The 453,743-nt window shown below is 71.9% G+C and carries 406 protein-coding genes, 8 tRNA genes, 3 pseudogenes and 1 riboswitch; of the genes and pseudogenes, 155 read left to right on the plus strand and 262 right to left on the minus strand.

Annotated features, from left to right (window positions below):
• A pseudogene (locus tag IF20_RS37530) lies at positions 1-213 on the minus strand (urocanate hydratase); the annotation flags it as partial.
• Between the two features lie 352 nt (positions 214-565).
• On the opposite strand from IF20_RS37530, the gene IF20_RS08880 reads away from it, so the two are divergent.
• The 4 genes from IF20_RS08880 (at position 566) to IF20_RS08895 (ending at position 2,623) form a co-directional block, all read left to right on the plus strand.
• Complete coding sequence (locus tag IF20_RS08880) at positions 566-958, plus strand: roadblock/LC7 domain-containing protein (protein ID WP_052864547.1); 393 nt, start codon at positions 566-568, stop codon at positions 956-958.
• The gene (locus IF20_RS08885; protein ID WP_052864549.1) at positions 958-1,722 is read left to right on the plus strand and encodes a hypothetical protein; all 765 of its coding nucleotides are present in this window, start codon (positions 958-960) and stop codon (positions 1,720-1,722) included. Before IF20_RS08880 ends, IF20_RS08885 begins: the two co-directional genes overlap by 1 nt.
• A gap of 79 nt (positions 1,723-1,801) precedes the next feature.
• The gene (locus tag IF20_RS08890; RefSeq protein ID WP_052864551.1) at positions 1,802-2,194 is read left to right on the plus strand and encodes a roadblock/LC7 domain-containing protein; all 393 of its coding nucleotides are present in this window, start codon (positions 1,802-1,804) and stop codon (positions 2,192-2,194) included.
• 54 nt (positions 2,195-2,248) lie between these two features.
• A complete protein-coding gene (locus IF20_RS08895) occupies positions 2,249-2,623 on the plus strand; it encodes a hypothetical protein (RefSeq protein WP_052864552.1) in 375 nt (124 codons plus the stop codon).
• A 33-nt stretch (positions 2,624-2,656) separates the two neighbouring features.
• Here IF20_RS08895 and IF20_RS08900 read toward each other — a convergent pair whose 3' ends face one another.
• Positions 2,657-3,529 (minus strand): MurR/RpiR family transcriptional regulator, encoded by an 873-nt coding sequence (locus IF20_RS08900; protein ID WP_052864554.1) that lies wholly within the window; start codon positions 3,527-3,529, stop codon positions 2,657-2,659.
• 167 nt (positions 3,530-3,696) lie between these two features.
• On the opposite strand from IF20_RS08900, the gene IF20_RS08905 reads away from it, so the two are divergent.
• Both IF20_RS08905 and IF20_RS08910 read left to right on the plus strand, forming a co-directional pair.
• On the plus strand, positions 3,697-5,109 hold the full coding sequence (locus IF20_RS08905; RefSeq protein WP_052864556.1) for a purine-cytosine permease family protein: 1,413 nt from the start codon (positions 3,697-3,699) through the stop codon (positions 5,107-5,109).
• 9 nt (positions 5,110-5,118) lie between these two features.
• Entirely contained in the window at positions 5,119-5,523 is a 405-nt protein-coding gene (locus IF20_RS08910) for a hypothetical protein (protein ID WP_052864557.1), read from the plus strand.
• 326 nt (positions 5,524-5,849) lie between these two features.
• Here IF20_RS08910 and IF20_RS08915 read toward each other — a convergent pair whose 3' ends face one another.
• Positions 5,850-7,232 carry a cystathionine beta-synthase gene (locus tag IF20_RS08915; RefSeq protein WP_052864559.1) on the minus strand — a complete coding sequence of 461 codons (1,383 nt, stop codon included), beginning with the start codon at positions 7,230-7,232 and terminating at the stop codon, positions 5,850-5,852.
• Between the two features lie 202 nt (positions 7,233-7,434).
• Between IF20_RS08915 and IF20_RS08920 the strand changes: the two genes are divergently transcribed.
• The 3 genes from IF20_RS08920 (at position 7,435) to IF20_RS08930 (ending at position 11,183) form a co-directional block, all read left to right on the plus strand.
• Positions 7,435-8,460, plus strand: coding sequence for an SGNH/GDSL hydrolase family protein (locus tag IF20_RS08920; protein WP_110944005.1), 1,026 nt, complete (start codon positions 7,435-7,437; stop codon positions 8,458-8,460).
• A 205-nt stretch (positions 8,461-8,665) separates the two neighbouring features.
• Positions 8,666-9,886, plus strand: a complete 1,221-nt coding sequence (locus IF20_RS08925; protein WP_052864563.1) for an acetyl-CoA C-acetyltransferase — start codon at positions 8,666-8,668, stop codon at positions 9,884-9,886.
• A 406-nt stretch (positions 9,887-10,292) separates the two neighbouring features.
• Positions 10,293-11,183 carry a hypothetical protein gene (locus tag IF20_RS08930; protein WP_052864564.1) on the plus strand — a complete coding sequence of 297 codons (891 nt, stop codon included), beginning with the start codon at positions 10,293-10,295 and terminating at the stop codon, positions 11,181-11,183.
• Positions 11,184-11,372: 189 nt separating this feature from the next.
• Here IF20_RS08930 and IF20_RS08935 read toward each other — a convergent pair whose 3' ends face one another.
• Positions 11,373-11,693: a hypothetical protein gene (locus tag IF20_RS08935; protein ID WP_052864565.1), complete on the minus strand. Its 321-nt coding sequence runs from the start codon at positions 11,691-11,693 to the stop codon at positions 11,373-11,375.
• Between the two features lie 98 nt (positions 11,694-11,791).
• On the opposite strand from IF20_RS08935, the gene IF20_RS08940 reads away from it, so the two are divergent.
• Positions 11,792-12,022, plus strand: a complete 231-nt coding sequence (locus IF20_RS08940) for a DUF4287 domain-containing protein (protein ID WP_030617501.1) — start codon at positions 11,792-11,794, stop codon at positions 12,020-12,022.
• A 130-nt stretch (positions 12,023-12,152) separates the two neighbouring features.
• On the opposite strand, the gene IF20_RS08945 is transcribed toward IF20_RS08940, so the two are convergent.
• The 4 genes from IF20_RS08945 to IF20_RS08960 form a co-directional block, all read right to left on the minus strand.
• The gene (locus tag IF20_RS08945; protein ID WP_052864566.1) at positions 12,153-13,037 is read right to left on the minus strand and encodes a Bax inhibitor-1/YccA family protein; all 885 of its coding nucleotides are present in this window, start codon (positions 13,035-13,037) and stop codon (positions 12,153-12,155) included.
• 227 nt (positions 13,038-13,264) lie between these two features.
• Positions 13,265-15,862: an MFS transporter gene (locus IF20_RS08950; RefSeq protein ID WP_052864567.1), complete on the minus strand. Its 2,598-nt coding sequence runs from the start codon at positions 15,860-15,862 to the stop codon at positions 13,265-13,267.
• Positions 15,859-16,416 (minus strand): MarR family winged helix-turn-helix transcriptional regulator, encoded by a 558-nt coding sequence (locus IF20_RS08955; protein ID WP_052864568.1) that lies wholly within the window; start codon positions 16,414-16,416, stop codon positions 15,859-15,861. The genes IF20_RS08950 and IF20_RS08955 overlap by 4 nt, the downstream gene beginning before the upstream one ends.
• A gap of 365 nt (positions 16,417-16,781) precedes the next feature.
• A tRNA-Leu gene (locus IF20_RS08960) sits at positions 16,782-16,863 on the minus strand.
• A 427-nt stretch (positions 16,864-17,290) separates the two neighbouring features.
• Between IF20_RS08960 and IF20_RS08965 the strand changes: the two genes are divergently transcribed.
• Complete coding sequence (locus tag IF20_RS08965; RefSeq protein ID WP_052864569.1) at positions 17,291-18,103, plus strand: ABC transporter ATP-binding protein; 813 nt, start codon at positions 17,291-17,293, stop codon at positions 18,101-18,103.
• Between the two features lie 66 nt (positions 18,104-18,169).
• Positions 18,170-20,707: an ABC transporter permease gene (locus IF20_RS08970; protein ID WP_052864570.1), complete on the plus strand. Its 2,538-nt coding sequence runs from the start codon at positions 18,170-18,172 to the stop codon at positions 20,705-20,707.
• A gap of 71 nt (positions 20,708-20,778) precedes the next feature.
• On the opposite strand, the gene IF20_RS08975 is transcribed toward IF20_RS08970, so the two are convergent.
• From IF20_RS08975 to IF20_RS09040, 14 genes are all read right to left on the minus strand, one after another.
• Positions 20,779-22,101: an SAM-dependent methyltransferase gene (locus tag IF20_RS08975; RefSeq protein WP_052864571.1), complete on the minus strand. Its 1,323-nt coding sequence runs from the start codon at positions 22,099-22,101 to the stop codon at positions 20,779-20,781.
• A 278-nt stretch (positions 22,102-22,379) separates the two neighbouring features.
• Entirely contained in the window at positions 22,380-23,777 is a 1,398-nt protein-coding gene (locus IF20_RS08980) for an NAD(P)/FAD-dependent oxidoreductase (protein WP_052864572.1), read from the minus strand.
• Positions 23,778-24,198: 421 nt separating this feature from the next.
• Positions 24,199-25,140, minus strand: a complete 942-nt coding sequence (locus tag IF20_RS08985; protein WP_052864573.1) for a Ppx/GppA phosphatase family protein — start codon at positions 25,138-25,140, stop codon at positions 24,199-24,201.
• Positions 25,137-25,703 carry a DUF501 domain-containing protein gene (locus tag IF20_RS08990; RefSeq protein ID WP_052864574.1) on the minus strand — a complete coding sequence of 189 codons (567 nt, stop codon included), beginning with the start codon at positions 25,701-25,703 and terminating at the stop codon, positions 25,137-25,139. The genes IF20_RS08985 and IF20_RS08990 overlap by 4 nt, the downstream gene beginning before the upstream one ends.
• Before the next feature lie 109 nt (positions 25,704-25,812).
• Entirely contained in the window at positions 25,813-26,283 is a 471-nt protein-coding gene (locus IF20_RS08995; RefSeq protein ID WP_052864575.1) for an FtsB family cell division protein, read from the minus strand.
• 153 nt (positions 26,284-26,436) lie between these two features.
• Positions 26,437-27,723, minus strand: coding sequence for a phosphopyruvate hydratase (gene eno / locus IF20_RS09000; RefSeq protein WP_052864576.1), 1,287 nt, complete (start codon positions 27,721-27,723; stop codon positions 26,437-26,439).
• 420 nt (positions 27,724-28,143) lie between these two features.
• On the minus strand, positions 28,144-28,818 hold the full coding sequence (locus IF20_RS09005; RefSeq protein ID WP_052864577.1) for a transglycosylase family protein: 675 nt from the start codon (positions 28,816-28,818) through the stop codon (positions 28,144-28,146).
• Between the two features lie 3 nt (positions 28,819-28,821).
• A riboswitch (cyclic di-AMP (ydaO/yuaA leader) is annotated at positions 28,822-28,992 on the minus strand.
• A gap of 276 nt (positions 28,993-29,268) precedes the next feature.
• Positions 29,269-30,321, minus strand: coding sequence for a transglycosylase family protein (locus IF20_RS09010; RefSeq protein ID WP_052864578.1), 1,053 nt, complete (start codon positions 30,319-30,321; stop codon positions 29,269-29,271).
• A 201-nt stretch (positions 30,322-30,522) separates the two neighbouring features.
• Positions 30,523-31,815: a cytochrome P450 family protein gene (locus IF20_RS09015; RefSeq protein ID WP_052864579.1), complete on the minus strand. Its 1,293-nt coding sequence runs from the start codon at positions 31,813-31,815 to the stop codon at positions 30,523-30,525.
• A gap of 40 nt (positions 31,816-31,855) precedes the next feature.
• Positions 31,856-32,815, minus strand: a complete 960-nt coding sequence (locus IF20_RS09020) for a nucleoside triphosphate pyrophosphohydrolase (protein WP_199896542.1) — start codon at positions 32,813-32,815, stop codon at positions 31,856-31,858.
• A 147-nt stretch (positions 32,816-32,962) separates the two neighbouring features.
• A complete protein-coding gene (locus IF20_RS09025; RefSeq protein WP_052864581.1) occupies positions 32,963-33,592 on the minus strand; it encodes a SurA N-terminal domain-containing protein in 630 nt (209 codons plus the stop codon).
• A 230-nt stretch (positions 33,593-33,822) separates the two neighbouring features.
• Positions 33,823-35,640 (minus strand): serine/threonine-protein kinase, encoded by a 1,818-nt coding sequence (locus tag IF20_RS09030; protein ID WP_052864582.1) that lies wholly within the window; start codon positions 35,638-35,640, stop codon positions 33,823-33,825.
• On the minus strand, positions 35,637-36,299 hold the full coding sequence (locus IF20_RS39045; protein WP_052864583.1) for a hypothetical protein: 663 nt from the start codon (positions 36,297-36,299) through the stop codon (positions 35,637-35,639). Before IF20_RS39045 ends, IF20_RS09030 begins: the two co-directional genes overlap by 4 nt.
• Before the next feature lie 177 nt (positions 36,300-36,476).
• Positions 36,477-38,639: an N-6 DNA methylase gene (locus tag IF20_RS09040; RefSeq protein ID WP_052864878.1), complete on the minus strand. Its 2,163-nt coding sequence runs from the start codon at positions 38,637-38,639 to the stop codon at positions 36,477-36,479.
• Positions 38,640-39,003: 364 nt separating this feature from the next.
• Between IF20_RS09040 and IF20_RS09045 the strand changes: the two genes are divergently transcribed.
• Positions 39,004-39,825 (plus strand): DUF4190 domain-containing protein, encoded by an 822-nt coding sequence (locus tag IF20_RS09045; protein WP_052864584.1) that lies wholly within the window; start codon positions 39,004-39,006, stop codon positions 39,823-39,825.
• Between the two features lie 97 nt (positions 39,826-39,922).
• On the opposite strand, the gene IF20_RS09050 is transcribed toward IF20_RS09045, so the two are convergent.
• Entirely contained in the window at positions 39,923-40,675 is a 753-nt protein-coding gene (locus tag IF20_RS09050) for an HNH endonuclease family protein (RefSeq protein ID WP_407702478.1), read from the minus strand.
• Positions 40,676-40,836: 161 nt separating this feature from the next.
• On the opposite strand from IF20_RS09050, the gene IF20_RS09055 reads away from it, so the two are divergent.
• A complete protein-coding gene (locus IF20_RS09055; RefSeq protein WP_052864585.1) occupies positions 40,837-42,303 on the plus strand; it encodes a DUF2079 domain-containing protein in 1,467 nt (488 codons plus the stop codon).
• Positions 42,304-42,379: 76 nt separating this feature from the next.
• On the opposite strand, the gene mfd is transcribed toward IF20_RS09055, so the two are convergent.
• Complete coding sequence (gene mfd / locus IF20_RS09060; RefSeq protein WP_052864586.1) at positions 42,380-45,925, minus strand: transcription-repair coupling factor; 3,546 nt, start codon at positions 45,923-45,925, stop codon at positions 42,380-42,382.
• 405 nt (positions 45,926-46,330) lie between these two features.
• Between mfd and IF20_RS09065 the strand changes: the two genes are divergently transcribed.
• The gene (locus tag IF20_RS09065; RefSeq protein ID WP_407702472.1) at positions 46,331-48,184 is read left to right on the plus strand and encodes an MFS transporter; all 1,854 of its coding nucleotides are present in this window, start codon (positions 46,331-46,333) and stop codon (positions 48,182-48,184) included.
• 28 nt (positions 48,185-48,212) lie between these two features.
• On the opposite strand, the gene IF20_RS39050 is transcribed toward IF20_RS09065, so the two are convergent.
• The 4 genes from IF20_RS39050 to IF20_RS09085 all read right to left on the minus strand — a co-directional run bounded on the left by IF20_RS39050 (position 48,213) and on the right by IF20_RS09085 (position 54,943).
• Positions 48,213-49,574 (minus strand): coiled-coil domain-containing protein, encoded by a 1,362-nt coding sequence (locus IF20_RS39050; RefSeq protein ID WP_199896544.1) that lies wholly within the window; start codon positions 49,572-49,574, stop codon positions 48,213-48,215.
• Between the two features lie 174 nt (positions 49,575-49,748).
• The gene (locus IF20_RS09075; protein ID WP_052864880.1) at positions 49,749-50,684 is read right to left on the minus strand and encodes an LCP family protein; all 936 of its coding nucleotides are present in this window, start codon (positions 50,682-50,684) and stop codon (positions 49,749-49,751) included.
• A gap of 209 nt (positions 50,685-50,893) precedes the next feature.
• Positions 50,894-53,926, minus strand: coding sequence for an SUKH-4 family immunity protein (locus IF20_RS09080; RefSeq protein WP_052864587.1), 3,033 nt, complete (start codon positions 53,924-53,926; stop codon positions 50,894-50,896).
• A 6-nt stretch (positions 53,927-53,932) separates the two neighbouring features.
• Positions 53,933-54,943, minus strand: coding sequence for an SMI1/KNR4 family protein (locus IF20_RS09085; RefSeq protein ID WP_110944008.1), 1,011 nt, complete (start codon positions 54,941-54,943; stop codon positions 53,933-53,935).
• Between the two features lie 294 nt (positions 54,944-55,237).
• Here IF20_RS09085 and IF20_RS09090 point away from each other — a divergent pair, with 294 nt between their 5' ends.
• A complete protein-coding gene (locus IF20_RS09090) occupies positions 55,238-55,813 on the plus strand; it encodes a YwqJ-related putative deaminase (protein ID WP_110944009.1) in 576 nt (191 codons plus the stop codon).
• An 8-nt stretch (positions 55,814-55,821) separates the two neighbouring features.
• Complete coding sequence (locus IF20_RS09095) at positions 55,822-56,355, plus strand: SUKH-3 domain-containing protein (RefSeq protein ID WP_052864589.1); 534 nt, start codon at positions 55,822-55,824, stop codon at positions 56,353-56,355.
• Between the two features lie 209 nt (positions 56,356-56,564).
• Here IF20_RS09095 and IF20_RS09100 read toward each other — a convergent pair whose 3' ends face one another.
• Positions 56,565-57,995 carry a sensor histidine kinase gene (locus tag IF20_RS09100; RefSeq protein WP_110944010.1) on the minus strand — a complete coding sequence of 477 codons (1,431 nt, stop codon included), beginning with the start codon at positions 57,993-57,995 and terminating at the stop codon, positions 56,565-56,567.
• 157 nt (positions 57,996-58,152) lie between these two features.
• Between IF20_RS09100 and IF20_RS09105 the strand changes: the two genes are divergently transcribed.
• The 7 genes from IF20_RS09105 (at position 58,153) to IF20_RS09135 (ending at position 63,958) form a co-directional block, all read left to right on the plus strand.
• On the plus strand, positions 58,153-59,013 hold the full coding sequence (locus IF20_RS09105; protein WP_052864882.1) for a hypothetical protein: 861 nt from the start codon (positions 58,153-58,155) through the stop codon (positions 59,011-59,013).
• Positions 59,014-59,025: 12 nt separating this feature from the next.
• A tRNA-Gln gene (locus IF20_RS09110) sits at positions 59,026-59,097 on the plus strand.
• 130 nt (positions 59,098-59,227) lie between these two features.
• Positions 59,228-60,748 (plus strand): bifunctional UDP-N-acetylglucosamine diphosphorylase/glucosamine-1-phosphate N-acetyltransferase GlmU, encoded by a 1,521-nt coding sequence (gene glmU, locus IF20_RS09115; protein ID WP_110944011.1) that lies wholly within the window; start codon positions 59,228-59,230, stop codon positions 60,746-60,748.
• A 106-nt stretch (positions 60,749-60,854) separates the two neighbouring features.
• Entirely contained in the window at positions 60,855-61,829 is a 975-nt protein-coding gene (locus IF20_RS09120) for a ribose-phosphate diphosphokinase (protein ID WP_052864592.1), read from the plus strand.
• Positions 61,830-62,048: 219 nt separating this feature from the next.
• On the plus strand, positions 62,049-62,642 hold the full coding sequence (locus IF20_RS09125; RefSeq protein WP_052864593.1) for a 50S ribosomal protein L25/general stress protein Ctc: 594 nt from the start codon (positions 62,049-62,051) through the stop codon (positions 62,640-62,642).
• A gap of 119 nt (positions 62,643-62,761) precedes the next feature.
• Complete coding sequence (gene pth, locus IF20_RS09130; protein WP_052864594.1) at positions 62,762-63,355, plus strand: aminoacyl-tRNA hydrolase; 594 nt, start codon at positions 62,762-62,764, stop codon at positions 63,353-63,355.
• An 81-nt stretch (positions 63,356-63,436) separates the two neighbouring features.
• Positions 63,437-63,958, plus strand: a complete 522-nt coding sequence (locus IF20_RS09135) for a hypothetical protein (RefSeq protein ID WP_052864595.1) — start codon at positions 63,437-63,439, stop codon at positions 63,956-63,958.
• 4 nt (positions 63,959-63,962) lie between these two features.
• On the opposite strand, the pseudogene ppc reads toward IF20_RS09135, so the two are convergent.
• Positions 63,963-66,509 (minus strand): annotated as a pseudogene (gene ppc, locus IF20_RS09140) (phosphoenolpyruvate carboxylase); the annotation flags it as partial.
• A 344-nt stretch (positions 66,510-66,853) separates the two neighbouring features.
• On the opposite strand from ppc, the gene IF20_RS09145 reads away from it, so the two are divergent.
• Positions 66,854-67,846, plus strand: a complete 993-nt coding sequence (locus tag IF20_RS09145) for an acyl-CoA desaturase (protein WP_052864596.1) — start codon at positions 66,854-66,856, stop codon at positions 67,844-67,846.
• A 22-nt stretch (positions 67,847-67,868) separates the two neighbouring features.
• A complete protein-coding gene (locus IF20_RS09150) occupies positions 67,869-68,555 on the plus strand; it encodes a TetR/AcrR family transcriptional regulator (RefSeq protein WP_052864597.1) in 687 nt (228 codons plus the stop codon).
• A gap of 85 nt (positions 68,556-68,640) precedes the next feature.
• Here the strand turns inward: IF20_RS09150 and IF20_RS09155 are convergent, their stop codons facing one another.
• Both IF20_RS09155 and IF20_RS09160 read right to left on the minus strand, forming a co-directional pair.
• Positions 68,641-69,303: a Uma2 family endonuclease gene (locus tag IF20_RS09155; RefSeq protein WP_052864598.1), complete on the minus strand. Its 663-nt coding sequence runs from the start codon at positions 69,301-69,303 to the stop codon at positions 68,641-68,643.
• A 147-nt stretch (positions 69,304-69,450) separates the two neighbouring features.
• Positions 69,451-70,275 carry a trans-aconitate 2-methyltransferase gene (locus tag IF20_RS09160; RefSeq protein WP_052864599.1) on the minus strand — a complete coding sequence of 275 codons (825 nt, stop codon included), beginning with the start codon at positions 70,273-70,275 and terminating at the stop codon, positions 69,451-69,453.
• A gap of 131 nt (positions 70,276-70,406) precedes the next feature.
• Between IF20_RS09160 and tamR the strand changes: the two genes are divergently transcribed.
• From tamR to IF20_RS09175, 3 genes are all read left to right on the plus strand, one after another.
• Positions 70,407-70,904, plus strand: coding sequence for a MarR family transcriptional regulator TamR (tamR, locus tag IF20_RS09165; protein ID WP_052864600.1), 498 nt, complete (start codon positions 70,407-70,409; stop codon positions 70,902-70,904).
• Positions 70,905-71,067: 163 nt separating this feature from the next.
• Positions 71,068-71,859, plus strand: a complete 792-nt coding sequence (locus IF20_RS09170; protein ID WP_052864601.1) for an SDR family NAD(P)-dependent oxidoreductase — start codon at positions 71,068-71,070, stop codon at positions 71,857-71,859.
• A gap of 86 nt (positions 71,860-71,945) precedes the next feature.
• Positions 71,946-73,955 (plus strand): beta-galactosidase, encoded by a 2,010-nt coding sequence (locus IF20_RS09175; RefSeq protein ID WP_052864602.1) that lies wholly within the window; start codon positions 71,946-71,948, stop codon positions 73,953-73,955.
• 128 nt (positions 73,956-74,083) lie between these two features.
• On the opposite strand, the gene IF20_RS09180 is transcribed toward IF20_RS09175, so the two are convergent.
• From IF20_RS09180 to galT, 4 genes are all read right to left on the minus strand, one after another.
• Positions 74,084-74,890 (minus strand): response regulator transcription factor, encoded by an 807-nt coding sequence (locus IF20_RS09180; RefSeq protein ID WP_052864603.1) that lies wholly within the window; start codon positions 74,888-74,890, stop codon positions 74,084-74,086.
• A gap of 423 nt (positions 74,891-75,313) precedes the next feature.
• Entirely contained in the window at positions 75,314-76,486 is a 1,173-nt protein-coding gene (gene galK / locus IF20_RS09185; protein WP_052864604.1) for a galactokinase, read from the minus strand.
• A 17-nt stretch (positions 76,487-76,503) separates the two neighbouring features.
• Positions 76,504-77,469, minus strand: a complete 966-nt coding sequence (galE, locus tag IF20_RS09190) for a UDP-glucose 4-epimerase GalE (RefSeq protein ID WP_052864605.1) — start codon at positions 77,467-77,469, stop codon at positions 76,504-76,506.
• Positions 77,466-78,512, minus strand: coding sequence for a galactose-1-phosphate uridylyltransferase (galT, locus tag IF20_RS09195; protein WP_052864606.1), 1,047 nt, complete (start codon positions 78,510-78,512; stop codon positions 77,466-77,468). Before galT ends, galE begins: the two co-directional genes overlap by 4 nt.
• Positions 78,513-78,777: 265 nt before the next feature.
• Between galT and IF20_RS09200 the strand changes: the two genes are divergently transcribed.
• Together IF20_RS09200 and IF20_RS09205 are read left to right on the plus strand one after the other, a co-directional pair.
• Positions 78,778-80,448, plus strand: coding sequence for a sodium:solute symporter family protein (locus IF20_RS09200; RefSeq protein ID WP_052864607.1), 1,671 nt, complete (start codon positions 78,778-78,780; stop codon positions 80,446-80,448).
• Positions 80,449-80,468: 20 nt separating this feature from the next.
• On the plus strand, positions 80,469-80,768 hold the full coding sequence (locus tag IF20_RS09205; protein ID WP_052864608.1) for a hypothetical protein: 300 nt from the start codon (positions 80,469-80,471) through the stop codon (positions 80,766-80,768).
• A gap of 12 nt (positions 80,769-80,780) precedes the next feature.
• On the opposite strand, the gene IF20_RS09210 is transcribed toward IF20_RS09205, so the two are convergent.
• The 3 genes from IF20_RS09210 to IF20_RS09220 all read right to left on the minus strand — a co-directional run bounded on the left by IF20_RS09210 (position 80,781) and on the right by IF20_RS09220 (position 85,772).
• Positions 80,781-81,488: a helix-turn-helix transcriptional regulator gene (locus tag IF20_RS09210; protein WP_052864609.1), complete on the minus strand. Its 708-nt coding sequence runs from the start codon at positions 81,486-81,488 to the stop codon at positions 80,781-80,783.
• A gap of 324 nt (positions 81,489-81,812) precedes the next feature.
• On the minus strand, positions 81,813-83,720 hold the full coding sequence (locus IF20_RS09215; RefSeq protein WP_052864610.1) for an outer membrane protein assembly factor BamB family protein: 1,908 nt from the start codon (positions 83,718-83,720) through the stop codon (positions 81,813-81,815).
• A gap of 255 nt (positions 83,721-83,975) precedes the next feature.
• Positions 83,976-85,772: an ABC-F family ATP-binding cassette domain-containing protein gene (locus IF20_RS09220; protein ID WP_052864611.1), complete on the minus strand. Its 1,797-nt coding sequence runs from the start codon at positions 85,770-85,772 to the stop codon at positions 83,976-83,978.
• A gap of 117 nt (positions 85,773-85,889) precedes the next feature.
• Between IF20_RS09220 and IF20_RS39055 the strand changes: the two genes are divergently transcribed.
• Both IF20_RS39055 and IF20_RS09225 read left to right on the plus strand, forming a co-directional pair.
• Positions 85,890-86,033: a hypothetical protein gene (locus tag IF20_RS39055; RefSeq protein WP_199896545.1), complete on the plus strand. Its 144-nt coding sequence runs from the start codon at positions 85,890-85,892 to the stop codon at positions 86,031-86,033.
• Positions 86,034-86,075: 42 nt separating this feature from the next.
• Complete coding sequence (locus IF20_RS09225; protein WP_052864612.1) at positions 86,076-86,807, plus strand: hypothetical protein; 732 nt, start codon at positions 86,076-86,078, stop codon at positions 86,805-86,807.
• A gap of 48 nt (positions 86,808-86,855) precedes the next feature.
• Here the strand turns inward: IF20_RS09225 and IF20_RS09230 are convergent, their stop codons facing one another.
• The 6 genes from IF20_RS09230 to rsmI all read right to left on the minus strand — a co-directional run bounded on the left by IF20_RS09230 (position 86,856) and on the right by rsmI (position 92,753).
• Positions 86,856-87,770, minus strand: a complete 915-nt coding sequence (locus tag IF20_RS09230; RefSeq protein ID WP_052864613.1) for a 4-(cytidine 5'-diphospho)-2-C-methyl-D-erythritol kinase — start codon at positions 87,768-87,770, stop codon at positions 86,856-86,858.
• On the minus strand, positions 87,767-88,648 hold the full coding sequence (gene rsmA, locus IF20_RS09235; RefSeq protein ID WP_052864614.1) for a 16S rRNA (adenine(1518)-N(6)/adenine(1519)-N(6))-dimethyltransferase RsmA: 882 nt from the start codon (positions 88,646-88,648) through the stop codon (positions 87,767-87,769). The genes IF20_RS09230 and rsmA overlap by 4 nt, the downstream gene beginning before the upstream one ends.
• Positions 88,645-90,240: a ubiquitin-like domain-containing protein gene (locus IF20_RS09240; protein ID WP_110944012.1), complete on the minus strand. Its 1,596-nt coding sequence runs from the start codon at positions 90,238-90,240 to the stop codon at positions 88,645-88,647. The genes rsmA and IF20_RS09240 overlap by 4 nt, the downstream gene beginning before the upstream one ends.
• Positions 90,241-90,343: 103 nt before the next feature.
• Positions 90,344-91,213, minus strand: coding sequence for a TatD family hydrolase (locus tag IF20_RS09245; protein WP_052864615.1), 870 nt, complete (start codon positions 91,211-91,213; stop codon positions 90,344-90,346).
• Between the two features lie 46 nt (positions 91,214-91,259).
• Positions 91,260-91,709, minus strand: coding sequence for a hypothetical protein (locus IF20_RS09250; RefSeq protein ID WP_052864616.1), 450 nt, complete (start codon positions 91,707-91,709; stop codon positions 91,260-91,262).
• Positions 91,710-91,883: 174 nt separating this feature from the next.
• A complete protein-coding gene (gene rsmI, locus IF20_RS09255) occupies positions 91,884-92,753 on the minus strand; it encodes a 16S rRNA (cytidine(1402)-2'-O)-methyltransferase (RefSeq protein ID WP_052864617.1) in 870 nt (289 codons plus the stop codon).
• An 85-nt stretch (positions 92,754-92,838) separates the two neighbouring features.
• Between rsmI and IF20_RS09260 the strand changes: the two genes are divergently transcribed.
• The 5 genes from IF20_RS09260 to IF20_RS09280 all read left to right on the plus strand — a co-directional run bounded on the left by IF20_RS09260 (position 92,839) and on the right by IF20_RS09280 (position 99,808).
• Positions 92,839-94,596 carry a dolichyl-phosphate-mannose--protein mannosyltransferase gene (locus IF20_RS09260; protein WP_052864618.1) on the plus strand — a complete coding sequence of 586 codons (1,758 nt, stop codon included), beginning with the start codon at positions 92,839-92,841 and terminating at the stop codon, positions 94,594-94,596.
• Between the two features lie 756 nt (positions 94,597-95,352).
• Positions 95,353-96,360 (plus strand): hypothetical protein, encoded by a 1,008-nt coding sequence (locus tag IF20_RS09265; protein ID WP_234426584.1) that lies wholly within the window; start codon positions 95,353-95,355, stop codon positions 96,358-96,360.
• Positions 96,361-96,664: 304 nt separating this feature from the next.
• Positions 96,665-98,323 carry a penicillin-binding transpeptidase domain-containing protein gene (locus IF20_RS09270; RefSeq protein WP_052864619.1) on the plus strand — a complete coding sequence of 553 codons (1,659 nt, stop codon included), beginning with the start codon at positions 96,665-96,667 and terminating at the stop codon, positions 98,321-98,323.
• 121 nt (positions 98,324-98,444) lie between these two features.
• A complete protein-coding gene (locus tag IF20_RS09275) occupies positions 98,445-98,960 on the plus strand; it encodes a YbaK/EbsC family protein (RefSeq protein WP_052864620.1) in 516 nt (171 codons plus the stop codon).
• A complete protein-coding gene (locus IF20_RS09280; RefSeq protein WP_052864621.1) occupies positions 98,957-99,808 on the plus strand; it encodes an EamA family transporter in 852 nt (283 codons plus the stop codon). The genes IF20_RS09275 and IF20_RS09280 overlap by 4 nt, the downstream gene beginning before the upstream one ends.
• Before the next feature lie 91 nt (positions 99,809-99,899).
• On the opposite strand, the gene IF20_RS09285 is transcribed toward IF20_RS09280, so the two are convergent.
• From IF20_RS09285 to IF20_RS09305, 5 genes are all read right to left on the minus strand, one after another.
• Complete coding sequence (locus IF20_RS09285) at positions 99,900-100,685, minus strand: SDR family NAD(P)-dependent oxidoreductase (protein WP_052864622.1); 786 nt, start codon at positions 100,683-100,685, stop codon at positions 99,900-99,902.
• A gap of 137 nt (positions 100,686-100,822) precedes the next feature.
• Entirely contained in the window at positions 100,823-102,019 is a 1,197-nt protein-coding gene (locus tag IF20_RS09290) for a serine hydrolase domain-containing protein (RefSeq protein WP_052864623.1), read from the minus strand.
• 121 nt (positions 102,020-102,140) lie between these two features.
• Positions 102,141-102,911, minus strand: a complete 771-nt coding sequence (locus tag IF20_RS09295) for an energy-coupling factor ABC transporter ATP-binding protein (RefSeq protein WP_052864885.1) — start codon at positions 102,909-102,911, stop codon at positions 102,141-102,143.
• Positions 102,912-102,925: 14 nt separating this feature from the next.
• A complete protein-coding gene (cbiQ, locus tag IF20_RS09300) occupies positions 102,926-103,687 on the minus strand; it encodes a cobalt ECF transporter T component CbiQ (protein ID WP_052864624.1) in 762 nt (253 codons plus the stop codon).
• 1 nt (position 103,688) lies between these two features.
• Positions 103,689-104,837, minus strand: coding sequence for an energy-coupling factor ABC transporter permease (locus tag IF20_RS09305; protein ID WP_052864625.1), 1,149 nt, complete (start codon positions 104,835-104,837; stop codon positions 103,689-103,691).
• 309 nt (positions 104,838-105,146) lie between these two features.
• On the opposite strand from IF20_RS09305, the pseudogene IF20_RS09310 reads away from it, so the two are divergent.
• From IF20_RS09310 to IF20_RS09320, 3 genes and pseudogenes are all read left to right on the plus strand, one after another.
• Positions 105,147-105,374 (plus strand): annotated as a pseudogene (locus IF20_RS09310) (MFS transporter); the annotation flags it as partial.
• A 17-nt stretch (positions 105,375-105,391) separates the two neighbouring features.
• Positions 105,392-105,733, plus strand: a complete 342-nt coding sequence (locus IF20_RS09315) for a hypothetical protein (protein ID WP_052864627.1) — start codon at positions 105,392-105,394, stop codon at positions 105,731-105,733.
• Between the two features lie 198 nt (positions 105,734-105,931).
• Positions 105,932-109,201: a S41 family peptidase gene (locus IF20_RS09320; RefSeq protein WP_052864886.1), complete on the plus strand. Its 3,270-nt coding sequence runs from the start codon at positions 105,932-105,934 to the stop codon at positions 109,199-109,201.
• A gap of 141 nt (positions 109,202-109,342) precedes the next feature.
• Here IF20_RS09320 and IF20_RS09325 read toward each other — a convergent pair whose 3' ends face one another.
• From IF20_RS09325 to IF20_RS09340, 4 genes are all read right to left on the minus strand, one after another.
• The gene (locus IF20_RS09325; protein ID WP_052864628.1) at positions 109,343-109,528 is read right to left on the minus strand and encodes a hypothetical protein; all 186 of its coding nucleotides are present in this window, start codon (positions 109,526-109,528) and stop codon (positions 109,343-109,345) included.
• 74 nt (positions 109,529-109,602) lie between these two features.
• Positions 109,603-110,484 (minus strand): SDR family oxidoreductase, encoded by an 882-nt coding sequence (locus tag IF20_RS09330; protein WP_052864629.1) that lies wholly within the window; start codon positions 110,482-110,484, stop codon positions 109,603-109,605.
• Positions 110,481-111,473, minus strand: coding sequence for an alpha/beta fold hydrolase (locus IF20_RS09335; protein ID WP_052864630.1), 993 nt, complete (start codon positions 111,471-111,473; stop codon positions 110,481-110,483). Before IF20_RS09335 ends, IF20_RS09330 begins: the two co-directional genes overlap by 4 nt.
• Positions 111,470-112,996, minus strand: a complete 1,527-nt coding sequence (locus tag IF20_RS09340) for a flavin-containing monooxygenase (RefSeq protein WP_052864631.1) — start codon at positions 112,994-112,996, stop codon at positions 111,470-111,472. Before IF20_RS09340 ends, IF20_RS09335 begins: the two co-directional genes overlap by 4 nt.
• A gap of 219 nt (positions 112,997-113,215) precedes the next feature.
• Here IF20_RS09340 and IF20_RS09345 point away from each other — a divergent pair, with 219 nt between their 5' ends.
• Positions 113,216-114,001: a MerR family transcriptional regulator gene (locus IF20_RS09345; protein ID WP_052864887.1), complete on the plus strand. Its 786-nt coding sequence runs from the start codon at positions 113,216-113,218 to the stop codon at positions 113,999-114,001.
• Between the two features lie 55 nt (positions 114,002-114,056).
• Here the strand turns inward: IF20_RS09345 and IF20_RS40455 are convergent, their stop codons facing one another.
• Together IF20_RS40455 and IF20_RS09355 are read right to left on the minus strand one after the other, a co-directional pair.
• Positions 114,057-115,028, minus strand: coding sequence for a hypothetical protein (locus IF20_RS40455; protein WP_052864632.1), 972 nt, complete (start codon positions 115,026-115,028; stop codon positions 114,057-114,059).
• A 211-nt stretch (positions 115,029-115,239) separates the two neighbouring features.
• A complete protein-coding gene (locus tag IF20_RS09355) occupies positions 115,240-116,037 on the minus strand; it encodes an exodeoxyribonuclease III (protein WP_052864633.1) in 798 nt (265 codons plus the stop codon).
• Positions 116,038-116,105: 68 nt separating this feature from the next.
• On the opposite strand from IF20_RS09355, the gene IF20_RS09360 reads away from it, so the two are divergent.
• The 4 genes from IF20_RS09360 to IF20_RS09375 all read left to right on the plus strand — a co-directional run bounded on the left by IF20_RS09360 (position 116,106) and on the right by IF20_RS09375 (position 119,047).
• Complete coding sequence (locus tag IF20_RS09360; RefSeq protein ID WP_052864634.1) at positions 116,106-116,582, plus strand: GNAT family N-acetyltransferase; 477 nt, start codon at positions 116,106-116,108, stop codon at positions 116,580-116,582.
• A gap of 107 nt (positions 116,583-116,689) precedes the next feature.
• Positions 116,690-117,649 (plus strand): ABC transporter ATP-binding protein, encoded by a 960-nt coding sequence (locus IF20_RS09365; RefSeq protein ID WP_052864635.1) that lies wholly within the window; start codon positions 116,690-116,692, stop codon positions 117,647-117,649.
• Positions 117,646-118,623, plus strand: a complete 978-nt coding sequence (locus IF20_RS09370; RefSeq protein ID WP_052864636.1) for an ABC transporter permease subunit — start codon at positions 117,646-117,648, stop codon at positions 118,621-118,623. Before IF20_RS09365 ends, IF20_RS09370 begins: the two co-directional genes overlap by 4 nt.
• Positions 118,624-118,660: 37 nt before the next feature.
• Positions 118,661-119,047, plus strand: a complete 387-nt coding sequence (locus IF20_RS09375; RefSeq protein WP_052864637.1) for a GntR family transcriptional regulator — start codon at positions 118,661-118,663, stop codon at positions 119,045-119,047.
• 100 nt (positions 119,048-119,147) lie between these two features.
• On the opposite strand, the gene IF20_RS09380 is transcribed toward IF20_RS09375, so the two are convergent.
• Complete coding sequence (locus tag IF20_RS09380) at positions 119,148-120,014, minus strand: helix-turn-helix domain-containing protein (protein ID WP_110944013.1); 867 nt, start codon at positions 120,012-120,014, stop codon at positions 119,148-119,150.
• A gap of 131 nt (positions 120,015-120,145) precedes the next feature.
• Between IF20_RS09380 and IF20_RS09385 the strand changes: the two genes are divergently transcribed.
• A complete protein-coding gene (locus IF20_RS09385) occupies positions 120,146-120,610 on the plus strand; it encodes a hypothetical protein (RefSeq protein ID WP_052864638.1) in 465 nt (154 codons plus the stop codon).
• Here the strand turns inward: IF20_RS09385 and IF20_RS09390 are convergent.
• The gene (locus IF20_RS09390; RefSeq protein WP_052864639.1) at positions 120,607-123,636 is read right to left on the minus strand and encodes an alpha-mannosidase; all 3,030 of its coding nucleotides are present in this window, start codon (positions 123,634-123,636) and stop codon (positions 120,607-120,609) included. The genes IF20_RS09385 and IF20_RS09390 overlap by 4 nt on opposite strands.
• 208 nt (positions 123,637-123,844) lie before the next feature.
• On the opposite strand from IF20_RS09390, the gene IF20_RS09395 reads away from it, so the two are divergent.
• The 3 genes from IF20_RS09395 (at position 123,845) to IF20_RS09405 (ending at position 126,208) form a co-directional block, all read left to right on the plus strand.
• The gene (locus IF20_RS09395) at positions 123,845-124,363 is read left to right on the plus strand and encodes a M23 family metallopeptidase (protein WP_052864640.1); all 519 of its coding nucleotides are present in this window, start codon (positions 123,845-123,847) and stop codon (positions 124,361-124,363) included.
• Between the two features lie 492 nt (positions 124,364-124,855).
• On the plus strand, positions 124,856-125,065 hold the full coding sequence (locus IF20_RS09400; protein WP_052864641.1) for a hypothetical protein: 210 nt from the start codon (positions 124,856-124,858) through the stop codon (positions 125,063-125,065).
• A gap of 84 nt (positions 125,066-125,149) precedes the next feature.
• Entirely contained in the window at positions 125,150-126,208 is a 1,059-nt protein-coding gene (locus IF20_RS09405) for a DUF2637 domain-containing protein (RefSeq protein WP_234426585.1), read from the plus strand.
• A 138-nt stretch (positions 126,209-126,346) separates the two neighbouring features.
• On the opposite strand, the gene IF20_RS09410 is transcribed toward IF20_RS09405, so the two are convergent.
• The 7 genes from IF20_RS09410 to galU all read right to left on the minus strand — a co-directional run bounded on the left by IF20_RS09410 (position 126,347) and on the right by galU (position 131,796).
• Positions 126,347-126,419, minus strand: a tRNA-Ala gene (locus tag IF20_RS09410).
• Positions 126,420-126,494: 75 nt separating this feature from the next.
• On the minus strand, positions 126,495-127,634 hold the full coding sequence (gene sepX, locus IF20_RS09415; protein ID WP_052864642.1) for a divisome protein SepX/GlpR: 1,140 nt from the start codon (positions 127,632-127,634) through the stop codon (positions 126,495-126,497).
• Between the two features lie 151 nt (positions 127,635-127,785).
• Positions 127,786-128,418, minus strand: coding sequence for a GNAT family N-acetyltransferase (locus tag IF20_RS09420; protein ID WP_110944054.1), 633 nt, complete (start codon positions 128,416-128,418; stop codon positions 127,786-127,788).
• Positions 128,415-128,945 carry a MogA/MoaB family molybdenum cofactor biosynthesis protein gene (locus tag IF20_RS09425; protein WP_052864644.1) on the minus strand — a complete coding sequence of 177 codons (531 nt, stop codon included), beginning with the start codon at positions 128,943-128,945 and terminating at the stop codon, positions 128,415-128,417. Before IF20_RS09425 ends, IF20_RS09420 begins: the two co-directional genes overlap by 4 nt.
• The gene (gene moaC / locus IF20_RS09430; RefSeq protein ID WP_052864645.1) at positions 128,942-129,457 is read right to left on the minus strand and encodes a cyclic pyranopterin monophosphate synthase MoaC; all 516 of its coding nucleotides are present in this window, start codon (positions 129,455-129,457) and stop codon (positions 128,942-128,944) included. Before moaC ends, IF20_RS09425 begins: the two co-directional genes overlap by 4 nt.
• Positions 129,458-129,572: 115 nt before the next feature.
• Positions 129,573-130,889, minus strand: a complete 1,317-nt coding sequence (gene glp / locus IF20_RS09435) for a molybdotransferase-like divisome protein Glp (protein ID WP_110944014.1) — start codon at positions 130,887-130,889, stop codon at positions 129,573-129,575.
• Between the two features lie 4 nt (positions 130,890-130,893).
• Positions 130,894-131,796: a UTP--glucose-1-phosphate uridylyltransferase GalU gene (galU, locus tag IF20_RS09440; RefSeq protein ID WP_052864646.1), complete on the minus strand. Its 903-nt coding sequence runs from the start codon at positions 131,794-131,796 to the stop codon at positions 130,894-130,896.
• An 80-nt stretch (positions 131,797-131,876) separates the two neighbouring features.
• Between galU and IF20_RS09445 the strand changes: the two genes are divergently transcribed.
• A complete protein-coding gene (locus tag IF20_RS09445; protein WP_110944015.1) occupies positions 131,877-132,485 on the plus strand; it encodes a 5-formyltetrahydrofolate cyclo-ligase in 609 nt (202 codons plus the stop codon).
• Between the two features lie 73 nt (positions 132,486-132,558).
• On the opposite strand, the gene IF20_RS09450 is transcribed toward IF20_RS09445, so the two are convergent.
• A complete protein-coding gene (locus IF20_RS09450; protein WP_052864648.1) occupies positions 132,559-135,273 on the minus strand; it encodes a penicillin acylase family protein in 2,715 nt (904 codons plus the stop codon).
• A gap of 193 nt (positions 135,274-135,466) precedes the next feature.
• Between IF20_RS09450 and IF20_RS09455 the strand changes: the two genes are divergently transcribed.
• The 5 genes from IF20_RS09455 (at position 135,467) to mscL (ending at position 141,125) form a co-directional block, all read left to right on the plus strand.
• Complete coding sequence (locus IF20_RS09455) at positions 135,467-136,972, plus strand: potassium/proton antiporter (protein WP_052864649.1); 1,506 nt, start codon at positions 135,467-135,469, stop codon at positions 136,970-136,972.
• Positions 136,973-137,407: 435 nt separating this feature from the next.
• The gene (locus tag IF20_RS09460; protein ID WP_234426599.1) at positions 137,408-138,631 is read left to right on the plus strand and encodes an MFS transporter; all 1,224 of its coding nucleotides are present in this window, start codon (positions 137,408-137,410) and stop codon (positions 138,629-138,631) included.
• A gap of 68 nt (positions 138,632-138,699) precedes the next feature.
• A complete protein-coding gene (locus tag IF20_RS37540; RefSeq protein ID WP_110944017.1) occupies positions 138,700-139,029 on the plus strand; it encodes an FmdB family zinc ribbon protein in 330 nt (109 codons plus the stop codon).
• 99 nt (positions 139,030-139,128) lie between these two features.
• On the plus strand, positions 139,129-139,962 hold the full coding sequence (locus IF20_RS09465; RefSeq protein WP_052864650.1) for an S-methyl-5'-thioadenosine phosphorylase: 834 nt from the start codon (positions 139,129-139,131) through the stop codon (positions 139,960-139,962).
• Between the two features lie 635 nt (positions 139,963-140,597).
• Positions 140,598-141,125 (plus strand): large conductance mechanosensitive channel protein MscL, encoded by a 528-nt coding sequence (mscL, locus tag IF20_RS09470; RefSeq protein WP_052864651.1) that lies wholly within the window; start codon positions 140,598-140,600, stop codon positions 141,123-141,125.
• 213 nt (positions 141,126-141,338) lie between these two features.
• Here mscL and IF20_RS39060 read toward each other — a convergent pair whose 3' ends face one another.
• Both IF20_RS39060 and IF20_RS09480 read right to left on the minus strand, forming a co-directional pair.
• Positions 141,339-141,554 (minus strand): hypothetical protein, encoded by a 216-nt coding sequence (locus tag IF20_RS39060; protein ID WP_052864652.1) that lies wholly within the window; start codon positions 141,552-141,554, stop codon positions 141,339-141,341.
• A gap of 20 nt (positions 141,555-141,574) precedes the next feature.
• Positions 141,575-142,087, minus strand: a complete 513-nt coding sequence (locus IF20_RS09480) for an AMP-binding protein (protein ID WP_234426587.1) — start codon at positions 142,085-142,087, stop codon at positions 141,575-141,577.
• A gap of 237 nt (positions 142,088-142,324) precedes the next feature.
• On the opposite strand from IF20_RS09480, the gene IF20_RS09485 reads away from it, so the two are divergent.
• Entirely contained in the window at positions 142,325-143,572 is a 1,248-nt protein-coding gene (locus tag IF20_RS09485; protein WP_052864654.1) for an NAD(P)/FAD-dependent oxidoreductase, read from the plus strand.
• A gap of 79 nt (positions 143,573-143,651) precedes the next feature.
• On the opposite strand, the gene IF20_RS09490 is transcribed toward IF20_RS09485, so the two are convergent.
• Positions 143,652-144,770 (minus strand): MerR family transcriptional regulator, encoded by a 1,119-nt coding sequence (locus IF20_RS09490; RefSeq protein WP_110944019.1) that lies wholly within the window; start codon positions 144,768-144,770, stop codon positions 143,652-143,654.
• 236 nt (positions 144,771-145,006) lie between these two features.
• A complete protein-coding gene (locus tag IF20_RS09495) occupies positions 145,007-146,257 on the minus strand; it encodes an amidohydrolase (protein WP_110944020.1) in 1,251 nt (416 codons plus the stop codon).
• A 342-nt stretch (positions 146,258-146,599) separates the two neighbouring features.
• On the opposite strand from IF20_RS09495, the gene IF20_RS09500 reads away from it, so the two are divergent.
• Entirely contained in the window at positions 146,600-147,757 is a 1,158-nt protein-coding gene (locus IF20_RS09500; protein WP_324605563.1) for a methyltransferase, read from the plus strand.
• A 199-nt stretch (positions 147,758-147,956) separates the two neighbouring features.
• On the opposite strand, the gene IF20_RS09505 is transcribed toward IF20_RS09500, so the two are convergent.
• Positions 147,957-148,529, minus strand: coding sequence for a group III truncated hemoglobin (locus IF20_RS09505; protein WP_234426588.1), 573 nt, complete (start codon positions 148,527-148,529; stop codon positions 147,957-147,959).
• Positions 148,530-148,876: 347 nt separating this feature from the next.
• Here IF20_RS09505 and IF20_RS09510 point away from each other — a divergent pair, with 347 nt between their 5' ends.
• From IF20_RS09510 to IF20_RS09520, 3 genes are all read left to right on the plus strand, one after another.
• On the plus strand, positions 148,877-149,698 hold the full coding sequence (locus IF20_RS09510; RefSeq protein ID WP_110944021.1) for a L,D-transpeptidase family protein: 822 nt from the start codon (positions 148,877-148,879) through the stop codon (positions 149,696-149,698).
• A gap of 248 nt (positions 149,699-149,946) precedes the next feature.
• Complete coding sequence (locus tag IF20_RS09515) at positions 149,947-151,140, plus strand: P1 family peptidase (RefSeq protein WP_110944022.1); 1,194 nt, start codon at positions 149,947-149,949, stop codon at positions 151,138-151,140.
• A gap of 150 nt (positions 151,141-151,290) precedes the next feature.
• Positions 151,291-151,893 carry a YIP1 family protein gene (locus IF20_RS09520; protein ID WP_110944023.1) on the plus strand — a complete coding sequence of 201 codons (603 nt, stop codon included), beginning with the start codon at positions 151,291-151,293 and terminating at the stop codon, positions 151,891-151,893.
• 192 nt (positions 151,894-152,085) lie between these two features.
• Here the strand turns inward: IF20_RS09520 and IF20_RS09525 are convergent, their stop codons facing one another.
• Positions 152,086-152,409, minus strand: coding sequence for a hypothetical protein (locus IF20_RS09525; RefSeq protein WP_324605564.1), 324 nt, complete (start codon positions 152,407-152,409; stop codon positions 152,086-152,088).
• Between the two features lie 459 nt (positions 152,410-152,868).
• Between IF20_RS09525 and IF20_RS09530 the strand changes: the two genes are divergently transcribed.
• Complete coding sequence (locus IF20_RS09530) at positions 152,869-154,056, plus strand: CaiB/BaiF CoA transferase family protein (protein ID WP_407702473.1); 1,188 nt, start codon at positions 152,869-152,871, stop codon at positions 154,054-154,056.
• Between the two features lie 92 nt (positions 154,057-154,148).
• Positions 154,149-155,432, plus strand: coding sequence for a L,D-transpeptidase (locus IF20_RS09535; protein ID WP_407702474.1), 1,284 nt, complete (start codon positions 154,149-154,151; stop codon positions 155,430-155,432).
• 195 nt (positions 155,433-155,627) lie between these two features.
• On the opposite strand, the gene IF20_RS09540 is transcribed toward IF20_RS09535, so the two are convergent.
• The 4 genes from IF20_RS09540 to IF20_RS09555 form a co-directional block, all read right to left on the minus strand.
• A complete protein-coding gene (locus IF20_RS09540) occupies positions 155,628-157,799 on the minus strand; it encodes a PTS fructose transporter subunit IIABC (RefSeq protein ID WP_052864657.1) in 2,172 nt (723 codons plus the stop codon).
• A gap of 97 nt (positions 157,800-157,896) precedes the next feature.
• A complete protein-coding gene (pfkB, locus tag IF20_RS09545; RefSeq protein WP_052864658.1) occupies positions 157,897-158,844 on the minus strand; it encodes a 1-phosphofructokinase in 948 nt (315 codons plus the stop codon).
• Positions 158,841-159,602: a DeoR/GlpR family DNA-binding transcription regulator gene (locus tag IF20_RS09550; RefSeq protein ID WP_052864659.1), complete on the minus strand. Its 762-nt coding sequence runs from the start codon at positions 159,600-159,602 to the stop codon at positions 158,841-158,843. The genes pfkB and IF20_RS09550 overlap by 4 nt, the downstream gene beginning before the upstream one ends.
• A 343-nt stretch (positions 159,603-159,945) precedes the next feature.
• Positions 159,946-160,947 carry a sigma-70 family RNA polymerase sigma factor gene (locus IF20_RS09555; protein WP_052864660.1) on the minus strand — a complete coding sequence of 334 codons (1,002 nt, stop codon included), beginning with the start codon at positions 160,945-160,947 and terminating at the stop codon, positions 159,946-159,948.
• A 189-nt stretch (positions 160,948-161,136) separates the two neighbouring features.
• Here IF20_RS09555 and IF20_RS09560 point away from each other — a divergent pair, with 189 nt between their 5' ends.
• A complete protein-coding gene (locus IF20_RS09560; protein ID WP_052864661.1) occupies positions 161,137-161,670 on the plus strand; it encodes a GNAT family N-acetyltransferase in 534 nt (177 codons plus the stop codon).
• 222 nt (positions 161,671-161,892) lie between these two features.
• The gene (locus tag IF20_RS09565; RefSeq protein ID WP_052864662.1) at positions 161,893-162,309 is read left to right on the plus strand and encodes a hypothetical protein; all 417 of its coding nucleotides are present in this window, start codon (positions 161,893-161,895) and stop codon (positions 162,307-162,309) included.
• A 79-nt stretch (positions 162,310-162,388) separates the two neighbouring features.
• Here the strand turns inward: IF20_RS09565 and IF20_RS09570 are convergent, their stop codons facing one another.
• Entirely contained in the window at positions 162,389-162,982 is a 594-nt protein-coding gene (locus IF20_RS09570) for a pyridoxamine 5'-phosphate oxidase family protein (protein ID WP_052864663.1), read from the minus strand.
• Between the two features lie 222 nt (positions 162,983-163,204).
• Here IF20_RS09570 and IF20_RS09575 point away from each other — a divergent pair, with 222 nt between their 5' ends.
• Together IF20_RS09575 and IF20_RS09580 are read left to right on the plus strand one after the other, a co-directional pair.
• Positions 163,205-164,314, plus strand: coding sequence for a questin oxidase family protein (locus IF20_RS09575; RefSeq protein WP_052864664.1), 1,110 nt, complete (start codon positions 163,205-163,207; stop codon positions 164,312-164,314).
• 61 nt (positions 164,315-164,375) lie between these two features.
• Positions 164,376-164,873, plus strand: a complete 498-nt coding sequence (locus IF20_RS09580; RefSeq protein WP_052864665.1) for a MarR family winged helix-turn-helix transcriptional regulator — start codon at positions 164,376-164,378, stop codon at positions 164,871-164,873.
• 244 nt (positions 164,874-165,117) lie between these two features.
• Here the strand turns inward: IF20_RS09580 and IF20_RS09585 are convergent, their stop codons facing one another.
• Both IF20_RS09585 and IF20_RS09590 read right to left on the minus strand, forming a co-directional pair.
• Positions 165,118-166,635, minus strand: coding sequence for an MFS transporter (locus IF20_RS09585; protein WP_052864666.1), 1,518 nt, complete (start codon positions 166,633-166,635; stop codon positions 165,118-165,120).
• A gap of 254 nt (positions 166,636-166,889) precedes the next feature.
• Positions 166,890-167,552: a TetR/AcrR family transcriptional regulator gene (locus IF20_RS09590; protein WP_052864667.1), complete on the minus strand. Its 663-nt coding sequence runs from the start codon at positions 167,550-167,552 to the stop codon at positions 166,890-166,892.
• Between the two features lie 223 nt (positions 167,553-167,775).
• Here IF20_RS09590 and IF20_RS09595 point away from each other — a divergent pair, with 223 nt between their 5' ends.
• Entirely contained in the window at positions 167,776-169,251 is a 1,476-nt protein-coding gene (locus tag IF20_RS09595) for a M6 family metalloprotease domain-containing protein (protein ID WP_052864668.1), read from the plus strand.
• Between the two features lie 250 nt (positions 169,252-169,501).
• On the opposite strand, the gene IF20_RS09600 is transcribed toward IF20_RS09595, so the two are convergent.
• Entirely contained in the window at positions 169,502-170,131 is a 630-nt protein-coding gene (locus IF20_RS09600) for a TetR family transcriptional regulator (protein ID WP_052864669.1), read from the minus strand.
• 139 nt (positions 170,132-170,270) lie between these two features.
• On the opposite strand from IF20_RS09600, the gene IF20_RS39065 reads away from it, so the two are divergent.
• From IF20_RS39065 to IF20_RS09615, 4 genes are all read left to right on the plus strand, one after another.
• Positions 170,271-170,429: a hypothetical protein gene (locus IF20_RS39065; RefSeq protein WP_199896546.1), complete on the plus strand. Its 159-nt coding sequence runs from the start codon at positions 170,271-170,273 to the stop codon at positions 170,427-170,429.
• A complete protein-coding gene (locus IF20_RS09605; protein WP_407702475.1) occupies positions 170,426-170,854 on the plus strand; it encodes a DUF4190 domain-containing protein in 429 nt (142 codons plus the stop codon). The genes IF20_RS39065 and IF20_RS09605 overlap by 4 nt, the downstream gene beginning before the upstream one ends.
• Positions 170,855-171,031: 177 nt before the next feature.
• Positions 171,032-171,107: transfer RNA gene (locus tag IF20_RS09610), tRNA-Arg, on the plus strand.
• Positions 171,108-171,489: 382 nt separating this feature from the next.
• Positions 171,490-172,491, plus strand: coding sequence for a polyprenyl synthetase family protein (locus tag IF20_RS09615; protein WP_052864670.1), 1,002 nt, complete (start codon positions 171,490-171,492; stop codon positions 172,489-172,491).
• Positions 172,492-172,612: 121 nt separating this feature from the next.
• Here IF20_RS09615 and IF20_RS09620 read toward each other — a convergent pair whose 3' ends face one another.
• Positions 172,613-173,269 carry a PadR family transcriptional regulator gene (locus IF20_RS09620; RefSeq protein ID WP_110944025.1) on the minus strand — a complete coding sequence of 219 codons (657 nt, stop codon included), beginning with the start codon at positions 173,267-173,269 and terminating at the stop codon, positions 172,613-172,615.
• A gap of 197 nt (positions 173,270-173,466) precedes the next feature.
• On the opposite strand from IF20_RS09620, the gene IF20_RS09625 reads away from it, so the two are divergent.
• The 3 genes from IF20_RS09625 to recQ all read left to right on the plus strand — a co-directional run bounded on the left by IF20_RS09625 (position 173,467) and on the right by recQ (position 178,408).
• On the plus strand, positions 173,467-174,972 hold the full coding sequence (locus IF20_RS09625) for a carotenoid oxygenase family protein (RefSeq protein ID WP_110944055.1): 1,506 nt from the start codon (positions 173,467-173,469) through the stop codon (positions 174,970-174,972).
• A complete protein-coding gene (locus IF20_RS09630; protein WP_052864671.1) occupies positions 174,969-175,793 on the plus strand; it encodes a VC0807 family protein in 825 nt (274 codons plus the stop codon). The genes IF20_RS09625 and IF20_RS09630 overlap by 4 nt, the downstream gene beginning before the upstream one ends.
• Before the next feature lie 344 nt (positions 175,794-176,137).
• Entirely contained in the window at positions 176,138-178,408 is a 2,271-nt protein-coding gene (recQ, locus tag IF20_RS09635; RefSeq protein WP_110944026.1) for a DNA helicase RecQ, read from the plus strand.
• Positions 178,409-178,548: 140 nt separating this feature from the next.
• Here recQ and IF20_RS39875 read toward each other — a convergent pair whose 3' ends face one another.
• Both IF20_RS39875 and IF20_RS09645 read right to left on the minus strand, forming a co-directional pair.
• Entirely contained in the window at positions 178,549-180,225 is a 1,677-nt protein-coding gene (locus tag IF20_RS39875; RefSeq protein ID WP_052864901.1) for a glycosyltransferase family 39 protein, read from the minus strand.
• A gap of 343 nt (positions 180,226-180,568) precedes the next feature.
• Positions 180,569-183,673 (minus strand): D-alanyl-D-alanine carboxypeptidase family protein, encoded by a 3,105-nt coding sequence (locus IF20_RS09645; RefSeq protein ID WP_052864672.1) that lies wholly within the window; start codon positions 183,671-183,673, stop codon positions 180,569-180,571.
• A gap of 239 nt (positions 183,674-183,912) precedes the next feature.
• On the opposite strand from IF20_RS09645, the gene IF20_RS09650 reads away from it, so the two are divergent.
• The 3 genes from IF20_RS09650 to IF20_RS09660 all read left to right on the plus strand — a co-directional run bounded on the left by IF20_RS09650 (position 183,913) and on the right by IF20_RS09660 (position 187,133).
• A complete protein-coding gene (locus IF20_RS09650) occupies positions 183,913-184,677 on the plus strand; it encodes a GOLPH3/VPS74 family protein (RefSeq protein WP_052864673.1) in 765 nt (254 codons plus the stop codon).
• Positions 184,678-185,724: 1,047 nt separating this feature from the next.
• Positions 185,725-186,591, plus strand: coding sequence for a helix-turn-helix domain-containing protein (locus tag IF20_RS09655; RefSeq protein WP_052864674.1), 867 nt, complete (start codon positions 185,725-185,727; stop codon positions 186,589-186,591).
• A gap of 332 nt (positions 186,592-186,923) precedes the next feature.
• A complete protein-coding gene (locus tag IF20_RS09660; RefSeq protein ID WP_052864902.1) occupies positions 186,924-187,133 on the plus strand; it encodes a DUF397 domain-containing protein in 210 nt (69 codons plus the stop codon).
• A gap of 236 nt (positions 187,134-187,369) precedes the next feature.
• Here the strand turns inward: IF20_RS09660 and IF20_RS09665 are convergent, their stop codons facing one another.
• Entirely contained in the window at positions 187,370-188,209 is an 840-nt protein-coding gene (locus IF20_RS09665; RefSeq protein WP_052864675.1) for a hypothetical protein, read from the minus strand.
• 243 nt (positions 188,210-188,452) lie between these two features.
• Between IF20_RS09665 and IF20_RS09670 the strand changes: the two genes are divergently transcribed.
• The 3 genes from IF20_RS09670 (at position 188,453) to IF20_RS09680 (ending at position 192,628) form a co-directional block, all read left to right on the plus strand.
• The gene (locus tag IF20_RS09670; protein WP_052864676.1) at positions 188,453-189,667 is read left to right on the plus strand and encodes an aminotransferase-like domain-containing protein; all 1,215 of its coding nucleotides are present in this window, start codon (positions 188,453-188,455) and stop codon (positions 189,665-189,667) included.
• Between the two features lie 251 nt (positions 189,668-189,918).
• A complete protein-coding gene (locus IF20_RS09675; RefSeq protein WP_052864677.1) occupies positions 189,919-190,704 on the plus strand; it encodes an SDR family oxidoreductase in 786 nt (261 codons plus the stop codon).
• Positions 190,705-191,065: 361 nt separating this feature from the next.
• The gene (locus IF20_RS09680) at positions 191,066-192,628 is read left to right on the plus strand and encodes a sodium:solute symporter family protein (RefSeq protein WP_052864678.1); all 1,563 of its coding nucleotides are present in this window, start codon (positions 191,066-191,068) and stop codon (positions 192,626-192,628) included.
• Between the two features lie 60 nt (positions 192,629-192,688).
• Here the strand turns inward: IF20_RS09680 and IF20_RS09685 are convergent, their stop codons facing one another.
• The 5 genes from IF20_RS09685 to IF20_RS09705 form a co-directional block, all read right to left on the minus strand.
• The gene (locus tag IF20_RS09685; protein WP_110944027.1) at positions 192,689-194,380 is read right to left on the minus strand and encodes an ABC transporter family substrate-binding protein; all 1,692 of its coding nucleotides are present in this window, start codon (positions 194,378-194,380) and stop codon (positions 192,689-192,691) included.
• 131 nt (positions 194,381-194,511) lie between these two features.
• Positions 194,512-196,626, minus strand: coding sequence for an ABC transporter ATP-binding protein (locus tag IF20_RS09690; RefSeq protein WP_052864679.1), 2,115 nt, complete (start codon positions 196,624-196,626; stop codon positions 194,512-194,514).
• Positions 196,623-197,630 (minus strand): ABC transporter permease, encoded by a 1,008-nt coding sequence (locus IF20_RS09695; protein WP_110944028.1) that lies wholly within the window; start codon positions 197,628-197,630, stop codon positions 196,623-196,625. Before IF20_RS09695 ends, IF20_RS09690 begins: the two co-directional genes overlap by 4 nt.
• Before the next feature lie 58 nt (positions 197,631-197,688).
• Positions 197,689-198,669 (minus strand): ABC transporter permease, encoded by a 981-nt coding sequence (locus IF20_RS09700; protein WP_052864680.1) that lies wholly within the window; start codon positions 198,667-198,669, stop codon positions 197,689-197,691.
• 331 nt (positions 198,670-199,000) lie between these two features.
• Positions 199,001-200,110, minus strand: a complete 1,110-nt coding sequence (locus IF20_RS09705; RefSeq protein WP_052864681.1) for an ADP-ribosylglycohydrolase family protein — start codon at positions 200,108-200,110, stop codon at positions 199,001-199,003.
• Positions 200,111-200,344: 234 nt separating this feature from the next.
• Between IF20_RS09705 and IF20_RS09710 the strand changes: the two genes are divergently transcribed.
• Positions 200,345-200,602, plus strand: a complete 258-nt coding sequence (locus IF20_RS09710; RefSeq protein ID WP_052864682.1) for a hypothetical protein — start codon at positions 200,345-200,347, stop codon at positions 200,600-200,602.
• Between the two features lie 71 nt (positions 200,603-200,673).
• Here IF20_RS09710 and IF20_RS09715 read toward each other — a convergent pair whose 3' ends face one another.
• A complete protein-coding gene (locus IF20_RS09715; RefSeq protein WP_110944029.1) occupies positions 200,674-203,328 on the minus strand; it encodes a bifunctional FO biosynthesis protein CofGH in 2,655 nt (884 codons plus the stop codon).
• A 137-nt stretch (positions 203,329-203,465) separates the two neighbouring features.
• Positions 203,466-204,290, minus strand: coding sequence for an LLM class F420-dependent oxidoreductase (locus tag IF20_RS09720; protein WP_052864684.1), 825 nt, complete (start codon positions 204,288-204,290; stop codon positions 203,466-203,468).
• 96 nt (positions 204,291-204,386) lie between these two features.
• On the opposite strand from IF20_RS09720, the gene IF20_RS39070 reads away from it, so the two are divergent.
• Together IF20_RS39070 and IF20_RS09730 are read left to right on the plus strand one after the other, a co-directional pair.
• A complete protein-coding gene (locus tag IF20_RS39070) occupies positions 204,387-204,746 on the plus strand; it encodes a hypothetical protein (protein ID WP_052864685.1) in 360 nt (119 codons plus the stop codon).
• A gap of 109 nt (positions 204,747-204,855) precedes the next feature.
• A complete protein-coding gene (locus IF20_RS09730; protein ID WP_199896547.1) occupies positions 204,856-206,388 on the plus strand; it encodes a CehA/McbA family metallohydrolase in 1,533 nt (510 codons plus the stop codon).
• 37 nt (positions 206,389-206,425) lie between these two features.
• Here the strand turns inward: IF20_RS09730 and IF20_RS09735 are convergent, their stop codons facing one another.
• The 6 genes from IF20_RS09735 to IF20_RS09760 all read right to left on the minus strand — a co-directional run bounded on the left by IF20_RS09735 (position 206,426) and on the right by IF20_RS09760 (position 214,954).
• A complete protein-coding gene (locus IF20_RS09735; protein WP_052864687.1) occupies positions 206,426-207,994 on the minus strand; it encodes an APC family permease in 1,569 nt (522 codons plus the stop codon).
• Between the two features lie 242 nt (positions 207,995-208,236).
• A complete protein-coding gene (locus IF20_RS09740) occupies positions 208,237-209,694 on the minus strand; it encodes an aldehyde dehydrogenase family protein (protein ID WP_052864688.1) in 1,458 nt (485 codons plus the stop codon).
• On the minus strand, positions 209,691-211,430 hold the full coding sequence (locus IF20_RS09745; RefSeq protein WP_052864689.1) for an N-acyl-D-amino-acid deacylase family protein: 1,740 nt from the start codon (positions 211,428-211,430) through the stop codon (positions 209,691-209,693). Before IF20_RS09745 ends, IF20_RS09740 begins: the two co-directional genes overlap by 4 nt.
• Before the next feature lie 32 nt (positions 211,431-211,462).
• Positions 211,463-212,587, minus strand: coding sequence for an LLM class flavin-dependent oxidoreductase (locus tag IF20_RS09750; protein ID WP_052864690.1), 1,125 nt, complete (start codon positions 212,585-212,587; stop codon positions 211,463-211,465).
• A gap of 130 nt (positions 212,588-212,717) precedes the next feature.
• Complete coding sequence (locus IF20_RS09755; RefSeq protein WP_052864905.1) at positions 212,718-213,629, minus strand: LLM class F420-dependent oxidoreductase; 912 nt, start codon at positions 213,627-213,629, stop codon at positions 212,718-212,720.
• A gap of 62 nt (positions 213,630-213,691) precedes the next feature.
• The gene (locus IF20_RS09760) at positions 213,692-214,954 is read right to left on the minus strand and encodes an amidohydrolase family protein (protein ID WP_234426600.1); all 1,263 of its coding nucleotides are present in this window, start codon (positions 214,952-214,954) and stop codon (positions 213,692-213,694) included.
• A 241-nt stretch (positions 214,955-215,195) separates the two neighbouring features.
• Between IF20_RS09760 and IF20_RS09765 the strand changes: the two genes are divergently transcribed.
• The 9 genes from IF20_RS09765 (at position 215,196) to IF20_RS09805 (ending at position 226,233) form a co-directional block, all read left to right on the plus strand.
• Positions 215,196-218,135: an AfsR/SARP family transcriptional regulator gene (locus IF20_RS09765; protein WP_052864691.1), complete on the plus strand. Its 2,940-nt coding sequence runs from the start codon at positions 215,196-215,198 to the stop codon at positions 218,133-218,135.
• A 222-nt stretch (positions 218,136-218,357) separates the two neighbouring features.
• Positions 218,358-218,585 carry a hypothetical protein gene (locus tag IF20_RS09770; protein ID WP_052864692.1) on the plus strand — a complete coding sequence of 76 codons (228 nt, stop codon included), beginning with the start codon at positions 218,358-218,360 and terminating at the stop codon, positions 218,583-218,585.
• A gap of 254 nt (positions 218,586-218,839) precedes the next feature.
• Positions 218,840-220,444 carry a class I adenylate-forming enzyme family protein gene (locus IF20_RS09775; protein WP_052864693.1) on the plus strand — a complete coding sequence of 535 codons (1,605 nt, stop codon included), beginning with the start codon at positions 218,840-218,842 and terminating at the stop codon, positions 220,442-220,444.
• A gap of 167 nt (positions 220,445-220,611) precedes the next feature.
• Positions 220,612-222,186: an ATP-binding protein gene (locus IF20_RS09780; protein ID WP_052864694.1), complete on the plus strand. Its 1,575-nt coding sequence runs from the start codon at positions 220,612-220,614 to the stop codon at positions 222,184-222,186.
• A complete protein-coding gene (locus tag IF20_RS09785) occupies positions 222,183-222,611 on the plus strand; it encodes a roadblock/LC7 domain-containing protein (protein WP_052864695.1) in 429 nt (142 codons plus the stop codon). The genes IF20_RS09780 and IF20_RS09785 overlap by 4 nt, the downstream gene beginning before the upstream one ends.
• A complete protein-coding gene (locus tag IF20_RS09790) occupies positions 222,608-222,967 on the plus strand; it encodes a DUF742 domain-containing protein (protein WP_052864696.1) in 360 nt (119 codons plus the stop codon). Before IF20_RS09785 ends, IF20_RS09790 begins: the two co-directional genes overlap by 4 nt.
• A gap of 37 nt (positions 222,968-223,004) precedes the next feature.
• A complete protein-coding gene (locus IF20_RS09795) occupies positions 223,005-223,577 on the plus strand; it encodes a GTP-binding protein (RefSeq protein ID WP_052864697.1) in 573 nt (190 codons plus the stop codon).
• A complete protein-coding gene (locus IF20_RS09800) occupies positions 223,574-225,085 on the plus strand; it encodes a cytochrome P450 (RefSeq protein WP_052864698.1) in 1,512 nt (503 codons plus the stop codon). Before IF20_RS09795 ends, IF20_RS09800 begins: the two co-directional genes overlap by 4 nt.
• Positions 225,010-226,233 (plus strand): cytochrome P450 family protein, encoded by a 1,224-nt coding sequence (locus IF20_RS09805; RefSeq protein WP_052864699.1) that lies wholly within the window; start codon positions 225,010-225,012, stop codon positions 226,231-226,233. The genes IF20_RS09800 and IF20_RS09805 overlap by 76 nt, the downstream gene beginning before the upstream one ends.
• Here the strand turns inward: IF20_RS09805 and IF20_RS09810 are convergent.
• Complete coding sequence (locus IF20_RS09810) at positions 226,220-227,983, minus strand: FadD3 family acyl-CoA ligase (RefSeq protein WP_110944031.1); 1,764 nt, start codon at positions 227,981-227,983, stop codon at positions 226,220-226,222. The two genes, IF20_RS09805 and IF20_RS09810, sit on opposite strands and share 14 nt — an antisense overlap.
• Positions 227,984-228,160: 177 nt before the next feature.
• Between IF20_RS09810 and IF20_RS09815 the strand changes: the two genes are divergently transcribed.
• The 3 genes from IF20_RS09815 (at position 228,161) to IF20_RS09825 (ending at position 230,628) form a co-directional block, all read left to right on the plus strand.
• Positions 228,161-229,312: a lipid-transfer protein gene (locus tag IF20_RS09815; protein ID WP_052864700.1), complete on the plus strand. Its 1,152-nt coding sequence runs from the start codon at positions 228,161-228,163 to the stop codon at positions 229,310-229,312.
• A gap of 69 nt (positions 229,313-229,381) precedes the next feature.
• Entirely contained in the window at positions 229,382-229,849 is a 468-nt protein-coding gene (locus tag IF20_RS09820) for a Zn-ribbon domain-containing OB-fold protein (RefSeq protein WP_052864907.1), read from the plus strand.
• Positions 229,846-230,628, plus strand: a complete 783-nt coding sequence (locus tag IF20_RS09825; protein ID WP_052864701.1) for an enoyl-CoA hydratase/isomerase family protein — start codon at positions 229,846-229,848, stop codon at positions 230,626-230,628. The genes IF20_RS09820 and IF20_RS09825 overlap by 4 nt, the downstream gene beginning before the upstream one ends.
• A 12-nt stretch (positions 230,629-230,640) precedes the next feature.
• Here the strand turns inward: IF20_RS09825 and IF20_RS09830 are convergent, their stop codons facing one another.
• Positions 230,641-231,156, minus strand: a complete 516-nt coding sequence (locus IF20_RS09830) for a hypothetical protein (RefSeq protein WP_052864702.1) — start codon at positions 231,154-231,156, stop codon at positions 230,641-230,643.
• 127 nt (positions 231,157-231,283) lie between these two features.
• On the opposite strand from IF20_RS09830, the gene IF20_RS09835 reads away from it, so the two are divergent.
• Positions 231,284-232,195 carry a hypothetical protein gene (locus IF20_RS09835; RefSeq protein ID WP_052864908.1) on the plus strand — a complete coding sequence of 304 codons (912 nt, stop codon included), beginning with the start codon at positions 231,284-231,286 and terminating at the stop codon, positions 232,193-232,195.
• A gap of 66 nt (positions 232,196-232,261) precedes the next feature.
• Here IF20_RS09835 and IF20_RS09840 read toward each other — a convergent pair whose 3' ends face one another.
• Entirely contained in the window at positions 232,262-234,856 is a 2,595-nt protein-coding gene (locus tag IF20_RS09840) for an outer membrane protein assembly factor BamB family protein (RefSeq protein ID WP_052864703.1), read from the minus strand.
• 691 nt (positions 234,857-235,547) lie between these two features.
• Positions 235,548-236,312 carry a VOC family protein gene (locus IF20_RS09845; RefSeq protein WP_052864704.1) on the minus strand — a complete coding sequence of 255 codons (765 nt, stop codon included), beginning with the start codon at positions 236,310-236,312 and terminating at the stop codon, positions 235,548-235,550.
• 250 nt (positions 236,313-236,562) lie between these two features.
• Here IF20_RS09845 and IF20_RS09850 point away from each other — a divergent pair, with 250 nt between their 5' ends.
• Positions 236,563-237,210: a TetR family transcriptional regulator gene (locus IF20_RS09850; RefSeq protein WP_052864705.1), complete on the plus strand. Its 648-nt coding sequence runs from the start codon at positions 236,563-236,565 to the stop codon at positions 237,208-237,210.
• Between the two features lie 252 nt (positions 237,211-237,462).
• On the opposite strand, the gene IF20_RS09855 is transcribed toward IF20_RS09850, so the two are convergent.
• Entirely contained in the window at positions 237,463-237,960 is a 498-nt protein-coding gene (locus IF20_RS09855) for a nitroreductase family deazaflavin-dependent oxidoreductase (protein ID WP_052864706.1), read from the minus strand.
• Positions 237,960-239,171 carry an acyl-CoA dehydrogenase family protein gene (locus tag IF20_RS09860; RefSeq protein WP_052864707.1) on the minus strand — a complete coding sequence of 404 codons (1,212 nt, stop codon included), beginning with the start codon at positions 239,169-239,171 and terminating at the stop codon, positions 237,960-237,962. The genes IF20_RS09855 and IF20_RS09860 overlap by 1 nt, the downstream gene beginning before the upstream one ends.
• A 134-nt stretch (positions 239,172-239,305) precedes the next feature.
• Between IF20_RS09860 and IF20_RS09865 the strand changes: the two genes are divergently transcribed.
• The gene (locus IF20_RS09865; RefSeq protein WP_110944032.1) at positions 239,306-240,496 is read left to right on the plus strand and encodes a thiolase C-terminal domain-containing protein; all 1,191 of its coding nucleotides are present in this window, start codon (positions 239,306-239,308) and stop codon (positions 240,494-240,496) included.
• A 148-nt stretch (positions 240,497-240,644) separates the two neighbouring features.
• Complete coding sequence (locus IF20_RS09870) at positions 240,645-241,727, plus strand: aldo/keto reductase (protein WP_052864709.1); 1,083 nt, start codon at positions 240,645-240,647, stop codon at positions 241,725-241,727.
• Positions 241,728-241,744: 17 nt separating this feature from the next.
• Here the strand turns inward: IF20_RS09870 and IF20_RS09875 are convergent, their stop codons facing one another.
• On the minus strand, positions 241,745-242,635 hold the full coding sequence (locus tag IF20_RS09875; RefSeq protein ID WP_052864710.1) for an alpha/beta fold hydrolase: 891 nt from the start codon (positions 242,633-242,635) through the stop codon (positions 241,745-241,747).
• 96 nt (positions 242,636-242,731) lie between these two features.
• Here IF20_RS09875 and IF20_RS09880 point away from each other — a divergent pair, with 96 nt between their 5' ends.
• Positions 242,732-243,412, plus strand: coding sequence for a pyridoxine/pyridoxamine 5'-phosphate oxidase (locus IF20_RS09880; protein ID WP_052864711.1), 681 nt, complete (start codon positions 242,732-242,734; stop codon positions 243,410-243,412).
• Positions 243,413-243,467: 55 nt separating this feature from the next.
• On the opposite strand, the gene IF20_RS09885 is transcribed toward IF20_RS09880, so the two are convergent.
• The 3 genes from IF20_RS09885 to IF20_RS09895 are packed head-to-tail and all read right to left on the minus strand — an operon-like array spanning position 243,468 to position 244,921.
• A complete protein-coding gene (locus IF20_RS09885; protein ID WP_052864712.1) occupies positions 243,468-243,956 on the minus strand; it encodes a GNAT family N-acetyltransferase in 489 nt (162 codons plus the stop codon).
• A gap of 39 nt (positions 243,957-243,995) precedes the next feature.
• Complete coding sequence (locus IF20_RS09890) at positions 243,996-244,451, minus strand: Zn-ribbon domain-containing OB-fold protein (RefSeq protein WP_052864713.1); 456 nt, start codon at positions 244,449-244,451, stop codon at positions 243,996-243,998.
• Positions 244,452-244,465: 14 nt separating this feature from the next.
• Entirely contained in the window at positions 244,466-244,921 is a 456-nt protein-coding gene (locus IF20_RS09895; RefSeq protein ID WP_052864714.1) for a hypothetical protein, read from the minus strand.
• A 224-nt stretch (positions 244,922-245,145) separates the two neighbouring features.
• Between IF20_RS09895 and IF20_RS09900 the strand changes: the two genes are divergently transcribed.
• Positions 245,146-247,422: an acetate--CoA ligase family protein gene (locus IF20_RS09900; protein WP_052864715.1), complete on the plus strand. Its 2,277-nt coding sequence runs from the start codon at positions 245,146-245,148 to the stop codon at positions 247,420-247,422.
• A gap of 94 nt (positions 247,423-247,516) precedes the next feature.
• Positions 247,517-248,386: an enoyl-CoA hydratase/isomerase family protein gene (locus IF20_RS09905; RefSeq protein WP_052864716.1), complete on the plus strand. Its 870-nt coding sequence runs from the start codon at positions 247,517-247,519 to the stop codon at positions 248,384-248,386.
• Between the two features lie 71 nt (positions 248,387-248,457).
• Here IF20_RS09905 and IF20_RS09910 read toward each other — a convergent pair whose 3' ends face one another.
• Both IF20_RS09910 and IF20_RS09915 read right to left on the minus strand, forming a co-directional pair.
• The gene (locus IF20_RS09910) at positions 248,458-249,180 is read right to left on the minus strand and encodes an anti-sigma factor (RefSeq protein WP_234426591.1); all 723 of its coding nucleotides are present in this window, start codon (positions 249,178-249,180) and stop codon (positions 248,458-248,460) included.
• A gap of 7 nt (positions 249,181-249,187) precedes the next feature.
• Entirely contained in the window at positions 249,188-249,757 is a 570-nt protein-coding gene (locus IF20_RS09915) for an RNA polymerase sigma factor (RefSeq protein WP_234426592.1), read from the minus strand.
• 218 nt (positions 249,758-249,975) lie between these two features.
• On the opposite strand from IF20_RS09915, the gene IF20_RS09920 reads away from it, so the two are divergent.
• Positions 249,976-250,638: a flavin reductase family protein gene (locus tag IF20_RS09920; protein WP_234426601.1), complete on the plus strand. Its 663-nt coding sequence runs from the start codon at positions 249,976-249,978 to the stop codon at positions 250,636-250,638.
• Here the strand turns inward: IF20_RS09920 and IF20_RS09925 are convergent.
• Genes IF20_RS09925 through IF20_RS09935 form a run of 3 tightly spaced genes read right to left on the minus strand, consistent with a single transcriptional unit; the run spans position 250,619 to position 254,030 of the window.
• Positions 250,619-251,971 carry an MFS transporter gene (locus IF20_RS09925; RefSeq protein ID WP_110944033.1) on the minus strand — a complete coding sequence of 451 codons (1,353 nt, stop codon included), beginning with the start codon at positions 251,969-251,971 and terminating at the stop codon, positions 250,619-250,621. The two genes, IF20_RS09920 and IF20_RS09925, sit on opposite strands and share 20 nt — an antisense overlap.
• Before the next feature lie 37 nt (positions 251,972-252,008).
• Positions 252,009-253,076, minus strand: a complete 1,068-nt coding sequence (locus IF20_RS09930; protein ID WP_052864719.1) for a Zn-dependent alcohol dehydrogenase — start codon at positions 253,074-253,076, stop codon at positions 252,009-252,011.
• Positions 253,077-253,118: 42 nt separating this feature from the next.
• The gene (locus tag IF20_RS09935; protein WP_052864720.1) at positions 253,119-254,030 is read right to left on the minus strand and encodes an SDR family oxidoreductase; all 912 of its coding nucleotides are present in this window, start codon (positions 254,028-254,030) and stop codon (positions 253,119-253,121) included.
• Positions 254,031-254,127: 97 nt separating this feature from the next.
• Here IF20_RS09935 and IF20_RS09940 point away from each other — a divergent pair, with 97 nt between their 5' ends.
• Complete coding sequence (locus IF20_RS09940) at positions 254,128-255,063, plus strand: cyclase family protein (protein WP_052864721.1); 936 nt, start codon at positions 254,128-254,130, stop codon at positions 255,061-255,063.
• A gap of 228 nt (positions 255,064-255,291) precedes the next feature.
• Here IF20_RS09940 and IF20_RS09945 read toward each other — a convergent pair whose 3' ends face one another.
• From IF20_RS09945 to IF20_RS09960, 4 genes are all read right to left on the minus strand, one after another.
• Complete coding sequence (locus IF20_RS09945; RefSeq protein ID WP_052864722.1) at positions 255,292-255,774, minus strand: ATP-binding protein; 483 nt, start codon at positions 255,772-255,774, stop codon at positions 255,292-255,294.
• 414 nt (positions 255,775-256,188) lie between these two features.
• Complete coding sequence (locus tag IF20_RS09950; RefSeq protein WP_052864723.1) at positions 256,189-257,163, minus strand: acyl-CoA dehydrogenase family protein; 975 nt, start codon at positions 257,161-257,163, stop codon at positions 256,189-256,191.
• 2 nt (positions 257,164-257,165) lie between these two features.
• The gene (locus IF20_RS09955) at positions 257,166-258,320 is read right to left on the minus strand and encodes an acyl-CoA dehydrogenase family protein (RefSeq protein WP_052864724.1); all 1,155 of its coding nucleotides are present in this window, start codon (positions 258,318-258,320) and stop codon (positions 257,166-257,168) included.
• On the minus strand, positions 258,320-259,516 hold the full coding sequence (locus IF20_RS09960; RefSeq protein WP_052864725.1) for an amidohydrolase family protein: 1,197 nt from the start codon (positions 259,514-259,516) through the stop codon (positions 258,320-258,322). The genes IF20_RS09955 and IF20_RS09960 overlap by 1 nt, the downstream gene beginning before the upstream one ends.
• Positions 259,517-259,698: 182 nt before the next feature.
• Here IF20_RS09960 and IF20_RS39075 point away from each other — a divergent pair, with 182 nt between their 5' ends.
• Complete coding sequence (locus IF20_RS39075; RefSeq protein WP_199896548.1) at positions 259,699-259,995, plus strand: hypothetical protein; 297 nt, start codon at positions 259,699-259,701, stop codon at positions 259,993-259,995.
• Here IF20_RS39075 and IF20_RS40460 read toward each other — a convergent pair.
• A complete protein-coding gene (locus tag IF20_RS40460) occupies positions 259,962-263,372 on the minus strand; it encodes a protein kinase (protein WP_052864727.1) in 3,411 nt (1,136 codons plus the stop codon). The genes IF20_RS39075 and IF20_RS40460 overlap by 34 nt on opposite strands.
• A gap of 265 nt (positions 263,373-263,637) precedes the next feature.
• Positions 263,638-265,485 carry a serine/threonine-protein kinase gene (locus tag IF20_RS09975; RefSeq protein WP_052864728.1) on the minus strand — a complete coding sequence of 616 codons (1,848 nt, stop codon included), beginning with the start codon at positions 265,483-265,485 and terminating at the stop codon, positions 263,638-263,640.
• A gap of 194 nt (positions 265,486-265,679) precedes the next feature.
• On the opposite strand from IF20_RS09975, the gene IF20_RS09980 reads away from it, so the two are divergent.
• Positions 265,680-266,996, plus strand: coding sequence for a serine hydrolase domain-containing protein (locus IF20_RS09980; RefSeq protein ID WP_234426593.1), 1,317 nt, complete (start codon positions 265,680-265,682; stop codon positions 266,994-266,996).
• Between the two features lie 111 nt (positions 266,997-267,107).
• On the opposite strand, the gene IF20_RS09985 is transcribed toward IF20_RS09980, so the two are convergent.
• Positions 267,108-268,814 (minus strand): glycerol-3-phosphate dehydrogenase/oxidase, encoded by a 1,707-nt coding sequence (locus tag IF20_RS09985; protein ID WP_110944060.1) that lies wholly within the window; start codon positions 268,812-268,814, stop codon positions 267,108-267,110.
• A 209-nt stretch (positions 268,815-269,023) separates the two neighbouring features.
• On the opposite strand from IF20_RS09985, the gene IF20_RS09990 reads away from it, so the two are divergent.
• Positions 269,024-270,274: a nucleotide sugar dehydrogenase gene (locus tag IF20_RS09990; RefSeq protein ID WP_052864731.1), complete on the plus strand. Its 1,251-nt coding sequence runs from the start codon at positions 269,024-269,026 to the stop codon at positions 270,272-270,274.
• A gap of 65 nt (positions 270,275-270,339) precedes the next feature.
• On the opposite strand, the gene IF20_RS09995 is transcribed toward IF20_RS09990, so the two are convergent.
• The 4 genes from IF20_RS09995 to IF20_RS10010 all read right to left on the minus strand — a co-directional run bounded on the left by IF20_RS09995 (position 270,340) and on the right by IF20_RS10010 (position 274,783).
• Positions 270,340-271,449 (minus strand): GuaB3 family IMP dehydrogenase-related protein, encoded by a 1,110-nt coding sequence (locus IF20_RS09995; protein WP_052864732.1) that lies wholly within the window; start codon positions 271,447-271,449, stop codon positions 270,340-270,342.
• Positions 271,450-271,562: 113 nt separating this feature from the next.
• Positions 271,563-273,062: an IMP dehydrogenase gene (guaB, locus tag IF20_RS10000; protein ID WP_052864733.1), complete on the minus strand. Its 1,500-nt coding sequence runs from the start codon at positions 273,060-273,062 to the stop codon at positions 271,563-271,565.
• Between the two features lie 160 nt (positions 273,063-273,222).
• Positions 273,223-273,798 carry a sigma-70 family RNA polymerase sigma factor gene (locus IF20_RS10005; RefSeq protein ID WP_030262963.1) on the minus strand — a complete coding sequence of 192 codons (576 nt, stop codon included), beginning with the start codon at positions 273,796-273,798 and terminating at the stop codon, positions 273,223-273,225.
• A gap of 373 nt (positions 273,799-274,171) precedes the next feature.
• The gene (locus tag IF20_RS10010; protein ID WP_003948568.1) at positions 274,172-274,783 is read right to left on the minus strand and encodes a response regulator transcription factor; all 612 of its coding nucleotides are present in this window, start codon (positions 274,781-274,783) and stop codon (positions 274,172-274,174) included.
• 389 nt (positions 274,784-275,172) lie between these two features.
• Here IF20_RS10010 and IF20_RS10015 point away from each other — a divergent pair, with 389 nt between their 5' ends.
• Positions 275,173-275,499, plus strand: a complete 327-nt coding sequence (locus tag IF20_RS10015; RefSeq protein ID WP_052864734.1) for a WhiB family transcriptional regulator — start codon at positions 275,173-275,175, stop codon at positions 275,497-275,499.
• 98 nt (positions 275,500-275,597) lie between these two features.
• On the opposite strand, the gene IF20_RS10020 is transcribed toward IF20_RS10015, so the two are convergent.
• Entirely contained in the window at positions 275,598-276,509 is a 912-nt protein-coding gene (locus IF20_RS10020) for a LysR family transcriptional regulator (RefSeq protein ID WP_052864735.1), read from the minus strand.
• A gap of 248 nt (positions 276,510-276,757) precedes the next feature.
• On the opposite strand from IF20_RS10020, the gene IF20_RS10025 reads away from it, so the two are divergent.
• Positions 276,758-277,531: an SDR family NAD(P)-dependent oxidoreductase gene (locus IF20_RS10025; RefSeq protein WP_052864736.1), complete on the plus strand. Its 774-nt coding sequence runs from the start codon at positions 276,758-276,760 to the stop codon at positions 277,529-277,531.
• A gap of 76 nt (positions 277,532-277,607) precedes the next feature.
• On the opposite strand, the gene groL is transcribed toward IF20_RS10025, so the two are convergent.
• Both groL and groES read right to left on the minus strand, forming a co-directional pair.
• Positions 277,608-279,233 (minus strand): chaperonin GroEL, encoded by a 1,626-nt coding sequence (gene groL / locus IF20_RS10030; protein ID WP_052864737.1) that lies wholly within the window; start codon positions 279,231-279,233, stop codon positions 277,608-277,610.
• A gap of 132 nt (positions 279,234-279,365) precedes the next feature.
• Complete coding sequence (gene groES / locus IF20_RS10035; RefSeq protein WP_019329594.1) at positions 279,366-279,674, minus strand: co-chaperone GroES; 309 nt, start codon at positions 279,672-279,674, stop codon at positions 279,366-279,368.
• Positions 279,675-279,925: 251 nt separating this feature from the next.
• Between groES and IF20_RS10040 the strand changes: the two genes are divergently transcribed.
• Positions 279,926-281,176 carry a class I SAM-dependent methyltransferase gene (locus IF20_RS10040; RefSeq protein WP_052864738.1) on the plus strand — a complete coding sequence of 417 codons (1,251 nt, stop codon included), beginning with the start codon at positions 279,926-279,928 and terminating at the stop codon, positions 281,174-281,176.
• Between the two features lie 34 nt (positions 281,177-281,210).
• Here the strand turns inward: IF20_RS10040 and tsaD are convergent, their stop codons facing one another.
• From tsaD to tsaB, 3 genes are all read right to left on the minus strand, one after another.
• Positions 281,211-282,353 carry a tRNA (adenosine(37)-N6)-threonylcarbamoyltransferase complex transferase subunit TsaD gene (gene tsaD / locus IF20_RS10045; RefSeq protein ID WP_030619847.1) on the minus strand — a complete coding sequence of 381 codons (1,143 nt, stop codon included), beginning with the start codon at positions 282,351-282,353 and terminating at the stop codon, positions 281,211-281,213.
• Positions 282,346-282,816: a ribosomal protein S18-alanine N-acetyltransferase gene (rimI, locus tag IF20_RS10050; RefSeq protein WP_052864911.1), complete on the minus strand. Its 471-nt coding sequence runs from the start codon at positions 282,814-282,816 to the stop codon at positions 282,346-282,348. Before rimI ends, tsaD begins: the two co-directional genes overlap by 8 nt.
• Before the next feature lie 74 nt (positions 282,817-282,890).
• Positions 282,891-283,580, minus strand: coding sequence for a tRNA (adenosine(37)-N6)-threonylcarbamoyltransferase complex dimerization subunit type 1 TsaB (gene tsaB, locus IF20_RS10055; protein WP_052864739.1), 690 nt, complete (start codon positions 283,578-283,580; stop codon positions 282,891-282,893).
• A 142-nt stretch (positions 283,581-283,722) separates the two neighbouring features.
• Between tsaB and IF20_RS10060 the strand changes: the two genes are divergently transcribed.
• Entirely contained in the window at positions 283,723-284,307 is a 585-nt protein-coding gene (locus IF20_RS10060; RefSeq protein ID WP_052864740.1) for a L,D-transpeptidase, read from the plus strand.
• Positions 284,308-284,464: 157 nt separating this feature from the next.
• Here the strand turns inward: IF20_RS10060 and IF20_RS10065 are convergent, their stop codons facing one another.
• The 5 genes from IF20_RS10065 to IF20_RS37555 form a co-directional block, all read right to left on the minus strand.
• The gene (locus tag IF20_RS10065) at positions 284,465-284,710 is read right to left on the minus strand and encodes a hypothetical protein (protein ID WP_052864741.1); all 246 of its coding nucleotides are present in this window, start codon (positions 284,708-284,710) and stop codon (positions 284,465-284,467) included.
• 173 nt (positions 284,711-284,883) lie between these two features.
• Positions 284,884-285,399, minus strand: a complete 516-nt coding sequence (gene tsaE, locus IF20_RS10070) for a tRNA (adenosine(37)-N6)-threonylcarbamoyltransferase complex ATPase subunit type 1 TsaE (RefSeq protein WP_052864912.1) — start codon at positions 285,397-285,399, stop codon at positions 284,884-284,886.
• 114 nt (positions 285,400-285,513) lie between these two features.
• Entirely contained in the window at positions 285,514-286,755 is a 1,242-nt protein-coding gene (locus tag IF20_RS10075; protein ID WP_052864742.1) for an alpha/beta fold hydrolase, read from the minus strand.
• Positions 286,752-287,930 (minus strand): alanine racemase, encoded by a 1,179-nt coding sequence (gene alr / locus IF20_RS10080; protein ID WP_052864913.1) that lies wholly within the window; start codon positions 287,928-287,930, stop codon positions 286,752-286,754. The genes IF20_RS10075 and alr overlap by 4 nt, the downstream gene beginning before the upstream one ends.
• Positions 287,931-288,009: 79 nt before the next feature.
• Positions 288,010-289,023: a L,D-transpeptidase family protein gene (locus IF20_RS37555; RefSeq protein WP_110944035.1), complete on the minus strand. Its 1,014-nt coding sequence runs from the start codon at positions 289,021-289,023 to the stop codon at positions 288,010-288,012.
• Positions 289,024-289,241: 218 nt separating this feature from the next.
• Here IF20_RS37555 and IF20_RS10090 point away from each other — a divergent pair, with 218 nt between their 5' ends.
• Positions 289,242-290,660: a bifunctional ADP-dependent NAD(P)H-hydrate dehydratase/NAD(P)H-hydrate epimerase gene (locus tag IF20_RS10090; protein ID WP_052864743.1), complete on the plus strand. Its 1,419-nt coding sequence runs from the start codon at positions 289,242-289,244 to the stop codon at positions 290,658-290,660.
• 135 nt (positions 290,661-290,795) lie between these two features.
• Here the strand turns inward: IF20_RS10090 and IF20_RS10095 are convergent, their stop codons facing one another.
• The 3 genes from IF20_RS10095 to IF20_RS10105 all read right to left on the minus strand — a co-directional run bounded on the left by IF20_RS10095 (position 290,796) and on the right by IF20_RS10105 (position 293,365).
• A complete protein-coding gene (locus tag IF20_RS10095; RefSeq protein WP_052864744.1) occupies positions 290,796-291,164 on the minus strand; it encodes a holo-ACP synthase in 369 nt (122 codons plus the stop codon).
• Positions 291,161-293,008, minus strand: a complete 1,848-nt coding sequence (gene glmS, locus IF20_RS10100) for a glutamine--fructose-6-phosphate transaminase (isomerizing) (protein ID WP_052864745.1) — start codon at positions 293,006-293,008, stop codon at positions 291,161-291,163. Before glmS ends, IF20_RS10095 begins: the two co-directional genes overlap by 4 nt.
• A gap of 93 nt (positions 293,009-293,101) precedes the next feature.
• Positions 293,102-293,365, minus strand: coding sequence for a hypothetical protein (locus IF20_RS10105; RefSeq protein ID WP_199896553.1), 264 nt, complete (start codon positions 293,363-293,365; stop codon positions 293,102-293,104).
• Between the two features lie 139 nt (positions 293,366-293,504).
• Between IF20_RS10105 and coaA the strand changes: the two genes are divergently transcribed.
• Both coaA and IF20_RS10115 read left to right on the plus strand, forming a co-directional pair.
• A complete protein-coding gene (gene coaA, locus IF20_RS10110) occupies positions 293,505-294,494 on the plus strand; it encodes a type I pantothenate kinase (protein ID WP_052864915.1) in 990 nt (329 codons plus the stop codon).
• A 23-nt stretch (positions 294,495-294,517) separates the two neighbouring features.
• On the plus strand, positions 294,518-295,462 hold the full coding sequence (locus IF20_RS10115) for a DUF389 domain-containing protein (protein WP_052864747.1): 945 nt from the start codon (positions 294,518-294,520) through the stop codon (positions 295,460-295,462).
• Positions 295,463-295,465: 3 nt separating this feature from the next.
• On the opposite strand, the gene glmM is transcribed toward IF20_RS10115, so the two are convergent.
• The 5 genes from glmM to IF20_RS10140 form a co-directional block, all read right to left on the minus strand.
• Positions 295,466-296,824, minus strand: a complete 1,359-nt coding sequence (glmM, locus tag IF20_RS10120; protein WP_052864748.1) for a phosphoglucosamine mutase — start codon at positions 296,822-296,824, stop codon at positions 295,466-295,468.
• 153 nt (positions 296,825-296,977) lie between these two features.
• A complete protein-coding gene (gene rpsI / locus IF20_RS10125; RefSeq protein ID WP_052864749.1) occupies positions 296,978-297,490 on the minus strand; it encodes a 30S ribosomal protein S9 in 513 nt (170 codons plus the stop codon).
• A gap of 43 nt (positions 297,491-297,533) precedes the next feature.
• Positions 297,534-297,977 (minus strand): 50S ribosomal protein L13, encoded by a 444-nt coding sequence (rplM, locus tag IF20_RS10130; protein WP_052864750.1) that lies wholly within the window; start codon positions 297,975-297,977, stop codon positions 297,534-297,536.
• Positions 297,978-298,180: 203 nt separating this feature from the next.
• Entirely contained in the window at positions 298,181-299,389 is a 1,209-nt protein-coding gene (locus IF20_RS10135) for a glycosyltransferase 87 family protein (RefSeq protein ID WP_407702476.1), read from the minus strand.
• Between the two features lie 56 nt (positions 299,390-299,445).
• Positions 299,446-301,074, minus strand: coding sequence for an ABC-F family ATP-binding cassette domain-containing protein (locus IF20_RS10140; RefSeq protein ID WP_052864752.1), 1,629 nt, complete (start codon positions 301,072-301,074; stop codon positions 299,446-299,448).
• A 111-nt stretch (positions 301,075-301,185) separates the two neighbouring features.
• Between IF20_RS10140 and IF20_RS10145 the strand changes: the two genes are divergently transcribed.
• A complete protein-coding gene (locus IF20_RS10145; RefSeq protein WP_052864753.1) occupies positions 301,186-302,025 on the plus strand; it encodes a hypothetical protein in 840 nt (279 codons plus the stop codon).
• A 43-nt stretch (positions 302,026-302,068) separates the two neighbouring features.
• Here IF20_RS10145 and truA read toward each other — a convergent pair whose 3' ends face one another.
• The 49 genes from truA to IF20_RS10395 all read right to left on the minus strand — a co-directional run bounded on the left by truA (position 302,069) and on the right by IF20_RS10395 (position 340,634).
• Positions 302,069-302,929: a tRNA pseudouridine(38-40) synthase TruA gene (truA, locus tag IF20_RS10150; protein WP_052864754.1), complete on the minus strand. Its 861-nt coding sequence runs from the start codon at positions 302,927-302,929 to the stop codon at positions 302,069-302,071.
• A gap of 74 nt (positions 302,930-303,003) precedes the next feature.
• The gene (gene rplQ / locus IF20_RS10155; RefSeq protein ID WP_052864755.1) at positions 303,004-303,498 is read right to left on the minus strand and encodes a 50S ribosomal protein L17; all 495 of its coding nucleotides are present in this window, start codon (positions 303,496-303,498) and stop codon (positions 303,004-303,006) included.
• 160 nt (positions 303,499-303,658) lie between these two features.
• The gene (locus IF20_RS10160) at positions 303,659-304,681 is read right to left on the minus strand and encodes a DNA-directed RNA polymerase subunit alpha (RefSeq protein ID WP_003956430.1); all 1,023 of its coding nucleotides are present in this window, start codon (positions 304,679-304,681) and stop codon (positions 303,659-303,661) included.
• Between the two features lie 108 nt (positions 304,682-304,789).
• Positions 304,790-305,416 carry a 30S ribosomal protein S4 gene (rpsD, locus tag IF20_RS10165; protein ID WP_030619901.1) on the minus strand — a complete coding sequence of 209 codons (627 nt, stop codon included), beginning with the start codon at positions 305,414-305,416 and terminating at the stop codon, positions 304,790-304,792.
• 27 nt (positions 305,417-305,443) lie between these two features.
• Positions 305,444-305,848, minus strand: a complete 405-nt coding sequence (gene rpsK / locus IF20_RS10170) for a 30S ribosomal protein S11 (protein WP_004571845.1) — start codon at positions 305,846-305,848, stop codon at positions 305,444-305,446.
• Between the two features lie 63 nt (positions 305,849-305,911).
• Positions 305,912-306,292 (minus strand): 30S ribosomal protein S13, encoded by a 381-nt coding sequence (gene rpsM, locus IF20_RS10175; RefSeq protein WP_030262856.1) that lies wholly within the window; start codon positions 306,290-306,292, stop codon positions 305,912-305,914.
• 196 nt (positions 306,293-306,488) lie between these two features.
• Positions 306,489-306,602 carry a 50S ribosomal protein L36 gene (rpmJ, locus tag IF20_RS10180; protein WP_003956441.1) on the minus strand — a complete coding sequence of 38 codons (114 nt, stop codon included), beginning with the start codon at positions 306,600-306,602 and terminating at the stop codon, positions 306,489-306,491.
• 60 nt (positions 306,603-306,662) lie between these two features.
• Positions 306,663-306,884, minus strand: coding sequence for a translation initiation factor IF-1 (infA, locus tag IF20_RS10185; protein ID WP_030262853.1), 222 nt, complete (start codon positions 306,882-306,884; stop codon positions 306,663-306,665).
• Between the two features lie 162 nt (positions 306,885-307,046).
• Positions 307,047-307,883, minus strand: a complete 837-nt coding sequence (gene map / locus IF20_RS10190; protein WP_052864756.1) for a type I methionyl aminopeptidase — start codon at positions 307,881-307,883, stop codon at positions 307,047-307,049.
• Between the two features lie 138 nt (positions 307,884-308,021).
• On the minus strand, positions 308,022-308,678 hold the full coding sequence (locus IF20_RS10195; protein WP_052864757.1) for an adenylate kinase: 657 nt from the start codon (positions 308,676-308,678) through the stop codon (positions 308,022-308,024).
• The gene (secY, locus tag IF20_RS10200; RefSeq protein WP_052864758.1) at positions 308,678-309,991 is read right to left on the minus strand and encodes a preprotein translocase subunit SecY; all 1,314 of its coding nucleotides are present in this window, start codon (positions 309,989-309,991) and stop codon (positions 308,678-308,680) included. The genes IF20_RS10195 and secY overlap by 1 nt, the downstream gene beginning before the upstream one ends.
• Positions 309,992-310,263: 272 nt before the next feature.
• On the minus strand, positions 310,264-310,719 hold the full coding sequence (gene rplO, locus IF20_RS10205; protein WP_052864759.1) for a 50S ribosomal protein L15: 456 nt from the start codon (positions 310,717-310,719) through the stop codon (positions 310,264-310,266).
• Position 310,720: 1 nt separating this feature from the next.
• A complete protein-coding gene (rpmD, locus tag IF20_RS10210; protein WP_031050958.1) occupies positions 310,721-310,903 on the minus strand; it encodes a 50S ribosomal protein L30 in 183 nt (60 codons plus the stop codon).
• On the minus strand, positions 310,900-311,505 hold the full coding sequence (gene rpsE / locus IF20_RS10215; RefSeq protein WP_052864760.1) for a 30S ribosomal protein S5: 606 nt from the start codon (positions 311,503-311,505) through the stop codon (positions 310,900-310,902). The genes rpmD and rpsE overlap by 4 nt, the downstream gene beginning before the upstream one ends.
• Before the next feature lie 46 nt (positions 311,506-311,551).
• Positions 311,552-311,935, minus strand: coding sequence for a 50S ribosomal protein L18 (gene rplR / locus IF20_RS10220; protein ID WP_052864761.1), 384 nt, complete (start codon positions 311,933-311,935; stop codon positions 311,552-311,554).
• Positions 311,936-311,938: 3 nt separating this feature from the next.
• On the minus strand, positions 311,939-312,478 hold the full coding sequence (rplF, locus tag IF20_RS10225; RefSeq protein WP_052864762.1) for a 50S ribosomal protein L6: 540 nt from the start codon (positions 312,476-312,478) through the stop codon (positions 311,939-311,941).
• Positions 312,479-312,500: 22 nt separating this feature from the next.
• On the minus strand, positions 312,501-312,899 hold the full coding sequence (gene rpsH / locus IF20_RS10230; RefSeq protein WP_052864763.1) for a 30S ribosomal protein S8: 399 nt from the start codon (positions 312,897-312,899) through the stop codon (positions 312,501-312,503).
• A 240-nt stretch (positions 312,900-313,139) separates the two neighbouring features.
• On the minus strand, positions 313,140-313,325 hold the full coding sequence (locus tag IF20_RS10235; RefSeq protein ID WP_003956452.1) for a type Z 30S ribosomal protein S14: 186 nt from the start codon (positions 313,323-313,325) through the stop codon (positions 313,140-313,142).
• 5 nt (positions 313,326-313,330) lie between these two features.
• Complete coding sequence (gene rplE / locus IF20_RS10240) at positions 313,331-313,891, minus strand: 50S ribosomal protein L5 (RefSeq protein ID WP_030262823.1); 561 nt, start codon at positions 313,889-313,891, stop codon at positions 313,331-313,333.
• The gene (rplX, locus tag IF20_RS10245) at positions 313,891-314,214 is read right to left on the minus strand and encodes a 50S ribosomal protein L24 (RefSeq protein WP_052864764.1); all 324 of its coding nucleotides are present in this window, start codon (positions 314,212-314,214) and stop codon (positions 313,891-313,893) included. Before rplX ends, rplE begins: the two co-directional genes overlap by 1 nt.
• 3 nt (positions 314,215-314,217) lie before the next feature.
• Entirely contained in the window at positions 314,218-314,586 is a 369-nt protein-coding gene (gene rplN, locus IF20_RS10250; RefSeq protein ID WP_003974257.1) for a 50S ribosomal protein L14, read from the minus strand.
• A 131-nt stretch (positions 314,587-314,717) separates the two neighbouring features.
• On the minus strand, positions 314,718-315,002 hold the full coding sequence (gene rpsQ, locus IF20_RS10255; RefSeq protein WP_030619920.1) for a 30S ribosomal protein S17: 285 nt from the start codon (positions 315,000-315,002) through the stop codon (positions 314,718-314,720).
• Complete coding sequence (gene rpmC / locus IF20_RS10260; RefSeq protein WP_004571830.1) at positions 315,002-315,226, minus strand: 50S ribosomal protein L29; 225 nt, start codon at positions 315,224-315,226, stop codon at positions 315,002-315,004. Before rpmC ends, rpsQ begins: the two co-directional genes overlap by 1 nt.
• Positions 315,226-315,645: a 50S ribosomal protein L16 gene (gene rplP / locus IF20_RS10265; protein ID WP_052864765.1), complete on the minus strand. Its 420-nt coding sequence runs from the start codon at positions 315,643-315,645 to the stop codon at positions 315,226-315,228. Before rplP ends, rpmC begins: the two co-directional genes overlap by 1 nt.
• A gap of 5 nt (positions 315,646-315,650) precedes the next feature.
• A complete protein-coding gene (gene rpsC, locus IF20_RS10270) occupies positions 315,651-316,487 on the minus strand; it encodes a 30S ribosomal protein S3 (protein ID WP_052864766.1) in 837 nt (278 codons plus the stop codon).
• Positions 316,487-316,834 (minus strand): 50S ribosomal protein L22, encoded by a 348-nt coding sequence (gene rplV, locus IF20_RS10275; protein ID WP_037772835.1) that lies wholly within the window; start codon positions 316,832-316,834, stop codon positions 316,487-316,489. The genes rpsC and rplV overlap by 1 nt, the downstream gene beginning before the upstream one ends.
• A gap of 44 nt (positions 316,835-316,878) precedes the next feature.
• A complete protein-coding gene (gene rpsS, locus IF20_RS10280) occupies positions 316,879-317,160 on the minus strand; it encodes a 30S ribosomal protein S19 (protein ID WP_030262810.1) in 282 nt (93 codons plus the stop codon).
• A 12-nt stretch (positions 317,161-317,172) separates the two neighbouring features.
• Positions 317,173-318,009 carry a 50S ribosomal protein L2 gene (gene rplB, locus IF20_RS10285; RefSeq protein ID WP_052864767.1) on the minus strand — a complete coding sequence of 279 codons (837 nt, stop codon included), beginning with the start codon at positions 318,007-318,009 and terminating at the stop codon, positions 317,173-317,175.
• Positions 318,010-318,049: 40 nt separating this feature from the next.
• Positions 318,050-318,373 (minus strand): 50S ribosomal protein L23, encoded by a 324-nt coding sequence (rplW, locus tag IF20_RS10290; RefSeq protein ID WP_052864768.1) that lies wholly within the window; start codon positions 318,371-318,373, stop codon positions 318,050-318,052.
• A complete protein-coding gene (gene rplD, locus IF20_RS10295; protein ID WP_052864769.1) occupies positions 318,373-319,023 on the minus strand; it encodes a 50S ribosomal protein L4 in 651 nt (216 codons plus the stop codon). The genes rplW and rplD overlap by 1 nt, the downstream gene beginning before the upstream one ends.
• Positions 319,024-319,031: 8 nt before the next feature.
• Complete coding sequence (gene rplC, locus IF20_RS10300) at positions 319,032-319,676, minus strand: 50S ribosomal protein L3 (RefSeq protein WP_052864770.1); 645 nt, start codon at positions 319,674-319,676, stop codon at positions 319,032-319,034.
• A gap of 16 nt (positions 319,677-319,692) precedes the next feature.
• A complete protein-coding gene (gene rpsJ / locus IF20_RS10305; RefSeq protein WP_003948644.1) occupies positions 319,693-320,001 on the minus strand; it encodes a 30S ribosomal protein S10 in 309 nt (102 codons plus the stop codon).
• A 440-nt stretch (positions 320,002-320,441) separates the two neighbouring features.
• Positions 320,442-320,867: an aspartate 1-decarboxylase gene (panD, locus tag IF20_RS10310; protein WP_052864771.1), complete on the minus strand. Its 426-nt coding sequence runs from the start codon at positions 320,865-320,867 to the stop codon at positions 320,442-320,444.
• Positions 320,868-320,973: 106 nt separating this feature from the next.
• Positions 320,974-321,570, minus strand: coding sequence for a Uma2 family endonuclease (locus IF20_RS10315; protein WP_052864916.1), 597 nt, complete (start codon positions 321,568-321,570; stop codon positions 320,974-320,976).
• A 181-nt stretch (positions 321,571-321,751) separates the two neighbouring features.
• Positions 321,752-322,279: a DUF4232 domain-containing protein gene (locus IF20_RS10320; RefSeq protein WP_234426595.1), complete on the minus strand. Its 528-nt coding sequence runs from the start codon at positions 322,277-322,279 to the stop codon at positions 321,752-321,754.
• Between the two features lie 503 nt (positions 322,280-322,782).
• The gene (tuf, locus tag IF20_RS10325) at positions 322,783-323,976 is read right to left on the minus strand and encodes an elongation factor Tu (protein WP_052864773.1); all 1,194 of its coding nucleotides are present in this window, start codon (positions 323,974-323,976) and stop codon (positions 322,783-322,785) included.
• A gap of 165 nt (positions 323,977-324,141) precedes the next feature.
• Complete coding sequence (gene fusA / locus IF20_RS10330; RefSeq protein ID WP_052864774.1) at positions 324,142-326,262, minus strand: elongation factor G; 2,121 nt, start codon at positions 326,260-326,262, stop codon at positions 324,142-324,144.
• A gap of 39 nt (positions 326,263-326,301) precedes the next feature.
• Positions 326,302-326,772, minus strand: coding sequence for a 30S ribosomal protein S7 (gene rpsG / locus IF20_RS10335; protein WP_030262788.1), 471 nt, complete (start codon positions 326,770-326,772; stop codon positions 326,302-326,304).
• A gap of 2 nt (positions 326,773-326,774) precedes the next feature.
• Positions 326,775-327,146, minus strand: a complete 372-nt coding sequence (gene rpsL / locus IF20_RS10340; protein ID WP_003948652.1) for a 30S ribosomal protein S12 — start codon at positions 327,144-327,146, stop codon at positions 326,775-326,777.
• A gap of 377 nt (positions 327,147-327,523) precedes the next feature.
• Positions 327,524-327,997, minus strand: coding sequence for a DUF1707 and DUF4190 domain-containing protein (locus IF20_RS10345; protein WP_052864775.1), 474 nt, complete (start codon positions 327,995-327,997; stop codon positions 327,524-327,526).
• A gap of 202 nt (positions 327,998-328,199) precedes the next feature.
• Positions 328,200-332,099 carry a DNA-directed RNA polymerase subunit beta' gene (locus IF20_RS10350; protein WP_052864776.1) on the minus strand — a complete coding sequence of 1,300 codons (3,900 nt, stop codon included), beginning with the start codon at positions 332,097-332,099 and terminating at the stop codon, positions 328,200-328,202.
• 96 nt (positions 332,100-332,195) lie between these two features.
• The gene (gene rpoB, locus IF20_RS10355) at positions 332,196-335,678 is read right to left on the minus strand and encodes a DNA-directed RNA polymerase subunit beta (protein WP_052864777.1); all 3,483 of its coding nucleotides are present in this window, start codon (positions 335,676-335,678) and stop codon (positions 332,196-332,198) included.
• A 615-nt stretch (positions 335,679-336,293) separates the two neighbouring features.
• On the minus strand, positions 336,294-336,680 hold the full coding sequence (rplL, locus tag IF20_RS10365) for a 50S ribosomal protein L7/L12 (RefSeq protein WP_030262775.1): 387 nt from the start codon (positions 336,678-336,680) through the stop codon (positions 336,294-336,296).
• A 125-nt stretch (positions 336,681-336,805) separates the two neighbouring features.
• Complete coding sequence (gene rplJ / locus IF20_RS10370; RefSeq protein WP_052864779.1) at positions 336,806-337,333, minus strand: 50S ribosomal protein L10; 528 nt, start codon at positions 337,331-337,333, stop codon at positions 336,806-336,808.
• Positions 337,334-337,746: 413 nt separating this feature from the next.
• The gene (gene rplA, locus IF20_RS10375; RefSeq protein WP_052864780.1) at positions 337,747-338,469 is read right to left on the minus strand and encodes a 50S ribosomal protein L1; all 723 of its coding nucleotides are present in this window, start codon (positions 338,467-338,469) and stop codon (positions 337,747-337,749) included.
• 131 nt (positions 338,470-338,600) lie between these two features.
• Positions 338,601-339,035 (minus strand): 50S ribosomal protein L11, encoded by a 435-nt coding sequence (rplK, locus tag IF20_RS10380; protein WP_030262765.1) that lies wholly within the window; start codon positions 339,033-339,035, stop codon positions 338,601-338,603.
• Positions 339,036-339,204: 169 nt separating this feature from the next.
• Positions 339,205-340,074, minus strand: a complete 870-nt coding sequence (gene nusG, locus IF20_RS10385; protein ID WP_052864781.1) for a transcription termination/antitermination protein NusG — start codon at positions 340,072-340,074, stop codon at positions 339,205-339,207.
• 73 nt (positions 340,075-340,147) lie between these two features.
• Positions 340,148-340,450, minus strand: a complete 303-nt coding sequence (gene secE, locus IF20_RS10390) for a preprotein translocase subunit SecE (protein WP_052864782.1) — start codon at positions 340,448-340,450, stop codon at positions 340,148-340,150.
• 111 nt (positions 340,451-340,561) lie between these two features.
• Positions 340,562-340,634 (minus strand) — tRNA-Trp (locus IF20_RS10395).
• A gap of 183 nt (positions 340,635-340,817) precedes the next feature.
• On the opposite strand from IF20_RS10395, the gene IF20_RS10400 reads away from it, so the two are divergent.
• Together IF20_RS10400 and IF20_RS10405 are read left to right on the plus strand one after the other, a co-directional pair.
• A complete protein-coding gene (locus tag IF20_RS10400) occupies positions 340,818-342,077 on the plus strand; it encodes a pyridoxal phosphate-dependent aminotransferase (RefSeq protein WP_052864783.1) in 1,260 nt (419 codons plus the stop codon).
• 142 nt (positions 342,078-342,219) lie between these two features.
• The gene (locus tag IF20_RS10405) at positions 342,220-343,239 is read left to right on the plus strand and encodes an adenosine deaminase (protein WP_052864784.1); all 1,020 of its coding nucleotides are present in this window, start codon (positions 342,220-342,222) and stop codon (positions 343,237-343,239) included.
• Positions 343,240-343,272: 33 nt separating this feature from the next.
• Here the strand turns inward: IF20_RS10405 and IF20_RS10410 are convergent, their stop codons facing one another.
• Positions 343,273-343,914 (minus strand): TetR/AcrR family transcriptional regulator, encoded by a 642-nt coding sequence (locus IF20_RS10410; protein ID WP_052864785.1) that lies wholly within the window; start codon positions 343,912-343,914, stop codon positions 343,273-343,275.
• Positions 343,915-343,980: 66 nt separating this feature from the next.
• On the opposite strand from IF20_RS10410, the gene IF20_RS10415 reads away from it, so the two are divergent.
• Positions 343,981-344,619: an NAD(P)-dependent oxidoreductase gene (locus tag IF20_RS10415; protein WP_052864786.1), complete on the plus strand. Its 639-nt coding sequence runs from the start codon at positions 343,981-343,983 to the stop codon at positions 344,617-344,619.
• Positions 344,620-344,741: 122 nt separating this feature from the next.
• On the opposite strand, the gene IF20_RS10420 is transcribed toward IF20_RS10415, so the two are convergent.
• The 6 genes from IF20_RS10420 to IF20_RS10445 all read right to left on the minus strand — a co-directional run bounded on the left by IF20_RS10420 (position 344,742) and on the right by IF20_RS10445 (position 347,325).
• On the minus strand, positions 344,742-345,797 hold the full coding sequence (locus tag IF20_RS10420) for a UDP-N-acetylmuramate dehydrogenase (RefSeq protein ID WP_052864787.1): 1,056 nt from the start codon (positions 345,795-345,797) through the stop codon (positions 344,742-344,744).
• An 87-nt stretch (positions 345,798-345,884) separates the two neighbouring features.
• Positions 345,885-346,319, minus strand: a complete 435-nt coding sequence (locus IF20_RS10425) for a MaoC family dehydratase (protein WP_052864788.1) — start codon at positions 346,317-346,319, stop codon at positions 345,885-345,887.
• Positions 346,320-346,324: 5 nt separating this feature from the next.
• Entirely contained in the window at positions 346,325-346,780 is a 456-nt protein-coding gene (locus IF20_RS10430; RefSeq protein ID WP_052864789.1) for a MaoC family dehydratase N-terminal domain-containing protein, read from the minus strand.
• Positions 346,781-346,880: 100 nt separating this feature from the next.
• A complete protein-coding gene (gene rpmG, locus IF20_RS10435) occupies positions 346,881-347,045 on the minus strand; it encodes a 50S ribosomal protein L33 (protein ID WP_003956487.1) in 165 nt (54 codons plus the stop codon).
• Positions 347,046-347,133: 88 nt separating this feature from the next.
• Positions 347,134-347,206, minus strand: a tRNA-Met gene (locus tag IF20_RS10440).
• 46 nt (positions 347,207-347,252) lie between these two features.
• Positions 347,253-347,325: transfer RNA gene (locus IF20_RS10445), tRNA-Thr, on the minus strand.
• Between the two features lie 172 nt (positions 347,326-347,497).
• Between IF20_RS10445 and IF20_RS10450 the strand changes: the two genes are divergently transcribed.
• Together IF20_RS10450 and IF20_RS10455 are read left to right on the plus strand one after the other, a co-directional pair.
• The gene (locus tag IF20_RS10450; RefSeq protein WP_052864790.1) at positions 347,498-348,757 is read left to right on the plus strand and encodes an amidohydrolase family protein; all 1,260 of its coding nucleotides are present in this window, start codon (positions 347,498-347,500) and stop codon (positions 348,755-348,757) included.
• A 244-nt stretch (positions 348,758-349,001) separates the two neighbouring features.
• Positions 349,002-349,664, plus strand: coding sequence for an NAD(P)H-binding protein (locus tag IF20_RS10455; RefSeq protein ID WP_052864917.1), 663 nt, complete (start codon positions 349,002-349,004; stop codon positions 349,662-349,664).
• Positions 349,665-349,774: 110 nt separating this feature from the next.
• On the opposite strand, the gene IF20_RS10460 is transcribed toward IF20_RS10455, so the two are convergent.
• Positions 349,775-349,856, minus strand: a tRNA-Tyr gene (locus IF20_RS10460).
• Positions 349,857-350,055: 199 nt separating this feature from the next.
• Between IF20_RS10460 and IF20_RS10465 the strand changes: the two genes are divergently transcribed.
• On the plus strand, positions 350,056-350,544 hold the full coding sequence (locus IF20_RS10465; RefSeq protein ID WP_052864791.1) for a YajQ family cyclic di-GMP-binding protein: 489 nt from the start codon (positions 350,056-350,058) through the stop codon (positions 350,542-350,544).
• Between the two features lie 128 nt (positions 350,545-350,672).
• Here IF20_RS10465 and IF20_RS10470 read toward each other — a convergent pair whose 3' ends face one another.
• From IF20_RS10470 to IF20_RS10525, 12 genes are all read right to left on the minus strand, one after another.
• Complete coding sequence (locus IF20_RS10470) at positions 350,673-351,065, minus strand: YccF domain-containing protein (protein ID WP_052864792.1); 393 nt, start codon at positions 351,063-351,065, stop codon at positions 350,673-350,675.
• Entirely contained in the window at positions 351,062-351,925 is an 864-nt protein-coding gene (htpX, locus tag IF20_RS10475; RefSeq protein ID WP_052864793.1) for a zinc metalloprotease HtpX, read from the minus strand. The genes IF20_RS10470 and htpX overlap by 4 nt, the downstream gene beginning before the upstream one ends.
• Before the next feature lie 161 nt (positions 351,926-352,086).
• Complete coding sequence (locus tag IF20_RS10480; RefSeq protein ID WP_110944063.1) at positions 352,087-353,670, minus strand: NADH-quinone oxidoreductase subunit N; 1,584 nt, start codon at positions 353,668-353,670, stop codon at positions 352,087-352,089.
• A 2-nt stretch (positions 353,671-353,672) separates the two neighbouring features.
• A complete protein-coding gene (locus tag IF20_RS10485; protein ID WP_052864794.1) occupies positions 353,673-355,400 on the minus strand; it encodes a complex I subunit 4 family protein in 1,728 nt (575 codons plus the stop codon).
• Between the two features lie 88 nt (positions 355,401-355,488).
• A complete protein-coding gene (locus IF20_RS10490; RefSeq protein ID WP_052864795.1) occupies positions 355,489-357,534 on the minus strand; it encodes an NADH-quinone oxidoreductase subunit 5 family protein in 2,046 nt (681 codons plus the stop codon).
• A complete protein-coding gene (gene nuoK, locus IF20_RS10495; protein WP_052864796.1) occupies positions 357,531-357,905 on the minus strand; it encodes an NADH-quinone oxidoreductase subunit NuoK in 375 nt (124 codons plus the stop codon). The genes IF20_RS10490 and nuoK (IF20_RS10495) overlap by 4 nt, the downstream gene beginning before the upstream one ends.
• Entirely contained in the window at positions 357,905-358,546 is a 642-nt protein-coding gene (locus IF20_RS10500) for an NADH-quinone oxidoreductase subunit J family protein (protein WP_052864797.1), read from the minus strand. Before IF20_RS10500 ends, nuoK (IF20_RS10495) begins: the two co-directional genes overlap by 1 nt.
• Entirely contained in the window at positions 358,543-359,151 is a 609-nt protein-coding gene (locus IF20_RS10505) for a NuoI/complex I 23 kDa subunit family protein (RefSeq protein ID WP_052864798.1), read from the minus strand. The genes IF20_RS10500 and IF20_RS10505 overlap by 4 nt, the downstream gene beginning before the upstream one ends.
• A complete protein-coding gene (locus IF20_RS10510; protein WP_052864799.1) occupies positions 359,152-360,117 on the minus strand; it encodes a complex I subunit 1/NuoH family protein in 966 nt (321 codons plus the stop codon).
• Positions 360,114-361,316 (minus strand): NADH-quinone oxidoreductase subunit C, encoded by a 1,203-nt coding sequence (locus tag IF20_RS10515; RefSeq protein ID WP_052864800.1) that lies wholly within the window; start codon positions 361,314-361,316, stop codon positions 360,114-360,116. The genes IF20_RS10510 and IF20_RS10515 overlap by 4 nt, the downstream gene beginning before the upstream one ends.
• A gap of 314 nt (positions 361,317-361,630) precedes the next feature.
• Positions 361,631-362,386, minus strand: coding sequence for an NADH-quinone oxidoreductase subunit B (locus IF20_RS10520; protein WP_052864801.1), 756 nt, complete (start codon positions 362,384-362,386; stop codon positions 361,631-361,633).
• A complete protein-coding gene (locus tag IF20_RS10525; RefSeq protein WP_052864802.1) occupies positions 362,377-362,778 on the minus strand; it encodes an NADH-quinone oxidoreductase subunit A in 402 nt (133 codons plus the stop codon). Before IF20_RS10525 ends, IF20_RS10520 begins: the two co-directional genes overlap by 10 nt.
• 241 nt (positions 362,779-363,019) lie before the next feature.
• On the opposite strand from IF20_RS10525, the gene IF20_RS10530 reads away from it, so the two are divergent.
• The 6 genes from IF20_RS10530 to rarD all read left to right on the plus strand — a co-directional run bounded on the left by IF20_RS10530 (position 363,020) and on the right by rarD (position 371,663).
• Positions 363,020-364,213, plus strand: a complete 1,194-nt coding sequence (locus tag IF20_RS10530; RefSeq protein WP_052864803.1) for a sensor histidine kinase — start codon at positions 363,020-363,022, stop codon at positions 364,211-364,213.
• Between the two features lie 221 nt (positions 364,214-364,434).
• Entirely contained in the window at positions 364,435-365,772 is a 1,338-nt protein-coding gene (locus tag IF20_RS10535) for a sensor histidine kinase (RefSeq protein WP_052864804.1), read from the plus strand.
• A gap of 259 nt (positions 365,773-366,031) precedes the next feature.
• A complete protein-coding gene (locus IF20_RS10540) occupies positions 366,032-366,691 on the plus strand; it encodes a response regulator transcription factor (RefSeq protein ID WP_052864919.1) in 660 nt (219 codons plus the stop codon).
• A gap of 333 nt (positions 366,692-367,024) precedes the next feature.
• The gene (locus IF20_RS10545; protein WP_052864805.1) at positions 367,025-368,995 is read left to right on the plus strand and encodes a 2-oxoacid:acceptor oxidoreductase subunit alpha; all 1,971 of its coding nucleotides are present in this window, start codon (positions 367,025-367,027) and stop codon (positions 368,993-368,995) included.
• A complete protein-coding gene (locus IF20_RS10550) occupies positions 368,988-370,082 on the plus strand; it encodes a 2-oxoacid:ferredoxin oxidoreductase subunit beta (RefSeq protein WP_052864806.1) in 1,095 nt (364 codons plus the stop codon). Before IF20_RS10545 ends, IF20_RS10550 begins: the two co-directional genes overlap by 8 nt.
• 387 nt (positions 370,083-370,469) lie before the next feature.
• Positions 370,470-371,663 carry an EamA family transporter RarD gene (gene rarD / locus IF20_RS10555; protein ID WP_199896549.1) on the plus strand — a complete coding sequence of 398 codons (1,194 nt, stop codon included), beginning with the start codon at positions 370,470-370,472 and terminating at the stop codon, positions 371,661-371,663.
• 72 nt (positions 371,664-371,735) lie between these two features.
• On the opposite strand, the gene IF20_RS10560 is transcribed toward rarD, so the two are convergent.
• The 4 genes from IF20_RS10560 to IF20_RS10575 form a co-directional block, all read right to left on the minus strand.
• Positions 371,736-372,632: an ABC transporter permease gene (locus tag IF20_RS10560; protein ID WP_052864807.1), complete on the minus strand. Its 897-nt coding sequence runs from the start codon at positions 372,630-372,632 to the stop codon at positions 371,736-371,738.
• Positions 372,619-373,626 (minus strand): ABC transporter ATP-binding protein, encoded by a 1,008-nt coding sequence (locus IF20_RS10565; protein ID WP_110944041.1) that lies wholly within the window; start codon positions 373,624-373,626, stop codon positions 372,619-372,621. Before IF20_RS10565 ends, IF20_RS10560 begins: the two co-directional genes overlap by 14 nt.
• 222 nt (positions 373,627-373,848) lie before the next feature.
• The gene (locus tag IF20_RS10570) at positions 373,849-375,108 is read right to left on the minus strand and encodes a LolA family protein (RefSeq protein ID WP_110944042.1); all 1,260 of its coding nucleotides are present in this window, start codon (positions 375,106-375,108) and stop codon (positions 373,849-373,851) included.
• 195 nt (positions 375,109-375,303) lie between these two features.
• Positions 375,304-376,317 (minus strand): polyprenyl synthetase family protein, encoded by a 1,014-nt coding sequence (locus IF20_RS10575; protein ID WP_052864809.1) that lies wholly within the window; start codon positions 376,315-376,317, stop codon positions 375,304-375,306.
• A gap of 247 nt (positions 376,318-376,564) precedes the next feature.
• On the opposite strand from IF20_RS10575, the gene IF20_RS10580 reads away from it, so the two are divergent.
• On the plus strand, positions 376,565-378,037 hold the full coding sequence (locus tag IF20_RS10580) for a peptide MFS transporter (protein WP_052864810.1): 1,473 nt from the start codon (positions 376,565-376,567) through the stop codon (positions 378,035-378,037).
• 20 nt (positions 378,038-378,057) lie between these two features.
• Complete coding sequence (locus IF20_RS10585) at positions 378,058-380,079, plus strand: CocE/NonD family hydrolase (RefSeq protein ID WP_052864811.1); 2,022 nt, start codon at positions 378,058-378,060, stop codon at positions 380,077-380,079.
• Positions 380,080-380,214: 135 nt separating this feature from the next.
• On the opposite strand, the gene IF20_RS10590 is transcribed toward IF20_RS10585, so the two are convergent.
• Positions 380,215-381,411, minus strand: a complete 1,197-nt coding sequence (locus IF20_RS10590) for an NAD(P)-binding domain-containing protein (RefSeq protein ID WP_052864812.1) — start codon at positions 381,409-381,411, stop codon at positions 380,215-380,217.
• Between the two features lie 138 nt (positions 381,412-381,549).
• Positions 381,550-382,752 (minus strand): carboxylate--amine ligase, encoded by a 1,203-nt coding sequence (locus IF20_RS10595; protein ID WP_052864813.1) that lies wholly within the window; start codon positions 382,750-382,752, stop codon positions 381,550-381,552.
• A gap of 294 nt (positions 382,753-383,046) precedes the next feature.
• On the opposite strand from IF20_RS10595, the gene IF20_RS10600 reads away from it, so the two are divergent.
• Positions 383,047-383,481, plus strand: a complete 435-nt coding sequence (locus tag IF20_RS10600; RefSeq protein ID WP_052864814.1) for a hypothetical protein — start codon at positions 383,047-383,049, stop codon at positions 383,479-383,481.
• A 23-nt stretch (positions 383,482-383,504) separates the two neighbouring features.
• Positions 383,505-383,996 carry a hypothetical protein gene (locus tag IF20_RS10605; protein WP_052864815.1) on the plus strand — a complete coding sequence of 164 codons (492 nt, stop codon included), beginning with the start codon at positions 383,505-383,507 and terminating at the stop codon, positions 383,994-383,996.
• An 89-nt stretch (positions 383,997-384,085) separates the two neighbouring features.
• On the opposite strand, the gene nuoN is transcribed toward IF20_RS10605, so the two are convergent.
• Genes nuoN through IF20_RS10675 form a run of 14 tightly spaced genes read right to left on the minus strand, consistent with a single transcriptional unit; the run spans position 384,086 to position 400,371 of the window.
• A complete protein-coding gene (gene nuoN, locus IF20_RS10610) occupies positions 384,086-385,765 on the minus strand; it encodes an NADH-quinone oxidoreductase subunit NuoN (protein ID WP_052864816.1) in 1,680 nt (559 codons plus the stop codon).
• On the minus strand, positions 385,762-387,411 hold the full coding sequence (locus IF20_RS10615; protein ID WP_052864817.1) for an NADH-quinone oxidoreductase subunit M: 1,650 nt from the start codon (positions 387,409-387,411) through the stop codon (positions 385,762-385,764). The genes nuoN and IF20_RS10615 overlap by 4 nt, the downstream gene beginning before the upstream one ends.
• Before the next feature lie 3 nt (positions 387,412-387,414).
• The gene (gene nuoL, locus IF20_RS10620) at positions 387,415-389,361 is read right to left on the minus strand and encodes an NADH-quinone oxidoreductase subunit L (RefSeq protein ID WP_052864818.1); all 1,947 of its coding nucleotides are present in this window, start codon (positions 389,359-389,361) and stop codon (positions 387,415-387,417) included.
• A gap of 12 nt (positions 389,362-389,373) precedes the next feature.
• Positions 389,374-389,673 (minus strand): NADH-quinone oxidoreductase subunit NuoK, encoded by a 300-nt coding sequence (gene nuoK, locus IF20_RS10625; protein WP_030262617.1) that lies wholly within the window; start codon positions 389,671-389,673, stop codon positions 389,374-389,376.
• Positions 389,670-390,542: an NADH-quinone oxidoreductase subunit J gene (locus IF20_RS10630; RefSeq protein ID WP_052864819.1), complete on the minus strand. Its 873-nt coding sequence runs from the start codon at positions 390,540-390,542 to the stop codon at positions 389,670-389,672. Before IF20_RS10630 ends, nuoK (IF20_RS10625) begins: the two co-directional genes overlap by 4 nt.
• Positions 390,539-391,159: an NADH-quinone oxidoreductase subunit NuoI gene (gene nuoI / locus IF20_RS10635; protein ID WP_052864820.1), complete on the minus strand. Its 621-nt coding sequence runs from the start codon at positions 391,157-391,159 to the stop codon at positions 390,539-390,541. Before nuoI ends, IF20_RS10630 begins: the two co-directional genes overlap by 4 nt.
• Entirely contained in the window at positions 391,152-392,567 is a 1,416-nt protein-coding gene (nuoH, locus tag IF20_RS10640; RefSeq protein WP_052864821.1) for an NADH-quinone oxidoreductase subunit NuoH, read from the minus strand. The genes nuoI and nuoH overlap by 8 nt, the downstream gene beginning before the upstream one ends.
• Positions 392,564-395,110: an NADH-quinone oxidoreductase subunit G gene (locus IF20_RS10645; protein ID WP_052864822.1), complete on the minus strand. Its 2,547-nt coding sequence runs from the start codon at positions 395,108-395,110 to the stop codon at positions 392,564-392,566. Before IF20_RS10645 ends, nuoH begins: the two co-directional genes overlap by 4 nt.
• A complete protein-coding gene (nuoF, locus tag IF20_RS10650; RefSeq protein WP_052864823.1) occupies positions 395,107-396,483 on the minus strand; it encodes an NADH-quinone oxidoreductase subunit NuoF in 1,377 nt (458 codons plus the stop codon). Before nuoF ends, IF20_RS10645 begins: the two co-directional genes overlap by 4 nt.
• Complete coding sequence (gene nuoE / locus IF20_RS10655) at positions 396,483-397,370, minus strand: NADH-quinone oxidoreductase subunit NuoE (protein WP_052864824.1); 888 nt, start codon at positions 397,368-397,370, stop codon at positions 396,483-396,485. Before nuoE ends, nuoF begins: the two co-directional genes overlap by 1 nt.
• Positions 397,367-398,689, minus strand: coding sequence for an NADH-quinone oxidoreductase subunit D (locus IF20_RS10660; RefSeq protein WP_052864825.1), 1,323 nt, complete (start codon positions 398,687-398,689; stop codon positions 397,367-397,369). Before IF20_RS10660 ends, nuoE begins: the two co-directional genes overlap by 4 nt.
• Positions 398,689-399,450 (minus strand): NADH-quinone oxidoreductase subunit C, encoded by a 762-nt coding sequence (locus tag IF20_RS10665; protein WP_052864826.1) that lies wholly within the window; start codon positions 399,448-399,450, stop codon positions 398,689-398,691. The genes IF20_RS10660 and IF20_RS10665 overlap by 1 nt, the downstream gene beginning before the upstream one ends.
• Positions 399,447-400,001, minus strand: a complete 555-nt coding sequence (locus tag IF20_RS10670; protein WP_052864827.1) for a NuoB/complex I 20 kDa subunit family protein — start codon at positions 399,999-400,001, stop codon at positions 399,447-399,449. Before IF20_RS10670 ends, IF20_RS10665 begins: the two co-directional genes overlap by 4 nt.
• Before the next feature lie 10 nt (positions 400,002-400,011).
• Complete coding sequence (locus IF20_RS10675) at positions 400,012-400,371, minus strand: NADH-quinone oxidoreductase subunit A (RefSeq protein ID WP_030262580.1); 360 nt, start codon at positions 400,369-400,371, stop codon at positions 400,012-400,014.
• A 725-nt stretch (positions 400,372-401,096) separates the two neighbouring features.
• Here IF20_RS10675 and IF20_RS10680 point away from each other — a divergent pair.
• Positions 401,097-401,912, plus strand: a complete 816-nt coding sequence (locus IF20_RS10680) for a C40 family peptidase (RefSeq protein ID WP_052864828.1) — start codon at positions 401,097-401,099, stop codon at positions 401,910-401,912.
• A 101-nt stretch (positions 401,913-402,013) separates the two neighbouring features.
• On the opposite strand, the gene IF20_RS10685 is transcribed toward IF20_RS10680, so the two are convergent.
• The 4 genes from IF20_RS10685 to IF20_RS10695 form a co-directional block, all read right to left on the minus strand.
• Positions 402,014-402,340 carry a putative quinol monooxygenase gene (locus tag IF20_RS10685; RefSeq protein WP_052864829.1) on the minus strand — a complete coding sequence of 109 codons (327 nt, stop codon included), beginning with the start codon at positions 402,338-402,340 and terminating at the stop codon, positions 402,014-402,016.
• A 129-nt stretch (positions 402,341-402,469) separates the two neighbouring features.
• On the minus strand, positions 402,470-403,258 hold the full coding sequence (locus tag IF20_RS10690; RefSeq protein WP_052864830.1) for an IclR family transcriptional regulator: 789 nt from the start codon (positions 403,256-403,258) through the stop codon (positions 402,470-402,472).
• Between the two features lie 52 nt (positions 403,259-403,310).
• Positions 403,311-403,469 carry a hypothetical protein gene (locus IF20_RS39080; RefSeq protein ID WP_199896550.1) on the minus strand — a complete coding sequence of 53 codons (159 nt, stop codon included), beginning with the start codon at positions 403,467-403,469 and terminating at the stop codon, positions 403,311-403,313.
• Positions 403,470-403,731: 262 nt separating this feature from the next.
• The gene (locus IF20_RS10695) at positions 403,732-405,087 is read right to left on the minus strand and encodes a geranylgeranyl reductase family protein (protein ID WP_110944044.1); all 1,356 of its coding nucleotides are present in this window, start codon (positions 405,085-405,087) and stop codon (positions 403,732-403,734) included.
• A 52-nt stretch (positions 405,088-405,139) separates the two neighbouring features.
• Here IF20_RS10695 and IF20_RS10700 point away from each other — a divergent pair, with 52 nt between their 5' ends.
• Positions 405,140-405,652, plus strand: a complete 513-nt coding sequence (locus tag IF20_RS10700; protein ID WP_052864832.1) for a GNAT family N-acetyltransferase — start codon at positions 405,140-405,142, stop codon at positions 405,650-405,652.
• Positions 405,653-405,682: 30 nt separating this feature from the next.
• Here the strand turns inward: IF20_RS10700 and IF20_RS10705 are convergent, their stop codons facing one another.
• From IF20_RS10705 to IF20_RS10730, 6 genes are all read right to left on the minus strand, one after another.
• Complete coding sequence (locus IF20_RS10705; protein WP_052864921.1) at positions 405,683-406,381, minus strand: demethylmenaquinone methyltransferase; 699 nt, start codon at positions 406,379-406,381, stop codon at positions 405,683-405,685.
• A gap of 31 nt (positions 406,382-406,412) precedes the next feature.
• Complete coding sequence (locus IF20_RS10710; RefSeq protein WP_234426596.1) at positions 406,413-407,027, minus strand: Uma2 family endonuclease; 615 nt, start codon at positions 407,025-407,027, stop codon at positions 406,413-406,415.
• A 78-nt stretch (positions 407,028-407,105) separates the two neighbouring features.
• Positions 407,106-407,663, minus strand: a complete 558-nt coding sequence (locus IF20_RS10715) for an imidazolonepropionase-like domain-containing protein (RefSeq protein ID WP_052864834.1) — start codon at positions 407,661-407,663, stop codon at positions 407,106-407,108.
• 10 nt (positions 407,664-407,673) lie between these two features.
• Positions 407,674-408,870 carry a cyclic dehypoxanthinyl futalosine synthase gene (mqnC, locus tag IF20_RS10720; protein WP_052864835.1) on the minus strand — a complete coding sequence of 399 codons (1,197 nt, stop codon included), beginning with the start codon at positions 408,868-408,870 and terminating at the stop codon, positions 407,674-407,676.
• A 118-nt stretch (positions 408,871-408,988) separates the two neighbouring features.
• On the minus strand, positions 408,989-410,776 hold the full coding sequence (locus tag IF20_RS10725) for a serine/threonine-protein kinase (RefSeq protein ID WP_052864836.1): 1,788 nt from the start codon (positions 410,774-410,776) through the stop codon (positions 408,989-408,991).
• A 510-nt stretch (positions 410,777-411,286) separates the two neighbouring features.
• Positions 411,287-412,174 (minus strand): menaquinone biosynthetic enzyme MqnA/MqnD family protein, encoded by an 888-nt coding sequence (locus IF20_RS10730; protein ID WP_052864837.1) that lies wholly within the window; start codon positions 412,172-412,174, stop codon positions 411,287-411,289.
• 314 nt (positions 412,175-412,488) lie between these two features.
• On the opposite strand from IF20_RS10730, the gene IF20_RS10735 reads away from it, so the two are divergent.
• Positions 412,489-412,692 (plus strand): cold-shock protein, encoded by a 204-nt coding sequence (locus IF20_RS10735; RefSeq protein WP_030620150.1) that lies wholly within the window; start codon positions 412,489-412,491, stop codon positions 412,690-412,692.
• A gap of 353 nt (positions 412,693-413,045) precedes the next feature.
• On the opposite strand, the gene IF20_RS10740 is transcribed toward IF20_RS10735, so the two are convergent.
• On the minus strand, positions 413,046-414,956 hold the full coding sequence (locus IF20_RS10740; protein WP_052864838.1) for an AMP-dependent synthetase/ligase: 1,911 nt from the start codon (positions 414,954-414,956) through the stop codon (positions 413,046-413,048).
• A 215-nt stretch (positions 414,957-415,171) separates the two neighbouring features.
• Complete coding sequence (locus IF20_RS10745) at positions 415,172-416,458, minus strand: acetyl-CoA C-acetyltransferase (RefSeq protein ID WP_052864839.1); 1,287 nt, start codon at positions 416,456-416,458, stop codon at positions 415,172-415,174.
• 71 nt (positions 416,459-416,529) lie between these two features.
• On the opposite strand from IF20_RS10745, the gene IF20_RS10750 reads away from it, so the two are divergent.
• Entirely contained in the window at positions 416,530-417,858 is a 1,329-nt protein-coding gene (locus IF20_RS10750) for a 3-oxoacyl-ACP reductase (protein WP_052864840.1), read from the plus strand.
• Entirely contained in the window at positions 417,858-418,751 is an 894-nt protein-coding gene (locus IF20_RS10755; RefSeq protein ID WP_052864841.1) for a MaoC family dehydratase, read from the plus strand. Before IF20_RS10750 ends, IF20_RS10755 begins: the two co-directional genes overlap by 1 nt.
• A 115-nt stretch (positions 418,752-418,866) precedes the next feature.
• Here IF20_RS10755 and IF20_RS10760 read toward each other — a convergent pair whose 3' ends face one another.
• On the minus strand, positions 418,867-419,517 hold the full coding sequence (locus IF20_RS10760; protein ID WP_052864842.1) for a TetR/AcrR family transcriptional regulator: 651 nt from the start codon (positions 419,515-419,517) through the stop codon (positions 418,867-418,869).
• Between the two features lie 169 nt (positions 419,518-419,686).
• Here IF20_RS10760 and IF20_RS10765 point away from each other — a divergent pair, with 169 nt between their 5' ends.
• Positions 419,687-420,580, plus strand: a complete 894-nt coding sequence (locus IF20_RS10765) for an alpha/beta fold hydrolase (RefSeq protein WP_052864843.1) — start codon at positions 419,687-419,689, stop codon at positions 420,578-420,580.
• A gap of 73 nt (positions 420,581-420,653) precedes the next feature.
• On the opposite strand, the gene IF20_RS10770 is transcribed toward IF20_RS10765, so the two are convergent.
• The 6 genes from IF20_RS10770 to IF20_RS10795 all read right to left on the minus strand — a co-directional run bounded on the left by IF20_RS10770 (position 420,654) and on the right by IF20_RS10795 (position 426,001).
• Positions 420,654-422,003 (minus strand): dicarboxylate/amino acid:cation symporter, encoded by a 1,350-nt coding sequence (locus IF20_RS10770; protein ID WP_052864844.1) that lies wholly within the window; start codon positions 422,001-422,003, stop codon positions 420,654-420,656.
• 378 nt (positions 422,004-422,381) lie between these two features.
• A complete protein-coding gene (locus IF20_RS10775; RefSeq protein ID WP_052864845.1) occupies positions 422,382-422,669 on the minus strand; it encodes a DUF4229 domain-containing protein in 288 nt (95 codons plus the stop codon).
• 94 nt (positions 422,670-422,763) lie between these two features.
• Complete coding sequence (locus tag IF20_RS10780; RefSeq protein WP_052864846.1) at positions 422,764-423,288, minus strand: GNAT family N-acetyltransferase; 525 nt, start codon at positions 423,286-423,288, stop codon at positions 422,764-422,766.
• 112 nt (positions 423,289-423,400) lie between these two features.
• Positions 423,401-424,564: an aminofutalosine synthase MqnE gene (gene mqnE, locus IF20_RS10785; RefSeq protein WP_052864847.1), complete on the minus strand. Its 1,164-nt coding sequence runs from the start codon at positions 424,562-424,564 to the stop codon at positions 423,401-423,403.
• Between the two features lie 102 nt (positions 424,565-424,666).
• Positions 424,667-425,122, minus strand: a complete 456-nt coding sequence (locus IF20_RS10790; RefSeq protein WP_052864848.1) for an Lrp/AsnC family transcriptional regulator — start codon at positions 425,120-425,122, stop codon at positions 424,667-424,669.
• Between the two features lie 105 nt (positions 425,123-425,227).
• Positions 425,228-426,001 (minus strand): UbiX family flavin prenyltransferase, encoded by a 774-nt coding sequence (locus IF20_RS10795; RefSeq protein ID WP_052864849.1) that lies wholly within the window; start codon positions 425,999-426,001, stop codon positions 425,228-425,230.
• Between the two features lie 123 nt (positions 426,002-426,124).
• Between IF20_RS10795 and IF20_RS10800 the strand changes: the two genes are divergently transcribed.
• Together IF20_RS10800 and IF20_RS37570 are read left to right on the plus strand one after the other, a co-directional pair.
• A complete protein-coding gene (locus IF20_RS10800; protein ID WP_052864850.1) occupies positions 426,125-426,709 on the plus strand; it encodes a rhomboid family intramembrane serine protease in 585 nt (194 codons plus the stop codon).
• A 94-nt stretch (positions 426,710-426,803) separates the two neighbouring features.
• Entirely contained in the window at positions 426,804-427,598 is a 795-nt protein-coding gene (locus IF20_RS37570; protein ID WP_110944046.1) for a DUF4870 domain-containing protein, read from the plus strand.
• Positions 427,599-427,769: 171 nt separating this feature from the next.
• On the opposite strand, the gene mqnP is transcribed toward IF20_RS37570, so the two are convergent.
• Positions 427,770-428,672, minus strand: coding sequence for a menaquinone biosynthesis prenyltransferase MqnP (mqnP, locus tag IF20_RS10815; protein ID WP_052864853.1), 903 nt, complete (start codon positions 428,670-428,672; stop codon positions 427,770-427,772).
• Positions 428,669-430,126: a menaquinone biosynthesis decarboxylase gene (locus tag IF20_RS10820; RefSeq protein ID WP_052864854.1), complete on the minus strand. Its 1,458-nt coding sequence runs from the start codon at positions 430,124-430,126 to the stop codon at positions 428,669-428,671. The genes mqnP and IF20_RS10820 overlap by 4 nt, the downstream gene beginning before the upstream one ends.
• Before the next feature lie 89 nt (positions 430,127-430,215).
• Between IF20_RS10820 and IF20_RS10825 the strand changes: the two genes are divergently transcribed.
• The 4 genes from IF20_RS10825 to IF20_RS10840 all read left to right on the plus strand — a co-directional run bounded on the left by IF20_RS10825 (position 430,216) and on the right by IF20_RS10840 (position 433,651).
• The gene (locus IF20_RS10825) at positions 430,216-430,677 is read left to right on the plus strand and encodes a PLD nuclease N-terminal domain-containing protein (protein WP_052864855.1); all 462 of its coding nucleotides are present in this window, start codon (positions 430,216-430,218) and stop codon (positions 430,675-430,677) included.
• Positions 430,674-431,186 carry a nucleoside deaminase gene (locus tag IF20_RS10830; RefSeq protein WP_052864856.1) on the plus strand — a complete coding sequence of 171 codons (513 nt, stop codon included), beginning with the start codon at positions 430,674-430,676 and terminating at the stop codon, positions 431,184-431,186. Before IF20_RS10825 ends, IF20_RS10830 begins: the two co-directional genes overlap by 4 nt.
• Before the next feature lie 335 nt (positions 431,187-431,521).
• Positions 431,522-432,949, plus strand: coding sequence for an alkaline phosphatase family protein (locus tag IF20_RS10835; protein ID WP_052864857.1), 1,428 nt, complete (start codon positions 431,522-431,524; stop codon positions 432,947-432,949).
• A 93-nt stretch (positions 432,950-433,042) separates the two neighbouring features.
• Positions 433,043-433,651 (plus strand): DUF4291 domain-containing protein, encoded by a 609-nt coding sequence (locus IF20_RS10840; protein WP_052864858.1) that lies wholly within the window; start codon positions 433,043-433,045, stop codon positions 433,649-433,651.
• Positions 433,652-433,809: 158 nt separating this feature from the next.
• Here IF20_RS10840 and ccsB read toward each other — a convergent pair whose 3' ends face one another.
• From ccsB to hemL, 7 genes are all read right to left on the minus strand, one after another.
• Positions 433,810-434,898 carry a c-type cytochrome biogenesis protein CcsB gene (gene ccsB / locus IF20_RS10845; protein ID WP_052864859.1) on the minus strand — a complete coding sequence of 363 codons (1,089 nt, stop codon included), beginning with the start codon at positions 434,896-434,898 and terminating at the stop codon, positions 433,810-433,812.
• Positions 434,895-436,640: a cytochrome c biogenesis protein ResB gene (gene resB / locus IF20_RS10850; protein WP_052864860.1), complete on the minus strand. Its 1,746-nt coding sequence runs from the start codon at positions 436,638-436,640 to the stop codon at positions 434,895-434,897. The genes ccsB and resB overlap by 4 nt, the downstream gene beginning before the upstream one ends.
• 3 nt (positions 436,641-436,643) lie before the next feature.
• Positions 436,644-437,408, minus strand: a complete 765-nt coding sequence (locus IF20_RS10855) for a cytochrome c biogenesis CcdA family protein (RefSeq protein ID WP_052864922.1) — start codon at positions 437,406-437,408, stop codon at positions 436,644-436,646.
• A 10-nt stretch (positions 437,409-437,418) separates the two neighbouring features.
• On the minus strand, positions 437,419-438,033 hold the full coding sequence (locus IF20_RS10860; RefSeq protein ID WP_052864861.1) for a TlpA family protein disulfide reductase: 615 nt from the start codon (positions 438,031-438,033) through the stop codon (positions 437,419-437,421).
• 58 nt (positions 438,034-438,091) lie between these two features.
• The gene (locus tag IF20_RS10865; protein WP_052864862.1) at positions 438,092-439,303 is read right to left on the minus strand and encodes a polysaccharide deacetylase family protein; all 1,212 of its coding nucleotides are present in this window, start codon (positions 439,301-439,303) and stop codon (positions 438,092-438,094) included.
• A gap of 158 nt (positions 439,304-439,461) precedes the next feature.
• Positions 439,462-440,193, minus strand: a complete 732-nt coding sequence (locus IF20_RS10870; RefSeq protein WP_052864863.1) for a histidine phosphatase family protein — start codon at positions 440,191-440,193, stop codon at positions 439,462-439,464.
• The gene (gene hemL / locus IF20_RS10875) at positions 440,190-441,497 is read right to left on the minus strand and encodes a glutamate-1-semialdehyde 2,1-aminomutase (RefSeq protein ID WP_110944047.1); all 1,308 of its coding nucleotides are present in this window, start codon (positions 441,495-441,497) and stop codon (positions 440,190-440,192) included. The genes IF20_RS10870 and hemL overlap by 4 nt, the downstream gene beginning before the upstream one ends.
• A 125-nt stretch (positions 441,498-441,622) precedes the next feature.
• On the opposite strand from hemL, the gene IF20_RS10880 reads away from it, so the two are divergent.
• From IF20_RS10880 to IF20_RS10905, 6 genes are all read left to right on the plus strand, one after another.
• Positions 441,623-442,228 carry a hypothetical protein gene (locus IF20_RS10880; protein WP_110944048.1) on the plus strand — a complete coding sequence of 202 codons (606 nt, stop codon included), beginning with the start codon at positions 441,623-441,625 and terminating at the stop codon, positions 442,226-442,228.
• A gap of 115 nt (positions 442,229-442,343) precedes the next feature.
• Positions 442,344-442,943 (plus strand): chemotaxis protein CheB, encoded by a 600-nt coding sequence (locus tag IF20_RS10885; RefSeq protein WP_052864865.1) that lies wholly within the window; start codon positions 442,344-442,346, stop codon positions 442,941-442,943.
• The gene (locus IF20_RS10890; protein WP_052864866.1) at positions 442,943-444,811 is read left to right on the plus strand and encodes a CheR family methyltransferase; all 1,869 of its coding nucleotides are present in this window, start codon (positions 442,943-442,945) and stop codon (positions 444,809-444,811) included. The genes IF20_RS10885 and IF20_RS10890 overlap by 1 nt, the downstream gene beginning before the upstream one ends.
• A gap of 26 nt (positions 444,812-444,837) precedes the next feature.
• A complete protein-coding gene (locus tag IF20_RS10895) occupies positions 444,838-445,683 on the plus strand; it encodes an ANTAR domain-containing protein (RefSeq protein ID WP_052864867.1) in 846 nt (281 codons plus the stop codon).
• 56 nt (positions 445,684-445,739) lie between these two features.
• On the plus strand, positions 445,740-446,483 hold the full coding sequence (locus IF20_RS10900; RefSeq protein WP_052864868.1) for an ANTAR domain-containing protein: 744 nt from the start codon (positions 445,740-445,742) through the stop codon (positions 446,481-446,483).
• 184 nt (positions 446,484-446,667) lie between these two features.
• Complete coding sequence (locus tag IF20_RS10905; protein ID WP_052864869.1) at positions 446,668-447,123, plus strand: tellurite resistance TerB family protein; 456 nt, start codon at positions 446,668-446,670, stop codon at positions 447,121-447,123.
• Between the two features lie 86 nt (positions 447,124-447,209).
• On the opposite strand, the gene IF20_RS10910 is transcribed toward IF20_RS10905, so the two are convergent.
• Entirely contained in the window at positions 447,210-447,473 is a 264-nt protein-coding gene (locus IF20_RS10910) for a twin-arginine translocase TatA/TatE family subunit (RefSeq protein ID WP_052864870.1), read from the minus strand.
• Positions 447,474-447,523: 50 nt separating this feature from the next.
• Complete coding sequence (locus tag IF20_RS10915) at positions 447,524-448,387, minus strand: hypothetical protein (RefSeq protein ID WP_052864871.1); 864 nt, start codon at positions 448,385-448,387, stop codon at positions 447,524-447,526.
• Positions 448,388-448,598: 211 nt separating this feature from the next.
• Between IF20_RS10915 and IF20_RS10920 the strand changes: the two genes are divergently transcribed.
• Positions 448,599-449,060 carry a BlaI/MecI/CopY family transcriptional regulator gene (locus IF20_RS10920; RefSeq protein ID WP_052864872.1) on the plus strand — a complete coding sequence of 154 codons (462 nt, stop codon included), beginning with the start codon at positions 448,599-448,601 and terminating at the stop codon, positions 449,058-449,060.
• A 3-nt stretch (positions 449,061-449,063) separates the two neighbouring features.
• Positions 449,064-450,002 carry a M56 family metallopeptidase gene (locus IF20_RS10925; RefSeq protein ID WP_052864873.1) on the plus strand — a complete coding sequence of 313 codons (939 nt, stop codon included), beginning with the start codon at positions 449,064-449,066 and terminating at the stop codon, positions 450,000-450,002.
• 60 nt (positions 450,003-450,062) lie between these two features.
• Here the strand turns inward: IF20_RS10925 and IF20_RS10930 are convergent, their stop codons facing one another.
• Positions 450,063-450,659, minus strand: a complete 597-nt coding sequence (locus IF20_RS10930) for a TetR/AcrR family transcriptional regulator (RefSeq protein ID WP_052864874.1) — start codon at positions 450,657-450,659, stop codon at positions 450,063-450,065.
• Positions 450,660-450,756: 97 nt separating this feature from the next.
• Between IF20_RS10930 and IF20_RS10935 the strand changes: the two genes are divergently transcribed.
• The 3 genes from IF20_RS10935 to IF20_RS10945 all read left to right on the plus strand — a co-directional run bounded on the left by IF20_RS10935 (position 450,757) and on the right by IF20_RS10945 (position 453,629).
• Positions 450,757-452,295 (plus strand): FAD-dependent oxidoreductase, encoded by a 1,539-nt coding sequence (locus IF20_RS10935; RefSeq protein ID WP_052864875.1) that lies wholly within the window; start codon positions 450,757-450,759, stop codon positions 452,293-452,295.
• A gap of 153 nt (positions 452,296-452,448) precedes the next feature.
• Complete coding sequence (locus IF20_RS10940; RefSeq protein WP_052864876.1) at positions 452,449-452,784, plus strand: YnfA family protein; 336 nt, start codon at positions 452,449-452,451, stop codon at positions 452,782-452,784.
• Positions 452,785-452,882: 98 nt separating this feature from the next.
• A complete protein-coding gene (locus IF20_RS10945) occupies positions 452,883-453,629 on the plus strand; it encodes an SDR family NAD(P)-dependent oxidoreductase (RefSeq protein WP_052864877.1) in 747 nt (248 codons plus the stop codon).
• The last annotated feature ends 114 nt before the right edge of the window (positions 453,630-453,743 follow it).

Consider the following 453,743-nt stretch of genomic DNA (forward strand, 5'->3'; position numbering starts at 1 on the left):
CTTCAACGACCGCAGGGTACGGACCATCGCATCGAAGGAGCGCCAGTCGCGGGCCGCCTTGCCCGTACCGCCGTAGACCACCAGCTTGTCCGGGTGCTCCGCCACCTCCGGGTCCAGGTTGTTCTGCAGCATCCGCAGGGCGGCCTCCTGCTGCCACCCCCGGGCGCTCAGTTCCGTTCCACGCGGTGCTCGCACGGGTCGCGGTCCTGACATGCCCTGCCTCCTGCCCTCGGCGGTGCCCAGCACCAGCCGGTACTGGATCGATGTATTCACATATTGGCTTGCATGAATAGAGCTAGTCAATGGCGCCCATGGCGGAGCGGCACGGCGGGGCGGAAGCCGGCGGAAGTGTCCGGAACTCTGTGCCCCGGCGGAGTGTGCGAATCAGTCACTCGATCCGGTCATCCGACAGCACGCATCGGTCGTTCCTCGGCGCACTCTGTCCCACCAGGGCAGTTGTCGACGGAAGTGCCCATACTCCCCGCTTCGTCCGGCCCAGTACGTAATCTCGCGGCCACAGCAGCACATTTGGGCGCCGCACACCGTAGCGGGGAGAGGAGTCCGCGTGCCCGGGATCGACAAGTGCCTGCTCCACGTCATGGAGCTGCCGGGCGCCCGCGGGGCCGCCGTGGTGGACTGGACCAGCGGGCTCGCGCTCGGCACGGTCGGGGAGCCGTCCGGGGGCGATTTCGAGACCACCGCCGCCGAGACGGCCGAGCTGGCCCGGATGGCCGCCGAGCACGCGGCGTTCGCGCCGGACCCCGCCGACCGCCCGGACAAGGAGCCGCCCGTCCAGGACCTGATCGTCAGCACCTGTACGGGCTTCCACATCATGCGGTTCGTCGAGACCACTTTCGACAGCAGCGTCTTCCTCCACCTCTGGCTGGACCGCGACACGGGCAATCTGGCGCTGGCCCGTATCCGGCTGCAGAGCATCGCCGAGCGGCTGGTGTTCTGATGAAGGCGGCCGTCTCCCCGATGCTCGTCCGGCTGGCGGACGAGCGGGCCACCGGCGTCCTGATCCGCGAGCGCGGCGCGCTCTACCTCGTCGACGGCCAGGTCGTGCACGCCGAGAGTCCGGCGGCGCCCGGGATCGACGACCTGCTGGTCGCCGGCGGCCGGCTGCCGCGGGCGGGCTGGGAGGAGGCGATCGCCCGGGCCGGCGCCCGCCACATGGTGGGCCGCTTCCTGGTCGACAGCGGCCGGCTCGCCGACGGCGAACTGGAGATCTGCCACCTGGGGGCGCTGTTCGACGCCGCCTTCTTCACCCTGGCGCCGAGCAGCGGGCCGACCCGCTTCCGCTACGGCGTCTCGCACTGGATCGGCCCGGTCCGGCCGGTGTCCGCCGCGATCGTGGCACGCGAGTCCGCGCGCCGCCGTGCGCTGCTGGCCGCCATCTGGCCGTACCCGGACATCGACAGCGCGCCCGTCGTGCCGCGCGCCCCGACCGCCGGCCGGCGGATACCCGGGCGGCAGCGCCGCGTGCTGAGCCTCGCCGACGGCGTCCGCACCCCTGAAGCCATCGCCCGGGCGCTGGGCCGCCCGGCCTTCCACACCCTGATCGACGTGCGGCGGCTGGCCGCGAACGGGCTCGTGGAGACCCCTACGGTCCCCACACCACCGCCCGCTCTCCCGGCTCCCCTCCCGCCCTTCGGGCAGTACGCCGATCCGGACATCTCTCTGCTCCGCCGGCTCCGTGACGCTCTGGAGGAAAGTCTGTGACGCACGACACGAACCCTTGGGCCGCCCGTTCGCCCTCATGAGGCGCGCTCAGCGGCAGCGCGCCGAGAGGAGACAGCTGATGACGACGGAAGCCGACGCGCTCGGCGAACTGATCAGACTGCGCGCCCGCGTGCCGCAGCTGACCGGCGCCCTCGCGGCCAGCACCGACGGTCTCGTACTGGCCCATGACACCGCCGGTGCCGAAGCGGAGAGCGTCGCGGCACTCACCGCGGCGGCGCTCGGCGTCGCCCTGCGACTGGCCGAAGCGACCGGCCAGGGGGACTTCCGGGAGCTGCTGGTACGCGGCGAGGAGGGCTACGTCGCGACCTATGCGGCGGGCTCGGCGGCCGTCCTGACGCTGCTCGCCGAGCCGCGCATCAACGTCGGCCGACTCCATCTGGAAGCCCGCCGGTCCAGTGCGCGCATCGGCGAAGTGGTCGACAGCGCTCTGGAACGTCTGGAGAACACCTGACCCATGACCGCCACACCACGAAAATCCACCCGACGGAAAGGAAGTGTGCCTCTCATGGCCAACACCGAAGCCGCACTCAAAGAAGCGATGACCTCGATCGAGGGCGTGCTCGGCGTCGCCCTCGTCGACTACTCCAGCGGCATGGCCCTGGGCACCATCGGCGGCAGCAAGGACCTCGACCTGTCGATCGCCTCGGCAGGCAACACCGACGTGGTCCGCGCCAAAGTACGCACCATGGAGCAGCTCGGCCTCAAGGACGAGATCGAGGACATCCTCATCACGCTCGGCACGCAGTACCACCTCATCCGGCTGCTCAAGGGCCGGTCCAACAACGGTCTGTTCCTCTATCTCGCGCTGGACAAGGACCGCTCGAATCTGGCGATGGCCCGCCATCAGCTGAAGAAGGTCGAAGGACAGCTGGACGTGTGACCGCACGGAACGGCGGCGGCCCGGGAACGGGGCTCACTCCACGAAGAGCCCCCGGGCCGCCGCTCGCGTGTCGAACGCCTCCAGGCTGGCCTGGGCATCGGGCAGCGCATCGCACATGGCCTCCAACAACACCCGGCCGAGGAGCATGGGGGCGCAGACCGTGTCGAAGGCGAGCCCGGTGCCGACCGCTGCGGGCAGCATGAGGTCGGTGTGGCGGGCGACCGGCGCGAAGGCGCTGTCCGCGACGGTGACCACGGTCAGCCCGGCCGACTTGGCGTACTCCAGCGCGTCGAGCACCTCGCGGGGGTGGCGGGGCAGCGCGAAGCAGAGCAGGACGGTGGCGCCTGCGCGCACCGCCCCGTCGATCCGGTCCGCGAGCATCGAGCCGCCCTCGTCCAGCAGCCGCACGTCGGGGTGGACCTTGCGCGCGAAGTAGGCGAACCCGGCGGCCTGCGCGACCGCGGCGCGCAGGCCCAGCACCGGCAGCACGGGGGACGCGGCGAACAGCCGGCCGGCCTCCTCGACGGGCCCGGGGTCGGCGAGCGCCGCCGCCAGCTCCTGGAGGTTGCTGATCTCCTCCTGGACGGCCTGCTGGTATTCGTTCAGGGAGTCGACGGCGGCCGCGCCGCGGTCGGGGGTGACGTCCCGCAGGTGGCGGCGGAGCGCCGGGTAGCCGTCGAAGCCGAGGGCGACCGCGAAACGGGTCACCGAGGGCTGGCTGACCCCGGCCAGCTCGGCCAGCTCGACACTGGAGAGGAAGGGCGCGTCGGCGGCCCGGCGCACCATACAGTGCGCGATCCGGCGCTGGGTCGGCGTGAGCCGGTGCCCCTCGAAGAGCTTCTGCAGCCGCGCCGCCGCGCCGGCGGCCCCCTCGGTGGCGCCCTCGCCCCCGTTGTCCGCGCTCATCGTGTCCTCTCGGTCCGCTCCCCGGCGTGTGGGGCCCGACTCTACGTAATTCCGGGCCCGGCCCGTCGGGCCGAGGCCGCTACCAGCGTCTTCGCTCCAGACTATTGCATTTTCATTCACTTGCGATTGATGCTGAATGAATTCATGCAGCGAGAGAGGGACGGGCCATGGCCGGAGTGGTGGAACAACGCTCGATCGATGTCGTACCGGATGCCGAACGGCACGGCACCGCCGTCAGTCAGTTCACCCTCTGGCTGGGCGCCAACCTGCAGATCACCGCGGTGGTCACCGGCGCGCTGGCCGTCGTCTTCGGCGCGAACGCCTTCTGGTCGCTGCTCGGCCTGCTGCTCGGCAACCTGCTGGGCGGCGCGGTGATGGCGCTGCACTCGGCGCAGGGGCCGCGGCTCGGCCTGCCGCAGATGATCTCCTCACGGGCCCAGTTCGGCGTGCGCGGCGCCGTCGTCCCGCTCGCCCTGGTCATCGTCATGTACATCGGCTTCTTCGCCAGCGGTACCGTGCTCGCCGGGCAGGCGGTGGGCCATCTGACGCACCTCGGCGACACCACCGGCATCATCGCGTTCGCCGCGATCACCGCCTTCGCGGCGGCCGTCGGCTACCGCCTCATCCACGCCCTCGGCCGGATCGCCGGGCTGGTGTGCGCGGTGGCCTTCGTCTACCTCGGCGTCCGCCTGCTGGAGCGGACCGACCTGGCGGCCCTGCTGCACGACCGCGCCTTCGACTTCCCGGTCTTCCTGCTGGCCGTCTCGCTCTCCGCGTCCTGGCAGCTGGCCTTCGGCCCGTACGTCGCGGACTACTCGCGCTACCTCCCGCGCCATACCTCGGCCCGCGCGACGTTCTGGTGGACGCTGTCCGGCTCGGTGCTCGGCTCGCAGTGGTCGATGACGTTCGGCGCGCTGGCGGCGGCCGCGGCCCCGGCCGCCTTCGTCGGCCACGAGGTGTCCTACATCGTCGGGCTGGGCGGCGTGGGCCTGATGGCCTCGGTGCTGTACTTCGTGATCGCCCTCGGCAAGCTGACGATCAACGTCCTGAACACCTACGGCAGCTTCATGTCGATGGTGACCAGCATCAGCGGCTTCCGCGGGCAGCCGAAGCTCTCGCCGCGCGCCCGCAGCCTCTACTTCGCCGGGATCATGGTCGTCGGCAGCGCGGTGGCCCTGCTCGGCAAGGACTCCTTCCTGACCTCCTTCAAGGACTTCCTGCTCTTCCTGCTGACGTTCTTCACGCCCTGGTCGGCGATCAACCTGGTCGACTACTACCTGATCTCCAAGGAGCGGTACGACATCCCGGCCCTCAGCGACCCGGCCGGCCGCTACGGCGCCTGGAACGGCAAGGCGCTGCTGGTCTACGGCATCGGCCTGGTCGCCCAGCTGCCGTTCCTGGCCACGCACTTCTACACCGGGCCGCTGGTCGCCCCGCTGGGCGGCGCGGACATCTCCTGGCTCATCGGCCTCGTGGTGCCGGCCGCGCTGTACTGGCTCGCCGCGCGCCGGGACACCGACCGGATTCCGGCCGCGGATACGGGGGTTGTCCCTACTGCCGAGGCGGCGCCGCGCTCGTAGCCTTCGAGCATGGCGACTGGCGACCCGGAGCTGAGGAAAGAACTCGACGCGACGCTGCACGCGCGCAAGGAGCTCGGCCCGGACTACGAGGCCGAGCTGCTGGACTCCTTCGTGGAGAAGCTCGACCGCACAGTGGAGCAGCAGGTGCGGCGCAGGCTGGCGGAGCGGCAGTTGCAGGTGGCCCGGGGGACGCACCCGCCGCAGCAGGGCCTGCCGAGCGGCTTCGGCGAGCGCTTCGGCTTCGCCGCGACCTCGCTGGTGCTGGCCGTGCCGCTGTCCGCGATCGGCGCGGTCAACGCCGGGCTGGCCGGCCTGCTGGTGACCTGGGTCGGCATCGTCGGCGTGAACGTGGCCCAGGCGAGCCACGCCTTCGGGCGCTCCCGCCGCGAGCGGGCGGCCCGCGACGACGACTGACCGAGGTCCGGCCGCGCGAGGGGAAGTCTTGCGGGGACCGCCGCACCCCGGCTGGTGCCGGGGGCGGGACGACGGCGGTCCCCGCGGGGGACGCGGACCGGGTCAGGGCCGGTCGGACGCGTCCTGGCGATCGGGAGGTCCGGGAGCCGCTCCGGAGTTCCTGTTCGCCGCACTGACCAATCTGCCCGAGCAGTGTTAAGTCCGTGCTGCGTCCGCGTGACACATACGTACACCTTGCGTCGACCGGGCTTTTCCTTACGGACACTTGATGCCCCGTCGCCCCCCGTACCCCGCTGACCTGCGGCTCCCCTCCCGTACGGGTACGGTCAGCGCGCCCCGCGGGCCAGGAAGGCCAGCAGGTCCTGCCGGCTGACGACCCCGGTCGGCTTGCCCTCCACCAACACGATCGCGGCGTCCGCGCCTTCGAGGACGGCCATCAGGTCGGCGACCGGCTCGCCCGCGCCGACCTGCGGCAGCGGCGCGGACATGTGCTTCTCCAGCGGGTCGCCGAGCGAGGCCCGCTGCGCGAACAGCGCGTCCAGCAGTTCGCGCTCCACCACCGAACCGATGACCTCGGCGGCCATCACGTCCGGGTGCCCGGCGCCCGGCTTCACGATCGGCATCTGCGAGACGCCGTACTCGCGCAGCACCTCGATGGCCTGGCCGACGGTCTCCTCGGGGTGCATGTGCACCAGTTCGGGGATGCCGCCGTGCTTGTTGTGCATGACGTCGGCGACCCGCTCGGTGTCCCCGGTCTCCAGGAATCCGTAGTCGTTCATCCAGTCGTCATTGAAGATCTTGGAGAGGTAGCCGCGGCCGCTGTCCGGCAGCAGGACCACCACCACGTCGTCCGGGCCGAGCCGCTCGGCGACCTTCAGCGCGCCCACCACGGCCATCCCGCAGGAGCCGCCGACCAGCAGGCCTTCCTCCTTGGCGAGGCGCCGGGTCATCTGGAAAGCGTCCTTGTCGGACACCGCGACGATCTCGTCGGCGACGGTGCGGTCATAGGCGGTGGGCCAGAAGTCCTCGCCGACGCCCTCGATCAGATACGGGCGGCCGGTGCCGCCGCTGTAGACGGAGCCCTCCGGGTCGGCCCCGATGACCTTGACCTTGCCGTCACTGGCTTCCTTCAAGTAGCGCCCGGTCCCACTGATGGTGCCGCCGGTGCCCACGCCCGCCACGAAATGCGTGATTCGGCCGTCGGTCTGCTCCCACAGTTCGGGCCCCGTCGACTCGTAGTGCGAGCGCGGGTTGTCCGGATTGCTGTACTGGTCCGGCTTCCAGGCGCCGGGCGTCTCGCGTACCAGCCTGTCGGAGACGTTGTAGTACGAATCGGGGTGCTCGGGGTCGACGGCCGTCGGGCAGACCACGACCTCGGCGCCGTACGCACGCAGCACATTGATCTTGTCGGTCGACACCTTGTCCGGGCAGACGAAGATGCACTTGTAGCCCTTCTGCTGGGCCACGATCGCCAGCCCGACGCCGGTGTTCCCCGAGGTCGGCTCCACGATCGTGCCGCCCGGTTGCAAGGCTCCGGACCGCTCGGCGGCCTCGATCATCCGCACGGCGATCCGGTCCTTCACGGATCCGCCCGGATTGAAGTACTCGACCTTGGCGAGGACGGTGGCCCGTACGCCATCGGTGACGTTCTTGAGCCTCACAAGCGGGGTGTTGCCCACGAGGTCAATCATCGATTCATAAACCTGCACGGTGGTCTCCGCGGTAAGGGGCGCGCTGTCCTGCGCCCGTCCGGCCAGCCTATTGCGCTCACCCCTGGAGGGCGGGTGCGTTGCGACGAGCGCCCCGCGGGGCAAGACGTTCTTGACACGAGTTTCGCGAGTCCGCGGGGCGCGCGCCGGGTTTCGCTCCCGTTGCGCCCCCGTGCACGCACTGCGGGGAGGTGCCCGGCCGATGCCGATGACGATGTCCAGGGCGAGAGTGGCACGCCGGATCGCCACGGCTGCCGCGGTCGGCAGCGGAGGCATCGGGCTGCTCGGCGTCGCCGCGGTGGGCCTGCTGCTCACCGAGGTGCGGCTCGCGCGGCGTACGGTCGGCGGCTCCAGCGAGCTGCCGCCGCCCGCCGACGGCCGCTACGGCGCCGCCCTCTGGTACCGCACCGACCGGCCCGCGCTGCGGCTCGGCTTCCTCGGCGACTCCACGGCGGCCGGACAGGGCGTCACCCGGCCCCGCCAGACCCCCGGGGCGCTGCTGGCCTCCGGTCTGGCCGCGGTCGCGGAGCGCCCGGTCGACCTGCGCAACGTCGCGCTGCCCGGCGCGCAGTCCGACGACCTGGAGCGGCAGGTGACGCTGCTGCTGGCGGAGGGTCCCGCGCCGGACGTCTGCGTGATCATGATCGGCGCGAACGACGTCACGCACCGCATGCCGTTCGCCACCTCCGTCCGCATGCTTTCGGAGGCGGTGGCCCGGCTGCGCACGGCGGGCAGCGAGGTGGTGGTGGGCACCTGCCCCGACCTCGGCTCGGTGGAGCCGGTGTACCAGCCGCTGCGCTGGGTGGCCCGGCGGCTGAGCAGGCAGCTGGCCGCCGCGCAGACCATCGGCGTGGTGGAGAACGGCGGGCGGACGGTGTCGCTGGGCGACCTGCTCGGCCCGGAGTTCGAGGCGAATCCGCGCGAGCTGTTCAGCGCGGACAACTACCACCCCTCGGCCGAGGGGTACGCCACCGCTGCCATGGCCGTGCTGCCCACGCTGTGCGCGGCGCTCGGCCTGTGGCCGGAGGAGGAGAGCCCGGAGCCGGAGCGGCGCGAGAGCTTCCTGCCGGTCGCCGAGGCGGCGGCGCAGGCGGCGTCCGAGGGCGGTACGGAGGTCACCGGCAGCCGGGCGCCGTGGGCGCTGCTCAAGCACCGCAGGCGGCACCGGATCGCGGTGCACGACGCGGAGGCCGCGGCGGCGGAGGCCGAGGAAGAGGCGACGTCGTAGCGGCGGCGCGGAGGCGGCGCCGGGCCGGGCGGGTGGCGCCGCCCCCTTGCGCGCAACATGCCGGATGGGTGAGCATCCGCTCAGTACGGAGGTAAGCAGCCGCTTAGAAAAGAGGCCCGCATCACAGCGCAGGAATCGTGACCTTCGCTGTACGCGCAGGTAGCTTCCCTTAAAGTCCTGATCTTCTCTCGTCTGGAGCCGCGTGATGCCCGAAGCCGTGATCGTCTCTGCCGCCCGCTCCCCGATCGGCCGCGCCTTCAAGGGCTCGCTGAAGGACGTGCGCCCGGACGACCTGACCGCCGAGATCATCAAGGCCGCACTGGCCAAGGTCCCCGAGCTGGACCCGAAGGACATCGACGACCTGATGCTCGGCTGCGGCCTGCCCGGCGGCGAGCAGGGCAACAACCTGGGCCGCATCGTGGCCGTGCAGATGGGCATGGACCACCTGCCCGGCTGCACCGTCACCCGGTACTGCTCCTCGTCCCTGCAGACCTCCCGCATGGCGCTGCACGCCATCAAGGCGGGCGAGGGCGACGTCTTCATCTCGGCCGGCGTGGAGACCGTCTCCCGCTTCGCCAAGGGCAACTCCGACAGCCTGCCGGACACCCACAACCCGCTCTTCGCCGACGCCGAGGCGCGCACCGCTGCGGTCGCCGAGCAGGAGGGCACCACCTGGCACGACCCGCGCGAGGACGGCCTGGTCCCCGACCCGTACATCGCGATGGGCCAGACCGCGGAGAACCTCGCCCGGCTCAAGGGCGTCACCCGCCAGGACATGGACGAGTTCGGCGTACGGTCCCAGAACCTCGCCGAGCAGGCCATCAAGAACGGCTTCTGGGAGCGGGAGATCACCCCGGTCACCACTCCGGACGGCACGGTCGTCAGCAAGGACGACGGCCCGCGCCCGGGCGTGACGCTGGAGGGCGTCCAGGGCCTCAAGCCGGTCTTCCGCCCCGACGGCCTGGTCACGGCCGGCAACTGCTGCCCGCTCAACGACGGCGCGGCCGCGCTCGTGATCATGTCCGACACCAAGGCGCGCGAGCTGGGCCTGACGCCGCTGGCCCGGATCGTCTCCACCGGCGTCTCCGGCCTCTCCCCCGAGATCATGGGCCTGGGCCCGGTCGAGGCGTCGAAGCAGGCGCTGCGCCGTGCGGGCCTGTCCATCGGCGACATCGACCTGGTCGAGATCAACGAGGCGTTCGCCGCGCAGGTCATCCCGTCCTACCGGGACCTGGGCATCGACCTCGACAAGCTGAACGTCAACGGCGGCGCGATCGCCGTCGGCCACCCCTTCGGCATGACCGGCGCCCGCATCACCGGCACCCTGATCAACTCCCTGCAGTGGCACGACAAGCAGTTCGGCCTGGAGACCATGTGCGTCGGCGGCGGCCAGGGCATGGCGATGGTCATCGAGCGGCTGAGCTGAGCCGTAGCGGAGGGTAGGGGTCGGGCGCGAGGAACGAGTGCCCGGCACCTGCCCGCAGCGCAGGCGAAGCTCAGCGCGACCATGAGCACGCGCGGCTGAGCTGAGCCGTAGCGGAGGGTAGGGGTCGGGCGCGAGGAACGAGTGCCCGGCACCTGCCCGCAGCGCAGGCGAAGCTCACCCTTGGTGACCCCCGTCACCTGGTGACAGGATCGTTGCGTTAACTCCCCCAGGATTGTGATGAATGCCCTGGGGGACTCGCGTTTCCCCAGGTCGAACGGGGGTCACTCGAACGTACGAGGCCCAAGGGCACCAGCATTTGGGGACATAGCGCACTGCAAACGGTCGCCGACCCCCGGCAGGCTGAGGTAGGAAGTCGGGGGGACATTCTGCTACCGGGAGTACGCCAGTGACCGCCATCACCATCGCCCTGCTGCCGGCCGCGGCCATCGCCGTGGCACTGGGAGCGGCCTCCCTGCACACCGCTCGCACCGTGCGCCGCGAGGTCGCCGGGCTGCGGGCCGAACTCCGTGCCGCCCGCGAGGAGGGCGCCGCGGCCCTCGCCGCCATTCCCGCCGCCCGCCCGGCACCCGCCGCCGAGACGCCGCTGGAGGACATACGTGCCGCGGTGGCCGACGCGCTGGCCGAGGAGCGGGAGCGGGAGCTCGCCGAGGCCCGCGCCTTCTGGGCCGCCCAGGAGGCCCGGGACGCCACCGACTCGCCCTCGCTCATGACCGGCCTCACCGCACCGGGCGAGGAGACCGCGCCCGGCGACGGGTTCGACCGCTTCTACCTGCCGCGGCAGGCCGACTTCGCGGGCCTGGACCCGGACGTGCTGGGCTCCGAGCCGCTGTTCGGCATGGACGAGGTCGACCTGGAGCCGGTGGAGGCGCCGACCGACGGGGCCGTCGACGAGACCGAGTCCGCCGAGCTGGCCGCCGCGCGCCGGCGCCACCCCTCGCACCCGGACTTCTCCCCCTCGCCCGCCATCGGCGACCACGAGCGCACCGTGGCGCGCCTGGAGGAGCTGGCCGAGGACCGTACGCCGCTGGCCGACGTCCGGCCGGGCCCGCTGGGCACCCTGGACGTCTACGTCTTCGCCGACGGCACGACCGTCTGCATGACGCCCGGCCACCGCGAGACGGCCGAGCGGGTCGCCGAGGCGCTCCGCGAAGGGCACACCACGGTCCTGCTCGGCGGCTCGGGCGTCTCCGGCGCGTACGCACTGACCTTCGCCTGGGGCGAGGGCCGCGACGACAGCGTCTACGTCCTCGCCGACCGGGTCATCGCCTCCCTCTGAGGCGCCCGCCGGCCGGGCCACCGCTTCTCCGCCGAGGCGCCCCCGCCGACCGGGCCACCGCCTTCCTCCGAGGCATCCTGCCGAGCGGATTCTGCGCCTCCCCCGAGGCGGTCCGCGACCGGCGCCGGCCGCCGCAGCGGCGGCCCTTCCGCACGGACCGGGCCCAGCACCCGCCCGGTCCGGGACCGCTCAGCAGCGCGCGGCGGTCCCCCGTACCTCTGCCACGGCCTGTGCCACGTCCTCGGCACGGGCCGTTTCCGCGTCCCGCAACGCGTACGCCAAGTCATGACCGGCCACCGCCACTTGGTCGCCGACGGCGAACAGCCCGGCGTCCGGCAGCTCGCGCGGCGCGGCGTCCGGCTCCTCCAGGCGCTGCGCACGCAGTGCGAACTCCCTGGCGAGGGCGAGCCCTTCGGCGGCGGCGCCCCGCGCGAGGGCGCTCTGCGGGAGGGCCCGGAGCCGGTCGGCGAGGGCGTCCACGGCGGACAGCAAAGGCATCACGTCAAGCACGGCGTGAGCCTATGCGCCACTCCCGGGTGGTTGCCAACACCGGAACGCTCAGGCACGGTGTGCTGAAGGACCAGCATCGAATGCGTCCGGAGGCGCCGATGTCCCAAGTCTTCTCCGAAGAGACCCACCGGAACCTGCTCTCCCGTATTCCCCATTGCACCGGCCGCGAAGTCTCCGAGTGGCTTCGCACCGTCGAGGAAGGCCCCGCTCTCTTCCGCTTCGAGGAGAAGGTCAGTTGGCTCCGGGGCGCGCACAACCTCGCCTACGGACACGCCAAGGCGATCGTGCACGAGTACGACCTGCGGCGCGCGGCCCGGAAGTTGTTCTAGCGGACGTTCCCGAGTACGGCCCGGTCCCGTGACCGGACCGCGCCGGAAACCCGAAGGGCCCGCGGGAGGCGTACCTCCCACGGGCCCTTCGCCGTGTCCGGGTGCCCTACGGCACCGGATCCGGCAGGCGTCAATCGTTGCCGTTGAGGATGGCGACCAGGCGCAGCATCTCCAGGTAGATCCACACCAGCGTCATGGTGAGGCCGAAGGCCGCGAGCCAGGACTCCTCGCGCGGCGCGCCGTAGGCGATGCCGTCCTCGACCTGCTTGAAGTCCAGGGCGAGGAAGAGCGCGCCGAGCAGCACGCCGGCGATGCCGAAGACGACACCCAGGCCACCGGCGCGGAAGCCCAGGCCCTCACCGCCGCCGAACGCCATGAACAGCAGGTTGACCACCTGCAGCAGCAGGAAGCCCATGGCGGCGATGAGCACGAAGCGGGTGAACCGCGCGGTCACCCGCACGATGCGGGTCTTGTAGGCGACGAGCATCACGACGAAGACCGCCATGGTGCCCAGCACCGCCTGCATGGGCGCGCCGGGGGCCACCCACTGGTTGATCGCGTTGCTGATCGCGCCGAGGAAGAGGCCCTCGAAGGCCGCGTACGCCAGGATCAGCGCCGGCGACGGCTTGCGCTTGAACGACTGGACCAGGCCGAGCACCATCGCCACGAGCGCGGCACCGATGGCCAGGCCCAGGGGGAGCTCCATGATCCATGCCACGGCGGCGCCGACGACGACCGTGCCGAGCGTGAGGCCCGTACGGACGACGACGTCGTCCATCGTCATCGGGCGGGTCTGCGGGACGTACGGCGGGGCCTGGGTCGCGTCCTGCTGACCCTGGGCGTACGGGTTACCGCCCGCGTACGGGTTCGCGTCCGCGTAGGGCGCCTGTCCGGCGTAGGGGTTATTCCCCGCGTAAGGGTTGGCGGCGCCCCCGGCCTGCGGCGGCGCATTGAAGCCGGCGTAGCCGTTTCGGCTGAACCCCCGTCGCGAGAAGACCGGGTTGCTGCTCCTCATCTCACTCCTCCGTGGCCGCCCTGCGCGGCCTTGGCCTCAAGGGTAATGGCTTGGCAAAGCCACGTCCCTACTCCTCAAGCAGGATCTTCTCGCGAATTCCCTCCTCGCTGTGGTGCAGGACCGGGCTCCGGAGCATCTGCCCGACGGGCCGCGGGCGACACGTGGCAGAAAACAGCGGCGGGCCGGACACGTCCCCATGAGGAGACGTGCCCGGCCCGGCTCGTTCGTCAGGCGACCGGGTCGTGCCCCAGGTCGATGTCGAACCCGGTGCGGCCGCCGTCCTCCAGCCGCAGCGACGCGACCGCCGGTGCGTAACCGCTGGCGATGACCGTGTACTGGCCGCCGTCCAGGTCGGCGAAGTGGTACGCGCCGTCGTCACCGGTGATGACGGAGCCCACCGTGTTACCCGCCGGGTCCAGCAGCGTCACCCGGGCGTCCGCGAGCGGCCCGCCCTTCGCCGTCCGTACGGTGCCGCTGACCCGGGCGGCCGGCGCGAGCCGCGCCTCGTACCAGTTGGCCTCGCCGGAGCCGACCTCGGCCTGCAGCGCCGCCGGGCGGTGGCCCGCCGCGCTGACGGCCAGCGTGTAGCTGCCCGGGACCAGGTCGGCGAAGACGAATCCGCCGTCCTCGGCGGCCACGGCCGTGGCGACCACGTCGCCGCGCAGGTCCGTGGCCACGACCAGCGCGCCCGGCACCGGGGCCGTGCCCCGGCTGTCGCGCACCTGGCCGGTCAGGCCGGCCGCGCCCTTCAGCGCCAGGTCGTACTGGATCGGCTCGTCCCCGACCACCACGGTCGCCGCCTGCGGCTGGCGCGTGCCGGAGGATGCGATCAGGACGTACGTCCCGGCCCCCGGAGCGGACAGGCCGTAGCTGCCGTCCTGCGCGGTACGGGCGTGGCCGAGCTGGCGGCCGCCGATGTCGATCAGCGTCACCGCGGCGCCGGCCAGCGGATCGCCCTGGCCGTCGCGCACCTGACCGGTGATGCCGGGGCCCGTGACGGGGCCGGCGCCGGCCGGGAGCGGGGCGGCGGCCGGCGCGGGCTCCGGCGCGGCTTCGGCCGTGGTTCCCGCGGCGGCGGGGGCCACGGCGTCCGCCGCGGCAGCCGCTTCGGTACCGGTGGCCGCTTCGGCGTCGGTCGCCTCGCCCGCTTCCTCCGAGGCGCGGGCCTGCAGGCCGGAGACCTGGCGCAGCGGCACCTCCTTGATGAAGAGCACCAGCACGAACGCCACCGCGATGATGACGGCGCCCAGCAGGAACACGCCGTGCATGGAGTCGGTGAAGCCGCGCTTGAACGGCTCGGCCAGCCGCGGGTCGAGCTGCTGGATGAACGAGGAGTCGTTCAGGACGGACGGCGAACCGCCGCCGCCCGACCCCTTGAACATGTCCAGCACCGGCTTGTTGGCCGGGTTCTGCAGGACCGAGGGGTCGTGCAGCGCCGCCTGGAAGCTGTCGGTGGAGACCGCCGACCTGAACGCCGAGGAGATCTTGTCGCCGACCGTGCTGAACAGCAGCGACAGGAAGACGGCGGTACCGGCCGTGGCACCCATCTGCCGGAAGAACGTGGACGAGGCGGTCGCCACGCCCATGTCGCCCGGCGGTACCGCGTTCTGCACCGCGAGCACCAGCGTCTGCATGCAGGAGCCGAGGCCCAGGCCGAAGACGACCATGTAGACCATGGTCTGCCACAGCGGGGTGTCCCACTGGACCCGGAAGTGGAAGAGCAGCAGCGCCGCCACCATCAGGGCCGTGCCGATGACCGGGAAGATCTTGTACTTGCCGGTCTTCGAGGTGATCTGGCCGGTGACGATCGAGGCGATCATCATGCCCGCCATCAGCGGCAGCATCTCCAGACCCGACTTCGTGGGGCTGGAGCCCTTCACGATCTGCAGGTACTGCGGGATCATCATCATCCCGCCGAACATGCCCATGCCGATGAACACGGACAGCAGGCTGGTCTTGCTGAAGGTGCCGTTGCGGAACAGCCGCATCGGGATGAGCGCGTCGTCGCCGATCCGCCGCTCCACGAAGATCCAGGCGATGATGCCCAGCGCGCCGATGACGTAGCAGGCGACGGACGTGGCCGAGCCCCAGCCCCACTCACGGCCCTGCTCGGCGACGAGCAGCAGCGGGACCACGCCGATGGCGATGGTGAGCGCGCCCCACCAGTCGATCCGCCGGTCGCGGCGGGTGTGCGGGATGTTGAGCACCTTGGCGACCACGAAGAGCGCGATGATGCCGACCGGCACGTTGACCAGGAAGACCCAGCGCCAGCCGGTGATGCCCAGCAGGGTGGCCTGGCCGGCCAGCGCGCCGCCGATGAGCGGCCCGGCCACGCTGGAGGTGGCGAACGTACCGAGCATGTAGCCCTGGTACCGGGCGCGTTCGCGCGGCGGGACGATGTCACCGATGATCGCCAGGGCCAGCGACATCAGACCGCCGGCGCCCAGGCCCTGGATGGCCCGGAAGACGGCCAGTTCGGTCATCGAGGTGGAGAAGGTGCACAGCACCGAGCCCACGACGAAGATGCTGATCGCCGCCAGGTAGTACGGCTTCCGCCCGTGCAGGTCGGACAGCTTGCCGTACAGCGGCGTCGCGATCGTCGAGGTGATCAGGTAGGCGGTGGTCGCCCAGGCCTGCTGGCTGAGGCCGTGCAGATCGTCGGCGATGGTCCGGATGGAGGTGCTGACGATGGTCTGGTCGAGAGCGGCCAGGAACATGCCCAGCATCAGGCCGCTCAGAATGGTCAGGATCTGCCGGTGGCTGAGCGCCCCTGTCCCGGCTTTCGGCGCCGCCCCGGCTATTCGGGGGGATGTCGTGGTGCTCACGCTGCTGCGTCTTTCTCCTTCACGGCGGTGTCCCGGCAGTCCGCCGGGTCGGGCGAGGGGCGGACGTGCCGCGCCTGCTCCAGATCGTCATTGAGGCGGCCCATGAGCCGGACCAGATGGTCCCGGTCCTCCTCGGGCCATGGCTCCAGTACCGCGGCCAGCTTGCTGTCGCGCTGTCGCCGGTACTCGTCGAAGGCCGCGTGCCCGGCGTCCGTGGCGCGCAGCAGAGTCCCCCTGCGGTCCTCCGGATCCGGGTAGCGCTCGACGAGGCCCCGGTCCACCAGCGAGCGCACCTGGCGGCTCACGGTCGAGAGGTCGAGCAGGGCGTCGGCGGCCAGGTCGGTGGCGCGTCGGTCCCCGTTGTTCACCAGCTTGGCGAGCAATACGCGGTCCGCCGCGCCGGCGTCCGTCTTGGCGTGCCGCCGCCAGGCGGTGACCAGCCGGCTGAACCGCACGATCTCCGAGCCCAACCCGGCCGCCGCCTGCTCCAGCCGCTCCCCGGCGTCCGCGGAGCCGGCCCCCTCTTCCTCCCGGGCGCGGACGGCGTCAGCCATCGGCCCTCCCCCTTGCGTTCATGGTTGCTTGTAGCTACCAATGGAGTCTCCCCGATGTTGCTTGTATTCAGCAAGTCGAGGTCGGGGCGCCGGCACGCGCCCCGCACCCCCTCCGTAAAGAGGCCGCCCGAAAAGGGCCAGCAAGCGGTCAGGAGGAGGCAAACGGAAAACAAAACAGCGCCCGAAAGGGGCATCGGACGCCGAGATCGTCGAGCACATCGGACCTTGTGCCGGCTTGGTGAGTTTTTACCTTCGGGCGGGCCCTCGCGGCCGGTGCACGGCGTCTGCGATCATCGTCACCGTGCTCGTCGCCGCCTCGCGTCGCCATGACGGCGACAGCGGCACTCACGCACTCGGGAGAGGCGTGCCCGGAGCCGGACTTGAACCGGCACGGCCCGAAGGCCAGCGAGGTTTAAGCTCGCCGTGTCTGCATTCCACCATCCGGGCCCGAAACCCCCCACGCCGCCACGAAGACGGCACCACGAGCCTAGCCCGCGACACCACTCGAACAGCGGCGGGCAGCCCCGAGGTTGTCTTATTTTATTGGCAACTGAGGGTGCATCAGCACGTGGTACTGGCCTTCGGCACATGCCCAGGGCCGAACCGCCCCGCTCACGCACCGTCGGCGACGCCGCCCCCGGATTGACGGAAACTCGCTGTCCTCCGCCCCTTACTCCGCAGTCTCCCCGCGCCCCCGCCGCCGCGTCAGCGCCTCAGGGTCACCCTCATCCCCAAGGAGGACCCAGGGGATCACGGGTCCGACCGCAGACCCCCTGAGAGACCGGCGCAGGGGCTGACGCCCGGCCCGATCCGCTCCCGGACGATGGAATCCGACCGTTTACACGGCCCCTACGTCCGACAGGAGCACCATCCCGTGACCACCACCCACTCCGGCGTCCCCACCGCCACCCGCGCCACCGCGGTGGCCGCACGCGCCACGGATCTCACCAAGGTCTACGGACAGGGCGAGACCCAGGTGGTCGCCCTGGACGGCGTGAACGTCGAGTTCCGGCAGGCCGAATTCACCGCGATCATGGGCCCCTCCGGCTCCGGCAAGTCCACGCTGATGCACTGCATGGCAGGCCTGGACACCATCTCCCGCGGCTCGGCCCGGATAGGCGAGACCGAGCTGACCGGCCTGAAGGACAAGAAGCTCACCCAGCTCCGCCGGGACAAGATCGGCTTCATCTTCCAGGCGTTCAACCTGCTGCCCACGCTCAGCGCGCTGGAGAACATCACGCTGCCGATGGACATCGCGGGCCGCAAGCCCGACAAGCAGTGGCTGGACCGGGTCGTGGAGACGGTCGGCCTCGCCGGACGGCTCAAGCACCGCCCGAGCGAGCTCTCCGGCGGCCAGCAGCAGCGCGTCGCGGTGGCCCGCGCGCTGGCCTCCCGGCCCGAGATCATCTTCGCGGACGAGCCCACCGGCAACCTCGACTCCCGCTCCGGCGCCGAGGTACTGGGCTTCCTGCGGAACTCCGTGCGCGAGCTGGGCCAGACCGTGGTCATGGTCACGCACGACCCGGTCGCCGCCTCCTACGCGGACCGCGTGGTCTTCCTGGCGGACGGCCGGATCGTCGACGACATGAGCGCCCCCACCGCCGACAAGGTGCTGGAGCGCATGCTGCGTTTTTCCGGGGGTTCCCCCCAGACCCCCGGCTTCGACGCCAAGGGCCGTACGAGCTGACCGGCCCGTACGTACCCCGCTCCGCCGTCCCGCCCTCCGGACCTCACCTTCAGGACTGACCCACTCATGTTCCGTACCGCCTTGCGCAACGTCCTCGCGCACAAGGCCCGGTTGCTGATGACCGTGCTCGCCGTGCTGCTCGGCGTCGCCTTCGTCTCCGGCACCCTGGTCTTCACCTCGACCGTCTCCGACGCCTTCCAGCGCTCCTCCCAGAAGGGCTTCGACGACGTCGACGTCGCCGTCACGCCCGTCTGGTCCGACAGTCCCTCCGCCGACCCCGGCCGGCCCGCCCGGCTGAGCCAGGGCCTGCTGGACAGGACGGCCGCCGTCCCGGGCGCCGCCCGCGTCACCGGTGACGTCTCCGGCTTCGCCGCCGTCGCCGGCAAGGACGGCAAGCTCCTCGGCGACGGCTTCAGCAGCCAGGGCCACAACTACTTCCCGGGCAAGGACGGCCAGGACCACCGCTACCCGATGCGGGACGGCCAGGCCCCGACGAACCCGGGCGAGATCGCGCTGGACGCGAAGACCGCCGACCGCGCCGGCTTCCATGTCGGCGACACCGTACGGCTCTCCGTCGACGGCCCGGTCCGCAAGGAGAAGCTCACCGGCATCTTCACCACCGACGACGGCAACGCCGCGGCCGGCGGCAGCCTCACCCTCTTCGACACCGCCACCGCGCAGAAGCTGTACTCCGCGCCCGGCGAGTTCGACCAGATCCAGGTGAAGGCCGCGGCCGGCACCTCGCAGGCGCAGCTGAAGGACCGTATCGACGCGATCCTGCCGAAGGACCGGGCCGAGACGACCACCGGCCGGAAGCTCGCCGACGACCAGGCGAAGTCGATCGCCGAGAGCATGAGCTCCATGCGCACCAGCCTGCTGGTCTTCGCCGGCATCGCGCTCTTCGTCGGCATCTTCATCATCGCCAACACCTTCACCATGCTGGTCGCCCAGCGCACCAAGGAACTGGCGCTGCTGCGCGCGGTCGGCGCCAGCCGCCGCCAGGTGACCCGCTCGGTCCTCATCGAGGCGTTCCTCGTGGGCACGGTCGCCGCGGTCGCCGGACTCGCGGCCGGTGTCGGCATCGGCGCCGGGATGCGCTCCCTGATGGGCTCCACCGGCCAGTCCCTGCCCGACGGGCCGCTGGTCGTCTCCCCCGGCACGATCCTGACCTCGCTCGTCGTCGGCATCGTGGTGACCATGCTCGCCGCGTGGCTGCCCGGCCGCCGGGCCGCGAAGATCCCGCCGGTGGCCGCGATGAACAGCGTGCACGCCACCGCCTCCACCAAGTCCCTGGTCCTGCGGAACACCCTCGGCGCGATCGTCTCCGCGGCCGGCGCGGCCCTGGTCCTGCTGGCCACCGGCATGGGCGACGGCGGCAAGGCCCCGATGGGCGGCGGCGCTGCACTGCTGCTGATCGGCATCTTCATCCTGACCCCGCTGCTGTCCCGGCCGCTGATCGCGGCGGCGGCCCCGGTCCTCCGCATCTTCGGGATCTCCGGCAAGCTGGCCCGGCAGAACGCGGTACGCAATCCGCGCCGCACCGCCGCCACGGCCTCCGCGCTGATGATCGGCCTCACCCTGATCACCGGCCTGACCGTCATCGCGGGCAGCGCGCAGAAGGCCGTCGACAAGATGGCCACCGACTCGCTGAAGGCGGACTACGTCGTCAGCATGGTCAACAAGGGCCCGCTCTCCCCGGACGTGGCCACCGAGCTGGCGGACAACCCGAAGGTCACCGCGTCCAGCCCGATGCGCAACGCCCCGGCCCGCGTCGACGGCGACATCGAGTACCTCACCGGCGTCAACGGCAAGGACCTCGGCAAGCTGACGCAGCTGGACTTCACGGCGGGCTCCCTCGACGGGCTCTCCTCGGACAAGGTCGTCGTGGACGGCGACACCGCGAAGCAGCACGGCTGGCACGTCGGCTCCACCCTCACCACCACGTACGAGGACGGCAAGCGCGGCCGGCTCACCGTCGGCGGGGTCTACGAGGGCAACGAGCTGATCAAGGGCATCCTGCTGGACACCGCGACCCTGGCCCCGCACCAGAAGGACGCGTCCGACATGCAGGTCATGGTCAAGACCGCGGGCGGCCCGTCGGAGGCCACCCAGGACGCGCTGGCCAAGGCGCTCGGGAACAACCCGGCCATCGCGGTGCAGGACAAGAAGGACGTCTCCGAGGGCATCGCGCAGATGGTCACCCTGATGCTGAACGTCCTCTACGGGCTGCTGGCCATGGCGGTGATTGTCGCGGTCCTCGGCGTGGTCAACACCCTCGCGATGTCGGTGTTCGAACGCTCGCAGGAGATCGGCATGTTGCGCGCGATCGGCCTGGACCGGCGCGGCATCAAGCGCATGGTCCGCCTGGAGTCCCTGGTGATCTCCCTCTTCGGCGGGGTGCTCGGCATCGGCCTCGGCGTCTTCTTCGGCTGGGCCGGCGGCCGGCTCATCGCGGACAGCCTGGCGACGTACGAGATGGTGCTGCCCTGGGGCCGCATCGGGATCTTCCTGGCGCTCGCCGCGGTGGTCGGCGTGCTGGCGGCGCTCTGGCCGGCCCGCCGCGCGGCCCGGCTGAACATGCTCGGCGCGATCAAGGCGGAGTAGCCCGCACGGCTGCGCACGCGGGAGCCCCGGTCCTGTAGGACCGGGGCTCCCGTCGTGTCACGGCGGGGCGCTCAGCCGCGCCACTCCCGTGCCCGCAGCGGCATGCCGGAGGCCCCGCCCTCGGGCGTGCGGACCGCGAGGACCTGGTTGACGCCGATGCGGTTGCGCTCGAAGGACAGCGCCGAGGCGGCCATGTAGAGCCGCCAGACCCGCGCCCGGCCCGGCGTGGTCAGGCGCACGGCGCGGTCCCAGTGGCGCTCCAGGTTGGCCACCCACTGGCGCAGCGTCAGCGCGTAGTGCTCACGGATGGCCTCCACGTCGCGCACCTCGAAGCCGGCGTCCTCCAGCTGGGCGACGGTCCGGCCGATCGGGGCGAGCTCGCCGTCGGGGAAGACGTACCGGTCGATGAACTCGTCGACGTGGTAGCTGTCCTCGTCGGCGAGCGGGCGGCGGGCGATCTGGTGGTTGAGCAGCCGGCCGCCCGGCTTGAGCAGGCCGTACAGGTCGGCGGCGTACTCGGCGTACCGGGCCCGGCCGACGTGCTCGGCCATGCCGATGGAGGAGATCGCGTCGTACGGGCCGTCCTTGACCAGGCGGTAGTCCTGCACCCGGATCTCGATGCGGTCGGTGAGGCCGGCCTCGGCGACGCGCTTGCGGGCGTACGCGGCCTGCTCCTCGGAGAGGGTGACGCCGACCGCGCTCACGCCGTAGTGCTGGGCGGCGTGCAGCACCATCGAGCCCCAGCCGCAGCCCACGTCCAGCAGCCGCTCGCCCTCCTTGAGGTTCAGCTTGCGGCAGATGAGGTCGAGCTTGTCGCGCTGCGCCTCCTCCAGCGTCGCCGCCCCGTCCTCATCGGTCCCCCAGTAGGCGCAGGAGTAGACCATGGACGGGCCGAGCACCAGCTCGTAGAAGTCGTTGCCGACGTCGTAGTGGTGGCTGATGGCCTGCTTGTCGCGGCGCAGGGTGTGCAGCGGGCCGTGGCTCTTGGGGGCCTCTTCGGCGGGCGGCCGGGGCGGGATCGGGGCGCCGGCGAGCGAGAGGAGTTCGCGGACCGCGCTGCGGATCTCGGGGCGGGCGAGGGCGCGCAGGACGGCGGCGCGCTGCGGCTTGCCGTCGTCCTCGGGGCCGCGTTCCCAGATCATCTCCGCGAGGCCGTCCAGGGCGGCGTAGAGATCGCCGTCGACGTCGAGGTCGCCGGCCACCCACGCGCGGGCCAGGCCCAACTCGCCGGGCTTGAAGAGCAGGTGGCGCAGGGCGCGTCGGCTGCGGAAGACGAGGGCCGGGGCCCCGGGGGGACCGGACTCGCTGCGGTCCCAGGCCCGGATGCGCACGGGGAGCGGGGCTCCCAGTACCTCCTCGGCGAGCTTGGTGAGCCGTCCAGCGGCGTCGGCCATGTCGCACACCTCCGTATTGACGAGTCGGGGCGAGATAGTTTCACCCACCACGTAAACGCCTGGCGGGGCCCGGGTAGTCCCGTTCGTTCGTAAGGGAACAGCAAAGCCCGGCGCCGGCGCCAATGTGAATACGCCGAAGGGGCGGCGCGCGCGACCGCCACGCGCACCGGCGTGCGGCCCCCTCATACGGACACGCCGAAGGGCGCCTGCCCCACGGATGGCAGGCGCCCTTCGGCGGATGTGCGGGGGCTTCCCGGCAGGCGCCGGGAAGCCGCTGCTCAAGAGGCCTTGGCGGCCGTCTTGTCGTCCTTCTTCTCCTCGGCGGCGGCAGCCGGCTTCGGAGCGGGCTTGGCGGCCTCGTAGAACTCCTCGCGGGGGTTCTCCATGGCGCCGAGCGAGGTGATGTCGCGCTTCTGGAACATGTTGAGCGTCCACTCGGCGATCACCCGGACCTTGCGGTTCCAGGTCGGCATCGCCAGACCGTGGTAGCCGCGGTGCATGTACCAGGCGAGACGGCCCTTGAGCTTGATCTTCATCTTGCCCATGACGATCATCGCGACGCCCTTGTGCAGGCCGAGACCGGCGACCGCACCCTTGTTGGCGTGCTTGTACTCCTTCTGCGGGAAGCCCCGCATACCGGAGACCACGTTGTCGCCGAGCACCTTGGCCTGGCGCATCGCGTGCTGGGCGTTCGGCGGGCACCAGGCGTTCTCGTTGCCGTTGGCGCGGCCGACCAGGTCCGGGACCTGGGCGTTGTCGCCCGCGGCCCAGATGTAGTCGGAGCCCTGCACCTGGAGGGTGGCGGCCGTGTCGACGTGACCCCGCGGGCCGAGCGGCAGACCGAAGCGCGCGAGCGCCGGGTTCGGCTTGACGCCGGCCGTCCACACGATGGTGCTGGCGTCGACCTCAAGGCCGTTGCTGAGCACCACGTGGCCGTCGACGCAGGACGGCATGGTGGTCTTCAGGTAGACCTCGATACCGCGGGACTCCAGGTGCTCCTTGCCGTACTGGCCGAGCTCGGGACCAACCTCCGGCAGCACCTTGTCGGCGGCGTCGACGAGCACGAAGCGCATGTCCTCGCGCTTCACGTTCTTGTAGAACTTGGCCGCGTCGCGCGCCAGGTCCTCGACCTCGCCGATGGTCTCGGCGCCCGCGAAGCCACCGCCGACGAAGACGAAGGTGAGCGCCTTGCGGCGGATCTCCTCATCGGTCGTCGACTCGGCCTTGTCGAGCTGCTCGAGCACGTGGTTGCGCAGGCCGATGCCTTCCTCGACACCCTTCATACCGATGCCCTGCTCGGCCAGGCCGGGGGTCGGGAAGGTGCGGGAGACCGCGCCCATGGCGATGACCAGGTAGTCGAAGGGCAGCTCGTACGCCTCGCCCACGAGCGGGGCGACCGTGGCGACCTTGCGGTCCTGGTCGATGGTGGTGACGCGGCCGGTGAGAATCTCGGCACCCGGCACAGCGCGTCGCAGCGGGACGACGACGTTGCGCGGCGAGATGCTGCCGGCGGCAGTCTCGGGGAGGAAGGGCTGGTACGTCATGTACGAGCGCGGGTCGACGACCGTGACGGTCGCCTCGCCGTACCGCATCTTCTTGAGGATGCGGCGTGCCGCGTACAGGCCTACGTACCCACCGCCTACTACGAGGATCCTGGGACGCTCCGTGGTGCTCATGTCATCGAGTATCCACCCCCACTTGGGGGGTAGCTCGTGAGGGTCTTCACAAGCACCGTACAGGGGTCTGCTACACTCCGCGCCTTCGTGATCGACGCCATAGCTCCGCGGGGGAACCACAAGGTCACGCCGAGCGTTGGTCACCCCTCCTCATCAGGGCTTGCGGCCCTTCGTGAGGCTGGACCACGCGTCACATAAGCGCTCCCTCAAGCCCGCCGAAACCGCACATTCCTCGGTGCTCGCTCACAGGTGAGCCCCGGAGGGGCGAGTGAGGGGCGACTTGTTGCCCCATCGGGCGCTTTTTTCATGTGAAGAGTTTCACGAACATTTTCCGCGGCGTGCCGCGAAGGGGCCCCGGAACGCGTCACTCACGCGCTCCGAGGCCCCTTTCAACACCCCTCAGAAGCCCTCAACGGCCCCCTCAGGCGATGCTCCAGGCGATGCCGTCCAGGATGTCGTGCTCGGAGACGACGACCTCCTGAGCGCCCGTACGTTCCATGATCGCCAGCAGTACGAGGGCGCCCGCGGCGATCACGTCCACCCGGCCCGCGTGCATCACCGGGATCGCCGCGCGCTCCTCGTGCGTGGAGGCCAGCAGCCGCTCGGTGATCTCGCGGACCTTCGCCAGCGGGATGCGGGAGTGGTGGATGGCGGCCGAGTCGTACTCCGGCAGCCCCAGCGCGATCCCGGCCATCGTGGTCACCGAGCCGGCCAGGCCCACCAGGGTGTGCGCCTCGTCCAGCGGCACGGCCGCCGCGGCCCGGTCCAGCGCCGCCGCGATGTCGGCCTTGACGGCGGCGATCTGCTCGGCCCCCGGCGGGTCGATGACCTCACCGTCGCGCACGAGATGCCGCTCGGTCATCCGGACGCAGCCCACGTCCACCGAGCGCGCCGCCTGCACGGAGTCCGAGCCGAGCACGAACTCCGTCGACCCGCCGCCGATGTCCACGACCAGGTACGGCTTCGCAAGGTCGGCGCGCCCTGTCAGCTCCTTCGTCGCGCCCGTGAAGGAGAACTCCGCCTCCTGGTCGCCGGTGATCACCTCGGGCTCCACGCCCAGGATGTCCACCACACCGCGCACGAAGTCATCCCGGTTCTCCGCGTCGCGCGAGGCCGAGGTCGCCACGAAGCGCAGCCGCTCCGCGCCCAGCTCCTCGATCACGGCGGCGTACTCCCGGCAGGCCGCGAAGGTCCGCTCCAGCGCCTCCGGCGCCAGCCGGCCCGTACGGTCCACGCCCTGCCCGAGCCGGACGATCTTCATCCGGCGGTCCAGGTCCTTCAGCTCGCCGGTCTCCGGATCCAGGTCCGCGACCAGCAGGCGGATGGAGTTGGTGCCGCAGTCGATGGCGGCGACGCGCTTCACTCGGAGGCTCCCTCTTCCTCGTTCTCCGGCTCGTTCTCTGCCTCGTTCCCGCACGGGCTCACGCAGGGGCCCTTCTTCCACCACTCCGGCAGCATGGCGATGGCCTCATCGCCCAGCGGGTTCACGCCGGGGCCGGCCGCCAGCGAGTGACCGACCAGGACGTGCAGGCACTTCACCCGGTCCGGCATGCCACCCGCGCTCGGAAAGCCCTTCAGCTCCTCGATGGCGTCGCGGCGCCGGATGTAGTCCTCGTGCGCCGCGCGGTAGGCGGCGGCCAGCTCCGGGTCGCTCGCCAGCCGCTCGGTCATCTCCTTCATCACGCCGTTCGCCTCCAACGTGCCGATCGCGGAGGCCGCCCGCGGGCACGTCAGGTAGTACAGCGTGGGGAACGGCGTGCCGTCCTCCAGGCGCGGGGCCGTCTCGACGACGTCCGGGTTGCCGCAGGGGCAGCGGTGCGCGATGGCGCGCAGGCCGCGGGGCGGGCGGCCCAGCTGCTCACGGAACGCCGCGACGTCCGCGTCGGTGGGCTCGGTGGGCTCGGTCTGGGGAGGCGGCGTGTCCATGCAGGTTTCTCTTGTCGTCAGGACGTACGTGTCGTCTGTCGTCGGGACGTACGTGTCGTGGCTCGTCCGGGACGTACGTGTCGTCGGAGGTGTGCTGTCGGCCGCCCCATCATCCCCCGGCGACGCGCCCGCGCGCGTCGGCGGAGTCCAGGCCGGACCAGACCGCTTCGTACCACGGGCGCTGCACGGTGCCCGCACCGGCGCGCGGCCGGCTCGCGCCGGTGCCGTCCACGACGGTGTAGCCGGTCTCACCGGGCAGCACGTAGTGCAGGTGGCGGCGGGCCTGCTGGCGTACGTACGCGGGGTCCTGCCAGCGGGCCTTCTCCTGGCGCAGCCGGTCCACCGCGTCCTGGGTCGCCCCGGCCTGGCGGCGCTGCTCCTCGATGTCCGAGCGCTGGGACACGTAGGCCCTTATCGGATACGCGAGGGCCACGACCAGCGAGCACAGGACGAGCGCGAGCAGCGCGGCACGGCCGGTGAGCCGGCTGCGGCGCGGGGAGCGCGCGCGGTAGACCCGGGCCGCGGCCTGCTCGCCGAGCGCCTTGAGCCGGGTCGCGGTCGAGAACCGTTCCGCCGACACCTGCCGCCTCCCCTGCCTCGCCTCGTACATACGTCCCCGGCAACGGTACGGGACCGCTGCCGGGGACGTACGGAAGCCGGGGCTTTCCGGCCGCTGGGCCGTCGAGCGCGCAGCTTTTGCTGCGCCTACTGGCCGGCGGAGCGACTGTGCTCGTTACTCCGCGGTGCGGAAGCGCGGGAAGGCGCTGCGGCCCGCGTAGACCGCCGCGTCGTCGAGGATCTCCTCGATGCGCAGCAGCTGGTTGTACTTGGCGACGCGCTCGGAACGGGCCGGGGCGCCGGTCTTGATCTGGCCGCAGTTGGTGGCGACGGCCAGGTCGGCGATGGTGACGTCCTCGGTCTCGCCGGAACGGTGCGACATCATGCACTTGAAGCCGTTGCGCTGGGCCAGCTCGACGGCGTCCAGGGTCTCGGTCAGCGAACCGATCTGGTTGACCTTGACCAGGAGGGCGTTGGCGGAGCCCTCCTCGATGCCGCGGGCCAGGCGCTCGGGGTTGGTCACGAACAGGTCGTCGCCGACCAGCTGGACCTTGGAGCCGAGCTTGTCGGTGATGACCTTCCAGCCGGCCCAGTCGTCCTCGAACAGCGGGTCCTCGATGGAGACCAGCGGGTAGGAGGCGACGAGCTCCTCGTAGTACTCGGTCATCTCGGCGGCCGAGCGGGACTTGCCCTCGAACTCGTACGCGCCGTCCTTGTAGAACTCGGAGGCGGCGACGTCGAGCGCCAGCGCGATGTCCTGGCCGGGGGCGTAACCGGCCTCCTTGACGGCCTCCAGGATGAGGTCGAGGGCCTCACGGTTGGAGCCCAGGTTCGGGGCGAAGCCGCCCTCGTCGCCCAGGCCGGTGGCCAGGCCCTTGGCCTTCAGGACCTTCTTGAGGGTGTGGTAGACCTCGGCACCCCAGCGCAGCGCCTCGGAGAAGGACTCCGCGCCGATCGGGGCGATCATGAACTCCTGGATGTCCACGTTGGAGTCGGCGTGCGACCCACCGTTGAGGATGTTCATCATCGGAACGGGCAGCACGTGCGCGTTCGGGCCGCCGAGGTAGCGGAACAGCGGCAGGTCGCTGGCCTCGGAGGCGGCGTGCGCCACGGCCAGGGAGACGCCCAGGATCGCGTTGGCGCCCAGGGAGCCCTTGTTGTCGGTGGCGTCCAGGTCGAACATCGCCTGGTCGATGAGGCGCTGCTCGGTGGCGTCGTAGCCGACCAGCTCGGGGCCGATCTGCTCGATCACGGCGAGGACGGCCTTCTCGACGCCCTTGCCGAGGTAACGGTTCGGGTCGCCGTCACGCAGCTCGATGGCCTCGAAGGCGCCGGTGGAGGCGCCGGACGGCACGGCAGCGCGGCCGGTGCTCCCGTCGTCGAGGCCGACCTCGACCTCGACCGTGGGGTTGCCTCGCGAGTCGAGGATCTCGCGAGCTACGACGACGTCGATCGACGGCACGTTGTCTCCTTCATGGGTGTCATCTGGAGTTCTGCAACACGAGCCTAACGGCCCGGGGGCCGTCCGCCTGCCCCTAGCCCCTTCCGTGAGACGAAAAAGGACCCAAAGGCCCGCAAACCGGGAGGTAAGAATCGGTTTTCACGGCGGACACTTCAGGCAAAACAGTCACTACGCATCTGAGCGGCGACCCGCCCGGATGCCTGCACGCCGGCCCCGCCGCGCAAACGTGAAGCCCCGCCGTGACGCGCTCGGGGGCTTCGCGTCGCGGCGGGGCGGTCACACGGGCCGGGCCGCGCGCCGATCGGGTACGGATCGGGCGGCGGTCCCGGCCGAGGGCCCGTCAGGGCCGGTCCGAACCAGTCGGGTCCGAGCGGATCCGGTGGGGTCCGGTCGGATCCGGTGGGGTCCGGTCGGGTCCGATCAAACCTCGAGCTTCTGGCCCGGGAAGATCAGGTCGGCGTTGTCGCCGACGGTCGACTTGTTGTTCTCGTAGACGGTCTTCCAGTTCGTGCCGTGCGCCTTGGCGATCTTGCCCAGGGTGTCGCCGGACTTCACGGTGTAGTTGCCGTGGCCCTGCTTCGGGGCAGCCTGGGGCTGGACCGGCTGCGGCTTCGGCGCGGCCTGCTGCTTCGGCGCCTGCTGCGGCGCCGCCTGCTGCTTGGGGGCCTCCTGCTTCGGGGCCTGCTGCTGGGCCTGGCCGGAGCCGGTGTCCACCTGCGCGGCCGGGCCACCGGAGGACAGGCCGCCGGCACCGGCGCAGCTCCAGGCGCCCGGGCCCTGCATGGCGAGCAGCTTCTCGGCGGTGGCGATCTGCTGGTCCTTGGTGGCCAGGTCGGCACGCGGCGCGTACTTGGTACCGCCGGCGGCGGCCCAGGACTGGTTGTTGAACTGCAGGCCACCGTAGTAGCCGTTGCCGGTGTTGATCGACCAGTTGCCGCCGGACTCGCACTGGGCGACCTTGTCCCAGGTGGCGACCGAGGCGGCGTTGGCGGAACCGGCGGTCATCAGCGGGACGGCCACGGCGGCGCCGGCGACACCGGCGAGCGTGACGACGCGGACGGCCTTCGAGGGGCGGCGGTGCTTGCCCTTGAGCATGTTGTTCTTCCTCACCGACGCCTGCGAGGTGAGCTGTCGGGTTCGGGCTGTGAGTGGCCCGGCCGGATGCGCTGTCCGCACATCCGGCTTCACCCCAAGCCGCCCGCTGCGTTTCCGCTGCGGTGACGGCACTTACCTTGGGTCCCCCGCTCCTGCCTACGGCGCTTGCGCGACGGTTGTCCGACCGATCACCGGCAGGATTCGGCGAATGATCGGCGGGCTCGCTTGATGCGAGCGGTGAAGAACGTAAACACACACCCCTCGGCGGTTCAAACCACCCTTTCGTAGGACAGTTGACCGTTTTCGATCATCGAAAGTACCCGTTTGCGCAGGTCGAACACGGTATGGAAACAACGGACACGGCGGACGGAATCGCTCCCGACGAGACCCATGTCTCACTTTCCCCAATTGGGTACAACCCGCGCGCACTTACGCCGTGGGCCCCTCCTGTCACTGCCCCAGTTCGAGCCGCTGACCAGGGTGGATGAGGTCCGGATCGGCCCCGATGACACCCTCGTTGGCGTCGTACAGGCCGGTCCAGCCCGCCGCCAGCCCACGCTCCTCGGCGATCGCGGACAGACTGTCGCCCGGCCGCACCGTGTACACGCCGCCACCGGACGGGGTACCGCGGTGCGCGTCACCGCGCGAGGCGTGCCGCCCCGCCGGACGGCCGTCCTTCCCTTCGCCGGCCTCGCCCTTGCCGTCGTCCGCCGTACCGCGATGGCGACCGGTGCCGGGGGCCGAGGCGTCGCCGGAGGGCCGGTCGGCGGAGTCGCCCGCGCGCGGCCCGGCGGTGTCCCCGTCGGAGCCCGCGTCGGCGTTACCGGCGCCCTTGTCCGCGCCCGCACCCGTGTCCGTACCGTCCGTACCGCCGTCGGAGGGTCGGGAGGTCGGGTCGTCGGACGGCTTGGCGGTGGGGTCACCGGAGGGCTCGGTGTCGGGCTCGTCCGCCTGCGGGGCGGAGGAGTCGCCGGACGGCTTCGACGTGGCGTCGCCGGACGGCTGTCCCGCGTCGGCGCCGTCGCCGCCCTCGCCCGTACCGGCGGACGGGCCGCCCGAGGCGTCGTCGCCCGACTCCGAGGGGGCGGGCGTCTCCGAGCCGCCCGGGTCCACATCGGGTATCAGGCCGTCCACGTCGAGGCCTGCGTTGACCGCGCAGCTGGGCCAGGCATCCGGGCCACGGTCGTTCAGGATCGACTCGGCGACCGCGATCTGCTGGGCGCGGCTGGCGAGGTCCGGGCGCTCGGCGTAGGACTCGCCGCCGTAGTCCCGCCACATCTGGAGGGTCAACTGCAGCCCGCCGTAGTAGCCGTTGCCGGCGTTGGCGCTCCACGCACCGCCGCTCTCGCACATGGCGACGCGGTCCCAGGTGGCGGTGTCGGCGGCCTGCGCGCCGCCCGCCGTCAGCAGCGGCAGGGCCATTCCTGCGCCCGTGACGGAGGCCGCCACCAGGAGGGCGGGGGCCTGGCGGGGGCGGCGGTGTCTACCGTTGCCGGAGCGCATGCGAGTGCCTTTCGAGCGGCGGCTTGAGTTGTCGCACGCAAGGTAGCGGGGGCCCGGCCCGGTCTCAAGCCGGTGTAGCGGAGATCACGCGCAGATCACGCCTCTGACGCCACGTCAGGTTGGCTCGCTTCCGGCGCCCTTGACGTACACCGGTACGTACGGGAATGCCCGGTCTGATGCCCCGGTCGCAGCGCCTCCGCGCTACGCGCCGTCCGCCGCGCCCTCCGGCGTGAATTCCACCGGCAGCGCCCGCAGCCCGCGCATGATGAGGCCGCCGCGCCACCGCAGATCGTCCGGATCCGCTGCCAGCCGGATGTCCGGCAGCCGGGTCAGCAGGGTCGCCAGCGCCGTACGGCCTTCGAGGCGGGCCAGCGGCGCGCCGAGGCAGTAGTGGATGCCGTGCCCGTACCCGAGGTGCTGGTTGTCGCGGCGTCCGAGGTCCAGCGTGTCCGGCGCCTCGAAGCGCTCCGGGTCCCGGTCGGCGGCCGCCAGCACCACCAGGACGGGATCGCCCACGGCGATCTCCTGGCCGCCGATGGTCAGTCCCTGCGTGGCGAACCGCCAGGTCGCGAGCTCCACCGGACCGTCGTAGCGCAGCAGTTCCTCGATGCCGGTCGCGAGCAGTTCCTCGTCGCCCGCGGCCAGCGCGGCCTGCAGCCGCGCCCGCTGTTCCGGGTTGCGCAGCAGCGCGTACGTACCGTTCCCGATCAGGTTGACCGTCGTCTCGAACCCGGCGAAGAGCAGGATGAACGCCATCGCCGCCGCCTCGTTCTCGGTGAGGTGCTCGCCGTGGTCCGAGGCCCGGATGAGGGCCGAGATCAGATCCTCGTCCTCGGTCTCCTCGGCCGCCAGCGACTCCCGCTTGCGGTGGATCAAGTCGGCCAGATATGCCCGCATCTTCTTCACGGACCGGGCGACCCCGCCGCGCGGCCCCCCGCCGTGCCGGATCATCATCCCGGCCCAGTCCCGGAAGTCGTCCTGGTCCTCGCGGGGCACGCCCAGCAGATCGCAGATCGCGTAGATGGGGAGCGGGAAGGCGAACTCATGGATGAGGTCGGCCTCGCCGCGCGCCGCGAAGCCGTCGATCAGCTGGTCGGTCAGCTCCTGCACGCGGGGCGCGAACCGGGCCACCGTGCGCGGGGTGAACGCCTTGGAGACGAGGCGGCGCAGCCGGGTGTGGTCCGGCGGGTCGATGTTGAGCAGGTGGGTCATCAGGTTGGCGCTGCGTTCGCCGGGGATGCCGACCTTGCCCTTGCCGTGCGCGGCCTCGCTGTGGTGCTGCGGGTTCTTGGAGAGCCGGGGGTCGGCCAGCGCCTCGCGCGCGTCCGCGTAGCGGGTGACCAGCCACGCCTCGACGCCGCTGGGCAGCGTGGTCCGGCGTACCGGCGCGTGCTCCCGGAGCCAGGCGTACGCGGGGTACGGATCGGCGGCGAACTCCCAGGTGAAGAGCTCGGGACAGGCGGAGCCGGGGCCGGCGGCGGTGGTGTCGTGCACCCGTCGACCGTAACCGGTCGTCCGCAGGGGCCGGTCGACCCTATCGCTGCTCCGCCCCCAAGATCGCGTCCCGGTAGGTCCGAGCCGCGGCCCGCAGCGCGGTCTCCGGGTCGGTGCCCTCCTCCTGGGCCCGGGCGGCGAGTGCCAGCAGCTCGTAGCCGATGCCCTCGCCCGCGATCGGCACGTCGAGGCCCGCGGTACGGGCCCGGGAGATCAGTTTCGCGGCCAGCGCCAGGGCCGGCTGCCCCAGCGGCACGCCCTCCGTCACCGACTCCCGCTGCTTCTCGGCGGCCTTGGTCCGCAGCCAGTGGGCCCGGACGTCCTCCGGCGTCTCGGCCTCCGCGTCGCCGAAGACGTGCGGGTGCCGGTGGATCAGCTTGTCGACGATGATGCCCGCGACGTCGTCGACGGAGAACGGCTCGTCGGGGTCGTCCTGCGCGATCCGGGAGTGGAAGACGACCTGGAGCAGGACGTCGCCGAGTTCCTCGGCCAGCGCCTCCCGGTCGCCCTCCTCGATCGCCTCGACCAGCTCGTACATCTCCTCCAGGCCGTACTTCGCCAGGTCCTCGTGGGTACGGACGCCGCTCCACGGGCACGCGACGCGGATCCGGTCCATGACCTGTACGAGGTCCAGCAGCCGGGCGCCGGGCAGGTCGTACGAACCGGGCAGCAGCTCCAGGTCGGGCATCGCCTCGCGGCCCGATCCGGCGAGGCGGGCCAGCCCGTCGGTCAGCGTGCTCTCCCCGGCGGCCGAGGTCAGCACGACGGCCGTCCGGCTCCCGGTCACGCAGTAGTCGACCAGCTCGCGGGCGGTGGGCTCCGCGGTCTCGGCCGTGATGCCCGCCTCGGCGAGGTAGGGCAGCTGCGGGTGGTCGGGGTCGGCGCACAGCACGCGGTCGGCGCTGCGCAGCGTCTGCCACGCGGGCCAGGACAGCAGGCCGGGTGCGACCCGGTGGCTGGTGGTGAGCAGGACCAGGCGGCCGGTGGCGGAAGCGTTCACCCGTCGAACGTAACGCACGGGGGCGGGTGGCCGGGCGGCAGGCCGGGCCTGCCGCCCGTGCCCCGGGCCGGCTCGGGGACCAGAACTCGGACCAGGTGGGGGACCAGATCTCGGACCAGGTCGAGGGGCCGGTTCTCGGGCCAGGTCTCAGGCCTGCTGCTTCTGCTCCGTACGCACCCACGGGGTCTTCGCCTCGCCGAGCGTGACCTGGCGGTCGTTCCACGTGCCGAAGCGCGGGTTCACGTCGATGCCGAGCTGGCGGGAGGTCTTGGCCAGCGACTGGGCCAGCTTCTGCTGCCCCTGCGGCGTCTGGCGGTTCGCGCCGAGCTTCTTCGCGAGGCCGTCCATCAGGATCTGGTTGCGGGCCATGCCGTCGATCTCACCCGGCGCGATGGCCTGCTGGAGCGACATCGCCTTCAGCTGCTCGGCGCCACCGGCCCGCTGCTCGGCGGTGGATCGCCACTTCTGCACGTCGGACCGGCTGGCCTCGACGCCGGCGTCCTTCGCGCCGCGCGCCAGCACCTTGTCGAAGATCATGCTGTTGAGCATGGTCACGCTGAGCCGACCGGTGTTCTGGATCATCTGCGCGCCCTGTGGTGCGCCCTCCTGGGCGGTACGGACGTTCTTCACCCGCGCCTGCAGCTGCGCCACGGTGATCCGCTCGCCGCCCACGACGGCCGCGGCACCGGGGTGCGCGTCGCTGCCGCAGGCGGACAGGAGCGGGGCCGCCACGAGCGCGGCGACGGAAACGGAGAGCGCAGTCCTACGGCGGAGCATTCGGCCTCCCGGCGAAGATCATGAACGCAGCGGGGGGCCTTCAGCACCTCGCGGGCGTCTCAGTCCTGGCGTTGATCGATGGTATGGAGTCCGCGCGGCGCGGACCAGCAATTCGACCAACGATTGCGGCACTTTTGTGTTTCGTACCCAATGCCGGCCGGCGCCCCGTCCACGGGCGGGCCGGCACGCGCCGCGTACGTGGGCAGCGTCAGGGACCGCCACCGGCCGGTTCAGCGGACGCGGGCCAGCCACTCCAGGGTGCGGCGCACCTCCGCCGGGAACGCGTGGTGCGCGCCGTGCACCCGCTCGGCGTCGTACAGCAGCCGGGCGAGCGTCTCCTGTGCCGCGCCGCGCTCGCCGAGCGCGAGCAGCAGGTGGCCGATGGAACGACGTATCTCCAGCGGGCGTACGGGGTCCTCGGGCGCCGCTTCGAAGTGCGGCAGCAGCGTGCGGTACTCCTCCAGGGCCGCGGCGGCCTCGCCCAGTTGCTCCAGGCACTGGGCCGCCTCGAAGCGGAACTGCAGCGCCTGCCGGGCCGCGTGCGGGCCGGAGTCGCGCGCGAACTCCGCTGCCAGCAACCGCAGTTCGGGCAGCGCTCGGCGGTACTGCCCGTCGTCCATGAGCGTGGCGGCGTACTGCTTGCGCAGCGTTCGGACGACCGGTGAGTGCTCGCCGTGCTGCGCGGCCGCCGCCGGCAGGACGCCGCCGAGGATGTCCACGGCCTGGGTGATCCGCCCGTGGTCCAGCAGCCGCTTGACCTCTTCGACGGCGGCGGCGACGTCCACGGGGGCGGCTGCCGGAGCGGATACGGGTGTCGGCGCGTGCGCCGGTCCGGAGGTACGCGGGTCGGTGCTCCTGGCCGCCGGGGCCGGGCCGGCGGCGACCGGGGCGGGAACGGGCACGGACAGCGGCACGCGGGGCGGGGAGGTGGGCTGTGCCGGCGGCCGCGGTACGGCGAAGGCGGGCGGGGCGAGGAAGTACGCCTCGGCCGCGGCGCCGTCCGCCGCGGTGACCGGTGCCGATACGGCCGGGACCGCCGGCCGGGACGCGCCCGCCGGCTGTCCGGCCCGGCCCGGCCACGGCGCGTGCGGCAGCAGGAAGGGCCGGGTCGGGTCCATGGGCGCGACGGGCAGCGGCAGTCCGCCGGCCCCTTCGGTGCCCGCGCCCGTGTCCCCTTCTTCACGTTCTTCACGTTCTTCACGCCCCGCTCCCGCGCGGGGCAGGAGGGGGGCCAACGCCTGGTACACCTCCTGCGCGTCGGCCGGGCGGTGCTCGGGATCCTTGGCCAGCAGCCGCAGCACCAGCGCCTCCAGCTCCGCCGGTACGTCGGCCCGCAGCTGCCGCACCGGCACCGGCTGCTCGTACAGATGGCGGTGCAGCACGCCCAGCGCGGTGGAGCCGGCGAACGGTACGGAGCCGCTGAGCAGTTCGTGCAGCAGCACCCCGAGTGCGTACAGGTCGGTGTAGGGGCCGACCGTGCCGCCCATGGCCTGCTCGGGCGCCATGTAGGCGGGGCTGCCGATGGGCGAGCCGGTGTGGGTGAGGCGGGTGGTGTCGGTGTCCAGGGCTGAGGCGATGCCGAGGTCCAGGACGGTGACCGTGCCGTCCGCCTTGACCATGACGTTCCGGGGCTTGAGGTCGCGGTGCACGATCGGTACCGCGTGCACGGACGCCAGCACCGCGCAGAGCTGGGCGGCCACGCACACCGCCCAGGTCCAGGGGTACGGGTCGTGCTCGGCGAGGTGATCCGCCAGGTCGGCCCCCTCGACGTACTGCATGACCAGGTAGAGGTCGTCGCCGTCGCTGCCCGCGTCGTGCACGGTGACCAGGCCGGGGTGGTCGACCTGTGCGGTCACCCGGCACTCGCGCGCGAAGCGGTGGCGCAGCTCGTCGGCGTCCGGAGCGCCGGCCAGCCGGTCGGGGCGGAGCAGTTTGACGCCGACGCGGCGGTCCAGGCGGCGGTCGTACGCGATCCACACCTGGCCCATGCCCCCCTGGCCGAGCAGCGCGGAGAGTTCGTACCGCCCGGCGATGACTCTGCCGTTCACGGCCTCCCCTCCTCGCGCGGTCCCTGGCTCCCGCGGCCGTCACCCGGCGAGCCGTGGCTCCGGCGGAGGTAGTCGCTGAGCTCGTCCAGCTCGGCCCGCACCTGCTCGATGCGGTGCGGCCGGACGGGCGCGGCGTACGCGGCCGGCGGGGCGGCGTACGGCGCCGGGGTGGCCGGGGTGGCCGGGGTGGCCGGGGTGGCCGGGGGTCCCGGCATGTGCGGTACTCCCGGTGCTCCGTACGCGGGGATGCCGTAGCCGGGGGCGCCGTACGCGGGTGCCCCGTACGGCTGCGTGGTCCGGGCGTGGTCGGGGTGGTACGCCGCGAGGGAGCGGGCCCGGGCGCGGATGTCGACGACGAGGTAGTACGCCACAGCGCCGGCCATCTGGAGGAGGATCACCGCCATCGCGGCGTCTCCACGCCAGTCGCTCTCGGGCACCGAGCCGACCACCGCCAGCAGGGGGACGGTCACCGCCGCGTCCACGCCGAAGAGCCACCAGGCGCCCGGCCGCCGCTGCACGAGCGCGGCCCGCAGCAGCGTGACCCACGCGAGCAGGCCGAGGCTGAGCACGGCGACGCCCACGAAGACCACCCGCAGCAGCACGACCGTCCCCGGCTTGAGCGGGCGCGGCAGTGGCGGAGCCTGGGCTGGGCCGTGCATTGCTGCTCCTGGTCGGTATGGCCGTCGTGGCGGTTTTTTTCGAGCGTATATACCGACACCGACAGGCCCGCCGGGGTTGTACGGAGCCGCATCGCGGTCCGGTCACAACCGCCGCCCGGCCGCCGGACGGAGACGCCGAGTGCCCGGGGCGCCCCGCCCCGAAACCCACTGCGGGCCTCACCCCGGCGGTATGGAGCCGTCCGTGAGGCCGTCGTACAGGCCCTGCGTCAGTCGCTCCCCCAGGCGGGCCGACTCCCGCAGCGCTTCCTCGAACGCGGCGAGGGCCCGGAAGCGTTCGCCGTACTCGCGCTGCTCGGCCGGGGGCAGCCGGGGCAGTTGGAGGCGGCGGACGTCGAGCCGGGTGGCGGTGGAGGCGTAGCTGCTGGCCTGGCGGTTGTTGGCGGTACCGCGCAGGAACCCGGCCAGGAACCACGGGTCCAGCGCGGCGGGGTCGGGCCGCAGCAGGTAGAGGTTCCGGCCGAGCGCGGCGCCTTCGGTGGCGGCGTCGACGACCCGGGCGATGGCCCCGCCGCCGAGGACGGGCACGACGACGTCGCCGGCCCGGAGGAGGACGGGCTCCTCGGGGGCGTCTCCGGTGGCCGGTTCGGGGAGGGTGCCGGAGGGCTGGGTGCCGCCGATGACGTCGTGCTCGGTGAGTTGGACGGGGCCTTCGCCGGGCGCTGCGGTACCGGGGCCGCCGGCCCGCAGCAGCAGCGCTCCGGCCCGGGCCAGCTCGCCGATGGTGGTCAGCGGCCAGCGGGCGGGCGCCGCCCGGCCGGCGGGTGCGGGCGCCGGGGCGAGGTCGGTCGTACGGGCCAGGGCGGCGGTCAGTTCCTTGTGCGCGCGGGCCAGTTCGGCGGGGCCGCCGGCCGCGGCGGGCGGCGGGAGGTGGCGGGCGGGGGCCAGATCGACGTCGTCGTCGAGCAGGTCGATGGCGGCCAGCGACCGGCGTACGCCCGGCCGTTCCTCGATCCCGCCCTCGTGGTCGAAGGCTCGCCAGGCGTCCAGGACCGTGCCGCGCACCGTCTGCCAGTCGAGCTTGTCGCGGCCGCCCGGGGCCAGCTCGGCGGTGTCGACGACGAGGAGGTGCGGGGCGGGCGGCGGGGCGCTGCCCGGCCGGTGCAGCACCCAGAGGTGCAGCGGGATGCCGTACGGCGGCGCCGCGCCGGCGGGCAGTGCGATGACGGCGCGCAGCGCGCCGCGGCGCAGCAGGTCGGCGCGGATGCGGCGGCCGGAGCGGCGGGAGGCGGCGGCGGGCGGCATGAGCAGCACGGCCGTGCCGCCGACCCGGAGGCGGGCCAGCGCGTGCTGGACCCAGGCCAGCTCCGATTCCGTACGGGCGGGGAAGCCGTACTCCCAGCGGGGGTCGTAGGCGAGGGAGTCGTGGCCCCAATTGCGTTCGTTGAAGGGCGGGTGGGCGAGGACGGCGTCGACCGTCAGATCGGGGAAGGCGTCGGCGCGCAGGGTGTCGGCGGCCCGCACCCGGACCTGTGCCTCCGGCGCGCGCAGCGCCAGGCGGAGGGCGGTGAGCGCGGCGAGGTCGGCGTCGGCCTCCTGTCCGTACAGCTCGGCAGGCTCGACAGGCGCCGCCGGCCCGCGCGGCGCCCCGACTCCCCCGCGGTCCGATCCCCCTGTCCCGGGCGGGGCGTGCCCCTCCCTCAGGTGCGCTCCGTCGTCCGGGCCATCCCCGGGGGTCTGCTCGCGCAAGGGGTGGAGCAGCGTGCCGGTGCCGGCTGCCGGGTCGAGGACGGCGGTGGCGGGGCCGGCCAGTTCGGCCATGAGGGCGGCGAGGCCGGGCGGGGTGAGCGTGTACTGCCGGGAGTTGGCGTCCAGGTGGCGGCCGAGCAGGAACTCGTAGGCGTACGGCGCGCCTTCGGCGTCCTCGGCCAGCTCCGCCGCCGCGCGCACCAGGGCGCTGGAGGGGGCGAGGGCCTCGCGGGTGAGGCCGGTGACGGGGTGGGCGGGGCCGAGCCGGGCGGTCAGGACGGCGTCCAGCGCGGGCAGCAGGAGATCGGTCAGCTCGGCGTCGTCATCGGCCCGGGCCAGGCCGCGCCAGACGGCGGGGCGGTCCCGGACGAGGAGGAGGACTGCGCCGACGTGCCGCAGGGCGACGGCGGCGCCGGCGGGATGGCCCGTGACCTGCTGCCATACCCGCTCGCGCAGCGGCACTTCGGCGAGCTTGCCCTGGTCGCGCAGCCACTGCTCAACGGCGGTCAGCGCGAAGGCGGGACTGGCCTCGGTCCCGCCGACCGGTTTGGGGAAGTCGGCGTGCCGGCGGCGCCAGTTGCTGACCGCGGCCCGTCCCACGCCGGCCAGGCGCGCGATGCCCGCAGCGGTCACCTCCGCCGCGACCGCGGCTTCCAGCGGGGTCTCCGCCGGGGTCTCCGGTGTTGCGTTGTCCGGCACCTGACTGGCTCCCGTCCCGTCGCTCGTCGCGCGCTGTGACGCCTGTGTCAGCGAGCATACCCACGACATCGCCGCCAACCCCTTCACGGCGTGAATACACACTTTCCCGTGAATCGTGTTGACTCGGTTCACAGGCTCTGGTGTTATTGAGCCATCGCGGTACCTGCTCCACCTTTCTCGGCTTTCTCGGCTTTCTCAGCTTTCTCAGCGCTTTCTCTCATCTCTGCGTTTTTCTCCTCTTTCTCCTTCAGGTCGCTTCGTCAGAACCGATCGAGACTCCCGGAAGGGACCCACAGCCATGTCCCAGCAGATGCAGTTCCCGCCCGGACCGCCGGTCCCGATGGGCGCCCCGGCGCCGCAGACCGCGCGTAACGGCCTGGGCATCGCGACCCTCGTGCTCGGCGTGATCGGTGTGCTGTCCGGCCTGATACCGCTGCTGTTCTGGCTCGCCGGCACGCTCGGCCTGCTGGCCCTGATCTTCGGTCTGATCGGCCGCGGCCGGGCCAAGCGCGGCCAGGCCACCAACAAGGGGGTCGCGCTCGCGGGCCTCCTGCTGGGCATCGCCGCGATGATCGTGGCCGTGATCGGCGCGGTGATCACCTTCACCGCGGTCAAGGGCGCGGTGGACGAGATCAACAAGTCGCTGGAGTCGTCCACGGCGCAGCCGAAGACCGGCACGGAGGGTGCGGACGCGGCCGACACCGAGGGCGGCGCGAACGGCTCGACGGGCGAGGCGCTGCACGCCGGTGACACCGCCGAGTACGACACCGGGCTGAGCGTCACCGTCTCCAAGGCCTCGTCGTACAGCCCCGACGAGTTCGCCGTCGGCCACAAGGGCGGCAACAAGGCCTACAAGGTCACCGTGCAGCTGCAGAACAAGGGCAAGGAGAAGTTCGACAGCACGCTGACCCTGGTCGAGGCGCGGGCCGGCGAGGACGGTAAGGAAGCCGAGCAGATATTCGACGGCTCGGTCGGCAAGGGCTTCAACGGCAAGATCCTGCCGGGCAAGACCGCGACCGTGGAGTTCGCCTTCGACACCCCGGCCGCCGCGAAGAACCTCGACGTCGAGGTCACGCCGGGCCTGGAGCTGGAAGCGTCCCAGTGGGAGCTGAAGCTGTAACCCACGGAGCCGTTCCGCGACGGGGCCCGGCCACCACGGCCGGGCCCCGTCGTATCGGCACCACCGCCTCCGTTCCCCGCGGCGGCCGGCGCTTCCGCTACTTCGCGTGGAAGCGGGGCGGGGCCGCGGTGGGGTTGCCGCCGGTGGGGAGCTTCTCCGCCGGGCAGGTACGCAGGACCTTCGCCATCGCCGCCTTCTCCGCCCGGGTGACCCACAGCCCGTACTTCTTCTTCACCGCGACCTGGTGGGCGATGTAGTCGCAGCGGTAGCTCTTCTCGGCCGGGAGCCAGGTGGCCGCGTCGCCGTCGCTCTTCTGCCGGTTGGCGGAAGCGCCGACGGCGATGAGGTTCAGCGGGTCGTTGGCCAGCGCGATCCGCTTGCCGGCCGGCCACTGCTGAGCGCCCTTCTGCCAGGCGTCCGACAGCGCCACCACATGATCGATGTCCACCAGACTGCTGCCGCGCCGGAACTCCACCCGCTGCCCGGTGTACGGATCCTTCGCCAACTCGCCCGAGGACACCTTGCAGTGCCCGTCCTGGAAGCGCACCCGCGTCAGGTCGCGCTTGAGGATGTCCTCACGGGTCGGGCAGCCGTTGCTGTCGGTGTCGGCCCAGGCGGTACCGAACCGCTCACGGTCGTAACCGGTCTTCGGGGCACGCCCCTTCACCGTCAGCGTGCCGACCGCCGCCAGCGCGCTGCCGGGTTCGCCCGTCGCCGAGGGAACGTCCGGGCTCCCCCGTCCGTCTCCTTGAGTACCGCCACCCGACGGGTTGCAGCCGGCCAGGGCGAGCGTCGCGGCCAGAGCTGCCGCGGGAAGCGCGGCACGGCGTACGGGAAACGGGGACCGTATCAAGGGGGCATCCAATCTTCGGTGAGGCAGGACGGGCGGCCGGGACGCTGCGGCGCGTACCGCCCCGGTGACCGTACGTCTCGACGGCCACCTCGTAGGACGGGCCGCCCCCTTCGATGGTTTCGAGTACCTTTTCGGAAGTCGACAGAGTAAGGATCCGCATGGAAACGGCCGCAGCCACCGCGGCGGGCGACGCCGGCGCCCGGACCCCGGCCGCGGCCGACGGCCGCGCCCCGCGCGAGCCCCGCCTCCTCCGCGGCCCGGCCGCCGCGCTCCGCGCCCCGCGCCTGGACCCGTACTGGACGGCCGTCGTCCTCTTCGCCCTCTTCGCCACGCTCTCCGCGCAGCGTTACCTCACCCTGGGCACGATCTCCTGGGACCTGGGGATATTCGAGCAGGTCGTACGGTCCTACGCGCATCTGCAGGCGCCCGTCGCCGACCTGAAGGGGCCGGGCGCGAACATCCTCGGGGACCACTTCAGTCCGATCCTCGTCCTGCTCGCCCCGCTCTACCGGCTGCTCCCCTCCCCCCTCACCCTGCTCACGGCGCAGGCCGCGCTCTTCGCGCTGTCCGCCGTGCCCGTCACCCGGTGCGCGGGCCGGCTGCTCGGCCGCCGCGCCGGGCTCGCGATCGGCGCAGCGTACGGACTGTCCTGGGGCCTCCAGCGCGCCGTCGACTTCGACTTCCACGAGATCGCGTTCGCGCTGCCGATGATCGCCTTCGCGCTGGAGGCGGTGGTGCACCGGCGGTGGACCGCGGCGGCGTGCTGGGCGGCGCCGCTGGTCCTGGTCAAGGAGGACCTGGGCATCACCGCGGCGGCCATCGGCGTGATCATCGTGATCCGGGCGCGGCGGGCGGTCCCCGCGGGCCTCGCGCTGGCCGCCTTCGGGCTGGTCGCGACCGTCCTCACCCTCGCCGTGATCATCCCGGCGTTCAACGGCGCCGGCTCGTACGACTACTGGACCAAGCTCAGCGGCGACGGCGGCCCGGCCCCCGTCATCCCCCTGGACACGGCCGTCCGTACGCTGCTGTGGACCCTGCTGCCGACGACCGGCCTGCTGGCGCTGCGCTCACCCCTGCTGCTCGCCGCCGTACCGACGATCGGCTGGCGCTTCGTCTCGCACGACGACCACTACTGGGGCACCGACTGGCACTACAGCGCCGTCCTGATGCCGGTGGTGTTCCTGGCGCTGGTGGACGCACTGCCCCGGTTCCGTACGAGCAGCCGCCCCTGGCTGCGGGGTTACGCCGCGCATCTGCCGGCCGCCGCGGCGGCCGCGGCGCTCGCGCTGACCACGACGCTGCCGCTGGCCCGGCTCACCGAAGCGGCGACGTACCGCACGCCGCCCGCCGTCGCCCAGACCGAGGCGCTGCTCGCGCGCATCCCCGACGGCGCGACCGTCGAGGCCGACGTCCGGCCCATCAGCCGCCTCACCGGCCGGACGACGGTGTACTGGATAGGCGACACCCGGGGCATAGCCCCGGACTACGTCGCGGTCCAGCTCCGCGACGGACGGACCACGTCCCAGGCCGTCACGGAGGCCGGCGACCGCCACCCGGGCACGGTCTACGTCCCGGACGGCGAGGCGGCCGGCGTGACCCTCCTGAAGCGGGCCACGAAGGACTGAGCGGTGGCGGGCCCCCGGCCCGCCACGCCCACCGGGCCCGACCGTCACGCCCACCGGGCCCGACCGTCGGGCCCGGTTACGACCCCAGGATCGACGTCAGGAACTCGCCCACCCACGAGAGCAGTTCGCGGCCGACCACGGGCTTGCCGCCGATCTTGCCGGTGGTCGGGCGGGGCACCAGGATCTGGTGGGTGGCCGGCTTGATGACCGTGCGCGGGTACAGCCGCTTCAGCCGCAGCTCCTGGGATTCGCGCAGCTCGACCGGGCCGAAGCGGACGTTGGAGCCCTGCAGGGTGATGTCGGTGACGCCGCAGGCGCGGGCGAGCATCCGCAGGCCCGCGACGAGCAGCAGGTTCTCCACCGGCTCCGGCAGCTTGCCGTAACGGTCGGTCAGCTCCTCGCGTACCGCGGCGATGTCCTCCTCGGAGTTGGCCGAGGCGATCGCGCGGTAGGCCTGGAGACGCAGCCGCTCGCCGGGCGCGTAGTCGTGCGGGACGTGCGCGTCGACCGGCAGCTCGATCTTGACCTCCAGCGGCGGCTCCTCCGCTGCCTTTCCGTCCGCTCCCTCCAGCGAGGCGCGGTAGTCCGCGACGGCCTCGCCGACCATGCGGACGTAGAGGTCGAAGCCGACGCCGGCGATGTGGCCCGACTGCTCGCCGCCGAGGAGGTTGCCCGCGCCGCGGATCTCCAGGTCCTTCATCGCGACGTACATGCCGGCGCCCATCTCGGTGTGCTGCGCGATGGTCGCCAGGCGCTCGTGCGCGGTCTCGGTGAGCGGCTTCTCCGGCGGGTAGAGGAAGTAGGCGTAGCCGCGCTCCCGGCCACGGCCGACGCGGCCGCGCAGCTGATGCAGCTGCGAGAGGCCGAAGTTGTCGCCTCGTTCGACGATCAGGGTGTTGGCGTTGGAGATGTCGATGCCGGACTCGACGATCGTCGTGGCGACCAGGACGTCGGACTTCTTCTCCCAGAAGTCGACGACGACCTGTTCGAGGGCGGACTCGGACATCTGGCCGTGCGCGGTGGCGATGCGGGCCTCGGGGACGATCTCGCGGAGCCGGGCGGCGGCGCGGTCGATGGACTCCACACGGTTGTGGATGTAGAAGACCTGGCCCTCGCGGAGCAGTTCGCGGCGGATGGCGGCGCCGATCTGCTTCTCCTCGTACGGCCCGACGAAGGTCAGGACCGGGTGCCGCTCCTCGGGCGGGGTGGTGATGGTGGACATCTCGCGGATGCCCGTCACCGCCATCTCCAGCGTTCGGGGGATGGGGGTCGCGGACATGGTCAGCACGTCGACGTTGGCGCGGAGCTTCTTCAGCTGCTCCTTGTGCTCGACGCCGAAGCGCTGCTCCTCGTCGACGATGACCAGGCCCAGGTCCTTGAACTTGGTCTCGGAGGAGAACAGGCGGTGGGTGCCGATGACGATGTCGACGGAGCCGTCCTTGAGCCCTTCGAGGGTGGCCTTGGACTCGGTCTCGGTCTGGAAGCGGGAGAGCGCGCGGACGTTCACGGGGAACTGGCCGTAGCGCTCGGTGAAGGTCCCGTAGTGCTGCTGCACGAGGAGCGTGGTCGGCACGAGCACGGCGACCTGCTTGCCGTCCTGGACGGCCTTGAAGGCGGCGCGCACCGCGATCTCGGTCTTGCCGTAGCCGACGTCGCCGCAGATCAGCCGGTCCATCGGGACCGTCTTCTCCATGTCCTCCTTGACCTCGGCGATGGTGGTGAGCTGGTCGGGCGTCTCCGCGTACGGGAAGGCGTCCTCCAGCTCGCGCTGCCAGGGGGTGTCCGGGCCGAAGGCGTGGCCGGGCGCCGCCATCCGCGCCGAGTACAGCTTGATCAGATCGGCGGCGATCTCCTTGACGGCCTTCTTCGCGCGCGCCTTGGTCTTGGTCCAGTCGGCGCCGCCGAGGCGGTGCAGCGTCGGGGCCTCGCCACCGACGTACTTGGTGACCTGCTCCAACTGGTCGGTGGGGATGTAGAGGCGGTCGCCGGGCTGGCCGCGCTTGGCGGGCGCGTACTCCACGAGGAGGTACTCGCGGGTGGCGCCCTGCACCGTGCGCTGGATCATCTCGATGTAGCGGCCCACGCCGTGCTGCTCGTGGACGATGTAGTCGCCCGCTTCGAGGGTGAGCGGGTCGATGGTCTTGCGGCGCCGGGCCGGCATCCGGGTGGCGTCCTTGCCGGCCGCCTTCTGGCCCGAGAGGTCGGTCTCGGTGAGCACCGCGAGCTTCAGCTGCGGATCGACGAAGCCGTTGTCGATCGAGCCGCAGGAGACGTGCACGACGGACGGGGAGATCTCCGTCAGCTCCGGGTCCAGGCGGGCCGCGATGCCCTCGCCGCCGAGCACCTCGACGGTGCGGGAGGCGGGGCCGTGCCCTTCGGTGAGGTAGACCGTGCGCCAGCCGTCGGCCAGCCACTGCTTGGTGTCGGCGAGCGCGCGCTGGGTGTCGCCTCTGTACGTCTCGGGGGCGTGCATGCCCAGCTTGAGGGTGTCCCCGTCGTCGTCCCCCGCCTCGTCGGCGGCGAACTGGGAGACCGACCACCACATCATGCCCAGCTCGCGGGCGTGGTCCCGGACGTCGGCGATGCCCCACAGGGACGCCGCGCCCACGTCGATGGGGGCCTCGCCACCGCCGGCGGTGGCGGCCCAGGACGCCTGCAGGAACTCCTGGCTGGTGGCGACCAGGTCGGCGGCGCGCGTGCGGACCCGCTCGGGGTCGCAGACCACGGTCATGGAGCCGGCCGGGAGCACGTCCAGCAGCAGCTCCATCTCGTCCACCAGGACAGGGGCGAGGGACTCCATGCCCTCGACCGCGATGCCCTCGGCGATCTTGCCGAGCAGTTCGCCCAGCTCGGGGTGGTCCTCGGCGAGCGCGGCTGCCCGCTCCCGTACGGAGTCGGTGAGCAGCAGCTCACGGCAGGGCGGGGCCCACAGGCCGTGCTCGGCGATCTCCAGGGAGCGCTGGTCGGCGACCTTGAAGTACCGGATCTCCTCGACGTCGTCGCCCCAGAACTCGACCCGGAGGGGGTGCTCCTCGGTGGGCGGGAAGACGTCCAGGATGCCGCCGCGTACCGCGAACTCGCCGCGCTTCTCGACCAGTTCGACGCGGGCGTACGCGGCGGCGGCCAGGCCGTCCACGATCTCGCCGAGGTCCGCGGTGTCACCCGTGCGCAGGGCGACCGGCTCCAGCTCGCCGAGCCCCTTGACCTGCGGCTGGAGCACGGAGCGCACGGGTGCGACGACGACGGAGACGGGCCCGGCGGCCGGGTCGTCCTTGCTGGGGTGGGTCAGCCGGCGCAGCACGGCGAGGCGGCGGCCGACGGTGTCCGAGCGGGGCGAGAGGCGCTCGTGCGGCAGAGTCTCCCAGGACGGGTACTCCACGACGCCGTCCGCGGGCAGCAGCGAGCGCAGCGCGGCCGCCAGGTCCTCGGCCTCCCGGCCGGTCGCGGTGACCGCCAGCACCGGCCGCTGGGCGTCACGGGCCAGCGCGGCGACGGCGAAGGGGCGGGCGGCCGGGGGGCCGACCAGGTCCACATGGGGACGGTGCCCGTCGGCCGCGGCCTCGACCGCTTCGGCCAGCGCCGGGTCCCGTACGACGGCGTCGAGCAGTCCTGTCAGGCTCATGAAAAGGCTTCCGTCCCAGGGAGTCGGACAACGCGAACGACCGGCCGCTTCGGTACCGCGGGCTGGGCGCGACGCACGGGGCGTACGTGACGCCGGCAGCCGGTGCGCGGTGAGCGGGCCGGGGTTTCCCAGGGTACGCCCGCCCGCCGACAGACACCGGCGGTACCGGCCCTCCGGCACCGCGCCGAACCGGGCACCGGCACCCGTACGCGCCGGCCCGCGTCCGGCCGCCGGGGCGCGCTCCGATCCGCCCCCGCCCTGCCTCTCCACCCCTGCCCGCTCCGGCGCGCCGCCGTCTCGCTCTGCGAGCGGCCCCGTTCCGCAAGCCGGCCCCGCGTGGAATGGTGTGCGGTACACGGATACGGCGGAGGGGGCGCGGTGAGCGGGACCGGTGGAGGCGGCACGGTGAGCGGAGCCGGCGGACGGACGGACCCGGAACGGGCCCCGGCGGCGACACCGGAGACGGTACCGAAGGCGCCCGGCACGGCCGCGGCAGCGGCAGCGGCAGCGGCAGCACCGAAGGCGGCCGGGAAGACCACCGTCCCGACCACCCGGCGCGGCCCCGTCGTCGCGGCCCTCATGCTCGGCATGGCGCTGGCCGCGCTGGACTCCACCATCATCGCCACCGCCGTCCCCCAGATCGTCGGCGACCTCGGCGGGTTCTCGGTCTTCTCCTGGCTCTTCTCCGGCTACCTGCTGGCCGTCACCGTCACCCTGCCCGTCTACGGCAAGCTCTCGGACACGTTCGGCCGCAAGCCCGTCCTGGTCACCGGCATCGTGATCTTCCTCGCCGGGTCGCTGCTGTGCGCGGGCGCCTGGAACATGGCCTCCCTCATCGCCTTCCGCGTCCTGCAGGGCCTCGGCGGCGGCGCGCTCCAAGGCACCGTGCAGACCATCGCCGCCGATCTGTACCCGATGAAGGAGCGGCCCCGGATCCAGGCCAAGCTTTCCACCGTCTGGGCCACCTCCTCGGTGGCCGGGCCCGCACTCGGCGGCCTGCTCGCGGCGTACGCGGACTGGCGCTGGATCTTCCTCGTCAACCTGCCGGTCGGCGTGCTCGCCCTCTGGCTCGTGCTGCGCCACTTCTTCGAAGACAAGAGGGGCTTCGAAGACAAGCGGAGCTTCGAAGGCAAGCGGGGCTTCGAAGGCAAGCGAGGCGCCGAGAGGGAGAGGGCCTCCGAGGGTGATAGGGGCACCGAGGGTGCGGCGCGCCGCTCCCTGGCCGTCCGGTCGCGCATCGACTGGCCCGGCGCGCTGGCCATCTTCGCCTGCGGCGGGCTGCTGCTGACCGCGCTCGTCCAGGGCGGCGTCGCCTGGCCCTGGCTCTCCACACCCTCGCTGCTCCTACTGGGCGGCAGCGTCCTGTGCGCGGCCGCCACCGTGCTGATCGAGCGCCGCGCCGCCGAACCGATCATCCCCGGCTGGGTCTGGCGCCGCCGCACCATCTCCACCGTCAACCTCGCGCTCGGCGCCCTCGGCCTGCTGATGGTCGCGCCGACCGTCTTCCTGCCCACCTACGCGCAGGCCGTGTTGGGACTCGGTCCGATCGCGGCCGGCTTCGTGCTGTCCACCATGACCATGAGCTGGCCCGTGGCCGCCGCGCTCAGCAGCCACGTCTACAACCGCTTCGGCATCCGCACCTGCGCGCTCCTCGGCATGGGCGCCAGCACGCTGGTGCTGCTGGTCTTCCCGCAACTGCCCTACCCCGGCGCGGCCTGGCAGCCGGCCCTGCTCTCGCTCGCGCTGGGCGCCACCCTCGGCCTCTTCCAGCTGCCGCTGATCATCGGCGTGCAGTCCTCCGTCGGGTACGCCGAACGCGGCACCGCCACCGCCTCGATCCTCTTCTGCCGCCAGGTCGGCCAGTCCGTCGGCGCCGCGCTCTTCGGGGCCGTCGCCAACGCCACCCTGGCCGGGCGGCTCGCGGACGCGCCCGCGGACCTGCGCGCCGGGCTGCCGGACGGCCTGGACGCCGTCTCCCGGTCGCTGGAGCACGCCGGTGCGCTCACCGACCGCGCCGCCGACTATCTGCGCCGCGCCGTGGACGTCACCGTCGAGCACGTCTACTACGGCGCGGCGGTCGCCGGCCTCCTGGCGCTGGCCGCGCTGCTCTTCGCGCCCCGCCGTTTCCCCGTCCACGCGGACGTGCGGGACGGCGACGTGCGGGACGGCGACGTGCGGGACGGCGACGTGCGGGACGGCGACGTACGGGACGGCGACGTACGGGACGGTGCGGACGCCGCGCCCGCCGAGAAGAGCTGACGGGCCGCCGGCTTCCGGGCGCAGCGGCTCAGCCCTCCGTGCGCGGCAGCTCGGTTTCGAGCGTGTCCTCCTCGTCCGGGTCCACACCGCGCTTGGCGGGCGCCTCCTCGGCGGCGGACGACGCCTCGGGGCCGGCCTCGACGTAGGACTCGCGGCCGGTCGGAGCGGCTTCGCCGTACGCGGTCTCCTCGTCCCCGGGCGCCCCTTCGTGTGCGGAGGCCTCCGCATACCCGGGCGCCTCGTCGTACGTGGTGGCCTCTTCGTGCGGCGAGGCCTCCTCGTGTTCGTACGTGGCGGCCCCTTCTTCGTGTTCTTCGTGTGCGTACGTACCGGCCTCTTCGTGCGGCGCCGCCTCGTACGAGGGCTCCTGCGTCGCCTCGTAGGACGGCTCCCGCGCCGCCTCCTGGGCGGGCGGTTCGGCCGTGTCGTGCTGCGCGTCCGGCGTCTCTTCGGTGTGCTCGCGCACGCCCTCGGCACCGTCCGCCGTCACGTCGTACACATGCCCGGAGTCCTGCGCGTCCGCCGTGCCGTCGGTGTCCGGCTCCGTGCCATCGGCGTCCGGCTCCGTCCCGTCGGCGTCCGGGTCCTTGCCCATGAGGGCGGCCAGACTGCTGCGTACGTGTGCCATGTGGGAGCGCAGCTCCTCGCGGCGCTCCTCGTGCTCACGCAGCACCCGCTCCGTGGCGCGTTCGACGCGGGTCGCCTCGGCCTCGGCACGCGCGATCAGGTCGGCGGCACGGGCCTCGGCCTCCTCGTCGATCTCGCGCGCGGTCTCCTCCATCTTGGCGTAGTAGCGCTGCACCTCCACGATGCGCGCCTCGCCGCGCTCCTCCAGGACCGCGACCCGCTGCTGCATGGCCGCGTCCTGCTCGGCCAGCTGCTGCTCGGCCGCCGCCCACTTGTCGGCCAGGCTCTTCTCCTGGTCCTCCAGCACCTCGGCGGTGCGCCGGCGCATCTCGCGCAGCGACTCCTCCGCCTCCTGGCGCAGCTCCGCCGCCTCCCTGGTGGCCTCCTCGACCATCGAGCGGGCCTCGGCCTCGGCGGCCTCCACGTCGCGCACCGCGGCGTCCTCGGTCTCCCGGTGCAGTTCGAGCGCGTAGGTGTCGGCGGCGTCGCCCTGCTCGCGCCCGTACTCCGCCGCCTCGGTACGCATTCGTTCGGCGGCCTCCGCCGCCTCGGTGCGCAGCCGCTCCGCCTCGGACTCCGTAGTGGTCAGGATCAGCCGGGCCTGCTCACCCAGGGATTCGTACGTCTGGGGCGGCAGCTGCGCCAGGTACTCGCGCAGCCGCTCCAGCTCCGCGGTCATCTCGTTGGCCAGGACCGTGAGGCGGGCCGCCCGTTCCCAGCAGGAGTCGCGGTCCACCGAGAGCCCTTCGACCCTGCGGTCCACGTCCTCCGGACGGTAGCCACGCCCTCGTACGACCTCGAACCCGTGAGGCGACACCGATGTACTCATCCCTCATAGCCCCTCTCCGACAGTGACGTGGTCCGGCGGACATCTTTGTTGATCCGTCCGAAGCACCCATAACGCGACACTCCGCACCTATCCCTGCCCAAGGATGCGTCACTTTTCGGCAGAAGTCGGAATCGGCTCGTCGGCGCGCACGGCACGGAAGAGCCGCCGGGCCCTCTCCTCGTCCCACACGAGCACGTCCCCCGCCCCGGCGACTTCCTCGCCCGGACCGGTCACCGGCACCGTCACGGCCTGTCCCGAGCCGTCCGCCACCTGTTTCATCGACAGTCCCATCTGCGTCAGATCCACCACGCCCGTACGGTCGTCCACCCGCAGCGCCGCCAGCGCGGCGTCCAGCGCCGGCACCACGCGGAACGGGTTCAGCAGCACTCCTGGGCCGAGCATCCGCGCCGACACCGCGCTGATCAGTGCCCGCTGCCGCTGTACGCGCCCCAGATCGCCCCGCGGATCGCTGTACCGGGCCCGTACGTACGCCAGCGCCTGCACGCCGTTCATGCGCGAGCAGCCGGCCGGGAAGTCGGCGCCCGACTTCTCGTCCTTCAACGGCTTGTCCAGGCACAGCCGGATCCCGCCGAGCGCGTCCACGACCTGGACCAGGCCCAGGAAGTCGACCTCGGCGTAGTGGTCCACGCGCAGGCCCGTCGCCTGCTCGACCGTGCGCGAGAGCAGCTTCGCGCCGCCGATGCCGTACGCCGCGTTGATCTTGCTCTTGCCGTGTCCGGGGATCGTCACATAGCTGTCGCGCGGCAGGCTCACCAGGTACGGGCCGCTGTCCCCGTAGTGCAGCATCATCACCGTATCGGTGTTGCGCCCCGCGTCATGGCCTACGTGCAGCTCCTGCTGCTGCCCAGGAGTCAGATCGCGCCGACTGTCGGAACCGACCAGCAGCCAGTTCGTGCCCTTGCCCGAGGACGGCCGCTCCGGATAGCCGCTCAGCGCGTCCATCTGGCGCAACTGACCGCCCGCCCAGAAGAACAGCGCGACCGCCAGCACGAGGGCCAGCAGCACCACCACCGTCACCAGCAACGCGATCCGCCGCGGCCAGGACCGCTCCCGGCGGCGCCGGGCACGCCTGCCGCGGTACAGCGTCGACGAACTCGGCTGCGGCAGCGACGGAGGGGCCATACAGGCATGATCGTGGCGCCCGACCCGCCTCGCAGGTCGAGCGCCACGTTTGACACGACGTCACCGCCGTACGGGGGACACGCCCCCGCCGCGGGACCGGGCCGTACCTCCTACAGCAGGCCGTCCCACATCTGCTCCAGCAGGACCGACCACCAGGTCTCCGGCGAGTTGAGCGCCGCCGGGTCCAGCGACGCCAGCTGCACCTGGAAGTCCGTGGTCCAGCGTCCCGCCTGCTCCGGGTTCAGCCCGTACCGCAGCCGCCACATGCGGCCCAGCATCGCCATGCAACGCACGAACTCGGGCAGCCCGGTGTTCACGAACTGCGGCGTCGCCGCCTGCCCGCCCGGCCCTGCCTCCAGCGGTACCGCCACGATGTGCGCCGTGCCGTACTGCACGCACAGCTGACGGCCGAAGTCCGAGCCCATCACCAGGTACGAGCCCGCATCGGGGGCCGGCTGCACGCCCCGCTCCTGGGCCAGCTCGGCCAGCGTCGGCACCGGACGGCCCGGCTGCGCCTGCCCCCAGAAGAACGGGCCGAAATCGACCGGCACGCCGGCCCACACCAGGGTCTGCGCCACGACGTCGGGCACGCCCTGCCGGGAGACCGCCCGCTGATCGAAGCGGAACACCCCCTGCGGCCCGAACGCCTGCTCCAGCTCCTGGCCGATCGCCTGCGGCGGGACCGGCGGGACGAGCTGGAGCTGCGAGGGATGCGGCAGCGGCACGCGTACCGGGGCCGGACGCGCCGGGCCGTCCGCCACCTGGTGCAGCTCGCCCTGGTGCTCGACCAGATGACGTACGCCCTGCTGCCGCGAGGCGTGGTCGTGGCCGTACGCGGCGGTGTGGCTGATCCGCACCTGCGGCCAGGTCTCCCGAATCATCCGTGCGCAGTAACCGCCCGGCAGATCGCAGGACTCCAGCTCGGTGTGGAGCTCCAGCACCTGCTGCGGCGGCACGTTCAGGCCGCGCAGCTCGTGCAGGATCTGCCACTCCGGGTGCGGCGTGCCGGGCGCCGAACGCCGGATGATCTGCTGCTCGGAGCCGTCGGGCGCGCGGTACCGCAGCACGGCCATGTAGCCGGGGCCGACCGTCGGCCGGCCGCCCGGCGCCTGCGGATAGCCGTACGCGCCGGGTCCGGCGGGCGGTCCGGCGGGCGCGCCGGGCTGCTGTCCCATAGGCGGCGCGGGCGGTGGCGCAGCGGGGCCGGGCGGGGGCGTACCAGGGCTCGCCAGCATCGTGGCCGCGGCGTGCACGCCCCCACCGGGCGCGCCGGGAGCGGCCGGGACGGCCGGCGGCGTACCGGGGGCCGGGGGCGGCGGCGGAGGCGCACCGGGTCCCGCGGCGCCGGGCGTACCGGGCGGCGCGGGCGGCGGCGGACCGTCGCCCCTGCCGGCGGCGGAGTTGCCGGGCAGCGACGCGCCGTCGGCCAGCATCGTGGCGGCCGCGTGCACGCCACCGCCGGGCGCACCGGGCACACCGGGCGCGCCGGGCGCACTGGGAGCACCGGGAGCGCCGGGCGCACCGGTACCACCAGGAGCGCCGGGAGGCGGCGTCTGCGAGCTGTCCGCCGCGTCCGGGGTGTCCGAGGGCCCCGCCGCACTCGGGTCGAGCGCGGACACCAACTGCGTCGGCACGTAACCGCCCGCCGGGCCACCGGGGGCCGCGGACGGCGCACCCGGGCCGTGCGGGTCGATCTCGGCCTTGTCGGTCGCCTCGTCCGCAATCTCGGCGGGCGACGGCCGACCGGCACCGGGGACACCGGGAGGCGGCGGCGTACCGGGCGCGGCGGACGGCGGCGGAGGCGTACCGGGCGCGGCGGACGACGGCGCTACAGGAGCAGCCGACTGCGGTGTACCGGGCGCGGCGGACGGCGGCATATCGGGGGCAGCCGGGGGCGGCGCATCGGGGGCGGCGGGCGGCGGCGTACTCGTGCCGGGCGCAGCGGCCGCCCCGGGAGGCGGCGGCAGGTGCGTCGCGGGCGGGCCGGACGGCGGCGGCAGGTGCGAGAACGTGGGAGGGGACGCGGGCGGGGGCCCGGGAGCGGCGGCCCCCGGGTCCTCGATGGCGGGCGCGACCGCGGTCGGCGGCAGGTTGCTGCCGCCCGGCAGCAGCTCGGTCCTGGCATCCGGGCGCACCGAAGGCCGGTCCGGGTGCGCGGCCGCGTCCTCGTCGATGTCCAGCTGCGGCGCGAACACGGTCGCGGGCAGCCCCACCGACCGGTCGTCCTCGTCGTCGTCCGCGGTGATGTCCCTGCCCTCCCACGAGGGCGCGGCGGGCGCGGACGCGGCGGGCGCGGACGCGGCGGGCGGCGCGGGCGGCCCGACCGGCGCGGCGGGCCGCTCAGCAGGCGGCGGCACGGCGGCAGCCGCGACCGGCGGCTCGGCGGGCGGCGCTGCCGGCGGCGCAGCAGGCGGGCCGGGCGGCGCGGCGGCAGGCTCGGACGGCGGGGCGAACGGCGGGGCGAACGGCGGCTCGGCAGCGGATGCGGCAGAGGCGGGAGGGCCGGACGGGGCGGCGGCGGACGCCTCGGCCTCCGCCGACACCGACTCCCGCTCCGACACCGACTCCCGCTCCGACGCCGATTCCTGCTCCGGCGCCGGCTTCGGCACCGCTCCCGGCACCGAGTTCTGCTTCGGCTCCGGCGCCGGCTCCGAGACCGCCCCCGGCGCCGAGTTAAGCCCCTGCTCCGGCACCGGCGCCGGCTCCGACACGGACTCCGGCACCGGCTCCGCCTTCGGCTCCCGCTCCGACTCCGGCCGCCGGTCCGGGATGCCGATCGCGTCCGCCGCCTCCTGCAGCCACTCCGGCGGCGTCAGCAGGAACGACGTCTGTTCCAGATCGATGCGCTGCGGCGGCACCTCGGGAACCGGCGCGGCGTCCGGCACCGTGCCGTACTCCTCCTCGTACCGGCGGATCACCTCACCCACCGGGAATCCCGGCCACAGCGTCGTCTCGCCGCTGTCCCGGGCGATCACCAGCCGTTGCCGGCCGCCGTCCACGACCGGACCACCCGCACGGTCCTCCGCCCAGGCCACGAAGCCCAGGTCGAACTCCCGTACCCGTACCTCGCGCTGCTGGTACGCCGGCACATCGCCGTTGACCCAGCGCTCCGCGCGCTCCTGCGCCTGCGCGAACGTCACCATCGCGCCTCACCCCTCCACCGGAACGGCGCGCGCGAAGCCGCCGTCCACCATCAGGTTCGCCACGGTCTCCAGCTCCGGCGGATTGCCCGCGAGGCGCTCCAGGAAGTCGTCGAAGTCCGCACCGCACGGCAACAGCAGCCGCTCCACCCGCTCCTGGACCGTCCAGCCGTCCCGGTCCCGCGCGTCGTCGTACGCGCAGAACCACACCGACCCGACCGCGTCACCCCGCACCTTCACGGCGATCACGCCGCCCTGGACGAACCCGACGCCCAGGTAGTCCTTCGTGAAGTGGTCCCGCAGACACTTGTTCACGTAGACCAGATCGTTCACGGCCGCTTCGTCCCGCACCGTGAAGAACGGCTGGTCCACCAGGAGCCCCAGCTCCGGATCGAGCGCGGCCCCTACGGGCGCGCAGCCACCCGCCGCCTTCAAGAACGCCCGGTACGCGCCCGGCAGCCGGTACCCCAGCGCCTCCTCGGCCTGCAGCACCGCGTCCTCGGCCACCGACACGTCGCGGTACGGCAGCCCGAAGTGCGCGGGCCGCGTCTCCTGAAGGGGCCGCGTCCCGCGCTTGTCGTGGTCCACCGCCGCCGTCGCCAGCCCGCCGTGGTGTCGCAGCAGCGCCTTAACCTCGACCGGCACCAGCTGCAGCCGCCGCGTGCCCGCCACGTGGTGCCAGGTCCAGCCGTGCGGCGTCGCCACCGCCGGCACGTCCTCCCACAGCTCGTGACCCTCCGCGTGCAGCGCCGCGTTGGCCGACACGAAGTCCGTCAGCCGCAACTCGTCGACACCGAAACCTTCCGGCGGCTCGGCGATCTCCGCCGCAGCGCGCGCGTACGGCGAGAAGTCCGGGAACCCGTTCCCGTCCACCCGTACGCCCCTCGGGAAGCGCGCCGCCCGTACCGGGTCCGGGAAATGCACGACCTGCCCGGCGTAGGCCGTGTTCGGTGGCGCGGCACGTCCCCCAGCCTCGCGGCTGGGCGGTACCCCCAGCCCACTGAATGGACCTGTCGTCATGGCGGATGCCCCCTGGCTGGAACTGGCTACTGCCGCACAGCCTAAGCGGTACGGCAACCCCCACCCCGCGCACCGGTCGGCGTCCGACGACCACCCGCCGAGCGCCCACCGGCCGTCCACAGCAAGGCCGTACACGCGTGCTGGCACACCCCCGACCGGCCGACTGTCACGGGCCGGTGACGAGGACTGTCACCGACCAGTGACACCCGCACGGCAAGCCCGACTTCCGCAACACCCAGCGCGTTTGGCAGGCTGACCCCCGCAGACGGGGGGATGCAGGGAGGGAAACACCGGATGAGCACCACCGCACAGTCAGCAGCACGGTCAGCGACGCAGTCCGCCGAGCGGCCCACGGAACAGCACACCGCACCGGCGTCGGCGCACCCCGCCGGCGACCCCCGGATCGGCTGGAGCAACTCCGCCGAGACCGCCGGACCGCCCATACTCCGGCACCGCCGCGACGGCATCCTCCCCACCGTCGCCGCCGCCCTCTCCGTACGCGGCGAGACCCTCACCTGCACCGCCAGCAAATCCGAACAGCCGCCCACGCTGCACCCGCTCGTCCAGGACTTCCTGGACACCCTCAGCACCGCACAGCGCGAGCGCTTCACCGGCCGCTGTCCCGAAGCCGTCCTGCTCTCCCGGCACCTCACCGCCGTCGAGGCCGGCCGCTCCAAACGGCAGTCCAAAAAACCGCTCACCAACGGCGAGGCCCGCCGCTCCCTGAAGCACTCCAAGCTCACCGCCCGGCACATCCGCGAGGACGGCGACCCCCAGCACGGCCACTACGCGGCGCCCTGCCGCTCCTGCGACGCGCTCCTCGCCTTCTTCGGCGTCATGCCCGTCGGCTTCGCCTCGGCAGGGAGCTGAACCGCACCATGAGCCCCTCCACCCCCGCCACCACCGCGTACGACCGCGCCGCCGGCGCCACCACGCGCTTCCCCGTCGCCGTCGACGCCGCGCTCCAGGAAGCCGGCTGGCAGCCCGGCCGCTGGAACATCAAGCAGGCCGAACGCTGGGCCGACGCCCTCCGCGAGCACGCCTCGCCCGGCGGCCACCGGCACACCGTCTTCCCCGCCGCCGTCGAGGCCTGGGCCGAATTCGGCGCCCTGCGCATCAGCGCACCCGGCCCGGGCCGGCACATCGCCCCCACGCCCTTCGAGATCGACCCCCTGTACGGCATCCACCTCGCCCGCACCCTCGGGGACCTCGGCCGCGCGCTGGACACCCAGGTCGCCCCCCTCGGCCGCGAAGCGGACAGCCAGGCCACCCTCGCCATCGACGCGCAGGGCCGGATCTACAGCCTCGACCACACCGGCGACTGGTACCTGGGCCACGACATCGACCAGGCCCTGTCCACCCTCGTCCTCGGCTCCCGCCCGACGCGCCTCACGGTCGCCACCTCGGACTGACCCGGACAGCACTCGGGCCGAACCGGACAGCACTCGGGCCGAACCGGACAGCAGAGGGCGGCGCACACCGGCAGCAGTGGGCGGCGCCTACCGGCAGCAGGGAGCGGCGCCGACCATACGGGGCCAAGCGGCGCCGACCGTACGGAGCGGAGCGGCGCCCACCGCACGGATCGGCCGCCCGCCGCAGGGATACGACACCCGCCCCGCCGCTACGGCTGCGGGGCCTCGCCCGCGGGGAGCACCGCCGACACCCGGAAACCACCCGCCTCCGTCGGGCCGGAGACGAACACACCGCCCAGCCCCGTCACCCGCTCACGCATCCCCAGCAGGCCGTTCCCGCCGCTCGGCAGACCCGCGTCCGCCGCGCCACGCGCCGACGGGCCGTTCTCCACCTGCACCGCGACCTCCCCCTCGCGATGCGCCAGCCGGACCCGCACCGCCGCGCCCGGCGCATGCTTGTGCACGTTCGTCAGCGCCTCCTGCACCACGCGGAACGCCGTCTGCTCCACCCCCGGCCCGTACGCCGTCGACTCCCCGTCCACCGACAGTTCCACCGCCGTGCCCGCCGCCCGCGACTGGTCCACCAGCGCCGCGACCTCCGCCAGCGACGGCCCCTCCCCCTCGCTCTCCACCACCGCGGCGGCCCGCACCGCACCCGGCGCGAAACCGGGCACTCCCCCCTCCGCCCCGGCGCCGGCCGCCGCCACGCCGGACTCCGGCACCGCCGACACCCGCGACACCTTCGACGCCACCGCCACCAAGCGCTCCGGTTCGTCCGACACACGCGCCGACGCCGCCGCGCCCTCCCCCGTACGCAGCACCCCCAGCATCTCCCGCAGCTCCGTCAGCGCCTGCCGGCCCATGTCCCCCACCAGGCCCGCGTTCCGCGACGCCTTCTCCGGATCCTTCAGCACCACCGCCTGCAACGCCGCCGCGTGCACCACCATCAGGCTCACCCGGTGCGCCACCACGTCGTGCATCTCCCGCGCGATCCGCGTCCGCTCCTCGTTGCGCGCCCACTCCGCACGCTCCTCGGCGCGCTCCGCGAGCAGCATCAGTTCGCGCTCCAGGCCGTCCGCGCGCTCCCGCAGGCTCTCCACGAGCCGGCGCCGCGCGCCCACGTACAGGCCGAGCAGTACCGGCGGCGCCGTCAGTACCAGGCCCAGCGCCACCGACGACAGCGGCACGAACCACCACGGCGGGTTGAAGTCCTCCTGCGACGCCACGTCCTGCTGCATGTTCAGGCTCGTGATGATCAGCGTGCCGGCGACGGACATCCCCGCCAGCAGCACCGTGAACCGCCGCGGCACGTCCGACGCCGCCAGCGTGTAGAGGCCCACGACCGTCAGCAGGCCGCCCAGCTCCGCCGGGGTCACCGCGATCGAGACCAGTACGACGACAATCGGCCACTTGCGGCGCACCAGCAGTACCGGGCCGACCAGCAGGCCGAGCACGATTCCCGCCGCCATCGGCAGCCGGGACTCCTGCGCGAACTGCACCCCCTCGAAAACGCACTCCACCGTCGAGGCGACGGCCAGGAACACGTCCAGCACGGCGCCACGGCGGCGTTCCCACCACCACGGCCCGCGGCCCGGCGCACCCCTGACGCCCCCGGCGTCCCTTACCCCCGTCGCGGTCATACCGCCCACCCTACGGGCGCCCGCCACCGATTTCCGGCCACGGCCACCACCATGTAGCACGCCCGTTACGGGCCAGTACCTGCGACTTTCCCCCGAAGCGACGAATCACCCGGCATTTCCGGCGCGTCCGTCCAGCGATGCCGTGACGCTTTGCACTGTGACAAACACCCACACGGGATTCGAGCCCCTGCGCGACGAGGCCGTGGCCCTCCGCCGCGCAGGCCTCAGCCGCCGCCAGATCCGCGACCGCCTCAAGGTTGACAGCGACCACCTGCTGACCCGACTCCTCGAAGGTGAGCCACCCCCGGAGTGGACGAAGCGCCCCAACGCGAAGGACGGCCTGCGCGCCCAGGCACGCGAGCTACGACGGGCAGGTAAGACGTACGACGAGATCGTGGCCGAGTTGGGCGTCTCGAAGAGCTCGGTGTCGCTGTGGGTCCGGGATCTGCCGAAACCGTCCCCTTCACCGGAGCGGATGCACCGGATGCGGGAGGCCCGCTGGGCGCCGTACCGGGAAGCGCGTGACCGGCAGTGCGCGGAGACGAAGTCAGCAGCAGCCAAGGAGATCGGCCAACTCTCCGACCGAGAGCTGTTCCTGGTCGGGGTCGGGCTCTACTGGGCCGAAGGCGCCAAGAGCAAGTCGTACCAGCGCCGCGAGGACGTCCTCTTCGTCAACAGCGACCCCGGCATGATCAGGGTCTACCTTGCCTGGCTCACCCTGCTCGGCGTGGAGCGTGCGCGGCTGGATTTTCGCGTGATGATCCACGAGTCCGCCGATGCGCTCGAAGCGGAGCGCTTCTGGGGCGAGGTGGTCGGAGTCGACGCCGCCGCCTTCAGCAAGACGACCCTCAAGAAGCACAACCCGAAGACGGTTCGGAAGAACATCGGGGACGACTACCACGGGTGTCTCGTGGTACGGGTGAGAAAGGGTGCCGACCTATACCGTCGCATTGAAGGCTGGTGGTACGGCATAGTGTTGGGTGTCGAACGGGATCAGCCGGAGGGATGTCCGGTTTAACCCCGTTTACTATCCCCTGTGGTGTAATTGGCAGCACTGGGGCTTTTGGTGCCCTATGTCCGGGTTCGAGTCCTGGCAGGGGAGCAGAGAACACATCTGCTCAGTTCGGGTCCCGGCGGACACGTCGGGACCCGTCCGCGTTTCGGCTGCAATACGCACCGGTATCCTTCGGGTGTCCACCACCCGAAGTAGCCAAGAAGCCGAAGGGCATCCCGTGAGCGCCAACCTTCCCCACGTTCTCGGCTCCGCTCGAACAGGGGACACCCCACTGGCCGCCGTCGTCGTTCTCGCAGCGGGTGAGGGCACCCGCATGAAGTCGGCGACCCCCAAGGTCCTGCACGCGATCTGCGGCCGCTCCCTCGTCGGCCACGTCGTCACCGCCTCCCGTGAGCTGGACCCCGAGCACCTCGTCGTGGTCGTGGGGCATGCCCGTGAGCAGGTGACCGCGCACCTCGCCGAGATCGACGCGGGCGTCCGCACGGCGGTGCAGCACGAGCAGAACGGCACGGGTCACGCCGTCCGGATGGGGCTGGAGGAGCTGACCTCCGGCGGCTCCGGCGAGGCCGGTGCGCCGGGTGTGGAGCTGGACGGGACCGTGGTGGTCGTGTGCGGTGACACACCGCTGCTGACGGGCGAGACGCTCAAGGCGCTGACCGAGACGCACGCCGCCGACGGCAACGCCGTCACCGTGCTGTCCGCCGAGGTGCCGGACGCGACCGGGTACGGGCGGATCGTGCGGGACGAGGCCACCGGCGCGGTCACCGCGATCGTGGAGCACAAGGACGCGACGGACGCGCAGCGCGCGATCCGGGAGATCAACAGTGGTGTGTTCGCGTTCGACGCGCGGCTGCTGATCGATGCGCTGGGCAAGGTGCGGACGGACAACAGCCAGGGTGAGGAATACCTCACGGATGTGCTGGGGATCGTGCGGGAGGCCGGTCACCGGGTGGGTGCGGCGGTGGCGCCGGACCACCGGGAGATCCTGGGGATCAACAACCGCGTGCAGCTGGCGGAGGCCCGCCGGCTGCTGAACGAGCGGCTGTTGGAAGCCGCGATGCTGAGTGGTGTGACGGTCGTGGATCCGGCGACGACGTGGGTGGACGCGACGGTGACGTTCGCGCCGGACGCTGTCGTGCATCCCGGTACGCAGCTGCTCGGCAGCACGCATGTGGGGGCGTTCGCGGAGGTGGGCCCGCAGTCGCGGCTGACGGACACGACGGTCGACGAGGGCGCGGTCGTGTCGTTCACGGTGGCGGACGGGGCGCGGGTCGGCGCGGGGGCGAGCGTGGGCCCGTACGCGTATCTGCGGCCGGGTACGGAGCTGGGGCCGAAGGCGAAGGCCGGCACGTACGTGGAGATGAAGAACGCGAAGATCGGTGAGGGCACGAAGGTGCCGCACCTGTCGTACGTCGGGGACGCCACCATCGGTGAGTACACCAACATCGGTGCGGCGAGCGTCTTCGTGAACTACGACGGCGAGGCGAAGCACCACACGACGGTGGGTTCGCACTGCAAGACGGGGTCGGACAACATGTTTGTGGCTCCTGTCACGATCGGGGACGGCGCGTACACCGCGGCGGGCTCCGTGATCACCAAGGATGTGCCCCCGGGTTCGCTGGCTGTCGCGCGTGGACAGCAGCGGAATATCGAGGGTTGGGTCGCTCGCAAGCGACCGGGAAGCGCCGCCGCGCAGGCCGCTTCGGCTGCTCGTCAGGAGAGCAAGGACGAGCAGTGACCGGGCAACGGGTGCGCCGTGCGGGGCGTACCGTGATAAGCGCACGCAACGTGGACGGCGCACCCCCAGCGCCCTCATGTTTGACAGCTTGGCAAGGAGATTTGCTGTGACCGGGATCAAGACGACCGGCGAGAAGAAGCTGATGCTCTTCTCCGGCCGCGCCCACCCCGAGCTGGCGGAGGAGGTTGCCCACCAGCTGGGTGTCGGCCTGGTCCCGACGAAGGCCTTCGACTTCGCGAACGGTGAGATCTACATCCGTTACCAGGAGTCGGCGCGTGGTGCGGACTGCTTCCTGATTCAGAGCCACACGGCTCCGATCAACAAGTGGATCATGGAGCAGCTCATCATGATCGATGCTCTGAAGCGGGCTTCCGCGCGGAGCATCACGGTGGTCATTCCGTCGTACGGCTACGCCCGTCAGGACAAGAAGCACCGCGGCCGCGAGCCCATCTCGGCGCGTCTGGTGGCGGACCTGCTGAAGACCGCGGGTGCGGACCGCATCGTCACGGTGGACCTGCACACGGACCAGATCCAGGGCTTCTTCGACGGCCCCGTGGACCACCTGTTCGCGCTGCCGGTGCTGGCGGACTACGTGGGCGCGAAGGTGGACCGCAGCAAGCTGACGGTCGTCTCCCCGGACGCCGGCCGCGTGCGGGTGGCCGACCGCTGGTGCGACCGGCTGGACGCCCCGCTGGCGATCGTGCACAAGCGGCGCGACAAGGACGTGGCGAACCAGGTCACCGTCCACGAGGTCGTGGGCGATGTGAAGGACCGCGTCTGCGTCCTGGTCGACGACATGGTGGACACCGGCGGCACGATCTGCGCGGCCGCCGACGCGCTGTTCGCGAACGGTGCGGCCGACGTCATCGTGACCGCCACGCACGGCATCCTGTCCGGCCCGGCCGCCGACCGCCTGAAGAACTCCAAGGTGAGCGAGTTCGTGTTCACCAACACGCTGCCGACGCCGGGTGAGCTGGAGCTCGACAAGATCACGGTGCTGTCGATGGCGCCGACGATCGCGCGGGCGATCCAGGAGGTCTTCGAGGACGGCTCGGTGACCAGCCTCTTCGAGGAGCAGTGAGCTGATTTCCGGTTTAACCGGGGCTTCCGGCGGAAGCTTCCGTAGCACGCCAGAGATCAATTTTCGGGACGGCCTCCCCGCCGGGTAGACTCATCGAGTTGCTCGGCGAGGGAGGCCGTACTCATACGTACGGAGCTCCGTTATCGACGCGCTCTTCGTAGCAGGTCTGTCGTGGGCCGGGTGACGGTCGTCAGATCCGAGAGATACGAGGAGTGCACCATGGCCGAGGTGAAGATTTCCGCCGAGCTGCGTACGGAGTTCGGTAAGGGCAGCGCCCGTCGTCTGCGTCGCGAGGACAAGGTTCCCGGCGTTGTGTACGGTCACGGCTCCGAGCCGCGTCACGTGGCCCTGCCGCACCACGACACCCTGATGGCGCTGAAGAACTCGAACGTTCTGATCAGCCTGGACATCGAGGGCAAGCAGGAGCTGGTGATCCCCAAGGACGTGCAGCGCGCCACGCTCCGCATGGGCATCATCAACCACGTCGACCTGCTGCTGGTCCGCCGTGGCGAGAAGGTCAACGTCGAGCTGCCGATCCACACCGAGGGCGAGCTGGCCCCGGGTGGCAACCTGCTCGAGCACGTCCTGAACACCCTGCCGGTCGAGGCCGAGGCCACCCACATCCCCGAGTCGGTCACCGCCGACATCTCGGGTCTGGACGCCGGCCAGTCGGTCCTGGCGAAGGACATCAAGCTGCCCCAGGGTGTCTCCCTGGACGTCGAGGACGACGCCATCGTGCTGCAGGTCGTGGCCGCGCAGGCCGAGGCCGCCGCCGAGGGCGAGGGCGAGGCCGAGGAGGGCGCCGAGGCCTGAGCCTCGGACCGCCTCTGACGGCCGTCCGTTCCGACGGTCGCCGTCACCGGTTCTTCCGCCGCCGTCCCGTTCGTTGCGAGCGGGGCGGCGGTTTTTTTCTTACGTACAGGAGTGCAGCTGTGAGTGAGGGCGCGGCGGGTCCGTGGCTGGTGGTGGGTCTGGGGAATCCGGGTCCCGAGTACGCCGGCAACCGGCACAACGTGGGGTTCATGGTGGCCGATCTGCTGGCGGAGCGGATGGGCGGCCGGTTCAAGACGCACAAGGCGCGGGCGCAGGTGGTGGAGGGGCGGATCGGCCCGCCGGGGCCGGGGAGCCGCCGGGTGGTGGTGGCGAAGCCGTCGTCGTACATGAACCTGTCGGGTGGTCCGGTGACGGCCCTGCGGGACTTCTACAAGGTGCCGGTGGAGCGGATCGTCGCGATCCATGACGAGCTGGACATCGACTACGGGGCGCTGCGGCTGAAGCTGGGCGGCGGGGACAACGGGCACAACGGCCTGAAGTCGATGACGAAGTCGATGGGCGCCGAGTACCACCGCGTGCGGTTCGGCATCGGGCGCCCGCCGGGGCGGATGCAGGTGGCGGACTTCGTCCTGAAGGATTTCTCCGCGGCGGAGCGCAAGGAGCTGGACTACTTCGTGGACCGCGCGGCGGACGCGGTGGAAGCGCTGGTCACAGAGGGGTTGGAACGGGCGCAATCCGCCTACAACTCCTGACCGGGACAGCGCGGGACGTCGGCTGACGAACCGTTCTGATCGAGTTGACCGGGCGTACTCGCATGGCCAAGGATCACCGCCATGTCCAGGACAGGTACGACGGGGACCAAGAAGCGCAGCCGTACGCGGCGGGCCGGCGAGAGCGCCTTCGGGATGCTGCTCGTGCTGAAGAACGCGCTGATGGCGCTGCTGGCGCTGCTGCTCGTGGTGGCCGGGGCATGGACGTCGTGGAGCACGGCCCAGTACGCGATGCTCGTGCAGGCGAAGGAGCGCGGCACGATGACGGTCGCGGCGTGCGACGACGACCGCTGCTGGGGTCCCTACGTGCCGACGGGCGGGGACGGGCAGCGGCGGGCGAAGGTGGTGCTCGCGGAGACGGCGGCACCGGAGAAGGGCCGGCGGGTCGAGGTCACGGTGGAGCCGGACTCGGACCGTGCGGTGCGGACGGGCCCGGGCGGCATCCTGTACGCGTGGGTCCCGCTGGGCGGTGCGCTGCTGCTGGCCTCGCTGGTGGTGGCGGGGGGCCTGCGCATGCGGAGGACGGCGTGGGCCGTCGGTCTTTCCGGTGTTGCGCTGCTGGTGGCGGCGTTCTTCACGCTCTGACGTCACTGTCTCTTATACACATCTGACGCTGCCGACGAAGGCTTAGGGGGTTGGACTCCAGCAGCTCGTCCTCCTTGGTGACCCGGAGGACTTCCTGGACCGTCAGCTCGTGCTCGGCCTTGATCACGTCGAAGACGTGCTTGAGCTCGTCGGGCACGAGGGTGTCGACGTAGTGCTGAGCGATCCGCAGGTCGGTCTTGGCCAGCGTCATCTCGACGTTGGACAGGAAGTTGCGGAAGAAGTGCCAGTGCTCGTGCATCTCGTCGAGCACGGAGTCCAGGCCGGCTTCGCGCGCCGCCTTCAGGCCGGTACCGACGCCGAACCAGCCGGGGACGATCTGGCGGGACTGGGTCCAGCCGAAGACCCACGGGATGGCGCGGAGGCCGTCGAGGGAGACGCCCGAGCCGGGGCGGCGGGAGGGCCGCGAGCCCAGGTGCAGGTCGGCGAGCTGGTCGACGGGGGTCGAGGCGAGGAAGTACGTCGGCAGGTCCGGGTCCTCGACGAGCTTGCGGTACGCGGCGTGCGCGGCGTCGGAGACGGTCTCCATCGTGGCGTCCCAGCGGGCCAGCGCCTCGTCGGACTGGCGCGGCGCGGTGTGCAGCGCCGATGCCTGCAGGGTGGCCGCGACGGTCAGTTCCAGGTTTTCGCGGGCCAGGGACGGCACGAGGTACTTGTCGGAGATGACCTCGCCCTGCTCGGTGACCTTGATCTCGCCTTCGAGGGTGCCGTAGGGCTGGGCGAGGATCGCGTCGTGGGAGGGGCCGCCGCCGCGGCCGACGGTGCCACCGCGGCCGTGGAAGAGGCGCAGCCGTACGCCGTGCCGGTGGGCGACGTCGCGGAGCAGTCGCTGGGCGCGGTGGATCTCCCACTGGGAGGTGGTGATGCCGCCGAACTTGGAGGAGTCGGAGTAGCCGAGCATGACCTCCTGGACGTCGTCGCGGAGGGCGACGAGGCGGCGGTAGGAGGGGTCGGACAGCATCTCGTCGAGAAGCTTGTCGGCGATCTTCAGCTCGTCGGTGGTCTCCAGGAGCGGCACGATGCCGACCTTGGCCCAGCCGGCGTGCAGGTCGATGAGGCCGGCCTCGCGGGCGAGGACGGCGGCCGCGAAGACGTCGTCGGAGCCGGCGCACATGGAGATGATGTAGGACTCGATGACCTCGGGGCCGAAGGTGTCCTTGGCCTTGCGGATCGTCTCGAAGACGCCGAGGGTCTTGGCGCCGGCCTCGTCCAGCGGGGCGGGGCTGGGGGCGAGCGGGCGGCGCGAGCGCAGTTCCTTGGCCAGGAGCTTGCGGCGGTAGTCGCGCGGCATGTCCACGTACCGCCAGGACTCCTCGCCGAGCCGGTCGAAGAGCTGGCCGAGGGCGTGGTGGTGGGCGTCGGCGTGCTCGCGGACGTCCATGGTGGCGAGCTGGAGGCCGAACGCGGCGATGGTGCGGATCGTGCGCTCCAGGCGGCCGTCGGCGACGAGGCCGCCGCGGTGCTCGCGCAGCGAGGTCTGCAGCAGGGTGAGGTCGTCGATCAGCTCGCGGGTGCCGAGGTAGTCGCGGCCGGTGACGTGCGGGGTGTCGTTGGCCAGCCGCTCGCGGGTGTTGACGAGCTTCTGCCGGATGCAGGTGGCCTTGAGGCGGTAGGGCTCCTCGCTGTTCAGCCGCTTGTAGCGCGGGCTGATCTCGGGGAGGAGCTCCAGGTCCTGCTGGAGGGAGGCGAGCAGCTCGTCGGTGGCGCCGCAGTTGCGGATGGAGTTCGACAGGGCGCCGCGCAGCTCGTCGATGTGCTCCAGCGCGTCGGTGATGCCGTGCTCGTGCTGGAGGATCAGGACGTCCCAGGTCACCTGCGGGGTGACGTTGGGGTTGCCGTCGCGGTCGCCGCCGATCCAGGTGCCGAAGGTGAGCGGGCGGGTGCCGGCGGGGAGCTGGACGCCGGCCCGCTCCAGCTCGGCGGCGAGGTCTTCGAGGACGTCGCCGACGGCGCCGCGGCCGAGCTCGTCGAGGTAGTAGATGGCGTTGCGGGCCTCGTCGGTGGGCTCCGGGCGCGCCACGCGCAGCTCGTCGGTCTGCCAGATCAGGTCGATGTTCTCGGCGAGGCGGAGGTCGGCGCGGCGGCGGTCGCCGGCGTCGGTGGTCTCCAGCAGCTCGGCGACCTTGCGGAGCTTGGTGAGGACGGAGCGCCGGGCGGCCTCGGTGGGGTGCGCGGTGAAGACGGGCCGCACGGCGAGGTGGGCCGCGGTCTCGCGGAGGTGCTCGGGGTCGGCGTCCTTGAGCATGTCGGCGGTGCGGGCGAGGATGCCGCCCTCGGCGGCGCGCTTGGCGCGCAGCTCGCGGCCGCGGTGCACCTGCTCGGTGACGTTCGCGAGGTGGAAATACGTGGAGAAGGCCCGTACGAGCTTGGTGGCGGTGATCAGGTCGGTGTCGCCGAGGAGCTCGGCGGCGGCCTCGCCGTCGGTCCGCGTCAACGCGCGTACGCGCTCGACCAGGTCGAGAAGCTCGGGGCCCTCCTGGCGTACGAGGGTCTCGCCGAGCAGATCGCCGAGTCGGCGGATGTCGGCACGCAGGGCACCGTTGCCGGCTTCCGCCGTGTCGGGGGCCCCGGAGTGGAGGGTCCGCTGGGCGGCGTCGGAAGAGATGTCGGCACTGCTCACAGGTGCGGCTCCTTGCAGTGTTGAGCACGTCTGGGCTGGTGAGTGTCTTCTCGGACACTCCCTGGTGGCGGGTTGCGGACCGCGCTGTCCGACGCCTCAAGGATAGATCTCCGCTTTTCCGGCGGTCACACCGTCCGCTCTGTGAGAGGGGCTGTCGGGCCGGTCACACCCTTGTACGGTGTGGCGGCACTGCCATACTTACGAGACCGTAGGTTACGGAACCGTAGCCCTGCCCCCGACCCCAGCGAGGGACACACATGACCGCTGGCCCCGAAGTCATCGAGAAAACCGTCAAGTCCGCCGATATCCCACTGCCCTCCGCGACGCTGGGTGGCGACAGCAAACGCTCCGTCGAACAGATCACGCTGCTGCTGTTCATCACCGTGCCGTTCCTGGCCCTGGTGGCCGCGGTGCCGCTGGCCTGGGGCTGGGGTGTGAGCTGGCTCGATCTGGGGCTGCTGGTGGCGATGTACTTCATCGGCTGCCACGGCATCACGATCGGTTTCCACCGCTACTTCACGCACGGGTCGTTCAAGGCGAAGCGGCCGCTGCGCATCGCGCTGGCGATCATGGGGTCGCTGGCGGTGGAGGGACCGCTGGTGCGGTGGGTGGCGGACCACCGCAGGCACCACAAGTTCTCCGACGCGGAGGGCGACCCGCACTCCCCGTGGCGCTACGGCGAGACCGTGCCGGCCCTGCTGAAGGGCCTGTGGTGGGCGCACATGGCGTGGATGTTCGACGAGGAGCAGACGCCGCAGCACAAGTACGCGCCCGACCTGATCAAGGACTCGGCGATCCGCACGATCTCCCGCCAGTTCGTCCTGTGGACGACCGTCTCGCTGCTGATCCCGCCGCTGGTCGGCGGGCTGGTGACGATGTCGTGGTGGGGCGCGTTCACCGCGTTCTTCTGGGGCTCCCTGGTGCGCGTCGCCCTGCTCCATCACGTCACGTGGTCGATCAACTCCATCTGCCACGCGGTGGGCAAGCGCCCCTTCAAGTCGCGGGACCGCTCGGGCAACGTCTGGTGGCTGGCGATCCTGTCCTGCGGTGAGTCCTGGCACAACCTGCACCACGCGGACCCGACCTGCGCGCGGCACGGCGTGTTGAAGGGGCAGCTGGACTCCAGCGCCCGGCTGATCAGCTGGTTCGAGAAGCTGGGCTGGGCGTACGACGTGCGCTGGCCGAACGCTTCGCGGCTCGACTCCCGCCGCCAGGACAAGGCCGTGCCGGGGGGCGCCGCCCAGCCGTAGCCGGGGGAGGCATGATTGACGGGTGGCGATCGATGGCAGCAGCGTGAGTGGCAGCAAGGACAAGGCTTCTTCCGGCGCGGGCGCGCGGCGCGTGCGCCGGGTCCGCATGACGGGCAAGGAGCGCCGGGAGCAGCTGCTGGACATCGGGCGCACGGTGTTCGCCGAGCGGGGCTTCGAGGGCACGTCGGTGGAGGAGATCGCGGCGAAGGCCGGGGTCTCCAAGCCGGTGGTCTACGAGCACTTCGGCGGCAAGGAAGGGCTGTACGCGGTCGTCGTGGACCGGGAGATGCGGCAGCTGCTGGACATGGTGACGGGCGCCCTGACCGCGGGGCACCCGCGCGAGCTCCTGGAGCAGGCGGCGTTCGCGCTGCTGGACTACATCGAGTCCTACACCGACGGGTTCCGCATCCTGGTGCGGGATTCCCCCGTGGCCCAGTCGACGGGTACGTTCGCGTCGCTGATCAGCGACATCGCGACGCAGGTCGAGGACATCCTGGGCCTGGAGTTCAAGGCCCGCGGGTTCGACCCGAAGCTGGCGCCGCTGTACGCGCAGGCGCTGGTCGGGATGGTCGCGCTGACCGGCCAGTGGTGGCTGGACGTCCGCAAGCCGAAGAAAGCGGAAGTCGCGGCGCATCTGGTGAACCTGGCCTGGCACGGCCTGGACGGCCTGGAGCCGAAGCCCCGCCTGATAGGCCATCGCAAGGCGTGACCGCTGGGGCGGGGGCCTTCAGATTTCACCCGTTCGAGTGACAGCTCGAACGGGTCCTGGAGGACGATTCTGAGCCGCACACCGCTCATTTCCCGTCAGCGGCAGAGCCCTCCGCAGGCTGCCGGGTGATCTCCTCACCGATGATGAAGCCCTTGGCCGGCCCGGCGGGGATCACGACCTCGGTGCCGTAGGGCACCCGGTGCTCGTCCCTGTACCGGGCCTTGTCCGGGTCCGGTGCGGTCAGCACGGTCACGGTGCCGTCCTCGTCGAAATCGTCGATCAGGACGTACACCGGGACGCCGGCGCGCGCGTACTCGCGGCGCTTGCGGACGCGGTCACGCTCGATGTTCTTCCGGCCGGGCGAGACGACCTCGAAGACCATCGACACCCCTGCCACATCGACCCCGAGCCCCTCGTCATCCGGGATTTCGTCGAGGTCTTCGGGAGCCACGAACACATCGGGGATCCAGGATCTGTGGCGATGGATGACGTTGCTGTCGTTATGCGCCGCATCCTCGGAATCCGCCAGGTGGACGTTCAATCGGCGCAGAAGACGACCGACGACGATGCCGTGGCGACGGCGACCCGTAGGTGACACCTCGATGGACCCCTCGATGATCTCGGCCCGGTATCCCTCGGGGAGTTCCATGGCCTTCCACGCCTGCCACAGAACCTCGTCCAGCTCGGAGACCGGGCTGTCGCCACCGTCGTTCATCCTGGGGGACACCTCGCAGGCAAGAGCGGTCATCGTGAAGTACCTCCTCCGTCAGTGTGGGCGCGGGCAGCGCAGTGGCACAAGCGACACTCGGAGGCTAGAGCCACCGCACTACCGGCCGTACAAAATCACTGTCCGTTCACCCGAAAGTGCAGCTCAGGCCAGTGATTCAACCTCGGCTCAGATCTCCTTGCGGGCCACGGCGAAGATGCGGCGGAAGGGGAAGACGGTCCCGTGCGGCCCCGGCGGGTAGGCCTTGCGCAGCAGGTCGCGGTACTGGTCGAGGAACTCCTCGCGGGCCTCGGGATCGTCCTCCAGCGCCGTGAGGACGGGGCGCAGGGCGGTCCCCTTCACCCAGTCCAGCACCGGGTCCTCGCCGCGCAGGACCTGGACGTACGTGGTCTCCCAGGCGTCCGCCGCGCAGCCCAGGTCGATCAGCCGCTTCAGGTACTCCTCCGGCTCCAGGATGTGTACGAAGCGCCGTCCCTGGTCACCGAGGCGGGCCCGCCAGCGAGGGGTGTCGCACAGGTCCCCCAGCAGGGCGTGGCTGGGGGAGGTGAAGTTGCCCGGGACCTGGAAGGCGAGGGTGCCACCGGGGGTGAGGGAGTCGATCCAGGGGCCGAAGGAGTCGGCGTGGCCGGGGACCCACTGCAGTGCCGCGTTGGAGACGATGAGGTCGAAGGGTTCGTCGGGGGTCCAGGTCGTGGCGTCGGCGGGGGCGAAGTCCAGCAGGCCGCCGCCCGGCGTGGGGCCCTCGTAGGACCGGGCCCTGGCCAGCATGTCGGCGGAGCTGTCGAAGCCGGTGATGTGCGCGTCGGGCCAGCGGTCGGCTATCAGGGCCGTGACGTTGCCGGGGCCGCAGCCCAGGTCGGCGATGCGCGGGCGGCGCAGGGCGGGCAGCTCGGGGATGCGGGCGAGCAGGTCCAGGAACGGGCGGGTGCGGTGGGTCGCGTGGCGGAGATACTGCTGTGGGTCCCAGGTCGGCGCAACGTGCGTGTCGTGCATGGTCGAACCCCTCTGCTGATCGGGCCAGTGCCGGTGGAGCAGGAACTGCTGCCGACGCTGCCCAATCGTCCAGGAAAATATATCTTGACGTCAAGAGACTTCACATCGACACAACCACTACACTGATCGTCATGGAGGACGAGGTCGACCGACTGGTCGCTGCATGGCGCCGCGAGCGCCCCGACCTCGATGTGGAACCACTCGAGGTGCTCAGCCGCGTCAGCCGACTCGCCCGGCATCTGGACCGCGCGCGGCGGCTGGCCTTCTCCGAGGTGGGCCTCGAACCGTGGGAGTTCGACGTCCTCACCGCGCTGCGCCGGGCCGGCTCGCCGTACCAGCTCTCCCCCGGCCAACTCCTCACGCAGACCCTGGTCACCTCCGGCACCATGACCAATCGTATCGACCGGCTCGCCAAGAAGGGCCTCGTCGAACGACTGCCGGACCCCAGCGACCGGCGCGGCGTCCTCGTCCGGCTCACCACGGAAGGGCGCGACCGCGCCGACCAGTCGCTCGCCGGGCTGCTCACCCAGGAGCGGGCGATCCTGGCGGAACTGTCCCGCGCAGAGCGCGGCGAACTGGCTGGCCTGCTACGGCAGTTGACGGCCCCGTTCGACAACATTCCGGGCTGAGCGCCCCGTAAGGGGCGCGGGACGTGCCGATGTGCGGCTCCGCCGCGTGGGCGCGACCAGCCACAACGGCGCCGCGTCCGGCGGGCGGACCGCATCCGCACGGCGGCGCCCCGCAGGTCGCGCCCTCTTGCCCACGAGGGCCCGGTGGACTTGGATCGCGGCCATGAGCCACCAGCGTGACGCGCCGACCGCGCCGCAGTCGGCGCCACGGTTCCACGGCCGTACCCACCTCGTCACCGGCGCCGCCTCCGGGATCGGCGCCGCCACCGCCGACCGGCTGGCCGCCGAGGGCGCCCGCGTCCTCCTCCTCGACATCGACGACGAGCGCGGCGAGCACACCGCGCGCCGCATCCGCGCCGCCGGCGGCACCGCCTCCTACGAGCACTGCGACGTCACCGACGAGGCCGCCTGGCAGCGCGCCGTGGCCGCGGCCCGGGGCCGCTACGGGCCCGTCGACGGCCTGGTCTCCAACGCCTTCACCCACTACGCGGCGCCCGCCGACCGCACCCCGCGCGCCGACTGGGACCACCAGCTCGCGGTCAACCTCACCGGCGCGTTCCTCGGCGTACGAGCGGCCCTGGACGACCTGCGCGCACAGCAGGGCGCCGTCGTGCTGACCTCCTCCGTGCACGCCCTCTTCGGGCTGCCGGGGCGGCCCGCGTACGCCGCGTCCAAGGCGGGCCTGACCGGCCTCGCCCGCCAGCTGGCCGTCGAGTACGGCCCCGCCGTACGGGTGAACACCGTCCTGCCCGGCCCCGTCCTCACCCCGGCCTGGGACGGCATCGCCGAGGAGGACCGCCGGGCCACCGCCGCCGAGACCGCGGCGGCCCGGCTCGGCCGGCCCGAGGAGATCGCCGCCACGATCGCCTTCCTGCTCTCCCCCGACGCCTCCTTCGTCACCGGCGCGAGCCTCGTCGTCGACGGCGGCTGGAGCGTCCTGAAGAACTCCTCCTGACCAGCCACGGCCGGCCACGGCGAGCACGCGGCCGGCAGCACCGCAGCGACCACGCGACCCGACAAGCCCCCAGGGGGGACCGCGCGATGGCAATCCGGTACGGCGGGGACTACAACCCCGAGCAGTGGCCCGAGGACGTACGGGCCGAGGACCTCGTCCTCATGAAACAGGCACACGTCACGATGGTGACCGCCGGCATCTTCTCCTGGGCCCGGGTCGAACCCCGCCCCGGTGCTTACGAGTTCGGCTGGTTCGACCGCGTCATGGACGGCCTGGACCAGGCCGGCATCGCGGTCTGTCTGGCCACCATGACCGCCTCCCCACCGCCCTGGCTCGCCCACCACCACCCCGAGACGCTCCCCGAGGACGCCGACGGCACCCGGCGCTGGCCGGGCGCCCGCCAGCACTACTGCCCCTCCAGTCCGGTCTACCGCGAGCACGCCGTCCGCCTCGTCGAACGCCTCGCCCAGCGCTACGCCGGCCACCCCGCGCTCGCCCTGTGGCACATCGGCAACGAGTACGGCTGCCACACCCGGCAGTGCTACTGCGACGTCTCGGCCCAGGACTTCCGCCGCTGGCTGCGCGAGCGCTACGGCACCGTCGACGCGCTCAACGACGCCTGGTCCACCGCCTTCTGGTCGCAGGCCTACGGCGACTTCGAGGAGGTGCTGCCGCCGCGCGCCGCGCCCACCTCCGCCAATCCGGCGCAGCAGCTGGACTACCTCCGCTTCAGCGACGACGCGCTGCGCGCCTGCTACCTCGCCGAGAAGGAGGTACTGCGCAGGATCACCCCGGGCGTGCCGGTCACCACCAACCTCATGCCGGACCACAAGCCGGTCGACGCCTTCGCCTGGGCCCGCGACATGGACGTCATGGCGCTGGACTTCTACCAGGACCCCTACGTCGCCGACGATCACATCCGCGCCGGCTACCACTTCGACCTCATGCGCTCCGCCCGTGAAGGCCAGCCCTGGCTGCTCCTCGAACAGGCCCCCAGCGCCGTCAACTGGCGCCCCCGCAACAGCCCCAAGCCGCCCGGCGCGATGCGGCTGTGGAGCTGGCAGGCCGTCGCGCAAGGCGCCGACGCGGTGCTGTTCTTCCAGTGGCGGCAGTCGCTCGGCGGCGCCGAGAAGTACCACTCCGCGATGGTCCCGCACGGCGGCACCGACACCCGGATCTTCCGCGAGGTCACCGAGCTGGGGCGGGAGCTGGCCGCCGTACCCGGCATCGAGGGCACCCGCTCCGAGGCACAGGTGGCGCTGCTCGCCGACTGGGACAGCCGGCGCGCGCTGGAGCTGGACTCCCGCCCCTCCACCGCGCTGCAGGCCCCGGAGCGGGCGCTGGCCCACTACCGCCCGCTGTTCGAGGCGGGCGTCGCCTGCGACATCGTCCCGCCCGATCGCGACCTGTCCGGCTACCGCCTGGTCGTCGTCCCCAACCTGTACCTGCTGCGCACCGAGGACGCCGAGCGGCTGGCCGCGTACGTACGCGACGGCGGGCACCTGCTGGTGTCGTTCTTCTCCGGCATCGTCGACGCGCACGACCGGGTGCACCCCGGCGGCTACCCGGCGCCGCTGCGCGAGCTGCTGGGCCTGTGGGTGGAGGAGTTCCGGCCGCTGGACGAGGGCGCCCGGCTGCTGCTGCGCGGGCGGTACTCGGGCCGCGCCGACCTCTGGGCCGAGGACATCGTCCTGGAGGGCGCCGGGTCCGTCGTGGACTTCGTCGGCGAGGGCCCGGCCCTGCGGCCCGCGATCACCCGCCACTCCTACGGCCGGGGCACCGCCTGGTACGTCGGGACCCGCCCCGACCCGGGGCTGATGCGCGCGCTGATGGACGACGTACGGGAGGCGGCGGGCGTCACGCCCGTCCTGCCGGGGCTGCCGCCCGGGGTGCAGGCGACCGTGCGCTCCGGGGCCCGCGAGCGGTACCTCTTCCTGCTCAACCACGGGCAGGAGCCGGCCGACGTGGCGCTGCCGGAGCCGATGGCCGACGCGCTGGCACAGGCCGCGCCGCGGGCGGCAACCGTGCATCACCTCACCCTGCCGGCCCGCGGCGTGGCCGTCCTGACGGAGCCCGGCGCGCAGGCCGGCTCCTGAGCGGGCCCCGCGCCCGGGCCACGGTCCCGGGCGGCGGGGCGGTCAGGGTCTGCCGGCGGCCGGGCCACCGCACCGGCCGCCGGCCGCCGGGCCGGCCGGGGCGGGGCCGCCGGCGGCGTCCGGGCCCGTCACGGCACCGACACCGACGCCGTCGGCACCGGCTGCGCCGCCGGGGACGACGGGGGCGGCTCCAGCTCGACCGGCCCCACGCCGGCCCGGCGCGCCAGCGCCACGGCCGCGAGCGTGGAGTGCACGCCGAGCTTGCCCAGAACGTTCTGCATGTGCGTGCGGACGGTGTGCGGGGAGAGGAACAGCCGCTCTGCGACCGCCTTGCGGCCGAGCCCCGCGACCATGCAGCGCAGCACCTCGCGCTCGCGCGGGGTCAGCGACTCCACCAGCCGCTCGCTCTCGGTGCGGTGCTTGCGCGCCGCCGTCAGCTCCCGCAGCACGCCCGTCAGGAGCGCCGGCGGGAGGTGCGTCTCGTCCCGCAGCACGCCGCGGATCACGGCGAGCAGGCGGGAGAGCGAGCAGTCCTTGGCGACCCAGCCGCCGGCGCCCGCCTGGAGGGCTGCCGCGGCCCTGCGTGGGTCGTCCTTCTCCGCGAGCACCACCGCGCGGACCATCGGATGGGTGGTGCGGACCGAGGTGACCAGCGAGATGCCGTCCACGGGCGCGCCGTCGGCCGCGCCGTCCCGCGGCACCTGCGGCCGCATGGGGACGGCCGCGAGCGGTGCGACGGCCGCGCCGAGGTCGGCGTCGACGAGCATGACGTCGAAGCGCCGGCCCTCGGAGGCCGCCCGCTCCAGACTGCGCAGGGCCGCCGGTCCGCTCCCGGCCGCCGCCACGTCCACGTCCTGTTCGGCCGCGAGGGCAGCCGCCAGGGACTCGGCAAAGATGCGGTGGTCGTCGACCACCAAGACCCGGATGCGTTGCACTGAGGACCCCCTGTCTCGGGGAACGGGCAGGAAATGGGTACGCGCGCCCGCGGCGGGGACGCCGCAGCGGCACGGCCGCCGCCGTGCTCCACCGCTGTCCCACCCCGGGCGCCGTACCCTCCTCCCCGCGCCGCGTTCGGCGGGGAGGGTCCAGCTCGCCCCCTGATCGGCACCGGCCCCCACCGGTGCTCTGTTCAGCGTACGTACGGGGTCCGGCAACGGAAGCCGATTGGCAAAACTGCCCGACCCATGTGTTCAGGGTGGGGCAGTCGGCTCACCACGAGGCACCAGTACCTGGTGATCGGCTCATTCCGGCCTGTTACCGGCGGACTCCGGCGGGGCTCTCGGCCAGTCGCGGACACCGGCTGACAGAGGGGCGCGGGTGTGCGGTGGCGGGCGCCCGTGCCCCCGCCACCGCGTCCGTCACACCAGCCGCCGGGCTCCCGCGCTGGGCACTGCGGGGAAGATCCGCGGCGCGGCGTACCCGGCCGCCGCGAACGCCTCGGTGACGGCCTTCCCCACGTCGTCCGCCGCCACCTCCTCCACCAGCACGATCGCCGAGCCGCCGAAGCCGCCGCCGGTCATCCGGGCGCCCAGCGCTCCCGCCTCGTTCGCCGCCTCGACCACCAGGTCCAGCTCGGCGCAGGAGACCGTGAAGTCGTCGCGGAGCGAGGCGTGGCCGGCGGTCAGCAGCGGACCGATGCCGCGCGGGTCGCCCGCGTCGAGGCGTGCCATGACGTCCTCCACCCGCCGGTTCTCGGTCACGATGTGCCGTACCAGGGGCCGCACGGCCGCCTCGTCCGCCAGCGACTCCAGCGTCTGCGCCAGATCGTCGTACGCCACATCCCGCAGGGCGCGTACACCGAGTGCGCGTGCGGCCCGCTCACAGCCGGCGCGGCGTTCGGCGTAGGCGCCGTCCCCCAGTTCGTGCTGGACGCGGGTGTCGACGACCAGGAGACGCAGCCCGGCAGCGGCCAGGTCGAAGGGGACCTGGCGACGGGTGAGGTCGCGGGTGTCCAGCAGGAGGGCGTGGCCCTCGGTGCAGCACGCCGAGGCGGTCTGGTCCATGATCCCGCAGGGCACCCCGACGAAGGCGTTCTCGGCGCGTTGCGCGAGCCGGGCGAGCTCCTGCCCGTCCAGGCCCAGCCCGTACAGGTCGTTCAACGCGAGCGCGGTGGCCACCTCCAGGGCGGCGGAGGAGGAGAGCCCGGCGCCGGTGGGCACGACGGAGTCGAAGTGCAGGTCGGCGCCGCCGTCCACCGGGAGTCCGGCCTCCCGCATCGCCCACAGGACACCGGCCGGGTACGCGGCCCAGCCCCCGTCGGGGGCCGGCCGCAGTCCCTCGGTGCGCAGCTCGACGATGCCACCCTTGACGTTGCCGGAGTGCAGGCGCAGCACGCCGTCGGTACGGGGCGCCGCGGCGGCGATCGTGGTGTGCGGCAGGGCCAGCGGCATCACGAAGCCGTCGTTGTAATCGGTGTGCTCACCGATGAGGTTGACCCGCCCGGGGGCGGCCCATACTCCCGCGGGGGCGTTTCCGAATACCTCGCGGAAGGCGGCGGCGGTACGGGCTGCGCCGTGCTGCGTGTCTGTCAACGGGACTCCTTCGTCCGTCAGGGCTGCTGGAGGGACTGGGTGAACGCCCACGCGTCCGACACGATCTCCGCCAGGTCCGCGCGCTTCGGCTGCCAGCCCAGGCGGTCGATGGCGGTCTGCGCCGAGGCGACCAGGACCGCCGGGTCGCCGCCCCGGCGCGGGGCCACGACCTCGGGGATCGGGTGGCCGGTGACCTTGCGGACGGTCTCGATGACCTCACGCACGGAGAAGCCGTTGCCGTTGCCGAGGTTGCAGATCAGGTGCTCGCCGGCCACCGCCGCGTCGAGGGCGAGGAGGTGCGCGTCGGCCAGGTCGGCGACGTGGATGTAGTCGCGGATGCAGGTGCCGTCCGGCGTCGGGTAGTCGTCGCCGAAGACGGAGATGTGCTCCCGGCGGCCCTGGGCGACCTGGAGGACGAGCGGGATGAGGTGGGACTCGGGGTCGTGCCGCTCGCCGCAGTCGCCGTACGCGCCGGCCACGTTGAAGTACCGCAGGGACACCGCGGCCAGGCCGTGCGCCGCGCACTCGCCGCTGATCATGTGGTCGACGGCCAGCTTCGAGGCGCCGTACGGGGAGGTGGGCACGGTGGGGTCGGTCTCCGTGATCGGGGTGTTCACGGGCTCGCCGTAGGTCGCGGCCGTCGAGGAGAACACCAGGGTGCGCACGCCCGCGACGCGCATCGCGGCGAGCAGGTCCATGGTGCCGCCGACGTTGTTGCGCCAGTACTTCTCGGGGTCCACGACGGACTCGCCGACCTGCGAGAACGCGGCGAAGTGCAGGACCGCGTCGAAGGACCGGTCCAGCCACTTGCCGGCGTCCTGGACCCGGCCCTCGATGAACTGCGCGCCCGCGGGGACGCCCTCGCGGTGGCCGGTGGACAGGTCGTCCAGGACGACGACCTCGTGGCCGGCCTCCAGCAGGTGTGCCGCCACGACGCTGCCGACGTATCCCGCTCCGCCGGTCACCAGGTACTTCTTGCTCACGCGCTCGCTACCTCTCGCAGTCGCTGCGCCGCGGCTTCCGGCGGCACATCGTTGATGAACACATTCATGCCGGATTCGGAACCCGCGAGAAACTTCAGCTTGCCGGGAGTGCGTCGGATGGTGAAGAGCTCCAGATGGAGCGCGAAGTCGGCGCGGTGCGGGGCGCGCACCGGCGCCTGGTGCCATGCGGCGATGTACGGCGTCGGCGGCTCCCCTTCCCCGAAGATCCGGTCGAACCGTCGCAACACTTCCAGGTACAGCTGTGGGAACTCTGTGCGCGCGTCCTCGTCCAGCGCGAGCAGGTCCGGGACCCGGCGCCGGGGGTAGAGGTGCACCTCGTACGGCCAGTGCGCCGCGTACGGCACGAAGGCGACCCAGTGCTCCCCCTCCAGCACGATGCGGCTGCCGTCGGCGAGCTCGTCGGCGACGACGTCGTCGAAGAGGTTGCGGCCGCCGGTGCGCTCCCGGTGCGCGTCGGCCGAGGCGAGCATCCGCTCGGTGCGGGGGGTCACGAAGGGGTAGGCGTAGATCTGGCCGTGCGGGTGGCCGAGGGTCACGCCGATCTCGGCGCCGCGGTTCTCGAAGCAGAAGACCTGCTCGACGTCGGGCAGCTGGGTGAGCTCGGCGGTGCGGTCGGTCCAGGCCTCCAGGACCAGCGCGGCCTGCTCCTCGGTGAGGTCGGCGAAGGAGGCGTGGTGGTCGGAGGTGAAGCAGACGACCTCGCACCGGCCGGTGGAGCCGGCGAGCGAGGGGAAGCGGTTCTCGAAGACGGCGACGTCGTAGTCGGCGGCGGGGATCTCCGAGAGCCGGCCGTCCCGCGAGGGGCACAGCGGGCACTCGTCGGCCGGCGGGTGGTAGGTGCGGCCCTGGCGGTGCGAGGCGACGGCCACCGAGTCGCCGAGGAGGCGGTCGTGCCGGATTTCGGAGGCGGTGGTGACCTGTGGAAGGGGGCGCCGGTCGACGGCGTCGCGCACGGCGTCGTCCCGGGAGTCGTAGTAGATGAGTTCCCGGCCGTCCGCGAGCCGCGTGGACGTCTTCTTCACTGTTGCTCCTCGCCGAGCCGACGACCAAACATAAACAAACATAATGAACCACGAGCCAACAGATCCGTCAACGCATCCACCGTGCGCCGCCCGCCGCGTACGCAGCGTCACTTGAGTGGATGACTCGATCACGATCCAACAAACAAAACCAACAAAACTGTTCAGTTTCCCAGCGGCCGAGCGTAGCTTTCTGACCGTTCACGGCAAGGGCGCCCCGCACCACGGCAGTTTCTGGGGGCGCTGCCCCCAGACCCCCGGAGCACCCATGATCACGTTGGCCGAAGGGCTACGCCTCCCGACGAACGGGCTCGACTACACCATCCTGGCGATCTACTTCGCCGTCGTCCTGGGCATCGGCTTCGCCGCCAAGCGCAGCGTGAAGACCAGCCTGGACTTCTTCCTGTCCGGCCGGTCGCTGCCCGCCTGGGTCACCGGCCTCGCGTTCGTCGCCGCCAACCTCGGCGCCACCGAGATCCTCGGCATGGCCGCCAACGGCGCGCAGTACGGCGCGTACACCGTGCACTGGTACTGGATCGGCGCCATCCCCGCCATGGTCTTCCTCGGCCTGGTGATGATGCCCTTCTACTACGGCTCGAAGGTCCGCTCCGTCCCGGAGTTCCTGCTGCACCGCTTCGGGCCGTCCTCGCACCTGCTGTCCTCGATCATCTTCGCGGTCTCCTCCGTGCTGATCGCGGGCGTGAACCTCTACGCGATGGCGATCGTGCTGGAGGCCCTGCTGGGCTGGCCGGAGTGGGTGGCCATCGTGGTCGCCGGCTTCTTCGTCCTGGCGTACATCACCATCGGCGGCCTGTCCTCGGCGATCTACAACGAGGTCCTGCAGTTCTTCGTCATCCTCGCCGCGCTGATCCCGCTGACCATCGTCGGCCTCAAGCGCGTCGGCGGCTGGGACGGCCTGACCAGCAGCCTGACCGACAGCCACGGCGGTGACTTCCTCACCGCGTGGGGCGGCACCGGCATCGGCGAGTCCAACCCGCTCGGCGCCAACTGGCTGACCATCGTGCTCGGCCTCGGCTTCGTGATGAGCTTCGGCTACTGGACGACCAACTTCGCCGAGGTGCAGCGCGCGCTGTCCGCGAAGAACCTCTCCGCCGCCAAGCGCACCCCGCTGATCGCCGCCTTCCCCAAGATCTTCATCCCGCTGGTCGTGGTCGTGCCCGGCCTGATCGCGCTGGTCATGGAGCCCTCGCTGGGCAAGACCAAGGACGGCCTGCAGTACAACGACGCCATTCCGGTCCTCATGCGGGACCTGCTGCCGAACGGCGTGCTGGGCATCGCGGTCACCGGTCTGCTCGCCGCGTTCATGGCCGGTATGGCCGCCAACGTCTCGTCGTTCAACACCGTCTTCACCAACGACATCTGGGCGGCGTATCTGAAGAAGGGCCGCGAGGACGGGTACTACCTGAAGACCGGCCGGGTGGTCACCGCCGTCGGCGTGCTGATCGGCATGGGCACCGCGTTCATCGCGTCCAGCTTCAGCAACATCATGAACTACCTGCAGACGCTGTTCTCGTTCTTCAACGTCCCGCTGTTCGTGGTGTTCATCATCGGCATGTTCTGGAAGCGGACCAGCGCGGCCGCCGGCTTCTGGGGCCTGCTCTCCGGCACCGTCGCCGCGATGGTCAACTACTTCTGGTTCTACAAGCAGGGCATCATCGCGATCCCCTCCGACCAGGGCGCCAACTTCGTCTCCTCGATCGTGGCGTTCGTCGTCGGCGCGGTCGTGATGTTCGTGATCACCTTGGTGACCAAGCCCAAGTCCGCCGAGTCGCTGGCCGGCCTGGTCTACGGCACCCGCTCGCCCGGCATGGAGGAGCTGCCCGCCGAGGGCGACGACGCCTGGTACCGCAAGCCGGCCCTGCTGGGCTGGGGCGCGGTCGTCCTCGCCGCGCTCTGCTACATCCCCTTCTCCTTCTGAGGCCCTGAGGAGCACACCCCATGAGTGACTACCAGCACGAGGTCGAGGAGCTGGAGCGCAAGTCCGCGACGGCGGCCCGGCTCTTCGACGTACGCCGCATCATCGGCGGACTCTTCGTCGTCTACGGCGTGATCGTCACGATCGCCGGCTTCACGGCATCCGACGCGGACCTGAAGAAGGCCCAGGACATCAACATCAACCTCTGGACCGGCCTGGGCATGCTGATCCTCGGCGTGCTCTTCCTGCTGTGGATGAAGCTGCGGCCCGCCGAGGCACCGGCCGTCGAGGAGACCGGCGCCACGGACGGCCCGGCGGACTGATCCGGCACGCGGTCACTGCGGCGGGGCCTGCTGCGGCCCCGCCGCGTTCGCGTTGCTGACCGTGGCCCGATCCAGCAGCCCCGTACGGGCCGCCAGCGCCGCCGCCTCCAGCCGCGAGCCCACCCCCAGCTTCATCAGCACCCGCTGCACGTGCGTACGGGCGGTGCTCGGCGCGATACCCATGCCGGCGGCGATCAGCCGGGTGTCCTCGCCCTCGGCGACCCGGACCAGCACCTCCACCTCGCGCGGGGTCAGCATCTGCAGCAGCCGGGCGCCCTCGTCGTCGGGCTGTGCCGCCGGGTGCAGCAGCTCCTCGAAGGCCTGCTGGAGCAGGGCCGGGGCGATCGCCGCCTCCCCCGCCCTGGCCTTCATCATCGCCCGCTCCACGCCCTCGATCCGTTCGTCGTGGCGGACGTAACCGGAAGCGCCGGCCGCGAACGCCGCGGCGATACCGCGCGGGTTCGGCACCGGCCCCAGCACCACGACGGCCACCTGGGGCCGCTCCTTCTTGATCCGCACCACCGGGTCGAACACCCCTGGCTCGGCGGGCGCTGCCGTCCCCATGAGGCACACTTCCGGCGCTCTGCTCACCACCAGGTCGGCCGCCCCGGCACTCGGCGCGGCCGCCGCGAGCACCCTGTGCCCGCGCAATTTCAGTGCCGAGGCGAGCGCCTCGGCGAGCAGGCGGTGGTCGTCGACCACCATGAGCCGCACGCCCATTCAGCAACCCCCCATTCCCCGGCGATCCCAGCCCCCCGGCCCTTCGCCGGGCCCCTTTGCATCCGGAAGCTACACGCTTGTTCGACATCGTGCGCCCCCTACCGGGCAGAAGCCCGTCGGAATGCTGAAATCCCGGCCATTCTGGGCCACTTGCCGCCCGTCGCCGATCATTTCCGTCCGGAGGAGTCCGGGTCCGGTACGGCCACCCGCCGGATCGCGCCCCGCCCGCCGCCGGCGCCCCCGCTACCCCCGGTACGACGGCGGCCCCGCCCTACGGTTCGTAGGGCGGGGCCGCCGGCACAGGCCGCGGGCCTGCGGGATCGCTCAGCTGCCGAAGGCCAGGCCCAGGTACTTGTCGTCGCCCAGGCCGTACTTCGTGCCGGACATGATCTCCTGGTTCAGGAACAGCCGGCCGTGCTCGAACACCGCGCGGGTCATGCCCGGGCGCAGGCTGCGGGCCGCGTCGGCGGTCTCCTTCGGGAGGTTGAGGAAGACCGTCTTCTTGCCCTGCTGCGCCGGGTCGATGCTGACGACCTGGCCGCCCTTGTCGCTGTAACCGTCCTGGTAGGCGATGAGCTTGTCGCCGGCCATGCGGATCGGCACGAGCTCCTGGTCGACCTCGGAGGAGGCCTTCCAGGTCGCGGACCCGGTCTTCAGGTCGAAGGCGACGATCTCGTTCTGCTGGGAGAAGGAGTCACCGCCCACCGCGTCGTGCGACTTGGACGGCAGGTAGAGGTACTTGTCGTCAGCGGTCGCGGTGACACACCGCTCCACGCCGCCGGAGATGCCGCAGTTGGGCTTGTACTTGTCGTCCTGCAGGGAGATCTGTGCCTGCTGCTTGCCGGAGTCGTCGATGACGACCATGTCCGTGATACCGGCGTCGCCCGCGGAGATACCGATGACCACCGGGCCGGTGGAGGAGACCACCTCGGCGCTCTGCACGCCCTTGGGCGCGTCGTACGTCCACTTCGGCTTGCCGGTGGCCGGGTCGATCTCCTGGACCTGGGTGGTCTGGGAGCCGTACTCACCGCAGCGCAGGATCGCGATCAGCTTCTTGCCGCCGCCGATGCCCCGGTCCAGGCACTGCATGGAGGCGTCGTTGCCGTTGTCGCGGCTGTGCCACAGCTCCTTGCCGGCGATGTCGTACGCGACCTCGCCGTTGCCCGGCCAGGAGGCGACGACCGCGCCCTGGCTGAAGGTGACGCCCATGCCGATGCTGGAGGCCTGCCGGCCGCCCGGCATCGTCTTGTGCCAGTCGAACTTGCCGGAGTCGATGTCCAGCAGCCCGATCTGGCTGCAGGGCTCCCGCGAGGTCTCGCCCTTGCGCGGACCGGCCTCGTAGACCACCGCGGCCTTGCCCTCCTCGGTGGCGTACGGCGAGGCGCCGCAGACGATGCCGTCCATGGGGAGCTTGTACTTCTGCTTCTTCGCGGCCAGGTCGTAGCCGACGATCTCGGCCTTGCTGACCTTGGCGTAGGTCTGCTCCGTCGCCCAGGCGCCGTTCAGCTGCACCACGGACTTCTCCGGCGGGGGCACCGGGACGTTGAAGAGCAGCTTGCCGGTGGAGCTGGCGGGCTTGGTCTCCGGGTTCATCGCGACCTTGCCGCCCTTGAGCGCGACCGAACCGCCACCGCCCTTCGAGCCGCCGTCGGCGCCCTGGCTGGAGCCCTTGCCGTCGGGGCCCGGCTCGTCACCGCCGCCGCTGTTGGCGAACCACACGCCGCCGCCGATGATCAGCGCGACCGCGACCACGGCCGACACGATGATCATCATGCGGGCGCGCTTCTGGTTGCCGCCGCCCTGCGGGGGCATGCCCGGGTACTGCGTGGTGGGCGCGTAGGCGTTGCCGTACGGGCCGGGCTGACCGGGCTGAGCGAACTGGCCGGGCTGGCCGGGCTGAACCGGGGTCGGGTAGCCGTACCCGGGCTGCGCGCCGTACGGGCCGGGCGGGGGACCCTGCGGCGGCTGGCCGGGGCCCTGCGGCGCCTGGGGGTAGCCGTAGCCGCCGGGCGCCTGCGGGGGCTGCCCCGGAGGCGGCGGAGGCGTCTGCGGCGGCTGGTCCGGGGCCTGCGGCGGCTGCGGCGGAGCCTGCGGCGGCTGCGGCGGGGCCTGGGGCGGCTGGTTCGGCTGCGGCGGCTGCTGCGGGTAGCCGTACGAAGGGTCCTGCGGCGCGCCGAAGCCGCCGGACGGCGGCTGACCGGGCGGTGGTGGCGGCTGCGGCGGCTGGGTCATCGGGTGGTTACCTCTTCACGCCGGCCCATGGCTCCGAATCGGCCTCCCCCGCGATCCCGAGCGGCAAAGCCCCTCGGGATGGAGTGAATCAGACATAAGGCGCGGCAATTAACGGCAGTTGAGCGGGAGTTCTTTGTACCACTCGGCACCGACACCGCACCGGTGCGGTAGGCCGCCGTCAAAGGGGCGAGACCGGCCCGGGACACTCCCGCGACGCACCCGTTATGCACGCCGCCGTTCCGGGCCGCGGCGCCGCTACGCGTCCTCGGCCAGCTCCAGCCAGCGCATCTCCAGCTCGTCCTTCTCGTCCGCCAGCTCCCGCAGCTGCGCGTCCAGTTCGGCGACCTTCGCGAAGTCGGTGGCGTTGTCGGCGATCTGCGTGTGCAGCTTCGCCTCCTTCGTACCGATCTTGTCCAGCTGCCGCTCGATCTTCTGCAGCTCCTTCTGCGTCGCGCGGTCCACCGCGGCGGACTTCTGCTTGGGCGCCGCGGCCGCCGGTGCCGGCGCCGCGGCCTGCGCCATCCGCTCCCGGCGCTCGATGTACTCGTCCACGCCGCGCGGCAGCATCCGCATCGTCGCGTCGCCCAGCAGCGCGAGGACCCGGTCGGTGGTCCGCTCGATGAAGTACCGGTCGTGGCTGATGACGATCAGCGAGCCGGGCCAGCCGTCGAGCACGTCCTCCAGCTGCGTCAGCGTCTCGATGTCCAGGTCGTTGGTCGGCTCGTCGAGGAAGAGCACGTTCGGCTCGTCCATCAGCAGCCGCAGGATCTGCAGCCGGCGCCGCTCACCGCCGGAGAGGTCCCCGACCGGCGTCCACTGCTTCTCCTTGGTGAACCCGAACTTCTCGCACAGCTGGCCCGCGGTCATCTCCCGGCCCTTGCCGAGGTCCACCCGCTCGCGCACCCGCTGCACGGCCTCCAGCACCCGCCAGGTCGGGTCCAGTTCGGCGACCTCCTGCGAGAGGTAGGCCAGCTTCACGGTCTTCCCGACAATGATCTTCCCGCCCGCGGGCTGCGCCTCGCCCTGCGTGCGCGCCGCGTCGGCCAGCGCCCGCAGCAGCGAGGTCTTGCCCGCGCCGTTGACGCCCACCAGGCCGATCCGGTCGCCGGGGCCCAGCTGCCAGGTGAGGTGCTTCAGCAGCACCTTGGGCCCGGCCTGCACGGTCACGTCCTCCAGGTCGAAGACCGTCTTGCCCAGCCGCGAGCTGGCGAACTTCATCAGCTCGGCGCTGTCGCGGGGCGGCGGCACGTCCGCGATCAGCTCGTTGGCGGCCTCGATGCGGAAGCGCGGCTTGCTCGTCCGGGCCGGGGCGCCGCGGCGCAGCCACGCCAGCTCCTTGCGCATGAGGTTCTGCCGCTTGGCCTCCTCGCTGGCGGCGATCCGCTCCCGCTCGGCGCGCGCGAACACGTAGTCGCTGTAGCCGCCCTCGTACTCGTGCACGTCACCGCGCTGCACGTCCCACATGCGGGTGCAGACCTGGTCCAGGAACCAGCGGTCGTGGGTGACGACGACGAGCGCGGAGCGCCGCGCCTGGAGGTGCCGCGCGAGCCAGGAGATGCCTTCCACGTCGAGGTGGTTGGTCGGCTCGTCGAGGACGATCAGGTCCTGCTCGGCGATCAGCAGCTTCGCGAGGGCGATACGGCGCCGCTCGCCACCGGAGAGCGGGCCGATCACGGTGTCCAGGCCCTGCGGGAAGCCCGGCAGGTCCAGGCCGCCGAAGAGGCCGGTCAGCACGTCGCGGATCTTGGCGTTGCCGGCCCACTCGTGGTCGGCGAGGTCGCCGATCACCTCGTGCCGGACGGTGGCCTCCGGGTCGAGCGAGTCGTGCTGGGTCAGGACGCCCAGCCGCAGCCCGTTCACGTGCGTGACGCGGCCGCTGTCCGGCGTCTCCAGCTGGGCGAGGATGCGGATCAGGGTCGTCTTGCCGTCACCGTTGCGGCCGACGACGCCGATCCGGTCGCCCTCGTTGACGCCGAGGGAGACGCCGTCCAGCAGCGAACGCAGTGCGTACGCCTTGCTGACGGCTTCCAGATTGACGAGGTTCGCGGCCATCTCACTCCTGCGCTTCACATCGGTCGGCCTTCCAGCCTAGTCCGGCACGCCGGTCTCCCCCGCATCACGTCCGTACCGGTACCGCACGGTGCCCCGACGGTTTGAGTAGGCGTACGGATGTGCCCCGGTCCGGGCCCTCCGTACCGTCCCGCCAGGGGACACGCGGACGACGGCGCCCGGGGCGGCGTGATCTGCCTGCTGGTGGCCCCCGACCTGCTGGTCGTCGCCTGGCTGACCGACTTCGCGATCGTCGGCTCCTGACCGCCGGCCGGGCCCGGCCGGCGCCTTGCTAGCGTCGCGCCCATGACAGTCGATCTCGAAGTGGACGTCGAAACCGGGCTTGCCTACGGGCCGAGCGGCAAGCTCCTGGACGTGTACCGGCCGGCCTCGGCGGCCGTGCCGCCCCCGGCCGTCCTGCTGTGGCACGGCATCGGCCCGGACGAGCGGGACGTGCTGGCGCCGCTGGCCCGCGCGGCAGCCGCGCTGGGGGCCGTGGTGTTCGTGCCCGACTGGCGCCCGGACGCCGAGGACCGGGGCCGTACGCACCTGCTGGAGTCGCTGGCGTACGTACGGGAGCGGGCCGCCCTGCACGGCGCGGACCCGGAGCGGACCGTGCTGGCCGGCTGGTCCACCGGCGCCACCTCGGCGGTCGGCGCCGCGCTGGACCCGGACGCCGTCGGCGGCCGGCGGCCGACGGCGGTGGTCGGCATCGCGGGCCGCTTCGACATACCGGACCGGTTCGGCGGGGCTGCCGCGCTGGAGCAGCTCGCGGCGGGCGCGGCGCCGGCCGTCCCCGTCCACCTCGTGCACGGGAGCACGGACCCCGTGGTGCCCGCGCAGCACTCCCGCGACCTGGCGGCGGCGGCGCGCGAGCGCGAGCTGCCGGTGACGCTCGCCGAGAGCCCCGCCGACCACGCCGGGGTGATCATGACGGCGTTCGACCCGGCGGTGAACCGGTGTGTGGCGACGTCCGACGAGGCCGTGGTCGGCGCCGGGCGCCGGACCGCGGAGATCCTCGTCCGCGCCGCGGGCTGAGCACGCGGCGGGGCCGGGCGCGCACGTCCGGCCCCGCCGCGGCCGCGGTCAGCCGATGACCGTCGCGCCCGGGGCCGGGCTGTCCGCGACGCGGGCCGACCGGCAGGTGCCGGAGGCCAGGAGCGCAGCGGCGACCCGCTCGGCGGTCGCGCGGTCCGCGGTGAGGAAGGCCGTGGTCGGCCCGGAGCCGGAGACCAGCGCTGCCAGGGCGCCCGCCTCGGTCCCCGCTTCGAGGGTCGTGGCGAGCGAGGGGAAGAGCGAGAGCGCCGCGGGCTGGAGGTCGTTGGAGAGCGCCTTGGCCAGCGCCGCGGCGTCGCCCGTACGCAGCGCCGCCAGCAGCGCCGGGGACGCCTCGGGCGCCGGTACGTCGGTGCCCTCGGTCAGCCGGTCGAACTCGCGGTAGACCGCGGGCGTGGACAGCCCGCCGTCGGCGGCCGCGAAGACCCAGTGGAAGGCGCCGCCGACCTCCAGCGGGGTCAGCTTCTCGCCCCGGCCGGTGCCCAGCGCGGCCTCGCCGACCAGGCTGAACGGCACGTCACTGCCCAGCTCGGCGCAGATGTCGAGCAGCTCCGCGCGGCTCGCGCCCGTCCCCCACAGGGCGTCGCAGGCGAGCAGCGCGCCCGCGCCGTCCGCGCTGCCGCCGGCCATGCCGCCCGCGACCGGGATGTCCTTGGCGATGTGCAGGTGGACCCGGGGCTCGATGCCGTGCCGGGCGGCCAGCAGCTCGGCGGCGCGCGCGGCGAGGTTGGTGCGGTCCAGCGGCACCTGGCCGGCGTCCGGCCCCTCGCAGGTGATCGTGAGGGTGTCGGCGGGCGCCGCGGTGACCTCGTCGTACAGGCCGACGGCGAGGAAGACGTTGGCCAGGTCGTGGAAGCCGTCGACGCGTGCGGCGCCGACCGCGAGCTGGACGTTGACCTTCGCGGGGACGCGGACGGTGACGGAACGGGAGGCGGCGGGGGTCACTGGGCTGCGGCTTCCTTGTGCTCGGCGATGCGGGCGAACTCTTCGACGGTCAGCGCCTCCCCGCGGGCCTGCGGCGAGACGCCCGCCGCGACCAGCGCGGCCTCGGCGGCGGCTGCCGAGCCCGCCCAGCCGGCGAGCGCGGAGCGCAGCGTCTTGCGGCGCTGCGCGAAGGCCGCGTCCACCGCGGCGAAGACCTCCTCGCGGCTCGCGGTGGTCTCCAGCGGCTTGTCGCGGCGGACGAGGGAGACCAGTCCGGAGTCGACGTTGGGCGCGGGCCAGAAGACGTTCCGGCCGATGGCGCCGGCCCGCTTCACCTCGGCGTACCAATTCGCCTTGACCGAGGGCACGCCGTAGACCTTGTTGCCGGGGCGGGCCGCCAGCCGGTCGGCGACCTCGGACTGGACCATGACGAGGGTCCGCTCGATGGTCGGGAAGGTCGCCATCATGTGCAGGAGGACGGGCACCGCGACGTTGTACGGGAGGTTGGCGACGAGCGCGGTGGGCGCCGGGCCCGGCAGCTCGGTGACCTTCATCGCGTCGGAGTGGACGAGCGCGAAACGGTCGGCGCGCTCCGGCAGCCGCGCCTGGACCGTCGCGGGCAGCGCGGCCGCCAGCACGTCGTCGATCTCCACGGCGGTCACCCGGTCCGCGGTCTCCAGCAGCGCCAGGGTCAGCGAGCCGAGACCGGGGCCGACCTCGACGACCACGTCGTCGGGGCGCACTTCGGCCGTCCGCACGATCCGGCGGACGGTGTTGGCGTCGATGACGAAGTTCTGGCCCTTCTGCTTGGTGGGGCGCACGCCGAGCGTCGCGGCCAGTTCGCGGATGTCGGCGGGGCCCAGGAGCGGGCCGGGCTCATCGGTGCTGCTGTTGGTCACTGGTGAAGCTTACGGCCGCACACCGGCCACGGGCTCGCCCCCCGGCTGACGTACAGCTTCTTGGCCCGGTACGTCTGCTCCTCGGGGGGCGCGTCCTGCGGGGCGCCGGTCCCGCCGAGCGAGTGCCAGGTGGCCCGGTCGAACTGGTACAGCCCGCCGTACGTGCCCGAGGAATCGACCGCGTCGGGCCGGCCGCCGGTCTCGCACCGGGCGAGCCCCTGCCAGTTCAGGTGGTCGGCGCCGGCCACGCTGGTCGGCACGGCCGCGGTGCCCACGTGCACGATCTCGCTGCGCGGCGCGCGCAGCACCTCGCTGCGGAGCAGCCGCGGCCGCTGCTTGACGCCGTTGACGGTACGCAGCTGGTACGTGACCCGGCGCACCCCGGGCCGGCCGGGCTGGACCACCGACTCGGTGCCCTTGAAGAGCGTGGGGTCGGCGAGGCGCCGCGTCTCGAAGTCGATCGCCTCGTCGTGCACCTCCCGGGAGCCGGTCACCCGCAGCACCGAAATCGTCTGGCCCTCGCGGGGGAAGCTGTCGAGCGGTACGGAGGCGGTGTCCTGGCCGCGGAGCCGGATGCCGGCCTGGTCGAGTGCGGTGCGCACGGTGGCGGCGTTGGTCCGCACGGACCGGGCGCGGCCGTCGGCCATGAAGGTCACCGTGCGCTCGGTGCGGACGGCCAGCTCCATGCCGTGCCGGGCGATGGGCCGCGAGCGCGAGGCGGAGAGGTAGGCCCCTTCGGCGCGCACGCCGAGCTGGCGCAGCGCGCCCTCGACGGTGCGGGCCGTGGTCCACACCCGGCGGCGGTGGCCGTCCAGGGTGAGCACGACGGGCCGGCCGTAGCGCACCGCCACCTCGTCGCCGCTGGTCAGGGGGGCGTCGGCGCCGGGCGCGACGATGTCGTGCGGGCCGACCGGCACGCCTTCGGAGGCCAGCAGCTCGCCGACGTCCCCGGCGAAGGTGTGCAGCCGCCGCGGGTCGCCGTCGACGCTGAGCCGGACCGCCTTGTCGTGCGCGACGAAGGCGGTGGTGCCGCCCGCGAGGAACGCCACGACCAGCGCCTGCGGGACCAGTCTGAGCAGCCCGTCGGGACGGTCGACGAACCGCTTCCGGCGGGCCGCGCGCCGGGCGGCGGCGCGCCCCGCGGTCCGGCGCCCGGCCCGGCCGCCGGTGACCGGCCCCCGGTCGTACGACGGCTCGACCGGGGGCCGGTCGTACGACGGCTGGTCGGGCACGAAGGGCGTACGCACCTGCGGTTCGGGCACCACCGGGTCCGGCACCGCCGGGGCCGGCACCGCCGGGGCCGGCGCCTCCGGGGCGTACGACGGCACGGTGGGTGCGGACGACCGGGCCGCGGACGACTGCGCCGGGAACGCCTCGTACGGCTCGTACGGCTCGTGGACCTCGTACGGCGCGTGGCTCTCGTACGCGTCGTAGGACCGGGCCGCGCGCACCGCTGCGTACGTGTCGTACACCTGCGCCTCGTCGGGCGGCCCGTACGGCCCGTACTCCTGGGTCTCGGGGCCCTCCGGCCAGCCGTAGGCCTGCGGCGGCTCGTACGCCGGGGCGTATCCGTATCGCTGCGAATGACTCACGACGCTCCACGTGCCCGGAACCGGTTGACGGGCCGGAATGTAGCGGAGAGGAGTATCACTCCCCAAAGTCGTACGGCTACGGAAAGTGGCCGCCGACTCCGGCTCAGTACCCGAATGCCCGGGCGGTGTTGGCGGCGACGGCCGTGGCCAGCGCGTCCTCGTCCATCCCCTTGACCTCGGCCATGGCCCGGAGCGTGACCGGAATGAGGTACGGAGCGTTAGGCCGACCGCGGTACGGCGCGGGCGTCAGGAACGGGGCGTCGGTCTCCACCAGCACCAGTTCCGCCGGGGCGACGGCGAGCGCGTCCCGCAGCGGCTGGGCGTTCTTGAAGGTCACGTTGCCGGCGAAGGACATGAAGTAGCCGGCCTCGGCGCACACCTTCGCCATCTCGGCGTCGCCGGAGTAGCAGTGGAAGACGGTCCGCTCGGGCGCGCCTTCCTCGCGCAGCACCCGCAGCACGTCGTCGTGGGCCTCGCGGTCGTGGATGACCAGCGCCTTGCCGTGCCGCTTGGCGATCTCGATGTGCGCGCGGAAGGACCGTTCCTGCGCTGCCATGCCCTCGGGGCCGGTACGGAAGTGGTCGAGGCCGGTCTCGCCGACGCCCAGGACGTGCGGCAGCGCGGCGAGCGCGTCGATCTCCGCGAGCGCCTCGTCCAGCGCCGCGTCGCCACCGGCCTCCCTGGCCCCCTGCCGCGACCATCCGTCAGGATCCCCCAGCACGATCCGCGGCGCCTCGTTCGGATGCAGCGCCACCGCCGCGTGCACCGCGTCGTACGCGGCGGCGGTCTCCGCGGCCCAGCGCGAGCCGTTCACGTCGCAGCCCACCTGGACCACCGTCGTCACGCCGACGGCCGCGGCCTTGGTGAGCGCTTCCTCGACCGTGCCCGTTTGCATGTCCAGGTGGGTGTGGGAGTCCGCCACGGAGACCCCGAGCGGTTCGGGCAGCGGCGGCGGTGCGTCCTTGGAGCTCATGCCGCGATCCTACGAGGGCGTACGGGCCCGGCCGCGGCTCAGGTCCTCACCTGCGGTGGTGCTGGAACGGGTGCAGCAGGTCGGACAGGTGCCAGTGGTGGCCGTGCCGCTCCGGCGCGCCGTCCACCGATCCCCCGGCGTCACCGGCGTCACCGGGGTCGCCGGCCGGGCCGGTCGTGGGCTGCGGCTTGCGCGGCGCGTAGAGCCGCTCGGCGGCCGCCGAGACCATGGAAACCTGACCGGCCCGCATGATCCGGACTATGTGCCCGCCGCACTGGCGGCAGGTGGGCCGGGTCAGCGGTGAGGGGACTCGCTCGCCGTCGGCGTAGTAGACGACGCGCGGCTCACCGGACACGTCCACGTGGTGCTCGATGTCGTAGGCCTGCTCCCAGCCGTGCCCGCAGTGCATGCAGGCGAAGGAGTAGGCCTCGTGTGCGGAGGCTTCGGTCCGGGTCGTGTGCCGGGTCCCGCTCGTGGTTCCCACAGGTTCAGTCATCGCAGCTCCTCTTGTCCGCCGGACAAGCTCTCGCTCTCGGGACGGAACGTCCCACCTCCAGTGGACGCCTTTCCGAGCTGCGATGCAGCAAAGGTTCTCCCTGTTGGCCCAGATTTGGGCGGGGCGAGACGAAAGACCTCGCCGGGACGACCTCCGCTTTACCTTCCAGACCCGTCATTTACCCGCGCGAGAATCACCACGCTCCGCGTTCTTTGCCGCCACGACGGCATCGAAGACCTCGCGCTTGGGTACGCCCGCCGCTGCCGCCACCCCCGCGATGGCCTCCTTGCGCCGCTCGCCGGCCTCCTCACGGACCCGCACCCGGCGCACCAGCTCCTCAGGGCCCAGGTCGGCCGGGCCCGGCTCGGGCGCGCCCGCCACCACGATCGTGATCTCGCCGCGCACCCCCTCGGCCGCCCATTCGGCCAGCTCCCCGAGCGGCCCGCGGCGCACCTCCTCGTACGTCTTGGTCAGCTCGCGGCAGACGGCGCCGCGCCGCTCCGGGCCGAAGACCTCCGCCATGGCGGCGAGCGCGTCGGCCAGCCGGTGCGGCGCCTCGAAGTACACGAGTGTGCGGCGCTCCGCGGCGACCTCCTTCAGCCGCCCGGTCCGCTCCCCCGCCTTCCGCGGCAGGAAGCCCTCGAAGCAGAACCGGTCCACCGGCAGCCCGGACACGGCGAGCGCGGTGAGCACGGCCGACGGGCCCGGCACGGCCGTCACCTTCACGCCGCGTTCGACGGCCGCGGCCACCAGCCGGTAGCCGGGGTCGGAGACGGAGGGCATGCCCGCGTCGGTGACCAGCAGCACCCGCGCCCCGCCTTCGAGCGCCTCGGCCAGCTCCGGGGTGCGCGCCGACTCGTTCCCCTCGAAGTACGACACCACCCGGCCCGTGGTGTGCACCCCCAGCGCCGTCGTCAGCCGGCGGAGCCTGCGGGTGTCCTCGGCCGCGATCACGTCGGCGGCGAGCAGCTCGGCGGCCAGCCGCGGCGGAGCGTCCTCGGTGTCGCCGATGGGGGTCCCTGCGAGTACGAGCGTTCCAGTCACGGCCCCATCCTTTCAGGCCTGCCGGCATCCTTCCCGCCGCGCGGGGAGACGGGCCTCTCACAGGCCGCTTCCCTACGATGGCCCGGTGACGAGTGACACCGCGACCAACGACCGGCGCGCCGACGACCGCGGCCGGCCCCCGGCGGCCGCCGCGCGGGCGCCCCACGGCGGCGTCCTGGCGCCGACCGCCTGGCTGCGGCGGCTGCGCCGCTTCGGCTACACCGCGCGCCCGGAGCGGGACGTGCGCACCCGGCTGCTCGCGCCCTTCCCCACCCCGCAGGTCTCCCCCCGCACGGCCCGCCTGGCCGCGTGGGGCCTGCCGTTGCTCGTCGCACTCCTCGCCGGCATCCTGCGCTTCTGGCGCCTCGGCAGCCCGGACAAGGTGATATTCGACGAGACGTACTACCCCAAGGACGCCTGGTCCCTGCTGCAGTACGGCTACGAGGGCACCTGGGCGAAGAACGCCAACGACGCCCTGGTCGGCGATCCGTCACGCCTCCTCCTCAGCCCCGAGCACTCCTACGTCGTCCACCCGCCCCTCGGGAAGTGGATGATCGCGCTGGGCGAGTGGGCCTTCGGCATGAACCCGTTCGGCTGGCGTTTCATGACGGCCCTGCTCGGCACGCTCTCCGTGCTGATGATCTGCCGCATCGGCCGCCGTCTGCTGCGCTCCACCGTCCTCGGCTGCCTGGCGGGCCTGCTGCTCGCGGTGGACGGCCTGCACTTCGTCATGAGCCGTACCGCGCTGCTCGACCTCATCGTCATGTTCTGGGTCGTGGCCGCGTTCGGCTGCCTGCTCGTCGACCGGGACCGCACCCGGGCCCGGCTCGCCGCCGCGCTGCCGACGGGCGAGGACGGCCTGGCCCGCCCCGACGAGAAGGTGGGCGACCGGCTGGGCCTCGGGTGGCGACCCTGGCGGCTGCTGGCCGGGCTCTGCCTCGGCCTCTCCTGCGCCACCAAGTGGAACGGCCTGTACTTCCTCGCCGCCTTCGCCCTGATGTCGGTCCTGTGGGACGCCGGCGCCCGCCGCACCGCCGGCGCCCGCCACCCGTACCGCTCGGCCCTCCGCTGCGACGTCGTACCGGCCTTCCTCTCCACCGTGGTCCTCGCCGCGGCCACCTACCTCGCCTCCTGGACCGGCTGGATCGCCACCAAGGGCGGCTACTACCGCGACTGGGCCACCACCCCCGAAGGCCGCGCCGGCGGCTGGACCTGGCTGCCCGACTGGCTGCGCAGCCTGTGGCACTACCAGCACGAGGTCTACGAGTTCCACACCCACCTGACGTCCACCCACACCTACCAGTCCAACCCCTGGAGCTGGCTGGTCCTCGGCCGCCCGGTCTCCTACTTCTACGAGGACCCGAAGGCCGGCCAGGACGGCTGCACCGCCGCCGAGGGCTGCGCCCGCGAGGTCCTCGCGCTCGGCACCCCGCTCCTGTGGTGGGCCGCCTGCTTCGCACTGCTCTACGTCCTCTACCGCTGGCTGTTCCAGCGCGACTGGCGGGCGGGCGCGATCGCCTGCGGCGTCGCCGCCGGGTACCTCCCCTGGTTCCTCTACCAGGAGCGCACGATCTTCCTCTTCTACGCGGTGGTCTTCGTCCCGTTCCTCTGCCTGGCCCTGGCCATGATGCTCGGCGCCCTCATCGGCCGCCCCACCGAACCCACCACGGAACCGGGCGCCCTCCTCACCGGCGAACGCCGCCGAGCGGCGGGCATCGTAGCGGCAGGCGTCCTGGTCCTGCTCATCGTGTGGAACTTCATCTACTTCTACCCGGTCTACACGGGCCTCCCCATCCCCAAGTCGGCGTGGCAGGGCCGGATGTGGCTGGATACGTGGGTGTAGCCGCACACCTGAGTGGGGTTCGACACGTGGGGCAGCCGTCCAGCTTCGCGTAGCGCAGCTGGCGTACGGGGGGCGAGTGTTTCCGTGAGCCACCAGTACGCCGGCGATCCCCTTGTGGCGCCGCCTTTGCCTGATCGGGTTGCCGCGCCCTGACCGCCGTGCCTTGCTGGGACGCGGTAGCAGGAGGAAAAACCCGCAGGCGAAAGGGGCGGACCGGACGCTTCCGGCCGCGCCGTGCCGCGGGCGCAAGGGAACGGGGAATGTCGTGCGCGCACCGGGACGGAAACCCTTCGGGAGGGCGCTCGCTTGCCTGGCCGCCACATCGGTCCTCTTGCTCGCGGGGTGCGGGAACCAGCCGGACGGAGGCGAGGAGACGCCGCCCGGTCCCGCGCAGAGCTACGGGGACAGCGGGGCGTCGCCCGGTCTGTCACCCGGTGAGCTGCCCAGGGGCGGGGAGACGGACGTTCCGCCGGTGTCGGGGCCCGACCCCGGCAGGAGCCAGGGGCCGGGGGACGCGAGCCATGCCCCGGCCCGCGTGGACCACGACGCGGAAAGCACGGACGATCCGGGCGTCGGTCCCGTCCCGCCGCACAACTCCCCTCCCGCCACGAGCGCTCCGGCCACCACCCCGGGCATCGTTCCGCCCCCTGCGTCCAGCGCCCCTCCGCCCCCCTCCTGCGGGCAGGACTCCTCGTCGGCGGCGTGCCGGGCCACACCCGCACCGTCGGCGGAACCCTCGCAGCCCTGAGCAGACCGATGACCGACGACGCGCCCCCGGCCTCCCGCACCCGCCGGCAGCGCCTGCGCGCCCGGCTCGCGTCGGACGCCCGGCGCCTGGAAGCCTTCCTGGAAAGGCTGTCGGGCCGCCGACGGGGAACCGGTACGGGCCCGGACGAGGCCGCGGGCCCCGCGGCCACCGCCCGGTCCGGCCGCTTCATCGAACTCGCGAACACGGCGTTGGGCGCCAGTTCCTTCTTCCTCGCGCTGATGCTCTACGCGGGGCTCATGCACAACGCCTCGTACTACGGCTACTTCCACATCGACACGTTCACCGTCGGATTCGACGCGCTGGAACTGGCCGTGACGAGCCTGCGCCTGATGACGCTTCCCGTCCTCACGACGCTGGCACTCGTCGCCTTCCTGCCCAGGGTTCCGGAATTCCTGACCTCGCTGGGCGTGCCCGCGGTGGTCCTCCGCATCCTGCAGCGAGCCGGCGCCGTGATCGCGAGAGGGCACCTCTTCGTCGTCGCCTTCGGAATCACCCTGCTGTTTCTCTGGCCTCATCTCGCGCCCCATACCTGGATCGCTCCGCTGGTGGTGCTGTGCGGCCTGATCCTCGGGCAGACCGGAGCCGTCCCGCCGGGGCCGCGCGCCGGACATCCGGTCCGGTACCGGGCGATTCCGCTCGCGGTCGCGGGGATCTTCGGAATGTGGCTGATCGCTCTGGTGGCCGGGCACCTGGGGCAGACGGACGCGGAGGCGGACGCCGCCGGGGTGGCCCGGCGCGTGCCCGTCGTGGTGTTCAGCACCGAGCTGCTGAGCATGACCGGACCGCCCGGCCTGGACGCGCCGGTGGACCTCGGGAAGAACAAGCATTACCGGTACCGCTACACGGGCCTGCGCCTCCTCGTGGAACGCCATGACCGCTACTACCTGATCCCCATGGGCTTCGACCGCGACACCGATCCGACGTACGTCATCGAGGACGACGACTCCATCCGCATCGAACTGCACCCCGGCGTCTCGGAAGGCGGGGCACCGTAACAGGTCGGAGGGGGCCGGGCGACGTGTGAGGGAAACCATGCGTGGCGGTCCCGCGGGCGGTCCAGAGGGCGGCCGGTAGCGGCGGAAGGGGTCGCGTGCCTGGGCACGGTGGGCGTGTGGTGAGTACACCGGGATCTGCTGTGACTTTTCCGTGACCGGCGCATCGACTGTGTGTCACCGGACCGATGCCGGAACGAGATGCGCGAGGGTCACTCCAATACCCCGTGTCCCATAGAGTGCGCTGCACGTTCTTGTGTGCGTGTCCCAAGGACGACCAGGCTTCTTCGGGAGGGGAACGTAAGTCATGCGCCGCGAGGTGAGGTACGGGCTGATCGGCGGGGCGATCGCCCTCGTCGCGGGAGGCGTCGGCGGGTACACCCTGATGGGGAGTTCCGATGACGAGGCCCCGCAGCAGGAAGTCATGGCGGCGGACGGCAAGCCGGGCGCGGGCGAGCCCTCGGTGAAGACCGGGCCGCTGTCCGCGCGGGAGGTGAAGACCGCCGCGACCGGCTTCCTGGACGCCTGGCAGTCGGGCGACGTGGCGAAGGCCGCGAAGCTCACCGACGACGCCGAGGCCGCCACCACCGCGCTGACCGGCGTCACCGAGCAGGCCCACTTCGCCAAGGTGACGCTCACGCCGACCGCTCGTAAGGGTGACACGGTGCCGTACGAGGTGGCCGGGCAGATCGCGTACAAGAACCAGCGGGCCGCCGTCTCCTACAACACCTCGCTGACCGTCGAGCGCGACAAGAAGACCGGCGAGCCGGTCGTCGACTGGCAGCCCACGATCGTGCACCCCGGCCTGTCCGAGGGCGACACGCTCCGTACGGGCGCGGGCGAGGCGCCGCCCATCAAGGCCGTGGACCGCAACGGCAAGGAGATCTCCAAGGAGACCAACCCGGAGCTGGCCGGCGTGCTGGACAGCCTGCGGACGAAGTACGGCGACAAGGCCGGCGGGAAGCCGGGCGTGGAGTTCTTCATCCAGCGCGCCAAGAGCGGCGACAAGGCCGCGCAGAAGCCGGACCAGACGCTGAAGGTCCTCTCCAAGGGCACCCCCGGCACGCTGAAGACCACCCTGGACGTCAAGGTGCAGGCCGCGGCGCAGAAGGCGGTCGCCACGAAGAGCAAGGCGTCCGCGGTCGCGGTCAAGCCCAGCACCGGCGAGATCCTGGCCATCGCCAACTCGCCCACCAAGGGCTTCAACGTCGCCACGCAGGGCTCGCTCGCGCCCGGCTCCACGATGAAGGTCGTCACCTCGTCGATGCTCATCGACAAGGGCCTGACCTCGCCGAACAAGACGCATCCCTGCCCGAAGTACGTGACGTACGGCGGCTGGAAGTTCCAGAACCTCAACAAGTCCGAGATCAAGAACGGCACCTTCGCGCAGAGCTTCGCCGCCTCCTGCAACAACGCCTTCATCTCGCAGGCCAAGAAGCTCAGCGACGACGACCTGACCAAGCAGGCCCGGGACGTCTTCGGCCTCGGCCGGACCTGGAACACCGGCATCCCCAGCTTCGACGGCAACGTGCCGGTGCAGAGCGACGCGCAGATGGCCGCCTCGCTCATCGGCCAGGGCGGGGTCCGCATGAACCCGCTGAACGTCGCCTCCATCGCGGCGACCGTCCAGTCCGGCAGCTTCCACCAGCCGTACATCGTGTCCCCGGACCTCGACCACCGGTCGCTGGCCAAGGCGTCGCGCAACATGAAGCCGGACACCGCGTCCGCGCTGAAGTACCTGATGAAGCTGACGGCCACCTCCGGCACCGGCGCCAAGGCGATGTCGGGCCTCAGCGGTGACATCGGCGCCAAGACGGGTTCGGCCGAGGTCGACAACCAGAAGAAGCCGAACGCCTGGTTCACCGCCTACCGAGACGACATCGCGGCGGCCGCGGTGGTCCCCGCCAGCGGACACGGCGGCGACAACGCGGGCCCGGTCGTCCGCGCCATCCTGAACCAGGGCTGACGCGAGCAGCACCGTGCCCTCGGGAAGGGGGGTCGTCCGCATCGCGGACGGCCCCCTTTCCCGGTTTTCCCGGTCTTTTCCCGGTCGCATGGCCCGTACAGCTTTCGCTAGCGTGCGGGCCATGAGTACTTCAGCCGACGCTCACCCCCTGTTCGCCGAGGCGCTGCGCGAGCTGGGCCTCGAAGTCCCGGTACGCCGCTTCCCCGCCGCGACCCGCACCGCGGCGCAGGCCGCGGCCGCCGTCGGCTGCGCGCCCGCCGAGATCGTGAAGTCACTCGTCTTCGCGGCATGGGGGTCCCCCCACGCGTCCAGCAGTGGGGGAGGAGTGCCGGTGCTGGTCCTGGTGGACGGGGCGTCGCGGGTGGACGTGGAGAAGGTCCGCGCCGAGCTGGGCGCCGGTCACGTGGGCCGGGCGGACGCCGCGGTCGTGCGGGAGACCACCGGGTACGCGATCGGCGGCGTACCGCCCTTCGGACACCGCACGCGGACGACCGTCCTCGCCGACCGGGGGCTGCTCGCGCACGGCACGGTCTGGGCCGCCGCCGGCACCCCGCACACCGTCTTCCCGCTCGATCCGAAGTCGCTGATCGAGTACGCGGGCGGCCGCGTCGTGGACGTCCGCGAGCAGACCGCGTGACCCCGCTCGTCGTCGCCGCCGTCCTGACCGCCGCGGTCACCCACGCCGGCTGGAACGCGATCGCCCACGGCATCCGCGACCAGCTCCTGGCCTTCACCCTCGTCGGCAGCGGCGGCGCCGTCTGCGGCGTGGTGCTCGCCGCCGTCTCCCCGCTGCCCGCCGCCGGCTCCTGGCCGCTCCTCCTCGCCTCCGCGCTGCTGCACGTCGTCTACCAGGCCCTGCTCATGCGGTCCTTCCGGCTCGGCGACTTCGGGCAGATGTATCCGATCGCGCGCGGCACCGCCCCGCTCGTGGTCACCGTCCTCGCCGCCGTCTTCGTGGGCGAGCTGCCCGACGCCTGGGCGCTGACCGGCGTCGCCGTGGCGTCCGCCGGCCTCCTCGGCGTCGCGCTGTGGGGCATCCGCGGCTCCGGTACGCGCCCGCACTGGCCCGCGATCATCGCCGCGGTCGCCACGGGCCTGGCCATCGCCTCGTACACGACGGTCGACGGGGTCGGCGTCCGCGCGTCCGGTACGTCGCTGGGCTACATCGGCTGGCTGATGCTCCTGGAGGGCCTCGCGATCCCGGCGTACGCGCTGGCCACCCGGCGCCGGGCGCTCTTCACCGAGCTGCGCCCGTTCGCGGTCCGCGGGCTGCTGGGCGGGGTGCTGTCGGTGTTCGCGTACGGGCTGGTCCTGTGGGCCCAGACCCGCGCGCCGCTCGCGCCGATCGCGGCGCTCCGCGAGTCCTCGATCATCGTCGGTGCGGCGATCGGTGCCATCTTCCTGAAGGAGCGGTTCGGCGCGCCGCGCATCGCCGCGGCGGGCCTGATGGTGGTGGGCATCGGCCTGATGCTGCACACGGGCTGACCGACGCTCCACACGAAGAGCCGGCCGCCCCCGCCCCCTCCGGAGGCGCCCCGCCCCTTCGGAGGTCGAACCGCTCCTCCGGAGGCCGCCGTCAGCCGGCGCCCGTCATGGCACTCACCAGCGCCGCGTTGCTGACGAGGAGGCCGCCGTCCACGGGCAGGGCGACGCCCGTGATCCACGAGGCGTCCGAGGACGCCAGGAACGCCACGGCGGCGGCGATGTCCTCGGGCTCGCCGACCCGGCCCAGCGGGTAGACCGGCGCGGCCCGCTCCAGTACGTCCTCGCGGCCGTCCCAGTTCGGGGTGTGCACGGTGCCGGGGTGGACGAGGTTCACCCGGACCCCGCGGGCGGCGTTCTGCACGGCGAGGGTGCGGGTCAGGCTCGCCAGGCCCGCCTTCGCGGCGCTGTACGCGTGGTTGGTGAAGTACTGCTCGGCGTTGACCGAACCGATGTTGACGATCGCGCCGCGCCCGCCGGCGGCCGCGAGGTGCGGCATCGCGGCGCGGGCGCACCTGAACGCGCCGGTGAGCGTGATGTCCAGGTCGCGCTGCCAGGTGTCGTCCGGCTGGTCCTCGAAGGCGGGGGTGTCGGGGTGGCAGGACAGGGCATTGTTGACGAGCACGTCAAGGCGTCCGAAGCAGTCCGCGGCGCGGGCCACGGCGGACTCGACGGCGTCGCGGTCGGCGACGTCGCAGGGCCAGGCCTCGGCGGTGCCGCCGTTCTTGCGGATCTCGGCGGCGGCCTCCTCGGCGCGGTCGCCGTTCAGGTCGGTGACCAGCACGCCGGCGCCCTCGTCGGCGAGTCGGCGGGCGGTGGCGGCGCCGATGCCGCGGCCCGCGCCGGTGATCAATACCCCATAACCTTCAAAACGCCGCACGCTCGCCCCTTTCGCGTGGTGTCCGAGGTTGTTGATTTTTGACGTACCGGTGCGGGCCCGCAACCCTTTCGCACAGTGGCGGCGCGTTTTCGGCGTACGCGGGCGGGCCCGGACCGGGCCCTCGCCCGGCGCGGTCCTCAGAGCGTCGTGCGGAGCGCCCGGACCAGCGCCTGCGCGCGGGGGTCGGCCGTGACGTTCTTCTGCATGCCGTTGGTGACGTACCCGAAGGACGTGCCGGATTCGGGGTCGGCGAAGGCGAGCGCGCCGCCGCGGCCGGGGTGGCCGAAGGAGCCGGGCGCCAGCAGCGGGGCAGCGGGGCCGTGCAGCATGTAGCCGAGGCCGAAGCGGGAGGGGGCGACGAGCGTACGGTCCGGGCCGGCGGACTCCTCGGTACGGGCCAGCGTCAGCGTCGCGGGCGCGAAGAGGCGCGGGTGGCCGTCGACCGGGCCGATGAGGGCCGCGTACAGGCGGGCCAGCGAGCGGGCCGTCGCGATGCCGTTGGAGCCGGGCAGCTCGGCCGCCCGGAAGGCCGGGTCGTTCTCGTCGGCGTGCGGGGTGATCGCCGCGAAGGCCCGGCGGGTCAGCGACGTGGGGTCCTCGTACGCCTCGGCGACGGCGCGCTTGGGCCGTACCTTCAGGCCCGTGCCCGCGGGCGCCGGCGGCGGGGTGATCTCGGCGAGCCGGCCGGCCCGGCCGCGGGCGGCCTCCGCCTCGGGGAGGCCGATCCACAGGTCCAGGCCGAGCGGCCCGGCTATCTCCTCGGCCACGAACGTGCCGATCGAGCGGCCGGTGACCCGCAGCACCAGCTCGGCGAGGAGCCAGCTGAACGTCTGGGCGTGGTAGCCGTGGTCCGTGCCGGGGGCCCACGCCGGCGCCTGCGCGGCGACCGCGGCCGGGCCGCTGACCCCGTCGGCAGCCTCGGCAGGGGTGAGCGGGGTGTCCAGGACCGGCACGCCGGCCCGGTGCGAGAGCAGGTGGCGGACGAGCGTGCGTTCCTTGCCGGCGGCCTTGTACTCGGGCCAGTACGTGCCGACCGGCGCGTCCAGGTCCAGCTGCCCGCGCTGGTGGAGGAGGAGCGGGACGACGGCGGCGACGCCCTTGGTCGCGGACCGGACGACCTGCGCGGTGCCCTCTTCCCAGGGAGCCCGGGGACCACCGTCGTCCCCGGCAGCGGCGGCGCCGTCGCGGTCGCCCGCCCACAGATCCACGACCTTGCGCCCGTGCCGGTACGCGGCGACGGCCGCCCCCCGCTCGCCGCGCCGCGCGAAGTTCGCCGCGAAGGCATCGCGGACCGGCTCGTAGCCGGCCTCGACCGTGCCGTGGACGTCCACCACTGTTCCCGCTTCCCACTCATCCGTCGCGTTTGTGACCCATCCATGGTGCAACGCGCCGATCAGTGCTGATGACCAGGAACCCGCTGCCCGTGGGGAGGGTCACAGCGCGTACCGGGAACCGTCACACGGGGGCGGTCACCGAACGGGGATCGAAACCGAAGGGAAGTTCGAGCCGGTGGGCGGCCATCAGGTCGGCGTCGCAGAGCAGGTCCTGCGTACGGCCGTCCGCCGCGATGACCCCGCCGGACAGGACGACCGAGCGGGGGCACAGCTCCAGCGCGTACGGGAGGTCGTGCGTGACCATCAGGACGGTGACGTCCAGGGACCGCAGCACGTCGGCGAGTTCACGGCGGGAGGCCGGGTCGAGGTTGGAGGAGGGCTCGTCCAGGACGAGGATCTCGGGGCGCATGGCGAGGACCGTGGCGACCGCGACCCGGCGGCGCTGGCCGAAGGAGAGGTGGTGCGGCGGGCGGTCGGCGAAGCCGGCCATGCCGACCCGGTCGAGCGCCTCGGTGACCCGTTCCTCCAGTTCCGCGCCGCGCAGCCCGGCGGCGGCCGGGCCGAACGCGACGTCCTCGCGGACGGTCGGCATGAACAGCTGGTCGTCGGGGTCCTGGAAGACGATGCCGACGCGGCGGCGGATCTCGGCGAGGTTCCGCTTGGCCACGGGGAGGCCGGCGACGGCGACGGAGCCCGCGCCCGCTTCGAGGATGCCGTTGAGGTGCAGGACGAGGGTGGTCTTGCCGGCGCCGTTCGGGCCGAGCAGGGCCACCCGCTCGCCGCGGGCCACGGTCAGGTCGACGCCGAAGAGGGCCTGGTGGCCGTCGGGGTAGGCGTACGCGAGGCCGGCGACCTCCAGGGACGGGGCGGTGGTGCTGTCGTGCGGGCTCATGGGGTCCATCGGGGTCATAGCGTCCATCCCAGCAGGCAGACGGCGAGTGCGGCGAGGGGGAGGGCGGCGGCGGACGTCCACTGGGCGCGGTCGGCGGTCACCTCGTCGGTGACCGGCACGGTGCCGGCGTAACCGCGGCTGACCATGGCCAGGTGGACGCGTTCGCCGCGCTCGTAGGAGCGGATGAAGAGCGCGCCGGCGGACTTGGCGAGGACGCCCCAGTGGCGTACGCCGCGCGCTTCGAAGCCGCGTGAGACGCGGGCGATGCGCATCCGGCGCATCTCGTCGGTGATCACGTCGCCGTACCGGATCATGAAGGACGCGATCTGTACCAGCAGCGGCGGCATCTTCAGGCGCTGCAGGCCGAGGAGCAGATTGCGCAGCTCGGTGGTGGCGGCCAGCAGTACGGAGGCGGCGACGCCGAGGGTGCCCTTGGCGAGGATGTTCCAGGCGCCCCACAGGCCGGACTCGCTGAGCGACATGCCGAGGACGTGGAGGCGCGGACCTTCGGCCACGAAGGGCATGAGGAGCGCGAAGGCCACGAACGGGACCTCGATGAGCAGGCGCTTGAGGACGAAGCCGGCCGGGAGCCGGGCCGCCACCGTGACGGCCGCGAGAAGCACCGCGTACAGCCCGAAGGCCCAGACCGCCTCGCGCGGGGTGGACACGACGATCAGCACGAAGGCGAAGACGGCGGCGATCTTGCAGTGCGCGGGGAGCGCGTGCACGGGTGAGTGCCCGTGCCGGTAGAGCTTGTGGGAGTGGCCGGCGCCCATGTCAGACCCGCTCGGGGGTGCGCTCGTCGGTGACGGCCGGGTCCGTGTCCCGGCGGCGGCGGACGACGAAGAAGACGCCGCTGCCGACGGCCAGGGTCGCGCCGACGCCGATCACGCCGGCCAGGCCGCCGGAGAGCCGCGCGTCGGTGATGTCCTTGACGCTGTAGTCGGCGAGCGGGGAGTCCTTGGCGGCGTGGTCCTTCTCCTGCTTGTCGATGCCCTGGTCGTGGGCGACCTTCTCCAGGCCGTCGGGGCTGGCGGAGGCGTAGTAGCTGATGCCGCCGGCGCAGACCAGCGCTGCGGCGACGCCGGCGAGCCAGACGCGCTTGGTGGAGCGGGGCGCGGCGGCCGGCGCGGGGCTCTTGGGCTCGGCCTCGGCGGCCTCGGAAGCGGCGGCGGGGGCGGCGGCCGCGGCGGGCTCGGTGCGGGGCGCGCCCGGGGCGGCCGGGACCGCGACGGGGGCGACCTTCAGCTCCAGCGGCTTGCTGAGGCCGCGGGCGCCGTACACCAGGTCGGGCCGTACGGCGATGACCGCGCCGACGGTGAGCGCGGTGATGGCCGCCTCGCCGATGCCGATGAGGACGTGCACGCCGACCATGGCGGTCAGCACCTTGCCGGTGGAGACGTCCGCGGTGCCGCCGAGCGCGTAGATCAGGGTGAAGACCAGGGCCGCGGCGGGGACGGAGACCAGCGCGGAGACGAAGCTCGCGACGGTGATCGAGCGGCGCTTACGGGGCAGCACCTTCACCAGCCCGCGGAAGAGCAGGTAGGCGACGACGGTGGTGGTGATCGCCATGTCGGTGATGTTGACGCCGAGCGCGGTGAGGCCGCCGTCGGCGAAGAGGACGCCCTGCATGAGGAGGACGACGGAGACGCACAGGACCCCTGTGTAGGGGCCCACGAGTATCGCCGCGAGTGCCCCGCCCAGGAGGTGGCCGCTGGTACCGGCGGCGACGGGGAAGTTCAGCATCTGCACGGCGAAGATGAACGCGGCGACCAGGCCCGCGAGGGGCGCGGTGCGCTCGCCGCCCAGGCCGTCGCCGCCCAGCTCGCGGCGGGCGCCGCGCAGACTGACCGCGACGGCGGCCGCGGCGACCGCACCGGTCGCCACCGAGACCGGGGCGTTGATGAATCCGTCGGGGACATGCATGGCTGGTTTCTCCGCTCGTGGCCGGTAACCCACCCATGGTGGTCGTACTGCAAATCATGTGCAAGAGCGCCCATGATGCGGGACGGTGGCGCACGCGGCGGACGGATACGCCGGGCGGGCATCCGGGCGCGCGCAAAAGGTGGCAAGCCGGTGGTTATCGGTGAAGCTGAGGGGAACCCGCGCCCTCCCCGTCGCTCGTCCGAAGGTCTGCCGTATGACATCGGCCACCACCGCGCGGAGGCTCCGACCGCCCCGCCCGCGCTCAGCCGCCGCCGCACGAACCTCGTCTTCGTCACGATCGTGCTCGGCATGCTGCTCGCGGCCCTGGACCAGACGATCGTCTCCACCGCGCTGCCCACGATCGTCGCCGACCTGGGCGGCGGCGGGCACATGGCGTGGGTGGTGACCGCCTATCTGCTGGCCGAGACCGTCGCCACGGTGCTGGTCGGCAAGTTCGGCGACCTCTTCGGCCGCAAGATCGTCTTCCAGCTCAGCGCCGTCGTGTTCGTCGGCGGCTCGGTGCCGGCCGGGCTCGCGGGCAGCTGGAGCCGAACGTGAAGGAGGCGCTGGCGAAGGTGCCCGGCGTGCCGGCCGAGGCGGCGCAGAGCCCGCAGGGCCTGCACGCACTGCCCGCCGCACAGGCCCGGCCGGTGATCGACCACACGGTGGCCGCCGGGCTGCTCACCCGGGACGGGGACGCGCTGGCGCTCACCCCGGCCGGGCGGACGGAGATCGACCGGCTGGGCGCGGCCTGGCGGCGGTGGCTCGACGGGCACCTGGAGGACTGGGACATCGCCGACCCCGCGGACCGGGCCGGCCTGGACCGGGCGCTGGACACCATGGCGGCGCGCCTCCTCGACGAGGGCGAGTCGGCCCAGGAACGCACCGCCGTCTGAGAGCCGTGCCCGGCATCGGCGTACGCCCGGCAGGAAGCGCGGGGCACGGTGCCACGCGCTGTCACCCTGGGGACGAGTTGTGCAAGTCGAGTTGCCGCGGCCTGTCCGGGCCGAAACGATGGACGGGTGAGCGACGCACAGGAGGCCGCCGAGCCGTCCCCGGAGACGCAGTCCGCCCCCGCACCGGCCCGTGGCCGCTTGCGGCCGGTCAAGCCGGACGGGGGTGCCACCAGCGGTTCCTACCTGCGCTTTCCCCATATTCACGGGGACCTGGTGTGCTTCGCGGCCGAGGACGACCTGTGGGTCGCGCCGGTGGTGCCCGAGGACGCCGAGCCGCCCCGCGCCTGGCGGCTGACGGTGGACCGCACCCGCGTGAGCCACCCGCGCTTCTCCCCCGACGGCAGCGAGATCGCCTTCACGACATGGCGCAGCCTGGACCCGGAGGTCCACGTGGTGCCGGCCGAGGGCGGCCCGGCCCGCCGGCTCTCGTTCTGGGGCAGCGTGGACGCCCGGGTGTGCGGCTGGACCCCGGACGGCGACATCCTCGCGGTGTCCTCGCACGGCCAGCCGTTCTCGTACTACTCCTGGGCGTACAGCCTGCCCACGGACGGCAGTCCGGGCGGCCGCCTGCCGTGGGGCCCGGTGTCGAACATCGCGGTCGCCGACCTCGCGGGCGAGCGGCAGACGCTGCTGCTCAGCGGCACGCCGCCGCACGAGCCCGCGTCCTGGAAGCGGTACAGAGGCGGCGCGACGGGACGGCTGTGGCTGCACGGCACGCAGCTGGTGCCGGAGATCGACGGCCATCTGGACTCGCCGATGTTCGTCGGCGGCCGGATCGCCTTCCTCTCCGACCACGAGGGCGTCGGCAACGTCTACTCCTGCCTCCCCGACGGCACGGACCTGCGCCGCCACACCGATCACGCGGACTTCTACGCCCGGCACGCGGCCAGCGACGGCGAGCGGATCGTCTACCAGTGCGCGGGCGAGCTGTGGCTGGTGGACGACCTGAGCGCCGGCGCCGTGCCGCGGAAGCTGCCGGTCCGGCTCGGCGGGCCGCGCACGGGCCGCCGTACGCATCAGGTGCCGGCCGCGGCCAACGTCACCTCCCTCGCGGTGGACACCACGGGCCGGGCCAGCGCGGTCGGGGTGCGCGGCAGCCTGTACTGGCTCACGCACCGCGACGGGCCGGCGCGCACCATCCACGACACCCCGGGCGTGCGGGTCCGGCTGCCGGAGATGCTGGGCGACACCGGCCGCATCGCGTACGTCACGGACGTGGTGGGCGAGGACGCCATCGAGATCGCCGACCTGCCCAAGGCGTCCGGGCCGGGCGACCCGCGCCGGCTCGCCGCCGGGAAGCTCGGCCGGGTGCACGAACTGATCGCGTCCCCGGACGGCGAACGGCTGGCGGTGGCCGCCAACGACGGGCGGCTGCTCCTGGTGGACGCCTCCGAGGAGGGCGAGGGCGAGGTCACCGAGCTGGTGCGCTCGGAGAACGGCCCGGTGCGCGACCTGGCGTTCGCGCCGGACTCCAAGTGGCTGACCTGGTCGCATCCGGGCATCGGCCGGTCGCTGCGGCAGATCAAGATCGCCAAGCTGGGCGACGGCACGGTCGTGGACGTCACCAACGGGCGCTTCGAGGACGAGCAGCCGGTCTTCACCCGCGACGGCCGGTACCTGGCCTTCCTGTCCTGGCGCGGCTTCGACCCGGTCTACGACGTGCACACCGGCGACCTGTCCTTCCCGCTGGGCTGCCGCCCGTATCTGGTCCCGCTGAACTCCGCCACGCCCTCGCCCTTCGCGCTCTCCCCCGAGGGCCGGCCGGCGGCCGGCGGCCTGGACCCGGTGGACACGGCCGCCGAGGGCACGGTGCTGGTGGAGGTGGAGGGGCTGGCCAGCCGGGTGACGCCGTTCCCGGTCGCCGCCTCGAAGTACTCCGCGCTCGCGCCGGTGGCCGGCGGCGGGCTGGTCTGGCTGCGCTGGCCGATCTCCGGGGCGCTGGGCGAGACCTTCGCCAACCCCGACAACACCTCCGGTCAGCCGACGCTGGAACACTTCGACCTGGTCAAGGCCAAGCGCACCGAGCTGACCAGCTCGCTGGACTCCTATGCGCTCAGCGGCGACGGCACCCGCCTGGTGATCAACGACGAGGGCGACCTGCGGTCGGTGCCCGCGACGGACACCCCGGACGCCGACTCCACGGTCTTCCTGGACCTGCGGCGCATCCTGCACGACGTGGACCCGGCGGCGGAGTGGCGGCAGGCGTTCGACGAGGCGGGCCGGATCGTCCGCGCCTACTTCTGGGACCCGGGCATGTGCTCCATCGACTGGGCCGGCGTGCTGGACCAGTACCGCCCGCTGGTCGAACGGGTCGCCTCCCCCGACGAGTTCGCCGACCTGCTCCGCGAGGTGCTGGGCGAGCTGGGCACCTCGCACGCGTACGTCACCGGGGCGCGCCGCAACGAAGGCCCGCCGCACTACCAGCGCGCGATCGGCCTGCTCGGCGCCAACTTCGTGTGCCGGGACGGCCGCTGGATCCTCCAGCGCATCCTGCCCGGCGACTCCTCCGACTCCAAGGCCCGCTCCCCGCTGGCCGGTACGGGCATCCGCGAGGGCGCGGCGCTCACCCACGTCGACGGCCGCCCGGTCGACCCGGTCGCGGGCCCGTTCCCGCTGCTGGCGGCGGCCGGCGGCACGACCGTCGAGCTCACGTTCACCTCGCCGGACGACGACGGGCGGCCCCGCCGGGTGGCCGTCGTGCCGCTGATCGACGAGCGGCCGCTGCGGTACCAGGACTGGGTGGCCAAGCGCCGCGAGGTGGTCCGCGAGCTGAGCGGCGGCCGGTGCGGCTACCTGCACATCCCCGACATGGGCGGGTCCGGCTGGGCGCAGTTCAACCGCGACCTGCGGATGGAGGTCTCCCGGCCCGCGCTCATCGTCGACGTGCGGGGCAACGCGGGCGGCAACATCTCCGAGCTGGTCATCGAGAAGCTGACCCGCACGATCGTGGGCTGGGACTTGACCCGGGACGCGCAGCCGGTGACGTACGTGTCCAACGCGCCGCGCGGCCCGGTCGTGGCGGTCGCCGACGAGATGACCTCCTCCGACGGCGACATGATCATCGCGGCCTTCAAGCTCCAGGGCATCGGCCCCGTGGTGGGCCTGCGTACCTGGGGCGGGGTGGTCGGGATGACCGGCCGGCACCGCCTGGGCGACGGCACGTCCATCACCGTCCCGATGAACGCCGCGTGGTTCGACGCGTACGGCTGGGACGTGGAGAACCACGGCGTGGAGGCGGACATCCAGGCGCTGCGCTCGCCGCTGCAGTGGGCCGAGGGCCGCAACCCGCAGCTGGGCGTCGCCGTGCGGACGGCGCTGGAGCTGCTGGAGCGGCACCCGGCGACGGACCCGCCGGGGCTGGCCGACGTCCCCGACAACCGGCGGCCTGTGCTGCCGCCGCGGAGCTGACCGACCGCCGGCCCTGCTCGCGCCGTACGTGACGACGTGACGACATACGCGTGACGACATACGTAGCCGTACGTGACGACACACGTGAGGGGCGCACCTGGTGCGGGTGCGCCCCTCACGTGCACGGCAGTTGCCGGGACCTCATGTCCCGTGACCGTCCCCCAGGGGGCCCTTCGCGGCCGTCCGGGGCTCCCGGTCGACGCGGTCCATGCTCTTCACCCGGCCGACCGCCCGGTCGACCGGCTGTGCGCCCTGGTCGGCGAGCGCCCGGCGTGCGCGCTCGTCGAGTTCCCGCTGCTTGGCGTGGAACTGGTCTATGAGGCCCATGTGCACACTCCAATGGGGTGGGGTCGGAATGCCCACCAGTGTCGCACATATGGGTTAAAGGTGCATATCGGACACTACCGCTGGGTCCGGGCGCTCTCGTCCGCCGCGCCGCCGGCGCCCACCAGCCCGATCCTCATCCCGTCCAGCCGGTCGCCGAAGCGCTTCATCTCGCGCTGCCCGACCGTCCCGATGATGCTGGGCAGGTACCCGCGTATGGACTGCATCCCGCGCAGCCACCACTGGCCGTAGACGTGCGCGGAGCGGCGCTCGATGCCCGCCACGAGCCGGTCGACGGCCGGGCCGAGCGGGTACGTCTTGTTCGACGGCCAGGGCAGCCGCTGGCGCAGCTCGCGCATCACGTCGTCCTGGTCGGCGCCGCGCACCATGTCGGTGTCGGTCCAGCTCAGGTAGCCGACGCCGACGCGTGCGCCCTTGTGGCCGACCTCGCCGCGCAGGCTGTGCGCGAACGCCTCGACGCCCGACTTGGACGCGCAGTACGCGGTCATCATCGGCGCCGGGGTGATCGCGGCGAGCGAGGCGACCTGCAGGAAGTAGCCGCGGGACTCCATCAGCACGGGCAGGAAGGCCCGCCCGGTGACGGCGCCGCCGATGAGGTTCACCTCGATCACCCGCCGCCAGGCGACCGGGTCGGAGTCGACGAACGGGCCGCCCGTGGCCACGCCCGCGTTGGCGACCACCACGTCCACCTTGCCGAAGTGCGCCTTCACCTCCTGCGCGACCCGGGCGAGCGCCTCGTGGTCGGTGACGTCGGCGTGCCAGTGCGCCGCCTCGCCGTGCAGGGAGGCGGCGACCTTCTTCAGCTCGTCCGGCTCAAGGCCGACCAGCGCGAGCTTGGCGCCGCGCGCCGACAGCTTGCGGGCCAGCAGCTCACCGACGCCGCGTGCCGCACCGGTGACGACGACGACCTGCCCCTCCAGGGTCCTGCGTCCGCTCATGCCGACTTCTCCTTCGCTTCCCGGGCGCGCCGCGCCTTGGTCTTCTGCTTCGGGGCGAGCGCGGCCGGCTCGGGCGCGGCCGCGGTCAGGTGGTCCCGGACGAGTGCGCGGATCCGGTCGGCGACCGCGTCCGGCTCCTCGACGGGCGTCATGTGGCCGGCACCCGGCAGCTCGGTCAGGTCCAGGCAGTTCGGCAGTACGGAGGCCAGCCGGCGGGCGAGCACGATGGGCGTGAGCCGGTCGGCGGTGCCCGCCACGATCGCGGTCGGCACCTCCAGGCGGGCCACCTCGCCCGTCAGCTCCAGGCCGGCGAGCGCCTTGCCCCACTGGGCGCGTACCCCGGTCGGGCAGGAATGCACGATGCGGGCGCACGCCTCGATCTGCTCGGGGGTGGCGGCCGGGCCCATCGTGGCGTACTTCAGGACGCGCTTGCCGGGCGCCGTGACGGGGCCCAGCGGAGCACGCGAGCCGAGGATCGCGCGGTGCGCGAAGCGGCGCGCGCCGGGCGAGCGCAGCGGGATGACCATGGCCTCCGCCGCGAGGTCGGCGGCGCCGGTGCTGCACAGCAGGACGGCGGCGGCGCGCTCGCGCATGCCGGGGCGGCGCGCCGCGGCCATCGCGGTCATGCCGCCCATGGAGTGCCCGACCAGTACGGCTCTCTCGCCGGACTCCAGCGCGGCCTCCAGTACCGCTTCGAGGTCGTCGGCGAGCGCGTCGGTGCTGTAGCCGCCGGGGCCGGCGGCCGGGCTGCGGCCGTGGCCGCGCTGGTCGTAGACGACGACCTTGTGGTCGTCGGCCAGCAGGCGGACGACCGGGGCCCAGAAGGCGGTGGAGCAGGTCCAGCCGTGCGCGAGGACGACGGCGGGCGCATCCTCCGGGCCGTGCACCTCGGCGTGCAGCCGGGAGCCGTCGGCGGAGGTGACGGTCAGCTCGCGGCGGGCAGCGGGCGGGGCGTAGCGCCCGGTGGTGACGTACGGCGGGCGGCTCATGCGGCGGCCTCCACGGTCTTGTCGGTGCTCTCGTTACCGGTGCGTGCGGGCGCGCGCAGTACCTGGTACTCGGCCAGGTCGACCTGGCGGGTGACCTTGCGGAACTCGGCGGTGGTGCCGGGCCAGACCGTGGTGTTGCGGCCGTTCTTGTCCAGGTACCAGCTGTCGCAGCCGCCGGTGCTCCAGACGGTGCGCTCCATGCGCTGCTGGATGGCGGCGGACCAGGCGTGCACCGCGGAGGGGCGGGCGTCCAGGGCGATGCGGTCGCCGAGCAGGTCGAGCTGGCGCAGGTAGTCGATCATGTAGTTCAGCTGCGACTCGATCATGAGGATCATCGAGCTGTTCCCGAGGCCGGTGTTGGGCCCGATGATCGTCAGGAAGTTGGGGAAGCCGGCCGCGCTGCTGCCGCGCAGCGCCTCCATGCCGTCCTTCCACTCCTCCGCCAGCGTCGTGCCGTTGGCGCCGGTCACCCGCGAGGCGATGGGCATGTCCGTGACGTGGAAGCCGGTGCCGAAGATGATCGCGTCGACCTCGGTCTCGGTGCCGTCGGCGGCCACCAGGGTGTTGCCGCGCACCTCCTTCAGGCCGGCGGCCACGACGTCCACGTTGGGCTTCGCGAGCGCCGGGTAGTAGCTGTTGGACAGCAGGATGCGCTTGCAGCCAATGGTGTAGTCCGGGGTGAGCTTGGCACGCAGGGCCGGGTCCTTGACCGCCCGGTGCATGTGCGCCTTGGCCAGCGCCTGCACCAGGCCCAGCTCCTTGGGTCGCTTGGTGAAGGCGGAGACCTGGAGCTCGCGGATGCCCCACAGCAGCTGGCGGCGGAGCGCGCGGGTGGCGGGCACCTTGGTGTGCAGCCAGTGCTCGGCTCGCGTGATCTTCCGGTCGGCGCGCGGCATGACCCACGGGGGCGTCCGCTGGAAGACCGTCAGCCTGTCCACGGTCGGCTGGATCGCCGGCACGACCTGGATCGCCGAGGCGCCCGTACCGATCATCGCGACCCGCTTGCCGCGGAGGTCGTAGTCGTGGTCCCAGCGCGCCGAGTGGAAGACCTTGCCCTCGAAGGAGTCGAGCCCGGGGACGTCGGGGATCTGCGGGTCGGAGAGCGGCCCGGTGGCCGAGACGACCATGTCGGCGGTGAGCGGGCCCTGTGCCGTCTCGATCTCCCAGTACAGCTCCTCGGTGTTCCACCGCGCGCTCTTCACCTCGGCGTCGAAGCGCAGGTGCGGCCGCAGCCCGAAGGTGTCGGTGACCCGCTCCAGGTACGCCCTGATGTGCGGCTGCCCGGAGAAGTTCCGCGGCCACTCGGGGTTGGGCGCGAAGGAGAACGAGTACAGGTGCGACGGCACATCGCAGGCGCAGCCCGGGTAGCTGTTGTCGCGCCAGGTGCCGCCCACGGAGCCGGCCCGCTCCAGGACGACGAAGTCGGTGATCCCCTGGCGGCGCAGCCGGACGGCGGCCCCCAGGCCGCCGAACCCCGATCCGATCACCACCACCCGTACGTGCTCGTGTTCGCGCTCGGCCATGCCGCGCCTCCTGTGTCCGTACCGTCGACCACTCCGAACCGCGCCAGTAATCACTGGCACAGTCGGAGAGTAGGGCAGCTCCGTACCGAGCGGTAGGGGTTGAGCGGAAGGAAGTTACCGGCGGTTGCACCTCCCGGCGGCGCCGGGCACCCGGCATAGGGTGAAGCCGTGGAAGCGAACACAGGCACGGAGGACGGCCCGAAGGAGCGCGAGTTCCGCATGTCCGAGCTGGCGGCGGAGGCCGGCATCACGGTCCGTACGCTGCGCTTCTACCGCGAGCGCAAGCTCATCCCGCCGCCCCGCCGCGAGGGCCGCATCGCCTGGTACAACGAGCACCACCTCGCCCGGCTCCGGACGATCGCGGCGCTGCTGGAGCGCGGCCACAACCTCGGCGGCATCGCGCAGCTGCTCACCGCCTTCGAAAGCGGCCGGGACGTCGGCGAACTCCTCGGCCTGGACAGCGGCTCACTGGTGGCGCCCTTCTCGGAGGAGACCCCGGTCCGCCTCACCCCGGAGGAGCTGGCCGACCACTTCAAGGACGACGTGACGGTCGACAACCTCGCCACGTCCCTGGACATCGGCTACCTCGCCGTCGACGGCGACGAGTTCGTGCACATCAGCCGGCGGCTGCTGGACGCCTCCACGGACCTGGTCGCCGCGGGCGTGCCGCTCGCCGCCGTCCTGGACGCAGGGCGCCAGGTGCGCGCGCACGCCGACGCGCTCGCCGGGCTGTTCATCAAGGTCATTCGCACCCACGTCCTGCAGGACGTGCTGGCCCGCGTGGAGGCCGGCGCCGAGCTCGGCCCGGAGGAGCTGACCCGGCTCGCGCAGACCATCGACAAGCTCCGCCCGCTCTCCAAGGGGATCGTCGACGCCGAGCTGTCCATGGCCATGGACCGCGCCATCGGCGCCGAGCTCGCCTCCTGGGCGGACGGTACGACGTCCTCGACGTCACCGGCATCGCCCTCGACGTCACCGGCGGACGAGGCCGCGGACGACGACTGAGCCCGCCTCCGGCACCTGCGCCGGAAACGGGCTCAGCTCCTCGTGCCGCTGTCGGTCACGCGCCTGCCGGGTACCCCGACGCGGGCACGGTGGCCGGACGCTGCCCGCCCGCTTGGTGCTCCGCGGGGTGCTGACCGTTCTGCTGCTGGCCGTTCGGCTGCTGGCCACTCGGCTGCTGGCCACTCGGGAGCTGGTCGGCCTCGGGCCTGGCCCCCGCCGGCTTTGTGGCGGCCGGGTGCTGCCCCGCCGCCGGCTTCGTACCCTGCGGCTGCACGCCCTGAGGCTTGGCGGCCTGCGGCTCGGTGGCCTGGTGCTGAGCGGCCTCGGGCTTCGCCGGCTGCGGCTTCCCGGCGGCCGGCTTCCCGGCGGCCGGCTTCGCGGCCTCCGGCTTCCCGGGCTCGGGCTTCGCGGCCTGCGGCCTCCCCGGCTCGGGCTTGCCGGCCGGCTGCTGCACCGGGTCCGGCTTCGGCGCGACCGCCTGCCGCACCGGCTTCAGCTTCCAGATCTGCCGCGGGCTCCGGTCCGAGCACGGCCTCAGGGCGACCCGGTCGCCCTTCGCGCGGTCGACGACCTCGGTGAGGCAGTACGTTTGCAAAGGCGCCCGCAACTGGCTGCGACTGGGGTCCGTGCCGGTTCTGCGGATCTGGTAGCCGTCGCCGTGCCGGGTGAACGTCCAGTCCGTCAGGTGCTTCGCCGAGCAGGACGGGAACATCAGCTTGCGTGCGGGACTCGTGCCGAGGCACCCCTTCTTCGCCTCGCTGCGCAGCTGGAACCGGTCCGCGTGCGGCTTCAGGCCGAACACGTCGGTCACGCCCTGGCTGCCGCAGGTGATGAGCGACAGGTCGAGCACGTCCTTGACCGCACGCGGGGCGAGGCAGCGGCCGTCGACGGCACTGGCGATGCGGAAGTCTCCCTTCGCCGGGGCCGCGGGCCGCTCGGCGGAGCCGGCCGATGCGGTCCCCGCCTGAGCCAGCAGCAGCGCCGCTCCGACCAACGCGCCGGAGACGACCTTGATCCTGTAGGGCATGGTGCGTTTCCTCTCCTGGAGTGCCGCGACCAGAACCGGCTCGCGGCATCAATGTCGACAAAACGCAACAAAGCATGAAAACAGGAGAGATGCTGACTAACACGCATGAGTGGGTGAAAGAAACGGCGCGCTGGAGTGCCGTACTCGGACACGCGGGTGAACGCGCGCGGAGCCGCCCGGGACCCCTCGTCCCGGGCGGCTCCGCACCGCCTCAGAGCTCGTAGACCGCCGTCACCGGGGCGTGGTCGGACCAGCGCTGGTCGTACGCGGCGGCGCGCTCGACGTACGCCTTGACGGCGCGGTTCGCCAGGCCGGGGGTGGCCATCTGGTAGTCGATGCGCCAGCCGGCGTCGTTGTCGAAGGCCTTGCCGCGGTAGGACCACCAGGAGTACGGGCCCGCGACGTCCGGGTGGAGGGCGCGGACGACGTCGCGGTAGCCGGCCTCGTCCAGGACGCGGGTGAGCCAGGCGCGCTCCTCGGGGAGGAAGCCGGCCTTCTTCTGATTGGCCTTCCAGTTCTTCAGGTCGGCCTCCTGGTGGGCGATGTTCCAGTCGCCGCAGACCACGACCTCGCGGCCGTCCGCCGCCGCCCTGGCCTTCAGGTCCGCCAGGTACGGCAGGAACTCCGCCATGAAGCGTTCCTTCTCGTCCTGGCGCTCGGTGCCGACCTCGCCGGAGGGCAGGTAGAGGCTGGCGACGGTGACGCCCGGCAGGTCGGCCTCGACGTAGCGGCCGCTGGTGTCGAACTCCGCCGACCCGAAGCCCACCCGCACCCGGTCCGGCTCCCGGCGGGTCAGCAGCGCCACTCCGGCCCGTCCCTTGGCCGCGGCCGGGGCGTACGTGGCGAACCAGCCCTCCGGCGCCCGTACCTCCGCCGGGAGCTGTTCGATTTCGGCGCGCACCTCCTGCAGGCAGACCACGTCGGCGGCGGTCTCCGCCAGCCACGGCACAAAGCCCTTCTTCGAGGCGGCCCGCAGGCCATTCACGTTTACTGAGGTGACGGTGAGCATCCGGGCACGATAGCCGACCCAGGTGTCTCGCTCGCCGCCACCCTTCGGACGCACGTACGATTTCGCGAATGGAGATTCGCCCGGTTCGCTATGACCATCCCGACGCCGTCACGCTCGACGCGCTCGTCCAGCAGGAGTACGTGCTGCGCTACGGCGACCCCGACGTGACGCCGCTGGACCCGGAGATGTTCGTGCCGCCGAACGGCGTCTACCTCCTCGCGTACGAGGACGGCCGGCCGCTGGCCACCGGGGGCTGGCGGACCCGGGACGAGGACGGCGAGGGGTACGCGGACGGCGACGCCGAGATCAAGCGGATGTTCGTGACGGCCGAGGCGCGCGGGCGCGGGCTGGCGCGGCGCATCTTGGCGGCACTGGAGGACGACGCCCGCGCGGCGGGCCGTACGCGGATGGTGCTGGAGACGGGCATCAAGCAGCCGGAGGCGCTGGAGCTGTACGCGTCCAGCGGCTATCTGCCGGTGGCGAAGTTCGGGCACTACCGGTACTACGACGACAGCCGGCACCTGGGGAAGTCCCTGCTGCCCTGACCTGCGGCGGCCCACCCCTCACAAGATCGTGATTGACAGCGGACCGGGCCGCTCCCCATACTCATTCCACTAATGAACTAGTGGAAGTAGGGAAGGGGGGCCGGAGCATGAGCGACCCGACAGAGCAGGGTGCCGACGGGTCCGGTGACTGGGCGGTCGAGGCACGCGGACTGGGCAAGAAGTACCGGCGGGGATGGGCGCTGCGGGACGTCTCGTTCCGGGTCCCGGCCGGCCGGATCTGCGCGCTGGTCGGGCCGAACGGTGCGGGCAAGAGCACGTTCCTCGGCTCCGCCACCCGGCTGGTGCGCCCGACGGCCGGAACGCTGGAGCTGTTCGGCGTGCCGGTCACCGACCCGGCCGTGCTGTCCCGGTTCGCCTTCCTGGCCCAGGACAAGCCGCTGTACAAGCGGTTCTCGGTCGCCGACACCCTCCGGATGGGCCGCGAGCTGAACCCCGACTGGGACCAGGCGGCGGCGGAGCGGATCGTACGGTCCGGGGACATCGACCGGAACGCCAAGATCGGTACGCTCTCCGGCGGCCAGCGCACCCGGGTGGCGTTCGCGCTGGCCTTCGGCAAGCGCCCGCAGCTGCTGATGCTCGACGAGCCGATGGCCGACCTCGACCCGCTCGCCCGGCACGAGCTCTCCGGCCTGCTGCTGGCCGAGGCCGCGGAGCACGGCACGACCGTGATCATGGCCTCCCACGTCCTCCCCGAGCTGGAGGACATGTGCGACTTCCTGCTGGTGCTGACCGGCGGCCGGCTCCGGATGGCCGGCGACACCGACGCGCTGCTGCCCGCGCACACCCTGGTCACCGGCGCCACGCAGGACGGCGCGCTGCCCCGGGAGCTGGCCGCAGCCTGCACGGTCGTGGAGAACCGCGTCTCGGGCCGCCAGTTCACCGCGCTCGTCCGCACCGAGACCCCGGGGGCCCGGCTGCCCGACGGGCCGTGGGAGACCGTGCCGCCCGGCCTGGAGGACGTCCTGCTCGGCTACCTCCGCGCCGCCGATGCCCCGCCGCTGATCACCGCCGCTGCCCGGCCCGAGACCCACCTGGAGGCGGCGTGAGCGCGCTGACCGTCACCCGGAAGACCGCCGACGCCTCGGCCCGCACGGGCGGTGGCCTGCTGCACGGCCTGCCCTGGCTGGTCTGGCGCCGCAACCGCACGGCGTTCCTGCTGCTGGCCGCCGTCACCGTCGTGGTGTGCGCCTACTGCCTCTACCACCGCGCCGGCGTGCTGGACTTCGTCGCGAAGTACGCCAACGACTCCCGCTACGCCGAGAAGTTCGACGAGGCGTACAAGCCGGTGTTCGACAAACTGTACGCGCTGTCCCTCCTGCCCCCGCTCCTCGGCCTGTTCCTCGGCGCCCCGCTGATCGCGGGCGAGCAGGAGCACGGCACCGTACGGCTGATCACCACGCAGTCGGTCGCGCGGACCCGCTGGATCAGCGCGACCGTGTTGCTGCCGCTGCTGGTCGTCCTCGTCTGCACCACCCTGATGTCCCTCGCCTTCACCGCCCTGTGGTCGCCGGCCGACCGGCTGGTGAACTACGGCGACTGGCTCGGCGGGACGATCTTCGACATCACCGGCCCGGTGCCGGTCGCGATGGCGCTGCTCCTCACCAGCTGCGGCATCGCCGTGGGCATGCTGATCCGCCGCGTGGTGCCCGCGATGGTGGTCTCGCTCGTCATCTCGGTGGGCACGTCGGTCGCCTGGGGCTGGCTGCGGGTCCATCTGACCTCCCCGCGTACCCGGACCGGCCCCGCGAGCGGCGACTTCCCGGCGATTCCCGACTCCGCGATCAACCACGACCAGTGGCTGGGCACCTCCGACGGCCACCTGCTGGGCTATGGCACCTGCGTCGACGCCAAGAAGGAGGCCGCGTGCCTGGCCGACAAGGACATCGTGCATAAGATCATCGAGTTCTTCACCCGTGATCAGATGCCGGTGATGCAGTGGCGGGGTACGGCCGTCCTGCTGACGCTGACCGTGCTGGTGGTGGCGTTCATCGTCCAGTGGACCCGCCGGCGGCCGCTCTGAACCCCTACGGCGCACACCGAGCGGAAAGGCGCTGACCATGGTCGAATTCCGCATCGACCGGCGCAGTGGCGTGGCCACGTACCAGCAGATCGTCCAGCAGGTCCGGCAGGCGCTGCGCTTGGGCACCCTCGTGGAGGGCGACCGGCTGCCGACCGCCGCGCAGGTCGCCGCCGCCACGAAGGTCAATCCGAACACCACGCTCAAGGCGTATCGGGAGCTGGAGCGCGAGGGCCTGGTGGAGCCGCGTCCGGGCCTGGGCACCTTCGTGAGCCGCACCCTCGCCCGGCCGGAGTCCGCGGGCGACGCGGTGCTCCGGGCCGAGTTGGCGGACTGGCTGGACCGGGCCCGTACGGAGGGCCTGGACCGCGAGGACGTGGAGGCGCTGTTCTCCGCCGTCCTGGAGGACCGGTTCCCGCGGTCCTGAGCGCTGCCGTACCGGGCACCGCTCGACCCTCACCCGACGGAGGACGCCGCCGCGCGGAGCCGGACGTACGGGGCCCACGAGGCGTCGGCGTGCAGCGGACCTATGAGGCGCCGGCGGACGCGTCCAGGGTGCGGAGGACGTCCGCTGTGTGGTCGTCGAGCGGGAAGAAGAGCTCGATGGCCAGCTCGGAGAGGGTGACGTCGTTGGGGGCTCCGATGACCGCCATGGTGCTGAACAGGGCCAGTTCGCCGTGCGGGGTACGGAAGCGCAGCGGGACGACGGCCTCCGAAGAGTGCGGCGCCGCGCCGCCTTCGGGGTGCGCGGCCGCCGGCTCCTCGGGGCCGTAGGCGCACACCTCTTCGTAGAGCGCGCGGAGCCCGGGGTCGCCGGTGGCCTCTGCCTGGCGGTGCAGCCGCTCCAGGAAGTGGCCGCGCACCTCGGGGAGGTTGGTGCAGCGGGCGGCGAGCCCTTCGGGGTGCAGCGCCAGTCGCGCCACGTTGGCCGGGGCCGCGAGCAGCTCCGGGGGCACGCCGTCGAGGAGCACCCCCATGGCGGGGTTGCCGGTGACGACGTTCCAGCCGCGGTCCACGACCACGGCCGGGTACGGCCGGTGGGCGGCCAGCATCATGTCCAGGGCGCCGCGCACGGACCGCAGGCCCTCGTCGTCCAGCGCCCGTTCCCGGTAGGCGGGCGCGTAACCGGCCGCGAGCAGCAGCCCGTTGCGTTCCCGCAGCGGCACGTCGAGGTGATCGGCGAGCCGCAGCACCATGGCGCGGCTGGGCCGGGCCCGGCCGGTTTCCAGGCACGACAGGTGGCGGGCCGAACTCCCGGCGCGCAGCGCCAGTTCGAGCTGGCTGAGCCGGCGGCGACGCCGCCAGTCGCGCAGCAGCGTGCCGACCCGCGGCCCATCGGCGGCACCGGCGGGCCGACCGGAAACGCCTGCTGCGTCGGAGAGTCGGACGGTCATGGCGGGGAGCCTAACGGGACCGGTCGCGGTGTCCATGACCTCGGAGGTCATTGCCCGCCCCACCCGCCCCTTGCCACCGTTCGGGGCATACGGACCGCCCGTACGCACCGCCGTAGGCCAAGGAGGCCCGCATGACCACCTCGACCTCGCTCCGCACCGCTCCCGGCGCCCCGGGGAGCCCCGCCCGCGACGCGTCCTGGCTGCTGCGGGCGGTGCTGCGGACCGACAGCGTCAGCACGGCCGTGTTCGCGGTACTGATGCTGGTGGAGAGCGCGCTGACCGCCACCCCGCTGGGAATGCCGCGCGAGCTGGCGATCGTGTCCGGATGCGGCATGGTGTGCGGCGCCGTGGCCTTCTTGGTGCTCGCCCGCCTGCCGGTGCTGCCGCCCCGCCTCGTGGCCGGGGCGATCGCGCTGAACGCCGTGTGCGGCGTCGCGTTCGCCGTCCTGGCCTGCACCGATGTGGTCCCGCTGACCGGCTTCGGGCGGCTGTTCCTCGGCGCGGGCGCGGTGATCGTCGCGGTCTTCGCCGACCTGGAGTACGTGGGCCTGCGCCGCGTCCGCCGGTCGGCGCGGGCCCGGGTCCGTACCGCCTAACCCTCCCGCGCCAGCCGCAGCGTGAGGATCTGGAACGGCCGCAGCGCCACGGCCACCCGCCCGCCGTCCGCCACGGTGTACGGGGGCGCGTCGGCGAGCGGCCGCTCCAGCAGGTCGGTGGCGTGCACGGCGGCCACCGGGAAGCCCGCCGTGAGCGTGGCCCCGGCCCGGCCGCCGGCCGCTTCGTAGAGCCGTACGACGAGGTCGCCGCTCCGGTCCTCGGCGAGCTTGACCGCCTCCACGACCACCGCGTCCACGTCCACGCCGACCAGCGGCTCGACCGACCGCACGCCCCGCACCGTGCGCTCCGGCAGGTTGATCCGGTGCCCCTCGCGCACCGCGTCCAGCGTCCCCGCGCCGGGCGCCAGCGCGTACCGCAGCCGGTGCCGGCCCTGGTCGGTCTCCGGGTCCGGGTAGCGCGGGGCGCGCAGCAGCGAGAGCCGCACGGTGGTGGTCTGGCCGCCGTCGGCGCGCACGTCGCGGGTGACGTCGTGCCCGTACGTGGAGTCGTTGACCAGCGCCGTGCCCCAGCCGGGCTCCTCGACCTGGAGCCAGCGGTGCGCGCAGATCTCGAACTTGGCCGCCTCCCAGGAGGTGTTGGTGTGGGTGGGCCGGTGGACGTGGCCGAACTGGGTCTCGGCGGCGGACCGGTCGGCCTTCACGTCCAGCGGGAAGGCGGCCTTGAGGATCTTCTCCCGCTCGTGCCAGTCGACGTCGGCGGTCAGGTCCAGAACGGCGGCACCGGCCCGCAGGGTGAGGGTCTGGGTGACCGTGGACTCCCCGAAGGCGCGCCGCACCTCGACGGTCGCCGCGGCCGGCCCGTCCGCGGCCAGCCGCAGCTCCTCGACGCCGGTCAGGTCGGTGACCCGGTGCCGGTAGAAGGCGTCGAGGTCCCAGGCGTCCCAGAAGTTGGGCAGGTCGGGGTGGAGCTGGAGGAGGTTCCCGGCCCGGCCGGGTGCCAGCGTCTCGCGGTGGGCCCGCAGGTCGTACGCGGAGACCAGCAGCCCGCTGCCGTCGACCTCGGCGCGCAGCAGGCCGTTGGTGAGGGTCCAGCCGCCGCCCGGCCGCTCCGCCGCGGTGACCCGCGTGTCCGGCGCGACGGCCGCACCGGCGCCGCCGGCCGGTACGCCGTGCCGTGCGTGCGGCGCCGCGTTGAACACGATCTCCTCGTCACCGGTCCCCGCGAGCGCCCGCTGCGCGGCCTCGACGAGGTCCCGCAGCTCGGCGTGGACCCGGGCGTAGGTCTCCCGGGCCTCGCGGTGCACCCAGGCGATGGAGGAGCCGGGCAGGATGTCGTGGAACTGGTGGAGCAGCACCGTCTTCCACAGCCGCTCCAGCGCGTCGTACGGGTAGGCGTACCCCGGTACGCGGACCGCCGCGGTCGCCGCCCACAGCTCCGCCTCCCGCAGCAGCGACTCGCTGAAGCGGTTGCCCTGCTTGGTCTTCGCCTGCGAGGTGTAGGTGCCACGGTGCAGCTCCAGGTACAGCTCGCCGACCCATACGGGGGCCGCGTCCGCGTACTCCTCGTGCGCCTTGGTGAAGAAGGCGGCCGGCCGCTCGATCTCGACGCGGGGCGAGCCCTCCAGGTCGCGGCAGCGCTCGGCGCGCGCCAGCATCTCGCGGGTGGCGCCGCCCCCGCCGTCGCCGTGCCCGAAGGGGACGAGGGAGCGGGTGCCGCGGCCCTTCTCGCGGTAATTGCGGGCCGCGTGCGCCAGCTCCCGGCCGCTCAGCTCCGAGTTGTAGGTGTCCACGGGCGGGAAGTGCGTGAAGACGCGGGTGCCGTCGATGCCCTCCCACCAGAAGGTGTGGTGCGGGAAGGCGTTGGTCTGGCTCCAGGAGATCTTCTGGGTGAGGAACCACCGGGCGCCGGCCAGCTTCACCAGCTGGGGCATGGCGGCGGTGTACCCGAAGGAGTCCGGCAGCCAGACCTCCTCGGTCTCGATACCGAACTCCTCCAGGAAGAACCGTTTCCCGTAGAGGAACTGCCGGGCCATGGCCTCCCCGCCGACCATGTTGGTGTCCGACTCGACCCACATCCCGCCGACCGGCACGAACTGCCCGGCGGCGATCTTCTCCTTCACCCGGGCGAAGACCTCGGGCCGGTGTTCCTTGATCCAGGCGAGCTGCTGCGCCTGGGACATGGCGAACACGAAGTCCGGGTGGTCGTCCATGAGGGCCGTCATGTTGGCGCAGGTCCGGGCGACCTTGCGGACGGTCTCGCGCAGCGGCCAGAGCCAGGCCGAGTCGATGTGCGCGTGGCCGACGGCGCTGAGGCGGTGCGCCGAGGCGTGGGCCGGCGGGGCGAGCGCGGCGGTCAGCTCGGCGCGGGCCCGCTCGGCGGTACCCGGTACGTCGTCGGTGTCGAGGGCGTCCAGGGCACGTTCCAGGGCGCGCAGGATCTCGTGGCGGCGCGCCTCGTCCGCCGGCAGCTGCTCCATCAGCCCGCCCAGCACCTCAAGGTCCTGGATCAGCTCCCAGACGGCCGGCTTGAAGACGGCCAGGTCCAGGCGGTTCAGCCGGTAGAGCGGGGTGCCCCCGGAGGTGAGCCGGTCGCCCTCGTACGTGGGCCGCTGGACGTTGAGCACCGGGTTGGCGGCGGCCTCGACGTACAGCTCGACCTCCTCGCCGCCCGTCACCCGGTCGCCGATCCGCACCCAGGCGTTGCGCGGGTTGAGCGCCTTCACCGCCGCACCGTCCGCGCGGTACACCAGGCCCTCGCTCTGGAAGCCGGGCATGTTCCGGTCGAAGCCGAGGTCCAGTACGGCCTCCACGGTGCGGCCCGCCCATCCCTCGGGCACCCGCCCGGTCAGCCGCAGCCAGCTGGTGCCCCAGGCCGGGCCCCAGGCGTCACCGGCCGTGGCCGGCGCGTACGGCGCCGCCAGCCCCTCCGCGACCGGCACCGGCTCGCCCGGCGCGTCCCAGCGGCCCACGTCCAGCGGCACGGATGCGCTGTACAGGGCGGGCCTGACCCGCTCGTCCAGTACGCGGCGGAGGCGGTGTTCCACGATGCTGCGGTCGTCGTGCATGCGGCGGCTCCGGTGGGAGGCGTGGGCAGGGCCCGTGCGTACGGCCCTCCCCCCACCCTGCCCGGTGCCCGAGCCCGGTTATGCACGGCGCGCGTCCCCGGACGAACGACACGCCCGGCGTCCGGCTGCACCGACCGGTCCACGCCATTGAGCCGTGCGGCGGGATTCCACATTGCAACGGGCCGCCGGAAGCGGTGGGGTCGCCCCTATGACAGCGCTCAAGGAACTGACCCTGCTCGGTACGGTGCCCACCGCGATCGCCTCCGCGCTGGTGCTGACGGTCCCTCAAGGTGCCACCGCGGCCGACCGGGCCGCCGGCGGCTGGGCCCGCCCGATCACCGCCCCGTACTACATCTCCTCGTCCTACGGCGTGCCCGGCGACTGGGCCGCGGGCCATCACACGGGCGTGGACTTCGCCGTACCGACCGGCACCCGGGTCCGCTCGGTCGGCTCCGGCACGGTGGTGCTGGCGCGCCGCTCCGGCGCCTACGGCAAGGCGGTCACCGTTCGCATGCGCGACGGTCACTACATCGTGTACGGCCACCTTTCCAAGATCTCGGTCAAACCCGGCCGCTCGGTGGGCGCCGGCTCGCGGCTGGGCTCCAGCGGCGCCACCGGCCGGGCGAGCGGCCCGCACCTGCACTTCGAGGTGCGCAACGCGCGCGGTTACGGCAGCGATGTCAACCCGCTCCGCTACCTCTCCCGGCGCGGCGTGCACATGAAATAGGCCCGGACGGGCCGCCCTGCCGGCAGGGACAGGTCACCACTGCGTTATCGGTGGGGAACGAGTGCCGGCCGGGACCGTCGAAATGGCCGGTCCCGGCTGCCGCACGAAAAATAGGCATAACGAGCGGACCCTGCGCCGCACCGCACACTCACACGCATCGCACGTTCATCGCCGCCCCGCCCGGCGGCCGGCGCCCCACGACAGCACCGGCGGGTCGCCGCCGTACCGCGCGGGTCGGCGGCCCGGGTGGGTCGGCGCCTCGGGTGGGCGCTGTGGTGCGGTGCCGCACCGGGCGCCGGGGCCCCGGCCGGCGGCCCGCCGCTCACCAGCGGCCCACCGAGCATATTTACCCAAGGGCTTTCTATTGCAGAAAAACATCAGCCGGTAGACATTCCCGTCGGCTGTAAAATCAAACTGGAATTACCCGAATGCCACGTTTCTCTGCATCGATTTCTTCGTTGACGAAGTATGCCTGAGACAAGCTTTCCGCGAATGCGGCGACTCGGTGCCTGGCAGCTGAGTTCAGTGATCGCCGGACCGGTCGGCGGTGGCGAGGACGTGCACCTGGAGCGCGCCGGGCAGCGCGTACGGCTGGAGCACACCGGCGACCTGCTGGAGGTGCTGCTGTCGGCCCTCGACGGGATCGAGGCCGCCCTGGGACCGCGGGACCGTGCGGAGCGCCCGCACGGCATCAGACGGTAGAGGTCTGCGCCGGTCCCGACCGTCCTGCGGTCCGGGCCGCCCCCGCCTCGGTCCCGGTCCCCATCGAACCCCACGAGAGCCGACGTGTACGACACTCCCCAGGTCCCCTACCCGAGCGGTTCCGGCTACCCGGACGGCCCCGGCTTCTCCGGCGGCCCCGGCTATCCCGGCGGTTCCGGCTATCCCGGCGGCCCCGATTTCCCCGGCGCCGGCTATCCCGGGGGCTCCGACTTGCCCGGCGCCGGCTACCCCGGGGGTTCCGGCTACCCGGACGGTCCCGGTTTCCCCGACGGCGCCGCATTTCCCGACGGCGCCGGATTCACCGACGGCCCCGCATTTTCCGACGGCCGGGCCTTCGCGGACGGCACCGGCCATGCGGACGGCCCCGGCCGGCACCGCCTGCCACGCCAGGTCGCCGACGAGCTCGGCACCGCTCCCAGCCTCGCCGGCATGCCCCTCTTCCGGGACGACCTGTTGCTCGGCAACACGGCCGACGGCTGGGACGCCGCCGTGGTGGAGGAGCTGGAGGGGGAGCTCGCGCAGCTCCTGGAGACGGCGGAGCAGCCCGTGGTGGCCCCGCAGCCAGTGGTGGCCCCGCAGCCCGTCCCGACCCCCGCGCCGCCCGCCCCGGACGTACCGCACACCCGGCACCGCAAGGTGTCGTTCCTCCGCGCCCGCGCGCGCAACTGGACCTGGCAGCGGGCGCTGAGCCTGGCGTCCGTGACGCTGACCGCCCTGATCGTCATCGCGGTCAGCATCCTGGGCGCACTCGCGTCCTACCCCTCGCTCCGCGCCCTGGCCGCCGGCGTCGCCCCACGCCACATCGCCGACCTGTGGCCGCTGCTCATCTACGGTCCCTGGATCGCCGCCACCCTCTCCATCCTGCGGGCCCGCGCCTACCGCCGCCGTACCGCGCAGTCCTGGCTCGTCGTCATCTTCTTCGCCGCCGTCGCCATGCTGCTGTGCATCGCCCACACCCCGGGGACGCCGGCCGGCATCACCGTGGCCGGGCTGCCGCCGGTGACGGTCCTGCTCTGCTTCCACCAGCTCGTCCGCCAGCTGGACCTCTCCCCCGCCCCCTCGGTCGTCGCCCGGCACGCCCAGAACACCAAGGGCAACCACCGCCAGCGCGCAGGGTCCTGACCGACCGCACCGGGCCGGCCCGTCCGGCCCGGTGCGCCCGTCCCGACCCTGTGCGTCCGTCCGCATCCGTCGCGGAACGACTGCCTCAAGAACGACCAGAGCCCCTGCCGAAGTTCCCGGCAGGGGCTCTGATGTCGGTGGACCTGAGGGGATTCGAACCCCTGACCCCCTCGTTGCGAACGAGGTGCGCTACCAGCTGCGCCACAGGCCCTTGCGACGAGTGAAACTCTAGCATCCATCCGGCCGTGCTCGGAAATCGCTTCCCGCGCTGGTCAGGGATGGCGGCTCACTCGTTCGCCGCCCGGGGCCGGTCCAGCCCCTCGTCGGCCGGAGCGGCGTACTGATCGAAGAGCGGAGTACGGCCGCGGCGACCGCCCGCCGGGCGGTCCCGGCCGGGGGCGGGGCGGGACTCCGCGCCGCCCGCGCCCGACGCGCCGGCACCGGACGCCGGTCCCGCCGGGGCACCGGTACCCGCGGCGGGTCCCGCGCCGCCCGCGGTGCTGGAGCGGGCGGAGCTCCAGGCGTCGTCGGCGCCCAGGTCGACGGAGCCACCGGCGCGCGGCGCCACGGGGGCGGTGACGTACGTGGGCAGCGGCACCGGGACCGGGTCCCAGCCCGCCCCGTCGCCGCTCGGAGGACGGTGCTGCCGGCCGGGGCGCTCGGCGGGGGCGCGGCGGCCCGCGCCCGCCACGGACTCGGGGCCGGCCGGCTCAGGTACCGGGGCGGCCGGCGCGGCGGGGCTCTCCTCGGCGGGCGCGCGGGCGCCCGCCCGAGAAGGGCGGGCGCGGCCCTCCCGAAGGCGCTGCGCGGCGACCTCGGCCTGCCGCTGGTCCATCGTGAAGGCGAACCGGCGCCGCTCCTGTACGCGGAGGTACACGATGTACGCGCTCAGCAGGACGGCCGGGACGGCGGGCACCCACAGGTAGGTGATGCCGCCCACGCCGGCGACGACCGCGCCGAGCGTGAAGGCGAGGAAGAGCACGGTGATCGTGCGGCGCCGGCGCGCGAGGACCCGTGCCCGCTTCGTGCGCTCGGCGGACGAGGCGCGGGGGTGCGGGTGGGCCGGGGCCGGGGGCTGGACCGCCGTGGGTGGGGCCTCGCGCTCCTCGGGGACGCGGGCGTCCGCCGAGTGCGCGCCGGGCGGGCGGCCCTCGTCCGCGGGCGCGCTCGCGGACCGGACGTCGGCCGCTTCGGCGCGGACGTCCGGGTCCCGTTCCCCGTCTGCATCGTCGGCCGAGCGCCCTTCTTGCCCCTTGGCGTAGCGGCGTTCCATCGCCGCCCGTCCGGACAGGAGCCGGATGGCGGTGCTGAAGCGCTCTGTAGGACGGGCCTCATTGAGCTCGTCCTGCCTACGGAGCCACATCGGCACCAAGTAGGCGGCCCAGGCCCCGACGATGACTGCGTAGATGAGGCCGCTGCTGCTCACGCCTCACACGGTAGAGGGGTTTGAGCGGGGCCATCCGCCAATTGAGCCGGTGTGTCGCACGATCTGGCTGATATCTCGAACTTTTTTTGTGATTGTTGCGATCAACGCACTGCGAATGTGCCGAATTGATGGATTAATTCGAACACACTTTTTATTTGTGGGATGTCCCTGAGGTGCCCGGCTTCTCCCGGTGCCACCGAGCGAGCAGTCCGCCCGGTACTTCATCGGCCGTGAGCGCGAAAACCAGGTGGTCGCGCCAGGCGCCGTCGATGTGCAGATAGCGGGGCCGCAGCCCCTCCTCGCGAAAGCCGAGCTTTTCCACCACCCGGCGGCTCGGCACGTTCTCGGGGCGAATGCACACCTCGATGCGGTGCAGACCGACCGTACGGAAGCAGTGGTCGACGGCGAGCGCGACCGCGGTGGGCATGACGCCGCGCCCCGCGACGGCCTCGTCGACCCAGTACCCGATATGGCCCGAACACATCGATCCCCACGTGATCCCGGCGACCGTCAACTGCCCGGCGAGCCGGCCCCGGTACTCCACGACGAACGGCAGCATGCGGCCCGCGTGCGCCTCGGCCCGCAGGTGCCGCACCATCTGACGGTAGGTCGGCCGCTGGACCGGCGGCGCTCCGGGCGGCGCGGGCGGGATGGTGGCCTCCCACGGGCGCAGCCAGTCGCGGTTGCGCCGGTTGACCTCCCGCCAGGCCCGCTGGTCACGCAGCCTTATGGGGCGGAGGGCCGTGTCGCCGTCCGCCAGCTCCACCGGCCAGGGCGCGTTCAGTGCGTGCTCCCGGCCGGCCTCGGGTGGTCGCCGCCGCGGAGCTGGTCGACGGCGTGCACGAGGAGGCGTTCCAGGACGGCGAGGCCGTCCCGGACGCCGCCGGTGGAGCCGGGCAGGTTCACGATCAGGGTGCGGCCCGCGACGCCCGCCAGGCCGCGGGAGAGGGCCGCCGTGGGCACCTTGGCCAGTCCCTCGGCACGGATAGCCTCGGCGATGCCGGGCACCTCGTGGTCGAGCACCCGGCGGGTGGCCTCCGGCGTGGCGTCGGTCGGCGAGAGGCCGGTACCGCCGGTGGTGACCACCACGTCGTGGCCGCCGGCCACCGCCTCGCGCAGCGCGGCCTCCACGGGGTCGCCGTCCGGGACCACCCGGGGACCCTCGACCTCGAAGCCCAGCGCGGTGAGCGCTTCGGCGATCAGCGGGCCGCCCTTGTCGGCGTAGACCCCGGCGGCGGCGCGGTTGGACGCCGTCACGACCATGGCCCGGTAGGGGCGCGACGGGCCGGCCGGGTCCGTGTGCGCGCTCATGCGCCCGCCTCCGTGCGGCCGGCCGCACCGCCCTCGCGCGTCCAGTCGCCCGACTTGCCGCCGCTCTTCTCCTCCACCCGTACGTCGGTGATGACGGCACCCTTGTCGACGGCCTTGACCATGTCGATCACGGTCAGCGCGGCGACCGTGACGGCGGTCAGCGCCTCCATCTCCACACCCGTGCGGTCGGTGGTCTTCACCGTGGCCAGGATCTCCACCGCGTCGTCGGCCACCGAGAGGTCGACCTTCACTCCGGAGACGGCCAGCGGGTGGCAGAGCGGGATCAGGTCCGGGGTGCGCTTGGCACCCATGATGCCGGCGATGCGCGCGGTGGCCAGGGCGTCGCCCTTCGGGACGCCCTCGCCGCGCAGCAGCTCGACGACGCGCGGCGCGACGAGGACCCGGCCGCTGGCGCGGGCGGTGCGCGCCGTGACGTCCTTCTCGGATACGTCGACCATGCGGGCCGCGCCCGCCGCGTCGATGTGGGTGAGGTGTTGCTGACCGCTGCTCATCGTTCTCCCGGTCCGGACCGTGCCGCGCCTGTGCGACGACACCGTACCCGCAGGGGGCGGCCGGCACCCCCGGCAGCCGGGCGCTACAGGGGCACGGCCGCTCCGGACCGCCGCGCTACCCGAGGAGCAGCACGTCCACCTCGTCCCCCGCGGCGATGTCGGTGACGTCCTCGGGGACCGCGATCAGGCAGTTGGCGTGCGCGAGCGCCTTCACCAGATGCGAGCCGGCGCCGCCGACCGGGGTGACCGTGCCGGAGACCGGGTCGTGGCGGCCGCGCAGGAACTGCCGCTTGCCCTTCGGGGAGGAGGTGATGTCCTCGGTGCAGCGGACCCGCTCGGTGAAGCGGTGCACGTCCTGCAGGCCCATCAGGGTGCGGATGGCGGGGCGTACGAACAGTTCGAACGACACGTAGGAACTCACCGGATTGCCGGGCAGCGCCAGCAGCGGGGTGCGGTCGGGGCCGATGAGTCCGAACCCCTGCGGCTTGCCCGGCTGCATGGCGAGCCGCCGGAACTCCACGCTGCCCTCCTCGCCGGAGAGGTCCGCCAGCGCCTCCTTGACCACGTCGTACGCGCCGACGCTGACGCCGCCGCTGGTGACGATGAGGTCGGCCCGGATGAGCTGGTCCTCGATGGTGGCGCGCAGCGTCTCGGCGTCGTCGGCGACCGCGCCGACCCGGTACGCGATGGCGCCGGCGTCCCGCGCCGCGGCGGTCAGCGCGAAGCTGTTCGAATCGTGGATCTGGCCGGGGCCGAGCAGCTCGCCGGGCGGGACCAGCTCGCTGCCGGTGCCCATGATCACGACGCGGGGGCGCGGCCGTACGGTGACGGAACCGCGGCCGATGGCGGCGAGCAGGGCGATCTGCGGCGGCCCGAGGACCGTGCCGGCGGCGAGCGCGGGCTCGCCCGCGGTGACGTCGCTGCCCCGAGCACGTACGTGGGCGCGCGCCTCCACGGGGCGGTGCACCCGGACCTCGCCGCTCGCGCCCGCGGGGTCGGCGCTGTGGGCGCGCATCGTGGCGGCGGGCCCGCCGCCCGTACCGCCGTCGGTCCACTCCACGGGGACGACGGCCTCGGCCCCCGGGGGCAGCGGGGCGCCCGTCATGATGCGGGCCGCCTCGCCGGGCCCGATGGTGGGCAGGTCGCCGGTGCCGGCCGCGACGTCACCGACCACGGTGAGCGCGGCGGGGTACTCCTCGGTCGCCCCCGCGACGTCGGCGACGCGCACGGCGTAGCCGTCCATGGAGCTGTTGTCGAAGGGCGGCAGCGCGATGGGCACGGTGACGTCCTCGACCAGGACGCAACCCTGGGCGTCCAGCAGCTGGAGCTCGATCGGCTCCAGCGGGCGGATCTTGGCGAGGACGTCGTCCATGTGGTCGGCCACCGACCAGACGCGGTCGGGGTGGCTGGTCCGGTCGGTGGTGCCGCTCAAAGCCCTACATCTCCTCGGTGACGTAACTGCGCAGCCAGGTCCTGAAGTCCGGGCCCAGGTCCTCACGTTCGCATGCCAGTCTGACAATGGCACGCAGGTAGTCGCCACGGTCACCGGTGTCATAGCGGCGGCCCTTGAAGACGACGCCGTGCACGGGGCCACCGAGCGAGGGGTCGGAGGCCAGCGCCTGGAGGGCGTCGGTGAGCTGGATCTCGCCGCCACGGCCCGGCTCGGTCTTGCGCAGCACCTCGAAGACGGCGGGGTCGAGCACGTAGCGGCCGATGATGGCGAGGTTGCTGGGCGCGTCGGCCGGGTCGGGCTTCTCGACCAGGTCCGAGACGGTCACGACGTCGTCGTCACCCGTGGGCGTCGCGGCCGCGCATCCGTAGAGGCCGATCTGGGCGGGGTCGACCTCCATGAGGGCGATGACGGAACCGCCGTGCTCCTCCTGGATCTGGACCATGCGCTGCAGCAGCGGGTCCCGGGGGTCGATCAGGTCGTCGCCCAGGAGGACGGCGAAGGGCTGGTCGCCCACGTGGGGCTCGGCGCACAGCACGGCGTGGCCGAGACCGCGCGGGTCGCCCTGCCGTACGTAGTGCATCGTGGCGAGGTCGCTGGACTCCTGTACGCGGGCCAGCCGGGACTGGTCGCCCTTGCGGCTCAGCGCCTCTTCCAGCTCGTAGTTGCGGTCGAAGTGGTCCTCCAGCGGGCGCTTGTTGCGGCCGGTGACCATCAGGACGTCGGAGAGCCCCGCGGTGACGGCCTCCTCCACCACGTACTGGATGGCTGGCTTGTCGACGACCGGCAGCATTTCCTTCGGGGTCGCCTTGGTGGCGGGCAGGAAGCGGGTGCCGAGACCGGCCGCCGGGATGACAGCCTTACGGATCCGAGTACGCGATTCAGTCATGCGCCACACGATAACCGGAGTTATGTGGCGCTTCATGATGGTCCGGTGAAAAGCGCATCAGAGCGGAGCAAGGGCGCACAGTGACCAGAAACGACGCTAGAAAGCGCGCGTTGCGACAAGACCTCATCGAGGTGAGGAACTCGTTGCCTAGGGATGACGTGTCGGCGACGGGATCGGTTCTGTCCGAGCGGGCTTTTCAGCTCGCCGAGTTGGCGACGGCCCGGACGGTGGCCGCTTACGTGTCGGTCGGCCGAGAACCGTCCACCCGCGCCCTGCTGGACCGGCTGCACGCGGCCGGCATCCGCGTGCTGCTGCCGGTCCTGCTGCCCGACAACGATCTGGACTGGGCGGCGTACGAGGGCCCTGAGCGGCTCGTGAAGGCCGGACGGGGGCTGCTGGAGCCCGCGGGGCCCCGGCTCGGCCCGGAGGCCGTCACGGGCGCGGGAGTGGTGTTTCTGCCGGGTCTGGCGGTGGACCGGCGGGGGCTGCGTCTCGGCCGCGGGGGCGGCAGTTACGACCGGGTGCTGGCGCGGCTGGAACGCGCCGGCGCCACGCCCGCGCTGGTGGTGCTGCTGTACGACGGCGAGGTGCTGGCGGAGGTGCCGGCCGAGGCGCACGACCGGCCGGTGCAGGCGGCGGTGACGCCGTCGGGGGTGCACCGCTTCGCGGCGGCGCCCGCGGAGGGGTAGCACAACGGCCGCCGGGCCGCCCCGATGGTCTCGGGACGGCCCGGCGGCCGTTCTTCCGTGCCGGCCGGCGGCGTCACGGGGACAGCGTCAGCGTGTCCTTCGTCGCGGCCTTGACGGCCTTCTCGGAGAAGGCCCACGGCAGCAGTTCGCCCTTGACCCACTTGCCGGTCTGGTCGTCGTAGTGGGCGTCGTACGCGTGCCCCGAGGCGCCGGTGAGGTTGATCCAGCGCGACTTGTCGAGGTCGTCGAGGTTGACCACCATCCGCATCGAGGGCACCCAGACGACCTGGTAGCCGCCGGCCGCGTTCCAGCCGGTGGCGTCCACGGCCGCCTCGCCGCCGCCGAGGTTCCAGGGACCGCGGTTGAACAGGCCCTGCAGCATGCCGGGGCCGTCCGTGCCGAGGGTCTGGTTCCTCAGCGTCAGCTGGTGCAGGCGGCCCCAGCTCCAGGTGTTGATGTTCTTGCCGAGCTTGGCGGTCAGCTCGTAGCGCGCGTCCTTCATGGCGTGCGCGAGGAGCTGGTCGCGGTTCTTGTCACCGGGGCGGCCGGGCCGGTCCTCGGTCTTCCACCAGTCGTTCTCCGGGTCGTTCAGGATCTTCCGCACGACCTCGAACCAGCGGTCGCCGCCGTCGGGCTGGGCGGAGTCCTTGGCGCGCTCACCGCACTCGCGGACCCACTTCTGCAGGTCGTCGGCCGGACCGGTGGAGTCGGCCGGGTGGACCGTCAGGCACTGGCCCTCGACGCGCAGCTCCTTGGGCATCTTGTCGCCGAAGGCCAGCTTGAGGGTGTTGCGCCAGACCGCGTTGAAGTACGCGGCCGCCGCCGAGTCGGACTCCTGCGTGTAGTTCCAGCCCTCGAGGAGCTGCTGCGCCTCGCGGACGTACTTGTCCTTGATGTCGAGCTTCAGCAGGTACGGCGTGAGCAGTTCGGCGATCTCGCTGCTGTTGTCCAGCTGCATCGTCTGCATGTCGTGCGTGGAGATCTTGCCGCCGTCCTTGATCTTCGACTTGATCAGGTCGTCGATCCGCTGGCTGCGCGCTCCGTAGCCCCAGTCCCGGGTGAGCAGGTACGGGTACTTGTCCTGGTCGATCACGGCCTGGTTGGCGGTCACGATGTAGCCGCTCTTGGGGTTGAGCTCCCAGGGCAGCGCGGACTGCGGGACGTATCCGGTCCACTTGTAGGCGGGGTCCCAGCCCGGCGCCGGCAGCGAGCCGTCGCCCTTGCCGCGTACGGGGATCTTGCCGGGCGCCTGGTAACCGATGTTGCCCTTGGTGTCGGCGTAGATCAGGTTCTGCGACGGCACCTCGAAGTTGCGCGCCGCCTTGCGGAACCCGTCCCAGTCCGACGCCCGGTTCAGCTCGAACACGGCATCCATGGAGCGGCCGGGGCTGAGCGCGGTCCACTTCAGGGAGATGGCGTAGCCGTCACCGCGGTCGGGCGCGGAGTTGCCCACGGGGGCGTCCTTGCCGACCTTGGTCAGCTCGCTGTCACGGTCGGAGACCACGGGGCCGTTGTTGGTGGACCGCACGGTGATCGTGCGGCTGGCACCGCCGGCGACCTTGATGGTCTCCTTGCGGGTCGTGAAGGGCACCTCACGGTCGTCGTAGAGGTAGCCGTTCTCGCTGACCTTCTCCAGGTACAGGTCGGAGACGTCGGCCCCGAGGTTGGTCATGCCCCAGGAGATGTTCTGGTTGTGGCCGATGACCACGCCCGGCATACCGGAGAACGTGAAGCCGGAGACGTTGTAGTGGCACTGCGGGCTCTGTGATCGGCAGTGCAGGCCCATCTGGTACCAGAGCGAGGGCATCTGGGGCGCCAGGTGCGGGTCGTTGGCCAGCAGCGGCTTGCCGGTGGTGGTGTGCTTGCCGGAGACCACCCAGGAGTTGGAGCCGATGCCGTTGCCGTTCGGGCCGAGCAGCGCGGGCACCTTGTCGAGGGTGTTCGAGAGCGAGGAGAGCTGGCCCTGAAGGTTCTGCGCGGCGCCGGCCGGACTGCCGGACTGCGTACTGCTCGGGGTGGCCTCGGGGTCGAACTCCTTGGTCCCCGGGTCGACGGCGCCGTTCTGCACGATCGGCTTGTTGCGGTCGTACGGGTACGACGGGTACAGCTCGGCGATCTGCTTCTGGGAGAAGCGGCTCGTCATCAGGGACCGGTCGATCTCCTCCTTCATGTTGCCGCGCAGGTCCCAGGCCATGGCCTTGAGCCAGGCCACGGAGTCGGCCGGCTTCCACTTGCCGGGCTTGTAGTCGTTCTGCAGGCCGAGCGCCGCGTATTCGAGGGACAGCGCCGAGCCTTCGTGGTCCTCCAGGTAGGCGTTGACCCCGGCGGAGTAGGCGTCGAGGTACTTCTTGGTGCTGTCCGACAGCTTGGTGTCGTACTCCTTCTGCGCGGTCTCGTGCCAGCCGAGGGTGCGCAGGAACGAGTCGGTCTTCACCTGGCTCTTGCCGAACATCTCGGAGAGGCGCCCGGCCGTCATGTGGCGGCGGACGTCCATCTCCCAGAAGCGGTCCTGGGCCTGGACGTAGCCCTGGGCGCGGAAGAGGTCCTCATCGGAGTCGGCATAGATCTGCGGGATGCCGTTGCCGTCCCGCATGACGTCGACGGGGCTGGACAGGCCCGGCATCTTCAGGGACCCGGTGGTCTCCGGGTAGGAAGCGCGGACGGTGCTGACGCCCCAGAACGTCCCGTAGCCGACGCCCGCCACGAGCAGAAGCACGACCAAGATGACGACGAGGCGGGCGCGCCGCCCCTTTTTCTTCGGAGCGGGGCCGGACTTGTTGGCGGGCATCTCTGTCCTTCGAGGGGCAGGGTGGGAGTGCTGGAGCAACCATAGGCGCACCGGATCGGTGACCCCTACGCGGAGTCACCACCAACGGTCCCGATGTTCAAGCAATGGTAAATTGTTAGGGTCAGTAACTAGATATAGTAAGTAAAATTCCGGGAGTGCTTCGCCCGGAAAACCACCAGGAAGGACCCGGCCCCTGACTGTCGACCGCCTCAACGAACTCCTGCTGATCTGCTCCTTCGTACTGCTCATCGCCGTGGCGGCCGTACGGATCTCCTCGCGCAGCGGGCTCCCCAGCCTGCTCGTCTACCTGGGGATCGGGGTCGCCATAGGGTCGGACGGCATCGGAGTCCGGTTCAACAATGCCGAACTGACCCAGATCCTCGGCTATGCCGCACTTGTGGTGATCCTGGCCGAAGGCGGTCTGGGCACGAAGTGGAAAGAGATCAGACCGGCCCTGCCCCAGGCCGCGTTGCTCTCCACCCTCGGAGTCGCGGTGAGCGTGGGGGTCACCGCGGCCGGTGCGCACTATCTGGTCGGGCTGGAGTGGCGGCAGGCGCTCCTCATCGGCGCGGTGGTCTCCTCCACCGATGCCGCGGCGGTCTTCTCGGTGCTGCGCAGCGTGCCGCTGCCGGCCCGCCTCACCGGCGTCCTGGAGGCCGAATCCGGCTTCAACGACGCCCCGGTGGTCATCCTGGTCGTCGCGTTCTCCACCGCGGGCCCGGTCGAGCACTGGTACATCCTCATCGGCGAGATCGCCCTGGAGCTGGCCATCGGGGCCGCGATCGGCCTGGCGATCGGCTGGCTCGGCGCGTACGGCATGCGGCACGTGGCGCTGCCGGCCTCCGGGCTGTACCCGATCGCCGTCATGGCCATCGCCGTCTCCGCGTACGCCGCGGGCGCCCTCGCGCACGGCTCCGGCTTCCTCGCGGTCTACCTGGCGTCGATGGTGCTCGGGAACTCCAAGCTGCCGCACTCGGCGGCCACTCGCGGCTTCGCCGAGGGGCTGGGCTGGCTCGGCCAGATCGGCATGTTCATCCTGCTCGGCCTGCTCGTCACGCCGCACAACCTGGGCGACGACATCCTGCCCGCCATCGTCATCGGGCTGATACTGACGTGTATCGCCCGCCCGCTGTCCGTGCTGTTCACCCTGCGGCCCTTCCATATGCCGTGGCGCGAGCAGGCGCTGCTCTCGTGGGCGGGACTGCGCGGCGCCGTGCCCATCGTGCTGGCGACGATCCCGATGGTCGGCAAGGTCCCCGAGAGCGAACGCGTCTTCAACATCGTGTTCGTCCTCGTGGTCGTCTACACCCTCGTGCAGGGCCCGACGCTGCCCTGGCTGGCCCGGCGGCTGCACATCGGCGACAAGGAGGAGGCCGCCGACCTCGGTATCGAGTCCGCGCCCCTGGAGCGGCTGCGCGGCCATCTCCTGTCGACCGCGATCGGCCCCCATTCGCGGATGCACGGCGTGGAGATCGCCGAGCTGCGGATGCCGACCGGCGCGGCGGTCACCCTCGTCGTCCGGGACGGCAAGAGCTTCGTACCGTCCCCCACGACCGTTCTGCGACGCGGTGACGAGCTCCTGGTCGTCGCCACCGACCCGGTGCGGGACGCCGCCGAGCGGCGCCTCCAGGCGGTCTCCCAGGGCGGCAAGCTGGCGGGCTGGCTCGGTACGAGCGGGGCGTCGGCGCCCCGGAGATGAGGGGCGGGCGCGGCTCTCCCGTAGTGGACGGAGCCCCGCCCCTCAAGGCGCGGTCGCCGCCCCGCCGTTCCCAGGTGTGGGACGCATCTCACCACGTGGATCGCAGGCCGCGGCGCCCTTTCGCCTGTAGCATGGAAATGCAATGCACGACACCCACTCTGCCTGATGCAGAGCTGGCGCGACCGCTCGGCGGCCGCGGTCCCCTGCGTGACGCAGCCACCTCTCAGGTGCGGACCCGGTATCACTCGGTCCAGCGCGAGAGGACAGCTCTCGGCGCGTTCTCCGTGACCACCTCACGGGCGCGTCACCAGGCGGCAGAAAGGCTTGGCCGTGGCATCCACGGTCCAGAACGCATCACCGGTCCAGGACGAGTCGGCGACCGCTGGCAGCACTCCTACCGGCAACTCCTCCGGCAAGCGCCCCGGATACGGGCAACTGCTGCGCACTCCGGGAGCGTGGACGTTCGTCCTGCCCGGCTTCCTGGCCCGGCAGCCCTTCGCGATGCTCACCATCGGCATCGTCCTGCTCGTCCAGCACACCACCGGCTCCTTCGGCACCGCGGGCGCGGTGTCCGCCGCCACCGGCATCTCCATGGCGCTGTTCGCCCCGCAGAGCGGCAAGCTCGCCGACCGCTTCGGGCAGCGCGCCGTGCTGCTCCCCGGGGTGGCCGTGCACACCGCCTCCGTGGCGGCACTGATCACCCTGGCACTGCTGCACGCGCCGCTGTGGGCGCTGTTGGCCGTCGCGGTCCCCACGGGCGCCTCGACGCCTCAGGTGGGGCCGATGGTGCGCGCACGATGGGCGGCGCGGCTGAGCGACAGCCCGCTGATGTCCACCGCGGCCGCGTTCGAGTCCGTGACCGACGAGTTCACCTTCGTCGTGGGCCCGGTGCTGGCCACCGCCCTGTGCACGAGCGTCCACCCGGCGGCCGGGCTGGTCGCCGAGGCCGTACTGACGCTGGCCGGCGGCCTGCTCTTCGCGTCGCAGCACCGCAGCCAGCCGACCGCGCACCGCACGAAGCAGACCGGCGAGAAGCGCGTCTCGGCCCTCTCCGTGCCCGGCGTACGGGTGCTCATCGCCGTCTTCCTCGGCATCGGCTCGGTCTTCGGCGGCATGCAGGTCTCGTTGACGGCCTTCACGGAGTCCATCGGGCAGCCGGGCATCAACGGCGTGCTCTACGGCATCTTCGCGGCGGGCAACATGACCGCGGGCATCGTCTGCGGCGCGATCGCATGGAAGACCGGCCCGCGCCGCCGACTGCTCGTCGCCTACGGGCTGCTGGCGCTGGCCACCACCCCGCTCTGGGCGCTCACCGCGGTTCCGCTGCTGGGCGCCACCGGCCTGGTGGTCGGCCTGTGCATCGCGCCGGCCCTGATCACCGGCTACACGCTGGTCGAGTCCCTGGTGCCGGCCTCGGCCCGTACGGAGGCGTTCACGTGGCTCACGGGTGCGGTGGCGCTGGGCCAGGCCGCGGCCGCCACGACCGCGGGGCAGCTCGCGGACCGCTTCGGGCCCAGCGCCGGTTTCCTCGTGCCGCTGGCCGGTACGGCGCTGGCCTTCCTGGTGCTCGCGAGCCTGCGCGGACGCCTGATTTCGCCCGGTAAGGGACGGGTCGCGGCGCGTGGAGTCGGTCACCGTACGCCGGTCACAGTGGACTGACGCGCCGGAATACTGCACTATGGATCGTCGTTAGCACTCAATGAGTGAGAGTGCCAGGAGGAAGACAAGTGCCGACCTACCAGTACCAGTGCACCGAGTGCGGCGAGGGCCTCGAGGCCGTCCAGAAGTTCACCGATGACGCACTCACCGAGTGCCCGAACTGCCAGGGCCGTCTGAAGAAGGTCTTCTCGGCGGTCGGCATCGTCTTCAAGGGCTCCGGCTTCTACCGGAACGACAGCCGCGGTTCCTCGTCGAGCAGCAGCCCGGCGTCGACCTCTTCGTCGAGCTCGTCCTCCTCGTCGAGCGGCTCCGACAGCAAGTCGTCGAGCTCCTCCTCGACCACCTCCGGCAGCAGCTCCGCCTCGACCACGTCGAGCACCAGCAGCTCCGCCGCCTGACAACGCTCCCCGAGGACCCCGCCGTCGCCCGACGGCGGGGTCCTCGGCATTCCGTCGTACGCGGCCGATTCGGGGCCATGGGCCGGTAGTCTGCCGGGCATGGCGGACGCGGAGATCGGCGTGATCGGCGGTTCGGGCTTCTACTCCTTCCTCGACGAGGTGACCGAGGTCACGGTCGAAACCCCGTACGGGCCGCCCAGCGACTCGCTCTTCCTCGGGCAGGTCGCCGGCCGGCAGGTCGCCTTCCTGCCCCGGCACGGCCGCGGCCACCACCTCCCGCCGCACCGCATCAACTACCGCGCCAACCTGTGGGCGCTGCGCGCGGCCGGCGTCCGCCAGGTCCTGGGCCCGTGCGCCGTCGGCGGCCTGCGTCCGGAGTTCGGGCCGGGCACGCTCCTCGTGCCGGACCAGATCGTGGACCGCACGAAAACCCGCACGCAGACGTACTTCGACGGGGTGCCGCTCCCGGACGGGAGCATGCCGAACGTCGTGCACACCGCCTTCGCCGACCCGTACTGCCCGGTCGGCCGCCGGGCGGCCGTCGACGCGGCACGCGGGCGCGACTGGGAACCGGTCGACGGCGGCACGCTCGTGGTCGTCGAGGGCCCTCGCTTCTCCACCCGCGCGGAGTCCCGCTGGCACGCCGCGCAGGGCTGGTCGGTGGTCGGCATGACGGGCCACCCCGAAGCCGTCCTGGCCCGCGAACTGGGCCTCTGCTACACCTCACTGACCCTGGTCACGGACCTGGACGCGGGCGCCGAGGCCGGTACCGGCGTCTCCCACGACGAGGTGCTGCGGGTCTTCGCCGAGAACATCGGCCGGCTGCGCGAGGTCCTCTTCGACGCGGTGGCCGCCCTGCCGGCGACTGCGGGGCGCGACTGCGCATGCGCCGCCGGCCACGGCGACCGCGAGTTGGGGATCGAGCTGCCCTGACGGCGGGCCGCCCACCCTCGCGGGTGACGGGGATGTACACAACCAGCGGGTAGCCGCTCCACCCGTCCACAGGCCCCGCGGTCTTCGCCGAATTCGGTCAGGGTGGTCACGACCGACGGCCCGGCGCACCGACGCCGGGCGCGTGCCCCCCTGCTCCGGCGGTGACCGTCATGACACCTTCCCCCTACACCAACCCTCCGCTCCCCGCACCCCCGTTGTGTGAGGTTCCACACTTCGAGCCATTCCGCATCCGCGGTGCGCGACGCCGATGCACACCCCTGCCGAGAACCCGGTGGTACGCCGTTTTCGCTGGCCTGGCAGCCATGGCGGCCGCGCTGGCCATCGCCGCACCGGCCGACGAATCCCGCGCCGAGGGCGGTTTCGACCATTCCGTTCTACTGGCCGATACGCACGCGGCAAGCAAAACTGGTGCGAACGGTGGGACGGCCACGCGATGTCGCAATGTGGCGATTTCGCCCCGTACGGCGGTAACGCCATGCTGATCCGTACTCACACTCCGTTCACACCTCGGTCCCTTTTGACCGTTTGGGCGGCTGCGTTCCACCGTTTCGTAAGTTGTGCCGATGCTCCGGGCGGGCGCGGCATCCGTAGTGCGTGTGAGAAGAGGCTGTCAGGTGAGCGACGAGAAGAACGGCGTCCTGCAGGGATTCAAGGAATTCCTGCTGCGCGGCAACGTGATCGAGCTTGCGGTTGCCGTCGTGGTCGGAGCCGCGTTCACCAACATCGTGAACGCTGTGGTGAAGGGCGTCATCAACCCGATCGTCGGCGCACTCGGGTCGCAGAACCTCGACCATTACAAGTCGTGCCTGAGCGCCTCGTGCCACCCGGACCCGAAGACCGGCGAATTCACCGACGGCATCTACATCCTCTGGGGCTCGGTGCTCAGCGCCGCGCTGACGTTCCTGATCACCGCCGCGGTCGTCTACTTCCTCATGATCCTTCCGATGAACAAGTGGAAGGCACGCCAGGAGGCCAAGAAGCCGGTCGAGGAGGAGCCGGTGGACCCGACCGAGGTCGAGCTGCTGATGCAGATCCGCGATGCGCTGGTCAGCCAGCGGAACGGCGCGGAGCCCGGCACGGGCGCGAACGCGATTCCCGGCCCCGCCGCCGGCCCCGTCTCCACGGACAAGTCGCAGAACTGACGCGGACGGCCGCCCCACGCCACAGCCACGGCTCTCCGGACAGCAGCGCGAACAGCTCTCCGGAGAGCCACAGCGGAGGCCCTGCGGGAAGCCGCGGAAGAGATCTCGCGGCAAGCCGTGGAAGAGGTCCCGCGGGAAGCCGCGGAGGAGGCCTCGCCGGGAGCCTCGGAGACGGCGTTTCCGGAGGGCTGTCGGCGCGGCTCCACGGAGCCGTCAGAGGTGGTGGGGCGGCTTCTCGTCCAGGAAGCGTGCCAGGTCGGCGGCGCTTCCGCCGCCCGGACCGGGACGCTCGCCCCAGCCCCGGTCCGTGTCATCGGACGACTGCTGGTCCAGCGGATCATCGAAGATCAACGCGGCAGCCCCCGGTCGGCTCTCGCCCGCGCTCGGGCGGTCCTCGTTCTCAGTTGCGGCGTCCGCTGTCTCACTCACCCCTCCAGGGTACGACCGGTTCAGTCGACCGAGAGGGCCTCGTGCCACCAGTGGTCGCGGCCCGACTCCCAGGCGACGGGGCGCGGGCAGCGGTTCACGACGAGCACCGTCCGTACGTCCGTGCCGCCACGCGCCAGCGCCCGGTCGAGCACCGACTTCACCGGGCGCACCGCACCCTCCCAGAAGCCGGCGTCGGCGGTGATCACGACGTTCGCCCCCGCGCTCCTGAGCCGGTCGGCGAGCTCCGGGGCCCGCAACGACACGGGCAGGGTGCTGCGCACGGCGTCGATCCGGCCGCACGCCAGCGTGGCGATCACCGACTCGGGGACCAGCGGCAGGTGGACGGCCACCCGGTCGCCGGCGCGGACGCCGGCGCGGGTCAGGGCGGCGGCGGCCCGTACCGACTGGTCGATGAGTTGCTCGTGGGTCAGTTCTTCGAAGCGGCCCGGCTCACCGGTCCAGCTCAGGGCGACCTTCATCGCTTGCGGAACGAGGCCCGGACCATCGGGCTCGGAGGGTACGCGGCGCAACATGCGGCCAGCGTGGCGCCCGCGGATCAACGTTCATTGAACGTGCGATGGATGCCCCCGCCATCGACTGCGGGAAGGACCCCCGGGAGCCCGGCGACACCGTCGCCACGGACCGCCGTGGAGCGTCCTGGTGTGCCCTCGCCTCCGCCCCGTGCCCCTGAGAGTCTGTGGACAACCCGCCGGGCGGGCTTTCGGTCCCGGGCCGGCGGTGCTCACCGCTCACCGCATCAGGAGGCGTACATGTCCACCTCACCTCACCCGCACGGAACGCCGTCCTCGGCAGAGGACCGCTCCCGGGTCCATCACGGCATCGTCATCGTCGGCGGCGGCACCGCCGGCATCACCGTGGCCGCACGGCTGCGGCGGGCCGGAGCGCCGGACGTGGCGGTGCTGGAGCCTTCCGGCACGCACTGGTATCAGCCGCTGTGGACGCTGGTCGGAGGCGGCCAGGCGCCGCTGCGGGCGTCGTTACGCACCGAGGCCGAGGTCATGCCGGACGGCGTGCACTGGCTGCGGGAGTCGGCGGTGTCCGTCGACGCGGCCACGCGCACGGTCGGCACGGCGTCGGGCCGGACCGTCTCGTACGACCGGCTGGTGCTCGCGCCGGGGCTGCGGCTGGACCCCGACGGGGTACCCGGCCTCGCGCAGGCCCTCGGCCACGACGGCGTGACCAGCAACTACCTGCCCGAGCTGGCACCGCTCACGTGGGAGCTGATCCGCGACATGAAGAGCGGCACGGCGGTGTTCACGATGCCGGCCGGGCCGGTGAAGTGCGGCGGCGCACCGCAGAAGATCGCGTACTTGGCGGCCGACCACTGGCGCAAGCGCGGTGTGCTGGACCGCATCCGGGTCGTCCTCGTGCTGCCCGACACGGCGATGTTCAAGGTGCCGGAGTTCGGCCGGGTGCTGGAGGACGTGGCCCTGCGGTACGGCATCGACGTACGGCTGCGGTCGGAGATGGTGTCCGTGGACGGCACGGCGCGCGAGGCCGTGATCGTGAACCACGCGACCGGCGACAAGGAGACGATCTCCTACGACCTGTTGCACGCCGTGCCGCCGCAGGCGGCCCCCGAGTGGATAGCCGGCGGACCGCTGGCCGACCCGGACTCGCCCTTCGGCTACGTGAAGGCCGACCCGGCGACGTTGCAGCACCCCGACCATCCCGAGGTGTTCGCGCTCGGGGACGTGGCGAACCTCCCGACGTCCAAGACCGGCGCGGCGGTCCGCAAGCAGGCCCCGGTGGTGGTCGCCAACCTCCGGGACTCGCTGCGTGGCCGGCCGCTCCGGGCCCGGTACGACGGGTACACGTCCTGTCCGCTGGTCACCGCGCGCCACAAGATGCTGCTGGCGGAGTTCGACTACGAGCTGAAGCCCGCTCCTTCGGTGCCGTTCGTGGACACGGCGAAGGAGCGGACGGACATGTGGTTCCTCAAGCGGTACGGGCTGCCGCAGTTCTACTGGCACGGGATGCTCAAGGGCCTGGCCTGACTCCGCAGCGGACTCGGCAGCGGACACCGCAGCGGACACCGCCGCCGGCCCTGCCGCGCCCTCTGCCGCGCCCCGTCCGCTACGCCGCGGCCGGAAGCGTGTCCGCGACGACGCAGCTGACGTTGTCCGGGGCCCCGGCCGCGCGGGCCAGCTCGATCAGGTCGCGGACGGCCTGTTCGGGCGTGCCGCCGGAAGCCAGGACGCCGCGCAGGTCGGCGTCGCGGACCACGCCGTACAGGCCGTCGGAGCAGAGGAGGTAGCGGTCGCCGGGCCGGGCGTCGGGCAGCTTCACGTCCGGCACGGAGCGCTCGCCGTCCCGGCCGTCCAGCGCCCGCAGCAGCAGGGACCGCTGCGGGTGCGCGGCCGCCTCCTCCAGGGTGAGCCGGCCCTCGTCGACGAGGGACTGGACGAGGGTGTGGTCGTGCGTGATGCGGAAGAAGCAGCCGTCGCGGAGCAGGTAGGCGCGGGAGTCGCCGACGTGCACCAGCGCCAGCCGGGAGCCGGTCCACAGCATCGCGGTGAGGGTGGTGCCGCTGTCCTCGCCCGCGCCCCGCTCCGCGACGGCGCGGTTGGCACGCCCGACCGCCTCGCTGAGGGTGTTCAGGATGTCGCCGGGCAGCGGGTCCGGCCCGTCCCCCAGTCCGCGCAGCGCTTCGATGGCGGCGGTGCCGGCCGCCGCGCCGTCCGCGCCGAAGCCGTCGGCGACCGCGAGCAGGCGGCTGTCCGCGTACGCCGTGTCCTGGTTGCCCTCGCGTACCAGTCCGGTGTCCGACAGGGCCGCGTAGCGGATGCCGGTGATCGTCCCGTGGGTCATGGCAGGGTCCCTTCCTCGCAGCTGGTCGATGAGGAAGGCGGCCAGGTCACGGCGGGCCACGGTGTCCGCCTCGACGCCCGCCCAGTACGCCGCGATGTCCGCGGCGGCCTCGGCGGGGGTCAGGTCGCACACCGTCCTGATGCGGGCCAGCGGCATGCCCAGGCGGCGCAGCCACGCCACCAGGCGGGCCCGTTCGAGCTGGTCCTCGGCGTAGAAGCGGTAGCCGCTCAACGGGTCGACGCGGGCGGGGCGGAGCAGGCCCAGGTCGTCGTAGAGCCGCAGCGCCTTCGGGGACAGCCGGGATGCCCGTGCGAACGCCCCGATCGTCAGCAGATCGCCGTCCACCGCCGTCACCGCCTCCCCGTACGCGACCACCGCCGGCATGCCGCAGCCCAACACCCAACTCCCTGAGCCGGGCCGGGCTCCGGCCGCCTTCCACGACCGAGGCTGGGGCTTGCCCCAAGGACAAGGTCAACACCACGACCGGAACACCGACCGGAACACCGGCCGGAGCACCGGCAGCCGGAACGCTGACCCGAACACCGGCGGGAACACCGGCGAGGACACCGGCAGGGACACCGATGGAGACACCGGCCCGGACTTCGGCCGGGACGCCGTTCTCAGGCCTCCGCCCCCTCCTTCCCCAGGCCCGTGAGGGCCGCCGCCACCAGGGCCCGGGTACCCATCGTGAGGGTGGGCTGCTGGACGGGGGCGAAGCGTGCGGAGTGGTTGGAGGGGATGTCCTGGGAGATCCGGCCGGCCTCCAGCGCCTTGCGGAAGGCGGCGGGGTCCCAGCCGCCGAGCCACCAGTAGTACAGCGGCGCCTCCGCAGCGGTCGCGAGCAGGCCCGCGTCCTCGCTGCCGGAGGCCGGGTCGTACGGGAACAGCGCCTGCTCGCCGAAGAGCCCGGCGAAGGAGGCGTTGACCTCGCGCAGCGCGTCCGAGTCGTTGCGGGTGACGGGGAAGTCGGCGATGGTCTCCGTCTCCGGGGCGCGCGCCGCACCGGACGCCGCGGCCTCGGCGCGGGCGATGCGGTCCACGGCGGCCAGCACGCGAGCGCGCACCTCCTCGTCGAAGGTGCGGATGCTGAGCTGGACGGTGGCGTGGTCGGGAATGACGTTCGGGGCGTCGCCCGCGTGGAAGGAGCCGACGGTGACGACGACCTGTTCCCTCGACGCGGTCTCGCGGGCGACGACGGACTGCACGCGCTGCACAAAGGAGGCGGCCATCAGGATCGGGTCGACGGTGGTCTCGGGGCGCGAGCCGTGGCCGCCGGTGCCGTGGAAGGTGATCCGCAGGCTGTCGGCGGCGGCCATGCAGGCGCCGTCGTGGTACGCGATCAGGCCGGCGCCCAGCGGCGCGACGTGCTGGGCGTAGACCACGTCCGGCACCGGGACCTTCTCGTAGAGGCCGTCGTCGATCATCTTCTGGGCTCCGCCGCCGTCCTCCTCGGCGGGCTGGAAGAGCGCGACGAGGGTGCCGGACCAGTGGTCACGGCCGGCGGCCAGCAGCCCGGCGGCGCCGATCAGGCAGGTGACGTGGACGTCATGGCCGCAGGCGTGCATGACGCCCTCGTGGGTGGAGGCGTAGGGCAGTCCGGTCTGTTCGGTCACGGGCAGCGCGTCCATGTCGGCACGGAGCAGGACCGTCGGTCCGTCACCGTTGCGCAGCACGCCCACCACACCGGTACGGCCGATGCCGGTGAGCACGTCGAAGCCGTCGGCTTTCAGGCGCCGGGCGACCTCGGCGGCGGTGCGGGTCTCCTGGAAAGAGAGTTCGGGGTTCCGGTGGAGATCTTCGTAGAGGGCTTCGAGGTCCGCCATGCGGGCGTCGAGCGGGGCCAGGACCATCTCACGCGCACGATCGCTCATGTGCCGTATTCGATCACGGAAATCCCGTACCGGGACAGAGGACGCGGCGCGTCGGCGAGTGCCACCGGACACCCGCCACGACCGGGCGGTAACAGGGCCGTACGCCCCTCGGCAACAGGATCGAACGCCCTCGGTAACACGACCGTACGCCCCGCGGTAACAGGGCCGTAGCCCCTCGGTGGCAAGGCCGACAGGAGGTCTCAGGTGGCCGGAGTTCGCAGGGTGTTCGGGAGGCGACGGTGACAGGCGGGCCCCGCGCTGCCACGGTGGACCCTCGATACGGGACGACTCAGCTCGGCGCATGTGAGTGACCCGGTTCATGTGAGTGACGGGAGGCGGACGTTGACCACATCATCAGCCGGCCGGTCCACGGAGCGGCCCACGAACCCGCCCACGGCCCCGCTCGCCGGCCGTCCGGCGAACCCCGCCGACGGCCGGGTGCCGGAGGACCCGGTCGCGTTTCTGATCGAGCATGCGCTGGGGCACCTGTTCTCCGCCGCGCTGCGCACCGCCGTGCAGTACCGCATCGCGGACCACCTCGCGGAGGGGCCGCGTACGGTCGAGCAGCTCGCCGCCGCCACCGGCACACACGCTCCCCACCTGCGGCGCCTGCTGCGCTACCTCGCCACCCGGGACATCTTCCGCGAAGACGCGACCGGCGCTTTCCATCTGACGCCGGGCGCGCGGCCGCTCCGTTCCGATGAGCCGCACTCGCTGCGGGACGCGGTGCTGATGATGACCGACGAGACGTTCCGGCGGTCCTCGGCGGCGCTCGCGGAGACGGTACGGACCGCCGGACCCTCCTTCGACCGGATCTTCGGGGCGCCGCTCTTCGAGTTCCTGGCCGCCGACCCCGGTACGCGGGAGCTGTTCGACACGGGCATGGCGTCCCTGTCCGGGCCGGTGGACGGGCTGGTCGCGGAGAGCTACCCGTTCCCCGAGGGCAGCACGGTGGTCGACGTCGGAGGCGGGCGGGGCGGGCTGCTGCGCGCCGTCCTGGAGCTGCACCCCTCGGTCACCGGGGTGCTCCACGACCAGGAGCCGGCGATCGCCCGGCACGTGCTGGACGTGCCGGATCTGGCGGGCCGCTGGTGCGCCGAGACGGGGGATTTCTTCGCATCCGTACCGGAGGGCGGCGACGTGTACGTGCTCAAGCACGTGCTGCACGACTGGCCGGACTCCGCGTGCGTGGACATCCTGCGGCGGGTGCGGGACGTGGTCCCGGCGCAGGGCCGGCTGCTGATCGTGGACGCCGTGCTGCCGCCGGGCAACGCGCCGCACTACGGGAAGGCGATGGACGTGGCGATGATGGCGGTCGTCGACGGCCGGGAGCGAACCGCCGAGGAGTACGCCACGCTGCTGTCGGCGGCGGACTTCCGGCTGACGCGCGTCCTGTCCACGCCCGCCTTCCCCTCGATCGTGGAGTCGGTGCCGGCGGCGCGGACGACACCCCGGACGGCGGGCGGAACGGACCACACAGCTGGAGCCCGGCTGCCCTGACCTACCGGAGCCCGGCTGCCCTGATCTACCGGAGCCCGGCTGCCCCGACCGACCGGAGTCCGGCTGCCCTGACCTACCGGAGCTCGCCTCCTCGGCCTATCGGAGCTCGCCTCCCCCCGGCGCCTCCCCCCCCGGCCGACCGGAGTCCCGCTCCCTTGCTCCGGCAGGGCCTGGCGCCTACCCCGGCAAGGCCTGGCGCCTACCCCGGTAGGGCCTGGCCCGGTGCTCGTAGGCGCAGGGCGGCCAGCGGTATGAAGCCGCCCGGGCCGCCGCCGGTGTCCGCGGCCCGCCCGTACAGGCGGCGCAGCATCGACACCGCTACCCGCTCGCCCTGGTTCTTGGCGCGCTCGGCGCGCGGCCCGGCGTGCAGTCCGTCCACGGTGGCGTGCCACAGCTGGACCCAGCGCCCGAAGTGCGCGGCGGTCAGCGGGCGGGCACGGTGCAGTCCGGCGTGCACACCGAAGGCGTCGCGGCGGTAGTCGGCGGTGCGGAACAGCGCCCGCTCCCAGAAGTCGGTGATCGCCGGCAGGTGGGCGTCCAGGTCGGTGCCCGCGACGTCGGTGAAGAACGGGCCGATCAGCGGGTCGGCGAAGGCGGCGGTGTAGAAGCGGCGCAGCAGCCGGTCGAGGTCCGGGCGACCCGCGATGTCCGAGCGGCCAGCGGTGCCCGAGCGGCCAGCGGTGTCTGAGCGGCCAGCGGTGTTCGCACGCCCCTCCTGGGGGGCGCCTGCCGGCCCCTCGGGCCGCGGTGCTGCTGTGGGTATGTCGGTCACGTCCTCGCTCCTGCCGCTTCTCCGCGCTCCCCCTGTCCATGGTGCCCCACCCGCAGCCGCGGCTCACCCTCAGCGGGAAACACAGGGGCCGCCCGGGGGGCTGGATCCGGTCATCCCCGGGGTCCGGGCGGCACCGGCCGCCGGGGCCGCCGTACAGTACGCGCGCCAACTGTCCGCCGCGCGCCCGGGGATGCCCGCGTCCCGTGGGGACCGAGCGCCTCAGGGCATGATGTGCGGAACAGGCGGAAGCAAGGGCCCGGGAGACTGAACTCGTCCCGGGAAGGGTAGGGTACGTATTGCCCCCTTTTATGCCCAGCAAGCGCCGTCGCGCGAGGAGTTGTCACACCATGGCAGGCCGGCACGCCCAGCCCAGTGAGCGAATACGCCTGTCCCGACGCGGCAAGGCCGCCGGGGGTGCGGCCGTGGTGGTGCTGGTGGGCGCCGCGCTGTGCGCCTGGCCCGCCTCGGGGGACGATCACCGCGCCGACGGCACCTCTGTCACGGCGCAGGACCGCCCCGCCGCCGCGTCGTCCAAGCAGCGGCCGACCGGCCTCAAGCAGGGCTCGCCCGTCCGGTCCGAGCCGGGCAACATCCCCGGGCTCGACACGTCGATGCGGGACCGCATTCCGGCCAAGTCCCGGCAGGTCCTGGTCGTCACGGGCGAGGACACCGACTCCCACGACTCCACCGTCACGCTCTACACCCGCGCCAAGGGCTCCGAGAAGTGGCACGCGGGCGACGCCTGGCCGGCACACAATGCCGCCAAGGGCTGGACGAAGGATCACCATTACGGCGACCTGCGTTCCCCGGAGGGGGTGTTCACGCTGAGCGACGCGGGCGGCAAGCTGGCCGCGCCGCGCGGTACGAAGCTGCCGTACGACCACGACTCCTCCTTCGTGGCCAACGGGTCCGGCGTGGAGGGCGAGCCGCTGGCCGGCGCCTTCGACTACGTGATCGCGATCGACTACAACCGCGTGCCGGGCTCCTCGCCGCTGGACGGGCGGCGCCCCGAAGGCGCGGACAAGGGTGGCGGCGTCTGGCTGCACGTCGACCACGACGGCCCGACCCAGGGGTGCGTCAGCCTCAAGGCCGACAAGATGCGCGAGCTGCTGCGCACCCTGGACCCGGCCCAGCACCCGGTCATCGTGATGGGCCCCTCGGGCCCTTGAGCCCAGGCCCCTGAGCCCGGGTGACCGAGCCGGGGCCTCTGAGCACGGGCCTCTGAGCACGGGCCTCTGAGCCGGGGTGTCCGAGTCGGGGTCTCTGAACCGGGGGTGTACGAGTCCTGACCGGCGGGACCGGACCGGCGCAACCGGATCGGCGCAACCGGATCTCCGCGACCGCCCAGCCCCGCCCCGCCCCGAGGCCAGGCGGCGCGGCCTGCCCGGCGCCGTATGCCGCGTGGTACGCATGACGCATGGCTGACGTACCGGGCACCCCGTCCCGCATTCCGCACGGCCCCCGTGAGCACGAGCTCCGTGAGCACGACATCCGTGAGCACAGCCCCCGTGAGCACGGTCCCCGTGACGCGCTGACGGACGTACCGGGCCTCCGGGTCGGGCACGCGCAGCGCATCGACAGCGGGCACCTCACCGGCACGACCGTCGTCCTCGCCCCCGAAGGCGGCGCGGTCGCCGCCGTCGATGTCCGCGGCGGCGGACCCGGCACCCGCGAGACGGACGCGTTGGACCCGCGCAATCTGGTGCAGCGCGTGGACGCCGTCGTCCTGACCGGTGGCAGCGCCTTCGGGCTGGACGCGGCATCGGGCGTGGCGGCCTGGCTGGAGGACCACGGGCGGGGCTTCCAGGTGGGGCCGGAGCCGACCCAGGTGGTGCCGATCGTGCCGGCCGCCGCGCTCTTCGACCTCGGGCGGGGCGGCGACTGGCGGGCCCGCCCGGACGCGGCGCTCGGCCGGACGGCCGTGGAGGCGGCGCACCGCACCGCTCCGGGCGCGGCGGTACCGCAGGGCAACGTGGGCGCGGGGACGGGCGCGGTGGCCGGCGGACTGAAGGGGGGCGTCGGCACGGCGAGCGTCGTGCTGGCCTCGGGAGTGACGGTGTCGGTGCTGGCGGTGGTCAACGCCGCCGGTTCGCCGGTCGACCCGGCGACCGGACTGCTCTACGGGCGGCTGTACCAGGGCGAGACGCAGCCGCCGGCGCCCGAGGCGCACGCGGCGGCGGTGCGGCGGCTGGCCGCGGCCCGCGCGGAGTCGGCCGCCCGCTCGGCGGAGTCGGCACGCCCACCGCTGAACACCACCCTCGCCGTCGTGGCCACGGACGCCGCCCTCACCCGCGCTCAGGCGCAGAAGTTGGCGGGTACGGCGCACGACGGGCTGGCCCGCGCGATACGCCCGGTGCATCTGCTCTCGGACGGCGACACGGTCTTCACGCTGGCCACCGGGGACCGGCCGGTGGCGCCGGAGAGCGCGACGGCCGATCCGGCGTTCGCCGTACACGCGGAGGCCGGCGCGGTCAACGAGATCCTGGCCGCCGGCGCCGATGTGCTGACCCGCGCCGTCGTGAAGGCCGTACTGGCCGCGGAGAGCGTGGCGGGGCCGGGCGGCGTCTTCCCCTCGTACAGCGACCTGTACGAGGAGCCCGGAAGCGGCTGAGCGCCCTGAGAGCCCTGAGGGCGCTGAGAGCACTGGCGGGACTGCGGGCGTTGAAGGCCCTGGTCCTCACACTCCTGCCGCGCCCCGGCACACCGCACCGCACCGCTCCCGCCCGATCACCGTACGAATCCCGGTGGTAGAAACGGCCTTATGTCCATACCGCCGCCCACACTTGTCCAGCCCGCCCCCGCGACGCAGTCCGCCCCACGGCGCCGGTTGTGGTGGCACCGGCTGGTTCTGGGGCTCTGGTACCGCCCCGTGGAGGTGCTGGACGAGGCGCGTGACCGCGGTGCGTGCAGCGCCGCGGTGCTGCTGACGCTGCTCAGCGGCGCGCTGGGACTGCTGGCTTCGGGGACGTTCCGGTCCCAGTGGCGGACCGGGCCGCGCGAGGTGGCGTGGCAGCTCGCCGGCATCACAGAGGCGGGGGTGCTGGTCGCCAGCCTCGGACTGGGGCTGGTCACGCACGCCATGGCCCGCACGCTCGGTGGCAACGGCCGCCTCCGCCCGACGGCCAGCCTGTTCGTCGTGGTGTTCTGGGTGACGGACCTGCCGCGGCTGCTGCTGGCCTTCGTCCTCCCCGAGCAGCATCCCGTCGCCCAGGCGGTGGCGCTGACGACCTGGGGTTTCGGCTGCGCGCTGGCGGTGCTGCTGATCCGGGGTCAGCACCATCTGCCGACGCTGCGGGCGGTGGGCGCGGTGGCGGTCCAGATGCTGGCGTCACTGGCGCTGCTCAAACTCGGCTCGGTCGGCTGACACCCACTCACCGGCCACCCACAGCCACCGCCCCGCAGCCTGACGCCCACTCATCGGCCACCGGCAGCCACCCCCCACAACCTGACGCCCACTCACCGGCCACCGGCCACAGACCACCGGCCCCAGCCCGTCGGCTGACACCCGCTCACCCGCTGACCCACCGACTGTCGGGGGGCCGGCGGTGCTGCCGTCTCAGTGACGCCTGGTCAGTTCGCGAACCAGTCCGGCGAACGCCTCGCGCTCGGCCGCGGTCAGCTCGACGCTCTCCGACGGCGGGACGACCTGCCGCGGTACGGCCTTCAGCAGCCGCGGTGCCGTACCCGGCGGCTGGGGCGCGGGGCGGTCCCTGCGGACGGTTCTGATCAGCCCGACGGCCCAGGCGAGGGTCGCGAGCAGCAGGACGGCCAGGCCGATCTGCTGCAGGGTCGAGACGGAGGGGAGCATCCGGTCCTCCATGGCGTACGGGCGCGGCGCCGGCGCGCTCGGCACCGTCGACTGACGCGGATCAGTAGACACCACGCCTCGGCACTTATGACAGGTTTTTATAGGACTTAGGCCCCGAAGTGATGCATCTCCCATCACTACCGGACCTTCCCGCATCACTCAGGGTCCTTCCCGCATCACGCCACAACCATCCCTCATCCCACCGCATCAGGTGCGCCCCCCTCAAGAAACGCCGGTACGACCGCATGAATCCGGCCACGATTCCGCTCCGCCCTCGCAATAATCCGGCGGTCCGCGGCGCGGTGTACCGAATTCCGCCCGTTTCACCGGTACGTCCGCACCACTCCTACGCGGTGGGGTCCGGCGGGGCACGTTGGACGCATCGGCGGGTTCCGCCCGGCCAAGATCGTCCGCCAGCATGGCGGCGCACCACTCACTCGATACGACAACCGGCCCAGCCGTACGGAAAAGCCGGACAACCGGCCCACCCGACCACTGGACCACCGGACAAGCCGAATACCCGACGGAGGAGTGCGCGTGGATCGTACGGACCTGCCGAAGCCGCTCGACGGGGTGCTCGTCGCCGACTTCAGCCGGGTGCTGGCGGGGCCGCTGGCCGCCGCGACCCTGGCCGACCTGGGCGCCCGGGTGGTGAAGGTCGAGCGGCCCGGGGCCGGCGACGACACCCGGTCCTGGGGCCCGCCGTTCGCGGCCGACGGCACCGCCGCGTACTTCGATGCCGCGAACCGCTCCAAGTACGGCCTCGCCCTGGACCTCTCGGCACCGGACGACGCCGAGGCCGCCCGCGAGCTGGCGACCAGGGCCGACGTCCTGATCGAGAACTTCCGGCCCGGCGCGCTGGCCAAGTACGGCCTGGACCCGGCGTCCTCGCTCGCCGCCAACCCGGGCCTGGTGCACTGCTCGATCACCGGCTTCGGCTCGGGCGAGGGCGCCCACCTGCCCGGCTACGACTTCGTGGTGCAGGCGGTCGGCGGGCTGATGAGCATCACCGGCGAGCCCGGCGGGCCGCCCCTGAAGGCGGGCGTGGCGCTGGTGGACGTCCTCACCGCGAAGGACGCGACGACCGCGATCCTGGCGGCGCTGCGCCACCGGGACCGTACGGGCGAGGGCCAGCACGTCGAGGTGAACCTGCTGTCCTCGCTACTGGGTTCGCTGGTCAACCAGGCCTCCGGCCATCTGGCCACCGGCCGCGACCCGGGCCCGATGGGCAACCGGCACCCGAGCATCGCGCCGTACGAGACGCTGGCCTGCCGCGACGGGCTGCTGGCGGTCGCGGTGGGCAACGACCGGCAGTTCCGCGCGCTGGCCACGGCGCTGGGCGCCCCGGAACTGGCGGACGACCCGCGGTTCGCGACCAATCCGGACCGGGTGGCGCACCGTACGGAGCTGGTCAAGGAGCTGGAGGCGCGGCTGGCCGGGGACACCCCGCGCGGCTGGACCGAGCGGCTGAGCGCGGTATCGGTGCCGTGCGGCCCCGTCAACACCCTCAGCGAAGCCATCGAATTCGCGTCCGAACTAGGGCTGGATCCGATCGTTCCGGTCGGCGCGGATCGGGTACCGCAGGTACGCAGCCCGCTGCGGCTCTCGCGTACGCCGGTGGCCGAACCCACCGCGCCGCCGCGGCTGGACGAACACGGTGCGCAGCTCCGGGAGTGGTTGGCCGGCCCATCCGACCAGCCACTTCACCCACACGTGTGACATCTGTCACAACATATGGAGAGCTGCAACCAAAACGGCTCACAGTCGCTGTTTAAGAAACAGTGGACCAACACTCTTGCCAGGAGCAGCTCGTGACAACGCCGGACAACGCCGCGCCCGCACAGCCCCGCAATTCGCGCCCCGCGCGCTCGCTGCGGCGTCGCGGCCTCGCGGCGGCCGCACTGCTCGCGGCCGGCGCACTGGCCCTGACCGCCTGTGGTGGTGACGCCACGGGAGCCGGGAACAAGGACGGCCAGGCCGGGGCCGACGCCGCGGCCGCCAAGGACGCCTCGGACGCAAAGATCAAGGTTTCGGCGAAGGACGGCTCCAACGGCGCCAGCATCAACGGCACGAACGTCAAGGTCAGTGGCGGCAAGCTGACGCAGGTGACGCTCACCAGGGCCGACACCGGTGAGAAGATCGCCGGTTCGATATCCGGCGACGGCGCCAGCTGGAAGCCGGACGTACAGCTGGAGCGTGGCACCAAGTACCAGCTCGCCGCGAAGGCCAAGGACTCCGACGGCCGGGCCGCGACCGAGAACTCCACGTTCACCACGGTCTCGCCCGCCAACAGCTTCATCGGCACCTTCACCCCGGACGACGGCAAGACCGTCGGCGTGGGCATGCCGGTGTCCTTCAACTTCGACAAGGCCATCACCGACCAGAAGGCCGTGCAGTCGCACATCACGGTGACGTCCAGCAGCGGCCAGGAGGTCGTCGGCCACTGGTTCGGCAACCAGCGCCTGGACTTCCGTCCGCAGGACTACTGGAAGGCCGGCTCCAAGGTCACGATGAAGATAGACCTGGACGGCGTGGAGGGCGCCAACGGCGTCACCGGCGTCCAGGACAAGACGGTCACCTTCACCGTCGGCCGCTCCCAGGTCTCCACCGTCGACATGAACACCCAGACCATGACGGTCGAGCGGGACGGCAAGACCCTCAAGAAGATCCCGATCTCCGGCGGCAGCCCCGAGAACCCGACCTACAACGGTCAGATGGTGATCTCGGAGAAGTTCAAGGAGACCCGGATGGACGGCTCCACGGTCGGCTTCACCGGCAAGGACGGCAAGGGCGAGTACGACATCAAGGACGTGCCGCACGCCATGCGGCTGTCCTCGTCCGGCACGTTCATCCACGGCAACTACTGGGGCTCGCCCTCGATCTTCGGCCAGGCGGGCACCAGCCACGGCTGCGTGGGCCTGCGCGACGTCAAGGGCGCCAACGGCGACACCCCCGGCAAGTGGTTCTTCGACAACTCGCTCATCGGTGACGTGGTCGTCGTGAAGAACTCCAAGGACGAGACGGTCAAGCCCGACAACGGCCTCAACGGCTGGAACATGTCGTGGGACCAGTGGAAGGCCGGCAGCGCCGCCTGACCACTCACTCCACTCACTCGCTACGCGAAGACAGACACCACCCCGCTGCCGGGCACTGGCAGCGGGGTGGTGTGCTTTCGGGGGCGGTCCGCCCGTACGGGAGCACCGGACCGCTCGTACAGGAGCGCCGAACCGCTCGTACAGGGGCGGACCGCTCGTACAGGAGCGCCGGACCGTCCGCGGTGGCGGGGCGCGTCAGACCGCGACCGGCTCCTGCCAGCTCTCGGCGGCCGGTTGCTCCGCGTCCTCGGCGGCTGCCGGAGCGCCCTGCTCCGTACCGGACTTCCGCAGCCCCTTGAGGACGACCACCAGGGCGGTGCTGACGGCCACGCCGGCCACGATCGCCACCAGGTACAGCAGCGGCTGACCGATCAGCGGGACCACGAAGATGCCGCCGTGCGGGGCGCGCAGGGTGCAGCCGAAGGCCATCGACAGCGCGCCGGTGACCGCGCCGCCCGCCATCGAGGCGGGGATGACGCGCAGCGGGTCGCCCGCGGCGAACGGGATAGCGCCCTCGGTGATGAACGAAGCACCCAGCACCCAGGCGGCCTTGCCGTTCTCCCGCTCGGCCTTGGTGAACAGCTTGCCGCGCACGGTCGTCGCCAGCGCCATGGCCAGCGGCGGGACCATGCCGGCCGCCATCGCCGCCGCCATCACCTTCAGGCTGCCGTCGTTGGGGTTGGCCAGGCCGCCGACCGCGAAGGCGTACGCGACCTTGTTCAGCGGACCGCCGAGGTCGAAGCACATCATCAGGCCGAGGATCACGCCCAGGATGACGGCGTTGGCGCCGGTGAGGCCGGACAGCCAGTCGGTCAGCGCCTTCTGCAGCGCGGCGATCGGCTTGCCGATGACCAGGAACATCAGGAACCCGACCACCGCCGAGGAGATCAGCGGGATCACCACCACCGGCATGATGCCGCGCAGCGGCGCGGGCACACGCACCCGCTGGATCGCCATCACCACCGCGCCCGCGAGCAGACCGGCGATCAGACCGCCGAGGAAGCCCGCGTTGACGGTCAGCGCGATCGAGCCACCCACGAAGCCGGGTACCAACCCCGGCCGGTCGGCCATGCCGTACGCGATGAAGCCGGCCAGTACGGGCACGAGGAAGGTGAAGGCGACGTTGCCGACCTGGAAGAGCAGCGCGGCCCAGCTGCTGGTGTCCGTCCAGATGAAGTGCTCGGCGACGGACGGGGCCTTGTCGATCCGGTAACCGCCGATGGCGAACGCCAGGGCCATCAGCAGGCCGCCCGCCGCGACGAACGGCACCATGTAACTGACACCGGTCATCAGCCACTTGCGCAGCCGGGTGCCGAAGCCGTCCTGTTCCTCGGCGCCGCGGTCCATCGGTGCGTCGGAGCGCGTGGTCGGCGTACCGACCTCGCCGCGCGCGGCCTTCTCCCGTACCTCGGCGATCAGTTCGGCGGGGCGGTTGATGCCGGCCTTCACGCCGACGTCGACGACCGGCTTGCCGGCGAACCGGTCCCGGTCCCGCACCTCCACGTCGTGCGCGAAGATCACGCCGTCCGCCGCCGCGATCACCGCGGGGTCGAGGCGGGTGAACCCGGCCGAGCCCTGCGTCTCCACGACCAGCTCCACGCCGGCCGTCTCGCCCGCCTTCGTCAGCGACTCGGCGGCCATGTAGGTGTGCGCGATGCCGGTCGGGCAGGAGGTGACGGCGACGATCCGGAACGGGGCCCCGGCGGGAGCCGTTGCGCCCGTGGCGGTCTCGTTCCCAGCGGCGGGCGCGCCGGCTTCGGCAGCCACGGGCTCGTCCGTTTGGGCGGCGGCATGAGGAGCAGGGGCAGCAGGCTTGTCGGTCGCCGAGGTGGCAGGTGTGCTGGCATCCGCGGTGGCAGGCTTGCCGGCATCCGAGGTGGCGGGTTCGCCGGTCGTCGGAGCGGCGGGCTCGTCGGCTTCCGCCGGCTCGTCGCCCCGTACGAGCGCGGCCGCCCGCTCCGGGTCGTCCGCCGACCGCAGCGCCCCGGTGAACTCCGCGTCCATCAGGTGCCGGGCCAGCGTCGAGAGGATCGACAGGTGGTCGGCGTCGCCGCCGGCCGGGGCGGCTATCAGGAAGATCAGGTCGGCCGGGCCGTCCGCCGCGCCGAAGTCGATGCCGGCCGCGCTGCGCCCGAAGGCCAGCGTCGGCTCGGTGACATGGGCGCTGCGGCAGTGCGGGATGCCGATGCCGCCGTCCAGCCCGGTGGGCATCTGGGCCTCGCGCGCGGCGACGTCCGCGAGGAACCCGTCCAGGTCGGTGACGCGACCGGCCGCCACCATCCGTTCGGCCAGCGACCTGGCGGCCGCTTCCTTGGTGTCGGCGGACAGGTCGAGGTCGACCAGGTCCGCGGTGATCAGCTCACTCATCGCGGGCTCCCTCTGTATTCCCGGCCCGTCCGGGCGACCAGCCCGGCCGGTGCTTGAGGACGAACGTCTGCCGGGCGATCCCGGCGTACAGAACCGTTCATGACACGGCCTCCGTCAGGGGGCGGTCCATCGGGACCACGTCGGTCACCGTCACGTCCGACGGCCGCAGGTCGCCGGGGGTCGGCATCACACTGCCCGGCAGCTGCACCGCAGCCGCGCCGTGCGCCACCGCTTCGGCGAGCGCACGCGTACCCGTACCGCCGGCCGCGAGGAACCCGGCCAGCGAGGCGTCCCCGGCGCCGACGTTGCTCCGTACGGCGTCCACCTCGGCGGTGCCGTAGTACGTGCCGGTGGCGTCGACCAGCAGCTGCCCGTCGGCGCCGAGCGACGCGAGCACCGCCTCGGCGCCCATCGCGCGCAGCTCCTCCGCCGCCTTGACCGCGTCGCCGATGGTGGCGAGCGGGCGGCCGACGGCCTGCGCCAGTTCCTCGGCGTTGGGCTTGACCACGTCGGGGCGGGCACGCAGAGCGGCCGTCAACGACGGCCCTGAGGTGTCCAGGGCGATCCGGGCCCCGGCCCGGTGCGCGCGGGCGACCAGGTCGGCGTACCACTCGGGGGCCAGGCCGCGCGGCAGGCTGCCGCAGCAGGCGATCCAGGCGGCGCCCGTCGAGCGCTCCCGTACGGTCTCCAGCAGCGCTTCGGACTCGGCCGGCGACAGCTCGGGCCCGGCTGCGTTGATCTTGGTGAGGGTGCCGTCGGGCTCGGCGACCGCGATGTTGGAGCGGGTGGCCCCGGCCACCGGCACCGGCGCGACCTCTATCCCCTCGGCCACCAGCAGGTCGGCCAGCGCCTGCCCGGCCGGCCCGCCGACCGGCAGCACGGCGAGCGTCTCGTGCCCGGCGGCCGCGACCGCACGGGAGACGTTGACGCCCTTGCCGCCGGGATCGACCCGGTCGGCGCCGGCCCGCAGCACGGCGCCGCGCTCCAGGCCGGGCACCTCGTACGTGCGGTCCAGGCTGGGGTTGGGGGTGACGGTGAGGATCATGCGCGTACTACTTCCGTGCCCGCGCGCTCGATGGCGAGGGCGTTCTCGGGGCTGAGCCCGGTGTCGGTGATCAGGAGGTCGACGTCGGAGAGGTCGCCGAAGCGAGCGAAGTGTTGCTGCCCGAACTTGGCGGAGTCGGCGATCAGCACGACCCGGCGCGCCGCGGCGATGATCGCGCGCTTGACGGCGGCCTCGGCGAGGTCGGGCGTGGTCAGGCCGCCTTCCAGCGAAAAGCCGTTGGTCGCGAGGAAGAGCACGTCGGCGTTGATCTCGCGGTAGGCGCGCAGCGCCCAGTCGTCTACGGCGGCCCGCGTACGGTGCCGGATGCGGCCGCCGACGAGGTGCAGGGTGAGGCCGGGGTGGTCGGCGAGGCGGGCGGCGACCGGCAGGCCGTGGGTGACCACGGTGACGTCGGACTCCAGGGGAAACTCCGCGGCCAGCCGGGCGGCGGTGGTGCCGGCGTCCAGGATCACGCTGCCGTCGTCGGGCAGCTCGGCGAGGGCGGCCCGCGCGATGCGGTCCTTCTCGTCGGCGGCGACGGTGTCCCGCTCGGCGAGGTCGGGCTCGAAGTCCAGCCGGCCCGCCGGTATGGCCCCGCCGTGCACCCGGCGGACCAGTCCGGCGCGGTCCAGCGCCTTCAGGTCACGCCGTACGGTCTCGGCGGTGACCTGGAATTCCTCGGCGAGGGAGAGGACGTCGACCCGCCCGCTGTCCCGGGCGAGGCGCAGGATCTCCTGCTGTCGTTCCGCTGCGTACATGCGACCTGGGTCCGTTCCGTTCCTGTCCGATTTCTGCCCAGTTCCTGCCTGAACCCTGTCCGGTTCCTGTCCGGTTCCTACCCGTGCGATGCCCGAACGTGTGGTTTCACCAGCAGGCTACGCCCGGATTTCTGCAAAGTAAACAGACTCGGGCACGAGACAGACACAAACGGGCATGACGGAGCTGACGGGTCGGCTCGCCGACGATGGTGCGGCCCCTGGCCGGCCGCGGACAGGAAAGAGCCCCGGCGCACGGGGGAGGGCGCCGGGGCTCGTACAGGGGGTGGTGCCGAAGCGGTTGCAGCAGTTGCAGTCGCTGCCGTCGTTGAAGCCGTTGAAGCGATTACGCCGCGGCGTCGAAGCCGGTGTCGTGCGCCATCCGCTTCAGCTCCAGCAGCGCGTGCTTCTCTATCTGGCGGATCCGCTCACGGGTCAGACCGTGCTGCTTGCCGACCTCGGTCAGGGTCCGCTCGCGGCCGTCCTCTATGCCGTACCGCGCCTTGATGATCGAGGCGGTGCGGCCGTCGAGGCGGTCGATCAGGTCCTCCAGCTCCTCACTGCGCAGCAGCGTGAGCACGGACTGCTCGGGCGAGGCGGCCGAGGTGTCCTCCAGCAGGTCGCCGAACTGCGTCTCGCCCTCGTCGTCCACGGACATGTTCAGGCTGACGGGGTCGCGGGCCCAGTCCAGCACGTCGCTGATCCGCTCGGGCTTGGCGCCCAGCTCGGCAGCGATCTCCGCGTGCTCCGGGTCGCGGCCGTGCTCGCGGTTGAACTCGCGCTGCACGCGTCGGATCCGGCCCAGCTCCTCGACCAGGTGGACGGGCAGCCGGATGGTGCGGGACTGGTCGGCGATGGACCGCGTGATCGCCTGGCGGATCCACCACGTCGCATACGTGGAGAACTTGAAGCCCTTGGCGTAGTCGAACTTCTCAACCGCGCGGACCAGGCCGGCGTTGCCCTCCTGGATGAGGTCGAGCAGCGGCAGGCCGCTGCGCGGGTAGCGGCGGGCGACCGCTACGACCAGGCGGAGGTTGGACCGGATGAAGACGTCCTTGGCCTTCTCGGCCTCGTCGACCAGGACCTGCAGCTCCTCCGGCGTCGCCCCGGCAGCGTTCCCGTCGGTCACCTCGCCGTCCAAGATCTGCCGGGCATAGACACCCGCCTCGATGGTCTGCGACAGCTCGACCTCTCTGGCAGCGTCGAGCAGGGGGGTACGCGCGATCTCGTCGAGGTACATGCCGACCAGGTCGCGGTCGGCGATCTCCCCGCCTACGGCGCGAACACTGTTGGCCCCGTCAGCACCGCTCGTGGTGGGCTGACGACGGGCGACGGCACGGGTTGCCATGCGTGTGCTCCCTTAGCGATGAGTCGGTCGCGGGATGGTGGCGGCCGGGACACCTGATCCCTGCTGTCTGCGGGCCGGGTGCCCCCGTCTGATGGAAACAACGGCTGGAAACCGGACAGAATTCCCTCGGCGACCCCTCGTTTTTCTGATCATGCAGTACCCTGCATCCCCACCGAGGGAGGCCACGGCATGTCGGGGTGCGGGGAAGTGCAGGTCAGACCGGGCGTCGAGGCCGACCTGGCGGCCCTCACGGATATCTACAACCACTACATCCGTGAGACGGCGATCACATTCGACACCGAGCCGTTCACCCCCGAAGAGCGCCGTCCTTGGCTGCTCTCCCACCCCCAAGACGGTCCTCACCGCCTTCTGGTTGCCCGGGAGGGCGTGGACGACGGGTCCGGCCGGCTCCTCGGCTACGCGACCACCAGCCCCTTCCGCCCGAAGCCCGCGTACCGCACCTCCGTCGAGGTCACGGTCTACCTCTCCCCCGAGGCGACCGGCCGGGGCGCCGGCACGCTGCTCTACAAGGCGCTCTTCGAGGCCCTGGAGGGCGAGGACGTGCACCGCGCGTACGCGGGCATCGCGCTCCCCAATCCCGGCTCCACCGCCCTGCACACCCGTTTCGGCTTCCGCCACGTCGGTACGTACGGCGAGGTGGGCTTCAAATTCGGCCGCTATTGGGACGTCGCCTGGTACGAGAAGAGACTCGACGAGCACTGAGGGGCGGCGGCTCCGGCCCCCCGTAGGCCCGTAGGACAGGAGACCCGTAGGCGCGGAGGCCAGGAGGCCCCTGGGCGCGGAGCCAGGAGACCCGTAGGCGCGGAGGCCAGGAGGCCCCTGGGCGCGGAGGCCCGCTACCGGCTGCCCACTGCCCGGGCTGCTCCAGTTGACGGGGACCACAGCGGGGTGCCTCCTGGAAGGAGGCGAGAGAGAGGAGCCGTCATGCAGACGCACGCTCGCACCCGCACCACCGCGGCCGCCGCCCCCCGCCGGCACACCGTGGCGGTCACCACCGGCGTCCCCGTCGTCGGCGGCGTCGCCTATGGCATCTACGCCGGGCTGCTCGACCACAGCACCGGGTCCTCCAGCGTCCACGCGTTCCTGCTGGGCCTGATCGCCACCGTGGTGACCGTGGTCCTCGGGCTGGCCCTGATGCGCGTCCAGGACCGGATGATCATCGAGATCCGGGCGCTGGCCTACGGCGTGCTCTTCGGGGCCACGATGGGCTTCCTGTACAGCCTCGCGGGAACGTCCACGGCACTGAAGGCGACGGGTTACGGCGCGCTCTTCGGCGCGATCATGCTGGCGGTCTCCCTGTACCTCTTCCGGAACCACGACTCCCCGGGCGCACGGCGGTAGCCCCGGCCCTGGAGAAGCCCTGGAGAAACCAGGAGAAACCGTGAGACCTCCACCCCGGCCCTGGAGAACTCCCACTCCCCTAGGAATCGGTGGTGGGGGCGTCCTCGACGGCCGGGGCGCCCCCGACCGCCGAGGCTTCCTCGACCGCCGGGGCGTCGTCGTTGCCGCGCCGGATGGTGCGCAGCGACGCGCCCGGGCACCAGGCTTCCAGCACGATGTGCGGGTCCTGCACACGGGTGCGCACCACCTCGGTGAGCTCCACCCGGAAGAGATGGAACGGCAGCGGCGTCGCCGCCTCCGCCGAGTACCGGGCGAGCACCTCGGCGTCGGCGACCTCCACGGCCCGCCCCGCGATCCGCACGTCCCCGTCCACCACGTCCGATCCCCCGCCCGGGTTGGCGTACAGCGCGAACCGCGGGTCGCGCCGCAGGTCCCTCGCCTTCCGTGAGCCCGACATCATGCCGAGCCACAGCTCGCCGCCGCGGAAGTCGGCCTCCAGGCCGGTCAGCCTCGGGGAGCCGTCCGCCCGCAGTGTCGCGAGTACGTGGTGCGGGTAGGCGCCGAACCGCCGCTCGGCCCACTCCGCGAGCGCGGGTTCCGCCGCCGCGAACTCCGACCAGCCGGCCGCCTTCTTGTCCTGCGTGCGCCGCGCCTCATGCGCCGTGTTCGTCATGTCTTCACCCTGAGGGCCATACCGGACGCCTCCTGTCGGGTATGACGGCCGACTTCGTTGCGGTCCCGTCCGAGCGCCGGGCGATCCCTCTTGCTGCGTCCTCCCGGCCCCCTATGGGGCGTACGCCCGGCGGCATAGGACGGACGGCGTAGGGCGGCCGTTCGAGGGGCATCGGGACCACAGTCCGTTACGCGCCCTCCCCCGCCTCCCTAGCCTCGGCACATGGACACCACAGACGCTTCCGCGCACTCCACCGACGGCACTCTCGACGAGGCGTTGCAGCGGCTGCACACACACGGCCCGGAGTTCCACGGGTACCTCAGCAACCACGGCCCGATGGCGGTCGAGGCGCTGGTCCGGCACGGCCGGGCCGACTCCGTGCACCGCTGGCTCGACGCCTACGAGACGCAGCTGGAGGACCGCCCGCGCGCCGACAGCGCCGTCACCGACGCCAACTGGCGGGAGGCCCTGGGCGACCCCCGCCGGGTCACCGACTGGACCGCGTACATGGGCCGGCAGCTCGACGACCGCCCGTGGCGCGAGGTGCTCGCCGAGTGGTGGCCGCGGCTGCTCCCCGGGATCGCGGGCGCCGCCACGCACCCGGTCATCCGGGTCGGGCACGCCGTCCGCACGCTCACGGAGGACGGCGAGGAGGAGCCTCGCGTGGCGGAGCTGGCCCACGCACTCGGCTACTGGGCGGCGCGCCACCTTCCCCTCGGGGACGTACCGGCCCCTGCGGGCCAGGACGGCCCGGAAACCGCGCTGTGGGAGGTGCCGCCGGTACCGGAGCAGGAGGGCGGCATCCGGGAGCGGCTGGCCCAGCTGGCGGCGACGCCGGGCTGGCCCGCCGCGGCGGCGGCGCTGCGTCCCGCGGCCGGGCCGGCGGACGCGCGGGCGCTGCTCGCCGAGGTCGTCGCGGCGGCCACCGCCCGGTACGCGGTGGACGCGGCCGCCGCGCCGGTGATGCTGGTGCACGCGGCGACGGCCCCGAATGCCGTCCTGCGGACGCTCCCGGCGCTCCCCGAGCACCTGTGGGTGTCGAGCCTGCACGCCGCCTGGGCCGCGAGCGCGGCGGTGACGGCGGCCTACGCGCCCCGCCGCACCGGCCGCCCGCAGGGCCCGCGGAACGCCGCACACAGCGCCTCGGCCGAGACGCCGGACCGTCCCCGCCCCGATGCGTTGGCCGACGCTTTCGAGCGGGCGGCGGCGCACGGAGACGCGCACGCGATCAAGCTGACGGACACCGCGCTGGACGTGGCCGCCACGACCGGCCGCCCTGAAGCCCTGCGGGCAGCGCACCAGGCCGTCACGCTGATCCCCCGAGAGCGCTGAGCCTCCGGGCCACCCTTGTTAAATATTCAAGAGGTGCGAGACCAATGAGACAGTGGATGGTATGAGCAACGACATGGCCGGTGAGCCGCGCTGGCTCAATGACGAGGAGCAGTACGCCTGGCAGTCGTACCTGCACGCCACCACCCTGCTGGAAGATCACCTCGACCGTCAGCTGCAGCGTGACGCCGGCATGCCGCACATCTACTACGGCCTGCTCGTCCAGCTCTCCCAGGCGCCGCGCAGACGGCTTCGGATGACGGAGCTGGCCCAGAACGCCAAGATCACCCGGTCCCGGCTCTCGCACGCCATCGCCCGCCTGGAGAAGAACGGCTGGGTCCGGCGGGAGAACTGCCCGTCGGACAAGCGCGGCCAGAACGCCGTCCTCACGGACGAGGGTCTGAAGATCCTCCAGGAGGCGGCCCCCGGCCACGTCGCGACCGTACGGGCCGCGGTCTTCGACCGGCTCTCCCCCGAGCAGGTACGGCAACTCGCCGACATCTGCCGGACCGTGGCGGACGGGCTGCAGCCGAACGGCGCCGACCTCCCCTGGCTGCGCTGACCGCAGCCCCCGAGGACGCGGTGCCCGCCGGCTACGAGAAGCACAGCGCACCGCGCACCGCAGACCGCGCACCTGAAGCGACGTATCGCGCACAAGTAGCAGCGCCACACGTAGGGAAACAGCGCCACCCGTAGGGAAGCAGCGCCTCACGTACACGAAAAGGGCGCCCTTCACGTACACGGAAGGGGCGCCTCACATACACGAAAGGGGCGCCCCGAGGGGCGCCCCTTCCTCCTGTTCGGCGTCAGTGCGCCATCACGGGCACCGGCACTTCCTCGGCGGCGTCCGCGCCGTCCGCCGAGCTCGCGACCGGCGTACCGGCCCCGGGCCGCCCGGTGTTGACGAAGACGAACGCGATGGCCGAGGCGAGGGCCAGGATGCCCGCCGCCCACCAGATGGCGGTCGTGTAGCCGTGCACCATCGACTGCAGCTGGAGGACGTCGGCAGAGCGCGCACCGGCCGCGTGTGACCTCGCGTACGCCGTGGTGGCGCCGGCCGCGATGGTGTTCAGCAGGGCCGTACCGATCGCGCCGCCCACCTGCTGCGAGGTGTTGACCATCGCCGAGGCCACACCGGCGTCCTGCGCCCGCACACCGTGCGTGGCCAGCGACATGGCCGGCATGAAGGCGGTGCCCATACCGAGGCCCAGCAGCAGGAACGCGGGGAGGATCAGCGCCGGGTACGACGTGTCCAGGTCGATCCGGGTCAGCGTCAGCATGCCCAGCGCGGCGAACAGGAAGCCGGGGGCCATCAGGAGCCGCGGCCGGACCCGGGTCATCAGCCGGGCGCCGATCTGCGTCGACCCGGTGATCATGCCCGCGATCATCGGAAGGAAGGCCAGACCGGTCGTGACCGGCGTGTACCCCTTCACGACCTGCAGGTAGTAGGTCAGGAACAGGAAGAGACCGAACATGCCGATCACGGCGAGGCCGAGCGAGGCGTAGACGCCCCCGCGGTTGCGGTCGGTGACCACCCGCAGCGGCAGCAGCGGCGTCCGCACCCGGGACTCCACGACCGCGAAGGCCACCAGCAGCACGCCGGCCGCCACGAAGAGGCCGATGGTCGCGCCGGCGCTCCAGCCGTCGGACTCGGCGCGCGTGAACCCGTAGACCAGCGAGACGAGTCCGGCCGTGGCCAGGACGACGCCGGGGACGTCGAGCCGGGAACGGTTGCGGCCCGCCGCGGGCTCCCGGATGACCAGCAGCGCGCCGGCCGCCGCGACCACGGCGAACGGGATGTTCACGAAGAAGGTCCAGCGCCAGTCCAGGTACTCGGTCAGCACGCCGCCGAGGATGAGGCCGACGGCGCCGCCGCCACCCGCGATGGCACCGAAGATGCCGAACGCCTTGGCCCGCTCGCGCGCCTCGGTGAAGGTCACCGCGAGCAGCGACAGCGCGGCCGGCGCCAGCAGCGCGCCGAACACGCCCTGCAGCGCGCGGGCACCGAGCAGCATCCCGGTGCTGCCCGCCGCGCCGCCGAGCGCGGAGGCGAGCGCGAAACCGGTCAGGCCGATGACGAAGGTGCGCCGGCGACCCCACAGGTCGGCGACGCGGCCCCCGAAGAGCAGCAGTCCGCCGAAGGCGAGGGCGTACGCGGTGATGACCCACTGCCGGTTGCCGTCGGAGATCCCGAGGTCCGCCTGAGCGGAGGGCAGCGCGATGTTCACGATCGTCGCGTCGAGCACGACCATGAGCTGGGCGAGGGCGATGAATATGAGCGCTTTCCAGCGCCTGGGGTCCACGGTCTGGACGGTTTTGGACATGGGTGGATCCACCTAGGGTGCGAAGAAGAAAGAAAAAGGTCGTGTGAGGCGAGGCGTAAAGGCGTGGCGTGCGCCGGGCGTTCGTGCGTGGTGTGCGGCGCGAGCCAGACGTTCGTGCGCGGTGTGCGGCGCGAGCCGGGTGTTCGTGAGCAGTGGACGGTGGGCGGCGTGGACCGGTTGTGGGAAGGAGTGCCGGCTACCGGTGACGGATCACCGGTGACCGGCCGTACGAAGCGGGGAGCGGGCGGCCTCCGTCACCGCCGGCATTGCTGCCGGAGGTCGTCCAAGGTGGCTGCCGAGCCGGGCAGTTCGGACCTCGCCGGAGCCATCAGACCGTCCAGGAACAGCTGGAGGTGGCGGTGCACGAACCTGTCGAAGTCGGTGCAGCGGTTGCCCGGCAACGGCCGCGTGAGCTGGGTGATCGCGACCATCAGGTCGCCGACGGCGATGTCGGCGCGCAGTCGGCCGCTCTCGCGCGCGGCGCCCATGAGGGACTCGACGGCCCGCTCCAGACGGTCCCGCGCGGCGAGCAGGTCGGGGTGGTCCTTGTCGACGCCATCGGAGAGGAGCGGACAGAGCGCTCCGATGCGCTCCTCGACGGCGGCGTGCACGAAGGCCCGGAGTGCCTGGAACGCGTCGTCGCCCTCCGCCGCGAGCGCGCGCTCCGCACGGTCCGCCGTGCGGTCCAGAACGGAGAGCATGACGTGGCGGAGCAGGTCGGCACGGTCCGGGAAGTGCCGGTAGAGGGTGGCGTTGCCGACGCCGGCCCGGCGCGCGACCTCGTCGAGCGGGACCTCGGCCCCGTGCTCGACCATGATCTCGCGAGCGGCCGCCACGATCCGCTCCCGGTTGCGCTGCGCATCGGCCCGCAGTCGGGGCTGGGACGTCTTCGTGGCGGCGGTGGAAGCGGTGTTCACGTCGGCTCACTCCTTTCGGGTACGGCGTACGATTCCGGAAACGGGGAGCAGCTCCCCGCTTCGCGCGGACGACTGGTTGAACGGGGACGCACTCCCCGGTTATTTCCCGCTTCGAATGTGACCTGCCACACACCCGAGTGTCACGCCGGCGCCCCAGGGGCGCCCGCCACCGGATGACGTAACCCGGCGGGCAGGCGCGCGCTCGCCGCCCCAGGGTGAGCACATGAGGCAGATACCGTCCGCCCTGCTCGTCACCACGGCCCTCGCGGTCGCGCTGGTCGTACCGGCCTTCGAAACGACGGGGTCCCGCTTCGGCGGCGACCGGCACGGCGACAGCAGGCCGGCCACCTCACCGCCCTCGGATGCGCGGCGCGGCGCGGCCCTACGGGGGCGGGGCGACGCGCCACACGAGGACGGCGACGGGCGCGGCCACGAGGACGGAGACGGGGACGGTATACGAAGAGCCCCTGGAGCGGCGGCCAGACACCTCCCGGCGTCCTCCTCGTCCCCTCCCCCGGGTACACGTGGCGCCGTCCCGGCCCTGCCCGCCGGCCCCTGCGCCCTCCCCGGCTCCGTGACCGGCGTGTCCGAGGCGGCGGCCACCCCGCCCGGCTTCGTCCGCCCCACCGGCCGCGTACGGGCCCTCACGGTGCTCATCGACTTCCCTGACGTACGCGCCGGGATCAGCCCCCGCGAGCGCTACGGCGAGTTCTTCCCCGCCGCCACCCGCTTCTTCCGCGGCAGCTCCTACGGCATGCTCGACTACCGCTCGACGCCCGTCCTGAAGTGGTTCCGGATGTCCCGCCCCCTGGCCTCGTACCGCGTCGGGCGCGGCACCTCCTTCAGCCCCGCTTCCAAGAACGGCTACTACGCGCTGGCCAAGGAGATCGTGCACGCCGTCGACCGCACGGTGGACTTCCGCGCCTACGACCTGGTGAACGTGCTGGTCACGCCGCAGGCAGGCCCGCCGGCGACCGAGAACGTCTGGTCCGTCACCTTCAGCGGCGGACCGCTGGGCCTGAAGACGGGCGACGGGACGCATCTGAAGAACGTGTCGTTCATCTGGAGCCGGCAGACCGGCCCGAGCGCGTACCGGGTCCTCAACCACGAGAACGCGCACTCCTTCGGCCTGCCCGACCTGTACTTCACGGACGGGCGCGCCGACCCGCACCCGGTGGGCCACTGGGACCCGATGGACGTGGACTGGGGACCCGAGAACGACTTCCTGGGCTGGCACAAGTGGAAGCTGGGGTGGCTGGCCCCGGACCAGGTGGACTGCGTGCACCTGCCCGGCTCGGTCACCACCCACCGACTCACCGCGGCCACCGTACCCGGCGGGACGAAGATCACCGTCGTCCCGGTCTCGAAGCACCGCGCCTACGTCGTCGAGGCGCGCCGGGCCGGTCCGCTCGACCCGACGGCCTGCCGACCCGGCGTCCTGGTCTACCGCGTCGCCACCGATGTCCCGTCGGGCAAGGGCCCGGTCCGGGTGTTCGATGCCACCCCGAAGAGCGCCGGCTGCTTCCAAGAGGACCCGAACGTCCGCGCGGACCTGACGGACGCCACGTACCGCCCCGGCCAGACCTTCCGCGCCGACGGCGTATCGGTCCGGGTCCTCGAGGACCACCCGGCGGCCGGCAGTACCGGCAGCACGGCGGACACCTTCCGCGTACGGATCACCACGCTCCGACAGCACTGATCACCGAGGGCGGCGGGCCCCGACCCCACTGACGACCCCGGGAGTTCGCAGGGCGCACGCCAACCGAGCGACCCCCCGGAGCAGGGCCTCCATGCACAGTAGTTCCCGAACCCAATCCCGATCCCGAGCCCGAGCCCGATGCCCGAGACCGGCTCCCGAGTCAGCTACCGGAGGCCGGCCCTTGAGCCAGCTTCCCGAGTCCGGCTCCCGAGCCAGCTTCCCGAGTCCGCCGCCCTCCGGCGCTCAGCGCTCAGTCCTTCCAGTGCCGCCGCCCCAGGCTGATGAGCCGCAGCTGCCTGCGCGCCCGTTCGGCGAGCCGGTCGCGGGCGGCAGTGTCGCCGTCGTCCGCGGCGTCCAGGAGGGCCGACGCGGTCATCACGAGGTGGTCGACGTACATCTCGGCGAGCATCAGCAGGTCGTCGTCGCTCCAGCCGTCCGACACCGGCTGCTCCCGCAGCGCCGCCGCGACCTCGTCGGCGAACCGCGCCAGTTCGGCGGCTATCGCCCTGCGCACCGCCCGTACGCCACCGTGCCGCTCGCGCGCGATGAAGCGGATGTGCGCCGGGTTCTCGCGCACGAAATGCTCGACGACCGCGACCGTACGATCGATCCGCTCCTCGGCGTCCGGCTGCTCGGCGAGGATCGCGCGAACCACCCCGTGCAGGCTGCCGAGCGATTCCTCGACCAGCGCGACGCCGAGGTCGGGGATGTCCCTGAAATGCCGGTAGAACGCCGCGGGGGCCACCCCCACCAGCCGCGTCACCTCCCGCAGCCCGATGCTGCTGAGGCTCTGCTCCGCCAGCAGCCGCAGCCCGGCGTCGAGGAGCGCCTGTCGGGTCTTCTGCTTCTGCGCCTGCCGGACGCCGGTGGTGTGACTCATGCCATTCAGTAAACATCCGTTCTCCGACGCGATCCACCCCGGGGGCGCGCTAGACTCATAAGTCAGTGAACAAGTGTGACACCAACTGTTCACCCAACCGAACGATCAAGGCCACTCACCTCACCTGGAAGGGCCAGAAATGATCTTCCTCGTCGCAGCCTTGCTCCTCCTGGGAGTGCTCGTGGGCACCGCGGCACACCTTCCGCTCGCCGCGACGCTCACCGCGGCCGCCGCGATCGCCGCCTGGCTGCTGATCTTCGCTGTCCGCGAATACCGCGCGAAGGAGGCCCGTCGATGACCACCCTCATCCACCGCCGCCCCGACACCGAGTCCGACGAGACCCGTACCGCCGCCGACACGCCCCGTACCGGCGCCGACGACACCCGTACCGGCGCGACCGAGGTGCAGGCCGAGTCCGGCACCGAGTCCGGCACCGGGTCCAGCACCGAGTCCGGCTCCGGCGCCGCGACCGGCGCCCGCCGCAAGGGGACCCAGGCCGACGGCATGGCCGTGGCCTCCTTCATCCTCGGACTCGTGGGCCTGCTGGTCATGAACCTCGTCCTGGGTCCGCTCTCCCTGGTCCTGGGCGCCATCGCCCTCCACCGGGGCACCACCCGGCGCGGCCGCGCCCTCCTCGGCATGACCCTCGGCGCCGCGGACCTCATCGTCCTGGCCGCCATCGTCACCGCCGACGGCACGGTCAGCTGGCACTTCCCCGCGTGACCCGGGCCGCCCACGGGGCCGCGCCACGCCACCACCGGGGCGTCGGAACCGTCTGACCACCCAGCGGCGAGACCGGGCGCGACCCCATCCGCTACCCTGTTCACGGCCAGCCGATGGTGCGTACACCGCCCGCCGTGACCCTTCACCCAGGGCGCACCGCACCACCACTGACCGCCCGCCTCCGTAGCTCAGGGGATAGAGCACCGCTCTCCTAAAGCGGGTGTCGCAGGTTCGAATCCTGCCGGGGGCACCAGGACGAAGGCCCCGACCGAATCGGTCGGGGCCTTCGGCGTGTGTGGCGACGGAACGTTGTGGCAACCGCACTGGAAGCTATGGGTGGTTGAGGCGCGGGGCCGGCGTATCCGCACTATGGAACGGGAGTTCTTACGCCGCTTCAGTGATCTTGTCGGGTGCGGGCAAGCCGCGGGCGACTACCCCGGGCCGGCACGGTTAGGTGAGAGCGTGGCAAGTGAACTCTTCACGCACCCGCGGGCCTTCGCGGGTGCGCGTACGACGTCGTGGTCGGTGATGTAGGTGGGGCACGAGGTCTCCCTGCACCGATACGGGACCGGCTGTCCGCGCCGCCGGGTGGTGGAAGGACGGCGTCGGCGGGGACCGGCGGTCGGGGGGTGCGGATGTCCGCGCTGAGCAGCATGGCGGCGGCCGTGCCCGCCGCGGGCGAGGCCCCCGGGCGTGGCGCAGGGGCGGGAGGTGACGGAGCGGAGCTCTTCGCGTGGGCGCGGGAGCTCGTCACGCCCGCGCTGCGCCGGGCGGTCGAGGACCTGCCCGCGCCGCAGCGGGAGATCGTCGGGTATCACCGCGGCTGGCACGGAGTGGCGGGGCCCGCCGCGCAGGGCGGTGGGAAGGCCGTACGCCCGGCCCTCGCCTTCCTGTCGGCGATGGCGGTCGACACGCCGCCCGGGAGCGTGGTCCCCGGAGTGGTCGCCGTCGAGCTGGTGCACGACTTCTCCCTCCTGCACGACGACGTCATCGACGCGGACCCGCTGCGTCGCCACCGGCCCGCCGTGTGGGCGCGGTACGGGAGCCCTGCGGCGGTGCTGACCGGCGACGCCCTGCTGGTCAGGGCGCTCGCCGTACTCGCCGCTGACGCTCGGCCGTACAGCGCGCCGGCCACCGGGGAACTGTCCCGCATGCTGGCGGACTTGCTGCGCGGCCAGAGCCAGGACGTGGCCTTCGAGAGCACCGCCCGGGTGCGCCCCGAGGAGTACTTGGAGATGGCCGCCGGGAAGACGGGGGCCCTGATGGCGTGCGCGTGCGCGCTGGGAGCGCTGCACGCGGCCGGCCAGGGCGGCGAACGCGGCGGGCCGCGCGCTGAGCGGGCCCTTGTCGCACCGGCTGTCGTCGAAGGCGAAGCCCCAGTACACCCACAGCGACGTCCACAACAGTCGGTCGTCGGTGGCGGCATCGGGGGCGAACCGGGCGAAGAAGTCGGTGCTGCAGGTGGCAACGGTCCAGGCCCGCTCCTCGTCGGTCGCGCACATCGGGCTGCGCCGGATCCACTCCTTGGCCCGTTCGTCGACGAGGTGAGCACGCGGGTGCCGGGCCGACTCCAGGGGGCAGAAGTGTGGCGGGAGATCGATCTCGTTGACGGTCACTGCCATGAACGGCACCTCTAGCCATGGACGACGGCGGCTCGGACGCCCTCATCCTGCACGGGACCACGCGGGGCGATCGTGATCTACATGCATCTGCCAGGCATCCCCCTCTAACAGGGCAGGAGGCGCGTGATGTTGACGGTCAGCTGCCGGGCGTCTCTTCCACCGCACCGCTCCCCTTCGTGGCGCCGCCGTCCTCCGCCGAACCGTCTCCCCCCGAAGTCCCGGTCTCCCGCGCGCCTTCGTGGCCGGCGTCCTCGCCCGTCTGATTGTCGATCTGGGTGATGGCCCACTGGGCCCAGTCGCGGGACGCGGGGAGCATGTGCAGGCCGAAGCCTGCGGCGAGGTGCCCGAAGGCGAGCGGATCGGGCAGGACGCCGTCGTGCGGATCGAAGTTCGCGGACTCGACCAGCGCGGTCAGGGCATCGAGGTCCCGCTGGACCGCCGCCGCGTAGTCCGCGAGCACGCTGCGCGCCTCCTTCGGGTCGAGCGCGAAGAGGAGGAACAGCCGCAGCACGAATTCGTTGCGGACCACGGGGGTGCGGGGCGGGTTCAGCAGCCAGTGCCGCAGGTCCGCACGGCCCGCCTCGGTGATCGCGTAGGTCTTGCGGCCACGCGCTCCCTCCTCGACGACCTCGGCGAGTCCGTCGGCGGCCAGCCTGTTGAGCTCTTGGTAGACCTGGTTGTGCTTGGCATGCCAGGCGTAGCGGTCCAGGCTCCGCTCGAACCTCTTGGTCAGCTCGTACCCGCTGCCCGCCTCGTCGGCAAGCAGCCCCAGCAGTGCGTACCGCAGCGACATCGCTCTTCTCCGCCCTTCTTCTTGCCACCACCGATACTAACTCAACGACATGTAGAAGTTGACACGTGACGGCCAACGTGTCACTTTCTACCTGTCGAAGTTGAGCGCAGGCAGCGCCATCCGATGCCACACGCCAGAAGGCGGTGACCACGGATGGCACGCGCACGGAGGGACTGCCCACGGGGATGGACGACGCGATGACCGACAGGACGACACGCATACCCGGCACTGCCGGACACGGCGCGGACAGCGCGCCCTCGGGCACCGAGCCCCGCCCACTTGCCCTGTCGGGCCACCTCGCACCCGTACCGACCGAGATCGACGCGTACGACCTCCCGGTCAGCGGCACGCTGCCTCCGGAACTGCGCGGCCGCTACCTCCGTAACGGCCCGAACCCGCTGCCCGGTAGGGGAGGCGGCGCACACTGGTTCCTCGGGCACGGCATGCTGCACGGCATACGGATCGCGGACGGCCGCGCCAAGTGGTACCGGAACCGCTGGGTGCGCACCACCCGCCTCGCCGGCATCCCGTCCACCCGCCCCGACGGCACTCGCGACCTGGCGAACAACCCGGCCAACACGCACGTCATCGAGCACGGCGGCCGGCTGCTCGCCCTGTGTGAGAGCGGCCTGCCGCACCGGGTGACGCCCGACCTCGACACGCTCGGGCCGGAGGACTTCGGGGGCCGGCTGCACACCGCCATGACGGCGCACCCCAAGGAGGACCCGGTCACCGGGGAGCTGCACTTCTTCGGATACGCGCCGACGCCGCCGTATGTCACGTACCACCGGATGTCGGCCTCCGGGGAGCTGGAGCACAGCCGCGTGGTCGACGTTCCGGCGCCGACGATGATGCACGACTTCGCGATCACCGAGCGGTACGTGGTCTGGCTCGACCTGCCGGTCACCTTCGATGCCGCCTTGCGCGGCACGGGCAGCATGCCGATGCGCTGGAACGACGCGTACGGCGCCCGGCTGGGCGTGATGGAGCGGGCCGGCGACGGACCGGTGCGGTGGTTCGACATCCAACCCTGCTACGTGTTCCACGTCGGCAACGCCCGGGAGGACACGGCGGGGCGGATCGTGCTGGACGCCGTCCGGTACGGCCGCGACACCTTCAACGGCCTGTGGGAGGCGATCGGCGGCGCGAGCGCCGGCCAGGCGGCTCCGGCCCCCGGGACGGCCCCGCCGGGCGTCTCCGGGGCGAGGGCCGCGGCTCCTGCCGCCCCGGGGCCGGTGCTGTACCGCTGGACGCTCGACCCGGCGGCCGGAGCCGTGAGTGAAGCGCCGCTGGACGATCTCCCGGTCGAGTTCCCGACGCTGCACGCCGGGCACGTGGGCCGCGCCCACCGGTACCTGTACCTGGTCTCGGACGCACCGAGCGGCGCGGTGGTGCGGTACGACGTGACCACCGGCGAGCGGCAGACGCACGACGTCGGACCGGACCGGGCGGTCGGCGAGGCGGTGCTCGTACCGGCACAGGACGCGCACGCCGAGGACGAGGGCTGGCTCCTGTCGATCGTCACCGACCGCTCCGGAGCCGGCTCGGAGCTGCTCGTCCTGGACGCCACCGACGTCACCGCGGCCCCGGTCGCCACGGTCCGGCTGCCGCGTGCGGTCCCCGCGGGCTTCCACGGCTCGTGGATCGCCGACGGAGACGGCGGCGCGGACGCGGCCGCACTCGGGAACGAGACCGGGCGATGAACGCATCCCTCTACAACGACAAGCAGCAAGGAGTCGGAACCGTGCACACGGGGGCGAGGATCATGGAGCCGAACACGGCAGCGGAACGGCCTGAGGGGCCCGGCGAACAGCCGGTCACGGGCGCAGCGGAAGTCACCGCCACGGGGGCGGCGACGAGTGCGCACACGGAGGAGACCGCAACCGCCGCACGTGGGGGCGAGCGGTGGTGGAACGGCCTCGGGGAGATGTTCTCGACGCTCTTCTGGGACATCGGCCTGTCGATCGCCGTCTACTACGTCCTGCGGGCGTGCGGCGTGGACGTGTACCCCTCGATGCTCGGCGCCACGGTCGCCGCCGCGCTCCGCGTGGTCTACGTGGCGGTCCTCCCCCGCCGCTTCGATGTCTTCGCGGCGTTCATGCTCTCCGTGTGGGGCGTCGGCCTGCTGCTGTCCTTCGTGAGCGGCGACGCGCGGTTCGTCCTGGCCAAGGACTCGGTGCCGACGGGCCTGGCCGGTCTGATCTTCCTGGGTACGGCGGTCGCCGGGCGGCCGATGATCTACGCGGTCGTACGGCGCACCCAGGGACGCACGCCGCGCGCGCTCGCCGAGTTGGAACAGCGCTGGGCCACCGAACCGGCGTTCCGGCGCACGCTCACGGTCATGACCTGCGTATGGGGCGTCGGCATGCTGGCCGAGGCCGTCGTCAGGCTCCCGATGATCTACCTGCTTCCCGTCGATGCCGCCACCGGCCTCTCGGGCCTGATGCAGCTGGCGACCTTCGGTCTGCTGACCGTCTACACGGTGGTGCACCGTAAGTGGGCCACCCGCCACCTGCGGCGCTGACGCCGCGGGGCACACGGGGCGGCGGGGTACGGCGCGGGGGGCCGTACCGCGCCGCCCCACGTGCATGCGGCACGGGTGGCGCCGCAGGGACGCCCGACGCAGAATCCGGGTGCGCGCCGAAGGGCGGCGGGACCGTCACGACGACCGTGACGGGGACGGTATCGCGTGCGAGCCGTACGAAAGCTCTCCGTGACCGGACGCTCGCGCACCACGGCTCCGCGGCGAGCCCCGACGGGGTCCGGTTATGACCTCGCTCACGAGGCCTTGGCCAACACCCGGCTGGGTCGGCGGTAGTTATCCACAGGCTCAGCGGCGAGGTGGCCATGGCTCGTAAGCTGCCAGACATGAACGACGTGGACGGTGGGCTGGACGAGGCTCCGGGCGGCGTAGGCGCAGGCGCCGGCCCGAGCACAGGCGAGCATGCGCGGACCGGCGGGGCACCGGGCGGTGAGGCGCAGGAGGTCCTGCACCGGGTCTTCGGCTACGACGCGTTCCGCGGCAGCCAGCAGGAGATCGTCGAGCACGTCATCGGCGGCGGCGACGCCGTCGTGCTCATGCCGACCGGCGGCGGCAAGTCGCTCTGCTACCAGATCCCCTCGCTCGTGCGCCCCGGCACGGGCGTCGTCGTCTCCCCCCTGATCGCGCTGATGCAGGACCAGGTCGACGCGCTGCGGGCGGTCGGCGTCCGCGCGGGCTTCCTCAATTCCACCCAGGACCTGGAGGAGCGCCGCCTGGTGGAGGCGGAGTTCCTCGCCGGCGAGCTGGACCTCCTCTACCTCGCGCCGGAGCGGCTGCGCGTGGAGCAGACCCTCGGCCTGCTGGACCGCGGCAAGATCTCCCTCTTCGCCATCGACGAGGCGCACTGCGTCGCCCAGTGGGGCCACGACTTCCGCCCCGACTACCTCGCGCTGTCGATGCTGCACGAGCGCTGGCCCGAGGTGCCGCGGATCGCGCTCACCGCCACGGCCACCGAGGCCACCCACACCGAGATCACCTCGCGGCTGCACATGGAGCAGGCGCGGCACTTCGTGGCCAGCTTCGACCGGCCCAACATCCAGTACCGCATCGCGGCCAAGAGTGAACCGAAGAGGCAGCTGCTGGAGCTGTTGCGCACGGAGCACGCCGGGGACGCCGGCATCGTGTACTGCCTCTCCCGCGCCTCGGTGGAGAAGACCGCCCAGTTCCTGGTGCAGAACGGCATCGACGCGGTGCCGTACCACGCCGGGCTGGACGCGCAGGTCCGCGCGCGCCACCAGTCGCGCTTCCTCCGCGAGGACGGCCTCGTGGTCGTCGCCACCATCGCGTTCGGCATGGGCATCGACAAGCCGGACGTGCGTTTCGTGGCACACCTGGACCTGCCCAAGTCGGTGGAGGGGTACTACCAGGAGACCGGCCGCGCCGGGCGGGACGGCCTGCCGTCCACCGCCTGGCTGGCGTACGGGCTGCAGGACGTCGTCCAGCAGCGGAAGATGATCGACGGCTCGGAGGGCGACGAGGCGCACCGGCGTAGGTTGGCCGCGCACCTCGACGCGATGCTCGCGCTGTGCGAGACGGTGGAGTGCCGGCGGGTACGGCTGCTCGCCTACTTCGGCCAGGAGAGCACGCCGTGCGGCAACTGCGACACCTGCCTGGCGCCGCCGCAGTCGTGGGACGGCACGGTGCCGGCCCAGAAGCTGCTCTCCACGGTCGTCCGGTTGCAGCGCGAGCGCGGGCAGAAGTTCGGCACGGGGCAGATCGTCGACATCCTGATGGGCCGGAAGACCGCCAAGGTCATTCAGTTCGACCACGACGCGCTGAGCGTGTTCGGGATCGGCGCGGACCTGCGGGAGGCGGACTGGCGGGGCGTCGTACGGCAGTTGCTGGCGCAGCGACTGCTGGCGGTCGAGGGCGACTACGGCACGCTGGTGCTGACCGAGGCGAGCGGCGAGGTGCTGCGCGGCGGGCGCCAGGTCCTCATGCGGCGGGAGCCGGAGAAGCCCGCGCGCGCGGCCAGGGCGAAGGCCGCGAAGGGCAAGCGCGCGCCGGTGGACCTGCCGGCGGAGGCGATGCCGGTCTTCGAGGCGCTGCGGGCCTGGCGCGGGCAGACCGCGAAGGAACAGGGCGTCCCGGCGTACGTGATCTTCCACGACGCCACACTGCGCGAGATCGCCACCGCCCGGCCGGCCGGCATCGCCGAGCTGGGCGCGGTCAACGGCGTCGGCGAGAACAAGCTCGCCAAGTACGGCGAGGCCATCCTGGAGGTACTGGCCGACGGGCCGAGCGCCGCGGAGGCGAGCACCGAGGGGGCGAGCACCAAGGGGGCGAGCACCGGAAGGGCGAGCGCCGAGACGGCCAGCGCCGAGGGACCCGCCGGCAACGGCCGGGCGGTCGGTAACCGGACGGGCGGTACCCAGGCGGGCGGTAGCCAGGCGAGCGGTAGCCGGACGAACAGTGGACGGACGGACGGTGGACGGACGGACGGTGGACGGCCGGGCAGCGGCTCGGGGGCAGCCGCCTCCGGCAGGGCTGCCACGGGCGCCGCCGGTCGGCCCGCCGCTCCGGAGCCCGACGCCGACTGGGACTGGGACATGGAGGAGCCGCCGGCGGAGGAGGACCGGGAGGGCGCCTATGGGTGAGCCGCTCGCGTAGGGACGGCGCCAGGAGGGGCCGCCTTGCGCCGGGTGGCGCTGGGCTCCGCGGTAACGCGCTGAGCTGCTTCGGAGCATCGCGTCGGCTCCGGGGATTGCGCTGAGCTTCCGGGGGGCGGGCGTGAGCGTCAGTCGTTGCAGTGGCCCGGGCGGGCATAGACGGAGACGCGGGCGCCGGTGACGTCCCGGACGGCGCAGCGCTCGAAGGAGTCGCGGAGGACCGTGCGCTTGGCAGCCTCCCGAGAGGTCTCGTCCTCCGGTTCGCCATGGGGGTCGCCGAGCACCACGATGCGCTCAGCAGCGTACATCCGGGCTTCGATGCGGTCGGCGGACACCTCCGTGCCGTACAGCGTGCCGGAGGACGCCGGGGACCGGGACAGTGCCAGGTCGGTCAGGCCGCGGAACTGCTCCGGCTCGGACAGCGTCCACACCCGCCGCCTGGCCGGCGTGAAGAGCAGCCCGTCGCCGGGCTCCGCCAGGTCCCGCACGGCCTGGACGACGGCGGTGGCGTCGTCCTTGCGGCTCTCCGGGCCGCGCAGGTGGACGGACAGGGGCAGCAGTCCGACCAGTACGGCCGCCAGCGCCCATGCCGTCCGCCGGCGCACGCGTACCGCCCGAGGGTCGCCCGGGCCGTCGCCCGTCAGCGGCCGGAACACCCGGTCCAGGGCGGCGCCCGCCAGGAGGGCGAAGCCGACGACGTAGTAGAGGACGTAGCGGTCGACGTACACCGGCTTGAGCTGCGAGAGCAGCATCAGGGTGACCTGCGGGGCGATCAGCAGCGGGAGGGCTAGCGGCCGCATCCCCACCGGGTCCTGGGGCGGTACCGGTACGCGGACCGACACCGCTTCGCGGGCCGGTGTCGGTAGGCGGGCCGGTACCGGTACCCGGGCCCGTGCCGGTACGCGGGCACAGAGCACACCCACGACGGCCAGCAGCGCGAAGGTCGCCAGCTGCACGGGGTCGGGCCACAGGATCCAGCTGAGCTGGGCCGACTGCCCCGCGCTGAACAGGGCCTGCGGTGCGAGCCCGACGACCACCACGACGGCGGCGACGAGCCAGGTACGGCGGACCGCGCCGCGCACGGCGCTCGGTACGCCCGCCAGTACGACCGTCACGGCGTGTGCCGTCAGCACCAGCACCGCGAACTCGTGCAGCAGGCAGGCGACCAGCGTCACCAGCGCGTACCCCGCCCACCGGCGCCGCGCGGCCCCGGGCACGCGGAACAACCCCAACCACGAGACCGCCGCAGACCCCACCTCGGATCCCACGGCGAACTTCGCCGCAGACCCCACCTCGGGCCCCACAGCGGACTTCGCCACAGGCCCCGCCTCGGGCCCCGGCGGGGATGCCGGCCCGGCCTCCAGCGCAGCGCTCGCGTCGAGCGCGCGGACGAGGAGGTACGTGGACCACGTGACCAGCGCGCAGACGAGCGCGTACGACCGGCCCTCCTGCGCGTACTCCTGGACCGGTGGCAGGAGCGGGAAGATCAGGCCCGCCGCGATCCCCGCGCGCCGCCCGGCCACCCGCGTCCCCAGGAGCGCAACCCCGGCCGCCGCCGCCGTCATCGCCAGCGCGGACGGCAGCCGCAGGGTCGTCACGCCGCCGCCGACCACGGCGAACAGGCCGTGCATGAAGAGGTAGTAGAGGCCGTGTACGGCATCGACGTGCTGCAGCGTGTGCCACAGGTCGGGGAGGCTGCGGTGGGCCATGTCGTACGTGACGACCTCGTCGCGCCAGATGCTGCCGCCGCGGCGGATGCCCCACAGCCCCAGCACGAGCGCCAACGCGCACGGAGCCGCCACGATCCGCACCCAGGGCGCCACTCCGGCACGCGGGAGGTCCGCAGCCGGTCGGACGTTCAACGCGGTACCGATGACGGACTCCTGAGCACGGGGAGCGGGGGGACGGGAGGGGACGGGGGTGAGGAACGGGGAATGGGGAATGGGGGACGGGGACTGAGGGGGCGGGGAACGGGTTACCGGGACTCGCGTCCGGGCCAGCGCTGGGACAACCGTCGGGCCCGGTGGCGCCGCTTCACATTACCGGCCGCCGTACCGGGACGAATCGCCTGTTCCGCGAACGTACCCGAACGCGGGAGGGGCCGCCCGCACCTGGTGCGAGCGGCCCCTCCCGGCCGGTTCCGACCCGTCAGCTCACGCGGGTGAGCTTGGCGCCGAACGACGGTTCTGCCAGGTCCTTCTGGAGTTCCACGGGTACCTTCACCTGGCCGGGCCCGCTGCCCGCCGTCAGGACGCCGACCTTCGTGCCCGCCTTCGCCTCGTGCGGGATGGTCTTGCCGTTGCCCGACAGTCCGAGCTTCACCGTCAGGCCGCTCCAGCCGACCGCCTTGACGTCCTTGGTCAGCACGACCGGCGTGGTACCGCCGAGCCCGTCGTCGACCACGCCGACGACGTCGCCCTTCTTCAGGACCGTACGGTCCTCCAGCGCGCCCTGCGTCGTGGTGAGCAGGTCCTTGCTGACGGCGTTGGCGGTGTCGATGATCGGCGTTCGGTGCTGGCCGAGCACCGCGCCGACGATCAGCTGCGTGGTGCCGCCGACCCGCTGCAGACCGGCGAAGAGCAGGTTGCCGCCCGCCTTCGAGGTGGAGCCGGTCTTGAGGCCGATCGCGTTGTTGTACGGCGGCAGGGTGTTGTAGTTGCGCCACTGCTTGCCGGACGGGTCCGTCCACGAGGGCAGCTTGGTGATGTCGACGAGCGCCGGCATCTCCATCGCCTTCTTGCCCAGCTTCACCTGGTCCTCGGCGGTGCTGACGGTGGTCTCGATCAGACCGCTGGGGTCGGTGTAGGTGGTGTTCTTCATGCCCAGCTCCTTGGCGGTGGCGTTCATCTTCTTGACGAACGCCTCCTGGGAACCGGCGTCCCAACGGGCCAGCAGGCGGGCGATGTTGTTCGCGGACGGGATCATGACAGCGGACAGTGCGTCCTTCTGCGAGATCGTGTCGCCTTCCTTGACCGTGTCGAGCACCGACTCGTCACCGTGCCCGGCGCCCTTCTTGCCGTCCTCCTCGGCCTGCTTGTCGATCCGGATCTTCTTCCCCGGCTTGCCGGGCTTCAGCGGGTGGTCGCGCATGATGATGTACGCGGTCATCGTCTTCGCGACGCTGCCGATCGGCACCGGCTTCTGCTCGCCGTACGAACCGATCGGGCCGAGCCCGGAGACGTCGACGTACGCCTGGCCCTCGGACGGCCAGGGCATCGACGGCTTGCTGCCGTCGAAGGAGTACGTGGCGTCCGAGGTCAGGGTGAGGCCCGGATCCGGGAGCGGGCGCACGGCCTGCACGATCACGAAGACCAGCAGGAGCAGCAGGGCCAGCGGGGTCCAGATCTTGAACCGGCGCACGATCGTGCGGATCGGAGTCTCGGGCGGCGGCGGGGTGTTGGTGAGCTGCGCCAGAAGGTCGAGCGGGGGCAGCGGCTGCTGCTTCGTACGCTCGGACTCGGGCAGCGCGCCCGGCCCCGCCCCGGGGGCAGCGGTCGACGACTCGGCAGCCGTCGGCTGGGGGCCGGCCGGCGGTACGGCGGCCGGGAGCGCGGCGGTCGCGGCCGGGTCGCCCGGGGCCGCCTTGGCGGCGTCCGCAGCGGTCTTGGGGGCGTCGCTCGGGGTCTTGGCGGCGTCCGCCGGGGCCTTGGTGGTGTCGCTCGGCGCCTTGGCGGCGTCCGCCGCGTCCTTGCCGGTGCCCGCGGCGGTGCCGGGCTTGCCGAGGGGCTCCCCGGCCGGCTTGCCCACGGGTTTCGGCGGCTTGGCCGGCCGCTCGTCCGCCGACTTCAGCGCGACGAACTGGCTGGTCCGCTCCGAGTCCCGCTCGAGGGCCTTCTTGGCGTCCTGCTTACCGTCCTGCTTGGCACCCTGCTTGGTGCCCTTGTCGGCCTGGCCGTCCTCGCCGTCCTTGCCGTCCTCGCCCCCCTTGGCAGTGGTCGGCTTCTTGTCGGCTTCGGCCGCCTTCTTGTCGTCGGCCGTCTTCTCGGGAGAGGCGGTGGACTTTTCGGGAGAGGGGGTGGGCTTGCTGTCGAGCTCGGCGTCGGCCTTCTTGCCCTCGGCCTCGGCCTCGGCCTTCTTGGCACCCTCGGCCGCGTCCTTGTCCGCGTCCGGGGTGCCGGCCGCGGCCTTCTTGGCGGCCTCGGAGCGCTTCGGGATGGCCGCGGCTGTCGCCTTACGGGCCTCGGCTTCCTTCGTGGCGTCCTTCGCGTCCTTCGCGCCCTTGCCGCCCTTGGCGCGCTTGGCGCTGTCCGCGTTATCCGCAGCGCCCTCGGAAGCCTCGGGGCCCTTGGAGCCCTCGGGGCCCTTCGTGGCGTCGGCGCCGGCCTCGGCACCCGCGTCGGTGTCCTTCTTCGTGCCCTTCTTCGCACCCTTCGGATTCACGGCAGCAAACACTCGGGTCGCCTCGTCGACCGGGGTCGACCCGGAGGTCGACTTCGGAGCCAGCGTGCCGAAAACCGCCGTCGGCTGATCCACCTGCCCGGCGCCCTGCTTGCCCTTGGCACCCGGCTCCCGTACGGGCAGCCCAGGCCCGGCGTCGTCGCCCCCCTCGGCGGCGTCGCCCGCAGGGGCCTTCGCGGCACCGGAGGAGCCGTCAGAGGCGTCACCGGAGGCGCCGTCGCGCGTCTCCGCCTCCTCCGCGCCCGCGGCGCCCTCCGGGGCGCCCTTGCCCGCCACCCAAGCGGCCACCGCCGCCTTGAGCCGGTCATCGCCCTTCTCGGGCGCGCCCTGCTCGGCGTCCGCCTCCTCCGGGGCCGACTTCTCCGCGTCCGACTTCCCCTCAGCGGCGTTCTCCGCGTCCGGCTCCCCAGAACCGGTCACGTCCGCGTCCCGCTTCGCACTGCCAACCTTCTTACCGCCGGCCTTCGCGTCCCCGGCCTTCGCGTCCCCGGCCTTCCCGCCGCCGGCCTTCCCGCCGGCAGCCTTCCCGCCGCCGGCCTTCTTGCCGTCCGGCGCCGCATCGTCCGAGGCCGCATCGTCCGACGCCGCATCGTCCGCCTTCGGGGCGGCCGTCTTCGACGCGGCCGGCTCCGAGGCGGCCGGCTTCGCGGTGTCCGTCTTCGGGGTGCTCGTCTCCGGGGCGGCCGGCTCCGCGCCGCCCCGCTCCGTGTCCGCTGCAACCGAATCCGGCTCCGCGGACGTCTCCGTATCCGTCGGTGCATCGCGGAAGACCGCGAGCCGCGGATCGCGTTCGCTCCCCGCCGTCTCCCCCGACGACTGCTTCTGCTCCGACCTGTCGGGGGACTCGCCCGCCACCGGTGTCTCCTTCGTATGTCGCGCTGCTGCTGTGCCCAGTGTTGCCAAGTGTCCTGTGTGCGAGAAGCGCGGCTGCGCTGCCGCGCGGTCCCGGGCCCGCGTCCTGGTCTCGGAGGCTGTCACCCACGCAGTAGACGAGAACGACATACCTACCGGTTCCCTACCGAAACACCCACGCACTCTCGACAGATGAATGTGAGAGGGGTCACCCTGTCATTCATCCACGCGGGGAGGCATGGATGGGCAGGAGCCGCAGAACAATTCCGGAGGAGCTTCTGCTGCTCGCTTTGGACCCGGCCACGGGAACCACAGCGCAGCCGCAGTCGCTCGACCTCGGTCTGGCCGGGGCCCAGCTAGTGGAGCTGGCTCTGGCGGGACGGATAGCCCCTGACGGGGATCGTATCGCCGTGGTGCTGCCACGGCCGACTGGAGATCCGACACTGGACTCGGCACTCGAGTTGCTGCGACGTCGCGGCAGCCCGGTGCGCGCGGTCCACTGGATCGGCGGGCCCCGGCTGGGGCTGCGCCAGACCTACCTCACGCATCTGGAGCGGTGCGGCATGGTGCATGCCGTGGCGGGTCAGATGTGCGGGGTGCTGCCGACGACTCGCTACCAGGCGACGGACACGGCCATCAGCCGGGAAATCAGGGCCCGGCTGGACAACGCGATCCGCACCGGCGTACCCCCGGACCCGCGGACCGCGGCGCTCGCCGCGCTGGCCCATGCGGTCGGCCTCGGCAAGCACCTGTACCCCGGGAACGAAGGGCGCTCCTCGCGCTCCCGCCTCCGGGACCTCATCCGGCACGACCCCATGGGCGGGCTGGTCGCGCACGCCGTCATGGACGTGCAGAACGGCGTCGCGGCGCAGCCGAGGCGCGCACCGGCAGCGGGACCGCCGGGACCCGGAGCCGGCCGGCAGCCGGCGGCCCGGGCGACGGACGGAACGCCTGGCGTTCCGGCACAGCCGCGGCGGGGCAGCATGGCCCGCGTCGGCGCCCGTTAGCAGGACGAGCAGGACCAGGACGGACAGACCGCTCCAGGACGGTCGGGCAGTTCCAGACGGTCGGGCAGTTCCAGGACGAGCAGGGCCGGACGGGCAGGACTCGGCAGCGCAGGACTCGGAAGACGGGCTCCGGACGGAAGGGTCGGCCGGACGAGTTCACGCGCACGCCGCAGGCCGCACAACAGCAGACCGGACAGCAGCAGGACGCCGTCGTCCCCAGGGCGGCACCTGCACGAGCGGTGATCGCGCGGCAGCAGCGCGCGACGACCGCCCGAGCGGGAATCCCGTCCGTGGCAGTAGCTACGCACCACCCTCGCCAGCACCGACACCATCGGCACATCGGCACATCGGCAACGCAGTGACCGGTGACGAGCCACCGCCGACGCGGAGCATCGCGGCCGCGGAACGGCCGGCGGCGGAACGGCCGGCGACGCAGTACCGGGCGCCACACCGCAGCACCTACCGCAGCGCCCGCATCGCAGCACCCATATCGCAGTACCAACCGCACCGTCCCCAGGTCCCGTTCGGGAGCCGCAGAAAGCGCGGGGTGGTGGGCCTACCGTTCGGACGGCGGCAGGCCCACCACCCCGCGTGCGCGTTCCGGGGAAGCCGGACCGTACGGCGAGCGGGCCATGCGGCCCAGGCCGGCCCCGAGGGACCGCATGGCCCCGAAGAGCGGCCGCACACCCCGCAGCCGGCACCGGCACTCGCCAACAGGCCCGCACGCCCTGTCCGGTCCGCACGCCCCTGGTTGCCTCGCACGCCCGCGTAGAAGGGCCGCACGCCCCTGGCTGCACCGCACGCCCCGCAGAAGGGCCGCACGCCGCGTACAGGCCCGCGTACCGCTCCACCGGGCGCCGTGACGTCCGTACGCGCTCCCGGTAACCGCTTGTACGTCCCAGTGCCGGGGCCCGGCCCGCCGCATCCCGTAGCGGCTCTCGTACCCGCACCTACCTTGTCCGGCCATTTCCCAGCGCGGCGCCGACCAGTGGTGGCAATCTGCTGAACAGGAAAAAACAGCAGTCCGGAGCCGGAGGTGCACGTCCCGTGGCGTCCAATGTGAATCCGACCGTCAGGCGTCGCCGGTTGGGCCAGGAGCTGCGCAGGCTCCGGGAGCTCAAGGGCATGACCGCGGAGGAGGTCGCGGAGCGGCTGCTGGTCTCGCAATCGAAGATCAGCAGGTTGGAGAACGGCCGTCGCAGCATCAGTCAGCGCGACGTCCGCGATCTCTGCGGCGTGTACGAAGTCGAGGACCACCGCATCGTCGATTCGCTGATGCAGATGGCGAAGGACTCCCGGCAGCAGGGTTGGTGGCACGCCTTCGGCGACATTCCGTACAGCGTCTACATCGGCCTGGAGACGGAGGCGGCGTCGCTACGCGTGTACGAGTCGCTGCTCGTGCCCGGCCTGCTGCAGACGCCCGGTTACGCGGAGGCCGTGATCCCCGGCACCGTCCCCGAACTGGCACCGGACCAGCTGGAGAAGCGCATCCAGGTGCGCATGCGGCGCCAGGAGCGGGTCAGCGATCCGCACACCCCGCTGCGGCTGTGGGTCGTGCTGGACGAGAGCGCGCTGCGCCGCGTCGTCGGCAGCCACCTCATCATGCGCGAGCAGCTGGAACACCTCGTGGAGATCAGCAAGCTGCCCCATGTGACGGTGCAGGTGCTGCCGTACGACACCGGGGCGCACGCCGGGATGTCCGGCACGTTCTCGATCCTGGAGTTCGACGACGCGGCCGACTCCAGCGTGGTCTACATCGAGGGCGTCACGAGTGACCTGTACCTGGAGAAGACCAACGACGTGCACAAGTACACGATCATGTACGAGCACCTGCGGGCCCAGGCGCTCAACGCCGACCAGAGCCGGGAGTTCATCGCCGAGGCCGCCAAGCAGCACGCCGACAGCAGGGGTTGAGGAGCGGGCGAGCCGTCACCGGGCGCCCCTGACCAGGGTGCCGCAGGCGCGTCGCAGGGACTTCGCCGGGGCGTCGCAGGGGCGGCGCAGGGGGCATCGCCGGGCGTCACTGGGGGCATCGCCGGCAGGAAAGAGCTCGTCGGAAGGGCGGGCGACCGGCTCCGGTGCGGGAGTGGGGCAAGGTACACCCGGCCCACTTTTCTTGAAAAGAGATCAAGGAATATGCCATACGGATGGGTGACACCCCTCTGGCATCGGTGATGTTGGCGCGTAGCGTCATGCATACCGAATCCGCGCCAAGTCGCGGCAACCCAGAGTGAGTCGGAGTGAACATGGTCATCCAGCCGAATTCCGCATTTTCCTGGAAGAAGTCCTCGTACTCCGGTGGCAACGGAGCCTGTGTCGAGATCGCCGTGCCGGCCACCGAGGCCATCGCGGTGCGCGACTCCAAGGACCCCGACGGCCCCCGTCTGACGTTCGACAACGCCGCCTGGAGCACGTTCGTGGCGGAGGTCGGCGCCGGTACGTACGACCTGGCCTGAGCGGGTCGGCGTCCCACCCTTCAGAGGTGCGCGTGCCACACACGCGTACTGCCCCTCAGCACCAACCCGAACAATTCCGCAAATCCACAACTCAATAACTGCATCACAGCACCATGCACCACTGCACCACGCAACACAGCACCACACACAATTTCATCGCTTCACCGCACCACACCGCACCACCGCAACGAGCCCTCTCGACTGGATCGCCGTCCCGGCCGAGGGGGCTCGGCCCATCAGCGCAGCTGATCCACGTAGCGGTCCGTGCCCGGTACGGTCGGGATGAAGGGCGCGACCAGCTCCACCCTCCCCAGTCCGGACGCCGCCACTTCGGCGTCCAGCCCTTCGAAGGTGTCCGCCCAGCAGTCGCGCGGGTCCGCCTCCAGGAACCACAGCAGCGTCAGTCGGGTGTCCACGCCGGCCACTTGCTTCACGTACGCCATCCGGTCGGCCGGCAGCGGCGTCGGCCGGAAGACCGTGACGAGTGCCGCCCGTGAACCCGCGAGCCGGGCCGGCAGCTGCCGCGTACGCAACCACTCCAACAGTTCGGCCCGTTGTTCCGGACCCGCCGCGTCGACCACCTGGAGGACCAGCCCGGCGTACGGGTGGTCCAGGGCGTGATAGTCGCGCGGCCCGGCGTCACCGTCCCGGTACACGGTCGCCTCATGGTCCTGGAAGGCCGTGAAGACATGGGTGCGGGCCTGGTGGACCCGGCCGTCGCGGTTGAGGCGGCGGTTGATGGCCACCGTCCAGCGCATGTGGTCGTCGTAGCGGCCCTCGGTGATCCAGTACGTGGTCAGGTAGCAGCCGGCCGTGACGGGGCCGGCCACTGCCGACGGGTCCGGGTAGCGCAGGAGCTGCAGATCGCGGGTGGCGACCCAGCGGCGTCCCGCGAAGATCCACGGCATGGCCATCGCGCCGGCGATGAAGTGGTCGTCCTCGTACCAGCGGTTGTAGGCGTACTCCTCGCCCGGGTGCGGCTCGACCATGGTGATCAACGCGTGCCCCGGACGCACGCCGTACGGCCCGACTGCGGCCAGCTCTCCGTACGTTCCGCTCCTGGTGTCTTCGGTCATGAGACAGGTGTAGCTGACGCGGCGTCAGTTAGCGAGATACGCGGCCGGCGTCACCGGCGCGGAGCTGCGCGGCACCGTCGACACACAGCCGCGCGGCGCTGCCGGCATGGAGCCGCGCGGCGTCGAATGCCCAGGATATGGAAAGCCGTGCACGCCGGACGGATGCCCGCATAAGCTCCATGCCCTCTGCAGCTAACGCTTGTTAACGGCGTTGGCGCGGGCGAGTGATTGGAGTCAGCCGTCATGCCGGAAACCGCCACCGCACCCACCGTCGCCACCGCGGCCCCCGTTCCCGGGCTCGCCGGGCGGGCGTCGCGGACGGGGGCCTCGCCCGTACGGGAGATCCTGGCGCTGACCGCCCGGCCCGAGGTGATCTCGTTCGCCGGCGGGCTGCCCGCACCGGAGCTGTTCGACGCGGCCGGCATGGCCGACGCCTTCGGGCGGGTGCTGGCCGACCGGCCACAGCAGGTGCTGCAGTACTCGACCACCGAGGGCGACCCGGCGCTGCGCGGGATCGTCGCCGAGCGGGCCACCGGGCGCGGCCTGCCGACGGACGCCGACGACGTGCTGGTCACCACCGGTTCGCAGCAGGGCCTCACGCTGCTGTCGACCGCGCTGCTGGAGCCGGGCGACACGGTGCTCGTGGAGGACCCTTGCTACCTCGCGGCGCTGCAGATCTTCTCCTTCGCCGGCGCCCGGGTCGTGCCCGTGCCGTGCGATGACGACGGACTGGACCCGCAGGCGCTGGACGAGATCGTGGCGCGGGAGCGGCCGAAGCTGCTCTACACCGTGCCGACGTTCCAGAACCCGACCGGGCGCACGCTGCCTGTCGAGCGCCGGGCCGCGATCGGCGCGGTCGCCGCGCGCCGCGGCCTGTGGATCGTGGAGGACGATCCGTACGGGGAGCTGCGCTTCGAGGGCGAGCCGGTGCCGTGGGTGGCGACCTTCCCGGGGGCCGAGGACCGCACGGCGCTGCTGGGGTCGTTCTCCAAGGTCCTGGCGCCCGGCCTGCGGCTGGGCTGGCTGCGTGCGCCGGCCGCGCTGCGCCGCGCCTGCGTGATCGCCAAGCAGGCGGCCGACCTGCACACCTCGACGGTCGACCAGGCGGCGACGGCGTACTACCTGGCGCACGCGGACCTGGCCGGGCACCTGGAACGGGTGACCGCCGCCTACCGCGAGCGGCGGGACGCGCTGCTCGCGGGGCTGGGGGACGCGCTGCCGGCGGGGTCGCGCTGGAACCGGCCGGCGGGCGGGATGTTCGTGTGGGCGCAGCTGCCGGCCGGGTACGACGCGACGCAGCTGCTGCCGTCGGTGGTCGAGCACGACGTGGCGTACGTGCCGGGGGCGCCGTTCTTCGCCGGGCTGGCCGACGCGGGGGCCATGCGGCTGTCCTTCGTGACGCACTCACCCGAGGAGATCCGGGAGGGGCTGCGCCGACTGGGCGCGGCACTGCGCTGAGACCTGCCCGGTAGCACCGGGAGGCCCTGCCGCGGTGGGTGCTACGTGTTGCGTGTCATGCGCTGCGTGCCACGCGCCACGTGCCATGTGTTGCGCACTGCGTGCCGCGTGCTGTTGGGGAGGCGCCCGCGCGGGGTGGCACCGGAGCGGATCTCGGCGTCACCAGGCACGCGCAGCGCACAGCCCCTTCCGCAGTGGCCCCCTCCGGCCTACGCTGACGCACCGTCAGGTCAGGACCGGAGGAGGTTCTCATGCTCCTGCAGGGCAAGACCGTCGTCGTGTCGGGCGTGGGGCCGGGGCTGGGGTCTCGGGTCGCGGAGGCCTGCGTGCGGGACGGCGCCTCCGTCGTCCTGGGCGCTCGCACGGAGGAGCGGCTCGCGGCGTGCGCCGAACGCATCGACCCCTCGGGCGACCACACGGCCTGGCGGGTGACCGACATCGGGGACGAGGCCCGGTGCGCGGCGCTGGCCGGACTCGCGGAGGAACGGTTCGGCGGGGTGGACGCGGTGATCCACGTGGCCGCGCTGGACGGTCACTTCGGCGGCCTGGAGGACGCGGACTTCGACGAATGGCAGCGAGTGGTGGACGTCAACCTGTTCGGAACGCTGCGCATGACGCGGGCCTGCCTGCCCTCGATGCGGGCGCGCGGCGGCGGCTCGGTCGTGCTGATCGGCACCCAGTCCTCGATCGCCGCGCCTTCACAGGTGCGGCAGGCGGCGTACGCGGCGTCCAAGGGCGCGTTGGTCTCCGCGATGTACTCGCTGGCGCGGGAGCTGGGTCCGGACCGGATACGGGTGAACACCGTGCAGCCAGGCTGGATGTGGGGCCCGCCGGTCGAGGCGTACGTACGGATGACCGCGACGGCCGAGGGCGTGCCGGAGGCGGCAGTGCGGGACCGGCTCGCGGCGCGCATGGCGCTGCCGGAGCTGGCCACGGACGGCGATGTGGCCGAGGCAGCGGTCTTCCTCGCGTCCGACCGGGCACGGGCCATCACCGGCCAGTCGCTACTGGTGAACGCGGGTGAGCTGATGCGATGACGCGCATCGGGGCGCGCCGGACCGGCCGGGCGCCCCAAGGGCGCTCCGTACGAACTGCCTCCTCTCCGCACCGCACGGGATCCCGCTCCCGTGGGGTGCCGCCGCATGCGCGGAGCCTGGCGAAGTGTCCGCTCATGGTGCGGTCGACGCCGTGGGCACGACAACGAGGCGTGAGGTCAAGAGACGGCAAAATCGTTCGGTTAGCTGACCTCCGTTCACATCCATGACCTACAAACCCTCTTGACCAGGGCCCGTACCGACGGTTCAATCCCCGAAGCCCCTAATCCCGCTCGGGGGCGCCGCCGAGGCGAAGTGCTGTTGCGCTCTTGCACGTTCACAAGGCGGACCCCTTGGAGGGGGCATGAACGGTCTCGACTGGGCTGTGCTCATCGGATACTTCGGCGTCATGGTCGGCATCGGCATGTGGTCGCACAAACGCGTCGACGACGTGAGCGACTTCTTCACCGCGGGCGGCCGGATGCCGTGGTGGTTGTCCGGCATCTCGCACCACATGTCCGGGTACAGCGCCGTGATGTTCACCGGGTACGCGGGCATCGCCTACCAGTACGGCATCACCTCGTACGTCACCTGGTCCTTCCCCATCGCGATCGGCATCGCCATCGGGGCCAGGCTGTTCGCCGGCCGGCTCAACCGGCTGCGGTCCCGGCTGCACGTCGCCTCGCCGCTCGAATACCTCAAGTCCCGCTACAACCTGCCCACCCAGCAGGCGCTCGCCTGGTCCGGCGTGCTGCTGAAGATCGTGGACGTGGGCGCGAAGTGGGCCGCTATCGCGACCCTGCTGTCCGTGTTCACCGGGGTGTCGCTCAACCAGGGCATCCTGATCACCGGCGCCGTCACGGCCGTCTACTGCACGGTAGGCGGGCTGTGGGCGGACGCGCTCACCGAACTGGGCCAGTTCGTCATCCAGCTGCTGGCGGGCGTGGCCATGCTGGTGACCGTGCTGGCCGAACTCGGCGGCGTCAGCGCCCTGTGGACCGTCTGGGACGACCTGCCCGACACCCACACCCAGCCGACCGTGGGCCCGTACACGCTGACCTTCCTGCTCGCGTACCTGTTCATCAAGACCTTCGAGTACAGCGGCGGCATGTGGAACCAGGCGCAGCGCTACATGGCCACCGGCAGCGCCCGTGAGGCGCGGCGCTCCGCCCTGCTGTCGGCCGCGCTGTGGTTCGTCTGGCCGGCGGTGCTGTTCTTCCCGATGTGGGTCGCGCCGCTGCTGGTCAAGGCCCAGAAGCCGGACGCGTCGGACTCGTACGCGCTGCTCACCGAGCACCTGCTGCCGCACGGGCTGCTGGGGCTGGTCATCGTGGGCTTCTTCTCGCACACGATGGCGATGTGCTCCTCGGACGCCAACGCCATCGCGGCGGTGTTCACCCGGGACATCGCGCCGGCAGTCTCGGCGAAGGCCCGGGCCTGGACCCACCGGGCGGGCCTGGTGGCCGCTCGACTGTCGACCCTGTCCTTCCTCGGCCTGTCGATGGCGATCGCCACGCAGGTCGACTCGCCCGCCTTCGCCGGCATCATCTCGGTCGTGATCAAGTGGGTGGCCGGCCTGGTCGGGCCGATCTCGATCCCGTTCCTGCTCGGCATGTTGCCGGTCTTCCGCCGGTCCGGGCCGGTGGCGGCGCTGACGTCCTGGGCCGCCGGCCTGTTCGCCTTCTGGCTGACGAACTACGGCATCGCCGACGTCTCGCTGCAGATCCAGATCGTCTCCCCGGTCGCCGTCTCGCTCGTGCTGTTCGCACTGATCGGACTGGTGAAGCCGGAAGCCACCCCGGAGCGGGATGCACTGCTGGCCCGAATCAACTCCGACGGGGACGGGGACGCGGACGGCGAGGGCTCGGCCGCGCTTCCCGTACCCCCGCAGGGCACGGCAGCGGAGGACGCCCCTAAGGGGGTGTGACGACCGGTGAACAGCGGGCCGGCCGGGCACGAAGCCCGGCCGGCCCGGCGTACCTAGCGGCTACTTCATGTATCCGATGTGCTCGTAGGTGATGTCACTCATGCCCTGCGCACCCAGGTTGGCCAGGCTCTTCTTGAGGGCGATGATGTCGGGCCGCTGGTAGATCGGCAGCATGCCGGCGATCTTCCAGGCCTCGGCGTCGGCCTGGTTGACGACCTTCAGCGACTCGGTGGGGTCAATCGTGTGGCCGGCCTTCTTCATGAGGTCGTCCAGCTTCTTGCTGCCGACCCTGGCGTCGTTGTTGCCGCCGTTGCTCAGGTAGATGTTGCTCGCGCCGGTGGCCGCGAACGGGGTGCCCATCATGCTGTAGGGGGAGACGTCGAAGTCGCCCGGAGTGATGTACTTGTCGAAGAACTCGTTCGTCGCGACGGTCTGGACATCCAGCTTGACGCCGATCTGGCCGTACAGCTGGGTCAGGATCGTGCCCTCGTTCTTCGCGCCCGGGACGCCGGAGGGGATCACGAAGCGCAGCGAGAGCTTCTTCCCGTCCTTCTCCCGAACCTTCCCGTGCAGCTTCCAACCCGCCTCGTCCAACAGCTTCGCCGCGCCCTTGGGATCGTACTTGCCCAGGTCAGCCGAGTTGTCCTGGTAACCCTTCTGGTTGGGGACCAAGAGGTGGTTGTCCATCGTCTTGGCGGGCCAGTTCAGGCCCTTGAGGTTGGACTCGGCGAGCGTCTTGCGGTCCGTCGCCATGAAGAGGGCCTGCCGCACGCGTGGGTCCTTGAGCTTCTCGCTCTTGCCGTTGAAGGCGAACACCCGGTAGTTGGGGCCACCCGCCTCGCGGATCTCACCGCTCTTGACCGCGGCGGCCTGCTTGTAGGCGGAGGGGTCACCGCCGACATTGAAGTAGTCGATCTCTCCGTTGGCGAAGGCCGCCGGCATCGACCCGTTTTCCATCGCATGGAAGACGATCTTGTCGAGCTTCGGCTTGTCCCCCCACCACTTGAGGTCGGCGACCACAGTGATGGTCTGAGCGGTCTTGTCGATCGAACCGACCTTGAAGGCGTTGGCGGTGACCGGCATCTTGTTGATGTACGCCGTGTTGAACTTCTCCGGGTCCGAGACGTACTTCGCCGGATACAGCGGGGTGTTGTTCGGCGCGCTGAACAGGGACTGCCAGTCGGCGAAGGGCGTGTCGAAGGTCAGGATCGCCTCGTAGTCGTCCTTGCCCTTCTCGACCGAGGAGACCTCCTCGTAGCCGGCCGACGAGGCGATCTTGTACGCCTTGTCCTTGCCGCTCATGGCCTCGACGTTGGCCTTGAGGTCCTTGTAGGTGATCGGAGTGCCGTCGGACCACTTCGCCTTGGGGTTCAGGTGGAAGGTGACGACCTGCTTGCCGCCCTTGGTCTCGCTCTTGGCATCCAGCAGGAACGCCTTGTTGGGAACCTGCTTACCCGAGGCGGACGAGTGCCACAGAGAAGGCATGACGGACTCCACCACGTCGCCCGTACTGGCCTGCTGACCATCGATCTCCAGCGAGTTCCACTGCGTGGAGAACTGATCCACCGCCCAGTTCAGCGTCCCGCCCTGCTTGAGCTTCGCCGGGTCCTGCTGGTTGATGTCGAGCGCGGTGGCCTTGGGCGCCGACTTCGGCTTGCTGTCGGCGTCGTCGCCTCCGCCGCACGCGGTCAGCGCGAGCGAGGAGGCCGCGACGGTGGCGATCAGGGCGAGCGGGACGCGGGTGTGCTTCACGTGGGGTCCCCCACTTTCTGGGCGGTACGCGGATGCGTACGTACGGATGGAACGGGTGGCGAGCGGTGCGGGTTCCGGCCTCGGACGACCTCGATGCCCGGAGGACCCCGATGCCCGGACGACCTCGATGCTCAGACGACCTCGATGCCGGCCGCGAAGTGGCAGGCGGCGGCGTGGTCCGTGGCCGCGGCTCCGACGCCGGCCGGCTCCGGGTCCTGGTCCCGGCAGCGGGCCTGGTCATCGGCGGCCAGCGTGGCGTACTTCGGGCAGCGGCCGCGGAACCGGCAGCCGGACGGCACGTCCGCGGGGCTCGGCAGGTCGCCGCTGAGGAGGATGCGGGTGCGCTCCCGCTCCTTCCTCGGGTCCGGCAGCGGCACCGCGGACAGCAGGGCCTGGGTGTACGGGTGGGAGGGCGCGGCGAAGACCTCGTCGGCGGCGCCGGATTCCACGATCCGGCCCAGGTACATCACCGCGATGCGGTCGGCGATGTGGCGTACGACGGACAGGTCGTGGGCGACGAAGAGGTAGCTCAGGCCCATCCGGGTCTTCAGTTCGTCGAGGAGGTTGAGCACGCCGGCCTGGATGGAGACGTCCAGCGCGGAGACCGGTTCGTCGAGGATGACCAGCTTCGGCTCCAGGGCCAGGGCGCGCGCGATGGAGATGCGCTGGCGCTGACCGCCGGAGAACTCCTGCGGGTAGCGGTCGGCGTGCTCGGCTTCGAGGCCGACCATGTCCAGCAGCTCGGGGATGCGTGCCGCGATTCGCGCCTTGTCCCAGCCGTGCGTCTTCAGCGGTTCGGCGAGGATGTCGCCGACCGGCATCCGGGCGTCCAGCGCGGCCATCGGGTCCTGGAAGACGATCTGCATGTCGCGGCGGAGCGCCTTGCGGTCGGCGCGGCTCAGGCCCCGGATGTCCTTGCCGAAGACGGTGACCGTACCGGCCTGTCCGCTGGGCAGGTCCAGGATCTCCAGCAGGGTGGTGGTCTTGCCGCAGCCGGACTCCCCGACCAGGCCCAACGTCTCGCCCTCGCGGACGTCCAGGCTGATGCCGTCCACGGCGCGCACGGTGCCGACGGTGCGCTTGATGACGGCGCCCTTGGTGAGCGGGAAGTGCTTGACCAGGCCGGTCAGCTCCAGGACGGTGGGTCGCTGGTCGCGGGGCAGCCGCTCGGTCTCGGTGGGGGCGGGGAGTTCGGGGACGGGGAAGACCTGGCTCCGCGGCAGTTCGTCCGTACCGACTTCGTGGGCGCGGTGGCAGGCCGAGGGGTGGTCGGCGCCCTCGGCGGTCAGCAGCTCGGGCTCGGCCTCGCGGCAGCGGTCCACGGCGATGGGGCAGCGGGGCTCGAAGGGGCAGCCGGGCGGCAGGGCGGAGAGGGAGGGCGGGTTGCCGTCGATGGGGACGAGGGCCTCCCGCGGACCGTCCTGCGAGGGGGACGCCTCGTCCAGGCGCGGGATCGAGCCCAGCAGGCCGATCGTGTACGGCATGCGGGGCCGGTAGTACACCTCGTCGACGGGGCCGGACTCGACCGGCCGGCCCGCGTACATCACCTGTACCCGGTCGGCGAAGCCGGCGATGACGCCGAGGTCGTGCGTGATCATCACGATCGCGGCGCCGGTGACCTCCTGGGCCTTCTTCAGGACGTCCAGGACCTGCGCCTGGATGGTGACGTCCAGGGCGGTGGTCGGCTCGTCGGCGATGATCACCTGCGGGTCGTTGGCGATGGCCATGGCGATCATCGCGCGCTGCCGCATGCCGCCGGAGAACTCGTGCGGGAAGGCGTCGGCGCGGCGTCGCGGGTCGGGGATGCCGACCAGGTCGAGGAGTTCGACGGCCCGCTCGTGTGCGGCCTTCTTGTCCAGGTCCTGGTGGACGCGGAGCGCCTCGACGATCTGGTTGCCGACGCTGTAGACGGGGGTGAGGGCGGAGAGCGGGTCCTGGAAGACCATGCCGATGCCCTTGCCGCGGATCTTCGACATCTCGGCGTCGCCGCGGCCCAGCAGTTCTTGGCCGTCGAGGCGTACGGAGCCCTTGATGTCGGCGCTGTCCGGCAGCAGTCCGAGGACGGCCATGGAGGAGACGGACTTGCCGGAGCCGGACTCGCCGACGATGCCGAGCACTTCCCCGGCGTGCACGGCGTAGTTCACGCCGCGTACGGCGTGCACCGTGCCCGCTTCGCTGGGGAAGGAGACGTGCAGGTCGCTGACTTCGAGTACGGGCCGGGCCGCCTCGCGCTGCTGCTCGGTCACGAGGCGGCGCCTTCCTTGAGGTCCTTACGGGAGGTACGGGCCGTACGCGCCTTCTTGCGCGGCGCGCGGGCCTTGGCGTGCGCGGCGTTCGGGTCCAGCGCGTCGCGCAGCCCGTCACCGATGAAGGCGATGGACACGCCGATCAGGACCAGGCAGCCGGCCGGGAAGAAGAACAGCCAGGGGTAGGTCGCGGCCATGTTGGTGTTGTCGGCGATGACCGTGCCCAGGGAGACGTCGGGCGGCTGGACGCCGAAGCCGAAGTAGGACAGGCCGCTCTCGCCGATGACCGCGGCGCCGGCCTGGATGACCGCGTCGATGATCAGCATCGAGGCCATGTTGGGCAGGATGTGCCGGAAGATGATGACCGGGGCCGGTACGCCCATGTACTTGGCGGCCTTCACGAACTCCCGGTCCTTGAGGGTGAAGGTCATGCTGCGGACGACCCGTCCGGTGATCATCCAGCTGAACGCGGCGAGCAGGGCGACGAACACCAGCCAGCTGGAGCCGCGGAACAGCGGGGACATGACAGCCACGATCAGGAACGCCGGCATGACCAGCAGCAGGTCCACGATCCACATCAGGACCCGGTCCACCCAGCCGCCGAAGTACGCGGAGAAGGCTCCCACGGTGGCCGAGAGGAAGGTGGAGATCACGCCCACCAGCAGGCCGATGACCAGGGACTTCTGCAGGCCACGCATGGTGAGCGCGAAGAGGTCGATGCCGCCTTGGGTGGTGCCCCACCAGTGGTCGGCGGTCGGGCCCGACATGAAGTTGAGGAAGTCGTGCGTCTTGTAGTCCCACTTGGTCAGCAGCGGCCCCACGTATGCGGCGAGGAACAGCAGGACCAGCACCGCGAGGCCGAAGAGCGCGAGGCGGTTGCGGGCGAAGCGGCGGACGGTCAGCCGCAGCCGTCCGGTGCGGCGCGGGGTGCCCTTGTCGGTTTCCACGGGCACGGGGACGGGTGCGGGGGCCGGGTCGGCCACGGGTGGTTGCTGGACGCTCATCGCGCGTTCTCCAGGGAAGCGGTGGGGGTTGCGGTCGGTCCGTACGCAGGCGGGCGCATCAGCGCACCCGTACGCGCGGATCGAGGGCCGCGTACAGCAGGTCGGAGAGCAGGCCCGCGATCAGCACCAGGACCGCGGTGAACAGGCCGACCGCGGCGACGGAGTTGACGTCCTGCTTGGTGATCGAGTCGACCAGCAGCTCGCCCATGCCGTGCCAGCCGAACGTCTTCTCGGTGAAGGTGGCACCGGTGAAGAGCAGCACGATGTTGTAGACCAGCAGCGGCACCACAGGGAGGATCGCGGTACGGAGGCCGTGCTTCACGAGCGCTGCGCGCCTTCTGAGGCCCTTGGCGCGTGCGGTGCGCAGGAAGTCGGAGCCGAGCACGTCCAGCATGGTGCTGCGTTGGTAGCGGCTGTAGAGGGCGACCTGTACGAGGATCAGGGTGAGGGCCGGCAGCAGCATGTGCTGGGCGCGGTTGACCAGCGCGTCGAGGCCCCACTGGCCCGCGTACTGGGAGTCGTACTCGCCGAGGACCTTGATGGTCTGGGTGCCGTCGTTCAGGGCGGTGGCGCCGATCTTGAGGGCGACGCCGATGACGAAGACCGGCATCGCGAGCACGAAGAACGAGGCGAGGGTGGAGAAGCGGTCGAAGAACCGGTACTGCTTGATCGCTCCCAGCGCGCCGATCGCGACGCCGAGCACCGAGCCGATGAGCGTGGCGAGGAGGAGCAGGCGGGTGCTGACGCCGACGCGACGGCCGAAGTCGTCGTTGACGGAGTCGCCGTCGATGGTCCTGCCGAGGTCACCGTGGGCGATGTCGCCCGCCCAGTGGGCGAACCGGACCACCACGGGGGTGTCCGGGTTCATGTTGTAGTCGTCCAGCGTCTTGGTGATCGTGGCTTCGGGCACCGGTGGGTTGCGGCCCTCGAACTTCAGCCGTGGATTGAGACTGAGCCCGGCGAGGAAGTACGTGAGCGACGCGGCGACGACCACCAGGACCAGGTAGTTGGCCAGTCGGCGCAGCAGGTAGCGACCCATGAACGTCTTCCCCTCTGATGAACCTGCCGCCGCCAGAGCTGGTCTCGAATCGCGGCGGTGCGGTCGGAGAGCGGGTCCCGGGTACCGGGTGCGGACAGCTTCTTGGGTGCGGACAGGTTGGAGCCCACGAACCGTCGGTCAGCGGCTCGCGGTGCACATCTTGCATTCGGTGTGACGCTTTGTCGACCAACTCCTGATCACAAGACCTTCAAGTCAAGGGCAGGAATTCGACGGGCATTTCGGCGCGCGGCAGACAATCCGCCGACCGGCGGGGGCGGTGGGCGGAGAGTGTCCTCCCGGGGGCGGAGGCGCCGGTGCGTGGGACCGGCTCTCAGGCGCGGGGGTAGCGGGTGAGCCAGCCCACCGCCGAGCCCGCCGGGCCGTGGAGCGCGGGGCCCTGGGTCATCTCCATGGCGAAGTCGTCGGCGAGCTGGAGGACGGTGGCGCGGCCCTCCAGTTCCACCAGCCAGACCGGCGGCAGCGCCGTCTCGCCGTGCAGCGTGCCGAGCAGGTTGCCGCAGAGCGCCCCGGTGATGTCGGAGGGGCCGCCGTGGTTGACGGCGAGGAGCAGCCCGTGCCGGATGTCCTCGGCGACCAGCGCGCAGTACACGGCGATGGCCAGGGCGCTGCCGGCGTGCCCGGCCTCGCCCAGCGACTCCACCCGGGCGGCGGTGGGCATGCCCTGCCGTACGGCGCCCAGCGCCCGTTTGAGGGCGTCGGTGGTGTCCTCGTGCCCTGGACGGGTCGCGAGGTGCGCCAGGGCCTTCTGGACGGCGCTGTCGAGGTCCTCGCCGCGGGCGAGGGAGTGGACGACCACGGCGAACGCGCCGGCCGCCAGGTAGCCGGTGGGATGGCCGTGGGTCTGCGCCCCGCACTCCACCGCGAGCTGGAAGACCAGCTGGGGCTCCCAGCCGACGAGCAGCCCGAAGGGGGCCGAGCGCATCACCGCGCCGCCGCCGTCCGCCTTCGGGTTGCGGGGCGCGTCCAGGGTGCCCATGACCTGGTCGCCGAGGCCGGTGAGGCAGTCGCGGGCCGGGTCGCGGCGGGCGTACAGCCACTCCTCGCGGGCCAGCCAGCCGTCGTCGGCGCGGCGCTCGTCCGGGCCCCAGTCGTGCTGCGTGACGGCCCAGCGGCGGTACGCGCGGTACAGGTCGGTGGGCGGGTGCCAGGCGCCGGTGTCGCGGCGCACCTGGGCCCGTATGAGTCCGTCGACGGTGAAGAGGGTGAGCTGGGTGGCGTCCGTGACGGCGCCGCGCTGTTCGAAGACGGTGACGTAGTCGGTCAGCCCTTCGGCACCGTGCTCCTGCCGGAGAGCGTCCAGTGAGGCGCCTGCCGCGCCGGCCCCGAGGGCGTCGCCGATCGCCCCGCCCAGGAGGCAGCCGCGTACCCGGCTGCGGAAGTCCTGCTGCTCGGCGCGGCCCCAGATGGCGTTCGCGCTCACTGTGTCCCTCCCGGCACTGCGCCCTCCCGGACCGTGCTGCCGCGCCCGGCGCCCTTTGACGCCCGTCTGACGCAGGGCACTGTAATAGACAAAGTTTCGGCCACTGATGGGCAGGAAGGGAATGCGAAGAGGTACCCATCGAGCGGCTTTTGATCGTTAACGGAACTTTCCGTTCAGCTGGGCAATATGAGCGCAGCAGTCATCCTCCGCCCCTGGTGTGGGCATGCTCCGTCCATGTCCGAGTACGAGTGGGACCGCACGACCATGGCCGTCGTCGCGTGCGCGCTGGCCGGGGACAGCGAGGGGGCGGTGGAGCTGCTGCGGCCGCTCCCCCAACGGGACACGTGCCACATCGCCGTACGGCTCGCGGCGATGGCGGCCGACGCCCTGATCACCGCGGCCGAGGACGCCGGCGGTGACCGGGCCGAGGCCCTGGCCCGCTGGCAGCAGTGCATCCTCCAGCACGAGACGGAGCACGGCGGCGAGGACTGAGGCGGAGGGCCGATCGGCCACGGGGGCTGAAGGGGCGGGGCCGCCCGGCAGCCGGGCGGCCCCCGACGCCGCTACTCCAGCACCGGCAGCAACTCCGGCAGGTGCCCGTCGGAGCGCCGGGCCGCCTCCTGGCGCTCCTCGGACACCGGCCCGTACGTGGTCGTACGGGCCCGGGCCGGGCGCCCCGCCTCCTCGGCGATGGCGACCAGGTCCCGCACCGAGCGGTAGGACCCGTAGCTGGACCCGGCCATCCGGGAGATCGTCTCCTCCATGAGGGTGCCGCCGAGGTCGTTGGCGCCCGAGCGCAGCATTTCGGCCGCGCCCTGGGTGCCGAGCTTGACCCAGCTGGTCTGGATGTTGGGGATGTACGGGTGCAGCAGCAGCCGCGCCATCGCGGTCACCGCACGGTTGTCGCGCGCGGTGGGCCCCGGGCGGGCGATGCCCGCCAGGTAGACCGGCGCGTTGGTGTGGATGAAGGGCAACGTCACGAACTCCGTGAAGCCCTCGACGCCCTTCTCCCGTGCCGACCGCTGGATGTCGGCCAGCAGGCGGAGGTGGCCGAGCCAGTGCCGGGGCTGGTCCACGTGGCCGTACATCATCGTCGAGGACGAGCGGATGCCCAGTTCGTGGGCGGTCTTGATGACCTCGATCCAGGTGGCCGTGGGCAGCTTGCCCTTGGTCAGCACCCAGCGCACCTCGTCGTCGAGGATCTCGGCGGCCGTACCGGGGATGGAGTCGAGCCCCGCCTCCTTGGCGGCGGTCAGCCACTCCCTGATGGACATCCCCGTACGGGTCGCGCCGTTGACGACCTCCATGGGCGAGTACGCGTGGACGTGCATCCCCGGGACGCGCTCCTTCACCGCGCGCGCGATGTCGAAGTACGCGGTGCCGGGCAGGTCCGGGTGGATGCCGCCCTGCATGCACACCTCGGTCGCGCCCACGTCCCAGGCCTGCTGGGCACGGTCGGCGACCTGCTCCAGGGAGAGCGTGTACGCGTCCGCGTCCGTACGGCGCTGCGCGAAGGCGCAGAACCGGCAGCCGGTGTAGCAGACGTTGGTGAAGTTGATGTTGCGCGTGACGATGTACGTGACGTCGTCGCCCACGGTGGCCCGGCGCAGGTCGTCGGCGATGCCGCACAGCGCATCGAGGGCCGGCCCGTCGGCGTGCAAGAGGGCCAGCGCCTCGTCATCGCTCAGCTTCGTGGGGTCGTCCGCGGCCTGCTTCAGGGCGGCGCGTACGTCCGTGTCGATGCGCTGCGGCACCATGCCGGGCGCCGCGGCCTCGCGCAGCGCCTCCCAGTCGCCGTACACCTCGTCGAAGTCGTTCCGGCGGTCGCCGGTGCGGCCCTCGGTGTCGATGGTGCGGTGCAGGTCCGTACGGCCCGAGCCGTGCAGGGAGAACTCCTCGTCCGGCTCCTGCCAGGGGTGCCCCTCGACCACGGCGTCCTCGCGCGCGAGCCCCGTCTCCGGGTCGGCCAGCGCCCGTACGTGCGGCAGCAGCCGCGGGTCCAGCCAGGGCTCGCCGCGCAGCACGAACTCCGGGTAGACGGCCAGACGCTCCTTCAGCATGAAGCCGCTCTCCGCCGAGCGCGCGGCCAGCTCCTCGATCTGGGGCCAGGGGCGCTCGGGGTTGACGTGGTCCGGGGTGAGCGGCGAGACGCCGCCCCAGTCGTCGATGCCGGCCCCGATGAGCCGCCCGTACTCCGCGTCCACCAGGTTGGGCGGCGCCTGAAGGCACGCCGACGGGCCCATGATGTGCCGCGCGACCGCCACGGTGGCGACCAGCTCGTCCAGCTCCGCGTCCGGCATGCCGCGCATGGCGGTGTCCGGCTTGGCGCGGAAGTTCTGGATGATCAGCTCCTGGACGCCGTGGTAAGCGCGGGAGACCCGGCGCAGGGCGAACAGCGAGTCCGCGCGCTCCTCGTACGTCTCCCCGATGCCGATCAGCAGGCCGCTGGTGAACGGCACGGAGCTGCGCCCGGCGTCCTCCAGGACGCGCAGCCGCACCGCGGGCTCCTTGTCGGGCGAGCCGTAGTGCGGGTTGCCCGGCTCGCTCCACAGCCGCTCGGAGGTGGTCTCCAGCATCATGCCCATCGAGGGCGCGACCGGCTTGAGCCGCTGGAAGTCCGTCCAGGACATGACGCCCGGGTTCAGGTGCGGCAGCAGCCCGGTCTCCTCCAGGATGCGGATCGCCATCGCCCGCACGTAGGCGAGCGTGTCGTCGTACCCCTCGGCCTCCAGCCACTCACGCGCCTCGGGCCAGCGGTCCTCGGGCTTGTCCCCGAGGGTGATCAGGGCTTCCTTGCAGCCCATCGCGGCGCCGCGGCGGGCGATGTCCAGGACCTCGTCCGGGGACATGAACATCCCGTGCCCCTCGCGGCGCAGCTTGCCGGGCACGGTGGCGAAGGTGCAGTAGTGGCACTTGTCGCGGCACAGGCGGGTCAGCGGGATGAAGACGCTCTTGGAGTACGTGATGACGCCGGGGCGGCCCGCGGCGTCGAGCCCCGCGTCCCGCACCCGGGAGGCGGAGGCGCACAGATCGTTCAGGTCGTCGCCGCGCGCCTGGAGGAGCACGGCCGCCTCTGTCACGTCCAGCGCCACGCCGTCCCGCGCGCGCTTCAGCGCCCGGCGCATGGCGTTCGCGGTCGGCGCGGGGCGCGGTTTTTCCTGCGTCGGCTGGTCGGCCGCCTGCGGAAGCTGCTCGGGTCCCTGCGGGCTGGAAGTCATCCTTCGAGGATACGAGCGGGCGGCAGGCGGCCGAGGGGCCGCGGCGGCCGTTTCGTGTGCCGATGATCACGCAAGGCGGAGGTTCCCTCCGGTCGCCGGCGGGGCAGGCGCCCGCCGCCCCTACGCCGCGCCACGCCTCACAGATACTCCGCGTACGCGTCCAGCGCCCGCAGCACCTCACCCTCGCCCGCCGGCGGCAGCTGGGCCACCACCTCGTCCAGGCCCAGCTCCTGAAAGTGCGCCAGCTTCCCGGCGGACGGCCGCACCGCGTACGGGACGACCACCGGCTCCCCCTCGCGTCCCGCCTCGGCCCACATCCGGCGCAGCTCCGGCACCGCTTCGGAAAGGCCGCCGCCGCCGATCGGCAGCCAGCCGTCCGCGTACTCCGCGATCTGCGCGAACAGCTTCGGCCCCGCACCGCCACCGACCAGGATGCGCGGCGCGCCCTTCACCGGCTTGGGGTACGCATGACTCGCCCGCACCGAACCGAAGGCGCCGTCGTACGCCGTCGGTTCGTCCGCCCACAGCGCCTTCATCAGTGCGATCCGGTCCCGGGCCAGCTCCCGCCGCGAGGACCACGCCACGCCGTGATCGGCGGCCTCCTCCACGTTCCAGCCGAACCCGACGCCCAGCGTGAACCGCCCGCCGGAGAGGAAGTCCAGCGTCGCCACCTGCTTCGCCAGGTCGATCGGGTCGTGCTGGGCGACCAGCGTGATGCCCGTACCCAGCGTCAGCCGCTCGGTGACGGCCGCCGCCTGCCCCAGCGCGACGAACGGGTCGAGCGTGCGGCCGTACTCGCGCGGCAGCGGCTCGCCCATCGGCGCCGGGGTGTCCCGGGAGGCCGGGATGTGCGTGTGCTCGGGCAGGTACAGGCCGGCGAACCCGCGCTGCTCCAGCTCGCGCGCCAGCCGCACCGGCCGGATCGTCTCGTCCGTCAGAAAGATCGTGGTGCTGATTCGCATCCGTAACACCTCCGTGCAAGGCGGGCACTCGCATGGCGCACGGTCACCGTATGCCCTACCGTGCGAGGCCGATCACATACGTACGGGGGATTTCATATGCCTGCCACACCTGCACGGAACACGGGCGCGCGGAAGACGGTCGCGCGGAACGCGCTGGCCACGATGGCGCTGATCGGCGCGGTCGTCGCGGCGCCCACGGCGGCGTACGCGGCCCCGACGCTCACGGGCGGCTCGCACGGCAGCAGTAGCAGCAGCGGCGGATCGAGCTCCGGTGGCGTGTCCAAGACCGGCTCCAAGGGCAGCAGCTCCGGCGGCTACCACTCCTCGGGCAGCTGGACCGGCTCGAACAGCTCCAGCCACGGCGGCTCGGTGCCCTGGTGGCTGATCGCCCTCGTCGTCGGCGGAGGCGGCCTCGTCTGGCATTTCGTCCGCGGTCGCCGCGCCAGCAGCGACTGACCGCCCGCCCGCGGCCACTCCCCCGCCCGGACCCGTTCCGCTCTCCGTCACGGCGGCGTACAACGGTGTCGCACGTTCCAGGGATGGCGTCCGAAGGCAGGGGGCACAGATGCAACGGCGTGACGTACTGAGAATGTCGGCCGCCGCGGGGGCCGCGGGAGTGCTTACGCTCGCCCCCGTGACCTTCGCAGGCGCCGAGCAGCGCACGGCCGGAGCGGCCCGCCCCGACGGATCCGGCGGACCGGCCGAGGAGACCCGTACCGTCTCCGGCCATCTCCCCACCGGTGCCCCCGACTACGTCTACGTTCCGGTGGAAGTCCCGCGCGGCGTCCGCGAGATCGCGGTCTCGTACCGGTACGACAAGCCGACCGTCCCCGCGGGCACCAACGGCAACGCCTGCGACATCGGCATCTTCGACCAGCGCGGCACGGAGCTGGGCGGCGCCGGCTTCCGCGGCTGGTCCGGCGGGGCGCGCACGGAGTTCTTCCTCCGCGCCGACGCCGCGACGCCCGGCTATCTCCCCGGGCCGGTCCACCCCGGCACCTGGCACATCGCCCTCGGCCCCTACACCGTCGCGCCCCAGGGCATGGACTACGAGATCACCGTCACCCTGCGGTACGGCCCGGCGGGCACGACGCCGAAGCCGGTCCACCCGCCCGAGCGCGCCAAGGGCCGCGGCCGGGCGTGGTACCGCGGCGACAACCACCTCCACAGCATCCACTCCGACGGCAGACGCACCCCCGCGGAGATCGCCGCCCTGGCCAGGGCGGCGGGCCTGGACTTCATCACCACCACCGAGCACAACACCACCTCCTCCCACGGCGCGTGGGAGGGCCTGTGGGGCGACGATCTGCTCATCCTCACCGGCGAGGAGATCACCACGCGCAACGGCCACGTGGTCGCCATGGGCACCGACCCCGGCGTCTTCGTGGACTGGCGGTACCGCGCCCGGGACAACGCCTTCGGGAGGTTCGCGCGGGCCGTCCGCCGGGCCGGCGGCCTGGTCGTCCCCGCGCACCCGCACGCCACCTGCATCGGCTGCAACTGGAAGTTCGGGCTGAACGAGGCCGACGCGGTGGAGGTGTGGAACGGCCCGTACACCGCGGACGACGAGGTCACGCTCGCGGAGTGGGACAACACGCTGGTCGCCCACGCCCAGGGCCGCGGCGCATGGCTCCCCGCTGTCGGACACAGCGACGCGCACCGCGACCCGGACGTGGTGGGCCTGCCGCAGACGGTGGTGCTCGCCGACGACCTCTCCCGGCAGGCCGTCCAGGACGGCATACGGGCGGGCCGCGTCTGGATCGCCGAGTCAGCGAAGATCGGCCTGTCCTTCTCCGTCACCGGGGAGCGCGGGGAGCACGCCGGCATCGGCGAGCGGCTGCGGGTGGCCGGTGCGTCCGTGGTGACCGCCCGGCTGGCCGTCGACGGCGCCCCCGGCTGCACGGTCTCGTACGTCACCGACCAGGGCCTGCGGTACTCCGAACCGCTGCCGGAGTCCGGCTCCGGCACGGTCCGCTGGCGGACCACGGCCGACAACGTTGCCTACATCCGCGCCGAGATCCGCCACCCGGCGACGACGCCGGGCCTGCCGGGCCCGATGGCGGCGCTGACCAACCCCGTGTTCGTGGGACGCGGGTGAGGGGCGGGGGCGGCAGGAAGAGCTGCCGCCCCCGCCCTCAGTCCTCGACCACCAGCGCCGGCGTGCTGCGGGTCAGCACCTCGCCGCGGAAGAAGGCCGGGCTGCGGCGCTGCATGACGAGCATGAGGACCAGGCCGAGGACGAGCAGGCCGACGCCGATGACGAAGACCGAGCCGATGCCGAAGACGGAGCTGCCGGTGCCGTAGGCCGGGTCCCAGATGTCGACGAGCGTCTTCACGAAGACGCCGGTCAGCAACAGCCCGCCGAGGGTCGGGAAGACGCCCTTGAAGAGCAGGTCGCGGACGGAGTTCCGCAGGTCGGCACGGAAGTACCAGGCGCAGGCGAAGGCCGTGATCGCGTAGTAGAAGCAGATCATGAGGCCGAGCGCGTAGATCGTGTCGACCAGGACGTTCTCACTGAGGAAGGTCATCACGGCGTAGAAGACGCCGGTGGCGATGCCGGCCGCGATGGTGGCGCGGCCCGGGGACCGGAACCGCGGGTGGATGCGGGCGAAGGACGCCGGCAGCGCCTCGTACGTGGACATCGCCAGGACCGTGCGGGCGACCGGGATGAAGGTGGTCTGCAGCGAGGCGGCGGCCGAGGCGAGTACGGCGATGAAGAGCAGCACGCCGAGGGCCGGGCCCATGACCGGTCCGGCGAGGGTCGCGAAGACGTTGTCCGAGGTGTCGGGGTTGCCCAGGCCCAGGCCCTTGGTGCCGACGCCGGAGAACATCTGCGCGGCCACCGCGGTGGTCAGGTAGGAGCCGATGAGGACGACCATGGCGAGCATGGCGGCGCGGCCGGGCGTCTTCTCGCTGCCGGAGGTCTCCTCGTTCACGGTGAGGCAGGTGTCCCAGCCCCAGAACATGAAGATCGAGAGGGAGAGTCCGGCGGTGAAGGAGGCGAACGACTTGACCTCGAAGGGGTTCAGCCAGGACCAGTGGAAGTCGATGGAGCCGGCGAAGTCGCCGGCCCCGGCCTTGCCGATGGCCATCGCGACGAACACGACCAGGACGGCGAGTTGCAGGCCGACCAGCGCGTACTGGATGCCCTTGGTGGTGGTCACGCCGCGGTAGCTGATCGCGGTGGCGATGGCGACGAAGGCGAGACAGGTCAGGACGTGGACGGGCTTGTTGCCGTCCAGCGCTGCGACGGAGTCACTGCTCGTGAGCTGGCCGAGGAGGAGGTAGAAGAAGGAGGTGGCGACGCCGGCGAGGTTCGACAGCACGATGATCGTCGCGATCACGAGGCCCCAGCCGCACATCCAGCCGACCCGGGGCCCGAAGGCCTGCACCGTCCAGGTGAAGGAGGTGCCGCAGTCGGGGACGGCCTTGTTGAGCTCGCGGTACGCGAACGCGACCAGCAGCATCGGCAGGAAGCCCGCGAGGAAGACCGCGGGCATCTGGAGGCCGACCTCGCCCACGGTGGGGCCGAGGGTGGAGGTCAGGCAGTAGACGGGCCCGACGGTGGACACACCGATGACGGCGCTGCCCAGCAGGCCGACGGAGTTGCCGCTGAGGCCTTTGCTGCGGGTTTCGCCCGACGCGTCGCCATTGACGCTCGTTACCGTGTCTCCGGCCGGTGGCCGAGGGTCTACCTGAACCATGAACAGGACGTTAAGCGCTGCTGTATTCGCAACCGGACGATCGAACTCCGCCCCTTGAACCTTGCTTGTGAAGGCACATCCCGCGAATTACCCGATCGATAAAAGGCTCGACGCGCTATTCACCAAGTAACAGCAAGGTCCAATAGTTGAGAACCGGATTACGGGAACCGCAGCCATGTCCGTTTTGTTGCGGTTCAAAATTTTCCCGCCGCTGTCCGTTATTCGGACTCCGGGTCGCGTCCTCACCCCGGCCAGACGAGCGACTGGAGTTCGCTGTACGCACGGAGCGCGTAGGAGCCGACGTCGCGCCCCACGCCGCTCTGCTTGAAGCCGCCGAACGGGGCCTCCATGTTGCGGCCGACCGTGTTGATGCCGACCCCGCCCGCGCGCAGCCGGCGGGCGACCCGGAAGGCCCGCGCGACATCGCCGGACCAGACGTAGTCGATCAGGCCGTAGTCGCTGTCGTCGGCGAGCGCGACGGCCTCTTCCTCGTCGTCGAAGGGCAGGACCGCGACGACCGGGCCGAAGATCTCCTCTCGGACGATCCGCATTCCGGGGGCGCAGTCGGCGAAGAGGGTGGGGGCCACGTACCAGCCGCGGTCCCCGGCCGGGCGTGCGCCGCCCGCGACCAGCCGGGCCCCCTCCTTGCGGCCCAGTTCGACGTACGCCTCGACACGGTCGCGGTGGGCGGCGGAGATGACCGGGCCGACGACCGTGTCCCGCTCCTTCGGGTCACCCACCTTCAGCGCCCCGGCGTACCGCGCGAGCCCCTCGACCAGCCGGTCGTACACGCCCCGCTGGGCGAGCACCCGGGTGGGCGCGGTGCAGATCTGGCCGCTGTAGAAGGAGAAGGTGGTCCCGATACCGGCCACGGCGGCCGGCAGGTCGGCGTCGTCGAAGACCAGTGCGGCGCCCTTGCCGCCCAACTCCATCAGCTGGCGTTTCATGCCACGGCCGCACTCCTCGGCGATGGCGCGGCCGACCTGCGTGCTGCCGGTGAAGCTGACCATGTCCACGTCCGGCGCGTCGACCGCGGCCGCGCCCACGTCGGGGCGGGAGCCGGTGACCACGTTGACCACGCCGGGTGGCGCCCCCGCCTCGGCCAGCGCCTCGGCCAGCCGGAGCACGGACAGCGGGTCCTGGGGCGCGGGCTTGACGAGCACGGTGTTGCCCATGGCGAGGGCCGGGGCGATCTTGCCTGCCGGGTTGGCCCAGGGGTTGTTGTAGGAGGTGATGCAGGTGACGACGCCGACCGGGCGGCGTACGGCAAGGGCACCGAGGACGGCCGCCTTCCCCATCGGCCCGGCCGCGTTGACCTGCGGCGGCAGGGGCTCCTCGACCGGTTCCAGGGCGCCGCGGGCGTACCGCTCAAACCGGGCGGCGCCCACCGCGACCTGCATGCCCCGCGCGGTGGCGGTGGTCGCGCCGGATTCCGCGCGGGCCAGCTCCGCGCACGGTCCGGCCCGGTCCCGGATGAGCTGCGCCGTACGGGCCAGGATGCGGGCGCGTTCCTCGGGGGCGGTGCGCGACCAGCCGTCGAACGCCTCGCGGGCGGCGGCGGCCGCCGCGTGCACCTGCTCCCGGCTCGCCTCGGGGGCGAGGCCGACGACCTCTTCGGTCGCCGGGTCGGTCACTTCGTAGTGGCCGTGGTCCGGGTCGACCCAGCGGCCCCCGATGAACAGCCGCTCCCCCTCCCTCACCGGGTGCTCACCGTCTCCGTGTCCCGCCCGGAGCGCAGTACCTTCCCGGGTACGGCGCCGGTCAGCTCGTCGTCGCGCAGGGTCTGTACGCCGTTGACGCGGACGCTCACCACGCCCAGCGCGCGCGAGTCGAGCCGGGGGCTGTCGCCGGGCAGGTCGTGGACGAGGGTGGCGGGTCCGGCGTCGATCCGTTCGGGGTCGAAGAGGACGAGGTCCGCGTGGTACCCCTCGGCGATGCGGCCGCGGTCGCGCAGCCCGAAGAGGCGTGCGGGGGCGTCGGTGAGCATCCGCACGGCGCGTTCCAGGCCGACCAGCCGGCGTCCGCGCAGGCAGTCGCCGAGGAAGCGGGTGGTGTACGGGGCGCCGCACATCCGGTCCAGGTGGGCACCCGCGTCGGAGCCGCCGAGGAGGACGTCCTCGTGTTCCCAGGTCTGCCGGCGCAGTTCCCAGCTGTCGGGGTCGTTGTCGGTGGGCATGGGCCACAGGACGGTGCGGAGGTCGTCGGCCGCGCAGATCTCGACCAGGCAGTGGAAGGGGTCGAGGCCGCGTTCGGCGGCGATGTCGCGGACGACGCGGCCGCTGAGGCCTTCGTTGGCGGCCGAGTAGGTGTCGCCGATGACGTACCGGTCGAAGCGGGCCAGCCGCCGGAAGACGCCGGCTTCCTTGCTGTCGGCGCGGCGGAGCATCTCCTCGCGTACGGCCGGGTCGCGCAGCCTGGCGATCCGCTCCGCCACCGGCAGTCCCAGGATGTCGCCCCAGCCGGGGATGAGGTTGAGGGCGCAGAAGGTGCCGAGGGACATGTTCATGGGCGTGAGGATCGGCATGGTGAGGGCGACGATCCGGCCGCCTTCCTTGCGGGCCCGTTCACCGGCCAGGAGCTGGCGGGGCACCCGTTCCGGGACCGCGGCGTCGATGGTGAGGACGTTCCAGTTCAGCGGCCGTCCGGCGGCTGCCGACATGGCGACGAAGAGGTCGATCTCGGCGTCGGAGAACTGGTCGAGGCAGCCGGCGACGATGGCTTCGATCTGGGTGCCCTCGTGGTCGGCGACGGCTCGGGAGAGGGCGAGCAGTTCGTCCGGGCCGGCGTGCCGGGAGGCGACGGGCGCGCCGTCGCCGTCGGAGTGCGAGGAGGACTGGGTGGTGGACAGGCCCCAGGCGCCCGCGTCCATCGACTCGTGAAACAGGTCCAGCATGTCCTGGAGCTGTCCGGGGGTGGGCCGGCCGCCGATGGCGTCGGCGCCCATGACGTGCCGGCGCAGTGCGCAGTGGCCGACCATGAAGCCGGCGTTGACGGCGGTCCGCCCTTCGAGGGCGTCGAGGTAGTCGCCGAAGGTGTGCCAGTTCCAGGGGGCGCCCTGTTCGAGGGCGACGAGGGACATGCCTTCGACCTTGCTCATCATGCGCCGGGTGTAGTCGGCGTCCTCGGCGCGGCGGGGGTTCAGCGGGGCGAGGGTGAAGCCGCAGTTGCCGCCGACGACCGTGGTGACGCCGTGGTGCATGGAGGGTGTGGCGTAGGGGTCCCAGAAGAGCTGTGCGTCGTAGTGGGTGTGCGGGTCGACGAAGCCGGGGGCGAGGACGAGGCCTTGGGCGTCCTCGCTGGTGCGGGCGGGTTCGGCGACCGTACCGGGGTCGGCGACCACGGCGATCCGGCCGTCGCGGATGCCGAGGTCGGCCGGGTACGCGGGGGCGCCCGTGCCGTCGACGACGGTGGCGCCCTTGATCAGGTGGTCGAGCATGGTGCCGGTCCTCCTCTCGGGCAGTGGGCGGGTCAGCCGGCCGCCCGGCGGAACCGCGTGGTGCGGTGCACGGGGTCGGTGTCGATCTTGGGGATGACGTGTTCGCCGAGCAGCTTGATGGTGGTGAGGGTGTCCTCGCGGGAGACGCCGACGGGCAGGCCGAAGGAGAGCTGGTCGGCGCCGGCCTGTTCCCAGCGCTTGCACTGCCGCAGGACCTCGTCCGGGTCGCCGCAGATCATCAGTTCCTCGGCGATCAGCAGCTCGATGATCTCCTCGGTGTAGTCGGGGAGCAGTTCGGGCCACTCCGGGATGCCGTCGGGCCGCGGGAACGTGTCGTGGTAGCGGAAGAGCAGCGACTGGAGGTAGTTCAGCCCGCCGTTGACGGCGATCTCGACAGCTTTCCGGTGAGTCTCGGCGCAGATCGCGGTGGAGGTGACCATGACGTTGTCGTTGACGAAGGCGCCGACCGGTTCGGCCTCCCGGATCGCCGACTTGTAGGACTCCAGGACCCATTCCATGTCGGAGACCTTCTGCACGCTGAAGCCGAGGACGCCGAGGCCCTTCCTGGCGGCCATGGCGTACGAGGAGGGGGAGCCGGCGGCGTACCACATGGGCGGGTGGCCCTTGCCGTACGGCTTGGGGAGGACCTTGCGCGGCGGCAGTTCCCAGTGCTTGCCCTTGAAGCCGACGTACTCGTCCTGGAGCCACATCTTGGGGAACTCCGCGATGGTCTCCTCCCAGAGCTCCTTGGTGTGGTTCATGTCGGTGACGCCCGGCATGAAGCCGAGGATCTCGTGGCTGCCGGCGCCGCGCCCGGAGCCGAACTCGAAACGGCCGCCGGAGAGGTGGTCGAGCATCGCGACCTTCTCGGCGACCTTGACGGGGTGGTTGACGGGGGCGAGCGGGTTGAAGATGCCGGAGCCGAGGTGGATGCGTTCGGTGGCGTGCGCGAGATAGCCGAGGAAGACGTCGTTGGCGGAGAGGTGGGAGTACTCCTCCAGGAAGTGGTGTTCGGAGGCCCAGGCGTACTTGAAGCCGGACCGGTCCGCCTGGATGACGTACTCGGTCTCCTCGATCAGCGCCTTGTGCTCCGCCTCCGGGTCGGCCGCCGCGCGTGCCGCCGGAACGTATCCCTGTACAAAGAGCCCGAATTCCAAGGGGTCCGCCCTCCTCGATTTTCTGACGCTCCGTCAGATTCAATGCGTCGACTGTTCCACCGGCGACCGGCCCGGTCAATACCTGATGGCCCGTGCCCCGCGCCCGCGCTCTCGGTACGCCGCGGCCGGGTCAGCGGGTGAGCAGCGGGGCCACGTCCGCGCCGAAGGCCGCCATCTGATCGGTCAGCTCGGCGCGGCTGCGGCTGCGGAAGCGGATCTGGAGCTGGTGCACGCCGATGGCCGCGTACTCCCGCAGCGAGGCCGCGATGCGCTCCGGGGAGCCGGTGACCGCCCCCTTGCCGGTGTCCCAGCCGGGCTCTCCCACGTACAGCGGCTCGGCGATCGCGCCGATCACCAGCGGCGCGCGCACGCCCGCCTTCTCACGAAGCGCCCGCAGCCCGGCGATCTGGCCGGGCAGCCGGTCCCTGCGGTCGCCCTGCGGGAGCCAGCCGTCGCCGCGCTCGGCGGCCCGGCGCACGGCGGCGGGCGAGGAGCCGCCGACCCAGAGCGGCGGGCGGGGCGTCTGCACCGGCCGCGGCGCCTGCCCCAAACCCTCGAAGGAGAACCGTTCCCCCGCGAACGTCGGGAACTCCTCCGGCCCGAGGGCCGTTTTCAAGGCGTCCACCGTCTCGTCCAGTACGGCCCCCCGCCCCTCGAAGTCCACCCCCAGCGCCTCGAACTCCTCCCGTACGTGCCCGGCCCCGACACCGAGGATCAGCCGCCCGCCGGACAGCGCGTCCAGCGTGGCGTAACTCTTCGCCGTGAGCAGCGGGTGCCGCAGCCCGACCACGGCGACATGGCTCAGCAGCCGTACGTGCTGCGTCACGGCCGCGAGGTGCGCGAGCGTCGCCACGGGGTCGTACCAGACCGTGCTCATCGCTCCGGCCAGCCGGCGCGGGATCGCCACATGCTCGCAGCAGGCCACATACGCGAAGCCGTGCCGGTCGGCGGCCCTGGCGATCTCCACCAGGTCGGCGGGGCCCGCGGCCGCCTCCCAGGCCTCGGTGTAAAGCGTGCTCTGCGACTGCACGGGCAGCTGCATGCCGTACACGAGCCGGCCCTCGGGCGGCCGCCACACCTGCCCAGGTGGTGGTGCCGGGGCGGTCACCGGGTCCCCGCCCCCGGCCCCGGCCAGCGGCCGTCCGCCGTCAGGCCCAGCAGGTCGATGGCGTTGCCGCGCACGATCCGCTCGACGACGTCCGGGGCGAGGTGCCCCATCTGGCTCTCGCCGACCTCCCTCGACCTCGGCCAGGTGGAGTCGGAGTGCGGGTAGTCCGTCTCGTACAGGACGTTGCCGACCCCGATGGCGTCGAGGTTCTGCAGGCCGAAGGCGTCGTCGAAGAAGCAGCCGTAGATGTGCTCGGCGAAGAGTTCGGAGGGCGGCCGGCGGACCTTGTCGGCGACGCCGCCCCAGCCGCGGTTCTCCTCCCAGACCACGTCGGCGCGCTCCAGGATGTAGGGGATCCAGCCGATCTGCCCCTCCGCGTACATGATCCGCAGGTTCGGGAAGCGCTCGAACGTGCCGCTCATGAGCCAGTCGGTCATCGAGAAGCAGCAGTTGGCGAAGGTGATCGTGGAGCCCACGGCGGGCGGCGCGTCGGCCGAGGTGGAGGGCATCTTCGAGGACGAGCCGATATGCATGGCGACGACCGTGCCGGTCTCGTCGCAGGCCCGTAGGAAGGGGTCCCAGTAGTCGGTGTGGATGCTGGGCAGGCCCAGGTGCGGCGGGATCTCGCTGAAGCAGACGGCGCGCACGCCGCGGGCCGCGTTGCGCCGCACCTCCTGTGCGGCGAGTTCGGCGTCCCAGAGGGGGATGAGGGCGAGCGGTATGAGGCGGCCCTGCGCCTCGGGGCCGCACCACTCCTCCACCATCCAGTCGTTGTACGCGCGCACCCCGAGCAGCCCCAGCTCCCGGTCCTTGGCCTCGGTGAACGTCTGGCCGCAGAAGCGCGGGAAGGTGGGGAAGCACAGCGCCGACTGGACGTGGTTGACGTCCATGTCCGCCAGCCGCTCCGGCACGCTGTACGAGCCGGGGCGCATCTGTTCGTAGGTGATCCCCTCCAGCCTGATCTCGCCCCGGGAGCAGCCGACCGCGGTGTCCAGCCGGGTCAGCGGGCGGTGCAGGTCCTCGTAGATCCACCAGTCGACGAGCGGGCCGCCCTCACCCGGTGCGCCCATCTTCGGGGCGAACTTCCCGCCCACGAAGGTCATCTCCTTCAGGGGCGCGCGCACCACGCGCGGCCCGGTGTCGTGGTACTTGGCGGGCAGCCGGTCCCGCCAGACGTGCGGCGGCTCCACCGTGTGGTCGTCCACCGAGATGATCCTGGGGAAGGTCTCCGGGGTCTCCGTGTGCATCTCCGTGTGCATCGCCATGCGCCTCACGGTAGCGCCGATCTGACGAACCGTCAGCTACGCGGGAGCGGACGGTTTCCTCCGGCGGCGACGGGCTCCCCGCGCGGACCCGGGCCGGACCGCGGCGGCCGACCGCCTTCCGACCCGGTGGATCACAAGAGGAGGGATTGTGCACAGACCAGACCCCTACTGACGCAGGGGCCGCCGACAAGGCAGACTGGCCGGTGCGAACGAGATGCACAGGCAGGGGGAGACCATGGACGAAAGTCCGGGGCAGGGGCAGCAGCTCCGCTTCACCGTGCTCGGTCCCGTACGGGCCTGGCGGGGCTCCACGCCGCTCGCGGCCGGCACCCCGCAGCAGCGTGCCCTGCTCGCCGCCCTGCTGCTGCGCGGCGGACGCACCGCGACCGCGGCCGAACTGGTCGACGCCATCTGGGGCGACGAGCCCCCGCACGCGGCCCTCGCGGCGCTGCGGACCTACGCCTCCCGGCTGCGCAAGGCCCTGGGCGACGACGCCGCCGCGCTGGTCAGCGAATCCGGCGGCTACGCCCTGCAGTCGAACCCGCCGGGCGCACTCGACCTCGACCTGGACCGCGCCGAGGCGCACGCGGCGGAGGCCGAGAAGGCCCGCGCGAGCGGGGACCGCTTCCGCGCCCGTGACCTGCTGGACTCCGCGCTCGCCCTGTGGGACGGCGAACCGCTGGCGAGCGTGCCGGGCCCGTACGCGGAATATCAGCGCAGCCGCCTGGAGGAGTGGCGGCTCTCCCTCACCGAGGCCCGCCTCGACCTCGACCTGGAGCTGGGCAGCCACGCCGAGGCGGTGTCCGAGCTGACCGCGCTCACGGCCGCCCACCCGCTGCGCGAACGGCTCCGCGAACTCCTCATGCTCGCGCTGTACCGCTCTGGACGGCAGGCCGAGGCGCTGGCCGTCTATGCCGATACCCGCCGTCTGCTCGACACCGAACTGGGCGTCGACCCGTGCGCCTCGCTCGCCGAACTGCACCAGCGCATCCTGCGGGCCGACGCCGGCCTGGAGGCGCCCAGCCCGCCTCCGGAGGAGCAGACCGGCGCGGACACCACCGTCCTGCGCCCCCAACAGCTCCCGGCCACCGTCGCGGACTTCACCGGGCGCGCCTCCTTCGTCGCGGAGCTGAGCGAGCAGCTCGCCACCGCCGGCGGCAGCGTCATGGCGGTCTCCGCGCTCACCGGCATCGGCGGCGTCGGCAAGACCACCCTGGCCGTCCACGTCGCGCACGCGGCCCGCGAGCACTTCCCCGACGGCCAGCTCTACGTCGACCTGCAGGGCGCCGGCCACACCCCCGCCGAGCCGGAGGCCGTCCTCGGCGCCTTCCTCCGCGCGCTCGGCACGCCGGACTCCTCCATCCCCGACGGCACCGAGGAGCGGGCGGCGCTGTACCGCTCCACGCTCGCCGGGCGCCGCGTGCTGGCGCTGCTGGACAATGCGCGGGACGCCGCCCAGGTGCGGCCGCTGCTGCCCGGTACGGAGGGCTGCGCCGCGCTGATCACCAGCCGCGCCCGCATGATCGACCTGGCCGGCGCGCACCTCATCGACCTCGACGTGATGAGCCCCGAGGAAGCCCTGACGCTTTTCACCCGCATCGTGGGCGAGGAGCGGGTGGGCGCCGAGCGCAAGGCCGCCATGGACGTCGTCGGCGCCTGCGGCTTCCTGCCGCTGGCCATCCGTATCGCCGCCTCCCGGCTCGCCTCCCGCCGCACGTGGACCGTGTCCGTACTGGCCCGCAAGCTCGCCGACGAGCGCCGTCGCCTGGACGAGCTGCGCGCCGGCGACCTGGCCGTGAAGGCCACCTTCGAGCTGGGGTACGGGCAGCTGGAGCCGGTACAGGCCCGCGCGTTCCGGCTGCTGGGGCTGGCCGACGGCCCCGACATCTCGCTCGCCGCCGCGGCGGCCCTGCTGGACATGGACGTCGACGCCGCCGAGGAGCTGATCGAGTCCCTGGTCGACGCCTCGCTCCTCGAATCGGCGGCCCCCGGCCGCTACCGCTTCCACGACCTGGTCCGCCTCTACGCGCGTGCGTGCGCCGAGCGCGACGAACACCCGCCGTCCGAGCGGGCCGCGGCCCTCTCCCGCCTGCTGGACTTCTACCTGGCCTCGGCGGCCCGGATGTACGCCCTGGAGCGCCCCGGCGACCGGCTCGTGGACCACATGGAGAGCACCCGCTATCCGGGGCTGGCTTTCGAGGACCGCGCGGTGGCCCTGGAGTGGCTGTTCAGCGAGGCGGGCTGCCTGCTGGCCTGCGCGCAGCAGTCCGTCGACGCCGACACGGTGCGCCGCGCCGCCGACCTGCTGCTGCTCACCAAGGATCTGGCCGAGTCCGGCGCCGACGCGCGCCAGCACGACCAGGCCAACATGACCGTGCTCGCCGCCGCCCGGGCCCTGGGCGACCAGCACGCCGAGGCCCGTATCCACACCTCGCTCGCCTACATCCGCACCCTGGCCGGGCGGCTGGACGACGCCGACGAGCACGCCAAGGCGGCGATGCTCCTCGGGCTCGCGACGGACGACCCGATCTCCTCGTCCTACGCGCCCAACGACCGCGGCATCATCGCGGGCGCCCTGGGCCGGCACGACGACGCCGAGGCCTACCTCAGCCAGGCGCTGGTGGCCTTCCGCGACGACCGCAACCAGCAGTCCGAGGCCAGCGCGCTGTGCAACCTCTCCCGGGTCCACCTGGACACCGGCCGGGTCGACAGCGCCATCGAGCTGGCCGAGGAGGGCGTGGCGATCTATCACAGAATCGGCGCCACCCGCCGGCTGGCCAACGGCATGTACGCGCTGGCGCTCGCCTTCACCGCCGCCGGGCGGCTGGACGACGCGGCGCAGCAGCTCAACGCCGCGCTGACGATCTTCCAGGACAGCCGGCAGCCTTTCTGGGAGGGCATGACGTACTTCCGGCTGGCCGAGGTCGACCTCGCGGCCCAGCGGCCGGCCCGCGCCGCCAACTACGCCGAGCAGGCCCTGACCGCGCTGCGCGGCGTCGGCGGCGAGCTCTGGCGCGCCAACGCGCTGACCACGCTGGGGCGGGCGCTGAGCCAGGTCGGGCACACCGGCCGGGCCCGGGTGTGCTGGCAGGAGGCGTTGAGCGTGTACGAGCGGCTCGGCGCCGCGGAGAGCGCGCAGGTGCAGCAGCTGCTCTCCCCCGCCGCCGTCGCCTGACCGGGCATCACCGCAGGTCGGCGACGTAATCGTCGTCGTTTATCGATCGTTCATCGCCGCGCGTCACTCTTCTACGTACCGATCCGCCGCCTCGGGGGGCAAGCGGCTCGGTAACGAGGCCCCACCGTATGGTGTCCGGCCCTTGGTTCACCCGTCCGGCGACCCACGGGGGAGTCGCCGGGCCGGTGGGCCGCAAGCGCCCATACACAGGAGTTGATCACTGTGAGCACCGAGAAGAAGGTTCCCAGTACAGGCAACAAGGACGTCATCAAGCCGCTCGACAGCCACCGCCCCATCATCGGCGAGGACGTCGTGACGATGGACAGCCACCGACCCGTCATCGGTGACGAGGTCCTGGCGGCGGACGCACCGCGACCGGTCGCTGCGGACGGCACCATCGCGCCGCAGGAGAGTCACCGGCCGATCGCCGAGCCCAAGCTGGAGCACTGATCTCGCGTACGGCCCGCTGAACCACCACCCGGGGGATCGCAGGGGCCGGCTCCGACGGCAAGGAGGGGATGCCGTCGCAGCCGGTCCCTGCGGCGCGTCCGGACGCGGTGCGCGCGGGGGCGGTGAGCGCGGGAGCGGTGCGCGCGGCGGTGAGCGCGGGGGCGCGCACAGTACCTGACGGGTCGTCAGTTCTGCTGCTACAGTCGCGCCACATCCCGTTCCGTTCCGTCCCGTCCACTGCCGGGAGGCGCGCCGTGCAGGAGTCCGCTCGGATACGTACGCTCTGGGAGCTGGTCGAGCAGCGGGCCGCCGCGTCGGCGAACGCGGTGATGTTCTACGAGGCGGACGGGCGGACCGTCACCTTCGGAGCGGCGCGGGAGCACGCGCTCCGCGCGGCCGCGGGCTTCCGGGAGCTGGGCATCGGGGCGGGCACGCGGGTGGCGTGGCAGCTGCCGACGCGGATCAGCACGGTGCTCGCCTCGTTGGCGCTGGCACGGCTGGGGGCCGTGCAGATACCCGTCATCCATCTGCACCGGGAGCGCGAGGTCGGCTTCGTGCTCGCCGCGTCCGGCGCGGAGTTCGTGCTGGTCCCGGGCGTATGGCGGGGGTTCGACTTCGCCGCGATGGCCCGCCGGGCGGCGCCGGCAGGCACCCGTACCGTCGTGGTGGGCGGCGCGGCGGGGCTGCCCGAGGGCGACCCGGCCACCCTGCCGGCGTTCCCACCGGGCGGCCTCCGGCGCCGGGCGGACGCGCCGGAGCCCACCTCCTGGATCTACTACACCTCGGGCACGACGGCGGCGCCCAAGGGCGTACGGCACACGGACGCGTCACTGATCGCGGGTGGCGCCGGACTGGCGGCGGCGATCGGGATGTCGCCCTCGGACATCGGGTCGATCGCCTTCCCGTACGCGCACATCGCGGGGCCCGACTACGTCGTCGCCATGCTGGTCAGCGGGTTTCCGGCGGTGGTGCTGGAGACGTTCGCGCCGGGTGCGGCGGCCGACACGTACGCGCGGCTCGGCGTCACCATGGCGGGCGGCAGCACCGCCTTCTACCAGGCGTTCCTGGACGAGTCGCGGCGCCGGGAGGGCACCACGAAGCTGATCCCCTCCCTGCGGGCCCTCTCGGGCGGGGGCGCGCCGCTGCCGCCGGAGCTGTACGCGGCGGCCGGGCGCGAACTGGGGTGCGCGGTGCTGCACGGGTACGGGATGACCGAGTGCCCAATGATCACGATGGGTTCGCCGCACGACAGCGACGAGCAGCTGGCCCGGACGGTGGGACGGCCGGTGCCCGGTGCCGAGGTGCGGATCGCCGGGCCGGACGGGCGGGCGGTGCCGGTCGGGGAGACCGGCGAGGTGACGCTCAAGGGACCGATGCTGTGTCAGGGGTACACGGACCCGGCGCTGACGGCCGCGTCCTTCGACACCGAGGGCTGGTTCCGCACCGGGGACCTGGGATTCCTGCGCGCGGACGGCCATCTCGTGCTGACCGGGCGGCTGAAGGACATCATCATCCGCAAGGGCGAGAACATCTCGGCCCAGGAGATCGAGGACCTGGTGCACGGCCATCCGGCGGTCGCGGAGGCGGCGGTCATCGGGCTGCCGGACCGGGAGCGCGGGGAGCGGGTGTGCGCGGTGGTCACGCTCGCGGATCCCGGCGGACCGCCGCTGACACTGGCTCTGCTGACGGACCATCTGCGACGGTCGGGGCTGATGACGCAGAAACTGCCGGAGCAGCTGGAGATCGCGGACAGCCTGCCGCGCGGCGGCCCGCTGGGCAAGGTGCTCAAGAACGTGCTGCGGGCGCGGTACGCGGACGAACCCGTTACCGACCAGGGGAGATTCACAATTGGGAGTTGACATTCCGGGCTTTTCCGGCATGATCGCCGGTAAAACGGAGTGATCTTGTCCACACGGAATGTCGCTTCCCCACTTCCCCGTGCGAAAGGTCACTGGGTGGGTAACATCGCGGCGGCGATCAGGTGTTCGTCCGCCGTCGCCAAGCCGCCCCCCACACGAGGACCCCGATGACTTCCATACCGGCGACACTGCTCTGGTGCCTGGCCGCAGGCACGGCCGCCGCGGTGGTGATGATCTTCTTCCTGGTCCGTGGCCGGCAGCGCAGCCAGGCCCTGCGCCGGCACCTGGCCACGGCCGAGGCCCGCGCCTCCGCCGCCGAGCGCGGCCACACCGAGATCGCCGCGCAACTCCGCTCCACCGAGGCCGAGATCCGCCACCTCGCCGAGGCCCGGCTGCCCGACCTCGCCACCTCCCTCGCCCACCCGCACGTCTCCGTCCGCGGCCTGAACGACCCGCGCTTCACGGGCACCGACGTGGACCAGGCCCTCACCGCGGCGATGGACCAGCTCTCCCAGGCCGTCATCAAGGAACGGACCCGGGTCGACGAAGCGGCGCAGGCCGCGATGCGGGGCGCCACCACCACCATCCAGGCGCTGCTGTACCGGCTCCAGACGCTGCTGCAGGAGATGCAGCACCGGTACGACGACCAGGCCGTCGCCCAGGACCTGCTGCAGGCGGACTTCCTCAACGAGCAGGCGCTGCGCCGGGTGCAGACCACCGGCGTGGTCTGCGGTGCCTGGCCGGGGCTGACCCGCGACGACTCGCACCTCGCCGACCTCGTGGTCGGTGCCATGTCGCGGCTGCGCGGCTACGAACGCGTCCAGGTCAGCAACCTGCTGCGGGACCCGGTCGGCGTGGTCGCCCGCGCCGTCGAGCCGGTCGCCGTCGCCCTCACCGAACTGCTGGCCAACGCGCTGCACCACTCCCACCACGAACTGCCCGTCGCGGTCACGCTCCAGCAGGGCAACCGCGGCGCCTCCGTCATCGTCGACGACTACGGCATCGGCATGCACGCCGACGAGATCGAGCACGCCATGCGCCTGCTGGGCAGCGGGGAGCGGGTGCTGCTCACGGAGCTGGGCGACCCGCCGCGGTCCGGCTTCGCGGCCGTGGGACAGCTGGTGCGGCAGTACGGCTTCACGGTGCACGTCGAGTCCTCGCCGTACGGCGGCGTGCGGGCCGTCGTGTACATCCCGGGCGACCCGCTGCTGACGCTGATGGACGAGGACACCCAGCCGATGTCGGTGATGGCCCCGCTGCCGCCGCAGATGATGCGGGCGCACTCCACGCCGCTGGCACCGCCGCAGGCCGCTCCGCTCACGGCACCCGCGGCAGGCGCCACTCCGGCTCCCGCGGCGGAGCACCTGTCCGCTCGCGCCCCGGAGGTTCCCATGGAGCGCACGCCCACCCGTACGCCCGATCGCGCGCCCGAGGCCGAGCCCACGCGCACGCCGGAGCTTCAGGCCTCCCGTACGCCGGATTCCATGCCCGCTCGTACGCCCGAGCACGAGCCCGCTTCCGCCCCGGAGTCCGCGACCGACCCGACGACCGGGCTGCCGCGTCGTCGGCGCCGCCGGCCCACCGCCGAACCCGAACCCGCCCTCCCCCGTACGGAACCCGTCGCCGAGCGCAGCCCCGAGGAATCCGCCAACCGCTGGGCAGCCCTGCAGCGCGGCACCCTCTCCGGGCGGGCCGAAGCCGACCACCGCATTCCGCGCCTCGAAGGGAACGACCGAGCATGAGCACCCCCGTCCGCCGCCGCGTCACGCAGGACCAGTCCTGGGTGCTGGCACCGCTGCTGGAACTGCCGCACGTCCTGCACGCGGCCGTCATCTCCGGCGACGGCTTCATCGAAGGTTCCTCGCCCGGCCTCGCCCGGGAGGCGGCCGAGGGCGTGGCCGCCATGATGTCGGCGCTGCAGGGCGCGGGCCGCGCCGTGACCGCCGCGTTCACCGGCCAGGACGACGCCCGGCTGCGACAGACCGTCGTGGAGTCCGAGGAGGGCTGGGTGCTCGCCATCCCGGCCGGCGAGAACACCTGCCTCGCGGTCTTCGCCGCGCCGGAGGTCAACATGGGCGTCGTCGCCCACCAGATGCAGGTGCAGGTCGCCACGCTCGGCGCGAAGGCGATGAGCTCGCCGCCGCGGGAGACGGGCTCGTCCGCATGACGCCCCGCCAGAGCAACCGGCGTCTCGTACCGGCCTATCTGGCGACCGGCGGCCGTGCCCGCCCCAGCCGTAACACCCTGGACCGGCTCACCGTGCTGTACGGCGCGACCGTCACCGCGCCCGCCGAGCTGCGTCCCGAGGCGCTCCGCCTCCTGGAGCTGCTCCGGCCGGGCGCGCTGACCCTCGCGGAGACCGCCTCGCACCTGCGACTGCCGGTCAGTGTCGTGAAGGTCCTGGTGGCCGACCTCGTCGACGCCGGGCACCTGCACGCCCGTTCCCCCATCCCCGAAGCCGAACAGATCGACCGGCAGATTCTGGAGAGGGTCCTCGATGGACTCCGCACTCTCAAGTCCTAGCGCAGCGGGCGGCACCGACAGCGCCGCCGAGGGCGCCATGTACCTGTCCGGCACCGACCAGACCCTGGTGAAGCTGCTGGTCGCCGGCCCCTTCGGGGTTGGCAAGACCACGTTCATCCGGGCCCTGTCGGAGACCCCGCCGCTGCACACCGAAGAGGTGATGACGCAGACCGGCGCGTTCGTCGACAACCTGGCCGGGGTCCGCGACAAGACCACGACCACCGTCGCCATCGACTTCGGGCGGATCACGCTCGCCGGCGACCTCGTGCTGTACCTCTTCGGCACGCCGGGCCAGAAGCGGTTCCGGCCGCTGTGGCAGGACATCGCGCGCGGCGCGGTCGGCGCCCTGGTCCTGGCCGACACCCGGCGGCTGGCCGACTCCTTCGAGGTCATGGACATCATCGAGGAGGCCGGGCTGCGGTACGCGGTCGCGGTCAACGCCTTCCCCGACGCCCCGGCGCACCCCGTCGAAACCCTGCGCGACCACCTCGACCTGCACGACGACACCCCGCTGGTGGTCTGCGACGCGCGCGACCGCGACCAGTCGCTCGACGCGCTGATCGCCCTGGTCGGGCACGTCCTGGACCACACGCCCGGAGACACCGCATGACCTCCCCCCACGAGCCCGGGGCCCTGCCGCCCGAGAACCACCCGTACGGGACCGGCGCGCTGCCCCCCGAGACCCCCGCGTACGGGCCCGGCGCGCTGCCGCCCGAGGGCGCCGCCGCGGGCGCCCCGCCGCCCGGCTGCCCCGCGCACGGCGGCGGAACGACGCACGGCGGCGGTACGGCCGCGCCGTTCCCGCCCCAGGCGTCCCACGCCGCGCCCTACGACCCCGCGCAGGACATCGTCCGGCTGTACGGGCCGGACTTCGCGGCCGATCCTCACGGCATCTACGCGGTGCTGCGGCAGCAGGGACCGGTCGCGCAGGTCGAGATCGCGCCGGGCGTGACCGCGATGCTGGTCACCGACTACCGCGCCGCGCTGGAGCTGCTGAACGACGACGCCACCTGGTCCAAGGACTCCCGGCCCTGGATGCCGACCGTGCCGGCGGACTCGCAGGTCATGCCGATGCTCTCCTGGCGGCCCAACGTGTTCTTCAGCGACGGCGAGGCGCACGACCGCTACCGCAAGGTGATCACCGACAGCTTCGCGCTGATCGAGCCGCACGAGCTGCGCGCCTACGTGCGCGGCGCGGCCGACCAGCTGATCAGCCGGTTCGGTGCCGAGGGCCGGGTCGACCTGATCTCCCAGTACGCGCGCGTCCTGCCGCTGATGATCTTCAACCGGGTCTTCGGGCTGCCCGACTCCTACAGCGACCGGCTGATCTCGGCCCTCGCCGACATGCTGGACGGCGCCAGCCCCGAGCAGGCGGCGAAGGCCAACGAGAACTTCACGCAGTACATCCAGGAGCTGATCGGCGCCAAGAAGGAGCGCCGCGGGCCCGACCTCACCTCCTGGTTCATGGACCACCCCGCCGGCCTGTCCGACGAGGAACTGGTCCACCAGATCGTCATCACCATGGGCGCCGGGCACGAGCCGACCACCAACCTCATCGGCAACGCGCTCGCCCGCATGCTCTCCGACGACCGGTACTACAGCACCCTGTCCGGCGGCGCGCTGACCGCCCGTGACGCCATCAACGACGTGCTGTGGAACGACCCGCCGCTCGGCAACTACTCCGCGCACTACCCCCGCCGGGACGTGTTCTTCCACGGCACCTGGATCCGCGCGAACCAGCTCACGATGGTGTCGTACGCCGCGGCCAACGCGCAGTTCGGCACCACCCCGCTGGAACAGCCCCGCGCGGGCGGCGGCGCGCATCTGTCGTGGGCCGCCGGGCCGCACGCCTGCCCCGTACGCCCCACCGCGCTGCTCATCGCGACCACCGCCATCGAGCGGCTCACCGCCTGGCTCTCCGACATCGAGCTCACGGTGCCGTTCGAACAGCTGGAGTGGCGGGTCGGCGCGTTCCACCGTGCGCTGGCCGCGCTCCCGGCCCGCTTCACCCCTCTCACCCCCGATCAGGCAGGAGCTACCCCATGGGACAGCAGCCCGTCGCCATCGACCCGGCCGGCACCGACCTCCCCGGAGAGGCCGCCCGCCTCCGCGCGATAGGCCCGGCGGCGCTCGTCGAGCTGCCCGGCGGCATCCAGGCCTGGTCGGTGGGCGGGCACGGCCTGCTCAAGAAGCTGCTCGCCGACGACCGGGTGAGCAAGGACCCGCGGCAGCACTGGCCGGCCTGGCGCAACGGCGAGCACCACGACAGCTGGCTGCAATCCTGGGTCGGGGTGACCAACATGTTCACCGCCTACGGCACCGACCACCGCCGGCTGCGCAAGCTGGTGGCGCCCGCCTTCACCGGCCGGCGCACCGAGGCCATGGCCCCGCGCGTCGAGCGGATCACCAAGGAGCTGCTGGCGGGCCTGGAGGCGGTCCCCGCCGGCGAGCCGGTCGACCTCATCTCGTCCTACGCGCTCCCCCTTCCGATGCGGATGATCTGCGAACTCTTCGGCATCCCCGAGGAGTCCCGGGCCCATGTGGGCTCGGTCATCGACGAGGTCATGGACACCTCCGCCACCCCGGAGCAGGCCTCCGCCACCGCCGCGAAGATCGCCGCGGCCCTGGGCGACCTGATCGCGCTGAAGCGGCGCGAGCCCGGTGACGACCTGACCAGCGTGCTGGTCTCCACCCGCGACGACGACGGCTCCCGCCTGGAGGAGCGGGAACTGCTCGACACCCTCCTGCTGGTGATCGGCGCGGGCTACGAGACCACGGTCAACCTCATCGGCAACGCCGTGCACGCGCTGCTCGTCCACCCCGAGCAGCGCGCCCTGCTGGCCGAGGGGCGGGCCGGCTGGGACGACGTCATCGAGGAGACGCTGCGCTGGGCGCCCAGCATCGCCAACCTGCCGCTGCGGTACGCCGTCGAGGACATCCCGCTGGCGGACGGCACGGTCATCCGGCAGGGCGACCCGATCCTCGCCGCCTACGCCGGGGCCGGCCGGGACCCCGAGCGGCACGGCGCGGACGCCGACTCCTTCGAGCTGACCCGCGCCGACCGCGAGCACCTCGCCTTCGGCCACGGGGTGCACTACTGCCTGGGCGCCCCGCTGGCCCGGATGGAGGCGCGCACCGCCCTGCCGGCGCTCTTCGAGCGCTTCCCCGACATGGAGCTGGCCGTGCCCGCGTCGGAGCTGCTGCCCACCGGGTCGTTCATCGGCAACGGTCTGCAGTCCCTCCCGGTCCGGCTCAACCCCTCCTGAGCGTGCGGCCGGTGGCGGCCCGCCCGCCACCGGCCCGACCGGCACCGGCGCCTTCGGGAGCGTCCGTCCCCGCGCCGGTCTCCGGCCTGCGGAGCCGCTCCTTGAGGACCTTGCCGCCGGCGTTCCGCGGCAGCTCGGGCAGGAAACACACCTCCCTCGGCACCTTGTAGTTGGCCATCTCCCGGCGCGACCAGACGAGCAGTTCGTCCCCCGTCACCGCCGCGCCGGGGCGCCGCACCACGTACGCCCGGCCGACCTCGCCCAGCCGGGCGTCGGGTATCCCGATCACGGCGGCGTCGGCGACGTCCGGGTGCCGGAGCAGCAGTTGCTCGATCTCGGCCGGGTAGGCGTTGAACCCGCCGACGATGAACATGTCCTTGATGCGGTCGGTGATCCGGAGGTTGCCCGCCTCGTCCAGAACGCCCACGTCGCCCGTGCACAGCCAGCCGTCGGGCGTGACGGCGCGGGCGGTGCCTTCGGGGTCCTCGAAGTAGCCCGTCATGACGTGGTAGCCGCGCACCCGCACCTCGCCGGGCCGGCCGGGGGCCACCGGGCGCCCTTCCGCATCGACCACCGCGACCTCGGTGTCCGGCAGGGCCCGGCCCGACGTGCCGGCGACGATGCCGGGCGGGTCGCCGCGCCGGCACATGGTGACCACGCCCGAGCTCTCCGACAGGCCGTACGCGGTCAGGACGGTGGCGACGCCCAGCTCGCCGCGCAGCTGCTCGACCAGTTCCAGCGGCACCACCGCCGCACCCGTCACCACCAGCCGCAGCGTCGACAGGTCGTGCCGGCCGCGCGCGGGGTGGTCCAGCAGCTGCCGGTGGAGGGACGGCGGCCCTGGCAGGACGGTGATGCGCTCGGCGGCGATGTTGGCGAGCGCGGTGTCGGCGCTGAACACCGGCTGCGGGACCATGGTCGCGCCGCGCAGCAGGCAGGCGATGGCGCCCGCCTTGTAGCCGAAGGTGTGGAAGAACGGGTTGACGATGAGATAGCGGTCGCCCGCGCGCAGCCCCGCCAGCTCGCTCCAGACGCCGAACGCGCGCAACGTCTGGGCATGGGTGATCACGGCCCCCTTGGGGCGGCCCGTGGTGCCCGAGGTGAACACGATGTCCGACGGCGCCTCGGGCGGCACGGCGTCCGCGCGCTCCCGTACGGCCGCGGCGGGCACCCGCTCGCCGCCGGCCAGGAACTCCCGCCAGGTGCGGAAGCCGACGGGCGCGTCGTCGGCCAGCACCACCACGTCCCGCAGGTCCGGCAGGCCCGGCAGCGGGCCGCTCCCGGGGCCTGCCGCGGTGGCGCGGCGCAACGAGGCGACGTACGAGGTGCCGAGGAACGTACCTGTGACGAAGAGCAGCCGGGTACCGGTGCGGCCCAGCACGTCCGCGGCCTCGGCGCCCTTGAAACGGGTGTTGACCGGCACCAGGACGGCGCCCGCCGAGACGGCACCGAGCGCGGAGACGATCCACTCCGTGGTGTTCGGCGCCCAGACCGCCACCCGGTCGCCCGGCGCGACCCCGGCGGCGATGCAGGCCGCCGCCGCGCGCTCGACCCGCGCGCCCAGCTCGGCGTACGAGACCCGGGTCCGCCCCTCGGCGACGGCCTCCCGGTCGCCGTACCGCGCGGCCGCCGCCCGCACCAGTCGCGGAAGCGTCCCGAACGCCAGGTCGGACCGAGGGTCGTCCCCGCCGGCCGCCTCCGGTGCGCCGGCGCTCTCGTCGTTGCCGTTTCGCCGCACGTCGCCGGGCATCTCGCCTGCCTCTCTCCCCCGGCGTCCGGGCAGACCGCACGGGGTGTCCGGGGTCCCGCCCGGGGGCCGTGCGGCGCGTACCGGCCGGGAGAACCCTGTGCCAGTTAGCTGACTACCCGTCAGATTAACGGTAGCCTCCTCGGCTGTCAGCACGGACGACCGAGTACGGAGGTGGCGATGGGGACGGCCCTCAAGGACGCTACGGCGATCGTCGGCATCGGCCGGACGCCGTTCGCCAAGCAACTCCCCGAGTCCGAGAAGACGCTGGCCTGCCGCGCGATCACCGCGGCCCTCGCCGACGCCGGTATCGCCCCCTCGGAGGTCGACGCCTTCGCCTCCTACACGATGGAGGAGACCGACGAGGTCGAGATCGCCAAGGCCATCGGCGCCGGTGACGTCACCTTCTTCTCCAAGGTCGGCTACGGCGGCGGCGGTTCCTGCGCCACCGTGGCCCACCTGGCCGCCGCCATCGCCACCGGCCAGGCCACCGTCGGCGTCGCCTGGCGCGCGCGCAAGCGCGGCTCCGGCCCCCGCCCCTGGACGAACACGACCGCTCAACTCCCCACCCCCGCTCAATGGACCCGCCCCTTCGGCCTGCTCCGCCCGGCCGACGAGATCGGCATGCTCGCCCGTCGCTACATGCACCAGTACGGCGCCACCCGCGACCACCTCTTCAACGTCGCGCTGGCCTGCCGCAACCGCGCCAACCAGAACCCGGCAGCGGTCATGTACGACCGCCCGCTGACCCGCGAGATGTACATGACGGCGCGCTGGATCAGCGAACCGCTCTGCCTCTTCGACAACTGCCTGGAGACCGACGGCGCACTGGCCTGCGTCCTGGTCTCCGCCGAGCGCGCCCGCGACTGCCGGACCACCCCCGTCCACGTCCACGCCGTCGCCCAGGGCCTGCCCGCCCAGCACCATGGCATGGTCAACTACTGGACCGACGACCCGCTCACCGGTCCCGCCTGGACCGCGGCCCGCCACCTGTGGAAGTCCGCCGACTTCGGTCCGCAGGACGTCGACGTCGCGCAGATCTACGACGCCTTCACCCCCCTCGTCCCCCTCTCCCTGGAGGGCTACGGCTTCTGCGGGCGCGGCGAGGGCGCGGCCTTCACCGAGGGCGGCGCCCTGGAGATCGGCGGCCGGCTCCCCCTCAACACCGGCGGCGGTGGTCTCTCCGAGGGGTACGTCCACGGCTTCAACCTGATCACCGAGGGGGTCGAGCAGCTGCGCGGCACCAGCACCGCGCAGGTGCCCGACGCCGCGACTTGCCTGGTCACCGCCGGCGAGTGCGTCCCGACTTCCGCTCTGCTGCTGAGGAGTTGACCTTCTGTGACGTTCATGGAACCGAGTGTGACAGCACCCGCCGACGGCCGCACCGGCCCCGCCGGGCCTGTGGAAAACTCCGCCGGGCAGCCGCGCACCGCCGACGGCTTCCTGCTCCCCGTCCCCGACGAGGACGGGGCACCCTTCTGGGAGTACGCGGCACGCGGCGAGCTGCGCGTCCAGGCCTGCGCCGACTGCGGCGAACTGCGCTTCCCGCCCCGCCCCTGCTGCCCGCACTGCCAGTCCTTCGCGAGCGAGTGGCGGCGGATGAGCGGCCGCGGCCGCATCTGGTCCTACGTCCGGCCGCACCCGCCGCTGCTGCCCGCGTACGCGGCCCTCGCGCCGTACCACGCGATCGTCGTCGAGCTGGCCGAGGCGCCCCGCATCCGGCTGGTCGGCAACCTCGTGAGCAGCCCCGACGCCGCGCTGAACTCCGTCGCCCCGGAACGGGTACGCATCGGCGCCGCGGTGAAGGTGGCCTTCCACGCGGTGGCGGACGGCGTGACCGTGCCGCGCTGGCTGCTGGAGCGCCCATGACCCTGCGCGTCGACACCCGGGCCGGCGCGGGCGTCGCGCTGGTCACCCTCGACCGGCCCGACCGCCACAACGCCATCGACCTGGAAACCGCCGGCGAACTGGCGGACGCCTGGCGCACCTTCCGCTTCGATGACGCGGTACGCGCCGCGGTCGTGACCGGGGCCGGCGGCCGGGCCTTCTGCACGGGCATCGACCGCGCCGCCCACGTGCCGCAGCCGCCCTCCCCCTACTCCCTCGACGACCCGCTGCTCCGCATCGGCCCCAAGGCCGCCGACCTGTGGAAACCGGTGATCGCCGCGGTCGACGGCATGGCCTGCGGCGGCGCCTTCTACCTGCTGGGCGAGTGCGAGTTCGTCGTGGCGTCGGAGACCTCGACGTTCTTCGACCCGCACACGACGTACGGCATGGTCAGCGCGTACGAGTCGGTGCTCATGGCGCAGCGGATGCCGTACGGGGAGATCGCCCGGCTCGCGCTGACGGGCACCGCCGAGCGGCTCTGCGCCCGCCGCGCCCACGAGGTGGGGCTGGTGTCGGAGCTGACGCTCCCCGGCGAGGCGCTGCCGGCCGCCCTGCGGGTGGCCGAGACGATCGCGGCGCAGCCCACCGAGGCCGTGCAGGGAACCGTACGGGCCCTCTGGGCGGCCAAGGAGGCGACCCGCGAACGGGCGCTGGCGCACGCCCCGCAGCTCATCGCCCTCGGCAACCTGCCACCGGAGCGGCAGGCCGGGCTCTTCGAGGAGCGGCGGAAGGGGAGGCCTGCGCCCCCTCGAGTGCGGTGACCGGCCACCGCCTCAGGAGATGCTCCGGACCTCGCAGTCCGTGACCTTGCCGGCCCGGTCGGGATGCGCCATGGGGATGCGGAAGACCGGATCCCCGGCCACGTCGTCCTCGTTGTCCAGCACGGGGTCGACCGTCCGCTCGCCGGTGTCCACCACGGCACCGTCCGCGCCACGGAACTCGACGGTGATCGTCACGTCGTCGTAAAGCCCGTCGTCCGTCAGCCGGACCTTCGCGCCCGGCCGCTTCGCCTTCGGGTGCTCCGATACGCACTCCACGACGGTGCCCTGCGGCGACGCGGTGGCGCTGGGACTGCTGTCCGCGCTTCCGCTGCCCGCGTAGTCGTCGTCATCGTCATCGTCGTAGTGGTGGCTGCTGCTGCCGTGGTAACCGCTGCTGCTGGAGTGCGCGCTGCAGCCCCCGCCACCGCTGTCGCTGCCGTGGCTTCCGTGGCCGTGCGGCCGGAAGCCGGTGAGCGAGAGCAGGACGACGGCCACGACGGCCGTGAGCCGCAGATGACGGCGTGCCATGAGAACCCCCCGAGTGCTTGACAAGCGCACGTCACAATACAGCCGCCGCATTGCCGTGGCGGGGCCTGTCGGCACGGCGTAGCGTCGGCTGTGGAGGACATCAGCGAAGCGAAACGAGGCGATGCTGGTGATTCGCAACGTCATCGGCTCCCTGATCGCCCTCATCGGAGCGGCGGCCGCCGTATGGAGCCCCTTCCGTCCTTGGTACGACGGCCGTCACGGCGAGGACATCCGTGTCGCCGATCTCTTCAGCGGGTTCAACGGGATCAGCGGCGCCGGCGCGGACGTCATGCGCTCGCTCCTGCTGCCGATGCTCGTCGGGGCCCTGCTCACGCTGCTCGGCATCGTGCTGCGGTCCCGCCTGCTCGTCACGCTCGCCGGACTGGTCGTCCTGGGCTTCACCGTCCTGTGGATGGTGCGGCAGGGCCAGGCCGCCGGCGGCCTCACCGCCGGCAGCGGCGGCCGGGGCCTCGGCGTCGGCGTGGCAGCGGCCGTGGGCGGCGGCATCCTGCTGTTGCTGGCTGCCCTGATGATGAGCGGCCGCCGAGGCGTACGCGCCCGCAAGCGGCGGAGGGAAGAGGAGCAGGACTACGAACCGGCGCCCTACGGAGGGCCCGACGACCGGTACGCCTATGAGGGCGGCGCCCCGTATCCGTACGAAGGCGGTGCTCCCTACCCGTACGAAGGCGAGCCCCGGGGCGGCCCTTACGCCTACGGAGAGCGGGGCAGCCCCTACGCCTACGGGGAGCAGCCACCGGGCCCGGGGCCGCACACGGGCCACCCCGACGTCCCCTACGGAGGCCCGGGGCCGCTCGGCGGCGCCCATCAGGAGCCGTGGCCGCCGACGCACGACGGCACGACCCCGCCGGCCGGTACGCCGCACATCGCACCCCAGGAGCCCCGCCAGGACGGGCCGCCGCCCGACGGGCCGCACCGGGACGAGCCCGCGCCGCCCACGCAGCCGCTGCCGCGCATCCCGGGCGACGAGCGGCAGCAGGGCCGCGACCGCCCGCCCGAGGAGCGCCCCGAGGAGCGCTGAGAGCCGAGGGGCGCCGAGCCCCCGAGGACCGGCGGAGAAGCCCGGCGGCGCCCGCTGGGAGCCCCGCTAGGAGCGCCGCGCCTGTCCGGTCCCCTTGGCCGCGTCCAGCGCGTACACGCAGCGGTCCTTGCTGCAGGCGTAGACGACACCCGCGGCGGCCACCGGGGTGCCGGTGATCTCGCCGCCGGTCGCCAGCTTCCACCGCAGCTGGCCACCCATCGCGTCCAGCGTGTACAGGCAGGAGTCGGCGGACCCGAAGTGCACCCGGCCGTCCGCGGCCACCGGGGTGCCGATGACCTCACCGCCCGCCTGGAAGCGCCAGCGGGGCGTGCCCGTCACCGCGTCCAGCGTGTACAGGGCGTTGCCGCTGCCCAGGTGCACCGCGCCGTCGGCGACCAGCACCGGCTCGGTCGACTGGCGCGCCTCGGTAGCGATGCGCCAGCGGTCCCGGCCGTCGTTCGCGTCCAGCGCGTAGACCGTGCCGAGGTAGTCGGCGAGGTAGATCCCGCCGCCGGTGACGGCCGGCCCGGGAGCGTAGGCGGGCGGCGACAGGAAGACCGCGGGCGCCTCGAAGTGCCAGCGGACGTCGCCGCGGTGGATGTCGATGGCCAGGACGCGGGTGCCGGCCACCACGTAGGCCACCCCGTCCGGGGCCGTCAGCAGGCGCACCGGCACCCCGCCGCAGGACGCCGCGTCCCCCACGGGGTACGACCAGCGTTCGGCGCCCGTACGGGCCTCCAGCGCCTTCAGCCGCGCGTCCGCCCACACGTAGACCGTGCCCTCGTGCACGACCGGGCCGGACTCGGCGGTCTCGAAGTCGGTCTGCGCGCCGCCGATCTCCCACAGCAGCTCGCCGTTTGCCGCCTCCCACGCCTGCACGCCGCCACCGCGGGTGCCGGTGACGACCGTGCCCCGGTCGACGCCCAGGCTGTAGACCCAGCCCTCGGTGTTCAGCCGCCACAGCTCGGAGCCGTCGGTGGCGTCCAGCGCGTACAGGCTCGGGCCGTCCGAGGCGTGGATGCGGCCGTCCGAGACGGCCATCGCCCAGGCGACCTCGCGGGTCTTGAACTGGCGCCGCCCGCTGGCCACGTCCAGGGCGTGCACCTCGAAGGACGTGACGTACAGCAGGTCGCCGGAGACCACCGGGGTGCCCCACACGTCGTTCGACATGCGGAACCGCCAGGGGCGCCAGCGGCCGGGGCCGCCCTGCGCCGCGGGGTCGGCCGGCCGGGCGGGCGCGGGTGCGGCGTGACCGGCCTGCGGGCCGGGGGTCTGCGGGGGGACCGCGGGCGGCGGTCCGGCGGGCCCGGGCGGGGCCTGCACGCCGGCCGGCGGCCGTACCCAGTTGGTCGCCTGTCCGGGCTGCGGATGCGGGGCCTGGCCGTCCGCCCGGGGGCCCGGCCCTATCGGGGCGACGGAGCCGCCGAGCCGTACGGAGCCGTCCGGGCCTCCGGTCTCCGGGGGCAGGGGCGCGGCGGGCGCGACCGGGCCGGTGGGCGCCGCCTGCGCGAGCGGTGCGCTGCCGCGCGGGTCGCTCATCCGGCGCGCGCCCGGCCCGACCGCCGCGGAAGCGGCCCAGCCGGGATCGCCCGTGGCCGCGGGCATCGGCGCGCTCTCCTGGCGCTGCGGGGCGGGGCGGGAGACGGACGGCGGCTGCGCGGGCGGAGCGGCGGGCGGCTGCTCCTGCTGGACGGAGTACGCGCCCGCGGCGCCGCGCCCCGAAGAGGCGGCGGCGCGCTGGGCGGCCTGCCGCGCGGCGGCGACCCGGCCGCCACGCCGGCTCTCGATGAGGCCCACGGCGTTCCCCGGGAGCCAGGCCGAGGCCGTGCCGCTGTCGTCGGTACCGGAACCGAACAGGTGCGGGGCCAGCTGGGACTGCAGGTCGGCGGGGCTGGGCCGGTGCTCGGCGGCCATCTGCATCGTGGACTCGATGAGCGGCCGCAGCTCGTCGGGCAGCCCTTCCAGGTCCGGGCCCTCGCGCAGCAGCATGAAGACCGTCTCGACCGGATTGGCGCCGTGGAAGGGGGCGTGTCCGGTGGCGGCGAAGACCAGGGTGGAGCCGAGGGAGAAGATGTCGCTGGCACCCGTGACGCTGCGCGAGTCGCGCGCCTGTTCGGGTGACATGTACGCAGGCGTGCCGACGGCGACGTTCGTCATCGTGAGCCGGGTGTTCGACACCCCGCTGGCGATACCGAAGTCGATCACGCGGGGGCCGTCCTCGACGACCAGCACGTTCGACGGCTTCAGGTCGCGGTGGACCAGCCCCGCACCGTGGATGGACTGCAGGGCCTCGGCGACGCCGGCGGCCAGCCAGCGCACCGCCTGAGCCGGCAGCGGCCCGCACTCATTGACTATTTCCTCCAGCGAGGGGGCGGGGACGTACGCGGTCGCCAGCCAGGGCACCGCAGCGCGCGGATCGGCGTCGACCACCGCCGCGGTGTAGAAGCCGCTGACCGCCCGCGCCGCCTCGACCTCGCGCGTGAAGCGGACCCGGAACAGCTGGTCCTCGGCGAGCTCGGTACGGACCGTCTTGATCGCCACCCGCCGGCCGGACGCCGAGCGCGCGAGATACACCAGCCCCATACCGCCGGCACCGAGACGGCCGAGCACCTCGAACGGGCCGATCCGCCGGGGATCGTGCTGCGTCAGCTGCTCCACCACTTGCCTGCCACCTCCCCGTGGGGCGTCAAAGAGACTCTCAAAAGCCAAGAGCCGCCGAGAGCCACTGCCCCGAGCAGCGTCTCACCGCCTGGCCGATTCGGCCGTACGCATGCTGATTCTTCCTGGCGAAGCCGACGGTTGCGAACCCGGGGGCTTCCCGCCGTGTCCCGTGTCCCGCCGAGCGGTACGCACAGGGGTCGTTACCTGCCGTTACACCCCACGTGCGCAAGTCCGTCCGGTCCGGTTCACGCGCCGGCCGCACATATGTCCGGTGACCGCCGGGTGGCCGAGGTCACGGCCGTACGTCCCGGCCGGATCCCGCCGGGCTCCGGCCCGTGCACCGGTGTGCCGTCCGTCGTCGCCATTCACTTCCCCGTACGTGCTGTTCGTCCCGCGCGCTCAACGGTTTCCGCGGAGCCTGCGGACCCGTTGCCGGACCGCGCCGCCCGCGGCCCGGCAACGGGAGCTGCCTCTGGCCCCAATTCTGCTGTGCCGAACGCCGTTCGGGGGCCATGACCACGAACTAATTGCCGGACGGGCACGCCTACTTGGCAAGAGGAGTGGCCATTTGTACCGAACTGGCGCGGTATGCGCCACGTCTTATGAAGGCAACATTCACACTTCCGAGGCAGAAGAGGCGGGTGTGACAGCTGGGACGGAACACCAGGGCGACCGCCTCGCCGCCCCGTACCTACTTCGGAGCCATCAGCCCGAAGGCCGCCCCTTGATTGTCGACCACCAGGGCAAGGGGGCCGCCGGGCGTCCCCTGGGGCTCGCTGAGGACCTTGCCGCCCTGCCGGACCACCGTCCGCACGGCCGCCTCCATCTCCTCCACCAGGAAGAAGACGGTGAAGTGCGCGGGCAGCTCGGCCGGCGCCCGCGCGTCCAGCACGATCCGGCAGCCGATCTCGCGCTCCTGCCCCGGGATCCGCCACGGCAGGAACGTGGCGGTGGGCCCTGGACCGTCCGTCACGCCTTCGAAGCCGAAGACGTCCCCGTAGAAGGCGTCCACCGCTTCGGGGGCCCGCGTGCTGAGGCCCATCCATACGTACGCGCCGGGCTCGGCCTGCGCCTCGAAGCCCTCGTGCCGACCGGCCTGCCAGGCACCGAAGACCGCTCCCCCGGGGTCGACGCCCAGCATCATCGCGCCCAGGTCGCCGACCGGCGTCACCCCCGTGATCACTTGACCGCCCGCCTCCCGGACCCCGGCCACGGTGGCGGCGAGGTCGGAGGACGCGAAGTAGACGCCCCACACGGTGGGCATCCGGCCGTCCCTCTTGGGCATCAGGCCCGCGACCTTCCGCCCGTCGAGCAGCGCGGTGGCGTAGCGGCCGAACTCGGGATCGCTGCCCACGTAGGACCAGCCGAACAGCTCACCGTAGAAGCGCTTGCCCGCTTCCAGGTCGGGCAGCATCGCGTCCGCCCAGCAGGGCGCACCGTCCACAAAAGCCGTCATACGGACAAATTAGACCGGTACACCGACGCGCGCCTTCGGATGCAGCCTCCGGCAATACCCCCCGGAGGTTGTCCACCACAGTTGTCCACAGGCTGTTGATAAGACGATTCACTTGTTCAGGCCAAAGCGACCGGTCCGAATTCGCGGCCCCGAAGTCATGCGGCAGAAGGCCCTTCGGGGCCCGATCCGCCGCGTCCCCATTTGCAGGCAGCCAAATCGCGCTCCGATCACCCCTCGGTAAGCTGACGGCATGACAGGACAAGTTCGAACCGTCGACGGCAGAGTCGCCGGCCGCCGCGGGCAGGCGACCCGGCAGAAGCTCCTCGACTGCCTCAGCGAGATGCTCAGTTCGTCCCCGTATCGGGACGTCAAGGTCATCGACGTCGCGCGCAAGGCGGGCACCTCACCCGCGACGTTCTACCAGTACTTCCCCGACGTCGAGGGGGCCGTCCTCGAGATCGCCGAGGAGATGGCCAAGGAGGGCGCGAGCCTGACCGAACTGGTCGCCGGGCGCTCCTGGGTCGGCAAGTCCGGCCGCCGGACGGCCGAGGAACTGGTCGAGGGCTTCCTCTCCTTCTGGCGCAAGCACGACGCGATCCTCCGCGTCGTCGACCTCGGCGCGGCGGAGGGGGACAAGCGGTTCTACAAGATCCGCATGAAGATCCTGAACGCCGTCACCAACTCCCTTACGGACTCCATCAAGGAGCTCCAGGCCAAGAACAAGGTGGACAAGGAGGTCAGCCCGGCGGCGATGGCCGGCTCGCTGGTCGCCATGCTCGCCGCGGTCGCCGGCCACCAGAAGGGCTTCACCAGTTGGGGCGTCAAGCAGGCCGAGCTCAAGCCGAACCTCGCGCTGCTCGTCCACCTCGGCGTCACGGGCAAGAAGCCCACCAAGTAACCGGGGCGCGGCGTGCGACCGCCGCCCCCGGTACGAGGCGACGGACAACCTCGGCACCTCCCACTGCCGCCGCGTCCCCGCCGGTCCGCCCTTCGTCCTGCCATACCTGCACACCGCATCGGGCACCGTCCGGACTCTCCCGTGAGCCGGCCGGTGCCCGACGCGTATCCGCGCGCGGTACGAAATGCGCAGGCGATTCCGTATCCGCCCGCCCGGCCGCCGTACCGCGTGGCTACGGCGGCCCGTACGGCCTCAGCGCCGGACGAGCCGGAACAGCCGGATCTCGCGCGTCACCCGTGACTGGTAAGCGGCGTACGGCGGCCAGAAGGCCAGCACCGCCCGCCAGGTCGCGGCCCGCTCCGGTCCGGTCAGCAGCACGGCCCGTACCGGGATGTCGCGCCCCCGCCAACTGATCTCGGCGTCCGGGTGCTTGAGGAGGTTCGCGGTCCAGGCCGGGTGTCCGGGGCGGCCGAAGTTGCTGCCGATCAGGATCCAGCCGCCGTCCGGCTCCGGCATGCAGGCCAGCGGGGTGCGCCGCGGCTGCCCGCTCCGCGCGCCGGTGGCGGTGAGCAGGACGCCCGGCAGCATCCGGGCGCTGAGCAGCACCTTTCCGCGGGTCAGCCGATGCACCGCACGGTCCAGGGCCGGCACCACGTGCGGCGCCGCCCTGGCGAACGCCCGGGTCGACGACATCTTCTGCATCAGCCGCACCCCGGCCCGCGCCGACCGCACCGTCCCTTCCGTACCCATCAGGCCGGCACCGCCTCTCCCATACGGTGCGCCGCGAACAGCCCGCCCACCTCAGCGGCGTGCGTGCGCAACCGGTGCGCCGGGCCGAACAGCAGCTCGTCGCCCGCCGCGCGCCGGGCGTACCGCTGCGCCGCGCGCTCTCCGAGGGAGCCGCCGCCGGCCCGCACCTGCACGGCCTCACCCGCCACGGCACGCAGCGCCTCCAGCGCCTGCGCCGGAGCGAGGCCGCACTCCCCGGGAGCGCCGCGTCCGTTGTCCGCCTCCCCGGCGGCGCTGTACACCGTCGCGCGCGCGGAGCGCACCGCGGCGTACAGGTCGGCGAGCCGGTGCCGCACGGCGAGGGAGCCGCCCTGTGCGCGGTCGGACCGACCGCGGACGTGCGCCGCTGCGCCGGCCAGTGCGGCGTCGGCCGCGCCCACGGCTTCGGCGGCCAGCGCGACGGCCGCTGTCGCGCCGGCCGCGGCCAGTGCGGCGGGCACGGCCGCGCCGCTCTCGTCGTCGCCCAGCAACGCGGCCGGGACGTCGCGCAGTTCGAGGCTGCCCTGCGGTCGGGTCTCGTCGAGCGCGGCGTACCGGGTCCGCCGCAGCCCCGGTACGCCGGCGCGTACGACGAAGAGCAGCGTGCGGCCGCGTGCGTACGCACCGGCACGCGCGGCCACGAGCAGCAGGTCGGCGCCGTACCCGTGCAGCACCTGATCGGCCTCCCCGTAGAGGCGCCATGCGCAGCGGCCGTCGGCCCGGGCCTGGATGCCGCCGGCGCGGCCACCGCCCGCCCAGTCGCCCGTATTGGGGCCGGTGAGCGCGAGCGCGGTGGCCAGCCGTGCGCCCGGCACGGCCAGCGTGCCGGTCAGCTCGCCGGCCGCGAAGGCGGGCAGCAGTTCGCTGCGCTGCGCCTCGCTGCCGAGGGCGAGGAGCAGCGGCGCGGCCAGCGCGGCCGTGGGCAGCAGGGGCGCGGGCAGCAGCACGCGGCCGGCCTCCTCGCAGGCGAGGGCCAGCGCGGCGGCCCCGCGCCCGGCGCCGCCGTACGCGGCCGGCAGGGCGAGGCCGGGGACCCCGAGCCGCCCGGCGAGGGTCCGCCACAGCCCCTCGTCGTGGCCCCGCGGCCCCTCCCCGGCGGCCCCGGGGCCGTCCGGGCCGTGGTGGTCCCGCAGCAGTGCGCGCAGGGCGCGGCGGCGGTCCTCGTCCTGCTCCTCGGTGAACGCGGCATCCATCGGCGGGCTCCTCCCAGCCGTACGGTGACACCCGTCTGACCTGACGGGCCGTCATGGTAAGGAGCGGCCGCACACTTTCCCAGCCCTGTGCACCGCCCTGCCCGACACGCGAAACCTGATGTACCGTCAGATTCATGACTCCAGGGACCGGGACTTCCGCACGTACCCGCAAGGTCGCCGTCGCCGGAGTGGCGCTGGCCGACTGCGGCCGCGTCGACGACGCCACCCCCTACGCCCTGCACGCCCAGGCCGCCCGCCGCGCCCTCGCCGACGCCGGACTGGACCGCTCGGCCGTCGACGGCTTCGCCTCCGCCGGGCTGGGCACCCTCGCCCCCATCGAGGTCGCGGAGTACCTCGGCCTGCGCCCCACGTGGGTCGACTCGACCTCCGTCGGCGGCGCCACGTGGGAGGTCATGGCCGCGCACGCCGCCGACGCGATCGCCGCCGGGCACGCCGACGCGGTGCTGCTGGTGTACGGCTCGACCGCCCGCGCCGACCTCAAGGCGCGGCGCCGCACCGCCGATCTCTCCTTCGGGGGCCGCGGACCGCTGCAGTTCGAAGTGCCCTACGGCCACACGCTGATCGCCAAGTACGCGATGGCCGCGCGCCGGCACATGCACCGGTACGGCACGACACCGGAACAGCTCGCCGAGGTCGCCGTACAGGCGCGCGCCAACGCGGCGACCAACCCGGACGCGATGTACCGGGAACCGATCACCACCGACGACGTGCTGTCCGGGCCGATGGTCGCCGATCCCTTCACCAAACTGCACTGCTGCATCCGCTCCGACGGCGGCTGCGCGGTCCTCCTCGTGGCCGAGGACCGGGTGCCGGACCTGGCCCGGCCGCCGGTCTGGGTCCTCGGCTCGGGCGCCTCCGTCTCGCACAGCGCGATGTCGGAGTGGGAGGACTTCACCGTCTCCCCGGCGGCCGTCTCGGGGCGGCTGGCCTTCGAGCGGGCGGGCGTGCGCCCGGAGGAGATCGACCTCGCCCAGATCTACGACGCCTTCACCTACATGACGCTGGTGACGCTGGAGGACCTCGGCTTCTGCGCGAAGGGCGAGGGCGGCGCGTTCGTGGAGAAAGGGCGCCTGCTCCGGGACGGCGCGCTGCCGACGAACACCGACGGCGGCGGGCTGGCCGCCTGCCACCCCGGGATGCGCGGCCTGTTCCTGCTGGTGGAGGCGGTACGGCAGCTGCGCGGCGAGGCGGGCGAAGGCCGCCAGGTACGCCGCGCGGGCGGCCGTCCGCCGCGGCTCGCGGTCGCCTCGGGCACCGGCGGCTGGTTCTGCTCGTCCGGGACGGTGGTGCTCGGGGCGGACTGACGACGGACCCGAGGGGCGGGGGCGGGACCGGCGGCGAACCGGGAGGCCGGAAAGCGTCGCATTCAGGCGCCGGGCGGCGCGTGCAGGTTGCGTTGGAGCGCGCTCCAGCTCGTAGCGTCCGGTCCACGACCCGATCCGAGGGGGAGCGATGCGCTACACACTGTTCGGCAGGACCGGTCTCCGGGTGAGCGAACTGAGCCTGGGCACCATGACGTTCGGCGAGGAGTGGGGCTGGGGTGCCACCGAGGACACCAGCCGCCGCCTCCTCGACGCGTACGCCGACGCGGGCGGCAACTTCATCGACACCGCGAACAACTACACCGACGGCAGCGCCGAGCGCATCGTCGGCGGGCTGCTCGCCGGGCGCCGGGACCGGTTCGTGCTGGCGAGCAAGTACACCTGCGCCACCCGCAAGGGCGATGTGAACGCGGGCGGCAGCCACCGCAAGAACCTCGTCCAGTCGGTGGAGGCGAGCCTGGAGCGGCTGCGGACCGACCGGCTGGACATCCTGTGGGTGCACGCGCGCGACAACTTCACCCCGGTCGAGGAGGTCATGCGGGCGCTGGACGACGTCGTGCGGGCCGGCAAGGTCCTGTACGTCGGGGTGTCCGACTGGCCCGCCTGGGAGATCGCGCAGGCCAACACCCTCGCCGAGCTGCGCGGCTGGACCGCCTTCGCCGGCTCGCAGCTGCGGTACAACCTGTTGGAGCGCACGCCGGAGCGCGAACTGCTCCCGCAGGCCCGCGCCTTCGACCTGGCCGTCCTCGCCTGGGCGCCGCTGGCCGCCGGCAAGCTCACGGGCAAGTACCACCGCGGCGAGTCCGGCCGGCTGGACACCCACGACTGGGGCAACCGCGCCGACCGCAACGGGGAAGGGGAAACCGACCACAACGAGGAAGCGGTCGTCTCCGCGGTCCTGGACATCGCCGAGCAGGGCGGCTGGAGCCCGGCGCAGGTCGCGCTGGCCTGGCTGCAACAGCGGCCCGGCACGATCATCCCGATCATCGGTGCCACGAAGGAGAGCCAGCTGCGGGACAACCTCGCCGCGGTCGACGTGGCGCTGGACGCCGACGCGGTGGCCCGGCTGGACGAGGCGAGCGCGGTGCCGCTCGGCTTCCCGCACCAGTTCCTGCGCGAGCCGGGGATCACCGAGACGGTGTACGGCGACCGCTGGGCCGACATCGACGACCGGCGCTCCACCCACCGCCGTACGGCGCACGAAGTCCGCTGACGCCGGACCGCGCGGCGTCATCCGCCGAGCAGCTCCTGGAGGATCGGGGCGGCGTGCGTCCACAACAGCATGCCGCCCGCGTCCGGGAGGACGTGGCGCCGTGCGGTGGGTATGCGACCCGCCAGGCGGGCGCCGTGGTCCGGCGAGTGGGTGGGCGCGGCGTCCAGCGCGCCGTACCAGAGGTCCACCGGCACCTTGATCACCGCCGGGTCGAAGGGCCAGTGGCTCATGGTCAGCAGCGTGTCCCGGGCGTACCCGGCCGGGCCCTGGGAGAAGCCCTCGGCCATCGCCTCCCGGAAGGCCGCGGCGAACGCGGGCTGCTCCAGGACCGCCCGGTCCCGCTCCCCGCCGGCCGCCACGACCAGCTCGTACAGCACCTCCGGGCTGCCGAACCCGGCGAACGACCGCTCGGCCGCCGCCGGGTCGACCGCGGCCCGGTCGACCAGGTACCGCACCTCCTCCGGCAGCAACCGGTCAAAAGCGGGCGCGGCCAGCTCGTCCGTACCGGAGACCACCGCGAGCCGGGTCAGTACGCCCGCCGCCGCGCAGGCCAGCGCGTACGGCGCGCCCTGCGAGAAACCGACGCCGCGCAGCCCGGCGAGCCCGCGGAGCGCGGCGAACTCCCGGACGTCCTCGGCCCAGCCGGTCAGCGTGCGTCCGGGTGACGGGTCGGAGGCGCCCAGCCCGGGGCGGTCCACGGAGATCAGCCGTACGCCGAGCCCGGCCACCGCCGCCGCGCCGAAACCGAGCCGCCGGGACGTGGCAGCGCCGGGGCACAGCAGCACCGGCACGCCGTCCTCGGGCCCCCACTCCGCCCAGGCCAGCCGCCGTCCGCCGGCCAGCCGGACGGCCCCGAGCCGGGCGGGCGCGGGCACGGCGACGGCCGCTCCGGTCTCGAACGCAGTCATGGCACCACCCTCGGCCGTCGGCACGGGCCGCCGCAACCGAATTGCCCGCGGGGTCACGAGGGACGCGGGCGGCTCCCCGGACGTACGCTGCCCGCCATGACCACCACGGACGACACCCCCGAGGCCCAGGCCTTCCGTGACCTGCTGCGCGGTCTGCGGGTCTGGACCGGCGAGCTGCCGGAGTTCGACCCGGACGCGGCCCCCGAGGCGCCGCTGCCGCTGTTCCGGCAGTGGCTGGGCGAGGCGGCCGCCGCGGGCGTACCCGAGCCGCACACGATGGCGCTGGCCACCGCGGACGCGGCGGGCGACCCGTCCGTCCGGATCGTGATGCTGCACGACGCCGACGAGAACGGCTGGCACTTCGCCTCGCACCGCGGCAGCCGCAAGGGCCGCGAGCTGGCCGCCCACCCGCGCGCCGCGCTGTGCTTCTACTGGCCGCTGGTCGCGCGCCAGGTGCGGGTCAGCGGCGCGGTCGTCGCCGCCACGCCCGAGGAGAGCGAGGCCGATCTGCACCGCCGCTCCCCGGGCGCGCTGGCCGCCGCGCTCGTGGGGCGGCAGAGCGAGGTCCTGGACTCGTACGCGGAGCTGGAACGGGCCGCGGCGGAGGCCTGGGAGCGGGCCCGGCGCGAACCGGACGCGGCCGTGCCGAGCTGGACGGCGTACGTGCTGCGCCCCGAGGAGGTGGAGTTCTTCCAGGGCGACGACCGCCGCCGGCACGTACGGCTGTGCTACCGGTGGTCGGCCGACGGGTGGCAGCGGGTCCTGCTGTGGCCGTGAGGCCGGTGCGGCCGCCGGGCCGGTGGCCGTGCGGCCGCCCGCGCGGCCGGGGCCGTCAGAACCGCTGGTACATGATGTGCAGCCCGACGTAGCCCTTCGTCGGGTGGTGGAAGGCCTCCGGCAGGGTCGTCATGATCTCGAAGCCCAGTGACCGCCACAGGGCCACGGCGCCCGTGTTGGTCTCCACGACGGCGTTGAACTGCATCGCTCGGTACCCCTCGGCGCGTGCCCAGCGGAGCGCGTACTCGCCCAGGGCCCGGCCGACCCCCTTGCCGCCGTGCGCCGGGTCGACCATGAAGCTCGCCCCGGCGACGTGCGAGGCCGGGCCCATGTGGTTGGGGTTCATCTTGGCCGAGCCCAGGACCGTGCCGTCCTCGTCGACCGCCACGACCGTACGGCCGGGTGGACCGAGCATCCACAGCGCACGGCCCGCCTCCTTGTCGAGGTCGCGCGGGTACGAATACGTCTCGCCGGCGGCCACGATCGCGTGGAAGAACGGCCACACGGCGTCCCAGTCCTCGGCGGTGGCTTCTCTGATCCGCATCCGCCCAGGGTGCCTCCTGGTGCTGCGTGCTGCCACTGGTTATCGGAGGGCGCCGCCGGACTCCGGCCGCCGGGGCGCGGGCCGGAAGACCGGGACGGCGGGCCCGCCCCCGCCGTCCGTGCGGAAGCAGACCCGCAGCTCCATGCCGATCCGCAGCTCCGCCTCGGGGCAGTCCACGACCTCGGTCATCATCCGCGGCCCTTCGGCGAGGTCCACGACGGCGGCCGTGTACGGCACGCGGCCGCCGAACGGCGGCAGGTCGTTCCGGTGCACCACGGACCAGGTGTACAGCGTGGCGCGGCCGCTCGCCGCCTCCCAGCTCACGTCCTCGCTCCAGCAGCGCGGGCAGAACTCCCGCGGGTAGTGGTGCGCCACGCCACAGCCGGCGGCCCGGCAGCGCCGGACCAGCAGCCGTCCGTCCGCCGCCGCGTCCCAGTACGGCCGGGTGAAGGCGTCGATCTCCGGCAGGTCGTACCGAGGAGCGGTACCGGTCATCGGAAGAGCCCCCTTCACAGGAAGAGTCCCAGCGCGGCGTCGAGCGACCAGGTCTGCCAGCCCATCGCGCCGAGGGCGACGAGCGAGATGAGGGCCATCATCGAGTTCTGGCCCTGCTCGGCCCAATCGTGGATCATCAGGACGAGGTAGAGCAGGTTGAGCAGCACCCCGGCGACCAGCGCGACCGGCGTGAGGAAGCCGAGGACGAGGCCGAGCCCCAGCGCGAGCTCGGCATGGACGACGACGTGCGCCATCACCTTCGGGCGGGGCCGTACGACCACGTCGAAGCCTTGGCGTACGGCGGCCCACCGGTGCCTGCCCGCCACGTCGGCGGCCCACGCGATGCCCGTACCCCGCTCGAACCAGGCCTTCTTGTCCTTGTGGCGCCAGCTCTCCAGCCACCACAGGCCCAGGCCGATACGGAGCACGGCGAGCCATTCAGCGCCGCCGAGCCAGATCGTCTGCTGCATCGCACCTCCCGCGGAGCCATTTTCCTGACGGGCCGTCAGGTAGCTCCAGTGGTGACAGTTCAGCGGAGCGGGAAGCGGTACGCAAGAGGCTCAACCGCGGGAGGGCGTGACGGAGCACGGTCGGTACCGGCATTCCCGACCGACCCATTCCTGACTGGCCGTCAGTTCGGTAACCTGACTGAGCGTCAGATGCGTGACGGCGGTCAGACGGGAGCGGCGAAGCGATGCTGGGATCCACTCATGGCACCCTCACCACGCACTCGCGGCCCGCCCGGGTCGTGGCCTGCGGCGGCACGACGCCGCAGGCCGTGCACGGGACGGCGGGCCCCCCGGGTGCCGGCGCCGGGGCCGGTACGGGCGCCGGCGGCGGCCCGGGCAGCGCCGGCGACCTGGACGTGAGCGGGCGCCCGCTCACCGCGGCCGTACCGGACCTGGACCGCTTCTTCCGGCCCGGCTCCGTGGCCGTCGTCGGCGCCTCGGACAGCGAGGGGCGGCCGCACACCGGCATCACCCGCCGGCTGGTCGACTGGGCCGAACGGGTCGGCACCCGCCTCCACCCGGTCAATCCGGGCCGCGCCACGGTCTTCGGACTGCCCTGTCACGCCTCCGTCTCCGACCTGCCGGAACAGGTCGATCTCGCCGTCCTGCTGGTCGCCGACCCGCTACCGGTCATCGAGGAACTGGCCGGCACCGGGACCACGTTCGCGGTCGCCTTCGCCTCCGGCTTCGCCGAGATCGGCGCGGACGGCGCGGCCGCCCAGGAACGGCTGGCCGCGGCCGCGGCCCGCTCGGGCATCCGGCTGCTCGGCCCGAACACCAACCTCAACGCGTTCGAGACGTTCCGCGAGGACCTGGACGGGCCGGCGATCGCGCTGATCACCCAGTCCGGGCACCAGGGCCGCCCCGTCTTCGCCCTGCAGGAACTCGGCATCCGTCTCTCCCACTGGGCCCCCACCGGCAACGAGGCCGACCTGGAGACCGCGGACTTCCTCTCCTACTTCGCCTCCCGACCGGAGGTCGGCGCCATCGCCGCATACGTGGAAGGGTTCAAGGACGGCCGCAGCTTCCTGCTCGCCGCCGACCACGCGGCCCGCAAGAAGGTCCCGGTGGTCGCCGTCAAGGTCGGCCGCACCGAGGCCGGCGCCCGCACCGCCGCCTCGCACACCGGCAAGCTCACCGGTGCCGATGAGGTGGTGGACGCGGCGATGCGGCAGTTCGGCGTGGTCCGCGTGGACGGCCTGGACGAGCTGCAGGACACCGCCGCGCTGCTCGCCAGGGCCCGGCCGCCGGCCGCCGAAGGGGTCGCCGTCTATTCGATATCGGGCGGCACCGGCGCGCACTTCGCCGACCTGGCGACCGCGGCGGGGCTGTGCCTGCCCACGCTCGGCGAGGAGAAGCAGCGGGAGCTGCACCAGTGGATCCCGGACCACCTCGGCGTCGCCAACCCGATCGACAACGGCGGCCACCCGGTCGGCGACCTGCGCGGCCGGAAGATCATCGACGCGATCCTCGCCGACCCCTCCGTCGGCGTACTCATCTGCCCGATCACCGGCCCCTTCCCGCCGATGAGCGACAAGCTCGCGCAGGACCTGGTGGACGCGGCGGAGCAGACGGACAAGCTGGTGTGCGTGGTGTGGGGCTCGCCCGTCGGCACCGAGGACGCCTACCGGCGCACCCTGCTCGGCTCCTCCCGCGTCGCCACCTTCCGCACCTTCGCGAACTGCATCACGGCCGTCCGCGCCCACCTGGAGCACCACCGCTTCGCCGCCTCCTACCGCTCCCCCTTCGAGGACGCGCCGCGCATCCCCTCGCCGTCCGCACGGAAGGCGCAGACGCTGCTGCGCCCGGGCGAGCAGCTCAGCGAGCACGCGGGGAAGCAGCTGCTGCGCGCCTACGGGATCCGCGTGCCCCGCGAGCAGTTGGTGACCAGTGCGGCGGGGGCCGTCCGGGCGGCGGCGCAGATCGGCTACCCCGTCGTCATGAAGGCCTCCGGCCCGCGGCTGGCCCACAAGAGCGAGCTGGGCCTGGTCCGGATCGGGCTGACCTCGGCCAGTCAGGTACGGGACGCCTACCGCGAGCTGGCGGACATCGCGCGCCACGAAGACCTGCCGCTGGACGGCGTGCTGGTGTGCCAGCTGGTCGAGCCGGGGGTGGAGATGGTCGTCGGGGTGACGCCGGACCCGCTCTTCGGGCCGACCGTGACCGTCGGGCTGGGCGGCGTGCTCGTCGAGGTCCTGCGGGACACGGCGGTGGCGGTGCCGCCCTTCGGCGAGGACCAGGCGCGCGCGGCGCTCGGCCGGCTGCGGGGCGCCGCGCTGCTGGAAGGGGTCAGGGGGGCGGCGCCGGCCGACACCGACGCGCTGGTCGAGGTCATGCTGCGGGTCCAGCGGATGGCGCTGGAGCTGGGCGACGGACTGGCCGAGCTCGACATCAACCCGCTGGTCGTCCTGCCGAAGGGGCAGGGCGCCGTGGCGCTCGACGCGCTCGCCTTCTGCCACTGAACGCCGCACACCCGCGCCCGCCGTACGCCATCGCTCACTCAGCCGCGTCCGCCCTCGCGAGTCCGCCCGCACTCGAAACCGGAGCTGCCCGACCATGACGACCTCCCCCGACGGTCCCGGTGGGACCTCCGATTCCTTGATACTCCGCACCACTGACAACGGCGTGCTGTGGATCACCCTCAACCGCCCGCAGGCGTTGCACGCCCTCACCGCCGACCAGCGGGAACGCCTCGTCGCACGGCTCGCGGAAGCCTCCGCCGACCCGGCCGTGCGAGCCGTGGTGATCACCGCCACCGGTCGGGCGTTCTGCGCGGGCGCCGACCTCCGCGGCGGAGGCGGCAGCGGTAAGGGTCCGAACGGCGGTGAGACGGGACCGAACGGGACCGGCACCGGTGAGCGGGTCGCGGGCGACGTGGCGCGGATGATCCGGCAGGGCGCGCAGCGCCTGATCGCCGCGGTCATGGACTGCGAGAAGCCGGTCGTGGCGGCGGTGAACGGCACCGCCGCCGGCCTCGGCGCGCACCTGGCGCTCGCCTGCGACCTGGTCCTCGCGGCCGAATCCGCGGTGTTCATCGAGGTGTTCGCGCGCCGTGGACTGGTGCCCGACGGCGGCGGCGCGTACCTGCTGCCCCGGCTGATCGGGCCGCAGCGGGCCAAGGAGCTGATGTTCTTCGGCGACGCGGTACCGGCCGCCGAGGCCGAACGGATCGGCCTGGTCAACCGGGTCGTGCCGGACGGCGACCTGGCGACGGCAGCGGGCGCCTGGGCGGACCGGCTGGCGGCCGGCCCGACGCGCGCCTTCGCCCTGACCAAGCAGCTGGTCAACGCCTCTATGGAGGCCGATCGCGCCACGGCCTTCGCCGCCGAGGCCACCGCTCAGGAGATCAACATGACGACGGCGGACGCGCAGGAGGGGGTGGCGGCCTTCGTGGCGCGCCGCTCCCCCGTGTACCGCGGCCGCTGACCCCGCCCTTCAGTGCCCTTCAGTGCCCTTCAGTGAGCCGTGCGCCTTCATGTGCCGCACCGGGCCCGCGCCTACGTCTGGTCGGTGGGGCAGAGCGGCACCTGCTGGACGTCGCGGGTGTGGACGGCCGGCAGCCAGCCCTCGGCGCCCTCCACGGACGTCACCCGGTACCAACGGTGGGAGGCCGCGCCGGTCCTGTCCCGCACGAGGCGGCCGTCGGTGATGACGCACTCCGTGGCCAGTCGATCGCCGTTCCAGACCCGGCCCGCCGCGTTGCCCGGTGCGGAGTACGCCTGGTGCGGGTCGCGCGCCAGGCGGAGCGCGCACCGGTCGGTGCGCGCCTTCTCGCACGTCGGGTCGCTGTGGTGGACCGTGACCGCCAGCCCCGTGCCGGGCCCCGGCGGCGCCGGGCGCTCGCCGCCCGTACCCACCAGCCGCCACACCCCGAAGCCCAGCGCCAGCGCCGCGACGACGAACAGCGTGGTCATCAGTTGCGGACGCCTGCGCAGGTACGACAGGGGGCTGCGCGGCGCCCCCGGAGCGGGCGCGGATTCGGCGATGCGGGCCCACAGCCCGGGAGGTGGCTGGATTTCCTCGTCGGCGGCGCGGAGACGCTCGCGCAATATCGTTTCAGCAGCCCGCCGCCCGCGGCCGTTCCGATACCCGCTCCGGTGGCTCCGCCGCCCGCCGCCGGGGCCGCCCCGGTCATTGCCCGGGCCCATGGGCCCGTCCCCCGGGTCCGCCGGGCCGTTGCCGGGGTCCACGTGCGTGTTGCCCGTGTCGTTCCGCTCCACGATGTGCTCACCTCCCCGCGAGGTCGTACGGCGAAGCGGCGAGGTATTCCCGTAACCGCTCCAGGGCGCGCTTTCGGTGCCGGGCCGCCGTGCACCGCTGCACTTTCATGATCCTGGCGGCCTTCCCGAGGGTGTAGCCGTCCAGGTCGACGAGGATGACCAGGCCTGCCTGGCGGTGCGTGAGCCGGCTCAGCAGCCGCACCGCCTCCAGCTCCGCCTGCCGGCGCTCCCGCCGGCCGTCCCAGCCGGTCCCGGGCAGCTCGCGCATGAGCGCGCCGCTGCCGGGCCCGTCCTCCGGCCCGCCCTCGCCGATCAGCGCCTGTCGCCGCTCCCTGCGGTGCGCCTCCCGTGCGACGCTCAGCAGCGCGGTGAAGGCGCGGGCGTACGGCTCCGGGTGGGCCAGGAAGCGGTACGGGCGCGCGGCGAGCTTCAGGTACGTCTCGTGCACGATGTCCTCCGCCGACTGCCGGGAGCCCGCCAGCAACACAGCGCGCCGGTAGAGCCGCGGGAGCAGTCCGCTGAAGACGTCGTCGAAGGACGGCGACGGAAAGGGCGACGACGGCATCGCATCGGCCATGAGGTGGAACTCTCCCCCGAATCCGATACGGGTGCGACCGTGAGGGAGATACCCGGCATGATCCGCGGCCAACCGGCCGAATACCGACAAACATTCGGTCCACCGCCGATCCGCCACCCGGCGCCGCCCGCGCGGCCCGCCCAGCACCGCGCGCCCCGTCACTACCCATCTGACGGTGCATCAGTTTCAATGAGGAGGACGGAAGGGAGCGCAGCATGATGGGACATGCCGGCATGGCGGCCACTGCGGTGCGCTATCTGCGCGCGGCGGGCGCCGCCACCTCGGCCGCCGCGACGCCCGGCCCCGACGCCTCGCCCGGCGGCCCGGGAACGGCCGCAGGGCCCGCCCTGCGGGCCGTGCGCGAGGACGAGCGGGCCCCGGTCGACCGCGCCGAATTCCGGCGCGTGCTGGGCCATTTCGCGAGCGGCGTCACGGTCGTCACGGCCCCCGGCGAGGCGGCCGGCGCCGCGCCCGCCGGCTTCGCCTGCCAGTCGTTCGCCTCGCTGTCCCTGGACCCGCCGCTGGTGGCCTTCATGGTGGCGCGCACGTCGGCGACCTGGCCACGGCTCGCCCGGGCCGGGGTCTTCTGCGTGAACGTCCTGGGCGCCCATCAGGGCGCGCTGTGCCGCGCCTTCGCGGTCAGTGGCGCCGACAAGTTCGCCGGCGTCCGCCACACCCCGGCCCCGGCGAGCGGATCGCCGCTGCTGGCGGGCGTACCGGCGTGGATCGACTGCACCGTGCACGCCGTCCACACCGGCGGCGACCACCTCGTCGTCGTGGGCCGGGTGGACGCACTCGGCACGGACGACGCCGCGGCAGCCGCGGGACCACTGCTCTTCCACCGGGGCGAATTCGGGGAGTTCAGGGCGTTGCGGGACTGACGCGGCGCCGGATCACCAGCGCCATCAGGACCGCCAGCGCGCACAGCGCTCCGGAGCCGTACCAGACCGGGTCGTACGTCCCCAGGGTGTCGCGGACCAGGCCGCCCACGAAGGCGATGAGCGCCGCGCCCACTTGATGGGAGGCCAGGACCCACCCGAAGACGATCGCGGCGTCCTCCCCGTAGTGCTCGCGGCACAGCGCAATCGTGGGCGGCACGGTCGCGACCCAGTCGAGGCCGTAGAAGACGATGAAGAAGAGCATCGGCGGGTGCACGGCGTCCGACAGCAGCATCGGCAGGAACATCAGGGAGACGCCGCGCAGCCCGTAGTACGCGGCGAGGAGCCGGCGGCTGTCGAAGCGGTCGGTGAACCAGCCGGAGGCGACCGTCCCGAGGATGTCGAAGATGCCGATGACCGCGAGCAACGAGGCGGCCAGCGTCATCGGCATGCCGTGGTCGTGAGCCGCGGGCACGAAGTGCGTCTTGACCAGGCCGTTCGTGGTGGCGCCGCAGATCGCGAAGGAGCCGGCGAGCAACCAGAAGGGGCCGGTGCGCGCGGCGTTGGCGAGCGCCTTCAGCGTGCGCCGGGCGGCCCCTCGGCGAGGCGCGGGCCGGGGCACGAACTCGCTCGCGCCGTACGGTGCCAGGCCCACGTCCGCGGGGTGGTCACGGAGCAGCAGCCACACCAGCGGCACGACAGCGAGGGCGGTCAGCGTCACCGTGACGGCCGCGGGGCGCCAGCCGTGGCTCTCCACGATCCAGGACAGCAGCGGCAGGAAGACGAGCTGCCCGGAGGCGCCCCCGGCGGTGAGGATGCCGGTGACCAGGCCGCGCCGCGCCACGAACCAGCGGCCGGTGACGGTCGCGGCGAAGGCCAGCGCCATGGAACCGCTGCCGAGGCCGACGAGGACGCCCCAGTAGAGGGTCAGCTGCCAGGAGGTGGTCATCCATACGGTGAGCCCGGCGCCCGCCGCGATCACGGCGAGCGCGCAGGCCACGACCCGGCGGATGCCGAAGCGGTCCATCAGCGCGGCGGCGAACGGGGCCGTGAGCCCGTACAGGGCGAGGTTGACCGAGACCGCGAACCCGATGGTGCCGCGCGGCCAGTGGAACTCCTCGTGCAGCGGCTCGATCAGCAGGCCCGGGAGGGAGGCGAAGCCGGCGGCGCCCACGAGGGTGAGGAAGGTGACCGCGGCGACGGACCACGCGCGGTGCGGCCGGCGGCGCCCGGTGGGCGGTACCGCCGCCGGCAGGGCTTCTCGGAGGTCTGGAGTCTGCGTCACCGGATCAGCTTCCGGCAGCGGCTTGCCGGTGACGAGTGGCCTGATGGCCATGGTCCATCAGGATCGGGCCACCGGGGGGATCGGCTGATCAGAACAGCAGCACTCCCCGCGCCACCCGTCCCGCCTCCGCGTCCGCGACCGCCGCCGCGAAGTCCTCCACCGGGTACGTACGGGTCACCAGTTCGTCCAGCAGCAGCCGCCCGGCCCGGTACAGGGCGGCGTAGCGGGCGATGTCGTGCTGCGGCCGCGAGGAGCCGTACCGGCAGCCCAGGATCGCCTTGTCCAGGTACATCGAGGACACCAGGAACGAGGCCTCCGCGTCGGCCGGCGGGACGCCCAGCAGGACCGCCTGGCCGTGCCGGTCGAGCAGGTCGACCGCCTGCCGGATCAGCCGTACGTCACCCACGCACTCGAAGGTGTGGTCGGCGCCGGTCGGCAGGACGGCGCGTACGGCCGCGACGGTGTCCGGCTCGGCCGAGGCGTCCACGAAGTGCGTCGCGCCGAACCGCCGGGCCGCCGCCTCCTTCGCCGGGTTCGCGTCGACCGCGACGATCGTCGTCGCGCCCGCGATCCGGGCCCCCTGCAGGACGTTCAGGCCGATGCCGCCCGCTCCGAGGACCACCACCGACTCGCCGTGGCCCACCCGGGCGCGGTTGAGCACGGCGCCGACACCGGTCAGCACGCCGCAGCCCAGGAGCGCGGCGGACGCCATCGGGAGGTCCGCGGGGATCTTCACGGCCTGGACGGCGCTGACGACCGTGCGCTCGGCGAAGGCGGAGTTCGCGGCGAAGTTGAACAGCCGCGTCCCGCCACGGCGGAACGGCCTGCCGGGCCTGCCGATCGCCTGCCGGCACATCGTGGGCCGCCCCCGGTCGCACTCCGCGCACGTCCCGCAGTTGGCGAGCGTGGACAGCGCGACGTGATCGCCCGGTGCCACGTGCGACACGCCGTCGCCTACGGCCTCCACGACCCCGGCGCCCTCGTGGCCCAGGACGACCGGCACCGGAAAGGGGATCGTCCCGTCGACCACCGACACGTCGCTGTGGCACAGCCCCGCCGCACGGAGGGCGACCAGCACCTCGCCCGGGCCCGGGGCGCGCACCTCCAGGTCGGTGACGACCTGCGGCGCCTGTCCGTCGAAGATCACGCCACGCACGGCGTCCCCTCTCCCCGGCTCCCCCCGGCCGCCCGCGCCCGGTCAGGCATGGGGCCGGTCCCCGGCCGTCGCCGCCGCGGCCATTTCCGCCAGCCTGGCCAGCATCGGCATGGGGTCGGTCCCGACCGTCCCCGGGAGGAGGTCGGCGAGCTTCTCGGGGGTCCACGCGCCCTCGGAGTACGCGGCGCGCAGCTCCCGGGGCTGGGCCCAGACCGCGATCTTCGGCCCGGCGACGGTGTACACCTGCCCGGTGATCCGCTCCTCCTTGGCGCGGTCGCTCAACAAGTAGACGACGAGGGCCGCGACGTCCTCGGGCTCGCCGATCTCCTTGAGCTCCATGGGGACGCCTGCGGACATCCGGGTGCGCGCGACGGGCGCCACCGCGTTCGCGGTCACGCCGTACTTGTGCAGCCCCAGCGCCGCGCTGCGCACGAGGGAGATGATGCCGCCCTTGGCTGCGGAGTAGTTGGCCTGCGAGACGCTGCCCTGATGATTGCCGCTGGTGAAGCCGATGAGGGTGCCGGCCTTCTGGCGGCGCATCACCGCGGCGGCGGCCCGGAAGACGGTGAACGTCCCCTTGAGGTGAACGGCGAGCACCGGGTCCCACTCCGCCTCGGACATGTTGAAGAGCATCCGTTCGCGCAGGATGCCGGCCACGCAGACCACGCCGTCGATGCGTCCGTACCGGGCGAGGGCGGTGTCCACGATGCGCTGCCCGCCGTCCATGGTGGCCACGTCGTCGGCGACCGCGACGGCCTCCCCGCCGGCCGCCTCGATCTCCTTGACCACGCCGGCGGCGACCTCGCTACTTGGCTCGCTGCCGTCCACCGAGACGCCGTGGTCGTTGACGATCACCTTGGCGCCCTCGGCGGCGGCCGCCAGGGCCACCGCGCGCCCGATGCCGCGGCCGGCACCGGTGACGGCGACCACCTTGCCGGTCAAGAAGTTCCCCATACCGAGCCCCTTCCCGCAGTTTCTGACGGACCGTTAGATTTTTGAGCAGACGCGGTACGAAGACAAGCCCCACGGCCGAATCATCCGAGGAGGGCACATGCCCCTGCCGCAGGAGTTCCACGACATCGCCCGACGTGTGAACAATTGGGGCCGCTGGGGCCCGGACGACGAGATCGGCACCCTGAACCTGATCACCGGGGACGTGGTGCGCGCCGCCGCCGCGACCGTACGCAGCGGCCTGCGCATCCCCCTCGCGCTGCCGCTCCAGCAGGACGGCGTGCAGACCGGCGCCATACCGGGGCGGGTCAACCCGCTGCACACGATGGTCGCGATCAACCACGAGATGTTCGGCCCCGACACGGTCGCCACCAGCGACGACGCGGTGACCATGGGCCTGCAGGCGGCCACCCACTGGGACGGCCTCAGCCATGTCTCGCACTCGGGGCGGCTCTACAACGGCCGCCCGGCCGGCACCGTCACCGCCCACGCGGGCGCCACCGCGCTCGGCATCGAGAAGGTGCCGTCGGTCGTGACCCGCGGGGTGCTGCTGGACGTGGCACGCGTACGGGCCGGCGGCGGCGACCAGCCGCTGGACGGCGCGCACGCCGTCACCCCGGAGGACCTGGCGGCGGCGGAGGAGCTGGCCGGCACGGCCGTACGCGCCGGCGACGTGGTCCTCGTACGCACCGGGCAGCTGCGGCGCTACCTGGCGGGCGACAAGCAGGGCTACGCGTTCCCCTCACCGGGGCTGTCGGTCCGCGCCCCGGAGTGGTTCCACGCCCGCGACGTCGCCGCGGTCGCCACGGACACCCTCACCTTCGAGATCTTCCCGCCGGAGATCGAGGACCTGTGGCTGCCGGTGCACGCGCTGCACCTGGTCGAGATGGGGATGCTGCAGGGCCAGAACTGGAACCTGGAGGAGCTGTCGGCGGCCTGCGCGGCCGAGCGGCGCTACGCGTTCCTGCTCTCGGCGGTGGCCGAGCCGTTCACCGGGGGGACGGGGGCGCCGGTCGCGCCCGTGGCGGTGCTGTAGCGGGAGCCGGACGGCAGGAGCTCCCTCCGGGGGCACCGGCCGAGGTGGCGGTGCGCTCATGCGCACCCCGAGCGCGGCACCGCGGACCGCCACCTGGCTCCGGGCGCGACCCGCACTCGCCAAGGGGGCGTCTCCCCCGTACCCTCGGCGTCCCCTCACGGCGAATCGCTGAACCCAAGCGTGATCAAGCTGCCACGGGACGTCAACACCTGGTCTGGACTTTTTCGGTCACACCCTGTTCGTCAGGGCGCACGGCAGTTCGTACGCGGCCGCCGCCGCGGGTTCCGCGCCCGCTCCCCGCAGCACCGAACGGCCGCGGTCCACCTCGCACCAGATGCGCTTGCCCGGCCCTTCGGGCTGCCAGCCCCAGCGGTCGGCCAGGCCGTCGACCAGCTCCAGCCCGCGGCCGTTGGTGTCGTCGCCCTCCGCGCGGCGCTGCCGCGGCGGCCGGGCGCTGCCGTCCACCACTTCCAGCCGTACGGTCCCGACCACGGGCCCCGTCCCGGAGAAGCACAGCCGCAGCTCGGCGGGCGAGCCGGCATGCACCACGGCATTGGTGACGAGTTCGGAGACCAGCAGGATCAACGTCTCCGCCAGTGGCTCGTCGACCCCTATGCCGGACCCGGTCAGCCGCGACCGGGCCCACCTGCGGGCCCGGCCGACCTCAGCGGGGTCGGGTCGTACCTCCAACTGCACCTGAAGCACCTGCACCGCTCACACCATCCGAACCGGCGGAAACATCGCCTCGCGCCTCCACGGGATCACGGTGCGTGACCCCGGCGAAGCACAGCATGGTTGACGTTCAGTCACCCCAACAAGCGCTTCAGGCATATTCCAGCGGAAGGGAGTATGCGTGCTGCATACTGTGCGACGCGCAGTGCGGGGAGTCGAACGCGGGGGTTTCGCGGGCCCCCGCCCGGTGCCAGCGGTACGCATCCCGCGCCCCGGGGGTGCCTCGCAGGCAACGCCGGGGTGGTTGCGCCTCAGAACCACTCGCACCTGAGCGAGCGTACCCGAGCCGCACGCCGACTCCCCCGCGTAACAAGTCACGCGGAGGACACAACCCGATATCGACGCTGCGTGACCGCTCATGCGTGCGGAGTCCGACATTCCACCCAACGACGGTCACAGAACGATATGACCGTCGGTCAGCGCCTCGGCCAGCGTTTCCGTTCCGTCCGCCACCGTCTGCCAGGCCGCCGCGCGGAGCCAGGCGCGCTTCAAGGCGAGGTGCACGTCCGCCTCCCAGGTGAATCCCGTTCCGCCGTGCACCTGTAGGCAGTCCCGGGCATTGCCCGTGGCGGCCTCGTCGGCGAGCAGCTTCGCGCCGGCCACCTCGACCGGGTCGCCGGTGACGGACGCCGCGTAGACGGCGCTCCGGGCGACCTCCACCCGTACCAGCATCTCCGCACACAGGTGCTTGACGGCCTGGAAGGAGCCGATCGGCGCCCCGAACTGCTCCCGCTGCCGCGCGTACGCCACCGCCGCCTCCAGCGCGCGCACGGCGCCGCCCAGCTGCTGCGCCGCGGTCAGCAGCGCGGCGTCGCGACGGAGCCGGCCCACGTCCACCGCGTACGGCGCGCCGGACGGGCCGTCGAGGAGCCGGGCGAGCGGCGTGAGCGGGTCGACCGAGCGCACCGCCGCCGTCCGCAGCTCCCCGGCCGCGTACCGGTGGGCGGCGTCGGCCCCCACCACGATCACCTCGTCGCAGTCGGCCGGGTGGTCCCACAGCACGGGCGCCGCCGTCGCGTCGCACAGCCCCGCGATCCGCTCGCCGGTCGCCGCCCCGTCCACGGCGCCCGCCAGCAGCACCCCCGCCACCAGGGGGCCCGGCAGCAGCGCCCGCCCGGCCTCCTCCATGACCAGGACCGCTTCCTGCGGCCCGAGCCCGGTACCGCCCGCCGCCTCGGGCAGCAGCAGCGAGAAGAAGCCCGCGCCGGCCAGCTCACGCCACAGGCCGCGGTCCAGCACGGGCCCGTCGCCCGCCGCCTCGTACGCGGCCACCGCGGCCCGCAGCCGCTCCGTGGGGAACCGCCCGGCGAGCAGCTCGCGGACGCCGGTACGCAGCGCCCGCTGGTCTTCGGAGAGCTGGAAGTCCACGGTCAGCGTCCCTTCGGGAGGCCGAGGATCCGCTCGGCGACGATGTTCCGCTGGATCTGGGAGGTGCCGGCCGCGATCGTGTACGAGAGGGACGAGAGCCGGTCGGCGACCCACTCGTGGTCCGCGTCGAGCGCCCCGGCGCCCAGCACCTCGGCGGCCGCGTCGTACAGCTCCTGCCGGGCGTGCGAGTACCGCAGCTTGAAGACGGAGCCGCCGACGCCCGGCACCCCGCCGCCCGCCTGGGCCGCGCTGACGTTCCACTGCGTGAGCCGCCACAGCGCGGCGAACTCCGCGGCCAGCCGCCCCAGCCGGCGCCGCAGCACCGCGTCGTCCCAGCGGCCGTTCCCGCGCGCCGTACGGGCCAGCGCGGCCAGCACCCGATGGCAGGCCACCACCTCGCCCACGAAGGCGGTGCCGCGTTCGAAGGAGAGGGTCACCATCGTCACGCGCCAGCCGTCGTTCTCGGCCCCCACCCGGTTCGCGACCGGCACCCGCACCTCGTCGAGGAAGACCTCGGCGAACTCCGTCGAGCCGGCGAGCGTACGCAGTGGGCGCACGGTGATGCCGGGCGCGTCCATGGGCATCGCGAGCCAGCTGATGCCCCGGTGCCGGGGCGCTCCGGGGTTGGTGCGGACCAGCAGTTCGCACCAGTCGGCGACCTCGGCGTGCGAGGTCCACAGCTTGCTGCCGCTGACCACATAGAAGTCGCCGTCCCGCACCGCCTTCGTGCGCAGCGCAGCCAGGTCGGACCCGGCCGCCGGCTCGCTGAAGCCCTGGCACCAGATCTCCTCGCCGCGCAGGATCGGCGGCAGCCAGCGGGCGCGCTGCTCCGCCGTGCCCTCGGCGGCGACGGTCGGCCCGGCGTGCAGCAGGCCGACGAAGTTCGCTCCTACGTACGGCGCGCCCGCGCGTTCGGTCTCCTCCAGGAAGATCAGGTGCTGGGTGGGCGTCGCACCACGCCCGCCGGCGTCGGCCGGCCAGTGCAGTCCCGCGTATCCGGCGTCGTACAGCATCCGCTGCCAGGCCGTGTCGTACGCCCGGCGACCGGGCCAGTCGGCCGCGGCGGGCTTCGGGGGCAGCTTCGGCAGCACTTCGGAGAGCCACGCCCGCAGCCGGGCGCGGAAGGACTCCTCCTCGGCCGTGTACGTGAGGTCCATCAGCGGACCCGGTCGAAGTCCAGGCCCAGCATACGGATGGCGTTCCCGCGCATCAGCTTGTACGTGGTCTCGTCGTCCAGCCCCTTCACGTGGTCGAGCGCGACCTCCTTCGTGTGCGGGAAGGTCGAGTCGACGTGCGGGTAGTCCGTCTCGAAGGTCGCGTTGTCCCGGCCGACCACGTCCAGCGAGGCGACCCCGTGCTTGTCCCGGAAGAAGCAGCAGAAGATCTGCCGGTAGTAGTACGTCGAGGGCGGCTCGGGGATCAGGTCGCGCACCCCGCCCCAGGCCCGGTGCTCCTCCCACACGTCGTCGGCCCGTTCCAGCGCGTACGGGATCCAGCCCATCTGGCCCTCGCTGTAGGCCAGCTTCAGCCGCGGGAACCGCACCAGGACGCCGCTGAACAGGAAGTCCATCATCGAGGCCATCGCGTTGTTGAAGGACAGCGAGGCCTGGACGGCGGGCGGCGCGTCCGGGGAGGCGGCGGGCATCTGGGAGCTGGACCCGATGTGCATGTTGACGACCGTGCCGGTCTCCTCGCAGACGGCGAAGAAGGGGTCCCAGTAGCCGCTGTGGATGGACGGCAGGCCGAGGTGGGTGGGGATCTCGCTGAACGTCACCGCACGCACGCCGCGCGCCGCGTTGCGCCGCACCTCGGCGACGGCGAGGTCGATGTTCCAGAGCGGCATGATGCACAGCGGGATCAGCCGGCCGCCGCTGTCACCGCACCACTCCTCGACCATCCAGTCGTTGTACGCCCGCACGCACGCCAGCGCGACCTCCTTGTCGTGCGCCTCCGCGAAGGTCTGGCCGCAGAAACGGGGGAAGGTCGGGAAGCAGAGGGACGCCTCGACGTGGTTGAGGTCCATGTCCTTGAGCCGCTCGGCCGGGTCCCAGCAGCCGGGGCGCATCTCGGCGCGGGTGATGCCCTCCAGGGTCATCTCGTCGCGGTCGAAGCCGACGGCGGCGATGTTGCGCTTGTACGGGAACCTCAGGTCCTCGTAGAGCCACCAGTCGGTGGGCGGTCCTTCGGGGTCCATGGTGATGACGTACCTGCCGCCCACGTACTCCAGCTCGCCGATGCCGGCGGTCAGGGGTTTGGGCCCGCGGTCCCGGTACTTCTCCGGCAGCCAGGTCTCGAAGAGGTGCGCGGGTTCGATGACGTGGTCGTCGACGCTGATGATGCGCGGTAGCTCCATCGGACTCCCCTGTCGTTTTCTGATGACCCGTCAGATGACCGTCAGGTGCAGGCTAACCCCCGCCCTCTGGACAGACAAGGCGCACAGCCCTACGCTCGCGATTAAACCTGACGTGGCGTCAGATACGTGGGAGGGACGGGCGTCTGACCGCCGAGACGCTGTGGGAACTGGTGTGCGCGGTCGTGGAACGGCGGACCGGGGCCGGGGCCGGGGAGGAGGCCGGGGCCGAGGTCACAACGGAGTCGCTGGGCGCGTGGCTACGGGAGCGCGGGCTCGCCCCGCACAAGCTGCCCGAACGGGTGGAGGTGGTGGACGCGCTCCCCCGGGGCGCGACGCTGCGCAAGGTGCTCAAGGCCGAGCTGCGCGCCCGCTTCACGCCGGGCGCATGCGGGGTGACGGGCACGTGCGGGGCGACGGGGAGCGAGGCGGCGGAGAGCGGGGCGCCTCAGGGGCGGAAGGACGTGGACGCCTGCTCGTAGAAGCGGTCCACCTCGGCCCGGTCTCGGTCCGGGCCGATGGCCAGGACGAGGTGGTAACGGCCCTTGTCCAGCAGCGCCATGTTGCGCGCGTACGTCGCGGCGTCGCTGTCCTCGCCCCAGGTGAACGTGCCCTCGGCCATGGATGTGCGGCCGACGTCGGTACGCCGCACCCCCGAGGTCGAAGTCCAGCTCGCGTCCCGGAACGACGCCAGCTCCGCCTCCTTGTCCTGCTGGTACGCCATCGGGTCGGAGCCGTACCGCTTCGCGGTGTCCCGGCCCGGCACGACGATCAGCGTGAAGCCGCCCTTGGTGTACCGCACCTGTCCCCGGGCGTTCTTGGCGTGCCGCTGCCAGCCCTTGCGCACGGCGATCCGGAAGCCCTCGGGGTCGTCGCGCATCTCGAAGCCGTCGGCGAGGCCGGCCGGCGCCGTGGTCTGGGAGTGGCTGCTCCCGGGGCCCGTGCTCCCCGGTCGCGACCGCGCCGGGTCGGGCGCGTGCGCACCGGTCGCGGCTCCGCTGGGGCCGGCGCTCCGCACGCCCCCGGAGGCGCCCGTGTCCGAGCCGGACTCGGGCAGGAAGAGCACGGCGATCAGTACCGCCCCGACGACCAGCAGCAGTACGAGGCCGAGCAGCAGCATGCCCAGCCGCCGGGGGCCGCCGCGGGGCGCTCGGTCGCGGCCCGGCTGCGGCTCCCGCCGGCGCCCACGGGGACCGTCGTGGTCACGGAAGCCGCTCTCCTGGTCAAGGAAGGCACTTCCTTGACCACGGAAACCCTCGTGTTCACGGAATTCCTCGCGCTCACGGAGGCCGCCGTGCTCGCGCGAGCCTTCGTGCTCACGGAAGCCGTCGTAGTGGTGCGGCGGAGGTGGCGGTGCGGGGCGCGCGGGGGGCGCCGGCGTGGGCCGGGCCGCGGGTCGGGCCGCGCGGGGCGGCGCGGGCTTGTGCGGGCGCTCGCCCCGGCCCGGGCGCGGCTTCTTGTGCCGGCCACGGCGTACGAGCTCACCGCGGCGCCGCACGATCGGCAGCCGGCGCGGATCGCCGTTCGGCCCGAGGGCCGGCACGGTCACCACGGCCTGCCCCGCGTCCGGCTCCGGCGCCGTACGGACCAGCGAGCTCAGCCAGCCGCGCAGCTCCTCGAAGTCCGGGCGATCGGTCGGGTCCTGACGCAGCAGCGACTCCACCACGGGGCGCAGCGCGCCGCACTCCTCGGCCTGCGCGGGCGGGCGCGCGCACACCAACTGGACCAGTTCGGCGGCGCTGTCCTCGGGGTACGGGGCGTGGCCCTGCACGCTGCGGAACAGCAGGGCGCCGAGCGCCCAGAGGTCGGTGGCGGGTCCGACGGGCGGCGCGAGCCGCCAGTTGGCGTGCACGGGGCCGGCCTGCTCGGGGGCCCAGCGCTCGGTGACCGCGCCCACCATGGTGATCCGCGCCTGCCGCGCCCGCTCGGCCGCGAGCACGCTCCCGGATCCCGCGCCGGCGACCGAGCCGGTGGCCGAGCCGGTGACCATGCCGGAGTACGCGCCGATCTCCGCGCCGGGCCGCGTGCCGGTCGGCGCGCCGGCGCGCGGCCCGGGAACGCCACCCGACGCGGGCGGGCCCCCTGCCGGCGGACGCGGCCCAGGCGGGCCGAGAGGCGCAGCGCCCGTGCCCGGACCCGATGCGGGCGGGCCGACAGGGCCGGCGCCCGGCCCGGTCGGGCTCGTGGGCAGGGCCTGCGTACCGCTCTGTGGGCGGCGCACCGGACCCGGCAGTCCGCCGCCGTACGTGGCGCTGCCGGGCCGGGCCGGCTGTCGTGCGGCGGGCGGCACCCCGTTCCCCTGCCGCTGGGCGCCGCCGGCCTGGCCCCGTTGCGGTACCCCCGGCGGGCCGGGCGGCAGCTGCGGAGTGCCGGGCGTCGCCCCGGCCGGACGGCCCTGCGGCGCGGCGGACTGCCCCGGCGGGCCGGGCCGGTGCTGCGGTACGCCGGGAGGCCCCGGCGGAACGGCACCCGACTGCGGGGCGGCGAACGCGCTCGGCGGGCTGGGTTGGTCGGGCGGGCCGGCCGGGTTGGCGGAACGGTTTCCCTGGTCCGGCAGACCTTGTGCCGCGTGCGTGTCGTGCGCGGTGCGCGCCGCCGTGGCCCCCGCCCGGTAGGCGGCGATCGCCCCGGCCCGCGCCCGCCGCGGGTCGTCCTCGGCCCCCCGGCCCGGCTGCCGTCCGGCCTCCGGCACGGCCCGCGTCACCCCGCCGCGCCCGGCCCCTTCCGCCGCCGACACCCGCGGCCCGGCCGCCCGCGGCGCCTGACCACTCCCGGCCGCCCCGACCACCCCGGAGCTCCCGGAAGCTCCCGCACCCGCATTCCGGCCGCTTCCCGCATCCGCAGTCCGACCGTCACCCGCGTCCCGACCGCCTCCCATACCCGCAGTCCGACCGTCACCCGCATCCCGGCCACTTCCCGCACCCGCGTTCCGACCGTCACCCGCGCCCGCAGTCCGGCCGACACCCGCATCCCAGCCGCCTCCCGCACCCGCGGTCCGGCCGTCACCCGCGCCCGCCTCCCGGTCGCCTCCCGCACCCGTACCTCGACCGTCATCCGCCCCCCGGCCGCCCCCAGCTCCCGCGCCCGGGCCGCTCCGGTCGGTTGTCCTCGTGCCGCCCGCGCGCCATTCACGGACGGCGCCCGGGTGCGTGGCACCCGGGGGCGGGGCGGAGGCGCGGGGGGTCGGGTCGTAGCCGCAGAGGGCTTCTTCCGCGGCGCCGGCGGCCAGGCCGGTGAGGACGACGCGGCCGTCGTCGCAGACGAGGACCGTGCGCGGGGTGATGTTGCGGTGCGTCCAGCCGTGCGCGTGCAGGGCGCGCAGGGCCGTGAGGACGTCGGCGGCGATCTCGGCCGCGCGGTGCGGGGTCAGCGTTTCCTCGGCGAGCAGCGCGGACAGCGGGCGCGCGGGGACCCGTTCGCTGACGATCCACAGGCTGCCGTCCTGCGCGAAGACGTCGAAGACCTGGTCGAGCCGGGGGTGGTCGGGAAGGCGCGCGGCGGCCGTCGCGGCTTCCAGGGCGCGCCGCACCACGGGGTCGGCCGGGTCGCGGTCGGCCCGCGAGCCCGCACCCGTACCGCCGTGCCCCGCGCCCGCTCCGGTACGCCGCCCCCGGCTGCCGCCCGCGCCGCCGTACCCCCGGCCGGTCCCGCCGTCCGTGTCGTAGCCGTACGCGTCGTGGGGCCCGTGGTCGTCGACCAGCTCCGCATCCACGACTTCCGGGAGCGGGACCTGACGGATCAGCACTTCCTGTCCGCTGCGCGTGTCCAGCGCGCGGATCAGGGACGGTTCGGGCGCGTCCGGTGGCGGCACCGGAAGGCGGTAGCGCTCGGCGAGCACTCGCCCCGCGTACTCGTCCACGACGCCTCCCCAGTGCGCGCGATGCCGCGGCCACCTGACGGACCGTTCCTACCCCCCGGCGGAGCGGTCCGTGGTCAGTTCCGATCGCAATACTGCCGATATACGGCCGCCTACGGTCTATGCGGTGCCACGATACGTGTCCCGGATGCGCCTGGGGACCGCTCGGCGCAACAGTCCTCACCCGTCCCGGCAGCTTTCTGCCACCGGTGCGGGCACGGACCGGCGTCACACGCGAAACGGAAGGATCAGTCCCTCACAGGAGGGCTCAGTCCTTCACCGCGAAGGTGCGGAAGGCGGTCTCCCGGAGCTGCCGGCACTCCTTGTCCGGCCAGGTACCCGCCTTGCAGGAGATCATGATGGCGTAGCCGTGGCTGCCGTCGGCCTTGAAGCCGCGGTTCAGCACGCGCACCTTCTGACCGTGCTGCTCACGGGTGAACGACCAGTCGGCGACGGTCGGATAGTCCCGCCAGTCGACCTTCTTGATCCCGATGAGGTGGTAGCCGGAGCTGCTGCCGCGCACCGCCGGCTCCAGGCTCCGCCAGGCCGCCGCCGCGTCGGCCGACGGCTTGGAGTTGTAATCGACCTGAATGCGCGGGAACCCGCCGGACGCGCTGTATATGGCGCCCGAACCCTGGCCCGCCGTGGCGGTCTGCTTGAAGCCCTTCGGCATCGCCATCGAGAAGTGGAACCGGCCGTTGGAGATGTTCGCGAAGCCCGCCGGGACGTCCTTGCCGTCGCTCTCGTTCTCGTCCGGCTCGTCCTCATCGGCCGGCCCGCTGCTCGCCGACGCGTCCGGCGACGCGCTGTCGGTCTGCGGGCCCGCCTTGCCGTCGGACTTCGGTGCGTCGGACGCGGGGGTCGCCTCGGCGGTCTTCCGGTCCCCGGTCGCGCCCTTGTTACCCGTGTCGCCCCCGCCGCTCAGCGAGAAGGCGAGCACGGTGCCGAGCACGGCGAGGACGGCGACCACCGCGATGATGACGAGGGTGCGCTTCGGTACGACGTCGGTCAGCGAGGCCCGGCCGACTCCCACCGGCGTACGGCCGGACGCGGGCGCCCCGCCGGACGCCGGCTCGGCACGGGTGGTGGAGGCGGCCGCGGCGTTGCGTACCGACTTCAGGGCGCCGCGCATCCGCTCCCTGGCCGGCTCGGCGGCCGCGCCGGCGGAGGCGGCGGCGGGTCTCGGCGGTGCCGCGGGTTTCGGCGGCAGCGCCATCATGCGCGTCGCCTCGGCGGGCTTTTCGGGCGGCTTGGGGCCGGTGTCCTCGGGCGCGTTGACGGCGTCCGTGAGCAGCGCGCGGGCGCCCTCGGCCGACAGCCGCTGCGCCGGGTCCTTCACCAGCAGGCCGTAGATGACCTCTTCGAGGACGCCGGCGTTCTTGGGCGGGTCCACCGGCTCGGTCATCACCGCGGTCAGGGTGGCGATCGCGGAACCCTTGTCGTACGGGGGCACGCCCTCGACGCAGGCGTACACCAGGCCGCCCAGGGACCACAGGTCGGACGGCGGGCCGGGCTTCTGGCCGCGGGCGCGCTCCGGCGCGATGTACGAGGGCGCGCCGACGAGCATGCCCGTGGAGGTGACCGAGGGGTCGCCCTCGACCTGGGCGATGCCGAAGTCGGTGAGCACGACCCGGCCGTCCTCGGCGATCAGGACGTTCGACGGCTTCACGTCGCGGTGCAGGATGCCCTCGCGGTGCGCTGCGCACAGCACGTCGAGGACGGCGAGGCCGACCTCGGCGGCGCGGCGCGGGGTGAGCGCGCCGTCGTCGCGGATGACCTCGGCGAGGGAGCGGCCCTCGACCAGCTCCATGACGATCCAGGGGCGGTCGTCCTCGTCGACCACGTCGTAGACCGTGACCGCGCCGTTGTTGCGGATCCTGGCGATCGCCTTCGCCTCGCGCAGCGTACGGGTGATCAGGCGGCGCTTCTCGTCCTCCTCGACCCCGCCCGGGAAACGCAGCTCCTTGACCGCGACCGTGCGACCGAGGACCTCGTCCCGCGCCCGCCAGACCGTGCCCATGCCACCCCGGCCGAGGACATCGGCCAGCCGGTAGCGGCCGGCGAGCAGCCGGCCCGGCTCGCCGTCCTTGGCGCCCTTGGCGTCCTCGTCGCCCACTGAATCCCCTCTGCAATCCAGCCGAGTTGGCAACCTCAACACCAAACTGCCCCAACTCGGACAACCCACCCTGGCAGAGCCTTCATTCTCCCTCATCCGCGGCGGTGGGGAAGGCCCGGGTCCAGCAGGAGTACGCGCTGGGCACCCGTCATGATGGGCCCGACGACCGGGAGTCCTGATTGACCTTGCGATCCGTGAATTTTAGCCGTGTGGCGGCGCTGACGGCTGTCTTCGGCGTGCTTCTTGTGGCCGGATGTGCCACCCACCAGCGTGCCCCGGCACACACCACGGTGCCGAGTGCGCCCGGCGCGCGATCCCCGGCCGCCGACCGGCCGGGCCCGGGAACGGATGAGCCCCCACCCACGACCCGTACGCCGCGCCCCGGGCCGAAGGAGCCGGCGCCCGGCCGCACGCCGCCCCGCGCCCGGCAGTCGTCCGGACCGCCGGCCGCGCCGCGGCACACGGCCCGACCGACGAAGCCGGCGACCGCCAAGGCCGTCCGCGCGCTGGCCGCGGGCGAGGTTCCCGGGGCCGCGGCCCTGACGACCCGTGACGGCCACGCGTACGCCGCCCGATTCGCCGCGGCGGGCGTGGCCGACGTACGGACCGACCGGCCCATCACCCCCGCCGACCACTTCCGCGCCGGCAGCCTCACCAAGACGTTCATCGCCACGGTCGTGCTCCAGCTGACCGCCGAGCACCGGCTCTCCCTGGACGACACCGTCGGCCGGCTGCTGCCCGAGCTCACGCCCGGCGCCACGGACCCGCGCGACATCACCGTCCGCGAACTGCTGGACCACACCAGCGGCCTGTACAACTACACCGCCGACCCGGAGCTCTCGCGGGAGCTGCACGGCGCCGGCTTCACCGCCCACCGCTACGACACGTACACCCCGGACGAGCTGCTGCGGACCGCGCTGGGCCACCCGGCGGAGAACGCGCCCGGCGACCGGTACGTCTACTCCAACACCAACTACCTCGTACTGGGGCAGATCATCGAGGCGGTCACCGGGCACGGCTACGCCACGGAGGCGGAGCACCGGATCATCACCCCGCTGGGCCTGTCGGGCACCTCCTTCCCCGGGACGGACCCGCGCCTGCCCCGGCCGTACGGGCGCGGCTACTCGCAGGTGGGCGAGGAGCGCGTGGACAGTACGGCGCTGGATCCCAGCCGGGCGGGCGCGGCGGGCGAGCTGGTCACGACGCTCGGCGACCTGAACCGGTTCTTCGGCGCGCTGCTCGGCGGCCGGCTGCTGCCGCCCCGTCAGCTCGTCCAGATGCGGGACGAGAAGGACACGAACGGGGTGTACGGGCTGGGGCTCTACGGCACGCGGCTGTCGTGCGGCGTGACGGTCTGGGGCCACGACGGCGACATCAACGGCTCGTACGCGCAGACCGCGGCCACCGGGGACGGCCGGCACGTGCTGACGCTGCGGCTGAACACCGATCAGCCGGACGCGCCCCGGCGCATCCGCGCCCTGCTGACGGCGGAGTTCTGTCCCCGGAGCTGACGGCCCGAGGGGCGGATCCGGGGCCCCGAGGGGCGGATCCGAGGCCCCGAGGGGGCGGCTCCGCGGGGGACGGCGCGCACCCTCCGCACGCACGCGTCCCCGGAAGCGGCGCTACCGCGGCACGATGTCCGGCGCGCCCAGCCGGGCCGCGTCCGCCGTCAGGTCGTCCGGCTGCCGCTGGGACTCCCGCTCGGCCTCGACCCGCTTCTCGTAGTGCTCGATCTCCCGGTCGACCTGGTCCTGGTCCCAGCCCAGCGGCGGCGCCATCAGCTCGGCGACCTCGCGGGCGCTGCGGGTGCCCCGGTCGAAGGTCTCGATGGAGATGCGGGTGCGCCGGGTCAGCACGTCGTCCAGGTGCCGGGCGCCCTCGTGGGTGCAGGCGTAGACGACCTCGGCGCGGAGGTAGTCGTCGGCGGCGGCCAGCGGGGCGCCGAGCGACGGATCGTCGGTGATCAGCGCCAGCACCTCCTCGGCGAGCGAGCCGTAGCGGTTCAGCAGGTGCTCTATACGGGCGACGTGCAGGCCGGTGCGCGCCGCGATGTGCGCCCGCGCGTTCCACAGCGCCTTGTACCCCTCCGCGCCGACCAGCGGGATGTCCTCGGTGACGCAGTCCGCGACCCGCTGGTCCAGCCCGTGCACCGCCTCGTCCACCGCGTCCTTGGCCATCACCCGGTACGTCGTGTACTTGCCGCCCGCGACGACGACCAGGCCCGGCACGGGGTGCGCGACGGTGTGCTCGCGGGAGAGCTTGCTCGTCGCGTCCGACTCGCCGGCCAGCAGCGGCCGCAGGCCCGCGTAGACCCCTTCGACGTCGTCCCTGGTCAGCGGGGTCGAGAGGACCGCGTTCACATGTTCCAGGAGGTAGTCGATGTCGGCGCTGGAGGCGGCCGGGTGCGCCTTGTCCAGGTCCCAGTCGGTGTCGGTGGTGCCCACGATCCAGTGCCGTCCCCAGGGGATGACGAACAGCACGCTCTTCTCCGTGCGCAGGATCAGCCCGGTGGTGGAGTGGATGCGGTCCTTCGGCACGACGAGGTGGATGCCCTTGGAGGCGCGGACGTGGAACTGGCCGCGCTCGTTGATCAGCCCCTGGGTGTCGTCGGTCCACACGCCGGTGGCGTTGACGATCTGCCGGGCGCGCACCTCGTACTCGCCGCCGGCCTCCACGTCCTGCACCCGCGCGCCGACCACCCGCTCGCCCTCGCGCAGGAAGCCGACGACCCGGGCCCGGTTGGCGACCGAGGCGCCGTACGCGGACGCGGTGCGCACGATCGTGGCGACGTATCGGGCGTCGTCCATCTGCGCGTCGTAGTACTGCAGGGCGCCGACCAGCGCGTCCTTCTTGAGGCAGGGCGCGACCCGCAATGCGCCGGAACGGCTGAGGTGACGGTGGGCCGGCAGCCCGCGGCCGTGCCCGGAGGAGATCGACATCGCGTCGTACATCGCCACGCCGGTGCCGGCGTACCAGCGCTCCCAGCCCTTGTGCTGGAGCGGATAGAGGAACGGCACCGGCTTCACCAGGTGCGGCGCGATCCGCTCCAGCAGCAGCCCGCGCTCCTTCAGCGCCTCGCGTACCAGCGCGAAGTCCAGCATCTCCAGATAGCGCAACCCGCCGTGGATCAGCTTGCTGGAGCGCGATGACGTGCCCGAGGCCCAGTCCCGCGCCTCGACCAGGCCGGTGGACAGTCCGCGCGTCACCGCGTCCAGAGCGGTGCCCGCGCCGACGACTCCGCCGCCGATCACCAGCACGTCCAGCTCGCGTTCCGCCATTCGTGCCAGTGCGCCGGCGCGCTCGGCCGGTCCCAGTGTCGCTGTCCTCACCACTGCCTCCCGTTTCGGTCGGTGCTGTGATCGCTGCCACACCCCGTAGTCGATTCTGTCCGGAGGCGGCGGGGCCAGCCACCCTCCGCGCGCTGACCGAGTGGGAAGGCGCCACTCCGCATCCTTGATCCACCAATCCCCAGTCCGGGTCAAATGTCGGCTTAGTCTACTTATGCGTCACCTGGAATCGCTCGGGAAGGACGGCCAGCATGCCCGCAGACCTCGCCGTCATCGGACTCGGCCACATCGGCCTCCCCCTCGCCGAGGCCGCCGTCGCCGCCGGCCTCAACACCATCGGATACGCCCCCGAACCCCACACGGCCGCGGCGCTCGGCGCCGACGGCCCGCTCTCCCCCACCGAAGTGCGCCGGCTGCTCACCGCCGGCTTCCGCACCACCACCGACCCCGCCGCGCTCGGCAGGGTCCGTACCGCGGTCATCTGCGCGCCCACCCCGCTCGGCGAGGACCGCGCCCTGGACCTGCGCGCGGTGGCCGACGCCGCCCGCACCCTCGCCACCCATCTGCGCCCCCACACCACGGTGATCCTTGAGTCGGCGGGGTACCCCGGTACGACCGAGGAATTCCTCCGGCCGCTCCTGGAACAGGGCTCCGGACTCACCGCGGGACGCGACTTCCACCTCGCCTGCTCCCCCGCCCGGTACGACCCCGGCAACCGCCGCTACGGGCACGCCAACACCCCGAAGGTCATCGGCGGCCTCACCCCCGCCTGCACCGAGGCCGCCGCCGCCTTCTACGGCCGGCTCACCGACAAGGTCGTCCGCGCCCGCGGCCCCAAGGAGGCCGAGACCGCCGGCCTGCTGGAGACCAACTACCGGCACGTCAACATCGCCCTGATGAACGAGATGGCCGTGCTCTGCCACGACATCGACGTGGATCTCTGGGACGTCATCCGCTGCGCCGAGACCAAGCCCTTCGGCTTCCAGGCCTTCCGCCCCGGGCCCGGCGTCGGCGGCCACGCCGGGCCCGTCGACCCCCACCACCTCGCCGGCAAGGGCCGCGCCTCCGGCGGTCACCCGCTCCGCATGGTCGAACTCGCCCAGGAGGTCAACGGGCGGATGCCCCGGTACGTCATCCAGCGCTGCGCCACCCTCCTGAACGAGCACGGCAAGTCCGCGCGCGGCGCCCGCGTCCTGCTCCTCGGCGTCACCTACAAGCCGGACATCGCCGACCAGGAGGGCTCACCGGCCCGCGAGATCGCCGCCCGGCTGCTGGAGCTCGGCGCCCACCTGACGTACCACGACCCGCACGTCCCCCGGTGGCAGGTGCGCGGCCGGCCCGTGCCCCGCGCGGACTCCCTCTACGAGGCCGCCGCCGGCGCCGACCTCACCCTGCTCCTCCAGCACCACCGCACGTACGACCTCCAGGGCCTGGCGGTCAAGGCACAGCTGCTGCTGGACACGCGCGGGGCGACGCCCACGGGCGCCGCGTACCGGCTGTGAAACGCGCGAGGCCCCACCACCCGAGTCCGAGTGGCGGGGCCTCCCCGTATGGAAGGGAGCGGTGCCTACGCGGTCACCGTGACCTCGACCCGCTGGAACTCCTTCAGGTCGGAGTAGCCGGTCGTGGCCATCGCACGGCGCAGCGCGCCGAAGAAGTTCATCGAACCGTCCGGGGTGTGCGACGGGCCGAGCAGCACCTCCTCGGTCGTGCCGACCGCGCCGAGGTCCATGCGCTTGCCGCGCGGCACGTCCTCGTGCACGGCCTCCATGCCCCAGTGGTGGCCGCGGCCGGGCGCGTCGGTGGCGCGGGCCAGCGGGGAGCCCATCATCACGGCGTCCGCGCCGCAGGCGATGGCCTTGGGCAGGTCGCCGGACCAGCCCACGCCGCCGTCCGCGATCACGTGTACGTACCGGCCGCCGGACTCGTCCATGTAGTCCCGGCGCGCGGCCGCGACGTCCGCGACGGCGGTGGCCATCGGGACCTGGATGCCCAGGACGTTACGGGTGGTGTGCGCGGCGCCGCCGCCGAAGCCCACCAGCACGCCGGCCGCGCCGGTACGCATCAGGTGCAGGGCCGCGGTGTAGGTCGCGCAGCCGCCGACGATGACCGGGACGTCCAGCTCGTAGATGAACTGCTTGAGGTTCAGCGGCTCGGCGGCGGAGGAGACGTGCTCGGCGGAGACGGTGGTGCCGCGGATCACGAAGATGTCCACGCCGGCGTCCACGACCGCCTTGGAGAACTGCGCGGTGCGCTGCGGGGAGAGCGCGGCGGCGGTGACCACACCGGAGTCGCGCACCTCCTTGATGCGCTGGCCGATCAGCTCTTCCTTGATCGGCGCCGCGTAGATCTCCTGCAGGCGGCGGGTCGCGGCGGCCTCGTCCAGCTCGGCGATCTCCGCGAGCAGCGGCTCCGGGTCCTCGTACCGGGTCCACAGGCCTTCGAGGTTGAGAACGCCCAGGCCGCCCAGCTCGCCGATGCGGATGGCGGTCTCCGGGGAGACCACGGAGTCCATCGGGGCCGCCAGGAACGGCAGGTCGAAGCGGTAGGCGTCGATCTGCCAGGCGATCGAGACCTCCTTCGGGTCGCGGGTGCGCCGACTCGGTACGACGGCGATGTCGTCGAAGGCGTACGCCCGGCGGCCGCGCTTGCCGCGCCCGATCTCGATCTCAGTCACTGTGTGGCCTTTCCTCTGTGTCTGCCGTTCCAGTATCCCCGACATGCCGGAACCCGCGGACGGGTGTCCGCGGGCTCCCCTCACGCATGCGACCCGGAACCGGGCCTACCCGCTCAGCGGGCGTTGTAGTTCGGTGCCTCGACCGTCATCTGGATGTCGTGCGGGTGGCTCTCCTTGAGGCCCGCCGAGGTGATCCGCACGAAGCGGCCCTTCTCCTGCAGCTCCGGGACGGTGCGGCCGCCGACGTAGAACATCGACTGACGCAGGCCGCCGGCGAGCTGGTGGACGACCGAGGAGAGCGGGCCGCGGTACGGGACCTGGCCCTCGATGCCCTCGGGCACCAGCTTCTCGTCGGAGGCGACGCCCTCCTGGAAGTACCGGTCCTTGGAGAAGGACTTGCGGTCGCCGCGGGTCTGCATCGCGCCGAGCGAGCCCATGCCCCGGTAGGACTTGAACTGCTTGCCGTTGATGAACATCAGCTCACCCGGCGACTCCTCGCAGCCGGCGAGGAGCGAGCCCAGCATGACCGTGTCGGCGCCCGCGACCAAGGCCTTCGCGATGTCACCGCTGTACTGCAGGCCGCCGTCGCCGATGACCGGGACGCCCGCCTCCTTCGCGGCGAGCGAGGCCTCGTAGATCGCGGTGACCTGCGGGACGCCGATGCCGGCGACGACGCGGGTGGTGCAGATCGAGCCGGGGCCGACGCCGACCTTGATGCCGTCCACGCCGGCGTCGATCAGCGCCTGGGCGCCGTCACGGGTGGCGATGTTGCCGCCGACGACGTCGACGGAGGAGTTCGACTTGATCTTGGCGACCATGTCGCCGACCAGCTTGGAGTGGCCGTGCGCGGTGTCCACGACGATGAAGTCGACGCCCGCCTCGATCAGCGCCTGGGCCCGCTCGTACGCGTCACCGGCCACGCCGACGGCCGCGCCGACCAGCAGCCGGCCCTCGGAGTCCTTGGCGGCGTTCGGGTACTGCTCGGCCTTGACGAAGTCCTTGACCGTGATGAGGCCCTTGAGGACGCCCGCGTCGTCGACCAGCGGCAGCTTCTCGATCTTGTGACGGCGCAGCAACTCCATGGCGTCCACGCCGGAGATCCCGACCTTGCCCGTGACCAGCGGCATCGGGGTCATGACGGCACGCACCTGACGGGTGCGGTCGGTCTCGAAGGCCATGTCACGGTTGGTGACGATGCCGAGCAGCTTGCCCGCCGCGTCGGTCACCGGGACACCGCTGATCCGGAAGCGCGCGCACAGGTCGTCGGCCTCGGCCAGGGTCGCGTCCGGGTGCACCGTGATCGGGTCCGTGACCATGCCGGACTCGGAGCGCTTGACGAGGTCGACCTGATTGGCCTGGTCCTCGATGGAGAGGTTGCGGTGCAGCACGCCGACGCCGCCCTGGCGGGCCATCGCGATGGCCATCCGGGCCTCGGTGACCTTGTCCATCGCCGCGGACAGCAGCGGGACGTTCACCCGGACGTTCTTCGAGATGTACGAGGAGGTGTCGATCTGGTCGGGCGCCATGTCCGAGGCGCCCGGCAGCAGCAGCACATCGTCGTAGGTCAGCCCGAGTGTCGCGAATTTTCCGGGCACTCCGTCGACGTTGGTCATGACACCTTCCCAATGGCCTTGATCAGTGCGGATGTCCATGCTAACGGGAATGGCCGGTGGCTCATTCCACGAGCAAGATCACCCGCGTAGTTTGTACGTTCACACGTACGGATCAGGGCGCGCGGCAGGCCGCCCCGCTCCGTACCGGAGGCTGCGGCGCCTACTGCTCGGCGAGCGCCCGGAGCCGGCTGAGCGCGCGATGCTGCGCGACCCGGACAGCGCCCGGCGACATCCCGAGCATCTGCCCGGTCTCCTCCGCCGTCAGGCCGACCGCCACCCGCAGCAGCACCAGCTCCCGCTGATTCTCCGGCAGGCTGGCCAGCAGCTTCTTGGCCCACTCCGCGTCACTGCTGAGCAGCGCCCGCTCCTCGGGCCCGAGCGAGTCGTCCGGCTGCTCCGGCATCTCGTCCGAGGGCACGGCCGTGCTGCCGGGGCCGCGCATGGCGGCCCGCTGCAGGTCGGCGACCTTGTGCCCGGCGATGGCGAAGACGAACGCCTCGAAGGGCTTCCCGGTGTCGCGGTACCGCGGCAGCGCGCAGAGGACCGCCACGCAGACTTCCTGCGCGAGGTCCTCGACGAAGTGCCGCGCGTCGCCCGGCAGCCTGGAGAGCCGCGTACGGCAGTAGCGCAGGGCGAGCGGGTGCACGTGGGCGAGGAGGTCGTGCGTCGCCTGCCGGTCCCCCTCGACGGCACGTGCGACGAGCCCGCCGATCTCCTGGGTCCCGTCCTCGCGCATCGGTCCATGGTGCCTTGACGCCGCACGGTTCGCGGCATCGCCCCCGTAGTTGTGCACCGAAGTGTTATGCGTCGGTGTGCCAGCACTCACGTCCCACGCCTCCCCCTTTCGGGTGTTGCCCATGCCGGACCCGAGACGTCGCCCACGGCGTTCACCGGTGCCGCGTGGCACCGTCAGGGGCATGTCCGTCATGAGGTCTCTTCTGGCCGAGTGAGAAGCCCCGGCCCTGGAGCCGGGGAGGAGTCACACCTCAAGCATGCGGCATCGCGTGAGGTTTCGGCGCCGGACGGCGGCAGAGCGGGGCCGTGGCACGCGCCACCCCGTCAGGACGGCGCGCGCCGCGGCCCCGCTGTGCCCACACGTGACGAACGGCTCAGCGGACCAGGCCCCAGCGGAAGCCGAGCGCCACCGCATGCGCGCGGTCGGAGGCGCCGAGCTTCTTGAAGAGCCGTCGGGCGTGCGTCTTGACCGTGTCCTCGGAGAGGAACAGCTCACGCCCGATCTCGGCGTTCGACCGGCCGTGACTCATGCCCTCCAGCACCTGGATCTCCCGCGCGGTGAGCGTCGGGGCCGCACCCATCTCGGCGGACCGCAGCCGGCGCGGGGCGAGGCGCCAGGTCGGGTCGGCGAGCGCCTGGGTGACGGTCGCGCGCAGCTCGGCGCGCGAGGCGTCCTTGTGCAGATAGCCGCGGGCGCCGGCGGCGACGGCCAGCGCCACCCCGTCGAGATCCTCGGCGACGGTGAGCATGATGATCCGGGCGCCCGGATCGGCGGACAGCAGCCGGCGCACGGTCTCGACACCTCCGAGACCGGGCATGCGTACGTCCATCAGAATCAGGTCCGAGCGATCTGCACCCCAGCGGCGGAGCACTTCCTCGCCGTTGGCCGCGGTCGTCACGCGCTCGACGCCGGGGACGGTCGCAACCGCCCGACGGAGCGCCTCTCGGGCAAGCGGGGAGTCGTCGCAGACGAGGACGGAAGTCATGGCCGTCCTCCGCAGCTGATGCGCGTCACGTTGTGCCTCCAGGCTGGTACGTATCGTCACCTGCGCGATTGACGGCCTCGGACACCTGCCCGGGGAGTCCCTCTGTCAACCGCTTCCGCACTCTCAACGACGGTCACCCGAAAGAGTTACGGGCTGAGGGGCCGTTTTCGACACTCTATGTGAGGGGCCGGACACGCAGCAGCAAGACCCGCGCCCCTCGGCGCCCCACTTTCTGTAAGCGGTCCGCTTTGCCCTGTTTGGTGACTTTTCTTCCGTCTTTCTTGGTTATGGGGCAGGATTCGAGAAGAGTCATATTTACATCTACTTAGAAGGTAGATGTACGGTCTTGACCAGGAGCCCGATACCGCCACGCTTCGAGGGGACTAGCAATGGCAGATTTCTCCCGCCTTCCGGGCCCGAACGCAGACCTCTGGGACTGGCAACTGCTCGCCGCCTGCCGCGGTGTGGACAGTTCGCTCTTCTTCCATCCTGAAGGCGAGCGCGGCGCGGCCCGCAGCGCGCGCGAGACGTCGGCGAAAGAGGTCTGCATGCGCTGTCCGGTACGCGCCGAGTGCGCCTCGCACGCGCTGGCCGTTCGCGAGCCCTACGGCGTCTGGGGAGGACTGACCGAGGACGAGAGGGAAGAGCTGATGGGCCGGGCCCGTCACCGCCTGGTGCCGGCGGGCGGCCCGGGGCCATCGATGTCCGGCGACTGACGGCCGGCCGACACCCGAACAGACGAAACGTTTCTTCACCGCGGCCGCCGACGGCGGTGCGACGCCCCGTACCGCCCGGGAGAGCGATACGGGACGGATCAGCGGCGACCCGCGGCCGCCAGCTGGTCGAGCATCGCCGTCACCGCCGGGACCTGGGCCAGGTCCGGGAGGGTCAGGGCCACGATCTCGCGCTGCACGACCGGCTCCAGCCGGATCGTGCGCGCGCCCTTCGGCCGTACCGAGGCCAGCGCCAGCTCCGGGAGCGCGGCGACGCCGAGGCCCGCGCCGACCAGGCCGATCACGGCCGGATAGTCGTCGGTGGCGAAGTCGATGCGCGGCGTGAAACCGGCGTTCCCGCACACCGAGACCAGGTGCCGGCGGCAGCGCGGGCAGCCCGCGATCCACGCCTCCCCGGCCAGCTCGGCGAAGCCGGCCCGGCCGACGCCGGCGAATCGGTGGTGCTCGGGCACGAGCCCCACCAGCCGGTCGGTGAGCACCCGGCGGACCACCAGGTCGTCCCACTCGGACTCGGCGGCCGGGTCGGCGCCCGGCACTTCCGGGTAGCGGAAGGCCAGCGCGATCTCGCAGTCCCCGCCCCGCAGCATGTCGATGGAGCGCGGCGGCTCCGCCTCGTCCAGCGACACCGCCGTGCCGGGGTGCGCGGACCGCATCGCGGCCAGCGCGGTCGGCACCAGCGTGGAGCTGCCCGAGGGGAAGGACACCAGCCGCACCCGCCCGGCCCGCAGCCCGGCGATCGCGGCGACCTCCTCCTCGGCGGCGGTGAGCCCGGCCAGGATGCCGGCGGCGTGCCGTACGAGGGCCTCGCCCGCCTCCGTGAGGCGCATCTCGCGGCCGGTGCGGACGATGAGCGGCGTGCCGGCCGACTGTTCGAGCGCCTTCATCTGCTGGGAGACGGCGGGCTGGGTGCAGCCGAGCTCCCGCGCGGCGGCGGAGAAGGAACCGGTCCGGGCGACGGCGCGCAGCACACGGAGATGACGGGCCTCGATCATTCCCCAAGCATAAGCACCGCTTGGGGCGGAGTCGGAATATTCGGTCACTGCTTTGGCGGGGTGGAAGTCCACGGGAGTCCGGCATTCCGGGTGGACTTTTCGGCGCGAAGCAGACCGTCAATGGGCCGAATGGCATCGGTGCCCGGGAGAGAAGTCCCTACGGACATACGGAAGCTGACGGCTCGCCGGTCGCCCGGCCGGCGGGTGCCCCGACGAGCGGAACGACCCCGGGCCGATAGCGTTCTCTTATGACGACTGCGATGGTCACGGGAGCGACGGCGGGTATCGGAGCGGCGTTCGCGCGCCGGCTGGCGGCCGACGGACACAACCTGGTGCTGGTGGCCCGTAACGAGGACAGGCTGCGCGAGCACGCGGCCGAGCTGCACGACCGGCACGGGGTCGAGGTCGGTGTGCTGCCCGCCGACCTGGCGTCGGAGGAGGGCATCGCGGCCGTCGAGGAACGCCTCGCCGACCGCAAGCACCCGGTGGATCTGCTGGTCAACAACGCCGGCTTCGGCAACAAGGGCGAGTTCCTGGAAGTCCCCATGGCCGACGAGCTGGCCATGCTGAAGGTGCACTGCGAGGCGGTGCTGCGGCTGACTTCGGCGGCGGTCACGGGGATGCGCGAGCGGCGGCGCGGCGGGGTGGTGAACGTCGCCTCGGTCGCGGCCTTCGTGCCGCGCGGGACGTACGGCGCGAGCAAGGCGTGGGTCGTGCAGTTCACCCAGGGCGCGGCGCGCGACTTGGCGGGCAGCGGGGTGCGGCTGATGGCGCTGTGCCCCGGTTTCGTCCGTACCGAGTTCCACGAGCGGGCCGGCATGGGCACGGACAACATCCCCGGCTGGATGTGGCTGGACGCGGACAATCTGGTCGACGCGGCGATGAAGGACCTGGCCAGGGGACGTTCGGTGTCCATCCCCGACCCCCGGTACAAGGCCCTGATGGGCGTGGTGAAGCTCGCCCCGCGCAACCTCCTGGGCGGCGTCACGTCCCGCACGGGGCGCAAGTACGGGCCGCAGTAGTCCGCACGCCCCTGCACAACGGCCGAGGCCCGGCGCCCCTCTCGGGGTGCCGGGCCTCGGTGCGGAGTCAGCAGGCTCAGTGCGCGTGGCCGTGGCCGTGGCCCGCGGCCTCGGGCTCCTCCTCCGCCGGCTTCTCGACGACCAGGGTCTCGGTCGTGAGCAGCAGGGAGGCGATGGAGGCAGCGTTCTCCAGGGCGGAGCGGGTGACCTTGACCGGGTCGATGACGCCGGCCTTCACCAGGTCGCCGTACTCGCCGGTGGCGGCGTTGAAGCCGTTGCCCTTGTCGAGCTCGGCGACCTTCGAGGTGATGACGTAGCCCTCGAGGCCGGCGTTCTCGGCGATCCAGCGCAGCGGCTCGACGGCGGCACGGCGGACGACGGCGACACCGGTGGCCTCGTCGCCCTCCTTGCCGAGGTTGCCCTCCAGCACCTTCACGGCGTGGACCAGGGCGGAGCCACCACCGGAGACGATGCCCTCCTCGACCGCGGCGCGGGTCGCGGAGATGGCGTCCTCCAGACGGTGCTTCTTCTCCTTGAGCTCGACCTCGGTGGCCGCACCCACGCGGATGACGCAGACGCCACCGGCGAGCTTGGCGAGGCGCTCCTGGAGCTTCTCGCGGTCCCAGTCCGAGTCGGTGGACTCGATCTCGGCCTTGATCTGGGCGACGCGGCCGGCGACGTCCTCGGAGTTGCCGCCACCGTCGACGATGGTGGTGTCGTCCTTGGTGACGGTCACGCGGCGGGCGGTGCCCAGCACGTCCAGACCGGCCTGGTCGAGCTTGAGGCCGACCTCCTCGGCGATGACGGTGGCACCGGTGAGGGTGGCCATGTCGCCGAGCATCGCCTTGCGGCGGTCGCCGAAGCCGGGGGCCTTCACCGCGACGGCGTTGAAGGTGCCGCGGATCTTGTTGACGACCAGGGTCGACAGGGCCTCGCCCTCGACGTCCTCGGCGATGATCAGCAGCGGCTTGGAGGAGCCGGCCTGGATGACCTTCTCCAGCAGCGGCAGCAGGTCCTGGATCGAGGAGATCTTGCCCTGGTGGATGAGGATGTACGGGTCCTCCAGGACGGCCTCCATCCGCTCCTGGTCGGTGACCATGTACGGGGAGAGGTAGCCCTTGTCGAAGGCCATGCCCTCGGTGAAGTCCAGCTCCAGGCCGAAGGTGTTGGACTCCTCGACGGTGATGACACCGTCCTTGCCGACCTTGTCCATCGCCTCGGCGATGAGCTCGCCGACCTGCTTGTCCTGGGCGGACAGGCCGGCGACGGCGGCGATGTCGGACTTCTCGTCGATCGGGCGGGCCGTCGAGAGCAGGTCGTCGGACACGGCCTTGACGGCGGCGTCGATGCCCTTCTTCAGGGCGGCCGGGGAGGCACCGGCGGCGACGTTGCGCAGACCCTCACGGACCAGCGCCTGGGCCAGGACGGTGGCGGTGGTGGTGCCGTCACCGGCGATGTCGTTGGTCTTGGTCGCCACCTCCTTCACCAGCTGGGCGCCGAGGTTCTCGTACGGGTCGTCGACCTCGACCTCGCGGGCGATGGTCACACCGTCGTTGGTGATGGTGGGGGCGCCGAACTTCTTGTCGATGACGACGTTGCGGCCCTTGGGGCCGATCGTCACCTTGACCGTGTCGGCAAGCTTGTTGACGCCGCGCTCGAGGGCGCGACGGGCGTCCTCGTCGAACTTCAGAATCTTCGCCATGAGTTACGTGTCCTTAGTCGTACTCTCAACGAAATGCGCCCCTGCCCCGGGTGGTGAGACGCGGGAACCAGGGGCGCAGATCAGAAAAGCTGGGTGCAGTACCGGTGTCCGAGGTGAGCCCGGACTCCGCGACTACTTCTCGACGATGGCGAGAACGTCGCGGGCGGAGAGAACGAGGTACTCCTCGCCGTTGTACTTCACCTCGGTGCCGCCGTACTTGCTGTAGAGCACGACGTCGCCGACGGAAACGTCGAGCGGAAGACGGTTACCGTCCTCGAAGCGGCCCGGGCCCACGGCCAGGACGACGCCCTCCTGGGGCTTCTCCTTGGCGGTGTCCGGAATGACCAGGCCCGAAGCCGTGGTCTGCTCGGCGTCGAGCGGCTGGACCACAATGCGGTCCTCGAGCGGCTTGATGGCAACCTTGGAGCTGGCGGTCGTCACGATCCGACCTCCCCCTTCGGAGATCTCACGGGGTTAACTGTCTGAGGTGGCGACCAGGTGGATCCGTCGTCGCGGGTGCCGGACCTGCCCGTCGCGCGTAGCTTTTGCTCGCTCCCCGGGCCTGGGCCCGGTCGGCTCGCTGTTTGGCACTCTCCAACGGGGAGTGCCAGCGCCGAGACTATGACGCGGTTAGCACTCGGTCAAGCGGAGTGCCAACGTGGCTCGGAAAGAGATCCGGGACCTGCCCCAGAATGGGACGGGTGAACCCTCTCGACGCCTTCTCCGCACTGCTCAGCGACGAGGGCCGGACCCTGCTGGCCGGCCTCCGCGACCACGACCCCGCTCAGGAACTCGCCACCGCCACCCGGCTGCGCCGCGAGCACCCCGCCGAGCTGGTGTCCGCGGCCCTCGGGCAGGCCCGGCTGCGGCAGCGCGCGGTCGCGAAGTTCGGCGCCGAGGACGCGTACCGGATGTTCTTCACCCCGAACGGCGTCGAGCAGTCCACCCGCCGCACCGTCGCCGTGCACCGCGCGGCGCGGCTGTCCGCGCTCGGCGTACGGTCCGTCGCCGACCTGTGCTGCGGCATCGGCGGCGACGCGATCGCGTACGCCCGGGCCGGCATCCATGTGCTGGCCGTCGACCACGATCCACTGACGGCGGAGGTGGCCCGCGCGAACGCCGAAGCACTGGGCCTCTCCGACCTCATCGAGGTGCGCTGCGCCGACGTCACGGAGATCGACACGAGCCCGTACGACGCGGTCTTCGTGGACCCGGCGCGGCGCGGCGGCAATCGAGCAGGTGCCGCGCGCAGCGCGTCGATGAGGGGTGGTGGTCGGGCGACGGGCGGGCGGATCTTCGACCCGGAGGCGTACTCCCCGCCCCTCTCCTGGGCGATCGAGGCGGCACGCAAGGCCCCGCGCGCCGCGCTGAAGATCGCCCCCGGCATTCCGCACGAGGCGATCCCCGAGGACGCCGCCGCGGAGTGGATCTCGGACGGCGGGGACGTGAAGGAGGCCGTGCTCTGGTTCGGCACGGCCCCCGGCTCCGTACGGGCCACCCTGCTGCCCTCCGGCGCGCACCTGGAGACCGCCGCCCCGCTCCCCGACCCGCCCGTGCGGCCCGTGGGCCGCTACCTCTACGAGCCGGACGGCGCCGTCATCCGCGCGCACCTGGTCGCGGAGGCCGCCGCCGGGCTGGACGGCGGCCTGATCGACGAGACCATCGCGTACGTCACCGCCGACGAGCTGCGCCCCACCCCGTACGCCGCCGCCTACGAGATCACCGACGAGCTGCCCTTCAACCTGAAGAACCTCAAGGCACTCCTTCGGGAACGCGAGATCGGCGTGTTGACGGTGAAGAAGCGCGGCTCCGCGGTCGAACCGGAGGAGATCCGCCGCAAGGTGAAGCTCCGCGGCCCGAACGCGGCCACGGTGCTCCTCACCCGCGTCGCGGGCGCCCCCACGATGCTCATCGGGCAGCCCGCCAAGCCCGTCGACGACTGATCACGAGTACCGGCCGATCACAGGTACAGACTGATCACGAGTACAGGTTGTCCTTGCTGACCTCGTGCACGTGATCGTGGCTGTGCCCGTGACCGTGGTGGGAGTGCGGGACGCCGTGCCGGTGCTCGTGGCCGGGGGCCGGCACGTGCGGCTCGGTGACCGGGAGGGAGGAGTCGGCGGACAGCTCCCAGGCGGAGTGCGGCCGGTTCCGGGCGACCATCTCGGCGCCCAGGGCCGCGACCATCGCGCCGTTGTCCGTGCACAGCTTCGGGCGCGGCACGCGCAGCGTGATGCCCGCGTCCTCGCAGCGCCGCTCGGCCATCGCGCGCAGCCGCGAGTTGGCCGCGACGCCGCCGCCGATCATCAGGTGGTCCACGCCGTGGTCCTTGCAGGCCCGGACGGCCTTCCGCGTCAACACGTCCACGACGGCCTCCTGGAAGGACGCGGAGACGTCGGCCACCGGCACCTCCTCGCCCGCCGCGCGCTTGGCCTCGATCCAGCGGGCCACGGCGGTCTTCAGGCCGGAGAAGGAGAAGTCGTACTTCGGGTCGCGGGAGCCGGTCAGGCCGCGCGGGAAGGCGATGGCCTCCGGGTCGCCCTCGCGGGCCATCCGGTCGATGACCGGGCCGCCGGGGAAGCCGAGGTTCAGCACCCGGGCGACCTTGTCGAACGCCTCGCCCGCCGCGTCGTCGATCGTCGAGCCCAGCGGCCGCACGTCGGAGGTGATGTCCGGCGCGAGCAGCAGCGAGGAGTGGCCGCCGGAGACCAGCAGGGCCATCGTCGGCTCGGGCAGCGCGCCGTGTTCGAGCTGGTCGACGCAGATGTGCGAGGCGAGGTGGTTGACGCCGTACAGCGGCTTGCCGAGGGCGTAGGCGTACGCCTTGGCCGCCGAGGTGCCGACGAGCAGCGCGCCGGCCAGCCCCGGCCCGGCCGTCACCGCGATGCCGTCCAGGTCGGAGGCGGCGACGCCGGCCTCCTTCAGGGCCCGCTGGATGGTGGGGACCATCGCCTCCAGGTGGGCGCGGGAGGCGACCTCGGGGACGACGCCGCCGAAGCGGGCGTGTTCGTCGACGCTGGAGGCGATCGCGTCGGCCAGCAGGGTGTGGCCGCGGACGATGCCGACCCCGGTTTCGTCGCAGGAGGTCTCGATGCCGAGGACGAGCGGTTCGTCAGCCATTGATCGGTGTTCCTTGTACGAGGGATTCGGAGGTGTAGCGCATGACCAGGGCGTCGACGTTGCCCGGCTGGTAGTAGCCGCGGCGGAAGCCGATGGGCTCGAAGCCGAAGCGTTCGTACAGCCGCTGGGCACGGAGGTTGTCGACGCGTACTTCGAGGAGCACTTCGTGGCACTCGAAGGCGGTGGCGGCGGTGAGCAGGTCGGTCAGCAGCCGGCCGCCGAGCCCGGAGCCCCACTGGTCGCGGGCCGTGGCGATGGTCTGGACGTCGCCGGTGCCGTCGACGGCGGCGAGCCCGCCGTAGCCGACGAGCCGGCCGTCCTGTTCGGCGACGGTGTAGTGCCGGTTCGCGCCGCGCCCGCGGGCGTGCGCCAGCTCGGACCAGAACATCCCCCGCGACCACGCGTCCTCGGGGAACAGCTCCTCCTCCAGCTCCAGCACCGGCTCGATGTCCCACCAGCGCATCTCGCGCAGCGTGGCGGCCGGCGCGCCCGGGGGCGCGGTCCCGGGCCGGCCGGCGGGCTGGTCGGCATGGGCGGTCACTTGGGGGTGACCACCTTGTAGTTGGCGGGGACCTGCGCGTCCGGCCGCCGCAGGTACAGGGGCCGCGGGGGCAGCAGCGTCTCGCCCCGGGCCAGCTTCTCGGCGGCGAGCGCGCCGAGGGCCGCCGCCGACTGGTGCTCGGGGCCGTCGGCGCGCAGGCCGTCGAAGGTGCCGTCGTACAGCACCGCGCCCGCACCCACCGCCGGCACGCCGGCGACCTGCTCGGCGATGTCGGCCGGGCGGTCGACGGCCGGGTCGGTGGTCCGCGTGCGGAAGTCCGCGTAGCGGGCCCAGTAGACCTCCTTGCGGCGTGCGTCCGTCGCCACGACGAAGGGCTCCTCGATCCCGGCGGCGTACGCGATGCCGTCCAGCGAGCACAGGCCGTGCACGGGCACGTCCAGGGCCGCGCCGAAGGTGGCGGCGGTGACCAGGCCGACGCGCAGGCCGGTGTACGGGCCGGGCCCGACGCCGACGACGATGTCGGTGACCGCGTCGAGCTTCAGGCCGGCCTCGTCGAGCACCCGGTCGACGGCGGGCAGCAGCAGTTCGCCGTGGCGGCGGGCGTCCACCTCGCGCGCCTCGGCGAGCACGCGGGGAGCGGGCCGGCCGCCGTCCGGGGCGGGGTCGCAGCTGAGCAGCGCGGCGGAGACGGCGGGGGTTGCGGTGTCAAGGGCAAGCAGCAGCACGTCCTCAAGACTACGGCGCGGCGGACGCCACCCTGCCGGGTGCTGCGCTCGCCGGTACGCTGCGTGCTGGAACTCCGGCACGCCAGGTGCCGGCCTTCGGACCTCGGACACGTACGGATCCGTACGGAAAGGTGGCACGGCGGTGGCCGCTAGGAGCAGCTCGATCGTGACGGCTCTCACCGTGATGGCACTGGCCGCGGTCGGTTTTCTGGCCTTCGAGGCCTCGGCCGACGCCACCGACCCGTTGAAGCCGGTCCGCTCGGCCGACGGCACCTCGGCGTCGCCGTCGCCGTCGGGGCACCGGAAGCCGGAGGAGTCGGCGGCGGAGAAGGAGAAGCGGGAGACCGCGGTGCCGGCGCACTCCGGTGCGGGCAAGCGCGTGGTGTACGCGCTGGACGACCGGCGGGTGTGGCTGATCGGCCCGAAGGATCAGGTCCTGCGCACGTACAAGGTCGTACCGAGCACGGTCAGCCCGGCGCCCGGGGCGTACTCGGTGACCACGCGCTCGGCGAGCGTGACCGGTTCCGACGGCATTCCGGTCGAGAACGTCGTGCGCTTCGCGACGGTCGACAACGTGGTGGTCGGCTTCAGCGCGGCGGTCGACGGCTCGATGCCGCAGCCGGACGCGGGGCGGAAGAAGACGGGCGGCGTCCGCGAGAAGCGCGCCGACGGCGCCGCGATGTGGAAGTTCGCCACGATCGGCACGAAGGTCGTCGTGGTCTCGTAGCTCTCCCCGCGGGCGCGGGGCCCCCGCACGCCCCGGCACCCGTACGGCGCAAAGGCTCCGGGCGAGCCGATGAATCACCCGTACGGGCTACGGCGCGCCGTGGCGGCGGGTGGACGGCCGGTGCGCGGTGGGGCGGTCGCCTCGCCGCGCTGCGCGCCTACGCCGCGTCGCGGTCGTCCGCCGGCACCGCCGGCAGGTGGGCGGCCCCGGTCACCGGCTCGGGACGGGCCTCGGGCCCGGTCTGCGCCTCGGGGGCGTCCGGAGGCGTGGAGATCGCGCTGGCGGCCGCACACGACGCCAGGAGTTCGTTCATCGTCGGCCGGGGGCCGTCCTCGCGCCGGAACGGGGACGGTTCGCTGTCGTCGCGGCGGGCCGCCGCGGCGAGGGACTGGTGGGCCGACATGGATGCCTCCCGGGGATCCTGGGGCGAGCGGGCATAGTTAGGTAGACCTAACCGGCTCTCTCCTTCCATGTGACCACGCCCGGCACCGCCGACGCAACATCTTGCCGACGGCTTGTCGGAAACTACCGGGCCCGCCGCCCCGGAAGAACGGCCCGGCAGGGGCCGCGCCCGGCTCAGAGCTCCTGCAGCACGCTCAGATCGCTGCCGGCCCAGCGCGCGCCGACGCCCGTGACCGTCACCTCGCGGACGTCGTCCTCGTCCGCCAGGGGCGCCTCGGCGCCCACCGCGCGCGCGATGACGACGTGCAGCCGGTCCTCGGACAGCTCCTCGACCTTGCCCTCGCCCCACTCCACGACGACCACGGACTCCGGGAGCGAGACGTCCAGGTCCAGGTCCTCCATCTCGTCCAGGCCGCCGCCGAGCCGGTAGGCGTCGACGTGCACCAGGGGCGGGCCTTCGTGCAGCGAGGGGTGCACCCGGGCGATGACGAAGGTCGGCGAGGTGACGGCGCCGCGTACGCCCAGGCCCTCGCCGAGGCCCCGGGTCAGCGTCGTCTTGCCCGCGCCGAGCTCCCCGCTCAGCAGCACAAGATCGCCCGGGCGCAGCAGGCCCGCGAGCCGGCGGCCCAACTCCTGCATCCGATCCGGAGACTTGACGGTTACCTGCGTGGTGGCGTCGGTGGTGCTCATGCCGCCGATGGTACGAGGCCGGGCGGGCACCGTGCGCCGCGGCGGCGGTGCCCTGCCTCCGGGCCTTGTCTCCCGGGGCCTCCCGGGGTCTCCCGGGGTCTCCCGGGCCGCGCGTCAGGCCCGCGCCGGCCGCCGGGCGCGGGATTCCGCCACCGCGCGGCCGACCAGGGCCGTCAGGCGGTCGTTGACCAGCTCGGGGTGTTCCAGCATGACCAGGTGGCCGGCGTCCGGTACGCAGACCAGCTCCGCGGCCGGCAGCAGGTCGCCGATCGCGCGGCTGTGCTCGGGCGGGGTGATCAGGTCGTGGTCGCCGGCCAGGACGAGCGCCGGTACGGCGTCGTACGCCGCCAGCGCCGCCGTCTTGTCGTGCACGGCGAAGGCCGGGAAGAACTCCGCGACCACATCGATCGGGGTCGCCTCGATCAGCCGTTCGGCGAAGCGCGCGACACCGGGGTCGACGTCCTTGGGCGCGCCGAAGGAGTACCGCTTCACCAGCCCGGCGAAGAGGTCGGCCGTGGCCCGCCGGCCCTTCTCGACCAGCTCGCTCTGCGCGCCCAGCGCCTTGAGCACCCCCGGGGCGAAGCGGTGGAAGGCCTTCACGCCCAGCGACGGCAGCCCGAAGGCGACCTCGCTCAGCCGCCCGGCCGACGTGCCGACCAGCCCGACGCCCACCACGCGCTCGGCCACGTACTCCGGGAACTGATCGGCCAGCGCCATCACCGTCATGCCGCCCATGGAGTGCCCGACCAGCACGATCGGCCCCTCCGGCACGGCTGCGTCCAGTACCGCCTTCAGGTCCCGGCCCAGCATGTCGATGGTGACCGGTTCGGTGCCCTCGATCTGGGCGTGGCCGCGGGCCGAGCGGCCGTGGCTGCGCTGGTCCCAGTGGACCGTGCGGACGGTGCCGCGCAGCGCGGCCCGCTGGAAGTGCCAGGCGTCCTGGCTGAGGCAGTAGCCGTGGCAGAAGACGACGGTGGGGGCCGCGGAGCGTCGCCCCATGGCCTTCAGGAGGCGCTTGCGGCGGGCCTTCTGCGCCTCGCCGCCCGAACCCTCGTCGGGCTCGTCGATCTCGTAGTACAGCTCGGTGCCGTCCTCGGCGTACGCCCTGCCCGGCGCGCCGCGCAGGGAGCCGTACGGTCCCGCCGAGTCCAGCGCCATCCGCGCCTTGCGGCGCACCCCGCGGCCGACCGTCAGCCGCTCCAGCGCCATCCCCGCGGCGGCGCCGGCCGCGACCACGCCGATCGCGGCGCCCGCGACCCCCGCGTGCCGGCCGGCCCGGGTCCAGCCGCCCACGGTCCGCGCGGCGCCGGCGGCGGCCTCGGCCACGTCCGGCACGCCCGGTGTGTGCTCGCTCATGTCCCGTCCCCCGTTCCGTCCTGTTCCGGAACATTCCCGCGCCCAGGGACATAGACGCGTGGGACGCGGCTTCCGATGCGCGTGACGATCTCGTACCCGATGGTGCCGATGGCCTGCGCCCAGTCCTCGGCGGTCGGCTCGCCGCGGTCGCCCGGCCCGAAGAGCACCGCCTCGTCCCCCACGGAGGCGGTGTCCCCGCCGAGGTCGACGACGAACTGGTCCATGGCGACCCGGCCGGCGATCGTGCGCCGCTTGCCGGCGATGAGCACCGGCCCTGTACCGGAGGCGTGCCGCGGGATGCCGTCGGCGTAGCCCAGCGGGACCAGGGCGAGCGTGGTGTCCCCGGGGGTCGTGTAGTGGTGGCCGTACGAGACGCCGTGGCCGCCGGGTACGTGCTTGACCGAGGCGAGGGCGGCGGAGAGCGTCATGACCGGGCGCAGCCCGAGGTCGGCGGGCGTGCCGACCTCCGGGCTCGGCGAGACGCCGTAGATGCCGATCCCGGCGCGGACCAGGTCGAAGTGCGCGTCGGGGAGGGTGAGCAGGCCCGGGGTGTTGCAGATGTGCCGGACCTCGGGCGCCAGGCCGGCCGCCTCGGCGGTCGCGAGCGCGTCGCGGAAGACGGCGAGTTGGGCGGCGATCGAGGGGTGGCCGGGCTCGTCGGCGCAGGCGAAGTGCGACCAGACGCCGGTGACCTCGATCAGGCCCTCGGCCTCGGCGGCGCGGGCCGCTTCGGTCAGCTCGGCCCACTCGGCGGGCGGGCAGCCGTTGCGGCCGAGGCCGGTGTCGATCTTCAGCTGGACGCGTGCGCGGCGGCCGGCGGCGTGCGCCGCGTGGCGCACCTCGTGCAGCGCCCACAGGCCGCTCACCGAGACGTCGATGTCGAGCAGCACGGCCTTGCGCCACGGGCCGCCGGGCGTCCACAGCCAGGCCATGAGGCGGCCGGTGTCGCCCGCCTCGCGCAGCGCGAAGGCCTCTTCGGGGAGCGCCGTGCCCAGCCACTCGGCGCCGGCCTCACGGGCCGCTGCGGCGCACTGCAGCGCGCCGTGGCCGTACCCGTCGGACTTGACCACGGCCATCAGCTGCGCACGCGGAGCGCGCGCCTTCAGGGCACGCACGTTCGACCTCAGTGCGTCGAGGTCGATGGTGGCACGGGCGCGCAGTGCTCTCTCGTTCATCGTCATCAGTGTCTCAGGTGCGGCGGGCGGGGCCCTTCCGACCGCCGCAGTGAGAGGTTTCCGGGCGCCTGACGCCGGGTCACTCGGCCGGTTTGCGGCCCCAGACGAAGACCTCGTCGCCCACCCTGAGGAGGTTCCACAGCTTGGCCGCGTGCGGCCGCCGCAGGTTCACGCAGCCGTACGAGCCGGGCGGGCTGTAGATGTTCCCGGAGATGCCGTGGAGGGCCTGGCCGCCGTCGAAGAACTGGGAGTGCGGCATCGGCGAGTGGTAGATCGTCGAGTAGTGGTGCCGGTTGCGCAGGTAGACCTCGTGCTTGCCGGGGCGGGTCGGGTAGCCGGCCCGCCCGCTGCGGATCGCCACGGGCCCGAAGATCACCTTGTCGTGGTTCTGCACCCACATGATCTGGCGCGGCAGGTCGACGCAGGCCACCCGGGGCGCCCAGTGCTCGCCCTTCTTGCGCATCGGGGGCACGGGGCAGCGGCCCGCCTTGTTCGGGTCCGCCTTGGCGACCAGGAGCCGGATGGTGCCCCAGGTGGCCGGGCCGGTGAAGCCGTTGGCCGGGCTGATGTTCTCCCGCTTCTGGAAGGCGCTGATGGCCTTGCAGTCCGCCGGGGACTGCTTGCCGTCCACCTTCAGCTTCAGGTAGCGCTCCACCTGCTTCTGGAAGGGGCCGGTGGCGGTGGTGCAGTCGGGGGCTTTCGGTGCCCGCATGACCTCGGTGCGCGGCACGTACTCCACGATGGGGGCCTTCTCGGCGCGGGCACCGTCGGCCTCCTGCGCGCCGGGCTTGCCGGCCGACGGCTTGCCGGGCTTGCCGGGCTTGCCGGTGTGCTTCCCGGGCTTCCCCGCGTGCTTGCCCGGCTGCTTGCCGGGCTTCTTCCCGTGGACCGTCGGCTTGGACTCGTACGTCTGGTCGGGCGTGTCCTTCGGCTTCGCGGCGTTGGGGACGCCGGGTACCAGCTCGGACACGGTGTAGACGTGCGGCTTCTGCGGCCCGGGATCACCGGCGGCGGTCCCGGGGGCCGCCGCGAGACCCAGCAGGGTGGCGGTGCCGGTGGCACCGACCAGCAGGGTGGAGAAATATCGGTTCATACGACCAGATGTGCCGTGGCGGCGGCTCGGCGCCTCACGGAGGGGCGCAGGTTCGCCCTGGCGAGCGGGTTTTTCGGCCGGGCGGAGGTGCCGCGCTGGCGGGCCGCGCGGAGGGCGCATCGCGACGCACCGGGCGACCCTGGCCGCGTGCCCGGAGCACGGGCCGGGCACCCGGACCGGGCAGGCGTGCCCGCGGCTCTGCGGGTGAGACTGGGGGCATGAGGACTGCTTACAGCGTGGAGAAGGTGCGGGCGGCGGAGCGGGACCTGATGGCGCGGCTGCCGGCCGGCGCCCTGATGCAGCGGGCAGCGGCCGGCCTGGCGGTGGCCTGTGCGGACCTCCTGGGCCGGGTGTACGGGTCCCGGGTGGTGCTGCTGGTGGGCAGCGGCGACAACGGCGGCGACGCGCTGTACGCGGGCGCCCGGCTGGCCCGCCGGGGCGCCGGGGTGCGCGCGGTGCTGCTGTCCCCGGAACGGGCGCACCAGGGCGGTCTGGCGGCCCTCAGGGCGGCGGGCGGCCGGGTGTCGGCCGACCCGCGCGGCGACATCGGCCGCGCCGACCTCGTCGTGGACGGCATCGTGGGCATCGGCGGCAAGGGCGGGCTGCGCCCGGAGGCGGCGGAGCTGGCCGAGGCGGCGCGCGCCCGTACCGTTCTGGCGGTGGACCTGCCGAGCGGGGTGAACGCGGACACCGGCGAGGTGGACGGGACGGCCGTACGGGCGGACGCGACGGTGACGTTCGGCGCGTACAAGCCGGGGCTGCTGATCGATCCGGCGCGCGAGTACGTGGGCGCGCTGCGGCTGGTGGACATCGGCCTGGAGCTGCCGGACCCGGACGTCGAGGCGTTGCAGCACGCGGAGGTGGCGGCGCTGCTGCCCGTACCGGCGGCGGACAGCGACAAGTACCGGCGCGGCGTGGTCGGCGTCGTGGCGGGCTCGGCGCGCTATCCGGGCGCCGCGGTGCTGGCGGTGTCGGGCGCGCTGCGCGGCGGCGCGGGCGCGGTGCGGTACGTGGGCCCCGGCGGCGACGCGGTGATCGCGGCGCACCCGGAGACGCTGGTGCACGCGGGCCCGCCCTCGAAGGCGGGGCGGGTGCAGGCGTGGGTGATCGGCCCGGGGCTGGGCGACGACGAGGCGGCCATGGCCGACGTGCTGGCCTCCGACGTGCCCGTCCTCGTGGACGCGGACGGGCTGCACAACCTGGATCCGACGCGGCTGCGGGCCCGTACGGCGCCGACGCTGCTCACCCCGCACGCGGGCGAGGCCGCCGCGCTGCTCGGCGCCGCCCGCGAGGAGGTGGAGTCGGCACGGCTGCACTCGGTACGCGAGCTGGCCGCCCGGTACGGCGCGACGGTGCTGCTCAAGGGCTCCTCGACGCTGATCGCCGACCCCGCGGGCGGCGCCGTCCGGGTCAACCCGACCGGTACGGGCTGGCTCGCCACGGCGGGCAGCGGCGACGTGCTCTCCGGCCTCACGGGAGCGCTCCTGGCGACAGGTCTCTCCGCTCTGGACGCGGGCTCGGCCGGCGCGTACCTCCATGGGCTGGCGGCCCGTCAGGCGGCGTCGACGGGCACGCCACTGACCGCGTGTGACGTGGCCGCGGCGCTGCCGGAGACATGGCTGTCAGTGACCGCCTAGGTGTGCCCCGACAGGGGCGCGGGGCGGTGTCGACATGCGGCTGCGCCGCGCGGGCGCGACCAGCCACGGCGCGCCTGCGGAAGACCACCGGGCGCACCCCCGCGGCGCGTTGCGGCCACCCGCCGACCGGCACAGTCACCCCTCCGCGATCACCACTGCCGAAGCCACCCCCGCGTCATGGCTGAGCGAGACGTGCCAGGTCTGCACCCCGCGCTCCGCCGCCGCGGCGGCCACCGTGCCCCGCACCCGCAGCCGTGGCTGCCCGCTGTCCTCGACGTACACCTCGGCGTCCGTCCAGTGCAGGCCGCGCGGCGCGCCCAGCGCCTTGGCCAGCGCCTCCTTCGCGGCGAACCGGGCCGCGAGGGAGGCGACGCCGCGCGGCTCGCCGCCGGGCAGGTACCGCTCGCTGTCGACGAAGAGCCGGTCCAGCATCTGGGGCGTGCGCTCCAGCGCGGCGGCGAACCGGTCGATCTCGGCGACGTCGATACCGACTCCGATGATCATTCGACGGTCACCGACTTCGCGAGGTTGCGCGGCTGGTCGACCTCGTTGCCGCGGGCCGTGGCCAGCTCGCAGGCGAAGACCTGGAGCGGCACGGTGGCCACCAGCGGCTGCAGCAGGGTCGGCGTCGCCGGGATGCGGACGAGGTGGTCGGCGTACGGCACGACCGTCTCGTCGCCCTCCTCGGCGATGACGATGGTGCGGGCGCCGCGGGCCCGGATCTCCTGGATGTTGGAGACGATCTTGTCGTGCAGAACCGAGCGGCCGCGGGGCGACGGGACGATCACCACCACCGGCAGGTCCTCCTCGATCAGCGCGATCGGGCCGTGCTTCAGCTCGCCGGCCGCGAAGCCCTCGGCGTGCATGTACGCCAGCTCCTTGAGCTTCAGCGCGCCCTCCAGGGCGACCGGGTGGCCTACATGGCGCCCGAGGAAGAGCACGGTGTTCTTGTCCGCGAGGCCGCGGGCCAGCTCCCGTACCGGCTCCATCGTGCCCAGCACCTCGTCCACCTGGGTGCCGATCTCGGCCAGCTCCTTGATCACCGCCTGGATCTCGTCGCCCCACTTCGTGCCGCGCACCTGGCCCAGGTACAGCGCGACCAGGTAGCAGGCGACCAGCTGGGTGAGGAACGCCTTGGTGGAGGCGACGGCCACCTCGGGCCCGGCGTGCGTGTAGAGCACGGCGTCGGACTCGCGCGGAATGGTCGAGCCGTTGGTGTTGCAGATGGCGAGGACCTTGGCGCCCTGTTCACGGGCGTGCCGCAGCGCCATCAGGGTGTCCATGGTCTCGCCGGACTGGGAGATCGCGACGACCAGCGTGCGGTGGTCCAGGATCGGGTCGCGGTAGCGGAACTCGCTCGCCAGCTCCACCTCGCACGGCATGCGCGTCCAGTGCTCGATGGCGTACTTGGCGATCAGCCCCGCGTGGAAGGCCGTGCCGCACGCCACGATGACGACCTTCTGCGCCTCCCGCAGCACCCCGTCCGGGATGCGCACCTCGTCCAGCGACAGCCGCCCGTCCGCGCCGATCCGCCCCAGGAGGGTGTCCGCGACCGCCTTCGGCTGCTCGGCGATCTCCTTCAGCATGAAGTAGTCGTAGCCGCCCTTCTCGGCGGCCGAGGCGTCCCAGTCGACGTGGTACGGACGCACCTCGGCCGGGCGGCCCTCGAAGTCGGTGACCTGGACGCCGTCCCGGCGCACCTCCACGACCTGGTCCTGGCCCAGTTCGACGGCCTCGCGGGTGTGCGCGATGAAGGCCGCCACGTCGGAGGCGAGGAACGCCTCGTCCTCACCGAGGCCGACGACCAGCGGGGAGTTGCGGCGGGCGCCGACAACGACGTCCGGCGCGTCGGCGTGCACCGCCACGAGCGTGAAGGCGCCCTCCAGCCGGCGGCAGACCTGCCGCATCGCCTCGGCGAGGTCACCGCACGAGGAGAAGGACTCGGCCAGCAGGTGGGCGACCACCTCGGTGTCCGTCTCGGAGGTCAGTTCGTGGCCGCGGTCGGTCAGCTCGGCACGGAGCGCGGCGAAGTTCTCGATGATGCCGTTGTGCACCACCGCGACCCGCCCGGAGTTGTCCAGGTGGGGATGGGCGTTGGCGTCGGTGGGCCCGCCGTGCGTGGCCCACCGGGTGTGGCCGATGCCCGTACTGCCGGCCGGCAGCGGGCGCGCGGCCAGCTCCTTGTCCAGATTGGCGAGCTTGCCGGCCTTCTTCGCCGCCGCCAGGCCGCCGTCGGCCAGTACCGCGACGCCGGCCGAGTCGTAGCCGCGGTACTCCAGCCGCTTCAGTCCGGCCAGTACGACGTCCAGGGCCGACTGCCCGCCCACGTATCCCACGATTCCGCACATGGAGGCAGCCTACGGCGGACGGAGATCATTGCCTCGGTGCCGTACGGGTCATCGCCCAGGGACCGTCCGGGTCATTGCGCTGTCATCGCGCTGTCATTGCGCTTCTTCGATCCGGTCGATCGCCTCCTGCACCAGGTCGAGGAATTCCACCTCCTCGCAGCGCGGCTTGCTGCCCATCTCGTACAGGACCAGGCAGTCCGCCAGCTCCTCCCCCAGGTCCTCGTCCGGCAGTTCGGCGGCCAGTTCGCTGTGCACGAGGCCCGCGTGGCCGCCCTGCACCGGCACTCGCACCGCTGCCGCACCGGGTCTCTTCTGCCGCTGCCGTACGTAATCGAGCAGGCGTGTCACCCTGCTCACCCCCATTTCCTCACACGGAAAAATTGGCGCGTTCCCCCACTGTCGGACGGTACCGGGGAATGGGTGATTGGTATAGACATGCGGTATTGCTGCGACCCCCGGGATGAACGGTGCGGGGCGGCTGCGGACAATGGGCGGCGTGCCCATGACGACAGAGCAGCCGCAGCAACGACGCCGCGCCGACGCCACGCCGTACGTCGACATGACCCGCGCGGAATGGAGTGCCCTGCGCGAGAAGACCCCGCTCCCGCTGACCGCCGAGGAGGTCGAGCGGCTGCGCGGACTGGGCGACGTCATCGACCTGGACGAGGTACGCGACGTCTATCTGCCGCTCTCCCGGCTCCTGAACCTCTACTTCGGAGCCACCAGCAACCTCCGCGGCGCCCTGAACACCTTCCTCGGGGACCAGGAGGGGCACGGCGCCCAGGAGGGCACGCCGTTCGTGATCGGCGTGGCGGGCAGCGTCGCGGTCGGCAAGTCCACCACGGCCCGCCTGCTCCAGGCGCTGCTGGCCCGCTGGTCCGACCACCCGCGGGTGGAGCTGGTGACCACCGACGGCTTCCTGCTGCCCAACGCCGAGCTGCACCGGCGCGGCCTGATGTCCAGGAAGGGCTTCCCCGAGTCCTACGACCGGCGCGCCCTGACCCGCTTCGTCGCGAACGTGAAGTCCGGCAAGGCCGAGGTCACCGCGCCGGTCTACTCCCACCTCATCTACGACATCGTGCCCGGCGAGCGACTGACCGTGCACCGCCCGGACATCCTCATCGTCGAGGGCCTGAACGTGCTGCAGCCCGCACTGCCCGGCAAGGACGGCCGCACCCGGCTCGGCCTCGCCGACTTCTTCGACTTCTCGGTGTATGTGGACGCCCGTACCGAGGACATCGAACAGTGGTACCTGGGGCGGTTCCGCAAACTGCGCGAGACCGCCTTCCAGAACCCGTTCTCGTTCTTCCGCAAGTACGCGCAGGTCCCCGAGGAGGAGGCCATGGAGTACGCGCGCATGAACTGGCGCACCATCAACAAGCCCAACCTGCAGCAGAATGTGGCCCCCACCCGCGGCCGCGCGAACCTCGTGCTCCGCAAGGGACCCGACCACAAGGTGCAGCGGCTGTCGCTGCGCAAACTCTGACCGAGAACTTCGAGGACTCTGCCGTGCTGCATCTGCGACTGATCGTCCCGGCGGACCGTACGGACGAGGTGGTGGCGCTGCTGGAGCAGACGGTCGGCACCGCTCATCTGGTGGTACTGGCCGGCGCGGCCCGCAGCCCCGCCGGGGACGTGATCACCTGCGACGTGGCGCGCGAGGCCGGCGACGGGCTGCTGCGCGCACTGCGCGAGCGCGGCATCGACGACTGCGGGTCGATCGCCGTCGAGGACATCGACCTCTCGCTGTCCAAGCGCGCGGTCCAGGCCGAGGAGGACGCGCCGGGCGAGGGCGCGGACGCGGTCCTGTGGGAGCAGCTGAGCGGCGCCACACACGAGGAGTCGACGCTCACCGTCACCTACATCGCGTTCCTGACCCTCGCGACGATGATCGCGGCGTGCGGTGTCGTACTGGACAACGCGATCCTCATCGTGGGCGCGATGGCGGTCGGCCCGGAGTTCGGGCCGCTGGCCGGGATCTGCACGGCGGTGGTCCAGCGCGCGCCGCGGCTCGCCTGGCGCTCACTGGTGGCGCTGGTCGCCGGATTCGCGGTGGCGATGATTCTGACCGTGGGCTTCAGCTACCTGATGGACGCGCTGGACCTCTTCACCTACGACAAGTTCGAGGCGGACCGGCCCAACACGTCCTTCATCTGGCAGCCGGACCTGATGTCCTTCGTGGTGGCGCTTCTCGCCGGCATCGCGGGCACCCTGTCCCTGACCTCGGCCAAGTCCGGCGCCCTGGTCGGCGTCGCGATCTCCGTGACGACCGTCCCGGCCGCCTCGAACGCCGCCGTCGCCTTCCTCTACGGCGACTACTCGCAGACGGTGGGCTCCACCGGCCAGCTCCTGCTGAACCTGGCGGGCATCATCGTCGCGGGCACGCTCACGCTGGTCGCCCAGAAGTACCTCTGGGCGCGCCATCGTGAGCGTGCCGCCGTACGCGACAGCTGAGGCTCAGCCCAGCGCGGACTTCACCACGTCGGCCAGCCGGCCGGCCACGGCCTTCGCCTGCTCCAGGTCCGCGGCCTCCACCATGACGCGGACCAGCGGCTCCGTACCGGAGGAGCGCAGCAGCACCCGGCCGGTCGCGCCCAGCTCGCGCTCCGCGTCGGTCACCGCGGCCGACAGTTCGGCGGAGGTGGTGACCCGGGACTTGTCCACGTCCGGGACGTTGATCAGGACCTGCGGCAGCCGCTCCATGACGCCCGCCAGCTCGGCCAGCGTGCGGCCGGTCGCCGCCACCCGCGCCGCCAGCATCAGGCCGGTCAGCGTGCCGTCGCCGGTCGTGGCGTGGTCCAGCACGATGACGTGCCCGGACTGCTCGCCGCCCAGCGCGAAGCCCTGGGCCTTCATCTCCTCCAGGACGTACCGGTCGCCGACCGCGGTCTGCACCAGCTGGATGCCCTCGCGCTCCAGCGCCAGCTTGAAGCCCAGGTTGGACATGACGGTCGCCACGACGGTGTCCTGCCGCAGGGTGCCCGCGTCGCGCATGCCCAGCGCGAGGACGGCGAGGATCTGGTCGCCGTCGATCTCGTTGCCCTCGTGGTCCACGGCCAGGCAGCGGTCCGCGTCACCGTCGTGCGCGACACCCAGGTCGGCGCCGTGCTCGACGACCGCGGCGCGCAGCTTGTCCAGGTGGGTGGAGCCGCAGCCGTCGTTGATGTTCAGCCCGTCGGGGTCGGTGCCGATGGTCACGACCTCGGCGCCGGCCCGCGCGAACGCCTCGGGCGAGACCCGGGCCGCGGCGCCGTGCGCCCCGTCGATGACGATCTTCAGGCCGTCCAGGCGGTTGGGCAGCACGCCGACGAGGTGCGCGACGTAGTTGTCGAAGCCCTCGGCGTAGTCCCTGACCCGGCCCACGCCCGCGCCGGTCGGCCGGTCCCACGGCTCACCGGAGGCGTGCCCGCGGTACATGCTCTCGATCCGGTCCTCCAGCTCGTCGGCGAGCTTGTGCCCGCCGCGCGCGAAGAACTTGATGCCGTTGTCGGGCATCGGGTTGTGGCTGGCGGAGAGCATCACGCCCAGGTCCGCGCCGAGCGCGCCGGTGAGGTACGCCACCGCCGGGGTCGGCAGCACGCCCACCCGCAGGACGTCCACGCCCGCGCTGGCCAGCCCCGCCACCACGGCGGACTCCAGGAACTCCCCCGACGCCCGCGGATCGCGCCCGACCACGGCCACCGGCCGGTGATCTTCGAACGTCCCGGCTTCCGCCAGAACATGCGCCGCAGCGACCGACAGGCCGAGCGCCAGCTCCGCCGTCAGATCCGCATTGGCGACACCGCGCACCCCGTCCGTGCCGAAGAGTCGTCCCACTGGTGTCCTCCGAGTCATTTCGCTTGGACCAGACCGTTATGACCGGTTACGTACAGGTATACGCCTATCTGGTCCCGGATAGCCGAACGCCCCGGCGGCACGAAAAGTGCCACCGGGGCGTTCCAAGCGGCTGCGCATCGCAGCAAGCGGCAATTAGCGCTTGCTGTACTGCGGCGCCTTGCGGGCCTTCTTGAGACCGGCCTTCTTGCGCTCGACCGCACGGTCGTCGCGCTTGAGGAAGCCGGCCTTCTTCAGCGGGCCGCGGTTGTTCTCGACGTCCGCCTCGTTCAGCGCACGGGCCACGCCCAGGCGCAGCGCGCCGGCCTGGCCGGAGATGCCGCCACCGGAGATGCGGGCGACGACGTCGTAACGGTTGTCCAGCTCGAGCACCTTGAAGGGCTCGTTGACTTCCTGCTGGTGCACCTTGTTCGGGAAGTAGCCCTCAAGGGTGCGGCCGTTGATCTTCCACTGGCCGGTGCCCGGGACGATCCGGACGCGGGCGATGGCGTTCTTGCGGCGGCCCAGGCCGGCGGCCGGCTGCGGGTCGCCGAAGCGGGAGGCGAGGGACTCGGAGGTGTACTCACCCTCCAGCGGCGCCTCGGACTCGCTGGTGTACTGCTCGACCTCGGCCTCTTCGAGCGGGGTCTCGGCGGTGGTCTCAGCCACGATGCTCCTCAGATTCTCTTCGTCTTAGGGGGTGTGGCCGGACTTACTGCGCGACCTGGGTGATCTCGAACGGGACCGGCTGCTGAGCAGCGTGCGGGTGCTCGGCGCCCGCGTAAACCTTCAGCTTCGAGAGCATCTGACGGCCCAGGGTGTTCTTGGGGAGCATGCCCTTGATGGCCTTCTCGATGGCCTTCTCGGGGTTCTTGTCGAGCAGCTCGTCGTAGCGGACGGAGCGCAGACCACCCGGGAAGCCGGAGTGGCGGTAGGCCATCTTCTGCTCGCGCTTGTTGCCGGACAGGTGCACCTTGTCGGCGTTGATGATGACGACGAAGTCACCGGTGTCGACGTGAGGGGCGTAGACCGGCTTGTGCTTGCCCCGCAGGAGGGACGCGGCCTGAGATGCCAGACGGCCCAGGACAACGTCCTGCGCGTCAATGATGTGCCACTGGCGCTGGACGTCGCCGGGCTTGGGGCTGAACGTACGCACGTTTTAGCCTTCGCTTCTAAGTGTATCGGGACCTGTACTGGGCCACTTCGGACGACGATCCGAGAATGGCGGCTCGGGGTGACGCAACCCCTTGCCTGCCGTCGGTCATCGGTCCGGTGAACCGGCGTAAGGGCCCCTCACGTGAGATAGAGCAAGCCAATACGCATAACAAACAGGCAGAATACCGGGCTCCCCCAGGCGGGTCAAAATGCGCCGGGCGCCGGGGTCCGGTCCGCGCCACCCCCAGAGGTCCGGTCCGCGCCACTCCCAGGGGCCCGGTCCGCGCCACTTCCGGCCGGGCGCCGCAGGCAGGCACAGGCCACCACGGCCGCGAGCGTCCACAGCATCGCCGCGTCCTTGAAGGCCCGCCGCCGCACGTCCTCCAGGTAGGGCCAGTCGAGGCCGGCGACCTGGGGCACGAGCGCGGCCCAGAACCACGCCGTACGGGGCACCGAGCCGGGTACGGCCGCGGAGGCCAGCAGCGGGCCGAGCACCACCAGCAGGTAGTGGTCGAAGGACGGCCGGGACACCAGGAAGGCCGCGAGCAGCAGCATCGCCGCGGTCTCGACGAGCCGGAGCGGCCCGTCGTCCGCGCGCCGCCAGCGCAGGCACGCGCAGGCCACGCCTGCCGCGGCCGCCGCCACCGCCAGCCCGTACGCCGCCGCCGGTGCCACCCCGAGCCTGGCCAGGACCGCCCCGAGCGAGGCGTCGTACGGCCGCGCGAAGGCGTCCTGGCCGCGCAGGAGGAACGGCAGCGTACGGGTGAGGAACATCCCGGGCCGCGGCATCGCGAGCGCCGCCAGAAGCGACACGCCCACCGGCACCGTGCTCGCGACGGCCAGCGCGCCCCATCGCCGCGCGAGGACGAACAGCAGCAGGACGGGCAGCAGCATCGGCTTCAGGGCGAGCACGCACCCGATCACCGCGCCGGCCGCCACCCACCGCGCGCGGCAGGCCAGCAGCAGTGCGAGCGGCAGCGCCACTACGGAGGCGAGCGTCCAGTTGCCGAGCGTGACGAGGTTGCGGAACGGCTGGAAGAACGGCAGCGCGGCCACGACCAACACCGCGAGCCGGCTGTCGGCCCGCACCCCGAAGATCCGCAGACTCAGGAACCAGCCCAGCAGCACGAGGCCGACCCCGGCCGCCGGCACCAGCCACGGCAGCCACCGCGCGGGCAGCAGCGCCTCGGGCACCGCCGCGAGCACCGCGCCCGGCAGATACAGGAACCGCTTGTCCGCGTACGGAGCACCGCCGTCCAGCAGCGCCCGCGCCGCCTTCACCACGAAGGCGTTGTCCATGCCGAGACGGCCGCCGCGCCGTACGGTCGCCACGACCACCACGGCCGTCAGCCCGGCGGCGACGGCCCGCAGCGGCCAGGGAGCGGGCCGCAGCAGCCACGCAGGTCGGGACACCTGCCCCCTTTGCCCTGCTGTGTCCGCTGCCATGCGGCCACCCTAGGAGCCCCCCGTCACCGCTCCCGCTCGACTCTCCGTTCGTCCCACACCGGCTCCGCCGTCTCCCGCACCCGGCCGTCCGAGCCGAAGACCAGATACCGGTCGAAGGAGCGCGCGAACCAGCGGTCGTGCGTCACCGCCAGCACCGTCCCCTCGTACGCCGCCAACCCCTCCTGCAGCGCCTCGGCCGACTCCAGGTCCAGGTTGTCGGTCGGCTCGTCCAGCAGCAGCGCCGTCGACCCCGCCAGCTCCAGCAGCAGGATCTGGAAGCGCGCCTGCTGGCCGCCGGAGAGCCGGTCGAAGCGCTGCTCGGCCTGGCGCTCCAGCTCGTACCGGCGCAGCGCGCTCATCGCCTTGCCGCGGTCCTTGGCGTGCTCGGTCCAGAGGATGTCGAGGAGGGTGCGGCCCGCCAGCTCGGGGTGCGCGTGGGTCTGTGCGAAGTGGCCGGGGACGACCCGGGCGCCCAGCTTCCACGTGCCGGTGTGCGCCACCGGGTGCTCGGGGTCTCCGGCGAGGAGGCGCAGGAAGTGGGATTTGCCCGAGCCGTTCGAGCCGAGGACCGCGACCCGCTCGCCGTAGAAGACCTCCAGCGAGAACGGCTTCATGAGCCCGGTGAGCTCCAGGTTCTCGCAGGTCACGGCGCGGACGCCGGTGCGGCCGCCGTGCAGCCGCATCGTGATGTCCTGCTCGCGCGGCGGCTCCGGCGGCGGCCCGGCCTCCTCGAACTTCTTCAGCCGGGTCTGGGCCGCGTGGTAGCGCGAGGCCATCTCGTGGCTGTTCTCCGCGGCCTGCCGGAGGTTACGCACCAGCTTCTTCAGCTGCTCGTGCTTCTCGTCCCAGCGCCGCCGCAGCTCCTCGAAGCGCGCGAAGCGCTCCTTGCGCGCCTCGTGGTACGTCCCGAAGCCGCCGCCGTGCACCCACACGTCCGAGCCCGCGGGGCCCGGCTCGACGCTGACGATCTTCTCGGCGGAGCGGGCCAGCAGCTCGCGGTCGTGGCTGACGAACAGCACCGTCTTCCTGGTCTCGCGCAGCCGCTCCTCCAGCCAGCGCTTGCCGGGGACGTCGAGGTAGTTGTCCGGCTCGTCCAGGAGCAGCACCTCCTCCGGGCCGCGCAGCAGCGACTCCAGCACCAGCCGCTTCTGCTCACCGCCGGAGAGCGTGCGCACCTGCCGCCACTGCGCCTTCTCGTACGGCACGCCGAGCGCGGCCATGGTGCACATGTCCCAGACCGTCTCGGCCTCGTACCCGCGGGCCTCCGCCCAGTCGCTGAGCGCCTGCGCGTACGCCATCTGCGCGGCCTCGTCGTCCACCGTCAGCACGGCGTGCTCGGCGTCGTCCACGGCCTTCGCGGCGGTCCGCAGCCGCGGCGGGGCCACCGAGACCAGCAGGTCCCGCACCGTCCGCTCATCTCGCACCGAGCCCACGAACTGCGGCATCACGCCCAGCCCGCCGCTGACCGTCACCGCACCGCCGTGCGGCGTCAGCTCCCCCGCGATCAGCTTCAGCAGCGTCGTCTTGCCCGCGCCGTTCGCGCCGACGAGCGCGACCGTGGCGCCTTCCCCCACCCGAAAGGACACGTCGCCCAGCAACACCCGCCCGTCCGGCAGGTGGTACTCCAGGTGTCCGGCCTCCACATGTCCCATGCACGGAATTGTCGGCCCCCGGCACCGCACGGGACAAACGGGTTTCCACCTGCACCGCACGGCCCCATGGCCGAAGTCCTTCTGTGACCTGTGCGCACTAGGATGCGCGCCATGAGCTTTGGGGAAGGGGGGCCGTTCGGCCCCGGGGGTTCCGGTCCGTCGTCCACTCCGGACTGGGCCGCGCTGGCAGAACAGAGCGAAGCACGCGGCAAGCGCAAGCGCTGGCTCCTGATAGGCGGTGGCGCCCTGGCCACCCTCGTGGTGGCCGGCGTCGTCGCCACCGCGGTGATCACCAGCAACGACGGCGGCAAGCCGTCCGCGCTCCCCTCACCGCAGGAACTCCCCGACGAGCCGGACGACCCGAAGCCCACCTTCTCCGACGTCACGGTCCCGCCGCCGCCGGACCCGATGGACTACATCACCGACGCCAAGAAGGACACCGCGCCGCTCACCGCCGACTCGCTCTTCCCCGACAAGCAGCTGACGGCCGACGGCCGCGCCTACCCGAAGGCCACCACCAGCTCCACCGGCAGCTGCGCGAGCGTCACCCAGGGCGGCCTCGGCGCGGTCCTCACGAAGCACGGCTGCGAGAAGCTGCTGCGCGCCACGTTCTCCCGGGACGGCGTGGCGGTGACCGTCGGCGTCGCCCGGTTCGACACCAAGGCCGCCGCGGCCGCGGTGAAAGAGGAGTACAAGCCCAACCTCGCGGCGCTCGCCGGCGGCAAGGTCGCCCCGTTCTGCCAGGGCACCGACTGCCGGACCTCGGCGAACGCCACGGGCCGGTACGCGTACTTCACGATCGCCGGCTACCTCAACGGCAAGGCCGTCACCACCAGCGAGACCAAGGCCCTGCAGGCCGGCCGGGACGGCGCCGCCTACGCCTGGAACCGGATCATGCAGCGCGGCCGCGACCAGGCCGACGCGGCGGCGAAGAAGCAGCTGAAGAACTGACGCCGGCCGCGGCGGGCGGGGCATCGGCCCCGCCCCCCCGGACTCAGCAGCAGCCCGCGCCCGGCAGGGTCCGCTTGTTCCGTGCTTCCTTGTTGCGGGCCGCCAGCAGCTCGTCGGCCGGGTAGCCGACCTCCTCCAGGGTCAGCCCGTGCGGCCGTACGACGTGCACCGCCGAGTCCCGCACCCCCGCCGCGAGCACCTTGCCCGGCCACTCCACGGGCCGGTGCCCGTCCCCGACGAACAGCAGCGCGCCCACCAGGGAGCGCACCATGTTGTGGCAGAACGCGTCGGCCCGCACCGTCGCCGTGACGATCCCGTCGGCGCCCCGCTCCCAGCTCAGCTCCTGGAGCGTGCGGATCGTCGTCGCGCCCTCGCGCCGCTTGCAGTACGCGGCGAAGTCGTGCTCGCCCAGCAGCGCCTGCGACGCCTCGTTCATCGCCGCGACGTCCAGGTCCCAGTCGTGCCACAGCACGTGCCCGCGCAGCAGCGGGTCGACGCCGCCGGGGTGGTCGGTGACCCGGTACGCGTACCGGCGCCAGATCGCCGAGAACCGCGCGTTGAAGCCGGCCGGGGCCTCGGCCACCCGCCAGATGCGTACGTCCTTGGGGAGCCGCCCGGCGAGCCGCCGGCGCAGCTTGTCGCCGTGCTCGGCCCACAGTTCCTGCGGCAGGTCCACATGGGCCACCTGGCCACGCGCGTGCACGCCCGCGTCGGTCCGCCCCGCCACGGTCAGCTCGTACGTCTCCGACGCCCGCATGACCGTCCGCAGCGCGTCCTCGATCTCCGCCTGGACCGTCCGCCGCTCCCGCTGCTTCGCCCAGCCGGAGAAGTCCTTCCCGTCGTAGGAGAGGTCCAGCCGCACCCGGACGTGGCCGGGCGCCGGCCCGTCGTTGTCATTGCTCACGCGCCCATCCTCTCAAGCGGAACGGACCCGCTCCCCCAGCGGGGAACGGGCCCGTTCAGCGGCCTGGATCAGGCTCAGGCGTCCTTGGACTCCTCGGCCGGGGCCTCGGCGGCCTCGTCCTTGGTGTCCTCGGCCTTGGCGGCCTCGTCGGCCTCCTTCACCGCGCGCTTGGTCGCGGCCTCGGCCTCGTCGACGGTGGCCTTCTTGGCGATCTCGCCCTCGACCAGCTCGATGACGGCCATCGGGGCGTTGTCGCCACGACGGTTGCCGATCTTGGTGATACGGGTGTAGCCACCCGGACGCTCGGCGTAGCGCGGCGCGATCTCGGTGAACAGCGTGTGCACGATGCTCTTGTCCGTGATCGTGGCCAGCACCAGGCGACGGTTGTGGATGTCGCCCTTCTTCGCCTTGGTGATCAGCTTCTCCGCGACGGGGCGCAGGCGGCGGGCCTTGGCCTCGGTCGTGGTGATGCGGCCGTGCTCGAACAGCGACTTCGCGAGGTTCGCGAGCAGCAGACGCTCGTGCGCGGCGCTGCCGCCCAGACGGGCACCCTTGGCGGGACGCGGCATGGTGTTTCTCCTCTGTGTCTGCCCCAGCCGTATCAGGTACCGGGGTCAGTATCCGAGCGGGCGGTCGCCCGTCGGAGACCCCGCGCCCCGTAAGGGGCGCGGGGAACTGCGCGACCAGCCGAAGCCGGTCCGCAGCAAAATCAGACCGTCAGGCCCGAGCTCAGTACTGCTCGGTCTCGACGAAACCCGCATCCGCGTCGTCATCGGCGCCGAACGCGTCAGCCGCAGCGGTCGGGTCGAATCCGGGCGGGCTGTCCTTCAGGGCCAGGCCCATGCCGGCCAGCTTCGCCTTGACCTCGTCGATCGACTTCGCACCGAAGTTGCGGATGTCGAGCAGGTCGGCCTCGGAGCGGGCGACGAGCTCACCCACGGAGTGGATGCCCTCGCGCTTGAGGCAGTTGTAGGAGCGGACCGTGAGCTCCAGCTCCTCGATCGGCAGCGCCAGGTCGGCGGCCAGGGCGGCGTCCGTGGGGGACGGGCCCATGTCGATGCCCTCGGCGTCGATGTTGAGCTCGCGCGCCAGACCGAACAGCTCGACCAGGGTCTTACCGGCGGACGCCATGGCGTCGCGCGGGCGCATGGCCTGCTTGGTCTCGACGTCGACGATCAGCTTGTCGAAGTCGGTGCGCTGCTCGACACGGGTCGCCTCGACCTTGTAGGTGACCTTGAGCACGGGGCTGTAGATGGAGTCGACCGGGATGCGGCCGATCTCCTGGCCCACCTGCTTGTTCTGCACCGCGGAGACGTAGCCGCGACCGCGCTCGACGGTCAGCTCCATCTCCAGCTTTCCCTTGCCGTTCAGCGTGGCGAGGACCAGGTCGGGGTTGTGCACCTCGACACCGGCCGGCGGGGCGATGTCCGCGGCGGTGACCAGGCCGGGGCCCTGCTTGCGCAGGTACATCACGACCGGCTCGTCGTGCTCCGAGGAGACGACCAGCTGCTTGATGTTCAGGATGAGGTCGGTGACGTCCTCCTTGACGCCCGGCACGGTGGTGAACTCGTGCAGGACACCGTCGATGCGGATGGACGTGACCGCCGCACCCGGGATCGAGGAGAGGAGCGTACGACGCAGGGAGTTGCCGAGGGTGTAACCGAAGCCCGGCTCCAGCGGCTCGATCACGAACCGGGAGCGGTACTCGTCGACGACCTCTTCGGTCAACGAGGGACGCTGAGCGATCAGCATGTTTTTGATCCTTCAGTCGAGGACGCCCGCTATTTGACGCCCGCTGTACTACAAGGGTACGGGCGGTACGGCCCGAAAGGCCCGTACCGCCCGCGACCGCGGTCCCTACTACTTGGAGTAGAGCTCGACGATCAGCTGCTCCTGCACCTGGGTGTCGATCACCGGGCGCTCGGGCAGCGAGTGCACGAGGATCCGGAGCTTCGAGGGGATCGCCTCCAGCCACGCCGGGACGGTCTTCTCGCCGGCCTCGGCCTGCGCCACCTGGAAGGGGGTCAGGTTCCGAGAGCCCTCGCGGACCTCGATGATGTCGTTCACGGCGACGCGAGCCGACGGGATGTCGGTCTTGCGGCCGTTCACGTTGATGTGGCCGTGACGGACCAGCTGACGGGCGTGGTCGCGGGACTTCGCGAAGCCCGCACGGTAGACCACGTTGTCCAGACGGGTCTCAAGGATGCGAAGCAGGTTCTCACCGGTCTTGCCGGTCTTCTGGTTCGCCTCCTTGTAGTACCCGAGGAACTGCTTCTCAAGGACGCCGTAGATACGGCTGCACTTCTGCTTCTCACGCAGCTGCAGCAGGTACTCGCTGTCCTTGGTGCGCCCGCGACCGTGCTCACCCGGGGGGTAAGGACGGATCTCGATCGGGCACTTCGCGCTCTCGCACTTGCTCCCCTTGAGGAAGAGCTTCTGCTTCTCCCGACGGCAACGCTTGCAGTCGGCCCCGGTGTAACGCGCCATTGTCTAGTTGTCTCCTAGTTCAGCTGGTCAGACGCGGCGACGCTTGGGCGGGCGGCAGCCGTTGTGCGGGGTCGGGGTGACGTCCTGGATCGAGCCGACCTCGAGGCCGGTGGCCTGGAGGGAGCGGATCGCGGTCTCACGGCCGGAGCCGGGACCCTTGACGAAGACGTCGACCTTGCGCATGCCGTGCTCCTGCGCGCGGCGGGCGGCCGACTCGGCGGCCATCTGCGCGGCGAACGGGGTGGACTTGCGCGAACCCTTGAAGCCCACGTGACCGGCCGAGGCCCAGGAAATCACGTTGCCGGTGGGGTCGGTGATCGAAACGATCGTGTTGTTGAACGTGCTCTTGATGTGAGCGTGCCCGTGGGCGACGTTCTTCTTCTCCTTGCGGCGCACCTTCTTGGCGCCGGCCGTACGGCCCTTCGGAGGCATGAATTACTCCCGTGGAGGTGGTCGGTCCTACAGCGAAGACCGCTGATGAGCGTCCGCTGAGGACTACTTCTTGCCCGGCTTCTTCTTGCCGGCGATCGCGCGACGCGGACCCTTGCGGGTACGGGCGTTCGTGCTGGTGCGCTGACCGTGGACGGGCAGGCCGCGACGGTGACGGAGACCCTGGTAGCAGCCGATCTCGACCTTGCGGCGGATGTCGGCCTGGATCTCGCGACGGAGGTCACCCTCGGTCTGGAGGTTGGCGTCCACGTACTCGCGGATCTTGACCAGGTCCTCTTCGGGAAGGTCACGAACGCGGGTGTTCGGGTCGACACCGGCAGCGGCGAGGGTCTGCTTCGCCAGCGTGCGGCCGATGCCGAAGACGTAGGTGAGGGCGACCTCCACGCGCTTTTCGCGCGGGATGTCAACACCTGAAACGCGTGCCATCGAATGGCTCCTGTGTTGATTCGGGGGTCTGCCACAGAACCGCTCCGTGACCGCCGACCGCTCCTCCTGGAGCAGTGGTACGGACAGGTCTCCGGCCCCCGCCGGAGGTGTCGTCAGCCGTCATGGCCGGACGGGCTCTGCGTATGAACTGTGTGCTCGCGTCGCGCGAAGAACTGCGAAATGCAGGTGGCGTGCGTCAGCCCTGGCGCTGCTTGTGGCGCAGGTTGTCGCAGATGACCATGACCCGTCCGTGGCGGCGGATCACCTTGCACTTGTCGCAGATCTTCTTGACGCTCGGCTTGACCTTCATGGGATGTGAGGTTCTCCGGGTCAGTGCCTTAACCCCACGGGAGCGGGGTACTGGCAAGATCTACTTGTAGCGGTAGACGATCCGTCCACGCGTCAGGTCGTACGGGGAGAGCTCCACGACGACCCTGTCATCCGGGAGGATACGGATGTAGTGCATCCGCATCTTTCCGCTGATGTGCGCGAGGACCTGGTGACCGTTCTGAAGCTCCACCTTGAACATCGCGTTCGGCAGGGACTCGATCACGGTGCCCTCGATCTCGATGGCACCTTGCTTCTTGGCCACGCTTCGCCCTTCGAATCGGCTACCTTGATCGACTCTCGTCTGATTCACCCATTTCCCGCGTCCGGGGACGCAGGCATGCGGATGCACGAGAGCCGACGCGTCAGTCTACGTCAGTGCACACGAAAAGACGAATCCACGATTATTGCCCAGCCACGGAGATCGTTACGCCAGGGGATCGGGAGCGGTCTCGATACCGAGCTCGGCGAGCTTGGCCTTGCCGCCGTCCGGGGCCGTCAGGACCAGCGGGCCCTGCTCGGTGAGCGCGACCGAGTGCTCCCAGTGCGAGGACCAGCCGCCGTCGTTGGACTTCACGGTCCAGTCGTCTTCCAGGACGTGGGTCTTGGCGGTGCCCAGGTTGATCATCGGCTCGATGGCGATGCAGAAGCCCGGGACGAGCTTGGGGCCGCGCCCGCGCTTGCGGTCGACGTAGTTCAGCAGGTGCGGGTCCATGTGCATCTGCGACCCGATGCCGTGGCCGCCGTAGTCCTCGACGATGCCGTACTTGCCGGAGGAGGGGCGCGGCTGGCGCTTGATGTAGCCCTCGATGGCCTTGGAGATGTCGACCAGGCGGTTGCCCTTGCGGACCGCGGCGATGCCGGCCCACATCGACTCCTCGGTCACCCGGCTGAGCTCGGTCAGCTCCGCGGAGTGACCGGAGCCGACGAAGGCGGTGTACGCGGCGTCACCGTGCCAGCCGTCGACGATCGCGCCGCAGTCGATGGAGATGATGTCGCCGTCCCGGAGCACGGTGTCGGCGGACGGGATGCCGTGCACGACCACGTCGTTCACCGACGTGCAGATCGTCGCGGGGAAGCCGCCGTATCCGAGGAAGTTCGACTTCGCGCCGTGCTCGGCGAGCACCTTGCGCGCCGCGTCGTCCAGGTCCTTGGTGGTGGCGCCGGGCACCGCGACCTCACGGGTGGCGGCGTGGATAGCGGCGACGACCAGCCCCGCCTCGCGCATCTTCGCGATCTGCTCCGGGGTCTTGATCTCCAGCATTGAGCTGACGCCTTCCTGAACCGACGACTCGAACGTTTCTTCATTGCGGCGGCCCGGAAAAGCCGCCCCCGTACACGATACGGCCGCGGCCGCCCTCCCGGGCGCCGCGGCCGTATCGAAGAGCCGGTGCCTACCGCGTCACGCGGCTTCGCGCTCCAGCGCACCCATGGCCCGCTGCGTGACCTCGTCGACCTTCCCGAGCGCCGGGATGGTCACCACGAGGTCCTGCGCCTTGTAGTAATCGATGATCGGCTCGGTCTCCGTGTGGTAGACCTCCAGCCGCTTGCGCACCGTGTCCTCGCGGTCGTCCTCGCGCTGGTACAGCTCGCCGCCGCAGATGTCGCAGGTGCCGTCCGTCTTCGACGGGCTGTACTCGACGTGGAAGATGTGCTTGCCGTCCTTGCGGCACATCCGGCGACCGGAGATCCGCTTGACGACCTCTTCCTCGGGGACCTCCAGGTCCAGCACGGCGTCGAGCTTCAGCCCGGCGTCCTCCAGGATGCCGTCCAGCGCCTCGGCCTGCGCGAGGTTGCGCGGGAAGCCGTCCAGCAGGAAGCCGTTCGCCGCGTCGGCCTGCTCCATGCGGTCCTTGGCCATGCCGATGGTGACCTCGTCCGGCACCAGGTTGCCCGCGTCCATGTACGCCTTGGCCGCCTTGCCGAGCTCGGTGCCCTGGCTGATGTTGGCGCGGAACAGGTCACCCGTGGAGATGTGCGGGATGGCGAGGTTCTCGGCGAGGTACGCAGCCTGCGTACCCTTGCCTGCCCCAGGAGGACCGACGAGGACGATTCGCATCAGCGGAGGAACCCTTCGTAGTTACGCTGCTGAAGCTGGCTCTCGATCTGCTTCACGGTCTCCAGACCCACACCCACGATGATCAGGATGCTCGTCCCGCCGAACGGGAAGTTCTGGTTCGCGTTGAAAAGCACCAACGCCACTGTCGGCACCAGCGCGATCAGACCCAGATACAGCGAGCCCGGCCACGTGATCCGGTTGAGCACGTAGCTGAGGTACTCGGCCGTCGGGCGACCAGCCCGGATACCCGGGATGAAGCCACCATACTTCTTCATGTTGTCGGCAACTTCTTCGGGGTTGAAGGAGATGGCGACGTAGAAGAAGGCGAAGAACACGATCAGCAGGAAGTACGTAACGATGTAAACCGGGCCATCTCCGCGCTGGAAGTGTGTCTGAAGCCACGTGGCCCAGCCCGCCTTCGAGCCGCTGAACTGCGCGATGAGCGCAGGAATGTAGAGCAGCGACGACGCGAAAATGACAGGAATCACACCTGCCTGATTCACCTTGAGCGGGATGTAGGTGGACGTACCGCCGTAGGAGCGACGGCCGATCATCCGCTTGGCGTACTGCACGGGAATACGGCGCTGGGCCTGCTCGACGAAGACCACCAGCGCGATCATCGCGAGTCCGATCGCGATGACGGAGCCGAACTCGATCCAGCCGTCGGCGAGCTTGCCGGAGACCTTGATCTGCCACAGCGCGGCCGGGAAGCCGGAGGCGATCGAGATGAACATCAGGATCGACATGCCGTTGCCGATGCCGCGGTCGGTGATGAGCTCACCCAGCCACATGACGACGCCGGTGCCGGCGGTCATGCAGATGACCATCGTGATGGTCGTGAAGATCGCGGGGTCCGGGATGATCTCGTTGCGCAGGGTGCAGGTGCTGAACAGCGCGCCGCTGCGGGCGGTGGCCACCAGGCCGGTGCCCTGCAGGACCGCGAGCGCCACGGTGAGGTACCGGGTGTACTGCGTGATCTTCGCCTGCCCGGACTGGCCCTCCTTCTTCAGGGCCTCCAGCCGTGGGATCACCACGGTGAGCAGCTGAAGGATGATGCTTGCCGTGATGTACGGCATGATCCCCAGCGCGAAAAGTGTGATCTTGAGCAGCGCACCACCGCTGAACATGTTCACCAGACCGAAGAGCCCACTCCCGGAGCCGGCCTGCTTCATGCAGGTTTCGACATTGGAGTAGTTGACTCCCGGAACCGGTACGTGCGCCCCGAGCCGATACACCAGCACGATGCCCAGCGTGAACAGCAGCTTCTTGCGCAGGTCGGGCGTCTTGAACGCTCGGGCGAACGCGGTGAGCACGGTGCCTCCTGCGCCCCCCGCCTCGTGGGCGGGAGGTGACGGTCTTGAGGATCTACGAATACTGAGCGGCCGAAAACCGCGTGGCCCCCGGCCACGCGGTGTATTCTCCGCGGCCCGCCGCATCAGCTACCTGACGCGCCGGTCCCCGGCGAAAGTACAGCAATAGTGCACGCCACCTTACCGGCGACCATGCCCCCCTTGGAACGACCAACCGGGGATGCCCCAATTCGTGGGCATCCCCGGTCAGTTGAATCACTCGCGTGCGAGCCGCGTCAGAGCAGCTCGGTGACGCTGCCGCCGGCGGCGGCGATCTTCTCCTTGGCGGAGCCGGAGACGGCGTCGACCGTCACCTGCAGCGCCACGGAGATCTCGCCCTGGCCCAGGACCTTGACGAGCTCGTTGTTGCGCACCGCGCCCTTGGCGACCAGGTCGGCCACCGTGACCTCGCCACCCTCGGGGTACAGCGCGGCCAGCTTCTCCAGGTTCACGACCTGGAACTGCTTGTGAGCGGGGTTCTTGAAGCCCTTCAGCTTCGGGAGACGCATGTGGAGGGGCATCTGCCCACCCTCGAAGCGCTCCGGAACCTGGTAACGGGCCTTCGTGCCCTTGGTACCACGACCAGCGGTCTTACCCTTGGACGCCTCACCACGACCGACACGGGTCTTGGCGGTCTTGGCACCCGGGGCAGGACGGAGGTTGTGGACCTTCAGCGGGTTGTTCTCCGCCATGTCAGTCGACCTCCTCGACCGTCACGAGGTGACGCACGGTGTGCACCATGCCGACGACCTCGGGACGGGCCTCCCGCACGACGCTGTCGTTCAGCCGCTTGAGGCCGAGCGAACGCAGCGTGTCACGGTGGTTCTGCTTGCTACCGATGTAGGACTTGGTCTGGGTGATCTTGATGCGCATCACGCATTCACCCCGGCACGCGCCCGCAGCAGAGCGGCGGGAGCAACGTCCTCCAGCGGCAGACCACGACGGGCGGCGATCTCCTCGGGCCGCTTGAGACCCTGGAGCGCCTCCACCGTGGCGTGCACGATGTTGATCGGGTTCGACGAACCGAGCGACTTGCTCAGCACGTCGTGGATGCCGGCGCACTCGAGCACGGCGCGCACCGGGCCACCCGCGATCACACCGGTACCGGGGGAAGCAGGCTTGAGCAGGACGACGCCCGCGGCCTTCTCGCCCTGGATGGGGTGCGGGATGGTGCCGGCGATACGGGGGACCTTGAAGAAGTGCTTCTTGGCCTCCTCAACGCCCTTGGCGATGGCGGCCGGCACCTCCTTGGCCTTGCCGTAACCGACACCCACGGTGCCGTCACCGTCGCCCACCACGACCAGCGCGGTGAAGCTGAAGCGACGACCACCCTTCACAACCTTGGCGACACGGTTGATGGCGACAACACGCTCGACGTAGGCGGTCTTCTCGGCAGCTGCGCCGCCGTCCCGCCGGTCCTTACGGTCCCGCCGCTCGCCGCCACCGGCGCCGCCACCGCGGCGCTGGGGTCCAGCCATTGGAATTACCTCTCTCTGTTACGTCCGCTAGCTACGGAACCGGGGCTCAGAACTTCAGCCCGGCTTCGCGGGCGGCGTCGGCCAGAGCGGCAATCCGCCCTGCGTACTGCTTGCCACCACGGTCGAACACGACGGCCTCGACACCGGCAGCCTTGGCACGCTCGGCGACCAGGGCGCCGACCTGCTTCGCCTGGGCGCTCTTGTCGCCCTCGCCACCACGGATCGACGCGTCCAGGGTCGACGCAGAGGCCACGGTGTGGCCCTTGATGTCGTCGATGACCTGAGCGGTGATGCCGCGGTTGGACCGCGTCACGACCAGACGAGGACGCTCCGGGGTACCCGAAATCCGCTTACGGATGCGGATGTGGCGACGCTTAGCGGCGGCGCGCTTGTAGGCGTCGCCCTTCGCGATCTTCACACCGTATGCCATGGCTTACTTACCAGCCTTTCCGACCTTGCGGCGGATGACCTCGCCGGCGTACTTGACGCCCTTGGCCTTGTACGGGTCGGGCTTGCGCAGCTTGCGGATGTTCGCGGCGACCTCGCCGACCTTCTGCTTGTCGATGCCCTCGACGCTGAGCTTGGTCGGGGACTCGACCTTGAACGAGATCCCCTCGGGGGCCTCGACCAGGATCGGGTGGCTGTAGCCCAGCGAGAACTCCAGGTTGGAGCCCTTCGCCTGGACGCGGTAACCCACACCGCTGATCTCGAGCGCCTTGCTGTAGCCCTGGGTCACGCCGGTGATCATGTTCGCCACCAGCGTGCGGGACAGGCCGTGCAGGGCCTTGTTCTGACGCTCGTCGTTCGGGCGGGTGACGGCAATGGCGCCGTCCTCACCCTTGGCGACCTCGATGGGCGCGGCGACGGTGTGCTGAAGGGAACCCTTGGGGCCCTTCACGGAGACCGTCCGGCCATCGATGGTGACGTCCACACCAGCGGGAACCTGGATGGGCAGCTTGCCAATACGCGACATTAGCTATTCCTCCGTTCCCTGGTTACCAGACGTAGGCGAGAACTTCTCCGCCTACACCCTTCTTGCTGGCCTGCTGACCGGTCAGGAGACCGTAGGACGTGGAGATGATCGCCACGCCCAGGCCGCCGAGGACCTTCGGCAGGTTGGTGGACTTTGCGTAGACCCGCAGGCCCGGCTTCGAAATCCGCTTGATGCCGGCGATCGAGCGCTCGCGGTTCGGGCCGAACTTCAGCTCGAGGACGAGGTTCTTACCGACCTCGGCGTCCTCGACCTTCCAGCCGGTGATGTAACCCTCCTGCTGGAGGATCTCCGCGATGTGCGACTTGATCTTGCTGTGCGGCATCGCCACGGTGTCGTGGTAAGCCGAGTTCGCGTTACGCAGACGAGTCAGCATGTCTGCGATGGGGTCAGTCATGGTCATGAATTGGCCTTCGGCCTCTCTCGCCGGGGTTTCCTATATGCGCCATCCCTCTCCCCACTCACGGGCGGGACGGGTGCGGCACGGGGACCTACGGCGTAGTAAGCGACTTTGAGCGGGCACGGTGGCCCGCGGTCGGTCTCGGGCGGCGGGCGCCCAACCCTTCCACTCTAGGTGATGAAGGACCGGGCCCCCGCCGACCGAACGCTTACCGAGAGCCTCCGGTAAATCCCAAGTGGGGACTTACCAGGAGCTCTTGGTCACGCCCGGCAGCTCGCCACGGTGAGCCATCTCACGAAGGCACACGCGGCACAGGCCGAACTTGCGGTAGACGGAGTGCGGACGACCGCAGCGCTGGCAGCGGGTGTACGCGCGCACGCCGAACTTGGGCTTGCGAGCAGCCTTCGCGATGAGAGCCTTCTTCGCCATCTCGCTCACGCCTCCTTGAACGGGAAGCCGAGGTGACGGAGGAGGGCGCGGCCCTCGTCGTCGTTGGTCGCCGTGGTGACCACGGTGATGTCCATACCCCGGGTACGGTCGATCTTGTCCTGGTCGATCTCGTGGAACATGACCTGCTCCGTGAGACCGAAGGTGTAGTTGCCCCGGCCGTCGAACTGCTTCGGCGACAGACCACGGAAGTCGCGGATGCGCGGCAGCGCGAGCGACAGCAGGCGGTCCAGGAACTCCCACATGCGGTCACCGCGGAGGGTGACGTGGGCACCGATCGGCTGGCCCTCACGCAGCTTGAACTGCGCGATGGACTTACGGGCCTTGGTCACGGCCGGCTTCTGGCCGGTGATCGTGGTGAGGTCGCGGATGGCGCCCTCGATCAGCTTGGAGTCGCGGGCGGCGTCGCCCACACCCATGTTGACCACGATCTTGGTCAGACCGGGGATCTGCATGACGTTCTCGTACGAGAACTCGTCCTTCAGCTTCCCGGCGATCTCTTCGCGGTAGCGCTGCTTGAGACGCGGCGCGTTGGTGGTGGCAGTCATCAGATGTCCTCACCGGTCCGCTTGGCAACGCGGATCTTGTTGCCTTCGTCATCGAAGCGGTACCCGACGCGGGTGACGACCTTGTTGCCGTCCTTCTCCACCACGAGCTGAACGTTGCTCACGTGGATCGGGGCCTCGGTCGTCACGATGCCGCCGGTCTGCGAACCGCGAGCGGTCTGACCGGCCTTGGTGTGCTTCTTGACCCGGTTGACACCCTCGACCAGGACACGGTCCTCGCGGGGGAAGGCCTGAATGACCTTGCCCTGCTTGCCCTTGTCCTTACCGGTGATGACCTGGACCAGGTCGCCCTTCTTGATCTTCATCGGTTACAGCACCTCCGGCGCGAGCGAGATGATCTTCATGAACTTCTTCTCGCGCAGCTCACGGCCCACGGGGCCGAAGATGCGGGTGCCGCGGGGGTCGCCATCGTTCTTGAGGATGACGGCCGCGTTCTCGTCGAAGCGGATGTACGAACCGTCGGGACGGCGGCGCTCCTTCACGGTGCGCACGATGACCGCCTTGACGACGTCACCCTTCTTCACGTTGCCACCGGGGATCGCATCCTTCACGGTGGCGACGATGACGTCACCGATGCCCGCGTAGCGTCGGCCCGAGCCACCGAGCACACGGATGGTGAGAATTTCCTTCGCACCCGTGTTGTCGGCGACGCGAAGCCGAGACTCCTGCTGGATCACGTCTATCTCCTGATCGTCTGCCGGTTCCCGGCAGGGACGCGCCTACTGGAGCGTCCCTGCCGAGCCTGGCGGAACTTTTCCGAGGGAATCCCCCTCGGGGGGATGTGCTTGCCTGAATTCCCGAAAGGGAATTACTTGGCCTTCTCGAGGATCTCGACGACGCGCCAGCGCTTCGTCGCGGACTGCGGCCGGGTCTCCATGAGGAGGACGCGGTCGCCGACACCCGCGGCGTTCTGCTCGTCGTGCGCCTTGAGCTTGTTCGTACGACGGATGACCTTGCCGTACAGCGCGTGCTTGACGCGGTCCTCGACGGCGACGACGACGGTCTTGTCCATCTTGTCGCTGACGACCAGACCCTCACGGGTCTTGCGGAAGCCGCGCTCCTGCTTCTTCTCAGTCACATTCGTCTCGCTCATCAGGCGCTCTCCACCGTCTCGATGCCGAGCTCGCGCTCACGCATCAGGGTGTAGATCCGGGCGATGTCCTTGCGGACGGCCTTCAGCCGGCCGTGGTTTTCGAGCTGTCCGGTCGCCGCCTGGAAGCGGAGGTTGAACAGCTCCTCCTTGGCCTCGCGGAGCTTCCCAACGAGGTCTTCGTTGTTCAGCTCACGCAGCTCGGTCGCCTTCGTACCGGCCGCCATCACGACTCACCTGCCTCGCGCCGCACGATGCGGCACTTCATCGGAAGCTTGTGGGCGGCGCGGGTCAGCGCCTCCTTGGCAACCTTTTCGTTCGGGAAGGACAGCTCGAACATCACCCGGCCGGGCTTGACGTTCGCGACCCACCACTCCGGAGAACCCTTACCGGAACCCATGCGGGTCTCGGCAGGCTTCTTCGTCAGCGGACGGTCGGGGTAGATGTTGATCCACACCTTGCCGCCGCGCTTGATGTGACGGGTCATGGCAATACGAGCGGACTCGATCTGCCGGTTCGTCACGTAGGCCCCGGTCAGGGCCTGGATACCGTACTCACCGAAAGCGAGCTCGGTACCACCCTTGGCCATGCCGTGGCGCTTCGGGTGGTGCTGCTTGCGGTGCTTGACCCTGCGAGGGATCAGCATGTCGGTCAGGCCTCCGTTCCGGTGCTCTCAGCCGGAGCAGCGGCAGCGGCCTCGGCCTTGGGGGCCTCGGCACCTGCTGCATTGCCCTGGGCGGGCTGCTGCTGCGGCTTGCGGCCGCGACCACCGCGCTCGCCACCGCGACGCGGGCGGTCGTTGCCACCGCGGGCCGGGCGGTTACCCGCACGGGCAGCGGCGTTCTCGGCGCGAACCTCGGCGATGTTCTTGACGTCGCCCTTGTAGATCCAGACCTTCACGCCGATGCGGCCGAAGGTCGTACGGGCCTCGAAGAAGCCGTAGTCGACGTTCGCACGGAGCGTGTGCAGGGGCACGCGGCCCTCGCGGTAGAACTCCGAGCGGGACATCTCGGCGCCGCCGAGACGACCGCCGCACTGGATCTTGATGCCCTTGGCGCCGGCCTTCATCGTCGACTGCATGCTCTTACGCATGGCGCGACGGAAGGAGACGCGCGAGGACAGCTGCTCCGCGACGGCCTGCGCGACCAGCTGGGCATCGGTCTCGGGGTTCTTGACCTCGAGGATGTTCAGCTGGACCTGCTTGCCGGTGAGCTTCTCCAGCTCACCGCGGATGCGGTCGGCCTCGGCGCCGCGGCGACCGATGACGATGCCCGGACGGGCGGTGTGGATGTCAACGCGGACGCGCTCACGGGTGCGCTCGATCTCCACCTTGGAGATACCGGCGCGCTCCATGCCCTTCGTCATCATGCGACGAATGGCGACGTCTTCCTTGACGTAGTCCTTGTACAGCTTGTCGGCGTACCAGCGGCTCTTGAAGTCCGTGGTGATGCCGAGCCGGAACCCGTGCGGGTTTACCTTCTGGCCCATTACCGGGTTCCTTCCTTGCTGCTGACGACCACGGTGATGTGGCTGGTCCGCTTGCGGATCCGGTAGGCACGGCCCTGGGCGCGCGGACGGAAGCGCTTCAGGGTCGGGCCCTCGTCGACGTACGCCTCGCTGATGAACAGCTGGGAGGCGTCCGTGTGGTCGTAGTTGTGCGCGGCGTTGGCAATGGCGCTGTCCAGCACCTTGCCCACCGGCACGCTCGCGGCCTGCGGGGCGAAACGCAGGACCGCCTGAGCCTCCGTGGCATCCATGCCACGGACAAGGTCCACCACGCGGCGGGCCTTCATGGGCGTGACACGCACGTAGCGCGCCTGGGCCCTGGCTTCCATGGTTGTCCCTTCGGTGTCAGTCATAGTCTTCGCTCTTCCGCTGATCAGCGACGACGCGACTTGCGGTCGTCCTTCTCGTGGCCGCGGAAGGTGCGGGTCGGCGCAAACTCGCCGAGCTTGTGGCCGACCATCGACTCGGTGACGAACACCGGGACGTGGGTCTTGCCGTTGTGCACCGCCAGCGTGTGGCCGAGCATGGCCGGCACGATCATGGAGCGACGGGACCAGGTCTTGATGACGTTCTTGGTGCCGGCTTCGTTCTGGACATCCACCTTCTTGATCAGGTGGTCGTCGACGAAGGGCCCCTTCTTGAGACTGCGCGGCATCTAAACCCGCTCCTAGCGCTTCTTGTTCGTCTTGCGGCGGCGGACGATGTACTTGTTCGAAGCCTTCTTGGGCGAACGCGTACGACCCTCCTTCTGACCCCACGGCGAGACCGGGTGGCGACCACCGGAGGTCTTGCCCTCACCACCACCGTGCGGGTGGTCGACGGGGTTCATCACGACACCACGCACGGTCGGGCGGACGCCCTTCCAGCGCATGCGGCCGGCCTTGCCCCAGTTGATGTTCGACTGCTCGGCGTTGCCGACCTCGCCGACGGTGGCGCGGCAGCGGACGTCGACCAGGCGGATCTCACCCGACGGCATACGAAGGTGGGCCATGGTGCCCTCCTTCGCCAGCAGCTGCACGGAGGCACCCGCGGAGCGGGCGAACTTCGCGCCGCCGCCGGGCCGCAGCTCGATGGCGTGGAGCGTCGTACCGACCGGGATGTTGCGCAGCGCCAGGTTGTTGCCGGGCTTGATGTCGGCGCCAGGGCCGTTCTCGATCCGGTCACCCTGCGACAGGCCGCGGGGCGCGAGAATGTAGCGCTTCTCGCCGTCCGCGTAGTGCAGGAGCGCGATGCGCGCGGTGCGGTTGGGGTCGTACTCGATGTGCGCGACCTTGGCCGGCACGCCGTCCTTGTCGTGACGACGGAAGTCGATCACGCGGTAGGCGCGCTTGTGGCCACCACCCTGGTGGCGAACGGTCACACGACCGGCGTTGTTACGGCCGCCCTTGCTGTGCAGCGGGCGAACCAGCGACTTCTCCGGCGTGGACCGCGTGATCTCGACAAAGTCGGCGACGCTGGAGCCACGACGGCCCGGGGTCGTCGGCTTGTACTTGCGGATACCCATTTCTCAGTCCTCGTCCGATTCCGGACGATCCAGACCGCCGTCAGGCGGTCGGACCGCCGAAGATGTCGATGCGGTCGCCCTCGGCGAGGGTCACGATGGCGCGCTTGGTGTCAGCGCGCTTGCCGAAACCGGTGCGGGTGCGCTTGCGCTTGCCCTGCCGGTTGATCGTGTTCACCCCGGTGACCTTGACCGAGAAGACCGCCTCGACGGCCTGCTTGATCTGGGTCTTGTTGGCACGCGGGTCGACGATGAACGTGTACTTGTTCTCGTCCAGCAGCGCGTAGCTCTTCTCGGACACGACGGGCTTCACGAGCACGTCACGGTGGTCCGTGAAGGTCTTGCTGGTAACGGTCGCCTCAGCCATCAGGCGTCGCTCCCTTCGGTCTCAACGGCCTTGGGGCCAGACACGAAGGACTCGAAGGCGGCCTTGGTGAAGACCACGTCGTCGGAGACGAGCACGTCGTACGTGTTCAGCTGGCCCGGCTCCAGGATGTGGACCTGGGGCAGGTTGCGGGCGGACAGCCACGCGGCCTCGTCGGAACGCTCGGCGACCAGGAGCAGGTTCTTGCGCTCCGAGATCTTGCCGAACAGCGTCTTGGCGGCCTTGGTGGAGGTCGCGCCCTCGACCACGTCGGAAACGACGTGGACGCGGTCGTGGCGGGCCCGGTCGGTGAGGGCACCGCGCAGGGCGGCGGCCTTCATCTTCTTCGGGGTCCGCTGCGCGTAGTCACGCGGCACGGGGCCGTGGACGATGCCACCGCCGGCGAACTGCGGCGCACGGGTCGAACCCTGGCGCGCGCGGCCGGTGCCCTTCTGGCGGTACGGCTTCTTGCCACCGCCGCGGACCTCACCACGGGTCTTGGTCTTGTGCGTGCCCTGACGGGCCGCGGCCAGCTGTGCGACGACGACCTGGTGGATCAGCGGAACGCTGACCTTCGCGTCGAAGATCTCCGCGGGGAGCTCGACGGTCCCGGCCTTGTCGCCTGCCGGCGAAAGGATGTCAATGGTGCTCATCGGTTACCTCAGGCCCCCTTGGCCGCGGTACGGACCAGGACGAGGCCGCCGTTCGGACCAGGAACTGCGCCCTTGATGAGCAGCAGACCCTTCTCCGCGTCAACGGCGTGGACGGTCAGGTTCTGGGTGGTGACCCGCTCATTGCCCATACGGCCGGCCATCCGCATGCCCTTGAACACGCGGCCCGGGGTGGCGCAGCCACCGATGGAGCCCGGCTTGCGGTGGATGCGGTGCGCACCGTGCGAAGCCTTGCCACCGGCGAAGCCATGGCGCTTCATGACACCGGCGGTGCCCTTGCCCTTGGTCTTGCCGGTCACGTCGACCTTGATGCCGGCGTCGAAGACCTCGGCGCTGACCTCCTGGCCGAGGGTGTACTCGCCGGCGTCGGCGGTACGGACCTCGACGAGGTGACGGCGGGGGGTGACGTCGGCCTTGGCGAAGTGGCCCTTGAGGGGCTTGTTCACCTTGCGCGGGTCGATCTCGCCGAAGGCGATCTGGACGGAGTCGTAACCGTCCTGGTCTGCGGTGCGCACCTGGGTGACGACGCACGGGCCGGCCTTGACCACGGTGACCGGGACGACGCGGTTGTTCTCGTCCCACACCTGGGTCATGCCGAGCTTCTCGCCCAGGAGGCCCTTGATCTGCTTAGCCATTCTCAGATCACCCGCCTCAGAGCTTGATCTCGATGTCGACGCCGGCCGGAAGGTCGAGTCGCATCAGGGAGTCAACGGTCTTCGGCGTCGGGTCGAGAATGTCGATCAGGCGCTTGTGCGTGCGCATCTCGAAGTGCTCGCGCGAGTCCTTGTACTTGTGCGGCGACTTGATGACGCAGTACACGTTCTTTTCAGTGGGCAGCGGCACCGGGCCCGCGACCGACGCACCAGTGCGGGTCACCGTCTCGACGATCTTCTTCGCCGAGCTGTCGATGACCTCGTGGTCGTAGGCCTTGAGCCGGATGCGGATCTTCTGTCCCGCCATGGCTACTTAGTAGTCCTTTGTCTCGTAACGCTCTGGGACCCGGTGCGTTCGCGTCCTACGTCCGCCACATCCTGCGGGCCGTCCGACCCACGCGGTCGGGCGTGTCGCGTCCCTTCCCGCACATCTCCGCAAGGGAGATCCTTCGAGAAGGAGAATGTGGGGTCGTGGACACCCACCGGGCGCCTGGCTGAGGCACCCCGCTGACGCTTCCCGGAAGATTCCCGTACTTCCACCCCTGAGAAGGGATGACGAATACCTGGGACTCGCTTCCGGTCCTCCCGGCGGGAGGCGCGCAGCATCGGCACTCAACCGAGCAACTTGGCTAGTGTGCCATATGGGGCACACGGCTGGCCAACCGAAGGGGAGAGAGTACCCCACGCCACACGCCCCGAACCTTCGGGCCCGCCGGAAGATCTCCGGACGGGCCACGCGGCCCACGCTCAGCCGGTCGGGGCGGCCGCCTGGGGGCTGCGTTCCTGATTGCTTCCCGGCACCGGAGCGCCGGCGTCGGCGCCCAGGGCGACGATTCGGTTGTCCGCGTCCACGTGCACGACGCTGGGCTTCAGCGCCCGTGCCTCGGCGTCCTCGACCTGCGCGTAGCTGATGAGTATGACCAGGTCACCGGGGTGTACGAGGTGCGCGGCCGCGCCGTTGATGCCGATGACGCCGCTCCCCCGCTCGCCCTCGATGACGTACGTCTCCAGCCGGGCGCCGTTGGTGATGTCGACGATGTGGACCAGCTCGCCGGGCAGCAGATCGGCGGCGTCCATCAGCTCCGCGTCGATCGTCACGGACCCTACGTAGTGCAGATCGGCCTGGGTCACGGTGGCCCGGTGGATCTTGGACTTGAACATGGTGCGCAGCATGGCGTCACTCCTGTGTGAGGCAGGTCGCGTCCCCCGGCGAGGTACGCGCCGACGCGGACATGTTAGGCGGCCGGGCCGCACCCGTGCGGAGTGATGTCCGCCTCATCTACAGGCGGTCGACCTCGGTGAGGTCGATGTCGACGGTGAACGGCACGGTCGTCTTCAGCCGCTCGCGGTGAATGCCTGCCGGCACGTACTCCTTGGTGACCGGGTCCAGCGCGTACTCGTGCACCACGGGATGGTCCTTGTCCCCCGCCATCTCCACGAGCCAGAAGTGCGGGATGCCGGCTGCCGCGTATTTGCCCGGCTTGCTGTCACGGTCCCGGGCCTCCGAGTCGGGTGAGACGACCTCGACGGCGAGCACGACGTCGGACGCCTCGTAGCGCGTCTGCCGGCGGTCCCGTACGGCCTCGGCGCGCAGCACGAGGATGTCTGGCTCGGGGACGTTGTGCGGGTCGAGCACAACGGCCATCTCGCGGCGCACCCGGAAGCGCTCCGGCACCGTCCGCCTGAGCCCGCTCTCCAGCAGGTACATCACCAGTGTGTGGAAATCCCGCTGCGGGCTCACGAAGACCAGGCTCCCGTCGATCAGCTCGGTGTGCGGCGGGAGATCGGGCAGAGCGAACAGGTCGTCCACGGTGTAGCCGTTCGGCGGCGGCACCGGCCAGGTGTGCTGCGGTTCGGCGGTCATGATTCCTCCCATGGACGAGATGGTGGACCGTGTACCCACAGTAGCGGCGGGTTCCGACGGGGCACCGCCCGAAAGGATGGGAACATCCGCCCATCGTTGACACAGCTGCGCACATGGCAGTGCCCCCGGTCGCGCAGGGGGACGCGGCCGGAGGCACGGTGGTTCGCGGGGCCGTACGGGCGCCCTTCGGGCGTCAGCCGGCCGTGGGCAGCTTCGCGGACCAGGCGGTGAGGTTCAGCGTGCCGTTGTCGACGTCGTCCTGCAGCGGGACGACGCTGTGGCTGTTGCTGCCGGTCGGCGAGACCTGGAGGTACTTGGCGGGGGCCGCGTCGGCGCCGGTGTGCGTCCAGACCAGGTCCGCGTAGGCGACGCCGCCCGGCTTGAGCGTGACGGTGTGCGCGCCCGGGTCCTGGGCGAAGTACGTGTCACCGTGGCGCACCTTCGTCTTCAGCGCGGTGTGCCCGGCGCCTTCCAGGGCGAGGCCGGCGTAGCCCTTGATCGCGCAGGTCTCGTCGCCGGTGTTCGTCACCTTCAGGTACGTGCCGGCGTGGTTCATTCCGACCTGGCTCCGGCCGGCGTCGGTGGTCGTCACCTTCAGCGTCCCCGGCTGGCAGGCCCCGGCGCCCGCACCGCTCTCCGCGGCGACGGCGGCTCCGGCGATCCCTCCCGTCGCCAGCACGGCGACGGCGGCAGCGGTCACAACGGTACGCAGCCCACGCATGGTCATCAGCTCCTTCTCCCGGCGGGCCCGTCCCGATGGTGCACCCGCTCTTCAGTGGCACCTCCCAGCCTGCCGCCGCCCGCTGATGATCGGCTAATACCTCACTAACGCTCGGCTTGCCCCTTTCGCCGGGCCTTGCCACTCGAACGAGCGGTCATATGCCACTGGACCATTCAGCCACCGAGTCACCGGCCTACGTTCGCCCCATGGCCGCTTCCTCACCCGAGACCCCGAGCAGACCGCTCCGCCGCCTGCCATCCCTCGGCCTCCTCCTGGAGCTCCTCGCCCACGCACTGGGCGCGGCGCCGTACACCTCCGTCGGCGCGCCTCCGGGCCCCCGCCGTCCCGTGCGCCATGGCCGGTCGCACGGCTCCGCCGCGGCCGCACCGTGGGCACGCCCGCAGGCGCCCCGTAGGCATGACAAAGGGCCCCGCACACCCGAAGGTGTGCGGGGCCCTCGCTCACAAGGAGCGCCGGGTCTCCCCGACCGTCAGTAAGCGGACTTACTTGACGATCTTGGTGACCTGGCCGGCGCCGACGGTCCGGCCACCCTCACGGATGGCGAACTTCAGGCCCTCCTCCATGGCGACCGGCTGGATCAGCTGGACGGACATGGAGGTGTTGTCGCCCGGCATGACCATCTCGGTGCCCTCGGGGAGGGTCACGACGCCGGTCACGTCCGTGGTACGGAAGTAGAACTGCGGGCGGTAGTTGTTGAAGAACGGGGTGTGGCGGCCACCCTCGTCCTTCGACAGGATGTAGGCCTGGGCCTCGAACTCGGTGTGCGGCGTAACCGAACCGGGCTTGATGATGACCTGGCCGCGCTCGACGTCCTCGCGCTTGATACCGCGAAGCAGCAGACCGACGTTCTCACCGGCCTGGCCCTCGTCCAGCAGCTTCCGGAACATCTCGATGCCGGTGACCGTGGTGGAGGTCTTCTCGGTCTTGATGCCGATGATGTCGACGTTCTCGTTGACCTTCAGCACACCGCGCTCGATACGGCCGGTGACGACCGTACCGCGACCGGTGATGGTGAAGACGTCCTCGATCGGCATCAGGAACGGCTTGTCGGTGTCGCGCTCCGGGGCCGGGATGGCCTCGTCGACGGCCTTCATCAGGTCCAGGACCGACTTGCCCCACTCGGCGTCGCCCTCGAGCGCCTTCAGCGCCGAGACCTTGACGACCGGGACGTCGTCGCCCGGGAACTCGTACTCGGAGAGGAGCTCACGGACCTCGAGCTCGACGAGCTCCAGGATCTCCTCGTCGTCCACCATGTCGGCCTTGTTCAGGGCGACAACGATGTAGGGAACGCCGACCTGGCGGGCCAGGAGCACGTGCTCCTTGGTCTGCGGCATCGGACCGTCGGTCGCGGCGACCACGAGGATCGCGCCGTCCATCTGGGCGGCACCGGTGATCATGTTCTTGATGTAGTCCGCGTGACCCGGGCAGTCGACGTGGGCGTAGTGACGGTTCTCCGTCTGGTACTCGACGTGCGCGATGGAGATGGTGATACCACGCTGGCGCTCTTCCGGCGCCTTGTCGATCATGTCGAAGGCCGAGGCCTCGTTCAGGTCCGGGAACGCGTCGTGCAGCACCTTGGTAATGGCGGCCGTGAGGGTCGTCTTACCGTGGTCGATGTGACCGATGGTGCCGATGTTGACGTGCGGCTTAGTCCGCTCGAACTTCGCCTTCGCCACTGGGGTCCTCCTGTGGAGTGGTTCTGTACGCCTTACTCATCGGCGCCAGGTGATCTTTGCTGGGGTGCCGGCTGACGGGGGCAATCCTCACGGATGGCGGGGATTGCCCCGTCAGTCGGTGTCAAGCCTAAAGCGTGTGGGGGTCCGACTCTGACGAGACGGGCCTTACTCGCCCTTGGCCTTCGCGATGATCTCCTCGGCGACGTTCCGCGGAACCTCGGCGTAGGAGTCGAACTGCATCGAGTAGCTCGCGCGACCCGACGTCTTGCTGCGGAGGTCTCCGACGTAGCCGAACATCTCCGAGAGCGGAACCAGGCCCGTGACGAGCTTGGCACCGTGGCGGTCCTCCATGGACTGGATCTGTCCACGGCGGGAGTTGATGTCGCCGATCACGTCGCCCATGTAGTCCTCGGGCGTGGTGACCTCGACCTTCATCATCGGCTCGAGCAGGGCCGGGGAGGCCTTGCGGGCGGCCTCCTTGAAGGCCATCGAACCGGCGATCTTGAAGGCCATCTCGGAGGAGTCGACCTCGTGGAAGGCACCGTCGTGAAGCGTGACGCGCACGCCGGTCAGCGGGTAGCCGGCGAGAACACCGAACTCCATGGCCTCCTGGCAGCCCGCGTCCACCGACGGGATGTACTCCCGGGGGATGCGGCCACCGGTGACCTTGTTCTCGAACTCGTAGCCATCGCCCTCGAGAGGCTCGACCGAGATCTGCACCTTCGCGAACTGGCCGGAACCACCAGTCTGCTTCTTGTGCGTGTAGTCGATCTTCTCGACGGTCTTCCGCAGCGTCTCGCGGTACGCGACCTGCGGCTTACCGACGTTGGCCTCGACCCGGAACTCACGCTTCATACGGTCGACCAGCACGTCGAGGTGCAGCTCGCCCATACCCGCGATGATGGTCTGGCCGGTCTCCTCGTCGGTGTGGACCTGGAAGCTCGGGTCCTCCTCGGCGAGACGCTGGATGGCGACACCCAGCTTCTCCTGGTCGCCCTTGGACTTGGGCTCGATGGCGACCTGGATGACCGGGGCCGGGAACTCCATCGACTCCAGGATCACCTGGTTGGCGGAGTCACAGAGGGTCTCACCGGTGGTGGTCTGCTTCAGACCCATGACGGCGACGATGTCACCGGCACCCACCGACTCGATCTCCTCACGCTTGTTCGCGTGCATCCGGTAGATCTTGCCGATGCGCTCCTTCTTGCCCTTGACGGAGTTCAGCACCTGCGTGCCGGACTCCAGGCGACCCGAGTAGACCCGGATGAAGGTGAGCTTGCCGAGGTGCGGGTCGCTCGCGATCTTGAACGCCAGCGCGGCCAGCGGCTCCTCCTCGGAGGGGCGACGCTTGATGACCTCGTCGGGGTTGTTGACCGCGTGGCCCTCGATGGCCTCGACGTCGAGCGGCGAGGGGAGGTAGCGCACGACCGCGTCCAGCAGCGGCTGGACACCCTTGTTCTTGAAGGCGGTGCCACAGAACACGGGCGTGACGGTGGTGTTCTCCGCCTTGCCGGAGCTGATGGTGATGCGGCGGATGGCCGCGTACAGCTGCTCCACGGTGGGCTCCTGGCCCTCCAGGTACAGCTCCATCAGCTCTTCGTCGTTCTCGGCGACCGTCTCAAGGAGCTTGCCGCGCCATTCCTCGGCAGCCTCGATGTGGGTGTCCGGGATGTCGACGGTGTCGTACATCTCGCCCTTGGCGGCCTCGGCGGACCACAGCAGGGCCTTCATGCTGACGAGGTCGACGACGCCCTTGAAGTCCGCCTCGGTGCCGATCGGCAGCTGCATCACGATCGGGGTGGCGCCGAGGCGCTCCGTGATCATGTCGACGCAGCGGTGGAACTCGGCGCCGGTGCGGTCGAGCTTGTTGACGAAGCAGATACGGGGAACGCCGTAGCGGTCCGCCTGACGCCACACCGTCTCGGACTGGGGCTCAACGCCGGCAACGCCGTCGAACACCGTCACGGCACCGTCGAGCACGCGCAGGGAGCGCTCCACCTCGACGGTGAAGTCGACGTGACCCGGGGTGTCGATGATGTTGATGGTGTGGTCGACGTTTTCCAGCGGCCAGTGACAGGTGGTGGCAGCAGAGGTGATCGTGATGCCACGCTCCTGCTCCTGCTCCATCCAGTCCATGGTGGCAGCGCCGTCGTGGACCTCACCGATCTTGTACGAAACACCGGTGTAGAACAGGATCCGCTCGGTGGTCGTCGTCTTGCCCGCGTCGATGTGGGCCATGATCCCGATATTGCGGACCTTGGCCAGGTCAAGTGAAGTGGTAGCCATAAGGCTTTCGTCTTCTCTCGGTCTCGATGTGGGTAGCGACTACCAGCGGTAGTGCGCGAAGGCCTTGTTGGACTCGGCCATCTTGTGCGTGTCCTCGCGCTTCTTGACCGAAGCGCCGAGGCCGTTCGAGGCGTCCAGCAGCTCGTTCATGAGGCGCTCGGTCATGGTCTTCTCGCGGCGGGCGCGGGAGTAACCCACGAGCCAGCGGAGCGCCAGGGTCGACGCGCGACCCGGCTTGACCTCGACCGGAACCTGGTAGGTCGCGCCACCGACACGGCGGGACTTGACCTCGAGGGTCGGCTTGATGTTCTCCAGCGCGCGCTTCAGCGTGATGACCGGGTCGTTGCCGGTCTTCTCACGCAGGCCCTCCATGGCGCCGTAAACGATGCGCTCGGCGGTGGAGCGCTTTCCGTTCAGCAGCACCTTGTTGATGAGGGAGGTCACCAGAGGAGAGTTGTAGACCGGGTCGATGATGACCGGGCGCTTCGGGGCGGGGCCCTTACGAGGCATTCTTACTTCTCCTTCTTGGCGCCGTAGCGGCTGCGAGCCTGCTTGCGGTTCTTGACGCCCTGCGTGTCGAGGGAGCCGCGGATGATCTTGTACCGAACACCCGGCAGGTCCTTCACACGACCGCCACGCACGAGCACGATCGAGTGCTCCTGCAGGTTGTGGCCCTCACCCGGAATGTAAGCGGTGACCTCGATGCCGCTGGTCAGACGCACACGCGCGACCTTACGCAGGGCCGAGTTCGGCTTCTTCGGGGTGGTGGTGAAAACACGCGTGCAGACGCCGCGGCGCTGGGGCGAACCCTCAAGTGCGGGCGTCTTGTTCTTCTCGACCTTGTCCTGCCGGCCCTTGCGGACCAGCTGCTGGATCGTAGGCACCGTTTCTCCGGTTTCTGTGTGCCAGTCTCGGTAAAGCTAACCTGGAACTCCTCCGACCCACGAGGTCGGGTGTGTCGAATACCGCAGACTTCCTCGCTGGAACGAGGAGCGACGGATTACGGCGTCGAGACCCGGCTTCGTACGCACCGGCACCGCCCGCCCGAAGGCTTGAGGAGATGCGCGCACGGCAGGCCAGGGACACCCCAGGCACAAGGTCAGAGCGTACCTACCGCATGGGCTGCGGTCAAAACAAATGCACACGCGTAGGACACGCCGGACTCCTTCGGCGCTGCCGCCACCGTAGTGTGCTCCCGCGGCGGACGGAAGGACGTCTTCGGCCCCGACACGGCGGGCCCGTCGACCGACCCGCCATCCCCTCAGGTCTTCGGCAGCAGCGCCAGCAGAGTGACGAGCATCACCAGGCACCAGCCCCCGATCGCGAGCCAGCCGAGCACCACGCCGGTCAGCGCCATGCCGTCGCCCCGCTCACCGCTCCGACGGATCTCCGTACGTGCCTTGTGCCCCAGGATCACCGCGGGGACGGCCGTGACACCCCAGGTCAGCGGGGTGAGCAACCCGCAGATCATGGCGCCCGTCGCGGACGGGTTGGTGCGCTGCTGCGGCAGCGGGAGGAACGTCGGCGGAACCATCGGCGGCGGCAGCGCCACCATCGGCTGCGGCACCGGCCCCTGCGGCAGGTCCCTCACCAATAAGTGCAGGTCCGAATAGGTCACGGACTGGTACGCGCGGGCCACCCGCTGCTCGTACTCGTCCTGGCTGAGCCGCCCCTCGGCGAACCCCGCCTTCAGCACATCGACCGCCCGCTCACGGTCCGCGTGCGAGGCACGCATGGCGGGCACCTGTTGGGGCGGGTGGACCGGTCGGCCACCCTGCCACGGTTCGAACGCCACCTCTGAGACCTCCCCCCGGCCGGAGCGCTGACCGTCCCATCATCCCCCAGACACCGCAGGGCGGTCACCCGGCATGAGGATGACCGCCCTGTGGCTGCGCTTTTATGTTGTGCCTCGCGTGCCGGCCGCCGCCGGCCACCGCTTACTGGTTGTACGGACCGTAGTCGTAGTCCTCCAGCGGGACGGCCTGGCCGGAGCCGGTGCCGAACGGCGAGTAGTCGATGTCGTCGTAGCCGACGGCCGAGTACATCGCGGCCTTGGCCTCCTCGGTCGGCTCGACCCGGATGTTGCGGTAACGGGACAGGCCCGTACCAGCCGGGATGAGCTTACCGATGATGACGTTCTCCTTGAGGCCGATGAGGCTGTCGGACTTGGCGTTGATCGCCGCGTCCGTCAGGACTCGGGTCGTCTCCTGGAAGGAGGCGGCCGACAGCCAGGACTCCGTCGCCAGCGAGGCCTTGGTGATACCCATCAGCTGCGGACGGCCGGAGGCCGGGTGGCCGCCTTCCTGGACCACGCGACGGTTCTCGTGCTCGAACTTCGAGCGCTCCACCAGCTCGCCCGGCAGCAGCTCGGCGTCGCCGGACTCGATGATCGTCACGCGGCGCAGCATCTGCCGGATGATGATCTCGATGTGCTTGTCGTGGATCGCCACGCCCTGGCTGTTGTAGACCTTCTGGACCTCGCCGACCAGGTGGACCTGGACCGCACGCTGGCCGAGGATGCGCAGCACGTCGTGCGGGTTGATCGCACCGACGGTCAGCGGCTGGCCGACCGTGACGTGGTCACCCTCGCTCACCAGCAGGCGGGCACGCTTGGAGACGCCGTAGGACGTCTCGTCGCTGCCGTCGTCCGGCGTGACGATGACCTTCTTGGTCTTCTCGGTCTCCTCGATCCGCACGCGGCCGGCGGCCTCGGAGATCGGGGCGACACCCTTGGGCGTACGGGCCTCGAAGAGCTCGACGACTCGCGGCAGACCCAGGGTGATGTCGTCACCCGCCACACCACCGGTGTGGAAGGTACGCATCGTCAGCTGAGTACCGGGCTCACCGATGGACTGGGCGGCGATGATGCCGACGGCCTCACCGATGTCGACCAGCTTGCCGGTGGCCAGCGAGCGGCCGTAGCAGAAGGCACAGGTGCCGACCGCGGACTCACAGGTCAGGACCGAGCGGGTCTTGACCTCCTCGACGCCGTGCGCGACCAGCTGGTCGATGAGCACGTCACCGAGGTCCACGTTCGCCGAGGCGATGACCTTGCCGTCGACGACGACGTCCTCGGCGAGCATCCGGGCGTACACGCTGGACTCGACGTCGTCCGCCTTGCGCAGCACGCCGGTGGCGTCCTTGCTGGCGATCCGCAGCTTGAGGCCGCGCTCGGTGCCGCAGTCCTCCTCGCGGATGATGACGTCCTGCGAGACGTCCACGAGACGACGGGTGAGGTAACCCGAGTCGGCGGTACGGAGGGCGGTGTCCGCGAGACCCTTACGGGCACCGTGGGTGGAGATGAAGTACTCCAGCACGGAGAGACCCTCACGGAACGACGCCTTAATGGGTCGCGGGATGGTCTCGTTCTTCGCGTTCGACACCAGACCACGCATACCGGCGATCTGCCGCATCTGCATCATGTTTCCTCGGGCACCCGAGTCAACCATCATGAAGATGGGGTTCGTCTTGGGGAAGTTCTCGTTCATCGCCTCGGCGACCTCGTTGGTCGCCTTGGTCCAGATGTTGATGAGCTCCTGCGTGCGCTCGTCCTTGGTGATCAGACCGCGCTCGTACTGCTTCTGGACCTTCTCGTCCTGGGCCTCGTAGCCCGCGACGATCTCCTTCTTGGCCTCCGGCACGACGATGTCGGAGACGGCGACGGTGACGCCGGAGCGGGTGGCCCAGTGGAAGCCGGCCGCCTTCAGGTTGTCCAGCGTCTGCGCGACGATGACCTTCGGGTAGCGCTCGGCCAGGTCGTTGACGATCGCGGAGAGCTGCTTCTTGCCCACCGAGTAGTCGACGAACGGGTAGTCCTCGGGCAGCAGCTCGTTGAAGAGCGCGCGGCCCAGGGTCGTACGCAGCCGGAAGCTGTCACCCTGCTGCCACTCGGGCTCGCCCTCCTCCGGAGCCGGCGGGGTCCAGCCGCGGGGCGGGACGGTGCCGATCGGGAAGCGGATGTCGACCTTCGCCTGGAGCGAGAGCTCCTTGGCGTCGAACGCCATGATCGCCTCGGCGACCGAGCCGAACGCGCGGCCCTCACCGATGACCTTGCGCTCCTCCTCGTCGGTGGTGAGGAAGAACAGGCCCAGCACCATGTCCTGGGTCGGCATGGTGACCGGACGGCCGTCGGCCGGCTTGAGGATGTTGTTCGAGGACAGCATCAGGATGCGGGCCTCGGCCTGCGCCTCAGCGGACAGCGGCAGGTGCACGGCCATCTGGTCACCGTCGAAGTCCGCGTTGAACGCGGTGCAGACGAGCGGGTGAATCTGAATGGCCTTGCCCTCGACCAGCTGCGGCTCGAAGGCCTGGATGCCGAGGCGGTGCAGGGTGGGCGCACGGTTCAGCAGAACCGGGTGCTCGGCGATGACCTCTTCGAGGACGTCGTACACGACCGTGCGGCCGCGCTCGACCATCCGCTTCGCCGACTTGATGTTCTGCGCGTGGTTCAGGTCGACCAGGCGCTTCATCACGAACGGCTTGAAGAGCTCCAGCGCCATGGCCTTCGGCAGACCGCACTGGTGCAGCTTGAGCTGCGGGCCGACGACGATGACGGAACGCGCGGAGTAGTCCACACGCTTACCGAGCAGGTTCTGACGGAACCGGCCCTGCTTACCCTTCAGCATGTCGCTGAGGGACTTCAGCGGGCGGTTACCGGGACCGGTGACCGGGCGACCGCGGCGGCCGTTGTCGAACAGCGCGTCGACGGCCTCCTGCAGCATCCGCTTCTCGTTGTTCACGATGATCTCGGGGGCACCGAGGTCGAGAAGACGCTTGAGGCGGTTGTTGCGGTTGATCACACGGCGGTACAGGTCGTTCAGGTCGGAGGTCGCGAAGCGGCCACCGTCCAGCTGCACCATCGGACGCAGGTCCGGCGGGATGACCGGGATGCAGTCCAGCACCATGCCCTTGGGGCTGTTGCTGGTCTGCAGGAACGCGGAGACGACCTTCAGGCGCTTGAGCGCACGGGTCTTCTTCTGGCCCTTGCCGGTACGGATGATCTCGCGGAGGCGCTCGGCCTCCTCCTCCAGGTCGAAGGTCTCCAGGCGCTTCTGCAGCGAAGCGGCACCCATGGAGCCGTCGAAGTACGTGCCGAAGCGGTCACGCAGCTCGCGGTAGAGGAGCTCGTCGCCCTCCAGGTCCTGGACCTTGAGGTTCTTGAAGCGGTTCCAGACCTCGTCCAGGCGGTCGATCTCGCGCTGCGCGCGGTCGCGCAGCTGCTTCATCTCACGCTCGGCACCCTCGCGCACCTTGCGGCGCACGTCGGCCTTGGCGCCCTCGGCCTCCAGCTCGGCGAGGTCGGTCTCCAGCTTCTTGGCGCGGGCCTCGAGGTCCGCGTCGCGGCGCTGCTCGATCTGCTGGCGCTCGACGGAGACGTGCGCCTCCAGCGAGGGCAGGTCGCGCGTGCGGCGCTCCTCGTCCACCCACGTGATCATGTAGGCGGCGAAGTAGATGACCTTCTCGAGGTCCTTCGGAGCCAGGTCGAGCAGGTAGCCCAGCCGGCTCGGGACGCCCTTGAAGTACCAGATGTGGGTGACGGGAGCGGCCAGCTCGATGTGGCCCATCCGCTCACGGCGCACCTTGGCGCGAGTGACCTCGACGCCGCAGCGCTCGCAGATGATGCCCTTGAAGCGGACGCGCTTGTACTTACCGCAGTAGCACTCCCAGTCCCGGGTGGGGCCGAAGATCTTCTCGCAGAAGAGGCCGTCCTTCTCGGGCTTGAGGGTGCGGTAGTTGATGGTCTCCGGCTTCTTGACCTCGCCGTGGGACCACTGACGGATGTCGTCAGCGGTGGCAAGGCCGATCCGCAGCTCGTCGAAGAAGTTGACGTCGAGCACTGTCGTCAATCCCTCTTTCAGGGTCGAGTCTCAATCATGGTCTGAGGGGGTCCGGGGTGGGGCCGGGACCTCACGGGGAGGTCCCGGCCAGACCCGTCAGACCTCTTCGACGCTGCTCGGCTCGCGCCGGGACAGGTCGATACCGAGCTCCTCCGCCGCGCGGAAGACGTCCTCGTCGGTGTCGCGCATCTCGATGGACATGCCGTCCGAGGACAGCACCTCCACGTTCAGGCACAGCGACTGCATTTCCTTGATGAGCACCTTGAAGGACTCGGGAATGCCGGGCTCGGGGATGTTCTCGCCCTTGACGATGGCCTCGTAGACCTTCACGCGGCCGGTCACGTCGTCGGACTTGATCGTCAGCAGCTCCTGGAGGGCGTACGCGGCGCCGTATGCCTCCAGCGCCCACACCTCCATCTCACCGAAGCGCTGGCCACCGAACTGGGCCTTACCACCCAGCGGCTGCTGGGTGATCATCGAGTACGGACCGGTCGAGCGGGCGTGGAGCTTGTCGTCGACCAGGTGGTGGAGCTTGAGGATGTACATGTACCCGACCGAGATCGGGTCCGGGAACGGCTCGCCGGAGCGGCCGTCGAAGAGCTGGGCCTTGCCCGAGCTCTTGACCATGCGCTCGCCGTCGCGGTTGGGGAGCGTCGAGTCGAAGAGACCCTCCAGCTCGTCCTGGCGCGCGCCGTCGAAGACCGGCGTGGCGACGTTGGTCCGCGGTGCGACGTCGTCGGCGCCGATGGCCTGCAGTCGCTGCTGCCACTCCTCGGAGCCCTCGACCTTCCAGCCCTGGCTGGCGAGCCAGCCGAGGTGGATCTCCAGGACCTGTCCCGGGTTCATTCGGGACGGGACACCCAGCGGGTTCAGGATGATGTCAACCGGGGTGCCGTCCTCCAGGAACGGCATGTCCTCGACCGGCAGGATCTTCGAGATGACGCCCTTGTTGCCGTGGCGGCCGGCGAGCTTGTCACCGTCGGTGATCTTGCGCTTCTGCGCCACGTACACGCGGACCAGCTGGTTCACGCCCGGGGGCAGCTCGTCGCCCTCCTCGCGGTCGAAGACGCGCACGCCGATGACCTTGCCGGTCTCGCCGTGCGGCACCTTCAGCGAGGTGTCACGGACCTCACGGGCCTTCTCACCGAAGATCGCGCGGAGCAGGCGCTCCTCCGGGGTCAGCTCGGTCTCACCCTTGGGCGTGACCTTGCCGACCAGGATGTCGCCGGCGACGACCTCGGCACCGATGCGGATGATGCCGCGCTCGTCGAGGTCGGCGAGGACCTCCTCGGAGACGTTCGGGATGTCCCGGGTGATCTCCTCGGGGCCCAGCTTGGTGTCACGGGCGTCGACCTCGTGCTCCTCGATGTGGATCGAGGAGAGGACGTCGTCCTGCACGAGGCGCTGCGACAGGATGATCGCGTCCTCGTAGTTGTGACCCTCCCACGGCATGAACGCCACGAGCAGGTTCTTGCCGAGCGCCATCTCGCCCTCGTCCGTGGACGGACCGTCGGCGAGGACCTGGCCCTCGATGACCCGCGCGCCCTCGTCCACGACGACCTTCTGGTTGAAGGAGGTGCCCTGGTTGGAGCGGGTGAACTTGGCGACGCGGTACGTGGTGTACGTGCCGTCGTCGTTGGCGACGGTGATGTAGTCCGCGGAGACCTCCTGGACCACACCGTCCTTCTCGGCCTTGATGACGTCGCCGGCGTCGACCGCGCAGCGGTACTCCATGCCGGTACCGACCAGCGGGGCCTCGGCCTTGATGAGCGGCACGGCCTGGCGCATCATGTTCGAGCCCATGAGCGCGCGGTTCGCGTCGTCGTGCTCCAGGAACGGAATCATGGCGGTCGCGGCCGACACCATCTGGCGCGGCGAGACGTCCATGAAGTCGACCTCGTCGACGGTGACCAGGTCGGCCTCGCCGCCACGGCGGCGGACCAGGACACGCTGCTCGGCGAAGCGCATGTCCTCCGTCAGCGGCGCGTTCGCCTGGGCGATGATGAAGCGGTCTTCCTCATCGGCCGTGAGGTACTTGACCTCTTCGGTGACCTGGCCGTCGACGACCTTGCGGTACGGGGTCTCGATGAAGCCGAAGACGTTGACCCGGCCGTACGACGCGAGCGAGCCGATCAGACCGATGTTCGGGCCTTCAGGGGTCTCGATCGGGCACATGCGGCCGTAGTGCGAGGGGTGCACGTCACGGACGTCCAGGCCGGCCCGCTCACGGGAGAGACCACCCGGGCCCAGCGCCGAGAGACGGCGCTTGTGGGTCAGACCCGACAGCGGGTTGGTCTGGTCCATGAACTGGGACAGCTGGCTGGTGCCGAAGAACTCCTTGATGGAGGCGACGACCGGCCGGATGTTGATCAGGGTCTGCGGCGTGATCGCCTCGACGTCCTGGGTGGTCATGCGCTCACGCACGACGCGCTCCATACGGGCGAGACCCGTACGGACCTGGTTCTGGATCAGCTCGCCGACGTTGCGCAGGCGGCGGTTGCCGAAGTGGTCGATGTCGTCGGTCTCGACGACGATCTCCGTGCCGTTCTCGCCGATCGTCTCGGTCTCACCGGCGTGCAGCTTCACCAGGTACTTGATCGTGGCGATGATGTCGTCGGTGGTGAGAACGCCGGCGTCCAGCGGCTCGTCGCCGCCGAGCTTCTTGTTGACCTTGTAGCGACCGACCTTCGCGAGGTCGTAGCGCTTCGGGTTGAAGTAGAGGTTCTCCAGCAGCGTCTGCGCGGCCTCACGCGTCGGCGGCTCGCCCGGGCGCAGCTTGCGGTAGATGTCGAGCAGCGCGTCGTCCTGGCCCTGGGTGTGGTCCTTCTCCAGGGTGGCGCGCATCGACTCGTACTCGCCGAACTCCTCCAGGATCTGCTCGGTCGTCCAACCGAGGGCCTTGAGGAGGACGGTCACCGACTGCTTGCGCTTGCGGTCGATGCGCACGCCGACCATGTCGCGCTTGTCGATCTCCATCTCCAGCCAGGCACCCCGGGACGGGATGATCTTGGCGGAGAAGATGTCCTTGTCGGACGTCTTGTCGATCTGGCTGTCGAAGTAGACGCCCGGCGAGCGGACCAGCTGCGAGACGACGACACGCTCGGTGCCGTTGATGCAGAAGGTGCCCTTGTTGGTCATGAGCGGGAAGTCGCCCATGAAGACCGTCTGGGACTTGATCTCGCCGGTCTCGTTGTTGGTGAACTCAGCGGTGACGAAGAGCGGGGCCGCGTACGTGAAGTCGCGCTCCTTGCACTCGTCGATGGAGTTCTTCGGGGGCTCGAAGCGGTGGTCGCGGAACGTCAGCGACATCGACCCGGAGAAGTCCTCGATCGGGGAGATCTCTTCGAAGATCTCCTCCAGACCGGACTTGGTGGGGACGTCCTGACCGGACTCCAGCGCAGCCTCGACGCGACCCTTCCATGCGGCATTGCCGAGCAGCCAGTCGAAGCTTTCGGTCTGCAGCGCAAGGAGGTTCGGAACCCCGAGGGGCTCCTTGATCTTCGCAAAAGAGATGCGCAGCGGGGCGGTGCTGTCGCCGTTGTTCGTATTGGCAGTCGAGGCGTTGCGCGAGGCGGCCAAGAGGGGGTCCTTCCGAGGGCTCGGACTCACTACGCGCGTACCGGTCCCACGTCCGCACATCGGACAAGAAATCCCTGGTCAGGGAGGTCTGGACCGCAGTGCTGAGATGTGGGTATGCCCCTGGTGACGGGCAGGGAGCAGCTAACAGGCAGCGCAAAGGGTCAGTGTAGCCACTCGGCACACTGATGTCCAGCCCGGGTTTTCGGAGACCGGCTCTGCACCCAATCTCTCCTCCGGAAGGTGACTCCCTCTAAGAGGGATACCCCTCGTTGTAGTTCTTCACGCTCAGCGCCTGCTGCATACCGTGCGCCCCGTGGCGCACATCGATACTGCCCTCTTCGTCGGCGATCCATGCCTCGGACTCCGGATCGCTTCCGACGTCGCGTCCCTGAGAATTGCGCGCCGCGTGCTGTTCGTCAAGGCCCCCCACCCCTGCGAGATCGTCACGGGACACACGGGCCGGACAACGAAGATCACCATACTCGCACGCGAGTGCGCGGCAACCCGGCAAGGACATCGGAACGCCGAAGGGCGACCACCCGCATGGGTGATCGCCCTTGGCAGGGACCCGGAGGACCCGGGGCCCGGAGGTTTTCAGTCAGCGACTGACAGAGGTCACTTGACCTCGACGGAGGCGCCGGCGCCCTCGAGGGCCTCCTTGGCCTTGTCAGCGGCGTCCTTGGCGACCTTCTCGAGGACCGGCTTCGGGGTGCCGTCGACGAGGTCCTTGGCCTCCTTCAGACCCAGGGAGGTCAGCTCACGCACGACCTTGATGACCTGGATCTTCTTGTCGCCCGCACCGGTGAGGATGACGTCGAACTCGTCCTGCTCCTCAGCGGCCTCGGCGGCCGGGGCACCCGGGGCGCCGGCGGCGGCAACGGCGACCGGGGCGGCAGCCTCGACGTCGAACTTCTCCTCGAAGGCCTTCACGAACTCGGAGAGCTCGATGAGGGTCATCTCCTCGAACTGCGCGAGCAGGTCTTCCTGGCTGAGCTTCGCCATGGTGGCGGTCCTTCCACTAAATCGGCTGGTGCCGGATGTACATGTCGGCGGGCGTACGTTTGGCCCGCTGTGGCCTCCCCGCGCTCAGGCGGACCTGAGCAGGGGCTGCCAATGTGCGAGCCGAATTACTCGGCACCGCCCTGCTCGGCCTTGCTGCGAAGCGCGTCCGCGGTGCGGGCGAACTTCGTGAGCGGGGCCTGGAAGGTCGCCGCGGCCTTGGCCATGGACGCCTTCATGCCACCCGCCAGCTTGGCGAGCAGAACCTCGCGGGACTCGAGGTCCGCAAGCTTCTTGATGTCGTCAGCGGAGAGTGCCTTCCCTTCGAAGACACCGCCCTTGATGACGAGGTTCTGGTTCTCCTTGGCGAAGTCACGAAGACCCTTCGCCGCCTCGACCGGGTCACCGGTGACGAAGGCGACGGCCGTCGAGCCCACGAGGTGCTCGTCCAGCACGGAGATCCCGGCCTCCTGGGCCGCGATCTTGGTCAGCGTGTTCTTCACCACACGGTACTGAGCGTTGTCACCGAGCGAACGACGCAGCTGCTTGAGCTGCGCGACAGACAGTCCGGTGTACGCGGTGACGACAGCGGCGTTGGAGTTGCGGAACTTGTCCGTGATCTCCGCGACAGCGTCGACCTTGTCAGGACTTGCCATGAGCCTCGGCCTCCTTCCGGGTGATGAGGACCGCGCAGAAGGGGCTGGGCAAAACAAACGCCCCGGCGCAGGCGCACGGGGCGGACTCGACCGGAGACATACGTCCCCGGGAGAACTTCCTCGATCACCTGCGCAGGCCGTCCGCAGCTAGCGGATCCTTCGGCCACCGCACACCCGGATGGGCGCACAGAGACAACCAGCGGTCTTTGGCTTCTCCGTCACGGTACGCGAACGGCCTAGGCCATGGCAAATCGCCTCCACAGGGCCGTACCGCCGCGGGCCCGACTCCCGGGCCGCCGGCGGCTCGCAGGCCGCCCACGGCCCGTACAGCGGCCGTACGAACGGGTCGGGCCCCGCACCTGAGGAACAGGTGCGGGGCCCGGCTCACGCAGTACGCGCGGCTGTCGTCAGGCTCAGACGGCGGCCGGGTCCTCCTCGACGAGGAGGTTGCGGGTGCGGTTCGCGTCCACCGGAACGCCGGGGCCCATCGTGGTGGTGATGGTGGCCTTCTTGATGTAGCGGCCCTTGGCGGCGGACGGCTTGAGGCGGTTGATCTCCTCGAGCGCCGCGGCGTAGTTCTCCACCAGCTTGGCGTCGTCGAAGGACACCTTGCCGATGATGAAGTGGAGGTTCGCGTGCTTGTCCACGCGGAACTCGATCTTGCCGCCCTTGATGTCGGTGACAGCCTTGGCGACATCCGGGGTGACGGTGCCGGTCTTCGGGTTCGGCATCAGACCACGGGGACCGAGCACGCGGCCGAGGCGGCCGACCTTGCCCATGAGGTCCGGGGTGGCGACGACGGCGTCGAAGTCCAGGCGGCCCTTGGAGACCTCGTCGATGAGCTCGTCCGCGCCGACGATGTCGGCGCCGGCGGCTTCCGCGGCCGCAGCACGGTCGCCGGTCGCGAAGACCAGGACCCGGGCGGTCTTACCGGTGCCGTGCGGGAGGTTCACGGTGCCACGGACCATCTGGTCGGCCTTGCGCGGGTCGACACCCAGACGCATGGCGACCTCGACGGTCGCGTCGAACTTGACGGACGAGGTGTCCTTGGCGAGACGGACGGCCTCGAGGGGGGCGTACAGACGCTCCCGGTCGATCTTCGCGTCCGCGTTGCGAAGAGTCTTGCTGCGCTTCACTGCTGCTCCTGAATGCAGTTACGCCATGCGGCTCGTGCCGCGTGGCAGATGGAGTGGTGGTCCGGGCCAGCGCCTGGCCCTTCCACGCGGTGCCAGTCCGCGGCTCGCGCCGCGTGACCTGCGAGGCTGGATCAGCCCTCGACCGTGATGCCCATGGAACGGGCGGTGCCGGCGATGATCTTCGACGCGGCGTCCAGGTCGTTGGCGTTGAGGTCGGGCATCTTGGTGGTGGCGATCTCGCGGACCTGGTCGGCCGTGATCTTGGCGACCTTGGTCTTGTGCGGCTCGCCGGAGCCCTTCTCCACGCCCGCGGCCTTCAGGATCATCTTGGAGGCCGGCGGGGTCTTCGTGATGAAGGTGAAGGAACGGTCCTCGTAGACCGTGATCTCCACCGGGATGACCCAACCGCGCTGCGACTCGGTCGCTGCGTTGTAGGCCTTGCAGAACTCCATGATGTTGACGCCGTGCTGACCCAGCGCGGGGCCGACCGGCGGGGCCGGGTTCGCGGCACCGGCCTGGATCTGGAGCTTGATGAGCCCCGTGACCTTCTTCTTCTTGGGAGGCATTGCTCTCTCCGGGTCCTAGTGAGAGTTTCCAGCCGACCACCCGGTCATCCGGATGGAGGCATACCGCACAACGATAACGGGTATAGAGGTGCGGCTAAAAACCGAGCAGGTCAGGACGGTCGCGAGGACCAGCCTGACCTGCTCGGAAGCGGTTGTTCCAGGAGAACCGTCAGTTCTTCTGGATCTGGTCGAAGCTCAGCTCGACCGGGGTCTCGCGGCCGAAGATCTCGACGAGGCCCTTGACCTTCTTCGAGTCGGCGTTGATCTCGTTGATCGTGGCCTGCAGCGTGGCGAACGGGCCGTCGGTGACGGTGACCGAGTCGCCCACCTCGAAGTCCAGGACCTGGACCTCGACCTTGCGCTGCGGCGCCGGCTTGCCCTCGGCCTCGGCGGCCTCCTTGGCGGCCTTCTCCTCGGCCTCCGGGGCGAGCATCTTGACGATCTCGTCGAGCGTCAGCGGGTACGGGTCGTAGGCGTTGCCGACGAAGCCGGTGACACCCGGGGTGTTGCGGACGACGCCCCAGGACTCGTTCGTCAGGTCCATGCGCACGAGCACGTAGCCCGGGAGCTTGTTCTGACGGACGTTCTTCCGCTCGCCGTTCTTGATCTGGACGATCTCTTCCTCGGGGACCTCGGCCTGGTAGATGAAGTCCTCGACGTTGAGCGAGACGGCGCGCTGCTCCAGGTTGGCCTTCACGCGCTTCTCGTAGCCCGCGTAGGTGTGGATGACGTACCACTCGCCGGGCAGGCCGCGCAGCTCGTCGCGGAGCGCCGCGATCGGGTCGACGGGCTCCTCGTCCTCCTCCTCGGCGACCTCGGCGGCCTCGTCGGCCTCATCGGCCTCGGCGTGCACGGCCGCTTCTTCGGCGGACTCGCCGGCGGCAGCGTCCTCCGCGTCGAGCTCGTCGACGGCGTCGGCGCCCTCGACGATCTCCTGCGGGGTGTCGTCGCCCTCGACCTCGGCCGTAGCCGCCGCGTCGACGTCGGCCGCTGCCGCAGCGACGGGCTCGGCGGGCTCGTTCAGGTTCGGGTCAGACACTGTGGCTGCTTCTTCCTGGCTTCAAGGGGTTGAACATGCGAACGGGCGCCCGCTTCAGGCGCCCATCGCGGGATCAGGCGAAGACGTAATCGACGACTTCTTTGATTCCCAAGTCAATCACGGTTACGAGACCGATGACGATGACTACGAAGACGATCACCACGGTGGTGTACGTCGAAAGCTGGTTTCGCGTCGGCCAGACGACCTTGCGGAGCTCAGCGATGATCTGCCGGTAGAACAGTGCGAGCCGGGCGAGCGGGCCCTTCTTGCCGCGCTTGCCGCCACGGCGGGGCTTCTTCTTCGACTTCGACTCGGTCGCGTCGTCGTCGGAACGGCCACGCTCAGGCATGTCGATGGAGCCCAGGGCGTCCGTCACTCGTCCTCACCTGAATCCGGGTCGTGGCCGTGCCGCGCCCGGTAGAGCCCGCACGGCGGTGCATTGCCTTACGTACGCGTGCACGCACCCTGCTGAATCAAGTGCGTGTAGCAGGGCCGGAGGGACTTGAACCCCCAACCGCTGGTTTTGGAGACCAGTGCTCTACCAATTGAGCTACGACCCTTTGTGGTTCCCCCAACCTACAGCATGCGACCGACGCAGGGTGTGCGCGGTCGATGACGACCCGTTGGGGAGCCAACGGTGGTCGAGTGTACGTGGTCGGCGGCCGGGCGTCGAACGGGAACCTCCGGCGCGGCCGGCACAAACCCCCGTGCCGGGTGCCCGGCCGGTCTGCGACGATGCAGGTATGAGTGCTGCTACTCCACCCGCACAGTCCCCTACCGAGCGTCGCGTGTCGGCCCGTGTCGGCGCGATCTCCGAGTCCGCCACGCTGGCCGTGGACGCCAAGGCCAAGGCCCTGAAGGCCGCCGGGCGTCCGGTGATCGGCTTCGGCGCCGGTGAGCCCGACTTCCCGACCCCCGACTACATCGTCGAGGCCGCCGTCGAGGCCTGCCGCAACCCCAAGTTCCACCGCTACACGCCGGCCGGCGGCCTCCCGGAGCTGAAGTCCGCGATCGCCGCGAAGACGCTGCGCGACTCGGGGTACGAGGTCGAGGCCGCCAACATCCTGGTGACCAACGGTGGCAAGCAGGCCATCTACGAGGCGTTCGCCGCGATCCTCGACCCGGGTGACGAGGTCATCGTCCCGGCCCCGTACTGGACCACCTACCCCGAGTCGATCCAGCTCGCGGGCGGCGTCCCGGTGCCGGTCGTGGCCGACGAGACCACCGGCTACCGCGTGAGCGTGGAGCAGCTGGAGGCGGCCCGCACGGAGAACACCAAGGTCGTGCTCTTCGTGTCGCCCTCCAACCCGACCGGTGCGGTCTACAGCCGCGAGCAGGTCGAGGCGATCGGCCGCTGGGCCGCCGAGCACGGCCTGTGGGTCATGACGGACGAGATCTACGAGCACCTCGTGTACGGCGACGCGGCCGCGCGCGCCAGCGCTGATGGCAGCAGCTCCTCGCTGCCGGTCGTCGTCCCGGAGCTGCGCGAGAAGTGCATCGTCGTCAACGGCGTCGCCAAGACGTACGCGATGACCGGCTGGCGGGTGGGCTGGGTCATCGGCCCGAAGGACGTCATCAAGGCCGCGACCAACCTGCAGTCGCACGCCACGTCGAACGTCTCCAACGTCGCCCAGGCCGCCGCCATCGCGGCCGTCTCCGGCGACCTGAAGGCCGTCGACGAGATGAAGGTCGCCTTCGACCGCCGCCGCAAGAAGATCGTGCAGATGCTGAACGAGATCGACGGCATCGTGTGCCCGGAGCCCGAGGGCGCGTTCTACGCGTACCCGTCGGTGAAGGGCCTGCTCGGCAAGGAGATCCGCGGCAAGCGCCCGCAGACCTCCGTGGAGCTGGCCGAGGTCATCCTGGAGGAGGCCGAGGTCGCGGTCGTCCCGGGCGAGGCCTTCGGTACGCCGGGCTACCTGCGCCTCTCGTACGCGCTGGGCGACGAGGACCTCGTCGAGGGCGTGTCGCGCATCCAGAAGCTGCTCGCCGAGGCGAAGTGAGACGACCTCCGGATTTTCGGAGGTGACGGGTGAGGCGGCGGGTCCCGGAAGTTGTCCGGGACCCGCCGTTCGTCTGTTCACGGAACCGTCCATTCGGGGAGGGGCCTACCGGATCGGCGGTTGTGTGCGGCAAGATCCTGGAATGGAGCGTGTCCGAGATCTCCGTCTGCTGCCCAAGGCCCACCTGCATCTGCACTTCACCGGCTCGATGCGGTCCTCGACCCTGCTGGAGCTCGCCGAGAAGTACGGCGTCCACCTGCCGGAGGCGCTGAGCGGCGGCGAGCCGCCGAAGCTCCGGGCGACCGATGAGCGCGGCTGGTTCAGATTCCAGCGGCTGTACGACATCGCCCGGTCCTGCCTGAGATCGCCCGAGGACATCCAGCGGCTGGTGCGCGAGGCGGCCGAGGAGGACGTCCGCGACGGCTCCCGCTGGCTGGAGATCCAGGTCGACCCCACCTCGTACGCGCCACGGCTGGGCGGGCTGATCCCGGCGCTGGAGATCATCCTCGACGCCGTGGCGACGGCCTCCCGCGAGACCGGGCTCGGGATGCGCGTGCTCGTCGCGGCGAACCGCATGAAGCACCCCCTGGACGCCCGTACGCTGGCCCGTCTCGCGGTGCGCTACGCCGATCACGGGGTGGTGGGTTTCGGCCTCTCCAACGACGAACGGCGGGGGTTCGCGCGCGACTTCGACCGGGCGTTCGCGATCGCCCGGGACGGCGGGCTGCTGGCGGCGCCGCACGGCGGCGAGCTGTCGGGCCCGGCGAGCGTCCGGGACTGCCTGGACGACCTGCACGCCGGCCGGGTCGGGCACGGCGTACGGGCGGCGGAGGACCCGTACCTGGTGAAGCGGCTCGCGGACTCCGGGGTGACCTGCGAGGTGTGCCCTGCCTCGAACGTGGCGCTGGGCGTGTACGAGAAGCCCGAGGACGTGCCCCTGCGCATGCTCTTCGACACCGGGGTGCCGATGGCTCTCGGGGCGGACGACCCGCTGCTCTTCGGGGCGCGGCTGGCGGCGCAGTACGAGATCGCCCGCGAGCACCACGCCTTCTCGGACGCCGAACTGGCCGAGCTGGCCCGGCAGTCGGTACGCGGCTCGCGCGCGCCACTGGAGGAGCAGCAGCGGATACTGGCGGACATCGACGGCTGGCTGGCGTCCTGACCGCCCCGGCCTCCGCGCGCGTCCCGCGGGGCCTCAGGCGATGCCGCTGAGCACCGTACGGGCCGTCTCCGCCGCGAAGTCCGCCGCGCCCCCGACTCCCCCGGACTCCCCGGCTCCCCCGACTCCTCCGGCTCCCCCGGACTCCTCTGTCGCCGCGAAGGCCGCGAGGAAGACCCGCTGGAAGCAGGCGCCGAGCAGCAGCGCCGCGGCGGACTCGGGGTCGGCGTCGGGACGGATGCGGCCGCGGTCCCGTTCGCGGCGCAGGTAGCGGGCGAGCTGGTCGAGCGGCTGGCGGGGGCCCGTACCGAGCTGCGCCAGGCCCTCCCGGTGCCGCTGCAGCAGCGCGGGCTCGGCGAAGAGCGAGCCGGCGATCGGCAGGGTCTGCGTATACAGGTCCAGCGCCCGGCGCGCGACGGCCGTCAGGCACTCCTCGACGGAGCGCTCCCCCGGGTCGGCGGTGAGCTCGTCCAGGAGCGGGCCGACGCTCGGCAGCCGCTCCTGAAGCACCCGTACGAAGATCTCCTCCTTGCTCGCGAAGTGCTTGTAGAGCGCGGCCTCGGAGCAGCCGGCGGCGCGGGCGATCTGCTTGGTCGTGGTGCGCGCGAGGCCGGCGGTACGCAGCAGTTCGTGGGCCGCGTCGAGGATCCGGACCGGCGTTGACTTCTGGGTGGGCATTCACTCACCCTAAAGGTGAGTGAGCACTCACCCACCTCGATCACGACCACCCTCAGGAGGCACGTCATGGCGCTCCGGCTCACGGTCTTCGGCGCGACCGGCGGTATCGGACAGGAGATCGTCAAGCAGGGCCTGGCGGCGGGCCACGAGGTGACGGCGGTGGTGCGCGACCCCGCGCGGCTGACGGCCTCGGGACCCGGCCTGGAGGTGTTCCGCGCCGATCTCACAGATCCCGGGACGCTGCGCCCTGCGGTGGCGGGGCGTGACGTGGTGCTGTCGGGGCTGGGCGCGCGCTCCCGTAAGGAGGCCGGGGTCGCCACCCGGGTGACCGTCCCCGTCCTGCGCGCCATGGAGGCGGAGCGGGTACGGCGCCTCCTGGTGGTGAGCGCGGCGCCCGTGGGCCCGGTCCCGGAGGGCGAGCCGTTCCTCGACCGGGCGGTGCGGGCGGTGATCAGCACGGTCCTGAAGGACATCTACGCCGATCTCGGCGCGCTGGAGGCGGAGCTGGCCCGCTCCGCGACGGACTGGACGGCCGTGCGCCCGCCGAAGCTCACCGACGGGCCGCTGACCGGCACGTACCGCACGGCCGTCGGCGGGACGCCGCGCAGCGGCCGGACGATCTCCCGCGCCGACGTGGCCCACGCGATGCTCGCGCTGGCCATGGATGCGGCGACGGTGCGGCGGGGCGTGGGCGTGGCCTACTAGGGGCCGAGTGAGCCGGCCTAAGTTAAGGGCCGAGAGGGCGCGGCCTACCAAGGGGGCGAGTGAGCGGGCCCAAGTAAGGGGCCGAGAGGGCGCGGCCTATCAGGCGCAGCGCGCCGCGCGCCTCAGAGGCCGACGCCCACCATCACGGGCTCGTTGACCAGGGTCACGCCGAAGGCCGCGTGCACGCCGTCGCGCACCTCGCGCGCCAGGGCGAGCAGGTCCTCCGTCGTCGCCGCTCCCCGGTTGGTGAGCGCGAGCGTGTGCTTGGTGGAGATGCGGGCCGGCCCGTCGCCGAATCCCTTGGTGAAGCCGGCCTTGTCGATCACCCAGGCGGCCGAGGTCTTCGTCCGCCCGTCGCCGGTGGGGAAGGCGGGCGGCATGACGTCCTCGCCGAGACGTGCGTGCACCTTGGCGACGAACTCCTGGTACTCCTCGGCCGTGAGGATCGGGTTGGTGAAGAAGGAGCCCGCCGACCAGGTGTCGTGGTCCTCGGGGTCCAGGACCATGCCCTTGCCGGCGCGCAGCTTGAGCACCGTCTCACGGGCGGTCGCCGCGGGCACCCGGTCCCCCGCCTCGACGCCCAGCACGCGGGCGGTCTCGGGGTACTTGATGGGCGCGGACAGCCCGCCGGCGTCCTCCAGGGCGAAGCGGACGCGCAGCACGACGTACCGCTCGGGGTGCTCCTTGAAGCGGCTGTGCCGGTACGAGAAGTCGCACTCGGCGTTCGTCAGCGTCACCGTCTTGTCCGCCTGGCGGTCGAACGCGATCACTTCGGTGATGGTGGACGACACTTCCTGACCGTAAGCGCCCACGTTCTGGATGGGCGTGGCGCCCGCCGAACCGGGGATGCCGGCCAGGCACTCGACGCCCGCCAGGCCCGCCTCGACCGTACGGGCCACGGCCTCGGACCAGTTCTCGCCGGCGGCGAGCGTCAGGTCCGTGCCGGTCAGCTCGAAGCCGCGGGTCGCGATGCGCAGCGCCGTGCCCTCGAAGCCCTTGTCGCCGATGATCAGATTCGATCCGCCGCCGATCAGCAGCAGCGGCGTGCCGGTCGCGTCCGCCTCGCGGACGACCGCGATCACCTCGTCGTCGGTCGTGGCCGTGACGAGCCGCGCGGCGGGGCCGCCGAGCCGAAAGGTGGTCAGGGGGGCGAGGGGGGCGTCGTGAAGTTCCTGCACCCCTCAAGAGTACGGGGGCGCCCCCGGCACCGGCCGGGAGCGCCCCCTGCACCCCGTGCGTCTCGGGCGAGCCGCACGAGTGGCGCGTCAGGCGAGCCGGACGACCGCCCGCGACATGCCCAGCACCTTCTGCCCGGCGCTGGTGGCCGTCAGGTCCACCCGTACGGTCCGCGCGTCGTCGTCGAGCTTCGCCGCGACCTTCCCGGAGACCTCGATCACCGCGCCCTGGTCGTCGTTCGGCACGACCACCGGCTTGGTGAAGCGCACGCCGTACTCGGCCACCGCCGCCGGGTCGCCCGTCCAGTCCGTGATCACGCGGGCCGCCTCGGCCATGGTGAACATGCCGTGCGCGATGACGTCCGGGAGGCCCACCTCCTTGGCGAACTTCTCGTTCCAGTGGATCGGGTTGAAGTCGCCGGACGCGCCCGCGTACCGGACGAGAGTGGCGCGTGTCACGGGGAAGGACTGCGCCGGCAGCTCCGTGCCGACCTCGACGTCGTCGTAAGAGATCTTCGCCGTCATCGCCCTCAGGCCTCCTCGTCGGCCGCGCGGGCCACCAGCTTCGTGACGGCCGTCACCACGTGCTCGCCGGCCTCGTCGTACACCTCGCCGCGGACGTCGAGAATGTCGTTGCCCGCGAGCGACTTGATCGTCTCGATGGTGGAGGTGACGGTCAGCCGGTCACCGGCGCGCACCGGACGGGTGTACGTGAATTTCTGGTCGCCGTGCACCACCCGGCTGTAATCCAGGCCCAGCTGCGGGTCCTCGACCACCTGGCCCGCGGCCTGGAAAGTGATGGCGAACACAAAAGTCGGCGGCGCGATCACATCGGGGTGGCCGAGCGCCTTGGCGGCTTCGGTGTCCGTGTAGACCGGGTTCGCGTCACCGATCGCCTCGGCGAATTCCCGGATCTTCTCGCGGCCCACTTCGTACGGCGCGGTGGGCGGATACGTCCGTCCGACAAAGGACTGGTCGAGCGCCATGGCTCGCAACCTCCTGGGGTGTCACGCAGGCTCCAACGCTACGAGGCCGCCCCCGGTGTGGGGGCGGCCTCGTAGTTACTGCTTCAGGGCAGTGCCTTTGTTAGCGCGTCTCGCGGTGCGCGGTGTGCGAGTTGCAACGCGGGCAGTGCTTCTTCATCTCAAGACGGTCCGGGTTGTTACGCCGGTTCTTCTTGGTGATGTAGTTCCGCTCCTTGCACTCCACGCAGGCCAGCGTGATCTTCGGGCGGACGTCGGTGGCAGCCACGTGAGTGCTCCTTGACGAACAAGTTGGACGGATTAACGCATAAAGAGTAGCCGATCGGAGGACCGACCCCACAATCGGCTACTGTGTGTAGCGGTGACCGGACTTGAACCGGTGACACAGCGATTATGAGCCGCTTGCTCTACCGACTGAGCTACACCGCTGTGATGCGAGTGGGACTCACCCGAAGGTGAGTACCTCACACACCAGAGCCCCAATACGGAATCGAACCGTAGACCTTCTCCTTACCATGGAGACGCTCTGCCGACTGAGCTATTGGGGCGAGCGATGAAGACATTACACGGCCGACAGCCAAACGTGAAATCCGAATCGACTCGGCGCCCCAACTGCCACGTGCACCACACCGGTACGACTATTCCGCGCCTGCTCGAACGCGCCCGTACCGCGCCCTAGGCTCGGACCACGCTGCGTGATCTTGCACCCCTAGGAGCGCGATGGCCGACAGCAGTCAGCAGCCGAATCCGGGAAAGCCGCACGGGGCCGGCCGGTCCGAGCGGCCCGAAGCGGGCTCCCTGATGCTGTGCGGCGCACGGCTGGCCGACGGCCGGACGGTGGACGTACGGCTCGGCGGCGGACGCATCGAGGCCGTCGGCACCGCGGGCCGGCTCGACGCCCGGGGCCACCGCATCGACCTGCAGGGCTATCTGCTGCTGCCGGCCCCGGCCGAGCCGCACGCGCACTGCGACACGGCGCTGACCGCCGACTGTCCGGGGCCCGCCTCCGACGACCCGGACGACGTGCAGCGCCGCACCACGGAGTCGGCACTGCTGCACCTCGGGCACGGCGCGACGGCGCTGCGGACCCACGTACGGATCGGTGACGTCTCCGGGCTGCGCTCGCTGGCGGCCGTCCTGCAGGCCCGCCGAACGCTGCACGGCCTCGTCGACCTCACCGCCGTGGCCGTGCCGCGGCTGCTGACCGGTGCCGCGGGCGCGGACGGGCCGGCGATGCTGCGGGACGCGCTGAAGATGGGCGCCACCGTCGTCGGCGGCTGCCCCGACCTGGACCCCGACCCGGCGGGCTACGTGGAGACGGTCCTGGGCCTGGCCGCCGAGCACGGCTGCGCCGTCGACCTGCACACCGACGGTGACGACCCGGCCCGGCTGGGGCGGCTGGCCGCGATGGCCGGCGGGCTGCGGCCCGGCGTGGCGATCGGGCCGTGCGCGGGGCTGGGCCGGATGCCGTGGCGGGTGGCCGCGCGCGCCGCCGAGCAGCTGGCGGCGGCCGGGGTCACGGTCGTCTGCCTGCCGCAGGGCGACTGCGCGGGCCTGGAGCGGCCGTCCTCCCAGGTGACGGGCCCGGCGCCGGTACGGCTGCTGCGGGCGGCCGGAGTACGCGTCACGGCGGGCAGCGGCGCGCTCCGGGACGCGGCGAATCCGGTCGGCCGGGGCGACCCGCTGGAAGCGGCGTACCTGCTCGCTGCGCGCGGCGAGGCGACCCCCGAGGGCGCGTACGACACGGTGAGCGCGGCGGCACGGGAGACGCTGGGCCTGCCGGAGGTGCGCGTGGAGGCGGGCTTCCCCGCCGAGCTGCTGGCCCTGCGCGGCCACAGCATCGCGGCGGCGCTGTCCCTGGCGTACAGCCGGATCGTGGTCCACCGGGGACGGGTGGTGGCCCGTACGAGCGCGGTCCGCGAGTACTGCGACTCCGAAGCGACGGTGGCACTGGAGCTGCCACGCCAGTCACAGCGCTGAGAACGGCCGTACGGCGGTGCGGGGCCGGTGAGCTCAGGCTTGCGGCCGCGTACGGCACGTGAGGAGGCCGGTGAGGCTTCGGGGGGGGACGGCCGTACGGCTCGCGAGGGCGTTGGCGGTCGCGGGGTGTTCGGCCATGTCCCACGGGCGCGCTGTGCGCCGGATGGCGTGGAACGCGCGCGTCCGACGGCGTGTGCGGGGCTGTGGCGCCCGGTCCGTCGCGTGCGGGCGTACGGTCGGGATCATGCGCATTGTCATCGCAGGAGGACATGGTCAGATCGCGCTGCGGCTGGAGCGACTGCTCGCCGCACGCGGGGACGAGGTCGCGGGCATCATCCGGCGGCCCGAACAGGCCGGGGATCTCCTGGCCGCCGGCGCCGAACCGGTCGTGTGCGACCTGGAGGCGGCCTCGGTCGACGAGGTCGCGCGCCATCTGGAGGGCGCGGACGCCGCGGTCTTCGCGGCCGGCGCGGGGCCAGGCAGCGGCGAGGACCGCAAGGAGACCGTGGACCGCGGCGCCGCCACGCTCTTCGCGAACGCGGCCGAGGCCGTCGGCGTGCGGCGGTTCCTGGTGATCTCGGCCATGGGCGCGGACCGGGAACCGCCGGCGGGCACGGACCCGGTGTTCGCCGCCTACCTGCGCGCGAAGGGCGCGGCGGACGCGGACGTACGGGCCAGGACGACCCTGGACTGGACGATCCTGCGCCCGGGGCGGCTGACGGACGACCCGGGCACCGGCTCGGTGCGGCTGGCCGAGTCCACGGGCCGGGGCGACGTCACCCGGGACGACGTGGCGGCGGTGCTCGCGGCCCTGCTGGCCGAGCCGGCGACGGCCGGCCGGACGCTGGAGCTGATCGGCGGCGACACCCCGGTCGAGGACGCCGTACGGAACGCGGCACAGGCCTGAGAACCGGCACCCTCGGCGGGCAGCCGCCGAGGGCCCACGGCCGCGCCCTGCAGGGGAGAGCTGGAAACACGAAGAGGCCCCCACTCTCGTGGGGGCCTCTCGCTCTCCTGTGGCGGCGCCAGGATTCGAACCTGGGAAGGCTGAGCCGGCAGATTTACAGTCTGCTCCCTTTGGCCGCTCGGGCACACCGCCTGGGATTGCTGCCGGGAGTCCCGCCTGGGCGGTGCTCCGTGGCAACGACGTAAACCATACCTGATGGCGGGGGGTGGTCCGCCACTCGGTTCCGCGCGCCCCGATCACGACCGGGTCGGCGCCCGGGTGGCTAGGCTTGCGGGGCGGTCCGGGACGGGCCGCGTCCCTGACGGATCTACCTACGAGGAGCCAACTCAACATGGCCGACTCCAGTTTCGACATCGTCTCGAAGGTCGAGCGGCAGGAGGTCGACAACGCCCTCAACCAGGCCGCCAAGGAGATCTCGCAGCGCTACGACTTCAAGGGCGTCGACGCTTCGATCGCCTGGTCCGGCGAGAAGATCGAGATGCGCGCCAACGCCGAGGAGCGGGTGAAGGCTGTCCTCGACATCTTCCAGTCCAAGCTGGTCAAGCGCGGGATCTCGCTGAAGGCGCTGGACGCGGGCGAGCCGCAGGCCTCCGGCAAGGAGTACAAGATCTTCGCCTCGCTCGAGGAGGGCATCTCCCAGGAGAACGCGAAGAAGGTCGCCAAGATCATCCGCGATGAGGGCCCCAAGGGCGTCAAGGCCCAGGTCCAGGGCGACGAGCTGCGCGTCTCCTCGAAGAGCCGCGACGACCTCCAGTCCGTCCAGCAGCTCCTGAAGGGCAAGGACCTGGACTTCGCCATCCAGTTCGTGAACTACCGGTAGGCCCTGCGCCCTCGGATCACGTGAACGCCGACGGGGCGGCACCGCGCACTGCGGGCCGCCCCGTCGGCGTTCGGGGGCATGGCGGCCGGGCGGGGGCACAGGGCCCGCCGCGGGCCGTCGGCGCCGCCTCAGCGCGCCGCGAAGGGCCGGTCCGTGTCGACGATCTCGCGGCCCAGGGGCAACAGGGAGACCGGGATCAGCTTGAAGTTGGCGATCCCGAACGGGATGCCGATGATCGTGACGCACAGGGCGACGCCCGTGACGATGTGCCCGATCGCCAGCCACCAGCCCGCGAGCAGCAGCCAGATGCCGTTGCCCAGGCAGGAGGCGGCGCCCGCGTCGCGCCGGTCGACCGTGGTGCGGCCGAACGGCCAGAGGGCGTACACGCCGATCCGGAAGGAGGCTATGCCCCAGGGGATCGTGATGATCAGGATGCACATGATCGCGCCGGCCAGGGCGTACCCGAGGAACAGCCAGAAGCCGGAGAGGACGAGCCAGATGACGTTCAGGATGGTTTTCACGGTCGGTACCCTGCCAGTTCCTCCAGACGGCTGATGCGCTCCCGCATCGGTGGGTGTGTCGAGAAGAGCTTGGACAGCCCCTCACCGGCCCGGAACGGGTTGGCGATCATCATGTGGCTCGCCGTCTCCAGGCGCGGCTCGGGCGGCAGCGGGAGCTGCTGCGTGCCGTACTCCAGCTTGCGGAGTGCCGAGGCGAGGGCAAGCGGGTCGCCGGTCAGCCGGGCACCCGAGGCGTCCGCCTCGTACTCCCGGGAGCGGCTGACGGCGAGCTGGATGAGGGAAGCGGCGACCGGCCCGAGGATCATGATCAGCAGCATGCCGAACAGCCCGGGGCCCTCGTCGTCGTCCGATCTGCCGACCGGGATCAGCCACGCGAAGTTCACCAGGAACATCACCACGGAGGCGAGCGCGCCCGCGACCGAGGAGATCAGGATGTCGCGGTTGTAGACGTGGCTGAGCTCGTGCCCGATGACGCCGCGCAGCTCACGTTCGTCCAGGAGCTGCAGGATGCCCTCGGTGCAGCAGACCGCGGCGTTGCGCGGGTTGCGTCCCGTGGCGAAGGCGTTCGGGGCCTGGGTGGGCGAGATGTACAGCCGGGGCATGGGCTGGCGCGCCGCCGTGGAGAGCTCGCGGACCATGCGATAGAGCTGCGGCGCCTGGAACTCGCTGACCGGCCGGGCCCGCATGGCGCGCAGGGCGAGCTTGTCGCTGTTCCAGTACGCGTACGCGTTGATGCCCAGCGCGACGAGGACCGCCACGACCAGGCCTGTGCGGCCGAACAGGCTGCCGATGACGATGATGAGCGCCGACAGCCCTCCGAGGAGAACTGCGGTCCTGAGCCCGTTGTGCCGGCGGTGCACGGTACGCCCTCCTCCAGGTGATGCGGCAGGGGAACCCTTTGCGCTTACGTGTCCACTTTTCAGTGGACCCTCCGTTTCTGGTCAACGCCAGACGGCGGAGCGTGGTTCCCTGCACCCCCTGGAGGGGGCGATCGTCCGTTCGGGTGCGCCTCCTCGGGGCGCTAGAGCAGCGCTCCGGAGGCGAAGCGCAGGACGAGCTGCGGCGCCCCGGAGAGCACGATGCCGACGAGCGCGGTGAGGCCGACGGCGGTGGCGAGCGCGGCCGGGATGCGCGGCCGGGCGGCGGGCGCGGCCTCGCCTTCGGGGGCGGCCTCCGGTGCGCGGAAGAGGACCGCGGTCCACTGCAGGTAGTAGTAGAGCGCGATCACGACGTTCACGGCCATCACGACGGCGAGCCAGGCCAGGCCCGCGTCCACGGCCGCGGAGAAGACCGTGACCTTGGCGAACAGGCCGATGATGCCCGGCGGCAGGCCCGCCAGGCACAGCAGGAAGAAGCCGAGGGCGAGCGCGTACAGGGGGCGCGAGGCGTACAGGCCCCGGTAGTCCGCGATGCGGTTCGCCGGGTGCGTACGGGCCACGAGTGCGGCCACCGCGAAGGCCCCGAGGTTCACCGCCGCGTACATCAGGGCGTACGCCACCGTCGATCCGATGGCGTGTGCGGCGTCGTCGGCGTACGCGGCGGACGCGATCGGCACCAGCAGATAGCCGGCCTGGCCCACGGAGGACCAGGCGAGCAGGCGTACGGCGCTGTGCGCCCGGCCGGGGCGCTGGCGCAGCGCGGCGACGTTGCCGACCGTCATGGTGAGCGCGGCCAGGACGGCGAGCACGGGGCCCCAGACGTCGCCGTACGAGGGGAACGCCTGGACGGTGACGACGATCAGGCCGGAGAAGCCGACGGCCTTGCCGACCACGGAGAGGTACGCGGCCACAGGGAGCGGTGCGCCCACATACGTGTCGGGCACCCAGAAGTGGAAGGGTGCGGCGGCCGTCTTGAAGGCGAAGCCCACGAGGGTCAGCGCGACGCCGGCCTTGGCCAGGATGTCGAGCTGCGGGTCCGGGTGGGTGAGGGCCTCGGCGACCTGGGCCAGGTGCAGGCTGCCGGTGGCGGCGTACACGAAGCTGACGCCGAGCAGCATGACGGCCGTGGCGGTGACCGAGGAGAGGAAGAACTTCAGCGCCGCCTCGGAGGAGAGCCGGTCGCCGCGCCTGATGCCCACGAGGGCGAAGGCGGGGAGCGAGGCCACTTCGAGGGCGATGACCAGCGTGGCGAGGTCCCGGGAGGCCGGGAGCAGGGCCGCGCCGGCCGCGGAGGACAGCAGCAGGAACCAGAACTCCCCGCCGGGCAGCTTCTGGTCCTTGATCGGGTTGATCGACAGCAGGGCGGTGAGCAGCGCGCCGCCGATGACGAGCAGCTGGATGACGACCGCGAAGTGGTCGGCTGCGTAGCTGCACACCTCGGGGTGGCCCGTGAGGCAGAAGGTGGTGCGGTCGCCCTTGAGGAGCGGCAGCAGGGACAGCCCGGCCAGCACCAGGCCCGCGACGCTGATCCAGCCGAGGACCGGCTTGCGGCGCTCCGGAAGGAAGAGATCGGCGACCAGCACGATCAGCGCGAAGAGGGCGGTGAGGGTCGGCGGGGCGATGGCGACCCAGTCGACGGTCTGGACGAGGCGCGCGACACCTCCGGCGGCCGGCGTGGCGGTGCCGTCGGCTGCTGCGCTCCCGGCGCCCGCGGCGAGGACAGTCATCATCAGCTACCGCCTCCGAGGAGGTTCTGCACGGCCGGGTCGGTGAGGCCCAGCAGGGCTGCGGGCCAGAGACCGGCGAGGACGGTGAGGGCGGCCAGCGGGGTCCAGGCCACGTACTCGTAGGGGGCGACGTCGGGGACGGCGGGGGCGAGCTCCTTGACCGCGGTGGGCGCCGTGGCGGTGGTGGTCGCGGCGGCCGGGCCGGGGGTCACCCCGGCGGTCGCGCCCTCGCCCGGGGCGGCGGCCAGCGCATCCTGCTCGGCGGTCTCCTTGCTGCCCATGCAGACGCGGCGGACGACGACGAGGAGGTACGCGGCGGTCAGCAGGGTGCCGAGGCCGGCCAGCGCCATGAAGGTGAGGAAGGCGGGGCGGCTGAGTCCGGCGGCGGGCTTGAAGGCGCCGAACATCGCGAGCATCTCGCCCCAGAAGCCGGCCAGGCCCGGCAGTCCGAGCGAGGCGATCGCGGCGAAGGCGAGCAGGCCGCCGAAGCGGGGCGCGCGGCCGTAGAGCGCGGCGCCGGTCCGGCCCGCGAGCCGGTCCAGGTCGGTGGTCCCGTACCGGTCCTTGAGCGCGCCGACCAGGAAGAACAGGAGGCCGGTGATGAGGCCGTGGGCGATGTTGGCGAAGAGCGCGCCGTTGATGCCGGTGGGCGTCATGGAGGCGATGCCGAGCAGGACGAAGCCCATGTGGCCGACCGAGCTGTACGCGATCAGCCGCTTGAGGTCGCCCTTCGCGCCGCGGCGGGCCAGCGCCAGGCAGGCGAGCGAGCCGTAGACGATCCCCACCGCGGCGAAGGCGGCGAGGTACGGGGCGAAGGTGTGCATGCCGTCCGGCGCGATCGGCAGCGCGATGCGCACGAACCCGTACGTGCCCATCTTCAGCAGCACGCCGGCCAGCAGGACCGAGCCGACGGTGGGCGCCGCGGTGTGGGCGTCCGGCAGCCAGCTGTGCAGCGGCCACATCGGCGCCTTGACCGCCAGGCCGATGCCGATCGCGAGCACGGCGACGAGCTGGACGGTGTGGCTGAGCTGGGACGCGGGGCCGTTGTCAGTGGCGAGTGCCACCATGTCGAACGTGCCGGATTTCAGGCCGATGAGGAGGAGGCCCAGCAGCATCACGACGGAGCCGAGCAGCGTGTAGAGGATGAACTTCCATGCCGCGTACTGCCCGCCCGTCTCCCGGCCACCGCCCCTGGCGGAGGCGCTTCGCGCCACACCTTCTGATCCGCCCCAGCGGTTGATCAGGAAGTACATCGGGACGAGGACCATCTCGAAGGCGAGGAAGAAGAGCATGAGGTCGAGGACGGCGAAGGTGGCGAGGGTGCCGGACTCGAGCACGAGGATCAGCGCGACGAATGCCTTGGGGGACGGGCCCGCCGGCATTTTGAAGTACGAGTACAGCGCGCAGAGGAAGGTCAGCAGCGCGGTCAGGACCAGGAGGGGGAGCGAGATGCCGTCGATGCCGAGGTGGATACGGATGCCGAGCGCCGGGATCCAGCTGATATCGGTCTGAGCCTGCATCCGGGCGGGGGCGCCGTGGTCGAAGCCGGCCGCGAGCGCGACGGACGCGGCCAGGACGACGCCGGTGACGGTCACGCCGTGGCGGAGCACGGCCTGGTCGGGGTTGCGTCCCTTCAGGCCGGGCGGGGCCGGGAGCAGCGCCGCGAGGGCGCCGATCAGCGGGAGCACGACGACGCCCGCGAGAAGGATCTGCATGGCGTGGTGGCTCATGGTCAGGCCCTCCTCAGGGTTGCGGCTCCGGCGAGCCCGGACGGTGGCTGGGGGTACGGGGGTCGTCCCCCGGGAGATTGCAGCATGGTCAGGCTCCCGTGCCCGTAGCGACGAGGACGGCGGCGACGGCCAGCACGAGTGAGCCCGCGAGCAGCGCGCCGAGGTAGGTCTGCACGTTGCCGGTCTGTGCCCGGCGGACGGCCGTGCCCAGCCAGCGGGCACCGGTGCCGGCGCCGTGCACGTACGTGTCGACGACCTCGCGGTCGAGGAAGCGGACGAGCCGGGCGGCGGCGCGTACGGGCCGGACGAAGAGCGTGGTGTAGACGGCGTCGAGGTGGAAGCCGCAGGTCGCGGGGGCGTGCAACGGGCCGAGCAGGAGCCGGCCCGGGTCGGCCGGATCCGGGGCGCCGGCGTTGTCGCCGTAGGCCGGGGCGTGCGTGGCGATGGCTTCTTCCTCGGAGACCGCGGGCGCTGCGTCCGGGTCCACCGCGACCGCGCCCATCGGGCGGCGGGCCGCCACGGCCGCGGTATGGCGCCACGCGCCGTACATGATCAGCGCGCCGGCCAGTGCGAGGCCGGTGCCGAGGACGGAGGTGACCAGGGTCGGCGTCAGTTCACTGCCGTCGAACCACTCCGGAAGGGCGGGCGCGGCGATGCCGAACGCGGCGGTGGGGATGAAGAGCACCCACAGCACGGCGTTCATCACCAGCGGCTGCTTGCCGTGGTCCGGGGCCTCCTGGGGGCCGCGGCCGAAGAAGGCGAGCAGCCAGAGGCGGGTCGCGTAGGCGGCGGTGAGGAGGGCGGTGATCAGGCCGGCGATCAGGACGGTCCAGCCGGCGGCGCTCGGTACGGAGCCGAGGTGGCCGTGGAACCCGTCGAGTGCGAGGTGCGCCTCGCCCGTGGCGGCGTGCTCGGCGGCGCCGAGCACGGCCTCCTTGGAGAAGAAGCCCGCGAAGGGCGGGATCGCGGCGAGCGCGAGCAGCGCCACGGTCACCGTCCAGAAGGCGTCGGGGATGCGCTTGGACAGGCCGCGCATCCGCGACATGGCGGCGAGCGAGTTGGTGCCGGCCGCGTGGATGATCACGCCGGCGCCGAGGAAGAGGAGCGCCTTGAAGGCGCCGTGCGAGAGGAGGTGGAAAACGGCGGCGCCGCGGTCGCCGACGGCCAGTGCGCCGGTCATGTAGCCGAGCTGGCCGACCGTGGAGTACGCCAGGACGCGCTTGATGTCGTCCTGGGCCAGCGCCGCGAGCGCCGAGCCGACCATGGTCACGGCGGCCATCACGGCGAGCACGACCAGCGCGGCGGCGGACGCCGCGAAGACCGGGAGGAGCCGGGCGATGAAGTAGACACCGGCCGCGACCATCGTGGCGGCGTGAATCAGCGCGGAGACCGGCGTCGGGCCGGCCATCGCGTCGGGCAGCCAGGTGTGCAGCGGGAACTGCGCGGACTTGCCCGCGACACCGGCGAGCAGCAGCAGCGCGACCAGCGTCGGGTGGTGCAGGTGACCGCCGGCGACGGCGTTCAGGATGCCGGTGATGCGGAAGGTGCCGGCGTCCGTGGCCAGTGCGAAGAGGCCGAAGAGGAAGGGGACGTCGCCGAGCTTGGTGACCAGGAAGGCCTTGAGGGAGGCGGACCGGGCGGCCTCGGTCTCCCAGTAGTGGCCGACGAGGAAGTACGAGCAGATGCCCATGATCTCCCAGCCGACCAGCAGCACCATCAGGTCGCCGGAGTAGACGACGAGCAGCATCGCGGAGGTGAAGAGGGAGACCAGCGCGGCGTACGAGGCGTAGCGCGGGTCGTCGCGCAGGTAGCCGGTGGAGTAGACCTGCACGCACGTGGCGACGATGCCCACGAGCACCGCCACCAGGGCGGCGAAGCCGTCGATGTGCAGGGCCAGCTCGATGGGGACCGAGCCGGTCGGGGTCAGCTGCGTCGCGGCGTCGATCGGCCCCTTCCCGCCGGCTCCCCCGCCCTGCCGTGCGGCCACGACGACGGTCAGTACGGCCGCGGCGAGCGTCGGCAGGACGGCGAGCGGCCGTACGAAGCCGGGGGCGCGCCGCCCCAGGAGGAGGCCGAAGGCGGCGCCGAGGAACGGCAGGAGGGGGACGAGGACGGCGGTGGTCGTGGTCGTCACGCGGCGGCCTCCGCCTGCTGGTCGGACGGGTGGTGCGGGGGCTCGTCCGCGCCGTCTCCGGCGGGGCGCTCGGCGAGGTCGGTGAGCTTGTCGACGTCGGAGCTGCCGCGGTTGCGGTACACGAGCAGGACGATCGCGAGGCCGATGCCGATCTCGGCGGCGGCGACGGCGATCGTGAAGAGGGTGAGCGCCTGGCCGGCGTGGAGCGTGTCGCGCAGCCAGACGTCGAAGGCGACGAGGTTGAGGTTGACGGCGTTGAGCATCAGCTCGACGGACATCAGGACCAGGATCGCGTTGCGCCGGGCGAGGACGCCGTAGAGGCCGACGCAGAAGAGGAGGACGGCGAGGACGGCGGGGTAGGCGAGATGCATCAGCGCTGTCCCTCTCGGCGTGCGGAGTCGGGCCCGGTGCTCGCGGCGGCGCCCGGTGCGGCTGCGTGACCGTTGCCCGGTACGGCCCGGCCGTCCGGCGTGTCCTCCCCGCCCCTGCGGGAGAGGACGATCGCGCCGACGAGGGCGGCCAGCAGGAGGACGGACAGCGCCTCGAAGGGCAGCACCCAGTGCTGGAAGAGGCTGCGCCCGGAGACCTCGGTGGAGCCCTGGGCGGCACCGTCGAGGTCGATCCAGGACGCCCGGAAGGCGTCGACGACGACCCAGACGAGGACCGCGGCGGAGGCCAGGGCGACCAGGAGCGCGGCCCAGCGGTTGCCCGAGTCGGCGTCCGGCGAGCGGCCGATGGGCGCCTTGGTCAGCATCAGTCCGAAGAGGAGGAGGACGACCACGGAACCGACATAGATGAGCACCTGCACCCAGGCGATGAACTCCGCGGTGAGCAGGAGGTACTCCACGGCGATCCCGCCGAGGGCGACCACCAGCCACAGCGCGGCGTGCACCAGTTGCTTGGTGGTCACGGTGACCACGGCCGCGCCGAGCGTGACCAGGCCGACGAGGAGGAACGCGATCTCCACGCCGCTGGGCGTCAGGAAGCCGTGGCTTGCGGCGGCGAGCGTCACGCTTCCTCCCCTGCGTCCTTGGTGCGCTGGTCCGTTCCGGCCTGCTCGGCGGCGGCCTGCCGTGCCTCCTCGGCCTCCTTGGCCTGCTGGGCCGCCAGCTTGTCGGCGGCCTTCTGCGCGGCGCCGATCTCCTTGGGCTGCTCCGCGCCCGGATCGAGCGCGGGCGGCTCGGGCACCGTCCACATCCACTCGCGCAGCTTGTCGCGCTCGTGGGTCAGCTCGTGGATGTCGGTCTCCGCGTACTCGAACTCCGGCGACCAGAAGAGGGCATCGAACGGACACACCTCGATGCAGATCCCGCAGTACATGCACAGCGAGAAGTCGATGGCGAAGCGGTCGAGCACGTTACGGCTGCGCTCGCGGCCCCCGGGGGCGGCCGGCGGCACCGTCTCCTTGTGGGAGTCGATGTAGATGCACCAGTCCGGGCACTCACGGGCGCAGAGCATGCAGACCGTGCAGTTCTCCTCGAACAGGCCGATGACGCCGCGGGTGCGGGGCGCCAGCTCGGGCTGGACGTCCGGGTACTGCTCGGTGACCGTGCGCTTGGTCATCGTGCGCAGGGTCACGGCCAGGCCCTTGGCGAGGCCGGATCCGGGGATGCCCATTTAGGAGATCACCACCTTGATGACGCCGGTGAGGGCGATCTGGGCGAGAGCGAGCGGGATGAGGCAGGTCCAGGCGAGCTTCTGCAGCTGGTCCTCGCGCAGCCGCGGATAGCTGACCCGGAGCCAGATGACGACGAAGGCCAGGACGACCGTCTTCAGCAACATCCAGAGCCAGCCGAGCCCGTCTGCTCCGAAGGGACCGTGCCAGCCGCCCAGGAAGAGGACCGCGGTCAGCGCGCAGAGCACGACGATGCCGGCGTACTCGGCCAGCAGGAAGAGCGCGAAGCGCAGCCCGGTGTACTCGGTGTACGCGCCGAAGATGATCTCCGAGTCGGCCACCGGCATGTCGAACGGCGGGCGCTGCAGCTCCGCGAGCCCGGCCGTGAAGAACACCAGGCCGCCGACGATCTGCCACGGCACCCACCACCAGTGGAAGGCGTCGAGGATGCCGGGCAGCGAGAGCGTGCCGGCGGCCATCGCGACGGACGCGGCGGCGAGCAGCATCGGCAGCTCGTACGCCAGCAGCTGCGCGGCCGTACGAAGGCCGCCGAGCAGCGAGAACTTGTTCGCCGACGCCCAACCCGCCATCAGGGAGCCGAGGACGCCGACGCCCATCACCGCGAGCACGAAGAAGACACCCGCGTCGAGCGCCTGCCCGACCGCGTTGCCCGGGCCGACCGGGATGGCGATCAGCACGAGGAGGTACGGCAGCAGGGCGATGGCCGGCGCGAGCTGGAAGATCTTCCGGTCGGCGCCCGCCGGGACGATGTCCTCCTTCTGCGCGAACTTCACGCCGTCGGCGACCAGCTGCGCCCACCCGTGGAAGCCGCCGGCGTACATGGGGCCGAGGCGGCCCTGCATGTGCGCCATCACCTTGTGCTCGGTCTGCCCGATGACGAGCGGGAAGACCAGGAAGACCACGAAGACGGCGAGCACCCGGAGAACGATCGCGAGCGTGTCACTCATGCGGTGCCGTCTCCTGTCTCGTCGTCGATGCGTTCGGGGGCGGGCCTGCCTGCGGCCTCGGGGGCCTCGGCCTCCGGTTCGGCGGGCGTCTCCGGTTCGGCGGGCGTCTCCGGTTCAGTGGCTTTTGCCTCCGGCTTGGCGGCTTCGGCCTCCGGCTTGGCGGCTTCCGCCTCCGGTTCGGCGGCTTCCGCCTCGAACGCGGGACGCGCATGGTGCCACGGCGCGTCGGAGGAGCGCGGAGCGGTCCGTGGGGCGGACGCCGGCGCTCCGGACTCCGGCGTACGGGACTCCGGCGTACGGGACTCCGACGCACCCGTCTCCGGCGTACCGGCCGGGTCCGTGGCCGCCTCCTTGGCGGCCTCGGCGGCCTTCGGGGCCTCCGTGTCCTTCGGCGGCTCGACGCCCTTGGACTCGGGCTTCTCGGTGGCCGCTGCGGCCTGCTGGCTCGCCGAACCGGCGCTCGCGCTGCGCATCCGGCGGGCCGGACGCTCCCCGGCCGCACCGGCCGCCGCTTCCCGGCCCGCGCCGGCCGCTCGGCCGGCCCCGGCGGCGCGCCCCGCGGCACCGGCCCCGCCGGCCGCACGCGCACCGCGGGCGGCACCGCGCGCCGGACGGGCCGGAGCGGGCGGCAGCTGGCCCTTGAGCGGGCCCCATTCGTTCGGGTCGGGCACGCCCGGCGGCAGCATCTGGCGGCGCTTGGGGCCGCCGTGCTCGGACTCGCCCGGCTCCTTCGCGCCCGGCCACGCCTTGGCGACCCGCGCGGCGAGGACGAAGTCCTTGCGCAGCGGGTGGCCTTCGAAGTTGTCGGGCAGCAGCAGTGGCGTGAGCCCGGGGTGGCCGGTGAACTCCACGCCGAACATCTCGTGCGTCTCGCGCTCGTGCCAGGCGGCGCCCGCGTACACGGCGACGGCCGTGGGCAGCGCGGCCTTCTCGTGCGGCACGGTCGTCCGCACGAGGAGCCGCCGGGTCTCGCCGGGGCGGGACACGTCGGCGACGTGCGCGCAGATGCGGAAGCCGGTGCCCGGCTCGTCGACGGCGCTCAGCCAGTCGAAGTACGTGCAGCCCAGGGCGTCCCGGGCGGCGGTGAGCGCGTCGGTCCAGGCGGTGGCCGGTACGTCGACGGTGAGCAGGCCGTACGCCTCCTCGGCCGTGGCGCCGGCACCGAAGATCCGCTCGGCCGGCTCCGGCAGCCATCCCACGGGAGGCTCGGGCGGAGCCTCGACAGTCCCGCCGTCTTCCGTAGCCTCGGCTGCCGCGACGCCCTCTGCTGCCGCGGCGTTCCCGGCACTGCGCGGAGCTTCGAGGGGCGCCCCTTCGGACGCCGCGCCCTTCGCTCCTTCGGACGTCGCGCCCTTCGCTCCTTCGGACGTCGCGCCCTTCGTCCCTTCGGACGCCGCGCTCCCGGCCTCCTCAGGCGCTGCGCCCGTGGCCTTCTCGGATGCCGCGCCTGTCGCGTTCTCGGGCGCCGCGCCCTTCGGCTCCTCCGGCGTGCCCGGCTCTGGCGGCTGGGCCGTCATCGGGTGTCCTCCCCGGTCTGCTCGGACGGCGGCTGGTCGGTGGACGGCTGCTCGGCACCCGGTTGCTCACCCGACGGCCGACCGGGCGCCGCGGGCGGCGCCGGCGGGGCGACCAGCCCGCTGCGCAGCGCCTCGACGGGCGCTCCGGCGGTGCCCTCCCCGGTATTGCCGGCCTTACCAGCCTTGCCCGGCTTACCGGACTTGCCGTGGCCGTAGCGCTCGCCCAGCGACTCGCGGGCGATCTTCTCCTGGAGCTTGAGGATGCCCTGGAGCAGCGCTTCGGGGCGCGGCGGGCAGCCCGGCACGTAGACGTCCACCGGGATGATCTGGTCGACGCCCTTGGTGACGGAGTACGAGTCCCAGTAGGGGCCGCCGCAGTTGGAGCAGGCCCCGAAGGAAATCACGTACTTCGGCTCGGGCATCTGTTCGTACAGCCGCTTCACCGCGGGCGCCATCTTGTCCGTGACGGTGCCGGACACGACCATCAGGTCGGCCTGGCGCGGGCCGGGCGCGAAGGGGATCACGCCGAGCCGGATGAAGTCGTGGCGCGCCATGGAGGCGGCGATGAACTCGATCGCGCAGCAGGCGAGCCCGAAGTTGAAGACCCAGAGGCTGTAGCGGCGGCCCCAGTTCAGGACCACCTTCATCGGTTCGGGGGCCAGGCGGGCCAGCGGGCCGAGGCGGCGCGGCTCGGGCAGGAGCTCGGGGCCCGACGAGGCTCCGTTGGCCGCGGAGGCGGGGGTCACGTCCATTCCAGGACGCCCTTCTTCCATGCGTAGAGCAGGCCGACAGCGAGGAAGCCGAGGAAGATGAACATCTCCACCAGCGTGATGCCGCCGAAGCCGGGTGCGGCGTAGACCGTCGCCCAGGGGAACAGGAAGATCGAGTCGACGGCGAAGATGACGTACAGGAATGCATAGACGTAGTAGCGGACCTGGGTGTGCGCCCAGCCCTCCCCCACGGGGTCCACGCCGCATTCGTACGTGAGCAGTTTCTCGGGTGTGGGCACCACTGGACGCATCAGCCGGCCTGCCCCGAAGGCGACGGCCACGAAGAGCACACCGATCACGGCGATGAGCCCGACGGCCGAATAGCCCTGGAAGTAGTCCGCGGCGCTGATGGTGCGTACGGTCGTGTCCGGCACGTCCGCCCCTCGCTCCCTGACTGCTCGTGTGCAGTGGGCCGCCTTCGCGCTCCGTAGGCGCCGGGCCACCCCTCTGCAACCGCTTTCGCCGAAATTTTTCGACGATCTGTACGCACGGGAGTCTAGGCCCTGCGTGGGCGGAGCCGAGCAGTCCCATCTGCAGGAAGGTGGGGATATCCCCACTTCGCCCCACCTATCCACCCCATGGCACCGGGCCACGCCGCCCGGCAAGCTGACCCGTATGACGGTGACCTCCGACCCGGGTACGCGTGTTGATGCCGGCCATGACGACGGCGTGGCCCCGGCCCTGCCCCCACCCCGCGCGCCCCTGAGCGCTGCCACGTGGCGCGAGATCGCGCACCTGTTGTGCAACCTGCCGGTGGCCGTGGTGGCCTTCGGGGTGCTGGTGTCCTGCCTCGTGGCAAGCCTGGGGCTGTCGGTCACGGTCATCGGGCTGCCGCTGCTCGCGCTGGTCCTGCTGGGCTGCCGGCGGTACGGGGCGCTGGAACGCGCCAGGGCCCGCGCGCTCCTCGGGGTGCACGTCGACCGGCCGAGCCCGCCGCTCGTCCGGGAGCCGGGCTTCTTCCCCTGGCTGTGGGCGCATCTGAAGGACCCGGTCGGCTGGCGCCACGCACTGCACGCCTTCGTGCGGCTGCCCTGGGGCATCCTCACCTTCACGCTGACCTTCGTGTCGCTGTTCGTGGCCTGGCCGGCGCTCCCGTGGCTGGCGCGCTGGCTGTCGAACGTGGACCGGGCGCTGGTGCGGGGGTTGCTGTCGCCCTCCGACGAGCTGGAGCGGCGGATCGCCGAACTGGAGTCGGGGCGGGGCGTGGTCGTGGACACCGCGGCGGCCGACCTGCGGCGCATCGAGCGCGACCTGCACGACGGCGCGCAGGCCCGCCTCGTGGCGCTGGCCATGGGGCTCGGGCTGGCCAAGGAGAAGCTGCTGGAGGACCCGGACGCGGCGGCCCGCATGGTGGACGAGGCGCACGGCGAGGTGAAGCTGGCCCTCCAGGAGCTGCGCGACCTGGCCCGCGGCATCCACCCGGCGATCCTCACCGACCGCGGCCTGGGCCCGGCCCTGTCGGCACTGGCGGCGCGCTGCACGGTGCCGGTCACCGTTTCGGTGGACATCGGGGCGCGGCCCGCGCCGGCCATCGAGGGCATCGCGTACTTCACGGTCTCGGAGCTGCTGCAGAACGTCTCGAAGCACGCGGCCGCGCGCAGTGCCTCGGTGGAGGTGTGGCGGTCCGGGGACCGGCTGCTGCTCCAGGTGCGCGACGACGGGCGCGGCGGGGCCCGGCTGGACGGGGGCAGCGGGCTGGCCGGACTGGCCGAGCGCCTCGGCTCGGTGGACGGGCTGTTCGTCCTCGACTCGCCGACGGGCGGGCCGACGCAGGTCACGGCCGAACTGCCGTGGCGCAGCGCACCCTGACGCACGTCCGCCGCGCGGGGGGGGTGGGGAAAACCCGAGGACCAAGACGCCGACCGGCTCCATGTCCGGCACGGCCCGGAACGGACAGGGTGGACGTACGCGACCACCGGAGCGCCCGGCGCCCCCGAAGACGGCGGGCGTCCGGCACCCGAAGACGGCGACCGGGGCGCCCGGCCCCGGAGCGCCGCACTTCACCGGCAGAACGGACGAGACGAGACGCCATGGACACCGCATACGGCCCGGCCCCCCGGGCACCGCACGCCCCCGAGGGACGCGGTGCGAGCCGCATCCCCTTCGTGCTGCGCGCGCCCTTCTCCGGCCGTACCTGGCGGGAGTTCCTGCACCTGCTGCTGAGCCTGCCGATCGCCGTCGTGATGTTCAGCTACGCGGTCACGATGCTGTCGCTCGGCGCGGGCCTGCTGATCACCTTCCTCGGCATACCGGTGCTGGCCGCCGGCCTCCTCGGCTGCCGCGGGCTCGGCTCCCTGGAGCGGATGCGGGCGCACGCCCTGCTCGGCCTCGACGTCCGTGCCCCGGAGCCCGTGCGGACCGCCCGGCCGGGCTTCATGGGCCGGGTCGGCGGCGTACTGAAGAGCGGCGCTTCCTGGCGGCACTTCCTCTACTGCCTGCTGCACTTCCCGTGGGCCGTCTTCGCGTTCTCCGTGTCGGTGACGCTGTGGACGGCCGCCTGGGGCCTGTTCACGTACCCGCTGTGGCGCTGGACCTTCCCCATGTACCTCGGCCAGGAGGGCATCCAGCTGTACGGCGACGGGACGCACGACATCTACCTGGACTCCCCCGGCGAGATCGCCGCGGCCAGCGCCGTCGGCCTGCTGCTCGTCCTGGTGTGGGGCGGCGCGGTGCGCGGCCTGAGCCAGGTGGACCGGCTGCTGGTGCACGGGCTGCTCGGCCCCTCCCGGCTGGCCGACCGGGTCACGGAGCTGGAGTCGGACCGTACGGCGGTGACCGAGACCGCGGCGGCCGACCTGCGGCGCATCGAGCGCGACCTGCACGACGGCGCGCAGGCCCGCCTCGTGGCACTGGCCATGGATCTCGGGCTGGCCAAGGAGAAGCTCCAGGAGGACCCGGAGGCGGCGGCCCGCATGGTGGACGAGGCGCACGGCGAGGTGAAGATCGCGCTTCAGGAGCTGCGCGACTTCGCCCGCGGCATCCACCCGGCGATCCTCACCGACCGCGGCCTGGGCCCCGCGCTGTCGGCGCTCGCCGCGCGCTGCACCGTGCCGGTGGAGGTGAGCGTGGACCTGTTCACCCGTCCTGCCGCGGCGATCGAGGGCATCGCGTACTTCACGGTCTCGGAGCTGCTGCAGAACGTCTCCGAGCACGCGGCCGCGCGCGGCGCGTCGGTCGACGTGTGGCGGGCCGAGGACCGGCTGATGGTGCTGGTCACCGACGACGGCCGGGGCGGCGCGCACACCGGGACCGGCAGTGGCCTGGCGGGGCTGGCCGAGCGGCTGGACGCGGTGGACGGGCTGCTGGTCGTCGACTCACCGGCGGGTGGTCCGACCGCGGTCACGGCGGAGCTGCCCTGGCGCGACTGACGGGCGGCGGTGGCGGTCCGGCGGGGCGGGTGTGCCTCGCGCGGCGGAGGGGGCCGGCACCCGCCTCCGCCGTTCGGCGTACCGCGTCCGCGCGCCGGTGATCGTACGGCTTTCCGCTCGCTCGCGCGGTCGTCCACAACCGGCCATTCCGAGTTATCCACAACCCGCACGGTGATCCGACGCGCGCGTCCGAATCCTGGGATGCTGAAGAGCGTCGAACCAAAACGGGGTGGGGGAGCCGGAGATCGTGGAGAACAGCGTGCGGGTGGTCATCGCCGAGGACTCGGTGCTGCTGAGAGAAGGGCTGACACGGCTGCTGACGGACCGGGGGCACGAGGTCGTGGCGGGTGTGGGCGACGCCGAGGCGTTGCTCAAGGTCATCGGGGAGCTGGCGGACGACGGGGCGTTGCCGGACGTGGTGGTGGCGGACGTCCGTATGCCACCGACACATACGGACGAAGGGGTGCGCGCCGCGGTCCGGCTCCGCCGGGACCACCCCGATCTGGGGGTTCTGGTCCTCTCGCAGTACGTCGAGGAGCAGTACGCGACGGAGCTGCTGGCCGGTTCGAGCCGAGGCGTCGGCTATCTGCTCAAGGACCGGGTAGCAGAAGTGCGTGAGTTCGTCGACGCGGTGGTGCGGGTGGCGGAGGGCGGCACGGCGCTCGATCCCGAGGTCGTCGCCCAGTTGCTGGGCCGCAGCCGTAGGCAGGACGTGCTGGCCGGCCTCACGCCGCGGGAGCGCGAGGTGCTGGGACTGATGGCCGAGGGGCGGACGAACTCAGCGATAGCCCGGCAGCTGGTGGTGAGCGACGGCGCGGTGGAGAAGCACGTCAGCAACATCTTCCTCAAGCTCGGGCTGGCTCCGAGTGACGGGGATCACCGTCGTGTGCTTGCGGTACTCACCTATCTCAATTCCTGATCGCCTGACACGCTGTCAGTCGATGACGCCGGTGCGGGGGGCGTCACTCCGGCACGGAGGACGGCGCGCTGAACCAGCGCCGAGGCACGGAGCGTCCTACAGAAGAAGCCGCGGGGGGCGGATGAATCATGGCGAAATACGACAGAGCGGCAACCCGCTCGCCTGTCCACGATGCGAGCACGGCGTCTCATTTGCGCGTCCATCATGTGATCGCCTCCGGGAAGGCGACCCTTACCCACGTACGATGGCCATGGGACGACAGGTCCGCACGTTGCGTCCCGGATGCCCTGCCCACGGCGGGGACACCCCAGGCCCCGAGGGAGGTCCGAAGCAGTGACCAGCCAGGTCAGTAGCCCAGCCGACAAGACCGACGGTGCACTCGTGGGGGAACGAACGTCCACCCCCACGACGGAGAACGGCGCCGGCAAGGAGGTCCGCCGGCTGGACCGGGTGATCATCCGGTTCGCGGGCGACTCCGGTGACGGTATGCAGCTCACGGGTGACCGGTTCACCTCCGAGACGGCCTCGTTCGGCAACGACCTGTCCACGCTGCCGAACTTCCCCGCCGAGATCCGGGCCCCCGCCGGCACGCTGCCGGGTGTCTCCAGCTTCCAGCTGCACTTCGCCGACCACGACATCCTCACGCCCGGTGACGCGCCCAACGTCCTGGTCGCGATGAACCCGGCGGCGTTGAAGGCCAACCTCGCGGACGTACCGCGCGGCGCGGACATCATCGTGAACACCGACGAGTTCACCAAGCGCCCCATGGCGAAGGTGGGGTACACCACCAGCCCGCTGGAGGACGGCTCGCTGGAGGCGTGGAACGTCCACCCGGTGCCGCTGACGACGCTGACCATCGAGGCGCTCAAGGACTTCGGCCTGTCCCGGAAGGAGGCCGAGCGGAGCAAGAACATGTTCGCGCTGGGCCTGCTGTCGTGGATGTACCACCGCCCGACGGAGTCCACCGAGGCGTTCCTGCGGCAGAAGTTCGCCAAGAAGCCGGAGATCGCGGAGGCCAACGTCACCGCTTTCCGGGCGGGTTGGAACTTCGGTGAGACCACGGAGGACTTCGCGGTCTCCTACGAGGTGGCGCCGGCGACCAAGGCGTTCCCGACCGGCACGTACCGGAACATCTCCGGGAACCTGGCGCTGTCCTACGGCCTGGTCGCCGCGGGCCGCCAGGCGGACCTGCCGCTCTACCTCGGCTCGTACCCGATCACCCCGGCCTCCGACATCCTGCACGAGCTGTCCAAGCACAAGAACTTCGGTGTGCGGACCTTCCAGGCGGAGGACGAGATCGCGGGCATCGGCGCGGCGCTGGGCGCGGCGTTCGGCGGCTCGCTGGCGGTGACGACCACCTCGGGCCCGGGCGTGGCGCTGAAGTCGGAGACGATCGGCCTGGCCGTCTCCCTGGAGCTGCCGCTGCTGATCGTGGACATCCAGCGCGGCGGCCCCTCGACGGGCCTGCCGACCAAGACCGAGCAGGCCGACCTGCTGCAGGCGATGTACGGGCGCAACGGCGAGGCCCCGGTGCCGATCGTGGCGCCGAGGACACCGGCGGACTGCTTCGACGCGGCGCTGGACGCGGCCCGTATCGCGCTGACGTACCGCACGCCGGTCTTCCTGCTCTCCGACGGCTACCTGGCCAACGGCTCCGAGCCGTGGCGCATCCCGGAGGTCGACGAACTGCCCGACCTGCGCGTGCAGTTCGCCACCTCCGCCAATCACGAGCTGGCGGACGGCACCGAGGTCTTCTGGCCGTACAAGCGCGACCCGCAGACCCTGGCCCGGCCGTGGGCGGTGCCCGGCACCCCGGGCCTGGAGCACCGCATCGGCGGCATCGAGAAGCAGGACGGCACGGGCAACATCTCCTACGACCCGGCCAACCACGACTTCATGGTCCGCACCCGGCAGGCCAAGATCGACGGCATCGAGGTGCCCGATCTGGAGGTCGACGACCCCTCGGAGGACGCCGACACCCTGGTCATCGGCTGGGGCTCGACGTACGGCCCGATCACCGCGGCGGTGCGCCGCGTACGCCGGGCGGGCGGAAGCATCGCCCAGGCGCATCTGCGCCACCTCAACCCCTTCCCGGGGAATCTCGGTGCGGTGCTGGGGCGTTACGACAAGGTGGTCGTCCCCGAGATGAACCTGGGCCAGCTCGCCACGCTGCTGCGCGCCAAGTTCCTCGTGGACGCCCAGTCGCACACCCAGGTCAGCGGGATGCCCTTCAAGGCAGAGCAGCTCGCCGCCCACCTCGAGAAGGTAATGAAGCAGGGCCCGAAGGAGGCCAGCAATGACTGAGACGATCTCGGAGGGTGCGGCGCAGATCGAGGCGCTTTCCCTGGTGCCCAAGGCCGAGGCCAAGCAGTCCATGAAGGACTTCAAGTCCGATCAGGAAGTGCGCTGGTGCCCCGGCTGCGGCGACTACGCCATCCTCGCCGCCGTGCAGGGCTTCATGCCCGAGCTCGGCCTGGCGAAGGAGAACATCGTCTTCGTCTCCGGCATCGGGTGTTCCTCCCGCTTCCCGTACTACATGAACACCTACGGGATGCACTCCATCCACGGCCGCGCCCCGGCCATCGCCACGGGCCTCGCCTCCTCGCGGCGCGACCTGTCGGTGTGGGTGGTCACCGGTGACGGCGACGCGCTCTCCATCGGCGGCAACCACCTCATCCACGCCCTGCGGCGGAACGTCAACCTCAAGATCCTGCTGTTCAACAACCGGATCTACGGCCTGACGAAGGGGCAGTACTCGCCCACCTCCGAGGTCGGCAAGATCACCAAGTCGACGCCGATGGGGTCGCTGGACGCGCCCTTCAACCCGGTCTCGCTGGCGATCGGCGCCGAGGCGTCCTTCGTCGCGCGCACCGTCGACTCCGACCGCAAGCACCTCACCTCGGTGCTCCGCCAGGCCGCCGAGCACCCGGGCACGGCGCTGGTGGAGATCTACCAGAACTGCAACATCTTCAACGACGGCGCCTTCGAGGCGCTCAAGGACAAGGAGCAGGCCCAGGAGGCCGTCATCCGCCTGGAGCACGGGCAGCCGATCCGGTTCGGCGCGCCCGCCGAGGACGGCCTCGGATCCAAGGGTGTCGTGCGCGACCCGGCCACGGGCGACCTGCGGGTCATCGACGTCACCCGGGAGGGCACCGCGGGCGTGCTGGTGCACGACGCGCACAACCCCTCCCCCACCACGGCCTTCGCCCTCTCCCGGCTCGCCGACGCGGACACCCTGCACCACACGCCCATCGGCGTGCTGCGCAGCGTGGACCGGCCGGTCTACGACACGGAGATGAGCGATCAGCTGGACGCCGCCATCGAGCAGAAGGGCAAGGGCGACCTCGCCACCCTGCTCGCCGGCAACGACACCTGGACGGTCGTCGGCTGACCCGCCGGGCGGCCGTCCGTCGGCCGCCGCCGCTCTTCCCGGCTGCCCGGGACCGGCCTGCGTCGGTCCCGGGCAGCGGTGCGTGTGCCCCCGCCCTGCGTCCGCCCTGCGTCGGTCCTGGGCAGCCGTGCGTGTGCCTCGCCCTGCCCCGCCCCTGCCTCCGCCCCCGCGGTTCCCGCACTTCCCGCCTTCCCGCGCTTCCGACACCTCCCGCGGTTCGCTCAGCGCCCTGCCCGGAACCGGATCTGTAACGACCGTATTTGAGATACGGGCATGACAGGCGGTGTGGGCGGCGTTACCTTCGGAGAGCTGCGCGACCTTCGGAGGGCTGCGCGACCTTCGGAGAGCCACCCGCCGCACCGCGCCCGTCCCGCCCAGGAGGAACCCTTGTCCGCTCAGTCCGACCAGCGCACCGGCCTGCTCTACGGCTTCGTCGCGTACGGCCTGTGGGGCGTCCTCCCCCTCTACTGGCACCTGCTGTCCGCCGCGTCCCCCACCGAGATTTTGGCCAGCCGCATGGCCTGGTCGCTGCCAGTGGCTTTGATCATGCTGGCCGCACTGCGCCGCTGGTCGTGGATACGCCCGCTGCTGCGGCAGCCGAAGCGGCTCGGCCTGGTCGTGGTCGCGGCCGCCGTCATCTCGGTCAACTGGTACCTCTACATCTGGGCGGTCAACTCCGGCCACGTGCTGGAGGCGTCCCTCGGTTACTTCATCAACCCGCTGGTCAGCATCGCCTTTGGCGTGATCTTCCTGCGTGAGCGGCTGCGCCCGCTGCAGTGGGCCGCGGTGGGCGTCGGCACGCTGGCGGTGCTGATCATGGCCGTCGCGTACGGCCGGGTGCCGTGGATCGCGCTGCTGCTCGCCTTCTCCTTCGCCACGTACGGCCTGGTGAAGAAGGGCATCCAGCTCGGCGGCATCGAGGGGTTCGGCACGGAGACGGCGATCCAGTTCCTGCCCGCGCTGGCCTGCCTCGTCCTGCTCGGCGTACGCGGCGAGTCCGGTTTCGTCAGCGGCGGCATCGGACAGTCCGCGCTGCTCGCGGGCAGCGGGCTCGCCACCGCCCTGCCGCTGATCGCCTTCGGCATGGCCGCGGTGCGGCTGCCGCTGTCGATGCTCGGCATGCTCCAGTACCTCGCGCCGACCTTCCAGTTCGTGCTGGGCATCACCGTCTTCCACGAGGCCATGCCGCCCGAGCGCTGGACGGGCTTCGTGCTGGTGTGGCTGGCCCTGGCCTTCCTGACCTGGGACGCGCTGCGCACGGCGCGCTCGTCCCGGACCGCCCTGGCCACCGCCCGCGCCTCGGCCGCCCGTTCCTCGGCCGCCGGAGCGGCGGCCGAGGGCGCCGGCCCGGCAGCGGTGGCCGCCACTCCCGACGGGTCGATCACCACTTCCGACGGATCGATCACCACTCCCGACGGGTCGATCGGCACTCCCGACGGACCGGCCGCGGCCCCGACTGCCGAGCCGACCGGCGCCCCTCACGAGCCGACCGGCGCCCCCGACGAGTCGGCCGGCGCGCCCGCTGCCGAGCCGACCGCCGGGACGACCGCGTCACCCACCGCGTCACCCACCAAGCCGTAACCGGCCGAAGGCGCGCGCCCGGCCCCGGTGGTCCCGGCCCGGCTCGGCCGGCCCGCACAGGCCGAGCGCCCCTCAGGCCGTGATGTCCCGCGTGGTGAAGCGGGCCCAGGCCGCCGAGCCGAAGAGGAGCACGTAGACCGCCTGCAAGCCCAGGTTGGAGCGGATGTCGTCCCAGTAGACCGGGTCGCGGAGCAGGTCGGCGAAGCTCAGCCAGTAGTGCGGGAAGAGGTACGGCTGTACGGCCGCCAGCTGGGGCAGGGCGTCCAGGATCTGCGCCGTGAGCACCAGGCCCACCGTGGTCGCCATCGCCGCGATCCCGCTTCCGGTGAGCGTGGAGACGAACAGGCCCAGCGCCGCCACACCGGTCAGCGACAGCGCGACCATGCCCGCGACCGCGAGCGCCCGCAGCAGACCCTCGGTGAACGGAACGGCCGTACCCGACAGCAGCGTGACCTCGCCCAACGGGAACAGCAGCACGCCGACGATCAGCGCGGAGGCCGCCACCACCAGGGTCGCGGCCAGCGAGAACGCCAGCGCGGCGGCGTACTTGACGAGCAGCAGGCGGGTCCGCCCGGCCGGCGCGACCAGCAGGTAGCGCAGCGTCCCGGCGCCCGCCTCGCCCGCGATCGCGTCCCCGGCGACCACCGCCAGCGCCATCGGCAGGAACACCGGGAGCGTGGCCGCGAGCGAGGTGAAGACCAGGAACAACCCGTTGTTGGTCACCAGCGAGATGAACGCCGGCCCGCCCCGCCCGCCGCCGTCCGCGGTCTGGACCCGGACCGCGATCCCGACCAGTACGGGGACGCAGGCCAGGACGGCGAGCAGCATGAGCGTGCGACGCCGCCGGAAGGTCGTGCCGAGCTCGTTGCGCAGCAGGCCGAGCGACCAGAGGGGACGCGGGGCACGATCGCCCGACACGCCCAGCTCCCCGTCCGCTTGCGTGTCCGCCCGCGTGTCAGCCCGCGACATCGAAGCCCTCCCCCGTCAGTGCCACGAAGACGTCTTCCAATGAGGGGCGTTCGGTCCCGAAGGCGCGGACGCGTACCCCGGCCACGACGAGCGCGGCGTTCAGATCGGCCGGATCCGGCTCGCCCCCGTCGGTGCCCGGGGGCAGCTCGCCCGTGACCCGGTCCCCGGTGACCACGAGGTCGGCGAGGCCGTGCTCCTTGAGGATCCGTACCGCGTCCGCGGTGTCCGGGGTGGTGACGGCCAACCGGCCGCGCGCCCCGGCCGCGAGCCCGGCGACCGTGCCCTGAGTGATCAGCCGGCCGCTGGACATCACCGCGGCGTGCGTGCACACCTGCTCGATCTCGTCGAGGAGATGGGAGGAGAGGAAGACGGTCGTGCCGTCCGCGGCCAGCTCGCGCACCAGGCCGCGGATCTCCCGCATGCCCTGCGGGTCCAGGCCGTTGGTCGGCTCGTCCAGGATCAGCAGGTCACGGGGTTGGAGCAGGGCCGCGGCGAGCCCGAGCCGCTGTTTCATGCCGAGCGAGTACGCGCGCGCCCGCTTGCCGGCCGCGGCGGCCAGGCCCACCCGTTCCAGCGCGGCGGTCACCCGCGCGGCGCGGGTGCGGGGATCGGCGGTCGGGTCGGCGGCGTCGTACCGCAGCAGGTTCGCCCGGCCGGTGAGGAAGCCGTAGAGGGCGGGGCCCTCGATGAGCGCGCCGATCCGGGGCAGCACCCGGCGCGCGGCGGCGGGCATCGGCTCGCCGAGCAGCCGCGCGCCGCCCGCCGTCGGCTGGATGAGCCCCATCAGCATGCGGATGGTGGTGGTCTTGCCGGAGCCGTTGGGGCCGAGGAAGCCGAAGATGCTGCCGGCCGGCACGGACAGGTCGAGCCCCTCGACGGCCGGCCGTCCGCTCCCGTACGTCTTGGTCAGTCCGCGCGTCTCGATGACGGGCGGGCCCACCGCGCCACCCTGCGGTTCCGTTCCACGGACCCCGTCCGATGACGGTGGCGCCATGCGCTCCCCCACTGTGAGCCGGGCCGAGGGGCGCGCCGCGCGCGAAGCACGGGCCGCGCCCCTCGGCCGTCCGCCGGGACCACCGGGCGGTGGCCGGGGCCACCACCGGGTCACTGCACCGCGGCCGCCTCGCCGCGGTCACTGCATCGAGGTCACTGCATCGCCCTCACCTCGGCGCGATCGCCTCGCCGCGGTCACCTCGGCGCGGTCACCTCGGCGCGGTCACTTCGCCGCGTTCGCCGCCTTGATCAGCGACTGCCGGTCGACGGCGCCGACGTAGACCGTGCCGTCGTCCGTCACCAGGGCGTTCACCAGGCGGGTGCTGAAGACGTGCCCGGAGCCGAACGTGCCGGTCACCTTCTCGCCCAGGGAGTCCATGAACGCGGCGGCGTCGCCGGTGGCGCCCGCCTTGCGCCCGGTGGCCGCCTTCTCGCCCTTGCCCTCGGAGCCGCCGTCGATCTTCGCGATCGCGGTCCAGCCGTGGCCGATGACGTCCATGCCGTCGGCGTCCCGGGCGCCCGCCCCGGTCAGCTCCTGCGGCAGCCCGGGGAGCTTGTTCGGGCGGTTCTCGGCCTTGCGGTCGTGCTGCGTACGGACCTCGTCGCCGTCGATGACCTTCGCGTCCTCGGGCGGGCTGAAGGCGAACGTGCCGGCCTCCGGCTTCGCGAAGTCCACCGAGGTGAAGCCCGCCTCGACGACCGGTGCGCCGCCGCTCTTCGGGGACAGCGTGAACCGCAGCGGCACGCCGTTCTGCGCATCCACCGCGACGCGGATCGCGCCCACGGTCGAGCCGGCCTGCTTGGGCTTGACCAGCAGCTGATAGGCGTCCCGGCCGGCGACCTTCGCGGTGCCGTCGACGGTGACCGACGTGGTGTCACCGGCCGCCTCCAAGGCCTGCTTCGCGAGCTTCTGCGGGGTCATGTCCCCCATGGACCGCGGCGTCGCGTGCTTTTCGGCCTGCGGGCCGGTGGCGCGGAAGGCGGTGTTGCTGCCGCTGTCGTACGCCCATACCTTGTCGCCGTTGCGGACCAGGCTGTACTCGGCGGCCTTGTCGATGACCGACACCCGCTGCCGGTCGGCGCCGTCGGCGGCCACCCGCAGCGTGTGCGTGCCGGAGGCCAGCTCCATCAGCTTGTCCTTGGGGTCGGCGGCTCCGCCGTCCTTGTCCCCGCCCGATTCGCCGAACGCGCCGGCGCTCATGCCGCCGGGCAGCTCCGGCAGGCCGAGGTCGGTGCTGATCCGTACCGTGCCGGACAGCTGCTGCACGTCCGACGCCGCTGCCTTGGCGATGAGATCCTGCGCCGATATCTCCGGCAGGTCGGGGGCGCCGGGGCCGGCGAACGCCGGGACCAGCCCGATCGTCGCCGCCGCCACCCCCGCCACCGCGACCGGAACGCCGTACCGGACGAGCTTGCTCCGTCGCGGCCGGTCCCCTCCGTCATCCCATTCGCCGGTGATCCGTTTCGGTTCGTTCCGTGGCATGTGCACCCTCCGTCGTAGGCGGCGGTCTCGACCAACGCACTCGTCCACACCTCGGGCTCATTGTGGCCCGCTCTACCGTGGCGTGGTGGGGTCAATGCCACCAAATCCGCCATCACAAAGCGTCAGCCCCGGGGCTGGAACCGTGTACTGCTGAAGGATGAGACCGCCCCTGAGAAGGCGCGGCCGGCGACGGGCTCAGCCCGCGCGGTGCACCACCGCGTCACACAGCTCCTGCAGCGCCGTCTTCGCCGGGCACTCCGGCAGCGGCGCCAGCGTCGCGCGGGCCTCCTGCGCGTACCGGACCGTGTCGCGGCGGGCCTGCTCCAGGGCGGGGTGGGCGCGCAGCCCGGCGAGCGCCTCGGCATGCCGGGCGTCGTCGGTGAGGTCCTCCTCCAGGAGGGCGGCCAGCGCGCGGTCCGCTTCGCTCGCCCCCTCCGAGGCGGCGAGCGCCCGGAGGTGCAGGACCGGCAGCGTGGGGATGCCCTCGCGCAAGTCGGTGCCGGGGGTCTTGCCGGACTCGTGGGAGTCGCTGGCGATGTCCAGCACGTCGTCGGCGAGCTGGAAGGCGGTGCCGAGCCGCTCGCCGTACTGCGTGAGGATGTTGACCGTGGACTCGTCGGAGCCGGCCATCATCGCGCCGAAGCGGCAGGCGACGGCGATCAGCGAACCGGTCTTGCCGGCGAGCACGTCGAGGTAGTGGTCGACCGGGTCGCGGCCGTCGCGCGGCCCGGCGGTCTCCAGGATCTGGCCGGTCACCAGGCGCTCGAACGCCTCGGCCTGGATGCGGACCGCCTCCGGGCCGAGGTCGGCCAGCATGTGCGAAGCGCGCGCGAAGAGGAAGTCGCCGGTGAGGACCGCGACGGAGTTGTCCCAGCGGGCGTTGGCGCTGGGGACGCCGCGGCGCACGGCGGCCTCGTCCATGACGTCGTCGTGGTACAGCGTCGCCAGGTGGGTCAGCTCCACGACCACGGCCGAGGGCACCACGCCCGGGGCGTGCGGGTCGCCGAATTGCGCGGCGAGCATGCCCAGCAGCGGCCGGAAGCGCTTGCCGCCTGCGCGGACGAGATGCTGCGCGGCGTCGGTGATGAACGGCACGTCGCTCTTGGTGGCCTCCAGCAGGCCCTCCTCGACAGCCGCCAACCCGGCCTGGACATCGGCCTCAAGAGCCTGGTCCCGCACGCTCAGCCCGAAGGGCCCGACGACGGTCACGAGGGTTACTCCTGTCTGCTGACGATCAAACTGATTGTCGATCTGTCGCTGTCTCCACCATTGGCCAGCGTATCCGGTCCCAGTTCGATCACCGTGAGCGCCTGCCCGTCTCCATGGTCTCCTCGGGCCACGGGTCACCGGGCACCCGGCCCGGTATGTTCTTGATCACCCACGGTTGCGGGTTTTGTGCGGGGCGGAACGGAGAGCAGTCGCTGGTTGATCCCCGCCAGCACCAGGAGCCACAGCCGTGTCCGGACCACCGCACCCTCGCGACGCCCGTTCCTTCCTCGGCCACCCCCGCGGCCTGCTGACCCTCTCGGGCCTGGAGGTCTGGGAGCGGTTCTCCTTCCTCGGCATGCAGGCCATCCTGGTCCTGTACTTCGCCGACACGGTCGCGCACGGCGGGCTGGGCATGGCGGGTAACACCGCCGCGTCCGTCACCGCCGCCTACGGCACGCTGGTCTACCTCGTCTCGGTCGCCGGCGGCTGGCTCGCGGACCGGATGCTCGGCTCCTACCGCGCCGTGCTGTGGGGCGGCATCCTCATCGCCTGCGGCCACTACTCCATGGCGGTGCCCACCGCGACGATGACCTGGGTGGGCCTGGCGCTGATCATCGCCGGCACGGGCCTGTTGAAGCCGAACGTCTCGACCATGGTCGGCAAGCTCTACGCCACCGAGGACGAGCGCCGGGACGCCGGCTTCGCGCTGTACTACATGGGCATCAACATCGGTGCCTTCCTCGCCCCGCTGGTCATCGGCTGGCTGGGGCAGAAGCAGGGCTGGCACTGGGGCTTCTCGGCGGCCGCGGTCGGCATGACGCTGGGCCTCATCCAGTACGTCGCGGGCCGCAAGGGGCTCGCCGGCCGCAAGCACAGCGCGGAGTTCGCCCTGCCGCCGGCGGCGATGCGCCGCGCGACCTGGCTGATCGTCGGCGGCTGCGTGCTGGTCACCGCCGTCGCCACGAGCCTGACACCGGCCGGGTGGCTGACCATGGACCGCACCGTGGACGTCCTGACGGTGGTCTCGGTGCTCGCGCCCGTCGCCTACTTCGTGGTGATGTTCCGCAGCCCCCGGGTCGAGGCGGCGGAGCGCGGCCGGCTCCGCCCGTACCTCGTGCTCTTCGCCGCCTCGGTGGTCTTCAACTTCGTCCTCTTCCAGTCGTACTCGACGATGACGCTGCTGGCGGCGGACCACGCCGACACGGCGGTCCTCGGCTGGGAGTTCCCCTCCACCTGGTACAACTCGGTGCTCGGCGGCGCCGAGGTGCTGCTCGCGCCGGTCGTCGCGGCCGTCTGGGTCAAGCTCGGCAAGCGCCAGCCGCACGCCTCGCACAAGATCGCGTACGGCGTCATTCTCGGCGGGCTGTCCTTCCTCGTCATGGTGCCCGCGACGCACGGGCGGAGCGGCGACTGGAAGATGGCGGCCTGGTGGATCCTGATCTCGTACGTGCTGCTCGGCCTCGGCGACATCCTGCTGGAGACCACCGGCATGTCCGCGACGACCAAGCTCGCGCCGGCCGCCTTCGCCAGCCAGACGATGGCCCTGTGGTTCCTCTCGCTCGCCCTGGCCAACGGCATCCAGGCACAGGCCGTGAAGTTCTTCGGTGAAATATCCAACGACCTGTACTTCGGCCTCAACGGCGCCTTCGCGGTCGTCGCGGGCCTCGCGGTGATCGCCGCAGGGCCGTGGCTGCGCCGCACCATGCACCCCGTCCACTAACGCTCATTGGACCTGCCCCCATGCACATCCGGACCGACTTCCCGCACCGCACGTTCTGCGAGGACGTCCGCATCCCCCTCCCGGACGGCACCCGGCTCTACGCCCGCATCTGGCGCCCGTACGGCACGGAGCCCGTCCCCGCGCTCCTCGAATACCTGCCCTACCGGCTCAGCGACTGGACCGCGCCGCGCGACGCCCAGCGCCACCCCTACTACGCGGGCCACGGCTACGCCTCCGTCCGCGTCGACGTCCGCGGCCACGGCAATTCCGAGGGGCTGCCGACCGACGAGTACTCCGAGACGGAGCTCGCCGACGGGGTGGCCGTCATCGAGTGGCTGGCCGCGCAGCCCTGGTGCTCGGGCAAGGTGGGCATGTTCGGCATCTCCTGGGGCGGCTTCAACAGCCTCCAGCTCGCGGCGCGTGCGCCCGAGGCGCTCAAGGCGATCGTCACGGTCTGCTCGGCCGACGACCGGTTCGACAACGACGTGCACTACACGGGCGGCTCGCTGCTCGCCGTCGACATGCACGCCTGGGCCGCCACGATGCTCGCCTTCGTCTCCCGGCCGCCGGACCCGGCGCAGGTCGGCGACGGCTGGCGCAAGCAGTGGACCGACCGCCTCGAAGCGGTCGACCCGTTCCTGCACACCTGGCTGGCGCACCAATCCCGGGACGCGTACTGGCAGCACGGCAGCGTCTGCGAGGACTACTCGACGATCAAGGCGGCGGTGCTCGCGGTGGGCGGCTGGCACGACCCGTACCGCGACACGGTGCTGCGGCTGGCCGAGCACCTCGACGCGCCCGTCCGCGGCATCATCGGGCCCTGGTCGCACCAGTACCCCGACCGCGGCCTGCCGCCGGGCCCCGCGATCGGCTTCCTCCAGGAGACGCTGCGCTGGTGGGACCACTGGCTCAAGGGCGAGTCCGACAGCGCCTCCGGCGCGGGGGCCCGCAGCGTCGAGGACGACCCGCTGCTGCGCTCGTGGATCAGCGAGTCGCACCCGCCGGCCACCGTCTACGACGAGCTGCCGGGCCGCTGGGTCGCCGACCCCGCCTGGCCCTCCCCGCACGTGACCCCGACCGCGTACCCGCTGCCCGGCGACCGGCCGCTGCTGGTCCGTTCGCCGCAGCACACCGGCGTCGACGCGGGCCGCTACTTCCCGTTCGGCAACGACGCCGACCTGCCGCCCGACCAGCGCGAGGAGGACGGCCGCTCGGTCTGCTTCGACCTGCCGGAGCTGACCGAGCGGGTGGAGATCCTGGGCCGCCCCCGGGTCACCCTGCGGCTGACCTCCGAGGTGCCGCGCGGTCAGGTCATCGCCCGCATCTGCGACGTGGCGCCCGACGGCTCGTCCACGCTGGTCACCCGCGGCGTGCTCAACCTGCTCACCCGGCACGGCCGGGATCGGGCCGTGGAGTGGATGCCCGGCACCACGGAGGACGTGACCTTCGAGTTGAACGGCATCGGGCACGCGTTCCCGGCCGGGCACCGCATCCGCGTCGCGCTCTCCTCCGCGTACTGGCCGTGGGTCTGGCCGCACGCGGGCAGCGAGGCGGGCTGGACCGTCGACCCGGCCGCCAGCTCGGTCGAACTGCCGGTCCGCACCCCGCGCGCCGACGAACCGGAGATCACCTTCGAGCAGCCCGAGCAGTCCGAGCCGCTGGGCGTGGTCTTCCCCGACGGCGGCGACCAGCGCCCCGAGCGCAAGGTCGTCCGGGACGTCGCGGCCGGCACCTGGACGCTGGAGGTGGACCCCCGGTACGGCGGCACCCGGATCTACCCGGACGGGCTGGAGTTCACCGAGGACGCGCTGGAGACGTACCGCATCGACAGCGCGGACCCGGAGAGCGCGGCGACCCGCTCGGACTGGTCGATCCGGCTGCGCCGCCCGGACCTGGGCTGGGACGCCCGGGTCCGGACCCGCTCGGAGATCACCACCGACGCCGGCGACTTCGTGACGAAGAACGAGGTCGTCTGCCACGACGGCGAGGAAGAGATCTTCCGCCGCAGCTGGGAGCGCCGGATCCCGCGCACGGCGGTGTGAGCCCGGAGAACGGGCGGGCCCCGTACGGCAACACGTGCCGTACGGGGCCCGCCCGCTCAGGGGCGCGGGGAACTGCGCGACCAGCCGCCCACGGCCCGCAGCCGCGGCCCCACGGAAGACGCCCCTAACAGAGCGTTATCGCCTGCCGGCCAGCGAAGCGGCCAGCCGCGGGGAGGCGAACTCCGTCCCGCACACGAACCGCATCACCGGCCCGTAACTGGCCGCCGCCGGCAGCCCCGTGAAGTACAGCCCCGGCACCGACGACTCGAACCCGGCGCCCAGCCGCGGCCCGCCGGCACCCACCGCCAGCTCCGTCCGCAGCCCCTGGCCGAGGAACTCCAGCGCGCCCAGGTCCACCCGGTAGCCCGTGGCCGCCAGCACGTGGTCGGCGGCCAGCTCGCCGTCGTACCCGTCGTCACCGCGCAGCGACAGCACCGTACGGCCGTCCTCGACCCGGGTCCGGACGATCCGGCGCCCCGCCGTCACCTGCACCCGGCCCACGAACCGGTCCCGCAGCCACCACGCGCCCAGCGGCCCCAGCACCCGCTTGACCAGCAACTGCCGCGCCGGCGCCGGCAGGAACCGGAAGCCGTCCGCGTGGTACGAGAAGGCGTACAGCGACCAGGCGTTGCCGAACGGCGTCTCGGGGCGCAGCTTGGGCTGCCGGTCCGGCGGCGCGCCGAAGCCGACCGCCTGCCGACCCCGGGCCACCACCCGTACGGTCGCCCCGGCGTCCGCGAGCAGCACCGCGCTCTCCAGCGCCGACTGCCCGGCCCCCACGACCGCCACCTCCCGGCCGGCGAACCCGGACAGGTCGGCGTGCTGGGAGCTGTGCGAGACGGGCCCAGTGGGGGACGGTCCGTCCGGTGCGGCCTCGGCGAGTTCGGCGGGCACGTGCGCGAAGCCGGTGAGCCCCGTGGCCACGACCACCGCGCGGGCCTCGAACTGCTCGCCACTGTCCAGCTTCAGCTCGAAGCCGCCCTGCTGCCGGTCGACGGAGACCACCCGGGTCTCCTCCAGGTCCGGCACCAGCCGCTCCTGGAACCACCGGCCGTACCGGACGAAGGTCTCCACCGGGATGATGTCCCAGTCCGACTCGTACCGCCGCTCCCCCGCGGCCGCGCAGTAGTCGACGAGCGTGTGGCCGGGCTGCGGGGTGTCGATGCTGGACGCCGCCGGCGTGGACTTGAGCAGCATGCCGGCCGGCATGTGCTCGCTCCAGCTCACCATCGGGCGGCCGAAGGTGCGGACGGGTATGCCGCGTGCGCGGAGATGAGCGGCGGTGGACAGGCCGAAGGGGCCTGCGCCGATGACTGCTACCGGAGTGTTCACTCGGGTTTCCCTCCCCAGGGTGCTGCTGATGCGTCGTGCGATGTACGGCGTGCCGGGCACGGCCCGGGCCGCGCTGCCCGGAGCCGTGCGCGGAGTCGGAACGGCAGATCGTGCGGAGCGGTACGAGGGGCGCGGGCGTCAGCCGTCGTGGTGCCGGCCCGCCCGGCCGCGCCACATCTGCCAGAGGTGTTTGGCGCCCGGGCGGACGAACCGCGCGAGCATGGTGAAGAACGGCTTCAAGTCGTCGGCGGCCAGCCAGGCCAGCTCGGTGCCCGCCGGGCGGTCCGGCACGTGCGGCGTGGTGTAGCCGCTGCGGCGGTAGGCCAGCCAGGCGGGCAGGTCGATGTTCTCCACGACGAAGCGGTGCCCGTCGCGCTGTTCGGCCTCCGGCACCGCGCGCCCGGTCAGGTCCAGGTGCTGGGCGCGGACCACGTCCACCCCGGCCTCGTTCTCGAAGAGCCGGAACTGCGCGCCCATCCGCGGATTGAAGTCCAGCAGCTTGTAGCGGCGGTCCCGCCGGTCGTAGCGCCAGTCCAGGTCGACGATGCCGCTGAAGCCGATGCGCTTGATGAACTGGGCGGTCATCTCCGCCAGTTCGGGGTTGCCGACGACGTAAGCGCAGGCGGTCATCCCGGCGTGCGGCGGCCAGGAGCGGACCTTGACCCCGGTGAACATCGACAGTGCCGCGCTGTCCGCGTCGAAGTACGCGTGCACGACCCAGTCCTCGGCCTCCTCGCGCGGGAGGTACTCCTGGAGGATCACGCCCGGACGCGGGCCCCAGGCCTTGGCGAGCCGCCTCAGGTGCGCGGCGTCGGCGATGCGTGTGGTGCCGTTCACCGCGGGCCGGCTGCGGCGCTGGAACGCCTCGCGGTTCTTGGCGACGACCGGGAAGCGGGCGTACCCGGCGAAGTCCTCGATGTCCTCCTGCGTCTGCGGGAAGACCGCCCGGGGGGACGGGATGCCGTGCTCGATGCACAGTTCGTGCAGGCCCTGCTTGCTGGCCACTCTGCGGGAGAGCCCGCGCGGCGTGCGCGGGAACAGGAAGCGGTCGGACAGGACGTCCGCGTGCTCGGCGATCAGGACCGCGGCCTCCTCGTCGGTCGGTATCAGGACCGTCGGCCGGCCGATCCGGCGGCCGATTCGCAGCAGGCCGTCGACCAGCCGCTCGGGGTCCTCGCGTCCGGTGGTCGGCCAGACGAACCGCCCGTGGAGGTACCGGGACGCCGCTGCGGGCGTGTATCTGTCCTCCGTGATCGCGTACATGGGCACGCCCAGCCGTCCCAAGCTGCGGATCGCCCCCACCCCGCCGTGGTGCAGCGGATAGTCACCGATTTTCACCATCAGCCCTGGCACGGTCCGGTCGACCGTGAACCGCGTGCTGGCATGAGCCACGTGTCCCCCCTACGGCCACAGCCCCACCCCGGCCGCGCCCCGAAAGGACGCTAGGACCCCTCTGGGGGGTACGCCAATCCATTTCCGGACATTGCCAACTCTTTATGTACGTCTCGGAAGGCTGGTACGAAACGGGTGCGTGCGACCCGATGGGCGAGAAGTGCGCCACGGGGCCATTGGGGCGGTTGTCATGCGCGTGACTGCTAGCCTCTCGAAACCTGTCCCACAACGGAGGAGACGTACGTGCGCAAGGCAGCGCAGATCGCCGGGGCGGCCGCCATCGCCGCGCTGTTGCTCAGTGGTTGCGGCAGCAGCAGCGAGGGTGGCAAGGAGAGCAAGCCGAGCCCGTCGAAGTCCGCGGACGGCGACAAGGCCGCGGGCGGGATCGACGGCGCCTGGCAGACGCAGTCCGGGGACGGCACGGTCACCCTCGCGATCATTGGCGAGTCCGCGACGCTGACCGTCGGCAAGACCGTCTGCCAGGGCAAGGTCAGGGACATGGGGACCACCATGCTGGCGCTGCAGTGCAACGGCAACGACACCCGATCGATGGGCAAGGTGCGGCGGATCGGCAGCACGCTCTCCGTCGACTGGAAGCTCGGCCTCAACGAGGACTACAAGAGGGCCGAAGGCAAGGTGGAAATCCCGAAGCCCGACCTGCCGACCGCCACCAACTGACCGTCTTCCCCGAGGAGAACATCGTGCGCAAGGGCATTCCGTTCGCCGCCGCGGCCGCCGCCGCCACGCTCCTGCTCGCCGGCTGCGGTGGCGGTGGCGACGGTGGCGCGAAGGGATCGACGTCGCCGTCGCCGTCCGCCTCGTCGGCCGGCCCGACGCCCGGCGACGGGAGCGGCAAGGTCACCGTGGCCGCCCTGGAGGGCGGCTGGACCACCGCCGCTTCCCACGCCGACAAGGGCCTGCTGATCCTCTCCGTCTCGAAGGACAAGGCCGTCCTGATCGGCAAGAAGTCCTGCGGCGGCAAGGTCGTCGACGGCACGCCGCCCAAGCTCGCCTTCAAGTGCACCGACGGCGACACCGCGCACGCCGAGGGCACGGTGAAGAGCCTGCGGGGCAAGAAGCTCACCGTCACCTGGGCCTCGGGCGAGGAGGACGTCTTCACCCGCACCGAGGGCACGACGGACCTCCCGTCCATCGACCCCTCGTCGCTGGACGGCTTCCGGCAGAACGGCTGACGTAGCCGGCCGTCCCGCAGACGTACGCCGCTGCCCGGCCTCCTCACGGAGCGCCGGGCAGCGGCGTACGTACGGGCACCTGGCCCCGGTCAGCGGACGAACACGCCCGCCTGCCCCGCCAGGTCGAGGAAGTACTGCGGCGCGAGGCCCAGTACCAGGGTCACCACGACGCCGACCGCGATGGCCGTCATGGTCAGCGGGCTGGGCACCGCCACCGTCGGACCGTCCGCCTTCGGCTCGTTGAAGAACATCAGGACGATGACCCGGATGTAGAAGAACGCGGCGATCGCGGACGAGAGCACACCGATCACGACCAGCCAGCCGGCGCCGCCCTCCGCCGCCGCCTTGAAGACCGCGAACTTGCCCGCGAACCCGGAGGTCAGCGGGATACCGGCGAAGGCCAGCAGGAACACCGCGAAGACCGCGGCCACCAGCGGCGAACGCCGCCCCAGCCCCGCCCACTTGGCCAGCTGGGTCGCCTCGCCGCCCGCGTCCCGCACCAGCGTGACCACCGCGAACGCACCGAGCGTCACGAAGGAGTACGCCAGCAGGTAGAACAGCACCGAGGAGATGCCGTCCTCGCTGGTGGCGATCACACCGGCCAGGATGAACCCGGCGTGCGCGATGGAGGAGTACGCCAGCAGCCGCTTCACGTCGGTCTGGGTGACCGCGATGACCGCACCGGCCAGCATCGTCAGGATCGCCACGCCCCACATGACCGGCCGCCAGTCCCAGCGCAGGCCCGGCAGCGCGACGTACAGCAGGCGCAGCAGCGCGCCGAACGCGGCGACCTTGGTGGCGGCGGCCATGAAGCCGGTCACCGGGGTGGGCGCGCCCTGGTACACGTCCGGCGTCCACATGTGGAACGGCACGGCACCGACCTTGAAGAGCAGGCCCATCACCACGAGCGCGCCGCCGATCAGCAGCAGCGCGTCGTTGCCCATGGTGTCGGCGAGCGCCGGGTCGATCTGCTTGGCGCCGTCGCTCACCACCTCGGCGATGCCGGCGTACGTGACCGTACCGGCGTAGCCGTACAGCAGCGCCACGCCGAACAGCAGGAACGCCGAGGAGAACGCGCCGAGCAGGAAGTACTTGACCGCCGACTCCTGCGAGAGGAGCCGCTGACGGCGGGCGAGCGCGCACAGGATGTACAGCGGGAGGGAGAAGACCTCCAGCGCGACGAAGAGCGTCAGCAGGTCGTTGGCCGCCGGGAAGACCAGCATGCCGCCGATCGCGAAGAGGGCGAGCGGGAAGACCTCGGTGGTGGTGAACCCGGCCTTGACCGCCGCCTTCTCGGCCTCGCCACCGGGCACCGCCGCGCCCTGGGCCGCGAAGGAGTCCACCGGGCGGCCGTGCGTCGCGGGATCCAGCCGGCGCTCGGCGAAGGTGAAGATCGCGATCAGCGAGACCAGCAGGATCGTGCCCTGCAGGAAGAGCGCCGGGCCGTCGACCGCGAGCGCGCCCATCGCGGCGATGTGCGCCTTCGTCGTGCCGAAGCCGCCGGCCGCGAGGCCGATGACCGCGGCGAACGCGGCGGCCAGCGCGACCACGGAGAGCAGCACCTGCGCGTAATACCGGCCGCGGCGCGGCCAGAACGCCTCGACCAGCACGCCGAGCACGGCCGCGCCGAGCACGATGAGGGTGGGCGCCAGCTGGGCGTACTCGATGTGCGGCGCCGGGATCCGGCTCGGGCCGCCGGGGGCGAGGGGCGAGCCGGCCGCCCCGTCCGCCATCGTCCACAGACTGTGGACCGCTGCCACGGATGTCACTTCGCGGCCTCCGCATCTCGATCGGTGCCGGCCTCACCGGGCACGGCGTTGACCCGGACGTCGGGCTTGGGGTCCTGCTGGTCCACGACGGACAGGGTGTGGTCCACCGCGGGGTTCACCAGGTTGGTCAAGGGCTTCGGGTAGACGCCGAGGAAGAGCAGCAGCGCGATCAGCGGCGCCACCACCACCAACTCCCGGGCCTTGAGGTCGGGCATGGCCCGGACCTCCGCCCTGACCGGCCCGGTCATCGTGCGCTGGTACAGCACGAGGACGTACAGCGCGGCCAGCACGATGCCGACGGTGGCGATGATGCCGAGGACCGGATACCGGCTGAACGTGCCGACCAGGACCAGGAACTCACTGACGAACGGCGCGAGGCCGGGCAGCGAGAGCGTGGCGAGGCCGCCGATCAGGAAGGTGCCGGCCAGTACCGGGGCGACCTTCTGCACGCCGCCGTAGTCCGCGATGAGGCGGGAGCCGCGGCGGGTGATCAGGAAGCCGGCCACCAGCATCAGCGCGGCGGTGGAGATGCCGTGGTTGACCATGTAGAGCGTCGCGCCGCTCTGGCCCTGGCTGGTCATCGCGAAGACGCCGAGGATGATGAAGCCGAAGTGCGAGATGGACGCGTACGCCACCAGGCGCTTGATGTCCTTCTGGGCGACCGCGAGCAGCGCGCCGTACAGGATGCTGATCAGCGCCAGCACCAGGACCACCGGCGTCGCCCACTTGCTGGCCTCGGGGAAGAGCTGGAGGCAGAAGCGGAGCATCGCGAACGTGCCGACCTTGTCGACCACCGCGGTGATCAGCACGGCGACCGGCGCCGTGGACTCGCCCATGGCGCCCGGCAGCCAGGTGTGCAGCGGCCACAGCGGCGCCTTCACCGCGAAGGCGAAGAAGAAGCCGAGGAAGAGCAGCCGCTCGATGCCCGTGCCCATGGTCAGGTCGCCGGCCGCGCGGGCCTGCACGATCTGCTGGAGCGAGAACGTGCCGGTGCCGAGCTGGTCGGCGGTGACGGCGTACAGGCCGATCACCGCGGCCAGCATGATCAGACCGCCGGCGAGGTTGTACAGCAGGAACTTCACCGCGGCGGACGAGCGCCGGGCCGCGCCCTCGGTGGCGTCGTCGACACCCGCCCGGTCCCCGAAGCCGCCGATGAGGAAGTACATCGGGATGAGCATGGCTTCGAAGAAGATGTAGAAGAGGAAGACGTCGGTGGCCTCGAAGGAGATGACCACCATCGCCTCGACGGCGAGGATCAGCGCGAAGAAGCCCTGGGTCGGCCGCCACCGCTTGGTGGCGTCCTTCTCCAGCGCGTCCGCGTCGTGCCAGCCCGCGAGGATGACGAACGGGATCAGCAGGGCGGTCAGCGCGATGAGCGCCACCGCGATGCCGTCCACGCCGAGCTCGTACCGCACGCCGAAGTCGGCGATCCAGGCGTGTGACTCGGTGAGTTGGAAGGGGCCCTTGGCCCCGGGGTCGAAGCGGACCGCGATCACGAGGGCCAGCACCAGGGTGGCCAGCGAGAAGAGCAGCGCCAGCCACTTGGCGGCGGTGCGCTTCGCGGCGGGCACGGCGGCCGTGGCGACCGCGCCGACCGCCGGCACCACCGCGGTTGCTGACAGCAGAGGAAATGAGAAATCTGCCATGGCTCAGACACCCCTCATCAACAGGGTCGCGAAGACCAGCACCGCGGCGCCGCCCAGCATCTGGAGGGCGTAGGAGCGGACGTAGCCGGTCTGCAGGCGGCGCAGCCGGCCGGAGAGGCCGCCGACCGACACCGCGGTGCCGTTGACCGCGCCGTCGACGACGGCGTCGTCGATCCGGACCAGCGCCCGGGTCAGTTCCTCGCCGCCGCGGACCAGTACGACGTGGTTGAAGTCGTCCTGGAGCAGGTCGCGCCGGGCGGCGCGGGTGAGGAACGAGCCGCGCGGCGCTAGCGCCGGGACGGGCTTGCGGCCGTACATCAGCCAGGCGATGCCGACGCCGATGACCAGCACCACGATCGTCGAGGCGGTCACCGCAAGGGCGCTGACCGGGGCGTGGCCGTGCTTGAAGGAGGTGACCGGCTCCAGCCAGTGCACGAACGCCTCGTTGATGCTGAACAGCCCGCCCGCGAAGACCGAGCCGAAGGCCAACACGATCATGGGGATCGTCATGGACTTCGGCGACTCGTGCGGGTGCGGCGGTTCGTACTCTCCTCGGGTCTCGGCCGCGGGCTCCACGCTCGGCTGGTCCGGCGACGGGGTCGGGGCCTTGCGCCAGCGCTCCTCGCCGAAGAACGTCATCAGCATCACCCGCGTCATGTAGAACGCGGTGATGCCGGCGCCCAGCAGGGTGGCCGCGCCCAGGATCCAGCCCTGGGTGCCGCCGCTGGCGAACGCCGCCTCGATGATCTTGTCCTTGGAGAAGAAGCCGGACAGGCCCGGGAAGCCGATGATCGCCAGGTATCCGAGGCCGAAGGTGACGAAGGTGACCGGCATGTGCTTCCGCAGGCCGCCATAGCGGCGCATGTCCACCTCGTCGTTCATCCCGTGCATCACGGAACCGGCGCCGAGGAAGAGGCCCGCCTTGAAGAAGCCGTGGGTGACCAGGTGCATGATCGCGAAGGCGTACCCGATCGGGCCCAGCCCGGCGGCCAGGATCATGTACCCGATCTGCGACATCGTCGAGCCGGCCAGCGCCTTCTTGATGTCGTCCTTCGCGCAACCGACGATCGCACCGAAGAGCAGCGTGACCGCGCCGACCGCGACCACGGCGGTCTGCGCGTCCGGCGCCGCGTCGAAGATCGCCCCGGAGCGGGTGATGAGGTAGACCCCCGCGGTGACCATGGTGGCGGCGTGGATCAGGGCCGAGACCGGGGTCGGGCCCTCCATCGCGTCACCGAGCCAGGACTGCAGCGGCACCTGGGCGGACTTGCCGCAGGCGGCCAGCAGCAGCATCAGCCCGATGGCGGTGAGCTTGCCCTCGCTGGTCTCCCCCGCCGCGCCCAGCACCGGGCCGAACGCGAACGTCCCGAAGGTGGTGAACATCAGCATGATCGCGATGGACAGGCCCATGTCGCCGACCCGGTTGACCAGGAAGGCCTTCTTGGCCGCCGTCGCCGCGCTCGGCTTGTGCTGCCAGAAGCCGATGAGGAGGTACGAGGCGAGGCCGACGCCCTCCCAGCCGACGTACAGCAGGAGGTAGTTGTCGGCGAGGACCAGCAGCAGCATCGCCGCGAGGAACAGGTTCAGATAGCCGAAGAAGCGGCGGCGCCGCTCGTCGTGCTCCATGTAGCCGATCGAGTAGATGTGGATCAGCGATCCGACACCGGTGATCAGCAGCACGAAGGTCATCGACAACTGGTCGAGCTGGAAGGCGATGTCGGCCTGGAAGCCGCCCACCGGGATCCAGCTGAACAGGTGCTGGTGCAGGGCGCGGTCCTCGGCGCCCCGGCCCAGCATGTTCGCGAACAGCACCAGGCCGATGACGAACGACACCACCGCGAGCAGGGTGCCGAGCCAGTGGCCCGCGCGGTCCAGGCGTTTGCCGCCGCAGAGCAGCACGGCCGCACCGACCAGTGGTGCCCCGACGAGCAGCGCGATCAGAGATTCCACGAGTGCGACCCCTTACAGCTTCATCAGGCTGGCGTCGTCGACCGAGGCCGTATGGCGGGTGCGGAAGATCGTGACGATGATCGCCAGGCCGACCACGACCTCGGCCGCGGCGACGACCATCGTGAAGAACGCGATGATCTGGCCGTCCAGATTTCCGTGCAGCCGCGAGAAGGCCACGAAGGCGAGGTTGCAGGCGTTCAGCATCAGCTCCACGCACATGAAGAGCACGATGGCGTTCCGCCTGATCAGCACTCCGGCCGCACCGATGGTGAACAGCAGCGCCGCGAGATAGAGGTAGTTGATCGGGTTCATCGCGTGGCCTCCTCGTCGCGCTGCCGGGCCTGCTCGCCGCGCCGCTGCTCCGCACTGCGGCCGGTCCCGCCGCGCTCCAGCCACTCCGAGGAGCGCTGCTCCAGCGCCGCCAGCTCGGCCAGCGACTCTCCGGAGACGTCCCGGACCTGGCCGCGCTCGCGCAGCGTGGAGATGACGGTGAGCTCGGAGGGGGTGCCGTCGGGCAGCAGCCCCGGGATGTCCACGGCGTTGTGCCGGGCGTAGACACCGGGCGCGGGCAGCGGCGTGACCTGGGTGCCCTCGCGCACGCGGCGCTCGGACAGCTCGCGCTGGGTCCTGGCCCGCTCGGTGCGCTCCTTGTGCGTCAGCACCATCGCGCCGACCGCGGCGGTGATCAGCAGCGCACCGGTGATCTCGAAGGCGAAGACGTACTTGGTGAAGATGAGGGCGGCCAGCCCCTGTACGTTGCCGCCGGCGTTGGCCTCACCGAGGCCGTTGAAGTGCTTCACCGAGGCGTTGCCGAGGCCGGCGATCAGCAGGATGCCGAAGCCGATCCCGGCGCCGGCCGCCAGCCAGCGCTGGCCCTTGAGCGTCTCCTTGAGGGAGTCCGCCGCGGTCACGCCGACCAGCATGACGACGAAGAGGAACAGCATCATGATCGCGCCGGTGTAGACGACGACCTGCACGACGCCGAGGAAGTACGCGCCGTTGGCGAGGTAGAAGACCGCCAGGATGATCATGGTGCCGGCGAGCGAGAGGGCGCTGTGCACCGCCCGCTTCATCAGGATCGTGGCCAGCGCGCCGATCACGGCGACCGTGCCGAGGATCCAGAACTGCACGGCCTCGCCGGTGGACGTGGTCGAGGCCGCGGCCAGGATCGAGGGGCTCATGCCTCCACCCCCGTCCCCGCCGGGCGTTCGGCGGTGGGCGCGGGGGTCTCGGGGAGGCCGGCCGGGCACTCGCCCTTGCTGACCGCCACCTGCCGCTCCGTGCCCGGTGCCGCCTCGGTCACCAGGCCGTTGTAGTAGTCCTTCTCCGTCATGCCGGGGAAGATCGCGTGCGGAGAGTCGACCATGTTGTCGTCGAGGCCCGCGAGCAGCTCTTCCTTGGTGTAGATGAGGGACTCGCGGCTGCGGTCGGCGAGCTCGTACTCGTTCGTCATGGTCAGCGCGCGGGTGGGGCACGCCTCGACGCACAGGCCGCAGAGGATGCAGCGGAGGTAGTTGATCTGGTAGACGCGGCCGTACCGCTCGCCGGGCGAGTAGCGCTCCTCGTCGGTGTTGTCCGCGCCCTCCACGTAGATCGCGTCGGCCGGGCAGGCCCAGGCGCACAGCTCGCAGCCGACGCACTTCTCCAGGCCGTCCGGGTGGCGGTTGAGCTGGTGCCGGCCGTGGAAACGAGGCGCGGTCGGCTTCTTCTCCTCCGGGTACTGCTCGGTGAGCCGCTTCTTGAACATGGCCTTGAAGGTCACGCCGAAGCCGGCCACCGGATTCTGGAAGTCAGACACCGTTGTCCCCCTTTCCGTTCTTTCCGTTCTTTCCGCTTTCGTCACTGTCAGTATTGACCCCGCCACTGACAATCAGTTCGCGATCTTGGTGGCGCGGCCGCCTGCGCGGTACCGGTGGCAAGGTCTGGCCGGGCAGCGGAGGTACGGGGAAGCCGCCGGCCATCGGGTCGAAGGGCTCCTCGGCGAGGGGCTTCTCCTCCTCCTTCTCGCCCTTGCGGAAGAAGTCCGCGACGAGGGAGATCAGCAGCAGGGCGACCGCGGCGCCGCCGACGTACAGCACGATCCGCTGGAAGTCGTAGCCCTCGTTGCGCAGCGCCCGCACGGTCGCGACCAGCATCAGCCAGACCATGGAGACCGGGATGAGGACCTTCCAGCCCAGCTTCATGAACTGGTCGTAGCGGACGCGCGGGAGCGTGCCGCGCAGCCAGATGAAGAAGAAGAGCAGCAGCTGGATCTTGATGGTGAACCAGAGCAGCGGCCACCAGCCGTGGTTCGCGCCCTCCCAGAAGGTGCTGATCGGCCAGGGGGCGCGCCAGCCGCCGAGGAAGAGGGTGGTCGCGACGGCCGAGACGGTGACCATGTTGACGTACTCGGCCAGCATGAACATCGCGAACTTGATGGAGGAGTACTCCGTGTTGAAGCCGCCGACCAGGTCGCCTTCGGACTCCGGCATGTCGAACGGCGCACGGTTGGTCTCGCCGACCATCGCCACGATGTAGATCAGGAAGGAGACCGGCAGCAGCGCGACGTACCAGGTGCTCTGCTGCCCGTCGACGATCGCCGAGGTGGACATCGAGCCGGAGTAGAGGAACACCGACGCGAAGGCCATGCCCATCGCGATCTCGTAAGAGATCATCTGGGCGCACGAGCGGAGCCCGCCGAGCAGCGGGTACGTCGAGCCCGAGGACCAGCCGGCGAGCACGATGCCGTAGATGCCGACCGAGGCCGTGGCCAGGATGTAGAGCAGGGCGATCGGCAGGTCGGTCAGCTGCATCGGCGTGCGGTGGCCGAAGATCGAGATCTCGTTGTCGGCCGGGCCGAACGGGATGACGGCGAACGCCATGAACGCCGGGATGGCCGCGACGACCGGGGCGAGGACGTACACCGCCTTGTCGGCCCGCTTGACGACCACGTCCTCCTTCAGCATCAGCTTGATGCCGTCCGCGAGGGACTGGAGCATGCCCCAGGGGCCGTGCCGGTTGGGCCCGATGCGCAGCTGCATCCAGGCGACGACCTTGCGCTCCCAGACGATCGAGAAGAGCACGGTCAGCATCAGGAACGCGAAGCAGAAGACCGCCTTGATGGCCACCAGCCACCACGGGTCGCGCCCGAAGACGCTCAGGTCCTCGGCGGCCAGCGCGATGCGGTCCGCGCCGAGCGCCAGCTGTTCCGCGGCGAGGTTCATCATTCCGCCACCTCCGTGCCGTCCGCCGGGGCCGCCGGGCCCGCGGTCATCGCGGCGACCGTCACCAGGTCACCGGGGTTCGCTCCGGTGTCGTGCGCGACGCCGCCCCCCTGGGAGTTGAGCGGCAGCCACACCACCCGGTCGGGCATCTCGCTGACCTGGAGGGGGAACGTCACCGCGCCCTGCGGCCCGGCGACCCGCACCTCCGCGCCGTCCTTCAGGCCCGCCTCGGCGGCGGTGGCGGCGGACATCCGGGCCACCGCGGCGTGCCGCGTACCGGCCAGCGCCGGGTCGCCCTCCTGCATCCGCCCGAGGTCCAGCAGCAGCCGGTGCCCGGCGAGCACCGCCTCCCCGGCGCCCGGCCGGGGCAGCCCCCGCGTCTCGGTACCGGCGAGCACGTCAGCGGTGGCGCGCGGCCCGTCCCAGCCGCCGAGCCGGTCCAGCTCCGCGCGTACGGCGCGGATGTCCGGCAGCGCCAGGCCCGGCACCGTCTCGTCCGCTGCGGACATGGCGTCCGCCAGCATGTGCAGCACGCGCGCATCGGGGAGCAGGTGGCGGCGCGTCATCTGGTCCGGCTTGAGCGCGGCCTCGAAGGGCCGTGCCCGCCCCTCCCAGTTGAGGAACGTACCGGCCTTCTCCACGACGGCCGCGACCGGCAGCACCACGTCGGCCCGGCGCGTGACCTCACTGGGCCGCTGCTCCAGGCTGACCAGGAAGCCGACCGCGTCCAGCGCCTCGACCGCGCGCCGCGGGTCGGGCAGGTCCTCGACCCCGACACCGGCCACCACCAGAGCGTTCAGCTCGCCGGTGGCCGCGGCCTCCAGGATCTGTCCGGTGTCCCGGCCGGGCCGCTGCGGCAGCGCGGCCACGCCCCAGGCGCGGGCGACCTCGTCGCGGGCGCGCGGGTCGGTCGCGGGCCGGCCGCCGGGCAGCAGTCCGGCGAGCGCGCCCGCCTCGACGGCGCCCCGCTCGCCCGCCCGGCGCGGGATCCACACGAGCTGCGCACCGGTGGCCGAGGCGGCGCGTACGGCGGCGGTGAGCGCGCCCGGTACCGCGGCCAGCCGCTCGCCGACGACGATCACCGAGCCTTCGGCCCGCAGCGCCTCGGCCGCGGCCTGGCCCTCACCTTCGAGTCCGACCCCGCCCGCCAGCGCGTCCAGCCACTCCGTCTCCGTGCCGGGCGCGGCCGGCAGCAGCGTGCCGCCCGCCTTGATGAGGCCGCGGGTGGCGTACGAAGCGAGCCCGAAGGTCCGCTGGCCACTCTTGCGGTGCGCCTTGCGCAGCCGCAGGAAGACGCCGGGCGCCTCCTCCTCGGCCTCGATGCCGGCCAGCAGGACGGCCGGCGCCGCCTCCAGAGACCGGTACGTCATTCCCTGCCCGTCCAGGTCGCGGCCGTGGCCCGCCACTCGTGCGGCGAGGAAGCCGGCCTCTTCGGAGCTGTGCGCCCGGGCCCGGAAGTCGATGTCGTCCGTGTCGAGGACGGCCCGGGCGAACTTGGCGTACGCGTAGGAGTCCTCGACGGTGAGCCGGCCGCCGGTCAGCACGCCGGCCCGGCCGCGCGCCGCCAGCAGCCCGCGGGCCGCGGCCTCCAGCGCCTCGGGCCAGCTCGCCGGGGTCAGTTCACCCGTCTCGGCGTCCCGCACGAGCGGCGTCTCCAGCCGGTCGGGCAGCTGCCCGTACCGGAAGGCGAACCGCCCCTTGTCGCACATCCACTCCTCGTTGACCTCGGGGTCGTCGGCCGCGAGCCGCCGCATGACCTTGCCGCGCCGGTGGTCCGTACGCGTCGCGCAGCCGCCCGCGCAGTGCTCGCACACGGACGGCGAGGAGACCAGGTCGAAGGGGCGGGAGCGGAACCGGTACGCCGCCGAGGTCAGCGCGCCGACCGGGCAGATCTGGATGGTGTTGCCGGAGAAGTACGACTCGAACGGGTCGCCCTCACCCGTACCGACCTGCTGCAGCGCGCCGCGCTCGATCAGCTCGATCATCGGGTCGCCGGCGACCTGGTTGGAGAAGCGGGTGCAGCGGGCGCAGAGCACGCAGCGCTCGCGGTCCAGCAGCACCTGCTGGGAGATCGGCACCGGCTTCTCGTAGGTGCGCTTCTTCCCTTCGAAACGCGAGTCGGCCTGCCCGGCGGACATGGCCTGGTTCTGCAGCGGGCACTCGCCGCCCTTGTCGCAGACCGGGCAGTCCAGCGGGTGGTTGATGAGCAGCAGCTCCATCACGCCGCGCTGCGCCTTCTCGGCGACCGGCGAGGTGAGCTGGGACTTCACGACCATGCCGTCGGTGCAGGTGATCGTGCAGGACGCCATGGGCTTGCGCTGGCCCTCGACCTCCACGATGCACTGGCGGCAGGCGCCGGCCGGGTCCAGCAGCGGGTGGTCGCAGAAGCGCGGAATCTCGATACCGAGCATTTCGGCGGCCCGGATGACGAGGGTCCCCTTGGGCACGCTGATCTCGATGCCGTCGATGGTCAGCGTGACGAGATCTTCGGGCGGAACCGCCGCCTCGCCGCCCCCGGAGGCCGCGCTGTTGGTGGTCACTGTCATGCGTTCACCTCCAGGTGCTTGTCGGCCCACGCGGTGGACTTGGCCGGGTCGAAGGGGCAGCCCTTACCGGTGATGTGCTGCTCGTACTCCGCGCGGAAGTACTTGAGTGAGGAGAAGATCGGGGAGGCGGCGCCGTCACCGAGGGCGCAGAAGGACTTGCCGTTGATGTTGTCGGCGATGTCGTTCAGCTTGTCGAGGTCCGTCATGCGGCCCTTGCCGGCCTCGATGTCGCGCAGCAGCTGGACGAGCCAGTAGGTGCCCTCGCGGCACGGTGTGCACTTTCCGCACGATTCATGCGCATAAAACTCGGTCCACCGGGTGACGGCCCGTACGACGCAGGTCGTCTCGTCGAAGCACTGCAGGGCCTTGGTGCCGAGCATCGAGCCGGCCGCGCCGACGCCCTCGTAGTCCAGGGCGACGTCGAGGTGCTCGTCGGTGAACATCGGCGTCGAGGAGCCGCCCGGGGTCCAGAACTTCAGGCGGTGGCCCGGCCGCATGCCGCCGCTCATGTCGAGCAGCTGGCGCAGCGTGATCCCCAACGGGGCCTCGTACTGGCCGGGGTTGGCGACGTGGCCGCTCAGCGAGTAGAGCGTGAAGCCCGGGGACTTCTCGCTGCCCATCGAGCGGAACCATTCCTTGCCCCGGTTCATGATGGCGGGAACCGACGCGATGGACTCGACGTTGTTCACGACAGTGGGGCAGGCGTAGAGGCCGGCCACCGCGGGGAAAGGGGGACGCAGCCGGGGCTGTCCGCGCCGGCCTTCCAGGGAGTCCAGCAGCGCGGTCTCCTCGCCGCAGATGTACGCGCCGGCGCCCGCGTGCACGGTGAGTTCGAGATCCAGACCGGGACCGAGGGCGTCCTTGCCGAGGTATCCGGCCGCGTAGGCCTCCCGTACGGCCTCGTGCAGCCGCCGCAGGACGGGCACGGTCTCTCCGCGCAGATAGATGAACGCATGCGACGACCGGATCGCATGACAGGCGATGACGATCCCCTCGATGAGGGAATGCGGGTTCGCGAAGAGGAGCGGGATGTCCTTGCAGGTCCCGGGCTCCGACTCGTCGGCGTTGACAACAAGATAGTGCGGCTTGCCGTCGCCCTGCGGGATGAACTGCCACTTCATGCCGGTGGGGAAGCCCGCGCCGCCGCGGCCGCGCAAGCCCGCGTCCTTGACGTACGCGATCACGTCGTCCGGCGCCATCGCCAGCGCCTTGCGCGCGCCTTCGTAACCCTCGTGCCGCCGGTAGGTCTCCAGGGTCCAGGACTCGGGCTGGTCCCAGAAGGCGGACAGCACGGGTGCGAGCAGCTTCTCGGGGCTGGTCTCTCCGCCGGCCTCCGGCCGGGAGGCGCCCTCGTATTCCGTGGACACGGTCATCACTCCCCCTCCTCAGCGGCGGGTCCGGAAGGATGGTGGGGGTCGCTGGCCGAGGTGTCGCGCGGTGCGTCGTGCGAGCTGGGGTGCGTCGGCGGAGCCTCCCCCGGCGCCCCGGCCGGTGCGACCGGCGCCCCGGCCGGCGCGGCCTCGTCCGTCCGACGGTCGCCGTCGCGCGGTGCGACGACGTGGTCCGTGCCGCCCGGCAGTTCCTCGCCCCTGGCCAGCCGGAGCCCGACGAGCGAGGCGTGCCCGGCGCCGCCGGTGGCCTCGACCGCGCCCTCCCGCTGGTCGGGGAAGCCGGCCAGGATGCGCGCGGTGTCCTTGTACGTGCACAGGGGCGCGCCGCGGGTCGGTGCGACGGGCCGCCCGGCCCGCAGATCGTCGACCAGCTGCTTGGCGCTGTCCGGCGTCTGGTTGTCGAAGAACTCCCAGTTGACCATCACGACGGGCGCGTAGTCGCAGGCGGCGTTGCACTCGATGTGTTCGAGGGTGACCTTGCCGTCGGCGGTGGTCTCGTTGTTGCCGACGCCGAGGTGTTCCTTCAGCTCGTCGAAGATCGCGTCGCCGCCCATGACGGCGCAGAGCGTGTTGGTGCACACCCCGACCTGGTAGTCGCCGCTCGGCTTGCGGCGGTACATCGTGTAGAAGGTCGAGACGGCCGTGACCTCGGCGGTCGTCAGGTCCAGCATTTCCGCGCAGAAGCGGATGCCGGTCCGGGTGACGTGGCCTTCCTCGGACTGGACCAGGTGCAGCAGCGGCAGCAGGGCCGAGCGCGAGCCGGGGTAGCGGGCGATCACCTCCTTCGCGTCCGCTTCGAGCCGGGCCCGTACGTCGGCCGGGTAATCGGGGGCGGGGAGCTGCGGCATCCCCAAACTGACGTCTGTCACCGGTCGACGCCTCCCATCACGGGGTCGATGGACGCGACGGCGACGATGACGTCGGCGACCTGGCCGCCTTCGCACATGGCCGCCATGGCCTGCAGGTTGGTGAAGGAGGGGTCGCGGAAGTGGACGCGGTAGGGGCGGGTGCCGCCGTCGCTGACCGCGTGCACGCCCAGCTCGCCCTTGGGGGACTCCACGGCCGTGTACGCCTGTCCCGGCGGGACGCGGAAGCCCTCCGTCACCAGCTTGAAGTGGTGGATCAGGGCCTCCATGGAGGTGCCCATGATCTTCTTGATGTGGTCCAGGGAGTTGCCGAGGCCGTCCGGGCCGAGCGCGAGCTGCGCGGGCCAGGCGATCTTCTTGTCCCCGACCATGACCGGACCCGGCTCCAGCCGGTCCAGGCACTGCTCGATGATGCGCAGCGACTGCCGCATCTCCTCCAGGCGGAGCAGGAAGCGGCCGTAGGCGTCGCAGGTGTCGGTGGTCGGGACCTCGAAGTCGTAGGTCTCGTACCCGCAGTACGGGTTGCTCTTGCGCAGGTCGTGCGGGAGGCCGGCGGAGCGCAGGACCGGGCCGGTGGCGCCGGTGGCCAGGCAGCCGGCCAGGTCCAGGTGGCCGATGCCCTGCATGCGGCCCTTGAAGACCGGGTTGCCGGTGGCGAGCTTGTCGTACTCCGGGAGGTTCTTGCGCATCTTCTTCACGAAGGCGCGTACCTGGTCGACGGTGCCGGGCGGCAGGTCCTGGGCGAGGCCGCCGGGCCGGACGTACGCGTGGTTCATGCGCAGGCCGGTGATCAGCTCGTAGATGTCCAGGACCAGTTCGCGGTCGCGGAAGCCGTAGATCATGATCGTGGTGGCGCCGAGCTCCATGCCGCCGGTGGCGATGCACACCAGGTGGGAGGAGAGTCGGTTCAGCTCCATCAGCATCACGCGGATGATCGAGGCCCGGTCCGGGATGTCGTCCTCGATACCGAGCAGCTTCTCCACGGCCAGGCAGTACGCCGTCTCGTTGAAGAACGGCGTCAGGTAGTCCATCCGCGTGACGAAGGTCGTGCCCTGGGTCCACGTCCGGTATTCGAGGTTCTTCTCGATGCCGGTGTGGAGGTAGCCGATGCCGCAGCGGGCCTCGGTGACGGTCTCGCCGTCGATCTCCAGGATGAGCCGGAGCACGCCGTGCGTGGAGGGGTGCTGCGGGCCCATGTTGACGACGATGCGCTCGTCGTCGGCCTTGGCCGCGGCCTCGACGACCTCATCCCAGTCGCCGCCGGTGACCGTGTAGACGGTGCCCTCGGTGGTCTCGCGAGGGGTTGCCGGGGAAGTAGTCATCAGGTGTACGACCTCCGCTGGTCGGGAGCCGGGATCTGGGCGCCCTTGTACTCGACGGGGATACCGCCGAGCGGGTAGTCCTTGCGCTGCGGGAAGCCCTGCCAGTCGTCCGGCATCATGATTCGGGTGAGTGCCGGGTGGCCGTCGAAGATCAGCCCGAAGAAGTCGTAGACCTCGCGCTCGTGCCAGTCGTTGGTCGGGTAGACGCTCACGATCGACGGGATGTGCGGGTCGGCGTCGGGTGCGGAGACCTCCAGCCGGATCAGCCGGGTATGGGTGAGCGACCGCAGGTGGTAGACGGCGTGCAGCTCGCGGCCCTTGTCGCCGGGGAAGTGCACGGCGCTGACGCCGGTGCACAGCTCGAAGCGGAGCGCCGGGTCGTCGCGGAGCGTCTTCGCGACCACCGGCAGGAACTCCCGCTCGATGTGGAAGGTCAGCTCACCGCGGTCCACGACGGTCTTCTCGATGACGTTCTCGGGGACCAGGCCCTGCTCGTCCAGCGCGCCTTCGAGCTCGTCCGCGACCTCGTCGAAGTACCCGCCGTACGGCCGGGAGGTGGCTCCGGGCAGCCGTACGGTCCGTACGAGGCCGCCGTAGCCCGAGGTGTCGCCGCCGTTGTTCGCGCCGAACATGCCGCGGCGGACGCCGATGACCTCGCCGTGGTCGCCGCGCTGGCCGGGGAGGTTCTGCGCGTTGAGGTCCTGGTCCGGGTTGACCCCGTTGGCCCCCGCGCCGTGCGTGCCGTTGTCCGGGTTGCTCACCGCAGCAGTCCCTTCATCTCGATCGTCGGGAGTGCCTTGAGCGCCGCCTCCTCCGCCTCGCGGGCCGCTTCCTCGGCGTTGACCCCGAGCTTGGAACCCTGGATCTTCTCGTGGAGCTTGAGGATGGCGTCCATGAGCATCTCCGGGCGCGGCGGGCAGCCCGGGAGGTAGATGTCGACCGGGACGATGTGGTCGACGCCCTGCACGATGGCGTAGTTGTTGAACATGCCGCCCGAGGAGGCGCACACGCCCATGGAGATGACCCACTTCGGGTTCGGCATCTGGTCGTAGACCTGGCGCAGGACGGGCGCCATCTTCTGGCTGACCCGGCCGGCCACGATCATCAGGTCGGCCTGGCGCGGGGAGCCGCGGAAGACCTCCATGCCGAAACGGGCCAGGTCGTAGCGGCCCGCGCCGGTGGTCATCATCTCGATGGCGCAGCACGCGAGCCCGAACGTCGCCGGGAAGACCGATGACTTGCGCACCCAGCCCGCGGCCTGTTCGACGGTGCTCAGCAGAAAGCCGCTGGGCAGCTTCTCTTCAAGTCCCATTGGGTGACCCCTAGTCCCATTCCAGGCCGCCGCGGCGCCAGACGTAGGCGTAGGCGACGAAGACGGTGAGCGCGAAGAGGAGCATCTCGACGAGCCCGAACAGCCCCAGGGCGTCGAAGGTGACGGCCCAGGGGTAGAGGAAGACGATCTCGATGTCGAAGACGATGAAGAGCATCGCCGTCAGGTAGTACTTGATCGGAAAGCGACCGCCGCCTGAAGGCTGTGGAGTCGGCTCGATCCCGCATTCGTACGCTTCGAGCTTGGCCCGGTTGTAGCGCCTGGGTCCGACGAGCGTGGCCATGACGACGGAGAAGATCGCAAAGCCTGCCCCGAGGGCTCCCAGTACGAGGATGGGCGCATAGGCGTTCACCGTCCTCGCTCCCTTCAGTCGACGATGACTGGTTGGCGGTCCGGCCCCGGGCCCGTTCACTCCTCGACGGAACTCGACAGAGATCACGTCTATGTGAGGCAGTTCACAAGCCCTGGCCGCCTGCATCCTATGCCCGTGAGTCTGTGATCTGCGACACGGGGTGCAACAACGACTTTGTGATCTCCACCACCTGACGAAGGATCATGAAGTCGGATGAGCCGTGATCTTCGCACCGGAAGCGTTCGGGTGATCACTTCACGTGACAAAACCAGCAGTCACCCCTGGTCAGAAGGGTGCCTCCACTATCAAGAGTCACGCACCGCAAGCAAATTGGTGTTGGACACCGTCAACTGATAGAGCGTGCCCACCCGTCCGCGTGACCCAGCCGTGACCTCGCCGTGATCGTCGGTACGTGCATTGCTTCACGAGCGCGCATCACGAGGACATAACGGTCACTCAGGAGTGAGCTATCCCACGCGACTCACATCTCTAAAACCTTGACGGCGGGGAAGCATTGGCGAGTCGGTTGCGAAGGTGGTAAGTGCCGTGCCGGCGCGCATCGAGCGGTAAATGCCGTGCGCAGGAACATGATCACGAAATTCGGACACCGATCGGGGCGACTCATCGCTGGCCGATTGGCCCGTTTTATTCATCGTGTACGCGTCAAAAGTGGTGCACACCACCTTTGTTGGCAGCAACCTGTGGCTCCTGATAGCCGTGGTGCCATGTCCCCGAACGCACTCATACCCAGCCACCGGAAGCCCCGCCGCTCCGCGACCTCGCGGGCCGTGCGCGCAGGGTTCACCGGTGGCATCCTCACGCTGGCGGTGACCGGTACCGCCGTTCCCGCGAACGCCACCGCTGAGAAGCCGGCCTCCGAGACCCAGGAGCTGCCGACCATCACCGCCGCGCTCGCGACGTCCGTGGCGAAGACCGCGGACACCACCCAGCAGGTTGCGGACCAGTACGAGCTGCAGGCAGCGCAGGACGCGGTCTTCACCAAGGCCGACAAGGCCGCGCAGAAGGCCAAGGACAAGGCCGTCGAGGCCAAGCGCAAGGCCGAGGCAGAGAAGAAGGCCGCGGCGGCCCGCAAGGCCAAGGAGGCCGAGCAGGCCCGCGCTTCGCGCTCCGCCGACCGCGGCCCCCTGCTGTCCGCCTCCGCCTCGGTGGACACCGGCTCGCTCACCGGCTCCACCGCCTCCCTGGTGAGCTTCCTCAAGGCCCAGGTCGGCAAGGCGTACGTGAGCGGCGCGACCGGCCCGTCCGCGTACGACTGCTCCGGCCTCACCCAGGCCGCCTTCCGGCAGATCGGCGTCGACCTGCCGCGCGTCTCCCAGGACCAGTCGACCGCCGGCACCCAGGTGGGCCTGGACAACCTCCAGGTGGGGGACATCCTCTACTGGGGCAGCGCGGGCAGCGCGTACCACGTCGCGGTCTACATCGGCGGCGGCCAGTTCATCGGCGCGCAGAACTCCAGCACGGGCGTCGTGCAGCGCGACATGAGCTACGACCAGCCCACGGGCGCCGTCCGCGTCCGCTGACCCCTTCAGGGCTCGCACACAGGCGAAAGGGCCGCCGTTCCCCCGCTCGGGAACGACGGCCCTTTCGCCGCAATACGCCGCTTTCGGGCGGTTCCGCGCCCCTACTGACGCGGCGTGACCTCGGCCATTTCGCCCCAGCCGGTGCCCTCGGTCTCCACGTTGATGATTTCCGGGGTGCTCGCGACGAGGCCGGACATCAGCTCGATGGCCTCCTTGAAGTGGTCGGACTGCACGTGCGCGGCGCCCGCCTCCTGGCCGGCGAAGGCCTCCAGCAGCACGAACTGGTGCGGGTTGTCCGCGCTCCGGGACCACTCGAAGAAGATGTTGCCCGGCTCCGCACGGGTGGCGAGCGTGAAGGGCTCGGTCAGCGACAGCCACTCGTCGCTCTTCTCCGGCCGGACGGTGAACTTCACAGCGATGAAAATCATGCGACCACTGTGCGCTCGCGGCGGCGCCGTCGCGAGCCGGCGCGGCCGCCTTTCCACCGATGCCGGAAAACCCGCCACCGATGCCGGGAAACCCGCCGCCCGGCACGCGCCCCGTACCGGTAGCGCCGCTCAGGCCCCGGCGGCCGCGCGGAGCAGAACGGACGCCAGTTCGCCCCGCCGGGCCGGGTAGTCGGCGGTCGGCAGGGACACCGACAGGGCGCGGACGGAACCGTCGGGGCCTTCGCCCGGGAGCCGTACGGCGAGACAGGTGTGTGCCGGGTCGGTCTCCCCCACCGACACGGCGATCCCGTCCCGGCGCACCCGGGCCAGCTCCGCCTCGAAGCGCTCGGGCGAGGTGATCGTACGGTCGGTCAGCCGGGGCAGGCCGTGCGCGGCGAGGTAGCGGCGGCGCGCCGGCCGCTTCAGGGTGGCGAGCAGGACCTTGCCGTGCGCGGTGGCGTGCGCGCCGTGGTCGGGGCCCACCGCGAACGGTCCGCCGGCCGCCGACACCGGCAGCGTGCTGTCCACGACGGCGATCCGGCCGCGTCCCACCGCGCTGAGGTACGCGTGCGTGCCGGTCGCGCGCCGGACGCCCAGCAGCAGTTCGCGGGCACCGTCCTCGATGCCGGTCTGCCGCTGGAAGGCCCGGTGCAGCGCGGGGACCCGCGGGCCCAGCACGTAGCCGCCGCCCGCGCGCGTCAGGTGCCCGCGCGCGGTCAGCGGCGCCAGCAGGTTGTAGACCGTGGAGAGCGAGCAGCCCAGCCGGCGGGCCAGCGCCTTGGCCGTCACCGGTCCCGCCGATCCGGCCACCGCGTCGAGCACGTCCAGCGCCCGGTCGACGGAGAGCGGTCCGTTGGCGGAACCACCCGTGCCGGCAGCGCCGGCGGCTTCGGGCCCGTTGACGGGTGCGGCGGACATGGCGGATCCCTCCAGACGTGCCGGGCGGCGGCTGCAACCTCCCCAGGATCCCTCACCGTGGCCGGAGCCTGCTCTGCCGGTTGGCCTCGCGCACCCTCGCCCGCAGTTCCGCCTTCCGGTCCGGCACACCCTTCGCGTCCGCCGGCCGGGTCGCCGGTTCGGTCCGCTCCACGGCCTCGCCCCGTTCGTCGCCCTCCCGGCCGTCACTCATGGCTCCCCCTCAGCATCCGGCGCCATGCCCTCGGCATCCCCATGGTTCACGCTCCGTGGTCAGCTCGGGACTTTCCGTACCCCCAGCCTGACCGCACGCAGGGCGTAAGGACAGCAGGCACAATCCGCCAACTTCGCGTGTCAAGGGAGATGTTCGGACAAGAAGGCGAGATGCGGCGCGGCGCGGACAGCGCGAAGCCGCCACCGGTCGGGCCGGTGGCGGCTCGGCCGGGCGGGGTGGCCCCGCGGGTCCCTCGGGCGGCTCAGGCCTTCGGGGCGACCTTGCTCAGGCCGTTGATGATGCGGTCCATGGCGTCGCCGCCGGTGGGGTCGGTCAGGTTGGCCAGCATCTTCAGGGTGAACTTCATCAGCACCGGGTGGGTCAGGCCGCGCTGGGTGGCCATCTTCATGACCTTCGGGTTGCCGATGAGCTTCACGAAGGCGCGGCCGAGGGAGTAGTAGCCGCCGTAGGTGTCCTTGAGGATCTTCGGGTAGCGCTGGAGGGCCAGCTCACGCTGGGCGTACGTGGCGCGCGCGTGCGCCTGCACGATGACGTCGGCCGCGATCTGGCCGGACTCCATGGCGTACGCGATGCCCTCGCCGTTGAAGGGGTTCACCAGGCCGCCCGCGTCACCGACCAGGAGCAGGCCCTTGGTGTAGTGCGGCTGGCGGTTGAAGGCCATCGGGAGGGCGGCGCCGCGGATCGGGGTGGTCATGTTGTCCGGGGTGTAGCCCCAGTCCTCCGGCATCGAGGCGCACCAGGCCTTGAGGATCTCGCGCCAGTCCAGCTCCTTGAAGGAGCTGGAGGTGTTCAGCACGCCCAGGCCCACGTTGGAGGTGCCGTCGCCCATGCCGAAGATCCACCCGTAGCCGGGCAGCAGCCGGTCCTGCGGGCCGCTGCGGTCCCACAGCTCCAGCCAGGACTCCAGGTAGTCGTCGTCGTGGCGCGGGGACTCGAAGTACGTACGGACCGCGACGCCCATCGGGCGGTCCTCGCGGCGGTGCAGGCCCATCGCCAGGGAGAGCCGGGTGGAGTTGCCGTCCGCTGCGACCACCAGCGGGGCGTGGAAGGAGACCGGGGTCTTCTCCTCGCCGAGCTTGGCGGTCACGCCCTCGATCCGGCCGGTCAGGTCGTTGACGATCGGGCCGCTGACGTTGCAGCGCTCGTACAGCCGGGCGCCGGCCTTCTGCGCCTGCCGGGCCAGCTGCTCGTCGAAGTCGTCGCGCTTGCGGACCAGACCGTAGTCCGGGTACGAGGCGAGGTCCGGCCAGTCCAGCTGGAGGCGGACGCCGCCGCCGATGATGCGCAGGCCCTTGTTGCGCAGCCAGCCGGCCTCCTCGGAGATGTCGATGCCCATCGACACCAGCTGCTTGGTGGCGCGGGGGGTCAGCCCGTCACCGCAGACCTTCTCCCTCGGGAAGGCCGTCTTCTCCAGCAGGAGGACGTCCAGGCCGGCCTTGGCCAGGTGGTACGCGGTCGCCGAGCCGGCCGGCCCGGCCCCCACGACGATCACATCGGCGGTGTGCTCGGAGCGCGCCTGGGTGGGCGCGTCGGCCTCGGTCACGTCGGTCACGGCGTAATCTCCCGGAACTCGAAATCTGAGTGCCGACCGGCACAGGACCCGTGCAGTCTATGCAGGCCGATGTGGACCGAAAACGAAGGGTTGGCCCATGCAGAAGCCGCTTCCCGCCGTCGAACTGCGTGTTCCCACCGAGGAGGACGCCTGGAACTGGCACCGCGTGTTCGACGACCCGGAGGTCATGGAGTTCCACGGCGGCGCGTCCGCCGAGCTGTCGGTGTACGAGGAGCTGACCGCGCGGCAGCGCCGCCACCACGCCGAACGCGGCTACTGCCTCTACACGATGCTCGACCCGGCGGACGGCGCGGTGATCGGCTTCACCGGCGCGCAGCCGTGGCCGCACCCGAACTGGGGCCCGGTCGGCGAGATAGAGATCGGCTGGCGGCTGGGCCGGAAGTACTGGGGCAAGGGCTACGCCACGGCCGCGGCCCGGCGCGCCCTGGAGGACGTACGGACGGCCGGGGTGCGGCACGTCGTGGCGATGGTGGACGCACGCAACGCCCGCTCGATCGCGGTGACCCGGCGCCTCGGCATGCACCAGGCCGAAACGTTCGTCTCACCCGTGTCGAAGGTGACGGGGCTGTGCCACCGGCTGGACCTCTGAGCCCGGCGGCCGGTTCCGGCCCGCCGCGGATCAGGCGGCCGGCTTGGTCCCCCGGTGGAGGGCGACGATGCCGCCCGTGAGGTTGCGCCAGGCGACCTTCGTCCAGCCCGCCCGCTGGAGCAGCGTCGCCAGCGCGGGCTGGTCGGGCCAGGCGCGGATGGAGTCGGCGAGGTAGACGTACGCGTCGGGGTTGGAGCTGACCGCGGTCGCGACCGGCGGCAGCGCGCGCATCAGGTACTCGGTGTAGACGGTCCGGAACGGCGCCCACGTCGGGTGGCTGAACTCGCAGATGACGACCCGGCCGCCGGGCTTGGTCACGCGGTACAGCTCCGCCAGCGCGGCGTCGGTGTCCTGGACGTTCCGCAGCCCGAAGGAGATCGTGACGGCGTCGAACACGCCGTCCGCGAAGGGCAGCTTCATCGCGTCACCGGCGGTGAAGGGCAGCCACGGCTGCCGCTTCTTGCCCTCGCGCAGCATGCCGGTGGAGAAGTCGCACGGCACGACGTACGCGCCGGTGCGGGCGAACGGCACGGAGGAGGTGCCCGTACCGGCCGCGAGGTCCAGCACCCGCTCGGCGGGCCGGGCCGCCACCGCGCGATCCACGGCCTTCCGCCACAGCCGCGTCTGCCCCAAAGACAGCACGTCGTTGGTGAGGTCGTACCGTTCCGCCACGTCGTCGAACATCGAGGCGACTTCGTGCGGCTGCTTGTCCAGGGATGCTCGGGTCACGACAGCCATTGTTCACCACGGGTGGTGAGGGTCAGAAGCCGACCAGCGTCGCGAGGTCGATGGTGATCGGGAACGGCCAGTCCGTTTCCAGCTTCCCGACGTGGACAGGGTGCTCGGGGGCAGGGATGTACTCGCCCCTCTCAGTGTGAAGCCAGTACTCGTGGATCTCGGGGAGGTTGTCCTTACCTCGCTCGACCCGCCAGTAGTACGGCACGCCTGCGGCGGCGTACATGGCCGGCTTACGCACACGGTCGGCCTGGCGCGAACCAGGGGAAACCACTTCCACCGCCAAAGCAAGGTTCTCGACAGGTACGCACTCCAGCTCGAAGAAGTCGAGCTTGCGCGTGTCAAAGACGATGACGTCTGGGATCGGAGGATTCTGGTCATCGACCAGGACACACTGCTCAGAGGCGACCGCATATGGCTCGCGTCGCGCGTCCCTCAAGTGGCGCTCAATCTGGCTTCGCACTCCGTTGTGCCACACCACAGCCATCCCCCGAGGCACGACCACTCCGTCCACAAGTTCCCAGTCGAAAGGAAGCTCCAAGTCCTTCACCTGATCGACGGTCCAGCCCTCCTCGGGCGGGAACATCCAGGTCTCAGGAGTGGCCTGCTCCAGCCGTTCAGCGATCATCACTGCTCCCATGGACGCGAGTCTGGACGCGGGTGCGAGTCGCGGTCCCGTATATGACCGTACCGTCACTCGAAGGAGTGGGCCGGGATATCAGCGCCGGCGAAAGACCAGGCGGCCGTCCAGGACCGTGGCCAGGCAGGTGCTGTCCTCGGCGAGGACGGTGAAGTCGGCGGGGGCGCCCGGGGCGAGGGCGACCGGGCGGTCGCGGAGGCCGGATCGGGTCACCGCCGTGCGGACCGAGGCCCGGGTGAAGGGGCCGGCCACGGACGTCGTGCCGGTGGCCAGCAGGCGCTGGAGGCCGCGGCGGGCGCTGCCGCCCCAGCGGGTGTCGGGCATGTCGAGTGCGGCGAGGGCCGCGCCGCGGATCGGCTCCGTGCCCAGCTCGGCGGCCTCGCGCGGGTCGGGGTGGTAGGCCGATTCCAGGTACGCGGCGCCGTCGGGCTCATGGCGGCCCGGGGAGAGCACCCCGTCCCACTCGCGCACCCGCACCCGGTCGCCGTACTCGGCGGCCAGGTCCGCGTACCGGCCGATGGCCTCGATGCGGGAGCCGGAGACCAGCACCGCGTCCGCGCCGGGGGCCGGACCACCGGCCGGGACGCCGGCGGTCGAGGCGGCCTCGACCGCACGGACGTGGTGCAGGGTCAGCATCGCGAGCGACTCAGCTCGCGTCGATGAGCTTCAGCTCGGGGTTCGTCTTGGCCTTGTCGAACGCCGTGGAGGAGATGTGCGAGGTGACGCGGTCGTCGACCGGGTCGTTCGCCGGGTCGTCGTGCACGACCAGGTGCTCGTACGTCGTGGCGCGCTGCGCCGGGACACGGCCCGCCTTGCGGATCAGCTCGATGATCTCCTGGCGGTTGGAGCGGTGCTTGGCGCCGGCCGAGGAGACGACGTTCTCCTCCAGCATGATCGAGCCGAGGTCGTCCGCGCCGTAGTGCAGCGACAGCTGGCCGACCTCCTTGCCGGTGGTGAGCCAGGAGCCCTGGATGTGGGCGACGTTGTCGAGGAAGATCCGGGCGATGGCGATCATCCGCAGGTACTCGAAGAGCGTGGCCTGGGTGCGGCCCTTCAGCGCGTTGTTCTGCGGCTGGTAGGTGTACGGGATGAACGCGCGGAAGCCGCCCGTACGATCCTGCACGTCGCGGATCATGCGCAGGTGCTCGATGCGCTCGGCGTTGGTCTCGCCCGTCCCCATGAGCATGGTCGAGGTGGACTCGACGCCCAGGTTGTGCGCCTCCTCCATGATCTCCAGCCAGCGCTCGCCGGACTCCTTGAGCGGGGCGATGGCCTTGCGGGGGCGGGCCGGCAGCAGCTCGGCGCCGGCGCCCGCGAAGGAGTCGAGACCGGCGGCGTGGATCCGCTGGATGGCCTCCTTGGTGGAGACCTTGGAGATGCGGGCCATGTGCTCGACCTCGGAGGCGCCGAGGGAGTGGATGACCAGCTGCGGGTACGCCTTCTTGATCGCGGCGAAGTGCTCTTCGTAGTACTCGACGCCGTAGTCCGGGTGGTGGCCGCCCTGGAACATGATCTGGGTGCCGCCCAGCTCCACGGTCTCCGCGCAGCGGCGCAGGATGTCGTCCAGGTCCCGCGTCCAGACGTCGGGGCTCTTCGGCGCGGCGAAGAAAGCGCAGAACTTGCAGGCCGTCACGCAGGAGTTCGTGTAGTTGATGTTCCGCTCGATGATGTACGTCGCGATGTGCTCCGTACCGGCGTAGCGGCGGCGGCGCGCGGCGTCGGCGGCCTTGCCGAGGGCGTGCAGCGGCGCGTCACGGTACAGCTCGACGGCTTCCTCGGGGGTGATCCGCCCGCCCTCCGCGGCGCGGTCGAGTACGGACTGGAGGTCGGCGTTCTCGGTCACCGGGCGTCCCTTCGAGGTTCTTGAGCGGGCAGGCATCAGGCCCGATCCAGCGTACGCCAGGGGTCCGACGGGGCCGTTGGCGGTGGGCCAGTTCGTCCGGTACGCGCGGGCCGGGCGGTCAGTCGACCCGGGCGAGGCGGGCCGTGGGGCGGCCACCGCGTTCGTCGTCGGAGGCGTAGGCGAGGCCGTCGCCGTCCCGGGTGAGGGTGACGGTCGCGGTCCGGCCCGTGCACAGCGCGCCCGCGTCCGCGTCCGCCGTCTCCCGGAGGGTGAGCCGGCGGGCGGTGGCCGCGCGCAGCTCGCCGGTGGCGTGGCACTTCGTGATCATCACGTCGTACGTCAGCTTCGCCACCTTCTCGCCCACGGCCCCCTTGCTGACGGTCACCGTGACCGAGCCGTTGGGCGCGCCGTCGTCCTGCCGGACGGTGCCGGACCAGGTGCCGAGGAACGCCTTGGACACGGCGCCCGCCGGCCCGGACGGCGTCGCCGCGGAGGGGGTCGCGGCGGGCGGCGGCAGGCCCTGGTCACCGCCGGACGATCCGCCACCGGCCGGTCCGCCGCCCGGCAGCAGCTCGAAGACGAAGGCGGCGGTGGTCGCGGCGGCCAGCGCCCCGGCGACGGACAGCACCAGCGTGCAGCTCAGCCGGCCCGGCCGCGTCCGGCCGCCGACCACGCCGGACAGCGACAGGCGACGCTCCTTGCCGCCGGCCGGGCGCGGGGAAGCCGCGTCGGCGGTGCCGGGCCCACCGGCCGCGGGGGCGGGCGCCGGCCACTCCGGCCGCGGCGGGACCACCGCCTGCGCGTCGAACGGCACGGGCCCGGAGGCCGGCGCACCGGACGCCCCGGGGCCGGGCGCGGGACCGGCGAGATACGGATGACCGGCGGGGTACGGATGACCCGCGGCGTACGGGAGGCCGGCCGCGTACGACGGGTCGGGCGGACCGAAGCCGGCCGCGGGCGGGGCCGGGGGCTGAGCCGGGAAGGGGGGCGGGCCGCCCCGGTCCGTCGCCTCCAGGTTCAGCACCTCCACGGCGCGGCGGCTGACCTGCTCGACCACCGGCTGCGGCAGCCACCCCGCGCGCGCCATCCCCGCCGCGCCCTGCGCTCCGCCCAGCCGCCGGGCCAGCGCCTCGGGCGAGGGCCGGTCGCCGGCCCGCTTGAGCAGGCAGTCCGAGACCAGCGCCCGCAGGTCACCGGTGAGCTCGGGGCCGAGCCGCGGCTCTTCGTGCACGACCTTGTAGAGCAGCGCGGCCGAACTGTCCCCGGGGAACGGGCTCTCCCCGGTCGCCGCGTACGCCAGGACCGCGCCCAGGGAGAAGACGTCCGACGCGGCGGTGGTGCCGTCGCCGAGGATCTGCTCGGGCGCCATGTAGCCGGGCGAGCCGACCGAGACGCCGGTGGCGGTGAGCGAGGCGGTGCCGTCCGTGGCGCGGGCGATCCCGAAGTCGATGAGGAGCGGGCCGTCCAGGGTGAGCAGCACATTGGACGGCTTCACGTCCCGGTGCACCAGGCCCAGGCCGTGCACGGCGGTCAGCGCCTCGGCCAGGCCCGCGCCCAGGACCCGTACGGAGTGCTCGGGCAGCGGGCCGTGGGCGGCGACGGCCTCGTCCAGCGCGGGGGCCGCGACGTACGCGGTGGCGACCCAGGGCACGGCCGCTTCGGCGTCGGCGTCCAGGACGGGCGCGGTCCAACTGCCGCCGACCCGGCGCGCGGACGCCACCTCGCGCCGGAACCGGGCCCGGAACTCGTCGTCCGCCGCGAACTGCGGATGGACGGCCTTCACGGCGACCGTCCGGCCGCCGGGGCTGCGCCCCAGGTAGACCCGGCCCATGCCGCCCGCGCCGAGCCGGGCGAGCAGCTTGTACGTGCCGATCTCCGCCGGGTCCTCCGCTGCCAGCGGCTGCATGGACTCTCGCCTCCCCCTCGCGTCCCACCCGTTCGCCACAGCTTAGGACGGCGGGGGCCCGGCCACCGGGGGAATGCGCTGGCCGGCACCGGGGCTCCGGCCGGAATGCGGGGAGTTTTCCGGCCGCGGGCGGGGCGCCCGGCCGCCGGGAAATCGGACCTCAATTCCGGCCGCCACCCATTCCGGGAAATGGGGCCGTGTCGTTCGCGCAGAGTTCACGAAGAATTCCCGGCCGGCGGGAGAGCGCGGAAGCGACACCGGAAGGGCGGGAACGACGAGAAGGACGGGAAGGACGGGAAGGAAGAGGCGGAGAGGAAGGAGAGGAAGGAGAGCAGGGAGCGGAGAGGGAAGGAGAGGAGAACAGTAGAAAGGTGCATACGGCATGAAAATTGCGAGGGGCCGGCGCCACACACCGGCGGCCGACCCCCCACACTGCGGACCGAGTGGTCCCGCACCACGCCCGGACCGTGCGGCCCGGCACCGGGCCGCCCACCGAGGCCCGGTGGCGCGTCACACGTCCAGCAGGTCCACCCGGACGTCCGCCGGGAAGCCCGTCGTCGGGCCCGTGCGGCGGGCGAATTCGGTGACGCCGCGCAGCTGGTCGGGGCCGAAGCGGAAGTCCAGGGTGGTGAAGTACTTCGTGAGGATCTCCTCGTCGAAGTGCTCCCAGCGGGCCGCCTGCTCGGCGACCTTGCCGACCTCCTCCAGGGACAGGTCGCGGGAGGCCAGGAACGCCTCGTGCACCTTCCGCACGACGACCGGCTCGCGCTCCAGGTAGTCGCGCCGGGCCGCCCACACCGCGAAGACGAACGGCAGGCCGGTCCAGTCCTTCCACATCTGGCCGAGGTCGTGCACCTCCAGGCCCAGCCGGGGCGCCTCGTGCAGGTTCGCGCGCAGCGCGGCGTCGCCGATCAGGACGGCCGCGTCCGCCTCCTGCATCATCACGCCCAGGTCGGGCGGGCAGGTGTAGTAGTCCGGCGTGACACCGACCTTCTCGGCGAGCAGCAGCTGCGCCAGCCGCACGGAGGTGCGCGAGGTCGAGCCGAGCGCGACCCGGGCGCCGTCCAGCTGCTCCAGCGGCTTCTGCGAGACGATCACACAGGACATCACCGGGCCGTCGCAGCCCACCGCGATGTCGGGGAAGGCGACCAGCTGATCGGCGTGCTTGAGGAACTCGACGAGGGTGATCGGACCCATGTCCAGCTCGCCCGCGACCAGCTTGTCGTTCAGCTGATCGGGGGTGTCCTTGGTGAGCTCCAGGTCGAGCAGGGTGCCCGTACGGGCCAGGCCCCAGTAGAGGGGCAGGCAGTTCAGAAACTGGATGTGGCCCACCCGCGGCCGGGTCCGGCGGTGGCCGGTGGTCGGTGCGGGTGCGTCTCCTACGGTTGAATTGTCCACATGTGGAGGCTAGACCCGCGGAACACACCACGAGGCGGCGGGGGCCTCCGCATGGCACGCACACCCGCCACTCGCGACTCGACGCGAACCCGGGCCGGAAGCCGGCGGGAACCCGGTACGCACCCGGCGCGGCGATAAACGTGATCTTTGGCTCTTCCGCCTTCTGAGCGCACCGTGCTAGGCTCAGCGCAAGTTGCAGTTTGGTTTCCCTTGCAGTACAGAGCCTGCGGATCATGTGACCCGCAGGCATTTGTAGTTTTCAGACTTCTTTGCAGGTTCTGGAGCAGGGCAACCCTTTGGCCCAAGGAGGGCTTATGGCTACCGGAACCGTCAAGTGGTTCAACGCCGAGAAGGGCTTCGGCTTCATCGCCCAGGACGGCGGCGGCCCCGATGTCTTCGTCCACTACTCCGCGATCAACGCGTCTGGCTTCCGCTCCCTGGAGGAGAACCAGACCGTGACCTTCGACGTCACCCAGGGCCCGAAGGGCCCGCAGGCGGAGAACGTCACCCCGGCCTAGTTGCCCGGGTCGGCCGGTCGCGGCCGTGAGTAGCAGTACCCAAGGAGCCCTGCTCCGTCGCTTCGGCGGCGAGCGGGGCTCCTGCCTTTGCGGCCCCTCGACTCCGGCCTTCGTGGCTCCTCGGCTCCTGCCTTTGTGATTCCTTTGCGGTGCCCTTTCGGACCTTTCCGCGCCCTTTTCGGCCTTCTCGGGGCTCCGGAGCCCGCCACGGCCTCCGCGGAAGCCCTGCGGCACCCCAGGGCAAAACGGGCACAAAGGGTGGAGCCCCGCGCCGCCTCCCCCACAGAGGCGACACGGGACTCCAGTCTGACGCGCCCGGTTCGACGTACGGCGGGCGGGGGTCGGTTCCGCGCTCAACTACTTTCGTACAGCGCCTCGATGTCTTTCGCATAGTCCCGTGCAATGGCCACCCGCTTCAATTTCAACGACGGGGTGAGGTGGCCGGCCTCTTCGGTGAAGTCGCCCGGCAGCACGGCGAAGCGCCGGACGGACTCGGCGCGGGACACCAGCAGGTTGGCGTCGTCCACCGCGCGCTGCAGATCAGCCAGCAGCCGCTCGTCGCGCACCAGCTCCGCGAGCGGCACGTCCTGCTTCTTCTGCATCTGCCGCCAGTGCGCGAGGCCGTCCGGCTCCAGGGTGATCAGCGCGGTGACGTACGGCCGGTTGTCGCCGATCACCATGCACTGGCCGACCAGCGGATGTGCGCGCAGCCGGTCCTCCAGCGGCGCGGGCGCGACGTTCTTGCCGCCGGAGGTCACGATGATCTCCTTCTTGCGCCCTGTGATGGTCAGGTAGCCGTCCGCGTCCAGCGCGCCCAAGTCACCGGTGGCGAACCACGCCTGCTCGTCGACGGCCGGTACGGCGGTCCCGCTCGCGGCGTCCCAGTAGCCGGAGAAGACCTGGCCGCCGCGGAGCAGCACCTCCCCGTCGTCGGCGATCCGGACCGCGCTGCCGGGCAGCGGCCAGCCCACGGTGCCCAGGCGCGGCTTGAGCGGCGGGGTGACGGTGGCGGCCGCGGTGGTCTCCGTCAGGCCGTACCCCTCGAAGACCTGGATGCCGGCGCCCTCGTAGAAGGACGCCAGGCGCCGGCCGAGCGGGGAGCCGCCGCAGATGGCGTACCGGACGCGACCGCCGAGCGCCGCCCGTATGCGGCGGTAGACCAGCGGGTCGTACAGGCCGCGCGCCGCCTTCAGGCCCATGCCGGGGCCGGACCCGGTGCCGTGCTCGGCTGCCTCGACGGCCTGGCCGTACGCGCGGGCTATGCGGGCCGCGCGGTCGAAGGAGGCGGCCCGGCCCATCTTCTCGGCCGTGGCCCGCCCGGTGTTGTAGACCTTCTCCAGTACGTACGGGATGGCCAGCAGGAACGTCGGGCGGAAGCCGGCCAGGTCGGCGAGCAGGTCCTCGGTCTGGACGCTGGGGGCGTGGCCGAGCTTCACCCGGGCCCGGAGGCAGCCGACCGCGACCATCCGGCCGAAGACGTGGCTGAGCGGCAGGAAGAGCAGGGTCGAGGCGGGCTCCTTGCTGACCGATTTGAAGACCGGGTGCAGCAGCTCGATGGAGTTGTCGACCTCGGCGAAGAAGTTGCCGTGGGTCAGGACGCAGCCCTTGGGGCGCCCGGTGGTGCCGGAGGTGTAGATCAGGGTCGCGGTGTCGGCCGGGCCGCGGGCGGCGCGGCGCTTGGCCACCTCGTCGGCGAGCAGGTCGCGGCCGGCGGAGGTGATGTGGGAGACGGCTCCGGCGTCGAGCTGCCAGAGGTGGTCGAGGCCGGGGAGTTCGCCGCGTACGCCGCTGATCATGCGGGTCTGCTCGACCTGCTCCACGACGCAGGCACGGGCGCCGGAGTCGTGCAGGATCCACTGGGCCTGGTGGGCCGAGGAGGTCGGGTACAGGGGCACGGTGACCAGGCCGGCCGCCCAGGACGCGAAGTCGAGCAGGGTCCATTCGTAGCTCGTCCTGGCCATGACGGCGAGCCGGTCGCCGGGGCGCAGGCCGTGCGCGATCAGGCCCTTGGCGAGGGCGAGCACCTGCTCGGCGAACTCGGCGGCGGTCACGTCGCGCCAGCTGCCGTCGTGCTGCTTGCGGCCGAGGACCACGTCGGTGGGGGCCTCGGCGGCGTTGTCGAAGGGGATGTCGCCGAGGGAGCCGGTGGGGACGGCGGGGGCGAACGGGGGGACGGAGACCTCGCGCACGGTGCCGTTCTCGACGGTCTTGTGCGGCGGGACCAGTACGGGGGTGGTGGGTGGTGCGGCTTCCTGGCGGGACACGAGCGGCTCCTCAGGCGGGTGGGTGCCCCGAGGGGGCGGGGCGCCCTGGACTGTCCGGCGGAACTTCCGTGGTGCTCGGGTGCTGCGGTGGTGGTGCGGTGATGAGGCGCGGGGCCGGGTGACTGCGGGGGCTTCGGGACTGCGGTGCGCGGGGTCGGGGTGGGTGGCGCCTCGGTGCTGCGGCCGGTGCGGGCGCCGGTCGCGTCCTCCCTCCGCTAGGCGCGTTCGAGGATCGCCGTGACGCCCAGGCCGCCGGCGGCGCAGATGGAGATCAGGCCGCGTACCGGGGTGCCGTCGGCGGCCGGTTCGCGCTCGGCCAGCAGCTCGGCGAGGGTGGCGACGATGCGGGCGCCGGTCGCGGCGAAGGGGTGGCCGGTGGCGAGCGAGGAGCCGGCGACGTTGAGCCGGTCGCGGTCCACGGGGGCCAGCCCCTGCTTCTCCCAGGCGGCGAGGGTGGCCAGCACCTGGGAGGCGAACGCCTCGTGGATCTCGACCAGGTCGAAGTCCTCGATGCCGAGCCCGGCCCGCGCCAGCATCCGCGGCACGGCGTACGCGGGCGCCATCAGCAGCCCGTCGTCCCCGTCCACGAAGTCCACGGCGGCCGTCTCGTAGGCGGTGAGGTACGCGAGCGGCTTCAGGCCGCGCTCCCGTGCCCACTCCTCGCTCGCCAGCAGCACGGTCGCCGCGCCGTCCGTGAGCGGCGTGGAGTTGCCGGCCGTCATGGTCGCGTCGCCGTCCCGGACGCCGAACACCGGCTTGAGCCGGGCGAGCTTCTCCACCGTGGAGTCCGGGCGGAGGTTCTGGTCCCGGTCCAGGCCGCGGAAGGGCACGACGAGGTCCTTGAGGAAGCCGCGGTCGTACGCGGCGGCCAGCCGCTGGTGGCTGGCCGCGGCCAGGGCGTCCTGGGGCTCCCGCTGGATGCCCCACTTCCTGGCCGTACGGGCCGCGTGCTCGCCCATGGACAGGCCGGTGCGCGGCTCGGCGTTGCGCGGGATCTCGGGGACGAGGTGGCGCGGCCGGATGCGGGCGAGCTGCTTCAGGCGGGCGCCGGCCGACTTCGCGCGGCGGGTGGCCAGCAGGATCTTCCGCAGCTCCTCGTTGACGCCGAGCGGGGCGTCGCTGGCGGTGTCGGAGCCGGCGGCGATCGCGCTGTCCAGCTGGCCGAGCGCGATCTTGTTGGCGGCGGTGATGACGGCTTGGAGGCCGGTGCCGCAGGCCTGCTGGATGTCGTACGCGGGGGTGCGCGGGTCCAGCCCGGAGCCGAGCACCGTCTCGCGTGCCAGGTTGAAGTCGCGGCTGTGCTTGAGCACCGCGCCCGCGACGACCTCGCCGATCCGCTCGCCCTCCAGGTCGAACCGGCCGACCAGGCCGTCCAGCGCGGCGGTCAGCAGCTCCTGGTTGGAGGCGGTGGCGTACGGGCCGTCCGAGCGGGCGAAGGGGATGCGGCTGCCGCCGATCACCGCGACCCGCCGGATGCCCGCGGTGTTCTCCTGCGTACTCATCCTCGACCAGCTCCTGACCCTTGAGTAACCTTACTCAGAAGTAAATTTACGCGAGAACCAGGAGCCGGCCAATGCCCGATCGCTACCTTCGTTTCACGCAATCCGGCCCGGGTCGCTTCGTGACCCGCCGGCTGGGCCTGCCGCAGCCGGCCCCGCTGCACCGCTGGAGCGCGGAACGGCCGGTACTGGAGGGCCCGCTTCTGCTCATGACGGCCGGCAAGAGCACGGCCGACCCCGCCGCCGTACTGGCGCGCACCGGGCTGCCCGTGCACACCACCCGCGAGGACGGGGCGCGGTACGCGGCGGTCGTCGTGGACGCCACCGGAGCGGGCGACGTGGCGGCCCTGCGTGAGGTCCACGAGGGGCTGCACCCCGTGATGCGGTCGCTGACGGACGACGCCCGGCTGATCGTGCTCGGCTCGGCGCCCGACCCGGCGGACCACCACCAGGCCGCCGCGCAGCAGGCTCTCGAAGGGTTCGTACGGTCGCTGGGCAAGGAAGCGGGCGGCGGGCGCACGGCCCAGCTGCTGCGGCTGGCGCCGGACGCCGCCGAAGCGGCCGAGTCCACCCTCCGCTTCCTCCTCTCCCCCCGCTCCGCGTACGTCAGCGGGCAGGTCATCGGCGTCCAGGCCACCGAAACGATCACCGCACCCGAGGACCGGGACCGGCCGCTGGCCGGCCGCACGGCGCTGGTGACCGGCGCCGCACGCGGCATCGGCGAGGCGGTCGCGGAGACGCTGGCCCGGTACGGCGCGCGGGTGGTCTGCCTCGATGTGCCGCAGGCCGAGGCGGACGTACGGGCGGTCGCCGAGCGGCTGGGCGGGCAGGCCCTCACGCTCGACATCACCGCGGCGGACGCGGGCGAGCGGATCGCCGCGGCCCTCCCCGACGGCCTCGACGTACTGGTCCACAACGCGGGCATCACGCGCGACCGGCGGCTGGCCAACATGGCGGCCGACCGCTGGGACGCCGTCCTGGACGTCAACCTCGCCGCGGTGCTCCGCACGACCGACCAGCTGCTGGCCGCGGGGACGCTGCGGCGCGGCACCGGCCGGATCGTCGCCACCGCGTCCATCGCCGGGATCGCGGGCAACACGGGCCAGACCAACTACGCGGCCAGCAAGGCCGGCATCATCGGCCTGGTCCGCTCGCTCGCCCCGCGCGCCGCCGCCGAACACGGCGTCACGGTCAACGCGGTCGCGCCCGGCTTCATCGAGACGAAGATGACCGCCGCCGTGCCCTTCTTCATCCGCGAGGCCGGCCGCCGGATGAACTCGCTCGGCCAGGGCGGCCTCCCGGTCGACGTCGCGGAGACCATCGCCTGGCTCGCGGACCCCGCCTCCGGCGGCGTCAACGGCCAGGTCGTGCGGGTGTGCGGGCAGAGCCTGCTGGGGGCGTGATGACGGACACGAGGACGGACCGGACGCTGGGGCGCGCGCCGCGCCTGATGCCGGCACTGGGCAAAGGGGTGCTGACGGGGATCGGCAAGCGGCCCCGGGCGGACGCGCCGCTGCCGGCCGTACGGCTCACCCTGCCCGGCGTACGGGCCGATGCCGCGCATACCGCCGCGTACGCCGAGGTCTGCGGCTTCACCGCGCACGCCCCCACCCTGCCGGTCACCTACCCGCACATCCTGGGCTTTCCGCTAGCCGCGCGCCTGATGAGCGCCCGCGCCTTCCCCCTCCCGATGCTCGGCCTCGTCCACACCACGATCGAGATCGTCCAGTACGCGCCGCTGCACGCCGCCGAGCCGCTGGACCTGGCGGTCCACGCCCGGGAACTCCGCCCCCACCGCCGCGGCACGGAGGCCGTCATGGTGACGGAAGCCCGCCGCGCCGGCGAACTGGTCTGGGAGGACCGCAGCACGTACCTGGCCCGGCACCGCACGGAGGCCGCACCGGGCACTCCCCTACCGGCCACGGCCGCGGGGTCGGCGCCCCCGGACGCTCCCGAACTGCCGCTCCGCGCCGAGTGGCGGCTGCCCGCCGACCTCGGCCGCCGCCACGCCGCCGTCTCCGGCGACTACAACCCGATCCACCTGTACCCGCTCACGGCCCGCCCGCTGGGCTTCCCGCGCGCCATCGCCCACGGCATGTGGACCTTCGCCCGCTGCGCCGCCGAGGCCGTCCCCCCGGATGCCCCGGCCCTCCGCATCGCGGCCGACTTCCGCGCCCCGGCCCTCCTCCCCACCACGGTGACGTACGCCTCGAACGGCCGGGCCTTCGCCCTCCGCGGCGGCCCCGGCCACGAGTCCCGCGTGCACCTCACGGGGGAGGCGGAGGTCAGGACCTGAGCATGCCGCTCCTGCACGAGCAGCCACAACGGCGCGGCAGCCGCCCGGCGCACCATGCGGGGCGGCGCCCCTCACGCCCGGGAGACCCGTACGCGATCCCCCGCGGTGCAGGCGCTCACCCGCCCGGTGCCCAGCGAGCGCCCGACATCAGGGGGCCCAGGCCCGTCCAGGCGAAGTTCATGAGGGTGGCGGCGGTTTCCTTCGCGGAGGGGCGGGTGTCGGCGGGGCGTGCGTTGGCCCACTCGGCGAGGGATTCGGCGGCGCCGACGAGGGCGTGGGAGAGGCCGGAGACCTCGCGCTCGGCCAGGTTCTCGTCGCAGCCCGCCTCCCGCGCGGCGGCACCGATCAGGCCGATCACGAACTCGGTGATCTCGGCTCGCATCGCGGCGACCTCCAGCGCGAACGGCTCGCCGTGCGTCCGGGCCTGCTGGTGCAGCACCGCCCAGCCGTCCGGGTGTTCGGCGGTGTGCGCGAAGAAGCCCTGCAGGCCGCTCCACAGCTGCCGGTCGGCCGGCGCCCCGGCCTCCACGGCGGCCCGTACGGCGGCGACCAGGGCCGCGGCCTCCCGCCGGATGACCGCGCTGAACAGCTCTTCCTTGGAGTTCAGGTAGAGGTAGACCAGCGGCTTGGAGACGCCGGCGACCTCGGCGATCTCGTCCATGGAGGCGGCGCGGTAGCCGCGCCGCGCGAAGGTCAGCACGGCCGCGTCCATCATCTGCTGCTCGCGCACCGCCCGCGGTACCCGCTTGCTCTTCACGTCACCCACACCGAACGTCCTTCCGACCCGCCCTCTTACCGCGAAGTAAGTTTACGGATCCGCCCGCACGAGGCCCGTCCCGCGCGGGCGTCATGCCATTGACGGGGCCGCCTTCCACGCGAGACGATACGGTTCGTTGCGCGAGACGTAGCGTCTCGCCGCGAGGAGGGAGGACGCCATGGACGACGGACAGTACGTGGAGGTGGCGCCCGGGGTGCGGCTGTGGGCCGAACAGCGGGGTGCGGCCGACGCCCCCGCGCTGCTGCTGATCATGGGGGCGCAGGCGTCCGGGCCGGGCTGGCCCGACGAGCTGGTCGACGCGCTCGCCGCGCACCACCGGGTCATCCGCTACGACCACCGCGACACCGGCCGCTCCCCCTGGGCGTTCGACGAGCGGCCGTACCGGATCACGGACCTGGCCGAGGACGCGATCGGCGTGCTCGACGGGCTGGGCGTGGCGCGGGCGCACATCGTCGGGATGTCGCTCGGCGGCATGCTCGCGCAGCTGCTCATCGCCGACCATCCGGACCGGGTGTCGAGCGCGACGCTGATCGGGACGTGCGCGCTGAGCACGACGGATCACATACGGCCCGACGGTGCCCGGGTGCCGGTCGGAGAGCTGCCGGGCATCGCGCCGGAGATCCTGGAGGAGTGGGCGAAGCCCGTCGAGGACCTCGGGCCCGAGGCCGAGCTGGACCGGCGGGTCGCGCACTGGCGGCTGCTCAGCGGCGGTGGCATCCCGTTCGACGCGGAGTACTTCCGCGCGCTGGAACGGCGGATCATCGCGCACGCGGGGCGGTACGACACCAACGGCGCGCACGGCCGGGCCGACGACTCGGGGATGCTGCGGACGGCGGAGCTGGCCGGAACCGAGGTGCCCACGCTCGTCGTCCGCGCCACCGCCGAACCGGTGTTCCCACCGCCGCACGCGGACCACCTGGCGCAGGTCATCGGGCACAACACCCGGATCGTGGAGATTCCGGGGATGGGCCACGCGCTGCCCCGGGAGGTGCTGGGGCCGCTGGCCGACGCGATCCTGGAGCGCACCGTTCGGTTCCGTAGGGCCCCCTGACACGCGAGCGCCCCGGAGCCGGGTGGCTCCGGGGCGCTGTGCCCGTACGGGAAGGGGCCGGTCGGCCCGGGGGTCAGCCGGCGGCGGTCGCCGGGACGGCGACCTTCTGCTCCGCCTCGTCGGCAGCGGCGGCCGTGCCGTCGTCACCGATGCTGATACTGGTGGCGCGGGTGTACGCGTCGCGGTCCAGGATCTTCTCCTTGGCGGAGACCAGGATCGGGACGACGACCTGACCGGCCACGTTGGTGGCGGTACGCATCATGTCCAGGATCGGGTCGATGGCCATGAGGAGACCGACACCGGCCAGCGGCAGGCCGAGCGTGGACAGGGTCAGGGTCAGCATGACCGTGGCGCCGGTGAGGCCCGCGGTGGCGGCCGAGCCGATGACCGAGACGAAGGCGATCAGGACGTAGTCGGCGATGCTGAGGTGCACGTCGAAGATCTGCGCGATGAAGATCGCGGCGAGCGCCGGGTAGATGGAGGCGCAGCCGTCCATCTTGGTGGTCGAGCCGAAGGGCACGGCGAAGGACGCGTACTCCTTCGGGACGCCGAGGCGCTCGGTGACCTTCTGGGTGACCGGCATCGTGCCGACCGAGGAGCGGGAGACGAAGGCCAGCTGGATCGCGGGCCAGGCGCCGCGGAAGAACTGCAGCGGGTTGACCTTGGCGACCGTGGCGAGCAGCAGCGGGTAGACGCCGAACATCACCAGCGCGCAGCCGACGTAGATGTCGACGGTGAAGGTCGCGTACTTGCCGATGAGGTTCCAGCCGTACGTGGCGATCGCGTTGCCGATGAGGCCGAGGGTGCCCAGCGGGGCGAGGCGGATGACCCACCACAGGGCCTTCTGCAGCAGCTCCAGCGCCGAGCGGCTGATCTTCAGGACCGGCTCCGCCTTCTCGCCCAGCTGGAGCGCGGCGATGCCGACGACGGCCGCCATGAACACGATCTGCAGGACCTGCAGATCGGTGAAGGGCGTGATGATGTTGGTCGGGATGATCCCGGTCAGGAAGTCGATCCAGGTGCCGGCGTGGTCGGGCTTGGAGCCGTCGGCGGGCGTGAGGCCGGTGCCGGAGCCGGGGTTGGTGAGCAGGCCGATCGCCATGCCGATGGCCACCGCGATCAGCGAAGTGATCATGAACCACAGCAGGGTGCGGGTGGCGAGCCGGGCTGCGTTGTTGACCTGCCGCAGGTTGGTGATCGACACCACAATGGCGAAGAAGACCAGCGGCGCCACGGCCAGCTTCAGCAGCTGGACGAAGAGCTCACCGATCTTGCCGAGGGTGGTGACCAGCCAGCTGACGTCGCCGCTCTTGGCGATCCAGCCGAGGAGCACACCGAGGACGAGACCCAGCAGGATCTGGGCCCAGAACGGAACTCTCGGTATGCGGGAGGTCTTGGCGGAAGTCTCGGAAGACGTGGACAACGGGCACACTCCGGGTGCGTACAGACTTCGGGAAGAGGGCGTGAGCGCCAGGAGGTCCGTTGGCGGGATCTCCGGCCGCAGGGCTGGACGTCGCGGGGACGTCAGCGGCGGCAACAGGCCGCGGACACACAGCGGCAAAGATCGACGTGCAGGCGCGCCACGAGCGTGAGGCTCATGGGGAACGGGTGCGCTACTGCTGTCTTCATGTCCGATACGTTAACACTTGAACTTTGGGGTACTCAAAGAAAATCTTTGGCCCCTTCGGCCCCGGACCGGACAGTGCACGCCAACGCCCGCCCATGGAGCGGAAACTCCACGGGCGGGCGTGAACGGTATGTGAGCTGTTCTACAGGCCGGCGAGCCGACCGGACGGCGTCGTCAGGCGCCGTCCTCCTGGCTGCGGTTGGCGGCGAGCCGCTCCTTCTGGCGGTCGACCCGCGCCACGATCTGCTCGGACATGGCGTCCCGCTGCTTGCGCAGCAGCACGAAGCTGAGCGGCGCGGAGATCACGATGGCGAGCAGCAGCATCCAGACGGTGTTCGAGGCGCCCACGGCCAGCGGGATGACGTGCAGGTACGCGAGGCCCCAGACGACCGCGAAGCAGACGACAAAGAGGCCCAGGCGGGAAGCGGTGTACAGGAGTGAGGCGTGCTTCTGGCTGCTCAAGGACGGACCTTCTTCTCAACGACAACCGAAAGGGTCTGCATCCAGTCAAGCACAGCCCCCTGTGCGATCTTTCGCGCCCCCGGCGCCGGGCCCGTCAGGCCACTTCACGCCACATCGTGATGTCGTCGCGGTAGTCGTCGTCGGCGACCTTTATCGCGTCGGGGACCCGGCCGACCTCCTTGTATCCGCAGGAGCCGTAGAAGCGGTCCGCTCCGGTGCCGCCGCGGCAGGTGAGCCGGAGGCCGCGTATCCCCTCGGTGTCCCGCGCGGCGTCCTCGACCGCCGCCATCAGCTCGCGTCCCACGCCCTGACCCTGCAGCGAGGGGTGCACCATCACGCTGTAGACCCACAGCCAGTGCCGCATGAGGCGGTGGGTGTTCGCGTACACGAAGGCGGTGGCGAGCGGGGTGCTCGACGCGTCCTGGCCGACGATCAGCCGGGCCCGGCCCTCGGCCATCGCCGCCAGGTGCTTGACCAGCTCGGGACGGATGTCCTCGCGGGTCACGGGCGGCACGAACCCGACCGCGCCGCCGGCGTTGGAGACGTCCGCCCACAGCGCGCAGACGCCGTCGCGCAGCTCCGGAGTGACGGCAGGGTCCCGATGGAAGCGGATGGTCATGTTCTGGACCTTAGACGTCACCACTGACAACGCGCGGCGCGCCAGGTCACAGGCGCACCGAGCGCTGGGTCACACGCGTACCGGACGCCGTACGGGCAAGCGCTGAACGGCGTCAGACGCGCATCGGCTGCGGCTCGTCGCGGCGGTTCGCGTCCGGCCCCGGGTACTCGTTGATGATCTCGTACCGGGTGTTCCGCTCGACCGGCCGGAAGCCCGCGTCCCGGATGAGATCCAGCAGGTCCTCGCGGGTGAGCTTGTTCGGCGTGCCGTAGTTGTCGGCGTCGTGCGTGATCTTGTACTCGACGACCGAGCCGTCCATGTCGTCCGCGCCGTGCTGCATCGCCAGCTGCGTGGTCTGCAGGCCGTGCATCACCCAGAAGCACTTCACGTGCGGCACGTTGTCGAACAGCAGCCGGGAGACCGCGAAGGTCTTCAGCGCCTCGGCTCCGGTGGCCATCGTCGTGCGGGCCTGGAGCTTGTTGCGGACCTTGCCGTCCTTCATGTCCACGAAGTCGTGCTGGTAGCGCAGCGGGATGAAGACCTGGAAGCCGCCGGTCTCGTCCTGCAGCTCGCGCAGGCGCAGCACGTGGTCGACGCGGTGGCGTGGCTCCTCGATGTGGCCGTACAGCATCGTCGAGGGCGTCTTGAGGCCCTTCTGGTGGGCCAGGCGGTGGATCCGCGACCAGTCCTCCCAGTGGGTGCGGTGGTCGACGATGTGCTGCCGGACCTCCCAGTCGAAGATCTCGGCGCCGCCGCCGGTCAGCGACTCCAGGCCCGCGTCGATCAGCTCGTCGAGGATGTCCGAGGCGTCCAGGCCCGAGATGGACTCGAAGTGGTGGATCTCGGTGGCGGTGAAGGCCTTCAGCCCGACGTTCGGCAGCGCCTCCTTGAGGGCCTTCAGGGAGCGGGGGTAGTAGCGCCAGGGCAGGTTCGGGTGCAGGCCGTTGACGATGTGCAGCTCGGTGAGGTTCTCGGTCTCCATCGCCTTGGCCAGGCGGACGGCCTCCTCGATGCGCATCGTGTAGGCGTCCTTCTCACCCGGCTTGCGCTGGAAGGAGCAGTACGCACAGGAGGCGGTGCACACGTTCGTCATGTTGAGGTGCCGGTTGACGTTGAAGTGCACCACGTCGCCGTTCTTACGGGTGCGCACCTCGTGCGCGAGGCCGCCGAGCCACGCCAGGTCGTCGGACTCGTACAGGGCGATGCCGTCCTCACGGGTCAGCCGCTCACCGGCGTGGACCTTCTCCTCCAGCTCGCGCTTGAGCCCAGCGTCCATTCCGGTCGCCCTCCATTGTTCTGCCGAATAACAAACCTCATCGACCTTACTCCCCCGATTTTCCGGCCGGGCGGCGCGCCCGTGCGCAGCCGCCCCGGGCCGTCACACCTCTTCGGGGAGCTCCCCGACGCGGTTCTCCCACTTGGTGGAGAGCACGACGGTGGTACGCGTCCGGGACACGCCCTTCGTGCCGGAGAGCCGCCGGATGGTCCGCTCCAGGCCGTCCACGTCACCCACCCGGACCTTGAGCATGTACGAGTCGTCCCCCGCGATGAACCAGCAGTCCTCGATCTCGGCGAGGTCGCGCAGCCGCTGGGCCAGCTCCTCGTGATCGGTGGCGTCCGTGAGCGAGATGCCGACCAGGGCCGTGACGCCCAGGCCCAGCGAGGCGGCGTCGACGGTGGCGCGATAACCGGTGATCACGCCGGCCGACTCCAGCCGGTTGATGCGGTCCGTGACGCTGGGGCCGGAGAGACCCACGAGCCGGCCGAGCTCCGCGTACGAGGCCCTGCCGTTCTCGCGCAGTGCCTGAATGAGCTGCCTGTCCACCGCGTCCATTGCGTCCCCGACCTTTCAATCTTTCCGCACTGCCACTACTGATTACAGAATCTAAGGCATGCAGGGCGATTTGGCCTGCAATCCCAGGTAAAAAACGGAGTTGAGTTACCGATTTCTGCTGGGGCGGCCGACGTCGCCGCCGCCCTCCCCGTGCGGCGCACCGCCGCCGCCCCCGCTGCCGCGCGACGCCCCGCCGAGCTCGCCCTCCCAGCGCCGGTACAGCCCGTGCGGCACCGCCGCCGCGTCCAGCGCCCGGCCGGCCACGAAGTCCACCAGGTCCTGGATGTGCGTCGCCCCCGCGTAAAAGGCAGGCGAGGCCGGCAGCACCACGGCGCCCGCCTCGTCCAGGGCGACCAGGTGCTTGAGGGTCTGCCCGTTCAGCGGCGTCTCGCGCACCGCGACGACCAGTTTCCTGCGCTCCTTCAGCGTCACGCTCGCCGTCCGCTGCAGCAGGTCCTTCGACAGCCCCAGCGCCACCCCGGCCACGCACGCCGTACTGGCCGGCACGATCAGCATGCCCTTGGCCGGGTACGAGCCCGACGACGGGCCCGCCGCCAGATCACCGGCCGGCCAGTGCCGTACGTCCGCCAGGTCCGCTTCGGTGACCGGAAAGGTGTCCGGCTTGCCGTCCGCGCCCCGCGCGAGCCACTCGCGCAGGTCCGTGCGCCAGTGCGCGTCCCGGAAGGAGATCCCGGTCTCGTCCCGCAGCGTCAGCCGCGAGGCCCGGCTCACGACGAGGTCCACGGCCTCTCCCGCCGCGAGCAGCCCACGCAGCACGGACGCGGCGTACGGGGTCCCGGACGCACCGGAGATCCCGACGACCCACGGCCTGCGGTCGGTGCCGGCGTGCTGACTGGTGACGATGTGCGGCGGCTCCACGGCACCGAGCCTATCCGGCGGAACCAGAAGCACCGTCACAGCCGTTGTTGCTTGTGAGCTCGTACGGCCACGCCGGCCGCACGGACTCGGCGGAGAACCGGTGCGCAGGTGAGGAGGGCCGACATGGGACCACGCGCCAAGCCCGCCGCGCTGCTGGTGCTGGCCTGGGTCGCGATGTTGTGGGTCCTGGAGGCGGTGGACGCCGCCAGCGACCACGCCCTGGACACCTTCGGCATCCGGCCCCGCGAGCTGAGCGAACTGATCGACGTGATCCCCGCGACCGCCGTCCACTTCGGCTTCGCCCACCTGATGGCCAACACCCTCCCGCTGCTCGTGCTCGGCTTTTTGGCCGGGCTCCGCTCCGGGGTCCGCAGACTGGCCGGCGTCGCGCTGCTCATCGCCGTCGTGAGCGGCCTGGGCGTCTGGCTGATATCGCCGCCGGGGAGCAACACCGCGGGCGTCTCCGGCGTGATCTTCGGGCTCTTCGGCTATCTCGTCGTGCGCGGCTTCATCGAGCGCAAGGCCCTGGACATCGCCATCGGCCTGCTCGTCGCGGTGCTCTACGGCTCGATCCTGTGGGGCGCGCTGCCGGCAGCGGAGGGCATCAGCTGGCAGGCGCACCTCTTCGGGCTGGCCGGCGGGGTGCTCGCCGCCTACGTCTTCCGCGTCCGGACTCCGGCCCTCCGCTCCCCCGGTCGCGTCCCGTAGTCTCGCCTGCACGCGGCCGCACCGGACCTACGGCGCGCGCCGCCCGTGTCCAGCGCCACGCGCGTGAGAGTTACGTCATCGGGGGGATCAGCCCATGGTCGAATTCGACAAGTCCGCATCCGAGCCGCCGGCCGACGGCCGGCCGCCGCAGAACGACCAGCAGCCGCCGCAGCCCCCACAGGGCGGCCAGCCGTACGGCCAGCAGCCCCAGCAGCCGCAGCAGCCGCAGGGGGGCCAGCCGGGTGCCGCGCCCGGGTACGGCCAGCCCTACGGCGCCGCGCCCGGAGCCCAGCAGTACGGGGGCCAGCAGTACGGGGGCCAGCACTACGGGGGTCAGCAGTACGGCGCGTACGTCCCCGGTGGGGAGCAGCCGCAGCAGCCGTACGGCGCGCCCGGCGCCCCGGGCTGGGGCGGCCAGCCCGGGTACGGCGGGTACCCCGCACCGCCCCGCCCCTCGACCTCCCCCGCGATGTGGGCGCACCTCGGCGCGCTGCTGACCGTCTTCGTCGGCACGGGCATGTGCTGCATCGGCATGCTGTGCGGCTGGATCGCCCCGCTCGCCATCCGCGGCAACGGCCAGAACGAGCAGGACCCGTACATCCGCCACCACACCGCCCAGGGGATGAACTACGGCATCACCCAGGCGATCATGGCGGTGATCACCGGCGCGCTGTACTTCGCGGTGGTCGTCGGCGGTGCCGTGTCCGCCGACAGCGGGACGGGCGACCCGGGGGCGGCGTTCTTCATCCCCCTGATCGCCTATTTCGTGATCTTCGGCGGGTACTGGGTCACCGTGCTGGTCTTCGGGATCCTCGGCACGGTGAAGGCCAACAGCGGCGAGCTGTGGTCCTACCCCAAGTTCGTGGCCTGGCGCTTCATCAAGAACTGAGGAGCATCGAAAACTGAGGCGCATCCAGAACTGAGGGGCGTCAAGAACTGAGGCCGCACGCCCGCACGGCGACGGTCATCGGCGCACGGACGCACGAGGGGCCGGTACCCACGCGGTACCGGCCCCTCGTGCGTGTTCTGCGTGATCGTGTTCAGCGTGCGCGTGCCGCCGTCAGGGCGTCAGCCCGCGGACGAGCAGGTCCAGCAGCGCGCAGACGAACAGCGCGATGCCGATGAAGCCGTTGACCTGGAAGAACGCCCGGTTCAGCCGCGAGAGGTCATGCGGCCGGACGATCGTGTGCTCGTACAGGAACGCGCCCGCGACGATCACCAGGCCGATCCAGAAGAACACCCCGGCGCCGGTGGCCAGCGCGAACCACACGAACAGCGCCGTGGTGACCGTGTGGCAGGCGCGCGCGCCCCAGATGGCGGCCGGGATGCCGAAGCGCGCCGGTACGGACTTCACGCCGACCTCACGGTCGGTCTCGACGTCCTGGCACGCGTAGATCAGGTCGAAGCCGCCGATCCAGACGCCCACCGCGAGGCCCAGGATCACCGCTTCCCAGGACCACTCGCCGGTGATCGCCAGCCAGCCGCCGACCGGGCCCATGGCCTGGGCGAGGCCGAGGATGGCCTGCGGGAAGTTCGTGAACCGCTTGCCGTACGGATAGACCACCATCGGGATCACCGCGACGGGGGCGAGGGCCAGGCACAGCGGGTTGAGCAGCGCGGCCGCGGCGAGGAAGACGACGACGGCGACCAGCGCGCCCGTCCAGGCGTGCTTCACCGACATCGCGCCGGTGACCAGCTCGCGGTGGGCGGTGCGCGGATTGCGGGCGTCGATCTCGCGGTCGATGATCCGGTTCGCGGCCATGGCGAAGGTGCGCAGGCCCACCATCGCGACGGTGACGAGCAGCAGCTCCCACCAGTGCACGGTGCCGTCCACCCGGAACATCGCGGTCAGCGCGGCGATGTAGGCGAAGGGCAGCGCGAAGACCGAGTGCTCGATCATGACCAGGCGCAGGAAGGCCTTGGTACGGCCTGGTTGCGGGATGGCCGCTGAGGCGCTGCTCACAGGCCGTACTCCTTCCATCGGCGGGTCACCTTGTCCGCGGTCGCGGGGTCCGAGTCGACCATCTCCGGCCAGCCGCCGTCGCGGGTGTACCCCTCCTCGGGCCACTTCGCGGTCGCGTCGATCCCGGCCTTGCCGCCCCAGAACTGCTGGTAGGAGGCGTGGTCCAGGTGGTCGACCGGGCCCTCGACGACCGTCAGGTCGCGGGCGTAGTCGGTGTTGCCCAGCGCCCGCCAGGCGACCTCGTGGTAGTTGTGCACGTCGCAGTCGGCGTCCACCACCACGATCAGCTTGGTCAGGGACATCATGTGCGCGCCCCAGATGGCGTGCATGACCTTCTGCGCGTGCTTGGGGTACTTCTTGTCGATCGAGACGATCGCGCAGTTGTGGAAGCCCCCGGCCTCCGGCAGGTGGTAGTCCACGATGTCCGGAATGATGATCTTGAGCAGCGGGAGGAAGAACCGCTCCGTGGCCCGGCCCAGCGGCCCGTCCTCCGTCGGCGGCCGGCCGACCACGATCGACTGGAGCAGCGGACGCTTGCGCATCGTGACGCAGTCGATGGTGAGCGCCGGGAAGTCCTCCTGCGGCGTGTAGAAGCCGGTGTGGTCCCCGAAGGGGCCCTCGGGCCGCATCTCGCCCGGCTCCAGCCAGCCCTCCAGCACCACCTCGGCGTTGGCCGGGACCTGCAGCGGCACGGTCTGGCAGTCGACCATCTCGATCCGCTTGCCCTGCACGAAGCCGGCGAAGAGGTACTCGTCGATGTCGCCGGGCAGCGGCGCGGTCGAGGCGTACGTCACGGCCGGCGGGCAGCCGAAGGCGATGGCGACCGGCAGCCGCTCGCCGCGCTTGGCGGCGGCCTGGTAGTGGTTCCGGCTGTCCTTGTGGATCTGCCAGTGCATGCCGATGGTGCGCTTGTCGTGGCGCTGGAGGCGGTACAGGCCGAGGTTGCGGACGCCGGTCTCGGGATGCTTGGTGTGGGTCAGGCCCAGGTTGAAGAACGAGCCGCCGTCCTCGGGCCAGGTGAACAGGGCCGGCAGCCGGTCCAGGTCCACCTCGTCGCCCTTGAGGACGACCTCCTGCACGGGCGCGTCGTCGGCCTTCACCTTGCGCGGCGGGACGTGCGTCATGTTCGCGAGCTTGCCGAACGCCTCGCGGATGCCGACGAAGCCCTGCGGCAGCTCGGGCTTGAGCAGGCCGCCGATCGTGTTGCTGATCTCGTCGTAGGACTTCAGGCCCAGCGCCTTGAGCAGGCGGCGGTCGGTGCCGTAGACGTTCATGGCCAGCGGCATCGCCGAGCCCTTGACGTTCTCGAAGAGAAGCGCGGGGCCGCCGGCCTTCTGCACGCGGTCGACGATCTCCCCGACCTCCAGGTGTGGGTCGACCTCGGCCTTGATGCGCTTGAGGTCGCCTTCGCGGTCGAGCGCGCGCAGGAACGAGCGAAGATCGTCATAAGCCATGCATCCCAGTATCCGGTACGCACTACCCTGGACTGGTCACTGGGGCCGCGCTCACCGGCCCGCCCGGCCACTCCCAGGGGGAGCGACACATGCTGCGGGTGCTGATGATCCTGGTGCCGCTGGCACTGAGCATCTACGCGTTCATCGACTGCGTCACCACCGATGAGAAGCATGTGCGTCACATGCCGAAACCGCTGTGGGCGATCCTCGTGCTGCTCTTCCCGCTCGTCGGTTCGGTGTCCTGGCTGATCGCCGGGAAGGACCGTGCCGCGCTGGCCGCGGAGGGCGGCGGCGCCGGTCGCGGGCGCGGCGGCTGGGTCGCGCCGGACGACAACCCCGAGTTCCTGCAGAAGCTGGGCACGCAGGAGCGGGCGCAGCGGCGGGACGCGGACGAGGCGCTGCTCAAGGACTGGGAGGCGGACCTCAAGCGCCGCGAGGAGGACCTGCGCCGCCGCGAGGCCGGCGAACGGCCACAGTCCGGCGAGCGGTCGCAGTCCGGCGAGCCCCGCGAGAGCGGGGAGCGGCGCGAGACCGGGGAGCGGGACGAATGAGCGGACCGGACGCGCCGGACGCGGCCGGGATGCTGGCCGCCGCGGTGGCCGAGGCCCGGGCCGGGCTCGCCTCCGGCGGCATCCCGATCGGCGCCGCGCTGTATGGCGCCGACGGCACGCTGCTGGGGCGCGGCCACAATCGCCGGGTGCAGGACGGCGACCCGTCGGCGCACGCCGAGACCGCGGCGTTCCGGGCCGCGGGGCGACCGAGTAGCTGGAGCGCGCAGCGCTCTCCGTCGGGGGCGGTGGCGGGAGACGGGCGGGCGTACAAGGGCACGACCATGGTCACCACGCTCTCACCGTGCTGGTACTGCAGCGGGCTGGTGCGCCAGTTCGGGATCTCCCGGGTGGTGATCGGCGAGGCGCGGACCTTCCACGGCGGCCACGACTGGCTGGCCGAGCACGGCGTGGAGGTCGTGCTGCTGGACGATCCGGAGTGCGTGGCGATGATGCGCGACTTCATCGCCGAGCGGCCCGCACTGTGGCACGAGGACATCGGCGAGGACTGAGCGGACCGCGAAGCACCGACCCGGCCGAAGGGTCCGGTGACACGTTCGGTGGCGGAAGAGCCGCCGTTCGGCCGACAGGGCGCCGGGCGCGCGCTGAAATACCGTCAGAAAGCCTGGTACGCGCCCTAAGCTGACGCCGTCCTCAAGATCGTCCGCGTAACGTGCCTGGCCAGCGCCTTTTGCCAGGCAATGTTCGGCTGTTCATGGTCAATTGATGCATGATTCACGCATCTCCTCCTGCCTGCCGCGCCTCCTTGCCGCGACAGTCGGTCCGGCCCCTGGGGAATGACCCCGCGGCCGGACCGACTCAAGGAGACACACAGGGAGGGGCCCCGATGCCCGACATGACCCGACGCAGACTCCTCGGCTCCGCGGTGGGCGCGGTGGCCGGCGGCGCCGCGCTCTCGCTGCTGCCACCGAGCGTGCGGCAGGCCGTCGCGGCCGGGCCGCCCCGGAACGGCTCGCTCGACGACATCGAGCACGTCGTGCTGCTGATGCAGGAGAACCGTTCGTTCGACCACTACTTCGGGACGCTGCGCGGCGTACGCGGCTTCGCCGACCCCGCCGCGCTCACCCTCTCCACCGGCCGCTCGGTCTTCCACCAGCCGGACGCCGAGAACCCGGACGGCTACCTGCTGCCGTTCCACCTGGACACGCACAAGTCCAGCGCCCAGGCCATACCGTCCACCAGCCACGCCTGGTCCGTGCAGCACGAGGCCTGGAACGGCGGCAAGATGGACCGCTGGCTGCCCGCGCACCGCAAGGCGGACGGCAGGAACGGCCCGTACGTGATGGGCTACCACAAGCGCTCGGACATCCCCTTCCACTTCGCGCTCGCCGAGGCGTTCACCGTCTGCGACCACTACTTCTGCTCCGTCTTCGGGCCCACCTGGCCGAACCGGCTGTACTGGATGACCGGCACCATCGACCCCGGCGGCACCCGGGGCGGCCCGGTCCTGGACAACATCGCGCCCGAGCCGTACCGCTGGACGACGTACGCCGAACGGCTGCAGGCGGCCGGCGTGAGCTGGAAGGTCTACCAGCAGGACGACGACTACGGCTGCAACCTCCTGGAGCAGTTCCAGACCTTCCGGGATGCCGAGCCCGGCGACGCGCTGTACGAGCGGGGCGTGCGGCCGCAGCCCGCCGGCACCTTCGAGGACGACGCGCGCAACGACCGGCTGCCGGCCGTCTCCTGGATCATCCCGACGGCCGCGGAGTCCGAGCACCCCGACTACCTGCCGGCCGCCGGCGCCGACTTCGTCGCGCGCAAGATCGAGGCCATCGCGAGCAACCCGAAGGTGTGGCGGAAGACCGCCTTCATCCTGAACTACGACGAGAACGACGGCCTCTTCGACCACGTCCCGCCGCCGGTGCCGCCGGCCGGGACGAAGGACGAGTTCGTCGGCGGGCTGCCCATCGGCGGCGGCTTCCGCGTCCCGGCCCTGATCGTCTCGCCCTGGACGGTGGGCGGCTGGGCCGCGGGCGACACCTTCGACCACACCTCGGTCCTGCAGTTCCTGGAGCGCTTCACCGGCGTCGAGGAACCGAACATCTCCGACTGGCGCCGCGCCACGTTCGGCGACCTGACCTCGGCGTTCGGCTTCGGGCAAGCCGCACAGCGCCCGCCGCGGCTGCCGCGGGACACCGCCGACCAGCTGGCCGAGGCCAAGCGCGAGGTCGCCACCCTCCCCGAGCCGACCCTGCCCGGCGCGGACCAGACCCCGCCCCGCCAGGAGCGCGGCAACCGCAGGCGCCGCTGATCCGCCCCCGGCCGCGGCGTACCACCAGACGTACCACCGAAGCGCACGAAAACCGGTGGCACGCCGCGGCCGCATGGCGCACGCTGATCCCCCATGAACGACCGTCAGACCCCGCCGGCCCGGCAGATCAGGGCCGCGCACACCGACACCACCGTCACCGTCTACCAGGCCTACGCCCCCGCACTCGGCGAGCCCACCGCCCGCGACGGGCGCTTCCCCGCCGCGTGGAAGCGGGACCGCATGACGTGGATCAAGCCGTCGTTCCTGTGGATGATGTACCGCTGCGGCTGGGGCACCAAGCCCGACCAGGAGTGCGTCCTGGCCCTGGAGATCGACCGCACCGGCTTCGACCGGGCGCTCGGCCACGCCTGCCTCTCGCACTTCGACCCGGCCGAGCACGCCGACCACGCCGCCTGGAAGCAGGCGCTGCGCGAGTCCCCCGCCCGAGTCCAGTGGGACCCGGAGCGCGATCTGCACCTGCGCCCGCTCGGGCACCGTTCGCTCCAGCTCGGCCTGTCCGGCGAGGCCGCCCGGCGCTACGCCGACGAGTGGCTCGTCACCGTCCGCGACGTCACCCCGCTCGCCCGCCGGATCCGGACCCTCGTACAGGAGGGTGACCTGGCGGCGGCGCGCGCCCTGCTGCCGCGCGAACTCCCGTACCCCGCGCCGGAATCCACGCCCGGAATCAGCCCGCTCGTTTGATCTCCGGTCGGCGCAGCGGCCCCGCCCCCGGCAACGGCAGCACGGCCCCCGCCCCCGTCGCATCGGCGGCCGGCAGCGCCGTCGTGGTGACGGAAAAAGCGGACCGGGACCGTGCGGCGCCGAAGCGCGCACGGTCCCGGTACCGGAAGTGCGGCGGATCAGACCCCGGCGTAGGAGTGCAGGCCGGTGACGAAGATGTTCACGCCGTAGTAGTTGAAGAGGTAGCAGGCGAAGGCGATCAGGGCCAGGTAGGCGGCCTTGCGGCCCTTCCATCCCGCGGTGGCGCGCGCGTGCAGGTAGCAGGCGTAGGCCACCCACGTGATGAAGGACCAGACCTCCTTGGGGTCCCAGCCCCAGTAGCGGCCCCAGGCGGCCTCGGCCCAGATGGCGCCCGCGATGATCGTGAAGGTCCACAGCGGGAAGACGGTCGCGTTGATGCGGTACGCGAACTTGTCCAGCGTGGCGGCGGCGGGCAGCCGCTCCAGGACGGACTTGGCGAAGGCGCCGGGCTGCTTGCCCGCGGGGTCGGCGAGCTTCGCCTCGTACCGGTCGCGGAAGAGGTACAGCAGGGTGGCGACCGCGCCCATGTAGAGCACCGCGCCGGAGATGATCGCGCAGCTGACGTGGATCCACAGCCAGTACGAGTGCAGCGCCGGGACGAGCTGGTCGCTGGCGGTGTAGAGGACCGAGACGGCCAGGCCCAGGTCCAGCAGGACGGTGGTGACCAGCGGCAGGCCGAGCCAGCGGACGTTCTTCTTGGTCATCAGCAGGACCAGGTACACGGCCACCGCGACCGCGGCGAAGGTCGTGGAGAACTCGTACATGTTGCCCCAGGGGGCACGCTCCACCGACAGCGCGCGGGTGACCACGCCGCCGACGTGGATCAGCCACGCCAGCGTGGTCAGCGAGACGGCGATCCGGCCGTACAGGTCGCCCTTCTCGGTGCCGCCGTGCGCGCCGACGCCGTCGGGCACGTCCCGGCTGCCGGCCGCGGAGCGGGTGACGACCTTGGGCCGGTCCAGGACGGCGGTGCCACCGGCCTGCGCCGTGGACCGCACCGTCACGGCGGGCGCCGCCGCTTTCTCCCCGGTGAGCGCGGCGGCCGTACGGCCCACCTTGCTGCGGCTGCCGAAGACCCACTCCGCCATGTGCGCGAGGAACGCCAGGGTGTAGATCGCCATCGCCGAATAGATCAGCGTGTTGCTGGTATTGGCCAGGTTCTCGTTGGCCGCGGCCGCGAGGTTCACGCGCGCGCTCCTTCGGAGGGGTCAGCATTGCCGGCGGAGTCGGACGGCTCCGCGGAGTCTTCAGAGTCTGGGGCCGGGGACGTGGACGCCGGTTTCTCCCCGTCCTCGTCCACCGCCTGAGGCGCGTCCGGCTGGAGGGCGTACGCCAGGTCCGCCAGCTCCTCGGGGAGCTTCGGGGACTCGCTGCGGCCGAGGCCTGCGATCTCCACGACGGTGACGCCGTCGGGGCCCGGTTCGGCCCGCACCCACACCCGGCGGCGCTGGATGAACAGCGAGGCGGCCAGGCCCAGCAGCGCGGCGACCGCGCCGCCCAGCGCGAGCTCGTTGCCGGGCTGGTGGGAGATGGTGAAGCTGGCCCACTGCTTGACGCCGTCGAACCGGATGCTGCCGTCTCCGTTCGGCAGCTTCATGGTCTGGCCCTGCTCCATCATCTGGGCGAAGGGCGCGCCGTCCTTCTTGTACTGCTTCAGGTTCTTCGTCTCCAGCTGGTAGACGTTCTGCGGCAGGCCGGAGTCCACGCCCAGGTCACCGTGGTACGCGGTGAGGGTGAGGCGGGGATTGTCCAGTGCCGGGAAGACGGAGAACATCGAGCCGGAGCCCTTGCCGCCGAAGGTCGGGACGAAGAAGCCCTGGAAGCCCAGCTGGTTCTTCTTGCCGTCCTTGGTCTTGGCGCCGGGGACCTTCACCACGCCGCTGGAGGTGAAGTTCTTCTGGTCCTGCGGGAGGAAGGGGACCGCGCCCTCGTAGACGACCTTGCCGGTGCCGTCCTTGACGGTGACCTCGGGGGCGTAGCCGTGCGAGAGCAGGTAGACCCGGTCGCCGCCGATGTCCAGCGGCTCGTTGACCTTGATCGAGGTCTTGTGCTCCTTGCCGTCGGCACCGCTGAAGTAGGTGACGTCGGCGCGGAAGACGCGCGGGGTGCCGGTCTGCGGGCCGGAGCGCTCGTACGTGGCGACGAACTTGTCGAGCTGGAAGCCGAACGGCGCAAGGTCGTCGGTGTCGAAGAACGAGCCGGACTTGAAGTCGTCGAACTGGGTCAGGCTGTTGGAGAAGCCGTCGCCCTCGGCGATCAGCTTGCCGCCCTCGGACTTCCACAGCTGGCCGACGGCGAAGGCCACCAGCATGACGATCAGCGCGATGTGGAAGAGCAGGTTGCCGGCCTCGCGGAGGTATCCCTTCTCCGAGGCGACCGCGCTGCCCACGACATGGGTGCGGAAGCGGCGCTTCTTCAGCGTCCGCCGGGCCGCTTCGAGGACCTGCTCGGGCTCGGCGGTGGTGCGCCAGGTGGCGTACGCGGGCAGCCGGGTCAGGCGGCGCGGGGCGCCCGGCGGGCGGCTGCGCAGCTGGCCGACGAACTGCCAGGTCCGCGGGATGATGCAGCCGATCAGCGAGATGAACAGCAGCAGGTAGATCGCGGAGAACCACACCGAGCTGTAGACGTGGAACATCCCCAGCTTGTCGTAGAGCGGCCCGAGGATGTCGTGCTGCTTCTTGAACTCGTCGACCTTGACCGGGTTGATGCTGGTCTGCGGGATCAGCGAGCCGGGCACGGCGCCGAGCGAGAGCAGGAAGAGCAGGATCAGCGCCACCCGCATGGAGGTCAGCTGGCGCCAGAACCAGCGGGCCCAGCCGATCGGCCCGAGGGACGGCAGGGAGAGCTCTTCCTTGGGCGCCGTGGAGAGCTGGGACCCGGCCGCGCCCAGGTCGGGCTCGTTCTCGCGGGTGTCGGTCTTGGCGGTCATCGATCAGATCCCAACGGTGAAGCCTGTGGTCCAGCTCTGCAGTTCGGACATCATGCTGTCCCAGATTCCTGTGACGAGCAGGACGCCGATCACCACGAGCAGCCCGCCACCGGTCCGCATCACCCAGACATAGTGCCGCTTGACCCAGCCGAACGCGCCGAGCGCCTTGCGGAAGGCCAGCGCGACCAGGATGAAGGGCAGGCCGAGGCCGATGCAGTACGCGATGGTCAGCAGCGCGCCGCGGCCGGCGCTGGCCTCGTTGAACGACAGGGCGTTCACGGCGGTCAGGGTGGGGCCCAGGCACGGCGTCCAGCCGACCCCGAAGAGCACGCCGAGCACGGGCGCGCCCACCAGCCCCATGGCCGGCCGCTTGTGCAGCATCCGGAACTCGCGCTGCCCGAACCGGCCCAGCACCCCCATGAAGGTGAGGCCGAGCAGGATGGTCAGGGCGCCCAGCACCCGGGAGATGACGTCCTTGTAGTCCTGGAGCGTCTGTCCGAAGTACCCGAACAGGGCACCGCCGGACACGAAGACGACGGTGAAGCCGAGGACGAAGAGGGAGGCGCCGGTGAGCATCCGGCCGCGCCGGGCCTCACCGAGGTCGGTGCCGGTGACGCCGGTCACGTACGACATGTAGCCCGGTACGAGGGGCAGCACGCACGGCGAGAAGAAGGACACCAGGCCGCCGAGGAGGGCGACCGGCAGGGCGACCAGCAGGGCACCGGTGAGCACCGTGTGGTTCGGGGCTGTGCCGGCTACGGCGAGCACGCTCACGGGATCACTTCTCCGCGATCAGCGGGTCGATCATCTTGCGCAGCTCGCTCTCGCTGAGCGGGGTGAGCGCGCGGGCCGCGATCCGGCCCTTGCGGTCGATCGCGATGGTGGTCGGGATGGCCTGCGGGTTCAGGCTGCCCTTGGGGAAGCGCAGCATGAGCTTGCCCATCGGGTCGTACAGGCTCGGGTAGGGGATCTTGTGCTGCTCCTCGAAACTGACCGCCTGGGTCTTCTTGGAGTCCCGGGTGTTGATCCCGAGGAACTGCACGCCCTTGCTCTTGGTCTCCTTGGCGACCTTGGCGAAGTTCGGCGCCTCGGCGATGCAGGGCGCGCACCAGGATCCCCAGATGTTGAGGACGACGACCTTGCCCTTGTAGTCGGCGGCGTCGAGGTGCTTGCCCTCGGTGGACTCGCCGGAGATGTCGGGGGCCTGCTGCCGGTCGGCGGGCTTGACCGTGTCGACGCCGTCCTTGCCCTGGACGAACTTGGTCTGCTGCGACCCTCCTGAGGTGCCTCCTGATCCGCAGGCGCTCAGCAGCACGGCGGCGGCCGCGGCGCCGGCGGCCGGCAGGAGCAGGCGGCGGCGGGTGACGCGGCGGGGGACGCGGCAGGCACTCATGTGAAAAGTTTCGCATGAGCCTTTTGTGGATCTTCCGCACCCCCCTCGTCGGCGCGGCTCAGGCCGCCGAGAGGTACCGCCGCCAGCCGCCGGCCGGCCGCTCGCCGACCTCCAGCCGCTGCAGCCGGGCCAACACCTTCGGGTCCTGGACGGCCAGCCAGTCGGTGAACTGCTTGAAGGACACCAGCCGCACGTCCCGGTCGCCCTTGGCGGCGATGTGCTTGATCGCTTCCTCGACGGCGTCCATGTAGATCCCGCCGTTCCACTCCTCGAAGTGGTTGCCGACGAAGAAGGGCGCGCGGTTGGTCTCGTAGGCGCGCTGGAAGCCGGCGAGGTAGGCGCCCGCAGCCTGGCGGCGCCAGCCCGGGTAGTTGGCGCTCGGCGCCCGGGTGGAGTTCCGGGACTGGTTCGCGAGCATGTTGTAGTCCATCGAGAGCACCTCGAAGGAGTGGCCCGGGAACGGTATCTGCTGGAGCGGGAAGTCCCAGATGCCGTGCTTCTTCGTGGGCCACATCTGCCGGCCGCCGGGCGAGCTGGCGTCGTAGCGCCAGCCCAGCTCGCGCGCGGTGGGCAGCAGGTTGTCCTGGCCGAGCAGGCAGGGGGTGCGGCCGCCGGCCAGCTCCTTCGTGTAGTCGAAGGGCAGCGGCTCGACGTCGGTGAAGCCGGTGTGGCTGCGCCACTTCGTGACGAAGTCGGTGGCCTGGTCGATCTCGGAGCGCCACTGCGCGGGCGTCCAGTGGGCGACCGAGCCGGAGCCGGCGCAGAAGTGGCCGTTGAAGTGGGTGCCTATCTCGTGGCCCTCCAGCCAGGCGGCCCGGACGTTGCGCAGCGTCTCCTTGATGTGCGCGTCCGTGAGGTAGCCGATGTCGGAGGCGCCGACCGGGTTGTTCGGCGGCCGGTACAGGTGCTTCTTGGACTCCGGCAGGCAGTACAGGCCGGAGAGGAAGAACGTCATCGACGCGCCGTGGTCCCGGGCGAGGCGGCGGAAGCGGGGGAAGAGCCCGTTGCCGACCTCGCCGGCACCGTCCCAGGAGAAGATCACGAACTGCGGCGGGGTCTGGCCCGGCTCCAGCGGCTCGGGCTTCGGGGGCTGGTGGGGCTGCGGCCCGGTGTCGGTGGTGGAGCCGTCGCCGATCGGCTTCGGGCGGGCCCGTACGGTGGGCTTTCCGGCGCTCCCGCCGGGCCGCTCGGTGCCGCAGCCCGCGAGTCCGATCGCGGCGGCCGCGCCCACTCCGATGCCCAGCAGGTTCCGCCGACTGATCGCGCTCATACCGTTCCCGTCCGCACTTACCGTGATTCGCCGTACTCAACATCCGTATATACGGACATCGGGTAAGAGGGCGGGACGGATGTCGGGGTTCCGGTGCGCTCGCATATATCTGCGGCGGTGCGTACGGACCGGGGTCCGTACGCACCGCCGCAGAGGGATCAGGCGCCGGCCGCCTTGGACTGGCCCTGCACCGAACCTCGGCCGAACCGCGGCTGGGCCCCGGCGCGCAGGTGCTCGGGGACCAGGTCGAGCGCGGGCTCGGTGTAGCCGACCGACACGATCCGATCGCCGTGGAAGGTGAAGGACGTCAGCGAGGCGAGGGTGCACTGCCGCTTGCGCGGGTCGTGCCACAGCCGGCGCCGCTCGGCGAAGCTGCGCACGATCCAGATCGGCAGCTGGTGGCTGACCGCCACCGCCTCGTGGCCGCGGGCCGCGTCCCGGGCCGCGCCGAGCGCCGCCATCATCCGCACGACCTGCTCGATGTACGGCTCGCCCCAGGAGGGCCGGAACGGGTTGGTGAGGTACTTCCAGTTCCCCGGCCGCTTGAGCGCGCCGTCACCGACGCCGAAGGTCTTGCCCTCGAAGATGTTCCCGGCCTCGATGAGCCGCCCGTCGGTCGCGACGTCCAGCCCGTGCGCCTTGCCGATCGGCGTGGCCGTCTCCTGCGCCCGCTCCAGCGGGGAGGCGACGACGTGCGTGATGTCGCGGTCGGCGAGGTGCTCGGCGACCCGGTCGGCCATCCGCCGGCCGAGGTCGGAGAGGTGGTACCCGGGGCGCCGCCCGTAGAGGACGCCGTCGGGGTTGTGCACCTCGCCGTGGCGCATCAGGTGGACGACGGTGATGTCATCCGGGCTGCCGCCGTCACCCTTGCCGCCGGTCGTGCCGCTCATGCGGTGGCCTCGGCGGCAGCGCGCGCTGCGGCCGGCAGCGCCGCCGCGATGCGCTCGACGGCCTGCGTGTCGTGGGCGGTGGAGACGAACCACGACTCGAAGGCGGACGGCGGGAGGTAGACGCCCTGGGAGAGCATCGAGTGGAAGAAGGGCGTGAAGCGGAAGGACTCCTGCGCCTTGGCCTTCTCGTAGTCGGTGACGTCCTCGTCGGAGAAGAAGACCGAGAACATGTTGCCCGCGACCTGCACGCGGTGCGCCACGCCCTCCTTGGTCAGCGCCTCGGAGACCAGTCCGCGCAGCTCGGCGGAGACCGCGTCGACCTTCTCGTACGCCGCGTCGTCCAGCAGCCGCAGCTGCGTGACGCCGGCGGCGGTGGCGATCGGGTTACCGGAGAGGGTGCCCGCCTGGTAGACCGGGCCGGCCGGGGCGAGGTGGGCCATCACGTCGGCGCGGCCGCCGAACGCCGCGGCCGGGAAGCCGCCGCCCATGACCTTGCCGAACGTCATCAGGTCCGGGCGCACCCCGTCGATGCCGTACCAGCCGGCCTTGCTCACCCGGAAGCCGGTCATGACCTCGTCGGAGACGTAGAGCGCGCCGTTGGCGGAGCAGAGGTCCTTCAGGCCCTGGTTGAAGCCGGGCAGCGGCGGTACCACGCCCATGTTGCCGGGCGACGCCTCGGTGATCACACAGGCGATCTGGCCCTCGTGCGCGGCGAACGCGGCGCGCACGGCCTCGATGTCGTTGTACGGGAGCACGATCGTGTCACCGGCCTGCGCGCCGGTGACGCCCGGCGTGTCGGGCAGCCCGAAGGTCGCCACGCCCGAGCCGGCCGCGGCCAGCAGCGCGTCGACGTGCCCGTGGTAGCAGCCGGCGAACTTGATCACCTTGGGCCGCCCTGTGAAGCCGCGGGCCAGCCGGATCGCCGACATGGTGGCCTCGGTGCCGGAGGAGACCAGGCGTACCTGCTCGACCGGCTCGATGCGGGCCACGATCTCCTCGGCGAGCTCGACCTCGCCGGCGCCCGGCGTGCCGAAGGAGAGGCCGCGCGCGACGGCCTCCTGGACGGCTTGAATGACCTGGGGGTGCGCATGACCGAGGATCATCGGCCCCCACGAGCACACGAGGTCGACGTACTCACGACCGTCGGCGTCGGTGAGGTACGGACCGGTACCGGTCACCATGAACCGGGGCGTACCGCCCACGGCGCGGAACGCGCGCACGGGAGAGTTCACGCCGCCGGGCGTCACGACGGCCGCGCGGTCGAAGAGCGTCTGCGAAACTGGGGCATCGTACGAGTGAGTCACGCAAGCAATGGTCTCAGAGGCGCACGGGGGCGCGTGGCCGGGCGTTTCACACGCCGGTGACGGGGGAGGTCTCTGAGACGATGATCGGGTTGCGCGGCTGAGGCTGCGAGTGGTCGGGTGGAGATATGCATCGCGGTGGCGAACTGGGCGAAGGGACCGATGACCGGGGCCCGGAGCGCGCCCGGCGTGGCCGCCACCGGCGAGCGGAGTACAGCGGCGAGCAGGACCGTGCGGAGCAGAGCGGCGACGCGACCGGCGCGGAGAACAGCAGCGGGACCAGCAGAGGCGGGCGCATGGGGGTGACCTACAAGTACTTCGGCGCCCCGGACGGCGCCACGGCGGCCCGGGTGCCCATCTCGATGCGCCCCGAGGAGCTGGGCGGCGACGAGCTCGGCATGGGCGGCATGTTCACCAAGATCAAGCCGGAGACCATGGCGGCGATGGTGCTGACCGGTATCGAGGGCATACCGCTGTCGAAGGTTCCGCCGCTGGAGCTCGTCGTCCTGCACCCCGACTACGCCGTGGTCAAGCTCCCCATGACGGTCGTCGACCCGCTGCGCGGCGTCGGCGAGGAGTCGGTGGGCGCCGCCGCCTTCATCTGGTCCACCGTGCCCGACCGCGGCGGCCCGCGCGACGCCTTCGCCGTCTACCGCCTCCTCCACGAGTGGCAGGATTTCTCGCACCGCCTGCACGAGGCGGGTCACCAGGCGTACTGCCTGGTGTGGCCCTGACGGAGGGGCGCGCCGCACCGCGGTACGGCGCGGACGGTGCGCTGCCCGTCCGGACAGCGCGCGAGGGACCATTCGCTCCTCGCCACCACAGCCCTGCGAGGACTAGGCTCACGCCGTGACCGCAGAAGAGAGCGCAGCGGACCACTTCGCCGTCGTGGCGGTCGCCTCCTCGGCCGGCGGCATCCACGCACTGTCCACCTTCCTGGAGCAGCTGGGCGACCGGCTGCCGGTCCCCGTCCTCGTCGTCCAGCACCTCGACCCCCGGCACAGCACCGTCATCGCCGGAGTGCTCTCCCGCCGTACGGACCTGACGGTCAAGCTCGCGGAGGACGACGAGCGGGCCCGGCCGGGCGTCGTCTACGTCGCGCCGCCCGACCACCACCTCCTCGTCAACGCCGACGGCGTCCTGTCGCTGTCCCGCAGCAGCCTGGTCCACTTCGTACGGCCCTCGGCCGACCTCCTCTTCGAGTCGGTGGCCGGTGCGTACGGAGCGCGCGCCATCGCCTGCGTCCTGACCGGCACCGGCCGGGACGGCGCCATGGGGGTGGACGCGGTGAAGTCGTGCGGTGGCACCGTCCTCTGCGAGGACCCGGACACGGCAGAATTCAGCGGAATGCCGGAGGCGGCCGTCGCGACGGGCGCGGTGGATTTCGTGCTACCTCTGGAGGAAATCGCCACGGTCATCCGTGGCTTGGTCGAGATCAAGAGGCAGTGATGGGCAAGACGCGGGAAGTCGAGACCGACGAGGAACTGGAAGCGCTGCTCACCTTCCTCAGAGACTCACGCGGTTTTGACTTCACGGGGTACAAGCGGTCGTCCCTGACCCGCCGCATCCGCAAGCGGATGACGGACGTGGAGATGGACTCCTACGCCGACTACCAGGACATGCTGGAGACCAGCGCCGAGGAATTCAACGCCCTCTTCAACACCATCCTCATCAACGTCACCTCCTTCTTCCGCGATGCGGAGGCCTGGACCTACCTCCAGCAAGAGGTGCTGCCCGACCTGGTGGCTCAGACCGCACCCGGCGAGGAGATCCGGGTGTGGAGCGCGGGCTGCTCCAGCGGCGAGGAGGCGTACTCGCTCGCGATCATGCTCGCCGAGACGCTGGGGCTGGACGAGGCCCTGGAGCGCGTCAAGATCTACGCCACCGACGTCGACGAGGAAGCGCTGCGCGACGCACGCACCGGCCTGTACCCGGCGAAAGCCCTGGAGTCGCTGTCCTCGGAGCTGCGCGACAAGTACTTCACCCAGAACGGCGCGCAGTTCAGCCTCCGCTCCGACCTGCGCCGCCGGGTGATCTTCGGCCGGCACGACATCACCCGCGACGCGCCCATCTCCCGGCTCAGCCTGCTGGTGTGCCGCAACACGCTGATGTACTTCAACGTCGAGGCGCAGACCCAGATCGTCGACCGCTTCCACTTCGCGCTCCGGGAGGGCGGCTTCCTCTTCCTCGGCAAGGCCGAGATGCTGCTCAACGACGGCGACCGCTTCGAAGTGCTGAGCATGCGGCAGCGGGTCTTCCGGCGCCGACCGGGTGGCGCCGGGCTGCCGTACACCCCGTCGCCGCTGAGGATGGGGACGAGCAACACACACCAAGAGGTGAATTCCCTGGCCCGCAACCGCCAGCTGCGCGACCTCATCCTGGACTCGACCCCCGCCCCCTCGCTCGCCGTCGACCTCGACGGCACCGTAGTGATGATCAACAGCCACGCACGGGCGCAGTTCGCGCTCACCTCCAACGACATCGGGCGCCCCTTCCAGGACCTGGAGATCTCCTACCGCCCGGTCGAGCTGCGGTCCCTGATCGAGCAGGCCACGCACGAACGCCGGACGCTGCGCGTCAACGGCGCCGAGCGCCGGGTCGGCGAGGAGACACAGGTCTACGACATCCTGATCCAGCCGCTCGTCGCCCCCAGCGGCCTGCCCACCGCAACGAACATCACGTTCACCGACGTCACCGTCTCCACGCAGCTGAAGTCCGAGGTCAAGCGGGTGCGCGAGGAGCTGGAGACCGCCTACGAGGAACTCCAGTCCACCAACGAGGAACTGGAAACCACCAACGAAGAACTCCAGTCGAGCATCGAGGAGCTGGAAACCACCAACGAAGAACTCCAGTCCACCAACGAGGAACTGGAAACCACCAACGAAGAACTCCAGTCGGGCAACGAGGAACTGGAGACCATGAACGAGGAGATGCGCATCCGCACCGCGGAGCTGGACGAGGCGCGCGCGTTCCTCGAAGGCGTCCTGACCAGCGTCGCCGCCGGCGTGGTGGTCCTGGACAGCGACGCGCGGGTCAAGAGCTGGAACCGCGGCGCCGCCGAACTGTGGGGGCTGCGCCTCGATGAGGTCGAGAACGAGGAGTTCTTCTCCCTGGACTTCGGGCTGCCGGCGGAGCAGCTGCGGCACGCGGTCCAGAAGTGCCTGGAGACCGGACAGCGCACGGGGCCCGTCGAGGTTCCCGCGGTGAACCGCATCGGCCGCTCCATCGACTGCACCGTCGTCTGCTCCCCCTTCGACGGATACAACGGCGGTGTCGTCCTGTTGATGGAAGAACAGCGCCCCGATCCGGCCGAATGATCACGGAGTCGGCGTAGGGTGAGTACATGGATACCGGCAGTTCGCCCGGAGACCCGGGGGGCGCCTGGCAGCGTGCGGTCAGGGCGCTGGAGCGCGCTGCCCGCGCCGAAGCGCTCGCCGAGCGGTACGAACGGCTCGCCCTGGAGTCCGGAAACACCCGCCACGCCGAACTGGCCGCAAACCACCGCCGGTCGGCGGCGTGCCACCGTTCCTCGGCGCGGCTGCAGAAGACGTTCGCCCAGCAGCTGATGTCCCTGACCGGCCCGCAGGACACCCAGCCGCTCTTCATGAGCGTGGTCGCCGAGGCCTGCGGCACCGACAGCGCCGCCCTCACCCTGGTGGGCTCCGACCAGAGCCAGCTCGCGGTGGCCGCTTCCGACAAGGGATCGCGCGCCGCCCAGGACCTGGAGTACGTCCTGGGCGAAGGCCCGGGCACGGACGCCGCGGCCGGCCGCCACCGCGTCTCCGCCACCGGCCTGGACATCGAGCAGCGCTGGCCCGCCTACGGCCCGGCCGTCACGGCACTCGGCTTCGGCGAGGTGATCGCCGTACCTTTGAAGACGCCCGACGGGTGCCTGGGTTCGCTGGCGGTCTTCGACCCCCGGCCCGGTGCCGCCACGAACACGGTCTTCGCCGACGTCACCCAGGGCCTGGTGCAAACCATGCTGCTGGGCCCGGACGCCGATCCCGAGCTCTACGGCGGGACGGACCACCGCGACGCCGTGCACCAGGCCGCGGGGATGGTGTCCGTACAGGAACACTGCCCCGTCGGAGACGCCCTCGCGCTCATCAAGGCGAGGGCCTATGCGGACGGGGTACCCGTCAACGAAATGGCGGAGCGGATCGTGAGTGGGGCGTTCCGTCTTGCCTGAGAGGCAAAGATGGCGCAAAGTTCGCAGGACGCTGCGACTCGCCTGAAGGGGGCGTCATGACGACACCGGCACAGCAGATCGCCGACGTGTTCGTAGAACTGTCCGGAGGGAGCGCGGGTGCGCCCCTGGAGGCCCCCGAGCTGCTGGCCACACTCGTGCGGTACGGCCCGGAACTGCTCGGCGTGCACGCGGTCGGCACGGTGGCCGCCGTCGACGCCCGCGCCGAGCCGCAGGTCGCCGGCTCCGAGGACGGTGCGCAGCTGCTGAAACGCGAGGCCCTGAAGTGGGCCGAGGGCCCCGGTACGGAGGCCCGCAACAGCGGCCGGCCGATCCCCTGTGTCGCACTCGACGGCCAGGCGGCCATGCGGCGCTGGCCGCGATACACCTCGCGGGCGCTGGAGCTGGGATACACCCGGGCCGCCGCCTTCCCGCTGCGGACCCGTGAGCGGCCCGTGGGGGCGCTGGTCCTGCTGGGCTCCCCGGCGGACGCCCCGATGTCGGAGGAGACCGGGGCGCTCGCCCAGGCGCTGGCGGACTTCACCGCGCTCGCCCTGATACGCGAACACGAGCTGCAGGAGAGCCGGACGCTGTCCGGTCAGCTGGAGCACGCACTGGTGAGCCGCGTGATCATCGAGCAGGCCAAGGGCGTGCTCGCCAACAGCTGCGGGCTCACCATGGACGGCGCCTTCGCGCTGCTGCGCGGCCACGCCCGTGCCCACCGCCGGCTGCTGAGCGACGTCGCGCACGACGTGGTCGAGGGCCGCCTCCGGCTTGACGGCGGCGACAACGGCCTCACGTAGCGCCGCCCGGGCACCTTTCGTCCCACCGGCACGTTGAGCATCACGACGGACACGACCGCTCCGGGCACCGGAGCGGGCGACCGCCGGCCCTCAGGGGTGGCCTGCGCCGTCAACTTCTACACCCGTGTAGATTTCAGCTCTGCGCAGTCGTGCGCAACGGACGAGGGACGACGAGGAGATTCAGATGGCGCTGTGGGACCGGATCAAGGATTCCGCGCAGACGATGCAGACCCAGCTGGTCGCGAAGAAGAACGACCTCAAAAGCGGTGCCTTCCGGGACGCGAGCATGGCCATGTGCGCGCTGGTGGCCGCGGCGGACGGCACCGTCGACCCGTCCGAGCGCCGCCGGGTGGCCCAGCTGATCATGTCCAACGAGGTGCTGCAGAACTTCGCGGCGGACGACCTGCAGCGCCGCTTCGACGGTTACCTCGACAAGCTCATCGCCGACTTCGACTTCGGCAAGGTGAGCGTGATGCAGGAGATCGGCAAGGTGAAGAAGAAGCCGACCGAGGCGCGGGCCGTCATCCAGATCGGCATCGTCATCGGCGGCGCCGACGGCGACTTCGACAAGACCGAGCAGGCCGTCGTGCGCGAGGTCTGCTTCGCGCTGGACATCCCGCCGGCCGAGTTCGACCTGTGACGGATCACCGGCGACGGATCACCGGCGACGGGTCGGCCGTGGTGACGGGTCGGCCGTGACGGGCCACCGGGTGCGGCCCGCGGCGGTCAGCTGCGGGCCCCCGGTTCGCCGGGGGTGCCGGGCGCCTCGTCGTGCGTGCGGGAGCTGATGACGTCGCCGGGCCGGGCGCGGATCGTGCGCGGCGGCGGGCCGTCGTCGTCCGGGTGGACGCCGTCCTTCATCGCCCGGGTCTCGCTCTTGAGGATGCGGGTCGCCTTGCCGGCGGACCGTACGAGATCGGGCAGCCGCTTGGCCGCGAGCAGCACGATGACAACGATGAGGAGCAGCGCGATCTCACTGATCCCGAACATCCCGGGTCCTCTCTTCCCCCTCCGCACGGAGGGCAACATGAGCGTACTGGTCAGTGCCGCGGCCCGGAATCGGGGCCGCTGAAGTCGGGTCCCGAATGATTCGGGCTCGCGTAGTCGCCGCTGGCGTAATCGCCACTCGCGTAGTCGCCGCTCGTGTAGTCCCCGCTCGCGTAGTCACCACTTGCATAGTCCCCGGTCGCGTAGTCGCCGGTCGCATAGTCCGGCGCCGCGAAGTCCGGGCTGCTGTAGCCGGGGCGGGGCCGGGAGCCGGTCTCCCGGGCGGGTGGCGGGGCGGCCCGGAGCCGCCGCTCCAGGTGCGGCACGATCCCGTGCCCCAGCAGCGCCAGCTGCCAGGCCTCGCGCGCCTGCCGCAGCCGCTCGCCGGACGCGTCGGCACCGCCCGGCGTCGCCGCCCGGTGCCGGGCCGCGGTGCCGAGCAGTCCGGCGACGCCGCAGGCCAAGGAGGCCGCGGTGACCACCACGGAGACCTGCCCGGCGGTGATCAGGGCGTCCGCGAGGGCGCGTTGCGAAGCGGCCGGCCGCAGGAGGTAGCCCAGCAGGAAGAAGACGGCCGCCGCCACGGCGGCCAGGCTCGGCACCAACACGCCGAGCAGAGGCAGCACCCCGCGCCACCGACCCTGCCCCGCCTCGCCGTCGCCGTCGACGCCGGCACCGGCATCGGCACCGGTCGCGCCCTCCCGGAGGGCGAGATACGTCCGGTACTCCGGCGCGGCCGCCTCCGCGAGCTGGGCGGCCTCGGTGAGCGCGTCGGCGCGCAGCTGCCTGCCGAGCTCTCCGGTGCGGTCGGCCCGTACGGCCCGCGCGAGCTCACCGGTGCTCAGCGCCCGGTCCACCAGCCGCTCGAAGTCCGCCCTGTCCTGCGCCCGCAGGCCTTCCCGCCGTAACCGTGCCATCGCTTCCCCGCTTCCGCCCCCATGCCTGGCAGCGTTGAATCTACAGCACTGTAGAAACGAGGGCGGGCCGCCCGGGCGTGCCCGGCTGCTTCCGTCGGTACGACTCGACGCGCTTCCGTCGGTACGGCCCGACGTGCTTCCGTCAGTACGATGGCCGCCCCACGGAACGTACGAGCACACGTGCGGACGGGCGGCGGAGGGAGACGGCGGAGTGGACCGCGGAGCGGGCAGGCGAGCGGGCGAGGGACGGCACGAGCGCGACCCCCGCGGGCGCCGGCGCGGCCAGGGTGAGCTGGAGGCCCAGGTCCTGTCGGTGCTGCGGCTGTCTTCGGGCCCGGCGACGGCGGCCTGGGTGCAGGAACGTCTCGACGGCGACCTCGCCTACACCACCGTCATGACCATCCTCTCCCGGCTGCTGGCCAAGGGCGCCGTCACCCGCGAGCGGCTGGGCCGCGCCTTCGTGTGGCAGGCCGCGTCCGACGAGGCCGGGCTCGCCGCGCTGCGCATGCGCCGGGTGCTGGACGGGGAGACCGATCGCGAAGCGGTACTGGCCAGCTTCGTCACGGCCCTCTCCCCCGACGACGAGCGGCTGCTGCGCGGCCTGCTCCACGAAGCATCGGACATGCCGGCGGGGCCCGAAGTGACCGGCACGGAACAGGCGCCGGAGGGCTGACCGGTGGGCGTGTTCGTCTTCCTGCCCCTGGTCCTCCCCCTCACCGCCTGGCCGGTCGCGCGCCTGGCCGAGCAGCACCTGCACCCCCGCAGCGCCACCCGGCTGCTGGCCGGGGTAGCCGCCGTGCTGGCCGTGTGCAGCACGCTCTGCCTCGCCCTGATCATGGTCGTCGGCACCGCCCAGCTCCCCGGCAACCCGCTGCCGGACGGCTGGTCCGACCCGGAGGTCCGCGCGGCGGTCCCGTACGACGAGGTCGCGGGCAAGGCCGCGATCCCCGCGCTGCTCGCGGTGGCCGTGGCGGGCGGCCGCACGCTCTGGCGCCACCTGCGGGTACGCCGCCGGGCGACCCGCGCGCTGGCGGGGCTGCCCGGTTCGCCGGTGGCGGTCCTGCCGGACAGCGCGCCGTACGCGTACGCGCTGCCGTCCCGGCGCCCCGGACGCGGCCGGATCGTGGTCTCCACGGCGATGCTGGCGCGGCTGGACTCGCGCGAGCGGCGGGCCCTGTTCGCGCACGAACGGGCACACCTGACGGGCCGCCACCATCGTTACCTGCTGGCCGTGCAGCTCGCGGCCCGGGCCAATCCGTTCCTGCTGCCGCTGCGTACGGCGACGGAGTTCTGCGCCGAGCGCTGGGCGGACGAGGAGGCGGCGCGGGCGGTCGGCGACCGACGGGCCACGGCCCGCGCGGTGGGCAAGGCCGCGCTGGTCACCGGCGGCGCCCCGCTGGCCGGGCTGGCGTCGTTCGCCGCTCCGGGCCCCGTGCCGCGGCGGGTGGCCGCGCTGCTCGGGCCCGGCCCGCCGGCCCGCAGCCTGCCCCCGGCGCTCACCCCCGCCGGGCTCGCCACCCTCGTCGCGGCGGCCGGCACCCTCGCCTCGGCCCTCTCCTCCGTCAACGCCACGGTCGCGCTCTTCCTGGTCCTCCACGCGGCGACCCCGCTGTGAGGGCGCCCGCCCCCGGCCGGAGCGGGTCGGCGCCCTCGGCGCCCTCGGCGCCCTCGGCGCTCAGGGCCGCTCCGCCGTGAGGTACCGCTGCACCGTCGGCGCCAGCCAGGCGACGACCTCGTCGTGGTCGAGGCCGACGGCGGGCGGGACCCGCACGACGTAGCGGGCCAGCGCCATGCCCACGATCTGCGAGCCGACCAGCACGGCCCGGACCGGCGCCTCGTCCGGCACCGGGCAGACCGCCGCGATCACCGGCCCCAGCTGGTCGCGGAAGATCGACCGCAGCCGCTCGGCACCCGCGTCCACCGTGACGCCGACCCGCACCATCCCGGTCAGCCGCTCGTCGCTCTCCCAGACGTCCAGGAAGTGGCGCACCAGCCGCTCGCCCAACCGGGCCGGGTCCACCGCCGACAGGTCCGGCATCCGCAGGTCGATCTCGGTCGCGGCGAGGAACAGCCCCTCCTTGTTGCCGTAGTAGCGCATGACCATGGACGGGTCGATGGCCGCGTCCCGGGCGATGGCGCGGATGGTCGCGCGTTCGTACCCCTCGGCGGCGAAGCGGTCGCGCGCCGCGGTGAGGATCGCGGCCCGGGTCGCGTCGGAGCGGCGAGGACGGGCCGGAGACTCGGGCGGCGCTGAGGGCTCGTTGTCAGCCATGTCAACAAGCGTAGGCCAACAGCTGTTGACACGCCAGGGTTGCCGCCGTACGTTGCCAACAAGCGTTGACCAACGATCGTTGGCACAGGAGGCGGCCATGCACCGCGAATCCGGCACCACGACCCGCACCACACCCCCGCACCCCACCTCCGACGTCCTCGTCGTCGGCGCCGGGCCCACCGGCCTGCTGCTCGCCGGCGACCTCGCCGAGGCCGGGCTCGACGTCACCCTGCTGGAGCGCCGCGCCCCGGGAATCAGCAACCTCACCCGCTCCCTGGTGGTGCACGCCCGCACCCTGGAGCAGTTCGACGCCCGCGGCCTGGCCGAGGACGTGATCGCCACCGGGCATCCGGTCACCTCGCTCCAGCTCTTCGGCGACGTGCGGATGGACCCGACCGGGCTGCCCACGCGCTACCCGTACGTCCTGGTCACACCCCAGTTCGAGGTCGAGCGGGTGCTGGCGGAGCGGGCCCGCAAGGCCGGCGTGACCTTCGCCTACGGCAACGAGGTCACCGGCATCCGCCAGGACGCGGACAGCGTCACGGCCACGGTCCGCACCACGGACGGCGCCACCGGCGAGTACCGCGCCGCCTACCTGGCCGGCACCGACGGCGCGCACAGCGGCGTGCGGCGGGCGCTCGGCCTGCCGTTCCCCGGCAAGGCCGTCATCCGGTCGGTCGTGCTCGCCGACGTACGGCTCACCGAAGCGCCGGCCGAGCCGCTCGTCGCCAAGGCCGACGGCGACGCCTTCGCCCTCGTCGCGGGCTTCGGCGACGGCTGGTACCGGGTGATCGCCTGGCACCGCCGCCGGCAGGCCGACGACACGGCGCCGGTCGACCTGGCCGAGGTCCGCGAGCTGACCCGGCTCGCGCACGGCACCGACTACGGCATGCGGGAAGCCCGCTGGATGTCCCGCTTCCACAGCGACGAGCGGCAGGTCCCCGAGTACCGCGTGGGCCGGGCCTTCCTCGCCGGCGACGCGGCCCACGTCCACTCCCCGGCCGGCGGCCAGGGCATGAACACCGGCCTGCAGGACGCCGCCAACCTCAGCTGGAAGCTGATCGCGGCCCTGCGCGGCCGGGCCACGGACGAACTGCTGGACACGTACCACGCCGAGCGCCACCCGGTGGGCCGCACGGTGCTGCGCTCCAGCGGCGCGCTCATCCGGTTCGCGCTGCTGCAGACCCGCGCGCAGCGCGTCGCCGGCGCGCTGGTGGGGCAGGTCGTGAAACACGTGCCGCCGCTGACGCGCCGCGCCATCGCGCAGGTCTCCGGCATCGGCATCGCCTACCGGCGCGGCCGCGGCGACCACCCGCTCACCGGCCGGCGCGCGCCCGACATCCGGCTCGCCGACGGCAGCCGCCTCTACGAAGCGCTGCGCGGCAACCGCTTCGTGCTCATCACCCCGGCGTACGAGACGCCGGAGCTCGGCGGCCGGGACACCACCCGTCTCGCGCACGGCACCTGGCGCGGCGACCGCCGCACCGCGCTGCTGGTCCGCCCCGACGGTTACATCGCCTGGGCCACGGACACCATGGACCGCGCGGCCCGCGCGGACGCCCTCGCGGCGGCCCTGCTGCACTGGACGGGACCGGCGGAGCAGGAGCCGGCCGCGGCGGCCTCCGCCCGGCGGTGAACGACCGAGGCGGCGCCTGCCCGGGACGGCCGCCCGGGGTGAGCGACCGGGACGGCGCCTGCCCGGGACGGCCGCCCGAGGCCGGGCCGGTCCGGGCGGTCCGGGCGGTCCAGGCGGTCCAGGCGGTCCGGGCGGTCCGCATACGCTGCCGGTATGTCGATCATCCGCTCCGCCGTGCTCTTCGTCCTCGCCGCGCTTCTGGAGATCGGTGGCGCCTGGCTGGTCTGGCAGGGCGTGCGGGAGCAGCGCGGCTGGGTGTGGGCGGGCGCCGGCGTCCTGGCCCTGGGCGCGTACGGGTTCGTCGCCACGCTCCAGCCGGACGCCGACTTCGGCCGCATTCTGGCCGCGTACGGCGGCGTCTTCGTCGCCGGGTCGCTGGTCTGGGGCATGGTCGCGGACGGTTACCGGCCCGACCGCTGGGACCTCACGGGCGCCCTGGTCTGCCTGGCCGGCATGGCACTGATCATGTACGCGCCGCGGGGGCGGTGACGCTCCGGCGGACCTCCCGGGCAGCGGGCCGGCTGCGCTTATTCTGATCACGTACCGCCCACTCGTACATCCGTACGCCCGTACGCCGAGGAGCACGTATGACCGCCGCCCGTACCGCCGTTGTCACCGGAGCGAGCAGCGGCATCGGTGCCGCGACCGCCCGGAAGCTCGCCGAGGCCGGCTACCGCGTGATCCTCACCGCGCGCCGCAAGGAGCGCATCGAAGCACTGGCCGCCGAGCTCCCGCACGCCGAGGCGTACCCCCTGGACGTCACCGACCGCGCCGCCGTCGACGCCTTCGCGGCCTCCCTGGACCGCTGCGACGTCCTGGTGGACAACGCGGGCGGCGCGCTCGGCACCGACCCGGTGGCCACCGCCGACCCGGCCGACTGGCGCGCGATGTACGAGGTCAACGTCCTCGGCGTGCTCAACGTGACGCAGGCGCTGCTGCCCGCGCTGACCGCCTCCGGCGACGGCACGGTCGTGGTCCTCTCCTCCACCGCGGGGCATGGCACGTACGAGGGCGGCGGCGGTTACGTGGCCGCCAAGCACGGCGCGCACGTCCTCGCCGAGACGCTCCGCCTGGAGCTGTGCGGTCAGCCCGTACGCGTCATCGAGATCGCCCCCGGCATGGTGAAGACCGACGAATTCGCGCTCACCCGCTTCCGCGGCGACGAGGCGAAGGCCGCCAAGGTGTACGAGGGCGTCGCCGAGCCGCTGACCGCGGACGACGTGGCCGACACGATCGCGTGGGCGGTCACCCGGCCGGCCCACGTCAACATCGACCTGCTCGTCGTCCGCCCCCGCGCGCAGGCCTCCAACACCAAGGTCCACCGCGAGGCCTGACAGGCACCTGCGGGACCTAGGTGTATTGATCACGAGCGTTGTTGACACTCGCAGGGCTTGATCAATGGCGAAGACCTCCGGTGTGGTGGAGGTGTCTAGGCTTCACCGCACAAC

It is taken from the genome of Streptomyces niger, assembly GCF_000718305.1.
Lineage (GTDB): Bacteria > Actinomycetota > Actinomycetes > Streptomycetales > Streptomycetaceae > Streptomyces > Streptomyces niger.

Bases quoted from the DNA above. Each gene is read 5' to 3' on its own strand.
- IF20_RS08885 (WP_052864549.1), top strand. From the start codon at position 958: ATGAAGGCGGCCGTCTCCCCGATGCTCGTCCGGCTGGCGGACGAGCGG.
- IF20_RS08890 (WP_052864551.1), top strand. From the start codon at position 1,802: ATGACGACGGAAGCCGACGCGCTCGGCGAACTGATCAGACTGCGCGCC.
- IF20_RS08895 (WP_052864552.1), top strand. From the start codon at position 2,249: ATGGCCAACACCGAAGCCGCACTCAAAGAAGCGATGACCTCGATCGAG.
- IF20_RS08900 (WP_052864554.1), bottom strand. From the start codon at position 3,529: ATGAGCGCGGACAACGGGGGCGAGGGCGCCACCGAGGGGGCCGCCGGC.
- IF20_RS08905 (WP_052864556.1), top strand. From the start codon at position 3,697: ATGGCCGGAGTGGTGGAACAACGCTCGATCGATGTCGTACCGGATGCC.
- IF20_RS08910 (WP_052864557.1), top strand. From the start codon at position 5,119: ATGGCGACTGGCGACCCGGAGCTGAGGAAAGAACTCGACGCGACGCTG.
- IF20_RS08920 (WP_110944005.1), top strand. From the start codon at position 7,435: ATGCCGATGACGATGTCCAGGGCGAGAGTGGCACGCCGGATCGCCACG.
- IF20_RS08925 (WP_052864563.1), top strand. From the start codon at position 8,666: ATGCCCGAAGCCGTGATCGTCTCTGCCGCCCGCTCCCCGATCGGCCGC.
- IF20_RS08940 (WP_030617501.1), top strand. From the start codon at position 11,792: ATGTCCCAAGTCTTCTCCGAAGAGACCCACCGGAACCTGCTCTCCCGT.
- IF20_RS08945 (WP_052864566.1), bottom strand. From the start codon at position 13,037: ATGAGGAGCAGCAACCCGGTCTTCTCGCGACGGGGGTTCAGCCGAAAC.
- IF20_RS08955 (WP_052864568.1), bottom strand. From the start codon at position 16,416: ATGGCTGACGCCGTCCGCGCCCGGGAGGAAGAGGGGGCCGGCTCCGCG.
- IF20_RS08970 (WP_052864570.1), top strand. From the start codon at position 18,170: ATGTTCCGTACCGCCTTGCGCAACGTCCTCGCGCACAAGGCCCGGTTG.
- IF20_RS08975 (WP_052864571.1), bottom strand. From the start codon at position 22,101: ATGGCCGACGCCGCTGGACGGCTCACCAAGCTCGCCGAGGAGGTACTG.
- IF20_RS08980 (WP_052864572.1), bottom strand. From the start codon at position 23,777: ATGAGCACCACGGAGCGTCCCAGGATCCTCGTAGTAGGCGGTGGGTAC.
- IF20_RS08990 (WP_052864574.1), bottom strand. From the start codon at position 25,703: ATGGACACGCCGCCTCCCCAGACCGAGCCCACCGAGCCCACCGACGCG.
- IF20_RS09005 (WP_052864577.1), bottom strand. From the start codon at position 28,818: ATGCTCAAGGGCAAGCACCGCCGCCCCTCGAAGGCCGTCCGCGTCGTC.
- IF20_RS09010 (WP_052864578.1), bottom strand. From the start codon at position 30,321: ATGCGCTCCGGCAACGGTAGACACCGCCGCCCCCGCCAGGCCCCCGCC.
- IF20_RS09025 (WP_052864581.1), bottom strand. From the start codon at position 33,592: ATGCTCCGCCGTAGGACTGCGCTCTCCGTTTCCGTCGCCGCGCTCGTG.
- IF20_RS39045 (WP_052864583.1), bottom strand. From the start codon at position 36,299: ATGCACGGCCCAGCCCAGGCTCCGCCACTGCCGCGCCCGCTCAAGCCG.
- IF20_RS09045 (WP_052864584.1), top strand. From the start codon at position 39,004: ATGTCCCAGCAGATGCAGTTCCCGCCCGGACCGCCGGTCCCGATGGGC.
- IF20_RS09055 (WP_052864585.1), top strand. From the start codon at position 40,837: ATGGAAACGGCCGCAGCCACCGCGGCGGGCGACGCCGGCGCCCGGACC.
- mfd (WP_052864586.1), bottom strand. From the start codon at position 45,925: ATGAGCCTGACAGGACTGCTCGACGCCGTCGTACGGGACCCGGCGCTG.
- IF20_RS09080 (WP_052864587.1), bottom strand. From the start codon at position 53,926: ATGGTGACGTTCGCGCAGGCGCAGGAGCGCGCGGAGCGCTGGGTCAAC.
- IF20_RS09085 (WP_110944008.1), bottom strand. From the start codon at position 54,943: ATGACGACAGGTCCATTCAGTGGGCTGGGGGTACCGCCCAGCCGCGAG.
- IF20_RS09090 (WP_110944009.1), top strand. From the start codon at position 55,238: ATGAGCACCACCGCACAGTCAGCAGCACGGTCAGCGACGCAGTCCGCC.
- IF20_RS09095 (WP_052864589.1), top strand. From the start codon at position 55,822: ATGAGCCCCTCCACCCCCGCCACCACCGCGTACGACCGCGCCGCCGGC.
- IF20_RS09100 (WP_110944010.1), bottom strand. From the start codon at position 57,995: ATGACCGCGACGGGGGTAAGGGACGCCGGGGGCGTCAGGGGTGCGCCG.
- IF20_RS09125 (WP_052864593.1), top strand. From the start codon at position 62,049: ATGGCCGAGGTGAAGATTTCCGCCGAGCTGCGTACGGAGTTCGGTAAG.
- IF20_RS09135 (WP_052864595.1), top strand. From the start codon at position 63,437: ATGTCCAGGACAGGTACGACGGGGACCAAGAAGCGCAGCCGTACGCGG.
- IF20_RS09145 (WP_052864596.1), top strand. From the start codon at position 66,854: ATGACCGCTGGCCCCGAAGTCATCGAGAAAACCGTCAAGTCCGCCGAT.
- IF20_RS09155 (WP_052864598.1), bottom strand. From the start codon at position 69,303: ATGACCGCTCTTGCCTGCGAGGTGTCCCCCAGGATGAACGACGGTGGC.
- IF20_RS09160 (WP_052864599.1), bottom strand. From the start codon at position 70,275: ATGCACGACACGCACGTTGCGCCGACCTGGGACCCACAGCAGTATCTC.
- tamR (WP_052864600.1), top strand. From the start codon at position 70,407: ATGGAGGACGAGGTCGACCGACTGGTCGCTGCATGGCGCCGCGAGCGC.
- IF20_RS09170 (WP_052864601.1), top strand. From the start codon at position 71,068: ATGAGCCACCAGCGTGACGCGCCGACCGCGCCGCAGTCGGCGCCACGG.
- IF20_RS09175 (WP_052864602.1), top strand. From the start codon at position 71,946: ATGGCAATCCGGTACGGCGGGGACTACAACCCCGAGCAGTGGCCCGAG.
- IF20_RS09200 (WP_052864607.1), top strand. From the start codon at position 78,778: ATGATCACGTTGGCCGAAGGGCTACGCCTCCCGACGAACGGGCTCGAC.
- IF20_RS09205 (WP_052864608.1), top strand. From the start codon at position 80,469: ATGAGTGACTACCAGCACGAGGTCGAGGAGCTGGAGCGCAAGTCCGCG.
- IF20_RS09210 (WP_052864609.1), bottom strand. From the start codon at position 81,488: ATGGGCGTGCGGCTCATGGTGGTCGACGACCACCGCCTGCTCGCCGAG.
- IF20_RS09215 (WP_052864610.1), bottom strand. From the start codon at position 83,720: ATGACCCAGCCGCCGCAGCCGCCACCACCGCCCGGTCAGCCGCCGTCC.
- IF20_RS09220 (WP_052864611.1), bottom strand. From the start codon at position 85,772: ATGGCCGCGAACCTCGTCAATCTGGAAGCCGTCAGCAAGGCGTACGCA.
- IF20_RS39055 (WP_199896545.1), top strand. From the start codon at position 85,890: ATGTGCCCCGGTCCGGGCCCTCCGTACCGTCCCGCCAGGGGACACGCG.
- IF20_RS09225 (WP_052864612.1), top strand. From the start codon at position 86,076: ATGACAGTCGATCTCGAAGTGGACGTCGAAACCGGGCTTGCCTACGGG.
- IF20_RS09245 (WP_052864615.1), bottom strand. From the start codon at position 91,213: ATGAGCTCCAAGGACGCACCGCCGCCGCTGCCCGAACCGCTCGGGGTC.
- IF20_RS09250 (WP_052864616.1), bottom strand. From the start codon at position 91,709: ATGACTGAACCTGTGGGAACCACGAGCGGGACCCGGCACACGACCCGG.
- IF20_RS09265 (WP_234426584.1), top strand. From the start codon at position 95,353: ATGACCGACGACGCGCCCCCGGCCTCCCGCACCCGCCGGCAGCGCCTG.
- IF20_RS09270 (WP_052864619.1), top strand. From the start codon at position 96,665: ATGCGCCGCGAGGTGAGGTACGGGCTGATCGGCGGGGCGATCGCCCTC.
- IF20_RS09275 (WP_052864620.1), top strand. From the start codon at position 98,445: ATGAGTACTTCAGCCGACGCTCACCCCCTGTTCGCCGAGGCGCTGCGC.
- IF20_RS09295 (WP_052864885.1), bottom strand. From the start codon at position 102,911: ATGAGCCCGCACGACAGCACCACCGCCCCGTCCCTGGAGGTCGCCGGC.
- cbiQ (WP_052864624.1), bottom strand. From the start codon at position 103,687: ATGGGCGCCGGCCACTCCCACAAGCTCTACCGGCACGGGCACTCACCC.
- IF20_RS09305 (WP_052864625.1), bottom strand. From the start codon at position 104,837: ATGCATGTCCCCGACGGATTCATCAACGCCCCGGTCTCGGTGGCGACC.
- IF20_RS09325 (WP_052864628.1), bottom strand. From the start codon at position 109,528: ATGGGCCTCATAGACCAGTTCCACGCCAAGCAGCGGGAACTCGACGAG.
- IF20_RS09330 (WP_052864629.1), bottom strand. From the start codon at position 110,484: ATGAGCGGACGCAGGACCCTGGAGGGGCAGGTCGTCGTCGTCACCGGT.
- IF20_RS09335 (WP_052864630.1), bottom strand. From the start codon at position 111,473: ATGAGCCGCCCGCCGTACGTCACCACCGGGCGCTACGCCCCGCCCGCT.
- IF20_RS09340 (WP_052864631.1), bottom strand. From the start codon at position 112,996: ATGGCCGAGCGCGAACACGAGCACGTACGGGTGGTGGTGATCGGATCG.
- IF20_RS09345 (WP_052864887.1), top strand. From the start codon at position 113,216: ATGTCCGAGCTGGCGGCGGAGGCCGGCATCACGGTCCGTACGCTGCGC.
- IF20_RS40455 (WP_052864632.1), bottom strand. From the start codon at position 115,028: ATGCCCTACAGGATCAAGGTCGTCTCCGGCGCGTTGGTCGGAGCGGCG.
- IF20_RS09355 (WP_052864633.1), bottom strand. From the start codon at position 116,037: ATGCTCACCGTCACCTCAGTAAACGTGAATGGCCTGCGGGCCGCCTCG.
- IF20_RS09360 (WP_052864634.1), top strand. From the start codon at position 116,106: ATGGAGATTCGCCCGGTTCGCTATGACCATCCCGACGCCGTCACGCTC.
- IF20_RS09365 (WP_052864635.1), top strand. From the start codon at position 116,690: ATGAGCGACCCGACAGAGCAGGGTGCCGACGGGTCCGGTGACTGGGCG.
- IF20_RS09375 (WP_052864637.1), top strand. From the start codon at position 118,661: ATGGTCGAATTCCGCATCGACCGGCGCAGTGGCGTGGCCACGTACCAG.
- IF20_RS09380 (WP_110944013.1), bottom strand. From the start codon at position 120,014: ATGACCGTCCGACTCTCCGACGCAGCAGGCGTTTCCGGTCGGCCCGCC.
- IF20_RS09385 (WP_052864638.1), top strand. From the start codon at position 120,146: ATGACCACCTCGACCTCGCTCCGCACCGCTCCCGGCGCCCCGGGGAGC.
- IF20_RS09390 (WP_052864639.1), bottom strand. From the start codon at position 123,636: ATGCACGACGACCGCAGCATCGTGGAACACCGCCTCCGCCGCGTACTG.
- IF20_RS09395 (WP_052864640.1), top strand. From the start codon at position 123,845: ATGACAGCGCTCAAGGAACTGACCCTGCTCGGTACGGTGCCCACCGCG.
- IF20_RS09400 (WP_052864641.1), top strand. From the start codon at position 124,856: ATGCGGCGACTCGGTGCCTGGCAGCTGAGTTCAGTGATCGCCGGACCG.
- IF20_RS09425 (WP_052864644.1), bottom strand. From the start codon at position 128,945: ATGAGCGCGCACACGGACCCGGCCGGCCCGTCGCGCCCCTACCGGGCC.
- moaC (WP_052864645.1), bottom strand. From the start codon at position 129,457: ATGAGCAGCGGTCAGCAACACCTCACCCACATCGACGCGGCGGGCGCG.
- galU (WP_052864646.1), bottom strand. From the start codon at position 131,796: ATGACTGAATCGCGTACTCGGATCCGTAAGGCTGTCATCCCGGCGGCC.
- IF20_RS09450 (WP_052864648.1), bottom strand. From the start codon at position 135,273: ATGCCCGCCAACAAGTCCGGCCCCGCTCCGAAGAAAAAGGGGCGGCGC.
- IF20_RS09465 (WP_052864650.1), top strand. From the start codon at position 139,129: ATGGCGGACGCGGAGATCGGCGTGATCGGCGGTTCGGGCTTCTACTCC.
- IF20_RS09480 (WP_234426587.1), bottom strand. From the start codon at position 142,087: ATGTTGCGCCGCGTACCCTCCGAGCCCGATGGTCCGGGCCTCGTTCCG.
- IF20_RS09485 (WP_052864654.1), top strand. From the start codon at position 142,325: ATGTCCACCTCACCTCACCCGCACGGAACGCCGTCCTCGGCAGAGGAC.
- IF20_RS09490 (WP_110944019.1), bottom strand. From the start codon at position 144,770: ATGCCGGCGGTGGTCGCGTACGGGGAGGCGGTGACGGCGGTGGACGGC.
- IF20_RS09495 (WP_110944020.1), bottom strand. From the start codon at position 146,257: ATGAGCGATCGTGCGCGTGAGATGGTCCTGGCCCCGCTCGACGCCCGC.
- IF20_RS09510 (WP_110944021.1), top strand. From the start codon at position 148,877: ATGGCAGGCCGGCACGCCCAGCCCAGTGAGCGAATACGCCTGTCCCGA.
- IF20_RS09515 (WP_110944022.1), top strand. From the start codon at position 149,947: ATGGCTGACGTACCGGGCACCCCGTCCCGCATTCCGCACGGCCCCCGT.
- IF20_RS09520 (WP_110944023.1), top strand. From the start codon at position 151,291: ATGTCCATACCGCCGCCCACACTTGTCCAGCCCGCCCCCGCGACGCAG.
- IF20_RS09540 (WP_052864657.1), bottom strand. From the start codon at position 157,799: ATGAGTGAGCTGATCACCGCGGACCTGGTCGACCTCGACCTGTCCGCC.
- pfkB (WP_052864658.1), bottom strand. From the start codon at position 158,844: ATGATCCTCACCGTCACCCCCAACCCCAGCCTGGACCGCACGTACGAG.
- IF20_RS09550 (WP_052864659.1), bottom strand. From the start codon at position 159,602: ATGTACGCAGCGGAACGACAGCAGGAGATCCTGCGCCTCGCCCGGGAC.
- IF20_RS09555 (WP_052864660.1), bottom strand. From the start codon at position 160,947: ATGGCAACCCGTGCCGTCGCCCGTCGTCAGCCCACCACGAGCGGTGCT.
- IF20_RS09560 (WP_052864661.1), top strand. From the start codon at position 161,137: ATGTCGGGGTGCGGGGAAGTGCAGGTCAGACCGGGCGTCGAGGCCGAC.
- IF20_RS09565 (WP_052864662.1), top strand. From the start codon at position 161,893: ATGCAGACGCACGCTCGCACCCGCACCACCGCGGCCGCCGCCCCCCGC.
- IF20_RS09570 (WP_052864663.1), bottom strand. From the start codon at position 162,982: ATGACGAACACGGCGCATGAGGCGCGGCGCACGCAGGACAAGAAGGCG.
- IF20_RS09575 (WP_052864664.1), top strand. From the start codon at position 163,205: ATGGACACCACAGACGCTTCCGCGCACTCCACCGACGGCACTCTCGAC.
- IF20_RS09580 (WP_052864665.1), top strand. From the start codon at position 164,376: ATGAGCAACGACATGGCCGGTGAGCCGCGCTGGCTCAATGACGAGGAG.
- IF20_RS09585 (WP_052864666.1), bottom strand. From the start codon at position 166,635: ATGTCCAAAACCGTCCAGACCGTGGACCCCAGGCGCTGGAAAGCGCTC.
- IF20_RS09595 (WP_052864668.1), top strand. From the start codon at position 167,776: ATGAGGCAGATACCGTCCGCCCTGCTCGTCACCACGGCCCTCGCGGTC.
- IF20_RS09600 (WP_052864669.1), bottom strand. From the start codon at position 170,131: ATGAGTCACACCACCGGCGTCCGGCAGGCGCAGAAGCAGAAGACCCGA.
- IF20_RS39065 (WP_199896546.1), top strand. From the start codon at position 170,271: ATGATCTTCCTCGTCGCAGCCTTGCTCCTCCTGGGAGTGCTCGTGGGC.
- IF20_RS09605 (WP_407702475.1), top strand. From the start codon at position 170,426: ATGACCACCCTCATCCACCGCCGCCCCGACACCGAGTCCGACGAGACC.
- IF20_RS09615 (WP_052864670.1), top strand. From the start codon at position 171,490: ATGTCCGCGCTGAGCAGCATGGCGGCGGCCGTGCCCGCCGCGGGCGAG.
- IF20_RS09620 (WP_110944025.1), bottom strand. From the start codon at position 173,269: ATGTCGCTGCGGTACGCACTGCTGGGGCTGCTTGCCGACGAGGCGGGC.
- IF20_RS09625 (WP_110944055.1), top strand. From the start codon at position 173,467: ATGACCGACAGGACGACACGCATACCCGGCACTGCCGGACACGGCGCG.
- IF20_RS09630 (WP_052864671.1), top strand. From the start codon at position 174,969: ATGAACGCATCCCTCTACAACGACAAGCAGCAAGGAGTCGGAACCGTG.
- recQ (WP_110944026.1), top strand. From the start codon at position 176,138: ATGAACGACGTGGACGGTGGGCTGGACGAGGCTCCGGGCGGCGTAGGC.
- IF20_RS09650 (WP_052864673.1), top strand. From the start codon at position 183,913: ATGGGCAGGAGCCGCAGAACAATTCCGGAGGAGCTTCTGCTGCTCGCT.
- IF20_RS09660 (WP_052864902.1), top strand. From the start codon at position 186,924: ATGGTCATCCAGCCGAATTCCGCATTTTCCTGGAAGAAGTCCTCGTAC.
- IF20_RS09665 (WP_052864675.1), bottom strand. From the start codon at position 188,209: ATGACCGAAGACACCAGGAGCGGAACGTACGGAGAGCTGGCCGCAGTC.
- IF20_RS09670 (WP_052864676.1), top strand. From the start codon at position 188,453: ATGCCGGAAACCGCCACCGCACCCACCGTCGCCACCGCGGCCCCCGTT.
- IF20_RS09675 (WP_052864677.1), top strand. From the start codon at position 189,919: ATGCTCCTGCAGGGCAAGACCGTCGTCGTGTCGGGCGTGGGGCCGGGG.
- IF20_RS09680 (WP_052864678.1), top strand. From the start codon at position 191,066: ATGAACGGTCTCGACTGGGCTGTGCTCATCGGATACTTCGGCGTCATG.
- IF20_RS09695 (WP_110944028.1), bottom strand. From the start codon at position 197,630: ATGAGCGTCCAGCAACCACCCGTGGCCGACCCGGCCCCCGCACCCGTC.
- IF20_RS09700 (WP_052864680.1), bottom strand. From the start codon at position 198,669: ATGGGTCGCTACCTGCTGCGCCGACTGGCCAACTACCTGGTCCTGGTG.
- IF20_RS09710 (WP_052864682.1), top strand. From the start codon at position 200,345: ATGTCCGAGTACGAGTGGGACCGCACGACCATGGCCGTCGTCGCGTGC.
- IF20_RS09715 (WP_110944029.1), bottom strand. From the start codon at position 203,328: ATGACTTCCAGCCCGCAGGGACCCGAGCAGCTTCCGCAGGCGGCCGAC.
- IF20_RS09720 (WP_052864684.1), bottom strand. From the start codon at position 204,290: ATGCGAATCAGCACCACGATCTTTCTGACGGACGAGACGATCCGGCCG.
- IF20_RS39070 (WP_052864685.1), top strand. From the start codon at position 204,387: ATGCCTGCCACACCTGCACGGAACACGGGCGCGCGGAAGACGGTCGCG.
- IF20_RS09730 (WP_199896547.1), top strand. From the start codon at position 204,856: ATGCAACGGCGTGACGTACTGAGAATGTCGGCCGCCGCGGGGGCCGCG.
- IF20_RS09735 (WP_052864687.1), bottom strand. From the start codon at position 207,994: ATGGTTCAGGTAGACCCTCGGCCACCGGCCGGAGACACGGTAACGAGC.
- IF20_RS09745 (WP_052864689.1), bottom strand. From the start codon at position 211,430: ATGCTCGACCACCTGATCAAGGGCGCCACCGTCGTCGACGGCACGGGC.
- IF20_RS09755 (WP_052864905.1), bottom strand. From the start codon at position 213,629: ATGCAGCTGCCCGTGCAGTCGCAGAGCACGCTTTACACCGAGGCCTGG.
- IF20_RS09760 (WP_234426600.1), bottom strand. From the start codon at position 214,954: ATGCACACGGAGATGCACACGGAGACCCCGGAGACCTTCCCCAGGATC.
- IF20_RS09765 (WP_052864691.1), top strand. From the start codon at position 215,196: ATGGACGAAAGTCCGGGGCAGGGGCAGCAGCTCCGCTTCACCGTGCTC.
- IF20_RS09780 (WP_052864694.1), top strand. From the start codon at position 220,612: ATGACTTCCATACCGGCGACACTGCTCTGGTGCCTGGCCGCAGGCACG.
- IF20_RS09785 (WP_052864695.1), top strand. From the start codon at position 222,183: ATGAGCACCCCCGTCCGCCGCCGCGTCACGCAGGACCAGTCCTGGGTG.
- IF20_RS09790 (WP_052864696.1), top strand. From the start codon at position 222,608: ATGACGCCCCGCCAGAGCAACCGGCGTCTCGTACCGGCCTATCTGGCG.
- IF20_RS09795 (WP_052864697.1), top strand. From the start codon at position 223,005: ATGTACCTGTCCGGCACCGACCAGACCCTGGTGAAGCTGCTGGTCGCC.
- IF20_RS09800 (WP_052864698.1), top strand. From the start codon at position 223,574: ATGACCTCCCCCCACGAGCCCGGGGCCCTGCCGCCCGAGAACCACCCG.
- IF20_RS09805 (WP_052864699.1), top strand. From the start codon at position 225,010: ATGGGACAGCAGCCCGTCGCCATCGACCCGGCCGGCACCGACCTCCCC.
- IF20_RS09810 (WP_110944031.1), bottom strand. From the start codon at position 227,983: ATGCCCGGCGACGTGCGGCGAAACGGCAACGACGAGAGCGCCGGCGCA.
- IF20_RS09815 (WP_052864700.1), top strand. From the start codon at position 228,161: ATGGGGACGGCCCTCAAGGACGCTACGGCGATCGTCGGCATCGGCCGG.
- IF20_RS09825 (WP_052864701.1), top strand. From the start codon at position 229,846: ATGACCCTGCGCGTCGACACCCGGGCCGGCGCGGGCGTCGCGCTGGTC.
- IF20_RS09830 (WP_052864702.1), bottom strand. From the start codon at position 231,156: ATGGCACGCCGTCATCTGCGGCTCACGGCCGTCGTGGCCGTCGTCCTG.
- IF20_RS09845 (WP_052864704.1), bottom strand. From the start codon at position 236,312: ATGACGGCTTTTGTGGACGGTGCGCCCTGCTGGGCGGACGCGATGCTG.
- IF20_RS09850 (WP_052864705.1), top strand. From the start codon at position 236,563: ATGACAGGACAAGTTCGAACCGTCGACGGCAGAGTCGCCGGCCGCCGC.
- IF20_RS09855 (WP_052864706.1), bottom strand. From the start codon at position 237,960: ATGGGTACGGAAGGGACGGTGCGGTCGGCGCGGGCCGGGGTGCGGCTG.
- IF20_RS09860 (WP_052864707.1), bottom strand. From the start codon at position 239,171: ATGGATGCCGCGTTCACCGAGGAGCAGGACGAGGACCGCCGCCGCGCC.
- IF20_RS09865 (WP_110944032.1), top strand. From the start codon at position 239,306: ATGACTCCAGGGACCGGGACTTCCGCACGTACCCGCAAGGTCGCCGTC.
- IF20_RS09870 (WP_052864709.1), top strand. From the start codon at position 240,645: ATGCGCTACACACTGTTCGGCAGGACCGGTCTCCGGGTGAGCGAACTG.
- IF20_RS09875 (WP_052864710.1), bottom strand. From the start codon at position 242,635: ATGACTGCGTTCGAGACCGGAGCGGCCGTCGCCGTGCCCGCGCCCGCC.
- IF20_RS09880 (WP_052864711.1), top strand. From the start codon at position 242,732: ATGACCACCACGGACGACACCCCCGAGGCCCAGGCCTTCCGTGACCTG.
- IF20_RS09885 (WP_052864712.1), bottom strand. From the start codon at position 243,956: ATGCGGATCAGAGAAGCCACCGCCGAGGACTGGGACGCCGTGTGGCCG.
- IF20_RS09890 (WP_052864713.1), bottom strand. From the start codon at position 244,451: ATGACCGGTACCGCTCCTCGGTACGACCTGCCGGAGATCGACGCCTTC.
- IF20_RS09895 (WP_052864714.1), bottom strand. From the start codon at position 244,921: ATGCAGCAGACGATCTGGCTCGGCGGCGCTGAATGGCTCGCCGTGCTC.
- IF20_RS09900 (WP_052864715.1), top strand. From the start codon at position 245,146: ATGCTGGGATCCACTCATGGCACCCTCACCACGCACTCGCGGCCCGCC.
- IF20_RS09905 (WP_052864716.1), top strand. From the start codon at position 247,517: ATGACGACCTCCCCCGACGGTCCCGGTGGGACCTCCGATTCCTTGATA.
- IF20_RS09915 (WP_234426592.1), bottom strand. From the start codon at position 249,757: ATGGCCGATGCGATGCCGTCGTCGCCCTTTCCGTCGCCGTCCTTCGAC.
- IF20_RS09920 (WP_234426601.1), top strand. From the start codon at position 249,976: ATGGGACATGCCGGCATGGCGGCCACTGCGGTGCGCTATCTGCGCGCG.
- IF20_RS09925 (WP_110944033.1), bottom strand. From the start codon at position 251,971: ATGGCCATCAGGCCACTCGTCACCGGCAAGCCGCTGCCGGAAGCTGAT.
- IF20_RS09935 (WP_052864720.1), bottom strand. From the start codon at position 254,030: ATGGGGAACTTCTTGACCGGCAAGGTGGTCGCCGTCACCGGTGCCGGC.
- IF20_RS09940 (WP_052864721.1), top strand. From the start codon at position 254,128: ATGCCCCTGCCGCAGGAGTTCCACGACATCGCCCGACGTGTGAACAAT.
- IF20_RS09955 (WP_052864724.1), bottom strand. From the start codon at position 258,320: ATGGACCTCACGTACACGGCCGAGGAGGAGTCCTTCCGCGCCCGGCTG.
- IF20_RS09960 (WP_052864725.1), bottom strand. From the start codon at position 259,516: ATGGAGCTACCGCGCATCATCAGCGTCGACGACCACGTCATCGAACCC.
- IF20_RS09990 (WP_052864731.1), top strand. From the start codon at position 269,024: ATGCCCGCAGACCTCGCCGTCATCGGACTCGGCCACATCGGCCTCCCC.
- guaB (WP_052864733.1), bottom strand. From the start codon at position 273,062: ATGACCAACGTCGACGGAGTGCCCGGAAAATTCGCGACACTCGGGCTG.
- IF20_RS10005 (WP_030262963.1), bottom strand. From the start codon at position 273,798: ATGCGCGAGGACGGGACCCAGGAGATCGGCGGGCTCGTCGCACGTGCC.
- IF20_RS10010 (WP_003948568.1), bottom strand. From the start codon at position 274,783: ATGACTTCCGTCCTCGTCTGCGACGACTCCCCGCTTGCCCGAGAGGCG.
- IF20_RS10015 (WP_052864734.1), top strand. From the start codon at position 275,173: ATGGCAGATTTCTCCCGCCTTCCGGGCCCGAACGCAGACCTCTGGGAC.
- IF20_RS10020 (WP_052864735.1), bottom strand. From the start codon at position 276,509: ATGATCGAGGCCCGTCATCTCCGTGTGCTGCGCGCCGTCGCCCGGACC.
- IF20_RS10025 (WP_052864736.1), top strand. From the start codon at position 276,758: ATGACGACTGCGATGGTCACGGGAGCGACGGCGGGTATCGGAGCGGCG.
- groL (WP_052864737.1), bottom strand. From the start codon at position 279,233: ATGGCGAAGATTCTGAAGTTCGACGAGGACGCCCGTCGCGCCCTCGAG.
- IF20_RS10040 (WP_052864738.1), top strand. From the start codon at position 279,926: ATGGGACGGGTGAACCCTCTCGACGCCTTCTCCGCACTGCTCAGCGAC.
- tsaD (WP_030619847.1), bottom strand. From the start codon at position 282,353: ATGGCTGACGAACCGCTCGTCCTCGGCATCGAGACCTCCTGCGACGAA.
- rimI (WP_052864911.1), bottom strand. From the start codon at position 282,816: ATGCGCTGGTGGGACATCGAGCCGGTGCTGGAGCTGGAGGAGGAGCTG.
- IF20_RS10065 (WP_052864741.1), bottom strand. From the start codon at position 284,710: ATGTCGGCCCACCAGTCCCTCGCCGCGGCGGCCCGCCGCGACGACAGC.
- tsaE (WP_052864912.1), bottom strand. From the start codon at position 285,399: ATGAGCACCACCGACGCCACCACGCAGGTAACCGTCAAGTCTCCGGAT.
- IF20_RS10075 (WP_052864742.1), bottom strand. From the start codon at position 286,755: ATGAGCGAGCACACACCGGGCGTGCCGGACGTGGCCGAGGCCGCCGCC.
- alr (WP_052864913.1), bottom strand. From the start codon at position 287,930: ATGAACGAGAGAGCACTGCGCGCCCGTGCCACCATCGACCTCGACGCA.
- IF20_RS37555 (WP_110944035.1), bottom strand. From the start codon at position 289,023: ATGAACCGATATTTCTCCACCCTGCTGGTCGGTGCCACCGGCACCGCC.
- IF20_RS10090 (WP_052864743.1), top strand. From the start codon at position 289,242: ATGAGGACTGCTTACAGCGTGGAGAAGGTGCGGGCGGCGGAGCGGGAC.
- IF20_RS10095 (WP_052864744.1), bottom strand. From the start codon at position 291,164: ATGATCATCGGAGTCGGTATCGACGTCGCCGAGATCGACCGGTTCGCC.
- glmS (WP_052864745.1), bottom strand. From the start codon at position 293,008: ATGTGCGGAATCGTGGGATACGTGGGCGGGCAGTCGGCCCTGGACGTC.
- IF20_RS10140 (WP_052864752.1), bottom strand. From the start codon at position 301,074: ATGGGACATGTGGAGGCCGGACACCTGGAGTACCACCTGCCGGACGGG.
- IF20_RS10145 (WP_052864753.1), top strand. From the start codon at position 301,186: ATGAGCTTTGGGGAAGGGGGGCCGTTCGGCCCCGGGGGTTCCGGTCCG.
- rplQ (WP_052864755.1), bottom strand. From the start codon at position 303,498: ATGCCGCGTCCCGCCAAGGGTGCCCGTCTGGGCGGCAGCGCCGCGCAC.
- IF20_RS10160 (WP_003956430.1), bottom strand. From the start codon at position 304,681: ATGCTGATCGCTCAGCGTCCCTCGTTGACCGAAGAGGTCGTCGACGAG.
- rpsD (WP_030619901.1), bottom strand. From the start codon at position 305,416: ATGGCGCGTTACACCGGGGCCGACTGCAAGCGTTGCCGTCGGGAGAAG.
- rpsK (WP_004571845.1), bottom strand. From the start codon at position 305,848: ATGCCTCCGAAGGGCCGTACGGCCGGCGCCAAGAAGGTGCGCCGCAAG.
- rpsM (WP_030262856.1), bottom strand. From the start codon at position 306,292: ATGGCACGCGTTTCAGGTGTTGACATCCCGCGCGAAAAGCGCGTGGAG.
- rpmJ (WP_003956441.1), bottom strand. From the start codon at position 306,602: ATGAAGGTCAAGCCGAGCGTCAAGAAGATCTGCGACAAGTGCAAGGTG.
- map (WP_052864756.1), bottom strand. From the start codon at position 307,883: ATGCTGGAGATCAAGACCCCGGAGCAGATCGCGAAGATGCGCGAGGCG.
- IF20_RS10195 (WP_052864757.1), bottom strand. From the start codon at position 308,678: ATGCGAATCGTCCTCGTCGGTCCTCCTGGGGCAGGCAAGGGTACGCAG.
- rplO (WP_052864759.1), bottom strand. From the start codon at position 310,719: ATGGCGGAGAACAACCCGCTGAAGGTCCACAACCTCCGTCCTGCCCCG.
- rpsE (WP_052864760.1), bottom strand. From the start codon at position 311,505: ATGGCTGGACCCCAGCGCCGCGGTGGCGGCGCCGGTGGCGGCGAGCGG.
- rplR (WP_052864761.1), bottom strand. From the start codon at position 311,935: ATGGCATACGGTGTGAAGATCGCGAAGGGCGACGCCTACAAGCGCGCC.
- rplF (WP_052864762.1), bottom strand. From the start codon at position 312,478: ATGTCGCGTATTGGCAAGCTGCCCATCCAGGTTCCCGCTGGTGTGGAC.
- rpsH (WP_052864763.1), bottom strand. From the start codon at position 312,899: ATGACCATGACTGACCCCATCGCAGACATGCTGACTCGTCTGCGTAAC.
- IF20_RS10235 (WP_003956452.1), bottom strand. From the start codon at position 313,325: ATGGCGAAGAAGGCTCTCATCGCGAAGGCTGCTCGCAAGCCCAAGTTC.
- rplE (WP_030262823.1), bottom strand. From the start codon at position 313,891: ATGACTGCCACCACCAACGCGCCGCGTCTCAAGCAGCGCTACCGCGAA.
- rplX (WP_052864764.1), bottom strand. From the start codon at position 314,214: ATGAAGATCAAGAAGGGCGACCTGGTCCAGGTCATCACCGGTAAGGAC.
- rpsQ (WP_030619920.1), bottom strand. From the start codon at position 315,002: ATGAGCGAGACGAATGTGACTGAGAAGAAGCAGGAGCGCGGCTTCCGC.
- rpmC (WP_004571830.1), bottom strand. From the start codon at position 315,226: ATGGCGGCCGGTACGAAGGCGACCGAGCTGCGTGAGCTGAACAACGAA.
- rplP (WP_052864765.1), bottom strand. From the start codon at position 315,645: ATGCTGATCCCTCGCAGGGTCAAGCACCGCAAGCAGCACCACCCGAAG.
- rpsC (WP_052864766.1), bottom strand. From the start codon at position 316,487: ATGGGCCAGAAGGTAAACCCGCACGGGTTCCGGCTCGGCATCACCACG.
- rplV (WP_037772835.1), bottom strand. From the start codon at position 316,834: ATGGAAGCCAGGGCCCAGGCGCGCTACGTGCGTGTCACGCCCATGAAG.
- rpsS (WP_030262810.1), bottom strand. From the start codon at position 317,160: ATGCCGCGCAGTCTCAAGAAGGGGCCCTTCGTCGACGACCACCTGATC.
- rplB (WP_052864767.1), bottom strand. From the start codon at position 318,009: ATGGGTATCCGCAAGTACAAGCCGACGACCCCGGGCCGTCGTGGCTCC.
- rplW (WP_052864768.1), bottom strand. From the start codon at position 318,373: ATGGCTGAGGCGACCGTTACCAGCAAGACCTTCACGGACCACCGTGAC.
- rplD (WP_052864769.1), bottom strand. From the start codon at position 319,023: ATGAGCACCATTGACATCCTTTCGCCGGCAGGCGACAAGGCCGGGACC.
- rplC (WP_052864770.1), bottom strand. From the start codon at position 319,676: ATGGCTAAGCAGATCAAGGGCCTCCTGGGCGAGAAGCTCGGCATGACC.
- rpsJ (WP_003948644.1), bottom strand. From the start codon at position 320,001: ATGGCGGGACAGAAGATCCGCATCCGGCTCAAGGCCTACGACCACGAG.
- panD (WP_052864771.1), bottom strand. From the start codon at position 320,867: ATGCTGCGCACCATGTTCAAGTCCAAGATCCACCGGGCCACCGTGACC.
- IF20_RS10315 (WP_052864916.1), bottom strand. From the start codon at position 321,570: ATGGGAGGAATCATGACCGCCGAACCGCAGCACACCTGGCCGGTGCCG.
- IF20_RS10320 (WP_234426595.1), bottom strand. From the start codon at position 322,279: ATGCGTGGGCTGCGTACCGTTGTGACCGCTGCCGCCGTCGCCGTGCTG.
- fusA (WP_052864774.1), bottom strand. From the start codon at position 326,262: ATGGCTACCACTTCACTTGACCTGGCCAAGGTCCGCAATATCGGGATC.
- rpsG (WP_030262788.1), bottom strand. From the start codon at position 326,772: ATGCCTCGTAAGGGCCCCGCCCCGAAGCGCCCGGTCATCATCGACCCG.
- IF20_RS10345 (WP_052864775.1), bottom strand. From the start codon at position 327,997: ATGCGTGCCTCGCACGCGGACCGTGAGCGGGCGGTCGATGTGCTGAAG.
- rplL (WP_030262775.1), bottom strand. From the start codon at position 336,680: ATGGCGAAGCTCAGCCAGGAAGACCTGCTCGCGCAGTTCGAGGAGATG.
- rplJ (WP_052864779.1), bottom strand. From the start codon at position 337,333: ATGGCAAGTCCTGACAAGGTCGACGCTGTCGCGGAGATCACGGACAAG.
- rplK (WP_030262765.1), bottom strand. From the start codon at position 339,035: ATGCCTCCCAAGAAGAAGAAGGTCACGGGGCTCATCAAGCTCCAGATC.
- IF20_RS10400 (WP_052864783.1), top strand. From the start codon at position 340,818: ATGAGTGCTGCTACTCCACCCGCACAGTCCCCTACCGAGCGTCGCGTG.
- IF20_RS10405 (WP_052864784.1), top strand. From the start codon at position 342,220: ATGGAGCGTGTCCGAGATCTCCGTCTGCTGCCCAAGGCCCACCTGCAT.
- IF20_RS10410 (WP_052864785.1), bottom strand. From the start codon at position 343,914: ATGCCCACCCAGAAGTCAACGCCGGTCCGGATCCTCGACGCGGCCCAC.
- IF20_RS10415 (WP_052864786.1), top strand. From the start codon at position 343,981: ATGGCGCTCCGGCTCACGGTCTTCGGCGCGACCGGCGGTATCGGACAG.
- IF20_RS10425 (WP_052864788.1), bottom strand. From the start codon at position 346,319: ATGACGGCGAAGATCTCTTACGACGACGTCGAGGTCGGCACGGAGCTG.
- IF20_RS10430 (WP_052864789.1), bottom strand. From the start codon at position 346,780: ATGGCGCTCGACCAGTCCTTTGTCGGACGGACGTATCCGCCCACCGCG.
- IF20_RS10450 (WP_052864790.1), top strand. From the start codon at position 347,498: ATGGCCGACAGCAGTCAGCAGCCGAATCCGGGAAAGCCGCACGGGGCC.
- IF20_RS10455 (WP_052864917.1), top strand. From the start codon at position 349,002: ATGCGCATTGTCATCGCAGGAGGACATGGTCAGATCGCGCTGCGGCTG.
- IF20_RS10465 (WP_052864791.1), top strand. From the start codon at position 350,056: ATGGCCGACTCCAGTTTCGACATCGTCTCGAAGGTCGAGCGGCAGGAG.
- IF20_RS10480 (WP_110944063.1), bottom strand. From the start codon at position 353,670: ATGACTGTCCTCGCCGCGGGCGCCGGGAGCGCAGCAGCCGACGGCACC.
- IF20_RS10485 (WP_052864794.1), bottom strand. From the start codon at position 355,400: ATGAGCCACCACGCCATGCAGATCCTTCTCGCGGGCGTCGTCGTGCTC.
- nuoK (WP_052864796.1), bottom strand. From the start codon at position 357,905: ATGCATCTCGCCTACCCCGCCGTCCTCGCCGTCCTCCTCTTCTGCGTC.
- IF20_RS10505 (WP_052864798.1), bottom strand. From the start codon at position 359,151: ATGGGCATCCCCGGATCCGGCCTCGCCAAGGGCCTGGCCGTGACCCTG.
- IF20_RS10510 (WP_052864799.1), bottom strand. From the start codon at position 360,117: ATGAGTGACACGCTCGCGATCGTTCTCCGGGTGCTCGCCGTCTTCGTG.
- IF20_RS10520 (WP_052864801.1), bottom strand. From the start codon at position 362,386: ATGGACGTGACCCCCGCCTCCGCGGCCAACGGAGCCTCGTCGGGCCCC.
- IF20_RS10530 (WP_052864803.1), top strand. From the start codon at position 363,020: ATGACGGTGACCTCCGACCCGGGTACGCGTGTTGATGCCGGCCATGAC.
- IF20_RS10535 (WP_052864804.1), top strand. From the start codon at position 364,435: ATGGACACCGCATACGGCCCGGCCCCCCGGGCACCGCACGCCCCCGAG.
- IF20_RS10550 (WP_052864806.1), top strand. From the start codon at position 368,988: ATGACTGAGACGATCTCGGAGGGTGCGGCGCAGATCGAGGCGCTTTCC.
- IF20_RS10560 (WP_052864807.1), bottom strand. From the start codon at position 372,632: ATGTCGCGGGCTGACACGCGGGCGGACACGCAAGCGGACGGGGAGCTG.
- IF20_RS10565 (WP_110944041.1), bottom strand. From the start codon at position 373,626: ATGGCGCCACCGTCATCGGACGGGGTCCGTGGAACGGAACCGCAGGGT.
- IF20_RS10570 (WP_110944042.1), bottom strand. From the start codon at position 375,108: ATGCCACGGAACGAACCGAAACGGATCACCGGCGAATGGGATGACGGA.
- IF20_RS10585 (WP_052864811.1), top strand. From the start codon at position 378,058: ATGCACATCCGGACCGACTTCCCGCACCGCACGTTCTGCGAGGACGTC.
- IF20_RS10595 (WP_052864813.1), bottom strand. From the start codon at position 382,752: ATGGTGAAAATCGGTGACTATCCGCTGCACCACGGCGGGGTGGGGGCG.
- IF20_RS10615 (WP_052864817.1), bottom strand. From the start codon at position 387,411: ATGGCAGATTTCTCATTTCCTCTGCTGTCAGCAACCGCGGTGGTGCCG.
- nuoK (WP_030262617.1), bottom strand. From the start codon at position 389,673: ATGAACCCGATCAACTACCTCTATCTCGCGGCGCTGCTGTTCACCATC.
- IF20_RS10630 (WP_052864819.1), bottom strand. From the start codon at position 390,542: ATGAGCCCCTCGATCCTGGCCGCGGCCTCGACCACGTCCACCGGCGAG.
- nuoH (WP_052864821.1), bottom strand. From the start codon at position 392,567: ATGATGAACCTCGCCGCGGAACAGCTGGCGCTCGGCGCGGACCGCATC.
- IF20_RS10645 (WP_052864822.1), bottom strand. From the start codon at position 395,110: ATGACAGTGACCACCAACAGCGCGGCCTCCGGGGGCGGCGAGGCGGCG.
- nuoF (WP_052864823.1), bottom strand. From the start codon at position 396,483: ATGACCGTGTCCACGGAATACGAGGGCGCCTCCCGGCCGGAGGCCGGC.
- IF20_RS10660 (WP_052864825.1), bottom strand. From the start codon at position 398,689: ATGACTACTTCCCCGGCAACCCCTCGCGAGACCACCGAGGGCACCGTC.
- IF20_RS10670 (WP_052864827.1), bottom strand. From the start codon at position 400,001: ATGGGACTTGAAGAGAAGCTGCCCAGCGGCTTTCTGCTGAGCACCGTC.
- IF20_RS10680 (WP_052864828.1), top strand. From the start codon at position 401,097: ATGTCCCCGAACGCACTCATACCCAGCCACCGGAAGCCCCGCCGCTCC.
- IF20_RS10685 (WP_052864829.1), bottom strand. From the start codon at position 402,340: ATGATTTTCATCGCTGTGAAGTTCACCGTCCGGCCGGAGAAGAGCGAC.
- IF20_RS10690 (WP_052864830.1), bottom strand. From the start codon at position 403,258: ATGTCCGCCGCACCCGTCAACGGGCCCGAAGCCGCCGGCGCTGCCGGC.
- IF20_RS39080 (WP_199896550.1), bottom strand. From the start codon at position 403,469: ATGAGTGACGGCCGGGAGGGCGACGAACGGGGCGAGGCCGTGGAGCGG.
- IF20_RS10700 (WP_052864832.1), top strand. From the start codon at position 405,140: ATGCAGAAGCCGCTTCCCGCCGTCGAACTGCGTGTTCCCACCGAGGAG.
- IF20_RS10710 (WP_234426596.1), bottom strand. From the start codon at position 407,027: ATGGGAGCAGTGATGATCGCTGAACGGCTGGAGCAGGCCACTCCTGAG.
- IF20_RS10715 (WP_052864834.1), bottom strand. From the start codon at position 407,663: ATGCTGACCCTGCACCACGTCCGTGCGGTCGAGGCCGCCTCGACCGCC.
- IF20_RS10725 (WP_052864836.1), bottom strand. From the start codon at position 410,776: ATGCAGCCGCTGGCAGCGGAGGACCCGGCGGAGATCGGCACGTACAAG.
- IF20_RS10735 (WP_030620150.1), top strand. From the start codon at position 412,489: ATGGCTACCGGAACCGTCAAGTGGTTCAACGCCGAGAAGGGCTTCGGC.
- IF20_RS10745 (WP_052864839.1), bottom strand. From the start codon at position 416,458: ATGAGTACGCAGGAGAACACCGCGGGCATCCGGCGGGTCGCGGTGATC.
- IF20_RS10750 (WP_052864840.1), top strand. From the start codon at position 416,530: ATGCCCGATCGCTACCTTCGTTTCACGCAATCCGGCCCGGGTCGCTTC.
- IF20_RS10755 (WP_052864841.1), top strand. From the start codon at position 417,858: ATGACGGACACGAGGACGGACCGGACGCTGGGGCGCGCGCCGCGCCTG.
- IF20_RS10765 (WP_052864843.1), top strand. From the start codon at position 419,687: ATGGACGACGGACAGTACGTGGAGGTGGCGCCCGGGGTGCGGCTGTGG.
- IF20_RS10780 (WP_052864846.1), bottom strand. From the start codon at position 423,288: ATGACCATCCGCTTCCATCGGGACCCTGCCGTCACTCCGGAGCTGCGC.
- mqnE (WP_052864847.1), bottom strand. From the start codon at position 424,564: ATGGACGCTGGGCTCAAGCGCGAGCTGGAGGAGAAGGTCCACGCCGGT.
- IF20_RS10790 (WP_052864848.1), bottom strand. From the start codon at position 425,122: ATGGACGCGGTGGACAGGCAGCTCATTCAGGCACTGCGCGAGAACGGC.
- IF20_RS10800 (WP_052864850.1), top strand. From the start codon at position 426,125: ATGGGACCACGCGCCAAGCCCGCCGCGCTGCTGGTGCTGGCCTGGGTC.
- IF20_RS37570 (WP_110944046.1), top strand. From the start codon at position 426,804: ATGGTCGAATTCGACAAGTCCGCATCCGAGCCGCCGGCCGACGGCCGG.
- IF20_RS10820 (WP_052864854.1), bottom strand. From the start codon at position 430,126: ATGGCTTATGACGATCTTCGCTCGTTCCTGCGCGCGCTCGACCGCGAA.
- IF20_RS10825 (WP_052864855.1), top strand. From the start codon at position 430,216: ATGCTGCGGGTGCTGATGATCCTGGTGCCGCTGGCACTGAGCATCTAC.
- IF20_RS10830 (WP_052864856.1), top strand. From the start codon at position 430,674: ATGAGCGGACCGGACGCGCCGGACGCGGCCGGGATGCTGGCCGCCGCG.
- IF20_RS10835 (WP_052864857.1), top strand. From the start codon at position 431,522: ATGCCCGACATGACCCGACGCAGACTCCTCGGCTCCGCGGTGGGCGCG.
- IF20_RS10840 (WP_052864858.1), top strand. From the start codon at position 433,043: ATGAACGACCGTCAGACCCCGCCGGCCCGGCAGATCAGGGCCGCGCAC.
- resB (WP_052864860.1), bottom strand. From the start codon at position 436,640: ATGACCGCCAAGACCGACACCCGCGAGAACGAGCCCGACCTGGGCGCG.
- IF20_RS10860 (WP_052864861.1), bottom strand. From the start codon at position 438,033: ATGAGTGCCTGCCGCGTCCCCCGCCGCGTCACCCGCCGCCGCCTGCTC.
- IF20_RS10865 (WP_052864862.1), bottom strand. From the start codon at position 439,303: ATGAGCGCGATCAGTCGGCGGAACCTGCTGGGCATCGGAGTGGGCGCG.
- IF20_RS10870 (WP_052864863.1), bottom strand. From the start codon at position 440,193: ATGAGCGGCACGACCGGCGGCAAGGGTGACGGCGGCAGCCCGGATGAC.
- IF20_RS10880 (WP_110944048.1), top strand. From the start codon at position 441,623: ATGCATCGCGGTGGCGAACTGGGCGAAGGGACCGATGACCGGGGCCCG.
- IF20_RS10890 (WP_052864866.1), top strand. From the start codon at position 442,943: ATGGGCAAGACGCGGGAAGTCGAGACCGACGAGGAACTGGAAGCGCTG.
- IF20_RS10895 (WP_052864867.1), top strand. From the start codon at position 444,838: ATGGATACCGGCAGTTCGCCCGGAGACCCGGGGGGCGCCTGGCAGCGT.
- IF20_RS10900 (WP_052864868.1), top strand. From the start codon at position 445,740: ATGACGACACCGGCACAGCAGATCGCCGACGTGTTCGTAGAACTGTCC.
- IF20_RS10905 (WP_052864869.1), top strand. From the start codon at position 446,668: ATGGCGCTGTGGGACCGGATCAAGGATTCCGCGCAGACGATGCAGACC.
- IF20_RS10910 (WP_052864870.1), bottom strand. From the start codon at position 447,473: ATGTTCGGGATCAGTGAGATCGCGCTGCTCCTCATCGTTGTCATCGTG.
- IF20_RS10915 (WP_052864871.1), bottom strand. From the start codon at position 448,387: ATGGCACGGTTACGGCGGGAAGGCCTGCGGGCGCAGGACAGGGCGGAC.
- IF20_RS10930 (WP_052864874.1), bottom strand. From the start codon at position 450,659: ATGGCTGACAACGAGCCCTCAGCGCCGCCCGAGTCTCCGGCCCGTCCT.
- IF20_RS10935 (WP_052864875.1), top strand. From the start codon at position 450,757: ATGCACCGCGAATCCGGCACCACGACCCGCACCACACCCCCGCACCCC.
- IF20_RS10940 (WP_052864876.1), top strand. From the start codon at position 452,449: ATGTCGATCATCCGCTCCGCCGTGCTCTTCGTCCTCGCCGCGCTTCTG.
- IF20_RS10945 (WP_052864877.1), top strand. From the start codon at position 452,883: ATGACCGCCGCCCGTACCGCCGTTGTCACCGGAGCGAGCAGCGGCATC.